This window comes from Deminuibacter soli, assembly GCF_003412455.1.
Taxonomy (GTDB): domain Bacteria; phylum Bacteroidota; class Bacteroidia; order Chitinophagales; family Chitinophagaceae; genus Deminuibacter; species Deminuibacter soli.
The window spans coordinates 173,015-524,117 of the sequence record NZ_QTJU01000003.1 but is presented as its reverse complement, the minus strand read 5'-3'; the positions used below and the strand labels follow the sequence as shown (position 1 = coordinate 524,117).

Here is a 351,103-nt window from a genome sequence, read left to right as displayed (position 1 = left end):
AAGTACCTGGGTAAAGATCGGCTGTCCGGTAAAAAAGGTATGTTTGCGCATCAGGCTAATTTTTGGTGTGGTAACTTAAAATTATCTGATAACTGGGGCTTCGGCCCCTTTTTTTGTGCCTTATTTTAAAACTTTACCGGACAACAGTGATTGCCTATTCACTATTCACTTACCTTCTACAAAATGCTCTTTGGTAATCTTCAGTTTTTTCATCTTCGACATCAGGGTGCTGTGTGGCAGTCCCAGCCTGGTGGCTGCGCCGTGTATGCCTGATATTCTGCCATTGCATTTTTTTACCACTTTCAGAATATAGCTGCGCTGCATTTCATCCAGCGTTTTGATGGTGAAGTTGTCTTTGTCTTCAGCAGCGGCAGGCCGTATGGCAGAAGCGGGCAGGTCAATGTTGCTGAGTACGGTTCCGCTGCTTAGCAGCACACTGCGTTCTATCAGGTGTTCCAGTTCGCGCACATTTCCCGGGAAGGAATAGGTACGCAGGTGCTGCAATGCCTGTGCGGATATCTTCCTGATAGGTTTGCCTGCGTTTTTGGCAAAACGTTCCATAAAGTGCTGCACCAGTTCCGGGATGTCTTCTTTACGATCACGCAAAGGAGGCAATACAATGGGGAACACATTTAAACGATAAAACAAATCCGGTCTGAAACGGCCTGCCTCCACCTCTTTTTGCAGGTTGCGGTTAGTGGCAGCAATGATGCGGACATTTACTTTAATGGTTTGTGTGCCGCCCACGCGTTCAAATTCCTTTTCCTGTAATACGCGCAGTAATTTAGCCTGTAACTCCAGTGGCAGTTCACCTATTTCATCAAGAAACAAGGTACTGTTATTGGCAAGCTCAAACTTGCCGGTGCGCTTTTCCAGAGCGCCGGTAAAGCTGCCTTTCTCATGACCGAATAATTCGCTTTCAATCAGCGAAGGCGGCAGTGCCGCACAGTTCAGTTTAATCATCAGTTTGTGCTGGCGGTCTGACGAGCGGTGAATGGCCCTTGCAATCAGTTCTTTACCGGTACCTGATTCGCCCTGCAGCAAAACCGTGCTGCCCGAACCTGCTACCTGCGATACCATGCGGAATACCTGCTTCATGGCTTCACCGGTGCCGATAACTTCTGAAAAGGCCGTGGCACGGCTGTTTTCCTCCAGCAGGTACGAGTGTTCGTTTTCAATTTGTTGTTTATAGCGGCTGATCTTTTTTAACTGCTGCTCCATCCGTTCATGCGTCAGCACATTCACCATGGCATTGCCCATAACAGCAGTAAGCCATTGCATCAGGCTGCATTTGTCATCAGAAAACAGGCCGGTACGCATGGCATAAAAGCAAAAGAAACCGGTAATGCTGTCACTATTCGAAAACGGGATGGTCATTATTTCCCGTGCGCCTGTTTCCTGTAATGCACTGAGCCAGGCAACTTCCGGGAATTTTTTTCTTAGCGCTGCAATGCTGCAGGTGGCGGGTTCCTTCTTTTTAACAACCATCTGCCATATGGCATCAGCTGCCTGGCGGCCCTGCATCAGCTCAATCATATCGGGGTGGTGCAACAGGTTGGCATCGTTGCCGCACACAAACAACGCAGGTATTGCTGTATCGTGCATCAGGCAGAGCAGGTGGTATTTTTCGTTCAACAGCAGGTGTGTGCTATCCTGCAGCATTGCTGCAAACTGTTCCCTGCTGCGTACTGCAGCAACCCGGCAACTGAGTTGCAGTAAAATGGCTTGTTCCTTTATGGGCAAGGCTTTGGGAAGCTGGTTTGTTTTTTTTGCTGGCATACACACGGGGAATAAGCTCAAAGTACGGCAAAATATGTATACTGCCGCCCCTGTATTAACGGTATTTCGTCAATTTTGTGCACACGCAATCAGCGTTTCAGGTACTTGCCGCCGAGTATTTTCTGCAGTATTTCTTCCCGGTTGGTGCGGCTGATAGGAATGGTGTGCCGGCCCAGGTGCAGTTCGTTGTTTTCAATATGATCAATCCTGCCAAGGTTTACCAGGAAAGATTTGTGCACTTTAAGAAAACGATCTGCCGGCAGGTTTTCTTCCATACTTTTAAAGGTGAGATAGGTGATATGCTTTTGATCGCCGGTATAAATGCACACATAGTTCTGCAGGGCTTCTATAAACAGGATATCTGCGTAGCGTATTTTTACGATCCGGTTATCTGCCTTAATAAACAAATGATCGCCCTGTTCTTCAGCTGCAGGGGTTGTTGCCAGGCGGTTGGTGTAATATTCTTTTGCCTTCATCGCCGCTTTTACAAAACGGCTGAATGAAATGGGTTTTACCAGGTAGTCAAGTACGTTCAGTTCAAAACCTTCCAGTGCATATTGCGGGTAGGCTGTGGTGATAATTACAGGCGGTGGTTGCTGCAGTGTTCTGAGAAAATCTGTGCCGGTTATTTTGGGCATCTGTATATCCAAAAACAGCAGTTGCGGCTGTTCCGCCTCTGGCTGCTGCTGTAATTTTAAGGGGCTGTCGTACTCGGCTGACAGGTGAAGAAAATCAATGTCTGCAATGTATTCACGCAGGCCCTTGCGCGCCAGTGGTTCATCGTCAATAATAACACAATGGATGATCATGGCAGGTTGTGTTTAACTTGTTCCATATGCAGTGAAAGCAATATGGTAAAACGGTTTGCGGCATGTTGTATGTGTAAGGCATGTTTGCCGGGATACAATAATTCCAGCCTTCTGCGCACATTTTTCAGGCCAATGCCGCCTGCAGTTTGTGCATTGCCAGGTGCGGCTTCGGTGGTATTGGCTACTGAAAACTGCAGGTTGCCGTTTGCCTGTTGTACATCAATCACCACCTCGTTCAGCTCATTGTTGTGCGAGAGGTGTTTAAAAGCATTCTCTACAAAGGGAATCAGCAGCAGCGGTGCAATGGTAAAGCCATTTACCGCAGGTGCGCAGGTAAAGCTGATATGGCAATGTGCATCGTGCCGCAGGCGTTGCATGTCAATATAATCTTTCAGGTACGCGATTTCTTTTTCTACAGGAATCTGCTGCCCGTTGCATTCATACAGCTGGTAACGCAGCATGCCGGAGAATTTGTGCAGTGCATCGCGTGCAGCTGCATTTTGCCTGTCTATTAAAAAGTAAACGGCATTCAGCGAGTTGAATACAAAGTGCGGGTTAATCTGGGATTTTAGGAAGTTGAGTTCTGCCGCTGCATGCTCCCTCACCATTTGCCCGATGCGTTGCTGCGCATGCGCGTAATCCAGTACCAGCTTGAAAGCTGCGCCGGTGCTTACAAGTAAAAGATGTGGTATTACATTATCGTACAACCGGCTTTTAACATGCGTGAGCAACCCAAAAGCATCGGCATTGTGCATCAGCCTTGCTTCAAGCCACATTTTAAGGTAGCTGCAACTGCATACCAACAGCAGGAACACCACGCCGAATAACACATACTGTTTTTTGTACAGCAAATACGGAATAAGCAGGTAGTTGGTCATGTACACCATCAATGCCAGGTCTGCCACTTTCAGCAGCGTGATCCTGAATGCCAGCTGTGGTGTTGAATAATCTTCGTAACGGAAAAAATACCATAAGCCCAGCAGGATGATCCATGCCAGCAGGTGATGCAGCCTGTAGCGTTGTATGGCAGCGATGTATTGCATTGTTCTGTTAAAATTAATGAAAATAAGCCGTCAGCTGCCCATGCTACCGGTAAGCGGTATCACCGGCCGGCTGACGGCTTTGTGCGGAAACTGCTCTCTGCGCCGTTATCCTGCCTTTGCAGGCTGCCAGGCGGTTGTTTTTGCAGGCGTTACACCCATCAGCATACGGCCGGAAGGCAATTGGCTTGCAGCATAAAACAACGACAGGTGAGGGGTTTTCTTTTGCAGGGCCAGCAGTTCTTTTACCGGGATGGACATGCCTGCATCTTTACCGGCAGCATCGGCAAAAGTCCATTCCTTTAATACATTGCCCTGCTCATCTTTCAATGAAATTTTCCTGGCTTTTCCTATTTCGCCGCAATGGTTGTAAAACACCACCAGCATGGCATCATTGCCCGCATCGCCCAGCTGCAGGTTGCTGATGCTGAAGGGCTGTCCTGCATATTGCTGCGTGAGCAATTTGCTGTTGAGGTAAATGCGGTAACTGTCTGTTCCGGCAAAAGCCCTGCTGCATAATACGGTGAATGCCAGCAACAGGCCCAGCAAGGAAACGGCCCATGGCCGCAGGGAATAAGAGTATTTCATACATGCTTATTTAGGTTAAACAATAAATGCATTGCTTTAACCAAAGCAAGCAAATCCCGGCGCTGCAGCCATATTTGTTTGACCAATTGCAGTGTGCGCTTGATGTATTGCCTTTAGTGTTGTATGATGGTTTCAGGTTTAATGTTTGAAGTTTAAAGTTGGGTTTTGCGGACAGCGCGTATTTAGGCCCATGCAGGCAAAACTGCTGGCCGTATGTTTGGCTGCCGCACATTGCGGAGGTAAACCGGGCAGGTATGCTTTGTGACAGGCTGTACAGATGGGCATTATTTTACAATGCCCGTTTCGCGCGGTTGTGTAGCTTTGCAGTACTACAAACCAATCATCATGGCACTGCTTTCATCTCCACCACCTGCACTTATCTTAATTGATTTTCAAACCGGCTTTGACCAGGTGGACTACTGGGGCAAAGAACGCAACAACCCCGGGGCCGAAAACAACGCAGGTGCATTGCTGCAATTGTGGCGGCAAAAAGGATGGCCCGTGTTTCATGTGCAGCATTGTTCCACTAACCCGGCATCATTGCTGGCAACAACCAATGCAGGCAATGCTTTTAAAACAGAAGTGCTGCCCTTGCCTGGTGAACCTGTTATTAAAAAGCAGGTGAACAGCGCATTTATTGGAACTGATTTAAAAGAGCAGCTGGACAATGCCGGCATTACGCAATTGGTATTAACCGGTCTTACCACGGATCATTGTGTATCAACCACCGCGCGAATGGCCGGTAATTTCGGGTTCGATACCTATGTTGTGGCAGATGCCACTGCAACATTTGATAAAACTGCGCCCGCAGGTGAACATTTCAGCGCAGCGACCATCCATTCCACTGCACTGGCCAGCCTGCACGGCGAATTTGCTACCGTGTTGAATACGGCTGATGTATTGACTGGGCTACGTGGCTGAGCGGGAAGAAATTAACCACTCCGGCAGCTTCCCGGAATGGTTAAAATTTCTCCCCGGCTATAATGTCCTCGTGTCGTTTTCCAATGCGTGTTGAAACCCGGCATCAGTAATATTAAACGATTGCACAAACCGGTAATCTTCGTAAATCGCCTGCAGTTCGTCCGTAGTAATAGCTGCATATTTTGATGCAGGAATTGCCTTCCCGTTTCCCTCTACCCATGCGCTCTGCCATAAAACAGCCATTGCATTGGCACCCGAAGCAATTACTTTAATGGTTTTCTTACCCAGCACCTTCCATACTGCGGCATACTTGCCTCTGCCCGATACATTACCAAACGCTTCAATAATATCCATGGGGGGCAGCGTGGTAAATGTCTTCCGCATCAGGGAAATAACAAATGCTGCTGCCTCATGCCCGCCGGTAACCAACTGGGTTGCTTTTACCTTGTTATCCAGTGCATTGACTGCAGTAAACAATGTTTCGCGGTTCGATGCAATCATCTTGTCTTCATATTCACCATGCACATTGCTTTCCTGGCCCGGGATACCGGCATGCAGGTAAGACACATGCAGCGGCTGACATGCATCACCCACATAATGCGTCATGGTACCGCCGGCTACCAGGTATTCCGCAACATTGCCGTTTTTCAGCGAGCGTACCATTTGGGTGTACAGCTGCCATACACGAAAGGGCAGGGAGCCCATGCGCGGGGCAAGAACTTCCGCTCCTGTTGTTGAATCAACCTTTGTTTTCGGGCTTGCGATATCCATCTCTTTATAAAACGCAACCCATTTCGCAATGTCAACAAATGACTTGCTCTTGCACAGTGTAAGCAGGTCTTTGCCATCCATTACCTGCGGATCACTTTCATCCATATCGGCGAAATGATTATTCCCCTCCGTTTTAAAACGTTTGTATCGCCAGTACAAATCCGGTACATCGGCCAGCGGAATAAAGCTGGTGGATTGCGCTTTGGCGATATTCGTCTGGTCAATCAGGTCATGGTCTGAATAACCAACATTGTATTTGTGTGCAGCCAGCAGTTTATGCAGCCTGGTATCTGTTACCAGTTCGCAGGAGCGGTTGCCGATTTTGAAATGCCCGTCTTTCGCCCAGGTATAGTCCTGGTCAAGGTTCCAGTCACGAACAATATTGATGTCCAGTTCGCGGCAGGCATTGCTTAATGAAGTGGCCATTACATAGGGTTTTGCAGCCCGCTCTTTACCTTCAATAAATTCATGCATGCCCCATAACAATGCCAGGGGCCTGCAGGATACCGTATTTGTATCCGCGTCTGTTTCCTCGGTTACAAACACCGAGCCGCTGTCGCCGTGGTGAACATTCAGCGGTTGCCCGTTTTCGCCGCCTAACAAAAAATCGGATACATATTCAATGCCCCCGATAGATTGATAGCGGTAAAACAGCCCGACAATTTCGCCCTTTATCCCGCCCGAAACTGCACCGTAGGCTTTTACCTTCCTGTTGATGAGACTAAGCGAAAAATTATTGGTATTCAAATCTTCCAGCTCGCCGAGTGTACCGATGGAATAGATTGCTGTTTTCCAGGAATTGATGTCGTCAATTTCAATTAAACCCACATCGTTGTTAATAAGCATCGATTCGCTGATCCATCCCGGGTACAGGGCCGAAAACCTGCTTTTGCCAAGGGTAATGCCGCTGCTTACACCAATTCTTTTTTCAATGCCGCGAAAAACGGAGTAAACAGGTGTGCCCGGTTTGCCTACCACGTGTTTGTTGCTGAGCGCATAATAGGTGTTGCCATCGCTTACCACACAACCAACGGATGCAATGCGCTTTTCACCCTGCTGGTGTACAATCAGCGGGAACCCGCCGCTGATAAGGTTCCTGGGAAACCGGAGTAAAGAAGCATCGATGGTGTTTTGTGTTACCTGCGATCGTGGCGCTTTGATAATGCAAATGGGCACCACCCTGCCATCGGGCATGTAAATGGTTCGGGGAATGATGTTGTTTTCCCCGTTGTGAATAAGGGCTGTTTCCGGCTCCCATTCTTTTACAAACACCATTACGCAGGGCCAGGAAAAATTCTCGAGTACAACACTGTTGTCCAGTCGCCGTTCTTTCCTGGGAAAAGAAGGATCTGGCTTGTAAACGCCGTTATCGATATCTGATTTCCTGATCCTGTAAAGGCCCACTGCCGTGGCAATTACATTGCGTTTATTCATCAGGTGTACATGGAACAATGCGCGCGCATCGATGAGGTCTTTGATGGACAGGCTGGAGAAATGTTGTCCGTCTTTGTTGGAGTTCGTTTTCATAAAGCATCTTTTAAAAGGATTGGGTAACAAATTACGGTTCCCCCAACAGAAATGGTACCGTGAAAACACTGTGAGTTGTGCGTGAATCATGAATAGTCAATAGTGCATAAAACAGCCGGCATCGTGTGCGATCTGCCGCAACAGGAAAACTTTAAACATGAAACATGAAATTTTAGCCGGTATGCAGTTAAAAACAAAAAGAGCGCGATGCGCTCTTTTGTTTATCCATCCAGCCATAAAACCATCTCCTTACAGATAGCTCAGCCATTTTTTCTCCTTGTGCGCCTGTTTGTACTGGTCAAAGCGGCGGCAGAGCGGGTACAGGGCTGCAATAATCACAATCCAGATCAGGTATACCACCCACAAATCAAAGCCATAGCCTTTAACATTGGGGTCCATGGTTATCCAGGTTTTAAACACCATTTTATTCCAGCCGAAGCCCTGCATTTTTGCAAACAGGGAAGCCAGTATATGAATCAGGTAAATGTGCAGTATGTAATAAAAAAAAGGCACCCTGCCGAATGTGCTGAAAAAATCCACCACCTTGCCGCGCAGCTTTTCGCTGTTGGCGAGAAACAGGAAGGTAACACCCAGTGTCATCAGCAGGTAGTGCAGGGAGGGCGGGTATTTGGAAGGGTTGAGGAAAGAAACAATATCTTTTGAAATACTGCCGAAGTGTTCAAAAGGACGTGCATCGCCGTACACATTTGTCCACCGCAAAATGATAAACAATACCAGTGCTGCGCTGCCGGTATAGTTGAACAGCTTTTTGCGTTTTTCCGGTGCAACGGATGCTTCGTAAAAGCTGCCGGTATAATAACCGAGCGCCATTACCGCAATCCAGGGTATAATGGGGTAGCCCACCAGCAACTGCGTATGTGCAGTGAGCTGGAAAGGCTGCTGTTCGTGCAGGATGGCCCACAGTATGCTTCCTTCAGCATGTACATTGTCGAGCAGGTTATGCCCGAAAATCAGCAGGCAGCTGAACAGGAGTATGGCTGTGCGGGGCAGGTATATCAGGGCGCTTAATACAATCATGCTGATACCGAGCGACCAGATAACCAGCAGCCCCAGGTTGCCGAAGGTAACATCAAAATACCAGCCGAAACCGATAATGGTGAGCTCCATTACAATGAGCCAGAGACCGCGTGTTATTAAAAAAGAGGCGAGTTGGGCTTTTGTTTTTTTCCTGCCTGCAATACAGGCCGAAACACCTGCGAGAAAACTGAAGGCAGGCGCGCAGAAATGGGTGATCCACCGGGTGAAAAACAGGAATAATGTGGTTTGGTTGGGATCTGCCGGGTCAAAACTGTAGGCAGAAGCATGAAAGTAGTCGCGTACATGATCCAGCGCCATAATCACCATCACCAGCCCTTTGAGCAGGTCAATGGAGGCGATCCTGTATTTCGCCGGCGCAGATAAACTGGTTGTTGCTTGCATAGCAATTGATTGTTTCTGGTAAAATTAAAGCTGCAAATTAAGCTTTGCTGCCGCTTTTCCGGAACCCGGAACTTGCTTTTGTGATAAGCGGGATACCGGGCCTATTTATACACCGTTTCTTCGAAAATGTACAACTCTTCGCTTTCATGCGCGCGGGTTGAATGAGTACTTTAGCAGTACCACTATTTCACCACTTTTTAAACGCAAAACTATGGCTGCATTAACAACATTGGGTATTATTCATACAGCTATCAGCCTGGTAGCTGTAGGCTCGGGTATTGTGTCGCTGGCACGTACCGGCAATATTACCTGGAAAAACGGGGTAGGCAAAACATACATTGTTACTACCATTCTTACCTGTTTAACGGGGTTTGGCATTTACCAGCACGGCGGATTCGGCAAACCCCATATACTGGGCATTATTACACTGGTGGTCATAGCTATTGCCTATGCAGGCGACAGGCAAAACCTGGGACGCGCCTCTAAGTATGTGGCTGCTATCGGTTATTCCATGACCTTCTTTTTTCATTTTATTCCAGCCGTTACGGAAACAACTACACGCCTGCCGGTAAGTGCGCCGCTGGCTGCTGGTCCGGACGATCCGCTGGTACAGAAGCTGGTGGGTATCTGCTTTTTGCTGTTCCTTATCGGTACCACGTTGCAGGTAATTAAACTGCGCTCGAAATCAGGGGCAGGCGGCGGGGTGGCTGCGTAACAAACTATTTCCTGTGAACCTGGAAGGCCTGTAGCGATACAGGCCTTTTTTGTTGAATAGGTGCATAGGAATGCCGGGAAGCCGGGCCGGCCGCTATTGCGGGCGTTGATTCAATAAAATATACTGGCGTTGGGTGGCAGGCAACCGGAGACTATCCGTTTGCAGTGTCAGGGGGCGGGTAACCATCAGTTCATCACTTATTACAATGCCGTTTTTAAAGATGGTATAGCCTGTCCAATGACTTTTGCCGCTTGTTATTTGCATGCGAATGGTTTTGCCGTCTTTTACAATATCCGCCTCACGGCGGTCGCCGAAGAAAGCGCCATCCCCATCTCCTTCGCGCTTCAGTGTTACCTGGCGGCCTGCCGCATCGGTTTCCAGTACTTCTACGCGCTGGCGACCCGGTCCGCCCAGTTCCCAGGGTTGTTTAATATCAATTTCCCATACCATGCCTTTAGTCAATTTTGCCTGCGGCATACCCCAGAGTAAGGGGTTATAAGAGAGACCGCTTGCATCGGTATTGGTAAACGGCTTGCCGTTATAAACAAGTGTTTTGCCCGAATCTTTCAGCACAATGCTGCATTTGTCCTCCGGCCGGCCATCAATCAGGAACACCACAGCAAAGTCGGTCTGCTGTGCATTGTTGCCGGTTACGGTATAATCGCCTGTGCCGCTTATCCTGGCTACATTGGTGGTAAAACCATCGCCTGTAATGGTAATGGTGCGGGAGAATACAGTGCCAAAGCGTTCACCAATATTAAAATGATGCACGAGGTAGGCATCCGGTGTTTCCTGTAGCGTTTGGGTTTGGGTGTTTGCAGTGAAATAGGCGGTAAGCAGCAGTACAGCCGGTATCAGTTTCTTCATAAAATATGCTTGTATTTTGCCGCAAAGCTTCGCTATGCTGCCTGTCTGCAAAAGCAAAATCAACGAACAGGTGTAATCTTTCAATGCTTTCCATATATGGGGGCAACCGGTTTCAATGGAATGGTTCAATGGGTTAATGGTTGGATTGTTTGGTGGTTTAACGTTTAAAGTTGGGTCCTTCTTCCATTGAACAATTGAACAATCAAATGTATCTTAGAGCCTTCAATAACGTTTTAGCAACAACGGTATATTAAAGATTGTACATGAAAAAAGGAATCCTGGTTATCGGCAGTTTGTGTTATACCTGGCTGGCAATGGCCCAGCAACCGGCAGATTATGTGAACCCATTTATCGGCGCCAGCACAAGCGAAGGCAAGGCGGGCAGTTATCATGGTTTAGGCAAGACTTTCCCGGGTGCTGCCACTCCTTTCGGACTGGTGCAGGTGAGCCCGAATACCATTACAGGTGGCGACAACGGCTCGGGTTACAGTGATGAGCACACTACCATTGAAGGTTTTGCCTTTACACAAATGAGTGGGGTGGGTTGGTACGGCGATCTCGGCAACCTGCTGGTGATGCCCACCACCGGTACATTAAAAACCATTGCGGGCAAGGCTGCTGTGCCTGGTTCTGGTTACCGCTCACGTTACGATAAACAAACAGAAAAAGCCTCCGCAGGTTATTATACCGCTACTTTAACCGATTACCAGGTAAAAGCAGAAGCAACAGCTGCGCCGCATAGCGGCATGCTGCGTTTTACTTTCCCCGCAAACAATCAGTCGCGCATACAAATCGATCTTGCACGCCGTGTAGGCGGTACTTCCGTCATGCAGTATGTAAAAAGGGTAGATGACCATACCATTGAAGGCTGGATGAAATGTACACCCGATGGCGGTGGCTGGGGCAATGGCGATGGCAAGGCAGATTATACCGTTTACTTCTATGCCAGTTTCAGCAAGCCCTTGCTGCATACCGGTGTGTGGAGTGCCGACATCCCCGACAACTGGCCCCGCAAACGCGACGATGTACTCAGTGATGCTTACCAGCAACGCGTAGCCGCAGCTGTCATTACAAAAGATATACCCGAACAAACAGGCAAACACCTCGGCTTTTTTACAGAGTTTGCCACCACCGCAGGTGAGCAGGTACTGATGAAGGCAGGCATATCGATGGTGAGCATGGATGGCGCCAGGAAAAACCTGGCGGCAGAAATCACCGGCTGGAACTTTGACGCCGTGCATGCACAAGCCCGTGAACTGTGGAATAAGGCGCTCGGTAAAATAAAAGTGGAAGGTGCAACCAATACGGAGAAGACGATTTTTTATACAGCCCTGTATCATTCCATGATCGATCCGAGGCAAATGGCTGACGTAGACAAGGCATACCCAGGTGGCGACCACCAGGTGCATACAGAAGCCGGTTTTGTAAAACGTACGGTATTCAGCGGCTGGGATGTGTTTCGCAGCCAGATGCCTTTGCAAACACTGATCAACCCCGCAGTGGTGAATGACCTGGTGAACTCACTGGTTGAGCTGGGAGATCAAACCGGTAACCACTATCTCGAACGCTGGGAATTTTTTAATGCCTATACCGGCTGTATGATTGGCAACCCTGCTGTACCCGTTATTGCAGATGCTTATGCCAAAGGTATCCGTGGTTTTAATACGCAAAAAGCGTTGGCGTATGCCATCAACAGCTGTGAAAAGTTCGGCAATGGCGATAAAGGTTACACTGCAGGCGGGCTCAGCATTTCACAAACCCTGGAATATGCTTTTGACGAATGGGCGGTTTCAAAACTGGCGGCAGGGCTGGGCAACAACGCTGCTGCTGCAAAATATGCGCAACGCGCACAGAGCTACCGCAATATTTTCGACAGCAGTAAGGGTTGGTTCAGACCACGCAACGAAGATGGCAGCTGGCAGCCCTGGCCCGCAGAAGGTCGCCTGAAAGCCTGGTATGGCACTATTGAAAGTAACCCTTACCAGCAGGGCTGGTTTGTACCGCACGATGTGCCGGGCATGGTACAGCTTATGGGTGGCAGGGAAAAAGTACTGGCCGATCTCGGCAACTTCTTCAACAAGGTGCCGGAGAACATGATGTGGAATGACTATTACAACCATGCGAATGAACCTGTTCATCACGTGCCGTTTTTATTTAACCGCCTTGGCGCTCCCTGGCTTACCCAGCAATGGACAAGAGCCATTTGCGCACGCGCTTACAAAAACAGTGTGGAAGGACTGGTAGGTAATGAAGATGTTGGCCAGATGTCAGCCTGGTATGTGCTGGCAGCCTGTGGTATTCATCCTGTTTGTCCGGGTGATACCCGTTATGAAATAACCAGCCCGGTGTTTTCGAAAGTGGTATTGCAGCTGGATAAGCAGTACGCCTCCGGCAAAACATTTACCATAGTGGCACACAACAATGCAGCAGATCATGTATACATTCAAAGCGCGCGTTTAAACGGCAAGCCTTACAATGCCTGTTCTATAGATCATGCAACCATTGCAGCAGGCGGTGTGCTGGAGCTGGAAATGGGAACGCAGCCAAACAAAAGCTGGGGGCAGTAGTATACGCTATAAGCCGGGATCACTGTCCAAGGGACTTCTTCGGCGGTGAGTAGTGAAGTATGATGGTTTAAGGTTTAACGTTTGAAGTTTAATGTTGGATTGGAGGGAAGGTGGTTCAATAGCACGATCAGCTGTACATGAAACCCAATAAATGGAGAAGTGTGCCCTACAGGAGAATGTGTAATGCAGCTGTTGCGTATTGCTTAATTTTTAGTGATATAATGATTAATTACCACGCCCGATTTTAAAGCCTTTGTTGCTTTAAATTGCAAAGCCTGTCGTGATTCGAGGCTGGTTTTATCAAACAGGCGCACCTTCGCTTTGCCGCCTGCAATGGTTGGCTGCAGGGCAAAATGGTATTCATCTGCAAGCTGCGCTTTGGTAAGTTCAGCCACCAGTCCGGGGCTGCCGATGGTGAGTATGTTTTTATCGCTGTTTTGTTTAAAATCCTGCATGGCCGCAGTGTTCAGCTCTTTTGCAATGGTTGAATTATGCCATTGTGTGTTATGCAGTGAAGTAGAGAATACCACTTTGTCAATATCGTGCAGGGCCTGGGCCATTTGCAGTTGTGATGCACTGCTGGCACTGTTTGCAAGTACACCGGGCCATACCTGCTGAAACAATTCAAATGTGTTACGCCCGAAAGCTACGGTTTGGGTGTTGGCAAGCAAGTCGTGCACATATCCATGAAATTCGCCGTCGGCAATTACCAGGTCGCTGTCACAAAACCCATCTGGCGTTGTGTTGATCAGTACAATGATCTTTCCCATTATTGTTGTTTTATTTATTGAATGATTTAGCTGGGTGTTTAAATGCTAAATTATCCTGTAACAAGCAACAGGTATGGGTGTGAATCGGACAAATTAGGGGGTTATTTGCGCAGTTTTCTTCAGCACCACAAACTCCAGTGGTTGTGTGGGGGTCCCGAACCGGGTGTCGGTAGGGAAGGGTCTGCGCTCACTGGTTAATTGAAAGCCGCGGCGGATATACCAGTCAATCAACTCCCGGCGAAGGGAAACGACCACCATTACAATGGCTTCAAATTTCTGGGCTGCGGCATAAGCTTCCGCAGCTTTTACTATTTCCCTGCCGATGCCTGTTGCCTGTATTTCGGGTGATACCGTGAGCATGCCTAAGTAAAGCTCTTTGCCGCGTGCTTCGAGGTATACGCAACCAACTATTGCATTATCAGCGGTAGTGCATTTTTTTATGATGGCACCGGGAGTGGTCATCATTTGCAGCATGGAAGCTTCGTCAACCCGCTGCGTGCCTTCAATAAGATAGGCTTCGGTTGTCCAGCCTTTTTTGGAGTGTTCGCCGCGATAGGCACTGTTGACCAGGGTTACAAGCTGCGGTATATCTGCTGTAGTAGCGGTGGTTATAGTTAAGTGGTTCATGTATTTGTATAGCTGTGTGACTGCAAAACAACAATAAACGCGACTGAAAAATCTTAAACCAGGTCAAGAAAAATCAGTTGCTGCTTTTTTGCGTAACCTGCTTAAAAATTCCGGTGTAATGCCCAGGTAGGCTGCAACCAGCTTTTGCGGAATACGCAATTCCAGGCCGGGATACTTTTCCCGGAATAGCCGGTATTTTTCTTCAGCACTCAGGGAAAGACTTTGCACAAACCGGTGCTGTAATGCGATGAAACTGTTTTGCCACCTTGTAGTCATAAACTGCTGCAGGGCCGGTATCGTTTGCAGCAGGTGTTCCAGGTTTGTTTTGCTGATCTGCAACAGCGTGGTATCTTCTACTGCCTGGTAATAATAAAAACAGGGACTGGCATACAGGTAACTTTCTATATCAATTACCCACCAGTTTTCAATGGCAAATTTGGTTACACATTCAATACCCTTTTCGTCTGTATAGCAGATCTTCAAACAACCGGTGTTTACAAAATAATCATGCCTGCAAATATCGCCCTGGCGTAGCAGGTACTCCTTTTTATATACTGTTCGTGGCTCCAGCAGGGAAGTAAACAAATGCTGCTCTGCGGTGCTGAGTGGTACCTGTTTGGTAATATTGGCTATCAATAAATCACTGTTCATGCAGGCGGTGAAGATAGGAAAAATTGAAGTCGTTTATCAGTCTGCAGGCGGCACCCGGTAATTCAGCGCAGCTGTGGTAGCGCTGGTAACATCAATGGTTACACCGGTTATTTTGCCTGCAAGTTCAGAGGCAAGAAAGGTGGCCGTATTGGCGATATCAACCATCCGGGGCATTTGTTTCAGCATGGTGTCTGCCTTCATTTTAATAGCACAGTGGCCATTAACTGCGGGTTGCTTTCAATGGCCTCCTTAAATATCCTGGAATCCGGTGACCCGCCGCTGCGTATGTTTACCACACGTATGCCATACACACCCAGTTCTGAAGCCAGGTTGCGTGAGAAGCTTTCAATGGCACAGCAGGCAGGGCAAACCCGCAGGTGTAGGGATAACCAATACCACCTGGTGTCGCGGTAAGCGAGAGTATAACGCCAGATTTTTGCTGCATCATCACTTTGCCTGCTGCAACAGCTGTCAGGAAACGCGTTTGCATCATTGCAGTAATCGGGTTCACAAAATCGTTGAGCGAAAGCGTGGTAAGCGGTACGTTCTGCACCACCGGCGTACCCACTGCATTAAACGATATACCGGCCGTGCCTGCTGTTTGTACCACCTGGTCAATATGCTGTTGAATGGCAGCTGAGGTGCTAAAAACAACAACATACAAATGGAAATTCCCTGGCAGTAACCAGGCATTGCTATCCTAATCCATCTTAAATGTATTGCGGTAATTGAGCGGGCTGCGGCTGAGCCTGCTTTTGAAGGTTTTATGGAAATTGGAAATATCATTAAACCCGCTTTCAAATCCAATCTCTGCAATGGATTTGTCTGTTTCCACCAGTTGCTTCACGGCAAAATCTACCCGGTAGTCATTCACTGCCTCCACAAACGTTTTGCGGGTTATCCGCTTGAAGTATTTGCAAAAAGCATGTGTGCTCATGTTAACCAGGGCCGCTGCATCGGGTAAAGCAACTGCTTCCTGGAAATGGGCTACAATATAGGCCAGCACCCGGTTAATGCGCTCCTTGTCTGTTACGGATAAATCAGCGTACAATGTTTGCTGCTGCAATACTTCGTAGCTGTCATGCGCAGAAAGTAACTGCAGCAAACCAAGTAACAAGAGCAGTTTCTTCGCAGCGTTCTTTTCCGTCAGCAGTGTTTTTAACTGCTGTTCCAGGTACGCGGTGTTTCCTGTAAAATGCAATCCTTCATTGCTGCGTTGCAGTAGCTGCAGCACCTGGTTCATTTCAGGGGCATGAAAGAAAGCTGCTCCAAGAAAGTCTTTACGGAAATGTACTACAATCGAAACAGAATCCGTTTCCGGCGAACCGGTTGTTTTCCAGCAATGCGGTACGTTAGCGCCAAGCATCACCAGGTCGCCTGCAGTATAGTTCTGCATATGCGTACCCACATAACGCTTGCCATTGCCCTGCACAATCCAGGTAAGCTCAAACTCAGGGTGGTAGTGAAAGGGCGCAGAAAACGCTTTCTCTTTGAATTTGCGCACCACAAACGAGGTATTGCCCGAGGTATGTACCGATTCAAATGCAGGTTTCATTTATTGCTGATTTTGGCCATTGGGAACGCGTATTTTGCCTTGCAGGACAATATTATCCATAAATTGACCAAATTCGCCATTTTTTTGCGGCTTTCTTTGCTGTTAGTTTGCTGTATCAAACCAAGCCATATGATAGCAAGCAGTTTACCCGCTTTAAACAACAAACTTAACCTCGACCCCGCCCAGGTTCGTGCTTTCCGCCAGGATGGTCACACGCTTACACGCGGTTTGCTGCAACCCGGGGAAGTGGCCGCTTACCGCGAAGTGATTAACGATGCAGCATACAAGTACAATACAGAGACACGCAAACTGGAAGAACGCGATACCTATGGTAAAGCCTTTCTGCAAATCATGAACCTCTGGGCCTGTGATGAAGCTGTAAAACAGTTTACGCTGGCGAAACGGTTTGCACACGTGGCAGCCGATCTGCTGGGTGTTGACAATGTTCGTATTTACCATGACCAGGCCCTGTACAAAGAGCCCGGCGGCGGGTTTACACCCTGGCACCAGGATCAGTATTACTGGCCGCTTGATACCAATAACACGGTAACACTCTGGATGCCGCTGGTGCCAATTACAGAAGAGATGGGCATGCTTACCTTCGCGTCAGGATCGCACAGGGGAGGTTCTGTAAAAAACATTGCCATCTCCGATGAATCAGAAGCTGAGCTGGACGCCTATATCCGTAATAAAAACTATCCCATTACCCGCGCCACATCTATGCAGGCAGGAGATGCTACCTGGCACTATGGCTGGACTTTGCACTGTGCGCCCGGCAACCTGTCTGCTGTAACCCGCGAGGTTATGACCATCATTTATTTTGCAGATGGCGCAAGTGTTACGCCACCCATCAACAAACACCAGGAAAACGACCGCAGCCAATGGCTTGGCGGGTTGCAGCCGGGTGAAAAGGCCGCGTCAAGCCTCAATCCCCTGGTGTTATAAATAACTGTGCTGCAATTGCTGCAAACACCTCAACAACAATCAGAATCTGTTCATTCCCTTTTACATTTTATGCTGTTATCAATGAAAAAATCGATTGCATTTCTTTTGGTATTCTTCCTGGTATTGCGTTCAGTAAACCTGCATGCGCAGGACAGCACATTACGCTGGAGCAATGATAAAGCCTGGCAGTGGTATAACCAGCACCCCTGGTATTGCGGGTTCAACTACATACCTGCATACGCAATTAACTATACCGCTATGTGGGACAAAACCAGCTTCGATCCCGCTGCGATTGACAAAGAGCTGGCGCTGGCCGAAACATCGGGTATGAATGTACTGCGTGCTGTGCTGCAGTATGCAGTGTATGAAAACGATCCTGCGTACTTCTTAAAAACACTGGATCGTTTTGCCGCCATATGCGACAAGCACCATATCAAATTTGTACCATCACTTTTTGATGATTGCGCTTTTGGCATTAACCATGATCCTAAAATTGGCAAACAACCTGAACCGCTGAAAGGCTGGTACGCATGGGCATGGTCACCCAGCCCCGGGCACAGCATGGTAACTGATTCCACTACTTATCCCAAACTCGAAAAATATGTAAAGGCTGTTATCGGCCGCTTTAAAAACGACCAGCGTATACTATTCTGGGATTTGTACAACGAGCCTACCAACGGTGGTTTGGGGTCTGCAACCTTCCCCTTGCTGAAAAAGGTAATTGCATGGGCACGTACCGTGAATCCTGATCAGCCTTTGTCCATCGATGTGTTTGACAATAACCCGCGCCTCAATGCCATTATTTATGCAGCCTCAGATATCATCACCTTCCACAACTATGGTAATAAAGAGATACTGCAAAAACAGATAAATGAGTTGAAACAGCACAACCGCCCGGTTATTTGTACAGAATGGATGAACCGCCCATGGGCCAGCACGGTAGGCAATAACCTGCCTGTGTTTTACAAAGAGAAGATTGGTTGTATGCTTTGGGGACTGGTAAACGGTAAAACACAAACCGACCTGCCCTGGGGGCATCGCCCCGGCGATCCTGCGCAGGCTGTATGGCAGCATGATTTATACCATGGCGATTTTATACCTTACAATACTAACGAAATAGATTCCCTGAAAAAATACATACAGCAGTCAACGGTTAAGCAGTAGTGTGGCCTGTACGCCTTTTCATGAGAAGGGCACAAAGTCCGGCGGGGCCGCTCGCTTTCTTTGTGCCCTTTTGGGGTATCCCTTTGTGCCCTCCGCGGTAAAAATCCGCTCCGATCATTCACTATTGACTATTCACCGGTGATCATTATATTTACCATACTTATCAATCCAGTCGAATGAAACAGCTACTGCTTGCTATCCTCCTGTTAAATGTCATTGTTACACGTGCACAAGTACCCGTTGATCTTACGCAATTCAATAAAACGAATGGCGCTGATGTGCAGGTGAAAGCCAACCTGCTTTCGGTGCAATGGCCTGCAGGCGGCAACAGCAAGGCAAGGCTGCTGTTGAATATGGGCAATGAGGCTCCCTTGTTTCAAAGCATTGCACTCAACAATGGCAATGGCTGGAAGGAGACAGGCAGCAATATCGACCCTATGTTCGTGTTAACCGTTGGCAAGCGTGACCTGGTTTCACAAAACGGCTGGAACATTTTCTTCGACAAGGTACCGCTGAAGCCACATGCTTCGTACCGCACTGAACTGCACAAAACAACAGCCGCAGCAGTGAGTGAAGGTGCACATACCATTATCCGCATAGGTGCGGTTACTGCACCGGGGTTTAGCGGCACGCTGGAAATTACCCTGTATCATGGCAGTCCATTGTTCAACGTCGCTGCTGTAATCAGCACGGCTACCGATTCAACCGCTATCCTCTACGATGCTGGATTGGTGGGCACTACGCCTGCCTGGCAACATATCGCCTGGAGCAATACCGGCGATTCCCTGCAAAAAGCGGATGTTCATGCAAGCGATACCAGCACCAATCTTGCTGTAAAATACAGAACCATTATCGGTGAAACCACGGAAGGCAGCCTGGCTGTATTTCCTGCGCCACATCAATATTTCTACCCGCTGGATGAAGCATTTAACCTGCGTTTTACCTGGTATGGAACGCAATACCGCAACCTGCTGAATGGTTATGGTATCGGCATACGGCAAGAGTTGGAAGGAGATCATCGTTTTGTGCCATGGTTTAATGCACCGCCGCATACCGCGCAGCGGCTTAACTTTTTCTGCCTTGCCTCAACCGGAACGGCAACACAGTTGCTGAGTGCGGTAAAGGCTTTTACACATGAAGACCGCTACCCATCATTACCCGGTTATAAAACCATGAGCAGTCATTTTCACAACGAGTTTGTTACCCGTGTAGTAATGGCCGGTAAACCCGTGCCTGCTGTGCCCGGTTTTGTGAAAGTATTCAAACGCACCGGTATCGATATTGTGCACCTGGCAGAGTTTCATGGCACTGGCCATCCCACAGGCCCGGATTCGCTACGCCTGCAGGAATTGCATCACCTGTTTGAACAATGCCAGCGCTTGTCATCACCCGGCTTTTTACTGCTGCCGGGAGAGGAACCCAACCAGTTTCTCGGCGGCCACTGGCTGGCATTTTTTCCCAGGCCGGTGTACTGGGTCATGTCACGTAAGCCTGGTGTGCCCTTGGTAAGCAACGATGCGGTATATGGTAAAGTGTATCATACCGGCAATGCAGCAGATATGGAACAGTTGCTGCAAACAGAAAACGGCCTTGCGTGGACAGCCCACCCGCGCACCAAGGGTTCTACCGGGTTCCCGGATGCCTATAAAAATGAACCGTTTTTTACAGGTGATCATTTCCTCGGTGGTGCATGGAAATCACTGCCCGCAGATTTATCACAACCCCGCCTGGGTAAACGTGTATTCGATTTAATGGACGATATGAACAACTGGGGCCTGCATAAAAAGATACTGGCAGAGGCAGACCTGTTCACCATTGAACCCGAAAATGAAATGTATGCCCATCTCAACGTAAACTACCTGCAACTGAAATCACTGCCGCGTTTTACAGGTGGCTGGCAGCCGGTGCTGGATGTTTTGCAGAAAGGCCATTTCTTTTCCACCACAGGCGAGATTGTGTTGCCCGCCTTCTCCATCAACCACACCGGCGCAGGCGATACGCTTGCATTGCCTGCCAATGGCAAAACAACGGTTACTGCACACATCCGCTGGACATTCCCGCTGCAGTTTGCTGAAATCATTTCCGGTGATGGCAAACAGGTATACCGCGAACGCATTACGCTTAACCAGACGCATGCTTTTGGTGATCAAACCTTTCAATGGCCGGTGTCGCTTGCAGGCCGCAAATGGGCAAGGCTGGAAGTGTGGGATGTTGCAGTAAACGGGGCGTTTACGCAAACCGTGTACTTGAGGTAAGGAAAGTACTGCGGGCGTGTTGGGGCATGGTGAATCGTGAGCGAAAAACGAGAATCGACAGTCGACAGTCGTGACTATCTGAGCGGGTATTATTCGTGCGTGATCCGTCCGAAGGGCTTTTTGGGAGAGCGAAGGAGCATTATGGCTTGCCTGGACACTATACATGCGGTTTTTTACTGAACGATCCCCGGACGAAGGTCGGACGATCCCCGGACGATGGTACTTTTGGATGCGTGGAGAGGGATTTCGTAAATTTACGGTATGGAACAACCGGAAAATATTCGGGATTTTTATCATCGCTACCCGGCGGCTTACCCGGAAGATGTGCCGATCAATAACGCACAACCTGGTCATTTTAATGTATTTGCACGGGATAGTCATGCAGTTAAATCTGCCTACCGCCGCAGGGATTTTTATAAGATTTCCTATATTATCGGAACCGGCCGCCTGCATTATGCCGATAAATGGATCGCGATCGACGGCCCGGCAATTGTTTTGTCCAATCCCTTTGTAGCTTATTCGTTTGAAATAGCAGGCGAAGCGCCTAAAGGCTGGTTTTGCCTGTTCTCTGAGGCTTTCCTGCAACCGGCAGACCGCATCGGTGCCTTACAGGATTCACCGTTGTTTAATGCCAATAGCGTGCCCGTGTTCTTCCCTGATGAACGCCAGCATGCAGACATTGTTTTTATTTTTGAGAAGATGATGCGTGAAATGGAATCCGCGTATGAACACAAGTACCAGGTGCTGCGCAATTACCTGCACCTGCTGATGCACGAGACGATGAAAATACAGCCTGCTACAGGCTTTCACAAACAGATCAATGCCGCATCACGCATCACCCACCTGTTTTTTGATTTGCTGGAAAGGCAGTTCCCGATCAGTTCTGCCGATCATGTGTTTAACCTGAAAAGCCCGCAGGATTATGCCGGTTGTCTTTCCGTGCATGTGAATCATTTAAACCGTGCAGTGAAAGAAAGTACCGGGCAAACCACCACGGCGCATATCGCTTCACGCATTGTGCAGGAGGCGAACATTTTATTGCAGCATACCGAATGGAGTATTGCTGAAATCGCCTACAGCCTTGGTTTTGAATATCCCGCCTATTTTACTACGTTTTACCGCAAGCATACCGGGCAGGCACCCATTGCCCGCAGGCAGGGCATTGTTTGATTTGTATAAGTGACGGTTTGAATGCTGTAAACAACGCTGCAGTGTGGTGTACGACCTTTGTGTACTAATCATTATTTGTATGAAATACAGAAGTCTCGGAACAACAAATGAACAGTTATCTGCGATAGGCTTAGGTTGCATGGGTATGAGCTTTGCCTATGGCACTATAGATGATGTGGAAAGCACCGCCACTTTGCACAGGGCGCTTGACCTGGGCATCAATTTCTGGGATACGGCAGATGTATACGGGGCAGGGGCCAACGAAACACTGATCTCCAAAGTGCTGGTGCCCAATCGCAGCAAAATTTTTATTGCCACCAAATTCGGATTGCGTGTACCCGACAGCGGGGCCGACAGATCAAAAATGTATGTAGAAGGGTCGCCTGCCTACCTGAAACAGGCTGTGGAAGCAAGTTTGAAGCGCCTGGGTACAGAGGTGATTGATTTGTATTACCTGCACCGTGTAGACCTCAATGTACCTATTGAGGAAACGGTCGGCGCCATGAGCCTGCTGGTGAAAGCAGGTAAAGTGCGTTACCTTGGTTTAAGCGAAGCGGCTGCTTCTACCATCCGCAGGGCACATGCCGTACATCCCATTGCTGCCTTGCAAAGCGAGTATTCACTGATGACGCGCAACATAGAAGATGATATACTGGCTACTGCAAGAGAACTCCAGATCAGCATTATCCCGTTTTCGCCCTTGTCAAGAGGGTTGATTACTGCTGAGCTTGATCTTGCAAGCCTGCCGGAAAATGATATGCGCCGCAATTTACCACGTTACTCTGGTGAACATGCCATCAACAACCAGCAACTGGCCAGCGCATTTGCCGCCATTGCCGCTGCCAAAGGTTGCACCGCTGCACAACTGGCCCTTGCATGGGTACTGGCGCAGGGAGAAGATATGATTCCTATTCCCGGTACCAAAAGAAGGAAATACCTCGAAGAAAACGCAGGCGCAGTGAATGTAACACTTACCGCAACAGATCTTGCTGACATCAATGAACTGGTAGCGCGTTATCCCAACGTAGGTGAACGTTATGCCGCCGGCTTCATGCGCGACGCAGTGAACCGCTAGGGAGGAAGTTCCATGTTTAACGGTTTAAAGTTTAATGTTGAACTTAACGATGATCGGAGCGCAATGGCAACACATCCGCATTTTTAGCAAGTTCGCCTTCTGCCGGCACACCGATGTTTGTGGCAATAAACGAATGCCTCCGCCGCTGGGGCTATTCAACCGTTCCAGGTATTAAAGCAACAAAGCCGTTCCTTTTGGAACAGCTTTGTTGCTTCTGCGTAATGACGCGTTCGCCGCAGTATGCACTTTGTTTAAGGCCTGTCCCAGAACGGCGGCGGCTCAATACCTAATGAGCGCAGGTATACGTACCCCTGCCCGCGGTGGTGAATTTCATTGTCTACCAGGTACAGCGCCAGCGAAATAACTGTGCCCTCGTACATGCCAAAGGCTTTGTCTGTTTCATGAAAGCGCTCAGGCGTTATTTTAGCCCAGTATTCATTAATGGTGTCTGTAAGCGCATCCCAGCGCTGTAACAGTTCTTCCTTTGTCAGGTGCAGGTTTTTGTTATGCGTCATTTCAGTCATTTGCGGCCATTCCCTGGTAGCAATGCCTTTTACGCCCAATCCCAAATCAAGCAGCTCCTGGGTTAACTGTGCAAAGGTGCGCATACCGCCAATCCGGTGGTTGAGCAAGGCTTCTTCCGGAAAGCGTTCAATTACCCTGCGCGTTAGTGCGCGGTGCCCCTGCCAGTGTTGCAGGAATTCAGCAGGCGTAATGATAACAGCAGGCGTGGTGGTTAATGTTTGTGCAGCCATGAGGTTACTATTTTAGTAGATGAATATGTTGTACTGCAAAGAAAATACCGGTTAGTGACAGCCTTGTGTCAGCAGCATGGCGTTTTATTTGTAATAGGGTTATGGGGTGTTTACCTGGTTTGTGCGGCAATGTGTGCGGCAATTTTCCGCGCGTCAGAGGCTATCTCGCGTATCTGGCCGGTAGGACTAATCCAGTAACCGCAGAAATACAAACCGTCTTCTCCAAAATGCTGCTGTTTATCTACGCTTGCGCGCAAATCATCAAACCTGTATTGGTCAACAGACACTATCGCTGCATAGTCACGGTAATACCCGATGGCCGTTACAATGGCGTCAAATTGTGCTTCCCTGCCATCAGTAAAATAAACGGTGTTTCCTCGTATGTGATCAATGGCAGGGTAAATATGGATGTGCCCGTCACGTATGTGCTGCAGGGTGCCGATATCAAGCACAGGGGCATGGCCATCTTTCTGTATTTGTTCCAATGGTCCGTATGGCATGCTGCGCAGCCCGAGTTTCGTAATATCCCCGGTTAGCCATTTAAGCAGCGGTGCATTGAGTTGGTCTGCCGTGCGTGGTGGCAAGCGTCGCATCAAAAGACTTAATGCCAGTACCGGGATACCCAACACATCCCGCGGAACCACATTTACAGCAGAACGTACAGACATAGACGGATATGCTTTCTGTTCGTACAGATCAATCGCAATTTCACAAGCCGAATTGCCAAATCCGACGACCAATACCTGCTGGCCGCTAAAATCCCGTCCTGTCTGGTAAGCATAACTATGCAGTACGCGGCCGGTGAATGTATTCAGTCCATTGCACTCAAAAGCCAGCGGCTTACCGAATGCCCCTGTAGCCATGATAACGCAGGATGATTGTATGATGCCGTTGCTGGTTTGTGTAACCCAGTGGCCTGCTTCTTTTTTAACAGCAATGGCGGTGGTATTGAACAAGGGTTGTATGTTGAAAGCCTTGCTGTAGCTATCCAGGTAATCTACCACCTGTTGCCGGGAGGGATAACGTGGTATGTTTTTGTGAAATGATTTAAAGGGCAGATTGGATAGCCGTTTACTGGTATGCAGGTGCAGCCGTTCATAATGATTGCGCCAGGGTGTTGCCACCTTATCGTGCTGTTCAATGATCGTGTGCTTAATACCGTGCTGCTGCAGACAGGCAGCGCAAGCCAGCCCGGAAATACTGGCGCCGACAATCAATGTATGTGTTTGCGTTACATCCATAGGCTGTCACAATCGTTCTTTCTACAAAATACAAAGAAAGCCTGTGAAAAGGGAATAAAGCCGGTGAATAGTGAATGATCTAAGCGAAAATTAGTGAGTGGTGAGTAGTCAGTAGTGAGTTAATACAAGGTGAGTGAAAGCCAAACCACTCACGACTGACGACTGACGATTCACGCTCATTATTCTGTGCGCAGGCTTTTTACCGGGTTTGTCATGGCTGCCCTGATGGTTTGCAGGCTTAATGTTAGCAAGGCAACCACCAGCATGGCCACGCCACACAGGGCGAATACCCACCAGCTCATTGTAGTGCGGTAAGCAAAATCCTGCAACCAGTGGTACACTGCCCACCAGGCGGCGGGGGCTGCGATTAAAAAGGCAATCAATACCAGCTTTAAGAAATCGGTTGACAGGATAGAGACGATCTGCACTACAGAGGCACCCAATACTTTGCGTATGCCAATTTCTTTTTTGCGCGTGGTAGTGGTGAATATGACCAGGCCGAACAATCCCAGGCAACTGATCAGTATTGCCAAGCCGGTAGCCCATTTTAACAGGTATACGGTTTGCTGTTCTGCTGCATAAAACCGGGCGATCTCTTCATCAAAAAACCTGTACTCAAAATCGCTGTCGGGATATACCTGTTTGTATACCAGCTCCAGCTCGGCGAGTGCTGTTGTCCAGGTATGCATGTTCTGTAATTGCGGATACAGCAGTATATGGAAAAAATTGCTGTGGCTATTGTTGGCGGCAAACACAATGGGGCCAATGGCGCCGTGCAGGGACTGCTCATGAAAGTCGTGCATTACACCTACAATGGGCAGCTGTTTGCCGTTGAACAACAGCATATGACCAACAGCAGCTGCAGGGTTAGTGAAATGCATGATGCGTGCATAGGTTTCGTTTACCAGGAATTCTTTAATGGTATCACTCTGCAGTACGTTTCTGCCTGCAACCAATTGAATATTGTACAGGCGCAGGAAGCCGGTATCGCCCCACCTGATCTGTACATTGGCATTGATGTCTTGTTTGCCATCGTTGTAAAGAATGTTGGTATAGGCTGGTCCGTCAGTGGCAGGCGGCAAAAAGCCAAGGCTGGCCTGCTGTATTTCAGGTATCGCCTTTATTTTTTGCAACAGCAGGGCCGGTTTGTTGCGGGCAGTATCGTATGGTGCGGAAAAGTTAACGATCGCATCTTTCCGGAAGCCGAGGTCTTTTTGCAATGAGTAGTGAATTTGCTTGCTCACCATCACTGTCGCAATCACAAAAAACTGGGCAATAACAAACTGCGATACAGTCAATGTTTTTCTTACCCAGGCTTTGTTGGTCTGGTCGGTGAAGACCTGGTTTTTCAGCACTTTTACCGGTTTAAAACCAGACAATACCATGGCCGGGTAAAAGCCTGCGAGGAAGCTTACGCCCAATGTAAGCAATAATAAAAACACCAGCAGCGATGGTTGTTGCAACAGCTCTGCATGCAGGCCATCGGGGATGAAATGCCTGAATATGTTCAGCAGTAAGGGCATAATGCCGATAGATAACATGGTGGCCAGCGTGGTAATGAACAGGGTTTCGCACAGGAACTGTGTTACCAGTTGCGGGCGCATGCTGCCCATGGTTTTGCGGATGCCTATTTCGCGCGCACGCTGTGCCGAATGTGCAGTGGTTAAGTTGATAAAGTTGATGCAGCCCAGCAGCAGCAGGAAGGCAGCAATGGCCAGTAACCCGAACAGGGTAGGTTTGTGTGCTGTGCGGTGCTCGGGTGTTTCGTATTGAAAATGCACATCGCTCAATGGCTGCAGGTGCAGGGTTAATGCAGGTGCATCGCCGTTGTAATTGCGGTGCAGCAACTGGTTGAGGCTTTTTTCCATGGCGGCCTGTGTAGTGCCGTGGGATAGCTGTATAAACAATTGCGAATAGCTCATCCAGTCGTTCCAGGTGTGCATCATGAAGTTGTCCTGCAAGTTCGTTTGCGCTACAGTTGGCAGCGAAATAAATTCAGCTGCATTGAAGAAAGTATGCTCATCCAGGTCGTGCACCACGCCTGCTACGGTTGTTCTGATAGAATCGTTGTAGGTAATGGTTTTGCCGATTACCTGCTGCGCGGTTTTGCCGGGAAAATATTGCTCAGCCCTGCTTTGTGTAAGCACTACGGCAAATGGTTTGCTCAATGCCGTAGCTGCAGAGCCTGCCAGCCATTGGTAGGGTAGCAGTGAAAAGTATTGCTGGCTGGTGAAGATAATGCCCGGCTGACTTTTATATACATCCGGCGGTGCACCTGCTGCGGCAGGCAACTGTACCTTGGCTTTTGTATTGCCCTGGAACTGCATTAACGGTACTACGTTCTCAAGACCGGTTAATTCGCGTGAAGCGGCTTCTGCCAATGGCGCCAATGCAGAAGCGGTGTAATTGACCTGGTCGTTACCGCGTACTTCCATTACCACACGGTATATATGGGAGCGGTCTTTTTCAAACCGGTCAAAGCTGAATTCATAATAAGCAATCAGGAAGAGCACCAGCGCTGAGCTGATACCAATGGACAATCCCAGTATATTGATACCTGAGAAGATTTTGTTGCGCCAGAAATTTCTGAAAGCAACCCTGAAATAGTGTGCAAACATACCGAAGCAGTTTGCTGTAACTGCGACTAAAAGAATACCAAGTTGCCAGGTGATTGAAAATCAAACAACTGTAATAGCATACACAGGCAGGTATGACCGCTTTTGATACAGTCATTGTTCAGTAACGCAAATAGATAAACACACCGTTGAGCACGGCAACAGTATAAGAACGGTGGCTGGTACAAAATGTTACACCCGGCCGGTACTATTTTTTTGCCTGGCCGGATGTAATGGTTTATAACCTGATAAAAGGAATGGCAATTTTTTCCCTTCCGCTGGTAAGATAAGCGAAGTACAAACCATTGCGCAGTTTGCTCACATCCACCTGTTTTCTTACCAGGCCCTTGGTTACAACAATTGTTTCGGCCTGTATAATTTTCCCGTTGAGCGAAACAATCTCCAGGCGCAGCAGTCCGTCGCCCTGTGCCTTTACAGCCAGGTTCATGCTATTGGTGCAAACCGGGTTAGGCCATATGTAGGCAATAAAGCGGGGTGCGGGCGGTAACAATTGCACGCTTACCGTATCACTGTAGCGTTGGTAGCCGGCAGTGCCGGTAATGTTCAGTCGATAGTAGTTAGCGCCAGGCAATGGTTGGGCATCGGTAAAATTGTATTGCTGTGGTTGCATGGTGTTTGGCTGTGCAGGCACCTTGCCAATAGCGGTGAAACTGGTGTTGTCGCCGCTGCGCTGAACTTCGTAGGCACTGATACCGGCTTGCTCACTTACTTTCCATTGCAACAGGTTACTGCTTCCCTGCCTGGTAGCCGTAAACGCAGTGAGGTTGGCGCTTGCCGGCTGGGTTAAGGTGAGCAGGGTATTGGCGAGGGCTATGTAAAACAGGCTGTCAACCGTATAAAATTGTTCGCCGGATACCTGTTTCGCCAGCCACCGGGTTTGCGTGCCGGTATGGTCAACCATATAAATATCTCCGCTGCGCTGGTATAGCAGATCGCCCTTGTTATTGAGGGCGAACAGGTATACATCGCCTGCCAGTTTTACCTGTGTAGCGGCAGGCGTAAGCAGCCATGCAGCAGAAGTATCACCGGTTGTTTTCCTGAACACGGTATAGCCGTTGTTAATGAGAAAGGCGGGGCCATTTGCTTTTACTACCGTTGCAATACCTGTGGTAGTTCCATCCGGGTTAAAACGCAGCAGGGTGTCTTTACTGTTGGCGGTTACATACTGTGTGTACCAAACCGGTTTGTCATGTCCTTCGGTTGCTGCATTTGAGCCTGTGCCGATAGATTTTATGCTGCCGAAATAATAAGTAAACAAAGGTTGTTCGGTAGTAATACCGGGAAGTGCACCATATATCAATGTGCCGTCTGGTGCCAGTGTAAGGGGGTAGGCATAGCCGCCGGTGTATTCGTGCACAACCGTGCTGTCGAGATGGTTTACGCGAAAGCCTGTACCGGAGTTGTTGATCCAGGCAACATAGTTGCCATTGCTTACCGTATTGTTCACGGGCGAATCGACCTGGTGATAATGATTGCTGTCGAAATTCCAGCTCAAGATGCGCAGGTAGCTGGATTGTACATCGTAGGGAAAATAAGAATCCTGCGAACCGCCGCGCCTGCTGGCGCCATTGTATACTACGCCTTGCGGTGATAGCTGTCTCATAATAATGGCTGAGGGATCATACCCCTGCAGATCGGATACGATCAGGTTGTCAGTATCATTGATATACTTCGCAGTGCCGGTAGGAATGTCGTATACCTTTTTGCCATACAGCACATGATTGTAATGAAAGTCATTGATGGCTTCATCGAATGTTTTCCAGGTATGCAATGCGGCACTGCTTTGTGTAACCACGTTAATGTAAGGGCCTGCGTAAGGAATGCTGTCACTGTCTTTAATGCGTGCCTGTAATTGCAGTGAACTGCCTTCCCATGCGCTGAAATCAAGCGTGGTATCGATACTGGTGCCACCGGTGAATGACAGTACCGCAAGGTTGCTGTTAATATCATTGAGTGTTACACGATAGGGCGGTTTACCATGACTGAGTACAATCTTCACTGGCAAAGTTGGTCGGGCCAGTCCGCTGGACGGTGTGAATTGCTCTATAAATGGGGTGGTTCGCCGGTAGTAAAATTGCTGTGTGCCGGTATAGGCAAAGGGCGGACTAACAGATGCCAGTGATTGAATGGTGATGTTCAGTGTGAGTGAATCATTCTCTGGCAGCCCGTTGAGCGACAAGGCGCCATACAACTGGCCATACAGCCGGGAATGGTAGAGATATACCGTTCGCCCTGCTACCGCTGCAGAAATTTCGTAGCCGGAGAAATAGGTGGGGTTAACGGAGAGGTTAATCAGCAGGGAAGTGTCCTGCACAGTAAGCGAGTTAATTTGATAGTACGGGGCATCACCGGCTGGCTGGGCGTAACTTTCCAATGTCAGCAATACAAGGCACAAGCATAGCCCGGGCAGCAAGCGTTTTTGCGTTAGCATGGTGTTTAATTTGGAAGTGGATGATTGTTGGCGCAGGTTGAGGATTGACGGACGGGACGGGTACAGACTGCACTGCAAACTACAAAGAAGGGGATGGTTTTGCAATATGCACCGGCATATAATATATACGCATGCATTACCGGCATATATGCTATTAACATAGGCTGTTCCTGTACTGTATAACGCAATACCTGTTGTAACCGTTACAACCTGCTGATAACAGGCTTTTATGGTAAATTAGAAAAGCACTTATTTAATTTATATGATGATACGATTCGCCGCTGCCTGTTGTGCAATCATTCTATTGCAAACAGCAACCGCTTACGCACAACCGGGAAAGTTTTCGATTGATGCGCTGGCGGGTTATACTTTTCGTGACAGAGTAGATTACGCTAATGCTTATGGCTATATTGAGGATGCCGGCCAATACAGTATTGGTGTGGAATATGCCGTGCAGCCTTACCGTGCCATTGAACTGGTATTTGCGCAAATGGATACGCATGCACCTTTATATACCTACCAGGGCATTTCGCTGAATAAGGGGCAGGACCGTGCTGCACTGAATTATATACTGGCAGGCTTTAATAATTATTTCCCTGTGGCAGGGCATGTGTTGTATCCTTACGTAGGTGTAGGATTGGGTATGGCTATTGTTGATGCGAAAGATGCAGGTGATACCTATACAAAGTTTGCCTATGCAGTGAAAGGAGGGTTAAAAGTTGCTATGGGCAACGTGTTAGCCCTTAAACTGCAGGCACAGCTTCAATCGGTTGTACAGGGCGCGGGTGCAGGCATTTACATTGGTACCGGTGGGCCGGGTGCAGGTGTTACCACCTATAGTTCGGTGTTGCAGTTTAACCTGGCCGGAGGTGTGTGCATCACCATTCCATAACTTATACACCCCATACAGTGATGGCGAGATTCCTTGGTCCGCCATGGTTGCGGTGCTCACACAAATAAATACCCTGCCATATACCCAGTGCCAGTTTGCCGTTGCGGATAGGGATGAGTACCGAGCAGCCCAGCATTGATGCTTTCAAATGCGCAGGCATATCATCCGGTCCTTCATCGTCATGCAAATAGTCCGGATCGTTCTCGGGTACCGCTTTGCTGAACCAGGTTTCAAAGTCTTTTCTTACCGTCGGGTCTGCGTTTTCGTTGATGGTCAGTGAAGCGGATGTGTGTTGTATAAACACCTGGCACATGCCCGTTTTATATTGGGTGATTTCCGGCACCGCAGCCAGTATTTCACTGGTAATTAAATGAAAGCCGCGTTTGCGTTCTCTTAACTGCAACAGTTGCTGATTCATGTTCATGGGTGCAAGCTACGAAAGAAAACAGCTGCAAGCTTCAAGCTGCGAGCTGCAAGCTTGTATGCGGGAAATCAATATGTACCGCTACAACGCGTCGGTGAAGACACCTCGCGGGCAGTAGGTTCCCGGAACTGGTACTCGCTGAGATCACTCATGACCGGGAACAGCTGCAAGCTTCAAGCTACGAGCTTGTATGCGAGAAACGAAAGTTATAATACCCGCTTAAATAGTCTCGACGTGTCGATGTCTCGATTCTCGAAACTGTTACTCGCTAAGATCACCCACGACCGAAAACAGCTGCAAGCTTCAAGCTACGAGCTGCAAGCTTGTTCAACGGAAATCGCCTGCGGCGAAAGTTATAACCCGCTTAAATAGTCTCGACGTGTCGATGTCTCGATTCTCGAAACTGTTACCCGCTGAGATCAATCACGACCGGGAACAGCTGCAAGCTACGAGCTTCAGGCTTGTATGCGGTAAATCGCCTCCGGCGAAGAAGAATGGCACTCGAGCAACATCCTACCATGTAATAATAATCAGCCCCGGCCGCGCCGGGGCTGATGCAAGTTCAAACGGCTGTTACATTAGTTGGTTGCAGGAGCCGGCGTTGCAGCTGCGGCGCGTTGCAGCAACCGCACCTCTGCGCTGCCGCCGTATAACAGCAATGGTGTTTTTTGTGCCCAGGCAGCAGCTTCTTGCATGCTGTTGGCCAACAGGGTAATAAAACTCACCACGCGGGTGCCGTCAGAAAATACAGCACCCTGTTCAATGCCGGCTTTTTTTACTACCAGGCCGTCTGCGATCACCTGGTTGCCTTCTACATAAATCTTTTTTTCTTTCCATTCCTTCACCAGGATGGCCCATTTCTCACGTACATCCGTTATTTGTGCGGGTGTTAATGCGTTGGGGTTAATGCGCATTACCAATACGTATTCTTTCATAGTTGTGTTTTTTGTTGCGGATGAATTTGCGTTGGAGTTTGGTTTGTTTTGTGCGGCCAGCTGCAGGCATAAAAGCAGCGCCGCGAATAATAATGCCTGTTTCATAAGCTTGATTTTATCATACAAAGCTACCTGGCCGGCCTTCGCGGAAATTGTAAAAAATCATTGATTTGATGCGGGCGTTACCAGTAAACCGGGTTGCTGAAGAAAGCACGGGGCGCTTTTCCTGTGAAACTGCGGAAGTCTTTGATAAAGTGTGCCTGGTCGTAGTAGCCGGCCGATAAGGCCATACGGGTAAGGCTTTCGTTGTTATCGTGCTGTGTAATCAGGTGCCTGAGGCGTACAATGCCGGCAAATTGTTTGGGTGTGGTGCCGGTGAAATGCCTGAACTTTTTTTCAAACACATCCCTGCTCGTGGGTAAGTCGCTCAACAGTGATTTAATGCTGATATTGCCTTGTGCATGGGTAATGTGCTGTACGGCATGTTGTACCAGGGGAGGTGTGCTTATATCGCGCAATTGTGACAGCATATATGCTTCTGCAATGGCAATGCGTTGCCGGGTGGTGGTGGCCAGTGCCAGTTGTTCTTCCACGTTTTGCAGTTCACTGGCAGGCAACAGCAAATCGAGGGACAGTGATTCGTTAAACAATTCGTGCATGGGCAGTTTAAACAGCGAGGCTGCGCCGCCGGGCGTAAATTGTACCACTAAATTAGCTGTATGTGGTGCATAGTGTATGAGGCGGGCTGTTTTGCGTAACCCGGTAATCACAGCGGGTGCCAGTGTGGTGCCGGTATTTTCATCCACCGTATGGTAGCTTGCGCTGCCGCTGTAGCGGAAGGCCAGCATAACAGATAAGCCGGGCAGTACGGTGTTATTGCGGCTTTCCTCGCTTTCAATTACAAGAAAGGATTGTATATAGGGCCGCAGTGCCGGTGATGGATGAAAAGTTTGCATTTGCATACCGCAGATAAAGTTAAGTGATTGCGCCGGGAGAGCAGCAGCCGTTCCCGGCGCAGTAAACACCGTTTATACTTTTACCACGGCAATGGCTGCTGCCAGCAGGGTAAAACCAAGCACAGTGAAATAGGCTTTGCGTGGCATGGGTTTGTTGCCGTACATGCCGTTTACTATGGCTATACCTACCAGCAATGCTGTTTTGGGTATTACCTTGTAATAGTTGATGGCAGGGTATTTCAGTGCTACCAGTGCCAGGCCGGTAACCAGTACGGCCAGGCCGATAAACGGGCCGCTCTTGTCTTTTACGGGGTTTTTCACCGGGAACTGTAAAGCCAGCCTGAATATATAATAAACAAAGAGGGCGAAATGGATGAGCAATATGCTGTTAAACAGTAACATATTTAGTGTGTTTGTTACAGCGAAACTATGCCAGTAAAAATGCCTGTTGATGCACCTGGGTTAACAAATCACCCGGCGGATAATCTTTTGCGGATGCGGCTTAATGATTGCGGCTTAACCCCCACGTACGAGGAAATATAGTATTGCGGGATACGTTGCTGCAGATCGGGATAGGTTTCGAGGAAACGCAGGTAGCGTTCTTCCGGTTGTTGCGTGTACAGTGAGGTGAGCTGGCGCAGGGATTCTACGAAGATCTGCTCGCACATCAGTCTGCCGAATTTCTCGCCTTCTGCAATGTGCCGGTACAGCAGTTGCAGGTTGGCGTAGGAAAGTATAAGCATCTCCGTGTTTTCTATACACTGTATGTTTTTCTGCGAAGGGGAGTGATCGAGAAAACTTTCATAATTGCATACGAAATTGTATTCCTGCCCAAAGCCATATACGCGGTCTTCGCCTTCACTGTTGATGTAATAGCGCACCAGGCCCTGCCGTATAAAGCCTGCTTCACGGCATACCTGTCCTTCCTGTAAAAAATGATCGCCTTTGTGAAAAGTTTTTTCCGTAAAAAGACTGCACAGGTAAACCTGTTCGCTTTCGCTCAGGCGTATAATGCGGCTGAATGCGTTAATTAAATCCGGGTACATGTTGTGTGTGTTACCACCTTTGCCACCAGTGTTTTTTACCCTCTGCGGCTGTTGCGCCGGCTGTTTGCTGCGCTATAGCGAACTTGTTTTTTTCGGTGCCAAGGAAGCCGGGGTTGCCGAGTAAAATATAATGACCGCCGGGTGCATCGGGCTGGTACTTCTGCGCCAGCAGGTAAATTTCATCGTCGTTTTTGGCATAGGCTTTCAGCAACACGGCTTCGTACTGCAGGCCATTCTGTGTTACCTGGCTGTCGGTGCCGAATACCACAAAATCAGGGTTCTCTGCTGCAATTACCTGGCTAAAGCGTTTGTCTGCAAGTTCAGGGGTACTGTCGGGAAAGGTTTGTATTTTTTGTTCGTCTCCTTTAATAACAAGGGCAAAGGGCATCATAGGGTGGCTGCTTTCTTTTTTGAGCGAAGCACTGTAGTCAAGCGCAAAAAGAATATGGTTCATTAAGTGAGCAGATACTTTGTGCAGGTTTCTCATGAAAATTGGTTATAGGATATCTTTATGGATAATGGACGGCGCGTTGAATGGCAAGTGCGCGCAGTACATGGTATTTTAAATAGGTAAGTCACAATTTCCTGCCTGGTGTTTATAGTCCTTTCTGAATAAATGGTGCTGGTGCAATTTATTAAAATACTTCATATGTAAAATAAATTTTCGACCATTGAAATACCCCGGTTGCCATATGCAGCATGCGTTTGCTTACTGATTATACACGGCATTTTTAACGTGTAATTCTTCCAGCAGGTGCAGTGTATGCGGCAGGGCCTGCACACTGGTGCCACCCTGGTGACCGGGTACCAGGTAACGGATATGTTTAAAATGATGCTGTACGTTTCTGATACTGGCAGGCCATGCCTGTACATTGCTTTCTTCCACATAGCCCAGGTCGTGCGCTTCCAGGCTTTTTACAAAACAGCCGCCGTACAACAGTTTGGCATGATTAAACCATATTACAATGTTGTCGCTGGTATGGCCCTCACCCGGATAAAATGTTTGTATGGTGTAACCGCCAAAATCAAATGTGGTATCGTTTACAAAATACTGCGCAGCCAGCTGGTTGCCGTGCAGTTTGCATTGTTCGTAGGTTTTTTCACTGCTCCAGGTGGCAATGCCGTGTGCCTGTAAAAAATGGAACATGCAGGTGCGGTCTGCATGCGAATGCGTGGCAATGCAGGCAATTACCTGCTGGCGATGCCTGGCAGCAATGGTATCGAGTAATGGCTGAAACTGCGTGGTATCCCAGGCACAGTCAATAAGCACTGCACCTGCAGGCGTTAATACATACAGGCTGTTCGAGGGGAAGGGCGCGTTGTTTAACATGCGCCAGGTGGTGAATTTGTAAATGCTGTCTGTTATGTGGGTGATTTCAAGCGCCGGCGTATGGTTCTGCGCAGTAGCTGTACGCAGCAGGCTGCACAAGAGCAGGCAAATGGCGAAAAGGAGCGCGCGTTTCATGTAAGGCAAATTAATACAGCAATGTAAAACAGAATCGGTACCGTATGCTGCACGGTGCATAACTTCATCCGTTTTTATTTTTATCATCTGTTTCAATGGCATCGGGTCTTTGTTCTTTTGGCCGGAACAGTACTTCGAATACTTCTTTCAGTTTCAGGGTGGCGGTGTCGGTGAACAGCCCTGCCAGGAATGAAAGCGCCATTATACCGTACAGGTTCAGGTTGCTGGCATCGTTGCTGTAATTGAGAAAACCTGCCCTGAACGAAAAATACAACGCAACTGCCAAAGCCGCGGCAGTAAAGGGTTTTACAAAGTACCAGAGTGTCCAGCTGCGTTTGTATGCCTGCGAGCCGATGAAGGTGGTGAATGATGTGGAAATATGAATGAGGTTGCCCAGGAAACCGCCAAGGGCCACCAGTATCAGCAACAGGGTATTGAGCTGTATGAGACCGTCGGATGCAGGGGATATGGCTGGCTTTACGGTTACCGCCGTGCTGTCTTTGGCAAGACTATCGGCCGCTGGGTGCAGGCTGTCGGTTATCACGGTGGCGGGTACGCCGGGTATAAGTACAGGCGCTTCCGCACAGGAATCGAGCAGGCGTACATGAAACAGCTTGCCGGTATACCACATGCAGTTGCTGCGCGGGTTGGGCATACGGTCGGGCCAAAGCCCAACGAGCAGCCATATGGCGAAACCCGTGGCGCCAATCAGCAGCAGGCCGGCCAGTACAAGTCCGCCCCTGGTTATTTCATTTTGTGTAGCAGGAGTAGTTTCAGTCATGGCAATTGTTTAAATGGTGAACCGGGATGATAAAATGTACAACAATTTCCGGTGAGAATGTCATGTACTGCGTTTTTTGTTGTTTGTGTCGTTGCAACACGCAGGTAAGAATGCCGCAAATCAATTAACTTGAAAGAAAATTGCCGATGAAAAAAATGTGCTTGCTGCTCCTGTGCTGCACTGCTTTTAGTAGCCTGTTGCAGGCCCAGGTGCTTACTCCCGAAGTGGTGCCGCAGCAAAACCCCGAAGCCGCGCAGCGGCTTGCCCGCATTGATACGCTGGTGAACGGCTATCTTTCCCGTCACTGGATAAACGGGGTGGTGACGCTGGTAATACAGGATGGAAAGGTGTTGCAGTACAAGGGTTATGGCTATGCCAATGCCGAACAGAAAAAGCCCATGCAAACAAACGACCTGTTTCGCCTGGCTTCACAAACAAAGGCGGTGGTAAGCACCGGTATTATGCTGCTGTACGAACAGGGTAAGCTGTACCTGGACGAACCGGTGGCTGATTTTATTCCGGCGTTTGCACACAGTATGGTGCTTGACCAGTTTAATGCTGCAGACACTACTTTCACCACTGTGCCGGCTAAACGGCCCATTACCATCAGGGATTTGCTTACGCATACCTCAGGGATAGATTATGCCATGATCGGCACCGAAAAAATGCGTGCCATCTATGCAAAATCACAGGTAAGCTCCGGTTTGACTGATTTGCAGAAGAACCTGCGCGAAAGCATCGATGTGCTGGCTAAACTGCCGCTGGCGCACCAGCCCGGTGAAAAATTCACGTACGGACTGAGCACCGATGTGCTGGGCTGTGTAATAGAAACCATCAGCGGGGTAGACCTGGAGACTTTTCTTACCAGGAATATTTTTATACCCCTGGGTATGAAGGATACTTATTTTAATGTGCCGGCTTCCAAAGCAGGCCGTTTAACCAGTGTGTATACCGAAGATTCCCTGCACCATGTGGTGGCTGCCACCAGGGCCAGGGGGCTTGACCCGGATTACCCGTTGCAGCACAAACAATATTTCAGTGGCGGGGCAGGGCTTACTTCCACGGCTTTTGATTACGCGATGTTCTTACAGATGCTGCTCAACGGCGGTAAATACAATGGCCACCAGTTGCTGGCACCGCGCACGGTGCAGCTGATGACATCGGGGCAGTTGAGTTTCCTGTATAACGGCACAGATAATTTTGGACTGGGTTTTAATATTACCAGCGCATTGTCTGCTGCAAGGGAAGCGCGTAATGAAGGCAGTTTTTCGTGGGGCGGTTATTTCGGCACCACTTACTGGGTAGATCCCAAAGCGCGCCTGGTTTGCCTGATTATGACGCAGCAGGCGCCCAATAGTCATGGCGAGCTTGCACGAAAAATAGAACAATTGATTTACCAGGCATTACTGTAATAAAAAACCACCGGCTTAACCGGTGGTTTCTGACGCTTTTGTCAGCAGATTATTTAATGGAGAGGACCCGGTTAAGCGAAATTAACCGAAGGTGTCCATGATGAATCTGTAGATTGCATGAATACCTCCTTTTTTTTGGTGAACACTCAAGTTACCATAAAATCAGGTATCTGCAAAAACAAAAACAACACCGGGCAGCCAGCGGCAGACTGCAAAAAGCAATCTTGCAAAAAGAACAATCCAGGTGGATAATTGTGTTTTTACGTTGGTTATACCGGGCTAAGGCTGAAATGTAACCGATTACAATTTTAACCGGCTTTATCGCGGGAATGCAATACATTCACAAAAAAAGAGTAACGTATACACTCCATTGTTCGTACATACAATTAACGGGTAGTCATATGCAGCCGCTTGCACAACTTATTAATATTACTACACCGGCCTGGCCGGAAATTCACCTGCACATACAGGATGCTGCCAATGATGTAAACGTATTGCCCTGCACGCCCGCCCGCGGAGCCACAGCTTTGTACCATACGCAGATTGACATCAGTACACCGTTGGGGGCAGTTGTATACCATACAGGCGGCATACTGGTTGACCATGGCTGGCTGCGTATTCTTGGTGCAGGGCATGAAGAAAAGCTCGACCGGTCGCTGCCCGATTGGAACAAAGGCAAAACCTTTGCAGCCTATGGCGATAAGCCTGGCTACCTGCTGATTGCGGATGATGTGCTTGGCGGATTTTTTGCGTTGAACTATGGTGCACTTGGCGCCGCAAAAGATAAAGTGTATTACCTGTCGCCGCAAACCCTGCAATGGGAAATGATGGATGTAACTTATACCGAATTCCTGTATTTCTGTTTCAATGGCGACCTGCATGGCTTTTATCCCGGTTATACCTGGGAAGCTCACCAGGCCGAGCTGGCAGATATGCCCGGTAATACTGTGTACAGTTTTTTCCCGCCTTTATTTTTAGATCCGGCCATACCTGTTGGTGAGCGTTCACGCAAAATAATGTCAGTAGAAGAACAATATGATATTATTACGCATATTGCGCTGCAAAAAGGAAAACTAAACTGATGCTGACGCAACCGGTACTGGCTTCACTGCAAACAGATGGTTTTGCAATAGTAAATGATGTATTCTCCGAATCAGAAACAGAACAAATTGCCGCGCTGATACAAGCTGAAGCGCAGGATTCTCCTTTATTCAGGAAGTCAACAGACTTATTTGCCATCAGGCAGTTCTTCCGGGAGATACCGAAGGCTGTGCCACTTATTTTTACGCCTGCCTTCCGTGAATTGTTAACCCAAACGCTGGGTACAGCCGGTTTCGCTGTGAAAGCAATTTATTTTGATAAACCTGCCGCCTCAAACTGGTTTGTAGCATGGCACCAGGATTTAACCATTTCTGTTACTGAGAGGAAGGAAGTGCCCGGCTATGGTCCATACACGGTAAAACAAAACCAGTATGCGGTACAGGCGCCTGCTTCTTTACTGGAGCAAATGCTTACCCTGCGCATTCATCTTGATGATACCGATGAAGCAAACGGCGCACTGAAAGTGTTGCCCGGCTCACATGCGGTGGGCATAGAACGGCCGGAAAAGCTGGTGTCGCAGTTTACACAGGAATCAGTTTGTGCTGTTCGCAAAGGAGGAGTAATGCTGATGAAACCCTTGCTGATGCACCGATCATCACGTACTACAAATGGTGCACGGCGCCGGGTTATTCATATCGAATTCAGCACAGCACAGCTGCCGCAAGGGTTGCAGTGGGCAGAGCGGCATTGAAAATGGGTTGAAAATGGGATGCGATATAGGGCAAACAGCCATTGGCAGCGTAAAATTTGCAGGCAGCCAAGGAAAACTATAGTCTACTGATCTGGTGTACTGTTGTTTCCTGTACCTTTGCCACCTTTCTTTCCAGAACATAACAACTTAAATGCTAAAAAAATCAGTGGAGCTTTTGCAGCGCGAAGCTGCAGAGCAAGGCAAATCAACCCTCAAACGCAGCCTTGGCGCGGTAAACCTGGTAGCCATTGGTATCGGGGTAATTATCGGGGCGGGCCTATTCTCTTTAACAGGTATTGCGGCTGCCAACAATACAGGCCCGGCTGTTACGCTTTCTTTCATCGTGGCGGCAGTAGGTTGTGCATTCAGTGCCCTGTGTTATGCAGAATTCGCTTCGATGGTGCCTGTGGCAGGCAGCGCCTATACGTATGCTTACGCCACGCTGGGTGAACTGTTTGCCTGGATTATCGGCTGGGACCTGGTGCTGGAATACTCCGTGGGTGCTGCTACGGTAGGTATCAGCTGGTCGCATTACCTCGTTAAATTCCTCGAACACTGGAACATTAACCTGCCGCCGCAGCTGCTGCGCTCGCCTTTTGAAACCTTTGAAATGAATGGGATGCTTATGCACGGGTGGATTAACCTGCCGGCCATGCTCATCATTTGCTGTATCACCGCCATTATTGTGCGTGGTACCAAGGGCTCGGCGCTGTTCAATATTATTGTGGTTACGCTGAAAGTTGGCGTGGTGCTGGTGTTTATTGCACTGGGCTGGCGGTATATCAATCCAGCAAACTATCATCCCTATATTCCCGCCAATACAGGCAACTTCGGTGAATTTGGTGTAAGCGGTGTGCTGCGCGGGGCGGGGGTTATTTTCTTTGTGTTTATCGGCTTTGATATCGTAGCTACCATGGCCCAGGAAACCCGTAACCCGCAACGCAATATGCCCATCGGTATTATCGGTTCTTTGCTGATATGTACGGTGTTATTTGTGGCGTTCGGGTATGTGATGACAGGCCTGGCACATTATACTGAATTTAAAGACAGCGCAGCGCCCGTAGCCGTGGCCATTGCGCATACGCCGTATACCTGGATGGCCGTTGCTGTAATACTCGCCATCCTGATCGGTTATACCTCGGTAATACTGGTTGACCTGCTGGGGCAAAGCCGCGTATTCTACTCCATGAGCCGCGACGGACTGCTGCCGCCTGTGTTTGCGCAGCTGCATCCGAAATTCCAGACGCCGTACAAATCCAATCTCGTGCTTTGTGTATTTATCAGTCTTTTTGCAGGGCTGGTACCGATCAGCGTGGTAGGAGAAATGACGAGCATCGGTACGCTGCTGGCCTTTATCATGGTTTGCCTGGGCGTAATTATCTTACGCAAACAACAGCCTGATATACCCCGTGCATTTAAAACACCACTGGTGCCATTGGTACCGATACTCGGTATTATTACCTGCCTGGTAATGATGGTTTCCTTACCGGCCGGTACCTGGTTACGGCTGGTGGTTTGGCTGCTTATTGGTTTTGCCATTTACTTCGGTTATGGCCGCAAGTACAGCAAGCTGCGCAGGCAACAGCAACAATAACGCTGCTGCATACTATAGACAAAGGCTCCGCACTGTTGCGGAGCCTTTTGTATTCCAGGTACCATGTTATATCAAGCCAGCTTTTGATGCACAGAAGAGGCCTCTCCGGTTATAGATTTCCTTACATGGTAATCTGTAATATAAGCCAGGGGTAATCCAATGCAGCACATGAGTATGGCCATGCCAATGGCAATACTCTCTACGGTAAAATGGGCCATTTTATGCTGAAAAACGGGCAATACAATGAGGTTCATGATACACCACACCAGGGAGCCGTATGCCAGTCCGCCAATGGTTTTATTGTGCCGCAGCCAGCTGCTGCGGTTGTACAGCCGTATAAACAACAGGGTAAAGCAGGCGGCGATAAAAAAATGAATGGCCAGGCCCAGCAACGCCGTGCCCCAGCCGCCGGTAAACGCACTTGGCCCGATAAGCACGGACGCTATGGAATGTAATATTTTAAATGCCTGTGCATTTGCCAGGTAACCGTAAACCACAATAGCCGCCGTCACATCAAGCGTACCGGCTATAAGGATACCTGTGATAAAAGTGGAATAAAATACAGTTTTAGTGTTGGTTTGCATACCGTTTATTTGGGTGATTTGAATGAGCTACAGTTAAATTAGTCCAAATCCCAACCGGTAAAACGGTTATTCTACCAACGTTCTCCAAAGGCCTACAAACAGCAGGAAAGAACGAACAATGCGTGAGCCGTGAGTGATCTTAGCGAGCACCAATTTCGAGAATCGGGACATCGACACATTTATTGCCCGCGAGGTGTCTTCACCGACGCGTTTTGGCGATACATATTGTGGTGAGGACACCGGCACAGGCTGACGGGTTTCAACCATACAACCATCTACCCATTCTGCTCCAGCATGGAGACAATCAACTCCTTGTAACTTCTCCCGATCGGTATCTGTTTGCCTGCAATATCAATTTCGGTGGCGGTAAAGGCTTCAATTTTGTCGCGGGCTACAATAAAGGAGCGGTGTACGCGAATGAAATGAAATTTCGCCAGCAGGGCTTCCATCTCGTGCAGGGGACATTTGGTGAGCAGGCTTTTCCCGATGGTAAAAATGCGGCTGTACTCTTTCAGGCTTTCTACGTACAGTATTTCATCTGCCCATACTTTCACCTTCTTTTTGCCTGTCATAAAAAACAGCCAGGGGCGTTCTGCCGCGGGCGGATGTTGGGCAGGCGGCGGTGCCAGCTTGTTAACAGCCATCAGGAAGCGACTGAAAGCAATGGGCTTCAGCAGGTAGTCGGTTACATTCAGTTCATAGCCCTGTAACGCATATTCCTGGTAGGCCGAAGTGATAATGATATGCGGCGGATGCTGCAGGGTTTTGATGAAATCGAAGCCTTTTACTTTGGGTAAATGTATATCGAGAAAAATAAGGTCTACCGGTTGTGTCTGCAGCAGCTCCATGGCATAAATAGCATCACTGCAGGTATGGGTGAGTTGCAGGAAAGGCACCTGTTTAATATAGTCGGTGAGTATCTCGGCGGCCAGCGGCTCGTCTTCCACAATCATGCAGTTATATTTTTGCATAGCTGTTGAGGTTTATGGTGAGATGAACGGAGAAGGTATCTGTTCCGTTGCTTATTTGCAGGTGGTGCTCGCCGTACATGAGCTGCAGCTGCCTGCGCACATTGCTTAAACCTATTTTATCACTGATGGCCGCATTCCCGTTTTCGCAGGTATTTTCTATCTGAAAGGTAAGCAATCCGTTTTGCAACGTTAACTGAATATGTACAAAAGAATGAAAGCGTGATTCGCTGACCCCGTGCTTAAATGCGTTCTCTACAAAGGGTAATAAAAGCAGGGGGGCTATGAGGCGGGTTTCATCGTCTACGTTGAGGGAGAACTGCAGCTGCAGGCGGTTGTTGTAGCGTATTTTTTCCAGCTCGAGGTAATCGTTCAATACGCGTATTTCGGCTGCTACGGTTACCTGTCCGCTGCCGGATTCGTATAGCATAAAACGCAGCAGCTGTGACAGTTTGAGCACCACCGGCGCTGTTTGCGGTGATTGCTTGCGCGCCAGTGCGTAAATGTTGTTGAGGGTGTTGAACAGGAAGTGCGGGTTAATCTGGTTACGCAGGAAACGCAGTTCTGTTTCCAGTTTTTCCTTTACCAGGTTTTTCTCACGCTCTTTGGCGCCGAGTTGTGTGCGCAGCAGTTTAAGGGTAATGGCGATGCCCGATACGCAGCCGATATCCATAAAGGCAAATAAAACCAGTACCGGGCTAAACAGGGGGGATGGTTTGAAAATGTCCGGGTATACATACACATTCATGTAATACTGGGCTACCAGCCGGTAGGCGACAATGGTAACACACAATAACAGCAGGCCCTTGCCAATCTCGCGCCACAAACGCTTACCCTGCAGCAGGGCTGGAATGGTGAAATAAATAACGCAATAGGTAAACAGCAGTTTGGGTAACAGCAAACAGGCGCCTGCATGCATGGCCATCCACCATTGCTGGCTGGTGCTATAGTGCTGTACAGAGGGTGATACCCATAAAAACTCCAGCATACTGTCTTGCAGCAGGTATACCATCCAGAACAACAAATGCAGCAGGGTTCGCTTCATGTCTTAAAAATCGGGAAAAAATGCTGCACTGCACAGAAAAAGGTACGAGCGTCAGTTATGAGCCGCCAAACGCCGGTATTGCTACCCTGGCGCCTGGCAACTCATGCTGTTGATCCCTGTTCATCATCCGGCTGCCGCTCCCGTTGCGGCAGCAGTATTGTGTAATCCTGCAACTGGCTGTTATTGCGGCAGTGTTACCACCGGCTGCGTGCCTGTGCCGCAGGTGAATTGCTGGTTGTCGCTTGCTGTTTTGGGCACAAAGCCACTGGTGAAATAATTATAGCCCGGTCCGCTGGCGGCTGCACCATAGTCAACACGTGAATACACATCGTCGTGCGTAGTGGTGGTGAAATGTGCTGTTTTCAATTGTTTCCAGGTGCCGTTGGGTGTTACAATCCACTGGTTCTGCACCAGCATATTGCGTTGTTTGTAGCTGTTGAGGCCACCGCCAAAATCTTCTATAAAAGAATAGAGACCGGTCATGTTGTACGTGCCTACCGGTTTGTAGTAAGTCGCAATCAGCTGCCACTGGTTGTTTAAAAAGATATAACCGCTGTAGGTAACGCCACCTGCATCGGGCACGGAGTGTACCAGGAATTTGTACGTGCTGTCTGTATGCCAGTTGTAGATGGCGTAGGCATGGCGGCCGGTTCCTTCATTGCCAAAATTTTCTTCTGTAGTAACCAGGCTGCCTTTCTGCACAAGTTGTACTGCGTAGTTGGCAGGTACCTGTCCGGGATCGTTGGTGTTGTAATCGCTCCAGATAGAAAACAGGATGCGGCGTTCGGTAGGACTGTTCACCTGTATACCGAAATAACCATTGTAAAAGCCATTGGCCATAAAGAAGGTGTTGACTACATCGCTGCCTGACGGAATTTTGATCTCGTTGTAAAACCAGCGGGCAGTATCGCCGGTTGCAATGGTGTAGCCCATGTGTACGGCAGGGCAGGTGCGCCAGTCGCTTTTATTGTAATACGCATTATTGGCGGGTGAGCCGCTGATAATGATGTTGCTTACATCTGCATAATAGCCGCCTGGTTTGGTGGCACCTTTAATGGTAAAATAGCTGATGCCTGTGCCGGTGATATTAACCGTGCCGGCGGTGATTTTCTGGTAGCTGGTGCTTTGCGGAACATTCACGGTAAACTTTTTGCCGGCTATGCTTACGGTTACAGATCCCGCGCCATCAGGCGATTTGGCGAGCAATGATACGGTGAGCGAACCGGTGTTGTTAAAGGTTACATACACGCGGGCAGAATCATTGGAGGAAGTCCAGTTGCCAATACCGGTACCGGAAATGCCGATATTGTTTTCATCGGGGATGCCATACGCGTTTTTAAGGGGAATGGTGTCTGTGGTGCTCACTGCCGTGGCAGCAGCTTTGCCATCGGCGGGTGACAGGTCTACAATTCTCTTGTTACATGCGGTTAGCAGCAACAGTGCTGCGAAGCTTTTCACAGCACGTGTTTGGTACATTGAAATCCTCATACAATCAGAACAGTTTTTGGTTATAAAAAGTGTTTAACAGGCATAGGTTTATAAAAAGAAGGGGAATGTATTGATCAGCAGGGGTATGCCTGCCGGCAGCTATACCAAGTTAATGGTTAACGAAGCGTGCAGCAACCAGGGGAGATGGATGTAAAATCACGCAAACGTTTGTAATGAAGCAACAAACGTTTGCGTGATTTTTATGGCATGCGCAGGGTGAACGGTTTGTTTTAGAAACTGTGCGTATGCTGCGGCCGCTGTATGTACGGCTTTGCGGTTTGCCCTATGTCAGTAATGGTGCGGCGGTATGCAGTTTTTGTGTGATCTCTTCCATGCGCTTTAACAGCAGCTGTTCAAGCGAACGCGGTTTTACAATTCCTGCTTTGTCGGCAAACATGATATACCAGCGGATAAAGCCTTCAAAGCAAGGTGTAAGAAAGGTCATCTGTACATCTTCGCCCTGCTGTTTTTCGCTTACAAAGCCATTGTAGTATTTCTGCTCCTGCAAATAAGGTGTAAATTCTTTTTGCACGTTGATGACCACGGTTTTTAAATCCTGTTCCTGTTTTACTTTGGCCAGGTAGGCTTTTAAAGAGGGATGTGATTGGGTGATGAGGGTATCGGTTACCGTGAGCGATGCAATCCGGTCTGTCCGGAAATCGCGGTAATCCTGCCGCAGCTGGCACCATGCAATTACGTGCCAGTAACCGCCGTAATAAAACAAGCCGATGGGTTCTACCTGGCGTGCGGTAGGACTTTGGTTAAACGCCTGGTACCGGATGCGGATCATCTTCTTTTCCGATACGGCTTTTAACAGGGAAGGCAGCAGGTTACCGCCGGTATCAGATGCGCCGGGGCCGGTAAATTTGCGGTGCACGGCCACTGATTCATCCATGTTTTCGAGCAGGTCTTTTTCGGTGCTGCGCAGCACTGCTTTTATTTTAAACATGGCGTTCTGGTAAGTGGCGGCCAGTGCAGGGTCGGTGAATTTCTCTACCAGCTTTTCGGCTGTTAAAAAAGCAGTGGCTTCTTCGCGGCTGAACATCACCGGCGGCAAGCGGTAGCCATCCATGATGGAGTAGCCAATGCCTGCCTCGCCTATAATGGGTATGCCTGCTTCTTCCAGTGTTTTTACATCACGGTACACAGTGCGCAGGCTGATGGAAAACCTGTCTGCTATTTCCTGCGCTTTGACTATTTTCTTTGACTGCAGCTGAATTAATATGGCGGTAACACGGTCAATCCGGTTCATACTGTAAGATAATTTGAAAATCTGACAACGGGAAACGTTACGCCTTAACGTGTACAACTATCGTGGTGTTGTAAGGATATGCAGGTGGTTCAGCATGCTGATGCGAATGGCTGTTTGACATTGTGCGACAAGGTGGTGCTCTTTGGAAAGGAAGACAAATGGGCAATTATTGCGCTGGTTTGGGTATATATTGTCACACCCGGTTCAGTTGCAACCGGGCAGGCCTTTTGGCAGAGGGGCAATATGGTGGTTGGTTGCGCTTAAATGAGGTCGTTTTTATCTCCACCCAGGCGGCTTAATTCTTCTTCGTCGAGGTCGTCATTCGGGCTGTGTATGCTCAGGTCTGCGTCCTGCGCAATGTCTTTTTCAGCCTGTTCGTGTGCTTTTTCTGTTTTGGTTGTCTGGTGAGGATGTTGGTGGGGCAACGGGCCGGTATGTTTGTTTTTGGGTTCCATAAAACGCTTTTACAGGAAAATGCCGAAAAAACTATGCCATGCGTGATGATTGTGTTGTACGCAAGGTTAAAAACAGGTTTAGGGAATAGCCAGTGCGGTTGCGCCGGGTACGGGAAAACCATGTAATTTCGTTACATAAAGTTTTCATGACCAATCCATATCTCTCGATGCTGCGCACTGCCTGGCATTATGCAAGGCAGGAACGGAAAAAGTATTTGCTGGTATACAGCATGTTTGTGATCGCCAATGTTATTGATTCGCTCGGCCCGCTGCTGCTGGGCTGGTTTGTATCGCATATTGAACACAATAAAAGCAATGTGCTGCACTATGCTTTTTTATACGCCGGTTTGTATCTCCTGTTTAAAGTGGCGCAATGGAGCCTGCATGGGCCTGCCAGGGTAATGGAACGCAAGCTCGCATTTAACCTTAGCCGTAACTTTTTGCAGGAGCGTTACCACCAGCTGCTGCACCTGCCGGTAAAATGGCACCAGGATCATCACAGCGGCGCTACCATTAACCGCATCCGCAAAGCATACGAGGCCTTGCGTGAATTTTTCGACCGCGGTTTCATCTATCTCTATGCGGTACTCAAATTTGTTTTCTCCATTGTGGCCATGTTGTATTTCTCGCCTTTGTTTGGCGGTATTGCCATTGCATTGGGTGTGCTCACTGTACTGGTGATTATGAAATTCGACAAGCCTTTTGTGAAAACACAGGAAGTGGTTAATGAACGCGAACACCGCGTAAGTGCTACGTTGTTCGACAGCCTGTCGAACATTATGACGGTGATTACGCTGCGCCTGGAACGCAGCATGGAATCGGGGCTGATGCATACCGTAAACCGCATTTTACATCCTTTCCGCAAAAATGCGGTGATCAATGAATGGAAATGGTTTTGTGCCGATGTGCTTATTGCCGTGATCTACGGCGTGGTTGTAGTGGGTTATATTTACCAGCACTGGCAACCGGGCACTACGTTTTATGTGGCCGCACTGGTGGTTTTGCTCGGGTACATCAACCAGTTTACCAGTGTGTTTCACGATATCGCCTGGCAATACACAGATATTATGCAGTACAACACTTCTGTTCAGACTGCATCGGTTATCAGCGAAGCTTTTGCACAACACCACCGTGCAGATGTGCCGGAGCAATTGCCCGAACAGTGGAAAAGCATACAGGTACAGGCGCTGAATTTTTCACACAGTATCGCAGAAGCCAATGGGTATGCACCACCCAGGCTTCATGACCTTGCCATACGCATTAACCGCGGCGAACGCATTGCCCTGATTGGTGAAAGCGGAAGCGGTAAAAGCACCCTGCTTTCCCTGTTGCGCGGTTTGTACAATCCTGAGCCGGGCATTATGTTACAGGTAGATGGCCAGCCGCTGGAGCTTGATACGCTGAACGAATCGGTAACCTTGTTTCCGCAGGAGCCGGAAATATTCGAGAATACCATTGCCTATAATATTACCCTCGGGTTGCCTTTCACCAACGAAGAAATTATGCAGGTATGTGACAGCGCTTTTTTTACCGGTGTGGTAGATCAGTTGCCTGCAGGACTGGAATCTGATATCCGCGAAAAAGGCGTGAATCTTTCCGGTGGACAAAAACAGCGGCTCGCATTGGCGCGTGGCATCCTGGCCGCACGTGACAGTGCACTGGTACTGCTGGATGAACCTACCAGCAGTGTAGATCCGCGTACAGAAGCGATGATTTATGAGGGGATGTTCAATGCCTTTGCAGACAAGGCCATTATCTCTTCCATGCACCGGCTGCACCTGTTACCACAGTTTCATTACATCTATATACTGCACCACGGAAGGATTGTTGCAGCAGGCAGTTTTGAATACCTCCTGCAGCACAGCACCCATTTCCGCGACATGTGGAAGCACCAGCAGGAAGCAGGGAGGGAGCGGGAGCGTGAGTGATTTTAGCGGGTAACAGTTCGGGAATCGAGACGTCGACAGTCGTGACTATCTAAGCGAGTATTATTCGTGAATCGTCAGTCGTCAGTCGTGAGTGATTTTAGCGGGTAACAGTTCGGGAATCGAGACATCGACAGTCGTGACTATCTAAGCGAGTATTATTCGTGAATCGTCAATCAATGTCGTTTAGTTAACAGCTCCTTTGTGAACTTTGTGGGTTTTTCCTTTGTGTTCTTTGCGGTAAAAAATATCAATCACGCTTAACTAAACGACCTTGAATCGTCAATCGCGAGACGTGAGTGATTTTAGCTATACCTGCTTTTTTATTTTCCGCCAAGCAACTGCTGTAATCTGTCATGCGTATGTTTTAGATAACCACGGCATCGTGTGTTAAATAAAACCACATGACAAATTCGTATACCGAAAGCGTTTTAAAAGTGCTGGCTTATTTTGATATTTTCAACTACCCGGTTAAGCTGGATGAGATCAGGTATTTTTTAGATCAGCCTGTTACCGAAAAGAAATTAACCTTTGCCCTGCAACAGTTACAGGATCAGCAGTTGCTGTGGCACATGGGCGAATTTTATTGCTTGCGGAATGATATAACCCTTGTGGAGCGCAGGTTACACTGCAATGCCATGGCAGTGAAGCAATTGAAAAGAGCCATGCTGTTTGCAAAGCTCATCAGGTGTTTTCCGTATGTGAAAGGCGTCGCGGTATCCGGCTCATTGTCGAAGAATGTGGCTTATGAAGGGTCTGATCTTGACTTCTTCCTGGTGATGCAGAAAGACCGTTTGTGGATAGGCAGAACCCTGCTGCATATTCCCGTGAAAATAGCGGCACTGCTGGGTTTGCCACACTATGCATGCCTCAATTATTACATAGATGAATCGGCATTGGAAATACCGGAACAGAATATGTTTACTGCCATGGAAGTTGCCACAATGCTGCCGGTACAAAACAGCCAGCGCGTGTTTCAGCGCTTTTATCATGCCAATCAATGGGCTTATCATTTTCTGCCAGGGCACAAGCCGCGTATCGATGAATCCAGGGAGTTTGCCCCGGGTTACCTAAGACGTTTTATGGAATGGATTTTCGATGGTGCATGGGGCAGCAGGCTGGATGACCGCATTATGGGCAAATGCCGCAAACGCTGGGAGCTATTGTCCCAGTCGCCTAAACGTAACCCAAAAGGTTTTCCTTTCGGTGCTATTGCAGAGAAACACTACTGCAAACCTTATCCTTATTTCTTCCAGAAAAAAGTGCTCTCCCAGCTGGATGAAAAAATGTACCTGCTATCTGCCAAACGCAAACAGGCGCTGGACAACTAAGCTGTTTTTTTACGCAGCGTTATAATGTAATAATCACCGATATGCCGCCAGGGAAAACTGTTTTTAAACCTGTTTTCCAACCGCATCAGCCGGCGGAAAAGCCAGGGGTGTTTTGCCGGGAATTTCTCCAGGTACGATGGCGGAACAATGGTACACAAGCCTTCTACGGCAAGCACTTCAAAATCATGCTGCGCACAGTTGCGGATAAATGACGGCTGGTAATACCAGCATGTGAATTTTACGCCTTCCACATTGGCTGTAACCCCGTTCTTGTGATTGAATCTTCTGAAGGCGAGCTTAAACCTGCCGCGCAATGCCAGCATTGTTTCCCATAAACAAAAACCAGGCATCACCACCATGGTTACCAGTGCGCCTGGCTTTAGCAGGGATGGAAATGAATGAATCACTTTGTCCAGTTCACCTGTACAGTTCAACCCTGCGAAATTAGAGAAGATCAGGTCGTATGGGCCGCGTTGCTGCAGTTGGTCCAGTTGTGTGAATGAACATAGCTCACTGCTTACCTGCGCAGTAGTTTGTTTCCATTCCATTTTTTTCTGCAGGCGCTCGAGCATGCCTGATGAAATATCGGTTGCATGCACGCGGTGGCCCTGCCTGGCAAAATAACCGGCATCTTCACCGGTGCCGGCATTGAGTTCAAGTATATGGCTATTGGGTTGCAGGTAACGGTTGATGTGGTTTCTTACCCTGTCGCGTTTGTATTGGATGATGGCATTGTGCGCATATAACTGGTCAAAAACAGCAGACTGCCTGGTAAATGCTTCTGCTGCTTTCGCTGTGTCGTGGTTAATGGTCACCTGTTTCATAAAATCTGTTTATGTTGCCGCCGGGTGCTCCAGCTGTTGCAGTTTTTTTTGTGCCAGCACCGATAAAATGCCATAGTAGACGGCTTTTGCTGCCTGCTTTATATGGGCGCCGCTGAGCCTGCCCGGATGCTGCCGTAACTGTGCAATACTGTGCAGACTTTTATGGCGGTTGTACACTTTATGCACATAACTGTACAGTTGTTTGTAATATGCCGGCTGGTACGTGTTTTTGAACATCAGGGCCATTTCATTCGAATCTGTCCAGTTGGTTTTGAATTTCAGATCCTGTTTTACCTTCTCGTAAAAGCCGGTGCCAGGTAAAGGATACGAAACAGAGATACCAATGCTGTCTGGCAGCAAAATTTTAATCATCTCAATGGTCTGGGCAATGTCTTCTTTTGTTTCACCGATGTAACCAAACTGTATAAAAAACGAGGGCCGCATGCCGTACGATTTAATGAGCCTGGTAGCTTCATAAATCTGCTCTACGGTAGTGCCTTTGTCCATGGCGTCCAGTATGTGCTGCGAACCGCTTTCGGCACCCATCCATATATTGTCGCAACCTGCACGGGCAAGCGCTTTTACGTAGTTTTCCTGCAGCAGCAGGTCTGCGCGGGACTGTATCTTGAATTTGAAATGCAGGTTTTCCTGTTCTACCAGGTTGGCGAATTCATTTACCCAGTTGGGTTTTAAGCCGAATATATCATCGCAAAACCAGATATGATCAAAGTGTAAGCGTTCTTTCAGCAGTTTAATTTCCTGCACCACATTCTCCGGGCTGCGTGAATTGTAACGGTTGCCATAAATGGGTTTCGCACACCAGTTGCATTTAAACGGGCATCCGCGTGTGGTGGCCATGTTAATGGAAAAGTAACCGCTGCCGCTGAGCCACATTTTTTTGTAAGGTGTAATGTCCAGTATATCCCAGGCAGGGAAGGGCAATCCATCCAGGAACTTCAGTACGCTTCTGCGGGGTGTGGTAACAATGGCTGCCTCTTTTTGATAGGCAATGCCCTGTATGTGGCTGAAATCTGTTTCACCTTTTTCCAGTGCGGCTACCAGTTCCTGCAGGCTCATTTCTGCCTCGCCCAGCAAAATAAAATCAGCGCCTTCGGTGAGGTATTCGGCATAGCGGTCGGTTGAATCAGAGCTGGAAACAATCACCGTGCAACCCGCAGCTTTGGCCAGGCGGCTCATGGTAAACGCTGCTTCACGCATATTGGTGAGGCACATTTTGGTGAGATAGTTAAAGCCATCGTCATACAACACAAAATAACGCGGCTGGTGCTGGTTTAACTGGTGTGTAACATTGTTGGGGTCTGTTTCAAACATGGTGTCGTACAGGGCAACGGAATAGCCGGTTTCGCGCATCAGTGCTGCAGCATACAGGGTGCCCAGCGGCGCATACGGCTGCCTGGCTTTCCATTGCTTGGGATCGAAGCGCAGGAAGTAAGAATGGGAAAACAGTATCTGGGTCATTTCAGTTGGCTAAGGAAATGGATGAACAGGCATACCGCCTGCCAACATATATACGGGAAAAAGGCAGCAACGGTTGTCCGGGCCAAACGAATATCGACGAATGGCTGATCCGATGGCCTTGTTGTACACCAGTTTACCAGGGTTGCAGGATAATCCAGGGGAAAGGGTGGCTTTTCCCGGGCAATCGGTTAAACCAGCTGCCGGGGTTATGGGCAAGGGTATACCGGTAGTGCTGCAAATCGTGCAGGGTATGGTGAAAATATTGTGCTGCCATACCGGGGAAACCGAGCTGTGTGTAATACTGCAGGCTGCGCAGGCTGGCGGCAAGCTGTTCTTCCCGGGAACGGTAAAAATGTGTGTCGGTGATATGAATGGTGCCGCCGGGCGCCAGCTTAACCAGGGCTTTATCGAGTATATCCTGCAAGGGTGAAAAATACTGCACAGATGCGGCAAACACAATCATGTTAAACTGCTCGCCCGGCAGAAACCGGTCAGAAAAATAATCATGCACAAACAGCAGGTTATTTTTATCAAACACACGGGCTGCCTGTTCCAGTTCGGGCAGGTTGATATCTGTACCCACTACTGTAGCGCCGGTGGCTGCCAGCTGGTTGCTGAGCCAGCCGTTGCCGCAGCCTATTTCAAGAATAAGGCGGGCCTTTGTGCGGCGGCTGTAAGCTGCCAGCCAGCGGGCGGTTCTGGCCCGCACATGCCACTCTGCGTGTAACGGGTGTTGTGTGGCAACTTCAGGCAACCGTGCAAGCGCCGCATCCGTATATATTCGGTGTTCGGCATCACGCACGGCAAGGTATTGCTGTTCAAATGCTGCTGCTACCGTGGCGTTTACGGCATGGTACACTTTATTGACAGAGCGGTATTGTGACAGGTTCATAATAGTAGCTGTGCTTTGTATAAACGGATAAAACAGGCAAAGGGTTGCCCGATAACAAGTGGAACATCAACAGACCGGTACATACACTATTCCCGCGAAATGCTGGCAGCAAACCACACTGCCCAAAAAAGTACTGGCCATACGCCTGCAGGCCATGGGTGATGTTATCATTACCCTGCCCTACCTGCAAACCCTGCGCAATATGCTGCCGCCTGCTACCACACTGGATTTTCTTACCCGCGAAGAAGTGGCTGAAATACCACGTTATGTTTCGTTATTTGACAAGGTATATGCTATTGGCGGAGGCAGAAGTATAAAAAAGCAGTTGCTGTTTACCGCGGCGCTGCTGCCGCAATTGCTGCTGCAGCGGTACGATGTGGTGATTGACCTGCAGCACAACCTCATCAGCAATATTGTACGCAACACATTGCGCCCGGCTGCCTGGAGTGCGTTTGACCGTTTTTCACCCATTGCTGCCGGGGAACGTACCCGTTTAACCATTGAAGCGGCAGGACTGGCAGCGAACTATGCAGCCGAACAGCTGCAACTGCCTGCTTTCAGCACAGCCGATGTATTGCTGCAACGGCACGGGTGGGACAAACAATCCATGCTGGTTATATTAAACCCGGCAGGCGCTTTTAGCACGCGTAACTGGGCTATAGAAAACTATATCAGTTTTGCCAGGCTTTGGCTGCAGGCTTACCCGCAAACACAATTTGTGATAACCGGTATTGCACTTATTGAAAAAAAAGCAGCGCAGCTGCAGGCTGAACTGGGTAGTAAATTAATTAACCTGGTACTGCAAACCACCGCAGCAGAAGCATTCGCCGTGGTGCAGAAAGCACAGCTGGTATTAACGGAAGATTCCGGGTTAATGCACATGGCCTGGGTATCGGGTGTACCTACGCTGGCGTTGTTTGGTTCAACGCGAAGTGACTGGTCGGCCCCGCTCGGCGATCATTCCCTGTTATTGCATTCCGGTGATTTGCCCTGCGGCAACTGCATGCTGCAAACCTGCGCTTATGGCGATAATCACTGCTTAACACGGTATACGCCTGAACTGGTATTTGACAAAGCCATCAGGCTGGTTCAGCATACTGAAATAATCGCATAACGGCTTTCACACTATCGCTCATTGAGTACAGCAAAAAGGGCTGATACACCGTATGGGTATCGTGCAACAATGCGGCCGCTTTTTCCACCATCATGCTTTCGTTCTGCACAATATGCCAGTTGCTGAGTTGCAGGTACATGGGATCGGTAAAGCTGATCACCTGGCAACCGGCATACATGGCTTCCAGGCAAACTGCGCCAAAACCCTCGTAGGCAGAGGGGTGCAGGAATACCTTGCTGCGCTGCATGTACTGCAATACTTCGTGGTGATGTAACATGCCGGTAATGGTGATATTGTTTTGCAGTTGCAGCGCATCAATTTGCGCCTGCAGCCGTTCCTGTTCTGCTCCGCCGCCGCAAAGCACGGCTTTGATGCCGGGAAACTGCTGTTGCAGTTGTTTTACCGCGGAGATAAATACCGCGTATTGTTTTAAAGGAATCAGTGAACCAGCGCCGAGTATATCAATATCACGTATACCGTTGGATGGCGCAAACTGCGTGGCGTCGATACCAATGGGTATGAGGTGTTGCGGGCGTATGGCATGACTGGCATAAAACCGGTCTGTTAAAAAGCGGGAAATCGTTACCAGCTCTGCTTCGCCGGGGCGTATCAGCTTTACCAGCCTGTTCTCCCGTTTGGCATCCTGCCCCGAAACCCAGCAGTAGTGCGGTATATGGTGCAGTTTGCCAAAATAGCTGCCTACCAGCGCACACTCGCCACACCAGAAACTAAACAGGCCAATGATGTTGCTGCGTTTGCGCAAAGCCCGTAGCTTTTGCCAAACGCGCATCCATACACCGGCGCGTTGCAGCTTGCGCGCATGCATGCCGTTAAAACTCGTCACAGTTGCACCTTGCCAGTAATACGTATGCGTATGATAAGGATAGTTAAAGGTGAGCACTTCGATGTGCAGGGAGGGAAACTGTTTTTTCAATACCTGTACAAACAGCTGCTTCGACGGCACCCAGGCACTGTCTGTTTCATCTGCCGGGAAGGCAGGTGCCAGTATTACCAGTGTGTGTTGTTTACTGTTCATTCAGTTGAATAATGGAGTGGCAGAACTGGAGACTTTGTTTGTTATGCGTAATGAGCAGTACCATTTTTCCCTGTGCCGCCAGTAGCTGAAAGTGTTGCAGCAGGCGGGTTTCGGAAGCCTGGTCCAGTTCATTGAACGGCTCGTCCAGCAAAATCAGGTCTGCATTTTTATACAGCGCCCTTGCAATGGCAATTCTTTGCCGCTGACCGCCACTGATATTGCGGCCTGCTTCTGCCAGCATAGTGTGCAGTTTATCGGGGAAGCTGCTGACAACATGGTGCAGACCGGTAACATCGAGTACCTGGTTAAGCCGGGCCTGGTCGCAATCGGCATCGTACAGGGTAATATTGTTTAATATGGTATCGTGCAACAGGAAAGGTTGTTGTTTTACATAGGCAATATTATTCCAGTATTGCTGCAGGTGCGGTGTTGTTTTGTTGTTAAACAGTATTTCACCGCCTGCAGGCTGCAGAAAGCCCAGCAGCAGGTGCAGCAGGGTAGTTTTGCCGATGCCGGAATCGCCGCTGATGCCGGTAAACGTGCCGCTGCTGATTTGAAAACTCAGGTCGTTAAATATTGCCCGGTTGTTATATGAAAAGCTGAGCTTATCGAACGCGAGACTGTTTAAGGCTTCCGGTTCCGGATGGTACATAGATGGGCGGCGGGCAGCAGCAGGTGGCAGCAGTTCAGTCAGGGTATAACTATAGGTTTTTATTTGTGCGCCCAGGTTGATGATGCGCGAAATGCCGGGTATAATTTTGTATGCCGCAGCCACAAATGCACCCAGGGCAATGATATCTGTCGTATGCGAGCCGGTGGTAACACGGATGGCTGCAATGAGTATAAACAAACCCAGTATGGCAAATGCCTCAAAAAAGCGGGAGGGGATGCCCTGTGTTATCTGCAGGCTGGCGAGGTAACTGCCCAGCTTGTTCTGCGCGTGGGTGTAACGTGCAATGAAGAAATCATTCCTGCCATGCAGGTTGCTTTCTACATAACCGGCAACAGCTTCATTGAGGTATTGCAATGATTCCTGGTTTACCTGTTTGATATTTCTACGGATGCCGGTAAGCCGTTTGCGGGTAATGAGCGAAATAAGGGCAATGGCCGGTAACAGGGTAAGCGCTACAATGAGCAGCAGCTTTGCGTTGTAGAGCAGCAGGGCAATAACAGCGATGGTTACCAGTGCGGTTTCCATTATCACGAGTTGCACACCTGCCAGTACGTATTGTGCAAATTCAATGGGCTGGTACAGTATTTTTCTAACAGATGCGGCTGCATCGTTGTTTACATGGCTTTCATAACTGCCTGCCATATGCTGCATGAGCCCTGTTTGCGATAAGCGGCAGGCTACAGTATTCACAAATTCGTACTGCAGTTTGTATACGTAATAACCACCTGCACTTTTGGCCGCATAAAATGCCAGTAACAGCAACGCCGGCATTAAAGAACCCGCTTCAAAGGGTAAGGGGGCCAATAAGGTGCGGGATGTAACGCCGGTTTGGGGTGCATAAAAATGAATAACTACAAACAGGAAGGCTATGGCGGCAATATCCAGTATGCTTACCAGTATATGCAATGCGGTGAGCAGCCTGAAGCGCCTGCGCTCCCGCGTATTGAGAATGAGTTGGATGTATCCCAGGATATGACGGTAACTGAAGCCTTTTCGTTGATCCTCCATGGTTAATACATACGGGGAAAAGGGCCGGGCGGTTGGCTTGGGGCGTTTGGTGAGTGGGGGCACCCGCACAGCGCAGCTGTGCGGTGTTAGTATCCTCCCATGGCGTGCTCATGCTCGTCGAGTGTGAACAGGCTTTTCTTTTTCTTCTTTTTCAGCACTGCTGCGGTGAGGCCGATGGCTATTCCGGCAACGGCAATGGTGAATAAAAGGGTCCGTTTTTGCGATGTCTGTTTCATGAAATGGGAATAAACAAAAGTTATACCACAGCCGTGTGCCAAAACCATCCCGGCACAGCCCGTATTGCGCAATCGTGTGCGTAAAACCTTTGCAGGCGTGCGTTGCCGCAGGTTTTGTAGCTATATTTACCACGTTGTATATTTTGTTAAATATCAGCCGCTTGCCGTGGCTGTACCCTCCATGTATAATTAATTTGTGTAATGAAACGTACGAGTTGTTTCCCCATACTGCTCACGCTTGCAGTACTGTTAACAGTTAACCATTTGTTTGCGCAGCAGCGCCACCACTTTGCCCTTGCCGATGCCAGTTTTACCCTCGATGGCAAGCCCATCCAGCTCATCAGTGGTGAAATGCACCCGGCACGTATTCCCAGGGCTTACTGGAAACACCGTATCCGGATGGCCAAGGCGATGGGATGCAATACCATTGCCGCTTATGTGTTCTGGAACTACTCGGAAACACAACCCGGCGTGTTTGATTTTAAAACCGATAACCGCGATATCGCTGCTTTTATTCAACTGTGCCAGCAGGAAGGAATGTGGGTGCTGCTGCGACCGGGTCCGTATGTATGTGCCGAATGGGATTTTGGCGGGCTGCCTGCCTGGCTGCTGCAAACACCCGGTATTAAGCTGCGCTGCATGGATACCACTTACATGAAGGCAGTAACCCGTTACGTAACCCGGCTGAGCCAGGAAGTAAAACCCCTGCTTTGCACCAATGGCGGACCTATTTTAATGGTTCAGGTAGAAAACGAGTATGGCAGTTACGGGAACGACAAAACCTACCTGGAAACCCTGCACAAACTATGGGTGAGCAACGGCATTGATGTACCGTTTTATACGGCAGACGGTGCTACGGATTATATGCTTGAAGCAGGAAATATTGACGGCGCAGCCATTGGGCTCGACAGTGGCAGCGGTGACGATGATTTTGCCGCAGCGCGTAAACGCAACCCGCATGTACCCTCGTTCAGCAGCGAAACTTACCCCGGCTGGCTTACACACTGGGGCGAGAAATGGGCAAAGGCTGATACCACGGAAACCTTGAAAGAACTGCAATACCTGCTGAGCCATAAAAAATCATTCAACTTGTACGTGGTGCATGGCGGTACCAATTTCGGTTTCTGGGCAGGCGCCAATGCAGGTAATGCCACACAGTTTCAGCCGGATGTAACCAGTTACGATTATGATGCGCCCATTAACGAACAGGGACAGGCTACACCTAAATACTATGCGCTGCGCAGGCTCATTAGTCAGTATGTGCCCTACACCATTCCCGAAGTGCCTGCACCAATACCCACAGTCGGTTTTACGGCAGTGAACATGCAGCCGTTTAACAATATATGGAATGTGTTGCCTGCACCCATGCACACGCCGCAGCCCATTACCATGGAGGCAATGAAACAATCTACCGGACTGGTTTTATACCGCACCAAACTCATCGGTCACAAAAGCGGCAATCTCACGATCACCGAGCCGCATGATTTTGCGCTGGTGCTGGTAGATGGCAAACTGGTAGATACCATATACCGTGATGGCGGCAAATGGACCATAAAACTGCCCAAAACAAATAACCCTGAACCGGTGCTGGATATATTGGTGGAAGCCATGGGTCATATCAACTTTGCACAGTATATGGTTGACAGGAAGGGCATTACCGATCGCGTTACGCTAAACGGCATGACGCTGATGAACTGGGAGCAATACGGCCTGCCCATGCAGGAAGACTGGATACAACAATTGCCTGCAGCAACAGACACAGCCAGCCGCAATGGTACCTTTTTCAAAGGCAGTTTTACACTGGACAAAACCGGCGATACCTACATCGACCTCAGTAAATACCGCAAAGGACTTGTGTGGGTAAACGGCCACAACCTCGGCCGTTTCTGGAACAGGGGGCCGCAGCAACATTTGTATTGTCCTGCCGCCTGGTTGCAGAAGGGTAACAACAATATTGTTATATTCGATCTGCTACAAACAGCACCCCAACCGGTACAGGGCGTAGCGCACCTGTAGCACATCCAAAAACTGAATGCGCATGAAACGTTTTGCCTTGTCTTTTGTTCTCTCACTGGCTGCCGCAGCAGGGTTTGCCCAAACGGCAGCTACCGGCAGCATCTCAAAGAAAACTGCTGCCGTTAAACCCTACGGCCCGCTGCCTACGCCCAGGCAACTTACCTGGCAGGAGCAGGAGTTTTACCTGTTTGTGCATTTTGGTCCCAACACGTTTACCAATCTTGAATGGGGTAAAGGCACAGAACATGAAGAAGTGTTCAACCCCACACATCTCGATTGCAACCAGTGGTGCCGCATAGCCAAAGCCGCAGGTGCAAAGGGTATTATTTTAACAGCCAAACACCATGATGGTTTTTGCCTTTGGCCCAGCAACTTCAGCACGCATACTGTAGCGCAAAGCAAATGGCGCGGCGGCAAGGGAGATGTGCTGAAAGAACTGGCCGAAGCCTGCAAACGCTATGGCCTGAAAATAGGCGTGTACCTGTCTCCGTGGGACAGGAATCATCCTGCCTATGGCACACCGGTGTACAACAAGGTATATGTGAACATGATGAAGGAAGTAGTGGCCAGGTATGGCCCGCTGTTTGAATTCTGGTGGGATGGCGCCAATGGCGAAGGGCCTTCCGGTAAAAAACAGGTATATGATTTTCCTTTGTTTGAAAGAACCATACGCACCATTGCACCCAACACCGCGGTGTTTAGTGATATTGGTCCTGACATGCGCTGGGTAGGTAATGAAAACGGTGTGGCGGGTAATCCCAACTGGTCGTTGCTCGATACAGCAGGTTATACACGCGGCATCGGCGCTCCCAAAAATGAAGTACTCAACAACGGCAATCCTGCTGGTAAAAACTGGATACCTGCGGAGTGTGATGTAAGCATACGCCCGGGATGGTTTTACCACAACCAGGAAGATAGCCTGGTAAAAACGCCCGACCAGCTGCTGTTGCTGTACCTGAAATCGCAGGGCCGCAATGCCGCCATGCTGCTGAATGTGCCGCCCAACCAGGAAGGCCTGTTTGCCAAATATGATTCTGCTTCGCTCGTTGGTTTTAAACTGCTGCGTGACACTTGCTTCGGCCATTCGCTGCTGCAGCAGAAAGGAGTTGCCATTACAACCGGTGCCGGTAATGTTACGCATGTGCTCACCGATAAGAATTATAAAACCTATGCGCCTTTGCAGCAGCAGGATTCGGTATACACCCTTACCATACATTTTGCCACACCAGTGCAGGTGAACTGCCTGCAATTGCAGGAACCCATACAAATGGGGCAGCGCGTAAAAGCATTCACTGTAGAAATACAACGCGCAGCAGGTGCATCATATACCTTTAACAACAGCACCATCGGTTATAAACGCATTGTGACCTTCCCCACAGAAACCACGCAGCAAATCACCATCCGCGTAACAGGCAGCAAGACCCTACCGCTGATCAGTGAACTGGCTGCTTACGAAATACCGGAACGCATCGTAATGAAGAACCTGTAGAAGAGGGCTTCATGGTTTGATTGTTTGATGGTTTTATGGTTGAACAATTGCTCCAATCCGGCTGTTTAATGTAACATTTATAGATTGCCGTAGCATTGCTGCGGCAATTTTGTTATTTTGGTATGTGATGCTGTACTTTTCAATTAAATCTTCTGTGATTAAAAACTGCTGCCTGATAGTATTATTCCGTTATTTACTGGTGTTGACTGCTTGCATGGGCTTGCTGAAGGTTCAGGCGCAGACAAGCGGTGCCGACAGTGTTACAGTGGCCATTGCTCCTGAATACAATGATGTAAGCGGGTTTCACCGTTTCCTGTTTGGAGAGAACTACCGGCCTTTGTGGGCGTTACCGTTGCGCATACGGGTGTTTCATCTTGCCAAAGAAAAAGGCGGGTTAACCATTGTGCAGAAAGGCGGTGGCTTGCAAACCAAATCCCTTCGCCTGCGCGATGCTTCGGGTAAGGAATGGGTGATACGTACCATCCAGAAATACCCTGAACGCGGTTTGCCACCCGATTTGCGGGCAACGATTGCAAAAGATATCCTGCAGGACCAGGTGAGTGCCGCACATCCGTTTGCAGCCCTTACGGTGCCGCCAATGGCAGCTGCATTGGGTGTGACGCATACCAATCCCGAGATTGTGTATATACCGGATGATACTGCATTGGGACAATACCGGGCAGACTTTGCCAACAGCGTTTTTTTGTTTGAAGAACGTGAGCCGCTGGATGCCGTTGACACTGACAATACACCCAAAGCGCAAAAAAAACTGCAGGAAGACAATGATGTGATTGTAGACCAGCAGCTGGTGCTGCGTGCACGTTTACTCGATATGCTGATTGGTGACTGGGACAGGCATGAAGACCAGTGGCGCTGGCAGAAAGAGAAAACAAAAAAGCAAACCCTGTATTCACCTGTGCCGCGCGACCGTGACCAGGTATATTACAATACCGGTGGTGTTTTTCCCTGGATTGTATCGCACCAATGGCTGAAATCAAAGTTCCAGGGCTTTGGTGATCATATACGCGATATCAATGCCTTTAACTTTAATGCCCGGTATTTTGACCGTTATTTCCTGAACCGTTTAAGTGAACAGGACTGGCGCAATGCTATTGCAGATATACAGCAGAAATTAAGTGATACACTTATACGCAGTGCCTTACATCGCATGCCCGATACGGTGTATGCGTTAACCGGTGAGCGTATTTTTCAAAACATGGTATCCCGCAGAAAAGCACTGGCTGCAGAAGCTATGGAATATTACCGTTTCCTGGCCAGGGATGTGGACGTGCCTGCATCAGACAAAAGAGAATTGTTTGCAATTAATTATGGCGACAGCGGGCATGTCAATATTACCATCACCAAAATTGCGAAAAGCGGTGAAACCGCGCAGGTGCTGTACCAGCGCAGCTTTAAACCTGGTGAAACCAATGAGGTGCGTTTATATGGTTTTGACGGAGATGATATTTTCAGCGTAACAGGCAGCACGCCTTCCAGTGTGAAAGTGCGTATGATTGGCGGCGCAGGGGCAGACAGCTTTGCTGTAAACACGCAACTGCCGCACAAACCCGGTTTATATATCTACGACCGGTATGATGAACACAATGTACTGCCCGCGAAATCGAAAGCGCGTTTCAGGCTGGCCAATGATACTATCGTCAATTCATTTGACCCAACTGCCTTCAAGTTTAATCGCCTGATGCCGCTGGTATCGGTGAACTATAATTTTGATGAAGGCATTATTCCACGGTTTGGGTTGATATGGGAGAAACATGGTTTCAGGCAGGAACCATTCTCCATGCGGCAATCGCTTATTGCCAATTATTCTATTTCACGCAGGGCATTCAGCATTGTGTACAACGGCGTTTTCAGGAAGTTTGTGGGCAACAATGATCTTGGTATAGATGCAGCCCTGAAAGGCCCGAATGGTGTGGGTAATTTCTTTGGCATAGGCAATGAAGCCGTCTTTGTAAACAAGGGTGATCAACGGATAGAGTATTACCGCAACCGCTACAATTACCTGCAGGCATCAGCCAGGCTGTTTCATCCACTGGGTAATAATTTTGTCGTAAATGCAGGTATCGGCGGGCAATGGTACAACAGCAACGCATCTAAAAACAGCGATCATTACCTGGCTGTGTTTGATGCCGAACACCCGGAGGAAAGGGTGTTCAGCAATAAACAATTTGCATCCCTGGTGGCTGGGCTTACTTACGACAATCGCAATGATACCGTACGACCCTCAAAAGGATGGCTGTGGCGCACCAATATCACCGGCAACCGGGAAATAAACGGCGGCAACCGTACATACGGGCAAATCACTTCCATCGTAAGCAATTATGTGAAGCCGTTTACCGGCAATAGCCTGGTTATTGCCAACCGCCTGGGTGTAGGCACAACAGTGGGCGATCCGTATTACTTTCAGCAACTGTATGTGGGCGGGCAGTTCCTGTTGCGCGGCTATCATACAGCGCGGTTTACAGGTAAAACCATGCTGTACCACAATATAGAGTTACGCGAACGGCTGTTTCATTTTACCAGCTACCTGTTACCGGGAACTGTTGGCATTACTGCTTTTAATGACCTGGGCAGGGTATGGCAACCGGGCGAAGGTTCCGGCAAATGGCACGATGGCTATGGCGGAGGAATTTATGTAGAACCCGGCGACCTGGTTTTGCTGCAGGTATCTATCGGTCACTCGGTAGAGGGAACGGCGAGCTATTTGTCAATTGGGTACCGCTTTTAGGGTGAGTAATATTTTTACCGCAAAGAAACGCAAAGGAAAACCACACAAAGTTCACAAAGAGGCGTTTGCCTCAACTTGCAGGTACATAATTTGAAAAGCTTGCAGCTTGAAGCTTAATAAAAAACGCAGGCCGAATGCCTGCGTTTTTTATTTATTTAGAGTTCACGCACCCAGATGTTGCGGAAGCTCAGTGGTTCGCTTTTATCGCCGTGCGCCTGTAATTTAATAGGCGAAGGGCCATGTTGTTTGTATTCTGCTTTGCCGATATAACGGGTAGCGCCCTGCAGTTCATAATTGTTTTGTACCAACACGCCGTTGTGGAATGCGGTAACACGTGCAGGTGATTTCAGTGAGCCGTCTTCATTAAAGCGGGGTGCTGTCCAGATAACATCATACACCTGCCATTCGCCTGGTTTGCGGCTGGCGTTTACCAGTGGCGGGTGTTGTTTGTAAATGCTGGCAGCCTGGCCGTTTACGTATGTTTCGTTCTCGTAAGAATCCAGTACCTGCATTTCATAACCATCATCGCCTGCACCTGTTGAAGCCAGGAATACGCCGCTGTTGCCGCGTGCCTGTCCTTTACCGGTGATGTTTTTGGGAACACGCCATTCAATATGCAACTGGTAATCGGTGAAACGGCGTTTGGTTTGAATGTTGCCGCTGGATTTGTTTACGGTTAATTCATCGTGTTTTACTAACCATTTTGCAGCGGTAGTGGTGTCTTTCACATCCACCCACTCATCCAGGTTTTTGCCGTTGAACAAAATGATGGCGTCAGAAGGTGCTTCGCCAATGGTTTTGGCGGGTGTAACCACTTTAGGTACGGGTTTCCATACCTCGGTGTCTTCAGGTTTGGCTTGTGCTTTTATCATGGTTGTTGACAATAAGCTGATGGCAGCGAATGCGAAATGTTTACCGTTCATCATGGTTGGTTTGTTTTATTGCTTAATTGTATGTTCTCATTGTGCATTGTTTGATAGGTGCCCGGGCTCAGGGTTTAACCAAACAGGTTATTGGTAAATTCCAGTTTAATACGGCTCTGGAAGTTTTCAATGGTTTTAAAAATTTGCTTTAGGGTAATGCGTTCTATTTTGGTAAGCGCACGCGGGTCAATATAATTGGTGGGCGCAGTTTTGTCGTACACAATCTGGCTCGCCTGTTTTTTTAAACGCATATTCATTAAAAAGTAATACGACTGCATCAGCTCCTGGTAGGCAGTTTCATCAAATACTTCTTTTTCACGCAGGGCTTTCATACGCTCACCCGTATTCACTTCAAAAATATGGTGTTTCAGTGCGTACACCCTTACCAGGTCTGTAATAGGCGTCATCGCTTTTTTAATATCGAAAACTTCCTGTTCACCTACGGTAAAAGTACGGATGGTTTTTAAAAAGGTGAGGGGCGGCTCGTACTGCAGCGCATTCTTCGCCATATGAAAAAACAGTTTTTCCATCGGCTTGTTCAGCTCTTCATCCAAAAAGGCTTTCAGCTCCTGTATAATGCTGCTGTCGCCGTAAATATAACGGCAATCAAAAAAAGTAGAAAATTTGATAACGGTCTCCGGCACCGATTCCTGCATCCAGCTGATGTAATTGCGTTTCCAGTGCGACAAAGAGTGTGTCCATTTCGGGTTTTTAGCCATAAAACCGCCGGTGCAGAAGCTGAAGCCGATATAGTTGAGGCGTTCGCTTACTTTATCTGCAAACGATAAAAAGTAGGCACGCACTTCTTCGCGGTGCTCATTGGCTTTGTCTTCGTAAATAATGGCATTGTCCTGGTCGGTTTTCAGGGTTTGCTCTTTGCGGCCCTCGCTGCCCAGCACCATAAAAACGAATTTGGCAGGCGGGGCGCCCATTTCATCAATCATACCTTCAATTACTTTCAATGCGATGGTATCGGATACGGTGGTGATCACCTGGTTCACGATCTCGGCATTCAAGCCGCGGTTCAGCAGTTGTATCACCATTTCAGGTACATGCTCCCAGCGGCGCTTCAGCTCATCGGTAGAGAGGGCGAGGCGTACGCTTTGTATAAACGCCATCGGGCTCTGCGCCTGGTCGGCCAGCAGCCTGTTACGGCTGGCAAAGCCGATGTATTGACCATTGTGCTCAATCAGCAGGTAACGCGTTTTGGTGCGGAACATCATCAGGATGGCTTCGTACACGTATGCCTGCGAATTGATAGAGACAATGGGATTGTCCATCACGTTCTGTACAGGCTGCGCAGTATCTGCCTGCCGGGCAATCACATTATCGCGCAGGGTAATATCGGTAACATAACCGGCGATCTGCTGTTGTTCGTTTTTTACAAACAGGCAGCTCACTTTATGATCGGCCATTATTTTGGCTGCTTCATACACGGGAGTAGTACCGCTGCACCATACAATATCGCGGTGTTCAATACTTTCCATTTTGCGTGAATACAGCTGCTCGCTGGCGATATAACTGTCTTCAAAGGAAGGTGTGCGTTTAAAGAAATGCGCAAACTCATCGTTGCGCATGCGGTTGCTGAACTCCAGCGTGAAATAGTGGTAAAACGCCTCGTACGTTTGGCAAAGGGTTCTGAAATCATTACGCGGCAGGGTATACACTACGGTGCCTTTTTTAGCGATCACCGTGCGCAGTGATTTGCGTTTGTTCAGCAGCACCGATACGCCGCCGTAACAATAGCCTTTGTGGTGAACCTCTGCCAGGCGGCGGTTTTGCGCGGTATCATAAAAAAACGATTCGTATTCACCTTCAACAATAATATCTACGCCTTTCATGGATGTTTCTTCCTGCCTGTACAGCATAGTGTCTTTGCTGAAGCGTACTTCATGCAGCAGTGCCGCAGTGCCTTCCAGCACATCGTGCGGTAAAACATTAAATGGTGTTACTTCCTGTAAAAATGCCAGCCTTTCATTCATATTGTGCATGCAATTAAAAGGGTAACCAGGAAAACAAACAGCACAATCATCGCCAGACCGGCTTTTTTAACATCTCTTTTGGCTTTGTTGATGTCGTTCAGCTGTGCGGCAATGCTTTCATCGGTGATGTCGCCGCGGCGCTGCAGTTCAAAAAAACAAGCGGCTGTGGCGCGTGCATCTGCCAGTGAGTTATGCTGGTTTTCGAGTGGTTGCTGAAATAAAATGCTGTACAGATCACCCAGGCGCAGGTATTTGATCTGCGGGTTGCGGTTGAGTGCAGTAGTGCCAAGCATGGTACAATAACAGGGCATTTCGGTAAATGGATTGTCTAAGCCTGACCGGTAAAATGCCGCGCCGGTAATATGCATGTCCAGCTCTACAAAATGGCCTGCAATCAGGGGCTGGTAGGCGAGTATGTCATCGTGCAGCAGCTGCATTACATGCGAGCGGTCTTCCCCGTGTTGCTGCAGGAAATCGTGAGTAATACCGTGTATTTTGATGGATGAAGATGAAATGGTAAAACCGGTGTCTTTAATGTAGTGGTTTTCTTCCTTTACCAGGCGGTGGGTTTTATCATAAATAAGCCATGACACCTGCACGGCATGCGGCCAGTTGTCGTTTTTGGAGTACGGCAGGTCCCATTTTTTGGGCAGGCCCGAAGCCTCTGTGTCAAGCACCAGCAAGAAATCTCTCACGTAAAGGATTATATGGATAAGCAAATGGGCGTAACCGCCGGAAACAAATATAAGGTTTTAGCAGGGAAACGCCGGTCGTGAGCTGTCAGGCGTGAGGCGTCACTAAATGCGTCGAGAATCGAGAATCGACAGTCGAGACTATCTAAGCGGAAGAAATTAAGTGAATAGTCAATAGTGAATGGAGTAGCGCGTTGCTTCCAACGGAAGCTTTGGCGGCATTTACATTAGCACATTTTCAAATTTTCAAATTTCCACATTAGCATTGTGCCGGTGAAAAGCAGGCAGCAAGTTCGCGCCTGCTCCTCACGGGGCTTCATCCATTGGCAGCGCAAACATACGCTCTTACTGCGTTTGCGCGGACATACAATCCATGAATAAATCATTAACGACTGCACAAAAAATTGTTAACTGTAGCAGCCATTCAACCATCCGGCAATCCAACCATCATTTCCTATTGTGCACTCACCCGCCAGATGGTGTTGCTGGCGTCATCGGTAATAAGCAGGCTGTTTTTCCAGTTAACAATGCCTACCGGGCGTCCGTAAGCTGTTTTAGCAGTTACATCTGCAATAAAACCGGTGAGAAAATCCTGCGGGTCGCTTACGGGTTTGCCATTCATAAAGGGAATAAAGATGACTTTGTAACCCACCAGCTTTGAACTGTTCCAGGAGCCGTGCTGCGCAACAAATGCGCCTTCGCGGTAACTGGACGGGAAGGTTGAGCCGGTATAAAAAGCCAGTCCGAGTGAAGCAGTATGTGCCCCCAGCCGCACATCGGGAATAATGGCCTGTGCCACCAGGTCAGGACGTTGCGGTGATACACGGGGATCGATGTGTTTACCGATGTACGAATAAGGCCAGCCATAAAAACCGCCTTCTTTCACGCTGGTAATGTAGTCGGGCACTATTTCATCGCCCAGTTCATCGCGTTCGTTAACGGCTGTCCATAAAGTGGTGCTGCCGGGCACAAAAGCCAGTCCCACCGGGTTGCGCAGGCCGCTGGCATATATCTTTTCACCGGTGCCATCGGGGTTAACCTGTAATATATTGGCCCTGCGTGTTTCATTGGTCATGCCATGTTCAGCTACATTACTACCGGAGCCGACAGTAACATAGATTTTAGAGCCATCGGGTGATGCAATGAGATTGCGTGTCCAGTGATTGTTATAACCACCTTCAGGCAGGTCCAATATTTTAACACCGCCTGTTAACTGTGTCTGGCCCTGTTGATAAGGGTAACGCCACAGGCCATCGGTATTGCCTACATAAAAGTAGTTGTTTAGAATAAGCATGCCGAACGGTTTGTTCTGCCCGCTTAGCAGTGTTTGCTGTATATCGGGCAAACCATCGTTGTTGGTATCGCGCAGCAGCAATATGTTGTTGCCGCCGGTGCCTTGCGACAGGAATACATCACCGTTTGCACCAACATACAGCCAGCGCGGGTTATTAAGTCCTGATGCAAATTTGGTAACGGTAAAACCCGGGGGCGCTACAGGCGTTGTACCTGTTGGCCAGCCGATAACACGCGCAGGTGAACTTACAGAGGGCGTGGCATAAGGTGGTGCAAGTATTACGGTATCTGTACCGGTTCCGGTAGAATCACCGCCGTGTGGCGGTTCAGTTGGCGGGGGATCATTGTGTTTGCAGGCAATAAAACTGCATAACAGCAGGCAGCAGGCTAGCCGCGAAGCAACCGTTTTCATGGCGTGTGATTTTGGTGTTTGTATTTTAAGCGGCAAAGAATATTCCAGACCATTGCTCCCGTCTGTTCAGAAGAATGAATGGCTAAAAAAGAACAGGGCGGGACAAAATTCTACAGTCCACCTGCTTATAAACCGCCCATGCAAGGCAAAATGTTTGATTGAAACGAATGGTTGTTATTGCAGTCATGATGCAATAAAGTCTATTATTTTTGTGGAATTGTCTAAATCGTGTTATTGCATGTATAAATACAATCAGCGGATGAAGTAAAAATAGTAGCAGCTTCGTGCAGAATAGTATCAGTATGTGCGTGTGCAATATTGCGAATTTGTTGCACAAGCAAAGCATTAAATCGCTGGAATGCAGTAGTAGCAAGGGTTATATCCATTAAAAAAAAGAGCCCTCCTTAGGAATAAGGACGGCCTTAACGATTGCTTGCCATATGAAAAAAAGATAATAATCAGTTTGTTATCGAGACACAAAGTAACACAACCATTTTGATAATAGCAACGAATTGTATTTAAAACAATATTAAATCTATGTGAGGGATATGTTAATGTGTGGAGATCAATAGTGAATAGTGAACAGGTAATAGTGAATGATCGGAGCGAATATTTATAACCTTTAACTATTGAGCTTTCGGCTTACGGTTGCTCTTCTATGAGTTGTTCGAGTTTGGGCATATTAACGATACCGATGTCTTTGCCGGAGAGTTTGATGAGATTGTCTTCTACAAACTCGTTGATGATTCTGAACACTGTTTCATAAGTAGTGCCTGCATACGACGCAAGATCCTGGCGGCTGAGTGTGATGCCGATGAAGCCTTCGCTTGTTACGCCGAATTTTTCCTGCAGGCGCAGCAATGCGTTTACAATACGGCCTTTAACAGGCATATGCGCGAGGTTGCGCATGTTGCGTTCTGATTCCTGCAGTTCGGCTGCATAAAAGCTCATCAGTTTGAAAATAAAATCGTAGTTCATTTTCAGTGTGGTGAGGAAGAAAGGAATATCAATATAACAAACCGTAAGCGGCTCCAGTGCAGTGGCGGAAATAGGATAGTAGGTTTCTTTACCAAAACCGCGATGCCCGAATACATCGCCCTGCCTGGCAAATCGAATGATCAGCTCTTTTTCGGTGCCCCATTGCTTGTGCACTTTTACAATGCCATTGTACACAAAGAAGATACCCTTTACCAGGTCGCCTTCCTTAAAAATCACTTCCCCTTTTTTATATGACAGCGTTTTTCTGTACGCGGCTATCGCGGGGTTCCATTCCGGTTGACATAACTGGCACAAAAAACAACTTTTCAAATCACAGCCCGCCTTGTTCTGCTTCATAAACTGGGTTAAAATCTATTAAGTGTACAATATAATCGTAATTAACGAAATAATCAGCCAACGGGCTTATATTAAGGTATTTATAATTTGTTTATTTCCAAATAAATCATGCCAAAATGCGGTATAACTAACCGGGAAATGGATTATTGGTAGTTGATTTTGATAAATTGGAAGATTTTAAGCTACCTGCCACTGTTATTAAAAGATTGTATATATTAGACTGCACACCGGCATTTTGCCCGGTACTTTGTTTGGACAACCCAATTAACCAACTGCTTAATTCTTTCTATTTATGCCTGTACCCCTTGACCGGCTGCGTATTTTCTCCATACGCGGTGTGCAGATGCGCACGTTTCACCTTGCCTGGCTGATGTTTTTTACCTGTTTTTTTGGCTGGTTTGGTCTGGCCCCGTTGATGCCCACCATTCGTGCAGATCTTGGATTAAGCAAGTCGCAGGTGGGCAATACCATTATTGCTTCAGTTACGGCTACCATTGTTGCGCGTTTAGTGGCAGGGCGGCTCTGTGATACCATTGGTCCGCGTAAAACAGCAGTATGGCTGCTGGTATTGGGGGCTATACCGGTAATGGGGGTATCGCTGGCCTGGGATTATACTTCGTTCCTGCTTTTCAGGCTGGCGATTGGCGTTATTGGTGCTTCATTTGTCATTACACAGTTTCACACCGCTGTAATGTTTGCCCCGCAGATAAAAGGAACAGCCAATGCCGTTGCAGGCGGCTGGGGTAACCTGGGTGGGGGTGTTACCAATATCGTGATGCCGCTGGTGTTCTCTGCCATACTGGCCTGCGGTTATACTGCCGGCGAAGCCTGGCGTTATGCCATGCTGCTGCCCGGTGTGCTGTTGCTGGCGGTTGCCTGGCTGTACTGGAAATACACGAAAGATACGCCTGCAGGCAATTACAGCGAAACAGGCCATGCAGCTAACAAACAGCCGCTGCAATGGGCGGTGCTGGCAGACTGGCGTATATGGGCACTTACACTGGCCTATGCCATGTGTTTTGGCATGGAGATCACATTCGACAATGTAGCTGTCCTGCATTTTGTTGACAGTTTTGAATTGTCGCAAAACACCGCCGGGTTATGGGCCGGCGCGTTCGGTTTAATGAATGTATTTGCGCGTGCACTGGGTGGTATCTGGAGCGATAAAGCCGGTTTGCGTGCCGGCTTACGCGGCAAGGGTATTTTTCTTGCAGTGTTATTGCTGCTGGAAGGCGCAGGACTATTACTGTTTGCACATGCCGGCAGTTTAACCGCTGCCGTGATTTGTATGCTCAGCTTCGCGTTGTTCCTGAAAATGGCCAACGGTGCCACTTATGGCATTGTACCGTTTATTAACCCGCATCATACAGGACTGGTAAGTGGTGTAGTGGGTGCAGGCGGTAATGTAGGCGGTATGGTGTTCGGGTTCCTGTTTAAATCAGAAAGCCTGACTTATACGGATGCGTTTGTGTACATTGGCTGCATGGTTATTGTTGCGGCAGTTATTGTAGCCTTCACCCGGTTTCAACAAAAGGAGCGCGAAATTCATAGCTCGCGGAAAGCGCAGAATACGCTGAATTTTTAGCGGAGATCGCAGCGGATTTTAATGCGCAGAACATGCCGGTGATGAAGAAGACGCGTCGGTGAGGAAACCTCGCGGGCTTTAAAGGCAAGCCGTTGCCGGTGTCCCCACCGGCAATATGTACGGTGACAGGGGGAACGCGTCGGTGAGGACACCTCGCGGGCTTTAAAGGCAAAGCCGTTGCCGGTGTCCCCACCGGCAATATGTACGGTGACAGAGGGAACGCGTCGGTGAGGACACCTCGCGGGCTTTAAAGGCAAGCCGTTGCCGGTGTCCCCACCGGCAATATGTACGGTGACAGAGGGAACGCTTCGGTGAGGAAACTTCGCGGGCTTTAAAGGCAAGCCGTTGCCGGTGTCCCCACCGGCAACATGTAACGGTGATGCAAGGAACACGTCGGAGAGGACACCTCGCGGGCGCATGATTCACGTCTTCCGCAGCCACTTGTTCTGTAAAATCCTTTCCAGCAGCTGTTCTTTTTCATACTTGCTGATGGGTACCTGGTACTGCTGGATGTGCAAGAGATTGCCTTCAATGGCGTCTATCTTGTTAATGGCAACCAGGTACGATTTGTGCGGCTGCGCAAATTGCTGTGCGGGCAGTTTTTCGGTGAATGCCTTCAGCGGCAGCTGCGTAATGAGCTTTTTGCCCGGAAGATACACGGCTGTGTAATTCTCCATGGCTTCCATAAACAATACATCATCGATGTTTATTTTCTGCAGCTTACCGTCTGCTTTTACAAACAGGCTGTTGTCTGCCGGGGTTATCACTGTATCCTGCTGTTTGGCTGTAAACCGCTCCCAGGCTTTGTTACAGGCTTTGAGGAAACGGTCGAAGGGAATGGGTTTTAACAGGTAGTCTGTTACATCCAAATTGAAACCGTCCACTGCATAGTCTTTATAGGCCGTGGTGATAATCACCATGGGCGGGTTGCTTACCTGTTTTAAAAAATCAATACCGGAGAGATAGGGCATTTCGATATCGAGAAACAACAGGTCGGGCTGTTGCTGTTGCAGCAGGGCATTCAGCTCCAGCGCGTTTTCGCAGGTGCCGCTGAGGGTTAAGAAATCAATGCGGGCAATATAGCCTTCCAGTCCTTTACGGGCAAATGGTTCATCGTCTGTTACAATACAGGAAAGTTTATGCATGCGTTGCAGGTTTTGGAAAAAGGGGAATAGATAATTGTACTTTAAAACAGTCGGTGGTATGCCGTACCTGGAACTGGTGCTGATTGTTATACAGCAGTGACAGCCTGCGTTTCAGGTTCTCAAGTCCTATACCGCCTTTTTTAATGGCGATACCCACATGCGGCACCCGGTTTTCTACGGTGAACTGCAGCCAGCCTTCCTTATGCGTTGCATTGATGCTGATGGGGTGCTGCCCGTCGGCGTACTTACAGGCATTTTCAATCAACGGCAACAGCAGCAGCGGGTACAGGTGTCCTTGTAGTTCCGGGTCGGTGTTAAAGGAAATGAGTGCCTTGTTCATGCGCAGCTGCTGCAGCTGTATAAAATGTTTCAGGTACTGCAGTTCTTCTGCAATGGGAACGGTTTGCTGCTGGTTGTATAGCTGGTAACGCAATAAAGATGAAAAGCCTTCAATGGTTTGTTTGGCTGCCTGCACATCTTCATCCATCTGGAAGTATACGGTGTTTAATGCGTTGAACAGGAAATGCGGGTGGTACTGCGCTTTCAGGAATTTCAGTTCAGTAGCCAGCTGGTCGTTCTTTATTTTCTCTGTTTGCAGTTGCTGCTGGATATAATTGTTGAGATACCCATTGCCGCGCAGGATAGCATAATACAACAGTATAAACAGGGTGGGGATTACGTTGGAGAGCACCACGTCTATCAGCTGCAGCCCGTTGTCGGTGACCATTTCAAAGGGTATCAGCAGCAGGTTGTTGAGCAGCAGGCTTACCAGGGTTATCACGGCAAACTCTTTCAATACCTGCATGGCAGTGAGTTTGCTGGTGGTACGGCGGTTAAACCGTGCGGCCAGTTTGCGTACAATAAAAATAGTGATGTACGAAGTGAGTATAGACATCCCTACTTCCAGTACCGTGATATGCCAGGGCCGCAGCCAGAAACGGATGCCAAACCCGGTATCGTTTACCAGGCGTATGCAGGTGTACACCAGCAGACCGTAAATGGCAGGAAAAAAATGTCGGAGCCTTACTTGCATGATGGTTAAAATTACTAAGATATAATGGCATGTGTATGTTCTGCATGCAGGTTCGCCAAAACTGCCTGTGGTGCTGTTGCCGGTTGCTGTTGCTGAGCGGGTTTTGCTGCCGCATCGGGTTTCATGCCAAACAGCAGCCTGGTGATGGCAAAGGGGCGGATAAACAGGTGGTAAATGCTGATGCTGGCCATAAAAGTAACCGCAACAATAAACCAGTATTTCATCATAATGCTTTCATGCATTGGCAGCACGTACCAGGCAATGAGTACAATGACAGTCTGGTGCAGTATAAAGAACGGGTATACCGCATTGTTTAAATAGGGCAGCAGTTTGCCGGGTTTGTTGAGGTACTGTTTGCCATAACCCAGCAGGGCGAATACCCAGGTGAATGTGATCACCGGTTTCAGTGCCAGCAGCAGGTAATGGATGGCTTCACCCATAAATGGACTGGTATGGTTCCAGGGTGCCCAATGGTTCCAGCGGAAGCAGCTTACAGCAACAAACGTAATGATACCCATGCTTAGTGAAAAGCGGCGGTTGCGTTGCAGGCTTTCCATCAGTGCAGGCTGAATAATGCAAAGAAAGCCGGCTACCAGGAATAACATCCAGTATACAAAATAACAGCCGTCGTGCACAATGTCTGCGGTTTGCGGAAAATACGGGCTGCGCCAGGCAAACCAGAGGGAAGAGGGAATCATCAGCAGGTAAATGCGTTTGTTATGTGCCAGCGCAGCCAGGCTTTTCACCAGTTTATTTTCAGGGCGCATCAGCCACGCGAATACAGGGGCCAGCAGCAGATCGTACAAAAACAAGTAGGCAATAAACCAAAGGTGATGCCAGCTGAAATTACCGTGCGGGTATGGCTGGAATTTGAATATAGACGGGTAGAAATCCCAGAAGCTGCCGGTATAGCCATTGGCGGCTCTTTCCAAATAAATCTGCGGCGGTACAATCACCAGTATGCCAAACAGCAGGGGCAATAGCAAACGGCGTACCCGCAAACCAATGAAACTGGCTGCACTGCGGTTACGCATCATGTAATAACTAACAGTGCCTGAAATAAAGAACAGCAGCGGCATGCGTATAAGGTGCATGAAAATTACAAATTCCAGCATAAGATCACTGGTTTCTTCGTTGCGCAGGTGCCAGGTTTCGCCGGTGGCAAAGGGCATGCAGGAATGAAAAAATACAACGCCGGCAATGGATGCGATGCGCAGCCAGTCGAGCCAGGTTTGTCTTGAAGCGGTTTTGGTTTGCATATATTCAATTTTACTGTAAAGAAACCCAACCCGGTCCGGCGTTAAAAAAGGAGTTGACGTATGGACGGTTTCTGGTGGTGTATGGACGGGAATGCGAAGGTTGGAAGTTTAACGTTTGAGGTTTAAAGTTGGATTGGCGAGGGTGTGAAATTTGCTGCCAATCCGTTATTTTGCGGGTATGAAACTGAAAATACTGATACCGAACGTTTTTTATACCGATATACGGGTAGGGCTGCGTTTATTTGTTGAATGCCTCGGTTGCGCCATTATTTACCAGGAACTGGAATCTGCCGATCCGTTTTGCGTGGTAGGCAGGGATGGTGTTAAACTGCACCTGATCCAGAGCGAAGAATATGCTATGAAAGACCGCCCGGAACTGCGTATTGAAACAGATGATATTGAAGCGCTGTACACACATATCCGCGACAAACACCCTGATATGTTGCACCCGAATTTGCCCGAGATAACCCTGCGGGATTGGAATGCGAAGGAGTTTGCTTTGCTGGATGAATCGCATGTGTGCGTGGTGGTGCAGCAGTGGGTGTGAATCGTGAGCCGTCAGTCGTCAGTCGTGAGTGAACTTAGCGAGTCTGTAATCGAGAGTCGAGAGTCGACACGTCGAGACTATCCTAGCGAGTCTGTGAGCGAAGCGAAATTTTAATAAAGTTCGTAATCAAGGGGTTGTGTATTATGGGTCTCGAACAACGCGCCCGAGGGATGTTATTGGTAAAAGAAGTATATGTATAAACAAAAAAAGAGCGCGCTGCGCTCTTTTTTAGTAACCATAGATCCATCTAACCATACAACCATCTCCTCAGATATCTTCTGAATCGTACACGATCACCTTGGTCCACAGCTGGGAGCATTCTTTTACAAAATTCAGGTGAATGGGATCTACCTGGTAGCTGTCCTGGTCGGCTTTGTCTTTGAAAAACAGGAGCCAGGATACGCTGTAAGAGCGGTCAATAACATCGCGGTTGGTGCTGGACGGTACGCCCACATGGCACTGCCGGATGGTTTTAACGGTAGATAGTGTTTTAAGTCCTGCGAGCAGTTTGGCTTTGTCTTCCTGGTTATCCGGGTTTTTAAGCCAGAAATATACATGGTGCACAAATACTTTGGGGTTGTTATTGGCTGCCGCTTTGGCGCCGGTTGCACCCAAACCTGCAACTGCAGTAACGGCGGCTGTTTTGGCAGAAGCAGCTATAAATTGCCTGCGTGATTTTTTAAACATAGTTAAGCAAATAGGTTTGATGATCGAGTTGTGGCACTAAGATACGGAAGAAGGATTGTTTGATGGCTTAATGGCTTTATTGTTTTATTGTTATTGTCAATGAACGTTAAACTTCAAACATTAAACTTTCAAACCTACTTCCTGATCAGCAATTCCCAGTCGGATGGTTTTTGCAGCAGGTGCAGCATTACATCGCCTGCATGCAGACTTAACCTAAAACTGCAGGGTTCCCCGTTCAGCATCAGGTGCATCACCGTAACTTCGCCCAGGTAGGCAGGTAGCTGCGGCTGGTTTAAGTATACAGTTTTGCGTATTGCGTTGATCTCGATTTTAAAACAGGATTGCAGCAGCATGAACACCACGGCGACAGACCATGCCTGCGGTGAGCAGGCCACAGGGTAGGCGGTAGGGCCTTCCTGCGCGCGGCGTTCGAAGCCGCAGTAAAGTTCGGGCATGCGTTGCAGGTCTATATACAGCGATGCTTCAAATACCGCCTGCATTATTATGGAAGCTTCACTGTTTAAATCGTACAGAGAAAAACCATAGGCGATCAGCGCATTGTCGTGCGGCCATATCGATCCGTTGTGGTAACTCATGGGGTTGTAGCGTTTCTCGGCTGCACTTAGTGTGCGGATGCCCCAGCCGGCGAAACTGTTTTTGTGCAGCAGTGTTTTGGCCAGTTTGGCGGCTTTGTCGGTATGCGCAATGCGTGTAAACAAACAATGGCCTGCGTTAGAGCTTACCACGCGGCAGGGCCGTTTCTGTGCATCCAGCGCCAGCACATAACACTGCAGTTCTTCATCCCAGAACTGTTCGTTAAAGCGCTGTTTCAGCTGGTCGGCTTCTACAAATAAAATGACCGATAAATCGGGTTCGCCCATCATGTTGGCCAGTTTGGCGGCATAACTTTTGGCGGCATACACATATCCCTGCACCTCGCATAACGCAATAGGCGCTTCGGCCAGCTCCCCATCTGCATACATCACCGAATCGAATGAATCTTTCCAGCCCTGGTTGGCCAGGCCGTTCTCTGCCTTGTTCTTGTATTCTACAAAACCATCACCGTCAATATCACCGTAATCATTGATCCAGATCAGTGCAGCTTTTATGTGCGGCCATAACAAGCGTATGAAATTGCGATCGCCTGTGCGCTCGTAATACATGCCTGCCAGCATAATAAAAAGGGGCGTGGCATCAATGGTGCCATAGTATTCCTTAAACGGAATTTCACCGGTATTGGCCATTTCGCCCAGTCTTGTTTCGTGCAGTATTTTGCCAGGCTCCGCATCTTTCTCCGGTATCAGTGCGCCGGCTTGTTTGTTGGCCAAAAACCACAATACATCCCGGCTTATCTCAGGCGCAGCCCATAAGGTTTCCATGGCGGTGATAATGCCATCCCGGCCAAAAGCAGTATTGTACCAGGGCACACCCGCATAGGGGTACATGCCATAAGTGGTTTGCGATAACAGGGAAAGCAGGTCAGATTTTGAGCGCGTAAGCCAATGGTTGAACTGTTCGTTCGAGGTTGTGATGGCGGTAAACAGCTTGCTGATTTTGCCAAACTCCTGTTGTATCGACAGCTCTGCTTCCTCAAAACTCAGCGGTGGCCTGGCATCGGCGCCTGATTTAAAGAAGATGGCATACTGTATTTCCACACGCTGCTGCGGTACCAGGCTAATGTTGAATGTAGCTCGGTTGCTGCTGATACCAGAGGGCAGCGTACCGGTAAAACTGATCTGCGCTTCGCGGGGTATATCATCCAGTCCATGGTATTGAATGGCGAGTGTGCTGGCAGTATGATGCGTGGATACCGGTGGCTTGTTTACTTTTCTTTTTACACCGCGTATTTCAAAAATATCGTTGAAGTCACCGTCGAACAATAAACTCAGTTCAAAGGAGCAGTTTTGCTCGCCGAAATGAATGCAGGTGATTTTTTCGTAGTAGGCATTGTTGCGCATAAACTGTGAGCGGGAGATGTGCACACTGTTCTCGGGTATATTGCAGCGCTGCAGGAAAGGGTTGGTTAAATCAACCGACAATATATCGTTGTTTTCCTTAATGGTGCTGCTGAGCAATAAAGGTTTTTCGTTGTTGATGAGCAATACCAGCTGGTTAATAAAACGTGTGCCTTCATGGTAAATGCCATGTACCATTTTTCCCTGCTGCTGTATATTACCCCAGCGGTCAAATATGCCGAAGCTGTCAAAATGGTTCAGTACTTTAATGCGTTCGTCTGCATTCACCGAATCGGCCGAGATGTGGTATTTATCGTCTTCTGTTGCGGGCATGGCATTGGTAAGCATAGGTAACAGTTTATTTGTCTGAAGGCAAACTGCTCCCTAAATCGTGCCTCACCCTGATTTACGCGCGCTTAAATTTTATTAATAACAGGTTGTTGACAAAAGAGCCGTTACAATCAACCTACTTTACCAGGGTACAATGTGTTTGCTGTTAACGAAGCAGGCAGCATGCGCGGGTTGCTGCGCTGTGCATTGCTGGTGAGCTGGTGGTATACCTGCACATAGTCGCGTGCCATGCGTTCAGCTGTGAATTTCTGCTCAAACACTGTGCGTATTACGCTGCGGTTTAACATGGGCAACCGTTGCAATGCGGCCACTGCTTCGCTTACATTGTTTACAATAAAACCGGTAACACCATCATCAATAATTTCGGGTACAGAACCACGGTTAAATGCAATCACCGGCGTACCGCAGCTCATGGCCTCAATTAATACCATGCCGAAGGGTTCTGACCAGTCAATCGGGAACAGCAATGCTTTGGCGTTACCAAGGAAGGCAGTCTTTTGTGTTTCATTGATTTCACCGATGTATTCTACCAGCGGGTGATCGAACAAATGGGCAATGTGTTCCCGGAAATAGCTTTCATCTGTTTTATCAATCTTGGCTGCTATTTTAATGGGCGTGTTACAGGCAATGGCAATTTCAATAGCCCTGTCTGCCCGCTTTTCGGGTGAAATACGGCCGATAAAGGCGAAGTAGTTTCCGGGCGTTGCGTGCAGGCGGTGCAGGTGACGCGGTAAACCATGATACACCGTTGAAATCCAGTTGGCCTGCGGCAATGGTTTACGCTGGCTGGCAGAAATAGAGACCACTTTCTGCTTACGGAAATGATTGTACAAAGGTTGCAGGTCGGGTATATCAAGCCTGCCGTGTAACGTGGTAATGCAGGGTTGGGCACATTGTGCCGAAAACGGGAAGTGCAGGAAATCGGTATGAAAATGCAGGATATCAAATTCATGGCTGCGGTTAATTACCTGCTGCATCTGCAATATATGGTGCGCCATGGGATCAATGCAGTGCGGGTTTAAACGCAGTGCTTCGGGTACAGTGGCGACCAGCCGTGCGGCGGTAATTGAATCGCCCGATGCAAACAGGGTCACTTCATGCCCCTGCTTCACGAGTTCTTCCGTTAAGTAATGAATAACGCGTTCAGTGCCGCCATACAAGCGGGGTGGCACTGCTTCATACAGTGGTGCAATCTGTGCTATTTTCATAAGGATACAAGTATGTTCAACACCTGTAAAGCAATGGGTATGCCATGCACTATAATCCGTTGATTGTTAGTAAGCACACAAGAATGCCCAACAAAAAGGCAGGTTGCGCCCACCCGGCGGGGTGATGGTTTTGTTACCCGTTTGAGGAAAAACCGGGAAATAAAGTCATGCCCCCGTCAACAAAAAGGGTGATGCCATTTACGTAATCACTCTCATCGCTGGCCAGCCATACTGCTGCTTTACCAATGTCGCTGGTTTCGCCGATGCGTTGATAGGGAATCAGCCCCAGCAGTTTTTCAGCTGCTTCAGGTGTATCCCAGGCTTCTTTATTGATGTCTGTTTTAATGGCACCGGGTGCAATGCTGTTGATGCGTATTTTCTGCGGTGCAAATTCCTGCGACAATGTTTGCATCAGCATTTTAATGCCGCCCTTGCTGGCTGCATAATTTGCATGGCCTGCCCAGGGAATCAGTTCATGCACGCTGCTCATGCAAATGATTTTACCTGCTGCAGCAGACCGCTGCGGTTGTACACCGCGTTTGAGAAATTCTTTAATGGCTTCCCGTGCGCAAAGGAACTGGCCTGTTAAATTTACGCCGATCACTTTGTTCCATTGTTCAAGCGTCATTTCTGTAAAAGGTGCATCCTGCTGCAGGCCTGCATTGCTCACCAGTATATCAATGGTACCATGTTGGGCAATGCTGCTGGCGAACATGCGCTGCACTTCCTCTTCTTTACTTACATCGCATTGCTCAACAGAACCTTTGCCGCCTGCAGCAATGATCTTTTGCAATACAGCTGTTGCTGTGTCTTTACTTTTGGCAGAAGAGTGATTGATGATAACAGTTGCCCCTGCTGCTGCCAGCGCCAGTGCCACGCCCTCGCCAATACCCCTGTCTGCCCCTGTTACCATTGCTACCTGGTTGTGTAATGTTGCCATATGTTATGGTTGTGAAAGCAATACAAGCGTGGGTGGAAAAGGTTGGCATCACCCTTGCACCATTAGCTGCAAAAGGATAATCTATGTCAGACATCACAACAAAAACAGCATTGCGCAACGATTATACGCCGGGGCCATTTACCGCTTCATTTAAGAAAGATACAGACCTGTTCTACACTTCTTTCTTTCATGAAGCAAGACTGGGAGAGGATGAGCGCATTCAGTTCACCGGCCGCATACTGGCGGTTATGTTGCACCCGCAGCACGGAACAGTGGTATTTTATCTACAGAACAATGATGGGAAATGGGTGCCTGATAATAATACAGACACAGGTATAGAGCCCGATCTGCTGGATTGGTGCAATGAACAGATCAGTAAACACCTGTCTTGATAAAAGCTGTATGAAATGCACAGGCAGTGCAGCTGCCTGTGCATTTGTATGCGAATGCTTAGTGCGAACTGATCGAGAATACAATCCTTTCTTTCTTCTTATCCTGCCTGCATGGTTTTTCACGGGTATAATGAAATCCTGATTCCGGTTCTTCATTATACGACACATCTGTTAAAAACAGGTCCACCGCATTTTGTGCAGAGTGCATGCTGGCATAGCCTTCGGCCACAACAATGGATTTTGATCTTTCCGGAAAATAAATCCGTTGCTTCATAATAGTTGATTTTGGAAGGATGGTGAGTAATAGGTGAAGTGCGTGATAACCATGTACCTTATTCGTCGTCCTTTTCGTTCAGTGCCTGGTAATTGATGTCATTTTCTGCAATGCTGGTTAACAGTTCGTCTGCTTCTTTTTCTTCATCCAGTGTTTGTGCCAGCAGGTTGGCCACTTCAGCATAGCCCAGTGTTTTGGCCAGCTGGTGCATGCCGCCATAGGTAGCTATTTCATAATGTTCGGCTTTCTGCCCTGCGAAAATGAGGCCTACATCGCGTTGTGCGGTGCCTTCATCTGTTTCATCAATAATGTCTTCGCCTTCATCGGTAATGCCTGCCATAGCTGCGCATTTTAATGCCTGTGGTTCTTCGTTAACCAGTTCAAATATGCTTTCGAGCCGCGATACATGGGTTTCGGTCTGTATCTGGTGACTGTGAAAAGCTTCTTTGAGTTTGGCGGTGGTGGCGGCTTCTTCGAGCTTGGGCAGTGTTTTTACGAGCTTTTTCTCGGCCCAGTAAATATCCTGCAACTGTTTCACAAAAAAAGTATGCAGCTTTGAATCTGCATGTATGGTAGAGCTGGTTTGTGTTGCCATAAACGGTGTTTTGGAACAGGTGTCACCAACATTATGCCGGAGCAGGATTACGCACAGGCGGCCTTGCGGCAGGGAAAAAAGGTGTGGAAATTACGGACAGCTGCGGCGTTTTTTCACTATACAGTTGTGTATCGAAAGCGTACAGCGCAGTGCCGGAAACGGACAGGAAACCGGCATGCTGTTCTGTTTATCTGTTTGATTATTAATATATTGTAATCTGGCCTGCTTTTTAAACCCTTTACATTGTGCTTGCGGAATGTGTGAATAACCAGCCTGTTAAATTGCCCCTTTATGTTTAAGAACTACCTGAAAATTGCACTGCGCAACCTGCGGAAGAGTAAAGCTTATGCACTGATTAATATATCCGGTCTTGCGCTGGGTATGGCTGCTGCCTTATTAATCGGGTTGTGGATATGGGATGAGGTAACGTATAACCGCAGTATCGCCAACTACCGGGATATTGTGCAGGTGTTACACAACCAGACGCATGGTGATGAAATCAACACCCGGTCATCGAATGCCTATCCGCTCGCCAGTGCATTGCGAACAAATTATGCGGCTGATTTTAAATATGTGGCCTTAAGCTCGCAGCAACGCTCCCGCTTAATGGGTGTGGGTGATAAGCAGGTGATGACAAAAGGGTATTTTGCCGAGCCGGATTTGCCGCATATTCTTTCCCTTTCTATGCAATACGGTAATGTGAATGCATTAACCGATCCTTCCTCTGTTTTAATAAGCAGTTCACTGGCCACTTCCTTATTTGGCCATGAGCCGGCATTGAATAAAACCATTAAGGTTGATAACAGGCACCTGGCAAAAGTAGCTGGTGTATTTAACGATTTTGCCCGTAACAGCAGCTTCAGTGATGTGCAGTACATGATGGCATATGCCTTTTTGCGCAGCACCGGCGAAGAAGATGATATGTCGCAGGAATGGAACTCCAACTCCTACAATATTTTCGCGCAGCTACAACCCGGCCGTGATGCGCAGCAGGTATCCAGCAAAGTAAAACACCTGCTGGAAGGGCATGGCCGTAGAGACAAACCGGAAGTGCTGCTGCACCCGATGAGCAAATGGCATTTGTACAGTGATTTCAAGAATGGTAAAAACAATGGTGGCGCCATCCAGTTTGTATGGATGTTTGGCGTTGTTGGATTGTTTATATTACTGCTGGCCTGCATTAATTTTATGAACCTGAGCACAGCCCGCTCTGAAAAACGGGCAAAGGAAGTGGGCATACGCAAAGCAGTAGGTTCATTGCGCGGGCAACTGGTAGCGCAGTTTTTAAGCGAATCTGTTTTGCTTGCCGGTATTGCTATGCTGCTGGCCTTATTAATCGCGGCGCTCGCTTTGCCCTGGTTTAACAGCATTGCCCAGAAACAAATGGCACTGCCCTGGCAGAACCCGGTATTCTGGCTGCTGCTGGCTGGTTTTACGCTGCTCACCGGTTTACTTGCCGGCAGTTACCCGGCATTTTTCCTTTCTTCTTTTCAGCCGGTTAAAGTATTAAAGGGCAGTATGCTGCAGGCCAAAAACGGTGCAATACCGCGCAAGGTGCTGGTGGTGCTGCAGTTTACCGTATCTGCCTCGCTGATTATTGCCACGCTGGTGGTGTACCAGCAAATTACCTACGTACGTAACAGGCCGGTAGGTTATTCGCGTGCAGACCTGATTAATGTGCCTATTAATGTTGAAGAATACACAGGCCATTTTGATGCCATCCGCAACGACCTGCTTCATTCGGGCGGTGTGCTGAATATGGCTGTTTCATCGAGCCCTACAACGGGGGTGTGGTCGCACCAGACCGGTTTTAACTGGCCTGGTAAAGATCCTTCACAGAACCTTTCGTTCGGGGTAGTAGGCATATCCCATGAATTTGGTAAAACCATCGGCTGGCAGTTCGTGGATGGCCGCGATTTTTCGCGTGACTTTGCTTCCGATTCTGCTGCGTTTATCCTCAATGAAGCAGCTGCCAAACTGATTGGTATGAAAGATCCGGTAAACAAAACCATTGAATATCTCTACAGCAGCTACCCGGATAAGAACTACCGCATAATTGGTGTAGTGAAAAATATGGTGATGGAATCTCCGTTTGATGATGCCAAACCGGTGATTTTTGCACTGAATTATGAATGGACAAATGTGTTTAATATTAAACTGAACACGGCTGCAGGCACAAAGGCCGCACTGGATAAAGTGGCAGCGGTGTTTAAAAAATACAGTCCTGCAACGCCTTTTGAATACAGCTTTGTAGACAGTGACTATGCTACGAAATTTGCTGCGGAAGAACGTATCAGCAGCCTGGCCACACTATTTACCGGCTTTGCTATTTTTATCAGCTGCCTTGGTTTGTTCGGGCTGGCCTCTTTCACTGCCGAGCAGCGTACCAAGGAAATAGGGGTACGCAAAGTTCTGGGCGCTTCTGTGCTGAATGTATGGTCGTTGTTGTCGAAAGATTTTCTTGCGCTTATTCTTGTATCGTTTTTTATCGCCGTACCGGTATCGTATTATTGTATGCACCGCTGGCTGCAGCAATACGATTACCGCACCACCATTTCGGTGTGGATATTTCTTATTACCATCGGCGCAGTGGTGTTCCTTACCATTGCAACCGTAAGCATGCAGGCCCTGCGTGCAGCGTATGCAAACCCCGTGAAGAGTTTGAGAAGTGAGTAGGAGCGCCGGTGAGGACACCAGCGCAGGCACAATATAAAAGATAAGGGCCGCCGGCAAAGCCGGCGGCCCTTATCTTTATTCACTATTCACCTGTATTTTATCACGCTTTCCACAAACAATCTGCAAACCACTTCTTGCGGTCGAAGAAGCGGGCTACGGGTGTAAAGCCTGATGCGAAGGCAAGATGGTCTGTTTCTTCGAGACTGTATTTTTGGGAAATTTCCATATAGATCAGTTCGTTTTCCCGGAAGCCGATCACTACGTCTTCGGCAATATGCACCTGCTGCGTGGTTTTGCTTACCAGGTAGCTTTTGCAGGCACCGGTAGAGGGGTCGTACATGGGATAATGGTCAAACTGCTGCGTATTGAAATCTGCTCCCAGCTCGCGGTTAATGCGGTGCAGCAGGTTCAGGTTAAACGCGCGGGTAATGCCCTGGCGGTCGTTGTAGGCATTTAAGATAACCTGCGGGTGCTTTTTGAGATCGAAACCGGTGAGCAGCAAATCGCCGGGCTGCAAATGTGCACGCAGGGTACGGCAGAATTGCAATGCCTCATCGGGTGTAAAGTTGCCGATATTGGCGCCCATAAACAGCACAACCTTGTTTTTGGGCGAAAGGTCTTTCGCCAGCAGCAGCATATCCATGTATTCGCCGTTTAAACCCTGTATCGACAGGCCGGGCACTTCAACCGGCAGGGTATGTTCCAGCAGGTCAATCACGTTGGAAGAAATATCGATGGGATAATACGTATAATCCCGGTGCTGTTGCTGCAATTGCTGCAGCAGGTGTATTGATTTGGTGGCATCGCCTGCACCCAGTTCAATCACATCAAATGAGCGGCAATGACGGCCCAGCACATTGCTGATTGCGGCAGACTGGTTGCTCAGTATATCCATTTCGCAGCGGGTAGGATAGTAGTCCTCGCAGCGCATAATTTCCTGGAACAGCCGGTCGCCCGTAGCGTCGTAAAAATATTTTGAATCAAGGTATTTCTGTGGTGCGCTCAGGCCCTTTATCACATCTGCATAAAACGTCGAGTGCTTCGTGCATGGTACGGTAAGCAATTCGGTAGCATTCATAGTGTTTATTTTTCTTTTCGTTTTACTCGATTTACTCATTTACTAAACGCATCGGGTGCGCAGTTGTTTGCATGGAAACAAAGTGTTCAGCTAAATCAGGGGCTACCTTAGTTCATTTTAAACAGTAACGTACAAAGGTCTGCATAAAACCTACATCGTTTTATTTCGCCAGCCTGATGCCGGTGAACTGCCAGCGCAGGTTGGGCTGAAAAAAGTTGCGGTAAGTAATACGGCTATGGTTGGGCGGTGTAACATCCGAGGCGCCGCGCAATACCATCTGGCTTACCATAAACTTACCATTGTATTCACCAATAGCGCCGGGCGCCTTGCTAAAACCGGGATAAGGCAGGTAGGCACTTTCGGTCCATTCCCATCTGCGGCCCCAGTTAAACTGCCGTGCTGCGGCTTCCCATTCAAACTCAGTAGGCAGGCGCATCTTTTTCCAGGCGGCATAGGCATTGGCTTCGTAATAGCTGATGTGCGCCACCGGCTCGTGTAACTGCAATGGCTGCAGGCCCTGCCAGGTATAACAAAACCATTCGCCATTGATGTTGTGCCAATATAACGGGGCGGTTACGTGGTTGCTTTTTACCCAGTCCCAGCCTTCGGCCAGCCAGTGCCTGAAATCGGTATAACCACCATCTTCAATAAACTGCAGGTATTCAGCATTGGTTACCTGTGCCGCGCTGATCGCATAATCCTGCAGGTATACTTTGTGGCGCGACTGCTCATTGTCGAAACAAAAACCATCGCCTGCATGCCCAATTTCGTAAATGCCGGCTTTTACCGGGATAAAGCCGCTGTGTGCGGCGGGGGCTACAGCAGGTTGTTCAAATGGGCCGTAAGCCGGGAACAACGGGTTATGACCGAGAATGTATTTGATATCGGTATACAGCAGCTCCTGGTGTTGTTCTTCGTGGTTAAGTCCGAGTACTACCAATTGCTGTAATTCAAGTGAAAGATCCTGGTTCAGCCAGCCGAGCATGGCTTCATCTACATATTCACGGTAGCGGAAAATATCTTCCACAGCAGGGCGGCTGAGGTTGCCGCGGTGGGTGCGTATAACGCGTGCGCCAACTGATTCGTAATAACTGTTGAATACATAATTATACTCTGCGTCGAACACCTCGTAGCCCGGGCAATGCGGCGACAATAAAAAGGTTTCGAAGAACCAGGTAGTATGGCCAAGGTGCCACTTGGGCGGACTGACATCTACCACGGGTTGCACCACATAATCTTCTGTCTTCAGCGGGCGGCAGATATGGATTGATCTGTCGCGCACTTTTTTGTACTCGTTTACTAATTGCATACCGTGCGTTTAATGAGCTGTTAAATAAGATTTGAGGGCTGAAATACTGTGAATATGCAATGCTGCGGTATCGCTGCGCCGCATCATCAACGCGTAGGTGTTGTTAAAGCCGATGGGTTGCATCCACTGAATATGATATTGTGCGGCAAACTGCTGCTGCACGTAGTGATACACTTTGTCTGGCTGCTGTGCCAGGCTGTCTACCGTGTTTTTTGTTGCCTGTAAAATAACCAGCAAACCGGTGCCCGTGTACTCGGGATACATATCCAGCTGACCGTTGCGCAGCGCCTCAAAACAAATTTTGGTGCCACCCAAACCTGTTTTGGTCACCACATTTAAATCCGTGTTTCCTTCTACCAGCATCTTATACATATATGCCAGTATGTAGCCGTCGCCGAATATTTTAGAACCGATGGTGATGCTGCCCTTGCTGCCCTGCCGTGGTGATTTGTATAAACCTGCTTTTGTGAGAAAATCCTTGGCTACTGCTTCAGGACTTTGTTTCAAATAATCCACCTGGTAGTTGAGGGCCGTCATCACCTGGTCGTTTATTTTACCGCTCAGGCTGTTCAGTACCGGTTCCAGTTCCGGAAATCGTGCCAACGTTTGTTCGTTAACAATAGGCGCGGCATAATAGGGCGGAAAAATATGTTTGTCGTCTTCCAGCGCAGCGAGGTCAAAAGCTTTTACACGGCCATCGGTAGTGCTGCCGCTGATCACATCCAGTTTTTTTTCATATGCTGCCTTGTACATCACCATATCGTTGATCACAAGTGTGCGCAGGTTCAGGTTATATACTTTTCTAAGTCCGAGGTTGCCATCCATACGCCCCATAAATTCGGGCGTGAAACCCGCGAGTATTTTGCCGTTGTACGTGGCCGGCAGCAGGTAAAACGAGGAGAGCGCCACCAGCGCCAGCGGCAAAATCCATACTGCCAGGCGCATTTTACGATAGTTAACACGTTGCAGCAGGGACAAAGCGCCATCAAACAGCAGCGCCAGCAAAGCAGCCGGTATGGCGCCTGCAAGAATCATGTTGGTATTGTTGAGGGCAATACCGCCAAAGATAAATTCACCCAAACCGCCTGCAGCAATGTATGCGGCCAGCGTAGCCACTCCTACATTAATTACCGTGGCAATGCGGATACCTGCCAGCAACACCGGCATGGCCAGCGGCAGCTGCACTTTGCGCAATATTTGCGCATCACTCATGCCCATGCCCCTGGCTGCTTCCAGCACGGCGGGGTTTACGCCGGTAATACCGGTAAAAGTGTTGCGGATAATGGGCAGCAGGGCATACAGCAGCAGGGCCACAATGGCAGGTTTGGGGCCTATGCCCAGTAAGGGTATCATAAAGCCCAGCAGGGCAATGCTCGGGATGGTTTGCAGCACGCCTGCCACACCCAGCACAGGGCCTGCCAGCCAGCGTTTGCGGCTGATGAGTATGCCCAGTGTTACACCAATGGCCAGTGCAATGATGAGTGAAATAAAGGTGAGGCCAATATGCACCAGCGTTTGCTCGAGCAGCTTGCCCGACTGTTGCCGTATAAATTCAAAAAAGCCCTGTTGTTCCTGCATGTATTATTGTTTTTGGGCTTTGTATTGGTTAAGGGCCGTGAACAGGGCCTCACTGGTGACGGATTTTGTTTCTCCCTGGTATTGCACAAAAAAAGCGCCGCCGGTGTTCAGTTGGTCCAGCGCATCCCAGTAGCTGGTACCGGGCTGCAGTGGTTGTGCATTGTTGCCCGGCGCGGCTGAAGGCAGCCATTGCCAGGTATCGTGTATGCGCATAATGCGCAACTCCAGCTGCAGGCGCTGCTCGCTGAAGAAATTGCGCACAAAATCATTGGCCGGGTTAAACAGCAGTGTTGCCGGCGAGCCTATTTGTGCAATGCGGCCTTCGTGCATCAGGCATATCTGCGTGCCCATAATAAAGGCTTCGTTTACATCGTGGGTTACCAGTACGATGGTTTTCTGGTGCAGTTCATCAAGCGCCATAAAGTCTTTACGCACCATACCACGGGTAATGGGGTCCAGTGCGCCGAAGGGTTCATCCATCAGTAAAATAGGCGGGTTGGCCGCCAGGGCGCGGGCGAGCCCTACGCGCTGTTGCTGGCCGCCGCTGAGCTCGCGCGGGTAAGCTTCGCTGTATTCATGGGGCGGCAGCTGCAGTTTGTGCAGCAGCTCCTCGGTACGTGCGGCGGTTTGCTGTTTGGGCCATTGCAACAGGCCCGGCACAATGGCAATGTTCTCTGCAATGGTGTAATGCGGGAACAGGCCGGTCTCCTGCAGCACATACCCCATCTGGCGGCGCAGTGCATCTGCTGGTTGCTGTAATATGTTTTGCCCGTTAATAGTAATAGTGCCGCTGCTGGGTTCTATCAGCCGGTTCAGCATACGCAGGGTAGTGGTTTTGCCGCTGCCGCTGGTGCCCAGCAATACAAGCGTTTCGCCCTTGTTTACTTCAAAGGAAATAGCATCCACCACTTTTTTCAGCGGGGTAAAATATTTAGATAGCTGGTCAACTTTTATCATTGTATTCCCGGCTTTCATAGCAACCGGACGGCATTATACGGTAAACTGTGGAATTGCTTGCACACTCTGTTGGTGAGCGGTGCTATTTATCCTCTAGTTGCAAAAAAAGGTTGTTGATGGATTCTGCATACAGCGGATGCGCAAAAATGGTTTCCCGCAATTGCTGCCAGGTAAGTTTGCCCATCATGGCCAGTTGCAGCATGGTCATTACCTCACCACCTTCAGTGCCGGCAATAGCTGCACCAATTACCTGGTTATCGGCCTTGTTCACGATGGCTTTCATCAGTCCCCTGGTTTCACCGGTTTCTATCGCACGTGCTACATGGGTCATGGGCATCGTGGTTACCCATATGTCAAATCCTTTTTCGCGTGCCTGTTTTTCCGTATATCCAATACGGCCCAGCTGCGGATCGGTAAACATGCAATAGGGCACAGGCCGGTCGTGTATGCTTACGCGCTGGTTGTTGAGCAGGTTGTGTGCAATTACAATATAATCGTTGTACGAAATATGCGTGAACGCGGGCCCGGGTTTTACATCGCCCAGCGCATAAATGCCGGGTACATTGGTTTCGAGGTATTCGTTTACTGTGATAAAACCACGCTCGTCTGTCGCTATACCGGCGGCAGCAGGATGTAATTGTTTTGTTTGCGGCGCACGGCCCGAAGCTACCAGCAGGTGGGTGCCTTCAATCTGCAGCTGGCGGCCGTTCTGCTGTACGGTGAGGTTTACTTCAGCTTCATCGGGTGCGGTCACTTTCAGCACATTGGTATTGGTAAAAATGCGGATGCCATCTTCCTGCAATGCCTGTTGAATTACATCCGCCACATCCTCGTCTTCGTGCTGCAGCAGGCGGCTGCCTCTTTCTATAATCGTGATTTCGCTGCCCAGTCTTTTAAACAGCTGCCCCAGTTCAAGACCAATATAACCTGCGCCCAGTATTACCAGGTGTGGCGGCACATAGGGTGCATCCAGCAGGGTGGTGGAGGTATAGTAAGGCGTTTGTTTTAATCCTTCAATATCGGGTATCACGGGTTGTGCGCCGGTGTTGATGAATATTTTGTCGGCCGTGTATGTTTCCTGTTCGCCCTTGCTATTGGTTACGGTAATGGTTTTGTCGCCCGTAAAGGCAGCTTCGCCAAAAACAAGGGTGAGATTGGGCGTGTGTTCCAGTCCTTTCTGCGAACCGTTCCTGAATTGCTGCACCACCTTGTCTTTACGCTCGCGTATCTGTTCAAAGTCAATGGTGTAGTTGTTTACGTAAATGCCCCATTTGTATCCATTCTGAATAATGAAGGCTTTCCGCGCATCGGCGATCATGGTTTTGGTGGGCGTACAGCCGTCATTGATACAGGTACCGCCGATCCATCTTTTTTCTACCAGCAGCGTTGTTTGCCCTGAGTTCGCCAACTTTTTTGCCAGCGGCGTACCGCCTTGTCCAGACCCGATAACCAATGCCTGAAAATGTTGCATATCCGTTTTTTGAATGAGGTTGATAATTCCCTTTGCGGGCGTGTACTTTGTCCCAAAATCCATACCACCGGAACATTCATGCGTTGCAACCAATTGGCCGGCTGCGTGTTAATTTAAACAAATATAAGCTATGAAAAAAGCAACCACCGCAGAAAGCAACAAGGGATTGATTGCTGAATTGGTTTTTTTGTTGAACAAGGGGAATGCACACGCCGGTTTTGAAGATGCAGTGCATGATATGAAGGAAGATTTGCTGGGCAAAAAGCCGCATGGTGTGCCGTACAGTTTATGGCAGCTGGTTGAACATGTGCGTATAACACAAGCCGACATACTGGAGTTTTGTGTAAACCCTGCTTATAAAGAAATGAACTGGCCCGATGATTACTGGCCGAAAGAAGCAGCACCCGCAAATATGAAGGCTTTTCATGATACAGTTAAGCAGGTTGAAAAAGACAGGAAGGCGTTTATTGAATTGCTCGAAAGTGAAGAGGCTGATCTTTACGAACCACTGGCACATGGTACAGGACAAAACCTGCTGCGCGAAGCCTTGCTGATTGCAGATCATACTGCTTACCATACCGGCGAAATCATATTGCTGCGCCGCATGCTAGGAGACTGGAAGGCGTGAAAACAGCACTGGTGAATAGTAAAACAGGTGAGTGGTGAGTAAAGTGGTGAGTAGATTGGTGCGGAGGCTGGTTGCCGGTGGGGACACCGGCAACGGCATCATGACAGTCGATTCCCGAATGGCTTCATTCACCAGGTTCCCGCCCCTTCGTCGCAGCTTTTTGGGTGCTGGCAGCATTTGCAGTGGCCCGGCCTGGGGGCTGACTAGTTTTGGGACGTAATTCAACTGATTACCGATCAAAACCTGGTTATGCCTGCAATTTTACTCCGCCGTTGTTTATTCCTGCTGCTGTGCCTGTGCACCGCTCATTTGCTGAAAGCGCAACAATTTCCGCCGGGCGGTATGCCTGGTGGTAACCCTGCCGCCCATATATCCGGTAAAATTGTGGATGCACAGGGCAAACCCATATCCGGTGCCTCGGTACTGGTATTGCAGGCCAAACGCGATTCTGCCACACGCACCACTAAAAATGTGCTGCTGAAAGGACAAACGACCCGTCAAAACGGGGTATTTGACTTTGAAGACCTGCCGGTGCGTGGCAAACTTACCCTGAAAGTATCGATGAGCGGCATGCAGGATACCAGTTTGCCCATCAGCTTTATGCTACCCGCCGCCGATACCGCCCACGGGGCTCCCAAACAAGGCATGGTTGCTGCTTCACAGGGCATGCCTGCAGGCGGCAAAATGCCTTCTTTTGAAAAAGACCTGGGTAATATAACATTGCAGTCTTCTGCCAACCAGTTGCAGGCGGTTACAGTGTCGGCTTCGCGCTCCATGCTGAAGCTGGATATGGACAAAAAAGTATTCAATGTAGAAAAGAATATCGTAAGCACCGGTGGTACCGCACTGGATGTAATGCGCAATGTGCCTTCTGTAAACGTAGACATCGATGGCAATGTAACCATGCGCAACAGCACACCACAGATTTACATTGATGGCAGACCAACTACCTTAACACTCGACCAGATACCTGCCGACGCCATTGAGAACGTAGAAATTATGACCAACCCTTCTGCCAAATACGATGCATCCGGTGGTGGCGCAGGCATATTGAACATTGTGCTGAAGAAGAACCGCAAAACAGGCTATAATGGTAACCTGCGTGCAGGTGTTGACAAACGTGGCGGCATTAATGCAGGCGGTGATATCAATGTGCGGGAAGGCAAGTTCAACGTATCGGCCAGTGTTATGACCAACCAGATGCGCGACCGCACACGCGGTAATACCGTAAGGGAAAACCTCACGGGCGATCCGCTTACCAATGTGCTGCAGAACAACTACGATAAAAACAAAGGCGGTTTCCAGTTTGCGAAACTGGGACTGGATTATTTCGCAGGCAGTAAAACAACATTGTCTGTATCGGGCATAAAAGTACATGGAGTGTTTTCCCCTTCCAGTGTGCTGAATACGCAAACAGACAGCCTGTACAGCGGTTCAGCCGTATCGGCCTACAGTGTGCGCAACAGCCAGACGCACCGTGTGTTTAACGGCAATGGGCTTACGCTTGGACTGAAACAGTTATTCAAAAAAGAAGGAGCGCAGTTAACTGCCGATTTCAACTACTTCGGCGGACACGATACCAACAATGCCCTGTACACTACCAATAACATGAGCAAGCCCGGCGGCGATATCCTTGGTACGCAGCAGCAACAAACCATCGGCTCAGGTAAAAACAGGTTTATCACCATACAAACGGATTATGTACATCCATTTAACGATAAAACCAAGCTGGAAGCGGGTTTGCGCGCATCATTGCAGCACCTGGAAAACAACAATGACAATTACCTGCTGAACAGTGCTACCGGTAAATTCAACAAGCTGGATTATGCCTCTACCAATTATGCCAATAACAACAATGTGTATGCTGCATATGTATCGCTTACCAGCTCCATCAAAAATTTTGGTTACCAGCTGGGACTGCGTGCAGAACGGTCTGATTATTCCGGTGACCTGTTAAACACAGGCGAACATTTCAGCAATAATTATCCCATCAGCCTGTTCCCCTCTGTTTTTCTTACGCAGAAACTGAACAACAACCAGCAACTGCAGCTGAGTGTAACCAGGCGCATCAACAGGCCTAATTTCTTTCAGCTGATACCTTATACCGATTACTCAGACAGCCTGAACATTACCCGCGGTAATCCCGCACTGGTGCCGGAGTTTACGCAATCGTACGAGTTTTCTTACATGAAAACATTCAAGGGCAATAACACCTTGCTGGCATCGGCTTATTATAAAAGAAGCAATCATTTAATTACGCGTTACCTGGATACGGCAACTAACCCGGTATCTGAAAAACAGGATATCATCAATACGTATATCAATGCCAATTCAAGTTATACGGCAGGGCTGGAGATTACCTCGCAAAACTATTTAACCAAATGGTGGGATATCAGCACCAACCTGAATTTTTACCAGTCTAAAATAGATGCGGCACAGGCCACCAGTGCTGCACAGGATGCGATATTGAGCTGGTTTGGTAAATTCAACAGCAACTTTAAGCTGCCGGCAAAGATTACCTTACAATTAACCGCAACTTACCAGAGCAAAACCAACCTGCCGGTGAATGATAACAAGGGCGGTATGGGTGGCGGCCCTCCCGGCATGCAAACACAGAGCGCTTCACAGGGATACATCAAACCCTTTTACGGAATTGACTTCGCGGTGCGTAAAACCTTCCTGAAAAACGATGCGGCTTCGGTATCGCTGAGCATCAGTGATATTTTCCGCACCCGTAAAAACGAACAATACGCAGAAAGTGCTTATTTTATACAGGATTACAGCCGCCTGCGCGATCCGCAGATGGTGCGCCTGAACTTCAGCTGGCGTTTTGGTAAGATAGACGCACAGCTGTTCAAACGCAAAAACATGAACCAGAACATGGATGGCATGCAGGGTATGCAATAGCCGCTATGATTCGTAATGCACAACAATAATGGTGTACAAACCCGAGCGTGAAATAAAAAAAGAATGGTACAGGCGAACCTGGGTACAGGTGCTGATACATGCAGCCGTATGGACACTGTTTTTCTCCCTGCCCAGTTTACTGCGTTCGTATGATAAAGGTCCGCAGGATGCACATTTTCATAACAAAGGCTTTAAATGGCTGGGTATTGTTACCAATGGGTTATGGGTAGTGGTGTTTTACCTGAATGCCTATGTATTAACTCCTGCCTTTATTAACCGCAAACGTTACCTGTCTTACGCAGGTTTGCAGGTGCTCACGTTTATTGTACTGGGTTGCATACACTGGTTGTGTTTTCAATGGCTGATCAAAGATGATTTCTTTCATTTCAGCGGCTTTCTCAGCTTCAGCATATTTCCGTTCCTGCTGATGGTTAGTGCAGGAACGGTATACCAGATGCTGCGCGACAGGGCCAGGATAGAACGCCTGAAAGAACTGAAGGAAAAGGAAAACCTGACAACGGAACTGTCTTTCCTGCGTTCGCAGATCAGTCCGCACTTTATGTTCAATGTACTCAACAACATGGTAGCATTGGTGCGGCTGAAATCAGACGAGCTGGAACCCACTATTTTCAGGCTCTCCGGGCTAATGCGCTATATGCTGTACGAGGCCGATGAAGAACGTGTGCCATTGTCAAGGGAAGTGGAGTACCTGCAGAATTATATTGACCTGCAGCGCCAGCGCATTGGCAGCAAGGTGCGGTTAAACGTAGACATGCAGTTACCGCCCGGCCCCTGCGATATTGCGCCCATGCTGCTGATTCCGTTTATTGAAAATGCGTTTAAACATGGTACGGGTTATATTGAGCAGGCGTTCATCGACATACTGCTGGATGTGCAGGGAGATGTGTTGTACTTTACCGTACGCAACCGGTACAATCCTGCTTCCAAAGAAATAAAAGACAAAACATCGGGTATTGGCCTGGTAAATGTACGCCGCCGTTTAAACCTGTTGTATGGTGATGAACATACGCTGGTGATAACAGACGCCGATAACCTGTTTACAGTATCTTTACAGCTAAACCTATCGCATGCTGCAGTGTATAGCCGTTGATGATGAGCCACTGGCGCTCGCTTTGCTGAAAAACTATATCAGCCAGGTGCCTTACCTGCAACTTGCAGCCACTTGCAGCGATGCATTTGAAGCTTCCATGTTATTGCAGCAGCACACGGTTCACCTTATTTTTGCCGATATACAAATGCCCGGTTTAACCGGCCTGCAGTTTATAGAAAGCCTGCCGCAACGGCCGATGGTGATATTCATTACCGCGTATGAAAAGTTTGCCTTGCAGGGGTATAACCTTGATGTGATAGATTACCTGGTGAAGCCTGTGCAGCTTGACCGGTTTGTAAAAGCCTGCAACAAGGCCTGGGAGCTATTCCAGCTAAAAGAATCCCGCAAATCACTTGAACAGGCACCGGGCAATACAGCGGCCGCTGATTACTTTTTCCTGAATGTAGATTACAGCCTGGTGAAGATTAAATTCGCCGATGTGTTATGGGTAGAGGGTTTCCGGGATTATGTAAAAATACATTTGCAGGGCAAGGCGCATCCGCTGGTGGCCCGCATCAGCGTAAAATCTATTGAATCGGAACTGCCGCCTGCTAAGTTTATCCGCATCCACAAATCTTATATCATAGCCGTAGACAGTATCACCGCCATCCGCAAAAACAGTCTTTTTATCAACGACACCGAGCTGCCCATCAGCGAAACCTACCGGGAAGCCATTACGCAGTTAACGGGAAAACGGGGGGAGTGAAGAAATACATCGAGAATCGACAGTCGACAGTCGGGATGATCGTAGCGAATCATTGCCCGGACGCCGTTGCCGGTGTCCCCACCGGCAACATCCACCCATCGCTAACTGCTTCAGATTAGCACACTTTCTCCGAAGGGGCCCTTCGGGCAAATTTTCAAATTATTTGAGTTCCCAAACCTTCCTGCCTGGCACCGACAAATACACTGTTTTTCCTGCTTTATAATTCGTTTTCGTTGTTTTTACGGTTACGGTGCAATGCGGTGCCAGCTGTACTTCCAGCTCGTATGCGCTGCCCAGGAAGCTGGCGCGGGTGACTGTTCCTTTAACTGATTTATTGGCTGATGTAGTAATGGTGAATTGTTCGGGGCGTACAAACAGTGGCTTGCCGTTGAAAGCAAGTGTGGGTATGTTGGCGAACAGCGGCGCCTGTTCGGGAGTTAACAGGTTGTATTTGCCAAACAGTCCGGCTACGTATTCATTGAGTGGCTGGTGGTAAATGTGTTCGGGTGTGCCCTGCTGTACAATTTCACCTTTCTGCATCACAATAATGTGGTTGGCCCAGGCCAGGTTGTCCATGGGGTCGTGCGATACGAGGATGCAGGTTATTTTGAGGCGCTCTGCGATATCGCGTACTACCGATTTCAAAATGTTTTTGTGGATGGTATCGAGATTGGAGAAAGGCTCGTCCATCATCAGCAGTTTGGGTGCGGTAACCAGCAGGCGTGCAAGGGCAATGCGTTGTTTTTCCCCGCCTGAAAGCTGGTCTGTTCTGCGGTGCATCAGGTGGGTAATGCGGCATATTTCATACAAGGCAAAGGCTTCTGCTTCGGGCAGCTCGTTTACATATTCCAGCACTTGCGCTACGGTTAAAAAATTGGGCAGTTCAAAATGCTGGGAAAGGTATACAATACCGGGGTGGCCGGGTATCAGCTGATCGTATGGGCCTATTACTTTTTGTCCGAGAAAGGTAATGGTGCCTGCACTGGGTTGTGCAAAGCCTGCGATCATTTTCAGCAGCGTGCTTTTGCCGCAGCCGGTTTCGCCTGCAATACCCAGCTGCACAAACTGCTGCAGGGTGAAGCTGATGTTGTGAATAACGAAATTTCCATCCTGCTCGTGTATGTTGCTGATACCGGATACCGCTAAAAAGTTCATAAATCCATCCTGTTTGGGGTGAATGCTATCGCTGTTGTTCAAAAATAACCCAATGTGGTTTATGCGCCTAATTTAGCTGCGAAGCCTTGGCATAACTGGCCGAGTTTTATCAATGCCTTTTCTGTTTTGGCACTCCACAGGTTACAATAACTGAGGCGGATATAATGTTTATACTGGCCGGTAGCGGAGAATATTTCACCTGGCGCCAGTGCTACGTTCTTTTCCAGTGCAGCTTCCTGTAAGGCAGCAGCATTAATGTGCTGCGGCAGTTCAAGCCACAATACCAGTCCGCCCTGCGGTTTGGTGGCGCGTGTGCCTTCGGGAAAATGTTTTTCCACGAGTTGTAAGGTTTTCAGCATGTTTTTCTGCAAAGCGGTTCTGAATTGCTGCAGGTGTCTGTTGTAGGTGCCGCCATGTAATAACAATTGCAGGGTGCGTTGCGAAAAATTACAGCTGGCAATATTGTTCATCGATTTAAAACGCTCCACTTCATAGGCAAAACGGCCCGGCGCACACCAGCCCATCCTGAAGCCGGGGAACAGTGATTTGCTGAATGAGCTGCAAAGCATCACCCAGCCGTGTTTATCGTAGGTTTTAATCGTATCCGGCCGCCTGGTGCCAAAGAACAGGTCGCCGTAAATATCATCTTCAATCACCGGCATTTTACGTTTGGCTGCAAAGGCAGCGATATATTGTTTGGCAGCCGTGCTTAAGCTGGCGCCATCGGGGTTATTGAAATTCGATACCAGCAAACAGGCCTTGATGTTAAGCCGGTCGCAGGCGCTTTCCAGCTGGGGTAACGCGATGCCGGTTTCGGGGTGACTGGGTATGGAAACTGCTTTTAAACCCAGGTATTCCAACGCTTCCATAATACCATAATAGCAGGGTGATTGAATAAGCACCGTATCGCCGGGTTGTGTAACGGTGCGCAGGCAAAGCGTGATGGCTTCCATTGTGCCATTGGTAACAATTACATCATCCATATGCAGGGAGCCGCCCCAGGTAAAGGCGCGTTTGGCGATGGCCTGCCGCAACTGCCGGTTGCCTTTGGCAGCTTCCAGTGCGAGGTAAGCACCGCTGGCATCACGCGAGGTTTCCTGTATGGCGCGTTTAATGCCGTTGAAGGGCAGCAGGCGGTGATCGGGCAGGGCATTGGCAAAACTGATGAAATCTTTGCCGGTGCCTTCTTTGCGCACGCGCTGTATCAGCTCGTAAATGTGTATGCTGTGTTGTGAAAGGGTAGCAGGCAAAACAGCGGGCAGGGGCAGGGCATTGCTGCTGGTATCGCTTACAAAATAACCTGATTTTTCGTGCGCAGTAATCAACCCCTTATCCAGCAAATGCCGGAAGGCTTCCAGCGCTGTGCCAATGCTGATACCGTTTTCGCGGTGAATGCTGCGCAGGGAAGGCAGCTTGTCGCCTTGCCTGTACACGCCCTTGTTAATCAGCAGGGTAATCTTGTCTGCAAGTTGTATGTAGGCGGGCGTTTTAATTACTTCTAATCTGTTATAGTGAAATATACAAATTCTGTATCTGTTACAGTATGGTAAAACTAGCCAAATTTGTGTTGTGATACACATCTTATTTCAAACATTTAAAAACGCGCAGGTGAAAAGGATATTCCACTGCATCATTTTTCTTATGACAGCACAAATAGCAAACGCACAACAAACAGCCGGCAGTACAGCGCTGGAAGTGGTAAAAGGCTTTTTACAAAACGTACGTTCCGGCAAAGCGCCTGAGCAGGCCGCACGGTATATGGCCGATACGGTGATTGCCCACCAGGTAAAATCTGAACACCCGGAAATTATCCGGCGTACACCGCAGCACTACACGGAGCATGTGCATGAGTTTCTCACACAGTACGGTGCCTACACGCTGGAGATTACCGAAATAATTGCGCAGCACAACAAGGTATATGTGCGCTGGAAACAAACCGGCAAACACACCGGTATAATCAATGGTTACGCGCCTACCGGTTTGCCGCTTACAGAAATCAGCAGCATGGTATACCAGGTGGAAAATGGGAAAATAACTGAATACTGGGTGCAGACAGACCGGCTTGGGCTGGAAGAGCAATTGAAACATAACCAGCAGGCGGCTGCTGTAAAAACAGGCGGCAAAGCACCGTATACTGCTGCTGTTGCGGCCAATGGATTGTTGTATGTGTCTGGCCAGATTGGTACAGACGCCGGCGGCAACCTGGTAAACACTTCGTTTGAAGTAGAAGCGCAGCAGGTAATGCAGAACCTGGGCAACGTGTTGCAAACGCATGGCCTCGCGTACAACAACCTTGTGAATGTAACCATTTACCTTACTTCCATGCAACAGTATGCAGCTATCAACGAAGTGTACAGCCGCTATTTTACCGGTGCATTTCCCGCGCGTGTATGCATTGCCGTACAGGAGCTGCCCAAACAGGCGCGCGTTGAAATTGCTGCTGTGGCTGCATTGCAGGCTGTTAAATAGTATTCTACATACATTAAATTATTTGAGCGATGCGTACATTCCCTTATTATCATGCAGACGTTTTTACCAGCCGGGTGCTGTCTGGCAATGGCCTGACCGTATTTACCGAAGCGGCCGGTTTAAGCAAAACCACCATGCTGCGTTTAACGCAGGAGATGCGGCAATATGAAAGTATTTTCCTGGAACAACAGGCGCCCGGCAAAGTGCGCGCCTATATTTTCACCTGCCAGGAAGAACTGGATTTTGCCGGTCACCCGGTATTGGGCGCAGCGGCTACCCTGCACCAGCTGCAAGCAGCAGCGCAGCCTGAAGCGCACTGAGAGTTTCAGCTGAATCAAAAAACCGTGGATATCATCACACGAAAAAATGCCACCGGTTACCATGCTTCCATGAACCAGGGAAAGGCAGCGTTTATCAAAACGCTTACACTTGCAGAAGCGGCACCCATACTGGCCTGCCTTGGCGCTTCGGCAGATGATCTTTACCCTGCCTGTTATCCTGCGGTGGTATCAACCGGTTTGCCTTACCTGGTGCTGCCTTTACGCAACCGGGCTTTTGATATACCGGTTGGTGCACCGGGTTTGCAAGCTTTGCTGCATGCGGTGGGCGCACATTTCCTGGGTATACTGGATGTGCCTAACCTGCGCATCCGCAGCGGTGATGTGGATGGCAAAGTGGAGGATGCTGCCACCGGCAGCCTGGCTGGCCCCTGCGGGGCTTACCTGGTACAGCAGGGCTTGCAGTTACCGGATGTTGATTTCTGTTTGCACCAGGGCGAAAATATCGGCAGGCCCAGCAAGTTGCTTGTACAGGTGCGCAGCAGCGGGGAGGTAATGGTAAGCGGGGATGTATGCCGCGTGGCAGCAGGGGTGTTGGAGGAGGGGGTAGCAGACCATTTGAACCTTTAAACCTTACTAGGCAACCAGCGCGTAGCAGAACACGGCGCCTTTGGGGTTGCCGTTTTCGGCCCAGATGCGGCCGCGCATTTTTTCAGTGAAATCTTTACAGATCATCAGTGCTACGCCTGCGCCTTTTTCCTTGCCGTTGTTGTAACGCAGTTCAGCTTTAAAATCGAACAGGCCCTGCAGTTTTTCGGGTGGTATGCCATTGCCTTCATCGGCTACCTGTACAATTACTTCACCGTTATTGTTGCTTGCCTGTATGCGGATGGTAGATTGTTCGGGTGAAAATTTAATGGCATTGTGAATAAAATTGCGGTGTATAAACTGCACCAGCTCCCTGTCTGCCTTTATGTTGAGCGAGGGTGATACTTCATTGATGATGGTAATGCCGAACTGCTCACTGAGTGTTTTAAACGGCTGCATGGCTTCGTGAACCAGTTCGTGCAGGTTCAATATTTCCGGCTGATAGGTGAACCCGGATAATTGCCGCCTGATCCATTGCAGTATGTTTTCGAAAATATCCAGTGTAACATCGGATGTTTCTTCCATTGACCTTACCAGGGTGCGCATTTCCTGGGGCGACAGGTCGTTGTAGTTCAGCAGCAGCTGGGCCAGTCCTTTCACCATGTTCAGCGGTTGCCTGAAATCGTGTGCCAGCAGGGAAATAAGCCGGTTATTGAATGCGTGATTGGCCTGCAATTGTTCATTGCGTACTTTTTCACTTTCATTCAATGCTTCGAGGGTATTGTTGTGTTGCTGTTTCAGTTTGTAGAGGCGCAGTATAAAAAAGATGAGGATGGCCATTACTATTACCAGCGCGCTTAATATCAGTATCAGCCGCATGCGGTAATGGCTGGTGTTCTGGTAGGCTGCCAGCGCGTCTTCCTGCAGGGCATAATCAATATAGTCTACGCCCGATTTGGTTCTGAACATCGCGTCTTCCTGGTATAGCTGCAGCAGGAGTGCAGCATATTGGTGCACATCGGCGCTTTGTACGCTGCTGTAAAAATTATATAAACGCTGTGCGGCAAGCTCTGCATACAGGTGGTAACCCTTGGCTTGCGCAATGTCAAGCGCCTGGTGGTAATAACCGGTAGCCTTCGCCGTGTCGCTCACCGAAAACAGGTCGCCCAGTTGCAGTATCACATCCAGGCTCAGGTAGTACAGGTTCATCGACAGGGCTTTGTTAACACCCGCCTGCAGTAAGGCAATACCTTTTTCCTGCTGACCTGTGCGTAGGTAAAACAAGCCGGCCACCTGGTCAAGAAACACCAGTACCCGCTGGTCTTTGTAGCGGGTGGCAATAGCTTTGGCCTGGTTCAGGTAAGGGAACAGGGAATCGCGTGGAATACTGTCTGTATAAATGGACATATAATTGGCGAGAACGAGCGACATAATGGAATCGCGGCGCAGGTGCCTGCCCATGGACATGGCGCGCCGCAGGAAAGCAACGGCTTTGGCGTGTTCGCCGCCATCGCTGTACACCAGCCCGATGTTCATGGTAACCTGCACCATATTGGCAGAATCGCCTGCCTGGCGGTAAAGCCGGTAGGCGTCGTTGTAATAACGTTGTGCCAGCTGCTGATCGCCCTTCATTTCGTACACAATACCCAGGTTGTTGAGCGCACCGGCTTTGCCGCAATTGTAATTGAGCCGGTCTGCAACGGCGCGGGCTATACGGGCATAGTAGAACGTGCTGTCTACATTGCTTTCGTATAAAATCATCCCGAGTTTATTGAGTGTATTAACGTAGGTAACACTGTCGCCGGCAGTGTGCAGGGCCGCGTGCAGCTGGGGTATAACATTGTTTTGTGCTGTGGCCCCCAGCCACAGGAGCAGGCAGCAGAACATAGGCACGAAATAGCGCATTGCTGTAATAGATGTAGGGTTAAAACCAGGCTATAAACCTTGGTTACCAAGATACGACAAAACTTGATAAATGGGTATAAGCAGCTGTTTTCTACAGCAATTTGGCAGGAAATAGATGCGGAGCAGCATTTATTTTATTCAGCAGACTTTCATTTTGGATATAGTCCTGGTAAATGCAGCCCTGCCGGCAACAGGCAGGGCCGCATTGATGCGTTTAGTCATTTCATACAGCAGTATCAACGTTCATTTAACCCGGAACATAGTAGTATTGCGGGCTGGCACGGCTGGTCAGGCCTGTGCGGTTATGGTCATGCGCTCTTTCTTGAAATCGGAAAAACTGATGCCGGTAATACCTTTGAAATACTTGCTGAAATGGGAAGTATCAGAAAAACCGAGCAGCCATGCAATTTCTTTCATGCACGAACCTGAGCTGGCGGCATGGCGTTTGGCTTCGAGTATTACGCGCTGCCTGATATGGTAGCTGGCGGTGTAGCCGGTTGTTTTTTTCACGATCTGGTTGAGGTGATTGGCTGTTACCAGCAACTCATCTGCATAATCCACCACCAGTTTTTTGTTTTTAAAATGCACATCAACCAGCGAAAGGAATTGCTTGGTCAGTTCACTGTTGCGGGTTTCCATGCCCAGCAGCACATTGCCCTGCAGGTTGCGGGTAACCTGCATCAGGAAGATTTTCAGGTAACGGCGCAGCATGGCAGATTTGAACATATAATTGTTGGTGTGCTCACGCAGCATGTTTTCGGCGGTGATCATCATTTCAGGGCACAAATCGTCAGATATGGTAATACCCGATGTTTCGGCAAACAGGCAGCTGAGGCCTGCGTGATCCATCAGGTCAAACTCCTGTTCGTTGTTGTACAAAAATGATTCGGCAAAAAACAGGCTGTAACCCGAAGCTTCGGAGCTCAGCTGCAATTGCTGCACCTGTTTGCGTCGGATGCACAGCAGCTGGCCTGCCTGCAGGTTAAACGGCGTGCCGCCATCGTTGTAAACGCCTTGCCCGCTGGTTAACCATAACAGGGCTACTGTACAGGTTGCCGGCATGGCATTCATTACTGCGTCAGTATTAATCAGCGGGTTTAAGCGCTGAATAATAAACGTGTGCTGCTCGTTTTGAGCAGCAGTAGAAAAAGGTGGTCGTTGGGATTGTTGCATAAAATGCGTGTTGAATTCCCCTCATAACTCTAATAGTGTGCCCGTTTCTCAGGTTGATGATAATCAATGCTTTGTGAAGATTTTGGGTTTAACCAGGTTACGATATATCGTCGTTTGAACAATTGCGTCACCGAAATATCGTTGTGGCAACGGTGTTTTTTGAACGGGGCGCTGCAAGGTGGTGTGCGGTATTGTATAAAGTTAACGGGGGCTGGTTGTATTTATTATAGAATCAGTGGTATTTTTTTACATGCATGCAGGCATTCATAAGCGATTGTATAATTTTATTACCGGCTGTAAAATACACGTTCCCATGCATGAAAAAATACTGATTGTAGAAGATGAAATGATTGTTGCACGCGAGCTTCGCCTGATGCTGGAACGCGCAGGCTATGAAGTTTGCGGCATTGCGCGGTCAGTAGAACAGGCACTGGAAATGATTGCATCTGCCACGCCTTTTTTTGTGCTGCTGGATATTTATCTCAAAGGCGATTTAACCGGGATTGACCTGGCGCATCAGCTCAACAAACGCAATGTTCCCTTTATATATGTATCTGCCAACAGCAACCAGTCTGTGCTGGAATCGGCCAAGTTAACGCATCCCTATGGTTTCATTGTAAAACCTTTTCGCCGCAAAGATGTGCTGATCACGCTTGATATAGCGCGTTACCGTTACCAGCAGCACCAGCAGATGCAGCAGCGAAACATTAACGCTGCAGGGGCAGCACAGGCACCGTTCCCTGCAGCAACGCAGGCAGGCAGCAGGGCAGCTGCCAGGCCGGTCATTAGTGCTTTCAGTGGTATTGTGGGGCAATCAGCATCCATGCAGCACGTATTTAACCTGATTAAGCAGGTGGCGCCGCTGGATACCTCTGTGCTGATTATGGGTGAAAGCGGCACAGGCAAAGAAGGTATTGCTACGGCAGTACATTGTTTCTCTGCCCGCAGAAACCGCCCGCTGATAAAGGTAGATTGCGGTACACTGCAGGTACACCTGGCCGAATCGGAATTGTTCGGGCATGAGAAAGGCGCTTTTACCGGTGCAGTTGACAAGCGTATCGGCAAATTTGAACAGGCTTCAGGCGGCACACTTTTCCTGGATGAAATAGGGGAGATGCCGCTGGATTTGCAGGTAAAACTGCTGCGTGTATTGCAGGAACGCGAAATTGAACGCATTGGCGGTTCAGGCGCTGTAAAGGTAGATGTGCGCATTATTGCTGCCACCAACCGTAACCTTGAAAAAGAAATTGCAGAAGGCCGTTTCCGGCTTGACCTGTATTACCGTTTGTATGTGTTTCCCATACTGGTGCCGGCTTTGCGCGAACGCAGGGAAGATATACCCTTGCTGGTAGCGCATTTTATTGACCGTTTTGCCGGTGTAAGCGGTAAGGAAGTAACCGGTGTGGATGATGCGGTGATGGATCAGCTGGTGAATTACAGCTGGCCCGGTAATGTGCGTGAGCTGGAGCATTTGATAGAGCGCAGTGTGCTATTGTCAAAAGGCAGTACCATTAACCAGGTTTTTTTGCAAACCACACCGGCAAACGTGCAGTCAACTGGTACTGCCGAACTCGAAAACACCGGTGACATGGATGAGCGCGAACGCATACTGGCATCGCTGAAACAATGCAATGGCAAAATAAGCGGTGCCAATGGTGCGGCTGCATTGTTACAGGTATCTGCTTCTACATTGCACAACCGGATGAAAAAACTGGGCATACGGATACAGCATGGTTTTTAGTGCTGTTTAAACAATAGTATATACTGGCTGCTGTGCTTGGGTGCCAGGCCAACGGATTGTGCCAGGCGGGCTGCAGCAGGGTTACCTTCATAGCTTTCTATTTCAATGCCGGTTACATGCGGATTGCTTTTTTCACGGGTGATATAACTGTTCAGAAACTTACGTGCAATACCTTTGTGCCTGAATTTTTTTTCTACGTACAAACAATCCAGTCCAAGCATTAAACCGCCATATTCATCGCTCCAGAAACGGAAGGCAATGGCATAACCCGCAAGGTTGTGATCGCATTCAATCAACATTACCTCGCCCATATTGCTATTGTCTTTATAAAAATGCACCGTGGCTGCTATCCTGTTCACCGCCCTGTCTTTACGTGTGGGTATCTCGCTGTAAAAATCCATTGACATACGGGTGAGCTCTTCAGCATCGGCAAGCGTAGCGGTTTTGAAGGAGACGTTCATGACGGTGAATTTGAACTGTTACCGGAACGTGTTAGCGGCCGGTAGGATTGTTGGCTAATTATATTACTCAAAATTATCATCCAACCAGCTCCGGTTCAATGTATCTTACGTATTATATCATGTATGTTTTATCTTTTTTACCGGCGCAATAAAGTCATATCCCGCATCTGCTGCCGTTACCATGCGATGCCGTAATCCTCCCCGTGATTGCTGCTGCCGCCCCAGAGACTGTTGTGTTTCCAGTCAAAATAAATGGCATTGATGGGGCCGCTGGTGCGTTCTTCAAAGCTGAGTGTATAGCCCATTTTTTTCAGTTCCTGTTTTACTGCGTCGGGTGTTTTGCTTTGCAGCAACAGGTTGCCGGGTTTGGGGGCACGGTCGGCAATGCTGGTGCCGCCGAGTGAAAGCCAGAGTTGATTGGTATTGATATTGGCTGCTTCTGTGGCTTGCTGTACTGTCATGTTAAATTCAACGAGGTTCAGGAAAAACTGCAGCAGGTTCTGATCCTGCGTGTCACCGCCCTGCACGGCGAACGAAGCGTAGGGGCGGCCGTCTTTCAGCGCCAGTGTGGGCGTAAGTGTTACCCTTGGCCTTTTGCCGGGATGCACCACGTTGAAAGGATTGAGTACAGAATCGATCACGAAACTCTGCATGCGCTGGCTCATGCCAACACCGGTATGGCCTGCAATTACAGCAGGCACCCAGCCGCCGCTGGGTGTAATGGAAACAACCCAGCCATCTTTATCAGCCGCTTCTACCGAAGTGGTGCCGCGCCAGAGCCGGTCTGTATATGCAGCAAGCCGGATGGCAGCAGTAGCAGAATCATGGGCCGGAACAAAATTGCGCTGGTGACTACCGGTATCAGCCAGCAATGCCCTTTGTTGCAGCAGTGTGGTGAACGGGTTGGTTTGTTGCTGGTAAGGATAGGGATCACCGGGTGCTGCAGCAGCGTTGTTGGCGGTGAATTGAATGGTGGCAGCCCTGTCTTTCGCATATTGTTTACTCAGCAGGCCCTGCATGGGCTCCTGTGGCGGAAAGGCCGGATCGCCATAATAAAAATCACGGTCAGCGAACGCGAGATTCATGGCCTGGTACAACGTATGAATGTAGCGGGCGGAATTGTAGCCCATGCTTTTGAGATCAAAGTTCTCAAGAATATTCAACGCCTGCAATAATGCGGGGCCCTGCGTCCATTGCTGCAGTTTGTATACTTCTATGCCGCGGTAATTCGTGTGCATGGGTGTTTCTTCCTGCGGCCTCCAGTTGGCGAGATCCTGCAGGGTGATAAGACCACCCTGTTCCTTACAGCTGCGTACAAATTCTTCAGCAATATCTCCCTTATAAAAGCGGTTACAGGCAGCATAGATGGCCTGTTTGCGGCCAAGACCTCTTTTGAGTGATTGCTGTTCTGTCTCCACCATTTTGGTGAGGGTTTGCAGCAGGTCTTTCTGTACAAAAATTTCGCCTGCTTCGGGCGCTTCTCTTGTTTCGCCTGCATGTGGCAGAAACACTGCTTTGCTGTAAGGCCATTCTTTAATGCGCGCCTTGCTGCGTTCAATGCTGTTGGCAGTCTGGGCCTCTATAGGATAACCGGCAGCCAGCTGCATGGCAGGTGCCAGCACTTCTTTTAAACTTTTGGTGCCGTATTCGGCCAGCATATAACACAGGCCCCCGGGCGTGCCCGGCGTTAGTGCAGCGAGTGCGCCATATTCGGGCGGAAAATTCATACCCCTGTCTTTAAAAAATGCGGGCGTAGCGCCGGTGGGGGCAACGCCAAGTGCGTTAATACCGATGACCTTCCCTGTTTTGGGATTGTAGATGAGCGCCTGTGTTTCGCCGCCCCAGCTAAGCACATCCCACATGGTGCAGGTGGCTGCCAGCATAGCGCATGCTGCGTCTACTGCATTGCCGCCGCGTTCAAACAATTGCGCGCCTGCGGTGGCGGCGAGTGGCTTGCCGGTAATGGCCATCCAGTTTTTACCATGCAGGGGAGGTTTTTGTGTTTGCTGGGCCATGGAAAAAAAAGGCATGCCCAGGAGCAGCAGTATACAGCGTTTGGTCATACAGATCGGGGTTTGTTTAAAGATACTCAACCCCTCCCAAAAGACAGGTATCAATCGGTGACGGGGGCCTTTTTTATGCGTATCTTTAAGGCATGATGACATTGGAACAAGCGATTGATATCGCTGTGCATGCCCATCAGGGGCAAGCGGATAAATACGGTGCGCCTTATATCGGTCACGTATTGCGGGTAATGAACATGGGCATAACGGAAGATGAAAAAATATGCGGTGTACTGCATGATGTGGTGGAAGATACAGACTGGACTTTTGAAGGGCTGGCAGAAGCTGGCCTGGCCCCACATATACTGAAAGCCCTGCGTGGTGTAACAAAGTTATCGGAAGACGAAGACTATGAACATTTTGTTCAGCGTACGCTCAAAAACAAACTCTCCTGTGCAGTAAAGCTGCACGATCTCACGGATAATATGGATGTGCGCCGCATTCCGGAGGTAACGGAACAGGACGTGGCGCGTTTAAACAAATACCTGCGTGCTTACCGTACCATTGCTGCAGCGATGAACCGGCAGTAAGTTTTACTTAACCAATCGCATTATCGCCATTCCGCTTGTTCAGTATCCCTGCGCATAACAAATATTGATGAGTGAAAATGGCAAAGCGCAGCATATGACCGGGTGAAGTATGGTGTGAACATATTTTAAGGTTAAACAGGGTGCGGACCAATTGCTGCGTATAAAGCCGGGTAGCTGAAACCCTTTACTGCAAAGGGGTGTGTGAAAGATGGTTATGCCGTCTTTTTTTGTCCTGTACGGATGATGTTAAGTTTTTAATATTTTTTTTATTTCCGATAGACATAATTTTTTATCTCTTCTCTTTTTAGAATACGGTCCTGTGCCGTATTAAATACCGGTACCTGTGTATTGGTAGCAATTAATATTACCTGTACCATTTCAAAGATTATAAGGATGAATGTTCCATGTAAACGATCGTTTGTACATGGATAAGCAGCAATGATTGCCGGTTATCTGGCCGGAAGCAGTTGTGTGTGGCATCCTTCCCTGCATATCCAATCTATGCAAACCATGCGATGCTGACTGGTTGTACTTACCTGTAAGATAATCTTCCTGTGAGAACACCGGCTATTGTTTCCGTAACCTCCAAACTGCTTATGAATTATGTCTACTGTTAACAGGAAAAGCTGTTCGCTGTTGTGGCGGCAGTTGCCTTACAAAAAGATTTTTTCGGTTTACCTGGCAGCCTTTTTTCTGCTTGCCGGTACATTGCCTGTTTGTGCGAAGGGAAATGCACAAACAGTAACCCTGGCTTATAAGCATATACCGCTTGAACAGGTATTGAAGAACATTGAAACGCAAACAGGCTATACATTTATTTACATCAGCAGTGATATTGCCGGTGTTGATATAGCCGATATCAGTGTATCCAATGCCAGCCTGGAATATGCCCTGCAACAGTGTTTCAGGGGATTGTCGCTGACTTATACCATCGATAAAAAATACATTGTACTGAAGAAACAGGTTAATACACCGCCTGCCGACGGGGATATCAGCGGCCGTGTACTGAACGAAAAAGGTGAACCGATAGCAGGCGCCACGGTAATGATTAAAGGTGCCCAGAAAATGACGGCAACCGATGCAGGCGGCCGTTTCGTGTTTAAGAACACGGCAGGCAGTATACTCACGCTTATAATCAAATATGTAGGATATGCCGAGAAAGAAATAAGCGCATCCGGCCCGGTAGAAGTACGGCTGGAAGCAAGCGCGAACGAGTTGGATGAGATGGTGGTACGGGGGTATTATAATACCACAAAGCGTTTGAGTGTAGGAAATGTAACAACGATTAATGCAGATGTGATTGCAAAACAGCCGGTGAGTAACCCGATTCTTGCACTGCAGGGAAGGGTCCCGGGTATGGTGATAATATCAGGCAGTGGGCTTCCAGGCAGTGCTGTTGGTGCACAAATACGCGGCATTAATAGCATCGGCCAAAGTGGTACGCCATTATACCTGGTAGATGGTGTGCCTTATACATCAAGCTTATTACCAGGAACAACAAGTCCTTTACCTAATGCCAGTCCCTTTCAATACATCAATCCTGCAGATATAGAATCGATCAGCGTATTAAAAGATGCAGACGCGACTGCTATTTATGGTTCACGTGGAGCAAACGGTGTTGTACTTATTACGACAAAGAAGGGTAGAGTTGGCCCTGTTTCGACAACTTTGAATGTATATAATGGATATTCAAAGCTTGGCAGGGATATAAAGTTGTTGAGTACGCCGCAATATCTTGAAATGCGAAGAGAAGCCTTCAAAAACGATAACAGGCAACCCGGCCCGACAGATTACGATTTGAACGGTGCATGGGATACTGCACATTATACCAACTGGGTTAAAGAATTAATTAACCAGCCGGCAAGGGTAACCGATGCGCAACTGTCTGTCTCGGGCGGATCGGGCCAGGTGCAATATGTATTTGGTGGCGGTTATAGAAAAGAAACGCCAATGTTTGGAGGTGGATTTTCTGACCAGAAAATAACGGGCCATTTCTCTATGACTATTGCTTCTCCGAACAGGAGGTTTAAGACAACTATTGCGGCTAATTATCTTGCGGATAATAACCTGATGTCTGTAGGCGACCTGACAAACTCAATAACGCTTGCGCCTGTAGCCCCACCGTTGCGTAAGCCGGATGGGTCTATTAATTTCGACAGCGGCAGGTTTACGGCAAATCCGCTTGTTCCCCTTGCTAATCACTATTCCAGTAAAGGATACAATCTGGTATGTAACGGTATCGCTTCGTACGAAATAGTACCTGGTTTGCAGATAAAAATGAGCCTGGGCTATAATAACCTCCAGGTTAATGAGGTTACCGCTTATAGTATTTATGGTCAAACCGGTAATCCTAATATCCCGTCTCCTGTTGGGAGTTCGACATTTTCATTCAATAATACGAGGTCATGGATTGTTGAACCGCAGTTAGCTTATGAAAAAAGAATCTCGAAAGGAAATTTGAATGCGTTTGTCGGTGCAACTCTTCAGCAAAGTACAAATGAGGGACAGATGATACAGGGTGATGGATACACAAATGATGCATTTCTCACAAGTCTCGCAGCAGCAGTTACCATCAGTAAGGCGGGAACACCTGTTTATAATCAATACCGCTATACAGCCTTGTATGGAAGGTTAAGCTATAATTATAACGAGAAATATATTGTGAACATAACTGCAAGGCGTGATGGTAGCAGCCGGTTTGGCCCAGGCAGGCAGTATGGTAATTTTGGTGCAGTGGGCGCAGGATGGATATTTACCAGCGAGAAATTTATATCGCAAAATCTATCTTTCCTAAACTATGGAAAGCTTAGGGTAAGTTATGGATCAGTGGGAAATCAACCCACATCAGACTATCAATATCTCGAATTGTATAGATTTAATACACCGTCGGTGCCTTACCAGGGTGGCGCATCAATGGTGCCAAGCAAAATCTATGCGCCTGATTTTCGCTGGGAAATAAACAAGAAATTTGAAGCTGGGCTTGAATTAGGGTTTTTAAAAAACAGGCTCATGTTTACCGGCAGCTATTTTAGGAACCGGTCAGGCAATCAGTTAGTAAATTATGCACTTCCAGGTATAACCGGTTTCACCTCAATTACTGCAAATTTTCCTGCGATTGTTCAGAACACTGGGTGGGAATTTACTTTAAACAGTACTAATCTGCGCACTAAGAACTTTACCTGGTCAACCGCGTTTAATATTTCTACCTCTTCTAACAAATTGGTTGCGTTTCCCGGACTTGCAACGTCTCCTTATAGCAGCAATTATTTTATCGGAAAAGCGATTAATCTCACCAGGTTATACCGTTATGCAGGTATTGATTCTCTTAAAGGCATCTACCAGTTCTACACATATAAGGGAGGGATAACTTCCACGCCTACTGATTCGGACAGGACTTCGTTGATACAAACTGCCCCCAAATACTATGGCGGTTTTGATAATATTTTTACCTACAAACGATTTAGCCTAGATGTGTTCTTTTATTTTGTAAAGCAAATGGGTGTAAAGTATGCGTTTACACGTACCGGTGCCCCGGGAGTGGGAAGGGTTAATAATGTAACATCCGTTTTGGACAGATGGCAACATCCCGGCGATAAAGCAGCCTATCAGCGATTTACCAGCACGTCCGGCGAGGCGAGCACGGCTTACAGTAATGCTTTAGGGAGCGATTATGCTTATACAGACGCTTCTTATGTAAGGTTAAAGAACTTGTCGCTTAGTTATGAGGTTCCTCTGGCTAAGTTGAATAGTACACGCACACTGCGTATTTATCTTCAGGGGCAAAATCTGCTTACAATAACAAAATACAAAGACGGTGACCCTGAAAGCCGTACAAGTACAGGTGTGCCGATAATTAAAACCTATACCATAGGAGCTCAGTTAAACTTTTAATCCTGCTACGATGAAAGGGAATATATACATAATTGTTTTTTTAGCTTGTCTGTTGTCTTGCAAAAAGACCGTATCTGTTGACCCTCCTGTAACCAATCCTGTAGGAGGGACAGTATATGAAACTAATTCGACTGCGATATCGGTGCTTTCCGGTGTATATGCAGCTGCCAGTAATATAAACAGTCTGGTGAATGGGAAAAACGGATTGTCTCTTTATGCTGGTCTTTCAGCTGATGAATTGCAAACATATCCTGACCTGAACTCATTTTTGTCACTTCTATACACCAATAATATTACCTCCAGGGAAGACGGTATTGCCTTTTTCTGGCGGGCATTTTACATACAGTTGTATACACTAAACACAGCCATAGAAGGGATTAGCGCATCTAACGGATTATCTGTGCAAGTGAAAAATGAGTTACTGGGTGAGGCGAAGTTTAACCGGGCATTTTTTAACTTCTATCTGGTGAATTTTTTCGGAGATGTGCCGCTGATTACTACCAATGATTACAAAGCCAATAGTGTTGCGGCACGCATGCCTGCCGGAACTGTTTATAAACAAATAATACAGGATCTGCAGGATGCAGAAGCAGCCTTGCCAGCAACCTATGTGGCAGGAGATGTGCAAACAACTACCACTGAACGTGTACGACCCAACAAATGGGTGGCAGCGGCATTGTTGGCGCGTGTTTACTTATATACAAAAGATTATGCCAACGCACTGGCGAAATCAAATGACGTGATAGGGCAAACCAACTTATACAAACTGGTCGGTAACCTGGATAGTGTATTTTTAAAAAACAGTACTGAGGCCATCTGGCAGTTGCAACCGGTTGATTCCAAAGGTGCAAATGCACCGGATGGTGCTATGTTTATTTTAACGGCACCGCCAACCGCAAACACGCCGGCATCTCTTAGCTCGAGTCTTTATAACGCTTTTGAACCTGGCGATCAGCGAAAGTTAAAATGGGTGAAATCTTATAAAGCCCCTGCGCCGACCAATACAGTTTACTACTATCCATACAAATATAAAGTAGGAGTAACAACAGCTGCTACTCCTGTAACAGAATATGAAATGGTGTTCAGGCTTGCGGAACAATACCTGGTGCATGCCGAAGCAAGTGTTCAGCAAGGTGATTTATCAGCAGCTGCAAAAGACCTGAATATACTGCGTCATCGCGCAGGCCTTCCCGATGTTAGTGCAGTAGATAAAGATCAGATGTTGAAGGCAGTGGAGCAAGAGCGGCGCATTGAGTTATTCAGTGAGCTGGGGCATCGTTGGTTCGATTTGAAAAGAACAGGAAGGGTAGATGCGGTAATGAGCGTAGAAACGCCCAAAAAAGGCGGTGTATGGAGCACTAACTGGCAGCTGTTTCCAATCCCTCTGAGTGAGTTACACACTGATTTGAATTTAACCCAAAATACCGGATATTAATTTTTTACGTTGCAGGCCTTCATTATCCTGCTTTACATACCTGATAACTTATGAATAAGATTAAAGCTGCATGTTTTTTTGCCTTCACTTACCTGGGCATTTCTTCTTACGCCCATGCTCAGAAATGGATGATGAAAGAAACACCAATTCAAACACGGTGGGCCAGTAAAGTAAGCCCGGATAACGTATTGCCGGAATATCCAAGACCGCAGATGGTAAGAAAACAATGGACATCCTTAAACGGTATATGGCAATACGCTATAACAAAACAAGAGCAGATGCCATCACCGGATAGTTTTAATGCAAAAATACTTGTCCCATTCCCACTGGAGTCAGCATTGTCTGGGGTAAAAAGGGCGCTTTTGCCGTCGGAAATTTTGTGGTACAAGCGAATAGTTAAAAAGCCTGCACTTAAGGGGGATGAACGGTTGCTATTGCATTTTGGCGCGGTGGATTGGGACGCAAAAGTTTACATTAATGGTGTATTGGCCGGATCGCACCAGGGGGGCTATCAGGAATTTAGCTTTGATGTAACACCTTTGCTAACGGATGGCGATAATATTATTGTGGTGAAAGTGAAAGACCCAAGCGATAGGGGAATTAATCCGCATGGCAAACAGGTGTTAAGTCCTGGTGGTATTATGTATACGGCGAGCAGCGGAATATGGCAAACAGTCTGGATGGAAATAGTGAACCAAAATCACCTTGAGCAATTGTCGATAATTCCGGACATTGATAACAAAATAGTAAGATTGAAGGTGACGCCAACTCTTAGTAGTGATGCGGCTGACTATACTGTAGAAGCTACTGTGCCAGGTACCGGGACGGTAACCGGAAAGGCTAAAGAGGTGCTGAAATTACCTGTATCAAATATGCGGCTTTGGTCACCTGAAGATCCTTATCTGTATAAGTTTCAGGTGAAGCTTTTGTACAAGGGAAAACCCGTTGATGAAGTATCAAGTTATTTTGGTATGCGCAAATGTGAAGTGAAAAAGGACGAAGCCGGCACCGAACGCATCTTTCTGAATAACAAGCCAGTCTATAATCTGGGAGTACTGGACCAAGGTTTTTGGCCTGACGGGCTATACACCGCCCCAACAGATGAAGCCTTGCAATTTGATATTAAGGCTATCAAGTCAATGGGATTTAATACCATTCGCAAGCACATAAAAATTGAACCTGCAAGGTGGTATTATTATGCTGATAAATTAGGCATGCTGGTATGGCAGGATATGATTAATCCGGGTAATGAAACACCGGAAGCCAGAGCGGAATTTGAAAAGGAAAATGCAGAAAATGTGGCGCAGCTCAGAAACTATCCTTCAATTATCACCTGGGTTGTGTTTAATGAAGGTTGGGGTGCATATGATCAGGCACGCATTACACAGGCTTTTAAAGAATTGGATCCTACACGTATTATCAACGGTCATACCGGGGAAAATTATTTTCGTGCTTCTCCACAAAAAAACGAGGAGAAATGGAAGAACAGCGATCTTACAGATATACATGCTTATCCCGATCCCAATATGCCACCTATACTGCCTGGTAAGGCGGCCGTATTGGGAGAATTTGGCGGGATAGGTGTTTCTATAGAAGACCATTTGTGGAATGAACTCAATGGTTGGGGGTACATTAATATAACACCCGGTGAGTTGCTAAAGCGATATGCGGGTATGACAGATTCACTGAAAGTACTTCGGGATAAAGGACTGGCAGCTTCTATTTATACAGAGCCTTTTGATGTGGAGACCGAACAGAATGGATTGATTACCTATGACAGGGAAATTATCAAAATCCCTGTTGACAAGTTGAGGGAAATACATTCAGCGCTGATTCCTATGCATACGGTCAAAGAAAAGTTACTTGTCAGCAACGCGACAGATGCAGGTTCAAAATCTGATTACGACAAGCGTCTTGCGCAGTTCACAGCCGGTAACAGTGATTCTGTTTTTCTAAGAAAGCTGCTTCTGCTTGCGTATGGGAGGAAGGATACTGCTGTAGTAATTAAAGTTGGGGACGCGTATATAGCCGGACGGAAGAATAACTACGTAAAGGAAAATTTCGCGCTGTATAAAAAAGTACTCGTAAAGCCGGAGGGCCAGGTGTTCAGGTTTTTTGTTGATAATCATATAAGTATTGATAGTGTTTGGGGTAAATATACAGCGGCAGATGTGGCAGTGCCGGTAATATATAACACATCTGTAAAGCCCCGGATAAAAGCAGGTGTGGATGATTGGGATAAACTGGAAGCTGAAATGGTTGCTAAATATGGACCCATGGGCGGAGAAAACGTTCGGTATATGCGGATGTCTGTTTACCTGGGGAAAAAACAGTGGGATGCTTTTGGCAAAGCTTATCTGGGATATTTTGAAAAGTACGGCGACTGGTTTCGCGGGCAATTTCTTAATCTTAGACTGAATGATCTTGCGTGGGCTGTTTTTCAGCATGTTGGAGAGGTCGCGGTAATTAATGAGGCATTGAACTGGATGCATAAGGTGCTTAAAACTGATCCTGACAGCCCTGTTTTTTTGGATACTTATGCGAATCTTTTATATAAAAAAGGGGATAAACAGGAAGCGATAAATGTAGAAGAGACAGCTTTGTCGAAAGAAACAGCCAATGCACCGAAGAGTGATCTGGTTGTTGAACTTAAAAATACACTTGATAAAATGAAAAAAAATGAAAATACATGGTGAAATTGACTATGTATGATTACTGCTGTTTTATATCCGATATGACAATAGAAATTTAATTCAGAATGAATGATATTCTTTTCGTAAAAAGGATAAAATTGGAAGAGTAAAAGAATGATGATGCCTATGAAGAAGTTTTCGATTATACTAATGCAATTGTGTTTTATGACCGGCATTTGTTTTTCTCAGAAAATGATAATTGACAGCAGTGTATTTGACAAATGGGATCATATTAAATTCTGGCGTATCAGCAATAATGGCAGGTACGTAACATTCGCTCATGGCGTCGGAAGTGGTGGAGGTTCCTGCAATTGGGAGGTGGCTTCGCTGTTCACAGCCGGTAATCCGGATAAAGCTGCAATTGCCCTGTTTACAGGCGATAGCAGCATAGCAAGGCTGGATTTTTCTTATAATAGTGCTTATGTATTTGCACAACTAGAGAAGAGGATAGGGATTTACAATATCAATACGCATGTTACAGACTTTATACAGAATGCAAAACTGGTTGATCAGTTTGCTTATAACGGACAGGCTGCAATTGCCTTCTATAAAAATGATTCATTTTGTATACGGAGCGTGGATAATCTTAAAGACAGCGTGTGGAAAGGTGTACGAAAGCATTGGATTAACAGACAGCAATCAGCTATTGTACTGGAAACTGCAGCGGATTTACTGTGGTTGGATCTGAAAACAGCTTCAGTAAAAAAGATGGGTATTACGGGAAAAGTAAATCTTGCCTGTTTTGATTCAACCGGCAATAAACTGGCATATATTTCTGAAACAGCCGGCAACAATCACCTGTTTTATTACAACGCACCAACCGGTAAAGCAGATAGCATTAACCTGCTATCATTACTGGGGTCAGATTTCACGCTTACAAATAAGGATGTTGCATTCAATGCAGATGGTACCTGCATTTTTTTTACAGTATTTGTAAAAGATAGTATACATGGTGCAGCAGCGCAGTCTACCGGTCTTGCATTGTGGAGTTACAAGGCGGAAGACATCAGTACCGAACGGGAACGTGTACATCGGGAATTGCGCAGAAACAAAAAATCTTATTTGCATGCTGTAATAAATCTTTCTAACGAAAAAGCGTATTGCCTGGGTTCCACCGATGATGTTACCTGGACAGGTGCAGAAGGGCTTCCCCGTCGTGATTACCTGTTATACAGTGAAACTGCCTTTGATGTGGATTATTGGTGGCATCCTGATTTTTATCAGTCATTATATATCGTGTCTGTAAAAACGGGTGAAAGAAAATGCCTGGTTAACCATTCCAGGAGCAAGCTGAGCGCCGTGTCATTGTCACCCGGTCAAAAATTTGTCACTTGGTTTGACGCTAAAACCCATGAATTTTCCACCTATGAAATTGCCACAGGTATAAGGCGTACGGGTAATTGGTCTATCCCGGTGCCCATTTACGAAAATGCCGGAGAAATAATGGGCCGTGATATACCTTATGGGATATTAAAATGGGCTGAGGCCGACAGTGCCCTGTACGTGTATGACAAGTATGATATATGGCAGGCCGATCCAATGCAGGTAAAAAAGCCGGTTAATGTTACACATGGATATGGCAGGAGGAATAAAATAATCTTTCGGTTTGCCTATAATGAGAAAAGTTGTTTGATAAAACTTACGCCTGAACAACTGCTTGTTGGCTTGCATGAACAAAATCTGGATAATGGTTTTTATAAGCTGAGTAAACGTGCAAATGAAGATCCGCAAATTTGTGCCGGTGGCCCTTTTGTATATTATTTTCCGCAATTGTTTTCCGGTAACGGTGCCATTTTTCCCGGGGGGATGGTGCCGGAAAAAGCAGCTGACACGGCTGTATACCTGCTTAACAGAAGCAATGAACATGAAGCATCTAACTTGTTTATTACAGGGGATTTTAAACAAGTATTGCAGGTTTCGCATATTAATCCTGAAAAAGATTACAACTGGTATACAACAGCGTTGGTTAAATTTCAACTGCCCAATGGAAGCAGGTCGCAGGGGATTTTATATAAACCAGAGAACCTGGATACTTCCAAAAAGTACCCGCTCATATTCGATTACTACGAAAAACGTAGTCCAGAATTACATAAATATATAGGGCCTGAGTGGAGCGGATCGCGTATTAATATACCTGCATATGTTAGTGATGGCTACCTGGTATTTGTGCCGGATATGCAATATACCGTTGGTAATCCCGGCGAAGGTGTGTTGAACACTGTTACTGCAGCAGTGCATGAATTATCCCACTTATCTTATGTTGATATTAGCAGGCTGGGCCTGCAAGGGCATAGCTTTGGCGGGTTTGAAACCAATTACCTGATTACTCATTCCACACTTTTTGCAGCTGCTTGTGAAGCATCCGGGCAAAGCGATTTTGTTAGCGGGTACAATTCCATGTACCAGCGTGGAACGGGGGCAGATATACTTAGCCGGCAAGATCAATATGAGCGAAAACAAAGCAATATTGGTGCAAGTATGTGGGAAAGGCCGGCCTTATACATTAAAAACTCCCCGGTGTTTATGGCTGATAAAATCAGCACGCCATTGCTTATTTTACATAACAGGGAAGATATGTCAGTGCCATTTGCACAAGCGGTTGAGCTGTTTTACAGTATGCGGAGAAACAATAAGAAGGTCTGGATGCTGGAATATGAAGGAGAAGGCCATGGCGTTGGTAAAATAGAAAACAGGCGTGACTATACTATCCGGATGAAACAGTTCTTTGACCATTATCTGAAGAAACTGCCGCCCCCCAGGTGGATGACAGCAGGTGCTGAGCAATTAGACCGCCTGAACGATTTTCGATTAGACAGCTCCGGTATTATTCCGTAAAACTACAATACGTCGCCATCGTGCATGTTTTAGCGCGAGTAAGTACGGCTTGCCCATACTATCAATTTCTTACAGTATGCTTAAATAAATCCGTCTGACCAAGTCAGACGGATTTATGCTTGAGAATTACGCTGCGCCGGAAAGGAGGCGTTTATTCTGCTGATAAGTAAATAACAGAAGTTGTGAAGTTCGCTGGTATTGATGTAATGACGAAATAGGGCTCGTAAGTAGAAACGTCGATTTGTGAGGAGAAATAAGTAGAATATGCATCTTCGGGTGTTAAAGACCATGCGCCGGGGATAACAACGAGTGATGTGGTTAACCTCATCTGCAGATACGCAGGAAAACCGATGAGTTTGTAAGATCGGAATGCGTATACACCGCCCCAAATAGTAATCATTGCAATAGCGAGGAGCATGATTATTGCTTTTTTCATAAAATATTTAGTTAATACGCTTACTCTGTTGACTGGTTTTCAGCTTACCCAGTTTGGATCAAGATTGTTGCGATATGTGCTACCTTGGATTTGCAAAAAAGCCGTCTTAGGATATAAGACGGCTTATGCCTGAAAGGCATGCTAATTCAAAACCTGTGTGCATTATTCTGCAGTCAGGTAAACAACAGTAGTTGTGAAATTGGCCGGCATAGAAGTGATTACGAAGTAAGGCTCGTAAACAGCGGTGTTGATCTGTGCAGAAGAATAAGTAGAGATAGCGTCTTCCGGGGTCAAAGACCAAGTACCAGCCAAAGTAACCAGTGCTGTTGTTGAAGTGGGCTGCAGGTACACAGGAGAGCCGGTGAATTTAGCTGATTTGAATGCAAATACACCGCCCAGTGTTGCGATCATTGCAATAGCAATGAGCATAATTTTTGCTTTTTTCATAAGATGCTTGCTTTTTTAATCAAAAAGCTAAACTTTATTTGGTTAATGCGCCTACTCTGTTAGCTGGTTTTCGGCTTCGCCAGTTTGGATCCAGGATTGTTGCGGCATTTGCTGATCATGCTGTTGCCGCGCTTGTTGCAACTATTTATTGAACGTGTTCTGTTAACGTTGGTGTTGGTTCCGTATTTTTTTCTCTTGAGGCTCCTGTGAGGCCTAATACAATTCCTGTGTCAGCTGTCTCTGTAGCCGGGGTAGATGCAGGCTTAATTGCTAGTTGTATTATTTTTCCAAGCAATAAGGTGCCAAATACAAAAGCCAGTAGTCCGGGGAACATTTGATAACGTAATACCACAGGGGAAGCAATCACGCTAAACAGGATATTGCCAATCCAGACAAGTGTTGCCAATACCATAATTTTTTTATATAAAGCCGGGTGCCTTCTGAAAACACTTAACATGCCGGTGCCAATAATGCTTATTCCAAACAAAAGGTTAATAATGCCAAGCAGTGGGCCATACCAGTCCATGTAAGGTATTTTTCGGTTTGCTGTAAATCCATGTATTTTATTTGTTTTAAAGGCAAACCATTTTTGTATGGTAACCGGGATTGTATCATTTCCCATATTGTACATATGCAGGAATTCTGCATTGGGTACGTAGTATTTAATCAGGTTCGGTAACAGGTAATACTGAGCGAATGCAGCAGGCCGCTCCCGTATTAAAAACTGCCCGTAGCTGCCATATAATGGTCCAAGCTGCGCCCAATTTGCGAAACCTTGTTTTGCAGGATTCTTTGAATCAAGTAGTCGGGCATAGCGCGATTCCGGAGCCTTGGGATCCCATAAATAGTATATGCCTAATGTTGAATCTGGTCGTTTTTGTACATGCCGGAGGGAATCCATGTGCAAGTTGGTTAACCTATGTAATTCTTTGAATTGTGGAGGCACTTGTGTTATGGGTATGGGCTGTGCATGGGCATACCCGTACAGCGCATTACCCGCTAATTGCCAGCCACCAAATGGAGAGAACTGTGCTGTGCCTGCCATTTTTTTATATTGATAACAGGTGTTTACAATAAACAGCAATGGTAACAGCAGTACAAAGGCGCCTGCCATTAATTTATTTCGAAGGGGCCACTTTATCAGTAACAATACGATAATGCTCACAAATGGATACCATAGGGCATTATATCTGAATGTAAAGGCTGTTAATAATACTAATGCATGCCAAAAAAGTAATTTTCGAGTAGGGCGTTGTAGCAGCCATAGCAGTTGGGTGAACCACAGGATACTTAGGGCTGAAAATAAAGCATCGGCGGATATCAGATTACTGATATGCAACTGCAGCGGGTTTAACAGGCAAATGACCAGTAACCCATAAAATAACCGTTGATTGATTTTTAGCAGGTATTGTAGTGAAAGTAACAGATAGGTGATGCTAGCTTGCAAACCTGCGTATTGAAAGAAAATCATGCCTGTATCCCACTTGGTAATACTGCTGAAAAGTCTCAGGAACTTGGAATACCCAATGGGCCAGGTATTAATGCCCTGGTTACGAATAGCCTCATCAATATAAGAAAAGGAGTCTGGCAAAAAATTAGGAAATGGAAACATGATTTTGAATATGCCAAACCATACAACCGTTCCTATAGTACATAACAGCAATATTTTTTTGTTTTCACTGCCTGCCAAGAGCCAGCTGCGAAATGTCATGGGCGATATAGCGGAAGTTGGTATCATATAACTTTTTTATCTGACAAAGAAGCATTCCAGATTTTTTCAATGTTGAGTAATGCGAAACAGACCGCTACCAGCAGTGGGAAAAGTTGAAACCTTAGCGCTACGGGCGAAGCAAACACGCTAAAGCTGAAATTACAAACCCATATTCCTGCTGATAATAATATTGCACCGGAAAAAATGGCATTTTGTTTTAGTCCTTTTAAAAACAAGAGTGCAAAAAAACTGCTTAGGAACAGCACATTCATGATGCCGGTGAATATTGGATAGAATTCAAGCGTGGTAACTTTGTAGTCAGAGAAGCGGCTATGAGCTTTTGTGGTTTTGTAGCCAAACCACATTTGGGCAATTGGAAATACGCTGTCTAAACCCATGTTGTAAGTCTTGAGAAACTCCACTGGCGGAGTATAATATTTCATGGCATTAGGCCATAGATAATACTTAGTAAACGTAGAAGGGTACTTTTTCATCAGCCACGACCCATATGCGCCGTATAATGGACCCATTGACGACCATCTTTTCAAAATAGTGGCAGTTGAATCTTTACTATACTGCTGGTTCATATAAACCTGGAGCGGGGATTTGGGATCCCACATATACCAGGTATTAGCTACCAGCATTTCCTGTGGGTGTAATCGCAAATCCTGCGTGGTATCAAAGTAATGTCGTATCAGTCCGTCCAGTTTTTTAAATTGAGCGGGTGTATGAAGGGTATCTTTATGCTCAACAAACCGGTAAGCATACATGGCATTGTTCGCCATTTGCCAGCCGCTGAATGGAGAAAATTGTGCATGACCAGATATCCTGTTGTACTTGCCGATGTTCACCAGGATAAATGCGGCAATTAACACAAATACTGCAGTAATGCTGGCCAGTTTGAACTGTAGTGGTTTTTGGGTTAGAAATATTGCAACAGTTGATATAAAAGGATACCACAGCGCATTATACCGGATAGTGAATGCTAGAAATAATACAAGTGCATGCCATACAATCAGCTTATTGGTGGGGGCGTGCAAAATCCACAATAACTGTGTAAACCATAAGATGCTGACGGCAAGAAAAAGTGAATCACTTGAAACATAGTTGCTTAAATAGAGAAACACAGGGTTGAATACGATGAAAATAAATATCAGCGAAAAGATGACCTTGCCTGGTTTGTAAAACCAGCATAGCGTATATAAAAAATACAGCGCAGCGGATTGTATAAAAATATATTGAAGTGCGACCAATAATGTGTCAGATTCCCAAAAAGTGCTGTATATACGTAGAAACATGGAGTAACCTATTGGGTAGGTATTTACACTAGAGTTAACTGTGGCAGACTGCAGATAAGCATACGAATCGCCGGAGATAAACCCGGCCATCGGGTAGTAGTATTTAAAAACAGCAAACAGGGTTACGATGCTGATGCCGGCTATCCACAGGAATAGTTTGTTCCATTTGTTGCGCAGCAGGAAGTCTTTGAAGCTGCCTTGCGATGTTGCCTGTGCAAAGGCTGCCAGGCCGGGTTGCAGATCACTGGGAGCGGGTGTTTCTGCCGGCCGGGTAACGGCTTCTTTTTCTTCGTGGTATTCCTGTTCGGTGTTGATAGACCAGATGTTCGATTTGTCTGTGATGCCGGCAATAATATTGTCAACCGATACCATGGCAGTGAGCATGGAATGGTCGGCGTTGTTGTATTTGTGCATGCCGTTGCGGCCTACCAGGAATAAGTTGCTGTACTGACTGATATAATCCCGCAGCTTGTCAAACTCACTGTAGGTGCCGAAATAGGCGGGGTAAGTTTTCTCTACCCGTAACAGCGTACTGTCCAGCACATCATCGGCGCGGGCCAGTCCTATTTTTTCGAGTTCTGCAATGGCCAGGGTTTGTATGTCTTTGTCGGGCATTTGCCAGAATGCATCAGTGGTGTTGCAGAAAAATTCCATGCCTACCCAAACTGTATCGGGGTTTTTCACCATGTACGGGCTCCAGTTGTTGAACAGTTGCAGCCGTCCTACTTGTACGTCCGATTCCTGGATGTAGATCCATGTGTCCTGCAGCAGTAAGGGTTTCCATTCATTGGTTCTGGGATCGATGCAGGAAAGTTTGTTCAACAGTAATCCTACCGTAATAAAATCCCTGTACTGTAAGCCTGCCGCAATATCCCGGATGGTTGCGGGAACGGTTTCATCCATACCTGCCACCAGCTCCTTCACGGGCATTGTGCTGAAAAAATACTCACCCTCAAAATTGCTGAATGTGCCGGTTTGGGTATGCAGCGCTTCTATAGCGGTAACCTGGTGGTCTTGTGTGGTAATGCTGTTTACTTCGTGGTGCATGTGTATTTCACCGCCCATTTCCACAATCTGCCGCGCCACTTCTTCCCACAGCTGGCCAGGACCTAATTTGGGGTACAGAAAACGCTCTATCAGGCTTGTTTCAACACCTTTCTGCCGAATATCATCCGTTTGCTTTTTGGCAGCCGGCTTTAATGATTGAACGGCATGTGCAATTGCCTTGCTGATAGAAACACCTTTAATGCGTTGTGCGCCCCATTCAGCGGAAATTTCATTGCATGCACGGCCCCATACTTTCTCGGTATAATCTTTAAAAAAGAGTTTGTACAGGGTTTTGCCAAAGCGGTTAATAAAGAAGTCTTCCAGGGTGTGCTCCGGTTTTTTCGGGAACAACTGTGCCTGTATGTAAGATAGCAATATGGCAATGGTACGCAGCAGTCCCAGTTTGCGGAGGGTTTCAAGCGACAATTGTATGGGATAACCGAAAAATTTCCGCAGGAAGTAGATACGCGATAATCTTTTGCGTACCAGCATTACGCGATCATCCTGCACACCGTTGGCAGAAGGCGCATGTACTTCACGCGATTTGTTCTGATAGTTGATGGTAAACACACCGGCTTCATCCTGCTGCACGGGCAGTATGTTGAGCCACCAGTTCATAACACGGTCTGATTTGGAGAAGAAGCGGTGCCCGCCTATATCCATGCGGTTGCCTTTATAATTAACTGTTTTGGAAATGCCGCCAATGTCGCCGCTTTTTTCAAGAATAATGGGAATGATATCAGTACGTTTCAGCAGTTCGTAAGCAGCCGTTAATCCTGCGGGACCGGCGCCAATGATGATTGCTTTTTTTTCCATTGAACGTTTGTGTTGATGTGGTTTTTCACGATGGTGGCAATAGGCTACAGGTTCAATGCGCCTGGCAATGAAGAGCTGTGTTTGAAGCCGTAATGTGACAGTACTGGCTTTTAGGGTAATGTTTGTGGGTTGTAACTGTGAACCAGTGGGAAAGAAAAGGTGTGGGAATGTGCTTGTGCTGTTGCGTTGTAAAGGTTACAACTTTTGTTAACACCTGTTGAGTTAAAACCGGTAATTATTTTGAGTGAAAAAGGGCCGTGTTTATTTTGCGTTTTTCGGAACTGATTGCTGCAGCCTGTATTCCCTGGGTGATAGCTGCGTGTGTTTCCTGAATGTTTTGGCCAGGTTGGCGCCGTTTTCATAACCCAGCTCCAATGCAATGCTGTCAATGCTTTTGTTGGAATGGCGTAACAGGTATTTTACGCGTTCCATCATTTGTTCCATTACAAAATCGGTAAGTTCTGTATGAAACAGCAGCCTGAATTCTGTACGGAGTTTTTTCTCCGGGATATTGTACTGCCGGGAAAGCTGTGTGAGCTTATGGTTGCCGCGATTGGGATCGGCAATAATCTTCTTCCTGATCTCTACCAGTTTTTCTTTTTGTGAAACATATATTGCAGGCTGCTGCATATGTATATCGAACCAGGTTTTCTTGTATTGTTTCAGGATGGTCAGCAAACTAATAAGCAGGTCTATGCCAAGGTTATTGTTGTCGTGCTGCAATATATTCTTTACAATATCCTGCACCATGTAATTGGCAGCCAGTACAAACGAGCCAATGGTTAATTCGGTGTTCTTCGATTGGCGGAATATTTCATGAAAATCAGACCCCGGCGAGCTGAGCTCCTGCGAAAAATCGCCGCGCAGCACGTACATCACCATTTCATGTTTGCCTGCAGGTAAAACCAGTTCAATACCGCTTACGGGTACTTTCAGTAATAACAGGCTTTTTTCGGGCAATGCAATACGCGTAGCATTTTGTTCGCGGGAAGAAAAGCACATTTGTCCGAGCGTGGTATACAATAACAGGTAGTAAGAATGAAATGGCGCATAATGCATCACTGTATCTTCATTCATCCGGTAATTGTACCACTGAAAGGTGAATTTGGAATGACTGTATTCCTGCAGCAGCAGCTGGCCCGATGGATAGATGGTAAATTTCTGATTGGCCCAGGGGATGATCCCGGTTTTTAGCTGCGGCGGCAAGCCTGTATCCATTCCCTGGTGACTGTTCTTGAAAATATTCATAGGCAATCTGTTTATCTCCCTTTTGGAGATAGTCAAAAAAAGATGGTGACTGCCAGAACGCTGGAAGAGGGATGATTTCTATAGGAGGGAATAGGTGGTATGGCTGCAATGAGCTATACAGTAAGTTACAATTTAATTGCCAACAACGTGCTGCAGCATGGTGAAAAACTTGCAACAATATGCTAAAAAGAAATTGGCGGATACTTGATACCTTGCACTGATCATTGCAGGCATGTATGCATAACAGGCATACCGGGCATGTGGCCTGTTTGAATAAAAATAAGTACGCTTTGATACGTTATCAGTTAAAGACCGGGAAAAGCCGGATTGACGGCACAGGATGTTTTATGCTGGAAGCTGTGCCTGCGCGCCGCAAAATAGGCAATATGGAAGGTGAAATTATTTCTGTGCGTGTTGCCCGCAAAAGGGCAGCTGCCAGTAAGCGGATAGCCATTGTTGAATTTGGCGATGGCCGAGCACTGGATGCAGGTAATTTTGCTACGCCCCTGAAATTTATCAATCATTCCTGCGACCCCAATACTTACCTGCGGGTGGCTTACGGGCAGGTGGAGTTTTACAGCCTCCGGAAAATTAAAAAGGGAGAGGAGCTAACCTGCAACTATGGCCCAACCCATCACGATGGCCGTTTACCCTGCCAATGCGGGGCTAAAAACTGCAAGGGATACCTATAAGTTGGAAAATACCGGGGAGGTCAATAACGCGCCTGAAATCCATTTTACAGTTGCCGCTAAACCAACGCGCGGCTTTTCCCTGTAATGTGCTGCACCGGCTGCTCATGGTGCGTTCATCAATTACTGCACAGTTGCTTTATGCGGATGCTGGTTGCCAAGTGATTTCCTTACCTGGCGTGTGCGTTTTGGGCATAAAAAAAGGGTCTGGATAGAAATCCAACCCCGTTTATAATCCAATATCCTATGAAAAACCAGTTCAAATATAGATAAGGAATTTGTAATTCCTTATTCATTTTTGTTCACGGTTTTATATTGTATCTCGTATGACATGAATGTCTTTCAGAATTAAATTAATTTATATGCGAAATGTTTTTAAAATGAATGTTTTCTCTCTTGTTTGTGTGATTTGAACCCGGCAAAAATAAGGCTACCGTTTTTTCACGGTAAGTCGTATATATGGCTATTTTATGGGTACGCCAAGACCTATTTCATACTGCTTTCCATAAGACTGACGACTGCCTGAACCATAGAAGAAATTTACTTCTGCAAAAGTGCCGAGCCCCACACTTGCACCTGCAATAAAACTCTTGTTGTTTTGCCACATGGCGCTTACATGAAACACTTTGCCATAAGATAACTGACCTCCACCCGTAAACAGCCAGTCTGTATTGGTAAAGAACCTGGCTGAAGCAAGCGGTTGCAGGGTAAGGTCGTCGCCTACCGGGAACTTGTATGATGTAAACACCTGGAAAGTTTGTAAATCGGTTGGCTGGTGTGCCAGGTGCGGAAACCATTTGCTCAGGTTAAACGCAGTAATGCTGAAGTTAAACCGGTTGTTTTCATAAATGGCGCCGAAGTCTCCATCAAAATGCCAGCTTTGATCATTAAAGGCTTTTACGGCAGGGTCAATAACGCCGCCGTCTGTCAACGCACTGTTGTCCAGCTGTTCGTGATAAGTGGTGCCTGAAAATCCCAGCCTGATATATTCGTTGTTGCCACCGAGCGGTATAGCATACGCATAACTCAGCTTAAGCGAGCTGCGCTGCAGTTGGCCGGTTTTGTCTGATGACAGCTGCACACCTGCTGCCGAGTGTGCGCCAAAACGTGTATCACCGGTAAAGGTGATTAGCGTGGGGGCGCCGTCAAAGCCTATCCAGCTGCGGTTGAGCAGGCCGTATAAAAAAGCTTTGTCGTGTGTGCCTGCAAAAGCAGGATTGCTCAGGTAGGTATCTCTGAAATAAGAGCTGATGGTATTGCTGAAATATTGCTGTGCCATGCCCTGCTGCCATGCGAGCAACAAAAAGAGGCCTGTGAGTAAGCTTAGTTTTTTCATAACCTGCAAGTTTTGTGGTCATTACCTGATAACGGCAATGGTTCCTTTTTTAATTACACGTCCTTCAATGATCAATACATAGAAATAGGTGTCTGAAATAAATGCCCGCCCACGCAGTTTGCCGTCCCAGTCGTTGCGGTAGTTCTGTTTTTCATACACCAGTTTGCCGCTGCGGTCAAACACCTGCAAACTATTATTGGGATATGCGTCAATATTGTCAATTACAAAATAATCGTTGATGCCGTCTCCATTTGGAGTAACAACAATCTTTGGCGTAACCTTGAAGTCCTCGGTAACGCTTATGCTAATGCTTTGCGATGCCTGGCATCCCTGCGCACTGGTGAGGGTGGCTGTATACGTGGTATTGGCCAGCGGCCTTGCCTGCGGCGTTAAACTCAGCGGGAAGTCCAGTGTTGCAGCCGGTTGCCAGGTCACTGTTCCTGTTGCGCCGGTGATGCTTAAGCGGGTTGATTCGCCTCTTGAAAGACTATTGCCTTTGTCGCTGGTGATGGTAAACACCGGCAGCGGGTTTACTGTAACCGCGTTGCCTGGTGTAGTGGCTGCACAACCATTGCTGCCTGTAACCGTAACTGCATAACTGCCCGATGCATTGGCCGTGTAGGTGGCCGCTGTGGCGCCACTGATGGGGGTGCCATCTTTTAACCACTGGTTGCCGGCAGCAGCAGAAGAAGTGAAGGTAACGCTGCCGCCATCACAAAAACTAAGCGGACCGCCTGCAGTAACCTGTACATTACCTACGCCGCCGGTTGTTTCGGTAATGGTTACAGGGAGTGACTGTGCCATACAGCCGCCGCTGTTGGATACCCCAACCCGGTAATCACCTGCTGCCGTTACGCTGTAGGTTTGTGCAGTTGCGCCGCTGATAGGCGTGCCGCTCTTATACCATTGGTTGTTTGCTGTTGCAGATGATGTGAGTGTTACACTGCCGCCTGTACAGAATACGGTGCCTGATGCTGTAACAACAGGTGTGGCGGGGTATGGAATAGTTGTAACATCCGTTGCTGCCGAACCGGCGCTGCAGCTGCTGGCATTGGTTGCCGATACCGTATAACTGCCATTCGTTGTGGCAGTATAGGTATTGTTTGTTTCACCCACAATAGGCGCTCCATCCCTGTACCATTGATTGCCGCTTGCAGCTGATGAAGTCAGCACAACATTGCCACCTGTGCAGAAGCTGGTAGGGCCACCTGCGGTGATAGCCGGTGTTGCCGGTAAAGGATTAACGGTAACCGTTGTTCCCGTTGAAGTAGCGGTACATCCGCTGGCGTTGGTTACGGTTACGGTATAGCTGCCGCTTGCATTGGCTGCATAAGTTGTATTGATTTCTCCCGTGATGGCGGTGCCATCTTTATACCACTGGTTGCCTGTTGCAGCTGATGAGGTTAATGTTACACTGCCGCCAGCACAGAAAGTGGTACTGCTGCCTGTGGTAATGGTTGGTACAGCTGGTAAAGGATTAGCAGCCACAGTAGTTGCTGTTGAGGTAGCTGAACAGCCGTTGCCATCTGTGGTGATTACGGTATAATTGGCGCTTGTATTCGCGGTATAGGTTGTATTTGTTTCACCGGTAATAGCGGTACCATCCCTGTACCATTGATTGCCGCTTGTGGCTGATGAAGTCAGCACAACGCTGCCGCCGGTACAGAAGCTGGTTGGTCCGCCCGGGGTGATAGCCGGTGTTGCCGGTAATGCATTTACAGTGACCGCTGTTGCGGTTGATGTGGCGGTACATCCGCTGGCGTTGGTTGCTACCACAGTGTAGCTGCCGCTGGCATTGGCTGCATAAGTCGTATTGATTTCTCCCGTGATGGCGGTGCCATCTTTATACCACTGGTTGCCGGTTGCAGCTGATGAAGTTAATGTTACACTGCCACCTGCACAGAAAGTGGTGCTGCTGCCTGCGGTAATGGTTGGTACGGCTGGTAAAGGATTAGCAGCCACAGTAGTTGCTGTTGAGGTAGCCGAACATCCGTTGCCATCTGTAGTGGTTACGGTATAGTTGGCGCTTGTATTCGCGGTATAGGTTGTATTTGTTTCACCGGTAATAGCAGTACCATCTTTATACCACTGGTTGCCACTTGCGGCTGATGAAGTCAGCACAACATTGCCGCCGGTACAGAAGCTGGTTGGCCCGCCCGGGGTGATAGCCGGTGTTGCCGGTAGTGCATTTACCGTGACTGCTGTTGCGGTTGATGTGGCAGTACATCCGCTGGCGTTGGTTGCTACCACCGTGTAGCTGCCGCTTGCATTGGCTGCATAAGTCGTATTGATTTCGCCCGTGATGGCGGTGCCATCTTTATACCACTGGTTGCCTGATGCTGCCGATGAGGTTAATGTTACACTGCCACCTGCACAGAAAGTGGTGCTGGTGCCTGCGGTAATGGTTGGTACAGCTGGTAAAGGATTAGCAGCCACAGTAGTTGCTGTTGAGGTAGCCGAACAGCCGTTGCCATCTGTGGTGGTTACAGTATAGTTAGCACTTGTATTCGCAGTGTAGGTTGTATTTGTTTCACCGGTAATGGCTGTTCCATTTGAATACCATTGATTGCCTGTTGCGGCTGATGAAGTCAGCACAACATTGCCGCCGGTACAGAAGCTGGTTGGCCCGCCCGGGGTGATAGCCGGTGTTGCCGGTAGTGCATTTACCGTGATTGCTGTTGCGGTTGATGTGGCAGTACATCCGCTGGCGTTGGTGACCGTCACTGTGTAGTTGCCGGTGGAAGTGGCAGCATAAGTAGTCGCAATTGCACCAGTAATAATGGTGCCATCTTTATACCATTGGTTGTTTGTTGCGGCTGATGAGGTGAGTGTTACACTTCCTCCTGTGCAGAAGGTGGTGGGGCCACCCGGCATTATGGTTGGTGTAGCAGGTAACGCATTTACGGTAACTGCTGTCGCAGTTGATGTGGCGGTACATCCGCTGCCATTGGTAACCGTCACGGTATAACTGCCGCTGGCAGTGGCGTTATAAGTGGTGTTTATTTCTCCTGTTAATATTGCGCCGTCTTTATACCATTGGTTGTTGGTAGCTGCCGATGAGGTTAATGTAACGCTGCCGCCGGTACAGAAGCTGGTGGGGCCACCCGGGGTGATAGCCAGTGTTGCCGGTAGTGCATTTACCGTGACTGCTGTTGCGGTTGATGTGGCAGTACATCCACTGCCATTGGTGACCGTCACTGTGTAGTTGCCGCTGGTTGTTGCGGAATAGGTTGTAGCGGTTGCACCAGTAATAATGGCGCCATCTTTATACCACTGGTTGTTTGTTGCGGCTGATGAGGTGAGTGTTACACTTCCTCCTGCGCAGAAGGTAGTAGTGCTGCCTGCGGTGACAATTGGTGTTGCCGGCAATGTGTTTACAGTAACCGTTGTTCCCGTTGATGTAGCCGTGCATCCATTGCCATTGGTAACCGTCACGGTATAACTGCCGCTGGCAGTGGCGTTATATGTGGTGTTTATTTCTCCTGTTAATATTGCGCCGTCTTTATACCATTGGTTGTTGGTAGCTGCCGATGAGGTTAATGTAACGCTGCCGCCGGTACAGAAGCTGGTGGGGCCACCCGGGGTGATAGCCAGTGTTGCCGGTAGTGCATTTACCGTGACTGCTGTTGCGGTTGATGTGGCAGTACATCCACTGCCATTGGTGACCGTCACTGTGTAGTTGCCGCTGGTTGTTGCGGAATAGGTTGTAGCGGTTGCACCAGTAATAATGGCGCCATCTTTATACCACTGGTTGTTTGTTGCGGCTGATGAGGTGAGTGTTACACTTCCTCCTGCGCAGAAGGTAGTAGTGCTGCCTGCGGTGACAATTGGTGTTGCCGGCAATGTGTTTACAGTAACCGTTGTTCCCGTTGATGTAGCCGTGCATCCATTGACATTGGTAACCGTCACGGTATAACTGCCGCTGGCTGTGGCGTTATATGTGGTGTTTATTTCTCCTGTTAATATTGCGCCCTCTTTATACCATTGGTTGTTGGTAGCTGCCGATGAGGTTAATGTAACACTGCCGCCGGTACAGAAGCTGGTTGGTCCGCCCGGGGTGATAGCCGGTGTTGCCGGTGGTGCATTTACCGTGACTGCTGTTGCAGTTGATGTGGCGGTACATCCACTGGCGTTGGTGACCGTCACTGTGTAGTTGCCGGTGGAAGTGGCAGCATAAGTAGTCGCAATTGCACCGGTAATAATGGCGCCATCTTTATACCACTGGTTGCCTGTTGCAGCCGATGAGGTTAATGTTACACTGCCGCCGGTACAGAAGGTGGTGGTGCCACCTGGTGTAATGGTGGGTATAGCCGGCGCAGCGTTTACGGTAATGTTAATGGTTACCTGCGCATTGCCGGTGCCGTCGCTTACCTGTACTACCATTGCATCTGTTCCGGAATAACCTGCGGTGGGTGTAATGGATAAACCGGCAGGTGTTACGGAGCCGCCGTTGCTGGTAGCTGAATAGGGAAAGCCAACGGCTGTGCTATGTGCGGGTGCTGTGATGACCGTCCAGGTGAGGGTTTGGCCATTATCCAAATCTGTAGCAGCCAGTAAGCTGTTAAGTAATACGGTGCCGGCGTTTCCGCAATAAGTGAGTGTTGGTGTGGTATTGTTAAATACAGGAGGGGTGGGGAATGTAATGCTTGTATTTATAATGCTTGTGTTATTGGTGGCGGACATGGTACCTGTCCAGTTGCTTTGGGTAGTAATGCGTGCCAGCCAGGTGGCTGCGTCTGCTGAAGTGGTAGGGCCTGTATACTGCGTATTGTCCTGCTGGCTGGCACTGCCGGGCATGGCTACTGCGTTTGTGCCATTGGTAAGCGCATTCTGGCTGCCGCCGTTGCCATCAGGTAACTGGGAATCCCGCAGTGTAACGCCAATGCTGGTGTTCCAGCCATTAGCATCTACATTGGTGCCTGATGAATTATTATAGCCGAAAATAAAATATGGGAGATTATCTGCATCCTGGTAAATAAATATTCCATCGCCGGCAATGGTCATCGGGTCACCAATACTATAGGCAGTAGTGCTGATGTTGGCTGTTAAATCTGTTGTGGTAGTTGTATTGGCTAGTGTGGTGGGCTCATCAGAGCCTCCCAGTTTCAGCGTAAAAAGGCTGCCCTTGGGTATAAATGACCCAACCGTCCAGGTAACTGTTCCATCACCTGTAGTAAGTGTAGTAAAGGCATGATTGGTATTGTCCCATCCACGGTCCGTTATCTTCAGTACTGTTCCTGCCGGGATATCTACCAGGTTGGTCAGTTTTATTTCATCAGTAAAAGAGTTCCAGCTATACACCACCACATCACCCGCATTAAGGGTATGGGCGTAGGTTGCAGCTGTAAAAGCACATAGCCAGCAGGCCAGGAGTACAATTTTTTTCATAAGCAGCATATATAGTTTAAACGCAGAGGTAAGGGTTTTGCCAACCCGTTGCCCGTTCGGTATGGATGTCTTTAAAAAGTTGATGGTTGTAGAGTGGGGTAATGCCCTGGTTGATCACCAGTTTGCGCATGATGCCGTCCCCGATACTTATTTTTTCTATGTCAATCACCGGTGAAGCAAGCGCTGCGTTGTGGCAATAGCTGCGCATGCCGCGGGGCGATTCAAAGGTTTCTGTTTGCAGTAACCGGTTCACGGTTGCCCAGTCTTTCCGTTGTATATAAGGATGCAGTTTGGCCATAGCCAGGCCTGTTTCGTAGCCCATTAATGCAAAATGATTTACCGGGGTTCCGGCCTGGCTGGTATAGGTTTGTATAAACTGCCGGTTCAGTTTGCTGTCGTTTGTTTCGTTGTACATAGATGCTGCATAGGCAATGAGGCCGAGGTCTTTTACCTGCCGTAACATTTCAGGAGAAGCCATATGCGCAGAGAGTAAAAGAGGAATTTTCCCGTTAAGGTCAGATGCCGCAAAGGCGGCCAGGAAATCGGTTGATTCCGTTCCGCAGAAAAGCGTGTGCAGGAAACTGGGCTTCGATTCCCGTATTTTCTGGAGGGCCTGCTTTACATTGTCTTTCATTTGTGCATGGCCGGGCATGTTGTGCATGACAGAATATTCCAGCGCGGCAGAACCTGCGGCCATGGTACCCTGCCTGAAAGCGCAGTGCATCTGGTAGCCGGCTTCATACATCGACATAATGCACATCCCCCTGTCGCCATAGGTTTGATGCGCCCAGTAACCCAGCGAAAACTCGGCCTGCCAGTATTGAAAACTGTTGAAGAAAATGCGGGGTGATAAATGATTAAGCGGCAGCAGGTATTCTCCCATATCACAGAAAAAGCCTGTTTTCTGCCGGCTTTCGAGCAACGGTGCCAGTATTTCGAGTGAAGTGTAACTGATGAGGCCGCTGAGTATATCGACACCATCGAAAAATACCAAACGCTGGGCAGCGTCAAGCGTGTCTTTAACGCCGCCCTGTTTGGTAAATGAGGGTATAAATTGAAATGCCTGTTGCTGCAGCAGCGATGGTGGCAGTGCTGCCTGAAATCCCTGTATAAAATTGTTATACAGGTCGGGATAAATAGAAGAATAGGGCAGAAGAAAACCGATACGCACACTCATGCTGCTGATTTTGGAATATTTTGTTAGATAAAATGACTAGTTCCTGGATGGGAAAATACCTGCCAGGGCAATAATGTAATTCATGGCAAGAAACGGCTGCATATTGCTGTGTGGCTGTGAGCCGCCTGCAATACCAATGCCAACGTTGGGGTTAGGTACGGTGATATTGGTTACGGTTACTGCTCCGGTGGCCATAGCTACCGGTGTACCTGAGCCAGGCAGGGCATAGCTTTGTGCTCCGGCTGCATTATCTGCACCCAGGAAGTTGCCGCCCGGGTTAAGCTGGCCGCCCTGGTTGTTGATGCCGAATGCTGTGGCCGTTGCGGTTGGGCTGCCTGCACCTGGTGTTACTACGGCAGCGTGGTTGTGCTGGGGCATCTGGTTGATGTTGAGCGTTACGTTTTCGCTACCCGACACTTCGCCCAGTGTGTAAGTGGAGCCACCCGGTAAAGTGCCTGTGCCTACCGGTACGCGACCGGCAAAATTGGGCAGCGCGAAAGTGCTTACGCCATTGCCACCGTAGGTGGTGCCGAGCAAGGAAAATAAAGCAGTGTTTTGGGCGATGGACATAATTTGTCCCAGACAAAATGCCCAGCCGCGTGGCGAGAAGTTGCCGGCGAAAAATACGATCGCTGCGAGGAATGGTTGATCCATACTTTGTTATATGATTTAGTGTGAAAAAAACGCGGGAGTGTTATGTTGCGATGGCAAAACTGCCATACCGTTGATGGTATTAAAGCGCGGACAAGTTAATCACTCAATAGTGTTCTTTCTTGTTCATTATGTTCAGCGTTTTTTGAAAAATACCATTTTAGAGATCGAAAGCACCATGGCGGCGGTGGTTTTAGAATTACCTTTGTATCAATTGAGCGACAGCATGGCAAGACAACAGTATCCAACGTATGGCGCAGTACAGTTACCGGGCAGCAGGCATGCAGCGCAGTGGCTGGTAGCCAGCAGGTTTGCACCTTACCTGCAGCGCAATCCGCATCTTGAAACGCTGCACAAACACACTTTTTACCACCTGGTGTATTTTACGCAGGGCGAGGGGGAGCAGGTGATAGATTTTGAACATTTTCCTGTAAAAAAGGGAACATTGTATTTTATGCGCCCGGGCCAGGTACACAACTGGCATTTTAACGGGATGGTAGATGGATATGTGATCAATTTTTACGACCGTTTTTTTGAGCGCGCCGGTTTCCCGGTAAGGCTGCTATCACAGTTTGCTTTTTTCGGCAATCACCTGGCATCACAGGTAATACAGGTAAGTAAAAAACGGCAGGAGGAAGTAACTGCCCTGTTTGAACAGCTTGTAGCAGAACAGGAACAGGATTCGCCCATGCAAACGGAAATGACGGCTGCCCTGCTGCTGCAGTTATTCATACTGGTACACCGCCAGCTGCCGGCCGCAACCCCGGCAGATAACGGGCAGTACAATTCGACTATTCTGTTGAATTTTCAGGAGCTGATTGAACAGCATTACCGCCAGCTGCGTTTACCCAAGCAATATGCGGCAATGCTGTATATAACGCCCAATCACCTGAATGCCCTGTGCAAGGATTTAACGGGAATGGCCGCCGGTGAAATTATCCGCAACCGGGTGCTGCTCGAAGCCAAGCGGTTACTGGTTAACCGGGATATCTCTATCGCCAGTATAGCGGCAGCGCTGCATTTTACAGATGATTCTTATTTTGTGAAGTTTTTTAAGAAATATACAGGCACCACGCCCGAGCAATTCAGGAAACAATTATTAAAACCATCTTTCTATGATACCGCAACAGGAAGCAGATAATCACAAGCCCAGCCTGGTACTAAGTGCACTGCAATGCAAATGCCCCAGGTGCAGGAGAGGACATATGTTTAAAGACAGTAATCCCTATCATTTAAAGCACACCATGAGCATGTATGAGCATTGCCAGGTGTGTGGCCAGCAATTTGATATTGAAGTAGGTTTTTATTACGGCACCAGTTATGTCAGCTATGCATTTACCGTGGCATTCAGCGCAGCTACTTTTGTTGCGTGGTGGGTGTTACTGGGTTTTTCGCTGAATGATAACCGTATTTTTTACTGGCTGGCGGTGAACGCAGTTTTGCTTATTGCCATGCAGCCCATTTTTATGCGCATTGCACGCAGTGTATGGCTCGCGTTTTTCGTGTATTACGACCCGCAATGGAACAGCAAACCGCCCGAAGCGCCCGAACGCGTGAATGATACGCTGAAAGATGCGTGGTAATATCCCCGCAAACGCTGCTGAAATGAATTACGCCCGGTTGTGCTGTTGTAGCGCAACCGGGCGTTTTTGTTGGCAGGGCTACACTTTCAAAGTTCAATAGTTCAATTTTTTGGTGGCTGGTGCTGTTTGTATATTTATTGAACGTTGGAACTTCTACACATTTGAACTTTCCCGGTAGGTGGTTTTCGTGGACAACAAATAGAACAAGTACCCCTGAAAAACACCACAAACAATCGATTCTTTACCACGCATTCATGCACGCATTTGCTAGTTATGGTTTCACTTTTTTTACCACAAAGAACCGCAAAGAGAAAGCCCGCAAAGGGCACAAAGCGAAGGATGATTAAGCTATTGTAACGGGTGACTATCCAAATGATTTGTATAATAATGGAGCTTCGATTGAGGTATGTTCAGGGTGAAGGCATTAAAGCCCCGCAAAAATGTGCGGGGCTTTTTTTGTACAGATTACATCGGGGCTATGGTTATATCCTTCCTGGCAATAGGCCATACGCCTGGCTGCGGAAAACTCACCCCCCTGGTGTTTCCGCGTGTTGCACTGTCTTTTCCAAAATAATACAATGGCCACCCTTTGTACGTGAGCTGTACCCTGCCGAATACCAGCAGCGTGTCAAACTGTGTTTTGTCAAGCAATGACGGCACATTTTTAATGCTGCTGAGTGTATCCATGGGCCAAACAGGATCGTTACTGAAATCTGCTTTGGTGAAATTGTTTTTCTTGAACTTGTCGGGGCTGAATGTATACAGCGTGCGTCCATAGGCGTCGGTGAAGTATTGGGTTACTTCCTGCCCGGGTACATGCTCACTGGTATACTGAATGCCGTCGAGCCCTGTGAGTTGCTGGCTGGCCAGCATAATGCTGTAATCGGGTTTGGCTACAAACCAGGTGCCGCCCACACCATCGCCATTAATATCACCTGCTTTCGGGTCGCTTGCATAGTAGTACAGGGGCCATCCTTTGTAGGTGGTTTGCGGTGTTCCGTCGGTACGGGTAATGGTGCTGAAATCGGCTGCATTAAGTCCGGCAGCCAGTGTAGGCTGTGCTTTGTAAAACACGGGCCATGCTGCCACACATCCGCCGGTGCAGCCTGAATTGCCATTGGCATCGATGGCGAAAAAATACAGTGTGCGGCCTGCGCTGTCTGTCAGTATGCTGCCAAATTTCGCAGTGCTGGCGAGTTGTACGGATGTTGTGTTCTGCGATGGCGGCGTATAGGGATTGCTGTTGTTGTCGTCTTTTTTACAGGCATGGTATGTCAGCAGCAAAGCGGGCATAGCAATAGCAGCTATGCTATTTCGCATATTCAGTTTCATTGCAGGGAATTTTTAGATGGTTTAATGTTTTTCGTGAATCGTTTTTCGTCAGTCGTCAGTGATCTTCGAAGACTTTATCGAGCGTCGAGACATCGACACTATCTTAGCGATCGGTGATTGCAGCGACTTTTGACTGCTTGTGTGTACGTAATGTTGTGTCCCCTGGCCATAGGGCGTAACAGGTACGTGCAATGCAAGCCTTTTGGAGAGCCTGGTGCAATGGTAATGACCGGTTTTACTATAAGAATACGGGCGGTTGGTAGGTTGGTTGCCTGGGAGGGAAAAAATCGTGAATTGTCAGTCGTGAGGGGAGGTTGGTGAGTGGTGAGTAGTGAGTGGTGAGTGATTTTAGCGGGTATTAGATCGGGGCGAATATTTGTTGCAGTGAGGACACCGGCAACGGCATCAGTATTAGATCGGAGCGAATATTTGTTGCGGGATCACTGGTGAATAGTGAATAGGCAATAGTGAATGAACGTAGCGAGTGGAAATACATTGAGAATCGACACGTCGAGACTATTTGAGCGGGACGTTGTGTGATTAGAACGGAGCGGAGATTCGTTGCGGTGAGGACACCGGCAACGGCATCAGTATTAGAACGGAGCGAAGGTTCGTTGCGGTGGGGACACCGGCAACGCCATTGGGAAACTATTTTTAGCGGGTATAATAACTGGTATACTTATCGCGGAGGCGATTTATACGATACGAGCTTGCAGCTTGTAGCTTGACGCTTGCAGCTGTTTGTTTGTATGAAAAAGCCTCCCGGTTTTGGCAGGAGGCTTTGGAGGAATAACCGGAAGCGGTTAGTTCAGTTTCACGAAGCGTTTTACGATACGTGTACCTTTCTTCAGATAAATCAGTGTGTATACACCTGCAGGGAGCTGACTTACGGTAAGTGTAGGTGTGCTGATCACCTGCATGCTTACGGGAGTGCCTGCATTGTTGTAAATGGTAACTGTACCGCCGGCAAGATTGCCTTTGGCCTGTAACGTAACTGTGCTTTGTGCAGGGTTAGGATACAGCTGCAGATCAGCAGGTATGTCTGCTGTTTCGGTGGTTGGTGCTGCTATGCTGATTGCATTGGCTTTACCATTCTGCGCTACAATACCGCCAACCCTGCTGCCGGCTGCAACTGTTTCCAGCTGCCACTGAGCACTGGCCCATGCGCTGTAAATGGTGCCGTATTCTGCATAACCGGTTAGGTCCTGGTTGTGAATGTAGCAGCTGGACTGCCATGCATTCCTGAAGCGTACATAGCCATCACCGGTGCTTTCTGTTGCCCAGCGTGAGCTCATCCAGCCTACGGTGCGTGCAGTGCATTCTACATAGCCCAGCAGGTGTTCAATATGCAGGTACTCACCTGTGCTGCGGTTTTTAATTTCATAATAACCACCGCCTACATCTTCCAGTGACCATTGGAACAACTGGTCTGTTGCACCCGGTGTGGCTGCATACGGTACCTGTGTGCCGCCGTCTTTCAGGTACGTGTTCTGCCAGCGGTTTTTGATGCGGTAATAGGTAACGCCTGTGGGGTTGGTTACCGTGATGGTGCTGGCAGCTGTTTTGGCACCGTCTGCCGTAGTCACGGTAATGGTGGCTGTACCTGCTGCAATGGCAGTAACCAATCCTGTGCTGTTAACGGTAGCAACGGCAGTAGCGGATGAACTGTAGCTTACGTTTTTGTTTGTTGCATTGGATGGTGCAACGGTTGCAGTGAGCTGTTGCGTGCCGCCAACGGTGAGGCTTGCAGTGGCTGGTGCTAAGGTAACACCTGTAACAGCCACATTGCCCGAGGTAACGGTAATGGCTGCTGTTGCTGTTTTGGCGCCGTCTGCTGTAGTTACGGTGATGGTAGCTGTACCTGCTGCAACACCGGTTACCAAGCCTGTGCTGTTAACAGTAGCAATGCCGGTGTTTGATGAACTGTAGCTTACATTTTTATTGGTTGCATTAGATGGTGCAACAGTTGGTGTTAACTGCTGTGTACCGCCAATTGCCATACTTGCCGTAGCAGGTGATACTGTAACACCTGTTACCGCAACATTGGATGAGGCAACAGTGATCTGCACCTGGTCGGTGGTGGTGCTGGCATCATCTGTTACTGCCAGTTGAAATACATAGGTGTTGTTATTGCTTAAACCGCTCACGGTTGCTGTTGCGCTGGTGGCGCTGGTAATAGTGGCTGTGGGGCCGCTAACCTGTGTCCACTGGTAGGTAACGGGTTTGCCTTCAGGATCGCTGCCTGTGCCGGTTAAGGTAGCGGTGGTTGTGCCTGCTGTCAGTGCCTGATCAGGGCCTGCATTGGCTGTGGGTGGCTGGTTGGTGCCGGTACAGCTGGTGAGGTAAACGGTGCCGAATACGCGCGGGTCCTGGAAGGCAGTCGTGCCTGTTGCAAAGGAGGCAATCTGTGCATCACGGGTGCCGCCATCGTTGTCGTTGTCTATCTGCACTTCAAAGCCGATGGGTTTGCCAATGCTGGGGGTAACGCCAATGGTACTCCAGGGTATCACGGCTTCCAGGTTATAACCGGTGCCTGTGGCATACATGCTGAAGTTGATGCCGGTGGTGCGTGTTACAGAATTGCCGCCGACATGAACGGTGTTGTCGTTCCAGCGGAAACCGAGCTGGAAATCGTTCGCACCGTCATAGGTAGCTGTTTTGCTGTTATCACCGTCAATGAATATTTCCACTGCATCGTCTTCCCACCAGTTGCCGCCTGAATCATTCATCTTGGTAATGTCGTTTACTTCGGCCAATACATACAGGTTGGTGTTGTCATACAATGCGCGCCATTTGCCACTGAGGTTGGCGCCTGAGCCGATGGTGACATTGCTGATGGTTCTGGATGGTGCAACGTTCCAGGCTGCATCAATGGTTTGGTCAATCACCGGTGCAGTGCCTGAAACCCTGGCTACTACAGGCGATACGCAGGGCGGGTTGTCGTTGTCTGCGATGTTGATGGTTACCACGGTATCGCTGCCCAGCTGGTAGCCACTGCCTGATTTAATGGCAATGCGCAGTGTTTCGGGGCCTTCAAACACATTGTCGTCAACAGGGGTAATGGTAATGGTTTGCGACAGGGCTGTAGGGGTTAATACCACGGTGCCGGTAAGGGCCGGACTGGCAGTATAATCTGCCGCAGTAGCTGTGCCGCTTAATGTATAGGCCACAGTCACATTCTGCGAAATGCCGGTGGTGCTTATTTTGAAGCTGGCCGTATTGCCGCCTTCGCCTGCATCTGAATCGGTACTGGTAATGGTTACAGCCGGTGTTACCGTGATTTTGCGGGTGGAGCTGAGCCCGTTTTGTGTGGTGGCCGTGATATTGGCTGTGCCCAGACCAACCGCCGTGATGCGTCCGCTGGAATCAACGGTTACGGCTGCTGTGTTGGATGATGACCAGGTAATGGACTTGCTGGTGGCATCAACCGGTGTAAGCGTAAACTTCTGCACAAACGATTGTGATTGCCCGATCGTGGTATCAGCGTTGGGCGTAAGTGCAATGCCTGTTACCGGTATATTGGCATTGCGGATGATGAGGTGGAAACTGGTATTGCGGTTCAGTGAAGTGCCTGATTCTGCATTGGTCACCGTAAGGTTGTTAAACACCATGGAATCGCTGTTGGCCTGTGCATAAATACCAAATCCGCCATACACATCCTGCTGCACATTGCGGGTTACGGTGTCTTTACCGGTGCCGTTAATGGTGGTGTTGTTGAGAATGAGGTGGTGGATGTTGTTGCCGTATACCTGCACACCATCGCGCTGTGCATTGGTGATGTCGTTGTTATCGAACTGCAGGTTGAAGATACCGGTGTTGGCATAAAATTCTACAGCGCCCCTTTTCTGGTTCCAGAGATCGTAGCTGGTACCACAGTTGATAAAGGAGTTTTCTGCCACGTTAATTACATCGCCGGGGTACTGGAAAGTAAACCCGCTGAAGTCATTGGTGAAGCGGATGGCAGAGCCTGCCACGCCGTCTTTCACAATGTTGTGGTGTACATTATGACCTGTGCCGCCAAATATCGCGATGCCCCCTGCGCGCCATACGTTTTCAATGGTGTTGTTGCGGAAGGTGTTGTTAATGGCGTTCACGGTGTTGCCTGCGTCTGTGGCAGGCCATACGGCTAAGCCATCATCGCCTGAGTTGCGGATACTGCTTTGCTCAACGGTAGAGTTGTTGGTGCCCTGGCTGAAGTTTACACCGTCTGCATAGTTGTTGCGGATGCGGCAATGAGAAATCAGCAGGTTGTGGGTGGCATCTACCGGGTATGGGGGATCGTAACCGCCAATCCAGAAACCGCACTCAAAGTGTTCTACCCATACATCGTGTATGTACGAGTTGTTGCCGTAGGTGCCCATGAAACCTTTGTACACTTTGTAAATCTGTCCCAGCGGATTGGGTTCGCCACCATACACTTCACGTGCGTTGTTGGCAGTGTTCATGCTGATGTTCGAGATTTCCACGTTGCTGGCGCGTGCCAGGATGCCGCCGGAGAATTGCACGTTGGTAGAGAAATAAATGTAGGTATACCAGATACCTGCACCCATAATCTTTACATTGTTTACGTTCAGCAGCAGTTTGTTGCTGAGGATAAAGCGACCCTGTGGTATCCACACGTTTTTGCCCTGTGATGCAGCTGCTGCAATAGCGCTGTTGAAGGCTGCGAGGTCATCGGTGTTGTCGTTGCCATTAGCACCATAATCTGTAACAGACAGGTAATTCACGGGCTGTGTAAGCGCTGCGGGTACGGGTTCCAGTTCTACGAAATCAACGCCGTAGGTAATGGCATCGCCATTGTCTTTCTGGATGCGCAGCTTGTCGTTGGGGTTTAAGGTGGTGTCAATCCTGAAATGCACTTCATCAAAACGCATAAAGGTTTTGTCTGTGCCTGCCGGGTCCTGTTTGGGATCGGAGTTAGCGGTGTTGAAGTACTGGAAAGCCCAGTAAGAAGAGAGGTTGATGTTCCTGATCTTGGTGCCGTTTACATACAGACCCAGTGAGCCAGATTGACCTGCACCTGCATTGGCATCGGGCATGGTGAAACGCAGGTTGAAACCGCGGGATGCCTGTTGTACAGTCCACTCAACGTACGATCCGTTGGTGGGCAGGCTTACATACTGCTGGTTGGATGCTTCAGAAGCAATGTCGCCCTGTACAAATTGTGGAGATGACTGCAACGTGGCTGCTCCGCCGCGTGTTGCGTTCTCTGATTCGTAACGCTGGTACGGCAGCTGGTTGGCGCCGCGTGGTAAGCCGTCGCTCTGGCTTCGCCCGGTAAGAGGCAGCAGGCCGAGTAACAGCAGGGTTGCGCATAGGTGTTGCATGCGCCTCCATGTAGTAGATAGAGGTCTTTTCATATAGCGTGAATTTGGTGACGAATGTTGAAAAAGAACCATCCAGTCTTACAAAAGGGCAATCGTTGTTTCATCCGCTGCAGCTGAACATGCTGCGCGGTTAAGCAAAGGGGAATCGATGACGTTTAGTTAAAGCTTTTAACCACAGAGACCACAAAGGGAAAACACACAAAGGGCACAAAGTGAAAACCCACAAGAGGTTGTTAACTAAACAACATCGCCAGGGAATCAATGAAGGAAATTGTTGCGTACTATGCCGGCACGGGCTACGGCAACAGCCTTTCGGTCTGTTGCCGGTAACCTGAACCAGGGATCATCAATCAATCTATCAAATACGTTATCACAGGGGCAGAATAGAAACGGCTGCTCCACCTCCGGCCGCAAGAGGAAGGGTGAGGGTTGTGGTATTCGTTACGGTAACCTGTTTTATTTCGTAGGCTTCCGGGTTGTTTTTCCAGTCTGCATTTGCTGCATCGGTATACAGCGTTGCCTTGTATTGTTTGCCAGGCTCCAGGAAGCTTAATGATACGGTTGCTGTGCGGCTGTTTTCATCGGTAATGGCGCCGATAAACCAGCTGCTTTTGCCTTTTTCCCTACGTGCAATGGTGAGGTAATCGCCCGGCTCTGCTTCAATAATTTTTGTATCGCTCCAGTCAACCGGTACATCCCTGATAAACCGGAATGCATCTTTGTGCGCTTCATAGTTCTCCGGTAAGTCGGCCACCATTTGTACGGGGCTGTACAGCGTAACATACAAGGCCAGTTGTTTGGCCAGGGTACTGTGCACCTGCCTGTCCGGCACATCGGCTGAATAGCCTTTCAGTTTAAAAATACCGGGTGTATAATCCATAGGGCCGCCCATTAAGCGGGTAAAGGGCAATATGGTTTCATGCTCGGGCGGGTTGCCGTTGCTGAAAGCATTGTATTCATTGCCCCTGCCGGCTTCGCAGGCCATCCAGTTGGGGTAGGTGCGGTGCAGTCCTGTGGGGCGCTGCGGCTCATGCGCATCTACCATTACGTGGTATTGCAGTGCTTTTTTCGCTACGCGTTCATAGTGGTTTACCATCCATTGACCATCATGGTGTTCACCGCGTGGAATAATGCGGCCCACGTAGCCCGTTTTTACGGAGTGATAGCCATGCGCTGCCATAAAGCGGAAAGCGGTATCCATCTGGCGTTCGTAGTTGGTAGCGGAGCCGGATGTTTCGTTGTGCATGATGATTTGCACACCCTTGCTTTGTGCGTAGCGCTGCAGTGCATTTACGTCGAAATCAGGATAGGGTGTTACAAAATCAAACACGTTCTCTTTCCAGTTGCCAAACCAGTCTTCCCAGCCGGTATTCCAGCCTTCTACCAGTACACCTTTAATGTTGTTGGCTGCAGCAAAGTCAATGTACTTCTTTACATTGGCAGTGTTGGCTCCATGGCGGCCATTGGGGATCAGTTTGCCATTGGCGTCTGTGCTGTCGGCAAAATCAGAATAACTCCAGGTGCTTTTGCCGGTTTGCATTTCCCACCATACGCCTACGAATTTCATGGGCTGTATCCAGGAGGTGTTGCTGGTAACAGCCGGCTCGTTGAGGTTTAAGATGGTGTTGGATGCCAGTATATCTGCCGCTTTGTCGCTCACCAGTATGGTGCGCCAGGGGGTATGGGCCGGCGCATGCAGGTAGGCTTTGTTACCTGCAGCGTCGGGCACCAGTGTTGCGGTGAGTTCGTTGTTTTTTGTATTCACATGCAGCTGCATGGCCGGGTAGTTTACCAGGGCTGCTTCGTGTATGTTAATGTATAATCCATTCGCGGTTTTCAGCATCAGCGGTGTTTGCACGGCATAAGGGTCGGGTGCTGTGCGCACGGCAATATCGGTTGCTTTTTTTACCACTTCTGTGTTGTTGATATCGCTGATGGGGGTGGTGCTGTACAGGTATTCGTTGCTGTCGTAATCGCCGGGAATCCAGAAGGCTTTGTGGTTGCCTGCCAGTGCAAAACCGGTGAGTTCATCGCTTACAATAAAATACCGCAGCGATGCCTGTTTCGGAAATTCATAGCGGAAGCCTACACCATCGTCAAATACCCTGAATACCAGGTTAAGCAGGTGACCGGTAGTTTTTTGTTGCAGGTGTACGGTTAACTGGTGATAGTGGTTGCGTATGCTGGCTGTTTCGCCCCATACCGGTTGCCATTGCTCATCTGCACTGGTTTGTTCAGATGCGGTGATGGCAAAGTTTTTATAAAGCAGGCTGTCTTCCGCCAGTTTAAAGCCCAGGTACGAGGGTTGTATAACAGGCTGCTGTTTGTATTGCACGGTATACAGCGGCCTTCCCTGTTCGTCAAGGGTAAAGGTCAGTTGTACGTTGTTTTGCTGTACGGTGATGTGGTTGTTTTGCTGTGCCTGTGCCTGTATCATCAGGTTGGCGGCAAGCAGGGTGAATAGTTGCTTCAGGTTCACTTTTGTTGATTGAAAGGAAGGTAATAAGCAGTATAACCGGCGTGCCTTGCGGCGCGCCGGTTATACCTATCGTTAATATCCGCTGCTTTGCGTCATATTGCTGTTCGTGTTTATTTCATTGATCGGTACAGGCCATACATACGATTTGCTGTCATTCCAGTTAATGGCCCCGCCAACCAGTGAGGTAGCGTAGTACTTGGCTTCACTGCTGCCGAGTTTCCAGCGGCATACATCAAACCACCACTGGCCTTCGTTAAACAGCTCGGCCCAGCGCTCGTACCGCAGCGGGTTGTTGGCAAGCGTAGCATCCTGTGCCATGGTTTTATCACTCAGGCTGGTATAGTCAACCGGTGATGCCCCGTTTACCGGGTAATTGTAAGCCCTGCGTTTTACTTTGTTGATGTACTCCAGTCCCTGTGCTGCATCGCCTGTATTGATCAGGGTTTCAGCATACAGCAGGTAAATATCTGCAAGGCGCAGCAGGTAATAGTTGGCTGCATCTGCCGCTGCCTGGCGGTTGAAGATGGTGTTGTCGTAAGTCACGAATTTCTTAAAGCTCCAGCCGTGAAAATTGGCACGCTGACCGGAACCAATACCAATGAATTTACAAATAGGGCGCCAGGTACTGCCATCGTTGCTGCCTGAATCAATCCAGGGCTGCATGGCGTTTACATACAGGCGCGGGTCAACGGTTTGGTTGCTGCGGAATGCGAGTGATTGCGCGCGGTAAGCAGGGTCCAGTATTTTGGGCAGGTTTTTGGGCGAGCCTTTTTTGCCGGCGTCGAAATCAGGGTTTGCCACGGTGGTATAGATAGGCAGGTTAAAGCCAAAGCGCTGCAGGTTTTTGTCGTTGAAGAACTCGTTGCAATAACCCAGCCCTGCACCATTGTCTTCTGTACCGTCGTCGCCAATAATACAGGGTGACCATATCAGGCCCTGGCTGGTGGTAAGGTTGTTGGGAAAGCTGAAAATGCCATAACCGCCCAGTGCATTGCGGTCTACGTTTATTTCAAACAAAGATTCTTCGTTGTACTCGTTGGCGCTGTTGCCGTTGAAAGCGTCTTTGTATTTGCTGAAGGGCATCAGCTGTTTGCCGCTGTTGTTGATAATGTCCTGCAGTATGGGTTTGGCTGAGGCATAATCGCCGGTGAACACGTAAGCCTTGCCCAGTAATGCTTTGGCGGCCCATTCGGTAGCACGGCCTTTGTCGTTGCCGCCCCATTGCACGCCTTTCAGCTGTTGTGCGGAAAGCTGCAGTTCGGCAATGATAAAGTCCCACACTTCTTTTACGCTGTTGCGTTTTACCTGTGTGGTGCCCAGGTCTGGCGCAACTTTGGTGATAATGGGCACACCTTTTTTGTCGCCACCCTGTCCGCCGGAGATATAGCTTTCACCATAAAATGTTTCGAGGTAAAAGTAGTAGAGCGCACGCAGAAAATGGGCTTCACCACGCATCTGGCTGATGGCATCTTTTTCTGTGGCAGATGCATAGTTCTTTTCGTAAAAATCGGCACGGTCAAAAAACACTTCTGTGCTTTTTACGCCGCGGTACAGGCCAACCCAGAGATCGTTGGCATAACTGTTATTGGTGCTCAGGTTGTTTACGGTGAGTTCCGTCCAGGAAGGGTCGCCGCCGTAGGCCAGTTCTGTTGCGTGTTCCAGCGCTGCAAAATCTTTACACAATAATTCAAAGCCCTGCAATTCTGCAGAGCGCCAGTTGCCATAGGCAGGTACCAGTGTGGCAAACAGGTTGGGCAGCGAAGTAGGATAGTTGTTGCTGGCGTACGCATCGTTGCGCGTAACGGCAGCAGGGTCTTTGGTGCAGCCGGCGGCTACGCCAACAGCTGCTATCAGTAAATACACTATTTTTCTGTACATAAACAAACAGTTTCTGGTGATAGTTCTTTTTTAGAAAGTAATGTCCAGCCCGGCTGAATAAATACGCGCATGCGGGTATTGCCAGGTGGCATCAATGCCGCGCGAAGTAACAGGGCCGGCCAGTTCAGGGTCAATGCCTGAGTATTTGGTAATGGTAAACAGGTTGTTGCCCATTACGTATAACCTGGCGGCTTTTACGCTCAGTTTCTTCATCCAGTTGCCGGTAAAGGTGTAACCGATCTGCAGGTTTTTCATTTTGAGATAACTGCCGCTCTCTACAAAATAGCTGCTGGATTTGGCATAGTTGCCGTTGGGATCGTTGTTGTCGATACGGGGCTGACTGGTTACCTGGTTGCTGCCCAGGAAAGATGCGTTGAATACCTGTGAAGTGGTATTGCCGTCTGCAAAGGGAAACTGTGCATAGGCTTTTACACCGTTGAACAAATCAACACCTGCCACACCGCTGAAGAGCATGGCTACATCAAATCCTTTGTAGGAAAGGTTGATGGTGCTGCCGTATACGAGTTTGGGGTTGGGGTTGCCGATCACGGTTCTGTCCTGGTCGTTGATTTTACCATCGTCATTAACGTCTGCGAAAATCAGGTCACCCGGGCGCGCAGTATAACCGCTTTGCTGCGGGTGTTTGGCAATTTCATCTGCATTCTGGTAAATGCCCAGTACTTTGTAGCCATAAAACTGTCCGAAGCCATAACCTGCCTTGGTAATGGTAATGGGTTGGTTCACCATCATACCAAAGGTGCTGTTGCCATAGTTGTTGTCGCCTGCAAGAATCGGGTTGTTGTTTACGTTATCCAGGTTCAGCACTTTGTTTTTATTGAAGGCACCGTTTACGCTGATGCTGTAATTGAAATCACCTGCATGGTCGCGGTAACCCAGCACAATTTCCAAACCGCGGTTGCGTACTGAACCGATATTGGTATAAAAGGGAGTACCGATACCTGAGCTGGAGGGTATGGGTAAACCGTACAGCATGTTCTTCGTGGTTTTGTTGTACCATTCAATGGTGAAGAACAGTTTGCTTTTCAGCAGTTCGGCATCAATGGCTACGTTGCCTTCATACACGCTTTCCCATTTGATGTTGTTGTTGGAGATGAAGTTTTGGGTGATGCCTACATAAGGTGAAGCACCGTCTGGTGTAAAGTTCTGCGCGCCTGCATTGTCGTAGGTTGACAGGAACAGGTAACCGGGTATATTGCTGTTACCCAGCACACCATAACTGCCGCGCAGTTTTAACTGGCTTACTGCAGGCAATAAAGAACGGAAGAAAGGTTCTTCACTGATACGCCAGCCTGCAGAACCGGAAGGGAATACACCATGCTGGTTGCCGGGGCCGAATACGGTGAAGTTACCATCGCGCCGGATAGCGCCGGATAAGTAATACTTGCCTCCGTAGTTGTAGTTAAGGCGGGCAAAGGTGGATTTGATCAATCCGTTCGGATCATAGGAACCACTTACGGTAGCCTGTGATGCAGAGGTCTGGATAAAGCTGTACGACTGTCCGCCAACGCCTGTTTCTGTTGCATACTGTGCGTTGTAGCGCGTGCGGAATTGTTCGTAACCAACTACTGCATTGATGCTGTGATCGCCGAATGTGTGGTCGAACGACAGGGAGTAGTTGAACATGACAGTGGGTGTGGTGATATTGTATTTCTGTAACTGGTTTACCGTGGTAGCTACCTGGCCAAAGTTGTATGCATCCTGGAAGTAGCTCTGGTTCTCGGTGTAGTAAGTGTAACCGAAGTTTACACGGCCGGTTAAATACAACGGCAGTTTTACCTCTGCAAAGGCATTGCCCTGCAGGTTAAACTTGGTATTGGTGATATGCGCCGTTTTAATCTGGCCCACCAGGTTGGGTCCGCCGAAACCTACGGGAGATTTGCCCCATGGGCTTTTGGGATCGGTGGTATCATACACGGGCATGATGGGGATAGAACGAAAGGGCGGGTTGATGGGGGTAACAATGCTGGGAAATGTAGTGCGTGTCCAGGCATATAACTGTTCGCCTATTTTAATATGGTTGCCGAGTTTGAAATCGGTGTTCACCCTTGCGCCTGACAGGTACGAGGCGTTGTTCAGGTACACGCCTTTCTGGCCGTTGTAAAACGCAGAGGCGTAATAGTTGGTGGCCGGTGTAGAGCCTGAAATTGACAGGTTGTAGTTTTCTTCCGTGGCATTGCGGAACAGTTCCTTGCCCCAGTCTGTATCAGACAATGAATCAATACGCACATTGGCAAGATAGGTAGGGTCGAGCATGCGTTTGAGTTTCACAAAATCGTCCCTGTTCAGCAACTGCAGTGTTTGCGGTTTGGTTAGGCCGTAACGTGCGTTGAAGTTAACGGTAGGGGCGCCTCCCAGTCCTTTTTTAGTGGTAATGATAATTACACCGCCTGCAGCTGCAGAACCGTAAATAGAGGCTGCGCTGGCGTCTTTCAGTACATCGATGGTGGCAATATCCTGGATATTGATGTTGTCACCTGACTGGCGAACACCATCTACGATATACAAAGGTGGCGCATTGTTCAGGGAAGATACGCCCCTGATTAAAATGCTGGCCGGTGCATCGGGTGCGCCGGAGCTTTTGGTTACTTCCACACCGGCCATGCGGCCCTGCAGGGCATCCTGCACACTGGTGACCGGGAGGTTTTTTATTTCATCGCCTTTTACCGAGGCTACTGCTCCGGTTACATCTTTTCGTTTCTGTGTGCCGTAACCGATTACCACAACGGCATCAAGGTTTGTTTTGGAGGCAGTTAACTGCGCGGTAACATTGGTGGCGGTATGGATATTTGTTTCCATGGTTTCGTATCCTACATACGATAATACCAGCCAGTTGGCCGATGCAGGAACCGAAATGGAGAAATTGCCCGTTGCGTTGGTATTCGTACCTGTTTTAGTGCCCTTTACCATTACCGACACATTGGGTAAGGGGGCGCCTGTTTCATCTGTGATTTTACCGGTGATGGTTTTGGTTTGTGCTGTTGCGCCGGTACGCAATAAGATGAGCAGTAATGCCGAAAGCATTAGCTTAAGCAGCAATCGTTTTTTTGTCATAAAGCATGTTTTGTATGTGGTGCGGGATACTGATCTATGGCCGATCAGTGCGATTCCTTTTTATCCCGGTGTCAAAGAAAACATGCTTCAAAAACGATCGCAAAATATATGGGTCAAGTATAAGAAATATAAAGAAATTGATGGTTTTATTGTTGGGTAATTGTTTGATTATTATTTTGTTATAGTTATATTATTTAATTTTATATATAATGGGATTACAGGGCTTTTTTACGCAGATTGTTCCATTACCTGGCGCTCAAATTCGTCGTTTGGCACCAGTGATTTGTTTTTAATACGTGTTTTATACGTGTTGATGGTGTTCACCGAATACTGGAGAATGTGCGCGATTTTTTCTGTGTCATGTATGCCCATCCGGATGAGTGCATAAATGCGCAAGTCAGTGTTCAGCAGTTCGTCTTCTTTTAATTTTACCTGGTCTTCTTCCTTAAATAAACTGTTGAAGGCGTGCAGGAAGTTGGGGAACAGTTTCAGGAATGCCTGGTCAAAGTTTCTCACCAGCTCTTCTTTCTCTTTCTTTAAATTGATATTCGCTACCAGGAAACGTATCTCGTCCAGTTTGCGGTCGGTAAGTTTTTGCTCAACCGATTTTTTGAATCGCTCAATCTTGTCGTAAAACTCTGCATTTACGTTAAAGAAGTAACCGATGTATTCCTCTTTAATACGGTTGGCTTCCTGCAGTTTTTCATTTACTTCGGCCAGGTGATGGTTGGTTTCCTGTTGTTGTTGGCTGGCCTGCAGGATGATTTTCTGGGCGGCCTTCAGTTTCTTTACCTGCTGCAGAATTACAAAGGCAGATATGATCACCAGCACCAGCAAAAAGGTAACCGTACCTGCATACCAGGCCAGCTGTTTGCGCGAGGTTTCCACGATGTTGAGCTTTTCCGCTTCTATCAGGGGTAATATGGTGCTTACCTGCACCTTGCGCTGGCGGGCGCCATAAAATAAGGCGTCGGCAATGGCCTGGTCAACATAAATGGCGGCGTTTTTTACATCGTTCTTTTTATTGAGCAGGCTGGCGAGTATAAACGCGGCGGATGTTTCTTTGGTAGATGCCTGCACATCGGCCATTACGGCGCGGCTAAGCAGGGCAATGGCCTGGTTGTAATCGCCTGCCTGCAGGTACAGATCGGCCAGGGTAGAGGCGGTAATGGCTACTTCGTGCAGGCTCAGTGTTTCGCTGAGCAATAACTGGTGCAGCAACGTACGGGCTGTTTCCTTATTGCCTGAGCGCAGTTCTTTCAATCCTTTAAAATACCGGTGCGACCACGAGGCTTCGGGCCACAGCGCCAGTGCAGAATCCACGTACGCGCCGCCCATGCTGTTGTAGGCAGGTGTGTAATAACGGTCGTTGTCAAAATCACCGAGGTCGTAATAATACCGGGCCATCAGCGCATAAAATGCCGGCTTGCTGCTATCGGGCAACAGGTGTACCTGCACATGAAGCAGGGAATCATGCGCTTCCTTATACATGCCGGAAGAGAGCAGCGAAAAACAAAGCGTGAGCCTGGCAGACTGCATGCGCTGCGGATCGTTCAGTTGCTGGGCGGTTTCCTGCATGCGCCTGGCATAACTGTAGGCAGAATCGTATTTGAAAATTTTGTAGGCTTCGAACAGCTGCATGCTGGCATCAAAATGCTGTGCAAGACTGGTTGCGCCGGAGAGCTGTTGTTTCAGCTGATCGATAGAGGCTTGTTTTTGCTGATCGTACTCAGGCACATTTTTAATTACCTGGTTCAGCTTTTCCAGTTCCTGTGCAAGGGTGTCGTTCAACTGGGCGTGTGCACTGAACTGCAGAAAAACAAATAAGGCAATACAGGCTGGTTTTACCAACTGGGTAATGGATGGCATATGGCTGCAATGTTAAGGATACAGGCGTAAAGATATAGGATTAATCAACATGCCTGTATGTCCTTTAAGATAGCACTGCACTGCATTACAGGTAACTGAGCCACCATTTTTCCCGGTGGTTTTGCTTGTAACGGTCAAACCAGCGGCAGGGCAGGTACAGCACTGCAACCAGGAACAGCCAGATGAGGTAAACAACAAACAAATTATAACCGCCGGCAGGTGGTAAAAAAGTAAATGGTTGTGAATGAATATCTGCGCTGCCAAATCCCTGCAGGTAAAAACTGATGATGCAGAACAGCCTGATGAGATAGAAATGGCATACATAATAAAAGAACGGAACGCGCCCGTATACCGATAGTATATTCACCAGTTTGCCGGTAGCTTTCTCTGTCAGTGCAAGAAAAATAATGGAAGGCCCCAGTGTAATGCAGGCATACAGCAAAGAAGGCGGATACTTGCTTACATTGATAAATGAAAGAAAGGTAAACAGCCCGTTTTTCTGCACTGACCAGTGTGAGGGATCACCATATTGGTTGATGCTGCGCAGCACCACGAACAGCATCAATGCAGCGATGCCAATACCGAGCAATATTTTTTTACGCTGTGCGGCATTGAACGATGGTTTGTACAGCGAGCCGATGGTATAACCGATGAGCATAATGCCTGTCCACGGCAGTATGGCATAAGCCACCAGTATAAAATGATTGTGCCAGTTAATGCCAAAGCCGCTGGCGGTGAGCGTGATTTTCAGCAGTGCATCCTGCACACTGCCCTGCTGTAGCTGCACACCATCAAGCGTATCGTGGCAAAGTACCAGTAACAAACCGATGATGCCGATTACCGGTAATGGTAACCAGATTAATACGGCGAGTACAATCATGCTCCAGCCGATGGCCCAGATCACCTGCAGCAATACAAAGCTCCAGTCAGGGTTAAAGGCAATGGCAAATGTGATCAGGAATATTTCCACAAACAGCAACCATATGCCGCGCTTCAGCAAAAAGCCGGACTGCTCTTTCTTTGTTTTACGCTGGCCTGATAAAAAAGCAGACACACCTGACAGGAACAAAAAAGTGGGCGCACAATAATGCGTGATAAAACGGGTAAAGAACAGGATGGGTGTGGTAGTGGCTAAATTGGTGGGATCGCTGGCCATGCCGCCTACATGGTGAAAAAAATCACGCACATGATCCAGTGCCATGATCACCATAATAAGACCGCGCAGCAAATCAATCGAGTAAATTCTCTCACGGGCAGCAGGTTGCATAGGCAGGTTTAAAGGGCCAAGATAGCGCTTTTATGATTATATTTGCCTGCGTTAAAGGAGCTATTCAACCGTTTGTGTATTCTTTTGCTGCCAGGATCTGAAACCAATTGGTATGTGGAAAAAATGGATATGTAGCCTTATTGTTGTGAGCCTGCTCAATGTGCTCACCTGCTTCCCTGGAATGCATTTCCCGGGCAACCCTGCGTGTGCGGCAGTTGCCGGCCAGCAGCAGGTAAAAGGCCATACGTTTTCCCTCATTGGTTTTATCCTCAACAACCTGAACGATGAATCGGACGATACAGGCGGCACGCATTTTCATTACAGCATATTTACCGTACAAAAACGTGCGGCAGGTGAACAGCAGGCGCAGCATCTGCTGCCTGTTACTGCATTGCCAGTATTGCTGCCGCGCAATATAAAGGCTGCATTGCCACCTGCACACAGCAGTGGTGCAGTGCTGTCTCTTCACTACAATTATCTTTTCCGTCTTACTCCATTCTGATGTTTACTGTTTTGGCTGATGCACCCCTGTGCACTGTTTGCAATACCAACCTGTAAGCAGCCTGTGCACCTGTGTTCAGCCAGCAGTGCTATTGATTCTTCCCCGTTTATGTAGTCGCAAAACCGTTTGTGCGGCGCCCCGTTATGAGTAAAAACCGTAAGATGAAATTATACGTTGTTATGGCCCTCGCCATGCCCGTGCTGGCAGGCGCATGTAAAGGAAAAGGCAGTACCGGTGATAAAACCGCACCTCCGCCGCAGCTGCCTGTTGTGCAGCTGGAGCAAAAAGATACCAGTTTACAGGAATCGTATGTGGCTTCTATTGAAGCAATAAAAAATGTGGAGATCCGCGCCCGTGTGGCAGGTTTCCTGGAAAAGATATTTGTTGATGAAGGCCAGCCCGTTAAAAAAGGACAACCCCTGTTCCAGATCAGCAGCCAGGAGTATGCAGCGGAACTGGCGCGCTGCAAAGCAGCCCTCAACAGCGCGGAAGCAGAAGCGCGTGCAGCAAAACTGGAAATGGACAGGGTGAAAATACTGGTAGATAAAAAGATCATCACCGCTTCTGAATACGATTTATCGCAGGCACGCGTAAAGGCTGCGCAGGCGAAAATTGAAGAAGCCGCCTCGCTGAAATCAAATGCGGAAACCAAACTCTCTTACACTTATATCCGCGCGCCGTTCGATGGCATGATTGACCGTATTCCGCTGAAAACAGGCAGCCTGGTTACAGAAGGTGCGCTGCTGACCGCACTCAGCGATCTGCAGTCGGTATATGCTTATTTCAGCGTATCGGAAAACGAGTACCTGCAATACATTCAGCTGCCTGCCAACAAGCAGCAGGAATCACGCACTGTACAACTTACCCTGGCAGACGGCTCACACTATCCACACGAAGGCCGCATAGAAACCATTGAAGGTGAAATTGAAGAAGGCACCGGCTCCATCGCCTTCCGTGCAAAGTTTGCCAACCCGAACAGGGTGCTGCGCCATGGCGGTACCGGTAAGGTATTGCTCAACACCGCTATGGAAAATGCACTACTGGTGCCGCAGAAGGCCGTGTTTGAAATACAGGACAAAAGCTTTGTGTACGTAGTGGGTAAAGATAACCGCGTAAAACAAAGAAGCTTTGTGCCCAAAACACGTATCGCCGACTGCTACATTGTACAGAGCGGGCTGCTGCCCGGCGATAAAGTAGTGTTCGAAGGCATCCAGAGCCTGCAGGAAGGCGTGGCCATTGATCCGCAGCTGGTAAGCGCAGACAGTCTTTCGCTCGACAAAGGCTGATTCACTGTTGCATAAGTATCCGATTGACCGATAAACAAATTATAGTATGGTTGAAATGTTTATCAGGAGACCTGTATTGTCTCTTGTAATATCATTGATTATAGTGCTGGTAGGCGTGCTGGCGCTGTTGTCGCTGCCTGTAACCCAGTTTCCTGACATTGTTCCGCCTTCTGTTACCGTTACTGCCCGCTACACCGGCGCCAATGCCGAGGTATGTGCCAAAGCAGTAGCCACACCTATTGAAAGGGCCATTAACGGCGTGCCGGGTATGACGTATATGAGTACCGTTACCAGCAATGATGGTGTTACCGCCATCACGGTTTATTTTAACGTGGAAACCGATCCTGATGTGGCCGCTGTAAACGTACAGAACCGTGTAACTACCGTGCTCGACGAATTACCGGAAGAAGTAATTAAAGCAGGTGTAACCACCGAGAAAGAAGTAAACAGCATGCTGCTGTACCTGAATGTGATGAGTGAAGACAGCAGCATGAACGAGGCTTTTATTTACAATTTTGCTGATATCAATATCCTGCAGGAGCTGAAACGCATTGATGGCGTTGGCCGTGCAGAGATTATGGGGGCACGTGAATACTCCATGCGCGTATGGCTGCGGCCCGATCGTATGCTGGCCTACAATGTATCTACCGATGAAGTAATTCAGGCATTGCGTAACCAGAATGTGGAAGCCGCGCCGGGTAAAACAGGGGAAAACTCCGGCAGGCAAAGCAATGTGTTGCAGTATGTATTGCGGTATACCGGCAAGTATTTTGAACCCGCATCGTATGAAAATGTAGTACTGCGTGCGCGGGAAGATGGGTCGTTGCTGCGTTTGAAAGATATTGCCAGCATCGAGTTCGGGGCCATGAGTTATGGCATGGTGTCTAAAACAGATGGCAAGCCTTCGGCATCCATTATGTTGAAGCAGCGGCCAGGCTCCAATGCAAGGGAGGTGATTGCCGGTGTTAAAGCCAAGATGGCGGAGCTGAAGCAAACCAGTTTCCCGCCCGGTATGAACTACAATTTTGCGTACGATGTGTCGCGCTTTCTCGATGCTTCTGTGCATGAAGTGGTGCGTACGTTGTTTGAAGCATTTATACTCGTGTTTATCGTAGTGTTCGTGTTCCTGCAGGATTTCCGTTCCACACTCATCCCCGCACTCGCCGTGCCGGTGGCATTGATTGGTACGTTTGGTTTTATGCAGCTGCTAGGGTTCTCCATTAACCTGTTAACCCTTTTTGCGCTGGTACTGGCTATTGGCATTGTGGTGGATAATGCGATTGTGGTGGTAGAGGCCGTTCACGTAAAAATGACGGAGCAGCATTTAAAGCCCATGAACGCCACCATTGCAGCCATGCGGGAAATCAGCGGCGCCATTATTGCCATTACCCTCGTTATGTCCGCCGTGTTTGTACCTGTGGCGTTTTTAAGTGGGCCGGTCGGTGTGTTTTACCGCCAGTTTTCGTTAACGCTGGCCATTGCCATTGTGATATCGGGTATTAATGCGTTAACGCTTACGCCTGCACTGTGTGCCCTGATGCTGAAACACAATACAGCGAAAAAGAAAGGGCTGCTGCAACGTTTCTTCGGCGGCTTTAACAAAGCGTACAATGGTACCGAAAACAAATACCGCAAACTGGTAGGGTTGATTGCCGGCCGCCGCGTAGTAACACTGGTGATACTTGGCGTGTTTTTATTGGGTACCTGGGGCATCAGCGCGGTACTGCCCGGTGGTTTTATTCCTACGGAAGACCAGGGGATGATTTATGTAAACGTAACCACACCGGCAGGCGCAACAGTAGAACGTACAGAACTGGTGCTGGATAAAGTACAACAGGCTGCAGCAGGTATAAAAGCGGTAGATAACGTTTCCATACTGGCAGGTTACAGCCTGGTGAATGAAGTGGCAGGGGCCTCTTACGGCATGGCCATGATTAACCTGAAGCCCTGGGAACAGCGAAAAGAATCTTTACAGCAAACCATTGATGAACTCAATAAACGCACCCGCAATATTACCGATGCCACCATCGAGTTTTTTGCACCGCCTACCGTGCCGGGCTTTGGTAATTCAGCCGGTTTTGAATTGCGTGTGCTGGATAAAACAGGTTCCGGTGACCTGCACCGAACAGCGCGTGTAACACAACAGCTCATCACAGCCATTAAGGCATCACCGCAGGCTTCCAGCGCGTTTACCACCTTCGATCCCAGCTTCCCGCAATACCTGATTCATGTGGATGCGGATGTGGCTGCCAAAAAGGGCATCACCATCGACAATGCAATGAATACACTGCAAACATTGATCGGCAGTTACTATGCCACCAACTTTATCCGTTTCGGGCAAATGTACAAGGTAATGGTGCAGGCATTGCCACAGTACAGGGCCAACCCCAAAGACGTATTGAGCCTGTATGTAAAAAACGATCGTGGTGAAATGGTGCCGTTCTCTACGTTTATACGCATGGAAAGGGTATATGGGCCTGACCAGCTTACGCGCTACAACATGTACACGGCAGCCATGGTAAATGGTGACGCAGCACCTGGTTACAGCAGCGGCGAGGTGATTGAAACGGTAGAGAAACTGGCGAAACAAAAACTGCCCAAAGGCTTTTCATACGAATGGTCGGGCATGACGCGTGAACAGATCCTGTCAGGCAACCAGGCAGTATACACATTTATCATTTGCCTGGCATTTGTTTATTTGTTACTGGCTGCGCAGTATGAAAGTTTCCTGCTGCCGCTGCCGGTGATCCTGTCATTGCCTACGGGTATATTCGGTGCCCTGCTGTTCCTGAAACTGCTGGGGCTGGAGAACAATATCTATGCACAGGTGGCGCTGATTATGCTCATTGGCCTGCTCGGTAAAAATGCCATCCTCATTGTAGAGTTTGCCATTCTGCGGCGCAAGGAGGGAAGCACGGTGCTGGAGGCGGCACTGGCAGGTGCCGCATCGCGTTTGCGTCCTATCCTTATGACCTCCTTTGCGTTTATTGCGGGCTTAATACCCCTGTGTATTGCCAGCGGCGCAGGTGCACTGGGCAACCGTTCCATTGGTACGGCTGCTGCAGGCGGTATGTTAACAGGTACTATTTTCGGCGTGCTGCTGATACCCGGACTATTTGTTCTCTTTTCAAAAAAACAAGCAGTAAAAAAAGTATGATGATGCGAAACCGATTAATGCAATATATACCCTGTGTAGCTTTTGCAGCAGCAGCTGCCGGTTGTTCAACTTATGCACCGGTTGCGCAAAATACACCCAAACTGCGCGTACCTGAACAGTTTGCAACCGCGGCAGATACCGGCAGTATGGCTGCCCTGCCCTGGCAGCGCTTTTTTACAGACAGCAGTTTGCGCGCGCTGATAGATACTGCCCTGCACAACAATCCCGATCTCTTAAGTGCAGTGCAACACATGCAGGAAGCCCAGGCAAACGTATTGCAGTCACGCGCTGCCTTGTTGCCCGTGGTGAATGCAACAGTAAGTGCCGGTCTTGATCACTATGGCAAGTACACCATGAATGGTGTGGGTAATGATGATACCAACCTCTCGCAGAATGTAAAGGGTAAAAGAAAAATACCCGATCCCACGCCAGACCTGTTTGTGGGTTTACGCAGCAGCTGGGAAGCCGATTTGTGGGGTAAGCTGCAACAGCGGAAAAAAGCAGCTGTGGCGCGTTACCTTGCTACCGGTATGGGCCGGCATTTGCTGGTAACCGAACTGGTGGCTGCTGTGGCATCGTTGTATTACCAGCTGGTGGCGCTGGACAGGGAGCAGGCCATTGTGCAGGAGAACATCACGCTGCAGGCCAACGCGCTGGAACTGGTGAAGGTGCAGAAACTTGGTGGCCGCGCTACAGAGCTGGCTGTGCAGCAGTTTAATGCGCAGTTGCTGAATACACAAGCCATTGCCTATGAAAAAAAGCAACAGGCCATTGCGCTGGAAAATGAGCTGAACAACCTGCTGGGCCGTTTTGCCCTGCCTGTATTACGCAGTAAAGACTTTGCTGGCATGGGCGACAGTGCTGCGGCCGGCATACCTGCTGCTTTGCTGCAACGCAGGCCCGATATACAACAGGCAGCCTTTGAACTGGAAGCCAGCAAGGCAGATGTGCAGGCCGCACGGGCTGCATTCTTTCCTTCGCTGGTACTTTCACCGTATACCGGTTTTAATGCATTCCGCGCATCCGTGTTGTTTAACGGCGCATCACTGGCGTATGGTGTACTGGGCAGCGTAACAGCACCCATACTTAACCGAAGGGAACTGAAAGCAAATTTCTCCGTTGCAGATGCACGGCAGCAGGTGGCTTTTCAGCAGTACCGCAAAACAGCCGTACAGGCATACAATGAAGTGCTTACGCAGTTGGAGCAGATACGCAATGCAGGTGAAATTGCGCGCCTGAAGCAACAGGAGCTGGAGCAATTGACCAATGGCGTTGCTACTGCAAAGGATTTGTACATGGCCGGTTATGCCAACTATCTTGAAGTAATCACCACGCAGAAAAACCTGCTTGATGCTTCATTGGAATCAATAGAAGTGCAGCGCAGGAAAACGGTGGCCACCATCAACCTGTACAAAGCATTGGGAGGGGGATGGGATTGGCCATAAATGTTAAATGGATCAATGGCTTGATGGTGGTTGTTCAGCCATCAAGCCATTCAACCATGAAGCCATCCAAAAAAAATGCCCCGCCGTATAGCGAGGCACTGCACAGCCTGGACAGGCGGCGTTTGTTCATAGGCACATTTACACTTTACAAGAGAATGAAAACGCGTTTATTGATAGAGTTCAGTCAACTTTTTTTCGAGCGCTTCGCCACGCAGGTCAACCGCAACGATTTTGCCGGTGGGGTCAACCAGGAAATTGGCAGGTACAGCCTGTATGCCATACAAGCTGGCTACGTCGTTTTTCCAGCCTTTTAAATCACATACCTGTGTCCATAGTAAACCGTCTTTGGCAATGGCTGCTGTCCAGTTGTCTTTTACGTGGTCAAGCGAAACAGACAGTATTTCAAAACCCTTTGAATTGAAATGTTTGTATTGTTTCAACAGGTTAGGACTTTCACCGCGGCAGGGGTGGCACCAGCTGGCCCAGAATTCGATGAGCACGTACTTGCCTTTGTAAGATGCCAGCGAAACCGGGTTGCCGTTTACATCGTTCTGTACAAACAGGGGAGCGGTTTTACCCGGTACAATGCGGCTGAGTATGGCGATGCGTTCTGCAACTTCCTTGCCCTGTACGGTTTCGTATAGTTTGGGATCCATGGCCGCATACAGTTCTTTGGCTTTCTGCAGGTTTTTATCCGTTGCAAAAAACTGCAGTTCGTGCAGCGCTACATAACTCTTCGGGTTTTGTTCGATGTACTGCCGCCTGAGTGTAAACTCGCTTTGGTACATGCTGTCGCTCTGGTGCTGCAGCTTTTTACCATTGATGGTATCGCCTGCCTGTGTAAGGTCCCAGGCTTTTTGCCCTACGGCCATGGTGGCCTTCCTGTTTTTCATGATGGTGCTGTTAAAGGCGGCAAATTCATTGGTAACAGCTAGTCCGCTGGCCTGTGCATCCATCATGGAATCGAGGCTGGCGGTTATTTTAATGGGGGCATTGTCAATATAAAAATCAATCTTCACCCGGTAGTCTTTCGTGAAAATCATGGCTGCCATAGGTTCTTCGGTATGACCTTTAAATACAAAGCTGCCATTATGCGTAATGAGGGTGTCAATGCTGGAGTGATTGAGTGTGCCATAGGTCAGGTAAATTTCCTGGTCGCTCAGGCCTTTTACATAACCGCTTACGGTATAGTTTTTCGCAGGCCTGGCAGGTGTAAAGCTGCACAGCAGGCAAAGGCTGCTTACAGCCAGTGCTGATTTGAATGCGTTGTATTGCATGATTGTTTTGTTTTGTATGTTTTGATGCATATTGTACTTAACGGTTTACGATGTCTATTACGTTACCCGGCAATCCTTCCACTTTGCGCAGTACGGTGCCGGTATTGCCGCCGCTTATATTGAGATAGTATAACGTGTTTTCCGTACCTGCTGCCAGTGTACCATCTTCCATGAGTTTGATCATGGTAACCGCTTTGCCGCCCATATCGGCGGTTAGGGTGCGCAGGTCCTGGTTCAGCGGGTTGTAGCGGTATATTTTATCGTTGGAGGTGAAGTAAATAATCTCACCTGGTGCGCCTATCCATTTCGTGTTGCCGGTTATCAGCTCAGGGTGTGCGAATGTATGCTGGTAAATAGGGTTGAAATTAAAGGGGCCGTTGAACTCTACAGAGAACTTGAGTTCCTGCACAGCGCCACTGGCATCTTTGCAAAAAGCAAAACAGTTGCCGCCGTCTATCTGCATCATGGTTATAAGATCCATACCAAGATTGATGGGGTTAAAGGCGCCGCCGGTTACCGCATAGGCGGGGCCAAAGTACACAAGGCCGCCATACATATTCATGCGTACAAACTGGCTGTGTTTGGTATCAAAGCCAATAAAGTATTGCTGGCTGCCCTGTTTGTCGGTATTGTAAATAAAAGATGGATGCATGGTATAGTCGCCCGCAGCATCCAGGCCAAACATACCGAAGTTGGGAGCCTGGTCCCACGTAGAGGTGGTGCCTGCATACATTCTGCCATTGCTTACACCTGCCAGCACACCCTGAATGGTTGAGCAGAAGTTTTGCGGTGCAACGGTATCGGGTACATCAAAGAAATTGTCTTCAAAATGTCCTTTCCGTGCAAAGGTGTTTACATCAATCTGCACGCCTTTGTATTTGCCGGATTTGCCCAGCACCCAGTAACAACGGGTTATATCGGGTTCCATGATCACTTCCACTGCCTTAATAATCTGGATAGGATCATCGGGCAATGTATCGTTGGGGTTAATCACCTGGTAAATGCGTGACAGCACTTCTCCGTTCGCTTTGATAAAGCTTACCTGTGCCTTGCCATTTTCAGCCGTTAATACGGCAACTCCTTCTGAAAATACAGTTTCGCCGCTTACCACAAACGGATAAAAGTAATGCATGCCGTTGTTGTGGTTAATGGCAGTAAGCAGTCCGGCATACCGCGCTGCGCCCAGGCCATACAGCATATGCAGTTCAGGGCCTTTAAATTCGCGGGTGGTATTGTCGGGTAAGGATATTTTCCATTCGTAACTAAAGGTATCTGTGCCGGTATATTGCACGCGCGGTTTTATAACCAGGCTGTCACCGATCAGCACATTGTAAACCGAATCCAGCGCGATCAGTGGTTCATCGGGTTTGTGGTATGTATAGTTGCCTTTGTCTTTATAACAGGCTGCCAGCACCAGCATGCTGCAAAGTGCAAGGGTAATAGGCAGGTATGTTTTGCGTAGTGGCATGTTCAGTAGTTTGGGTATACAGATCAGGATATATCGTTGCCGTTTTCATCCACAAAAAAGTAGCGGCCGCTTTCGGGTTTTAACCGGTACAATACGGTGTTTTTGGGGGTGTGGATGTTGTAAAAGCGGTAGTTGCCATCAGGCTGCAGCTCCAGCACATAATCAGGATGTTTTTTGAGCCAGGGGCGCGGGTCGCGCAGGAAGTCTGTTTCAAGACTGGCGAGGTACTGGTTCTTCGGTGCTTCCTGCGGGTTGGTGGAGAGTTCTGCGAGGCCCGTTACAACAATGAACAACTCATGTTTTACCTGCGAATAATAATCACCCATCCACATTGGCCACCATTCCGGTTCTTCCAGTTTGTTGGAGAACACGACTTTGTTGGAGATGAGTTTATACGGCAGGTTAGTGCCAAGGTCTGCAGTAGGGTAGAGCCTGAACCTGATGCTTACCGAGCGTTGCTGCAACAGGGAATCATTATTGTATATCACGAAGTTTACAAACACTGTACCGGTGTTGGCAGGCAGTACATAACTGCTGTCAAACGGTTTGTAATGCAGGTTTTCAATTGCTGTGGTGGAATCTTTGTCTACCCTGATGATAAAACGCCTGTCATGATCGGCCCTGATGCCCGATAATTGTACAGGCAGGCTGATGGTGTCTGCAGACAGGTTGGGTGTATAGGCAAAGGTAAACAGCACGCTGTCTGCCTGCTTCTGGTCAAAATTGAAATGAATATTATCCGGTGAGTTATAGGTTAACTCCACGGCCTTTTTACAGGAAGCGGTGATACCTACCGCCAGCAGTGCGAAGTATAGCTTTTTTCTCATGTTATTCAATTTGTAAAAACAGGATGTTAGCGGTTTCCAAATTCAATTTCATCGTTGGGAAGCGGCAGTACAAACACATTGTTGCCTGCAGGCACCACTTGTCCCGATTCTGCGATGATGGATTGGTTGAGGCGCTTGTACATATAAAATATCTGCCCCTCTCCATACCATTCTTTACGGGCTTCTTTCAGTAACTCCGCAAGCAGCTCTGTTTTTGAACTGGTGCTGAGCTGTGCAATAATGCCGCGGTGACTTCTTACGGTATTAAAATACTGCAGCGCCTTGGCGGGGTCTGTATCAAAGCTGCACTCGGCTGCTATGTAATACATTTCACTGAGGCGTATGGCAGGCGCCACCAAGGGGTGCCTGTTGGCCGTAAGATCCGTAGGGGCTGCAAGTGTGTTGCGTTTGTACTTCTGCAATTCATACCGCGTTACATTGTCTTCCGATACCGGCTGAAACCATTGTTTAAAACGGTTGTCTTCACCGCCCACTGAACCTGTTTCATACAGGTAGGTTGCGCCTGTTTCTACCAGGTCAAGACTGGAATTGCCTGTTGTGAAGCGTTTTACCAGGTTGTCACCTTCTTTGGGTATGTTCCAGGCAAACAGCAGCTCTTTATAATAAATATGGTCTTTCAGCTTCGGGTCTGCATTGTTGAAATCTGCGTCTGCAGTCCAGGGGAATTTATTGGCGTTGATCACTTCTTCTGCATTCTTCAGCGCATCGGCTGTATTGTTCAGGTACAGGTAAACCCTGGCCAGCTCACCGCATACAGCAAAGTAATTGAGGTGATGCCTGCGGTTTTGCACAAAAAGTGTTTTGGCATTCTGCTCGGTAGCCGTATCTGCATTGGGGTATCCCACAATATAACCGGTGCTTCTGATGGAATCAGCGGCGTACAGCAGTGTTTTGGCATTGTTCAGGTCGGCAACGGCTTTCTGCAACACTTCGGTGACTGTGCTTAATGGCGTGATTTTATTGGAGTAGGTGGTTACATAAGGAATGGCTTTGGACTGTGCGCCGGTTTTAAAGGAAGGTGCAAACAGGCGCAGCAGGTCAAAATGCAGGTAGCCACGCAAAGCCAGCGCTTCGCCTTTTATAATGGCATAGTGGTTACCGGTAAACAGGTTCCTGTGTTGGTCAATGTTCTGCAATACCATATTGCAGTTGAGTATGCCGCTGTACAGGCCCTGCCATACAGAATCTTTACGTAGCACAAAATCCTGGTCGGTATACAGGTACCGCGAAGTTTGCAGGTATCTCAGCTGGTCATATATGCGGATGGAGTAGTTTTGTGCAAGCACATCGGGAAAGCCCATGGTAAGCTCGCCGCCATACAAGGCCGTTCGCGAGCAGTTCAGGTATACACCATTGAGCGCTTCTTCAAAACCTTCTTCGGTTTTAAACAGCTCTTCATCGGTAACGCTGGTTTGCGGTTTTACGTCGAGCCATTTTTTGCAGGAGCAGCAGGCTAACGACAATAACAGGATGATGTATGTTTTTCTCATGTAATCAGACTTAATGCGTAAAACGTTGTTTTGTTAAAACCCTGCCTGCAGCGTAAAAGTTAGGCTGCGCGCATACGGATAATCAATACCGCGTTCAATTTTTATGGTCGACCAGCGCCATAGGTCATTGGCTGTTACAGCCAGGCGCAGGTATTGCATACCCATTCTTTCATACAGTTTCTTTTGCAGGTTATAGGCTACATAAACCGATTGCAGTTCAACCCGGCTGTCTTTCTGTATAAAACGTGATGAGGTAAATGTTTGTCCCAGGTCTGCGATGTTCTTGTAAAAAGTATGATCGCCGGGTTGTTTCCATTTCTGCTCAAGGGCCCTGCTGTCTACATTCAGGTGCGGGTCTGCATTTTCTACACGGTCTACCAGCGTCTGGTTGTATTGCTTGCCGCCAAAGCTGCTGTACAGGGTGGCCTGTACCATCAGCTGTTTCCAGGCAACGGTGGGCATTAAAAAACCGAAAACTTTGGGTGTGCTCCTGGTAATGGCAACATTGTCTTTTACATCCCAGTCATAGGTGAGTGAACCATTCTTTTTTACAAACAGTTCCCTGCCGTTCTCGGGGTCAATACCAAGGGAACGCACTGCATAAATCGCATCTACAGACTGTCCTTCGGCATAACGCAGCAGCGGTGCACCTTTGTTGTCGTCTTTGCCCTGCGCTTCATCTACGCGGTCGTTATAGGCTTTCAGGGCATTTGAAATACGCACAATGGTGTTTTCATTACGGGCAAGGTTCAGGTTAAAACCTGCCTGCCAGTTGCGCGTATGAATCATGTTATAATGTACAGACAGTTCCTGGCCGGTATTGCGCATATCACCCAGGTTGTCTTTGTAATAAGAGAAACCTGTTGAAGGCGGCAGCGAAATATCTGCCAGCAATCCGCGGGTAAGTTTGGTATATAAGCGTGGTGATAGCACGAGGGCATCGTTAAACAGGCCCAGGTCAATACCAAAATCGTACGTGCGTGTTTTTTGCCACTGCAGGTTGCTGTTGCCATAGTTGCTCAGCACAACACCCGGGCCGGATGAATACCATTGATCGACATAGGTATAAGTAGTGGTGGCCATATAGGCAGGGAAGCTCACAGAGCCGATCAAACCCGTGCTGGCGCGTAGTTTCAGCTGACTGATATTGGTACCCTGCAGCAATTTTTCTTTGTGCAGGTTCCAGCCGATACCCAGGGTATTAAACGGGGCAATGCGTTTGTCGCTGCCAAATTTGGAAGAGCCGTCTTCACGGAAAGTGAAATCGAGCAGGTATTTGTTTTTAAAAGAATAGTTGAAAGTAAGAAAGGAACCGATCAGCCTGTCTTTGTACACATCACTTTGCGGTTTGCCGTTTTCGCCATAACCGGCTGCAAAACCAATATCAGGGAAACGGTCGTTGGCAAAGCCTATTGCCGTGAATTGTTTCTGATTCAGGTTGCTGGTTTGTACATTGGTACCGAGTGCCAGGTTCAGGTTGTGCTCGCCCAGCTGGCGGTTATAGTTGAGTGTGGCAAATGCATCTACCTGGCTGGTGGTGCTTGTTTGGTAAGTATACTGGCCGCGCTGGTTGATTTTATCGGCTGAATAGAAATAATAAATATTGTCGAACGGTGAAATAAACTCATCCGTTGTGGCTTTGTTTTGGGTATAGCTGATCTGTGCACGCAGGCGCAAGCCATTGGCTATCGTCCATTCCCCGCCGAATGCATCAATCAGTTCCAGGTAATCCGATTTGTTGAAACCGCCCAGGGTAGCGTTGTACATGGGGTTGAGTACATGCACTGATACAATTTTCCCGGAGCCGGCATCCCGCGCATTCCAGGCATCCACATCCTGCAGTACATGCCCTGCAGAATCCCTTACAGGGTAGTAAGGGTTCATTCTTACATAATTTGCAAAGTCGCCGTAGGGCGATTCCCTGGCCTTCATCTGCGTAACGGTGAGCGTGTTTTTAAACAGCAGCCTTTTGCCTGCATTGTAAGCCAGGTTCATGCCTACGCTGTAGCGGTCGCGCGAGGAGCCTTTCATAACACCCGGGTTGGTCTGGTAACGCAGCTCCAGTCCGTAACGGATACTCTCTGTACCGCCTTCCAGGTAAACGGAATGTTTTTGACCTACGGCTGTTTTCAAAGGCTGCGACAGCCAGTAACTGTTTACACCGGATACCACGTTTTGCTTTTTATGGTAATAAGCAATATCAAGATCGTATTGCGAAACTGCGCTGTTTTTGGTTCCATCATACAGGCCTGCGAGTTGTTCGTAGTCGAGTTTCTGTGCTGCATCCAGCACATGGTAATCGCTGAGGTCGGGTGTTACCAGGTTCATGTCGTAGCTGTAGCTCAGGCGCAGTTTGCCGGGCTTGGGTGCCCTGGTGGTAATCACCACCACGCCGTTGGCTGCGCGTGAGCCGTATACTGCAGTGGCAGCAGCATCTTTGAGCAGGGTAATAGACTGGATGCGGTTAATGTCGAGGTCGTACACTTTTTCCAATGTTACCTCGTAGCCATCCATGATAAAGGTAGGCAGGTTGGTATTGCCGGTAAGATTGTTGCGGCCGATTACATCGTTCACGCCATTGGGCAGGGCAGTAGAGCCGCGCACCGTGATTACAGGCAGCCTGTTGGGGTTAGAGCCAACCAGGTTGTTATCGGTAATTTTAAACGAGGGGTCAAAAGCCTGCAGGCTTTGCAGTACATTCTGCGGGTTTACTTTTTTGAGGTCATCTCCTGAAACGGATACTGCGGTACCTGTGTAATTATCTTTATTAATGGTTTGATAACCGGTAATCACTACCTGTGTAAGAGAATCCTTGCGCTGTTTCTGTGCCAGCTGTATACTGATGCCGGTGTTGCTTTTTACGGTGACCTCCTGGTTGTCGTAATCAACCAGGCTCAGCTGCAGCACATCTCCTTTTTCAGCCGGTATGTCGAAGCTGCCGTCTGCGCCTGAGAATGTGTGCTGCCTGGAAGTTTTATTGATGATGGTGGCATCGGCCACCGGTTTGCCAGATGCGGCATCTTTTACCACACCATGTATTACAACGGGTGTGACATCGGTTGGCGGAGCAGTAACGGCAGGTGTTCTGGCAGGGTCTTTTGCTTTAACCACAATGGTGCGGTTCACAATTTTGTAGTCCAGCTGCTGGTTTTTAAAACACTGTTCCAGCGCCTGTGCCAGCGGTGCATTGGTAATACTTACGGTTACTTTTGGAGCCTGTTGCACCAGCGCATCATCGTACAGGAAATAGTAGCCGGTTTGTGATTCGATGGCTTTGAATACCTGGATAAGCGGCGCCTGTTTTACCTGTAAGGTCACCTGCTGCGCAAAGCTGCGGGCATTCACCTGTACGGCGGCTACCAGTATAACAATAGCGAGCCTTACCAGCTGCCGGGTGCCGGTAGAGAAATTAGTTGGTTGCATACTCAGTGAAGGAAGCGTTAGTGTTGGGTAATTCAGTACAGTAGTTGCCAACGGGCTTATTGGTTATAAAAAGACATAACAAATATGCACCCGGTTGCTGAAACCGGTATCCGTTGCGGGATCTTTATTCATGGTTGATTGATTGTCGGGGGTTACGAATGTGTGTGGTGACCGCTTTATGCGTGTCTTTTTACAGTAGGTTTTGGTAAATAATGCTGTTTCGTGCCTTGCGGCTTATTCATACAGTAGGTTGTGTTATTGAACAATAATGGTTGACTGCTGCAGCCTGCAATGCACGCCTGCAAAAGCCAGTATCTGCAGCACCTCATCCAGTGATGCGGTACGGGATATTTTACCGGTGATCTTTTTTGCCGGTACCCCGTTTTCGTATTGCACCGATACCTGGTACCAGCGGCTTAACTGCCGCATAATAGCCGCGATATCGTAGTGATCAAACTGGAACAGGCCATTTTTCCAGGCAATTGCTGCACTGCCATCCACTTCTCCGGTTTCCAGTTTTTCTTCGCCGTGGTGCTGCACGCTTTGGTTACCGGGATGCAGTACCACTTGTGCCTGACCGGTGCTTACCTGTACCGCGCCTTCGAGCAGGGTGGTGCGGGTGGCGTTTTCATCGGTGTAATCGTTTATGTTGAAATGTGTGCCCAGCACGGTTACGCGGCTGCCGGACAGCTGTACAACAAAAGGTTGTTTTGTTTGCTGTGCTACTTCAAAATACGCTTCGCCTGTTAAGGTCACTGTGCGTTCGCTGCCGGTAAAAGCAGTGGGGTAGTGCAGTGATGAGGCTGCATTGAGCCATACCTGTGTGCCATCCGGCAACTGTACATGGTACTGGCCGCCTGCAGGTGTTTGCAGGGTATTGTATACCGGTGCGGCTGTGTTGCCTGCTGTGGTATAGGCCAGCTCCCCGCTGTTCTTTTTCACAATACTGGCATTGCCCTGTTGCCCTATTACGCCCTGTTGCGCGTTGTTTAATTCAATGAGCGATCCGTCTGCCAGTGTTAACGTAGCCTTGTTGCTACCCGGGGTAATAACCACGGGTGCTTTTACGGTTGTTGTATTTACCGGTTGCTGTTTTGTGGCAAATAACCAGCCTGCTGCTGCCAGCACCAGCACTGCTGCTGCAGCATACCAGTAACGGTGGTTTTTTCTGCGAATAGGCACTACTGTACTGCTGTGTGTGGTATTACCCAATATGGTGCACAACAGTGCGTCTGCTTTTTCTTTGGTAAAGGGCGTATCTGCACCGGTATGCTGCAGTTGCTCCCAATATTGTTTCAGCTGGCAGGCAATCGTTTCATCGTTCTCGTTTATATCAAGCAGCGCAAACAACTCCTGCTGCTCTTCGCCGGTTGCCGTTTGGGCGTAATAACGTTCAAACAGCCATACCAGCCGGTTATTCGTGGTCATGTTACTCGTATTAAGCCGGTAAACAATCGGCATGCTATAGAAAGGACATTCGCCACTGTAAAAAAGTAGCTATGCCCTGTGAAATATTTTTTAATTTTTTAACAGCAGCAGCACAATAGTCATCAGGTGACTGTTCTTCCGCACATAACTGGTAATGGAATCTACTGCCCGCTGCATATATTTTTTTACCGTACTCAGGGTAATGCCCATGTTTTCGGCAATTTCGGCCTGCTTCATTTTTTCGCGGCGGCTCAGCAGGTATACTTTCTGCTGTTGCGGGGGCAGCTGGGCTATGGCTTCATCAATAAGGGTATGGTAAAAAGCAGTTTCGTCATCTGCCGCATCGTGTGCTGCCGTATGGTAGTATTGTTGTTTGATGTTTTGTTCGCGCGCCATCTTCTTTAATGCATTCAGCGAAAGGTTCCTGGCCATCACCCATACAAAGGCTTTAAAACTCTGGATGCCGGTAAGTGATTCCCGGCCCATCCATATTTTCAGGAATACATCCTGTACAATTTCTTCGGTAACCGGGAGTGAACGCGTTATTTTAAACACATGGGTACACAACAGGGGATAGTAGGCATGAAACAGGCTGGCAAAAGCTGCTTCATCGCCGTTGGCCGCCGCTTGCATCAGGGTTTGTTCATTATGTACCGGAAAAATTGCTGACAATGTGTTCGGGGTATCAGTAAGTGAACTGGCAATATAGGCAATTCTTTAAAAAAATGTTAACCCCGGGTTGACTACTTTATCTTTCAGTATCTCCTGAAACTCTTGTTTGGCGGGCTTTTGAAAGAAGAACATTCAAACAGTCGTTTTAATGCCCCGGGTTTGCAGGCTTTATATGTATCTTTACGTAAGGTCTTTTCTTATGCTAAAAGTTTATGCTTACCAGATTGCTGACAGTATCGACATCAAACAGTTTAAAGCTGTTTTTACTGCCCCGATTTACCATGCCGATTCAGACGAACTGTTTTACCGCATAGAGGCGGAAAAGCTTATTTATGTGTTTAAATATGGCGTTGTTTGCCTGCTTAACCACAGCGAAGTGGAGATGACGGCCTTTATTAATTTGATCGGTCCTTACTGCAAAAACCTGTTCTCGCAACGACTGAGCGAAGAATTCGCTATTGAAACAGGAGCCACCCGCAACAATTTTGGCTACAACCTGCTGGAGCTGGCAGCTGCAGATGTTGACCGGCTGCGCCTGGTAATGCTAAATGTGTCACAATCTGTAGCACTGGATTATTATTCGCAGCAAACCAACCTGCTGCTCGAAGAAACCAATTACCATACGCAGATGCTGGAACGCAACGGCAAGCTGGACTTATCGGGCATCCATCTCAAAAAGTTTATTGGCCGAACGCTCAATTTAAAAAACAGGGTAGCCGGCAACCTGTACATATTCGATTCACCTGATGAAACCTGGGAAGACGAGGAACTGAATAAGCTGGATATTGGTTTGAAGAAAACATTCGACCTGCAGGCACGCTTCAGAACCATACAGGAGGGCTTGGAAATTGTAAAGGAAAACCTTGACCTGTTTAAAGACCTGCTGCAGTACCGCACCAGTGTAGTGCTGGAATGGATTGTAATTGCACTGATTTTTCTCGAAGTGATTAACCTGGTACTGGACAAACTGCGTCATATATTATAATGGTAGCATCACTTTACTGTAAACACATTGACTGGTGAATAGTGAATAGGCAATAGCGAATGATTTAGTGAGTGAGTGGGCAGTCAATGATGGTTTAAGGTTTAACGTTTGAAGTTTAAAGTTGGATTGGAGCGAAGGTTGGTTGCGGTGGGATTAAATGGTGCGACATTGGTTTGTTACAGTACCTTAAGGACGCTGTAACCCGCTGCTGGTACCGTTTTTTCACGGCAGGCAGGCTGTATTGCAGTGTAAACGGGCACTTTTCCACATTGTGATTAAAAAAATTGTTGGCAATAACATTCTTTCCCTTATTTTTATTGAACAAGCGGTGCGCGGAATAACAAGACGGTTATAAAAACGCCCGGAACATAGAAAAACATTGAATTTCCGGAAAATAGCTGTACCTGTTTGGTGTTGTTTTGAATAGAATATTTATTTTTGTTCCGCACCCTTAAAAAATGCTTACTAACCATTCAATATACCATCATGAACAAAGGAGAATTAATTGCAAAAATCGCTGAAGACGCTGGCATCTCTAAAAAACAAGCTGGTGAAGCACTGGATTCTTTCACAGAAGCAGTTGCTAAAACACTGAAAAAAGGTGACAAAGTAACCCTCGTTGGTTTCGGTACCTTCTCAGTATCTAAACGCGCAGCACGCACAGGCCGCAACCCGCAGACTGGCGCAGCGATCAAAATCAAAGCAAAAAAAGTAGCCCGCTTCAAAGCTGGTAAAGAACTGGCCGGAAAAATATAACCGGAACAATGTGATTAAGAGAAGGGTTGTCTTGCGACAACCTTTTTTTATGCCTGCTAGTGTTGGCTGTGGGGACACAGCCAACGGCCATGGCAAAAATAAAGAGCGCATCCGCGCTCTTTATTTCATGTAAGGCCCGCGCCGGTGTCCCACCGCGCGTTATCTTCAAACAAGTAGCGTGTGAGTGTTGGCTGTGGGGACACAGCCAACGGCCATGGGCAAAAAATAAAGAGCGCATCCGCGCTCTTTATTTTTAATATAGTGCCCGCGCCGGTGTCCCCACCGCGCGTTCTCTTTAAACAAGTAGCGTGTGAGTGTTGGCTGTGAGGACACAGCCAACGGCCATGGCAAAAATAAAGAGCGCATCCACGCTCTTTATTTCATGTAAGGCCCGCGCCGGTGTCCCCACCGCGCGTTCTCTTTAAACAAGTAGCGTGTGAATGTTGGCTGTGAGGACACAGCCAACGGCCATGGGCAAAAAATAAAGAGCGCATCCGCGCTCTTTATTTTTAATATAGTGCCCGCGCCGGTGTCCCACCGCGCGTTCTCTTCAAACAAGTAGCGTGTGAATGTTGGCTGTGAGGACACAGCCAACGGCCATGGGCAAAAAATAAAGAGCGCATCCGCGCTCTTTATTTTTAATATAGTGCCCGCGCCGGTGTCCCCACCGCGCGTTCTCTTCAAACAAGTAGCGTGTGAGTGTTGGCTGTGGGGACACAGCCAACGGCCATGGCAAAAAATAAAGAGCGCATCCACGCTCTTTATTTCATGTAAGGCCCGCGCCGGTGTCCCCACCGCGCGTTCTCTTTAAACAAGTAGCGTATGAGTGTTGGCTGTGAGGACACAGCCAACGGCAGGCAAAATAAAGAGCGCATCCGCGCTCTTTATTTTATTCACTATTGACTATTCACTACTCACCAGTCATCACTCACTACACAAAAAACTTCGTCACACCCGGCACTGCCACAGGATACAACCCATTGGCATCAGGCAGCACCGGCGGCTGCGCAGCAAAGTCGAACATTCTCGGGGCCAGGCTGATATTCGAGTTAATGGCTTTGTCCCACTCAACCTGCAAGCCTGAATAGGTAGCCATACGGCCGAGGATGGAAGTCATGGTACTTTTAGCACCGCGCTCTGCATCCTGGTAGCGGAACTCGCCTTTTGAAACAGCTTCAAACAACGCATCGTGTTCTGCCTGGTAAGGGCGGTTTTCTTTGGTGCGGTCAAACTGGTACAGCGGCTTGCCTTTAAGGTCGGTGATCAGGCCATCGCCGAAATATACACGGCCCTTGGTACCGGATATTAGTTCATCTACCTTACTCATGGTGCCTTTAATGTGGCGGCACTGACTATTTAAAATAGGGCCGTCAGCATATTGAAACTCCACATAGTGGTGATCGAATATTTCGCCGTAATCCTTGCCACGGCGTACTTCGCGGCCACCCATGCCCTGCGCTTTAACAGGGTAGCTGCCCACCGCCCAGTTAATCACATCCAGGTTGTGGATATGCTGTTCGGTGATATGATCGCCGCACAACCATACAAAGTAGTACCAGTTGCGCATCTGGTATTCCATCTCTGTTTGCCCGGCTTGCCTGGGACGTACCCATACGCCGTCATTGTTCCACCAGGCCTGTGCAGATACGATATCACCGATAGCGCCATCGTGTACACGCTTGATCAGTTCCAGGTATGAGTTCTGGTAACGGCGCTGCAAACCAACCACCACGTTCAGTTTTTTCTGCTTGGCAATCTGCGCGGCGGCCAGTACCTTCTGTACACCGGCAGGGTCGGTGGCTACCGGCTTTTCCATAAATATCTGTTTGCCCTGATTAACAGCTTCTTCAAAATGAATGGGCCTGAAACCCGGAGGCGTAGCAAGTATCACCACATCGGCGAGCGCCATGGCTTTTTTATACGCATCAAAACCGGTGAACTTGTTTTCCTCTTTTACCTGCACACGGTCTTTTTTATCCTCCAGCGCTTCGAGGATGCTGGTATAACTGGTGTCGAGCCGGTCTCTGAAAGCATCGGCCATGGCTACCAGCTGTACATTGTATTTGGTACTGAGTGCCTGTACGCAGGCGCCGGTACCGCGTCCGCCGCAGCCGATAAGGGCTACTTTAATTACATCGCTGGAGCCGGAAAAATAGTTGGCCCTGGATAACAGGGGAGCGGCGAGTAAAGCGCCTGCTGCAAGGGATGAGCTTTTTACAAAGTCTCTTCTGCTTTGGTCATGTTTGTTCGTCATATGGATGGCAAGTTTTACAATTTTTATTTTAATGAAAGAAATTGTGCGAAGAAGGCGTTCACTGCTTCAGGTGTAGGCTGTTGCAGCGGGCGCATAATACGGAAGCCGATGAATGGCGCATCGGCATTCCACCATTTGCTGCGCGGTATCTGCGGGTCGCGCTCGTTCCATTGCAGGTTCGATTTTAAACGGGCTGCGCTGCGCAGGGCAGTTGCATCGTCCCTGAAATTACCGCCGCGTAAGGTAATGGGATGCCTGGTAACCGGTGTTAATGCAGGGCTGGTGGTATGGTGCTGTATGCTGTCGAAATAATGCGCGCTGTACTGGTCAAGCGTCCATTCCGATACATTGCCTTCCATATCGTACAAACCCCAGGCATTGGGCTGTAATTGCTTTACAACATGGTATTTATTTTCACTGTTGCCATTGTACCAGCCATATTTTGATAACGACTTTTCATCGCTGCCATAATAATAGGCGGTTGAGCTGCCCGCCCTGCAGGCGTATTCCCATTCTGCTTCTGTAGGCAGGCGGTAAAAGATGCCTGTTTTTTTATACAGCCATTTGCAATACATCAATGCTGCATAGTTGCTCATGCTGTTGGCAGGGAAACCGCCGTCTTTACCCATACCCAAAGTAAAATCTATATAGGGCGGACTTGGTCTTGATATGCCGTCAGGCACCGGCTGCTGGTCTCTTGCTTCATCCTGGAACAGGATGTATTCATCATAGGTGGTTTCATGCTCTTCTATCCAGAACGCTGGCAGGGTAACAGTTGTAGCAGGCCCTTCTTCAGGTTGATGACCTGTTTCCTTTGCATTGCTGCCCATGGTAAAACTGCCTGCAGGTATGGCGATCATTTTAAAAGACACCCGTGTATTGGGTATACTTTGCACATAGGAGTGAAGGGTGTCTGCACCCTGCTGTGCAATAGCAGGTGTGGAACAGACAAGTAAAAAACAGCACGCATAAGCAATTAATACAACAGGGTGTTTCTTCATTTCGCTTCGTAGTTTTTAAAGTTGGGAGAACTGAATCTGATCATATGGCCGTCTTTTAATTCGGTAATAAGTAATGCGCTTCCCGGCATACCTGCAATAAGCTGCTGTGCCTGCGGTATGGGCAGTATACTGCAGGCGGTGGCCAGCCAGTCGGCCGTTGCACCGTCGTTGGCAATTACGGTTACATTGCGCTGAAACGTAACACCCATGCCGGTTGCAGGGTTTATAATGTGTGAATACTTTATGCCATTGTGCAATACATACTGGTATACATCTCCTGAAGTGGCAATGGCTTTGTTATGCAGTTGTACAAGGCCTGGTAACAATTCTTCCGTTTGTTCGGGCTCGTTAATACCGATATGCCAGCCCTGTTTGCCGGGAGGTGCGTCACCTGTTGCAAGGTCTCCGCCTGCATCGGCCATGGTGTAGGGAAAGCCCTGCGCCTTTAGATAATTTACCACATGCTGCGCAGCATAACCTTTGGCAATACCACCAAGATCGAGCTGCATGCCGGGCTGCTGCAGTTGCACGCCATGCAGCTTACGGTTTATGTGTATATAACGGTAACCGCAGTGTTGCAATGCTTCGCGCAGTTGCATGCTATCGGGAAATGTATGGGTCTTGCGTGCTTTGCGCCATAGCTTTACTGCAGGGCCAATGGTAATGTCGAAACTGCCCTTGCTGGTACGCGCAGCGTTGAGTGATTGTTGCAGTATATTATATAAGTGTGGCGATACCGGCATGTACTTCTTGCTTCCGCTGCTGCGGTTCAATGCACTAAGCTCACTGCTGTCGGTATAGTCACTGAATATCATATTCAGGGTGTCTACCTGCTTAAATGCAGCGGTGGCGGCCATTTCAGCCTTTAAAGAATCGTCACTGTAAATAGTAATAATAAAAGGAGAGCCCATTTTGGGCATGGTAAAACGGTAAGGTTTTACCACGGCAGCAACAAACGGCAGCAACAGGCAGGTGGCAAGATATTGAATCGTCATTCGTTGTTTTTGCTCCGTAATGAACACGGAAAATACGCGCTGAAAAAAATAAGTGTATGGTCTACAATATTTAAAAATATATTTTTTTAGTTTATCATCATCGCTATTGTTTTTAATTTTTTTTAACTACCTTAGTTCGTAAGTAACGATTGCCAAATACTTTTTAAATGTTGCTGCATATGAGAAAATACCTTCACACTACCACATCCACTAATCAACGATTTTCTTTCCGTCCCCTGGTGCCATAGATTCTGACGCGATAGTATTATGTTTTTTACTGCCCCAAAGGTGGTACGGATAACTGCATCTTAAAAATGCAAACGTTTGCGCACGAGTTTTAGTTATTTAAATTTCAAACGATATGCAATTGCCAAAACGATTGAAGAGCGTACTGCTGCTTCATGCCCTGCTGCTTGCCTGTCACTTTCTGCATGCCCAATCTACGGGCATTCCCGTGAGGGGGAGGGTCACAGACAGCAAAGATTCCGCTTTATCTAATGTTAGTATTATCGTGAAGGGTACCTCGAAAGGAACCACTTCCGATGCATCAGGCAACTTTAAACTCAACGTGCCAAACAGTAGTAGTGTGCTGCTTGTGACGTTTGTAGGTTATAAAGACCAGGAGCTGCCCGTTGGCTCCAACACCAGTTTCCATATACAGCTTACACCTTCTGCCGGGCAGCTGGAACAGATTGTGGTAGTAGGTTATGGTACACAGAAAAAAGTGACCGTAACAGGTGCGGTTGTTTCTGTAAAAGGTGCAGAGCTGGAGAAATCCCCCACCGTTAACTTATCCAACTCACTCGCAGGCCGTTTGCCCGGTATCACTGCCGTACAGGCCAGTGGTGAGCCCGGTTACGATGGTTCTACTATCCGTATCCGCGGTACCAATACCCTTGGTAACACGTCTGCACTGGTTGTAATAGATGGTGTGCCCGACAGGCCGGGTGGCATGGAGCGTTTAAACCCTGCAGACATCGAAAGCATGTCTGTACTGAAAGACGCATCTGCCGCCATCTACGGTGCAAGGGCCGCGAATGGCGTTATATTGATTACCACCAAACACGGTAAAAACGGCAAACCCAGTTTGTCGTACGACTACAACCAGGGCTGGGCGCAACCTACGCGCATCCCTAAAGTAGCCAATGCAACACAGTATGCAGAAATGAACAATGAGCTGGTGATGTACGATAACGTCAACGCCGGCGAATGGGAAACTGCATGGCCGCAGCTGGTAAAAAGCGGTTCGTATACCAAGAGCGATGGCGTGGTGGTGAATGCGCCGTATTCACCCGACGACATGAAAAAATACGCTGACGGATCTGATCCATGGGGGCATCCGAATACAGACTGGTTTAAAACCACACTCAAAAACTGGTCGCCGCAGTCACGCCATAACCTGCAGGTAAATGGTGGTTCAGATAACGTGCGTTACCTGGCATCACTCGGTTATACCAACCAGGACGGTTATTATAAAAACTCTGCAACAGGTTACAAACAATACGATTTCCGTTTGAACCTCGATGTAAAAGTAAACAAGTACATCAACGTAAGCCTGGGTGCAAGCGGCAGGGAAGAATACCGTTTCTATCCTACAGAAACAGCCGGCTCTATCTTCCGTATGATGATGCGTGGCAAACCCACCGAGCAGGAAGTATGGCCCAACGGCTTGCCCGGCCCGGATATTGAAAACGGGCAAAACCCGATTGTTATTACCACTAACCAAACCGGTTATGATAAAGACAAAAGGGATTACCTGTTAAGCAATGGTAAAGTAGAAATACAGATACCGGGTGTGCCGGGTTTAAAATTAACCGGTACTGCTTCTATCGATAAAGAAATTCAGCGTGTAAAAGACTGGCAAACGCCCTGGTACCTGTACTTCTGGGATAAAATCAGTTATGAAGCAGATGGCAAAACACCACTGCTCACCAAGTCTGTACGCAGTACCTACAGCGATCCGCGTTTAACACAATCTGATGATAACTTCCTCAACATCCTGTTGTCTGGTTTCTTAAACTACGATAAAACAATCGGCAGCCATACCATTAACCTGATGGCAGCTGTAACCAAGGAAAAAGACAACGAAGACAACTTCAATGGTTACCGCCGTTATTTCATTTCTACTGCGGTTGACCAGCTGTTTGCAGGTGGCGATCCTGAGAAAAACGCAAGCGGTGGTGCTTATGAAAGAGCACGTTTGAGTTATTTTGGCCGTGCTGCCTATAATTACAAGGAAAAATACCTGGCTGAATTCCTGTGGCGTTATGATGGTTCTTACCTGTTCCCTGAAAAAAGCCGCTTCGGTTTCTTCCCGGGTGTGCTGGCTGGCTGGCGTATTTCTGAAGAAAACTTCTTCAAAAACAATGTACGCTGGATGAACAACTTAAAGCTGCGTGCATCATGGGGACAAATGGGTAATGACCAGGTTTACTTTAATGGTGTACTGCAGGAATACCAATACCTCGGTACCTATCCTTTCGGCAGCTATGTGGTGGACAACAACGTAGCGCGCACCCTGGCTTATACACGTGTACCCAACCCTGATTTTACCTGGGAAGTTGCGAACAACAGCGACATAGGTATCGAGGGTTCATTGCTCGACAGCAGGCTGAGTTTTGAATTTGATTACTTCATCAACAAACGTAATAAAATACTGATCCAGAAACAGGGATCAACACCGGCCAGCAGTGGTATTGCCAACCTGCTGCCACCTGTTAACATGGGCAGACTGCAGAACAAAGGTTATGAGTTTAAAGTAAGTTATGCCGGTGACATTGGCCGTGATTTCCGTTACAACGTAAGTGTGAACGGCGGTTATGCCAAAAACAAGATCCTTTACTGGGATGAAGCGCCCGGTGCACCTGAATGGCAGAAATCAACCAACCATCCTTTCGGCAGCAACGGCAGAACTTACCTGGCCTACCAATATGATGGTGTATTTACAGACGTGAAAGACATTGCAGCCAGCAAACTGGACTACAGTGCATTGTCAAGCGATCTGAAACCCGGCGACATGAAGTTTAAGGATATCAACGGCGATGGTAAAATTGATGCCAACGACCAGGTAGCGCTTGACAAGACACGTGACCCGACGTTTACCGGTGGTGTAAATATCAACCTGAGCTACAAAGGCTTTGACGCAACCATCCTGTTCCAGGGTGCAACCGGCGGCCTGCTGTATTTTGGTACAGAATCAGGTGATATCGGCAACTACCTCAAATACTCTTACGATCACCAGTGGACAGTAGACAACCATAGCAGTGTTGATCCGCGCATTGCCAACAGGGGTAACACCTATTACACCGGTGGCGCTGCTGCCTTGAACACGTACTTTTTGCGCAACAGCGATTACCTGCGTTTGAAAAACCTTGAACTGGGTTATACAGTACCTGCCGGTTTGCTGAAAAAAGCAGGCATCAACAACCTGCGTGTTTATGTAAGCGGTTTAAACCTCATTACATGGGATAAGATGAAAATCTACGATCCGGAATCAACCAGCAGCAATGGCCAGTACTATCCCCAGTCCAGGATATGGAGCGTTGGAGGACGCATCACTTTTTAAAACGCATTATTATGAAGCTTACATACAAACATCCAATACACATATTGCTGCTTGCAGGCATCACCTTCAATGCGTGTAAGAAAGACTTTCTGAATACCAAACCGCTGGGTGAAGTGCAGGCAACAGACGTATGGAAAGATCCCGCGCTCACTGAAGCATTTGTTACAGATATTTACAATGGCCTCGGCAACGGCGGTCTTGATGAACAGGAATTGTCTTCCCTGTCAGATGAGGCCGTGTTTACACACTCCGGCCGTGGCATCAACGTGGTAAATGAAGGCACGCTCGGGCCCTCGAACCTGGGCTGGGTAAGTGAAACTTATATGTGGGGTATTGCCGGCGATAACAAAGACATGTACACCAAAATCGGCGGTGCCAACCTCGCGCTGGAACAGTTGCCAACCGTAACTTTCCCCGATACTGCACTGGTACACCGCCTGCAGGGTGAGCTGCATTTTTTACGCGCCTATTATTACCACCAGCTGGTGCGTTATTATGGAGGCGTGCCTATTGTTAAAAAATCGTACAACCTTAACCAGGATTATTCTATCGTGCGCAGTTCATTTGAAGATTGCGTGAACTTTATCACAACGGAATGTGATTCCGCCGTAATGCTGCTGAGCGGCCGCAACATGGCGCTGGGCAGGGCCAATGCCAATGCAGCACTGGCTTTAAAAGCACGCATACTGCTGTATGCAGCAAGCGATCTGCACGACATGCCGACTGCCAAGTCAAAATCACCCGTTATTGCGGCTTATGCCAATCCCGAACTGCTCGGTTATGTGAGCGGTGACCGTGTAGCACGCTGGCAAAAAGCATATGATGCTGCACTGGCAGTGATCAATGCTGCGCCTGCTGCAGGTTATAAACTCAACCTCACTGCGCCGGTAAGCGCTGAGGAAGGCCGTAAAAACTATGTGTCCCTCTCAATGGGCGGCGGTAGTAAATACAAGGAAGTTGATGGTTCTGCCGCAAGCGAACTGTTGTTCCTGAGAAGTTTTACTGCCAATATCGACGACGGTGGCAAACAGGTAGGTTTACACAACGGGCCTAACGGTTACCACAACTGGGCAGGCAATACACCTATCCAGCAACTGGTAGATGATTATGAATACATGGACAGTACAGATGCCGGCAACCCCAAAGCAGTGAAGTTTGACTGGAACAACACTACGCAAGCCGCTGCACCTTACAAAAACAGGGATCCGCGCTTTTATGCAAGCATTATGTATGATGGCGCACCATGGAAACCACGTAACCTTATTTCAGGTAACGTAGACCCTGCCAGCCAGATACAAACCGGTAGCTATGAAACTGCCAAAGGCATGCTGCCCGGCCTGGATACCCGCCAGAGCTCAATCGAAAACTGGAACGGCAGCTGGACAGGTTATTACATGCGCAAGTTCATTGACCCGGATCCTACACTGGTAGACAATACTACGCGCCAGCTGATTCCATGGCCTTTCTTCCGCTATACGGAAGCCGTGCTGAACCTGGCTGAAGCAGCGATAGAACTGGGTCGTGATGAGGAAGCCAGGAGCTGGCTGAACAAGATCCGCTTCCGTGCGGGTATGCCTGCATTAACTGAAAGTGGCGATGCATTGCGCCAGCGTTACCGCAACGAAAGAAGGGTAGAGCTGGTATATGAAGAACACCGCTATCATGATGCACGCAGGTGGATGATTGCGCCGGAAACACTGGGCAGGAAAATCAAGTTTATCAATATAACCGGTAAGCTGAAACCCGGTGCCACAGCGCCATCGCCTTACAAACATGATGAAAGCGTGTACACTTACACGTATAAACCACAGGAAGATGTATCGCTCGAAAACAGGCAATGGCTGGATAAAATGTACTTCAGGCCTATTTCACGTGATGAAATGAATAAAAACACTAAACTGGTGCAAAACCCCGGTTATTGATGCGTTGAAAATTTGAGTTTGACAAGGGTCCCGCAAGGGATCCTTGTCTTTGTTTATATACCCCGCTGTATTTCGGATACAATGCAATATCTTACCGGTAAAAATTGCCTTTTGAAACGATTGACTTTCCTCTGTGTTACAGCATGGCTGCTGTCGCTGTATGCCTGCAGCAATAACAGTCACCAGGCTGCCGATGCCGATACTGTACACTTATTTACCCTGCTCACGCCCGAACAAACCCATGTTGATTTTGCCAATACACTCACCGAGGGCATCAACACCAACGTACTGCTGTACGAATATTTTTACAATGGCGGTGGTGTTGCTGCCGGTGATGTAAACAATGATGGCCTGCAGGATCTGTATTTCTCGGGCAACATGACCGACAATAAGCTTTATCTCAACAAGGGCAATATGCAGTTCGCCGATATTACTGCCGCAGCAGGTGTTGCAGGCAGGCCTGGTCCCTGGAAAACAGGCGTAACCATGGCCGATGTAAACGGCGATGGTAAAACCGATATTTTTGTTTGTTACTCCGGCAAGGTAAGAGGGGAGAAACGCGTGCACCAGCTGTTTATCAACAATGGCAACGACGCAGCAGGCACACCACATTTTACCGAACAGGCTGCGCAATATGGCCTGGCCGATTCTGCCTACAGCACACAGGCTTTTTTCTTTGATTATGACAGGGATGGCGATCTTGATGCCTTTATGCTTAACCATAATCCCTCGTCGCTGCGTGTATTGGATGAAGCTGCCACAGCCGCCCTGCTGAAAGAAGATGATCTTAATTCAGGATTGCGTTTATACCGCAACGACCACAACCATTTTACTGATGTAACCAGGCAATCGGGTATTCAAAGCTCTGCATTATCGTATGGGCTGGGTGCAGGCATTGCAGACATCAATGGCGATGGCTGGCCAGATATCTATGTGTCCAACGACTATACCGTGCCTGACTATCTTTATATCAACAATCACAACGGCACTTTTACCGATAAGCTGCAGCAAACCGTAGGGCATACCAGCCAGTTCAGCATGGGCAACGATGTGGCAGACATCAACAACGATGGCCTGCCCGATATTTATACACTTGATATGCTGCCTGAAGACAACCACCGGCAAAAACTGCTCACTGCCCCGGATAATTATGAGAAATTTGAACTGAACCTGCGCACCGGCTTTTATTACCAGTATATGCGCAACATGCTGCAGGTAAACAATGGTGACGGCAGTTTCAGCGAAACCGGGCAGTTCTCCGGCATATCCAATACAGACTGGAGCTGGGCGCCGCTGTTTGCCGATTTTGACAACGATGGCTTAAAAGACCTCTTCGTAAGCAATGGCTTTACCCGCGATTATACCAACCTGGATTTTGTAAAATACATGAACGATTATGTGCAGGGCAGGGGACACATGAGCCGTGCCGATGTGCTGGAATTGCTGAAGCACATACCTTCCAGCAACGTGGTGAACTACCTGTATAAGAACAACGGCAACCTAAAGTTCAGCAATGCCAGCCGGCAATGGGGCATGCAGCTGCCCTCGAACAGCAATGGTGCGGCTTATGCCGATCTCGATAACGATGGAGATCTTGACCTCGTGATCAACAACATTAACCAGCCTGCTTTTATTTACCGCAATGATGCAGACAAACAGCTGCATCACCACTACCTGGATGTGCAATTGAAAGGTGCGGGCGCCAATACACAGGGACTAGGCAGCAAACTGCGCCTGTGGGCAGGCGGGCAGCAGCAACTGCTGGAGCAGATGCCTGCGCGTGGTTACCAGAGTACGGTTTCGCCTGTGCTGCATTTCGGTCTTGGCAAGGTTGCCACCATCGATTCATTGCAGGTACAATGGCCCAATGGTAAAACGCAATTGCTGCGTGCACCAAAGCCTGACCAGCTGCTTGCGCTGAAGGAAACAGATGCCCTTACCACAGCCACCACACAGCAGGTGGTACGCGCTGTATATAAACAGGTGGCTGCACCGGTGGCATATGCGCCGCCAACAGATGCCATCAACGATTTTAAACGGCAACCGCTGCTCATTAACCCGCTTTCGTTTAACGGCCCCTGCATGGCCAAAGCAGATGTGAACGGTGATAAACTGGAAGACATTTACATTGGCGGCGGCAGCGGTAATGCCGGCATACTGTACCTGCAACAGGCCAACGGCAGCTTTAAACGCCAGCCACAGCCTGCATTTGAAGCCGCACATGCACAGGAAGATGCAGCTGCAGTGTTCTTTGACGCCAATGGCGATGGCTATGCCGACTTATATGTAGCCAGCGGCGGTTACCACAATTATATACCCGGCGATACACTGCTGCAGGACAGGTTGTACCTGAACAATGGCAAAGGACAGTTTACGCAAAATAATACTGCATTACCCGCCATGTACAGCGCCAAAAGCTGTGTGGCAGCTGCTGATGTAAATGGTGATGGTTTTACCGATTTGTTTGTAGGCGCAAGGGTAATACCCGGTCGCTATCCCGAAACGCCGGAAAGCTACCTGCTGCTGAACAATGGCAAGGGGCAGTTTACCAATGCTATCGCAACAATAGCACCTGCACTGCAGAAAGCAGGCATGATCACAGATGCAGCTTTTACAGACCTCAACAACGACAAACTGCCCGACCTGGTGGTGGCAGGTGAATGGATGCCGGTGAGCATTTTTATCAACCGGAACAAACAACTGCAAAACAGCACCAGCCAGTATTTCACCGAACCGCTCAGCGGCTGGTGGAACAAACTGCTGGTAACTGATATCAACAACGATGGCCATCCCGACCTCGTGATCGGCAACCAGGGATTGAACACCCAATGCCGCGCCAGCACCAAAGAACCGGCTGAACTGTACTATAAAGATTTCGATGATAACGGTGCCATAGATCCCATACTGTGTTTTTACATACAAGGCAAAACTTATCCCTATGTAACCCGTGATGAACTGCTGGATCAGATGAGCATGATGCGTACCCGCTTCACCGGTTATGCTGCTTTTGCAGATGCCACACTTACCGATGTGTTTACAGCAGATGAGCTGAAAGGCGCAGGTCACCTGCAGGCCAATACACTGGCCACCACCTGTTTGCTGAACAACGGCAAAGGTGGCTTTACACAAGTGACCTTACCGGTGCAGGCACAGCTTTCGCCTGTATTCACTATTACTGCGCTGGATTACGACAACGATGGCAAACAAGACCTGTTGTTATGTGGCAACTGTAACCATGCCAGGCTTCGTTTTGGTAAGTATGATGCCAACTATGGCGTTTTACTGCACGGCGATGGCAAGGGTGGCTTTACCTATATCAACCAGCCACAGTCAGGTTTTCATTTAAAGGGAGATGTACGCAGCGTGTTAAACCTGGGCAATCTTTTATTATTCGGCATCAACCATCAGCCGCTTACCGCATACAGTATACAACATGATTAAACGATACTGGTTCTATATTTTTTGTGCCGCTATCGGCATGCAGTCTTGCAAGCCCAAGCCATTGGCTAAAGAAGCACTCGGCCCGGCAAACATCAGCCATGTAATCACTGCCATGACCGATATCATGGTGCACGATATTACCAACCCGCCGCTGGCAGCGCGTTTTTTTGCCTACAGTTGTCTTTCAGGTTATGAAGTAATTGTGCAGAACAGCGATGGTTACCACAGCATGTACAACCGCTTGCATGGTTATCCGCAAATCGGCAAACCCGATTCCATACAAGGTTATGCCGTGCAGTTAAGCGCCTTGCTGGCCATGCTGGAAACAGCGCAGAAAATGCAGCCTTCCGGTAAACAGCTGGCCGCGTATGAGCAGCAATTACTGGATTCATGCAGCCGCATAGGCTATACAGCAACACAACTGCAGCAATCGCAGCGGTATGCCAGGTACATCAGCAAGGCTGTGCTGGCCTATGCCAGGGCAGACGGCTATAACAAAATCAGCAATTACGCACGTTATACGCCGGTAAATAAACCTGGCACCTGGTATCCTACACCGCCGGCTTTTTTGCCTGCTGTAGAGCCTTATTTTAAAACCGTACGCACCTTTGTGCTCGATTCATCGGCGCAGTGCAAACCCGTTCCGCCAATAGCCTATTCAGCAGCGCCGTCTTCTGCTTTTTACAAACTGATGCAGCTGAACTATACAGAAGGCAAGACACTGCCGGCTGAACACCGCGTAATTGCTGCGTTCTGGGATTGCAATCCCTTTGCAGTAGAAGATGACGGGCATTTGCAGATGGCCCTGAAAAAGATTTCGCCCGGCGCGCACTGGCTGGGCATTGCCGGTATTGCATGCATACAGGCAAAGAAAGATTTCGCACAAAGCATGCAGGTGATGACGATGGTGGCAATTGGCTTAACGGATGGTTTTATTTCATGCTGGGACGAGAAGTACCGCAGCAACCGCATACGCCCCGAAACAGCCATACGCCGGCACATTGATGTTAACTGGCGGCCCTTGCTGCAAACACCGCCTTTTCCTGAGTACCCGAGCGGCCACTCGGTAATATCGGCAGCTGCAGCCTGTATTCTCACACATTATTTTGGTGAACAGTTCGCGTATAAAGACAGTGTGGAGCAGTCTTACGGCTTGCCGCCGCGTTCCTTTACTTCGTTTCAGCAGGCAGCCGAAGAAGCGGCCATCTCACGCGTGTATGGTGGTATTCATTTTAAAGATGCAGCAGACAATGGACTGATACAGGGAAAAAAAGCCGGTGAACTGGTATGGGCCAGGCTGGGTACAACGCAATAAAAAACCGGCAGTGTGTTACTGCCGGTTTATCTTATCTGAATTCATGGTATTTCCGGATGCCTTCCCAGATAGCTGCTTTCAGCTCTATATCTTCCTTGTTGCAGGAGATACCCTTCTCCGGGGAATACTGGATGTAATGCTCCTCGTAATACTTCTTCAATAAATGTTCATCTGAAATAAATGCAAAGAAATGAAAAGGTAATTCGCTGCTCACATGATTAACTGATGCGGTGTACTCTTTTCCGCCAAATGCAAAACGCACTTCATACGGAACGTTGTCGTATTGTCTCAGCATAAATCCTGGGGTTTAAGGTTATCTTAAAGTTAAGTATTTGTGTTGAAACTTTAATGTATTTATGCTGACTTTTTTATGCATACGCCCGTTAGTATCATGTGATTATGTTATGATCTACGCACTCAACGCCGCCGGCACATTTTCCCTGGGCTGTAAAACAGCCGTTTCCGGTTGTTTATCCTCTGCCACCACAGGTCCTTGCGCAGACAGCTCACTGCCCGGCTTTTTCGATTTAAACAGTGGCCATGCAAACTGCACATACCATTCTTCCTGTTTGTAATGTTTGGTGCCAAAGCTGGTAGGGTAGCGGCGGGTGATAATGCCGGTGCCGAAAATAATGTCCCACAGAAAGAACATGTTGCCAAAATTGCCTTTGTAATAACCAACACCATCATCCGTAGTGTCTGCATGATGTGCCTGGTGTGTGGCAGGCGTAGAAATCAGGCGTTCCAGTACCCAGGCCAGCGGTCGCAGTGGTTTGTATGTATAAAACGGTTTATCCCATGCAATGGAAGAATGCGCAGCAGTAGTGATCAGTGCTTTTATACCGGTTACAAACAGGGCTGCATAACCCAGTCCCAGGTAAGTGAGTGCTGCTGTTAAATAAATCTGTGAAAAGAAGATGGTATAAATAATATTCTGCCTGCTGGCCATGGCCATGCCCATGTATGGTGCCGAATGGTGCGTGCGGTGAAAGCGCCATAAAAAAGGTACCTGGTGGTGCAGGCGGTGATACCAGTACTGCGTGAGATCATCAAAAATAGCAATGATGAAAAAGGCCCACCAGAAAGGAATCCAGGCAAAAGCGTTTTTTAAACCGGGCAGCAGCAATGGCAATAATTTCAGGGTGAAATACACCACGGCCGGGCGAACGGCAATCCTGGAGCCGGCGAAGCATACAATGTCCAGTATGCGTTCGTTCTTTGTCCATTTTTTATCGTATAGTCCCAGTGCAAATTCAGCCACGCCCACCAGCAGCATAATGGCAGGCAGGCCCCAGCTGGTAAGATTGCTGAAGATGGCTTCTATCCAGTGTATATGTAAGCCGGTAATGGCTTTGGGAACCGTGGGTTGCACAATGCCGGTATGGCCATTGTGTACATACACCAGCAACAGCACAACAGGCAGTGCGTAAATAAACAGGCTGATAAATGCATCGCGCGAAATCTTCGCAGCAAGTTCTCTGGAGAGTTTCATGTGATTCGGTTTGTATGTTACAGGATGTTTTGTTTTAAATGATCGTGGAACTGTAATCTTAACCGCAAAGTGCACAGAGAAAAAGCCGGCAGAGAACACTGCGTATCCTGGCGCAGTAATGTGTTTTTCTGCTTTGTGCGCTCTGTGTTTTATTTTCTCTGTGTTCTTTGTGGTTAAAAGGTGTCGTAATCTATGGTTTTGCCAATTGCAGCAAACCCAGCAGTATCAGCAATGGGACAAGAAACACCAGTATGCCGATCGCGATTTTTTTAGCGAGTAAAAGAATGTCTTTCAGTATCATGGTTATTTGTTTAGCGTGGTGCTTTGCGCATTGGTGTTGTGTATGCGCCTGTGGAATACATCATCCCAGTCAATGAATGGGTAGATGTTGTAGCGGCGCGCATCCGCATCAAACTGGCTTTTCAGTTCGGCGAGCTTTTCCGGGTATTTTTGTGCAAGATCCGTACGTTCGTTGAAGTCTTCGTTTACATTATACAGCTCCCATACATCCTTGTCGTAATCGCGGGTATAAGGTTTGCGGGTTGCATCTTTGAAATCATTTTCATCAATGATATCCGGCCTGTGAAAAGCCTCTGCCTTCCAGCCGTCTTTATAAATGGCGCGTGCGCCGAAAATATAATAGTACTGCTCCGTATGGCGGGCGGGCGCCTGGGCATCAGCAAACGAATACACCAGCGATGTGCCCTGTATCGAATCCTGTGCAATGTTCCTGATCGTGGCAGGCTGTGCAATGCCGGTAAATTCAAGTGTGGTAGGCAGCAGGTCAATTACATGGCTGTATTGTGTGCGTATGCCGCCTTTGCCGGTAATGCCCTTGGGGTAAAATACAATCAGCGGGTTGCGTGTAGCGCCTTCTGCATTGGCATCCTGTTTCCAGTATTTGAATGGTGTGTTGGTGGCCTGTGCCCAGCCCAGCGGGTAATTGGTGAACGATTCGGGTGTGCCTATTTTCTCAATACCGTTTTCATTCAGTTCCAGGTATTGCTTCGTGGTAATATTCTTGTTATTGGGTAAGGAATTTTTGCCGTTTACAGTGCCATACAGCGTGCCTTCCTTGCTGGCGCCATTGTCGCCCACCACCACAAAAATAAGTGTGTTATCGAGCTGGTTAATGCTTTTCAGGTAGTGTACCACCCTGCCTACCTGGTAATCGGTATAGGTTAAATAACCGGCGTACACTTCCATAAAGCGTGCATACAGTTTTTGCTCACCGGGTGTCAGCGATTTCCATGCGGGGATGTATTCGTTGCGCGGCGGCAGCTGTGCATCTTTGGGTATAATGCCCTGCTGTTTCTGCTGTGCAAATACTTTTTCCCTGAACACATCCCAGCCCTCATCAAATTGTCCCTTGTAGGCATCGCTCCATTCCTTGCTTACCTGGTGTGGTGCATGGGTGGCGCCTGGTGCATAGTACAGGAAAAAGGGTTTGCCGGGTGCGGCTTTTTTCTGTTTGGCAATATAAGAAATGGCCTTGTCAGTAATCTGTTCGCTTAAATGGCGGCCATCTGGTGTAACATGCGTATTGTCTTCTGCAAGATCGGGTTTGTACTGGTCTGTTTCAGAGCCGAGAAAACCAAAAAAGTGTTCAAAGCCTTTACCTGTTGGCCAGCGGTCAAACGGGCCTGCATCTGTTGCGTCTTCATCCGGTGTTAGTCCCCATTTGCCTACTGCAAAAGTGTTGTAGCCATTGTCGCGCAGTATCTCTGCAATGGTGCCCTTGCTGGTGGGTATGCGCCCGTCATAACCCGGGAAACCGGCAGAGCTGAAGGCATGTGCAAACCCGCCCATGTGCACGGAATGATGGTTGCGGCCGGTAAGCAGCGCGCTGCGTGTAGGTGCACAGATGCCTGCTGTATGAAAATTGGTATAACGCAGACCATTGTTGGCCAGGCTATCAAATATGGGTGTATGTATTACACCGCCGAAAGTGCTGGCTGCGCCGAATCCCACATCATCAAGCAATATCCATATAACATTGGGCGCACCTGCAGGCGCATGCTGCGGCTGCGGCCACCATTCTTTTGATTCGGCCAGTGTTTTGCCTACCGTGCCCTGGTAAGCGGGTGTACTGTTCTGCGCGGTTAGCTGCCGGGCAAACAGCATGGCTGTGATGAACAATACCGGTGTTGTTTTTTTCATTTGTATTATTTGAAGTGTGGATGTTATTGTTCCCAGCCTTTGTTTTGTGTAAGTGCGGGGTTTAAATCAATTTCTGCCTGTGGTATGGGAAACAGCGTGTCTTTGGCGCTGGCAGCGCTTTTGGCAGGTAAGGCATGCAGCGCATCTACCAGCACGGTACCGCCGCGGCGCACAAGATCAAACCAGCGCATGCCCTCTTGTATAAACTCTTTGCGCCGCTCCAAAAATACGGCTTCGCGAAATGCCTGTTGTCCCAGTCCTGCTGTCAAATCGGGTACATGCGCCCTGTTGCGTACACGGTTAATGGCTTTGTAGGCATCTGGTGTAGGGCCGCCGCTGAGTTCGTTCTGCACTTCGGCATACAGCAACAATAGGTCTGCATAACGTATCACCGGGAAGTTGATGCCGCTTTGCGCCTGGTTGGTGAGCGGTGATAAGCTGTAATCAATAAACTTTGCGAAACGCGGGGCGCCGAAGTTCACGGTTTGCCCGGTTGCTGCATTGTACAGCGTGGTGAAAAAGGTTACTGCCCGGCGGGTGTCTGTGCTGTCGAACAGTTCATACAAATGATCTGCAGGAATATCGCCGGGATATACTGCCGGGTTAAAGGAGCTGAAGTTGGTTGAGCTGAGTGATTGCGTGCTGTTCTTTGCGCCCAGGTTGCTTTCGAACTGTACGGAGAATACATGCTCCTTACCGTTCTTGGTGGGCTTCTGAAAGGCATCGAGGTAGTTGTCGTACAAGGCATACCCGTATGTGCCGGTGGCGCCTGAATAGGTGCCTGCGGTTAACACCAGCAGCAGCTCGTTTTGCGCCTGCTGCCACCATTGCCTGGTTACATATACTTTGGCCAGCAGGGCATGCGCTGCGCCGCTGGTGGCACGGCCAAGGTCTGCACCGCCATAACTGGCCGGCAGGTGTGTGGCGTCTGTTAAATCGCTGACGATTTGTGCATATACACTGTCTTTGGGTGAACGCGCAATTTTTGCCTTGTCTGCATCTACCGATGTAGGGTCGTGTAGTACCAGCGGCGCATCTCCCCAGAAACGAACGATATTAAAATACAGCAATGCGCGAATGAATTTTGCCTCGCGCACCAGCCTGTTGCGCAGTGTGGTGTCTATGGTCATTTTGCTGATCTGGTCAATGGCTACATTGGCCCTGCTGATACCATAATAATGCTGCTGCCAGTTTTTCTTTACACGGTCGTTGCTGGCTACATAAGTGGCGGTACCAAGTGCGCGCACATCGGGGTTGGTGTTGCTCGGACTGAATACCTGGTCATCACTGCCATTGCCGGTTAGCAGGTTCAGGTTGCGGCCGTATATAACGAAATCGCCTGCCGGGTCGCTGTTGAGTGTGCTGTACACTGCGTTTACAGCAGCAACGGCATCAGCAGGTGTTTTGTAAAACTGGGAGCTCACTATAACAGAAGAAGGATTTTCCGTGAGCTTGTTGCAGGCGCCTGCGATCAGTGCTGCAGCGGTGATAAACAATAATGGTTTCATGTGATAATTTCGTTGGTGCTAAAAACTGATGTTCAAACCTGCCAGGAAGGTGCGGGTAGATGGGTAAATGCCATAATCAATCCCTTGCTTCGTGTTGTCTCCTTCATAAAAATTTACCTCAGGATCATAGCCGGAATACTTTGTCCAGGTGATCAGGTTCTGCGCTGAAACATACAGCCGCAGCTGTTTTGCATGAATGGCCTGTATAATGCCCTTGCTGAAAGTATAACCGAGTGACAGGTTTTTCAGCTTCAGATACGAGCCGCTTTCTATATACCGGTCTGTTACCTGCGGCACCGGTGAATTGGTTGCCTTAGGCAGTTTGCCGTTGGGATTGGTGGCGCTGTACCTGTCTAACAGGGTAGAAGAGGCATTGAGCGAAAGCGTGGGTATCTCCAGCTTTTGCTGCAGCAGGTTGAAAATTTTATTGCCATACGATCCCTGGAAAAAGAAAGACAGGTCGAAGTTTTTATAGCTGATGCTGTTGGTTAAGCCATAGGTAAACTTGGGTTGCGCACTGCCAAGGTTGTGTTTGTCTGCAGTGTTGATCACGCCGTTCTTATCATAGTCCACATACTTGCGGTCGCCCACCTGCTGTGATACACCGTTAAGCATAGGTGCACCTTTGCTGATGTCTTCTGCTGTAAGCAATCCGTTGGTGCTGTAGCCCCAGAAGGTACCTACCGGTAAACCCACCTGTACAATTACAGGTGATACCTGCCCTGTGGGTGCAACAGGATAGTAATAGCGCGTATCCGGCCCTATGTTCAGTATTTTGTTCTGGTTGGCTGCAAACAGTGCGGTGGTACGCCAGGTAAGTTGCTTGTTTTTGATATTGTCTGAGCTGATGCTGAACTCAACACCTTTATTGGATACGCTGCCCACATTCTCCAGCACGCTGCTGTAACCGGTATACAACGGGAATGGTACATTCAGCAGCAGGTCGCTGGTCTTTTTATAGTACACATCGGCGGAAATGTTCACGCGGTTACGGAACAAGCCAATGTCTGCACCGGCATTGTATTGTGTGGTGGTTTCCCATTTCAAATCGGGGTTGGCCAGTTGCAGCGGTGCAATGCCGGTAACCAGTGCGCCGCCAAAATAATAGTTGGTGGGCGTAAGTGCTGCAAGCGAGCTGTAGGGAGGTACTTCCGAATTACCGGTACGGCCTGCGGATAAGCGCAGTTTCAAATTGCTGATGATGCGGCTGGCCGGTACAAAGAAATCTTCCTGGCTGATGTTCCATGACAAGCCTACAGAAGGGAAGAAGCCCCAGCGGTTGTTGGCGCCAAGCCTCGATGAGCCATCTGCCCTTTCAGATAAAGTGATGTTGTATTTGTGGTTGAATGAATAGTTGATGCGGCCTAAAAAAGAATTGATGGTAGAACGGTGCCCGTCTGAAGAAGACAGTACTGCGGTAGAAGCGTAATTCAAATTGTTGAAGCTGGTAAGGTCGTTGGGAAACTTCTGTGCAGAAGCCACAGCGCTTTCATCTTTCTGGAACTGCGTGGTATAACCTGCCAGCACTGTTACAAAATGCTTATGGTTAAACTGGTGGTCGTAGGTAAGCGTGTTTTCATTGATCCAGGTTACTGCATTGGAGGTGCCTACCGATGCATAACCTGATGCGGCATAACCGCTGCTGCTGCCTGCCGGCGAACCGGTGGTGGATGGTGCGTAGTAGTTCTGTTTTACGTTCAGCAAATCCGCGCCGCCGGTGATTTTCAGCACCAGGTCGTTGGTGATTTTGTATTCACCGGATATGCTGCCGAGCACGCGCGTAAGGTTGCTTTCGTTCGTGGTGGCAATGATGTCCAGCAATGGGTTGGTGGGGGTAGATGAAAATGGACTGGTGGTATTGTAACTGCCGTCTGCATTGTAAATTTTGGCAACCGGTGAAGTCTGCAGCAGGTTGGAATAAGCACCGTTGAAATTGATGCTGTTGTATGGACTGCCGTACAACTTGTCTTCATTACTCTGGCTGCCGAATATATTGGTCGACACTTTCAGGCGTTCGCTGATGTTGCGTTCGTAATTAATGCGCGCTGCATAACGTTTAAAGCCGGTGTTCACTACGTTACCGCCCTGGTTAAAATAGTTGCCTGAAATAAGGTAACGCGATTTGTCATCACCACCTGAGAAAGACAGTTCATGGTTTTGAATGGTGGCATTTTTCAGCGGTGCGTTCTGCCAGTCGCTTCCAACGCCCAGGGCAGCAATGGCCGAATCGCTGTAGCTGGCAGGCTTTCCGTCACTTTTATTGATATCGTTTACCAGTGTAGCCCATTGCGATGCGTTTAACAGGCCCAGTTTTTTACGAACAGACTGGCGGCCTACATAGGTGCTGTAGTTGACTTCATTGCTGCCTTTTTTGCCGCGGCGCGTGGTAATGATCACAACTCCGTTGGCGCCTCTTGAACCGTAAATAGCCGTTGCAGAAGCATCTTTGAGAATTTCAATGGATTCAATATCGCTGGGGTTAATGGTCGACAGTGCGTTTACACCTGCACCGTTGGATGCACCGGTATTGGCATAAGCGTTATTGTTGTACACGATAAAGCCGTCAATCACATACAGGGGATCGTTACCAAAACTGATGGAGTTGCCGCCGCGTACACGGATAGTGGCTGTACCACCGGGCTGGCCGGAGCTTTGTGTTACTGCAACGCCAGGCACGGTGCCCTGCAGCAGGTTATCGAATGAAGCCGTGGGTTGCGATAAAAGGTTTTTGGAAACAGATGCCACAGCGCCGGTAATATCTGATTTGCGTTGCGAACCGTAACCCACAATCACCACCTCGTTCAGCTGACTTTGCGATTCCTGCAGTTTTAGCTGAACAGGTGATTCGTTTACAGTTATTTCCAGCGGCTGGTAGCCGATATAATTTACCTCCAGTGTAAACGGCAGCTTTTGCCCTGTTCTGAAGCTGAAATGGCCTTTCCCGTCGGTAATTACCTCATGCGTAGTGCCTTTTATATGTACGGTAGCGCCTTCCAGCTGGTTGCCTGTTTTGCTGTCAACCACGCTGCCGGTAAGCGTTGCATTGATAATGGGAGGGGGAGATGACTGGGCAGATAGTACAAAGGGGGCAAGCATAGAAATGCACCATCCCGCGAGGAAACGTTTTTTCATTAATTTTGGTTTGTAATTAAATAATGGCAACAGCCTGCGAAGCAATTCGCGGGAACTGTTAATAACGAGCCTTGTTTATTGCAGGCCGGAGCTGGTGCGAACAGTTTCCGGCCAACTTTTTTCAGATCAGTTATGGTCCTGCCCGCGCATGGGCAAAGCCTGTGAAAAATGTATTCAGGTAAAACATATGCGGAATTTGTGCTGGCAGAATAATGCAGGTTCGGGGAAAAATATCAGCAACAGCAACAACAACATGCTGCCAACCCCGCGCAGGAGATGTTTACAGTAAAGCGGTATGCATTAGGTTGCGTAAGCATGGGCAGATAGTTGGTACATGGTAATTTGTATATACCATGGCAAAAATAGGCGGCAATTATTAGTCTACCAAATTTATAGGAAATTATTCTGAAAACGGTGTCCGGGGTATCATTTCGGTGAATCCTTCTTTCAGCATCCAGTGGTGGGAGGGCAGTATTTTGTTCATCGCGGTATAAAAGCAATCAAAGAACAGCGCATTGTATTCAATACTGCTCGCTGCTGTGGGCGGTACCAGGCTTGTAAGCATCAGTATAATGCTTTGCCATATCACCGGCACCTGCTCATTGGTACGCGCCATGCACGACGCGTGAATCATGTTTTTCAATCCCTCGTTGCACCGTGTAAAAATGTTTTCTGCCATTTCAATTGAAATAACCACACCGTAAGTATCGAAGACATGCTGAATATGGCTTGCTGTATTCATAGTAAGACGCTGTTGTCCAAAAAAGAGGCCATAATTAAACATTTTTTATAATGTGACAGTGCTGACGGGCATTGTACCAATTTTATAAGTAAATTTTAATCTTGTGCTGCGTGCATATTCAGCCGGAAAATACGGCTACCGACTGCTATTGCCAATACACCGAAAAAAGCCTCTTTTTTTAAGCATACATGCTTACGCCGGTTTTTATCTTTGCTTACTGCAAAAACTGTTATGCTTTCCAGAACACCTTTGCGGCAATGGTGCCCTACAGTTTTGCTAACCGGCTGTTCAATGGTATTTTATTGTTTTGTTATGCACGCAAAAACAGTTCACCGGGAAGTAATACCGGGTGCAGAACTATTGCACCTTTGATAAAGCAATAATGCGCTGAAAGCTGTATTTTGGCATGCATTTAATTACAATTGATACCTATGCTTACACTGGCTTCCCGCACTATTTTCCGCGTTGTATGTATTGTTTTGTTATTGTTTGCCTGTTGTGTGCATCCAGTACGTGTGCAGGCCCAAAGTAATAAAGTTGTTACCACCGAAACGGTGATTAAACTGATGCACCGCAACCATGCGCTTGTAACACCGGATTCTGCCCATATTTTTCTCAATGGCTACCTGCACCTGCGTGGTATGGTTGGTAATGCACCTTTTACCATTGAACTGAATGCCTGGCCTAACACGCTTACCGCTTATACGTTTTCTGATTCATTGCAAAGTCTGGATGCGTTTACGGTAACACTGGATAAAGATATCTTGCAGTTTCAATACGATGAGGCACAGTTTTACGCACCGCGCCTGCATATAGGCCGCCTATTGCTTGGTATTACGGCAGATGGCCTGTTTAAGGGATATGCCATAGATGATTCACTGCAAAAGCTGGTACCCTGCAGTTTCAGGGAAGATTACAGTGACGGCAGTATTGGCATGCGCAACCTTAATTTCAGGTATCACGGCAATAGCAACAAGTATCCTGTTGCTGTTAGCGGCGACCTGTTATTTGCCGATACTGCACACGCTGCCGGCAGGGCTTTGAATAAACTGCTGATGAGCGGCTATAACCTCATTGGCAGTGAAGGTGATCCCAATGCTGTGCTGAAAGGTTATCCTAAACCCGCTTCGGTAAAAACATACAAACAATATACGATAGACCGGTTTAAGGCCTACTGCAGCAAGGTGATTGACGCAGCGTTCCTGGTAGATGCAGCAGAAAGTCCGCGCAAGAGTGCGCTGTACAACGATATACAGGTTGGCGTAATACTAAACGATGGCAAACACCTGTTGCTGCAGCTGTTGTTTGGGCAGGCAGACGGTATTGCCTATGCTGACAACACGACCATTGAGTTTACGTATGATGTACAGCACAATACCCTGTATTCGCCTGACCAATTTACCGGTAAGCTGGCTGCGCCGGGCGGGCGCAACATAGCGCCGGTGGTAAAATTATTGAAAGCAGCCCGCATGCAGGCGGCTGACAGGGAAGAAGAAACAGCTTTACTGGTTAATGGAATGCCGGCCTATATTTTTTCAAAAGGGGTAGTGTTGTACAAGCCGGGCGGTAATCATGGCAACCAGCATTTTTACCGTTATTATCCCAATACAATCATTGCACCCCTGCTGAAGAAATAAGGAGCAAAAAAGGCAGAACGGCCTGTTTTAAAAACCTGCCGTTCTGCCTGTATAATGTATGGTAATTGCTGTTGTAACTGTATTTAGTGAGCAGGTACCGGTTCCTGTTTTGCCTTTTTCGCACCTGCTTTTTTGGCACCTGCGTCCTTGGCTTTTTTAGCAGTAACCTTCTTTGCTTTTGCCTTTTTCAATACAGGGATCTTTGTTTTAGCCGGTTTGGAGGCCGCTTTTATATGTATTTCGCTCAGCAACTTGCTGGCTTTCTTCAGTCTTTTATCGTATTTGCTGCTGTCCAGCTCAGCTTTCAGTTCTGCCAACGCTGCATCAATCTTTTCTGCTATTGTGGTACGAAAACCGTGTTTTTCAGGTGTTTTTTGTTCTTTAGTATTGGTCATACGTTTTCTGTTAATTATTTAGTAACATAAAATTAATATTAAAACGTATAGATACAATGTTAAGTTTTGTATTGCAATCCATCCGGCGCCCCGCCCCGGGAGCTGCTGCAATCGAATTATGCCTGTCTAACGGATTGATTCATAATAACCAGCAAAAACCTGCTGCACTGCCATTTACACACAGATGGCAGGTACAGCAGGCGGGGTGTTTTACAGGTTGGCCGGGTTTGGGGTTGTATGCCAATTGCTACGGTTGATTGGCAGTAAACCGGTTTACAGCGTTATGCACAGGTGGTAAGCTATGCAGGTAGGTGTAAATGGCTGTTAAATCATCATGGGTCATATCTGCGTACATCAGCCAGGGCATAGGTGTGTTCATGCTATGCTGTTGTACCGGTTGAATGGCATTGGCGCCGGCATAGGCTTTAAAACGCTGTACAAAAGCAGCAGCCGTCCATGTGCCTATACCGGTGGCGGTGTCTGGTGTAAGGTTGGGGGAGCGTAATATGCCTCCCGGCATTTTAAATATCCTTCCGCCGTTAAAGGCTTTCTCTTTAATAATCTGCCCGCGTTTATCCGGCGTGTGGCATTCAATACAGCCGGCCATGTTTACCAGGTAAGCACCATAGGCCAGTGTATTGGTTATGGCAGGCCGTTGTGCAGGCGTTTGTTTTACCGGCATCGTGTTCAGCAGAAAACTTACCGGGAAAGCAGGGGATGAAGCAGGTACGCGGTTGTCAATGGCAGGGATGCTGCGCAGGTAAGCGATAATATCGTATACATCTTCCTTGTCCATTTTTCCGTAAGCCGGGTAAGGCATTAACGGGAACATGGCCTTCCCGTTTTTGTTTACCCCGCAGGTAATGGCACGAAACAGCTCGCCGTCAGTCCAGTCTTTCAATGCTGCTGGTGTTATATTCGGTGCATAAAAATCGCCGGGGAAACCCATGTCTTTCGAAAAATGTTCACCGCCTTTGCCTAGTGTGCCTGGCACCGGCGGACCGGCAAAGGCCTGCCAGTTGCGGGTAGAATGGCAGTCCATACACACCGCTACATGATTGGCGAGGTATTCGCCGCGTTTTATTTTTTCGGGTGTAACATCAACAGTCAGATTGGGTGCTTTACCCACATCGGGCAGCGCAAAAGCCACATAGGCAATGCCTGCAGTAAGGAGCACAATAATGCCCAGGAATACCAGTGCCACTTTCTTCATAAGTATCGAATTATTAAATACGGCTGCGAAATTAGGTGTATGCACCGCCGCACAACGGTGATTCAACACCGGGTATCCTGTGAAAAATCACAAGGGCAATTGGGGAGTTTGAAAATTTGAAAGTGTGCAAATAAGGGACGCTTCGTTCTCACAATTTCCGCTTCACGGTTGACGATTGCCGATTCATGCTTCTGTTTTATCTTCGCTGATAATCAATATCTGCAGCATGGCGGTAAAGCATTTTCAGAAGCTTATTATTTTGGTGCTGTTGTGCATGGCAGCTGCCGGGGCGTATGCACAGCAACGCGCGGTAGTGTCTATTAACAGCGGCTGGCAATTTCACAAAGGCGATTTGCAGGGCTTCCCGGCAATCAGGGATGCCTCCACGCAATGGGAACAGGTTAACCTGCCGCATACCTGGAACACAGACGATGTTGCAGACGATTCGGCAGGCTACTACCGTGGTCCGGGCTGGTATACCAAACGCGTGTACGTCAATTCCTCCTGGCACAATAAAGCAGTATACATCAGCTTTGAAGGCGCAGGCCAGGTAGCTGAAGTATATGTAAATGGTCGTAAGGCAGGCACCCATATCGGTGGTTATACCGGTTTTGCTTTTCCTATCCAGCAATACCTTTCTTTCGGCGACAGTGCAGTTACTGCCAACGATATTTCTGTTTGGGTAGATAACAGTCACAATGAAGATATTGCGCCATTGGGGGCAGACTTCACTTTTTACGGCGGTATTTACCGCGATGTATACCTGGTGGCGACTGATTCCATACACGTGAACATGGACGACCGCGGTGGTCCGGGCGTTGTGGTAAGCACGCCGTTTGTATCAGCCTCCAAGGCGAGTGTAGTGGTAAAAGGTGCAGTAACCAACCCCGGTTATGTGCCTAAAAATATCTCCGTATTAACAACGATTGTAGATGCAGCAGGCACACTGATCGACAGGCGGCTTACAGCCATACAGGCCCTGCCTGGCAATACCAGCTTTACACATACCTTTGAAACCATCAGCTCACCGCATTTGTGGACGCTTGACAACCCTTACCTGTACCGCGTGCTGACAACGGTAATAGAAGACGGCACCCGCGTAATTGACCAGGTAAACCAGCCGCTGGGTTTTCGCTGGTTCAGGTTCGATGCAAACGATGGTTTTTACCTGAATGGTGAGCATACCAAACTCATAGGTGTAAACAGGCACCAGGATTACAAGGGGCTCGGCAATGCAGTGCCCGATGTGCTGCATGTGAAAGACATGGAACTGCTGAAGGCAATGGGCTGCAATTTTGTGCGTATTGCGCATTACCCGCAGGATCCTGCTGTGCTGGAAGCCTGTGACAGGCTGGGCATACTGGCTTCGGTTGAAACGCCCATCGTAAACCGTATTACCGAATCAGCCGCGTTTGCACAGAATTGTAAAAACATGCAAACGGAAATGATCCGCCAGAACATCAATCACCCTTCCGTTATTATATGGGCCTACATGAACGAAGTGCTGCTGCAGCCGCGTTATGAAGCAGCCAGCGCCGAAAGGGCAGCCTATTACGATCATGTATACCAGCTGGCAAAAGACCTTGATTCACTTACCCGCCTGGAAGATTCAAGCAGGTATACCATGATACCCTGTCATGGTGATTTTAATACTTACCACAACGTTGCGCACCTTACATCCGTTCCGCAGCTCGTAGGCTGGAACCTGTACCAGGGCTGGTATGGCGGCGAGTTTGCTGATTTTGGCAAGTTCCTCGACATGCATCACCGCATTTTGCCGAACAAGCCGGTACTCGTTACTGAGTTTGGTGCAGATGCAGACAGCCGTCTGCATAATTTTTCACCGGAGCGGTTTGATAAAACGGCCGAATATGCCAACCGTTACCACCAGAATTACCTGCCTGCCATACAGGAGCGCGATTTTGTGGCAGGTGCATTTATCTGGAACCTGGCAGAGTTTAATTCCGAAGGCAGGGCAGAAGCCACGCCGCATATCAATACCAAGGGCCTGATGACGGCAGACAGGATACCGAAAGACAATTACTATTACTACCAGTCGCAACTGGTGAAATATCCATACGTAGCCATCGGTTCACAATACTGGAAAAACAGGGCAGGTGTGGCAGTGGGCGATTCCGCTTTGTATTGTGTGCAGCCGCTGGAAATATATACCAACCAGCCTGAGATCATTGTAAAGCACAATGGTGTTACGCTCGATACCGTAGCTGCTGAAAATGGTGTGGCCAAAGTAGATGTACCCTTTGTGAATGGTATCAATGAAGTGGAAGCCATTGCGCCCGGTCATCATGATACAACAGTGCACAGCGTGGCAAACATCAACTTTACACTGGTGCCTGCAGATTTGAAAAGCACGGCCCTGCCTTTTACCGAACTGCATGTAAGCCTAGGCGACAAACGTTATTTTACCGATGAGCTTACCGGCACAACCTGGCTGCCCGAACGTGCGTACAAAGCGGGGGCATGGGGTTATACCGGCGGCAAAGTATTTTCATTGGGCAAGGGCAGTGCCATACCTTACGGCACCAACCGCAATATCAACGGCACTACGCTCGACCCGCTGTACCAGACACAACGTACAGGGCTGGATTATTTCCGCGCCGATGTACCCGATGGCGTATACACGGTTACCCTGCATTTCTGCGAACTGCTGTCTAACAAAGAACAGGAAACACTGGCCTATAACCTGGGCAACGACAAAGGTGCAAAAGGCAAAGAAGTGGTGCCCGGCCGCCAGTTTAACGTATGGGTAAACGATGTGCAGGCATTGCAGGGCTTAAGCAATGCCAACATGCTGCAATCGCTGCAACCCTTCACCACCACCGTGCGCCTGGAAGTATATGATGGAAAAGGCATCGTGATCAACTTTTTACCGGTGAAGGGAGAATCTATTTTAAACGCGGTAGATATCGTAAAACTGTAACAGCAAAAGGCAGCGGGTAAACACCGGCCGCCACTGCTTAGAACAATAAGAAAACAAGTACGGTTAAAACCGGAATACGCTCAGTATAAAAATGAGCATAAACAACACGGGCTGGATCACATGTATCCGGCTCATGTTGTTTTTAAGCGACAGGTATTTATTCATGCGGCGGTGCAGGGCAAAGTCTGCTGTAACTGTACCGGCCATGAGTATAAAACCAACAATATGCAATAGCAGAAAACTTTGAAGCAGTGTTTGGGCAGTCATAATAACATGTTTGGGGTGAGCTTGTATACAGTACTGTTGCAAAGCATTACACCCGGTGTGCGTTTACGATACAGTTATGGAAAATGACTTGCCTTAAGCCATTGATAATTAGCTGTTTGCTGTAATGGCATGGCTTATGAATCATTCAGCCGGTACCATAACTTCCCGCAACCATGATTAAAAACTACATTAAAACCGCTTTCCGCAATTTGTGGAACAGCAAGGGTTACAGTCTGCTGAACATATCCGGTTTGGCTATTGGCGTTGCCTGTGCGGCGCTTATTTTTTTATGGGTTGAAAGTGAATACAGTTTCGACAGCCAGCATGCAAAGAAAGACAACCTGTACCGCATACTGGAATGGCAAACCTACAGCGGTAAAACGGGCATGTATTCTTCATCTCCCGGCCCTTTGACAGAAGCACTTATCAAGGAAAGGCCCGAAGTGGTGAATGCCTGCCATTTCAGCAATCACCAGTTGAAGAAATTTGGTAAAGGGCCTGCAGCCGTACTCGCAAAAGGAGTGTATGCCGACAAGCCGGTGTTCAGCATGTTTACCCTGCCGTTTGTGCAGGGCAATGCAGCTACTGCCTTGCAACAGGTAAATGCGCTGGTGCTGACGGAATCTGCTGCCAAAAAAATGTTTGGCAATACCACCAATGTAGTGGGTAAAACCCTGCCCTGCGATGATGGGCAGGATTATGTGGTAACCGGCGTAATAAAAGATCTCTCCCCCAATGGTACCCTTCAGTTTGAATGGATAGGCAATTACGACAGGTATTTTACCGATAACAAGTGGCTTGCAAGCTGGGGTGCCAATGGCCTCGATACCTATGTGGAACTGCGGCCAGGTACAGATGTCGCAGCAGTGAATAAAAGCATCTACAATTTTATACAACAGAAAGAGGAAAAGGCTGCCGCGCATATATTTTTATTCAGCCTCGGCGATCTGCATATGCGTTTTCATTTTGAAGACGGCAAACAAAGCGGCGGCTTGATACAGTACGTGCGCATGTTCACCACCATTGCCTGGATTATTTTGCTGATAGCCTGTATCAACTTTATGAACCTGGCTACAGCGCGCAGCCAGAAAAGGGCGAAAGAAGTAGGCGTGCGCAAGGTATTGGGTGCAGCCCGCAAAACATTGATCGGCCAGTTTATTGCAGAAGCGCTGCTGATGTCGTACCTGGCGCTGATACTCGCTGTAATTGTGGTGGCATTGGTACTGCCCGCCTTTGAAACGCTGGTGCAGAAAGATTTGCACCTGCAGCTGGGCAACCCGCTGCACAGCGGTGCTCTGCTGGCTATTGGCCTGGTGTGTGGTTTGGTGGCAGGCAGTTACCCGGCCCTGTATCTCTCATCGTTTAACCCTATTTATGTATTCAAGGGCTTAAAAATGAAAGGCAGTGCAGCCACGGTGGTACGCAGGGTATTGGTGGTAATGCAATTCTCTGTATCTATCATGCTTATTATTTGCACCATCATTATCTTCCAGCAGGTGCAGCATATCAAAAACAGGGATATGGGCATGGATAAAAACAACATGCTCATGGTGTCGATTGACAAGGATATGTACAAGAGCTTTACCCGCATTAAACAGGATTTGCTGGCCACAGGTGTGGTACGTGACGCTGCTTTGTGCGATTATGAAATTGTATACGGTGGCAACAATGGCTCCGGTTATACCTGGGATGGTAAAGACCCTACGCAGTCTGTATTGGTATCAACCCGGAATGTATCCCCCGGTTTTTTCAACACCATGTCTATGAAGCTGCAGGCCGGCCGTGATTTCCAGGCCAATACCGTTGCAGATACAGCCAATGTGATTGTGAATGAAGCCATGATTGCTGCCATCGGCACTAAAAGGCCTATCGGGCAAATTATACGTACAGACAACAGTGTGTATACGGTAGTAGGTGTAGTGAAAAACTTTGTGTACGGTGATGTATACGGGCAGCCTGGTCCGCTCATGTTTTTCTGCTATCCCGAAGCATGCAACAAATTGTACGTTCATCCCAAAGCCAATACATCAATAGCTGATGTAATTGCTAAAGTAAAAGACGTGTTGCAGAAAGATAACCCGGCTTACCCGTTTGATTACCGCTTCCTGGATGACTATTACAATGAGTTTTTTGTAGGCGAAAACCTGATAGGCCACCTGTCGCGCATATTTGCTGCGCTGGCCATTTTTATCTCCTGCCTCGGATTGCTGGGCCTGGCTGCGTTTACAGCAGAACGCCGTATCAGGGAAATTGGTGTACGCAAGGTGCTGGGCGCCTCAGTTACCGGTATTACCGCATTATTGTCTGCCGAATTTTTACAGTTGGTGGCTTTGTCCGCGCTCATTGCATTCCCCATCGCCTGGTGGGCCATGCATAACTGGCTGCAGCAATATGCTTACCGTATCGGCATCAGCTGGTGGGTGTTTGCATTGGCTGGTGTGGTGTCGTGCTTTGTAGCCCTTGCTACGGTTAGCTTCCAGGCTGTAAAGGCTGCGCTGACCAATCCCATTAAAAACTTACGAACCGAATAGGGATCGATGTTTCTATAACGCAAAAAGTTCACGGCACAGGCCGTGAACTTTTTTTATGTATAGGCATGAAGTACTGCTGCTTAAGCCATGGCAGGATCGCTGGTGGTGGCTTCACCTGTTTCTGCACGGCCTGCAAAACGCTGCTCGTACGTAGTGTTATCACTTGCTGTTATGCTGAAATCGTACCAGTTGGCGCTGTTGCTTACATCCAACGGCAATAGTATGGTACTGGTTCGCTGGCCTGCTGCTGCCAGGGTAATGTTTTGACCGGCCAAACCATAGGCATGGTGTTTCAGGTGCAGGGTAACAGGTTGCTGCTGGTGGTTGGTGAGCTGCAGGGTAAGACTGCTTTTGTTTTTAGCAGTGGTGTAAATACATGCAATAGCAACTGCCGGATCTTTTTCACTGCCTTTAAATTCACGGTAAAAACCATTTGGGCCGTACACGCGCAGGTGGTAATGGCCGTTTTCAAAATCAGCCATATTCCATGTCCCGGTAACGCTGCTGCCCGGGGTTGCGGCGAAATGCCAGTTACGTGCTGTTTCCCATTCATTGCTGCTGCCGGCCTTCCGGTGCTTGCCCGGTGCATACACGGCAAAGGCTGCGCCTGCCGAGCGGTTGCCGAACAGCTGTGTGCCTGCTTCCATCTTTACATGAAAGCTTGCATGGGCCGTGCCGCCATTGGCATATAGCTCATACGGCAGCGCGCAGGAGGGGCGTGTACCCGGCTCTTGTTTGGGCATAGCTGCCTTGCCGCCGGCAATATCACCGGCAGACAATAACTGGTAACCTGTGGGCACCTGTTTAAACTGCGCCTTGTGAATATTCTCCAGTACCGTATCTTTTTCAAGAAAAGATGGCAGGGTAATGTTCTCGCCGTTGTAGGGCCTGAATGCCGAAGTAAGATCACCGCACACGGCACGGCGCCAGCTGCTGATATTGGTTTCCTTTACCTGTTTGCCCTTGCGTGCCGTAAAATCTTCCAGGAATTGCAAACACGAAGTATGATCAAACACCTGCGAGTTTACCCAGCCGCCGCGGCTCCAGGGCGATGCAATGATCATGGGAACCCGGTAACCAAGCCCGATAGGGCTTTCCCTGCAATGCTGCCGGGGATGGTGTTTCAGCTCCTGCTGCATGGTTACAAATTCGCTGGCAGTGTCAATGCCATCTGCAACAGTACCTGTTTCCTTATCCTGCGGGTGTGGTGCCGTGAACGGCGGTATATGATCAAAACAGCCATCGTTTTCATCATACGTTAAAATGAAGATGGTCTTTTTCCATACCTCGGGGTTTTGTGTAAGTATATCCAGTACTTCCGATACATACCATGCACCATACCAGGGCGCGCCGGGATGGTCAGAGAAGTTTTCAGGCGCCACCAGCCACGATACGGCAGGCAGCTGACCATTCTGCACATCCTGCCTGAACTGGTGTAATACATCACCTTTCGGGGCCTGCATATTGCGTGCGGTATCGCCGTCCTGGTACTGCAGGGTAGTCAGTTCGCGGTAATGCGGGTCTGCGCTGTTGTTGGTAAATGCCTTGCTGTGCAGGTTTTGCTCCAGTTGCGAAAGCTGGTCATAGGCCGTGGCATGCCATCGCTGCATCTGTGCCTGTACTTCTTTCAGTTTTGCTTTTTTATCCTGCAGGGTTTTGTTGTTTTGTGCAGCGGCATCTTTTTCCAGCGTGCTGATCTCATCTGTCAATGCTGCTTCACTGGCTGCAAGGTGTTTGCGGTACTGTGCTGCAAAGCCGATATGGTATTGCGAAAACCACTCCAGCGGGTTATCGGTAAAGCTGCTGAGCCAGGCATCTTCTTCACCCTGGAAGCCGGTATCAATGCTTATTTCATTCTGGTATACTTTCCAGGATATGCCGTTTTCTTCCAGGCGTTCGGGGTAGGTTTTCCAGTGTACGGGCACACCGTAATCTACTTCTTCATTGCGCACATGTGCACGGAAACCGTCTTCCTGCGCAGAGCGGATGGTGCCTGTCCAGAAATACAAACGGTTGGGTGTGGTGCCGGTGAGCGATGAGCAGAAATGCTGGTCACACACGGTAAAAGCATCGGCCAGTGCATAGTAAAACGGGATGTCTTCCCGGGTGTAATAACCCAGGGTAAGCGGCATGTGTGCGTATGCTTTGTTGCCCGATTTCTTTACATCGAGCCAGCGGTTGTGTTTGCCGTTGTTGTAAGCGTCTACCTGGTTTTCCCACGAGTGCGGGAGTGAGTTCATCCAGGTAGCTTTGGAATCTTTGATGTTGAGCCGGAAGGGCGCATAGGTTTCGCCTTCTTTATTGCTTTGCAGCCATACAGGTAACTGGTTGGGCTGCACAATAGCACGCGGGTCATTAAAACCGCGCACACCGCGCAGTGTGCCGAAACAATGATCAAACGAACGGTTCTCCTGCATCAGCAATACCACGTGTTCTGCATCATGGTAAGTGCTGCCCTGCGCCGGGTTAATGGCCAGCGCTTTCTGAATACTTTGCGGCAGCATGCCCGCCATGCCTGCACCACCAGATAACAGGGCGGCTTTCTTGATAAAATCTCTCCGGCTTTCCATGTAAGCAATAACTTTTTATTGTGAACCGAAAATAAAACAAAAGCACAAGGTCAGACCGGTTCAATATTGTATTTTGATTAATTCAGTCAGCGCAAACGGTTGTTTGAATAAGATTATTTGAGGTTTAACGTTTGCTGTTTACGGTTATTTGGCGCTGGGCTGTGAGATATGGTAAAACAATTACCTGTATTCAGGTAATGTAATATTCGCAATACTACCTACCTTTCTATCAAATTTTAACCCTAAACAAGATTCCATGAGGTACCGATTTCTGTTGCCTGCTGCAATAGTTACAATGGCATATGTTATTGCCTGTAGTAAAAAAGATTCCCCTGCACCTGTTATACCACCACCTACAGGAGGAGATACCAGCAAACCTGTTTTGGACAGTCCTTATGTTGTTACAGATTTTACACCGCACATCGCTGATAATAATCCCACACTGAAATTCATCGGTAAAAAAAAGGTATCGGCAGTTAACAACACCGATCAATGGAGAGTGCGCCTGGTAAAAGAAAATTCAACTGACACGCTTAGTTATAGCTGTCGCTTTAACGGGGATACACTTACCAGCATCATCACTATTGCTAACAGGCAGCCCGTCAGGTATAAAGTTATACTTACTGTCGCCAGCACCGTATCATATACCAAAGTATTCGATTCGCTGCTAACCATTAAACCGCCCGTTGTCTCGCTTAATCCGCTGCCGGATACATTGCAGATCGGCAAGTTTTTTCGTGTTACCGGAAAAGGCATCGGCAGCAATGGAGACAGCGTTAGCGCTGTTGCCATTAACCAAACGACGATGGTGGAAGAACGCATTGCTTCAATAAGCAGGGGGCCTGATTCAGATTCGCTGGCGTTGTTCGGCAGTACCCCGGCAGGTAAATATAAAATCAGGTATACTTCCTGGGGGCAAACCGTTGAATCAAACACCGTTTATTTCAAACCTGTACCACCCTCTATCACGGCTTCCGGATGCGGGAGTTTTGCCGGTACGGATTTGTATATTTCCTGTTATAACGGCAGTGCAGGTAAAGACAGTGTGAGCGTGTTTATGGACCCCGGGGATGGCTCGTTACAGCCCATTGCGATCGGCAGCATTGCAAAATACGAAAGCGGCATGGTGGCAATCATCGTGCGGGTACCAGAGAATATGCAGCCCGGCGATCATAAGCTGGTAGTGAAAACCACCGGTATGCCCGATGCTGCCACACAGTTTCATGTACTCACAGGGCCGGCGCCTGTTATTACCGCGTTGAATAAAACCTCCTTCAATATGGCACAGGATGAAGTATTGGAGATAACAGGTGTTAATCTTGATGCCAGCAAAATCGATGCAAAGTGTGATATTACCGAAAGCGTGTATGTTACAGGCCAAACAGGGCTGCTCTTCAAAACAAAGAATTTTACCTTTAACGAAAAGGGACACCTTGTACTTACCATACCTGCCAATTCAATTAAAGCGGCAGACAAATATTGCACTATCGTCGTTTCATTTAATTACAATAACGATACGTATAACTTTACCAATATTCCTTCATCGCTGGTAAGTTTTCAGTAAGCACAACAGGTGCAGATAAAGCAGGAGCCGGCACAAACGGCTCCTGCTTTTTTTATGGGCGTTGCCTGCCGTGGTTTTAAAATTACCGGTTTCCGGGTATTATTTGAATGGTAGTGCAACGTTATCTTGCCGCCACTAAACCCTTAAACAGATTGCTTATGAAGTATCGTTATGTGCTGCCGGTGGCAGTATTGATCGCTTACGTTGTTGCGTGCAGTAAGAAAGATTCGCCTGTGCCTGTAACACCTCCGCCTGTAACTACGCCAACTGATTCACCCTATGTTGCCAGTGATTTTGCACCACATACGGCAAGCCTGTCCGATGCACATACCATCACGCTGGTTGATAACAAAAAAGCCGGTCAATCCATTGCTCTGGATAAATGGAAGCTCGTACTGGTAAGTGATAAAAAAGACACCATCAAGGGCAACCTGGCTGTGGTAAATGATAAGGTAACGGCCACCTTCCCCGATTCGCTGGTGAAAGTGGGTAAGTATGGCGTTGTGTTGTTCAACATGGGCACAACAGTAACCAGCAAAATATTTGATTCTGCTTATTCCGTTACAGCACCCACAGTAACCCTGGATAAAATAAAAGACACCCTTGTAACCGGGCAAACCTATCTGCTTACAGGTAAATACATTGGTAAGCGGGCAGACAGCACTGTTATTTCCCTCGTTAACCAGGATAATGCAGCTGCTACATCATTAACCATTACAAAGTATGGTGCAGATTCTGTATGGATAACCATTCCTGAAACACAGGCTTCCGGCAAGTATAAAATACGCTGCAAGGCATGGGGACAAACTGCTGAGACAACTGTGTTTACAGTAGCGGAACCCAATCCAACAGTGACCTCTTTGTCTGCATGCAACCCTTTTGCAGGCGGGGAGATAGGACTGGATTGCTACCATTGCAGTACGATCCAGGATAATATAACCATCAACATAGACATGGGGGGTGGAATGGAATCTAAGCTGTCCATTTCCAGCTTTGGTTACAATCCCAGCGAGCCATCACATGTTCGCATCACGGCCCGCGTGCCCGATGGCTTTGGCGGTGGAACTTACCCTGTTATTGTAAGTACTGCAGGCAAGAAAGATGCAACCATCAATACCACTTTCCAGAACGCGCGTTATCCAGCCATTCAGTCGCTTGACAAGGCCAGCTACAGTGCAAGCCAGGACCAGGTGATAGAATTGCGTGGCAGCGATCTTGGCGTAAGCCAATATGGTGGGTCTTGTACTAAAACAGGGCATGTAGAGATATTCCCGAGTTCGCTCAACGACCCTGATGTAAGGCCGCTGTACCTGAATGCAACCTTCAATGCGCAGGGTAATCCACAGGTAACTGTTCCTGCAAACAGCTTTCCTGCAGGCACCTACAGCATGCTATTCTGGATGAATTCAGACGACCTGCTTGCAGCGCGCACCCAAACAACCATACAGGTGAGTTTTGTAAAATAACTGTAGCGCCTTTTATTGTTAAAACAGAAATGCCACGGCATTTCTGTTTTTTAGCACAAATCACCGCCTATTCTGTCGTGATTACACCCGTAATATCGTAGGCCGTCTTCAGATATTTGTGATACAAACTCACACGCTTAAAACGGTTGCTATGCGAAAACTAAAAATTACAGGTGCAAATAACCCTCGACGGTTTCGTTGTCGCAATAGGGAACGGACTTTCAATTTTTAAAGAGAAAAAGCTGCTCAAATTAGAAAGCTCATTTACCTACAAAAATGGAAAGCTGCTTAACAAGTACCTGCCGGTAGAATAATCAGCTTGTGTCAGCAGGTATAACATGGGATAGTTAATTTGTTTATATGCCCGCCAGTTATGATATTGCGGTATAAACCTTAAATCCAATTTTCATGAAATTCCGTCTGATGGTACCGGCGGCAATTGCGGCAATGTTATATGCGCTTACCTGCAACAGGAAAACGCCGCCTGCCGCAAAACCCTTACCCGGCAATACCGTGGTGAAAGATTCTTCCGCAGCAAAACTTGCTTTTAAATAACGGTTAAACGAAAAGAGGAACATCACCGGACGTTCCTCTTTTTTTATGACTGCGTTTTAACGGCTACACATACAAATCCACATACTCGTGCACCGGCATATTCACCAGCTTGTTTAAATCAAGCGATGCTTGTAATATGTTGTGCTGCTGTTTGGCGGCAAATACGCGTGCCAGGTTTATCTTGAACTTATCAATCAACAACGGGATACCTTCTGTACGGCGCAAACGGTGACCGATGGGGTATTCCACCACCAGCTCAGATAATACGGTACCATCGTTTAACTCAATGGTAAGCGCATTGGCAATAGAGCGCTTTTCAGGATCAAGGTAATCGATCGTGTATTGTTTGTTCTCTTCAATGTTCATCCTGTCACGCAGCGCATCAATACGAATGTCCTGTGCTACATTGTCTTCATAATCTGCCGCAGTTAACCTGCCGAAGATCAGCGGTACGGCAATCATGTATTGAATACAGTGGTCGCGGTCTGCCGGGTTGTACAACGGGCCTTTTTTATCAATGATACGTATAGCGGCTTCATGTGTGCGGATGGTGATCTGTTTGATGTCTTCACTGCTTTTGCCCATGGCTGCCAGCTCGCTGTGCAGTGTCATGGCTGCTTCAACAGCTGTTTGCGAATGAAACTCGGCCGGGAAGGATATTTTAAACAGCACATTCTCCATTACATACGAACCATAAGGCCGCTGAAAGCTGAAGCTTTTGCCTTTGAACAGCACATCGTAGAAGCCCCATGTTTTGGCAGTGAGCACAGAAGGGTAACCCATTTCACCGGTTTGCGCCATCAATGCCAAACGTACTCCGCGCGAAGTGGCATCACCTGCTGCCCACGATTTGCGGCTGCCGGTATTGGGTGCATGGCGGTAGGTACGCAATGCCTGGCCATCTACAAAAGCCAGTGATAATGCGTTGATCAGTTCATCCCGTGTAAGGCCGATGAGCCTGCCTACTACTGCTGTGGTGGCTAGTTTTACCAGTATTACATGATCCAGCCCCACGCGGTTAAAGGAGTTTTCCAGTGCCATTACGCCCTGTATTTCATGCGCGCGTATCATGGCATCCAGCACGGCTTTCATGGTTAGTGGTGCTTTGCCATTGGCCACTGCTGTACGCGATAACCAGTCTGCCACAGCCAGTATGCCGCCGAGGTTATCGCTGGGGTGGCCCCATTCTGCTGCCAGCCAGGTATCATTGAAATCGAGCCAGCGTACAATGGCGCCAATATTAAAGGCTGCCTGTATGGGATCAAGCTGGTAAGGTGTACCGGGTACTTTTGCACCGTTGGGCACAATGGTACCGGGTACCACAGGGCCCAGCAGTTTGGTGCAGGCAGGGTAGGTGAGTGCTTCCAGCCCGCAGCCCAGCGTATCGAGCAGGCAGTAGTGCGCGGTGGTCCATGCAGTTGCACTGCTTATTTCATAGTTTAATACATAATCGGCTATATCGGCTAAAACCATGTCTGGTTGCGGTCTGTTATTAGTTGAAATGTGAGCGGACATCTGTTCTGTTGTTTGATGGATGGATAGTTTGAATGGTTATGATTGCGGTTAGCGTTCTTCAATTGGAACAAAGGGGCGGTTGTCAGGCCCGGTGTAATTGGCGCTTGGGCGAATGATTTTGCCATCCTGCCGTTGTTCTATGATATGCGCACACCAGCCGGTTACGCGCGATATTACAAACAGCGGGGTAAAGAACAACGTAGGCACACCCATTACATGATAGGAGACAGCCGAGAACCAGTCCAGGTTCGGGAACATTTTCTTTTCTGCCCATAGCAGTGTTTCCAGGCGTTCGGCAATATGAAACAGCTGGCTGTCGCCTGCTTCCACGCTCAGTTGCCTGGCCACCTGTTTAATCACTTTATTGCGCGGGTCACTGATGGTGTATACCGGGTGACCAAAACCAATGATCACTTCTTTTTTCTCCAGCCTGGTGCGTACGTCTGCTTCCGCTTCATCGGGCGAGCTGTAGCGGCTTTGTATATCATAAGCCACTTCATTGGCCCCGCCATGTTTGGGCCCGCGCAACGCACCGATAGCGCCTGTTACAGCTGAATAGATATCAGAGCCCGTGCCTGCTATAACCCTTGCGGTAAATGTAGAGGCATTGAATTCATGTTCTGCATACAGGTTCAGCGAAACCTGCATGGCTTTTTCCCAGGAAGGCGGGCATTTTTTTCCATGCAGCAGGTGCAGAAAATGTCCACCGATGCTGGCGTCATCCGTCTCCACATCAATACGGCGGCCATTGTGTGCATAGTGGTACCAGTACAGTAAGGCAGAGCCCAGGCAGGCCACCAGTTTATCGGCTATATCTCTTGCCCCCGCAGTGTTGTGATCATCCTTTTCAGGTGCAACCGTGCCCAGCACCGATGTGGCAGTGCGCAGCACATCCATGGGATGCGTGGTGGCAGGCAGCTGTTCCAGTATCTGTTTCACGGCATTGGGCAGGCCGCGTAATGATTTCAGTTTGGCGCTGTAGGCAGCGAACTGTGCTTTATCAGGCAGGCTGCCATGTATCAGTAAATAAGCCACTTCTTCAAAACAGGCTGCACCGGCCAGGTCAAGTATATCGTAACCGCGGTAATGCAGGTCGTTCCCGCTTTTACCTACCGAGCACAGGGCGGTATTGCCTGCAACAACGCCGGAGAGGGCTACGGATTTCTTTGGTTTAAATTCGGTTGGTGTAGGTTCGCTGCTCATGATTTATTTTTTTGAAAGAGCTGATCTAATTTTTGTTCAAAGCTGTAGTAGCCGATGCTTTCATACAACTCGGCCCTGGTTTGCATGGTGTCGATTACATTTTTCTGCGTGCCTTCCTGGCGTATGGCATTGTATACATTTAACGCTGCTTTATTGGCTGCGCGGAATGCACTGAGCGGGTACAGCACCAGCGATACGCCGGCCTTTTTCAGTTCATCTACCGTAAACAGGGGAGTAAAACCAAACTCGGTGATGTTGGCGAGAATGGGCAGTCCGGTTGCTTCTGCAAAACGCGTGTATTGTGATAATTCGCTGATGGCTTCCGCAAAAATAAAATCAGCCCCTGCCTGTGCATAGGCCCCTGCACGTTCCAGTGCTTTATCAATGCCTTCATTGGCCAGTGCATCGGTACGTGCGCCAATCACAAACTGTTCGTCTGTACGGGCGTCTACGGCTGCTTTTATACGGTCAACCATTTCATCGCTGCTTACAATTTCCTTACCCGGGCGGTGGCCGCAGCGTTTGGCGCCTACCTGGTCTTCAATATGCAGGGCGCCTGCGCCTGCTTTGATCAACGATTGAACGGTGCGTGCGATGTTAAATGCAGAAGGACCGAAGCCGGTGTCTACATCAACAAGTAAAGGCGTATTTGTAACATTGGTAATGCGGTAAATATCGGTGAGCACATCATCGAGGGTGGTAATACCGAGATCAGGAATTCCGAGTGAGCCGGCAGCAACCCCGCCGCCTGATAAATAAATGGCATTGAAACCTGCCTGCGTGGCCAGTAATGCATGATTGGCGTTAATGGCCCCCGCAATTTGCAATGGTTGCGCATTGCGCATGGCCTCCCTGAAACGCCCGCCTGCAGTTAACGTGCTTTGCTGCTGGTTTACATGGTTTGTTAGCATGCGTTTTTGTTTATATGGACAAGAAATTGTTACGTAATATACTGGTTTCTGCCGAAAGCTTGCGGCTGTTAGTGTTAATTGTGCGTGGTGCATAAGGGAAGCAATACGTCCGGTGAATAGTCAATCAATGCCGTTTAGTTAAGCGTGATTGATATTTTTTACCGCAAAGAACGCAAAGGGAAAACCCACAAAGTTCACAAAGAGGTTATTAACTAAACGACATTGAATAGTCAATAGTGAATACACCTGCCTTAACTACCCCAGACGCTGCGATAATGTTGCATATACCAGCATGGTATCCGCTTTTTTTATTCACTATTGCCTATTCACTATTCACTGTTCAGGCTTTCACCCGCTGTAACGCAGCACTCACTGGAAAACACGCGGCATTCACTAAAATACACACGTCCTTAACGTTGTGTGTGCTATGTTGCAGTACATGCGTGAAGCCGCATATTTACTATATTTTCATCGTGTTTAAGTGCTATTTAATAGCTGTGAACCCAGCTTCTTGATAGCTTTAATCAAGCAACAGAGGTGTATGAAAAATCTATTGATTTCCTTTACTTACAACGACCTGGCCTACACTGCCAAAGTGCTGGTGCAGAAAAAAAATGATGCCATCCTGTATTCAATAGTGCTGGTAGAGAATGATGCCAACTACGCAGTAAAGTACGATACATTTATTTTCGTGGAAGCAGGCGATGGCTTTGTGTTATTGCTGCTGCATGCAGACAATTCTTTTGATCAGCTTGATTGGAATATACGCTACGAGTATTCAGAAGAGCAGGTATATAAAAGTCCCGAAGGTTTTAGTTTATCGTAGTAGGTTGCTATGAGTATATAATCCAGGCAATATTTGCAGGTGATTTTATTGCCCGTAACAGGGTATCAGGATAAAACAGACAATATTTTCTCCAGGTTGGCCAGTGTAACGGGCTTTACAAAATAGTCGGCCACTTCTTCATAACTCTTCGCACGCTTCATATCATCCTTGTCAACCGAAGAGCTTACCATGTAAATCGTAATGTCTTTCTGAATCAGCGGGCGTGCTTCTTTAAAAGCATCCAGGAATTCCCAGCCGTTCATCACCGGCATATTAATATCAAGCAGTATTATATCGGGCATACAGGCTGTGGCAAAACCTGTTTCTGTGAAGTATTGCATGGCCTCTTCACCATTGTGAAAAACGAGCACATTGTTTATACTATGCAGCGCAAGCAGTTTTTGCATGTTGTATAAGTAAATGAGGTCATCGTCTATAATACAGGCCAGTTCTTGCTTTTTCATAATCATTTCTCATTAAACAGTCAATGGTTGCTTAGTTTAGCTGTTGTACAAGCCATCATGGCCGCTTTGGAAAGCTGCCGTTCTAAAAAAATGTTTTTCGGATACAACTGTAACTCGCTGTTAGCTGGCAAGGTGTTTAACGCGGATTGTGGACAGATCTACACAATACTACAGGTCAGGAGTTTATTCCATCGATACCAGGGATTAAATAGCTGTTCAAAGGGAACTGACCAGTCATACAAATGTATCTGTTCAGGGTCATTGTTGCACCGTTTAATTTTAATTTAATCAAAAAAGATCTCTTTATGTTGATAAAATGTGGGTATGGCATAATATTCATATTACTTTGCTTTCGTTTCCGTATATAAAATTTCACCTATGAGTTATTTGTTTAGTCCTTTAACTATCCGAGAGGTGGTATTGCGCAATCGTATTGTTGTTTCACCCATGTGCGAATACTCCGCCACCGATGGCCTGCCCAATAACTGGCACCTGGTACATCTTGGCAGCAGGGCAGTAGGCGGGGCCGGACTAATCATTACCGAAGCTACTGCTGTGGTACCGGAAGGGCGCATTAGTTTGGGTGATCTCGGTATCTGGAATAATGAACAGGTAACTGCATTCAGCAACATCACGCAATTTATTCATGCGCAGGGAGCGGTGGCAGGCATACAGCTGGCGCACGCCGGCCGCAAGGCAAGCACCACACTCCCGTGGAACGGGAATAAGAGGATACCCGAAAACGAAGGCGGCTGGAAAGTAAAAGCGCCCAGTGCCCTCCCTTTTTCGCCCGAATACCCGTTTCCCGAAGCCATGACCGTGGAAGAAATAAAGGATACTGTTGCGGCTTTCCGCGTTGCTGCAGAACGTGCTTTACAGGCAGGTTTTAAAGTAGTAGAATTACATGCCGCACATGGCTACCTGCTGCACCAGTTTTTATCACCGCTCAGTAACATCCGCACCGATGAATATGGTGGCAGCTTCGACAACAGAACGCGCCTGCTGCGCGAAGTAACGGCAGCAGTACGCAAGGTATGGCCTGCAGGACTTCCGCTGTTTGTACGCATTTCGGCGACAGACTGGGCTGAAGGTGGCTGGACTGAAGATGATTCCATTCGCCTGGCAGCGATACTGAAAGAGCTGGGCGCAGATGTAATAGATTGCTCCAGCGGCGGTAACGTACTGAAAGTAAAAATACCAGTAGGGCCTTTGTACCAGCTGCCTTTTGCAACCGCCATACGTAATGCGGCAGGCATACGCACCGGTGCAGTAGGCATGATTACCACTGCACAACAGGCAGAAGACATCATCGCGAAGAAACAGGCCGACCTGGTGTTTATGGCAAGGCAGTTGCTGCGCGACCCTTATTTTCCGCTGCATGCAGCCCGTGAGTTAGGTGATAATTTAACCTGGCCTGTTCAGTACCAAAGGGCAAAACCCGCAGAATAAACGGGTTTCATGTGCGCTTGCATTATTGAAATAATTACCTTAGCCCACTTTCATCAGTACTTGTGTAACCATTCTTTTAAATAGACTTTTGTATGAGAACAACACTTAGAACAACACCTTTTTTGCTGCGCCTCTCAGGCGGCTCTCTTGCCGTAATGCTGTTGCTTGCAGGATGTAAAGGAAAATCAGAGAACAAGGCGGCCTCAGCCGATTCAACCAAAAACGTTGCCGCGAAACCCACACCCGGCGGCCCTTTTAAATACGATAGCTCCAAACGCTATATCTTTCTTACCTGGGACGATTCCCCGCAGCCTCCCGGATCAACCATTTGTAAAGGCATCTTTACCAAAGAAGGCGTAAAAGCCACATTCTTTGCAGTAGGCATGCACATGATTGACCAGCGCCGCAAACGCTTTGTTGATTCTATCCGCAATGGTTACCCCGAGTTCCTGCTGGCCAACCACAGTTACTCACATGGTTTTCAAAACAACTATAAAAAATACTACACACAGCCCGACAGTGCTGTGCAGGATTTGCTGAGAGCTGAAAGCGAACTGCAGGTGCCGGTTAAAATCATCCGTCTCCCGGGCAGCAACTCATGGGTAGGTAAAGATGAAAACAAAGGCCCCAAATCGGCCAAGGCTGTGCGCGATAAACTCGCTGCCATGCATTACAACGTAATTGGCTGGGATGTAGAGTGGGAATTTAAACCGGGCGGTTCTATCCCCAAACAGGGTGCAGAAGAACTGGCCAGGGAAATAAACAAGAAATTCGACGACGGTATCACCAACGAAGAAAACGCCATCGTTATTCTTTCGCACGACAGGCTGTTTGCCAAAGCGCAATACGCCGATTCGCTCACCCGTTTCATCCAGATCCTGAAACAAGATCCGCGCAACGTGTTTGAAACAATTGACCACTATCCACTGGTACAGCGTAAATAAAAATACGCGCAACATTTCATAAGTGCCTGTTACTGAATAATATAACCAGCCTAGTGCATTCCCGGCTGGCGTATTAACGGTAACAGGCTTTTTTATATACGTTTACGAGGTTTTTAGCGTCGTTTATTGGAAAGTTGGTTCACCGGGCAGCAAAATGCAATTATTTTGTTAACAGCATGCTACATAGAAAACCTGAAACCAATGCTGTTTAACTCGTTCCAGTTTTTGTTATTCTTCCCGGTTGTTACCATCCTGTACTTTTTGCTGCCCCATCGCTGGCGCTGGCTGCACCTGCTCATCGCCAGTTGCGTGTTTTATGCAGCATTTATCCCGGCCTACCTGCTTATTCTGTTCTTTACCATTATCGTGGATTACTACGCAGGCATTTTAATTGAAGGTGCCACAGGTACCCGGCGAAAAATGTGGCTGGTGATGAGCATCATTACCAATGTAGGCACACTCGCTGTATTTAAATACTACAACTTCTTCGCAGGCAGTATTAACGACCTGCTGGTGTCCCTGCACATAACCGGTGCTGCCTTGCCACTGCTGAAGCTGATACTGCCCATCGGCTTATCCTTCCACACTTTCCAGGCCATGAGTTACACCATTGAGGTATACCGCGGTCACCATAAGGCTGAAAGGCATTTCGGTATCTATGCGCTGTACGTGATGTTTTACCCGCAGCTGGTGGCAGGCCCTATTGAAAGGCCGCAAAACATCCTGTACCAGTTTCATGAAAAGAAATACTTCGATTACAACAATGTTACCAGCGGCCTGCGCCTCATGTTATGGGGCCTGCTGAAGAAAGTAGTGGTGGCAGACAGGCTGGCGCAAATCACCGATCCTGTATTCAACAGTCCGCACCTGTTTTCGCCGCTGGTGCTGCTAATGGCCACGGTATTTTTCTCTTTCCAGATTTACTGCGATTTCTCCGGCTACTCTGATATTGCACTCGGTTCAGCACGTGTAATGGGTTTCAAACTCATGAAGAACTTCGACACACCTTATTACGCCAAAAACATTTCCGAGTTCTGGAAACGCTGGCATATATCACTGTCCACCTGGTTCAGGGATTACCTGTACATATCACTCGGTGGCAACCGCGTATCTGTGCCGCGCTGGTATTTCAACTTATTCTTTGTATTCCTGGTAAGCGGCCTGTGGCATGGCGCCAACTGGACGTTCATTGTATGGGGCGCCCTGCACGGCTTTTACCTGGTGTTTGCCATTGTAACACAAAAGCCGAGAGACTTTATCAATGAGAAAACAGGGTTGAAGCGTATACCCTGGTTATACAATACCGTGCAGATGTTTACTACCTATTGCCTGGTAACCTTTGCCTGGATATTCTTTCGCGCCAATACCATCAGCGATGCCGGTTTTATTGCACGCCGTATTCCGCATGCAGTCACCGATGTACTGGCCATGGTAAAACGCGGCGTAAATGCACAAAGCATACGCGACGCATTTGGTTATATTCCTGTGTACATGCCCGATGTGGTGATGGGCCTGCTGGTAATAGCAGGGCTTGAACTGGCGCAGTGGCTGCAACGCAGGTATCATGTAACCAGCCTGCTGCAGCAAAAACCGCGTTATGTGCGCTGGGCAGTATATTATACCTGTATTGTGCTCATCGTGTTCTGCGGCGTATACCAGAACAGGCAGTTTATTTATTTCCAGTTTTAACCTTAAAAAACAGTCATGAAAGTGCGCTTATTTCTAAAACGTTTGTTCCTGTTCAGCTTGCCACTCGTGCCGTTTGTGGTGCTGTACCTGGTGCTCGATCCGTTTAAGGTCATCGGGCATTATGCCGCGTATTACCGTTCAGACAAACCCAATTATATCAGCCTCAATAAGGACTTTGTTTCTACAGAAAACTGGATCAACCACTATCCCGAATACCACTACACATCTTATATCTTCGGCAACTCCCGTTCCATGTACTATGAAGTAGGCAGGTGGAACAATTACATTCACGAAAACCCCGACAACTGCTATCATTTTGATGCCTCGGGCGAATCGCTGTATGGCATTGAAAAGAAAATCGATTTCCTCAACAACAGGAAAGCGCCCATTAAAAATGCATTGGTGATACTGGATTATGCAACATTGAACCAAACGCATAATTCAGAAGGACACCTGTTTTCAAAAGATCCGCACCTGTCAGGGCAAATGCCCATTGCCTTCCAGCTGGCCTGTTTCCAGGCTTTCTTTGATGTGAAGTTTTTCCGCGCCTATCTTGATTTCAAACTCACCGGCAAGGTAAAAGATTACATGAAAAAAGAATTCCTGCTCGATGACCGCCCGCTCGATTACAACTACATTACCAACGAAGTGCGGCAGTCGGTATACGAAAAAATGATCGCACACAACCCCGCTGATTTTTACCAGCCCCGTCAGGCTATTTTTTATACACGCGACAGCATCGAAAAAACATCGCCTGTTATCATCGGCGCGCCACAGCTGCAATTGCTGAACCATATGCACGCGATTTTTGCAGGCATGCAAACCAGCTATAAAATCATCATCAACCCGCTGTACGATCAGCTGAAATTAAACCCTGCCGATGTACAAACGCTGAAAGGCATTTTTGGCGAAAACAATGTATACGATTTCTCCGGCAAAAACAACATCACCGACAACCTGCAGAACTATTACGAAACCTCGCACTACCGCCCGCATGTAGCCGAGCAAATCATGGAAAAGGTGTATGGTAACCACGGCAACGAATTGGCTGAAAAGTAGCCAATAGATGGCTGCCATGGATGGATGGCTTAATTGTTAAGAAAAACATAGCAATCAAACAATCAGGCTATCCAACAATTTTCCCGGGTTTTAGTTAATTTACAGTAAAAAGGAGCAGCTATGGATCCGGAAAAAGCAAAAAAGAAAGAGCAGGAGCAGGATAAAAACACCCTCAGCGACGAGCCATGGGCCAACGGCACAGCCGATGCATTTGCACGCACGGAAGAGCCTTTTAACGAAAGCGCCCGTGAAATAAGCGATGCACAACTCGATGATATGCTGGGCGATTTGCAATCGTAAAATCAGCAATAGCCCGATCAGGCTTTTTCTCCTGATTCCGCAACACAGCGTTAACCCAACCCTAAGCAGGAGAAAAAACTGCACCAATCCGACTTGTTTCTCTTGATTGTCTTTTTTACTACCTTTGTGCTTTCCCGGGGTGCTTCCGCTGGAGGCTGAGATATACCCGTTGAACCTGAACAGGATAATGCCTGCGAAGGGAAGGTTAGGATCTTTCTACACACGCTTTCCCTTTGTACATATTCCTGTTCATGCCGGCGGTAGCCCCTTTACTTTCAAAGTACTGGTGATTTATGGAAAAGCTGGTTGAACTCATCTCCGTCATCTGCGGATTACTGTACCTGGTGTTTATTATCAAGGAAAACAACTGGTGCTGGCCCTTTGGCATTATCGGGTCGCTCATTACCGTATACCTCTATTTTCATCACAAGCTGTACCTCGAAGCAGGTTTAAACGGTTACTATGTGCTGGCAGGTGTGTATGGCTGGGTGTTCTGGACAAGTCACCGCAACCGGGAAAACAAAACCCCGGTACGCAACTGGCAAACCAGCTGGCACGTGCTCAGCATTACAGGCGGCCTGCTGTTAAGCCTCTACCTCGGTCACATCATGCATCGTTACACCGATTCGCCCAGGCCCTATGTAGACGCTGCTATGACTGTATTCAGCTTCATAGCCACCTATATGGAAGCCCGCAAGGTATTAACCGGCTGGTACTACTGGTTTATCCTCAACGGCACATCCGTATGGCTCCAGCTTGACCGCGGCCTCTATATGTACGCTGCCCTCTCTGTCTTCACCACCCTCATGTGCATCAAAGGCTATATGGAATGGAAGAAAAGCTACCAGCACCAGCTGGCGTGAGTGATCTAAGCGAGTACCAATTTCGAGAATCGAGACGTCGACAGTCGAGACTATCTGAGCGGGTACTTTTCGTCAGTCGTGAGTTGTCAGTCGTGAGTGATCTAAGCGAGTACTAATTTCGAGAATCGAGACATCGACAGTCGAGACTATCTGAGCGGGTACTTTTCGTCAGTCAATGTCATTTAGTAAACAACCTCTTTGTGAACTTTGTGGGTTTTCTCTTTGTGTTCTTTGCGGTAAAAAATATCAATCACGCTTAATTAAACGGCATTGAGCCGTGAGTGATCTAAGCGCGTACCAATTTCGAGAATCGAGACATCGACAGTCGAGACTATCTAAGCGAGTATTACACTTGTCGCCGGAGGCGGGTTAAAACCAGGCAGCTATCAGCTTGCAGCTATTGTGATCTTAGCAAGTATCAAACCCAGGAATCGTCGCTGTCTGCTACTTTAAACGTTAAACCCTTAAACCTTCAAACCTGCCCTGGCACCACCGCCGCAGGCGGGTACCATCCCTAACAAGCTCACCGCCCGCAGCTAAAAGAAAAATCCGCAGGCCGAATACTCAACCTGCGGATCATATCAACAAATAACCGGAATGTTATTTCAATTCCCACACCAGCGCGCTTGCGCCGAGAATGGCAGCGTCTGATTCTTTCAGCTCGCTGAAAACCAGCTTCACCTTATTCTGGAAAATAGGCAGCAGGTTTTCTTCCATGTGCTTGCGTGTAGGGTCCATAATCAGCTTGCCGGCTTTACACAAACCACCAAACAGGATAATGGCTTCAGGCGAAGAGAACATTACGAAATTGGCCAGTGCCTTACCCAGTATTTCACCGGTAAACTGGTATACTTCGTTGGCAATGGCATCGCCCTGTACGGCACAATCATACACCACGCGGCTGTCAATTTCAGCTACGGGGAAATTGCGCAGTACGCTGTCCTGGTGCTCGTATTTATTGAGCAGTTCCAGTGCCGTTAAACGAACACCGGTTGCAGAGGCATAAGTTTCTACAGAGCCTTCAGCGCCGGTACTCCAGTGCTTGCGGCCGCCGGGAACAATAATGGTATGACCCAGTTCACCCGCAAAACCGTCGTGACCGTATACCACCTGCCCGTTAATGACAATACCGCTGCCTACACCTGTACCCAGGGTAATCACGATAAAGTGTTTCATACCCTTGGCAGCACCATACATCATTTCGCCTACTGCAGCTGCATTGGCGTCGTTGGTAAGTGCTGCGGGAAAACCGAACTTATCCTGGATTAAAGAAGCCAGCGGAATAATACCGCGCCAGGGAAGATTGGGTGCATAATCAATAGAGCCGGTGTAGTAGTTGCCGTTAGGCGCGCCCACACCAATACCCTTGATGTATTCTTTGCCACCTACCTCGGCAATAGCAGGAGCTATGGCCTGGTACAACTCCTCGATATAATCCTCCACCTTTGCGTGTGTTTTTGTAGAGATAGCGCCGCGATAATGAATATCTCCACGATTGTCGACAATGCCAAATACGCTGTTGGTACCGCCAATATCAATTCCGATAGCCAACTGTTGTGAAACGGGAACAGACATAGTAAAAAAAATTCTGGTTTATTGCTTGATTGCTTGCTTAAACAAAATTAGTGACCGCCTTCAGACGATATGTTGTTAATGTCAATGCCCTGTTTTTTCAATATCTGGCTTACTTTCCACGCAAAGAATATCATGTAGGCAAAACAGAATACAGGCACTATATAGGATGTGTGAATGTCGAGCATGTCTGCAAGACTACCCTGTAATGGCGGAATAATAGCGCCGCCCAGGATCATCATAATCAGGAATGCAGAACCCTGGCTGGTGTATTTGCCCAGGCCGGTAACAGCCAGTGCAAAAATGCTGGGCCACATAATAGAACATACCAGGCCACCGCTCAGGAAGGCATATAAGCCAACCCTGCCCGTGAAGCTTAAACCAACCAGCATGGCAATAACACCGAGCACGCCCAGTACCAGCAACAGTTTGGCAGGTTTTTCTTCTGCAATAAAGTTGGCAACAATCAGTACAGCTACGCAAATGGCATACATGTACAGGTCACTTACATTGTTACCGCTGATATGGTTTACCAGCAATACCACGCCGAATGCCACGAAAGGCACTACCACGGTCATGATCTTTTTAACGCCTGGCTTAAAGTTAAACACCGTAATGGCGCTCGTCCACCGGCCAATCATTAAGCTGCCCCAGTACAGGGAAACAAAGTGTGATATTTTAGATTCGTCATAACCACCGAATGAATCGAGTTTCAGCAAGGCACCCAGGTTACTCTGGATGGTTACTTCCACGCCCACATACATAAAAATGCCAATCATACCCAGTACCAGCTGCGGGTATTTCATAGCACCCCAGCCATCATGGTTGCGTTCAGCCGATTTGTTGGCGCTTACCAGTATGCCGATAACGCCGATCACAATCGCCAGCAGCAAAATGAATTTGTACAGCTTGGCATTGGCAGAAGCGCTTTCATCAGGTAAAAAATAACCCACTACAATGGCTGCTGCTACCACACCGGTAATACCCAGCATGGCGCGCGTAGCTTTGCTGGTGGTTTCAAACGGCTCGTCGCTGTTTACACGCGGCATTTTGGCAATCGCGAAAATACCTGTTACCAGCAGGAACACCGCCGCTAATATGATGTATAATGTATTGATGCTGCCGAGTGAGGCATTGGCTTTCTGCTCGTCTGTTGCCGCAACAGTGCCAAAAATTACCAGCGTTACAATGATGGGGCCAATGGTTGTACCCAGTGAGTTAACACCACCTGCCAGGCTCAACCGGTGTGCACCTGTGGCAGGACTGCCCAGCGCAATGGCAAACGGGTTAGCCGCTGTTTGCTGCAGGGAAAAGCCGAGGGCGATGATAAAAAAGGCACCGAGTATCAATGCATACTGACCGGATTGAACGGCCGGTATCATGCAGCAGGCGCCGATGATGGAAATAAGCAAACCGTAAATGATACCTTTTTTATAACCAATCTTATTCAGGATATCATACCCGATACGCGTAGAAGCCAGGTACAGTACCAGCGAGCCGATAAAATACGCTCCGTAAAATGAAGAATCAATCAGCTGTGATTGTAATTGATTAAGTCCGAAATGGGATTTACAGAAGGGGATAAAAATACCGTTAGATGCTGCTAAAAAGCCCCAGAAAAAGAATACCAGTACCAATGTAGCCAGTGCACCGCCGTTGGTTTTTTGATTCGTTGGTTGGTTCATGACAAACAAAACTGTCTTTAATAATGAGTGTAGTTGGTGAAAATAATGCGTAAAGTAAACACATTTTGCCCTATGAAAAACTTTTCTGGTGCTTTAAGTGTATAATAATTTGGTACTTAACTTGTATAACACACACTCTTGATATAGCTTTAACACATGGAAATATTGCATGTAAGCGCGGAATGTTACCCTGTAGCCAAGGCCGGTGGTCTTGGGGATGTAGTAGGAGCCCTGCCCAAATACCAGAACAAAATGGGTCACCAGAGCAAAGTGGTGATGCCCATGTACCGTACCAAATTTCTTTACCAGAACCAGTTTGATGTAGACTTTAAAGGCCGTACCCATATCGGCGACTATTGGTTCGATTTTACAATTATCCGGGAGAAAACCCGGAAACTCGGTTTTGATCTTTACCTTGTAGATATTAACGGATTGCTTGACCGTGAGCGCATTTATGGCTACCACGACGATACCGAACGTTTTATGGCCTTCCAGGTAGCTGTCATTAACTGGATTAACCACTGGGAACACAAACCCGACGTAATCCACTGCCACGATCATCACACCGCCATGATCCCGTTTATGATACAGCATTGTTATGAGTACAACCGCCTGGCCAATGTGCCCACGGTACTCACCATACACAATGCACAGTACCAGGGCTGGATGGGTTGGGACAAAAGCAATTACATACCCGCATGGGATCCCTGGAAAGGTGGCCTGCTGGAATGGAAAAACACCATTAACCCGCTGGCATGCGGCATACGCTGCGCCTGGAAAGTAACCACCGTAAGCTGGAGTTACCTGGACGAGCTGAAATACATGAGCAACGGCCTGGAGGCATTGTTTGAATATGAAAAAGGAAAATGTGTGGGTATCCTCAACGGCATCGATGCCGAAGTATGGGATCCCGCAACCGACCCAATGATTAGCACCGGTTATAACCCCGATACTGTTGAAGAAGGCAAGGCGGCCAGTAAAAAAAGCCTCTGCGCCGAATTTGAACTCGACGAACAAAACCCACTGATTGTCTTTATCGGTCGTTTGGTTGGAGAAAAAGCGGCCGATATTTTGCCTGATGCTATACTGTCGGCATTGTACAGTATGCAGGGAAAAGTGAACTTCCTGATTCTCGGCAGCGGCGAGCCACACATAGAGTGGCAGCTGAACCAGCTGAAGGGACATTTCCCCGGCAATTACAATGTATTTATCGGTTACGATGAAGCCCTGAGCCACCGCATTTATGCAGGCGCCGATTTCCTGCTGATGCCCAGCAGGGTAGAGCCCTGCGGATTGAACCAGATGTATGCCATGAAGTATGGTACGGTACCTATGGTGCGCAATACCGGCGGTTTACGCGATACCGTTACCGATATGGGCGACTGGCAGGGCTGGGGCATACGGTTCAACCATGCCAGTGTAGGAGACGTTACCTACTCGGTTAACCGCGCCGTAGAAGCCTTCGCCGATAAAGAACACCTGCATTGGATGCGGCAGCATATGATGTCAATAGACCACAGTTGGGAAAATTCCGTACAACAATATATCAACGTGTATCAAAGTATTAAACCCTAATAAAATAAGGTTATGGCTAAAATCAATATTAACAAATGTGTGCTTGCTGTAATTCTCGGTGGAGGCGCCGGAACCCGCCTTTACCCGCTAACCGCCAGCAGATCAAAACCCGCGGTGCCCATTGCAGGCAAATACCGCCTCGTAGACATTCCCATCAGTAACTGTATCAATTCTGAAATCAGCCGCATGTTTGTGCTGACGCAGTTTAACTCTGCCTCACTCAACAAACACATTAAAAACACCTATCACTTCGGTGCCTTCAGCCAGGGATTTGTAGACATCCTCGCTGCAGAACAAACACCCGATAACCCGGGATGGTTTCAGGGTACAGCAGATGCTGTAAGGCAGTCGCTGCGCCATATCTACAATTTCGATTTCGAGTATGTGCTCATCCTCAGCGGTGACCAGCTGTACCAGATCGATTTTATGGAGATGGTGATGAACCACCAGGAAAAAGGCGCGGATATTTCCATCGCTACCATACCCGTTGCAGAAAGGGAGGCATCCGACTTCGGTATCCTGAAGGCAAATGATGAACACTACATCACTTCCTTTATTGAAAAGCCCAAGAAAGACCTGCTGCCCGATTGGGTAAGCGATACCGGTGAAGAAATGCATGCCAAAGGCAGGGTATACCTGGCTTCTATGGGCATCTACATTTTCAACAGGCATGTACTCACAGAAATACTCAACGAAGTATATCCCGATTATACCGATTTTGGTAAAGAGATCATCCCGCATTGTATTGAGAAATACAAAGTGATCAGCTCGCAGTACGATGGTTACTGGGAAGATATCGGCCATATCTATTCTTTCTACGAAGCCAACCTGGCCCTTGCACAGGATATACCGCCCTTTAACCTGTTCGATGATGCCAAAACCATTTACAGTCGCGCCCGCATGCTGCCGCCTGCTAAAATCAGCGGTTCAGTGCTCGAAAAAACAGTGATCTCCGATGGTTCCATCATTATGGCCAACCGTGTAGAGAACAGTGTTATCGGCATCCGTGCCCGCATAGGTGCAGGTTCATCCATACTCAATACCTATGTAATGGGGAACGATTTTTACGAAACACTCGAACAAATTGCAGAGAACGATAAAAAAGGCATACCGCGCATTGGCGTAGGGGAACGCTGTTATATCAACAGGGCCATACTCGATAAAAACTGCCGCATAGGCAACGATGTACGCATCAACGGCGGCGATCACCTCGAAGACAGTGACCACCCGCTCTACACCATCAAAGATGGCATCGTAGTAGTAAAAAAAGGCGCCGTACTCCACGACGGTTTTATGATATAACACATCGCCGAAGGCGGCTTATCGCCAACAAGCTATCGGCTAGAAGCTTGCAGCTAAAAAACATCCGTACCCGGATGTTTTTTTGTATTTTAATGTCATTAAACGATTGCCATGTCACATCCTGCCCCTGCACCCGCGTCTGCGCTGGCACCTGCAGCAGCCAAACCCAGGCTGCGATTGTTACAGATATTCACCATGAGTTTCGGATTTTTAGGAATACAGTTCGGTTTTGCCTTGCAGAATGGCAATACCAGCCGCATATTGCGTTCGTTTGGTGCCAATGTTGATGAGCTGCCCATGTTCTGGATTGTAGCGCCCCTGGTAGGCATGATTATACAACCCATTATTGGCCATTACAGCGACCATACCTGGAACCGCCTTGGCCGACGCAAACCCTACTTTTTAACCGGTGCATTGCTCAGTGCCACGGCCCTTGCTTTTTTACCCAACTCAGGCGCAATGGCAGGCATTATCCCGGCTTTATGGATAGGTGCAGGTATGGTAATGGTAATGGACGCCTCTTTCAACATTGCTATGGAACCCTTTCGAGCATTGGTGGCCGATAACCTGCCCGATGCACAGCGCACCAGGGGATTTGCCATACAAACCTTTTTGATAGGTGTAGGTGCCGTTGCAGGCTCTGCGCTGCCTTCGTTTATGGCAGACCTCAGTAAACGCTATGCAGCCCATGCAGGTGAAAGCGGCTGGCAGGCATGGCTGGCCAAAGCAGGCTCACAGGTGGCAGACAGCTCAGGCGTTGCCAACAACATACGCTACTCGTTTTACATCGGCGCTATCATTTTTGTGGCTGCCATACTCGTTACTGTTTTCTTTAGCAAAGAATACCCGCCTGCTGAATATGAACGCTATCATGGCAAACCCGATGCAGCTGCAAAGGAAGCAGGACTTAAAAGCATTTTTAAAGACTTCCGCAATATGCCCAGAACCATGCGGCAGCTGGGTTTGGTGCAATTTTTTTCCTGGTTCGCGCTCTTCAGCATGTGGGTATTTACCACCGATGCCGTAGCCACGCATGTATACGGTTTGCCAGCCAGCGATACCAAATCTGTCACCTATAATGATGCCGGTAATATGGTTGGCTCAGCCTTTGGCATTTACAACTTTGTAGCGGCAGGTTATGCCCTGCTGCTGCCTGTACTGGCGCGTTATATTGGCCGCAGGGCCACACATGCCATTTCATTGCTGGCAGGTGGTGCGGGACTGATTTCCATTTACTTTATCAAAGATCCCGCAATGCTGAAAGTGTCCATGATAGGCGTGGGACTGGCCTGGGCAAGCATACTCGCCATGCCCTACGTAATATTATCGGGTTCCATACCTGCAGGTAAACTGGGCATTTACATGGGCATCTTTAATTTCTTTATCACCCTGCCGCAAATAGTCAACGGCATCTTTGGCGGGCCTATTGTAAAACATTTATACGGCAACCAACCCATCTATGCCATTGTGCTGGCAGGCTTCTGCATGATCTGCGCAGCCATCTGTGTACTATTTGTATACGATGCAGGCGCCATCCGCATCAAACAGGAAAAGCTGGTAAAGCCGGTGGTAAGCTAACCATCAACCATTGAACCATGAAACCATTCAACCATTTAAACTATAGACACCTCACGGTGCTGATGATAGGCTGTTTACTACAGCTGCATGTGGCTGCACAATCCGCCTATGCTACTGTTTACCCGGGCAACTGGTGGGCAGGCATGCAATACAACAAACTGCAGTTGCTGATTAAGGGCGGGTACGATGGCTTCAGCAGTGAAACCGTGCGCATCAACTATCCCGGCATCACACTCACCGGTGTACACAAAGTACAGAATGGCAAATATCTGCTGGCCGATATTAGCATTACCGCAGCAGCCAAACCAGGCATCCCTGCAATTGAATTCATCAGCAATGGTAAAGCCCATGCCGTGCAATGGCCTTTAAAGCCACGCAGGAAAGGCAATGGCACCAGCTATGCGAAAGGGGTTACTTCAGCTGATTTTATTTACCTGCTGATGCCCGACCGCTTCAGCAATGGCGATACAGCCAATGACCGTGTGCCGGGTATGCGTGACCAGTCTTTAAACAGGGATTCTATTTTCCTGCGGCATGGCGGCGATCTGCAGGGTGTCATCAACCACCTCGACTACCTGCAGCAGCTGGGTGTTACCACTGTATGGATGACACCTGTTATTGAAAACGATATGCCCAACCGTACCGAACACGGGTATGCCTTCACCAATCACTACAGCATAGAACCCAGGCTGGGCGGGGCAGATGCTTACCTGCGCCTGAGTGATTCACTGCACGCACGCGGCATGAAACTGATACAGGATGCCGTGTACAATCATGTGGGGCTGTATCATTTCCTGGTACAGGATCCGCCTGCACCGGACTGGCTGCACCAATGGCCGAAGTATACGCAAACCAGTTTTAAAGACCAGCCTGTGTTTGACCCGCATGGCGCTGCTGCTGACAAAAAGATCACGACAGACGGCTGGTTTACACCCGAAATGCCCGACCTCAACCAACAGAACCCGTATGTAGCCAACTTCCTTATACAACATGCCATCTGGAGTGTAGAACAATTCGGGGTAGACGGCTGGCGTATCGATACTTATATTTACAACGACCTGCCTTTTATGAATCGCTGCAACCAGGCGTTGATAAAAGAATACCCGCGCATGACCATGTTTGGTGAAGCCTGGGTAGGCAGCACTGCCAACCAGGCATATTTTGCAGCCAATACTATTCAAACACCGTTTAAAAGTAACCTGCAGGGCGTGGTAGATTTCCAGTGCAATTTCAACGGCATTAATGCAGCGCTGGCGGGAGATGCGACAGACGGGGTATTTAAATTATACAACACCCTCAGCAACGATTTCCTGTATGTGAATCCCATGCGCAACGTGGTGTTTCTTGATAACCATGACATGAGCCGTTTTTATTCGCAGGTAAAAGAGAATGTAGCCAGGCAGAAAGCAGGTATCGGCTGGCTGCTTACAGCCCGTGGTATTCCGCAAATGTATTATGGTACCGAAATATTGATGAAAGGCATCTCCAATCCCGATGGCTGGGTACGCCTCGATTTTCCCGGCGGCTTTCCCGGAGATGCCCGTAGTGCCTTTACCGGCGCGGGTTTAAGTGATGATGAAAAAGCCGTGCAGCAATACACCCGCACACTGGCCAACTACCGCAAAAACTCACCCGCACTCACCAACGGCCAGTTAATGCAGTACCTGCCTGACAATGGGCTGTATGTATACTTCAGGTATACGTCCACCCAAACTATCATGTGCATACTCAACGCGACAGACCAAACCCGCAGTTTCGCCTTTGCTGATTATGCCGAACGTACAAAAGGCTTCACCAAAGTAAAAGACGTACTCAACAACAATTTATTCAACATGCAGCCCACCAACGATATACCCGCCCAAACCATTCTCATCTACGAACTGCAACGCTGAAATCGTGAGTAGTGAGTGGTGAGTAGTGAGTGCCTGAAATCGATCGTCAGGGAAGCTTAGTCATTGTAAAATAAATCTTCGCTTTAGTCAACTCACCACTCAATGTCGTTTAATTAACAGCTTCTTTGCGCCCTTTGTGGGTTTTCCCTTTGTGTTCTTTGCGGTAAAAATATTAATCACACTTAACTAAACGATATTCACTCACCACTGCCCACTCACCAAAAATTCACTTTTCACTATTGACTATTCACACATATGTAAACTTCCCGAAGGGTAATCTCTAAACAAACGCACTAAACCCCGTAATCGCCCGTCCCACAATCAGCGAATTGATTTCCTTGGTTCCTTCATAACTGTAAATGGCTTCTGCATCTGCAACAAAGCGCGCCACATTGTATTGCAGCAAAATACCATTGCCGCCCATTACTTCACGCGCACGGCTTACCACATCCCTCGTGCGCAGGGTACAGAATACCTTAGCCAGCGACGCATGTTCATCAGTCAGTTTGTTTTCATCCTGCAATTGTGATAAACGGAACACCATGGTTTGCATGGCCGTGAGGTTCGAAAGCATTTCTACCAGGTGGTTCTGCATCAGCTGGAATGATGCGATAGGCTTACCAAACTGTTTGCGTTCGCGGGTATAATGCAGGGCATTTTCGTAGGCGCCACGCGCGCAGCCTACGGCTTCCCAGGCAACGCCGGCACGGGTCATACGCAATACGCGGGCAGTATCTTTAAAACTATTGGCCTGTTGCAGGCGGTCGCTTTCAGTTACGGTACAGTTGGTTAAAGTGATCAACCCATTCTGCACAATACGCAGCGCCATCTTGTCTTCCATTTTATCTACCTGCAGTCCTGGTGTGTTTTTGCGCACCAGGAAGCCCTTTACATTATTGTCGTCAACATCGCGTGCCCATATAATAATCACATCGGCAAAAGTGGCATTGCCAATCCATTTCTTTTGCCCATTCAATACCCAGCTATCCCCGTTACGTTTGGCAGTAGTAGTTAAACCGCCCGCAGCGCCGGAACCTACTTCGGGTTCAGTTAAACCGAATGCGCCAATGAGTTTCAGCTGCTGCATATCCGGCAGCCATTCCTGTTTCTGTTCATCAGATCCGAGCATGTATATACTGCCCATTGCCAGGCCGCTCTGCACGCCGAAAAAAGTGGCAAACGATGCATCAACCCTTGCCATTTCCATGGCCAGTATACCTTCCATTAAATTGGACTTGCCGGGGCAGCCATAGCCTTTGTAGGTAACCCCGCAAATATCCAGTTCAGCCAGTTTGGGAACCAGTTCAAATGGAAATTCAGCGCGCAGCCAGTATTTATTTACCAGCGGCTGCACTTCGGTTTCCATAAAGCTGCGCACTTTCCGTTGCAGTGCACGTTCTTCTTCGGTTAACAGCTCATCGAGGTGGTAAAAATCACCATTAATAGGAGGGAGTTCTTTTTTGCGGGGTTTGCCATTGGCAGCCAACATTTTCATTAAACCCTGCAACTGTTTGTCATCAAGGTTGCTCACATGCTGCATCACCGCACCAAGGTCAACCTTAGCGGCAAGACGGTTCAGGGCATCTATGTCAATATGCTGATACAAATGCCAGGCTTGTTTTATCTTTCTGAAAAAACTCATACGGCAAAATTTGGTGAGAAGTTACGAAAGGTATGCCAGAAGGCAGGCGTTTAACAGTTTAAGGTTTGATGTTTAAAGTTTCACAAACAATAAAACCATTAACCTTCGCTGGTGCTACCTCGGGGAAGGCTGGTTCAAAAGTTTCAGAAGTTCAATAAAACGATTGCCTGCACAGGCTTGGTTACGCTGACAAGTGCATACGGCCATAAAAAAAGGACTTTTTTCAAAGTCCTTCATTATTTAAATATGCTTGCTTACATATGCCTCTTCGCTTCGTAGCTCAGTACCTCGCTTACTACTTCATGCAGCGAACCTTTTTTATCGGTCATCAGGTATTCCAGCAGCAGTTTATTGAGGTCGAGGCCGGTGGCGTTAGGGGGCAGTGTATTGGCCAGCTGGTTAACCACCAGCATGTTTTGTTCTTTCAGATTTTTTACCGCGTTCCATGCATCACTGCTTACATAAATATGCTGGGTAATATTGTATTCAAATTCTTCTTTAATGCTGTGGGTAAGCATCAGCTGCATATCCCTGGCAGAAATGCCGGGCGTGTTTACACGTGCAATCAGGTTGGGCAGGGCAATCCTGTCTACCAGCAGGGTAAGGCGTTCGTAAGCCTGTAACTGTAATTGGCCTGCACCCTCGGTTTTGCTTCTGGCAGCTGCGTCTTCCTGTGCCTTTTTCAATTTACCGTTAAGGAAATACCAAACGCCCGCTGCACCAGCTGCTGCGCCTGCCACAAAAGGAATAATGTTCGATGAATCTAACATGCTCATTTTTATTAAGGGTTGATACTGTTTAATTATTGTTGCCGGGTTAAACCTCCGGCACATTGTAACCGGATTGATTGTTTAAACACGAAATACCCGAATAAGAACGAATAATGCAAATTATTTATTACGTAATTCGTAAAAACGTGCTTTGGGTGTTGTACTACTTTCGTAATATGGAAACAACAGCGATCGCACCGGTTAGTATTACACCACTGGCGGTAGAGCAATTGAAGAAATGGATGGATGCCCCCGGTTTCGATACCACCCAGCGCGTGCGTGTTGGCGTAAAGGGCGCCGGCTGCAGCGGTATGGGTTTTGTGCTGGGCTTCGATCACCCGCAAACAGGCGATATGCTGTTCGAATGCGAAGGACTGCCCTGCGTTATCAATGCCGCACAACAACTGTATGTATTCGGTATGCAAATAGACTGGCAGGACAATGAACACAGCCGCGGTTTCACGTTTTCAAGTACAAAATAGAGCCAGTTATTAGCTGATAGCTGATAGCGGTTAGCTAAGAGAAACCTTGTTAAATAAAAAAGATGCCCGCGAAGCCAGGCATCCTTTTTTAAAATATATCGTTCCCGAAAAGTAAATAAGTCTTCGCTTCGTTCCATTCACTATTGACTATTCAGTATTCACTCGTACCCCTCGCTTCATTCTATTCACTACCCACACTCACTCTCCACTCACTGGCTTACCTGTTCGATTCACGCCTCGTTGGCTGTGCAGGCGGCGGTGTAGCTGGTTTTGGTGCCGGGCGCGGGGCAGCTGCAGGTCTTGTCTGCTGCGGACGTGCCGGTAATACCCTTGGCTGCGGCTGCGTTGCGGGTGCAGGTTGTGTTTGCGGCGGACGCGATTGCACCGGCCTGCTCTGCTGCTGTTGTTGCAGTTGCTGCTGGCGCTGCTGTTCCATAATGCGCCTGTTGCGTTCTGCCGCTTCATTCAGCTGTTGCTGGTTGGTGGCAGGCAGTGTTTGCCTCGGCTGTTGCGGCGTAACCGTTGGTCTTGTTACAGGCTGCTGCGGTTGCGTAACAGGCGGCTGTACCTGTGGCTGCTGTACAGGTGCAGGTGTTGAAGGGCGCGGCTGGTTAAAATCAGTGCCCGGGCGAATGCTCGGTCTTGTTGCCGGCGGCTGAATCTGTGGTTGCTGCTGAACAGGGGCCGGGTTATTGTTAACAGGCCTTGTTGTTGGGCCTGCAGGCAATGTATTGCCGGGTGTTACGGTAGGCCTGTTCTGCAGGTTATTCGCAGGCGGCTGTAAGGTATTGCCGTTTGCAGGTGCCTGCCCGTTTACGTTACGGCCACCGTTAGACAGGGTATTGCCTGCCGGCTGGCTTGTGTTACGCGGCACCGGCCTGTATACCTGCAGGTTATTACGGTTTACCGTTGTGGCGCCAGGACGTGTGGTACTGGTTACCTGTAACGGTGTAATACGTGAGTTGGTATACCTTTCTGCTTCACGGCGGTCAGGACCTACCGCATAATTGATGTTTCGGTAAGTATTGGTATTGTTGATAATAGTGGTGTTATTGATAATGGTAACATTCTGCGTTCTGTTTACATAGTAGTTGTTCACATTACGGTTGTTGATGTACCTGCGCTGTACAAACGACCAGCGGTCTGGCGGAATATTTACCACGCCGCCGGGTGCTACACCAGGACCAAGCGGTGCCCAGCCGTAATAATCACCGCCTGTACGCCAGCTAACCCATGCCGGTGCCCATTGGTAACCTGGCACCCACAGCCAGCCGCCGTAGTTGGGCTCAAATGCCCAGCGGCCGTAGTGAAAGGGCGCCCAGCCCCAGCTGTAATTAGATACCCAGGTCCAGCCATAAGTAGAATAGGCCCAGTAACCATTGCTGCTGTAGGGACTAAAACCGGGTGCATTGCATACCCAGGCCTGTCCGTAAGCGGGCGTGTTTACCCAGTTTCCGTAAGGACTTAATTCGTTGTAAAAGTCGTTGTAAGTGACGTTGGGCTCCGCTGCATACTGGTTGTCAGTATAACCATCGCTGTACTGTGGGGGCGGTGCAGAAGCATTGGGATCTGTGTAGGGATCGTTACTTTGACCGGTCGTTTGGTACGTAGTACTACAAGAAAAAGCAGTAACTATGGTTGTTGCAGCAAGAAGCCATATCAGGGTTTGTTTCATGGCTTTGATAATTTAAAACTAATGATTGTTAACTTATGCAATTGTAAAGGTGCAAGCTTAATACCAAAGCCAGGGTTAAACGGCACTTTATCAATCCTTTTACATTCAATGGTACAATACATTCTGTATTCAGACAAAATAAATAATTAAATTATTGATATTTAATTAGATATGACAATTGTTAAAGAATTAACATAAGGAGCGGAATTGTGCCGGATACCTGTTTTGAATAGACGAACCGTTTTCCGGCAACCTGTAAACGTAACAAAACCTGGAATATTTCACGTTACAGTATAAGTATATATGCAAGTTGATAGGTGATGTAACGTTGAACGCAGTTCAAAAGGTTCAATTGTTTCAAAGTTCCATTCGCTTGCCCCTGCAAAAATTGAACATTTGAACTGCTGAAACCATTGAACTCCTGCGTCAAACTTTAAACCTTCAACAAAAAAGTGAAACCCAGCCGGCTTATCAGGGCCAACCGGGTTTCGAGATAACACTTCCTTACATACTAATACGAGGTATGAAAACAATACGTTGGGTAGTATTGAAAAAAAAAGGCCATCCCGGGGAACCGGGACGGCGTTTGTGTTTGGACATGGCTGTGGTGCACTACTCCAGCACCCAGCATTTTTAGCATTGCTTAGGAATTAATGATCCCTGCACGCTTTAATAATTTCCTGTTTTCCCTTTTATGAATCAACTGGTAAACCATAGTATATAAAATCGGTAGAATCAACAGGGTGAGAATGGTAGAGGTGATCAGGCCACCAATTACCACAATTGCCAGCGGTTTCTGTGTTTCACTGCCTATGCCATGACTAACGGCTGCAGGCAGCAAACCAATGGCAGCCATCAGGGCCGTCATTACCACAGGGCGTACCCTTGATATTACACCGTGTAAAATAGCCTGGTGTAAAGTCATCTTTGCTTCCAGGTTTTTACGGAATACACTGATCAATATCACACCGTTTTGAATACACACACCAAACAGCGCAATAAAACCGATACCTGCAGAAATACTGAAGTTCATACCGGTCACATGCAGTGCCAGTATACCGCCGATAAGGGCGAACGGCACGTTCAATATGGTGAGAAGAGAATCTTTTACATTACCGAAAGTGATAAACAAAATCAGGAATATACCCAGCAAACAAATCGGCACCACGGTGGCCAGTGTTTTGGTGGCACGCTGCTGGTTTTCAAACACACCGTTCCAGGTCATTTTATAACCCTGCGGCAGTTTTACTGCTGCGTTTACTTTATCCTGCGCTTCCTGGATAGTGCTGCCCAGGTCACGGCCGCGGATAGAGAATTTAACCGGGATATAGCGTGAGTTATTGTCACGGTATACAAACGCAGGTCCGGTCAATGTCCTGATATTTGAAATCTCACTCAGCGGGATCTTCGTGCTGTCTTGCGTAGGAATACGCAGCTGGCGTATTTTTTCTTCTGTATCCCTGAAATCGCGCTGGTAGCGGATACGGATATCGAATTTACGTTCGCCTTCATACAGCTGTGTTGCTGCCTTACCACCCAGCGCCATTTCAATTACGCTCTGTGCATCGGCTGTGCTTACACCATACAGTGCCATCTTCTGCTGGTCAAGTTCAATCCTGAATTCAGGCTGCCCCAGGTTACGCAGTATACCCAGATCTTCCACACCTTCAATTTTACCCAGTACGCCCTGCACCTTGTTGGCCAGTGAATCGAGGGTATTGAAATCAGGCCCGAATATTTTAACAGCCAGTGATGCCGGGATACCTGCTACGGCTTCATCCACGTTATCGCGGATAGGCTGTGAATAGTTCAGCAACAGGCCCGGTATTTTGCTCAGCTGTTTGTCCATGCTGTCTACCAGGTTATCGGTTGTAGCACCTTTGGGCCATTCAGATTTCGGATACAGGTCTACCGCGATTTCCACGTTAAAGAAACCTTTGGGATCGGTACCGTCATTGGTACGGCCAATCTGTGCCAGTGTATGCCTTACTTCAGGATACTTGCGGATGATTTCACACATCTTGTCGCTTATTTCCTTACTCTGGTTCAGCGAAGCACTCATGGGCAGCTGTGTTTTTACCCACAATGCACCTTCATCAAGATCGGGTAAAAATTCCGAACCCAGGAATTTGAAGGAAAAAAAGCTTAACATCATAAATACAACCGCAATGGTAAGACTGGTCTTCGGGTATTTATAAGTTCTTTCAAACATAAATTTAACCCCGTTCTCAAAGAAGCTTACTACCGGGTTGTGTTTCTCCCGTACATTTTTACGCAGCAGTATGCTCGATAAAGCAGGCACCAGCGTTAACGTAAATATCAGGGCCCCCAGCAACGCAAAGCTCAGTGTGTAGGCAAGGGGAGAGAACATTTTACCTTCCACTTTCTGGAATGCGAAAATGGGTATCAGACAGGTAATGATAATGAGTTTGGAGAAGAAAATGGCCTTACCCATTTCGGTACCTACCTGTTTAAACAAGCCCAGCTTAGCCAGCTTGTTGAATTTCTCCATACCTACTTCCCTGGCACGATGGTCGAGCGCCACAAACAGCCCTTCTACCATTACCACGGCACCGTCAATGATAATACCAAAGTCAACCGCACCCATTGAAAGCAGGTTGGCTGCCATGCCTTTGATGCGCATACACATAAATGCGAACAACAGGGCCAGCGGGATAATGATACTCACCGTTACCGTAGTACGCCAATCGGCCATAAACAGCAACACGATACAGGTTACCAGCACAATGCCTTCCAGCAGGTTATGGATAACCGTGTGGGTGGCAAATTCCATGAGCGTGGTGCGGTCGTAAAACGGAACAATTTTTACATCATTGGGTAAGATGCCGTTGTTCAGTTCTTCTACCTTTTCGTGAATGCGGTCGAGCACCTCGGCGGCGTTCTCACCTTTGCGCATTACCACGATGCCTTCAATCACATCACTCGTGCTGTCGAGGCTTACCAGGCCCAAACGCGGCTTGCCGGCTTCTTTTACCTGCGCCACATTTTTCACCAGTATGGGTACACCATTTATTTTGGTGATGATGATGTTTTCTATCTCGGCAATATTGTTCAGCAAACCAATGCCACGCACTACATAGGCCTGGCCGTTGCGTTCAATTACATCGCCGCCTACATTAATATTGCTTTTTGAAACGGCATTGTACACATCCAGTGAGGTCATGCCGTATTTGGTCAGCAGGTTGGGGTTTACGCTTATTTCAAAGCTGCGTTCTTCACCGCCGAAACAGTTTACGTCTGCCACGCCTGATACGCTTTTGAACTGCCTGTCGAGCACCCATGACTGAATGGTGAACAGGTCGCGCACATTGCGGGTAGGACTTTTCAGCGTGTAGCGGTAAATTTCACCTGTTGGGCCGTAAGGCGGTTCTACTTCGGGTTTTACATCATCCGGCAGGTCAACATTCAGGATGCGGCTCATTACCTGCTGGCGTGCAAAGGCGTCATCTACGTCATCATCAAAAATGAGACGCACATAAGACAAACCGAATGATGAAGTGGTACGCAGGTTGATTTTCTTCTGCACCGAGTTCAGTACTGTTTCGAGGGGAATGGTAACAAATTTTTCCACTTCCTCGGCACTGCGGCCCGGCCATTGGGTAATGATGATGATCTGCGTATTGGTTACGTCAGGAAAGGTTTCGATAGGGGTGTTGCGGTAACTGATAAACCCTATCACCCCCAGTACCGCTGTAAGAAAGAACACCAGGTACCGGTGACGTAATGAAAAATGTATAATTCTCTTGATGAATTTGTTCATTATTAGCTTTTTAACAGTTGCTCGAACACCAGTAACTGGTTTTGCGTAATTACCTGCTGGCCCTGGTTCAGCGCGCCTGTGTTTACATATGTTTTGTCGCCCACGGTTTTAATAATATCCACTTCAGCAATTTTCATATCGCTTTTGCTGCCATAGATTACCACATAATCTTTACCGTTCTGCGAAATCAGCGCCCTTGTTGGAATACACAATGCTTTGGTGGCTTCCAGGTTAGACACGATTACCTTGGCAAACATTTCCGGCTTCAGCAGCAGGCCATCATTTTTGAGGCTGATGCGTACACGCAGGGCTTTGTTGCTGGGGTCGAGCACTTCGCTCATTTTGTCAATCTTGCCCTGGAATATTTTGTCAGGATAAGCCAGTGTGGTTACCTGTACATTCACGCCTTCTTTTACTTTGGGAATATCGGTTTCAAATACATTGGCCCAAACCCATACGTCCTGCAGACTGGATATGGTAAACATGTTATCGCTTGCATCGCTGCGGATAAAGCTGCCGGCATTCACTTTCTTCTCAACAATATAACCGCTGATGGGCGCTGTAATTACATAAGTACCGCCCGGTTTGGTACTGCCGCCGCTGTTGATGTTCAGTACGGCTTCTATTTTGCGTTTTGCAGCCAGGGCTTTCTGGTAATTCTGCTGTGCATCTGTATAATCTTTTTCGCTGGCTATACCGCTCTGGTACAGCGACTGTGTGTTATCCAGCTGGCGTTTGGCGATGGCGATATCTGCATCTGCACCGCTAAGGTCGGCGTAACCACCGGCCACATCGGCACTTTTAATCACTGCCAGTACCTGGCCTGCCTGCACTTTATCGCCCAGTGTTACTTTCGATTCCAGTACCTGGCCGCTGGTGCGGGCAAATACTTTTACCACGGCGTTATCATTAAAGCTCACTTCACCGCTTAAGGTAATGGCATCGTCGATATTGCAGAAACCAACGGTATCTGTTTTTACCATACGGGCCATGGTATCGCTGAGCTCAAATTTCTTTGCTTCTTCTTTGGGCGGGGTCGGAGCCTTGCATGCTGCCATTGAAAGGGCAGAGGCCAAAGCTCCCAACAGTAAGTAGTGGCGCATAACTGGTGGCTTTTCGTTGTATGTAATACTATTATTGAATTGCATCTGTTCCAATGTTGTAGTTTAATTCTTGTTTAGACAGCTGCAGGTTTAACTGCTGCTGGTTAAGCCGCTGCTGCAGGTCGTTGTAATCGTTGAAGAAATCAATAAATTCCAGCAGGCTGATCTGTTTTTGCTGATAGCTTTTCAGCATATTCTGGAACATGCCCTGGTATTTGGTATAGAAATCTTTTTGCGTGGTGCTGTTCTGTGCAATGGTGAGCATCAGTTTCTGGTAAGCATTGCTTACGCTGTTGGCCAGGTCTGTTTCGGCGTTTTGTGTAACAGCCTGCTGCTGTTTGATGCCAAACTCAGCTGCTTTGATATTGCCCTGGTTTTTGTTAAACACTGGCAGGGGCAGCGATATACCCAGCCCTACGTAATTGGGTGCAAAGTTCGAATTGCGGTCGAAGTTGGGGCCAACTGTGATATCCGGCACGCGCAGCGCCTTCTGGTAGGTAAGGTTCTGCTGCTGGTAAAGTGTTTGGGCCACCTGCAACTGGTAGTTGGGATTGTTTTGCTTCGCCATGTCCTGCAGCGATTGCAGGTTATACGTGAGCTGTGCGTTGGCACTGCTGTCTGTGGCTGATTCGGGTTTTACAAAGCTTTCGTCTTTCAGCTGCAGCAGGGTTTTCAGGTCTGTTTCACTGTCGGCGATGGTTTTATTGATATCGGTCAAATCCTGGTTTAAACCAATAAGCAATGCCTGTATGCGCAGCAATTCTTTCTGGGCAATATTGCCCAGGCTAAACTGTGCCTGCATGGCGTTGAGCAGCGGGCTTAGCTGCTGCTGCTGTGCCAGCAACAGGTTGCGGTTGGCCAGCTGCTGCTGCAGGGTAAAATAATCGATATGCAGCTGGTAGCGCAGGTTGCGCAATAAATCCTGCAGCTGCAGTTCGCTTATTTTGCTGTTGGTGCTTGCCAGGTCAATCAGCTTGCCGCGTTTGCGCGCGGTTTTTATCAGCTGTTGTACCTGTATAAAATACTGGCCGCTGTACGAGCCGTCGGCATTGTGGCCATAAGGGAAAAATTTCCCGTTGGCATGAATCACCTGGTCGGTATTCAATACGGGGTTATCCCATAGTTTGGCCTGCTCTATCAGGGCCTTCTGGGCGTCTACATTGTAATGTGCCGCCAGCAACTGGAAATTACTGTCTATAAATCTTTTCTCTACGGCCTGTATCGATAGTACAAGGGTGTCCCTGGCAGGTAAAGCCTGTGCGTGGGATTTCCCAAGCACCAGCGTACATACAGCCATGGTCAGCAGCCTTGCAATGGGCCTGCACGTGCATGTGTTCATGTCCGGTAAATTATTAAATTCTGATAGTGGATTGTTGAGGGAACGGTTACAGGCAAAGCGCTGTTAACAGTACTCAGTCAGGTACACGGGATAATGAATGTACCTGTTGCCCCGTTTGCTTTCAAAACGAAGACAGGATGGCCCTAACAAAGGTTCTTGGGGGGAGGGGGATTGATTTCCTTAAAGTACTGGTATGCGTAATCCTGTTTAAACTGGCTGGTGAAGTTGTGCTGCTGTATTTCAGGCACCCGGAACGGGATATACTGCTTCAGATCAATGATCTTGATGGCAAGGTGCTTGTGCAGCTGAAGATCTTTGTGATTGTTGTTGGTACGCTGGTATTCAGGAAGTGCATTTTTGTTATCCAGCACTACTTCCGCTACGTACTCTACAATGGAATTGATTTCGTTGAAATCGCCCACAGTGTGGTTGTGTTGGGCCAATGGCCGGAAGTCTTGCGTATAAATACTCAGGTTGAGTATCTGTATCGCAACCACAAATGCAAAAAATCTTGCAGTATGTAGTTTTAAGTTTGACATGTCCGGAATCAGGCACAATGTTACTGTGAAAAAATCGAAATTTTTGTTAAACAGATAATATTCATTTAATCTTAATCTGTTTACGAAGGGCAAAATAGTTAAAAATGTAACGCGCTTGCTAAACTGGCAGACAAAATTTTTGCAACTGCAGTACAAGCGCTGTTAGCATTGTGAGTGCAGACCAGGAAATTGCTGTGTGTTCATCCAGTCATGAGCGGCTGTGAGGACACAGCCGCGGGCGGAACAGGAAACAAAAAACGGCTGCCGTGCAAAGCACAGCAGCCGTTTGATATCGTTACTTAGTTGAGATTAACCTTTCACTGTGGCAGCAGCCTGGGGCTTCTTCGCCTCTTCTTCAGGTTTGCCCAATGGTTTGTCTTTTGCAAAGTCAACCAGGATAGGAGCCGCTACAAAAATAGAAGAGTAAGTACCGGTAACCACACCAATCAGCATCGCGAAAGCGAAACCTTTGGTTACTTCACCACCTACCAGGAACAGGATCAGGATGGTGAGGAACACGGTGAGTGATGTCATTACTGTACGGCTCAGTGTCTGGTTAATAGCGCGGTTGATGATGGTACCCTTGCTTTCACCTTTCATAATGCGTGAATCTTCACGGATACGGTCGTACACGATCACGGTATCATTCATCGAGAAACCAATCACCGTCAATATTGCAGCGATAAAGTGCTGGTCAATTTCAAGCGGGAACGGCACTACCTTACGCAGGAAGCTGAATACTGCCAATGTTACAAACACGTCGTGCAGCAACGATACGATGGTACCCAGTGAATACCTCCAGTCGCGGAAGCGGATGAAGATGTATAAACAGATAACCAGGATAGAGATAACCGTTGCTTTGGTTGCACCGCTTTTCAACTCGTCAGAGATGGTAGGCAGTACGGTTTGTGAACGTTGTTTGTATTTAGCCTGGAAATCTTTAAAGCTGAGGCCCTGTGGCAGGAATTTGGTCAGGCCTTTGTACAGGGTTGCTTCTACAGCCGAATCAACGTTGTTACCGGTTTCGTGAATGCGGTAAGCAGTGGTGATGTTGAGCTGTGTAGGCTTATCTACTGTTTTAACGGTAGGATATTCGCCGAATACTTCTTTCAGGTCGTTCAGCACGGCGTCGTGGCTTGGTGCTTTATCAAACTGAACGGTATAGCTGCGGCCGCCTTCAAATTCAACACCTTCGTCAAAGCCATTGAAGAAAGAAGCAATACCCAGCAGCAGTACGATACCGGAGATTATATAGGTTACTTTCCTGTACTCAATGAATTTATAGGAAGCGTGTTTGAACACTCTTTTAGAAATACCTGTAAAGTAGTTGAAGTGACGGTTTTTGTTGGTATAGATGTCAGAGATCAACCTTGAAACAAGGATACCACAGAACAGTGACAGCAAAATACCGATGATCTGTGTGGTTGCAAAACCCAGTACCGGGCCCAGGCCAAAGTAAGCCAGGATGATGGCAGTTAACAAGGTAGTAACGTGCGCATCGAGTACAGGTGCATAAGAGCGTTTGTAACCGTTGGCAACCGCTGTTTTGTAGTCGCTGCCCTTGGTGAGCTCTTCCTTGATACGTTCAAAGATGATTACGTTGGTATCTACGGCCATACCAATGGTGAGTACCAGACCGGCAATACCGGGCGCAGTAAGCGTAAAGCCCAGTGCACTCAATACACCAATGGTAAACAGCAGGTTTAAGATCAGCGCAATATTCGCAACCCAGCCAGCTGTGTTGTAGTACACCAGCATCAGGGCGAAGATTACCACGAAAGAAATTGCGAAAGCCAGTCCGCCGCCTTTTACAGCTGCAATACCCAGCGTTGCACCCACAATCTGCTCCTGTACAATTTTAGCAGGGGCAGGGAGTTTACCTGATTGCAGAATGTCTGCCAGGTCCTGCGCTTCTACCAGCGAATAGGAACCGGAGATTTCTGAAGAACCATTCGGGATAGGACCGTTTACAAACGGTGCGCTGTAAACAATGTTATCGAGTACGATGGCAATAGGTTTGCCTACGTTTTTCTCTGTGAGTTTAGCCCAGATACGGGTACCGATAGGGTCCATGCTCATTTTAATGGCAACACGGCCTCTTTCGTCGTAGTCCTGGCGTGATTCGCTTACATGCTCACCTTCCAGCGGCGCAGAGCCGTTGTCGAGTGTTTTGATAGCGTAGAGCGACAGTACGTTTTTAGCTTTGGGATCTTCGCTGTCGGCTTTGCCGTACATGAACGCCAGGTTGCTGGGGAACTTGTTGCGAACAATATCCATACGCAGGTAAGCGCCGATCTGTGCAGTATCTTTTACCAGTACACGGCCAATGTTGGAAGGGAACTGAACACCACCAGCCTGTGTGCGCTGGCCCTGTTCAAAATACACCATGCTCCTCAGCGGTGCTTCTTCCTGCCTTATCTGGTTAGAATCTTTAACGGCTGCAGCAGTGCCTGTTTTGGCATTGCCCAGCTGGCTTAAGCTGGATACTTTGGTAGTATCAGCTGCTTTGGCAGCAGTATCGGTGTTGGCTGCATAACCGGAAGCAGCGGCAGTTGTATCCGTTGCTGCAACGGCTTTATTGCCTTTCAGGTATTCTGACAGTGCTTTATCAGCAGCCAGTACCGATTCACCTACTTCACCAATGTTATATACCTCGAAGAACTGCAGGTTGGCAGTGCTTTGCAGGTAACGGCGTACGCGCTCAGCATCATTAACACCAGCCAGTTCAATGGTAATGATACCTTTGGCAGGATCGGGGTTAATGGTAGGAGAGGCTACACCAAAACGGTCGATCCTGGTGCGCAGGATGCGGTAGGTATTGTTAAACGCTGTGGTGGCCTGTGTTTTCAGGTAGTCCAGCACTTTTGCGTCTGAAGCATCGTACTTGATAACGTTGTTACTGCGTGAAGCAAAGAAAGGCGCCAGTTTGGTGCCCGGACTTACTTTCTGCAACTCTTCGTTAAACAGTGTAATGAGGTCAGCACCACCGTTTGCCTTGCGGGCTACAGCCTGTGCCAGTGCCTTGTTGAAATTGGGGTCTTTGGTATTATCGGCCAAAGAACGGATCAAACCGTCCAGTCCAACTTCCATGGTAACACTCATACCACCCTGCAGGTCCAAGCCGAGCTTCAGCTCGTTGTCCTGCGCGCTCTGATAAGTCGTTAAACCAAAAGGACCAATTTTCGTGTCCTTTGTGCTGTCCAGTAAACGATGAAATTTTTCATCGCGGATTTGTTTCAGCGAATCGGCATAGGCAGCCTGCATATCCTTGTCGGAATATTTCTGCTCAGGCTTCTGGTAATTAGCCGACATGTATTTGTCAGCCTTTTCTCCCATGCTGCTTTCATGGCTGCGTACAATCCATGTAAAAGACAGTTGGTACAGACAAATCAAGATGAGCGCAATCGTAAAAAAACGCACCAAACCTTTCAGTTGCATACTTGTAAGGGTTTTCAATTTTTAGTGAGGGGCAAAGATAGGGGAATGGAAATGAAAAAATGACAGCAAAAAAAATCTGTTCAACAGCCGCCTGATTCACAGGTGGAAAACGCGTTTAAGCCTTGCCTGCATTGGGTTACACAATTTTTGACAGATGGCCCGGAATGCCAAAAAAAGAAGGGACTGCCATTTTCCCGGTTACCCCGAAGTCCTTTTTCTGGCAGTTTAAACAACTGTTCTAACGCACATTGTTGATGGTAATATCGAAGAAAAGCGGGGCATTTTCCGGTATCAGTTTGCTGTTGGGAAAACAGGCATAGGCCAGTGAAGAGGGGATAACCAGTTTGATATGCCCGTTTTTGCGCACCCACGGTATGCCGGTTTGCCAGCCGGGAATAAAATCGCTCAGCATATAGGTATTGCTCTCCTGCACAAACACGGTATTGTTCAGCAGCATGCCTTCGTAGGTAACGGAAATATAAGAGCTGGGTAAAATGGAATCTCCCGCGCCGGGGTCTATTATCTGGTAATAAATACCGCTCGCGGCATCTACCTTATAGCTGATGTTGTTACGCTGGCAGAATGCGGCCAGTTGTGGTGCCTCTGCTGCGGGACTAACAGGCTGGCAGGTTTTGTCGTTCGATTTTAAACAGGAAGCAAATAGCCATGCCACCGCAGTGGCTGTCAGCAATAATCTCATCGGTTTGTAAAAGAGGGGTTTATACAGAAGACTGTTCAGAGCCGGGTTCTGCTGCTTTTTGTTGCTGTTTATCGCCCGAACGCTTCTTGGCCTGCAGTTCCTGGTATTGCTGTTCGTTCATTTCCCAGCGGTATCGTTTGTAAAATACACCGGTAAAAATGGCCACAATTACTACGCCCAGCAGCAATACATTGGGGTTTAGCTGTGAATTGGCCACCATATCTGCCCGCTCGTACCATCTGCCGGTACTTACCGAAAGCAGCACGGCGCCGCCCAGCGCAAGACCCACAGGAGCGCCTATATACAGCTGGCGGAGCAACTTTTTGTCCCGGTCGCGGTTCTTTTCCCAGTACTGGATAAACTTTTCTTCGTGTGGCGATAACATGCTGCAAATGTAGCAAAGAACAGCGGGTGTTTTGTTTCCATGTGTAAAATGCCTATTTTGCCCAAAATTGCAGTGTGAATAAGTTTGATACATTACTTTACGATTATCTTGTCAGCCAGAGAGAAGTTGCCATAGCCAAAATTGGTGTACTGCATGCGACTGCCGAATCTATCACCGTTGCACAGGGAAATGAACAGGTAAGCATTCCGAAGGTGCACTTTACCTACAACCGCCGTACCGAAACATCTGCAGGTTTAATTGCGTTTATCGCAGAAAAAATAGGAAAGAACAAAATGCTGATTGAGGCTGACCTTGATTCGTATTTTGAACAGGTTCGCCAGTTTATTAACCTCGGCAAACCCTACCTGATACCACAGATAGGCGCTATAACGCTGAATAAACTGGGCGAATACGAATTTTCGCAGCAAAATAACGAGGTGTATGCCAATGAAGAAAAGGCACAGCGCCAGTACTACCAGTCAGAAAGCGGCCACCACAACGAGGCGTACCGCGCCCGCAGCAAAAACAGGATTGCCGGTATTGCCATTGTTATTATTGCCCTTATTATTGGTGGATTAGGCTGGGGGGCCTACACCTTGTTTTTCAACAAAAGCAAGGCGCCTGCAGTGGTAAACGAACCGGTTGGCACACCGCCGGCCGCTGCACAACAGCCTGCTGCCACGATCGACAGCTCTGGCCGCATGCCCGATAGCCTGGCCCAGAAACAGGCTGCTGCGTCAACCCAAACTACCGCAGCACCGGCACCTGCAGGTAATGGCCAGTGGAAATTTGTGTTCGAAACTACAACCAGCTCAGAAAGGGCACATACCCGTACTGCGCAGCTGCTCTCCTTCGGCGACCCAGCCGAGTTCGACAGCATCCGCGAAAACAACGCATTTGTATACCGCCTGTACTTTAAAGCCAAAGCTACCCCGGCAGATACAACCCGTGTAAGAGATTCCCTGGCTACCTATTTCCAGCGCCGGGTGGTGGTGATACCGTAAACGCCGGTGAATAGTGAATGGTGGATAAGCAATAATGAATACAAAGAGAAGCCCCGCAAAACATGCTGTTTGGCGGGGCTTTTTGTTGTCTCGAAAAAATAAACAGAAATAAATAAAACAATGAACAGGGAATAGCTGCAAGTCGCCGCAGGCGACAGATAGTACCTGCTGCAATCATCTCGACTGTCGATGTCTCGATTCCCGAACTGTTACCCGCTACGATCACTGACGACTGACGTCTCACGAAAATCGCTACGTTCATCCACTATTGCCTATTCACTATTCACCGGCCTGGGGTTTCACTCATCACTGACCACACTTACCATCACCCAACAAAAAAACAGCCGCTGCATTGCTGCAACGGCTGTTTTATGAGAAAGAACGTTGGGGTACAACATTCTGTGCATACGACTAGTAATCCATACCGCCCATGCCAGGGTTAGGACCATGGCTGTGCGCTGCTTCAGGTTTTGGTTTGTCGGCAACTACACATTCTGTAGTTAACAGCATACCTGCAATTGAAGCTGCGTTTTCCAGTGCAATACGGGAAACTTTGGTAGGATCGATAACACCTGCCTTAAACAGGGGTTCGAATACTTCGGTACGTGCGTTGAAACCAAAGTCGGCTTTGCCTTCTTTAATTTTCTGCACCACGATAGAACCTTCAATACCGCTGTTGGCAACAATCTGGCGAAGGGGTTCTTCGATAGCGCGTTTGATGATAGCGATACCGGTAGTTTCGTCTTCGTTGGCACCTTTCAGTTTTTCCAGTGATTCTGTTGCACGGATGTAAGCAACACCACCACCGGGAACGATACCTTCTTCAACAGCAGCCCTTGTAGCGTGCAGTGCATCGTCTACGCGGTCTTTCTTTTCTTTCATTTCCACTTCTGTAGCAGCACCAACGTACAGTACAGCAACACCACCGGCCAGTTTAGCCAGGCGCTCCTGCAGTTTTTCGCGGTCATAATCAGAAGTAGTTGATTCGATCTGTGCTTTGATCTGGTTTACGCGAGACAGGATATCGTCTTTTTTACCTTTACCGCCAACGATTACAGTATTGTCTTTATCGATGGTGATAGAAGCAGCCTGACCCAGTGCAGTGATATCGGCACCTTCCAGTTTGTAACCCTGTTCTTCGCTGATCACCATACCTTTTGTAAGGATAGCGATGTCCTGCAGCATTTCTTTTCTTCTGTCGCCAAAGCCGGGCGCTTTAACAGCAGCTACTTTCAAAGTACCGCGCAGTTTGTTCACCACCAGGGTAGCCAGTGCTTCACCTTCGAGGTCTTCAGCAATGATCACCAGGGGACGGCCGCTCTGTGCAACTTTTTCCAGGATGCTCAGGATATCTTTCATCGCACTGATCTTTTTATCATAGATCAGGATGTAAGGGTTCTGCAGTTCAGCTTCCATTTTTTCGCTGTTGGTAACGAAATAAGGAGAGATGTAACCGCGGTCGAACTGCATACCTTCCACAACGTCAACAGTTGTTTCGGTACCTTTTGCTTCTTCAACAGTGATAACACCTTCTTTACCTACTTTACCGAAAGCCTGGGCAATCAGTTTGCCAATTTCGCTGTCGTTGTTGGCAGAGATGGTTGCTACCTGTTCAATTTTTTTGCTGTCGTTACCAACAGTCTGGGATTGTTTCTGCAGGTTGGCTACGATAGCGTCAACTGCTTTATCGATACCGCGTTTCAGATCCATAGGATTTGCACCGGCGGCTACGTTTTTCAAACCTTCGCCAATGATAGCCTGGGCCAGCACAGTAGCGGTAGTAGTACCGTCACCGGCAATGTCAGCAGTTTTTGAAGCTACTTCTTTCACCATCTGGGCGCCCATGTTTTCAATAGCGTCTTCCAGTTCAATTTCTTTGGCAACGGTAACACCGTCTTTGGTTACAGCAGGTGCACCGAATTTTTTCTCAATAACCACGTTACGGCCTTTTGGTCCGAGGGTTACTTTTACTGCGTTAGCAAGGGTATCAACACCCTTTTTCATTTTATTTCTGGCTTCGATATCGAAGTAAATCTGTTTTGCCATTATGTTTGATTTGAGAATTTGTGAATTGAATAATTGAGAACTTGATCCGCCTGTTATTAAACAATAGCGAGGATGTCACTTTCACGCATAATCAGGTAATCGTTGCCTTCGATCTGGATTTCAGTACCAGCGTATTTTCCATATAAAACTGTATCACCCGCCTTAACAGTAACAGGCTCATCTTTTTTCCCGGGACCAGCAGCGATCACTGTGCCACGCTGGGGTTTTTCTTTTGCTGTGTCAGGGATAATGATACCGCCAGCTGTTTTTTCCTCAGCAGGGGCTGGTTTTACGATCACCCTGTCGTGCAAAGGGGTAACATTGAGTTTTTTAGCCATAATGTATCAATTTTTATTTTTGTAAACAGTTGATTTTACAGGCCATTAGCCAAGCAATTTTTCGGCCAGTCAGTTCAAAAGGGTCAAATTTTCATTTTAAACCCGCCTGTATTACCGTTGTCATTCCCGGTTTCTGCCAAAACCCGGGAATAAGCGGAGTGCAAAGTAATGCATGATGACAAAATTTCAGGAAATGAGTTTAGAGAATTTCTGTTAAAGGCAAATTATTCACGATTGACTATTCACTATTCACCCGCCTTCGCTGCTTCCCTGAGGGAATAACCCCATCCCGCTGCGAGTTTGGGTTGGCTGCTGTCAGCTTTCTTCCTATCTTCGCTGCTTCTAAAGTTCTTTTTTTATGATCAGCAGACGAAATATCAGGGTTAAAGTGATGCAACTGATTTATGCACTGGAAACGATGGATGACCAGAAAACTGGCAAAACAGACCCGGTGAAAACCCTTTCCACACAGTTAGACCAGTCACGTGAGTTATTTGTTTACCTGCTGCATTTTTTAATGGAAGTTACCCGTTATGCAGAAACGGATGCCAAACAGCGCGCATCCAGGCACCTTCTTACCGCGGAAGATCTCAATGTAAATACCAAGCTGGCAGGCAACGAACTGCTCTGGAAAATACTCGAGAACGAATCGTATAAAAAAGCGGTAGCTGCTGATAATCCGAAAAACATTGAAGGTACTATCGAGTGGATCCGGAAAGTGTACCTGCAACTGCTCGAAACCGAGAAATACCAGGCGTATATTGCAGTACAGGGCCGTGAAAAATCAACGGAGAAAGACATTATCCAGTTTATTTTCACCGATCTGATGCTTGCCAATGAAGATTTCCATTCTTTTATTGAAGAGAATTTTTCCAACTGGGACGATGATGCGGAAATGATGCTGCAGCTGATTATGAACTACCTGCAAAAGCCTGCTTCCTTTAACCTGCAGGAAATGCTGGGTACAGAGAAATGGCAGTTTGCACGCAGCCTGCTCAACACCACCATGGAAAAGAAAGAGCACCTGCTTGATATCATTAAACCCAAGTTAAAAAACTGGGATGCCGAGCGTATTGCACAGCTGGACATGATTCTGATGCAGATGGGTGTGGCAGAGTTCCTGTACTTTGAAACCATTCCGCCAAAGGTTACCATTAACGAATACATTGACATAGCAAAAGACTACAGTACACCGCAAAGCGGCCAGTTTGTAAACGGCATACTCGACGGCATTCATAAAGATTTGCTGGCGCAGGATAAGATTCGCAAAACAGATTTCAGGCAGAAAGCTTAATCTCCCTACATTTGCAGCGCAATTTCCGATTCATGAAAGTACGTTCGTTTTTAATGCTCCCTGTTCTGGCACTGGCCATTGTTGCGTGTAAAAGCAACGGCTCGTCAAGGGCAGCTGCAGAACTGGAGAAAGTTCAGGCCGATACTGCCAATTACACCACTATCCAGTGGCTCGATTCAACCGTAAACTTTGGAACGGTGAATTTTGGCGAACAGGTGAAGGTAACGTTCCGTTTTAAAAACACGGGCACCAAACCGCTCATCTTAAGCAATGTAGTGGCGGGCTGTGGTTGTACAGTGCCTGATTTTACCAAATCGCCCGTGGCTCCCGGTGAACAGGGTGTGGTAACCGGCGCATTCGACAGCAACAAATCGCACCCCGGCAGCGTGCGTAAAAATATCCGGGTAACCGCCAACACCAAACCGCAGCAGCAGTTTGAGCTGGTGTTTACAGGTGAACTGAAAGAAAAGTAATACCAAATTCTTAATTCAATACAAACAACAATGATGCATGTTTATTTATTGGCAGCCCCCCAGGGTGGCGCCGGCGGCGGTGGTGGAATGCCTCAACTGATTATGATGGGCGCTATCATCCTCGTGTTCTGGTTGTTTATGATCCGCCCCCAGGCTAAAAAAGCCAAAGAGCAGAAGAAGTTCATCGAGAACCTGCAGAAAGGTGATAAAATCGTTACCATTGCCGGTATCCATGGTACTGTCAACAAAATCAACGAAGACAATACCCTGCAGCTCGAAACCAGCCCGGGCAGCTATATCAAAATCGAAAAATCTGCGATCAGTTCAGAATGGACAGCTGCTTTAAACAAAGCGCTGGCCGGTTCCACTGCAACAGAAACCAAATAATGCCCTGCGCTGTGCGGCTTTTACCGGCCACACTAACCAGCGTAGTACAAGGGAACCAGCACACCGTGCCTGGTTCCTTTTTTTTAAACTCTAACGGCGCATGACACTGAAGATTGGTTTAACCGGCGGTATCGGCAGCGGCAAAAGCACTGTGGCCGCTATTTTTCATGGCATGGGTGTGCCCGTATTTGATGCCGATGCAGCTGCCAAAAAAGTGATGACCGAAAATACCGCACTGCAGCAGGCCATCCGCACTGCCTTCGGCGACGCAGTATATGCCGGTGGCCAGCTGAATCGCCGGTTGCTGGCTTCCATCGTTTTTTCCGATCCCTTTAAGCTGGAGCAGCTCAATGCCCTGGTACACCCGCTTACCATTACCGCAGCAGATGAATGGATGCAGCAGCAAAGCTTTCCCTATGCCATTAAAGAAGCAGCCCTGCTGTTTGAAGGTGGTGGCGCCGGGCATGTTGATTACATCATTGGCGTGTATGCGCCTAAGGCCCTGCGTATACAACGTGCCATGTCGCGCGATAATGTTACCAGGCAGGAAGTATTGAAACGCATGGGCAACCAGGTAGATGACAATATTAAAATGCGTCTTTGCGATTTCGTAATCGTGAACGATGAACAGCAGCTGCTTATCCCGCAGGTAGCAGAACTGCACGAACAATTTTTAACCATCGCAAAACAGTAGCATGGCTCAGCAGGGATTTGTTGCACGTAAAAAGCCTTTCTTTATCGCGATAGCAGCAGCACTGCTCATTACCGGTGTGCTCACCTTATTTATCGCTATTCCCAAAACTGCATCTTTGTCATTACCTTACCGCTGGTCGCACATACCGCTGGGGTACAAGCGCAGCCTGCTTCACCAGTATTTCGGCCATACCACCAGCAACGATACCACATTTACTCCTTCGCAACCCGACGAATGGATTGCTTACCGCCGCAATGGGTTGTACCGTTTGGTGATGCACTACAACCAGGATTCTTTAAGCACGCATTACCAGGTTTGGTATACCTACAAGCTGGGATTTTTTCACAAATCGTATATCCTGAAAGAAGAAGATGCGAAGCAGTAGCGAGTAGCAGTTCGAGAATCGAGACCTCGACACTTCGACACTATCTTAGCGAAGACTTTAGCTGTGCGAAGAACTAAGCGGAATTTTAACCGCAGAGATCACAAAGATTTACGCAAAGGGCACAAAGGTGTTTTCAGCCATTGAGCCATCAATCCATTCAACCATTGTTCTCTCATTAGCACACTTTCAAATTGTTCTACGCCTTCTCCATCTTGTAGCACCAGCGCTTTAGTTTGCCTTCGAAGTCGAATGGTGTGGTGGCCTTGGTGATATCGCGGATGTTGACGGCTTTGATTTGTTCGGTGTCTAAAACGAACCGGGTGAAATTGGTGCTGAAGTATACAGTACCGCCTGAAGTGGTGGCGGCGAGTACATCGTTGAGCAGTTCTACGTGGTCGCGCTGTATGTCGAGGAAATCTTTCATGCGTTTGCTGTTGCTGAAAGTAGGCGGGTCCATAACCACCAGGTCAAACTGGTTGGGGGCAAGGGTTTTGAGGTATTGCTTTACATCTGCATGAATAAAGTGGTAGCGTTTGTCGTCTGTAAGGTTATTGGCTTTGAAATTGTCTTCTGCCCAGGAGAGATAGGTTTTGGACAAGTCAACCGACGTAACGCTGGCTGCGCCAGCAGCTGCAGCGTATACCGAGAAGGAGCCGGTATAACAAAACAGGTTCAGCACACGTTTGTCTTTGGCCTGGTCCATCACCATTTTACGCGTGGTACGGTGGTCGAGAAATAAACCAGTATCAAGGTAATCGGTAAGGTTAACCAGGAAGTTAAGGCCATTTTCCTGCACGGTGAAGTTATCCTGCTGCACATCCAGCTTCTGGTACTGGTCTTGCTGGCGGTGGCTCATGCGTTTACGCTGGCGTACAAAAATATGGTCGGTATCAATCTGCAGCAGGCGGCTTATTTCTGCGATGCATTCATCCAGCCACACTTCATGTTCTTCATCGCTCATGCCATGGCGGCGCAGGTATTCGGCGAGGTACAGTTTATCTTCATAGCGTTCAATACAAAACGGGAACTCGGGCAAATCATGGTCGTATATGCGGTAGCAACCAATATCCTGCCGTTTGGCGAGTTTGCTTTTGTGTTTGTACACCTTCAGTAACCGGTTTTCGAACATCTGCATTTTAGCATCCATCGCAGCGTAAATTCTAATATGGTGAAAATAAAACCGGCAACAGGCAGTGCTGTTACCGGTTTAGTATGGTGGTAGTTTCGTAAAAACTATTTCAGTTTAGCCAGTGCATCTTTAATGCGTGCCCAGCCTTTTTCGATATTGGCAGTGCTGTTGGCAAAAGAGAAACGTACACATTTGGGTTCACCGAATGCATCGCCCATTACAGATGATACGTGTGCGGTGTTCAGCAGGTACATACAGAAATCGGCTGCATTGGCAATGGTGGTGGTACCATCTGATTTGCCGTAGTAAGAAGATACATCAGGGAAAATGTAGAAAGCACCTTCGGGTTCACCACATTTGATGCCAGGAATGTCTTTTACAATTTCCATTACTTTGGCTCTTCTGCGGGTAAACTCTTCTGTCATTTCTTCAGAAGGTTTCAGGTTGCCGGTTAAGGCTGCCACAGCGGCTTTCTGTGTAATAGAGCAGGTTGCACTGGTAAACTGGCCCTGCAGTTTTTCAGTGGCTTTGGCTACTTCGGGGCTTGCGGCAATATAGCCCAAACGCCAGCCGGTCATGGCAAAACCCTTGCTCAGCCCGTTGATGAGAATGATACGGTCTTTCAGGTCAGGGAACTGCGCAATGCTTTCGTGTGTGCCAACGAAGTTGATGTATTCGTAAATTTCGTCAGAAATGATATAGATCTCCGGGTATTTCCTGAACACTTCTGCCAGGCCAGCCAGTTCTTCCTTGCTGTACACGGCGCCTGAAGGGTTACAGGGTGAAGAGAACATGAACACCTTTGTTTTGGGCGTAATGGCTGCTTCGAGCTGTGCAGGAGTGATTTTGAAACCGCTTTCCAGTGCACTGCGGATTTCTACCACTTTGCCACGGGCAATTTTTACCAGCTCTGAGTAAGTTACCCAGTAAGGTGTGGGGATAATTACTTCGTCGCCATCGTCAACCAGTGCGAGGATGGTGTTGGCCAGGCTTTGTTTGGCGCCTGTACTGGCCACAATATTTTCGGGTTTATAGTCCAGGTTGTTGTCTCTCTTCAGCTTTGCACAAACAGCTTCCTTCAGGTCGGCAAAACCAGCAACAGGAGTGTAGTGGCTCCAGTTATCGTTGATGGCCTTTATTGCAGCTTCCTTAATGTGCGCGGGCGTGTCAAAGTCAGGCTCACCCAGGCTCAGGTCAATTACGTCGATGCCTTGTGCTCTTAATTCGCGGCCGAGTTTGGCCATTTTTAAAGTCTCCGGTTCATTGAAGCGCTGGAGAAGAGAAGATAGTTGCATGGTTATAACAAAGTTTACAATGCAGCAAAAATAGGAATCCGCGAGCAGAACGGGGGAAATAATACAAAAATGGTTAGATGGATTGATGGTTTTATGGCTAAAAACAAAAAATAGATCAATGGTTTAGGAGCTGGCTTAGATAAAATTCAAAGACCACTTGCCCATGGCTGTGTCCCCACAGCCATGTTCTTCAACCCGAAATTGAGCGGCTGTGAGGACACAGCCGCGGGCGGATGGTAATGGTACTCGCTACGATCACTCACGACTGAAAACAGCTGCAAGCGTCAGGCCGGGACTGTGAGGTGAGTAAACCACTTGCCCATGGCTGTGTCCCCACAGCCATGTTCTTCAACCCGAAATTGAGCGGCTGTGAGGACACAGCCGCAGGCGGATGGTAATGGTACTCGCTACGATCACTCACGACTGGAAACAGCTGCAAGCGTCAGGCCGGGACTGTGAGGTGAGTAAACCACTTGCCCATGGCTGTGTCCCCACAGCCATGTTCTTCAACCCGAAATTGAGCGGCTGTGAGGACACAGCCGCAGGCGGATGGTAATGGTACTCGCTACGATCACTCACGACTGTCGATGTCTCGATTCTCGAACTGGTACTCGCTAAGATTAGATCACTCACAATTCACGCGCCTAGCGCATGGCTCTTTGCAATGTATGGATCACCCCGTTGGTGCAAAGGATATTGGGCTTTACAATGAGCGATGAAGGCTGATCGTCACTGCGGTAGCGGCGCATAAAATAATCAGGTGATGTAACAAACGAATACAGGGTATCCGGCGCAATACGCAGCAGGGTGTTGTTAACAGGGAATATCTTTTTGTCTATGAAGTCAGAAGTAAGCACCATTTTGGTAAACATATGCGCACCGCCAAACAGGCTGTCATAAAAAGCATGGAAAGTATCGATATCCAGTCCTGCCACACGAAACGCATTGTTATCGGGCGCAAACAGGGTAATGCTGCCGCTGCTGCTGTCGAGCAGGTGGGTTACCTGCACGGTATCATAAACACGCAGCAGGTAAGAGAAACTGGTGTCTGCTTTCAGGTACTGACCGATGGTTTGTGAAGGTTGTTTAATAACAATGCTGATAACTTCCAGCAAACCGTTAGAGGCCAGCACGCTTTGTTTAATAGGAGAAGCATTCACAAAAAAGCCGTTGGGGTTATTGGTGATATGCATATTGTCTCCGTTCACCGCGTAAATGGTCAGCGTGTCGGGTATGTGCGATTGCAGCAGGGCAGTAGCCACAAGGTGACCGCTTACCAGGCTTTTTACCGAATCGGCACTGAGGTTATCCAGGGAAGCTGCCGTAATGCCTGCAGCAATCATGGCTTCATTGTTGGGCGCAAAAAAAGTAAAGGTGGCCGCACTGCGCAGCAAGGTATCCAGACCGGCTTTGTCTACCGCCTTCTTCATAATCGATAAGCTGCTGTCATTGGCCAGTACCTGCCCGATAGACAACCCCGGCGGCTCGGCTGATTTGTTTTTACAGCCATATAAAACCGCCGAAACCACTGCCACTGCAAGTAAAAAAGCAATTATTTTCTTCATAATCAATCTGGTATACAGGTTGTCATCTATTAAACAGGAATAACGCCGTACTTCGTGCACAAATATAGGAGAACCATCGAGAATCGAGACATCGACAGTCGAGACTATCTTAGCAGGTGTTTTTCGTGAGACGTCAGTCGTCAGTCGTGAGTGGAAGGCCACCGGGAATCGAGAATCGACACACTACTGCCGCAGGCCAACCCTAACAGGCTATCAGCTAAAAGCTTACCGCTTACAGCTATTCTCCGCTATTAAACAATTTATCCATTTAACCATTGTTCCCCATTTTCAAATTGGTTTTCACATTAGCTTTACGCCCTCAATCTAAACTATGCCCCACGAAGCGATATCGGTATTTGACATGTTTAAAATAGGTGTTGGTCCTTCCAGTTCACATACATTAGGCCCATGGCGGGCTGCACAGCGTATGGTAGCGGCTGTGGAGGCGCGGTTTCCCGGGGTGCCGGTACAGGCAGTACAGGTGCTGCTGTATGGCTCACTGGCCAAAACAGGCAAGGGGCATGGCACCGATATAGCCGTATTGCTGGGTTTACATGGCGAAGACCCGGTAACCATTGATGTAAACAGCATTAATGACAAGATTGCTGACATGAACCGCGACCGTAAACTGCATTGGGGCGGTGTGCAGTGGATTGATTTTGATCCGGCAACAGACGTGCAGTTCCTTTTCAACGAAACATTGCCTTTTCACCCCAACGGGCTCAGTTTTCTGGTAACACTGGTCAATGGTGAAACCATCAGCGAAACCTATTATTCCATTGGCGGCGGTTTCGTGGTAAAAGAGGGTGATCAGCATGGCGGGCCCGGTTCGGTGGATTTGCCTTTCCCGGTAAACACGGCAGACGACCTGCTGCATTGGTGCATGAAAACCGGCATGTCAATCAACGAAGTAGTAATGGAAAACGAAAACGCCTGGCGCAGTGAAAAAGCAACCCGGGATGGTGTTTGGAAGATATGGGAAACCATGCGCGATTGCATGTACCGCGGCTGTCATAACCAGGGCGAATTACCCGGCGGTTTGCATGTGCGCAGGCGCGCATTTGATTTAAACCGGAAATTATCGCAGGGTACAAATTATCATGACTACGATTCCTGGATAGCAGCCATCCGTTCAAAACAATGCAGCTTCCAGTACATACTCGATTGGGTGAGCTGCTTTGCACTGGCAGTGAATGAAGAAAATGCATCATTTGGCCGCGTGGTAACAGCGCCAACCAACGGTGCGGCAGGCGTAATACCTGCAGTGCTGCAATACTTTATTGTTTTCTGTGACGGGTACGATGATGAGAAGATCTTCCGCTTTCTGCTCACGGCTTCTGAAATAGGCAGCATCTTTAAAAAGGGCGCTACCATTTCGGCAGCAATGGGTGGCTGCCAGGCAGAAATAGGCGTGTCGTCTGCAATGGCTGCAGGTGCACTTACCGAAAGCATGGGCGGCACGCAGCGACAGGCGTTGATGGCTGCAGAAATAGCCATGGAACACCACCTGGGACTAACCTGCGACCCCATTGGCGGACTGGTGCAGATACCCTGTATAGAACGCAATACCATGGGCGCTATTAAAGCCATTACTGCATCGCAACTGGCATTGCAAAGTGCACCGGATTATGCCAAGGTATCGCTCGACAAAGTGATTAAAACCATGTGGAGCACCGCGCTTGACATGAACTCCAAATACAAGGAAACTGCAGATGGCGGCCTCGCTGTAAACGTGCCCATCAGTTTGCCTGAGTGTTAATGCTTCAGCAGTATGACTACCATAAATGCCACCAGCGCCGGTAAGGTTTGTTCGCATCGAAAAACCTTATCTGCGCGCGTGTAAAATAAGTTTCTGTGTATTCTTCGCCCTGTGTGCCCTGTACTTTGGCATTGAGCTTACGGGCAATGTTCAGCATCTGGTAAATAATTTCGTCGTCTGGATTTTTAACAGTGATATTGCCCGACCAGTAATTAAACCAGGCATGATTGCCGCAGGTACGGCTGCCTGAATATCCGCTCCAGCGGGTGAGTTCCAGGCTTTCGAAAGAGAAAGATTCGCCGTTCTGCATTTTAGCTTCAAACGTGCTGTCGAGATGCATGTCTTCATTCTCCTTTATAAATGTTTTCCATTCATCCAGGGTAATGCTTTTTTCACTGTCATCATCATACCAGTTGTTGCGCCTGGTAATGTGCAATTCGTAGCGTTGCATAATGTGTTGTTTTAAGGTAAAGTTGAAAATGGGTTGTATACATGTAAATGGTTCAGGTTAGAAATAAATACAGGCAACAGGTATTGCCCGCGGGTTTACAGCACAGTTGTTAACAACTGCTGTAACGCGTATCTGGCATATGATTGAATGAAAAGTGCGGTGACAGGTTTACGGTAGTTACCAGGTTCGGTAAACTACATTGTACGGCCAATAGCCATACTGCTGGCTGGGTTGAATAGCACCGGCTACACATAGGATCTTGAGGGAGTTTTAAAATATATTTTCTAAAGTAATATCTTTTTTAATTCCGGCAAAATCTTTAAGGAAGATGGTGGTGCGTTGCATGGTCAGATGGCTGACAAACGCGCGTGTTTGTACGTGAACGCAAACCATTTGCGCCTGTTGGCCATTTTCTCCATGTCAACGATCAGGGCTTTGCGGGGTAAAGTGTGCAAATCGGGCAGCTGAAGCGCATTGCCCTGCAGTGTTTTCAGCTGATCGAGGGCAATTAATCCGAAAGAATAAATACCTGCCATGGCCAGACTGAATGTTTGCTTGCGCTGCTGCGGGTAGGGCAGGGCTTTAATGGCAGCCTTCATGGCGTTGACCTGCTCCAGGAAAAACAGCTCGAAGGCGTAGGCATTCGTCATACTGCCTGGGAGCGTGGTAATATGCTCCTGCAGGTCTTTGTAAATATCATACAAATCGTTGGTAAGCTGAATAATAGTCCCCATGCGGTACCAGCATTCATCTTCTGCGGCAGTGGCCTGTACATCGAGATAATGCCTGCACAGCAACACGGCATAACCGCCCTTGGTAAAAGTAATTTCACGGATGGTTTCTTCAGGCAGGCTGCTGTGGCTTTGTTTGCGGGAAAACAGCTGTGCCTTGTATAATTGCCGCGCAATGTTTTCGTAGGCGGCCTTGTCATGCACGTATTCCTTTAACAGCAGGTGCGATTGCCGGAACACTTTTTCATCAAAACTGTCTCCATGGTATTGCTCTGGCTGAAAAGAGAGTTGCAGCAACTGTTCTTCTGAAATAGTAGGATAATCGGTAAAATCATCGAACAGGGAGCTGCAGATGAAATAATGCACCAGGCGCATTTTTTCGCTGTCGCTGGTAAGCCGGCCATGCAAACGGGTAAAAGCATCGCAGATCATGGGGTTGTAGATGCCATGACTGACTGCTATTTTCTTGCGTGTGGCCTTGTTAAAATTTCCCTGGTACTGCTGTTCAATGGTAGCCAGTAAAGCATAGGCACGCGCTGTTTCACGCCTGCGTGAGCGTACGATGTAAAAGGCCAGTTGTACAGTGGTAGTCCAGAACCAGAAGAAATATCGCATATAGAAAACCGCATTATTGAACAATAATCATACAAAAGACTTTATTTTCTTAGGTTTGCGCAAAATTTTTTCCGCATGAATCTGGGATATTTTCATTACCCGATGCCTGCCAACGAGCCGGTGCTCAGTTACGCACCGGGTTCGCCGGAAAGGGCAACATTGAAAAAAGTGTTAGCAGAACTGAAGAAAAAACAGGTAGATGTACCCATGTACATTGGCGGCAGGGCTGTACGCACGGGAAACAAGGTGGAATTAAACCCGCCGCATGAGAAAGCGCATGTGCTGGGTTATTTTCACATGGGCGAGCAAAAACATGTAACGCAGGCCATTGAGGCTGCACTGAAAGCCAAGGAAGCCTGGGCCAACATGCCATGGGAAGACAGGGCGCATATCTTTTTGAAAGCAGCCGATCTTATTGCCACCAAATACCGCCCGTACATGAACGGTACCACCATGCTGGGGCAAAGCAAAAATGCTTACCAGGCCGAGATTGACAGCGCCTGTGAGCTGATCGACTTTTTACGCTACAATGTTCATTACCTGAGCGAAATATACAAACAGCAGCCGGCTTCGGCGCCAGGCGTGCACAACCGCACCGAATGGCGTCCGCTTGAGGGTTTTGTGCTGGCTGTAACACCTTTCAACTTCACCGCTATTGCCGGCAACCTGCCAACCAGTGCTGCCATGTGTGGCAACGTAGTGGTATGGAAACCCGCAGATACACAGGTATACGCAGCACAGATGTTTATGCGTATTATGAAAGAAGCGGGCTTACCAGACGGTGTTATCAACCTCATTTATGTAGACGGCCAGGTGCTGGGCGATACCTGCCTTTCGCACCCTGATTTTGCAGGCATCCATTTCACCGGTTCTACCAAGGTGTTCAATAATATCTGGCAAACCATTGGTGCCAACCTGCCTGTATATAAAAGCTACCCGCGCATTGTTGGTGAAACAGGTGGTAAGGATTTTGTGCTGGTACACAAAAGTGCAGATGTAGATGCTACGGTTGTTGCATTGGCACGAGGCGCATTTGAATACCAGGGCCAGAAATGTTCTGCTGCCTCACGCGCTTATATACCCGGTAATATTGCAGAAGAAGTAAAACGCAAGCTCGTTGCCATGGTGCAGACCATGAAGATGGGTTCTGTAGAAGACTTCAGCAATTTTATCAATGCGGTTATTGATGAAAGAAGCTTTGACAAAATCAAAGGCTATATCGAGAAAGTGAAGAAAGACAAGAAAGCAACCATTCTTACCGGCGGCAACTGCAGCAAAAAAGAAGGTTACTTTGTTGAACCTACTATCATTGAAACCAAAGACCCCAAATCGCTCACGATGTGTGAAGAGATCTTCGGGCCGGTACTGACCATTTATGTATACAACGCCGATAATTTTGAAGGCGCCATGAACCTGGTAGATACCACTTCACCGTATGCATTAACAGGCTCTATCATTGCGCAGGACCGCGAAGCCATTACCCTGGCTACTTCACGCTTACGCAATGCAGCCGGTAACTTCTATGTGAATGACAAGCCAACAGGCGCTGTTGTAGGCCAGCAGCCATTCGGCGGTGCACGCGCAAGCGGAACGAACGATAAGGCCGGCAGCATGCTTAATATTTACCGCTGGTTAAGTGCACGCACTATCAAAGAAACATTTAACCCGCCAACAGATTATAAGTATCCTTTCCATATGGAAAGCTGATAAAAAAATCCCCCCGGTTGCCGGGGGGATTTTTTTATCATTTGAAAATTTGAAGATGTGCTAATTAAGGCAATGGTTAAATGGATCTATTGCTTAATGGCTGAATAAATCTGCATAGTTTTCGCGCCAACAGAGCCTTCGCTAAGATAGTCTCGATGTGTCGACTGTCGATTCCCGAAAAACCGTTGCTAAGATCACTCACTGCTGTTATTCTTTCCCCGTTTTGCTCTCTATGCTCAGCAGTTCTACATCAAACACCAGCACTGATCCGCCTTTGATTTTATCGCCCATGTCCCTGTCGCCGTAAGCGAGGTCAGAGGGGATGAAGAGTTTCCATTTGCTGCCTACAGGCATCAGTTGCAGGGCTTCTGTCCAGCCTGGGATAACGCCGTTCACAGGGAAGGTAATGGGTTCGCCGCGGTCAACGGAGCTGTCGAATACGGTGCCATCGATCAGGGTGCCTGTATAGTGTACTTTAACGGTATCTGTTGGGCCGGGTTTGGTACCGGTGCCTTCTTTTACAACCTGGTATTGCAAACCGCTGGGTAAGGTTACCACGCCGGTTTTCTTTTTGTTTTCGGCAAGGTAGGTTTCACCTGCTTTACGTGCCACGGCTGTTTTATCACGGTCGAGCTTTTGCATATAGGTCATAATCACCTTGTTCATCTGCTCAACCGTCATCGAAGGCTGGTTCTTTTTGAATACATCTTCGCACGCTTTGGCAATCATGGCAGAATTGATTTGCGTAGCACCTTTTTCCTTAAAAAAAGTAGCAGTACTCAACCCTACGGCATAACTGAACGAATCGATGGGTGTTTTAATGGCAGGGGCGGCAGCAGTGGTTTTGGCCGCAGTGCCCTGTGATGCCGGTTTGGCTTTTACCTGGCAGAATGCTGTGCCTGCCATAGCGAGCAATGCAAAGCTGAATACTGTTTTTTTCATGTTGTATATCGCATTAAAGTGCGTAAGATAGGGGAAATTCCGGTTCACCAAAAATACAGGCGCTTTGTAACGGTGTGCAGTAAGACCGATTGTTTGTAACTTTAAAACTATGGCAACACCCAATATGGCGCTTATCGGCGCACTGCGCGAAACTGCAGGCAAACTGGCTGCAGGCGCTGCTTATGCCTGGGGGCATCACGGCAGCTGTAACTGCGGCAACCTGCTGCAAACCGTAACCAGTTTGTCGAAAGAAGAGATACTGCGTTATGCACATACTGCTGCCGGTGAATGGACTGAACTGGCAGAAGAATATTGCGGTGTTACCAATGCACCGGTTAGTTTATTGCTTGCCAAATTGCAGCAGCTGGGATTAACGCCTACCGATATTCACCACCTTGAATACCTCGATAGCAAAGATGTGCTGCAACAGCTGCCGGGCGGCTTCCGCTGGCTTAAACGCAATGTGCGCGAACATGTGGTATTGTATTTTAACACTTTCGCCGCTATGCTGGAACAACAATTACAACAACAGCAGCAGGTTCCCTTTCGCTATGAACGCGCTGCTGCAGCTGCTGCCGGGCCGGTATACGCGTAGAAAAAAGCAGGGCTGTGGTAAAACAATTCAGTCGTTCAGTCCATAACCATTTTGCTGCCAGTTCGTGATTCAGTTTGCTTTCACTATTTTAGTGGCAAAATGCGACGAATTTGAAATCGATTTTGACTGAGCAGCAAGTAGCTTTAACGGTAAAAAGACTTGCCCACCAGATACTCGAGAACCACCTGCAGCTGGAAGATACCGTGTTGATTGGCATTCAGCCCAGGGGCGTATTCCTGAGCGACAGGGTAGCGGCCGAACTGCAGCAGCTGGTGGCGCCGGAGAAAGTAAAATATGGCAAGCTCGATATTACGTTTTACAGGGATGATGTACGCAAGGAACTGCATGTAGCCAATAAAACCGATATCCCTTTTACTATTGAAAATAAAAAAGTAGTGATCATTGATGATGTGTTGTGGACAGGCCGCACCATCCGTGCTTCACTTGATGCATTGCTTGATTTTGGCAGGCCCGCCAAGGTGGAGCTGTGTGTGCTGATAGACCGCCGTTTTAGCCGCGAACTGCCCATACAGGCCGATTATACCGGCCGTTCCATCGATACTTTTGTTTCGCAGAAAGTAAAGGTGTACTGGAAAGAAAAAGACAACAGGGAAGAAGTGGTGTTGCTGTAATTTCTGCAGCAACGCCCTTGATATGATCATTTAAAGTTGCCTCCGATCATTTTTTTGCGCTAATTTTGCATTTTAATGAAACTATCTACGCAACATCTGCTAGGCATTAAAAATCTTACCCGGGAGGATATCAGCCTCATTCTTTCGACTGCACAGGATTTTAAAGACGTATTGCAGCGGCCGGTTAAAAAGGTTCCGTCACTCAGAGATATTACCATCGTTAATCTTTTCTTCGAAAATTCAACGCGTACACGTATGTCGTTTGAGCTGGCAGAACGCCGCTTATCGGCTGATGTGCTGAATTTTACTGCCAGTGCTTCATCGGTGGCCAAGGGAGAAACCCTGCTTGATACCGTAAATAATATCCTGAGCATGAAAGTGGATATGGTGGTTATGCGTCACAGCGCCAGCGGCGCCCCGCACTTCCTGGCCAAACACATTCCAGCGGCGATTGTAAATGCAGGTGATGGTATCAACGAACATCCTACCCAGGCTTTGCTCGACGCGTTTTCAATGAAAGAAAAAACAGGCAGACTGGAAGGTTTGAAAGTGGCCATCATCGGCGATATCATGCATAGCCGTGTAGCGCTCAGCAATATTTACCTGCTCACCAAAATGGGCGTGGAAGTAACGGTTGCCGGTCCGCCAACATTGATTCCCAAATACCTTACGGATGCACTTGATGTGCGTGTTGAATACAATGTGAAAAAAGCACTGCAATGGTGCGATGTAGCGAATGTACTGCGTATTCAGCTGGAAAGGCAGAGCCAGCCGCTGTTTTCCTCACTGCGCGAATACAGCCTGGCTTATGGCATTAACCGCCGCATGCTCGAAAGCCTGAACAAGGAAATCGTGATCATGCACCCTGGCCCTATTAACCGCGGTGTTGAGCTGGATTCTGATGTGGCAGACGGGCCTTCATCCATTATCCTGAACCAGGTAGAAAACGGTGTGGCTGTTCGTATGGCTGCATTGTACCTGCTGGCCAACCGGGAAAACTAAGCACGTTTCTTCGTAAACCTTCAGATATGACAACACAACGCATTGCCCTGTTTCCCGGTACCTTCGATCCCGTAACACTCGGGCATGTGGATATCGTTAAACGCTCGCTGAGCCTGTTCGACAAATTGTACATCGGCATTGGCACCAACGTAAACAAACAGCCCATGTACAGCGAAGAACAGCGTGTGGCATGGATAAAGGAAATTTTTCACGAAGAACCCAAAGTAGAAGTACTCATATACGAAGGTTTAACGGTGGATTGCTGCCGCAAAATCGGCGCTACCCATATACTGCGCGGTATCCGTTACGTAAGCGATTTTGAATACGAAAAAGTAATCGCCGACATGAACCGTACACTCGACCCCCAGATTGAGACCATCTTTTTAACTTGTTTACCGCAATATACATCTGTTGCCTCCACACTGGTACGTGATGTTATCCGCAATGGTGGTGATGCCAGGCAGTTTTTACCAGAACCGGTACAACGTTCACTGGAAAAAAACAGCAGGTACTAATGGCACTGTGGTACAAACCCGGTTTAACCGCGGCAGACCTGCAGCCCCTTGGCAAAAACACCATGGGCGATCACCTGGGTATGCAGTTTGTTGAAGTAGGGCCTGATTATATTAAAGCAACCATGCCTGTTGATCACCGCACACACCAACCCATGGGGCTGCTGCATGGCGGCGCTTCTGTAGCTCTTGCCGAAACAGTGGGCAGTGTAGCTTCTGCCTGCGTGGTAAACCAGGATAAATTCAACTGTGTTGGCCTGGAGATTAATGCCAATCACATCCGCGGTGTGCGCAGCGGCGAAGTCACTGCCACCTGCAAACCCCTGCACATCGGCGGCAGCACGCATGTGTGGGACATTCAAATACACGACGAACACAACAGGCTTGTCTGCATCAGCCGCCTCACAGTGGCGGTTCTGAAAAAGCCGGATAGCAAATAAAAAAGGTGCCTTGCAAAGGCGCCTTTTTTATTTGCGTGAGTGGTGAGTGGTCAGTCGTGAGTGATTTAGCGGGTACCAACTTCGAGAATCGAGACATCGACAGTCAAGACTATCTTAGCGAGCCGTTCCTTCATATCGCCCGCGGCTGTATCCTCACAGCCACGGGCATGGGAGCAGGTGCACTTTCAAATCTTCAAATTTTCAAATTGTTTTTACCTCCCTCTTCGTGCAAACGAGCTCTTCGGTATCCAGTTCATGACACGGTCGAGTACCTTGGTGATAAACATTTTTGAGCTCAGCAGCTTCAGGAAATTGCGCACTTCCTTGTAGTCGCGCAGGTAATATTTGGCAGAAGAAAGATTGCTGTTGACTTTAATGGTAATCGCTTCATCTTTCAAAGCCTTGAACATGTCTTCATCGGTAATATCATCACCAATGGCCATAATAAAGTCGAACTTGTACCGGTGCAGGTAAACCTGTGCTGCCTTGCCCTTGTTTACTTCCATGTTCTTTATTTCCACCACCTTGTTGCCGGGCAGCAGCTGCAGGCCCCAGTCGCCCATCATATACCGCAGGTTATTCATCATTTCACTGGCGCGCAAATCGCCCAGGCCACGTTCGGCCTTGCGGTAATGCCATACCAGCGAATAGGTTTTTTCTTCGATAAACGAGCCGGGCGTGCGGTCGGTATAGGCATTCAAAATAGGATGCACATGTTGTTTCCATTCGGTGGTAAGGCCCTTCAGGTCTTCCCATTTGCCGCCTGCCACTTTATGCCATACGCCATGTTCACCCACCAGGTCAATTTTTAAATGACCAAACCATTCTTCCAGCGTAACATGTTTGCGGCCGCTGATGATCACCACCTTGTTCTTTTCATCACTGGCCAGTTCTTCGAGCAGGTGATACAGTTCCTTATCAGGTTTTGCCTGGTCTATATTGTTGTTAAAACCCACCAGTGTTCCGTCATAGTCCAGCAAAAACAGCCGCTTGTCTGCACGGTTGTATTTGTTTTTCATGTACTGCTGGGTGCGCTGGCTAATGTATTTGGTAAGCAGTGATTGCTGCATGCGTTTTACTTCGCCCAGGCGTTCTATAAACACCCTTACCCAGTGCATTACATTGTATTTACTTACCAGTTCGCGCATCTGTTTCATGCGGCGCGTTTGCTCTTCGAGCGGCATATTGAGCGCGGCTACAATTGCCTGGCTCATCTGTAATACGTTGTTCGGGTTTACAATAAGTGCGTCGGTCAACTCTTTGGAAGCGCCGGCCATTTCACTTAAAATCAGCACGCCGTCATTGTTTTTGCGGCTGGCCACATACTCCTTGCATACCAGGTTCATGCCATCGCGCATAGGGGTAACCAGGCATACATCGGCAAACTGGAACAGGGCAGACAGGTTTTCGATGGGGAAGGAGCGGTAAAAATAATTCACCGGCGACCAGTTGTTGGTACGGTACCTGGCGTTGATATTACCGGCCAGCTTATCAATTTCATCGCGCAGTTCACGGTACTGTGTTACGGTATCGCGCGAGGGCACCACAATCATGTACAGCGATACTTTTTCCTTGTACTCCGGGTGATCCTGCATAAACAGGTCAAATGCCTGCAAACGCTGCAGGATGCCCTTGCTGTAATCCAGCCGGTCAATGGAAAGAATAATGTGCACGTTGCCGAATGTTTCGCGCAGGTTGAGGATGTTCTGCTTCACCTGCGTGTTATCGATCAGTGCTTCAAATTTTGCATTGTCAATACCCATGGGGAACGATTCCACCACAATTGACCTGCCGTTGTATTGTATATTGTTGGAAGCGGTTTGCACCTGCAGTATGCGTGCGGCAGATGACAAAAAATGCCGTGCATCATCATAGGTATGAAAACCTACCAGGTCGGCGCCCAGCATACCGTTCAGCAGTTCTGCGCGCCAGGGCAGCAGGCGGAACAGTTCGTACGACGGGAAGGGGATGTGCTGAAAGAAACCAATAGTGACTTCAGGCAATACAGCCCTTATTAAGCCCGGTAATAACAACAACTGGTAATCATGTATCCAGATGGTATCGCCGGGTTGCGCCACGGCAATAAGTGCATTTTTAAATTTTTCATTTACCTGCTGGTAATAGTCCCAGTAAATATTCTCGTAACGTGCATAGGTACTCATGTAATGAAACACCGGCCACAGTACTTCATTCGAAAACCCTTCATAATACTGGGTTATTTCTTCTTTTGACAGGTAAACAGGAATAAGGCTCTGTTCGTTAAGCTGTGCAGTTACATTTTTTTCCTGCTCATCGGGTACTTCCATACCCGGCCATCCAATCCATAAACTTTCGGCATCTGCCTGAAACACCGATCCCAGGCCTGTTGCAAGGCCTCCCTCACTTGTTTTGAAACTCAGTTGTCCGTCCTGCTCCGTAATTTTTACAGGTAACCTGTTCGATACAATAATGGTTTTGCTCATGTTGTTTAGCTCCGTAGTTTAAAAAAGAAATCTGCATCTAACAGGGATGATTGCAGAAGAGGTTCTACTAGGGAACAAATATGATTCCATTATTGTTTTTAGGGCATGCCATTTTATAAAATTCCCCTAATTACGAAGTGATAATCAATTAACTATACTTGCTAATTGAAATTGAAGCCTTTAGCGTAAAAAACCGCTTTTGTGCACTATTTCCACAATATTACTATAACTGTTTTTTAACAGTTCAGGCAAAGCTGTGGCGTTTATCCACTGAATTTTTTCTATGTCTTCTTCGGTTTGCGGCACCAGTTTTTGTGCACCGGGCGCCTGCATCCTGTACCAGTGCGATGCTTTTAAAATATTGTCTCCATCCTGTACATACGCGTGGTGTGTAACACCTATTTTTTCGCCCAGCACCAGTTGTGTTAAACCGGTTTCTTCTTCCACTTCGCGAACAGCACATGCTTCAATGGTTTCGCCCTCATCCAGTTTTCCCTTGGGCAGGTCCCATTTACCACGACGGTAAATGACCAGTAATTCATTGGCATCATTAAATACCAATCCGCCTGCTGCTGTTATTTCCTTTTGCATTGCTTTATTTTATAAGGCTGCAATGTACAATGAAGCGCCTGGAATCTGAAACATCAACCCGCCGGGAGCCCTTGTTATCAAACTTTAAACATTCAACATGAAACTTTAAACTCTGTAAACTAACTTCGCCGCATGACAAATGAAAAAGCAGTTGCAGAAAAATTGTTGCAGGTGAATGCAGTAAAGCTCAGTCCTGCCGAACCATTTACCTGGGCCAGCGGATGGAAGAGCCCTATTTATTGCGATAACCGCAAAGTATTGTCTTTCCCGTTTGTTCGTGACTTTATCAAAAGTGAAATGTGCAATGTGCTGTTCGAGCATTTTGCAGAAGCCGAACTGCTGGCAGGTGTGGCTACTGCAGGCATTCCCTGGGGTGCCATGGCAGCCGACCAGCTGAAACTGCCCTATATCTATGTTCGCCCGAAACCCAAAGAACACGGTCTCGGCAACCAGATTGAAGGCGTGTACGAAAAAGGCCAGAAAACCGTTGTTATAGAAGACCTCATTTCAACCGGCAAAAGCAGTTTGCAGGTAGTAGATGTATTGCGCAATGCAGGCGTGGAAGTAGTGGGTATGGTGTCTATTTTTAATTATGGTTTTGGTATTGCTGAGGAAGCATTTACCAAAGCAGGGGTTCCTTACCGCTCGCTCACCAATTACGAAACGCTGATTCAGCTGGCACTGGAAAAACAAATGATTGCCCCGGATAAGGAAAGCCTGCTGCTGGAATGGCGCAAAGATCCGGCTGCATGGACGGGCAAATAGGAAGAACTATAAACCAAGGTAGAAATATGAAAAAACTCCTGTTCCTCGTTGTTTTAATGCTGGCATGCCGCCTGGCAGATGCCCAGGAAAAAAAGGCAGAATGGGCAACCATTAAAATTCCGCAGCTGAAATGCTGGGAATGTAAAAACCGGTTAGAGAGTTATTTATCCCGCGAAAAAGGGCCGAATGATGATGCGGGTATTATGCGGTGGGTTATCAGCATGCCTGCAGCTACTTTGCGCATACAATATATTCCTACACGCATTACGCTTGATTATATTAAAACCGCTATCAATAACGCAGGTTTTGATGCTGATACTGCCAGGGCCACCGAAGATGCCTATAAAGCTTTACCTCCTGTTTGCAAACGCCCCGAAGAAGGTGGCGGGCCGCAAAAGGGCAAGCCCTGCAATATGCCACCGATGTAAATAAAGATCCGGTTATCAGGAATAAAAAAGCCGCTTGCTGCGGCTTTTTTATTTAGAAGAAGGCTACTTTCTGTTTACCCGAATAGTCAAAAGGAACATTGATAAAAATGCCGGCTTTACCCAGGCGTGTACTGCCCTTCACTTCTACCAGCACTTCGGGGTTCAGCAATACGTTGAGGGCATTTTTGAATACATTTTTCATATCCACTTCCATTTTAGAAGGCAATACAAATTCTGACTGCCTGTCAATATGCATTACGGTATCAAGCGCGTATTTGCCGAGGTATACATGGTTTACGTAAATGTCACAATCAATGTGTTTCAGGTTAACACCAAAACTGTTGGGGTTAAAATAAACAAGATCCATCATTAGGCTCGAACGGTCAAATCCCAGTTTGTCTATCCTGAAGTTTTTGGTATCGCGGTATTCAAATCCCTGTGGCTTTTTGCACGACCAGCAGAGGGCTGCAACAAGGGTAAGGGCGATCATCATTTTTTTCATTCCTGCCATTTACGGCGCAAAATAAATGAGAATGATGAATCGCGGTGAAGGAGTTTGAAGGTTTAACGTTTAAAGTTTGACGTTTAGCGCATATGTAGTTTGGGAATGGTTCGCGTTGAAGTGGGGAGGGGTAGAACGGTAGTCAGGGGATTTCAGTAGTATTGCATTTTTTTTTGAAAAAGCTGTTGCTGTTGACGCGGAAATGCTGCTAAGTATTTTAGAAATCGAATACCTGGGCAAGCATTTCTATTAGCCCAACTTATTTAGCATGTTGAAAAATGTATTATCTAATTGATAAATAAATAATTGTGAACATTGATGCATATTTAGCAAGAAGATAAAACGCAGCAAAAGCCGCTCTTTTATGCATTGTTTACAACCATACAACCATGGAAACAAAAAGCCATCTTAACCACACCTTATTGACTGATTACCAGTTTTTTCCCTGCATTGCCTGGTGCAGTGCTTTGTTTCGTTTTTCACATATCGAAATAGAGCAATATGAAAACTACCCGAAAAGCAGTTTTCGCAACCGGTGTGTAATTGCCGGGAGCAATGGCGTGGTTAACCTGAGTGTTCCGGTGGTGAATGGGCGCGATCAGAAAACACTTTTCAGGGAGGTACGCATCAGCGATACGGGTAACTGGCAGTTACAGCATTGGCGCACCGTTACCTCGTGTTATGGCAAGGCGCCCTTTTTTGAATACTATGCAGGCTACCTGGAAGCACTGCTGTTTACACGCCGGCATACACACCTGATTGACCTTAACCGCGACATTCTACAATGGCTGCAAAAAGTTCTGAAGGTAACGGCCGGCATAAGCGAAACAACACAGTTTGAATTGCAGACTACACGCGAAGGAGTGGCAGATTACCGCAATCACTGGCTGCCAAAGAACCAGGGCGATTATACTACGCCCCACTATTACCAGCTGTTTGAAGACCGGATTGGCTTTCAGCACAACCTGAGTATCCTGGATCTGCTGTTTTGCGAAGGCCCCAATGCAGGGCAGGTATTAATGGGTTAATGGTGTTTATTCTGTTCATAACACGTTTACATGCCAAAGCGGTATGTAAAATGATGTGTATATATGGCGTTTGTGGGAGTTAATTATTAAGATTTCTTAGAAAATTTCCGAAAAATTCGGTGTTACAACTATCTTTATATTTAAATTGTAGGAGCTAAGTTACTTAAGTAGCGCGGCTGCCGTCATAAAACCCCAAACCCAATATTTTTATGAAACTCCGGCTAAGTGTCATTTGCCTGGTTGCAGCGAGCTTTCATGCAACTGCCCAGCAACAACCGCAGTATACACAGTATATCCTCAACAATTTTATTATTAATCCCGCCGTTGCCGGTATCGAGAATTACTGGGATGTAAAAGCCAGTCACCGCCAGCAATGGGTTGGTTTGGATGGCGCACCTACCACCACTTATTTTACCATGCATGGCCCCCTCAGTAAAAGCGATTACAACAGGGAAACAGCCACCACAATACATCCTGACGGAGAAAATCCCAGGGGAGAAGCCTATTGGACAGATTATACCACACCACCGCCGCATGGCGGGGTTGGGGTAACAGTGATCAATGACCAGACTGGTCCGCTGAACATGTTTTCTGCCTCGGGTACTTTTTCCTATCACATCGGCCTGTCGTCACGTACCAACCTCAGTGGTGGTATTTCACTGGGCATGCAGCAGATGCGGTTAAATTCGAGCAAACTCAATTTCGGCGCACAGGCACCGATTGACCCTGCAGTTGCCGGCACAGGATATCTTAATAAAATACGCCCGCAGGTAGCCGGTGGGTTGTGGTTGTATTCTGCAGATTATTTCATGGGGCTTTCTGCACAGAATATCATCCCGCAGGGTATCGGGTTCGATAATGGGCATGTTACGGGCAACTCTATTGTAAAATACACGGGTAAATTAATTCCACACATATTCTTTGAAGCAGGCTACCGCATGTTCCTCAGCGATGATATCAGCCTGCTGCCTTCTGTGCTGCTGCGTTATGTATCGCCCACGCCGGCGAGTTTTGATTTGAACGTAAAATGGCAGTACCAGGATCGTTTCTGGCTGGGTGGTTCCTACCGCCACAAAGATGGCCTGGCTGCCATGGCAGGCATCAATATCAGCAGTGTGATCAATGTTGGTTATGCGTATGATTTAACCACTTCCCGTTTGAATGCCGTGAGCTACGGCACGCATGAGATTGTGGTGGGCTTCCTGCTGGGCAACAATTTTGGTGATTTGTGTCCGAGGAACATCTGGTAGGTGATGGTGAATCGTGAGTGGTGAGTGGTGAGTGATTTTGGCGGGTACCAAACCCGAGAATCGAGACATCGACAGTCGAGACTAGCTAAGCGAGTAATCTTCGTGAGACGTAAGACACCGGCAACGGCATCATGGTAGCCATAGATTTTCAAATTACTCCGGTGTTACCACTACCACATTTACCAGTTTGCCATTCAGCTGGATGTCTTTTGAGCGGATGTTGAGCGGCATGCCTGTACCTGTGGAGATAAGGGCATTGCCGGCTTGCGCTTTAATGAGCGGGTTATCGCTGTGCACCATCACTTTTACCTGGCGGTATTTGTCGGCTACTATCACGATCTGGCGGGCAGGAGCCGCTTCAGTACATGGCGGCGGCGCGGGCGCAGGTGTTGTAAATGCATCGAAAGATGGAATATTTATGTCAGGCGCAGCTACATTGAATTGATACTGGAAATCGTTGTCTGCATTAAATTTGAAAACAGGTTGCTCGTATGACCAGCCTTTGGGCTGTTTGTCTTTTTTACGCTGCTCTTTCTCTGGATGCTGCTGTTCTTTCATTTCATCAGCAGCCTTTTTCAGTTCCAGCTGTATATCGTTCTGAATTTTCTGCTTAATGGAATTGAGCGAATCGACGCTGAATAAATTGCCGTTTACATTTAGCTCGTTGATTTTTTGTACAGCAATATCCAGTGCCAGTTTAACGGAGTTGGATACATTGCCACCAAGGTCAACATGTTCCAGTTGCTGCAATGCCTGCATGGCCTGCGGCGTAAGTGCCCCGGCTGCCTGCGTTGCAGCAGTACGCTGTTGCAGCTGAAACGAGCGTACCATCTCGTTTTTAGCATGTTCAAACTCTACCTGTGCATGCTGCCATTCGTTATTAAACTGTGCACGCTGCAGTTGCAGCATGGCGTTTTTAATATCGTGGTTGATAGAGGCGGTATCAATCTGCCTTATCTGCAGCATGGCATCGCGTTTAATGCGTGTCAGCTCTTCCGGAGAAAGCACATTGGCCGGGATGCTGCCCAATGCTGCGTTGGCACTGGCTATGGCCTGGTTAGATACCTGTGCCGGTAATTCATCCAGCACGGGTTGTACATGAGCCAGGGCTGCCTGTACGGATTGTACAACGTGCGCAGAATTGATTAACTCGTTGCCTGCGCTTTCTGCTGCTTTGGTTACTTCTTCCTGCAAAGGCTTGGTAAGAAAGAATACCGGGCTGAACAACGGGTTGTCTACCCGCGCGGTAATAGGCTCTACCACGGTGGGCTGACCTGGTTTCACTGCCGCCACTGCATCATTGGCTGTATTGCGTTTAAGCGGCTGAAACCATGCAATAGAGCTCATAATGCCGGTCATAAGCAATAATGCCAGCAAATGCTGTTTGTATTGAAAACGTGCTTCTTTCTGGTTTAACATGCGTTTTACGCGTGAAAGCAGATCACCCTTTACTTCACCGCCGGCGTGCATGGCAACCGATGGGGCTGGCGGCAGGTAAGCGATACGCAGCAGGGCTTCTGCATACATACCGGGGTTGTACTGGAACTGCAGCACCCAGTCATCACAGCTGTTTTCCCTTTCCTTGCGCGCCATACGGGCCAGCAGCTGGGAAAAGGGGTTAAAGAACAGCGTTATTTCCATGATGCACTGCAACAGGTTAACCAGGTAGTCGGCCCTGCGTATGTGTGCCAGTTCATGCAGTATCACGGCTTCCATCTGTTCGGTGGTAAGCAGGTTAATACTTGCCAGTGGCACCAGGATTACGGGTTTCAGGAAACCAATGGTGAGCGGACTATTTACAAAGTTGGAAACATAAATCTGCACCTTGTTTTTGATGCCCAGTGTATCGGCCAGCTTTTGCGTAAACAGGCGCCATTCCACGTCTATTTTTTCCAGCCCGTCCCTGCGCAATTGTTGTGTGTAACGAAACTGCTGCATCCAGCGCACGAATAAAAACACCAGTAAACCCAGGTAGGCTATTGATAAATAAGGCAATGCCTGTTCAATATAAACAATGGCAGTAAGCAGTTTTGCATGAAAGCCTTCCTGCGTGGAAGTAATGAGCAGGTTGTTGCTGCTGGCTACATCAACCGATGCAGAAGAGGCGATAGCCATGGCTTCGGCACAGGCGCGGTAGTAGAACTGCAGGGTAAATATAAACCAGGTAAAACCCGCTGTTTGCGCCAGCAGCGCAATGCGGTAACGTGTGGCGGCTGCAAAACGGAAAACGCCGTTCAGCAGTGCGGCTACTATCCACAGCAATGCCATTTGCCATAAACTATTTGCGATTGCATAACCCAGTGCCTGTAAAAAAGGAGAGTGGGATAGAGCCTGCATAACGTTATTGTTTTTTCAGGTTGTCTAATAATTGCTGGATTTCGTCCAGTTCTGCTTTTGAAGGAGGTGTGTTACCGAGGGCCTGCATAACCAGCTGTGAAGTAGAGCCGCCAAACAGGGCGTCTACCATTTTGCCCACCAGCTGTTTCTGCGTACTGTCTTTGCTGATGTTGGGACGATAAATATGGGTTTTGCTTGAATCGTCGCGTGTTACAATCCCTTTTTCAAACATTATCTGCATCAGTTTGAGTGTGGTGGTGTAACCGCTTTCTTTATTCAGACTTAATTGTTCATGCACTTCACGAACAGTGGCCTGTTGCTTATCCCACAAAATCTGCAAAATCTCCAGTTCACTTTCGGTAGGCTTGACGTTCTTGGAAATTGACATATTACGAATTATTTCGTATCAAATGTAAGGATATTTTGAAATCAGGGTGTAAAAGCGGCGTTATTTTCTTGCCGTTCATCCAGTTTGAATGGTTTAATGGCTGGATTGCTGAATGGTTGGATGGATTATTGGCTGGTAATCAGTCTTGTCGGACTGTGTTTTTTCTTTTTTCCGGAGTTGCCTGGTGGTGAGGGTGGTGCCGTCGTTGCTCCAGCCCGGGGCGTTGAACAGGTAATTGAGGGCTTGTTTCAGGGAACGGGCCTTACGCATATCGCGCACAATGTTAAACCATTCGTGGAAAGCCACTTTTACGGGATTGAAGGTATTCACATTTTTAGTGAGGCCGTACGTGGGGCGGAAGACTTCCGGCTGGAAACTGCCAAACAACCTGTCCCAGATAATCAGGGTACCGCCGTGGTTTTTATCGAGGTAGGGCAAATCAACCCCATGGTGTACGCGGTGATGTGAGGGCGTGTTGAAAATATATTCGAACCAGCGCGGCATTTTGTGAACGGTTTCGGTATGTATCCAGAACTGGTACAGCAGGCTTATTGATTGCATCAGCATAATCATGCCCGGGTGAAACCCTGCCAGTGGCATCCAGGTCCAGAATACAAAAGCACCGGTTAAATTGCCGGTCCACGTTTGGCGTAAAGCAGCGGCCAGGTTGTACCGTTCAGACGAATGGTGCACTACATGAGAGGCCCAGAACCAGCGTATGGCATGACTGCTGCGGTGCATGCAGTAATAACTGAAATCATCTGCGAAAAAGCACAGCACCCAGGCCCACCATACAGTATAGGGAATGGTAAACAAACGGTAGGTATACAAAAAGCTAAACAGTACCAGTATCACACTCTTGGTAAGAATGCCGATAAACAAATTGCCCAGTCCTAGTGAAATGCTGGTGGCCGTATCTTTCACCTCGTAAATTTCCTTCTGTGTTTTTAATGCAAACAGCACTTCTGCCAGTATCAGCAGAATAAAGCCAGGTATGGCATGAACCAGTATATTGGGGAATTGTGGCATCGGCAATCGTCGTTAATAGCAATTTACTAAAATGGTTGGATTGTTTGATAGTTTAATGGTTGAAAAACAAAAGCAGCACACCTTGGTATGCTGCTTTTTTCTTTGTACCTGGTTTATGCTACAACACTTGCCGGATGCGTTTTGCAGGTTGTGTGCTTACATGCGCAGTAGTGTTGGATTGCTGTTTTTGCGAAGCAACGTCCTGCACCCTGGTATGGTGTACCTGTGCCAGCGTTGGTGCTACCACCAGTGACACGATGGACATCAGTTTAATCAGGATATTCATTGACGGACCGGATGTATCTTTAAAAGGATCACCCACGGTATCACCGGTTACAGAAGCCTTGTGCGGGTCTGATTTTTTGTAGTACATCTCACCATTTATTTCTACACCTTTCTCGAAGCTTTTTTTCGCGTTATCCCATGCACCGCCTGCATTGTTCTGGAACATACCCATCAACACACCGCTAACGGTAGCGCCTGCCAGAAAACCACCCAATGCTTCGGGACCGAGAATAAAACCGATGATCAGCGGCGAGAGTATGGCAATGGCGCCGGGCAGCATCATTTTTTTGATACTGGCCTGCGTAGAGATGGCCACACACTTATCGTATTCCGGTTTGCCGGTGCCTTCCATAATACCGGGTATCTGTTTAAACTGGCGGCGTACTTCCTGTACCATGGCCATGGCTGCTTCACCCACAGCGCGTATGGCCAGCGAGGAGAATATAAAAGGAATCATACCACCAACAAACAGGCTGGCCAGCACTTTGGCTTTGTAAATGTCAATGCCCTTAATACCTGCCACACCCACAAAAGCAGCAAACAGGGCAAGTGCAGTAAGCGCTGCAGAGGCAATGGCAAAACCTTTACCGGTGGCGGCAGTGGTGTTGCCCACTGCATCGAGCACGTCTGTTTTTTCACGCACTTCTTTGGGCAGTTCACTCATTTCAGCAATACCGCCTGCGTTATCGGCAATAGGGCCAAATGCATCAATAGCAAGCTGCATAGCGGTAGTAGCCATCATGCCTGCTGCGGCAATGGCAACACCATATAAACCGGCACATTCGTACGAGCCCCAGATACCGCCTGCCAGCACCAGTATTGGCAGAAAGGTAGATTCCATACCTACTGCCAGGCCGCCGATTACATTGGTGGCATGGCCTGTAGATGATTGCCTGATGATAGACAATACAGGTCTTTTTCCCATGGCTGTATAATATTCAGTGATCATGCTCATGAGTGTACCCACGGCCAGGCCAACAAGAATAGCACCCACCGTACCTGCCTGTGTAATGGCTTTGGCTCCTTCGCGCAATTCGGTGGTGCCGGGAATATAATCCCTGCGCAGGTAAACCGGTACTGAAGGCATAATATAATAAACCAATGCAGCGCTGGCAATGCCTGAAAGGATAATAGAACCCCAGTTACCCATGTTCAGGGCTTTTTGTACGTTGGCCGTATTAACACCGGCTGCATCACTCATTTTTACAAACAGTGTTCCCACAATAGAAAACAGGATGCCTGCGCCTGCAATAAGCATGGGCAGTAATATAGGAGCGAATCCACCATAATTATCTGTTGAAATGGCTTCCTGGCCAAGCACCATGGTAGCGAGTACGGTAGCTACATAAGAGCCGAACAAATCGGCGCCCATGCCTGCAACATCACCCACGTTATCGCCTACATTGTCTGCGATGGTGGCCGGGTTGCGGGGATCATCTTCCGGGATGCCTGCTTCCACTTTACCTACCAGGTCGGCACCTACGTCGGCAGCCTTGGTATAAATACCACCACCTACACGCGCAAACAGTGCGATAGATTCAGCACCCAGCGAAAAGCCGGTGAGTACTTCGATGGTGCGCACCATTTCCAGTGAATCGGCAGGCGCACCGGCAGCAAATGCCTGTTTTAATACAATAAATAAAACGCCCAGTCCAAGCACCGCCAATCCTGCAACGCCCAATCCCATTACCGATCCGCCGGTAAAAGAAACGCTGAGTGCTTTTGCGAGGCTGGTTCTGGCTGCCTGTGCCGTACGCACATTGGCCCTGGTGGCTATTTTCATTCCAATGTAACCTGCGGTGGCGCTGCTGATGGCGCCGAGAATAAATGCGAGCGCAATGCTCCAGTGCGAATTGGCATTGGCCTGGGCCATAAAACCAAGCAGCAATGCAACAATGACAACGAAATAAGAGAGTATTTTCCATTCGGCCTTCAAAAACGCCATAGCACCTTCCGCTATGTACCTGCTGATCTCCTGCATGCGGTCGTTACCAGCGTCCTGTTTCGAAACCCATTGAAATTTTGCGAAAGTGTACAGCAACCCCAGTACACCCGTTGCCGGAACGGCGTAAAAAAGAATTTGATTCATAAGCAAGAATGTCAGAGTTTTATTAAATGTTGTTGAATATAAGTTATGTGGCTTACAATAACAAAAAGAGGCTTATTAAAAACGGACAGCAGGGTATCAATTGCGTACACTACCTAACCAATTAAATGGCGTAATTGATTAGTAATCAACAACTATCATTACGGCATACCGGTTGACACTTATAAAATAAACGAACTTAACTATGAAGCGCGTTTCCCTGACTGCTGCCATATTCCTGCTTGCCATCTGCAGCCATGCCCAGCAACAACTCTTTAATCTTCCCGCATTACTGGCCAGTAACCGAATAGAAGTGGTGAACAGGAATGCGCAGGTGCAAACCATCAATCAAAAAGAAGGTGTTCATTTAACGGAAATGCCGGGCAGCGGTATTGCCTGGCTAAGAAATGTCAGTTTCTCGGAAGGAACTATTTCGGTAGATATCAAGGGCAAGAACATATCGCAGCAAAGCTTTGTAGGCATTGCGTTTCACGGCCTGAGCGATTCAACTTACGACGCCGTTTATTTTCGCCCCTTTAATTTCCGCGCGCCCGATGCTGTGCGCAGAAGTCATTCGGTGCAGTATATTTCCCTGCCTGCGTATGATTGGGAAAAGCTGCGCAATGAACACCCGAACATGTATGAGCAGGCCATAGACAGTGCCCCTGATCCGAACGACTGGTTTCATGTCACCATCAGGGTAAAAAGCGATAGTATCAGTGTGTACATTAACAATGCAGAGAAACCATCGCTGGAAGTAAAACCGCTCACGAGGCGCCGCAGCGGCATGCTGGGCCTGTGGGTAGGCAATAATTCTGCAGGAGACTGGTGCAACCTGGAAATCAGCAGGTAGCTTGAAAACAGCTGCAAGCTGCAAGCTTGATTATACAAGGGACACAGCCGGGATCATTGGGTGCTGTATTTCGAGAATCGAGAGGCGACACGTCGAGACTATCTTAGCGAGTTAGTGTTTAGCCAGCAGTAAGCTAATGTATAGCAGTAATTCATTTTTGAGGAGGCTGTAGGGGCACAACCGCGGGCATTTGGTCCATGTCAAATCTTTTGTAATTTCTTAAACGCCTGCCCCAGGTGTTCTATGATATCGCCGGGCAACAGGCTTTCCATGGATTGATTTTTGAGTGCAAGATCGGCCGCCAGGCCATGTATATAAACACCCAGCAGTGCAGCCTGTAAAGGTTCGTATTGCTGGGCCAGCAATGCTGTTAAAATGCCGGTAAGCACATCGCCACTGCCGCCTGTGGCCATACCGGGATTGCCGGTAGCATTAAAGTAGCCCCTGCCTGCAAAGGCAGTAAGGGTATAATGTCCCTTTAAGATAATCACAATCGAATGTTCACGCGAGGCATCGATGGCACGTTGCATGCGCGCAAAATCATCGGGCTGTTTGCCAAAGAGCCGCTCAAATTCTTTGGGGTGCGGACTGATAATTGATCCCGCCGGTATGTATTGCAGCAGCTGCTGGTTTTCGCTGATCAGGTTCAGTGCATCTGCATCCAATACCAGGGGCTTTTGAGCGTGCTGCAACAACTGTTCAAGCAAGGCGAGTGTGTCTTTTTCTGTACCAATGCCCGGGCCTGCACCAATGGTATATTTGCTGAGGTCTTCTTTTGCCGTGCTGTCGCGCGGTATGGTCATCGCCTCGGGTACCGCTGTTTGTAAAACAGGATAACCCCATTCAGGGGTGCTCACCGTAAGCAAACCCACACCCGAGCGCAAACAGGCGCGGGCTGCCATCAGCGAAGCGCCCATCTTACCTTTATTACCTGTTACCAGTAAGGCATGCCCATACGTACCCTTGTGTGCAAAACGTTGCCTGGGTTTATAGAACGATTGCATCAATGGCAGGGTAACCTGTTCCCAGTCACTGGGCTCTTCAGCTGCATAAGCGGGCAGCAGGCCAATGGGCAATACATGCACATCACCTGCATAAGCACCATTTTCTGCGGCAAGAAAACAGCGTTTGATGGTTTGGAAAGTCAGCGTATACCTGGCCTGTATAATGGTATTGCCTGCGGCTGAAGCATCTACATACATGCCGCTGGGCACATCAATGGCAATTACTTTGGCCTTTGCGTTATTGATATGTGTTACCAGTGTTTGTGACAGGTTTTGCAACGGGCGGTTTAAACCGCTGCCAAACAGCGCATCAATTACCCAGTCGTTACCGCTGATAACGGGCAAATGTGTTTCATCCTGTATAAAATGTATGGTATGGGTAACCGTATGCAGTTGCTGCAGGTTGGCCTGGAAATCGGCCGTGCCTTTTGCGCCAAACTCCAGTATGTATACAATGGGCTGTAAGCCGGCTGCAGTAAGCATTCTGGCAATAGCCAAACCGTCTCCGCCATTGTTGCCTTTACCGCAGAATATATGAATGCGTGCTGTATCAAGCTGTTTGCAATTGGCCATTATCCAGTCTGCGCAGGCGCCAGATGCACGCTCCATCAATTCAAGCGAAGTAATGGGCTCATGTGCAATGGTGTAAGCATCCCACCGTTGTATCTGCGAAGCGCTGAATAATTTTATGCCATACATTATTCTTCGAGTTTGTTATTGTCTGTTTTACCCGTAAACACATCGGCAATGCCCTTGGCCTTATAGATGTTGCGGTTAAACCGGTTGCCCAGCACAATAATGGTGGCCGTATCCTGCACCAGCCGGGTAAACACGGTGTTGGTGCCATGCCATTTGCCGTTGTGGTAAACAATGGTATCACCGTTATTGATAAACAGGCGCCAGCCCAAACCGTAATTGTGCATGGAGCGATGCTCCAGGCTGTTGGGTTTATAGGCAGTATCAAGTGTTGCGGCTTTTACAAAGGTATGCATGTACAGGGCTTTATCCCATAACAGCAAATCCTGCACGGTACTGTACACATTTTTATCGCCATAGGTGCAATCCAGGTGATCCATGGGATAGGGGCGGTTACCCATGTAGGTAGGCACATACTGGCTGGTATCTTTCATAGAGAAAATAAAACTGTGCGTCATGCCCAATGGGGTAAACACACTGTCTTTCATGTATTGCGGGAAGGGCATGCCGGTGATTTTTTCCACAATCATGGCCAGCATCACAAAGTTGGTGTTGCAGTAGTGAAATGCTTTATTGGGCAGGTTGTCAACACGCGGTTTGTGCTGTACCATAAACTGCAGTACATCTTCATTGCTGGCTTTTACTTTTTTGTTCCAGCAGCTATCCATAAAATACAGGTAGTTGGGTAACCCGCTGCGGTGGCTCAGCAGCATGCGGATGGTGATGCCATGGTAGGGCAGTTGCGGAATAAAACGCTGCACACTGTCATCGAGCGACAGACGCCCCTGTTCCCACAAACGCAGAACCGTAGTACCGGTGAATGTTTTTGAAACAGATGCAAGGTGAAAAGGTGTAGTGGGCGTTACCGGCGCCTTGGTGGCGAAATTGGCGTAGCCTTTATAATCTTCATACACTACCACACCATTTTTGGCTACCAGTATGGCGCCATTGAAAGCCGGGCCTAATATTTTATGGTATGCAGTTTCTACCGCGTTTTTATAGTAAGCCGCTGCAGCTTCGCTCAGCGGGGCAAAAGTAAAATCAGTAGTGATAACGCCACCGGTTGCGGCGGCTGCGTTCGTTTTATTTTTACTGGTGCCTTGGGAACAGGCACCACAACAGCAAAGAACAAGACCAAGAATATATACAAACAGTTTTTTAAAGCTCAGCTGATTCACCATATTCAGATTTGTTTCAACGGGTATTTGGCCGTAATCCTGTTCTGCAAACAAAGAGCTTGCCACAACATATCCGGATTTCAACAGAAAAGGCCTTTATTGGTTCAATTGCGGCAAAAATAGGAGAATTGTCTGCACATAATTTTCTAAATCTTTGTTACCGCCTTTATCTTTACGGGCTTCAAGCAATAAATTATGGCCCTCGTTCTGTTCGACAATGAAGAAAGAAGCAGCCTTTTCCCGCTTTCGCATACACGCAGTGTAAGTGACCTGCGTATAGGCATACTCCGCATCCGCGAAAAATGGGAGCTGCTTACCGGCCAACCGGTATTTGTTTTCACCGAGAGCTATCTGCAACACCTGTACCCGGCCATACCGGCAGGGGAACACACCTGGGTGGATGCCGCTGTTTTACCTGACGCACACATTGTGGAAGCCGTGCTGCAACTCACGCCGGGCGAGGCTTTGCAGGATGACAGGCTGATTGCAGGCCGTATTGATTTTAGCGCTGGCCCATTACATACCACTCCCACCATTGCGTTGTTTTCGTTGCATAAGACGGTTGAAACCGTAAAACGCCTGCATTACCCCTGGCAGATTTTTTTATGGAATGATGTGTACCTGCGCAACGATTTTACGTTACTTACCCGCAACCGTGTATCACAGCCCATACCGCCCGATTGCCGCGTGGCCAATACCGCACAGGTATTTATTGAAGAAGGCGCTGTAATAGAATACGCCACCCTGAATGCAACTGAAGGCCCCATATACATTGGTAAAAATGCATTGGTAATGGACGGTGCCTGTATCCGCGGGCCGTTTGCCATGTGCGAAAAGGCAGTCATAAAAATGGGCGCTAAAATTTATGGCGCCACCACCATTGGCCCTTACTGCTCGGCAGGCGGGGAAATAAAAAATGTGGTGCTTACTGCATTCAGCAACAAGGCGCACGATGGTTACCTTGGCGATTCGGTGATAGGAGAGTGGTGCAATATGGGCGCAGGCACCAGTAACAGCAATGTAAAAAACACGGGCGGAGAAGTAAAAGTATGGCACTCTTACAGCGATAAAATGATCACGGTGGGCATCAAGTGCGGACTGGTAATGGGCGATTACAGCCGTACTGCCATCAATACCGCCATCAATACCGGTTCGGTCATTGGCACCTGCTGCAATGTTTTCAGTGAAGGACTAACCCCCCGGCTGATTCCCGATTTTGTGTGGGGCACGCGCGGACTTACGCGTTACGAATTTGATAAAGCGCTGCGTGACATTAATAACTGGAAAAAAATGAAACATCAGTCGCTCACGAATGAAGAAACAGCCGTTTTGAAACATATCTTTGAGCACTTTTCACAACAAACGGTAAAGCACGTTTCATGAAGAAATACGAGTACCAATATTACGAGATTCCAACGGCCGGCAGCATCAGTACCACAGTTGATATTCACAAAATGATCGGTGAACTGAACGATCTGGGACAGAAAGGCTGGGAAGTAGCCACCTCCTTAGATATCAACCAACTGAATGCAGGCCATAAAGTAGCCACGATTATCTTAAAAAGAGAAATACAATAAACATGAGAGCACAGATAGCTGCCGCCAACTGGAAAATGAACCTTACCCTGCAACAGGGTGAAGCTTTGCTCGACGATCTGTCAAAAGCAACCGACAATCTCGACAACCACCGGGTGGTGATTTTCGCCGTTCCTTCGCCGTACCTCGCTATGGCTCAGGAAAAAATTAAAGGCAAAACCAATGTATTCATTGCCGCGCAAAACGTATACAATAAAAAATCAGGCGCTTTTACCGGCGAAATTTCTGTAGAGATGCTCGCCTCTCTCGGTATTCAGTGGGTAGTGCTTGGCCACTCTGAAAGAAGGGAATATTTCAATGAAACCAATGCCCTGCTGGCAGAAAAAGTAAACCTGGTGCTTGAGTTTAACCAGCAGCCTATTTTCTGCTGCGGCGAACCCCTCGAAATCAGGGAAAAAGGCACACAGAACGATTATGTAGCTACCCAACTGCAGGAATCACTTTGCCACCTGAGCGCTGAACAACTGCAGAAAGTGGTAATTGCCTACGAACCCATCTGGGCTATTGGCACAGGCAAAACGGCTACCAGCGAACAGGCCCAGGAAATGCACGCATTCATCCGCGCAGAACTGGCTAAAAAATACGGCAACGAAGTAGCTGACAATATCACTATTTTATATGGTGGCAGTGTAAAGGCAGCAAATGCCAAAGAAATCTTCGGCATGCCCGATGTAGACGGCGGCTTGGTAGGCGGTGCCTCACTGGTGGGAAGCGAATTCGCGACTATCATCAGCAGCCTGAAATAAAAAGAAGCGTTTAGCTTTTAGCCATTAGCTGATAGCGAATAGCACGGAATAACAACCGGCGGAAGAAATTTACTTCCGCCGGTTTCATTTTTAGGGCCTGGAAGAAGAGTTGTAAGTATCTGAAATGAATGTTTCAAACAGCATTAAGTGTTTGATTATTAGATTGTTTGGAAGTAATGATTCGATCCCTCAGCTTTTCCATTATCTTTGCCGCAGTGCCCTTGTGGTATCAGCATAGAAACCATTGAAGGCGAACATATTATATGAAGCATATCAGGAATTTTTGCATTATCGCACACATTGACCACGGTAAAAGTACCCTGGCAGACCGTTTACTGGAACATACCAAAACCATCGGCGAACGTGACATGATGAACCAGGTGCTCGACGACATGGATCTCGAGCGCGAAAAAGGCATTACGATTAAAAGTCATGCCATTCAGATGAGCTACACTTACAAAGGCGAAAAATACATTTTCAATCTCATTGATACTCCCGGCCATGTTGACTTCAGCTATGAAGTAAGCCGTGCGCTGGCTGCGTGCGAAGGCGCGCTGCTGCTGGTAGATGCTTCACAGGGTATCCAGGCCCAAACCATCAGCAACCTGTACCTGGCTATTGGCAACGATCTCGAAATTATCCCCGTTATCAATAAAATTGATATGGAAGGCGCGATGATTCCCGAGGTGAAAGACCAGATTATTGACCTTATTGGTTGTAAAGACGAGGATATCCTGCTGGCCAGTGGCAAAAGCGGTATTGGTATTGAGGAAATACTGGCGGCTGTGGTAGAACGCATTCCTGCCCCCAAAGGCGATGTAGAAGCACCGCTGCAGGCACTGATTTTCGACAGCGTGTTCAACAGCTTCCGCGGTATCATTGCATATTACCGCATCTTCAACGGCACAATCCGCAAGGGCGATAAAATTAAATTCATTGCCACCGGCGCTACTTACGAAGCTGATGAAATCGGCGTACTGAAACTCGGCCTCGACGAGCGTAAGGAAGTAAGAGCTGGTGACGTAGGATATATTATTACCGGCATTAAAAACGCCAAGGAAGTAAAAGTAGGCGATACTATTACGCTTACCAGTGCACCCGGCGAAGCCATCAACGGTTTTGAAGAGGTAAAACCGATGGTATTTGCAGGCATCTTCCCTGTGGTAACAGAAGACTTTGAAGAGCTGCGCGAGTGCATGGATAAACTGCAGCTGAACGATGCTTCACTCACTTATGAAATTGAAACATCGCAGGCGCTTGGCTTTGGTTTCCGATGCGGATTCCTCGGCCTGCTGCACATGGAAATTATCCAGGAACGCCTGGAGCGCGAGTTTAACCAAACCGTGATTACCACGGTGCCCAACGTAAGCTTTATCGCTTATACTACCCGCGATGAGAAGATCATTGTAAACAACCCGGCTGAAATGCCTGATGTGGTGAAGGTAGGCCGTATTGAAGAGCCTTTCATCCGCGCGCAGATCATCACCCTGCCTGATTATATCGGCAACATTATGACGCTTTGCCTGGGCAAACGTGGCATACTGCTTAACCAGAGCTATTTAACCACCAGCCGTGTAGAGCTTATTTTTGAAATGCCTTTAACGGAGATTGTATTTGACTTTTATGATAAACTGAAAAGCTCTACCAGGGGATATGCTTCATTTGATTATACCCCGATTGGTTACCGGGATGCAGATATCGTAAAAATGGACATATTGCTGAACGGTGATAAGGTGGATGCACTGAGTGCGCTTATTCACCGCAGCCGTGCACAGGACTTCGGCCGTAAACTGTGCGAGAAACTGAAAGAACTGTTGCCACGACAGCAATTCATGATCGCCATCCAGGCGGCTATCGGAGCGAAAGTGGTAGCCAGGGAAACCATCAGCGCCATGCGTAAAGACGTTACTGCCAAATGTTATGGTGGTGACATCAGCCGTAAACGCAAGCTACTGGAAAAACAGAAAGAAGGTAAAAAACGTATGCGCCAGATAGGTAACGTGGAAGTGCCGCAAGAAGCCTTCCTCGCTGTACTGAAGCTGGACTAATCAATGCACATAGGATAAACAACCAACAGGCGTACAGCAATGTGCGCCTGTTTTTTTATGCAGCAGAAATCGCTCTCAAAGGAGTGCTTCGGACAGATCAAGTGGTTCTCTTATCTTACTAATACTATTTTCTGCTGCACCAATCTCTTTCCATCTTCGCCCACCACTGCAATATATGTTCCGGCAGGTAAGCCCTGTAATGCAACAGTTTCCAGCGTATTCTGCAATGCATGCTGCAATACCGGTTTGCCCTGCATATTGTAGAGGTACAGCGTTTTGTTAAAGGGCGTTTTACACAACACCTGCAATGCGCCGCCCGCTGTTACAGGGTTGGGGAATAACAGGATGTCTGCCTTTGCCCAATAATATACAGAAGACAACTGGCTGTACAATGCGATACCCTTGCTATTTACCAGCACCGCGCGATAGGTGTTGATGCCGCTTAATAAAGAACTATCTGTAAACCGGTATTGCAATGCATTCACCGGTTCAATGTTTTTCAGCAGCTGCCAGCCATTGGGTGTTTGTTTTTCAAAACGGATGCGTTGCAACTGGTACACGCTGCCCAGCTGTAAGGTAAGCAGGGCCTGGTTTTGCAGTTGCAGATCGGTGGTGAAGTTGTTGAAGAAACAGCTGGTGCCTTGCAGGCTGTAGTCAATAGAATAGCTAAGGCCGCCTTGTATGCCGTTTGCAAACAACGGGGCTACTGCATAGTAATTACCGGCGTTTGGCTGCTGATGCAGTACAACCAGTGTGTCTGCCATATCCGCAACCGGCTCAAGGTATTGTTGCTGCAGGTTGTATAAACGGTAACCGGCAACACCCGGCGTTGCAGGCCAGTGCAGCAGCAATGAATCGGCACAGGCAAAGCCAACTGCAGGGTAGGGCTGCCTTGAAATAGTAAAGGTATCGGAAGTGTAACTGCCTTGTGCGGTAACCACGCGTGCAATGGCGACACAGGTAGTGTCAGGCGCCAGCCAGCGGTAATAAGGCGCGGCAGTATTCAGCGTGTCGGTGATTTTAACGAAGCTGCTGCCTGCGTTGTAACTTAGGTACAGGCTGGCATTGCGTTCCGGCACCAGTGTGCTGTTCCATTTAAAAATGTTGTTGGTGCCTGCTATAAAATGTGTGTTGGCAACAGGGGAAGTGAAGGTAAAGTGATTGGCTGTATCCCATTGCCAGGTGATGTAAAATGACTGGTTGCCCTGTACCCGCCGCCCGTTGATGTGTAATAGATAGTCGCCGGGTTCGGGTGTGTCAATGGTGACTTGTTCTGCCACATTCAATGTGTCTTGTCCGCGGGTTGCTGTTTGTTGTAATGCAGGCTCTGCGGGTGTTGTATGCAATATCCAGGGCAACCAGGTGCTGTCACCCTGCTGCACCGTAAGGTCCAGGTCGTTTACCAGGGCAGCAGTAGCGTTGGCTGCGGCAGGCTGGTCAGTCCATGCAAGTGTTATTTTCAGTCGTACCGCATTGGCCGGCACAGTCAGCTGCAACGAATTGCTTTGCCCTTGTTGCACTACGCCGCGGGCAAACTGGTTATTGCTGATATTGGCCACAGCACGGTACGCATTAAGCATACCATAGCCTGATGTATAATCCGGGCCCGGGTTGGCCATATCGTCTGCACTGTTCAGTAGCACTGCTTTTACCAGGGCTGCTGCCGGCAATTGATTGCTGTGTTGTGTACGATAAGCATCCTGCAACAACAAACAGGTGCCCGATACCAGCGCTGCGGCGCCCGATGTGCCATCCTGGCCATAGGCTGAAAGATCAGGTTTTATGCGGCCATCATAGGCAGGTCCTTTTGAACTGAGCAGCGGCACATTGTAAAACGAATCCACACCACCTGCCACCAGTATATTCTTTGCCATTTTATAGCTGCCCGTAATATTGGCCCAACCGGTAATACCCTGGTACAGGCCATCAGCTGCTGCGGCATCGCCGCTATTGCCTGATGAAAACACGTGCACCAGGCTGGTATCGGTGTTTACGCTCGCATCGTAGGCAGCTGCATCTCCACCATAATAATTTTCAATAGCACCGCCGTAGGAGTGGTTCTGAACGGTAATGTGGTACTGCCGGTAAGCGGCCGTATCGGGCAGCAGTTCATTAAAATCCAGTGCGCAAAGCGTTGCGCCTTTTGCAACACCTGCACCGGTGAAATAAGTGTTGCCTGCACCGGCAATGCTGGTAGCCATTTGCGTGGCATGTACCGAAATAGTACTGGCACTGTTGCCGGTAACCAGCGTACGCTGGCGCAGATCAATATCGCTTGTGTCGAAACAGTTTTCCTTTACTGATGCAATAAGTCCGCTGCCCGTTAGCGCCGGATAACGCGCGTGTACGGTGTTGATGCTGTTAAAGGTTTCATTGAAATCAGCGAGTGCCGTTTCTTCATGCACAGGTTTATGGCCGCGGTCTATCAGCAGTACATAGGGCAGGGCGGCAATACTGTCGAATACAAAGCGGGTATCGGCTTGAATGGTGAACAATCCTGCTGCCCTGTTATAACCAGATTGCTGCACGTTAGTATTATGCAGTTGCAGGTAGCGGATGAATGCCGCGGCGTTTTGCACACTCACCTGGAAAACGGATTTACCTGTTGTTTTTGCGACTGCATGGTAGGGCAGCAGGGCAGGCGCCAGCTTCCAGTAATGGTTAGCGGGTTGCAGGTGAAAGCGGCTGTTTGCACCGGACAATGCCGGATCGTTCAAAAACTGTACAATATATGTGGTGGCATTTATTACATGCACCAATCTTGCCCCTTCCGGTAAAGAATCAGGATGATTACTCTTCAAGATAAAAAGCCGGCAACTGTCCTTATTCGATTGATTATTAATAAAATAATTGAATCCCGGTTTATCCTTATGGCTAACCTGCGCGTTTCCCCATGCGGTAATTATCAGTAACGGTATGAAGACCAACCATCTCATATACAATCAATAATAACCCAATATAAAATAATTTTAACTAATTTTTAATTTTATAATGTTTAAGCGTTAAATTAGTAGAAACCTATTTTTATGAGAAAACACTTCCTATTTTTTGCACTTGCAGCCTGTGTTGGCACTTTGTCCTGTAAAAAACAGGACGTTTCTACCACCGCTCCGGCTTCGGAGATTTCTTCTGTTACATTAGGTAAAATCAAAAGTCTCGGTTTCAGCACTTCCGGCGTAGTGAAGACCGATGCTGGTTACCTGGTGGAAGGTGACATTACCCTTACCGACGAATTACTGAACAGCAACAACAACCAGCAGCTGCTGCGTATTGCCGAAACAGAGCAGTACCGCACCACCAACCTGGTTTCGGCCCCGCGCACCATTAAAATCAAGGTGAGCAACCTGGGCACTGCCTATGTATCAGGAACCGATCTGGCCATCAGCCGTTACAACGCGCTGGGCCTTACGCTTACTTTTACACGCATAACCTCGGGTACTGCTGATATTACCATCAAGGGCTTTAACCAGGGCCCCAGCGGTGGTTATATTACCCTTGGTTCGTCCGGCTTCCCCAGTGGGGGCAAACCGTACGGCACTATCCAGATGAACACCAATTCGCAGGCCTATGGCAGCAACCCCGACGTGAATTATGTGGGTTCTGTTATCCAGCACGAACTGGGACACTGTATCGGCTTCCGTCATACAGATTATATGAACAGGAGCTACAGCTGCGGCGGCGCGGCCACCAATGAAGGGGCTTCCAATATTGGCGCCATCCTTATCCCCGGCACGCCCAGTGGTCCGGATGCCAATTCCTGGATGCTGGCCTGTTCAAATGGCGGTAACCGTACCTTCAATGCCAATGATAAAGTGGCGTTGCAGTATTTGTACTAAAACCGCCCAGTTAACTTTACCAATCCCTGCAGCACGCCGGCTGCGGGGATTTTTTTATGGAATAGGGCTATATTTGCGGCCAGTACGGGTTTTCTTCCATTATTTTAGGTTTAACTATTGGTATTTTGTGTTATTTCCCTACCTTTGCAAACCCAAAAAGGGAACATTACCCAAAAGGCCGTACAAGCGCTCCGTCTGTTCGGGGCCGCCAGCAGGGTGTAATCGCAAAGGATTATTACAATGCCAAAGGTTAAAACCAACTCCAGCGCAAAAAAACGCTTCAAGGTGACCGCATCAGGTGAAATCACCTACCAGAAATCTTTCAAACGCCACATTCTTACCAAGAAATCTACCAAACGTAAACGCGAACTGAACAAGAAAGGTCTTGTTGGCCCTGCTAACAAAGATTTCGTTATGCGCTTACTGCGTTTGAAATAATTACCGGTCCGTTATCTACATTAAAAAATCAGTTAACGGCGCAGGCCGGTAACAAAAACTTATAACTTATGCCACGTTCTGTAAATGCAGTTGCATCAAGGGCAAGAAGGAAGAGAATTCTTAAGCAAGCCAAAGGCTTCTATGGCAAACGTAAAAACGTTTATACAGTAGCCAAAAACATTGTTGAAAAAGGTATGACCTACAGCTATGTAGGCCGTAAACTGAAAAAACGTGAATACCGCCAGCTGTGGATTGCGCGTATCAACGCCGCTGTTCGCGCTGAAGGCATCACTTACAGCCAGTTCATCAACAAGCTGAACACAAAAGGTATCGAACTGAACCGTAAAGTTCTGGCCGACCTCGCTATGAACGAACCTGCCAGCTTTAAAGCACTGGTTGATTCTGTAAAATAAGCATCCTATCCATTGATTTATCAATGGTTCCAAATAAAAACCGGGGATTTATATCATCCCCGGTTTTTTTATTTATTGATGATATCCACAAACAACTATTTTTGCACAGAATTTTTATATTGCAAAAACAAAATAACAACTAACCCAGAGGAATGAATAATACGTACACCGACCTGGTGAAACAAACCTTCCACTTCCCGCAGGAAGGATTTGATGTGAGCGATGAAGGCTACCTGGAGTTCAACGGGCTTGATTTAAAAGCCCTGATTGAAAAACACGGAACGCCTATGAAGCTAACCTATCTCCCCAAAATCGGTATGCAGATTAACCGTGCGAAGAAGATGTTTGACAACGCGTTTAAAAAGCATAAATACGAAGGCAAATATTTCTATTGTTATTGCACCAAGAGTTCCCATTTTTCCTTTGTGGTAGAAGAGGCGCTGAAACACGAAATTCATCTCGAAACCTCTTATGCCTACGATATTGAAATTATCAACAAGCTGTACGAGAAAAGGAAGATCAACAAAGACATCTTTATCATCTGTAACGGATACAAACAGAAAACCTATACTTCACGCATTGCCAAGCTCATTAATTCAGGCTTTAAAAATGTAGTGCCCATTCTCGATAACAAGGAAGAACTGGATGCCTACAAAAGAAGCGTGAAACAGCCCTTTAAACTGGGCATCCGCGTGGCTGCCGAGGAAGAGCCGAGCTTTCCGTTCTATACCTCGCGCCTGGGTATCCGTGCCAGGGATATCCTGGAATTTTATGTAGACAATATTGAAGGCTACGAACATAAGTTCCAGCTTAAAATGCTGCATATTTTCCTGAACAAGGGTATTAAAGATGATATTTATTACTGGAGCGAGCTGAACAAGATCATTAACCTGTACTGCCAGTTAAAGAAAATATGCCCTGAGCTTGATTCCATCAATATCGGCGGCGGTTTCCCCATTAAACACTCGCTGGGTTTTGAATATGACTACCAGTTCATGATCAATGAAATTGTAGGCAATATCAAAAAGGCCTGTAAAAAGGCAAAAGTGCCCATGCCCAATATTTACACCGAGTTCGGTTCATTTACCGTAGGTGAAAGCATGGCGCATATTTACAGCGTAATTGGCCAGAAAATGCAGAACGACCGGGAAACCTGGTACATGATCGATTCTTCTTTCATCACTACCTTACCCGATACCTGGGGCATAGGGGAGAAATTCCTGATGCTGCCGGTAAATAAATGGGATAATGACTACCAACGCGTGGTGCTGGGAGGCATCACCTGCGATAGTCATGACTATTATGATTCTGAGGAACACATCAACGAGGTGTTTCTGCCCAAACTGGAGCACGCCAAAAACACGGGCGATTCACCCAACCAGGAACCCCTGTATGTAGGTTTCTTCCATACAGGCGCTTACCAGGATCAGATCAGCGGTTACGGTGGTATCAAACACTGCCTTATCCCTTCGCCCAAACACATCATTGTAGGGCACGATAAATCGGGCAAGCTGGTAGACTGGGTGTATGCCAAGGAACAATCCGCACAGAGCATGCTTAAAATACTCGGATATCTTTAAAAAAATCGCCTCACTTCGTGGGGCGTTTTTTTTAGTTTTGAACAGTCAGACCCTACCGTTGTTGTATGGTTTGACTGTTTTTGTTTTCCGTCACCCTATTAATAAATGCCATGCGTATTGTTTTCTGCAGCCTGTTGCTGCTGTTTTTTTATGGCAGCAGGGCCCAGAGTGCCGCTGCTACCGATTCGGTAAAAGCCACCATTGACCAGCTATTTGTCGCCATCCGCAATGCAGACAGCACCCTGCTGAACCAGTGTTTTGCACCGGGCGCACAATTGCAAACCGTTACAAAGAACCAGGATGCACAGGTGATTGTGCGCGAGGAGCCCATCAGTGAATTTTCTGCCAGCGTAGCCAAACTCGCTAAAGATGCGGGCGACGAGCGTATTGTATATGATATGATTAAAATAGACCAGGATCTTGCCGTGGTATGGACGCCCTACCAGTTTTACTACAAGGGAGCATTCAACCATTGCGGCGTAAACTCCTTCCAGCTGGTACGCATCAACAACGAATGGAAGATTCAATACATTATTGACACACGGCGCAAAGAGGACTGCATAGAAGCACCAAAGCAGTAACGAGCATGTGTACAGCCGGAGGATTATCGTGAGTGATTTATCGGGAACCCGGGTACTGTTTGTTGCCGGTGAGGACACCGGCAACGGCATTTTTTATTCACTATTGACTATTCGCGTGTACCGGCACTTCCCGAAGGGTAAGTTTTACCTTATGAAGCTGTTGCCAGCTCACGGATGCATTCGCGCAATTGTTTCAGGTAATTGAAATACAGTTTGCGGAAATACCAGGTGCGGATAAAATAGATTATCAGCGCGCCGCCGATACAGTAACCCAGCAACTGCAATAACAGCGGCCATTGTTCGGCCAGTGAAATGGGTTCAATGCCGTTGGTTACCATATCCTGGTAAATTAACCCGTACAGCAATGCCACGCAAAGCGGCAGCAGCAGGCTGGTAAACTGGTTGTACCGCCTGGAGAAATGATGGATGATATAATAAATGGTTTCGAGGTTTTTCTTTACCGGCAGTGGTGTGCTGCTTAAGCTTATTACCCGGTACAACAGAAAGCCCAGCAGCAGGCAAAACAGGAGTGAGGTAATACCGAACACGCCAAAGTAAATACGCGTAGGCCTGCTTTCTGCAGTGCACATTACCACGATAGCCACAATAAGAAATATTACAGAACACAGCAGTTCAAACCACAGGCTCAGCTTCAGTTTGTCAACAACCGAGCGGGCACGTGGTTTCAGCAAAGCTGCAATGTCATCGGCGCTGCGCTGTTCACCCGGTGCAGGTGCTTGTTGTTGCAAATGATATTTCAGGTCATCCAGCTCCATTTCGTTGATTATGCAGGTTGATAATATTTTTTACTGTCATCACGCAGCCTGGCCTTAATACGGTTCATTTTTACTGCTACATTATTGGCCGATATGCCCAGTACTTCTGCTATCTGCTGGTAACTGTAATCTTCAAGATACAGCGCTACCAGTGCCTTGTCAATTTTGCTGAGGCCGGCAATGGCCTTGTACATGGCTTTCAGCTGTTCTTCAATGGCGGGTTCGTGGTAGGCAACAGGCTCGGGCAGGGTTTCGGTGCTTATGGTGGCAGGTTGCCGTTTTTCTTTCTTCAGGAAGGTAATGGCTGTGTTCAGTGCTACGCGGTACAGCCAGGTAGAAAACTGCGCATCCCCTCTGAACCGCCTGTAAGCCTGCCAGGCCTGCAGGGTAATTTCCTGGAACAGGTCTTCCCGGTCTTCAGCATTGTCCATATAAATATTGCACACCTTGTAAACGATGTTCTGGTGCTGCCTGATCATTGATATGAATGCTTGCTCGCTGGCCATGCCTTTATTTAATATGAAACAGGTGTTACAGTAAATCCTTTTTTTCTCAGCAGTGCAATTAATCCCTTGTCACCGGCCAGGTGGGCCGCTCCAACCGCCACAAAGCAAGGCTGCTGTTTCATGGCCGCCGCCAGTACGGGTGCCCAGTTGGTATTTCGCCTGTACAACATCATCTCTTCAAAATTATTGAACAGGGTATCATTCAGTACACTGTTGTACAATGCAGGTAAATCACGCTGTTTGTAATACTGTACCATCTGCATCATGTCCTCTTTCACGCTGTCGTAACTGTACAGTGTTTTTACCAGGTCGTTCGCCTGCTGCTGGTAAGGAATGGAATCAATCATCGCAGCCTGGAAAGCCATGGTCTCCAGTCCCTTTACCGGTATATGTTTTTGTTTGGCCATGCCGGTGAGTTTCAGTTCAAGCGAACTGGTTTCACAGTTCATCATAGACGGGAACAGGAGGGAGGAGAGCAGTAATGGTTTAATATTATTAACCAGTAAAAACGGCGTACCGGTATAACGTGTAAACAGGGTGGCAAGAGAATCGTATTCTTTTTTGGTGAGCAGTGAGCTGATGGTAGTGCCGTTGGGCATCATCATCATTTTAAGCAATGCAGCCTGTTCGCCCAGGTTACTCATGTCCATTTCGAGATACAGCGTGCTGCTGGCGTCGAATTTTTGTTCAAAGGTTTTGCCCAGTGCTGCATCTTCGTTACACAGCAGGTGAAAAGTGCCAAACAGGTACGAAGGTGCAGTTGTGCCATTGCCTGCCACCTGCCACAGCAAAGCCTTTTCATGTGGCGCCTGCGCCTGTGTACCCTGGTGCAGCAGTAGCAGCAATACCGTTATCCATGCCCCAAACTTCATCATCCGTTGTTTGTCTTTCGTAATTAGTAATGTAATGATACAAAACATTACACCAATAACATAAAATGGTTGATGCGGCACTGCAACAAAAAAGCCCCATGTTAAAACACGGGGCTTATAACCAAAACCAACTGCTTATGAAAAATCTATTACGTTAAAATCTCTTATTGAATAGTGATGGCTTTAGGGCTTACTTTCACTTCTTCTTTTTTAGGCAGGGTCAGGTACAGTACGCCATTTTCATACCTGGCTTCAATACCTTCCACATTCACCTGGTCGTCTACATTAAAGCTTCTTTTAAAGCTGTTAAAGCCAAATTCCCTGCGGTGTGTTTTTTCGCCTTCTTTCACCTGCTCGCTTTTTTTGTCGTAGCTGATGGTAAGTAAACCTTTTTCAACATTCACTTTAAAGTCTTCCTTGTTTAAACCCGGGGCCAGTAACTGCAACTGGTAAGCTTCGGTTGTTTCGCTGATGTTCACCGGGGGGATAGCATAGTATTGCTGATCTTTGTTCCAGTTGGCAGGAAAAGCGCCGTTGAAGATTTCGTCGAACAGGTTGCCGAAGTTTCTGTAGTTGTGTTTTACGAGTGTCATAGTATTTGAGTTTTTTTGTTTTAGAATCTGCAGGTAGTAGATCAAATGGCATTCCATGCCGGTTTTGAAAGAAATATTGGCTGATTCAACGATTTGCGTGCGTCATATTGGCGCTTTGTTGTATCTTTTTGTGCCATAATGTCTTAAAAATGCTTTTTACCAGTTCCCATAATTCTCTTATTTTTGTCTTCCACAAGTAAAGAAGGAGGAAAGGATGTATCCCGCAGAGATCGTAATGCCCATGAAGGCAGAATTAACCGATAATGGATTTGACGAGTTATTGACACCTGACACAGTAGACGGCGCTTTAAAAGAGCAAGGTACCACGCTGGTAATGATCAATTCAGTTTGTGGTTGTGCTGCCGGCAGCGCAAGACCTGGTGTTGTAATGGCCGTTAACAATGCTGAAAAGAAACCCGACCATTTAACAACCGTATTTGCCGGTTTCGATATTGACGCATTGAAAAGAGTACGCGAACATTTGTTACCCTACCCGCCGTCTTCACCCGCCATCGCCCTGTTTAAAGATGGCCAGCTGGTGCACTTTATAGAGCGCCACATGATTGAAGGACGCCCGGCACAGGTAATTGCACATAACCTTATTGCTGCTTTCAACGAATATTGCTAGCAGCCGAACATATTCCATGTACACGGCTTTGTTCATGGATGGGTTAGTAAATAGTCTCCCCCTGTTTCTTCAGGGGGATTTTTTTTGCCCGTTTTTTTATTATCATTGCAACTCATTGAAATAGCTACAGGATGTATCCAAATTTATATTACGCGTTTAAAGATCTTTTTGGCATCAGCTTTACTCCATTGAAAATATTCAACAGTTTTGGTTGCCTGGTAGCTTTATCTTTTCTGGCAGCGGCCTTTTTTATTGTTAAGGAGCTGCGTCGCAAACAGGCCCAGGGCTTATTCACCTATACCAAAACAACCATAACTGTTGGCAGTCCCGCCAGCACCGGTGAACTGGTGATTAACTTCATACTCGGTTTTATATTCGGCTTTAAAATACTGGGTGTATTCTTCATTAAAGGTGCCCTCAACGATCCGCAGACCTTTATTTTCTCCGGGAACGGCAGCTGGATGACCGGTATTATGCTCGGCTTGCTGTTTATGGGATTGAAATGGCAGGAGAAGAATAAAAACAAGCTGGATAAGCCAGAACAACGCATCGTGCGCATTTGGCCAAGCGACCGCGTGGGTGATATTACCATTATTGCTGCTGTTGCAGGTTTTATCGGCGCCAAAATATTCGACAATCTCGAAAACTGGGATCGTTTTATACAAGACCCCATTGGCAACCTGTTTTCTGCAAGCGGTTTTACCTTTTACGGCGGCTTAATACTCGCTACCATCGCCATTATTGTGTATATCCGCAAATACGATATCAGTGTGGTACATATGGCCGATGCCATGGCACCTGCATTGATGCTTTCTTATGGACTGGGCCGTATTGGCTGCCAGGTGGCCGGAGACGGCGACTGGGGTATTGTGAACACCAGGCCAAACCCATTTGGCTTTTTGCCGGATTGGGCCTGGGCGTACGATTACCCGCACAATGTAAACAGGGAAGGCGTGCCTTTACTCAACTGCGACTGGGGCGATTACTGTACGCACCTTGCGCAGCCGGTTTACCCCACACCTTTATATGAAATAGTGATGTCACTTGCCTTGTTTGGACTGCTCTGGTTTTTACGCAAACGCATTACCATGGCCGGCCGCTTAACTGCCATCTACTTGTTCGTAAACGGACTTGAACGTTTCCTGATTGAAAAAATCCGCGTAAATACCAAACAGAACTTTTTGGGCCTGCACCCGACACAGGCGGAAATTATATCCACCTGCTTAATGATTGCCGGTGTGGTTTTATATATTTATGCCCCAAAAATCAAAACCAAGCTGTATCCCGTAGCGGAATAAACCACCATAAACATCTTGCGCAAGCACGCCTTACTATGGGCGTGCTTGTTTGTTCTCGCCAAAACAACCCTAAAATCATGTGCATACCATCACCAGGCATTCATCCCGGCCACTTCCGGGGCGCTCATCCGCATTTTCTGCCGCTTATCATTTGCAGTACCGGCTGCCTGTAACATTTGGTAGCAAACCCCGTATAGGTTCGGTAAACGGGCCAGCCATTCATCCTTTTTTATTGCCGTTCACTTACAAAACAATGTACTGTGCTATGCATAGTACCTAGATTTGTACTGTAATTAACAAAAACAAGTACTAAACATAGGGGTCATGAGAAAACTACTGAGCGTCATAGTGTTGTTGGGAGCAGCTGTTACCAGCCAGGCGCAAAATATCCAGGATGGAACCATTTCCGGCAAACTCGCCGCCGGAGCCAAACCGGTTGAATCCGCAACCATTAACCTGTTACTCGCCAAAGATTCCTCCCTTGTAAAGGCAGGACTTACAGATAAATCGGGCAATTTTCTGCTGGAGCATATCAAAAACGGCCGTTACCTGGTGCAGGTAGATGCCATGGGGTACCAGAAATACTATTCCGCCGCCTTTGCATTAACTGAACAGCAGCACGATCATAAACTGGCTGCCATTGAATTAACTGCAGCCAGCCAGGAGCTGAACGGGGTAGTGGTTACCGCTAAAAAGCAGTTCGTAGAACAACATCTCGATAAAACAGTGGTGAATGTAGATGCCAGTCCGTCCAATGCCGGCTTAAGCGCCCTGGATGTACTGGAAAAATCACCCGGCATTACAGTAGATAAAGACGGCAACGTAAGCCTGAAAGGCAAGGGTGGTGTGCTGATACTGGTAGACGGCAAACCTACCTACCTGAGCGCAACCGATTTGGCCAACCTGCTTAAAAACATGCCCAGCACCAACCTTGACCAGATTGAGATAATGACCAACCCGCCTGCCAAATATGATGCTGCAGGCAATTCAGGCGTTATCAACATACGCACAAAAAAGCTGAAAATGAAAGGGCTTAACGGTAGTGTTACCCTGGGGGCAGGCATTGGTCACAATCCCAAATCGAACAACAGCTTTAACATCAACTACCGCACCGGTAAAGTAAATTTATTTGGCAACTACAGCTACAATTACAATAAAGGTTACCAGACACTCGATCTTACCCGCAACTTTAGGGATCAGAATACTTATGAACTGCTCAACGTGTTTCAGCAATTCACGAAAATGGAGCCCAACTACCAGTCGCACACATTTAAAACCGGTATGGATATTACGGCCAGCAAAAAAACAACCATCGGTTTTGTAGTGAACGGTTACCTGGAACACGGCAGCTTCTCGAGCAATAACACCACCAATATTCTTGATGCGCATGGTACGCTCGATAGCGTAACATTAGCACACAACATACAGCGCGATCACTTCAACAATGTGGGCACCAACTTTAACCTGCGCCATACATTTGATACAGCAGGCAGGGAGTTAACAGCCGACCTGGATTATATTCACTACAGCTCTGGCAACCACCAGGAATTCCAGAATATCTTTTACAATAACAGCAACAGCAAAACACAGCCCGACGAATTTATCAGGGGTGAATTGCCCAGCAATATCAATATTTACAGCGCCAAGGTTGATTACACGCACCCACTGAAACACAACGCCAAGTTTGAAGCAGGCGCCAAATCAAGCTATGTAAAAACCGACAACAATGCACTTTACTCCACCCTGCAGAACGATAAATGGATAGAAGACGCAGGCCGTAGCAACCACTTTATTTACAAAGAAAACATCAACGCCGTTTACGTAAACCTCAATAAACAGTTCTCTAAAAAATGGAGCGGACAGTTAGGGCTGCGTATGGAAAACACCAATGCCAGCGGTGACCAGCTTACCACCGACCAGAATTTTAAACGCAACTATACACAGCTGTTCCCGACTTCGTATATCGGTTATACGCTGAACGATAAAAACCAATTCAGCTTAAGTTATGGCAGAAGAATAGAACGCCCCGATTACCAGGACATGAACCCGTTCTATTATTTCCTTGACAAGTATACCTACCAGGTAGGTAACCCATACCTGAAACCACAGTTCAGCCATAACATTGAACTGAACCATACCTATGGTGGTGTATTAACCAGCAGCATCGGCTTCAGCAGAACAAACGACATTATCATGGATGTGCTGAAACAGGTAGACAGCACACGTACCTCGTTTCAGACAAAGGCCAACATTGCCGCAACAACAACCTTTACAGCGAGCATGAGCTTTAACAAACAGCTCACCAAATGGTGGAGAATAAGCCTGTACGGACAAGGCAACTACAACCACTTTAAGGGCTTTGTGAACACAGGCATACTGGATGTAAGCGGCTTTAATTTTATGACCAATTTCAGCAACCAGTTTGAGCTGAAACACAACTGGGGATTGGAGCTGAGCGGCTTTTACCGTAGCAGCAGCGTAGAAGGTACCATCGTATCAAAACCAATGGGCTTAATGAATTTTGCGGTAAGCAAACAGATCATGAAGAAGAAAGGCACCATCAAACTCAACATACGCGACTTTGCCAACCTGCAGTATTTCAGGGGTTACAGCCGCTACCAGAATGTTGACATGGTGATCAAGAACCATTGGGATAACAGGGTAGTCAATATTTCTTTCACCTACCGGTTCAGCAAAGGGGTATCTGCATCACCAAGCCGTAAAGGCAGCAGTGCCAGTGATGAAGAACAAAACAGGGTGAAAAAAGGTGGCGGCAACTAGCTGCAAACTTTTCTTAACAATTAAAAAGCAAGTAAATATCTGCAAATATCTACCTTGCGCCAGTCAAATACGGAATCACCCGTTTGTCCTTATTTGGCAATGATATATTGAAGTTCATTAGCAACTTTAATTATAATAAATCTGACATAAGTTTCTCATGTGCATTATATAGGAATCCGGCCCCTGATTTTCATCGGGGGCATTTTTTTTAGATGGATTTCACGGAGGCATGGTTTTATGCTTCGATTATTATCTTTGCGCAAAGTTTACCATATGCCATCATTCGACATCACCAGTAAGGTTGATTTGCAAACCCTTGATAATGCCATTAATACCGTTAAAAAGGAAATTTCCAACCGTTTCGATTTTAAGGATTCGCCGGTAAGCATCGAGTTAAACAAAAAGGATTATATTTTAAACCTTGAGGCCGAGAGTGATATGAAAATGAAACAAATCATTGACGTAGTGATCAGCCGGGCCATTAAACAGGGAATAGAAGGCACTGCCTTCAACTTTGAAAAAGACGCCTATCCCAGCGGTAAAGTGGTGAAAAAAGAAGTGCCGGTAACCAACGGTTTGAAACAGGAAGATGCCAAGAAGATCGTAAAACTCATAAAAGACGGCGGTTTAAAGGTGCAGGTGCAGATTATGGACGAAATTGTACGTGTTACCGGTAAAAAAATCGACGACCTGCAGGAAGCCATTGCCTTGTGTAAAAGCGCCAGCCTGGGCATTCCGCTGCAGTTTGTGAATATGAAAAGCTAGGAGCGGGGTTGTTGTGGATATTTTGAAGACTGCTTTGCAGTTATCCTCATTTTCAGATTTATTTGCTTAACCGTTCATTTTGGCTTAATTTCGCGTTTCCTAAAAATAACAGTACGGCAAAAACCGTGCGGCCTAAATTAAAAATTATGAAACAAGGTATCCATCCTGCAAACTATAAGTTTGTTGTGTTTAAGGACATGAGTAACGGTCATTCATTTCTGGGCCGTTCAACTGCCAGCTCAAAAGAAACTGTAAAATGGGAAGACGGCAACGAGTACCCGGTAATTAAACTGGAGATCTCGAATACTTCGCATCCTTTTTATACTGGTAAAAACGTGCTTGTTGATACCGCCGGTCGTATCGACAAATTCAAAAAACGTTACGAAAAGAAAAAATAATGTTTGCTGCAGCAATGCAGTAAATCACATACGCAAATCCCTCCGGCACAACTTGTCCGGGGGGATTTTGTTTTTTAGTCAATAAAGCAACCGAACAACTATGATTCCAGCAACCAGTTATCCGAAAGAGAAAATCAATATCCTCTTCCTGGAAAACATCAGCGACAAAGCAGTCCAGTTATTCAAACAGAACGGTTACACCAATGTAAAAAAGTTGTCAGGCGCCCTCAGCGAAGACGAGCTGATCAAAGAAATTAAAGACGTACACCTGCTTGGCATTCGTTCCAAAACACAGATCACCGAAAAAGTACTGAACGCCGCCAAAAAGCTACAGGCCATTGGCTGTTTCTGTATCGGCGTAAACCAGGTTAACCTGAAAGCTGCCACCAAACAGGGTGTGGTGGTATTTAATGCGCCTTACAGCAATACCCGCAGCGTGGCTGAACTGGTGATTGGTTTATCTATTATGCTCATCCGCCGCATTGCCGATAAAAACAAAGCCGCACACGAAGGCATATGGCTGAAAGATGCCAAAGGCAGTTTTGAAGTACGTGGCAAAACACTGGGATTGGTAGGTTATGGCAACATCGGCTCACAGGTAAGCGTACTGGCCGAAGCGCTGGGCATGAAAGTGCTGTTTTACGATGTGGAAACCAAACTGCCGCTGGGTAATGCTTCATCCTGCAAAAGCCTGAAAGAGCTGGTATCACAGGCTGATATTGTGTCACTGCACGTGCCGGAAACTGCGCAGACTAAAAACCTGATCAACAAAACCAATCTCAAATATTTCAAGAAAGGCAGCATACTCATTAACTACGCAAGGGGAGAAGTGATAGAACTGCCAGCCCTGGCCAAAGCATTGAAAGATGGTGACCTGAGCGGCGCAGCCATTGATGTGTTTCCATGGGAGCCTGAAAAAAGCGGCGATAAATTTGAAACACCATTACAGGGGTTGCCCAACGTAATTCTTACCCCGCACATTGGCGGCTCTACCGAAGAAGCGCAACAAAATATTGGGGAAGATGTGAGCGCAAAACTGTTCAACTATCTCGAGAAAGGCATTACCAACGGTTCACATACCGTACCTGCCATCGGTTTGCCGCCGGTAGATGGTGCACACCGTATTCTGCACATCCACAACAACGTACCCGGTGTATTAAGTGCGATTAACACCCAGCTGTCCAACCACCATATCAACATTGTTGGCCAGTACCTGAAAACAAACGATTCAATTGGCTACGTGGTGCTTGATGTAGATCGCAAATTATCCAAACAGGCCATTGAACTCATGAAAGAATTGAAAGATACCATCAAGCTGCGTTTGCTGTATTAAGCCGCATGCAAACTGTCTTCAGTTGATTCCATACGAATACCTTACCGCGGGGCCACCACAATGGCTCCGCTTTTTCTTTGGCATGGGTTAAAGGTGTAATGTTTGAAGTTTAACGTTTCATGTTGATGGGAAACTTAACAAAGTTTAAAAGGTTCAAAAGTTCAATAAGTTCAATTGAACCACGCTTGGCCAATGTTCCAAAGGTTCAAAAGTTTAAAAGTTCAATTGAACCATGGAACTATGAAACAATTGAACCATCTTTCCGGCAATTGAACCACGCTTAGCCAATGTTCCAAGGTTCAAAAGTTTAAAGGTTCAATTGAACCATTGAACTATGAAACAATTAAACTATCTCCCCCAGGCAATTGAACCACGCTTAGCCAATGTTCCAAAGGTTCAAAAGTTTAAAAGTTCAATTGAACCATTGAACTATGAAACAATTGAACCATCTCCCCGGCAATTGAACCACGCTTGTCCATGCTGCAGTGCCGCCGCCGGCCGTTATCTCTCACTTAATTTTTGTATTTTGAGGGCGCATTCGTACAACCGGAATCGAGGATTCTTTAGCAGATCATTTTATTAGGCATTTATGAATGAAATTATTGAACAGTTAAAAGAGGCGGTGCATATATCACCCAACAATATCCCGTTGCGACTGCACCTGGCCGGCCTGTTGCTGAAAGAAAATCAGCTGGCTGAGGCATCTGAACAATTTGCGCAGGTATTGCAACTGCAGCATGACAATACAAAGGCGCTTACCGGTTTGGCAACTGTTTATTACCGCCAGCAGAAATACTCTCCGGCCATCATTCTGTTTGAACAATTGCAGGAGCAGCATGCACTGGACAACGACAGCCGTTTGCTGTTTATCCGCTGCCTGCTGAAAGAAAACTCACTCACGCCTGCGCGTGAATTGTACGAACAGCTACTGCACGATCAGCCTGATTTTAAAGATGCAGAGATAGACCAGGCCCTGCGTTTACCAGGCATGGAAATGGGCATGGAATCAGAAGCGTTGCTGCAGGAACTGGCCAATGAGCACAGGTATTTCATGGAAAAGCCTTCACTCAACTTTAGCCAGGTAGGCGGCATGAAGCAATTGAAAAACGAGATTTCGCTCAAAATAATACACCCGCTCCGCAACCCGGAGATGTATAAAGCTTTTGGCAAAAAAACAGGCGGCGGCATACTGATGTATGGCCCTCCGGGCTGTGGTAAAACCTTTATTGCCAAAGCAACGGCAGGCGAAATTTCTGCTAAGTTTATCAGTCTTGGTCTGCACGACATACTGGATATGTGGATTGGCAACAGCGAAAAGAACCTGCACGAAATATTCCAGGTGGCACGCCGCAATAAACCCTGTGTACTGTTTATTGACGAAGTAGATGCATTGGGCGCCAGCAGAACAGACATGCGCCAGAGCGCCATGCGGCAAATCATCAACCAGTTTCTGGCAGAGCTGGATGGGGTAAAAGACAGCAACGATGGCGTGCTGGTACTGGCAGCCACCAATGCCCCCTGGAGCGTGGACAGTGCGTTTCGTCGCCCGGGCCGTTTTGACCGGGTACTGTTTGTAGCGCCGCCCGATGAAGAAAGCCGCCGCGAAATACTGGCATCGATATTAAAAGAAAAACCGGCAGAATCAATTGATACTGCGCAAATTGCAAAGCTTACCGCGAATTATTCAGGTGCCGATCTGCAGGCTGTGGTAGACATAGCGATAGAGCAGAAACTGGAAGAATCACTGGCCAAAGGCGTATTGCAGCCTGTAACGCAGAAAGACCTGCTGAAAGCCGTTAAACAACACAAACCTACCACCGGTGAATGGTTTACCACTGCCCGCAATTACGCATTGTATGCCAATGAAACGGGTTTGTACGACGATATCCTGCGGTACCTTAACCTCAAAAAATGATCGAACAGAATAAGTATCATTATATAGAAAGAGCGCGTTTGCTGCTGAAACAGAAACGGTATAAAGAAGCAGAAGCAGAGGCATCGGCAGTACTGCAGGGCAACCCCAACGATGTAGATGCATTGCAGATAATCGGGCATTGCAGGCTCGATAACAAACAGGTAGATGAGGCCATCGCACTGTTTCAGCAATGCGTGGGGCTTGATGCAGGTGACGACTACCTGTATTACCTGCTGGCGTTTGCCTGGTACCAGAAAAACAAGATGGACAAGTCCATGCATTACCTGCAGCAGGCCATTAGCTTGTATCCGCACCATGCCGGTTATTTTTCACTGCAGGCCAATATTTACATTACACAGAAAAAATATGGCCAGGCTGTAGAAGCGGCCGAACAGGGTTTACGGCAGAATGCCAAAGATGTATCGTGCCTGAATGCACGCTCCAAAGCATTGCTACGGCTGAACCTGGAAGATGATGCCATGGAATCGATACAGAGTGCCCTGCAGATAGATCCCGAAGATGCGCAAACGCATGTGAATTACGGATGGGTATACCTGGAAAAAAACGAGCCGCAAAAGGCCATGGAACATTTCAGGGAAGCGCTGCGCATCAACCCAAACAGCCAGTACGCCAAGAACGGTTACAAAACCGCGCTCAAGTGCAAGCTTACTTTGTACCGCTGGCTGCTGCAATATCATTTGTGGATGAGCCGCCAGTCAAAAGCATTGCGCATTGGTTTTATTGTCGGTATCTGGTTGCTGGTGAGCTTTTTTTCGAGAGATAGCAATACCGGCACCAGGAGCGATATGATAGGGCAGGTGATCATCGGTGTTTATATAGTACTGGTATTATTCACCTGGCTGGGCAATACACTGGCCAATGCTTATTTGTTAGTATCACCTTATGGGCGATATGCATTAGACAACAGCGAAAAATGGAGTGCCTTTTCAGTAACCTGTGTATTCGCCGTTGCGCTGGCAATGTGTGGCGTAGGTATATTTTATGGGGAGGAATGGTTTTGGAATGCAGCTATCCTGGCATCGTTTTCCATCTTATTCAACGTAATGCATTTCCCGGTAAAAATATTCAGGGGCGGTAAAAAGCAGGTAATGCTGCAGGCCTTGCTGGTATTGGGTTTGATTACAATTGCTTCAAGTTTTATTTCAGCAGATGCGGCTACGGTTTGCCGCAGTGTTTATTTAATTGCCTTAGCCGCCTGTATGTGGGCAGGCAGCTTGCTCAATGCCTGAAAAAGCTTGTGCGCCCTTTGCCGGAATGCTGCTGTTTCGTGCGGCAGGCGGCTTTCGGCAAGCAATTTCAATTCAGGAATAATATCCGGGTAAATGGCCGCCAGCTTTCCCAATGTCGTTAGTGCAAATGCTTTTATGGCCACCGGTGTTTCATGTGTTTCTATCAGTGTAAAACAACTTTGCATCAGTTCACCATGCAACGGTTCTGGTATGTTCATGGTTTGCAATACGCGCACGCTGTTGCGGATAACGGCAGGATGCACACCGGTTTTGCTTAATTGCGATACCAGTTCTTTCACATGCGGCTGCACCATTTCCGGTTTCTTGCGCGCTGCCCACGACACACTCCATGCGGCGCGCTGTGCCAGCCGGTAATCCTGGTCAAGAAAGCACCGCATCAATTGTTTAAACCGCGCTGCAGAAGAAACAGCATAATCTGCCACTGCCTGGGCCTTGGCGTGGTTTTGTACTTTGTCTTCCAGCAATGCGGTGCGGATATTCATACAATGATTTTTACTTCAATGCGGCCAGTATCGCATGTACCTCGGCTTCGTCTGCAATGGTCATGCTCAAATCTTCCTGCATGCCCGCCACCTCAAACTGCATGGCAGACGGTGTTTGTTTACGGGCCGAAGAATGTAATTCAACAGCGCCGGTAAATTCGGCCAAAGCCTTGCAGTTGCTGCTGCGCACGCCGCTGCCGGGCATAATAATAATGCGGTCAGCTGCTTTGTGCACCAGCTGTTTTAGCAGCTCCCGGCCATCCCAGGCATTGGGCACCTGTCCGCTGGTAAGTATACGCTGGCAACCGCATGCAATAATGGTTTCAAGCGCTTCAAGCGGCTGCGCGCAACGGTCAAATGCACGGTGAAAAGTAACTTCCATCGGGTAGGCTGCTTCCACTAAACGGGCAGTGCGTGCCTCGTCAATTGTACCATCCGGCAGCAGCAACCCCAGCACCACGCCGTCATAACCCAGGCTGCGGCAGAGCTTGATTTCTTCCAGCATCACCGCATACTCCTCATCGGAATACAAAAAATCACCACCACGCGGGCGTATAATCGGGAACACCGGGATACTGATGCGTTCCCTTACTTTCTTCAATGTACCATACGAAGGCGTAGTGCCGCCATCATACGGGTTTTCACACAATTCAATCCTGTCGGCGCCCGCCCGCTGTGCAATAATGGCCGATGTAATATTAAATACTGCTATCTCGAGTAACATGGAATGATGGTTAGGTGGATCGCCCTTCGGGCAAAGATGGTTCACGGTTTAATTGTTTCATAGTTCAATTGTTTCATGGTTCAATTGTTTCATGGTTCAATTGTTTCATGTTTTAAACGACACAACTTGAACTTTGAAACTCTTGAACATATTGAACTTCTTCATCCTGCAACGTTAAACTTCAAACATTAAACCCTTAAACATCCCGACTTGAACTTTGAAACTCTTGAACATATTGAACTTCTTCTTTTACTGAAAATGTTTTGATTCAATGAGCACATTGTGATCATCTGCATAACATACTGCAAAATTAAAACCGCCCTGGATGCAGTAGCCGCCGTATTCGCCCTGCTTGTTGATGGCGATAAAGCCTACCTGAAGATCGTCGCGTTTCTGGTATTTGTTTTTACGGAGAATACGTTCTACTGCCTGTTTGCAGGCTTCTTCCGGTTTCAGTCCCTGGCGCATCAGTTCTACCACCAGGTGGGTGCCGCATATTTTAATCACTTCTTCGCCGAGGCCGGTGGCAGTGGCGGCGCCCACTTCATTGTCTACAAACAAACCGGCGCCAATAATAGGGGAATCTCCCAACCTGCCACGCATTTTAAACGCCATGCCGCTGGTAGTGCAGCTGCCGCTGAGGTTGCCCTGTGCGTCGAGTGCGACCATGCCAATGGTATCGTGATTCCAGTCGCCGTTGTCGAGCTTGCGTGGTGCAAACGCGTGCGGGTTGCCGGAATTTTCAATATTGGGAATGGGTTTGTATTCTGATTTCTGCAGCCAATTTTTGTAATTGCGTTGTGCATCATCTGAAAGACCCGGTTTTTCCAATGGAAAACCTTCGGCAATGGCAAACTGCTGTGCACCGCTGCCTACAAGCATTACGTGCGGTGTTTTTTCCATTACCCGGCGTGCAACAGAAATGGGATGTTTGATTCTTTCCAGGAAGGCCACGCTGCCGCAATTGCCATTCTCGTCCATAATGCTGGCATCGAGCGTTACATAACCATCACGGTCAGGGTTTGCGCCAAGACCCACGCAACAATTCTGCGACGATTCGGTAACCATTACACCGGCCTCCACGGCGTCGAGTGCACGGCCGCCTTTGCGCAGAACTTCCCAGGCCGCCTTATTGGCTGCAATGCCTTCGCCCCAGGTAGAAATAACAATGGGTTTGCGCACTGCTGCCGTGCCTGCGAACAATTTGCCTGTGAACAGGCTGCCCAGTGAAAGGGAGCCGATCTGTAAAAAATTTCTGCGATGAACCATGCCGGTGATTTTTCGCTAAAGTAACGAAACCCGGGTTGAAAAAACAAAGCAGCCTTTGGCGTGTTTGTTGAGTTAAATACTTGATTGTTAGTATTACCATTTTGGAAATATTGGACGAAAGCGCTTTCAAACTTTCAAAAAATATTGAAAATTAGCGTAACTTTGTGTCACTTAAAATAGCTCGTTATGAAAGTCGTTATCATTGGAGGTGGGTTTGCGGGTTTACAACTGGCCCGTAAGCTGAATAACAAGAAAGGCATTGAAGTACTGCTTATAGACAAAAATAATTACCACCAGTTTCAGCCGCTTTTTTACCAGGTGGCTACCGCTGGTCTCGACGCCAGCAACATTTCGTTCCCGTTGCGCAAGGTGTTTCATAAAAGTCACAATGTGCGTTTTCGCATGGCAACGGTAAAAGAGGTAAAACAGGCCGAAAACAAGCTGGTAACCGATATTGGTGAATTTGAGTACGATGTGCTGGTAATGGCCATGGGCGCCAATACCAATTTCTTCGGAAACACCAACCTGCAGGAACTGGCTTTCCCCATGAAATCAACTACCGAAGCCCTGCAGTTACGCCATCACCTGATCCAGAAGTTTGAAGATGCACTGATGATTAAAGATCAGGCAGAGATGGAAAAGATGCTGAATATCATTGTGGTGGGCGGCGGACCAACCGGTGTTGAAATCAGTGGGGCGGTAGCCGAAATGCGCAACAATATTCTGCCGCGCGATTATCCTGAACTGGATTTCTCCAAAATGAAAATCTTCCTGCTGGAAGGCTCACCCAAAACATTGGGCGTAATGAGCGCCAAAAGCAGCACAGACAGCCGGGGCTACCTGGAAAATAAACTGGGCGTAATTGTGCGTACGGGCACCATTGTTAAAGATTACGACGGCGAGGAAGTAACGCTGAGCACCGGCGAAAAAATCCCCGCCAAAACGGTGATCTGGGCCGCAGGTGTTAAGGGTAATGTGCCAGCTGGTGTTGACCCGGCGCTGATTGTACGTGGCAACCGCATTAAAGTCAATCGCCAGAGCCGCATGGAAGGCAGTTCAAACATTTACGTCATCGGCGATCTCAGCTACATGGAAACCCCAAAATACGATCACGGGCACCCGCAGCTGGCCAATGTAGCCATTAACCAGGGCAAAACACTGGCGAAAAACCTGATCAGGATAAATAGTGGTCAAACTTCGGAACTAATTGATTTTGAATACAAAGACAAAGGAAGTATGGCTACCGTAGGCCGTAACCTGGCTGTGGTTGACATACCGGTACCCAAATTGCATGTAAAGGGCTTCCTGGCATGGCTCATCTGGATGTTCCTGCACCTGGTATTAATCCTGGGCGTTAAAAACCGCATGCAGATCTTCATCAACTGGATGTACAAATATTTCACATACGACCAGAGCCTGCGTTTGCTGTTCAAGGAGTTTTACAAGCCACGGGTGGTAGAACATTCCAGCGTGCGCGAAACGCCGGCAGCGACGCATTAGTAGTTCAAATGTTTAAGGGTTTAAAGTTTCATGTTTAAAGTTTTATAGGGTTTTAGAAAGCAGGCAGGCCGCTCAATTTGGGCGGCTTGTTTTTTTTGTTTCAAAGGCTGGAATTGCTGTAAGCCTTGATAGCAGTGGATTTCAACAGAACTGACCCCTATTTTATGTGTTATCATTTATCCTATAATTAATATTATGTTAAGTTAATCAATAGGGAATCTATCCCATTTATCACTTTTCAGAATGCGACTGTTTTCAACAATACTGCAAACCGGATTTACCCCTGCTACTTTTACTCCACTCCCTGTAATCCACTTTTGAATTAATTTTATCGGCTCCGGAACAAAACGTACACCAGCGGGTTGTAACGTTGTTCAAACTAATTTATCATCTATCAAACACTTTAACCGAACATGATGAAAAAACAAGTGCTGCCCATACTGCTTGCACTGCTGATGACCGGAACTGCTGGCATAGCCCAGCAAACGCCGGCTAACGTAAAACTGGTGAACCCGGCCGGATTGCATACTCCAAATGGTTATTCACACATGGCAGAAATTGATCTTGGAAACAGTACGATGCTGATTATTTCGGGCCAGGTGGCGCTGGATAAAAACGGTGCACTGGTGGGCAAAGACGACCTGGAGAAACAGGCTGAGCAGGCCCTGGAAAACATTAAAACCATCGTTCAAAGCGCCGGTGGCAATATGAGCAACGTTGTGAAAATGAGCTATTTTATGACGGACATTTCAAAAATTGCACAGGTGCGTGCGGCGAGGGATAAATTTGTAAATACGGCCAACCCTCCTGCAAGTACTTCGGTTCAGGTAAGCCGCTTGTTCAGGGAAGATATTCTTATTGAAATTGAAGCAACGGCTATTATTCCGAAGCCCAAACAATAAATCCATCGAACCATAAAGCCATTAAAAAAGGCCACCAAGCGGTGGCCTTTTTCATTTTAGTATTTTCCGTGTTCGGCGTCGAACTGTTTGTATTTCGCATCGTTTTTGTCGTACTCAGCCGGGTTTTTACCACGGGCCTTGTCGCGCTTCCACATGTAAAGGTTGGCAAGGAAGTCAACGCTTTTTGACAGGCAAGATGTTTCTACTTTTTCCCTTGGGCTTTTTGCTTTAAGGATATTGTAGGCTTTTTCCATCAGGTCAATGGATTTGTCGGCCATAGCGATCTGTTGTTTTTCTACATCCGCGCGCTGTGCTTTCAGGGCTGCACTTTCGCCACGCAGTGAGTAGAATTTATCTTCCAGTACGTTGAACTGGCTGTACAGTAAAACACCTGCGTTGAAAGCAAATACACCATTGTTGTTATCGGCATTGAAAGCTTTTTCAAAGGCTTCAGACCCCAGGTTTTTAATTTCAATCTGTTTGGTGCTGTCGAGTTTGCTCAGTTCTTCTTTGGGAACGTTGGCAAAGTATTCACCGTAAGTAGCATACTGCTGAGCGGTTAAGCCGGTAGCGCCTTTGTACTGTTTGATCATGTCGTCCAGGCTGGAGTTTTTGGTATTGAACTCCATTTCGTAAGCGCTCCACAGTTTTTCTGTCTGATCAGGATACAACTGTTTGGCAATAGCCAGGTATTTTTTGAACTCAGCCTCGTTTTTGGTATCGAGGTAATTGTTCAGCAGATAACGGTAGATATCAACGAAGTCTTTACCACCGATTTTTTCGTCAGCGAACTTTTTGTAATAATATACGGCGCTGTCAGTTTTTTTAGCGTTCTGCGCAGCATAACCGGCATAGATTACAGTGAAAGTATCGATGTTCTGTTTGGTGGTACCGAAGTTGTGTTTAGAGATCAGGTCACCCAGGTCTTCTGCAACGCGGAATTCATGAAATGCGTCGTCCCATTTGCTTTCGTTGAAGTATTTTCTGCCGTTGTTGAAGTTGTTGGCATAAATAATACTCACAGCCCTGAGACCATTTTCTTTCAGGTTTTTATAGGAAGTGTCCTTATCGAGTGCGCGGTATTTTAACAGCGCTGCATAAGCGTCGTCCAGTGCTGTCGGGTATTTGGCTTTCAGCGAGCTGTCAGCACCCAGTTCAGCGTCAACCCTTGCAGCGAGCAGCTGTGCTTCGGGGTTGGTGGCGGCTTTGGGATCGGCCATTACTTTGTCCAGTTCTTTCTTGGCGTCTTCCCATTTGTTCAATAAGGCATACTTGTTAACATTGTCCAGTTTTTGCGCCATTGCGGTTGAACCAATCGCAACAAAAGCAGTGGCAATCAAAAGCTTTTTCATACGCTGAGGTTTAATTATTGTTTTCAGTTGAATCAGTAACGTCGTTTCCTTTATCTGTATCGTCTTTATCTTCATCAATTATGTCGCGCTGCTCCAGTTCGTTTTCCAGTGCAGCCCCGGCATTTTCCTGTATTTCACTTTCCAGTGCTTCGAGGTCGCCTTCCACTTTTTCTTCTTCTTCAATTTTCGACATCGCTGCAATGGCATCCGATTCATCAAGACGGATGATTTTTACACCCTGTGTTGCCCTTCCCGCTTCTTTGATGCTTGATACGGCAGTACGCAGCGTGATGCCGGATTTACAGGTAATAATAAGATCTTCTTTTTCACTTACATCCACAATACCGACCAGTTGACCGGTTTTTTCGGTAACGTTAATGGTTTTAACGCCCTTGCCACCCCTGTTGGTGATACGGTATTCGTCAACCGGTGTTCTTTTTCCAAATCCTTTTTCACTCACCACCAGTACCGTTTTGGAAGTATCGTCTTTATGGACACATATCATGCCAATCACTTCATCTGTTTCATCATCTACTTCAATACCTGTTACACCAATGGCACCGCGGCCGGTAACACGTACCTTGTCTTCAGGGAAACGGATGGCGCGACCGCTTTTAATGGCCAGCATCACTTCATTATTACCATCAGTCATACGTGCTTCGAGCAGTTCATCACCTTCCACGATGTTGATGGCATTAACACCATTGGCACGCGGGCGGCTGAAATCTTCGAGCAATGTTTTCTTGATCACTCCTTTTTTGGTACACAGAATGATGTAGTGGTTGCTTACATATTCTTTATCATCGAGGCGTTTTACATCAATGATGGCGCGTACCTTATCATCCTGGGGCAGCTGTATCAGGTTTTGTATAGCGCGGCCCTTGCTTTGTTTTTCACCTTCGGGTATCTCGTATACTTTTAACCAGTAACAACGGCCTTTTTCGGTGAAGAACATCATGGTGTCGTGGGTAGATGCAACAAACAGGTGTTCTACATAATCTTCTTCCCTTGTTTTGCTGCCGATGGCTCCCCTGCCGCCCCTGCGCTGCTGGCGGTATTCAGAAGCAGAAGTGCGTTTGATGTATCCCATGTGCGAGATGGTGATTACCACATCTTCTTCTTCAATCAGGTCTTCGATACGCATTTCATCTGCCAGGTACTGGATTTCAGATTTGCGTTCGTCGCCAAAGCGTTCTTTTACTTCGAGCAGTTCTGTTTTAATCAGTTCGTAGCGGAGCGATTCGCTGCCGAGTAATTCTTCCAGTCCTGCAATTTTAATCATGAGCTGATCAAATTCTTCTTTGATCTTATCGCGTTCCATGCCTGTTAAACGCTGCAGACGCAGTTCGAGGATGGCTTTGGCCTGGATATCGTCGATACCCCAGCCTGCGTTGATCAAATTGTCTTTTGCTTCATCAGGTGTAGCAGATTCGCGTATCAGGCGGATCACTTCATCGAGATGATCAAGTGCAATCAGGTAACCTTGTAAAATGTGTGCACGTTCGCGTGCTTTACGGAGTTCGTATTTGGCACGGCGTATCACTACTTCCATCCTGAAATCAACGAACTCGAGAATGAGGTCTCGGATGTTGAGGATAACCGGCCTGCCGCGTACCAGTGCTACGTTGTTGATGCCATAGCTGGTTTGCAGTTCGGTGTATTTATACAGCTGGTTAATGACCACCTGGGCAACAGCATCGCGTTTAAGGTCGATTACGATACGGGTGCCTTCTTTGTTGTTAGATTCGTTGTTAACGTGCGCAATGCCATCAACCACTTTTTCATTTACCAGCTGACCAATTCTTTCAGTGAGCGCATCACGGCTTACCTGGTAAGGTGTTTCGGTGATGATGATCTGCTCCCTGCCGCTGGTTTTGGTATCGATATGGCATTTGCCACGCAGCACCACGCGACCACGGCCGGTTAACAAACCCTGGCGCACACCTTCGATACCGTAAATAATACCGCCTGTGGGGAAGTCAGGTGCTTTTACATATTTAATAAGGTCTTCTGCAGTAATGTTGCGGTCTTCGATGTATGCAATACAACCGTCGATTACTTCGCTGAGGTTGTGCGGCATCATGTTGGTAGCCATACCTACGGCGATACCGCTTGAGCCGTTTACGAGCAGCTGCGGAATGCGGGTTGGCAATACAGTTGGCTCCTGCAGGGAATCGTCGAAGTTGAGCTGGAAATCGATGGTTTCTTTGTCAATGTCTTCAAGCATTGCTTCAGCAAGCTTTTGCAGGCGCACCTCGGTATAACGCATCGCGGCCTGCATTTCACCATCCTGGCTGCCAAAGTTACCCTGGCCTTCTACCAGCAGGTAACGCATGTTCCATTCCTGCGCCAGGCGAACCATGGCATCGTATACGGAACCATCACCATGCGGGTGATACTTACCCAGTACTTCCCCTACCACACGCGCACTTTTCTTATAAGGCTTGCCGCTGGTCATACCCAGTTCGTTCATCGCGTACAGGATACGGCGGTGCACCGGCTTTAAACCATCGCGCACATCCGGCAGGGCACGGCCCACGATTACCGACATGGAGTAGTCGATATAAGCCGTTTTCATCTGCTCTTCAATGTTCACTCTGATAACACGATCGTTATCGCTGGTTTGTTCGGGCAATAGATTTTCTTCCATCTCTTCTTGTAATTTCTGCTGAATGCTGCCATGTAACCGGGTACGGCGTGCATGGCAAGGTTTGTACAATAAAAAAGCCCTGAAACAGGGGTGGCGAAGATAAGTTTTTTACATCGATAAAGGGGTTAAACAGCCTGTTTTTTAGGGGCTTTTATCCACAAATGTGCATCCACCGTTGAAGAATTTCTTACATAAATGGTAAAATGGCGCGAAAGTTGAGCACGGGCACAGTTTCTGCCATTAATTATCACTAAATTGTAAATAAATCCGGCCTTCACTTCGTTATATTCCCGCAGGAATGCCGGTGTACTGATCAACCGTTGATCAACCGATTAAAAAACAGTGCAGATGAAACAGTACCGATTGTTACGGGATAACAAGGAAACCGGACCCTACAGTGCCGAAGAACTGGTGCGGAAGGGCCTTAAAGCATACGACCTGATTTGGGTTGACGGTAAGAGTGCGTCCTGGAGATATCCCTCTGAAATAACTGAATTGCGTGCGTTTGCACCTGCTGCGGAAATGCCTTCTGCAGACAGGCAACCACAGGCGCAACCTGCCGCCGCCACCACACCTGCCCCGGCCCAGCCGCAACCGCAGCCAACTGCTCCTGCACGCCAGGTACCACAACAGGCCGAACCTGCAGGCAGCAAACCCCGCTTCAGAATTAAAGCCGATTTACATAAGGTTGAAATTATACCTGCCAACCAGCAGGCCCAGGAATATACTGCCGCAGCTGCAGCAGCCAAAGCCCCTACACCTGCTGCTGTACCGCAAACTGCCGCCGCTTCAGATGCAACCATGGGTGTTGGCTGGGAAGAAGCCTACAGCGAATGGCGCACAGACAACAAGGGTAATGTGATTCACCAGGCACAAACAGAAGAACCGGCAGAAGCAACCGTTAAATACAGCGCTTCGCTTGACGATATTAAACAGCGTTATGAAGAAACCGTGCTTAACCCGCGCCGCCGTTTGGAAGGCAGTCAGTGGGTGCGTTATGGCATCGGTTTCCTGATGATACCCCTGCTGGGCGTAGCCATATGGCTGGGCAAAAAATGGGATAATAAACAAACTGCGGAGGCCTTACACCGCCCGCTTACAGAAGAAGGTGCAGACAAGCCTTCTGTGTTATCGGGTGCTGATTTAAAAGCCAGTGATGAACCTGCCAGCAGCCAGCTGAAAAACGCCGGTGCTGCTGCCACCAAAACAAAAACTGCCAAAACCGGTCAGCCAACAGCAACCCATACCACTGATGCCAATACTGCAGCAAAGAATACGTCAACTGTGCCGCCCAATCATACCACGGCCGCTGTTAAAACAACGCCTGCACAAAAGCCTGCAGGCCTGCCTAAAACAACCGTGGTAAAACCACCTGTTACCACAGCTGCTAACAAGCCGGTAACAGCACCTGTTACAAAACCCGGCACATCATCTTCTTCTGTAACAGCAGCATCGGGCAATACGGATAAAGTACCTGTGGTGCCTGCTGTGGTAAAAGAATCCAAACCACAAACATTACCCGCAAATAATACAACACCAGCAGCAAATACTACTGCTGCGAATGTGCCTAAAACACAGGCCCCGGCCGCAACAGCGCCTGCCACAACACCGGTTAACACTGCACCTGTTGCCGCTAAAAAACGCATTGCAGATTATGTGGCGGTAAATGATGAATATGCAGTACCCGGCAACAATGCTTCCATGCGCCTGCATGTAAAAAACTTATCGGCCATGCCGGTTGACCTGGTAGTGCTGGATGTACAATACTATGATGCCAAAGGCCGCTTTCAGAAAGGTGAAACAATGTATGTAAATCATCTTGGCGCCAAGGACGAAGTAGCGCTGGAACCACCTGCCGCCAAAACCGCGCAGAAAGTGACTTACAAGGTTTCTCTCCTGAGCATTGAAAAGAAAGGGATTTACCTGATTGCGGAGTAGTTTGAGGTTTCGTGTTTGAGGTTTAAAGTTTCACGTTTCAAAAGGGAAACCATTCAACCATCAAATTCGCTACCTTAGTTCTTACACCATTCAACGATTGATGAAACATTTGTTACTCTTCGGGGCAGGCAAATCTGCCACGGTATTGATCGGCTACCTGAAACAACTGGCTACGGATAAACACTGGCAGGTAATCATTGCCGATGCCAGCGAGCAGGCATTACTTGCCAAAATTGGGGATCATCCGCTGGTAAAACCTGCTGTGCTGCGTATTGAAAATGAAGCGCAGCGCCAGTCACTGGTTGCAGCGGCTGATATTGTAATATCCCTGTTGCCTCCTGCCCTGCATGTACTGGTGGCGCGCGATTGCCTCGCTGCCGGTAAAAACCTGCTCACAGCCTCTTATGTGTCGGATGATATACGCGCCATGCAAAAAGATATCAATGCGAAAAAGCTGCTCTTTCTTTGTGAAATGGGCCTCGATCCCGGTATTGATCATATGAGCGCCATGCAGCTGATTCACCGTATTACAGACCAGGGTGGTGAAATCACTTCTTTTCAATCACATTGCGGCGGACTGGTAGCACCTGAAAGCGATAACAACCCATGGCACTATAAAATAAGCTGGAACCCACGAAACGTAGTACTGGCGGGCAAAGCAGGCGCTGTGTATAAAAAAGACGGTGTTGTTGTACAGCAGCATTATGAAGAGCTGTTCGGTCATTGTGCCACAATTGAAGTACCCGGTTTGGCTGCACTAGCCTACTATCCCAACCGTGATTCTTTACAATATGCCGGCCTTTACCAGCTGGATAATGCCGCAACATTTATGCGCACGACTTTGCGCTATCCTGCCTTTTGCACCGGCTGGCAGCAGGTAATTGAGCTGGGATTAACGGATGAGGCAACTTTATACAATACCAATGGCATCAGTTATCACCAGTTTTTTATGCAACTGCTTGCAGCACGCGGTTTGGAAAAAAGCAGGTATGCCCTGCAACAATGCGATGATGCAGTTGTGCAACAGCTGCAGTTTTTGGGATTGTACAACCGCGCTACACTGGTTAATAAAGGCACATGCAGTGCTGCCGATGTGCTGCAAACCCTGCTTGAAACAAAGCTGTCTTTACAGCCAAACGATAAAGACATGATTGTAATGGTGCACGAGCTGGAATACCTGCTGCAATCCCAACGCCGCAAAACAACAGCAACCCTGGTAGTAAAAGGACGCAACAGCAGCGATACAGCCATGGCCACCACCGTTGGTTTACCCCTGGGCATTGCCGCCAAACTGATACTGGAAGAACACATTACCGTAACCGGCCTGCATGTTCCCGTACTCCCCGAAATCTATGAACCTGTACTTGCAGCATTGCAGGAACTGGGGGTGGCGTTTACAGAAGAGACAATTTGACAATTTGAAAGTGTGCAAATTTGAAAATGAAAGATCAATATGTCTGACCGATCTCAAAGTCTGTTTATTTTCAAATTTTCAAATTGCCACATTTTCAAATTAAAAAATGCCCGTAGGAATGTCCCAGGGCATTGTTTACAGTTAAACCGGTAAGAAATATTGTATGCAGCAAGTTCAAAGAAGGTAACCGGTCAGCAAACGTTGTTCATAGTGTTAACAAGGGCAAGGGTTTGGAAAAAACGGACTTTATGGTAGCTTCATTAGTGAAAAAACGGAATTGTAAAAATTCCTTCTGGATATTGGATTTTTCAGTAATTTGACCTTAGATCAAGTGGTTTTCCGCTTGTAAAATAAAAGTATCCTCCCTATGTATTGCACAATGGCAACTTGTTTTTAACGCCATACCTGTTGTATAACACAAAAGCTCATTAAAAAACATTCTTCCAATTCTTTATGACGATCAGCGCCATGCCAACAAAACATGAGGGAAAAAACATCAAACGCATCCGCGAAATTTTAGGCATTAAACAAGACACACTCGCATCAGAACTGGGCCTCACCCAGCAGGCCATATCCCAGCTTGAACAAAAAGATGTGATAGATTCCGAATCGATGCAGCAGGTAGCCAGGGCACTAAAAGTACCGGCCGAAGCCATTAAAAACTTCAGTGAAGATTTAGCCATCAACGTGATTTCCTCCAACACCTTTAATGATCATTCTGCCAATAACCTCAATTACCAGTGCAGCTTTAACCCGATTGACAAGGTGGTGGAATTGTATGAACGTATGCTGCGGGAAAAAGACGACCTGATAGAAAAACTGATTACAGAGCGGGGCAGAACATACTGATACATTCATGCTGCGGCGTACAAACCGAACCGGGAAAGGACGCACGAGTTTGCAGAAAAATAATACAGCGATTTGCTTTGCCATTCATTTAATTATTTAATTTGGCAAAGGCTATCGCTTGTATACCAGGTAGCTACGATCTACAGCAACCCAACCCAACATGGATTTTATAAAACAAGTTTTCGGCTTAAAAAAGCCCCAGCCTGCCGTTGAACCCATTTTTCCGGGTGAACACTTTACCAGTTATGAATTGCAGTTGCCGCAGGGATTGTCACTTGCCACCGTTAACCATGCATACGATCACTATGCCAACAAGGCTGTATACAGCTGGCATGTGCTGGTAGAGCTGGAAATACTGGACCGGCAGGAAGGTCATGTGCTCACGGAAACAGAACAATTGCAACTGAACGATCTGAGAACAGCTGCGGCTACTTTCCTGGGCGAAACCCAAACCGTGCATTACGTAGGAAATGTATTGCGCGAAGGCTTTATGGATTTGTTGTACTATATTGACACGCCATTAATGAGCCAACCCGCAGTAGATGCATTCTGCAACGGGGTAATGAAAGAACGGGGAATAAATTTTACCATTGAAAATGACCCCGAATGGAACTGTGTTGGATTGATAAAGTAATATTTTTGCAGCGCAACCACTATACAGAGCAAGTATGATTAAAGAAGTTATCGACAGTTTTATCCGGCACAATGATGCAATCGTCAATTTTTTGGAGAGTGATGGCAGAAGTGAGGAGAACAAAGAAGAGCTGATTCCCATGTACGCGGCTATACTGCGTGAAACCCGCTTTAATCCTGCATTGGGACTGGATTTCGCCAGCGTATTGCTGTTCACGGAAGATAAAAGCATTTTTGATGAGTTTGAACTGGCTGATATCCGGGCTTTTTTCAGCAGCCTGATGCGCCTGCAGGAATATAACCTGGAAAACTATACAGAAGCCGCTCATTTTGAGTGGGCCATGATGAACAATGCCGAAACTGCGAAAAAAATTATCGGGGAAGGTATTGATAAGGCCCGCCAGAAAATGGAGGAACTCTCTGAGTTGCTGGAAAAGATCAAAGGAGAATAATTAATGGATGGTTGAATGGTTTTATTGTTTTATGGCTTTTAACCATCAGGCAATGAAACCATTCAACCATTTTCTTTAGGCTTCCTCTTCTTTGGAAGACATGAGGTAAGCCTTGATAAAACCATCCAGTTCACCGTCCATTACGGGCTGTACGTTACCCACTTCATAATCGGTGCGGTGGTCTTTGATCATTTTATAGGGGTGGAACACATAACTGCGTATCTGGCTGCCCCATTCGATTTTCTTTTTATTGGCGTTGGTGGCGTTTTTCGCTTCTTCCCTCCTGCGCAATTCTTCTTCATACAAACGGCTGCGTAACATTTTCAGCGCCAATTCACGGTTTTCACCCTGTGTACGGGCCTGCTGACATTCTACGATGATACCGCTGGGTATATGTTTCAACCGAACGGCAGTTTCCACCTTGTTTACATTCTGCCCGCCCTTGCCACCGCTGCGGTAAAATTCCCATTCGAGATCGGCGGGATTTACTTCAATTTCGATACTGTCGTCGATTAACGGGTATACAAAAACCGAAGCAAACGAGGTATGCCGGCGGGCATTGCTGTCGAACGGAGAAATGCGCACCAGGCGGTGTACCCCGCTTTCTGCTTTCAGGAAGCCGTAGGCGAAATCACCATCGAATTGTAAGGTAGCAGCTTTAATGCCTGCCCCATCCCCTTCCTGGTAATCCAGCTCGGTCACTTTCCAGCCCTGCTTTTCACCATACATGCGATACATGCGCAGCAGCATTTCGGCCCAGTCCTGGCTTTCGGTGCCACCTGCGCCGGGGTTAATCTGCAGAACGGCAGGCAATTCGTCTTCCGGCTGGTTAAGCGTGCTTTTGAACTCTGCGTCTTCAATTTCCTTCAATGCATTTTCGTAGGCTACACGGGTTTCCTCTTCCGTGGCATCGCCTGCTTTCCAGAAATCGAACAATACGGCAAAGTCTTCCACTGCCGCTTCAATTTGTTTGTACAGTTTAAGCCAGTATTCGTTTACCTTAATTTCTTTCATGATAGCCGTGGCGCGCTGGTTGTCGTCCCAAAAGCCCGGCGAGAGTGAGAGTTGTCGGTCGTTGTCTACTTTGGCGATACGGTTATCGACGTCAAAGAAACCTCCTCAGGACGCTAACACGGTCCCTCATAACTTTAATTTGCTCTTGTGTCATAGGGCGCGAAGATAATGAATAGCTTTTAGCTGCAAGCTGTTAGCGGTTAGCTTTTTAGCCGGAACAGCTTTCGCACATGCCTGGCGCGGTGAATAGTGAATAAAATACAGAGGCATTAGTTGTTGCAAATGCCGAATATGAAATAAACTTTGGAATGTACGGATAATCAATAAGAAATGCTATTTTCTAAAAGCTACGAGCTAAAAGCTAACCGCTAATCTCTATCTTTGCGGTGCTACAAACCCGAACCATCGCTTTTTTGCGGGTGACTGCAAAAAGGAGGAAAGTCTGGACAGCATAGGGCAATCTACCGGTGAACAGCCGGGGCTTCCGTGCAAGCGGGAGCACAGCAAGTGCCACAGAAAATAACCGCCCGGCAACGGGTAAGGGTGAAAATGTGAGGTAAGGGCTCACGTTCCGGCAGGGTAACCTGTTGGAAGGGTAAACCTTGGATGCTGTAATGCCATGTATAGGATTGACTGAGGGCGGCCCGTTCGAGTTTCCTGGTAACAGGAATGCAATCCAGGGTAGGCAGCAAGACCTTTTTAGTAATAAAAGGGCTAGATAAATGATGGTTTAGAAACAAAATCCGGCTTACGAGGCTGTAGCAAAAAGGTGTCTGTTCGCAGACACCTTTTTTTATGGTTTTATGGTTTGATTGCTTGATGGTTTTAAACAATCAAACCATAAAACCATATTTATCAATATTTGAAAAAGATCTCGGTGGCGCCGTAGCCGAAGCGGGCGTCGTATTGGTTGATGAAGTTTTTTACTTCCTTGCGCACTTTGAGCAGGTCGTGAATTTCGTCGCGGAGGCGGCCTGTGCCTACACCGTGAATAATGACCAGGGAATGCTGGTGATGCGCTACGGCGAGGTCGTACCAGCGTTCAAATTCTTTGAGTTGGAGCGATAATATTTCGTAGTTGCTCATTTTTTCCCAGTCGTTACTGAGTTTTTCAATGTGCAGGTCAACCACGCTGCGCGGTGTATCGAGGTGCTGGCGTGCTTTGGAGGCTTCGTATACTTTAAAGCCGCTGGCACGCAGGGCGCTTAATTCAAGTCCTTCCGGTTCCCAGGGTTTATCGGGGTATTCGGTAAACAGCTGGTAGGGCAATGTAGGTTCATTTTTGTCTTTCATTGCCTCAATGCGTTGGAACACCTGTTTGGGGCGGAGCTTTAAATGCGCTTCATAAAATTCTGCTTTGTGCTTCTCGGGTTTCATCAGGGAGAATTCAAAGCGGAAACCGGCGCCATCGCTCAGTCCGTCGAAGGGAATATCGTGCAGGTAAAATTCCTGGAAGGGCATTACCTCGTTTTTCAGTTCAAAAGAAGGTGTGCCGCTGTATTCCTGAATGTAGGTGAAAAAATAGCCGCGGTCTGTACGATTGATGAGGTATACTTTCAGTTTGTCTACCATTTCATCATCAAACTCATCGATGGTGAATTTGGGTATAAAAGAGAGCCATACGCCGTCGTTGACTTTGGCCTCGAGTTGTTTCTTGTTTTCTTTGGGAACCTGGTCAACAAACACTTTGGCCTTGGGTGCAGGCGGTGGTGTTGTTTTTTTGGTAAAGCGGTTGAAATACGGGAAATCAATCTGGTCCATATAAGCCGGGAACTTTACACCACGCACCTCTATCATCACCATTTTATCGTTGATGATTTCAATTACCCTGCCCTCTTCGTTGCTGTGTAAAACAATGATCTCGTCTCCTACTTCGTATTTCATAATAATGCAAAAATAGGAATTTGATGGTTCTGTAGTTCTATGGTTTTGTGGCTTTATTGTTTTATGGTCAATGGTGGTGTCACCGAAAATGGCTCAATGGGTGGTTCTCAATAACCATCTAACCATTGAGCCATTTAACCATCGATTAATAAGTTTTAAACAAGATTTTTGATTGTGAGAAGTTGTAGGCTGCGTTTACGAGTTCTTTTACCTGGGGCCATTGCCTGGGGCTGTAGGCGTTACGGGTAAATACGCGGCGTACGTGCACAAACAGATCATTGTTTTCGATATGGGCATCTACTTCAAATGAGCCTGCCTGGTTGTGGATGGATTTTTCCATTTCTTCGAGACCTGCAGGCAGGTGGCCGATAGGTATAAAACAAACGATGGTGTAGTCGAGGGTTTGCGGGTATTTTACATCGGCCTGGATGGTACGCTTGTCTTCTTCTTTTTTCAGCTCTGCGTCGCGACCGGTGAGCAATGGCAGCGGCACCAGGAAATCGTTACCGGTGTTGGTAAGCATGCTGTCGAGCACCAGCGTTTCCTCGTATTTCAGGCTGTTTTTCCGGTAGCTGCGGCCGTCCTGTGTAAGCCGGAATGCAGTATAGTCAGACACCGGTACGGAATAAAAATGATCAGCCAGTTCTTTCATCATGCGGGTTTTTTCATCCTTCCAGTCTTTCTTTTCCAGGTTATAATCCTGCATGGCCTTGATACGTGCAGCAGGATCCAGGTCGTCCCACATGCCAACACCGTCGTAGTTACGGAAATCAGATTCCATAAAGGGTGTGAGGGCGAGCATATCATCCATCACCGCATCTTTTACCGGGCCTTTCAATTCTACCGCTTTGTCTACTGTTGCTTTGGCTCCGCCATTTTCCTGCGGCTGCAATTTAACACGCACGGTAGCATACAAACTGCTGTTGAGTGTATCACTCATGGGCAGGTTATCGGTTACGGCTACGGTTTTGGCATCGTTGTAAGCAAACCGAAATGCAAGGTTACCGTTTACTTCTGCAGGCAAGTCTTCGGGGTTGCCATGTTTATTGGGGTTTGCGTAATACTTATCGTTGCAGCGTACCAGCCATTTCAGTTCCTGCGAGAAAGCGATGGTTTCTGCTTCGCTTAACTGGTTAGACGGAGTGGCCACAATTTCATGTGGTATTTTACGCAGGTCGAGCAGTGCAGACAGTACGCGTGCAAATGCATAATCGCTCCAGTTATTGTACAGGGTTTTGGCACGAATACAGTAATAGGCCTTGCGTATATATTCATCGGCCTGCATTTCGGTGATACCTTTTTGCTTCAGGTATTTGTAGATGTCTTTCGCTGTATTCTGCACGCCATCTTTCAAGCCTGCGGCATAATCGCCAGACTGTATACTTTGAAACCAATAGTTTTTTACTTTCTCAGCCAGTTCGTCGGTAGTAAGGTTTTTCTGCGGATCGGCTGCATCTTTCAACCATACAAAACCCGCATTGCTGCTGCGGGCATAGGCTACCTGGAATTTTACAGAAGGCTCTTCAATAAAACGGTTAACGAAGTGCAGACCTGATTGTGCAGCGCGGTTATTGTCTTCCCAGCGGTATACATTTTTATCGCCGGTTTGTGCAAACACAGGTGCTCCTTTAAAACTTTTGCTACAGAGGCTATACTTATCGTCTGCAGTAACTACCTGCAGCACCTGCTTTACTACCGGCAGTTCGCGGTTACAGAGATAGTACACCGGTTCAAACTCTTTGTAGCCAGCGTTGGCATTATATAATTGCGTGTTGTAGTTTACCAGTTCGTATTCCAGTATATCGCCTTCTGCCAGGTCTAACACGGCTATTTTATAATAATCCGGCTGGTACGTGGCAGAGATTCTTTCATCTGTCACCGATTTAAACAGCGCGGGTACCAGTGAAACATTGTCAACCCGCTCGGCATCAGACAAGGTAATACGTTGTGTTGCGCCATCAGGTTTTACAATGCGTGCAGCAAAGGCGTCGCCTTCGGCAGCGAGCCTGAAATACAGCGTGGAGAAGCGATCCACGGCCTGCTTGTCTTTCAGCAGTATTTTATGGCGTTGTCTTTCTTCTACCACAACCTTTGTTTCGGCATCATTGCCACCGCTGCCCGAAACGCCCGGTGTTAAGGGCGTGTTCCAGCTGTTACGGCCAATGCGTTTGCCGCGGGCCGGATCTTTTTTATCAAAACCAAAAGTGGATTTTTGCGCGAGAATAATGGCGGTTTCATTGTCCCATTCTGCAGGTGCTTTGCCTGTTTTAAAATCGGCATCTTCATCCACCAGCAGTTTTGCAGCGGTGCTGTACCTGCTGAGCTGGTCTGATTCTTTTTTACCGATATGCTGTTGCGCTGTTGCGTTGAAGCACAGCAGCCATAACAGCGCTGCACCTGTGTACATACGTTTCATTCAAAAAGGGGTTTGGGTTAGGTTATTATATGTGAGCTGACACGTTGCTTTTGTTGAATGCCCTTGCCTGGGCGGGAAAATTTTTCCACGTAATAATGCGGGCTGCAACGCGCTGCGTTTTGGATAACAATGCAACTGACAGCGGTATGTTTACACCCGATGTATTGTGTAATGCAATATTGTTGCGGGAATATGTGCCGTACTTTGCCTTTGGATCAAATGTTTTGAGGAAAGCGGCCAATGCATGGCGACAGGATGGCGCCAGCAAATGCAGATATGCCCTTGTACAGGCAGCGACTTTACGCATAAAATATTGGATTTAGGGTTTTAGTTCTACAAACATAAGGGTTTTTGCCTATATCAATGTTTAGACAACGTTGAATATAATATTGCAGTACCCCCGGTGTTCGCTTTGAGTTGCAATAGATTAACAAAAATCCGGCCGAAATTTTTGTGAGCGGTCAGTGGTGAGCGGTGGGTTGAAAAGGAAAACGCGCAAGGGGCTTGCGCGTTTTTAGTATGTTGTTTTGCTTGTTTTTATGCTCTTGCAGCCGCAGTGGCGGCCTGGGCCAGTTTGCTGCTGCGGCGGCCATACATCAGGTAAATGAGGAGGCCTAAGCCCATCCATCCGAAAAATACCATCCAGCTTTTGGCCGGGATTTCTATCATAAGGTACAGGCAGAATAATACACCGAGAATAGGTATCAGGGAATAGTTACGGATAAAAGTGAGTATGGAGATAATAATGGCTGCGGCCACAAATACAATGAACAGTATTTCCTGGTAACCCTCGCTCTGCATGTTGGAGAATGCATTCTGCAAGCGGTCGCGGAACAGGATTACAAACAAGACCGTGAGTACAGGAATGATGAATTTGCCGTTAATGTAAGGCAAGCGGAAACCTCCGCCCCCTTTTGGTTTGTGCGGCAGGTACAGTACTCCCCCACACACCAGCACAAATGCAAACAGGGTGCCGATGCTGGTTAAATCAGTCATCAGTTTATCGTCGATAAACAATACGGGAATACCTACCAAAAAGCCGGTGATAATGGTGGCGAAACCAGGTGTTTTAAAGCGTTTGCTTACGCGGCTGAAGGGTTTGGGCAACAGTCCGTCGCGGCTCATGCTCATCCAGATGCGTGGCTGGCCAATCTGGAATACCAGCATTACACTGGTAGAGGCAATTACAGCACTTACAGATATTACAAAGCCGATCTTGTGCATGTTGATGCGATCGAATACATAAGCCAGCGGATCGGCCTTGCCTTCAAATTCTGAGTAATGTACCATACCGGTGATCACCAGGGTGATGATGACGTAAATAATGGTACAGAGAATTAATGAGTAGATCATCCCGCGCGGCAAATCGCGCTGCGGGTTAGCACACTCTTCGGCTGTGGTAGAAATAGCATCAAAGCCAATGTAGGCGAAGAATACAGAGGATACGCCTTTTAACACACCCGTCATGCCATTGGGTAAAAACGGCGACCAGTTGCTGGTGGTTCCGTTGGAAAAAATAAACCAGAACCCGATCACGGCAATGAAAGCCAGCACCACTATTTTAAGTCCCACCATAAAGTTGGCGCTCTTTTTACTTTCGTTGATGCCGATGTAAGCGAGTATCGTAATCAGACCTACAATAATGAATGCAGGCAGGTTTACAATAAAGCGGAAACCTGCAAAGGTTGGCGCAGTGTTGTACACCAGGTCGCTTACGGGTTTGCCTGCTTCAATGGCTGCATCGTAGTTCATTTTTGCGGTTTGGTAACCGGTAGTAAGCCAATCAGGCAGGTTAATATTGATGGCTTTTAAAATATTGTTGAAATAGGCGCTCCAGGAGATGGCGACCACGATGTTGCCGATGGCATATTCCAGGATCAGGGCCCAGCCAATAATCCAGGCCACTACTTCGCCAAAGGTTACATAAGAATACGTATAGGCACTGCCGGCCACCGGCACACGTGAAGCAAATTCGGCATAACACAGGGCGGTGAAGCCACAGGTTACTGCGGTGATGAGGAAAAGAAAAATAACCCCCGGACCGCCGTTAAAAGCTGCAGTACCGATGGTTGAAAAGATACCGGCACCTATAACAGCTGCCACCCCCATAAAGGTAAGATCTTTTACCCGCAGTACTTTGGGAAGGGCTGTAGTACCATGTGCATCGTTTAAACCCAGGGCAGCATCGTGTTGTAACTGTTCCAGTGATTTCTTACGAAAAAGTGATCGGGCCATGCAAGCTGTTTGTTATTAATTCAAAGGGGTAAGATAATAAAAGATTGTACAATACGGCTGCTGAAAACTGTTTTTGCTGTATAACGGCACTACTATCCGGCAAAAAGACTTTACGAGGACACATAATTTGTTCAAAAACAAGTTACTGCATCGCATATGTGCAATTAATGTTCGCGCTGGATCAGGAATTCTGCCAGCTCAACCAATGGCTTTTTGCGTGCCGAGAGTACGGCAATCTGCTCCAGGTTGCCCAGCGCCTTGTCCAGGTACTGTTGCTGCAGGCTGCGTGCCCAGGCGTCGATATTGCATGATTTGAAGATGGCCAGCACCTTCTCTACTTTATCGGCCGGGTTTTCCTGCATCAGGCGTTTCAGCTCGGCTTTGTCGGCCTCTCCTGCTGTTTCCTGTGCATGAATCAGTAAAAAGGTTTTCTTGTTCTGGCGGATATCGCCTCCTACATCTTTGCCAAATTTCTCCGGATCGCCAAAGGCATCGAGGTAATCGTCCTGTATCTGGAAGGCGATGCCCAGGTTGCGGCCAAACTCGTACAGGTGACGGCAATTGCCTTCACTTGCACCGCCGAGTATGCCGCCCATCATTAAGCTGGCAGCCAGCAGTACCGAGGTTTTCAGCTCAATCATACGCAGGTATTCGGGCATGGCTACCTGTTCAAGCTGCTCAAAATCCATGTCGTATTGCTGGCCTTCACATACTTCGCGGGCAGTGCGGTTAAACAGCCCGAGTATGCGCTGCTGGTGACGCGGTTCAATTTTATTGAGGTAATCGTAGGCTACAATCAGCATTACATCGCCGCTGAGCAGGGCGGTGCTTTCGCCGTATTTGGTATGCACGGTAGGCACTCCCCTGCGCAGGGTAGCTTTGTCCATAATATCGTCGTGCACCAGGCTGAAGTTATGGAACAACTCAATAGCTGTAGCAACATGGTATACATCAGGATGCACTTCGCCGAACAATTCACTGCCCATTAAACACATTACCGGGCGTATTCTTTTACCACCCATGGCCAAAAAATAATTGCCAGGCTCGTACAGGCTGGCGGGTTGTGCAGGGAAATGCGCTGTAGAAAAATGCGCTGCGAAAATATTAACCCAGTCCTTAAATGAATGCATGCTACAATTTTAATATATAACTTTTAGGCAGCCGCTAAAATACCATGATAATTTGAAAATGTGGCAATTTGAAAATTTGAAAATGCCGGGGGAAATGGATTAATGGTTTGATGGTTTTATGGTTCATTGTGATCTGGCGGGCTTTGTTTGGGGTGGCTTTTGGGTTTGGGCTTTTTAGGCTTTTCACTGCTGCTGCCTTTGCGGGCGGCTTTGGGTTTAGCCGATTTTGGGTTTACGGATTTGCTGCGGACTTTTTTTATCGGCGCAGCAGTAGTGTCTGCATTCTCGGGATTGTTGCCGGTGCGGGGTACCCATTCGTAGTCCAGCTGGCGTTTTTCGAGGTTGGCGGCTACTACACGTATCCATACCTTGTCGCCCATCCTGAAATGCCTGCCGCTGCGGCGGCCGTATAAGCTGTAGTCTGTTTCGCTGTGGCGGAAATCATCGTAATCGCTGAGGCTGGCAATGCTTACCAGGCCTTCGCACTTGTGCGCAACGGTTTCAACCCAGAAGCCGAATGCTGCCACACCGCTGATGATGCCTTCAAATTCTTCGCCCAGGTAGCTTTGCATGTACTCTACCTGTTTGTATTTGTTGCCGGCCCGTTCGCAATCCATCGCTGCGCGTTCGCGTTCACTGCTGTGTTTGCATTTCTCCTCCATTTTCTTATCGATCATGGGTTTCTCTTGCAGGCATGATTGCAGCACACGGTGCACCAGCACGTCGGGGTAACGGCGTATGGGTGAAGTGAAATGACAATAGTTTTCAAAGCCCAGTCCGTAGTGACCAATGTTCTCCGTGGTATAAATGGCTTTGGCCATAGTGCGTATACCCAGCTGTTCCAGCACATGCTGTTCGGGTTTGCCTTTCACCGCTTCAAGCATGCGGTTAAAGCTTTCTGCCACGCGTTCGGGCGAAGAGATATCGAATTTATGCCCGAACTTTTTAGCGAAGTCGATAAACGGCATCAGCTTTTGTTCGTCTGGCTGGTCGTGTATGCGGTAGGCAAAAGGAACGGGTTTCTTGTTTACTTTTATTTTGGCTACATGCGCTGCCACGGTGCGGTTGGCGAGCAGCATAAACTCTTCGATCAGCTGGTGCGCTTCCTTGCTTTCCTTGATCACAATGCCAATGGGCTTGCCTTTTTCATCGAGCTTGAAGCGCACTTCCTGTGAAGAGAAATTGATGGCGCCTTTGTCAAAACGTTTCTTGCGCAGTTTGCGTGCGAGCGTGTTTAACAGCAGCACTTCTTCAAAGTATTTGCCTTCACCGGTTTCAATTACTTCCTGTGCATCTTCGTAAGTAAAACGGTGATCGGAATGAATCACTGTTTTGCCCAGCCAGTATTCTTTTACTTCGGCTTTATCGTTTACCTGGAACACGGCTGAGAACGTAAGCTTGTCTTCGTTGGGGCGCAGTGAACACAGCTCGTTGGAAATGCGTTCCGGCAGCATGGGGTTCACCCTGTCTGGCAGGTATACGGATGTGGCACGTTTGTATGCTTCTTCGTCGAGTTTGGTTTCGGGTTCTACATAATGACTAACATCGGCAATGTGCACGCCAATTTCGTACAGGCCGTTTTTGAGCATGCGAACAGAAATGGCGTCATCAAAATCCTTGGCATCAATGGGGTCGATGGTAAAGGTGAGCACTTCCCTGAAATCCTTGCGCAGCTTTACTTCCGATTGACTGATGGCATCGGGCAGGCGTTCAGATTCTTCGAGTACTTCATCATCGAATGAAAGCGGGAAACCGTTTTCGGCCAGTATTTCTTTCATGGCCATATCGTTCACATCTTCTGCCTGCATAATGCTTACCACCTCGCCTACGGGCTTCTTGTCTTCTTTATCCCACTTTACGAGGCGGGCAACCACTTTGTCTTTGTGTTTGGCGCCGTGAATGTTTTCGAGTGGTATAAACAAATCGGGCATGGGTTTGTCACCGTCTGCCACGAAAAAGGCAAAATTGGTGGCCATCTGTATGGTACCGATAAATTCCGTCTGCCTGCGGGTTACCACTTCGGTAATGCGACCTTCCTTACGGCCTGTGCGGAGGTTTTCTTTCACCACTTTCACCCGAACGGTATCGCCGTGCAGGGCGTTGTTAAAATCGCCGGGGCGAACCAGTACGTCGCCGCTTCCATCGGCTATTACGACATAGCCAATGCCCGAGCGGGTAATATCGAGTGTGCCTTTAGGGAAATGTTGCTGGGAATATTTATTGGAAGGTTTATTTTTTTGTTTCGTTTTCTTTTTGGTCATGATACAGCTTTGGTTTGGAACTGTTGGATAAAATCAACAACCCGCCGGTTAAATTGTTCCGTTCCGTTAAACAGGAATCGGTGGCGGATGGGCAGCACAAACAAGGGTAATGCTGCCAAATCCTGGCTGAATTTAGTCAAACGAACGGCATCTTTCTCCGTAGTGAGTATAAATTTCTGGCTGCCGCTCAGCTGCTCATACTTTTTACGGATGTCTCTCAGGTCATCTATACTGAAAATATGGTGGTCACGGTACGACTGCTGGTAGTAAATGGCGGTATGCTCGGCGAGGTACTGTTTAAGCGGTTTGGGATTGGCGATACCGCAAACCAGCAGCACCTCATCGTCTGTAGTGAGCACCCGTTTTTCGTTTGAAACAATGTGGTAGGGTTGTCCGTATTCAATGGTGGTAAAAAACACCTGCTGGTGCGGCAGTGGTTTGATACCTGCGATAATTTTGTTTTTTTCTGTTTCAGTAAGGGTTTCGGGGCATTTGGTAACTACAATGATATCTGCCCTGCGGTACGATTTACGTTCATCGCGCAGGTCGCCGGTGGGCAAAAACCAGTCGTGCATAAACAGGTTGCCGCAATCGGTAAGCAGGATATTCAACCCGGCCTTGATGGCGCGGTGCTGGAAAGCATCGTCCAGCACAACCACCTGTGTGCCCGGTTTATCGTGCAGTAACTGCGGAATAGCTACAATGCGCTCTTCTCCTACCGCAATGGTAAGGTTGGGATATTTGCGGTGAAACTGCATGGGTTCATCGCCGATTTCGAGGGCAGTGGTGCGTTCGCTGGCCAGTGCATAACCCTTGGTTTTGCGTTTGTAGCCCCGGCTGAGAATGGCTGTTTCAAACCTGGGGCCCAGCAGTTCAACCAGGTATTCGACCATGGGCGATTTGCCGGTGCCGCCTACGGAGAGGTTGCCAACGCAAATCAGGGGCAGACCAAATTTGGCCGAACGCAGGTATTTTTTATCGTACAGGTAATTGCGGATCGTAATAATGAAACCGTACAGCAAAGCAAAGGGCAACAATAAAACGCGGAACGATTTTAAAAAGAAGGCATTAAAATTCATAAATCTCGTAAGGTGTAATGCAGTAATCTAAAGGTACATCAAATGCCTGAGTATCATCGATGTTTTTAACCGGTTCGAAATAGCTGAACCCTATTTTGAGCACATCTTCGCGGCAACCGGCCAGAAAACGGTCGTAAAACCCTTTTCCATAGCCCACGCGAAAGCCCTGTTCGTCGCAGATAAGCATGGGTACAAACACCAGGTCTATCTGCTCGTTTGCAATCGGTTCTCCCTCTTTGGGCTCGGTAATGCCATAGCGGTTGGTATGGTACACGGTATCGGGCGTTATCAGCGTGGCATGCATGCTAAATGCGCTGAAATCGCTTACCGGGTAGGCCATCTGCAGGTTGGGAATCATGTGTCGCAGGTAGCCGGAAAACAGGTGGGTATTGGGTTCGGCCTGGTTGGCCATGGGCCAGTAGGTAAGCAATACATCCACATTTTCGAAGGACAGTTGCTGAAACTGTATCAGCAGCAGGTCGTCGAGTTTCAGTTTATCGTGCGCAAGCGCATTGCGTTTGTCGCGGTACAATGCCCGCAGGGCTTGTTTAGTCATTCAGCTGGCGCAATAGGTTCAGTAATCTGGGCTTAATCCGTTCTGCTTCGGCATGTATGCCTGCTTTGGTAATAGCCGGCAACCTTGGTATGGAAGCAATGTGCGTATACCCGCTCCAGGCGGCTATTTCTTCTTCGTAGGCCAGGTACTGGTCGTTGAAAATCCAGCCAGCCACGGTGAGTTGCTTTTGCTTGCAGAGTTCGGCGGTTAACAGCGAATGGTTGATGCTGCCCAGGTAATTGCGGCTCACGAGTATTACGCAGGCGTTGAGCCTTGTAATCATATCTGCCATAAACTCCTGTCCGTTCAGGGGCACCATAATACCGCCTGCACCTTCTATTACCAGGTAGCCGGTGGCGTTACACTTGGCGCGTATTTTCCGGTAATCGTTTTCAATGGCATTAAGCGATATGGTGATGCCTTCTTCCCTTGCGGCCACATGCGGTGAGGCAGGCAGGCGAAGCGAATAGGTTTCAGGATGTATTAAGCTTTGCGTATTGGAAAGCAGGTGTTTTACTTTGTCTTTATCAGCGCCCTGCGCATAACCTGTCTGCACGGGCTTCCAGTAATGTGCGCCCAGGGCTTCGGTAACAATGGCGGCTGTTACCGTTTTGCCTATTTCAGTGCCGATGCCGGTGATGAATATGGGTCGGTTCATGGGGCAAAATTAGTGAATAGTGAGTAGTGAGTGGTGAGTGATTTTAGCGAAGGGCTTTTGGGGTGAATAGTGATTGTCAATAGTGAATGAACGTAGCGGAGGCTTATTTACGCGGAGATTGATCGATGCACGCTTTTTAACCACAGATGGCACAAAGACAGCAACACATAGTGCACGGAGGTTCTTAGTGTTGCATCACTATGCGCAGTTTTTAGTGATGCGGATTCAGCGAGAAATATATCTCGCTATGCTCCCGGTTCTTCTGCAGATTCGAAAAAGGAGAACAACGTGGTGCCGTAATTGCGTACAAAGCTGAAGCCGGGGTATTGCTCGTAACCGTTGCGGGGCGTGTGTTCCAGCACAAAGAAGCCGCCTGGGGCAATGAGTTTTTGTGCAACTATTATTTTGGGAATTTCATCGATGGTGCCCAATGCGTAGGGCGGGCCGGCAAAAATAAAATCGAACTGGCCGGTGCAGGATGCCAGGAAGCTGAATACTTCCAGTTTCAGCACTTTGCAGTTTTCGATACCCATCATTGCTACATTCTTTTTGATGAATGCATGCATGGCCGGATCTTTTTCTATAATGGTTAAATCAGCTGCACCGCGGGATGCCAGCTCGTAGCTGATGCTGCCGGTACCGCCGAACAGGTCTAAGGTTGTGATGTCTTCAAAATCTATCCTGTTCTGCAGAATATTAAACAGTCCCTCTTTGGCAATATCTGTCGTAGGCCGTGTATGCGGCATGTTTGCAGGCGGATTGATGCGCCTGCCGCCGAATTTGCCGGAAATGATCCTCATTAGCCTACGGTTTTTAAAAATGGTAAAAAATAATGATACGGGTATTCGCCAAAAGCAGCGTCTTCCATGCCTTCATCGTTGTATTCTTCTACTTTCAGGTTCTGCAGGTATTTGTATAATTCGCTGTACAGGGCCGAACGCAGGTCAATTAAGCCGGAAATGCAAACATCGGTTTCTGCAGGTGACAGATCATACTGTTCAAAGGTATTGAGGATATAGTACACCACATCTTCCGGCGTCTGGTACGCAAAACGCCTGATGAGCTGTAACTGGCTGTCGCGGTACAGGATCAGGAAAAAATGGCCGCGGTAAAAGAACACACGCACGCCATCTGTGATATCGGTGGCATGGTTGCCGGCATAAATACCCTGGAATTTATGGGTGTATTTGGCAAAGGGGAAATGTTTGTCCAGCTCCTCTTTCCAGCTGCGTGGTGCACGGAAAATGGCGTTGGCAGTAAGCGCAGGCTGCTGGGCAGTAATGGCGCCCGGGGCATGACCGTATACCATATCGAGGTAATCACCTGCAGACACGCGGTAGGCATATTTTTCGGGCACCAGCAGGCATTCTTCATTCTCCCAGATAATAGTGGTGCCGGCATAGCTTGATTCGAGGATTTTGGAATGCAGTTTAATGAGCCTGAATATCTCGCCGAAATTAATCAGCGCCTTATCCTGGTCAAATTCAAACAATTCAAAAGCCTGAACCTGCCCGGTTTGAAGGTCTTTGATCCAGCAGGCGAGCTGGCTCATGCCTGCTTCAATGTATAACCTTGCCGTTCCTTCCAACTGGGTGTATATCGCAAACGTCTTTTGTACCATAAAGTCCTGTTCAAAATGCAATGTTACAAAAATACTTTTGTGTTGTTTATTTGATTGTCAATGCCATTTAATGAATAAAGGGCATCTTTTATTGTGCAGTGGCAAAAAAAGAAAATGCCGGAAGCCCTGCCATTACACTTAACTTAATGACATTGATTTGATAGTTGCCGGGGGTAATTGTAATTTTGCGCCTCCTTTATGGTGCAAACCAGGCCCGATATCAATCTTCAGCTGACAGTGAGCAACCGGCAGATTTTAAAAATCGCCATGCCCATAGCAGCGTCTATCGTAGTGCCGCAGATCAACTTTATTACCAATAATATTTTTCTTGGCTCACTGGGTGTAAAATCCCTGGCCGTGGCAGGCATTACCGGGGTGTATTACCTCATTTTTGCCGTAATCGGCGCGGGGTTGAACAGCGGATTGCAGGCGCTGATTTCGCGCAGGGCCGGTGAAAACCGTATTGAGGAAATCGGCAACCTGTTTCACCAGGGTATCCGCATTGCACTGGTTTTTGCGCTGGCAGGCATTGCCATTACCTTTTTTATTGCGCCTGCGGTACTGGCGCGATCGTTACACGACCCGGAGAACCTGCAGATGGCGCTGCACTTTTTGTATATCCGCATATGGGGCCTCCCCTTTTTATACATTTACCAGATGCGCAATGCGCTGCTGGTGGGCACCAACCAAAGCAAATTCCTGGTAATTGGCACACTGGCTGAAACCGTGGTAAACATTGTGCTGGACTATGGCCTGATAAAAGGCCATTGGGGTATGCCGGCCATGGGTTTTAACGGAGCAGCCGTGGCCTCTATTACCGCCGAAGCAGCAGGGCTGGTGATTATTTTCGCTGTAATGCGCTGGAAGGGCATCAGCAAACAACTGCAGCTGTTTAAAAATTTTCAATACGATGCCACGCAAACCCGGCTTATTGTAGAGCAATCGGCCCCGCTTATTTTGCAGAACGCCATCAGCATTGTAACGTGGGAGTTCTTTTATATCCTGATTGAACATCATGGCGAGCTGGCACTGGCAGTATCCAATACCATGCGCAATATATTCGGCCTGTTCGGTTGTGTAACCTGGGCCTTTGCTGCTACCAGCAATACCATGGTGAGCAATATCATCGGCCAGCAGCAGCAGCACCGGGTTATTGACCTGGTATGGCGCATTGTGCGGTTAAGCCTGGGTTTTGCCATTGTAGTATGTACCTTGCTGAACATTGCACCCGGGTTCTTTCTTCGCATTTATGGCCAGGGCGATGCGTTTATAACAGCAGCCATTCCCGTAGTACGCGTGGTGTCACTTGCGCTGGTACTGCAATCTATCTCTACTATCTGGCTCAACGCAGTTACAGGTACCGGCAACACGGTGATTAACCTGCTCAGCGAAAGCATTGCCATTATCTTCTACGGTTTGTATGTATACCTGGTACTGGAAGTATTCAACCTCTCGATTATTTACGGCTGGATGAGTGAAATGCTGTACTGGATTGTGTTGTTCGTACCCTCATTCTGGTACATGATGAGCGGGCGGTGGAAGAGGAAAATCATTTAGATGGTTGACATTGCTGAATGGTTGTATGGTTATCCAAACAATAAAAAATCCGCTTTGCTAAAAGCGGATTTTTTATTGTACGCTACCCGTTCTTCCCCACAAGCATGGGAACAAAAGAGAACAGTTCAAACGATTCTTCTTTTATTTCGCCGCCTGGGAGTTTGGTAATGCGGAGCATGCGTTGCCTGTCGTCGCCTTCGTTTACGGGGATCACCATCATGCCGCCTTCTTTTAGCTGTTCAATGAGTTTGGGCGGAATAAAGGGTGCGGCTGCGGTAATAATTATTTTATCGAACTGGGCGTAGGCAGGTAAGCCTTCAAAGCCATCGCCATAAAAAAAACGGATATTGGGGTATTTGTTGCGGAAGATAAACTGTTTGTTTTGCTCGTACAGTTTTTTCTGGCGTTCAATGGTGAATACCCTTGTCTGCATTTCGGCCAGCACACTTGCCTGGTAGGCACTGCCGGTGCCTATTTCCAATACTTTTTCGGTGCGCTGTATCTGTAACAGCTGCGATTGGTAGGCTACGGTATAGGGTTGTGAAATGGTTTGGCCTTCACCAATGGGGAAAGCCCTGTCTTCGTAGGCAATTTTGTCAAAAGCGGAATCTAAAAAAAAATGTCTGGGGATGTTGTTAATTGCTTCCAGTACGTTTTCATCGGTAATACCTTTTTCCCTGAGCAGGTTTACAAGCTGACGTCTTAATCCTTTGTGCCGGTATGTGTCCTCAAATTTTTTCATAATCACGATGCAAGTTAATGCGCAGGAATGTGTAAAAAACACATTTTCTTTCGTACTTTTCAACAGTTTTTCTATGTAAACCAATATGATTATGCTACGATTGCCGGTAAGCCAGGTGCGCAAATCCAGGCCAGACAAAGGGCTGGTTACTACTTTCTCCTTATCATTGCTTCTAATTTACAACAATATTTGTTATTCTATACCAACTACTCAACCAACATTTTAACAGCATCAAAAACAATCACTAATGAAATTACAAACAGGAATCCGGCTGTCTTTTATGATGTTTCTCGAATTTTTTATCTGGGGTGCATGGTTTGTTACCATGGGTACTTACCTGAGCAGCAAGGCCATTAATGCCTCCGGTAATGAAATTGCCACAGCTTACCTTAGCCAGAGTATCGGTGCCGTGATTGCGCCGTTTATCGTAGGTCTTATTGCCGACCGTTTCTTCTCTGCCCAGCGTATCCTGGGTGTGCTGCACATAGCCGGAGCCATTGTTCTTTGGACCATTTCATCAGCTGCCGATTACAATAGTTTTCTGCCGCTGATTATGATTTATATGGTGCTGTTTATGCCAACCCTTGCCCTGGTGAACTCTGTTTGCTTAAGGCAAATGACCGATCCCAACAAACAATTCCCTCCTATCCGCGTACTGGGCAGCATTGGCTGGATCATTGCCGGTTTAATCATCGGCTGGCTGGGTTGGGAACATAAAGATGAAGTTACACAGCTCACCAACCTGCAGCTGACTTTTAAAATGGCTGCCGGTGCTGCTGCATTGCTGGGCCTGTACAGCTTTAGCCTGCCTGCCACACCGCCCATGAAAAAAGGACAGAAAACAACTGTGGGTGATATACTTGGTCTTGATGCCATTGGTTTGCTGAAAAACAAATCATACCTCATTTTCTTCCTGGCTTCTATTGCTATCTGTATCCCGCTTTCTTTCTACTATAACTTTACCAACCAGTTCCTGAACGATACGGGTATGACCGGTGCTGCGGGCAAACAATCGCTTGGCCAGGTATCTGAGGTATTGTTTATGGTATTGATGCCTTTGTTCTTTACCAGGCTGGGTGTTAAAAAAATGCTTGCCTTTGGTATGCTGGCATGGGTACTGCGTTACGCCTGTTTTGCGTACGGTTATACCGGTGGTGCAGACTGGATGCTGCTGTTTGGTATTTTGCTGCATGGCATCTGTTACGATTTCTTCTTTGTTACCGGCCAGATTTATACCGACAACCACGCCGGAACCCGCTTCCAGAGCGCAGCTCAGGGCTTTATTACACTGGCTACCTATGGTGTGGGCATGTTAATCGGCACCATCCTGTCAGGTAAAATTGTAGATGCGTACAAACTCAACGAAACACAGCACGACTGGAAAACCATCTGGTTAATTCCTGCAGGTATTGCACTTGCCGTACTGGTACTGTTTATCCTGTTCTTTAAAAACGACAAGAAGAACATTTCAGCTAACCATCACACGCCGGTAAGCGATGAGCATACCGTGCCTGTTTAGCTATTTGTTTTTAATATCATAAGGCTATTCCATATTAACCGGTATGGAATAGCTTTTTTATCTGTTTATTTTCTCCTACCTATAACACACTACTCCTATGCAAAAAATAGCGATGCTGGGCTCAGGATTCATAGCCCGTTTTTATGCAGAATCCATCCAGGGATACCGCAGCCGTGACAAGATTGTGAGCATTTACTCCCGCCGCGACGAAAGTGCCAGGAAGTTTGCAACTGATTACCAGGTAGAACATATTTCTACCGACATGGAACAGGCTATTGCACATCCTGAAGTAACCATGGTATGTATTGCACTGCCCAATAACCTGCACGAAGCGGCTGTACTGCTTTGCTGCAAACACAAAAAAGCAGTGATCACTACCAAGCCCCTTGGCCGCAACGCCGAAGAAGCCAAACGCATGCTGCTGGCTGTGGAAGAAGCAGGCATTTTTAACGGGTACCTAGAAGACCTGGTATACACGCCTAAATTCATTAAAGCCTACGAAAGCGTAAAACAAGGTGCACTGGGCCGCATTCTTTGGGCCAAATCGCGTGAAACGCATCCTGGTCCGCACAGCGAATGGTTCTGGAACCTGGAAGAAGCAGGCGGCGGCTGTATACTTGACCTGGGCTGCCATTGCGTTGAAATTACACGCACCTATATCGGAAAGAACATACGCCCGGTTGAAGTGATGTGCTGGGCAGATACACAGGTAAAACCGATTGAAGCAGAAGACCATGCCATCGGGCTGGTAAAATATGAAAACGGCGCAATTGCACAGTTTGAAGTAAGCTGGACTTTCCGTGGCGGACTTGACCTGCGTGATGAAGTAATGGGTACAGAAGGTACTATCTGGATCAATAATTTCATGCGTACCGGCTTTGAAATGTTTACCACGGGCAAGGGCGCAGATTATGTGGCTGAAAAAGCAGAAAGCAACAGCGGCTGGTTGTTCCCTGTGGGTGATGAGCTGAATGAGCTGGGCTATAACCACATGTTTATGGACATGTTTAATGCCATTGAAAAAGGCACTGCACCCAAGGAATCGTTTTACGATGGTTATGTGGTAAACGCCATTCTTGATGCGGCCTACAAATCTGCCAAAACCAAGCTGTGGGAGCCTGTGCAACTGGATATATGGCGTGGTGAAACCGGCGTAACCAAAGCCAGCAACCTGGTTGAGTACGATGCGGATCACTACCTGATCAAAGAAGAAATGACGCATTTCGGCACCAAAAAACTGATTCTCAAAAACAAGCACTCCGGTAAGATAGAAGAACGGGTAATTTAATTTGAGCATTTGAAGATTTGAAAATGTGGTAATTTGAATGCGCATGCATTTGAGTTACCACATTTTTAATGGCAGGCAGTTTATACATGATACACTACCAGGGAATGGCAGGCGTTGCATGCGATATTTTCTTATATTTAGCAGAAGAAAACCCCTTACTAAACAATGAGCCATTGTACGAAATGCCAGTTGAATGGCCCGGCTGATGCGCGGTATTGCCATCATTGCGGGCATCCTTTGCATGAGCAGGCACCGTTGCAGGTGAGCTGCATGGTATGCAAAGCAGTTTATGCTCCGGATGCGGTTTTTTGTATTGCCGATGGCAGCAGACTGGTATATGCCGGTGCTGTGGCTGAATTAAGTGAGCAGCCCTGATCAATGCTTTCCAACCTTCTTTGAACCCTATTCTCCAGTCAATTCTACACTATGATCTGTACTTCCTGCGGTACCGTTAATGCACCGGAAGCCAGGTTTTGCAAGGCTTGCGGACATCACTTGTATGAGCAGCAAAACACCGGTGACGGCGGTATTTTAAGAAAGGATATGCTGGCGATCGCTATCTACTTCGCGTGGGATTGCCTGGTGATGATTGTGTACCTTGTAATGAACAAGCTTATCCGCAATGCTTACATCAGTAATTACCGCTTTATCTATACAACCATCAGCATCTTATCTGCCCTTGCGCTAATGGTATTGTTTTTTGCACTACAACATAAAATACTGCGTGCGCTTACGGCGCTATTGCTCACATTGCATGTATTCAGCTTTTTTATTGATTACCTCTGACGAAGATTGCTTTATGGTTATATGGTTAAAAAAAGGCCACCGTGCGGTGGCCTTTTTTTATTTCAGTTTCATGTCTGCGATAATGCTTTTTATGCGCCCCTCCAGTGAAGCGAGGGGCGCATCGAAGGCGGCTGCATCGGGCAGTTTGGTGTTTACACTGAAGTAAAACTTGATTTTAGGTTCAGTACCTGAAGGACGGGCAGAGATCTTTGTACCGTCTTCCAGTATAAACTGCAGTACATTGCTTTTAGGCAATTGGATGCTCCAGCTTTCGCCTGTTTTCAGGTTTTTACCGGTCTGCAGTTCGTAATCGAGCAGTTCCACAACAGCCGAACCGTTGATGGTAGCCGGTGGGTTGCTGCGGTAACCCTGCATCATTTCTGCAATCTCTTCCTGCCCGCGCATACCTTTTTTGGTAATGCTGATCAGTTGTTCCAGGTAAAAACCATATTGTACATACAGGTCAATCAGTTTTGCGTAGAGGCTTCTGCCCTGCTCTTTTTCGTAGGCTGCCATTTCGCACAGCAGTGCTGCGGCAGATACAGCGTCTTTATCACGTACCTGGTCGCCCACCATCAGGCCAAAGCTTTCTTCACCGCCAATTACATAGTTCTCTTTGCCTTCTTTTTCTTTCAGCAGCTCGGCAATCCATTTAAAGCCGGTAAGCACATTGTAACAGGCAATGTTGTTTTGTTTGGCAACCGCATCGATCATCTCAGAGGTAACGATGGTTTTAATCACCATATCGTTCGGCTGTGCAAGCCCTTTCTTTTTGCGTGCTTCAATCATATAAGCGAAAGCAAGCACGGCGGTCTGGTTGCCGTTCATGAGCACCCATTCGCCTTTCAGGTTTTTAACACCAATACCAACGCGGTCGGCATCAGGGTCGGTACCCACGAGGATGTCGGCGTCAAGCGCCTTGGCTTTGTTCAAACCAATGCTCATGGCTTCTGCCTCTTCGGGATTGGGATATACAACGGTAGGGAAATTACCGTCGGGTTTGCTTTGTTCTTCCACCACATGCACATTGGTAAAGCCATAAGCCTGCAATACCTGCGGAACCAGGGTGATGCCTGTACCGTGAATGGGTGTATAGACTATTTTAAGATCGTGCTGTTTGGCAATTACTTCAGGATAAACGCTGAGGCCTTTTACCATATTGATATAGGCATTGTCAATGTCTTTCCCGATAATGGTAATGCGGCTTTCACCACCGGTGAATTTCACTTCATCCACGCTTTTAATGGCTTCCACCTCTTTAATCACGTTTTTATCGTGCGGGGGAACCAGCTGACCGCCATCGTTCCAGTATGCTTTATAACCATTGTATTCTTTGGGATTGTGCGAAGCAGTACAGATAACACCGCCTTTGCAACCCAGCTGGCGAATGGCGAAAGACAGTTCGGGCGTGGGGCGCAATGCTTCGAACAGGTAAACCAGTATGCCATTGGCGGCAAATACATTGGCAACTGTTTCAGCAAAAAAGCGGCTGTTGTTGCGGCTGTCGTGACCAATGGCCATTTTAATTTCCGCATCGCCATAGGTTTTGCGCAGGTAGTTGGCAAAACCCTGTGTGGCCAGTCCCACGGTATATTTATTCATACGGTTGGTGCCAATGCCCATGAGGCCGCGCAAACCGCCCGTACCAAATTCAAGATTCCTGTAAAAGGCATCAGCCAGCTCATCGGGGTTATCCTTCTGTAAACGGGCTATTTCATCTTTGGCTGCCTGATCGTAGTTACCATTGAGCCATTCATTAACGTTCGCTTGAATAGTTGCATTCATAAAATCGACATATTTTAATGCGGGACAATTTTAAGGATAATTCCCCGGTTTTATGCGGATAATCCGGGGAACATCTTACAAAGCAATATCTGTGCCCGAGACAGTTCATATTACAGAAAAACAAGCGGTTACAAGCTTGTGCCGGGAGAAGGCTAGTTTACATACGCCCCGGTAACTTCACCGTTTTCCACTACCACGGAAATATGATCCTGCAAAGTAGTGGCAATGGAAGAGCCAACATAATCGGGTTTAATGGGATATAGTTTGTGCATACGCTCAACCAGTACCAGGGTTTGAATGCGCCTGGGCAGGTATTGCAGCAAGGGTTTGAGTGCGTACAGCAGGGTGCGGCCACTGTTGATTACATCATCTACCACGATGATGTTTTTGTCGTTCAGGTCAACAGCTTCGCTCAGCACAGCGTTACCGGGATGTGCTTTATCAAGTGTAACAGACAACAGCTGCACTTCAACCGACACATAACGGCGCAGCAGGTGCGCAATTTTCTCTGCGATCACCAGCCCGTTCTGTTTTACGCCAATCAGCATTACCGGCACATTGTCTTCACTTATCTGCTCGGCTATTTCCAGGGCCATGCGATGTAACTTTTCAAGCGCTGCCTCTTTGCTGAGAATGTAATTCCGGTTGCTCATTCGAAAAAGAATTTACCTGTTACGGAAAGAGCAATATTAATAAAAGCGTGTGACAATACAACCGGTTACCAATCAAAACATTTATCTTAGCACGGTTATAACTGTAACCGCTTATGGCTATTTTTCAGCAGATTGCATTTATTCTCGTTTCGATTGCCGCCATTTTTCTTTTCGCCAAAAAAGCAGGGCAAATCCGCCGCAACATATTGCTGGGCCGTGATACGGTACCTGCCGGTGAAAGCGGTGAACGCTGGCGCAATGTATTGTTGCTGGCTTTCGGGCAGAAAAAGATGTTCCGCAACCCGCTGGTGGCTGTAATGCACTTTATTATCTACGCAGGCTTTATCATCATTAACATAGAAGTACTGGAAATTGGGCTGGATGGCGTATTCGGTACGCACAGGCTGTTCGCCGGCCCGCTGGGCTTTTTGTACAGCTGGCTCATCAACAGTTTTGAATTCCTGGCCGTTGGTGTGCTCACGGTTTGTATTATCTTCCTTATCCGCAGAAATGTGCTGAAAATACGCCGCTTCCTGAGTAAAGACCTGAATGGCTGGCCGCGCAGCGATGCCAATTACATATTGCTCACTGAGATTATACTCATGAGCCTGTTCCTGTTGCTGAATGCATCAGACACATTGCTGCAACAGCGCGGCGTTGGGCATTTCGGCACACACCTTACCGGCAACTTTGCTTTCAGCAGTATATTGCACCCCCTGCTTAATGGTGCCGGCAATGAAACGCTGGAAGCCATAGAACGCACCTGCTGGTGGCTGCATATACTGGGCATTTTTGCTTTCCTGAATTACCTGCCTTATTCCAAACACCTGCATATTATACTGGCCTTTCCCAATGCTTATTACGCACCGGTTGAACCTGAAGGAAAGATGCACAACATGCCCGATATTCAAAAGGAAGTGTTGTATGCCATGCAGCCCGAGCTGGCCCCTACCGGCGACGCAGCTGCTGCACCGCATGGTAAATTCGGCGCCAAAGATGTGGCTGACCTGAACTGGAAAAACCTGCTGGATGCATACAGCTGTACAGAATGCGGTCGTTGCAGCGCAGCCTGCCCTGCCAATATCACCGGTAAGCTGTTAAGTCCGCGCAAGATTATGATGAGCACGCGCGACCGCCTGGAAGAAGTGGGCCGTAACATCAACGCCAACAAACAATTCAACGACGACGGCAAATCACTGCTGCACGATTATATCACCGAAGAAGAACTGCGCGCCTGCACCACCTGCAACGCCTGTGTGGAAGAGTGCCCGGTAAGCATCTCCCCGCTCGATATCATTCTTCAGCTACGCCGTTACCTGGTAATGGAAGAAAGCAATGCCCCGCAGGAATGGAATACCATGTTCAGCAGCATTGAAAACAATTTTGCCCCCTGGAAATTCTCGCCTGATGACAGGGATCAATGGACGATGGATTGATGGTATGATTGTTCGATGGTTATAACAGTTCAGCCGTTAAACCATCCGGACCGATTGCTCTTTCTTCGTATTATTGCAGCCTTATCTATTTTAACATGCACCTGATTTTCATTGCTTCCATGGGTTGGCTGTTAAGTTTTCTGGGGCAGTTACCGTTGGGCACTATGAGCATTACTGCTACCCAGATCACTGTTCAGGAGAGTTTTCGCAATGCGTGGAAATATGCCATTGGCGTAACCATTGTAGAAGTGATTTACCTGAGGTTGGTATTATATGGCGTAGATGGCATCAGGCGACATGAAACTTTATTCAGCGTGTTGGGTTGGCTAACCGTAGTGTTCTTCCTGGCACTTGCCATATGGAGCATCATCTCTATAAAGAAGGATGCCGGTGAGGGCAAAGAGAAGAAAGCCATGCTGCTTAATAATAAACTCAACCGCTTTCTGCTCGGCCTTAGCATGAGTGCCCTGAATCCTGCACAAATTCCTTTCTGGTTTATATGGACCAGTTATTTTCTGGACACCAAAGTATTGCAGTCAGACGCCACGCAGTTTAATTTTTTCTCCATCGGCGCAGGCATTGGTACCATCAGCGGCTTAACCCTGTATATGTATGGCGGCAACTGGTTAATCACCAAGCTCAAAACCAGCAACCGCACGCTCAATAAAATAATGGCCGCCATCTTTGTAATAGCAGCCGCAGCACAAATCTGGCGCATGTTAACACGCTAGCTTAACCATCTATCTATCAAACCATCATTCCATCATTTTCATTATTTTTGAACAAATACCAGGCTTATGAAAGTTTCCAGTATGGCAGAGATGATGATGAACGGTGAATCGCCAGATATCTTGTTCTGGGTGGGTTGTGCAGGCAGTTTTGACCAGCGTGCACAGAAGATCACCAAAGCCTTTGCCAGCATACTGCAAAAAACAGGCATCCGCTTCGCCATATTGGGTAAGGAAGAAGCCTGCACCGGCGACCCTGCACGCAGATCGGGTAATGAGTTTTTGTTCCAGATGATGGCTTATAACAACATCCAGGTGTTGAATGGTTATGGCATCAAAAAAATCGTGACAACCTGCCCGCATTGCTTTAATACATTGAAGAATGAATACCCCGAGCTCGGCGGTAATTATGAAGTAATACATCACACCACCTTATTGCAGCAACTGATTGACGAAGGCAAAATAAAAATGAAGGAAGGCGGCAGCTTTAAAGGCAAACGCATTACTTATCATGATAGCTGCTACCTTGGTAGGGCCAATGATATTTATGAGGCGCCGCGCAAGGTTCTGGAAACGCTGGATGCCGAACTGGTTGAAATGAAACGTTGCCGCAGCAAGGGTTTGTGCTGCGGTGCCGGTGGTGCGCAAATGTTTAAGGAAGAAGAAAAAGGCGATACACGCATTAACTGGGATCGTACCAGCGAGGCACTGGAAACAGGTTCTGCTTTTATTGCATCGGCCTGCCCGTTCTGCAATACCATGCTTACCGATGGTGTTAAGAAAAATGAAAAAGAAGCCGGT

At 47.9% G+C, this 351,103-nt stretch carries 272 protein-coding genes, 1 other RNA gene and 1 riboswitch (1 of these 274 only partly in view); of the genes, 118 read left to right on the top strand and 155 right to left on the bottom strand.

Annotated features, from left to right (window positions below; translation table 11 throughout):
* Window positions 1-165: 165 nt before the first annotated feature.
* From DXN05_RS12440 to DXN05_RS12425, 4 genes are all read right to left on the bottom strand, one after another.
* Complete coding sequence (locus tag DXN05_RS12440) at window positions 166-1,779, bottom strand: sigma-54 interaction domain-containing protein (RefSeq protein WP_211330033.1); 1,614 nt, start codon at window positions 1,777-1,779, stop codon at window positions 166-168.
* Window positions 1,780-1,868: 89 nt separating this feature from the next.
* A complete protein-coding gene (locus tag DXN05_RS12435; protein WP_116847560.1) occupies window positions 1,869-2,588 on the bottom strand; it encodes a LytR/AlgR family response regulator transcription factor in 720 nt (239 codons plus the stop codon).
* Window positions 2,585-3,631 carry a sensor histidine kinase gene (locus tag DXN05_RS12430; protein WP_116847559.1) on the bottom strand — a complete coding sequence of 349 codons (1,047 nt, stop codon included), beginning with the start codon at window positions 3,629-3,631 and terminating at the stop codon, window positions 2,585-2,587. The genes DXN05_RS12435 and DXN05_RS12430 overlap by 4 nt, the downstream gene beginning before the upstream one ends.
* Before the next feature lie 105 nt (window positions 3,632-3,736).
* Window positions 3,737-4,216, bottom strand: a complete 480-nt coding sequence (locus DXN05_RS12425) for a hypothetical protein (protein ID WP_116847558.1) — start codon at window positions 4,214-4,216, stop codon at window positions 3,737-3,739.
* Between the two features lie 345 nt (window positions 4,217-4,561).
* On the opposite strand from DXN05_RS12425, the gene DXN05_RS12420 reads away from it, so the two are divergent.
* Window positions 4,562-5,137 (top strand): cysteine hydrolase family protein, encoded by a 576-nt coding sequence (locus tag DXN05_RS12420; protein WP_116847557.1) that lies wholly within the window; start codon window positions 4,562-4,564, stop codon window positions 5,135-5,137.
* A 57-nt stretch (window positions 5,138-5,194) separates the two neighbouring features.
* On the opposite strand, the gene DXN05_RS12415 is transcribed toward DXN05_RS12420, so the two are convergent.
* Complete coding sequence (locus tag DXN05_RS12415) at window positions 5,195-7,435, bottom strand: Nal1-like putative serine protease (RefSeq protein WP_116847556.1); 2,241 nt, start codon at window positions 7,433-7,435, stop codon at window positions 5,195-5,197.
* A gap of 249 nt (window positions 7,436-7,684) precedes the next feature.
* A complete protein-coding gene (locus tag DXN05_RS12410; protein ID WP_116847555.1) occupies window positions 7,685-8,875 on the bottom strand; it encodes a DUF1624 domain-containing protein in 1,191 nt (396 codons plus the stop codon).
* Window positions 8,876-9,086: 211 nt separating this feature from the next.
* Between DXN05_RS12410 and DXN05_RS12405 the strand changes: the two genes are divergently transcribed.
* Window positions 9,087-9,590, top strand: coding sequence for a DUF2306 domain-containing protein (locus DXN05_RS12405; protein ID WP_116847554.1), 504 nt, complete (start codon window positions 9,087-9,089; stop codon window positions 9,588-9,590).
* Window positions 9,591-9,683: 93 nt separating this feature from the next.
* Here the strand turns inward: DXN05_RS12405 and DXN05_RS12400 are convergent, their stop codons facing one another.
* Window positions 9,684-10,457 carry a hypothetical protein gene (locus DXN05_RS12400; protein WP_147313907.1) on the bottom strand — a complete coding sequence of 258 codons (774 nt, stop codon included), beginning with the start codon at window positions 10,455-10,457 and terminating at the stop codon, window positions 9,684-9,686.
* A 263-nt stretch (window positions 10,458-10,720) separates the two neighbouring features.
* On the opposite strand from DXN05_RS12400, the gene DXN05_RS12395 reads away from it, so the two are divergent.
* Entirely contained in the window at window positions 10,721-13,024 is a 2,304-nt protein-coding gene (locus DXN05_RS12395) for a GH92 family glycosyl hydrolase (RefSeq protein ID WP_116847552.1), read from the top strand.
* 203 nt (window positions 13,025-13,227) lie between these two features.
* Here the strand turns inward: DXN05_RS12395 and DXN05_RS12390 are convergent, their stop codons facing one another.
* The 6 genes from DXN05_RS12390 to DXN05_RS12370 all read right to left on the bottom strand — a co-directional run bounded on the left by DXN05_RS12390 (window position 13,228) and on the right by DXN05_RS12370 (window position 16,627).
* Entirely contained in the window at window positions 13,228-13,794 is a 567-nt protein-coding gene (locus DXN05_RS12390; protein ID WP_116847551.1) for a dihydrofolate reductase family protein, read from the bottom strand.
* Window positions 13,795-13,887: 93 nt separating this feature from the next.
* Window positions 13,888-14,421 carry a GNAT family N-acetyltransferase gene (locus DXN05_RS12385; protein WP_116847550.1) on the bottom strand — a complete coding sequence of 178 codons (534 nt, stop codon included), beginning with the start codon at window positions 14,419-14,421 and terminating at the stop codon, window positions 13,888-13,890.
* A 63-nt stretch (window positions 14,422-14,484) separates the two neighbouring features.
* On the bottom strand, window positions 14,485-15,072 hold the full coding sequence (locus DXN05_RS12380) for a Crp/Fnr family transcriptional regulator (RefSeq protein ID WP_116847549.1): 588 nt from the start codon (window positions 15,070-15,072) through the stop codon (window positions 14,485-14,487).
* 36 nt (window positions 15,073-15,108) lie between these two features.
* Window positions 15,109-15,273, bottom strand: coding sequence for a hypothetical protein (locus tag DXN05_RS24680; RefSeq protein WP_158559231.1), 165 nt, complete (start codon window positions 15,271-15,273; stop codon window positions 15,109-15,111).
* An 88-nt stretch (window positions 15,274-15,361) separates the two neighbouring features.
* Window positions 15,362-15,736 carry a hypothetical protein gene (locus DXN05_RS12375; RefSeq protein WP_116847548.1) on the bottom strand — a complete coding sequence of 125 codons (375 nt, stop codon included), beginning with the start codon at window positions 15,734-15,736 and terminating at the stop codon, window positions 15,362-15,364.
* A gap of 36 nt (window positions 15,737-15,772) precedes the next feature.
* Window positions 15,773-16,627 carry an AraC family transcriptional regulator gene (locus DXN05_RS12370; protein WP_116847547.1) on the bottom strand — a complete coding sequence of 285 codons (855 nt, stop codon included), beginning with the start codon at window positions 16,625-16,627 and terminating at the stop codon, window positions 15,773-15,775.
* Window positions 16,628-16,756: 129 nt separating this feature from the next.
* On the opposite strand from DXN05_RS12370, the gene DXN05_RS12365 reads away from it, so the two are divergent.
* From DXN05_RS12365 to DXN05_RS12345, 5 genes are all read left to right on the top strand, one after another.
* Entirely contained in the window at window positions 16,757-17,572 is an 816-nt protein-coding gene (locus DXN05_RS12365; RefSeq protein WP_116847602.1) for a phytanoyl-CoA dioxygenase family protein, read from the top strand.
* Between the two features lie 81 nt (window positions 17,573-17,653).
* Window positions 17,654-18,736: a cellulase family glycosylhydrolase gene (locus tag DXN05_RS12360; RefSeq protein WP_158559230.1), complete on the top strand. Its 1,083-nt coding sequence runs from the start codon at window positions 17,654-17,656 to the stop codon at window positions 18,734-18,736.
* Between the two features lie 176 nt (window positions 18,737-18,912).
* Window positions 18,913-20,991 (top strand): CehA/McbA family metallohydrolase domain-containing protein, encoded by a 2,079-nt coding sequence (locus DXN05_RS12355; protein WP_116847545.1) that lies wholly within the window; start codon window positions 18,913-18,915, stop codon window positions 20,989-20,991.
* Window positions 20,992-21,252: 261 nt separating this feature from the next.
* Window positions 21,253-22,161 carry a helix-turn-helix domain-containing protein gene (locus tag DXN05_RS12350; RefSeq protein WP_116847544.1) on the top strand — a complete coding sequence of 303 codons (909 nt, stop codon included), beginning with the start codon at window positions 21,253-21,255 and terminating at the stop codon, window positions 22,159-22,161.
* 79 nt (window positions 22,162-22,240) lie between these two features.
* Window positions 22,241-23,236 (top strand): aldo/keto reductase, encoded by a 996-nt coding sequence (locus tag DXN05_RS12345; RefSeq protein WP_116847543.1) that lies wholly within the window; start codon window positions 22,241-22,243, stop codon window positions 23,234-23,236.
* A 251-nt stretch (window positions 23,237-23,487) separates the two neighbouring features.
* Here the strand turns inward: DXN05_RS12345 and DXN05_RS12340 are convergent, their stop codons facing one another.
* From DXN05_RS12340 to DXN05_RS12325, 4 genes are all read right to left on the bottom strand, one after another.
* The gene (locus DXN05_RS12340; RefSeq protein WP_116847542.1) at window positions 23,488-23,991 is read right to left on the bottom strand and encodes a DinB family protein; all 504 of its coding nucleotides are present in this window, start codon (window positions 23,989-23,991) and stop codon (window positions 23,488-23,490) included.
* 110 nt (window positions 23,992-24,101) lie between these two features.
* On the bottom strand, window positions 24,102-25,232 hold the full coding sequence (locus DXN05_RS12335; RefSeq protein WP_116847541.1) for a flavin-containing monooxygenase: 1,131 nt from the start codon (window positions 25,230-25,232) through the stop codon (window positions 24,102-24,104).
* A 179-nt stretch (window positions 25,233-25,411) separates the two neighbouring features.
* The gene (locus DXN05_RS12330; RefSeq protein ID WP_116847540.1) at window positions 25,412-27,850 is read right to left on the bottom strand and encodes an ABC transporter permease; all 2,439 of its coding nucleotides are present in this window, start codon (window positions 27,848-27,850) and stop codon (window positions 25,412-25,414) included.
* A gap of 235 nt (window positions 27,851-28,085) precedes the next feature.
* On the bottom strand, window positions 28,086-30,299 hold the full coding sequence (locus tag DXN05_RS12325; RefSeq protein WP_116847539.1) for a T9SS type A sorting domain-containing protein: 2,214 nt from the start codon (window positions 30,297-30,299) through the stop codon (window positions 28,086-28,088).
* 262 nt (window positions 30,300-30,561) lie between these two features.
* On the opposite strand from DXN05_RS12325, the gene DXN05_RS12320 reads away from it, so the two are divergent.
* Window positions 30,562-31,191: an outer membrane beta-barrel protein gene (locus DXN05_RS12320; protein WP_147313906.1), complete on the top strand. Its 630-nt coding sequence runs from the start codon at window positions 30,562-30,564 to the stop codon at window positions 31,189-31,191.
* A gap of 1 nt (window position 31,192) precedes the next feature.
* On the opposite strand, the gene DXN05_RS12315 is transcribed toward DXN05_RS12320, so the two are convergent.
* From DXN05_RS12315 to DXN05_RS12280, 8 genes are all read right to left on the bottom strand, one after another.
* Window positions 31,193-31,609 (bottom strand): secondary thiamine-phosphate synthase enzyme YjbQ, encoded by a 417-nt coding sequence (locus DXN05_RS12315; RefSeq protein ID WP_245975199.1) that lies wholly within the window; start codon window positions 31,607-31,609, stop codon window positions 31,193-31,195.
* A gap of 584 nt (window positions 31,610-32,193) precedes the next feature.
* Window positions 32,194-32,550 (bottom strand): YciI family protein, encoded by a 357-nt coding sequence (locus tag DXN05_RS12310; RefSeq protein WP_147313905.1) that lies wholly within the window; start codon window positions 32,548-32,550, stop codon window positions 32,194-32,196.
* A 182-nt stretch (window positions 32,551-32,732) separates the two neighbouring features.
* A complete protein-coding gene (locus tag DXN05_RS12305) occupies window positions 32,733-33,512 on the bottom strand; it encodes an AraC family transcriptional regulator (protein ID WP_245975198.1) in 780 nt (259 codons plus the stop codon).
* 66 nt (window positions 33,513-33,578) lie between these two features.
* Window positions 33,579-33,908: a hypothetical protein gene (locus tag DXN05_RS12300; RefSeq protein ID WP_116847535.1), complete on the bottom strand. Its 330-nt coding sequence runs from the start codon at window positions 33,906-33,908 to the stop codon at window positions 33,579-33,581.
* 68 nt (window positions 33,909-33,976) lie between these two features.
* Window positions 33,977-34,552 (bottom strand): Crp/Fnr family transcriptional regulator, encoded by a 576-nt coding sequence (locus DXN05_RS12295; RefSeq protein WP_116847534.1) that lies wholly within the window; start codon window positions 34,550-34,552, stop codon window positions 33,977-33,979.
* 10 nt (window positions 34,553-34,562) lie between these two features.
* Window positions 34,563-35,039 carry a hypothetical protein gene (locus DXN05_RS12290; protein ID WP_147313904.1) on the bottom strand — a complete coding sequence of 159 codons (477 nt, stop codon included), beginning with the start codon at window positions 35,037-35,039 and terminating at the stop codon, window positions 34,563-34,565.
* Between the two features lie 222 nt (window positions 35,040-35,261).
* Window positions 35,262-36,017 (bottom strand): subclass B1 metallo-beta-lactamase, encoded by a 756-nt coding sequence (gene bla, locus DXN05_RS12285; protein ID WP_158559229.1) that lies wholly within the window; start codon window positions 36,015-36,017, stop codon window positions 35,262-35,264.
* A gap of 64 nt (window positions 36,018-36,081) precedes the next feature.
* The gene (locus DXN05_RS12280; protein ID WP_116847531.1) at window positions 36,082-36,798 is read right to left on the bottom strand and encodes a hypothetical protein; all 717 of its coding nucleotides are present in this window, start codon (window positions 36,796-36,798) and stop codon (window positions 36,082-36,084) included.
* Between the two features lie 146 nt (window positions 36,799-36,944).
* On the opposite strand from DXN05_RS12280, the gene DXN05_RS12275 reads away from it, so the two are divergent.
* The 4 genes from DXN05_RS12275 to DXN05_RS12255 all read left to right on the top strand — a co-directional run bounded on the left by DXN05_RS12275 (window position 36,945) and on the right by DXN05_RS12255 (window position 41,596).
* Window positions 36,945-38,210, top strand: a complete 1,266-nt coding sequence (locus tag DXN05_RS12275; RefSeq protein WP_116847530.1) for a serine hydrolase domain-containing protein — start codon at window positions 36,945-36,947, stop codon at window positions 38,208-38,210.
* A gap of 401 nt (window positions 38,211-38,611) precedes the next feature.
* Entirely contained in the window at window positions 38,612-39,292 is a 681-nt protein-coding gene (locus DXN05_RS12265; RefSeq protein ID WP_158559228.1) for a DUF2625 family protein, read from the top strand.
* Window positions 39,292-40,002, top strand: a complete 711-nt coding sequence (locus DXN05_RS12260; protein ID WP_116847527.1) for a phytanoyl-CoA dioxygenase family protein — start codon at window positions 39,292-39,294, stop codon at window positions 40,000-40,002. Before DXN05_RS12265 ends, DXN05_RS12260 begins: the two co-directional genes overlap by 1 nt.
* 151 nt (window positions 40,003-40,153) lie before the next feature.
* Window positions 40,154-41,596 carry an amino acid permease gene (locus tag DXN05_RS12255; RefSeq protein WP_116847526.1) on the top strand — a complete coding sequence of 481 codons (1,443 nt, stop codon included), beginning with the start codon at window positions 40,154-40,156 and terminating at the stop codon, window positions 41,594-41,596.
* Between the two features lie 71 nt (window positions 41,597-41,667).
* Here the strand turns inward: DXN05_RS12255 and DXN05_RS12250 are convergent, their stop codons facing one another.
* The 6 genes from DXN05_RS12250 to DXN05_RS12220 all read right to left on the bottom strand — a co-directional run bounded on the left by DXN05_RS12250 (window position 41,668) and on the right by DXN05_RS12220 (window position 47,388).
* Window positions 41,668-42,180 carry a DUF1440 domain-containing protein gene (locus DXN05_RS12250; protein ID WP_116847525.1) on the bottom strand — a complete coding sequence of 171 codons (513 nt, stop codon included), beginning with the start codon at window positions 42,178-42,180 and terminating at the stop codon, window positions 41,668-41,670.
* A gap of 275 nt (window positions 42,181-42,455) precedes the next feature.
* Window positions 42,456-43,151: a LytR/AlgR family response regulator transcription factor gene (locus DXN05_RS12245; protein ID WP_116847524.1), complete on the bottom strand. Its 696-nt coding sequence runs from the start codon at window positions 43,149-43,151 to the stop codon at window positions 42,456-42,458.
* Window positions 43,138-44,193 (bottom strand): sensor histidine kinase, encoded by a 1,056-nt coding sequence (locus tag DXN05_RS12240; protein ID WP_116847523.1) that lies wholly within the window; start codon window positions 44,191-44,193, stop codon window positions 43,138-43,140. Before DXN05_RS12240 ends, DXN05_RS12245 begins: the two co-directional genes overlap by 14 nt.
* A 180-nt stretch (window positions 44,194-44,373) precedes the next feature.
* Window positions 44,374-45,681, bottom strand: a complete 1,308-nt coding sequence (locus DXN05_RS12235; protein WP_116847522.1) for a DUF3472 domain-containing protein — start codon at window positions 45,679-45,681, stop codon at window positions 44,374-44,376.
* A gap of 283 nt (window positions 45,682-45,964) precedes the next feature.
* Entirely contained in the window at window positions 45,965-46,933 is a 969-nt protein-coding gene (locus tag DXN05_RS12230) for a helix-turn-helix transcriptional regulator (protein ID WP_116847521.1), read from the bottom strand.
* 260 nt (window positions 46,934-47,193) lie between these two features.
* Window positions 47,194-47,388, bottom strand: a complete 195-nt coding sequence (locus tag DXN05_RS12220; protein ID WP_116847519.1) for a hypothetical protein — start codon at window positions 47,386-47,388, stop codon at window positions 47,194-47,196.
* Between the two features lie 146 nt (window positions 47,389-47,534).
* Here DXN05_RS12220 and DXN05_RS12215 point away from each other — a divergent pair, with 146 nt between their 5' ends.
* Both DXN05_RS12215 and DXN05_RS12210 read left to right on the top strand, forming a co-directional pair.
* On the top strand, window positions 47,535-49,316 hold the full coding sequence (locus DXN05_RS12215; protein ID WP_116847518.1) for an ABC transporter ATP-binding protein: 1,782 nt from the start codon (window positions 47,535-47,537) through the stop codon (window positions 49,314-49,316).
* A gap of 401 nt (window positions 49,317-49,717) precedes the next feature.
* Window positions 49,718-50,644 (top strand): hypothetical protein, encoded by a 927-nt coding sequence (locus DXN05_RS12210; protein ID WP_116847517.1) that lies wholly within the window; start codon window positions 49,718-49,720, stop codon window positions 50,642-50,644.
* On the opposite strand, the gene DXN05_RS12205 is transcribed toward DXN05_RS12210, so the two are convergent.
* The 3 genes from DXN05_RS12205 to DXN05_RS12195 all read right to left on the bottom strand — a co-directional run bounded on the left by DXN05_RS12205 (window position 50,641) and on the right by DXN05_RS12195 (window position 53,839).
* Window positions 50,641-51,468, bottom strand: coding sequence for a class I SAM-dependent methyltransferase (locus DXN05_RS12205; protein WP_116847516.1), 828 nt, complete (start codon window positions 51,466-51,468; stop codon window positions 50,641-50,643). The genes DXN05_RS12210 and DXN05_RS12205 overlap by 4 nt on opposite strands.
* A 9-nt stretch (window positions 51,469-51,477) precedes the next feature.
* The gene (locus DXN05_RS12200) at window positions 51,478-52,947 is read right to left on the bottom strand and encodes a B12-binding domain-containing radical SAM protein (protein ID WP_116847515.1); all 1,470 of its coding nucleotides are present in this window, start codon (window positions 52,945-52,947) and stop codon (window positions 51,478-51,480) included.
* A gap of 133 nt (window positions 52,948-53,080) precedes the next feature.
* Window positions 53,081-53,839: a class I SAM-dependent methyltransferase gene (locus tag DXN05_RS12195; RefSeq protein WP_116847514.1), complete on the bottom strand. Its 759-nt coding sequence runs from the start codon at window positions 53,837-53,839 to the stop codon at window positions 53,081-53,083.
* A 58-nt stretch (window positions 53,840-53,897) separates the two neighbouring features.
* Between DXN05_RS12195 and DXN05_RS12190 the strand changes: the two genes are divergently transcribed.
* On the top strand, window positions 53,898-54,953 hold the full coding sequence (locus DXN05_RS12190) for a glycosyltransferase family 9 protein (RefSeq protein WP_116847513.1): 1,056 nt from the start codon (window positions 53,898-53,900) through the stop codon (window positions 54,951-54,953).
* Here the strand turns inward: DXN05_RS12190 and DXN05_RS12185 are convergent.
* The 3 genes from DXN05_RS12185 to DXN05_RS24675 form a co-directional block, all read right to left on the bottom strand.
* Window positions 54,919-55,989, bottom strand: coding sequence for a glycosyltransferase (locus DXN05_RS12185; RefSeq protein ID WP_116847512.1), 1,071 nt, complete (start codon window positions 55,987-55,989; stop codon window positions 54,919-54,921). The genes DXN05_RS12190 and DXN05_RS12185 overlap by 35 nt on opposite strands.
* Complete coding sequence (locus DXN05_RS12180) at window positions 55,979-57,670, bottom strand: ATP-binding cassette domain-containing protein (RefSeq protein ID WP_116847511.1); 1,692 nt, start codon at window positions 57,668-57,670, stop codon at window positions 55,979-55,981. Before DXN05_RS12180 ends, DXN05_RS12185 begins: the two co-directional genes overlap by 11 nt.
* 86 nt (window positions 57,671-57,756) lie before the next feature.
* Window positions 57,757-57,906 (bottom strand): hypothetical protein, encoded by a 150-nt coding sequence (locus tag DXN05_RS24675; protein WP_158559227.1) that lies wholly within the window; start codon window positions 57,904-57,906, stop codon window positions 57,757-57,759.
* A 201-nt stretch (window positions 57,907-58,107) separates the two neighbouring features.
* Here DXN05_RS24675 and DXN05_RS12170 point away from each other — a divergent pair, with 201 nt between their 5' ends.
* From DXN05_RS12170 to DXN05_RS12160, 3 genes are all read left to right on the top strand, one after another.
* Window positions 58,108-59,922 (top strand): glycoside hydrolase family 35 protein, encoded by a 1,815-nt coding sequence (locus DXN05_RS12170; RefSeq protein ID WP_116847509.1) that lies wholly within the window; start codon window positions 58,108-58,110, stop codon window positions 59,920-59,922.
* 22 nt (window positions 59,923-59,944) lie between these two features.
* Window positions 59,945-61,411 (top strand): alpha-L-fucosidase, encoded by a 1,467-nt coding sequence (locus DXN05_RS12165; RefSeq protein ID WP_116847508.1) that lies wholly within the window; start codon window positions 59,945-59,947, stop codon window positions 61,409-61,411.
* Window positions 61,412-61,625: 214 nt separating this feature from the next.
* Entirely contained in the window at window positions 61,626-64,157 is a 2,532-nt protein-coding gene (locus DXN05_RS12160; RefSeq protein WP_116847600.1) for a BamA/TamA family outer membrane protein, read from the top strand.
* A 155-nt stretch (window positions 64,158-64,312) separates the two neighbouring features.
* On the opposite strand, the gene DXN05_RS12155 is transcribed toward DXN05_RS12160, so the two are convergent.
* The 5 genes from DXN05_RS12155 to DXN05_RS12135 all read right to left on the bottom strand — a co-directional run bounded on the left by DXN05_RS12155 (window position 64,313) and on the right by DXN05_RS12135 (window position 70,794).
* The gene (locus tag DXN05_RS12155; RefSeq protein ID WP_245975197.1) at window positions 64,313-65,083 is read right to left on the bottom strand and encodes a 3-keto-disaccharide hydrolase; all 771 of its coding nucleotides are present in this window, start codon (window positions 65,081-65,083) and stop codon (window positions 64,313-64,315) included.
* Window positions 65,084-65,154: 71 nt separating this feature from the next.
* Window positions 65,155-67,062, bottom strand: coding sequence for a DUF294 nucleotidyltransferase-like domain-containing protein (locus tag DXN05_RS12150; RefSeq protein ID WP_116847507.1), 1,908 nt, complete (start codon window positions 67,060-67,062; stop codon window positions 65,155-65,157).
* Entirely contained in the window at window positions 67,059-67,757 is a 699-nt protein-coding gene (locus DXN05_RS12145; protein WP_116847598.1) for a 3'-5' exonuclease, read from the bottom strand. Before DXN05_RS12145 ends, DXN05_RS12150 begins: the two co-directional genes overlap by 4 nt.
* Window positions 67,758-68,208: 451 nt before the next feature.
* Window positions 68,209-69,459, bottom strand: coding sequence for a PQQ-dependent sugar dehydrogenase (locus DXN05_RS12140; protein WP_116847506.1), 1,251 nt, complete (start codon window positions 69,457-69,459; stop codon window positions 68,209-68,211).
* A 642-nt stretch (window positions 69,460-70,101) separates the two neighbouring features.
* Window positions 70,102-70,794, bottom strand: coding sequence for a Crp/Fnr family transcriptional regulator (locus DXN05_RS12135; RefSeq protein WP_116847505.1), 693 nt, complete (start codon window positions 70,792-70,794; stop codon window positions 70,102-70,104).
* A 292-nt stretch (window positions 70,795-71,086) separates the two neighbouring features.
* Between DXN05_RS12135 and DXN05_RS12130 the strand changes: the two genes are divergently transcribed.
* Entirely contained in the window at window positions 71,087-72,379 is a 1,293-nt protein-coding gene (locus DXN05_RS12130) for an MFS transporter (RefSeq protein ID WP_116847504.1), read from the top strand.
* Between the two features lie 422 nt (window positions 72,380-72,801).
* Here DXN05_RS12130 and DXN05_RS12125 read toward each other — a convergent pair whose 3' ends face one another.
* The 3 genes from DXN05_RS12125 to DXN05_RS12115 are packed head-to-tail and all read right to left on the bottom strand — an operon-like array spanning window position 72,802 to window position 75,816.
* On the bottom strand, window positions 72,802-73,524 hold the full coding sequence (locus DXN05_RS12125) for a LytR/AlgR family response regulator transcription factor (RefSeq protein WP_116847503.1): 723 nt from the start codon (window positions 73,522-73,524) through the stop codon (window positions 72,802-72,804).
* On the bottom strand, window positions 73,517-74,557 hold the full coding sequence (locus DXN05_RS12120) for a sensor histidine kinase (protein ID WP_116847502.1): 1,041 nt from the start codon (window positions 74,555-74,557) through the stop codon (window positions 73,517-73,519). Before DXN05_RS12120 ends, DXN05_RS12125 begins: the two co-directional genes overlap by 8 nt.
* 14 nt (window positions 74,558-74,571) lie before the next feature.
* Complete coding sequence (locus DXN05_RS12115) at window positions 74,572-75,816, bottom strand: acyltransferase family protein (RefSeq protein ID WP_116847501.1); 1,245 nt, start codon at window positions 75,814-75,816, stop codon at window positions 74,572-74,574.
* 178 nt (window positions 75,817-75,994) lie between these two features.
* Between DXN05_RS12115 and DXN05_RS12110 the strand changes: the two genes are divergently transcribed.
* Window positions 75,995-76,363 (top strand): VOC family protein, encoded by a 369-nt coding sequence (locus DXN05_RS12110; RefSeq protein ID WP_116847500.1) that lies wholly within the window; start codon window positions 75,995-75,997, stop codon window positions 76,361-76,363.
* A 267-nt stretch (window positions 76,364-76,630) separates the two neighbouring features.
* On the opposite strand, the gene DXN05_RS12105 is transcribed toward DXN05_RS12110, so the two are convergent.
* From DXN05_RS12105 to DXN05_RS12090, 4 genes are all read right to left on the bottom strand, one after another.
* Entirely contained in the window at window positions 76,631-77,050 is a 420-nt protein-coding gene (locus tag DXN05_RS12105) for a Dabb family protein (RefSeq protein WP_116847499.1), read from the bottom strand.
* A gap of 134 nt (window positions 77,051-77,184) precedes the next feature.
* Window positions 77,185-79,353 (bottom strand): amylo-alpha-1,6-glucosidase, encoded by a 2,169-nt coding sequence (locus DXN05_RS12100; protein WP_116847498.1) that lies wholly within the window; start codon window positions 79,351-79,353, stop codon window positions 77,185-77,187.
* Between the two features lie 113 nt (window positions 79,354-79,466).
* Window positions 79,467-80,564: a glycosyltransferase family 4 protein gene (locus DXN05_RS12095; protein WP_116847497.1), complete on the bottom strand. Its 1,098-nt coding sequence runs from the start codon at window positions 80,562-80,564 to the stop codon at window positions 79,467-79,469.
* A 133-nt stretch (window positions 80,565-80,697) separates the two neighbouring features.
* Window positions 80,698-81,504: a glucose 1-dehydrogenase gene (locus tag DXN05_RS12090; RefSeq protein WP_116847496.1), complete on the bottom strand. Its 807-nt coding sequence runs from the start codon at window positions 81,502-81,504 to the stop codon at window positions 80,698-80,700.
* Window positions 81,505-81,587: 83 nt separating this feature from the next.
* Here DXN05_RS12090 and DXN05_RS12085 point away from each other — a divergent pair, with 83 nt between their 5' ends.
* Window positions 81,588-81,896: a hypothetical protein gene (locus DXN05_RS12085; RefSeq protein ID WP_116847495.1), complete on the top strand. Its 309-nt coding sequence runs from the start codon at window positions 81,588-81,590 to the stop codon at window positions 81,894-81,896.
* 58 nt (window positions 81,897-81,954) lie between these two features.
* Here the strand turns inward: DXN05_RS12085 and DXN05_RS12080 are convergent, their stop codons facing one another.
* Complete coding sequence (locus DXN05_RS12080) at window positions 81,955-82,170, bottom strand: hypothetical protein (RefSeq protein WP_116847494.1); 216 nt, start codon at window positions 82,168-82,170, stop codon at window positions 81,955-81,957.
* Between the two features lie 58 nt (window positions 82,171-82,228).
* Window positions 82,229-82,765, bottom strand: coding sequence for a YciE/YciF ferroxidase family protein (locus DXN05_RS12075; RefSeq protein WP_116847493.1), 537 nt, complete (start codon window positions 82,763-82,765; stop codon window positions 82,229-82,231).
* 291 nt (window positions 82,766-83,056) lie between these two features.
* Between DXN05_RS12075 and DXN05_RS12070 the strand changes: the two genes are divergently transcribed.
* A complete protein-coding gene (locus DXN05_RS12070) occupies window positions 83,057-85,441 on the top strand; it encodes an ABC transporter permease (RefSeq protein WP_116847492.1) in 2,385 nt (794 codons plus the stop codon).
* Between the two features lie 100 nt (window positions 85,442-85,541).
* Here the strand turns inward: DXN05_RS12070 and DXN05_RS12065 are convergent, their stop codons facing one another.
* The 5 genes from DXN05_RS12065 to DXN05_RS12045 form a co-directional block, all read right to left on the bottom strand.
* Window positions 85,542-86,519, bottom strand: a complete 978-nt coding sequence (locus tag DXN05_RS12065) for an L-histidine N(alpha)-methyltransferase (RefSeq protein ID WP_116847491.1) — start codon at window positions 86,517-86,519, stop codon at window positions 85,542-85,544.
* A 160-nt stretch (window positions 86,520-86,679) separates the two neighbouring features.
* Entirely contained in the window at window positions 86,680-87,828 is a 1,149-nt protein-coding gene (egtB, locus tag DXN05_RS12060; protein WP_116847490.1) for an ergothioneine biosynthesis protein EgtB, read from the bottom strand.
* A gap of 9 nt (window positions 87,829-87,837) precedes the next feature.
* Entirely contained in the window at window positions 87,838-89,406 is a 1,569-nt protein-coding gene (locus tag DXN05_RS12055; RefSeq protein ID WP_116847489.1) for an ABC transporter permease/substrate-binding protein, read from the bottom strand.
* A gap of 3 nt (window positions 89,407-89,409) precedes the next feature.
* Window positions 89,410-90,363 (bottom strand): ABC transporter ATP-binding protein, encoded by a 954-nt coding sequence (locus DXN05_RS12050; protein ID WP_116847597.1) that lies wholly within the window; start codon window positions 90,361-90,363, stop codon window positions 89,410-89,412.
* Between the two features lie 82 nt (window positions 90,364-90,445).
* A complete protein-coding gene (locus tag DXN05_RS12045; protein ID WP_116847596.1) occupies window positions 90,446-91,834 on the bottom strand; it encodes a mercuric reductase in 1,389 nt (462 codons plus the stop codon).
* A 130-nt stretch (window positions 91,835-91,964) separates the two neighbouring features.
* Between DXN05_RS12045 and DXN05_RS12040 the strand changes: the two genes are divergently transcribed.
* The 4 genes from DXN05_RS12040 (at window position 91,965) to DXN05_RS12025 (ending at window position 97,186) form a co-directional block, all read left to right on the top strand.
* Window positions 91,965-92,462: a DinB family protein gene (locus DXN05_RS12040; protein ID WP_116847488.1), complete on the top strand. Its 498-nt coding sequence runs from the start codon at window positions 91,965-91,967 to the stop codon at window positions 92,460-92,462.
* A gap of 249 nt (window positions 92,463-92,711) precedes the next feature.
* Window positions 92,712-95,369, top strand: coding sequence for a TonB-dependent receptor (locus DXN05_RS12035; protein WP_116847487.1), 2,658 nt, complete (start codon window positions 92,712-92,714; stop codon window positions 95,367-95,369).
* A 28-nt stretch (window positions 95,370-95,397) separates the two neighbouring features.
* Complete coding sequence (locus DXN05_RS12030; RefSeq protein ID WP_116847486.1) at window positions 95,398-96,480, top strand: sensor histidine kinase; 1,083 nt, start codon at window positions 95,398-95,400, stop codon at window positions 96,478-96,480.
* Window positions 96,458-97,186, top strand: coding sequence for a LytR/AlgR family response regulator transcription factor (locus tag DXN05_RS12025; protein WP_116847485.1), 729 nt, complete (start codon window positions 96,458-96,460; stop codon window positions 97,184-97,186). Before DXN05_RS12030 ends, DXN05_RS12025 begins: the two co-directional genes overlap by 23 nt.
* A gap of 159 nt (window positions 97,187-97,345) precedes the next feature.
* On the opposite strand, the gene DXN05_RS12020 is transcribed toward DXN05_RS12025, so the two are convergent.
* Window positions 97,346-98,341 (bottom strand): ABC transporter ATP-binding protein, encoded by a 996-nt coding sequence (locus tag DXN05_RS12020; RefSeq protein WP_116847595.1) that lies wholly within the window; start codon window positions 98,339-98,341, stop codon window positions 97,346-97,348.
* Between the two features lie 59 nt (window positions 98,342-98,400).
* Window positions 98,401-99,921, bottom strand: coding sequence for an aminotransferase-like domain-containing protein (locus DXN05_RS12015; RefSeq protein ID WP_116847484.1), 1,521 nt, complete (start codon window positions 99,919-99,921; stop codon window positions 98,401-98,403).
* Window positions 99,922-99,982: 61 nt separating this feature from the next.
* Here DXN05_RS12015 and DXN05_RS24930 point away from each other — a divergent pair, with 61 nt between their 5' ends.
* The 3 genes from DXN05_RS24930 to DXN05_RS12000 are packed head-to-tail and all read left to right on the top strand — an operon-like array spanning window position 99,983 to window position 101,718.
* Window positions 99,983-100,810, top strand: coding sequence for a Rid family detoxifying hydrolase (locus DXN05_RS24930; RefSeq protein WP_211330032.1), 828 nt, complete (start codon window positions 99,983-99,985; stop codon window positions 100,808-100,810).
* 29 nt (window positions 100,811-100,839) lie between these two features.
* Window positions 100,840-101,130, top strand: coding sequence for a PhzF family phenazine biosynthesis protein (locus DXN05_RS12005; RefSeq protein WP_116847483.1), 291 nt, complete (start codon window positions 100,840-100,842; stop codon window positions 101,128-101,130).
* A gap of 24 nt (window positions 101,131-101,154) precedes the next feature.
* On the top strand, window positions 101,155-101,718 hold the full coding sequence (locus DXN05_RS12000) for a PhzF family phenazine biosynthesis protein (RefSeq protein WP_116847482.1): 564 nt from the start codon (window positions 101,155-101,157) through the stop codon (window positions 101,716-101,718).
* Window positions 101,719-101,724: 6 nt separating this feature from the next.
* Here DXN05_RS12000 and DXN05_RS11995 read toward each other — a convergent pair whose 3' ends face one another.
* Both DXN05_RS11995 and DXN05_RS11990 read right to left on the bottom strand, forming a co-directional pair.
* A complete protein-coding gene (locus DXN05_RS11995) occupies window positions 101,725-103,581 on the bottom strand; it encodes an ATP-binding protein (protein ID WP_116847481.1) in 1,857 nt (618 codons plus the stop codon).
* Window positions 103,582-103,869: 288 nt separating this feature from the next.
* The gene (locus DXN05_RS11990; protein ID WP_116847480.1) at window positions 103,870-104,754 is read right to left on the bottom strand and encodes a helix-turn-helix domain-containing protein; all 885 of its coding nucleotides are present in this window, start codon (window positions 104,752-104,754) and stop codon (window positions 103,870-103,872) included.
* 313 nt (window positions 104,755-105,067) lie between these two features.
* Here DXN05_RS11990 and DXN05_RS11985 point away from each other — a divergent pair, with 313 nt between their 5' ends.
* Complete coding sequence (locus DXN05_RS11985) at window positions 105,068-106,495, top strand: sigma-54-dependent transcriptional regulator (RefSeq protein ID WP_116847479.1); 1,428 nt, start codon at window positions 105,068-105,070, stop codon at window positions 106,493-106,495.
* Here the strand turns inward: DXN05_RS11985 and DXN05_RS11980 are convergent.
* Entirely contained in the window at window positions 106,492-106,956 is a 465-nt protein-coding gene (locus tag DXN05_RS11980) for a GNAT family N-acetyltransferase (RefSeq protein ID WP_116847478.1), read from the bottom strand. The two genes, DXN05_RS11985 and DXN05_RS11980, sit on opposite strands and share 4 nt — an antisense overlap.
* A 176-nt stretch (window positions 106,957-107,132) precedes the next feature.
* Complete coding sequence (locus DXN05_RS11975) at window positions 107,133-109,019, bottom strand: gamma-glutamyltransferase family protein (protein WP_116847477.1); 1,887 nt, start codon at window positions 109,017-109,019, stop codon at window positions 107,133-107,135.
* 92 nt (window positions 109,020-109,111) lie between these two features.
* On the opposite strand from DXN05_RS11975, the gene DXN05_RS11970 reads away from it, so the two are divergent.
* The 5 genes from DXN05_RS11970 to DXN05_RS11950 all read left to right on the top strand — a co-directional run bounded on the left by DXN05_RS11970 (window position 109,112) and on the right by DXN05_RS11950 (window position 120,403).
* Window positions 109,112-109,549, top strand: coding sequence for a phosphohydrolase (locus tag DXN05_RS11970; RefSeq protein ID WP_245975194.1), 438 nt, complete (start codon window positions 109,112-109,114; stop codon window positions 109,547-109,549).
* A gap of 636 nt (window positions 109,550-110,185) precedes the next feature.
* A complete protein-coding gene (locus DXN05_RS11965; protein ID WP_158559226.1) occupies window positions 110,186-113,440 on the top strand; it encodes a SusC/RagA family TonB-linked outer membrane protein in 3,255 nt (1,084 codons plus the stop codon).
* Window positions 113,441-113,450: 10 nt separating this feature from the next.
* Entirely contained in the window at window positions 113,451-114,875 is a 1,425-nt protein-coding gene (locus DXN05_RS11960; protein WP_116847474.1) for a RagB/SusD family nutrient uptake outer membrane protein, read from the top strand.
* A 50-nt stretch (window positions 114,876-114,925) separates the two neighbouring features.
* Window positions 114,926-117,571 carry a glycoside hydrolase family 2 protein gene (locus DXN05_RS11955; protein ID WP_116847473.1) on the top strand — a complete coding sequence of 882 codons (2,646 nt, stop codon included), beginning with the start codon at window positions 114,926-114,928 and terminating at the stop codon, window positions 117,569-117,571.
* Between the two features lie 123 nt (window positions 117,572-117,694).
* Window positions 117,695-120,403, top strand: coding sequence for an alpha/beta hydrolase family protein (locus DXN05_RS11950; protein ID WP_158559225.1), 2,709 nt, complete (start codon window positions 117,695-117,697; stop codon window positions 120,401-120,403).
* Between the two features lie 151 nt (window positions 120,404-120,554).
* Here DXN05_RS11950 and DXN05_RS24480 read toward each other — a convergent pair whose 3' ends face one another.
* From DXN05_RS24480 to DXN05_RS11930, 5 genes are all read right to left on the bottom strand, one after another.
* Window positions 120,555-120,839 (bottom strand): hypothetical protein, encoded by a 285-nt coding sequence (locus DXN05_RS24480; protein WP_147313903.1) that lies wholly within the window; start codon window positions 120,837-120,839, stop codon window positions 120,555-120,557.
* Window positions 120,840-121,001: 162 nt separating this feature from the next.
* Window positions 121,002-121,286: a hypothetical protein gene (locus DXN05_RS11945; RefSeq protein ID WP_116847471.1), complete on the bottom strand. Its 285-nt coding sequence runs from the start codon at window positions 121,284-121,286 to the stop codon at window positions 121,002-121,004.
* Window positions 121,287-121,431: 145 nt separating this feature from the next.
* Window positions 121,432-123,024 (bottom strand): hypothetical protein, encoded by a 1,593-nt coding sequence (locus tag DXN05_RS11940; protein ID WP_147313902.1) that lies wholly within the window; start codon window positions 123,022-123,024, stop codon window positions 121,432-121,434.
* Window positions 123,021-126,158: an NAD(P)/FAD-dependent oxidoreductase gene (locus DXN05_RS11935; RefSeq protein ID WP_116847469.1), complete on the bottom strand. Its 3,138-nt coding sequence runs from the start codon at window positions 126,156-126,158 to the stop codon at window positions 123,021-123,023. The genes DXN05_RS11940 and DXN05_RS11935 overlap by 4 nt, the downstream gene beginning before the upstream one ends.
* Window positions 126,159-126,419: 261 nt before the next feature.
* Window positions 126,420-127,406, bottom strand: coding sequence for a helix-turn-helix transcriptional regulator (locus DXN05_RS11930; RefSeq protein ID WP_116847468.1), 987 nt, complete (start codon window positions 127,404-127,406; stop codon window positions 126,420-126,422).
* 290 nt (window positions 127,407-127,696) lie between these two features.
* Here DXN05_RS11930 and DXN05_RS11925 point away from each other — a divergent pair, with 290 nt between their 5' ends.
* A complete protein-coding gene (locus tag DXN05_RS11925) occupies window positions 127,697-128,098 on the top strand; it encodes an SET domain-containing protein (protein ID WP_211330031.1) in 402 nt (133 codons plus the stop codon).
* Between the two features lie 460 nt (window positions 128,099-128,558).
* Here the strand turns inward: DXN05_RS11925 and DXN05_RS11920 are convergent, their stop codons facing one another.
* The 4 genes from DXN05_RS11920 to DXN05_RS11905 are packed head-to-tail and all read right to left on the bottom strand — an operon-like array spanning window position 128,559 to window position 136,650.
* Window positions 128,559-129,431, bottom strand: a complete 873-nt coding sequence (locus tag DXN05_RS11920; RefSeq protein ID WP_116847466.1) for a PorP/SprF family type IX secretion system membrane protein — start codon at window positions 129,429-129,431, stop codon at window positions 128,559-128,561.
* A 21-nt stretch (window positions 129,432-129,452) separates the two neighbouring features.
* The gene (locus DXN05_RS11915) at window positions 129,453-134,819 is read right to left on the bottom strand and encodes an Ig-like domain-containing protein (protein ID WP_158559224.1); all 5,367 of its coding nucleotides are present in this window, start codon (window positions 134,817-134,819) and stop codon (window positions 129,453-129,455) included.
* 16 nt (window positions 134,820-134,835) lie between these two features.
* Complete coding sequence (locus tag DXN05_RS11910) at window positions 134,836-135,996, bottom strand: ABC transporter substrate-binding protein (protein WP_116847464.1); 1,161 nt, start codon at window positions 135,994-135,996, stop codon at window positions 134,836-134,838.
* A gap of 36 nt (window positions 135,997-136,032) precedes the next feature.
* Window positions 136,033-136,650, bottom strand: coding sequence for a phage tail protein (locus tag DXN05_RS11905; RefSeq protein WP_116847463.1), 618 nt, complete (start codon window positions 136,648-136,650; stop codon window positions 136,033-136,035).
* 223 nt (window positions 136,651-136,873) lie between these two features.
* On the opposite strand from DXN05_RS11905, the gene DXN05_RS11900 reads away from it, so the two are divergent.
* Both DXN05_RS11900 and DXN05_RS11895 read left to right on the top strand, forming a co-directional pair.
* Complete coding sequence (locus DXN05_RS11900; protein ID WP_116847593.1) at window positions 136,874-137,788, top strand: AraC family transcriptional regulator; 915 nt, start codon at window positions 136,874-136,876, stop codon at window positions 137,786-137,788.
* Window positions 137,763-138,230 (top strand): DUF983 domain-containing protein, encoded by a 468-nt coding sequence (locus DXN05_RS11895; protein ID WP_116847462.1) that lies wholly within the window; start codon window positions 137,763-137,765, stop codon window positions 138,228-138,230. The genes DXN05_RS11900 and DXN05_RS11895 overlap by 26 nt, the downstream gene beginning before the upstream one ends.
* Window positions 138,231-138,695: 465 nt before the next feature.
* On the opposite strand, the gene DXN05_RS11890 is transcribed toward DXN05_RS11895, so the two are convergent.
* The 7 genes from DXN05_RS11890 to DXN05_RS11860 all read right to left on the bottom strand — a co-directional run bounded on the left by DXN05_RS11890 (window position 138,696) and on the right by DXN05_RS11860 (window position 155,454).
* Window positions 138,696-139,562: a hypothetical protein gene (locus DXN05_RS11890; RefSeq protein ID WP_211330030.1), complete on the bottom strand. Its 867-nt coding sequence runs from the start codon at window positions 139,560-139,562 to the stop codon at window positions 138,696-138,698.
* Window positions 139,563-140,365: 803 nt separating this feature from the next.
* The gene (locus DXN05_RS11885; RefSeq protein ID WP_158559223.1) at window positions 140,366-144,922 is read right to left on the bottom strand and encodes a sugar-binding protein; all 4,557 of its coding nucleotides are present in this window, start codon (window positions 144,920-144,922) and stop codon (window positions 140,366-140,368) included.
* Between the two features lie 337 nt (window positions 144,923-145,259).
* Window positions 145,260-147,368, bottom strand: a complete 2,109-nt coding sequence (locus tag DXN05_RS11880) for a glycoside hydrolase family 97 protein (RefSeq protein WP_245975193.1) — start codon at window positions 147,366-147,368, stop codon at window positions 145,260-145,262.
* Window positions 147,369-147,440: 72 nt separating this feature from the next.
* Window positions 147,441-149,246 (bottom strand): RagB/SusD family nutrient uptake outer membrane protein, encoded by a 1,806-nt coding sequence (locus tag DXN05_RS11875; RefSeq protein WP_116847460.1) that lies wholly within the window; start codon window positions 149,244-149,246, stop codon window positions 147,441-147,443.
* Window positions 149,247-149,276: 30 nt separating this feature from the next.
* Window positions 149,277-152,318, bottom strand: coding sequence for a SusC/RagA family TonB-linked outer membrane protein (locus tag DXN05_RS11870; RefSeq protein ID WP_116847459.1), 3,042 nt, complete (start codon window positions 152,316-152,318; stop codon window positions 149,277-149,279).
* A 228-nt stretch (window positions 152,319-152,546) separates the two neighbouring features.
* Window positions 152,547-154,187, bottom strand: a complete 1,641-nt coding sequence (locus tag DXN05_RS11865) for a DUF6377 domain-containing protein (RefSeq protein ID WP_116847458.1) — start codon at window positions 154,185-154,187, stop codon at window positions 152,547-152,549.
* 85 nt (window positions 154,188-154,272) lie between these two features.
* Complete coding sequence (locus tag DXN05_RS11860) at window positions 154,273-155,454, bottom strand: DUF1624 domain-containing protein (RefSeq protein WP_116847457.1); 1,182 nt, start codon at window positions 155,452-155,454, stop codon at window positions 154,273-154,275.
* A gap of 112 nt (window positions 155,455-155,566) precedes the next feature.
* On the opposite strand from DXN05_RS11860, the gene DXN05_RS11855 reads away from it, so the two are divergent.
* From DXN05_RS11855 to DXN05_RS11840, 4 genes are all read left to right on the top strand, one after another.
* Complete coding sequence (locus DXN05_RS11855; protein ID WP_116847456.1) at window positions 155,567-155,956, top strand: hypothetical protein; 390 nt, start codon at window positions 155,567-155,569, stop codon at window positions 155,954-155,956.
* A 161-nt stretch (window positions 155,957-156,117) separates the two neighbouring features.
* Window positions 156,118-157,242 carry an efflux RND transporter periplasmic adaptor subunit gene (locus DXN05_RS11850; RefSeq protein ID WP_211330029.1) on the top strand — a complete coding sequence of 375 codons (1,125 nt, stop codon included), beginning with the start codon at window positions 156,118-156,120 and terminating at the stop codon, window positions 157,240-157,242.
* A 46-nt stretch (window positions 157,243-157,288) separates the two neighbouring features.
* Complete coding sequence (locus DXN05_RS11845) at window positions 157,289-160,399, top strand: efflux RND transporter permease subunit (RefSeq protein ID WP_116847454.1); 3,111 nt, start codon at window positions 157,289-157,291, stop codon at window positions 160,397-160,399.
* Window positions 160,400-160,401: 2 nt separating this feature from the next.
* Window positions 160,402-161,844: a TolC family protein gene (locus DXN05_RS11840; protein WP_245975192.1), complete on the top strand. Its 1,443-nt coding sequence runs from the start codon at window positions 160,402-160,404 to the stop codon at window positions 161,842-161,844.
* A gap of 167 nt (window positions 161,845-162,011) precedes the next feature.
* On the opposite strand, the gene DXN05_RS11835 is transcribed toward DXN05_RS11840, so the two are convergent.
* The 7 genes from DXN05_RS11835 to DXN05_RS11805 all read right to left on the bottom strand — a co-directional run bounded on the left by DXN05_RS11835 (window position 162,012) and on the right by DXN05_RS11805 (window position 172,411).
* Window positions 162,012-163,121, bottom strand: coding sequence for a TlpA disulfide reductase family protein (locus DXN05_RS11835; RefSeq protein ID WP_158559222.1), 1,110 nt, complete (start codon window positions 163,119-163,121; stop codon window positions 162,012-162,014).
* 37 nt (window positions 163,122-163,158) lie between these two features.
* Window positions 163,159-164,589, bottom strand: coding sequence for a PKD-like family lipoprotein (locus tag DXN05_RS11830; protein ID WP_116847451.1), 1,431 nt, complete (start codon window positions 164,587-164,589; stop codon window positions 163,159-163,161).
* Between the two features lie 23 nt (window positions 164,590-164,612).
* Window positions 164,613-165,416, bottom strand: coding sequence for a DUF4843 domain-containing protein (locus DXN05_RS11825; protein WP_116847450.1), 804 nt, complete (start codon window positions 165,414-165,416; stop codon window positions 164,613-164,615).
* Between the two features lie 26 nt (window positions 165,417-165,442).
* Window positions 165,443-166,927, bottom strand: a complete 1,485-nt coding sequence (locus DXN05_RS11820; RefSeq protein WP_116847449.1) for a RagB/SusD family nutrient uptake outer membrane protein — start codon at window positions 166,925-166,927, stop codon at window positions 165,443-165,445.
* Window positions 166,928-166,960: 33 nt separating this feature from the next.
* A complete protein-coding gene (locus DXN05_RS11815; protein ID WP_116847448.1) occupies window positions 166,961-170,350 on the bottom strand; it encodes a SusC/RagA family TonB-linked outer membrane protein in 3,390 nt (1,129 codons plus the stop codon).
* Window positions 170,351-170,605: 255 nt separating this feature from the next.
* The gene (locus DXN05_RS11810) at window positions 170,606-171,778 is read right to left on the bottom strand and encodes a FecR family protein (protein WP_158559221.1); all 1,173 of its coding nucleotides are present in this window, start codon (window positions 171,776-171,778) and stop codon (window positions 170,606-170,608) included.
* 90 nt (window positions 171,779-171,868) lie between these two features.
* A complete protein-coding gene (locus DXN05_RS11805; protein ID WP_147313901.1) occupies window positions 171,869-172,411 on the bottom strand; it encodes an RNA polymerase sigma factor in 543 nt (180 codons plus the stop codon).
* A gap of 238 nt (window positions 172,412-172,649) precedes the next feature.
* On the opposite strand from DXN05_RS11805, the gene DXN05_RS11800 reads away from it, so the two are divergent.
* On the top strand, window positions 172,650-173,435 hold the full coding sequence (locus DXN05_RS11800; protein ID WP_116847445.1) for an RMD1 family protein: 786 nt from the start codon (window positions 172,650-172,652) through the stop codon (window positions 173,433-173,435).
* 486 nt (window positions 173,436-173,921) lie between these two features.
* Window positions 173,922-174,191 (top strand): HU family DNA-binding protein, encoded by a 270-nt coding sequence (locus DXN05_RS11795; protein WP_116847444.1) that lies wholly within the window; start codon window positions 173,922-173,924, stop codon window positions 174,189-174,191.
* Window positions 174,192-175,122: 931 nt separating this feature from the next.
* On the opposite strand, the gene DXN05_RS11790 is transcribed toward DXN05_RS11795, so the two are convergent.
* From DXN05_RS11790 to DXN05_RS11780, 3 genes are read right to left on the bottom strand one after another with little or no spacing between them, the layout of a single operon-like run.
* The gene (locus DXN05_RS11790) at window positions 175,123-176,445 is read right to left on the bottom strand and encodes a Gfo/Idh/MocA family protein (protein ID WP_116847443.1); all 1,323 of its coding nucleotides are present in this window, start codon (window positions 176,443-176,445) and stop codon (window positions 175,123-175,125) included.
* Between the two features lie 23 nt (window positions 176,446-176,468).
* Window positions 176,469-177,446, bottom strand: a complete 978-nt coding sequence (locus tag DXN05_RS11785; RefSeq protein WP_116847442.1) for a formylglycine-generating enzyme family protein — start codon at window positions 177,444-177,446, stop codon at window positions 176,469-176,471.
* Window positions 177,443-178,441, bottom strand: a complete 999-nt coding sequence (locus DXN05_RS11780) for an FAD:protein FMN transferase (protein ID WP_116847441.1) — start codon at window positions 178,439-178,441, stop codon at window positions 177,443-177,445. The genes DXN05_RS11785 and DXN05_RS11780 overlap by 4 nt, the downstream gene beginning before the upstream one ends.
* Before the next feature lie 361 nt (window positions 178,442-178,802).
* Between DXN05_RS11780 and DXN05_RS11775 the strand changes: the two genes are divergently transcribed.
* The 4 genes from DXN05_RS11775 (at window position 178,803) to DXN05_RS11760 (ending at window position 188,684) form a co-directional block, all read left to right on the top strand.
* Window positions 178,803-182,006: a SusC/RagA family TonB-linked outer membrane protein gene (locus tag DXN05_RS11775; RefSeq protein ID WP_116847440.1), complete on the top strand. Its 3,204-nt coding sequence runs from the start codon at window positions 178,803-178,805 to the stop codon at window positions 182,004-182,006.
* 11 nt (window positions 182,007-182,017) lie between these two features.
* Entirely contained in the window at window positions 182,018-183,928 is a 1,911-nt protein-coding gene (locus DXN05_RS11770) for a RagB/SusD family nutrient uptake outer membrane protein (protein WP_116847439.1), read from the top strand.
* 111 nt (window positions 183,929-184,039) lie between these two features.
* Window positions 184,040-187,369, top strand: a complete 3,330-nt coding sequence (locus tag DXN05_RS11765) for a VCBS repeat-containing protein (RefSeq protein ID WP_245975191.1) — start codon at window positions 184,040-184,042, stop codon at window positions 187,367-187,369.
* The gene (locus DXN05_RS11760) at window positions 187,362-188,684 is read left to right on the top strand and encodes a vanadium-dependent haloperoxidase (protein WP_245975190.1); all 1,323 of its coding nucleotides are present in this window, start codon (window positions 187,362-187,364) and stop codon (window positions 188,682-188,684) included. The genes DXN05_RS11765 and DXN05_RS11760 overlap by 8 nt, the downstream gene beginning before the upstream one ends.
* Before the next feature lie 31 nt (window positions 188,685-188,715).
* On the opposite strand, the gene DXN05_RS11755 is transcribed toward DXN05_RS11760, so the two are convergent.
* The 6 genes from DXN05_RS11755 to DXN05_RS11730 form a co-directional block, all read right to left on the bottom strand.
* Window positions 188,716-188,979, bottom strand: a complete 264-nt coding sequence (locus DXN05_RS11755; RefSeq protein WP_116847437.1) for a hypothetical protein — start codon at window positions 188,977-188,979, stop codon at window positions 188,716-188,718.
* 114 nt (window positions 188,980-189,093) lie between these two features.
* The gene (locus DXN05_RS11750) at window positions 189,094-190,176 is read right to left on the bottom strand and encodes a sterol desaturase family protein (RefSeq protein ID WP_116847436.1); all 1,083 of its coding nucleotides are present in this window, start codon (window positions 190,174-190,176) and stop codon (window positions 189,094-189,096) included.
* Window positions 190,177-190,479: 303 nt separating this feature from the next.
* The gene (locus DXN05_RS11745) at window positions 190,480-192,336 is read right to left on the bottom strand and encodes an arylsulfatase (RefSeq protein WP_116847435.1); all 1,857 of its coding nucleotides are present in this window, start codon (window positions 192,334-192,336) and stop codon (window positions 190,480-190,482) included.
* Window positions 192,337-192,359: 23 nt separating this feature from the next.
* Complete coding sequence (locus tag DXN05_RS11740; protein ID WP_116847434.1) at window positions 192,360-193,844, bottom strand: RagB/SusD family nutrient uptake outer membrane protein; 1,485 nt, start codon at window positions 193,842-193,844, stop codon at window positions 192,360-192,362.
* A gap of 18 nt (window positions 193,845-193,862) precedes the next feature.
* Window positions 193,863-196,976 carry a SusC/RagA family TonB-linked outer membrane protein gene (locus DXN05_RS11735; RefSeq protein WP_116847433.1) on the bottom strand — a complete coding sequence of 1,038 codons (3,114 nt, stop codon included), beginning with the start codon at window positions 196,974-196,976 and terminating at the stop codon, window positions 193,863-193,865.
* Between the two features lie 400 nt (window positions 196,977-197,376).
* A complete protein-coding gene (locus DXN05_RS11730) occupies window positions 197,377-197,718 on the bottom strand; it encodes a hypothetical protein (protein WP_147313900.1) in 342 nt (113 codons plus the stop codon).
* Between the two features lie 431 nt (window positions 197,719-198,149).
* Here DXN05_RS11730 and DXN05_RS11720 point away from each other — a divergent pair, with 431 nt between their 5' ends.
* Complete coding sequence (locus DXN05_RS11720) at window positions 198,150-199,355, top strand: hypothetical protein (protein ID WP_116847430.1); 1,206 nt, start codon at window positions 198,150-198,152, stop codon at window positions 199,353-199,355.
* Window positions 199,356-199,438: 83 nt separating this feature from the next.
* Here the strand turns inward: DXN05_RS11720 and DXN05_RS11715 are convergent, their stop codons facing one another.
* Both DXN05_RS11715 and DXN05_RS11705 read right to left on the bottom strand, forming a co-directional pair.
* Window positions 199,439-199,750 carry a hypothetical protein gene (locus tag DXN05_RS11715; protein ID WP_116847429.1) on the bottom strand — a complete coding sequence of 104 codons (312 nt, stop codon included), beginning with the start codon at window positions 199,748-199,750 and terminating at the stop codon, window positions 199,439-199,441.
* A 247-nt stretch (window positions 199,751-199,997) separates the two neighbouring features.
* Complete coding sequence (locus tag DXN05_RS11705) at window positions 199,998-200,963, bottom strand: c-type cytochrome (protein ID WP_116847427.1); 966 nt, start codon at window positions 200,961-200,963, stop codon at window positions 199,998-200,000.
* A gap of 226 nt (window positions 200,964-201,189) precedes the next feature.
* Between DXN05_RS11705 and DXN05_RS11700 the strand changes: the two genes are divergently transcribed.
* Entirely contained in the window at window positions 201,190-203,904 is a 2,715-nt protein-coding gene (locus DXN05_RS11700; protein ID WP_211330028.1) for a glycoside hydrolase family 2 TIM barrel-domain containing protein, read from the top strand.
* A gap of 63 nt (window positions 203,905-203,967) precedes the next feature.
* Here DXN05_RS11700 and DXN05_RS11695 read toward each other — a convergent pair whose 3' ends face one another.
* Window positions 203,968-204,171 carry a hypothetical protein gene (locus DXN05_RS11695; RefSeq protein ID WP_116847426.1) on the bottom strand — a complete coding sequence of 68 codons (204 nt, stop codon included), beginning with the start codon at window positions 204,169-204,171 and terminating at the stop codon, window positions 203,968-203,970.
* Window positions 204,172-204,452: 281 nt separating this feature from the next.
* On the opposite strand from DXN05_RS11695, the gene DXN05_RS11690 reads away from it, so the two are divergent.
* Window positions 204,453-206,702: an ABC transporter permease gene (locus DXN05_RS11690; protein ID WP_394337520.1), complete on the top strand. Its 2,250-nt coding sequence runs from the start codon at window positions 204,453-204,455 to the stop codon at window positions 206,700-206,702.
* Window positions 206,703-206,782: 80 nt separating this feature from the next.
* Here DXN05_RS11690 and DXN05_RS11685 read toward each other — a convergent pair whose 3' ends face one another.
* A complete protein-coding gene (locus DXN05_RS11685) occupies window positions 206,783-209,272 on the bottom strand; it encodes a phosphocholine-specific phospholipase C (protein ID WP_116847424.1) in 2,490 nt (829 codons plus the stop codon).
* Between the two features lie 256 nt (window positions 209,273-209,528).
* Between DXN05_RS11685 and DXN05_RS11680 the strand changes: the two genes are divergently transcribed.
* From DXN05_RS11680 to DXN05_RS24670, 3 genes are all read left to right on the top strand, one after another.
* Window positions 209,529-210,836, top strand: coding sequence for a hypothetical protein (locus DXN05_RS11680; RefSeq protein WP_147313899.1), 1,308 nt, complete (start codon window positions 209,529-209,531; stop codon window positions 210,834-210,836).
* Window positions 210,837-210,994: 158 nt separating this feature from the next.
* Complete coding sequence (locus DXN05_RS11675) at window positions 210,995-212,302, top strand: hypothetical protein (protein ID WP_116847422.1); 1,308 nt, start codon at window positions 210,995-210,997, stop codon at window positions 212,300-212,302.
* Window positions 212,303-212,710: 408 nt separating this feature from the next.
* Complete coding sequence (locus DXN05_RS24670) at window positions 212,711-212,857, top strand: hypothetical protein (protein WP_158559220.1); 147 nt, start codon at window positions 212,711-212,713, stop codon at window positions 212,855-212,857.
* A 63-nt stretch (window positions 212,858-212,920) separates the two neighbouring features.
* Here DXN05_RS24670 and DXN05_RS11665 read toward each other — a convergent pair whose 3' ends face one another.
* From DXN05_RS11665 to prpB, 3 genes are read right to left on the bottom strand one after another with little or no spacing between them, the layout of a single operon-like run.
* Window positions 212,921-214,372: a bifunctional 2-methylcitrate dehydratase/aconitate hydratase gene (locus DXN05_RS11665; RefSeq protein WP_116847420.1), complete on the bottom strand. Its 1,452-nt coding sequence runs from the start codon at window positions 214,370-214,372 to the stop codon at window positions 212,921-212,923.
* A 48-nt stretch (window positions 214,373-214,420) separates the two neighbouring features.
* Window positions 214,421-215,575: a bifunctional 2-methylcitrate synthase/citrate synthase gene (prpC, locus tag DXN05_RS11660; protein WP_116847419.1), complete on the bottom strand. Its 1,155-nt coding sequence runs from the start codon at window positions 215,573-215,575 to the stop codon at window positions 214,421-214,423.
* Window positions 215,572-216,486 carry a methylisocitrate lyase gene (prpB, locus tag DXN05_RS11655; protein WP_116847418.1) on the bottom strand — a complete coding sequence of 305 codons (915 nt, stop codon included), beginning with the start codon at window positions 216,484-216,486 and terminating at the stop codon, window positions 215,572-215,574. The genes prpC and prpB overlap by 4 nt, the downstream gene beginning before the upstream one ends.
* Window positions 216,487-217,027: 541 nt before the next feature.
* Between prpB and DXN05_RS11650 the strand changes: the two genes are divergently transcribed.
* Entirely contained in the window at window positions 217,028-217,312 is a 285-nt protein-coding gene (locus DXN05_RS11650) for a hypothetical protein (RefSeq protein WP_116847417.1), read from the top strand.
* Between the two features lie 65 nt (window positions 217,313-217,377).
* Here the strand turns inward: DXN05_RS11650 and DXN05_RS11645 are convergent, their stop codons facing one another.
* Window positions 217,378-217,776 (bottom strand): response regulator, encoded by a 399-nt coding sequence (locus DXN05_RS11645; RefSeq protein WP_158559219.1) that lies wholly within the window; start codon window positions 217,774-217,776, stop codon window positions 217,378-217,380.
* A gap of 378 nt (window positions 217,777-218,154) precedes the next feature.
* On the opposite strand from DXN05_RS11645, the gene namA reads away from it, so the two are divergent.
* From namA to pnuC, 6 genes are all read left to right on the top strand, one after another.
* Entirely contained in the window at window positions 218,155-219,225 is a 1,071-nt protein-coding gene (gene namA, locus DXN05_RS11640; RefSeq protein ID WP_116847415.1) for an NADPH dehydrogenase NamA, read from the top strand.
* 92 nt (window positions 219,226-219,317) lie between these two features.
* Window positions 219,318-220,169: a polysaccharide deacetylase family protein gene (locus tag DXN05_RS11635; protein WP_116847414.1), complete on the top strand. Its 852-nt coding sequence runs from the start codon at window positions 219,318-219,320 to the stop codon at window positions 220,167-220,169.
* A gap of 201 nt (window positions 220,170-220,370) precedes the next feature.
* Window positions 220,371-221,858 (top strand): MBOAT family O-acyltransferase, encoded by a 1,488-nt coding sequence (locus DXN05_RS11630; protein WP_116847588.1) that lies wholly within the window; start codon window positions 220,371-220,373, stop codon window positions 221,856-221,858.
* Between the two features lie 15 nt (window positions 221,859-221,873).
* On the top strand, window positions 221,874-222,917 hold the full coding sequence (locus tag DXN05_RS11625) for a hypothetical protein (RefSeq protein WP_116847413.1): 1,044 nt from the start codon (window positions 221,874-221,876) through the stop codon (window positions 222,915-222,917).
* Window positions 222,918-223,037: 120 nt separating this feature from the next.
* Window positions 223,038-223,217 (top strand): hypothetical protein, encoded by a 180-nt coding sequence (locus DXN05_RS11620; RefSeq protein WP_116847412.1) that lies wholly within the window; start codon window positions 223,038-223,040, stop codon window positions 223,215-223,217.
* 125 nt (window positions 223,218-223,342) lie between these two features.
* A riboswitch (TPP riboswitch) is annotated at window positions 223,343-223,437 on the top strand.
* 73 nt (window positions 223,438-223,510) lie between these two features.
* Entirely contained in the window at window positions 223,511-224,080 is a 570-nt protein-coding gene (pnuC, locus tag DXN05_RS11615) for a nicotinamide riboside transporter PnuC (protein WP_116847411.1), read from the top strand.
* A gap of 600 nt (window positions 224,081-224,680) precedes the next feature.
* Here the strand turns inward: pnuC and DXN05_RS11610 are convergent.
* The gene (locus DXN05_RS11610; protein WP_116847410.1) at window positions 224,681-225,655 is read right to left on the bottom strand and encodes an ROK family protein; all 975 of its coding nucleotides are present in this window, start codon (window positions 225,653-225,655) and stop codon (window positions 224,681-224,683) included.
* Window positions 225,656-225,702: 47 nt separating this feature from the next.
* A complete protein-coding gene (locus tag DXN05_RS11605) occupies window positions 225,703-227,337 on the bottom strand; it encodes an MFS transporter (RefSeq protein ID WP_116847409.1) in 1,635 nt (544 codons plus the stop codon).
* A gap of 156 nt (window positions 227,338-227,493) precedes the next feature.
* On the opposite strand from DXN05_RS11605, the gene DXN05_RS11600 reads away from it, so the two are divergent.
* The 4 genes from DXN05_RS11600 (at window position 227,494) to DXN05_RS11585 (ending at window position 233,684) form a co-directional block, all read left to right on the top strand.
* Window positions 227,494-228,912, top strand: a complete 1,419-nt coding sequence (locus DXN05_RS11600) for a glycogen synthase (RefSeq protein ID WP_116847408.1) — start codon at window positions 227,494-227,496, stop codon at window positions 228,910-228,912.
* A gap of 12 nt (window positions 228,913-228,924) precedes the next feature.
* On the top strand, window positions 228,925-230,214 hold the full coding sequence (locus tag DXN05_RS11595) for a glucose-1-phosphate adenylyltransferase (RefSeq protein ID WP_116847407.1): 1,290 nt from the start codon (window positions 228,925-228,927) through the stop codon (window positions 230,212-230,214).
* A 111-nt stretch (window positions 230,215-230,325) separates the two neighbouring features.
* Window positions 230,326-231,792, top strand: a complete 1,467-nt coding sequence (locus DXN05_RS11590; RefSeq protein ID WP_211330027.1) for an MFS transporter — start codon at window positions 230,326-230,328, stop codon at window positions 231,790-231,792.
* A gap of 17 nt (window positions 231,793-231,809) precedes the next feature.
* Window positions 231,810-233,684, top strand: a complete 1,875-nt coding sequence (locus tag DXN05_RS11585; protein ID WP_170148872.1) for a glycoside hydrolase family 13 protein — start codon at window positions 231,810-231,812, stop codon at window positions 233,682-233,684.
* A gap of 280 nt (window positions 233,685-233,964) precedes the next feature.
* Here DXN05_RS11585 and DXN05_RS11580 read toward each other — a convergent pair whose 3' ends face one another.
* The gene (locus DXN05_RS11580; protein ID WP_116847405.1) at window positions 233,965-235,326 is read right to left on the bottom strand and encodes an acyl-CoA dehydrogenase family protein; all 1,362 of its coding nucleotides are present in this window, start codon (window positions 235,324-235,326) and stop codon (window positions 233,965-233,967) included.
* Window positions 235,327-235,580: 254 nt separating this feature from the next.
* The gene (locus DXN05_RS11575; RefSeq protein WP_245975189.1) at window positions 235,581-236,102 is read right to left on the bottom strand and encodes a DUF7935 family protein; all 522 of its coding nucleotides are present in this window, start codon (window positions 236,100-236,102) and stop codon (window positions 235,581-235,583) included.
* 170 nt (window positions 236,103-236,272) lie between these two features.
* On the opposite strand from DXN05_RS11575, the gene DXN05_RS11570 reads away from it, so the two are divergent.
* The gene (locus DXN05_RS11570) at window positions 236,273-236,578 is read left to right on the top strand and encodes a HesB/IscA family protein (RefSeq protein ID WP_116847585.1); all 306 of its coding nucleotides are present in this window, start codon (window positions 236,273-236,275) and stop codon (window positions 236,576-236,578) included.
* A gap of 217 nt (window positions 236,579-236,795) precedes the next feature.
* Here the strand turns inward: DXN05_RS11570 and DXN05_RS11565 are convergent, their stop codons facing one another.
* The 8 genes from DXN05_RS11565 to DXN05_RS11530 all read right to left on the bottom strand — a co-directional run bounded on the left by DXN05_RS11565 (window position 236,796) and on the right by DXN05_RS11530 (window position 249,538).
* Entirely contained in the window at window positions 236,796-238,253 is a 1,458-nt protein-coding gene (locus DXN05_RS11565; protein WP_116847404.1) for a DUF6600 domain-containing protein, read from the bottom strand.
* Between the two features lie 643 nt (window positions 238,254-238,896).
* Entirely contained in the window at window positions 238,897-242,034 is a 3,138-nt protein-coding gene (locus DXN05_RS11560) for an efflux RND transporter permease subunit (protein ID WP_116847403.1), read from the bottom strand.
* A 2-nt stretch (window positions 242,035-242,036) separates the two neighbouring features.
* Window positions 242,037-243,137, bottom strand: coding sequence for an efflux RND transporter periplasmic adaptor subunit (locus tag DXN05_RS11555; RefSeq protein ID WP_116847584.1), 1,101 nt, complete (start codon window positions 243,135-243,137; stop codon window positions 242,037-242,039).
* 31 nt (window positions 243,138-243,168) lie between these two features.
* A complete protein-coding gene (locus DXN05_RS11550; protein WP_116847402.1) occupies window positions 243,169-244,476 on the bottom strand; it encodes a TolC family protein in 1,308 nt (435 codons plus the stop codon).
* Between the two features lie 143 nt (window positions 244,477-244,619).
* Window positions 244,620-245,015, bottom strand: a complete 396-nt coding sequence (locus DXN05_RS11545) for a hypothetical protein (protein ID WP_147313898.1) — start codon at window positions 245,013-245,015, stop codon at window positions 244,620-244,622.
* A 309-nt stretch (window positions 245,016-245,324) separates the two neighbouring features.
* Entirely contained in the window at window positions 245,325-248,453 is a 3,129-nt protein-coding gene (gene secDF / locus DXN05_RS11540; RefSeq protein ID WP_116847400.1) for a protein translocase subunit SecDF, read from the bottom strand.
* A 238-nt stretch (window positions 248,454-248,691) separates the two neighbouring features.
* On the bottom strand, window positions 248,692-249,153 hold the full coding sequence (locus DXN05_RS11535; RefSeq protein ID WP_116847399.1) for an FKBP-type peptidyl-prolyl cis-trans isomerase: 462 nt from the start codon (window positions 249,151-249,153) through the stop codon (window positions 248,692-248,694).
* A gap of 19 nt (window positions 249,154-249,172) precedes the next feature.
* Window positions 249,173-249,538: a hypothetical protein gene (locus DXN05_RS11530; protein WP_211330026.1), complete on the bottom strand. Its 366-nt coding sequence runs from the start codon at window positions 249,536-249,538 to the stop codon at window positions 249,173-249,175.
* Window positions 249,539-249,612: 74 nt separating this feature from the next.
* On the opposite strand from DXN05_RS11530, the gene DXN05_RS11525 reads away from it, so the two are divergent.
* A complete protein-coding gene (locus DXN05_RS11525) occupies window positions 249,613-250,542 on the top strand; it encodes a hypothetical protein (protein WP_116847398.1) in 930 nt (309 codons plus the stop codon).
* 411 nt (window positions 250,543-250,953) lie between these two features.
* Here the strand turns inward: DXN05_RS11525 and groL are convergent, their stop codons facing one another.
* Entirely contained in the window at window positions 250,954-252,588 is a 1,635-nt protein-coding gene (gene groL / locus DXN05_RS11520; protein WP_116847397.1) for a chaperonin GroEL, read from the bottom strand.
* A 56-nt stretch (window positions 252,589-252,644) separates the two neighbouring features.
* The gene (locus DXN05_RS11515) at window positions 252,645-252,926 is read right to left on the bottom strand and encodes a co-chaperone GroES (protein ID WP_116847396.1); all 282 of its coding nucleotides are present in this window, start codon (window positions 252,924-252,926) and stop codon (window positions 252,645-252,647) included.
* Between the two features lie 358 nt (window positions 252,927-253,284).
* On the opposite strand from DXN05_RS11515, the gene nusB reads away from it, so the two are divergent.
* The 5 genes from nusB (at window position 253,285) to DXN05_RS11490 (ending at window position 256,159) form a co-directional block, all read left to right on the top strand.
* Window positions 253,285-254,220: a transcription antitermination factor NusB gene (gene nusB, locus DXN05_RS11510; RefSeq protein WP_116847395.1), complete on the top strand. Its 936-nt coding sequence runs from the start codon at window positions 253,285-253,287 to the stop codon at window positions 254,218-254,220.
* Between the two features lie 32 nt (window positions 254,221-254,252).
* Window positions 254,253-254,693 (top strand): DUF1573 domain-containing protein, encoded by a 441-nt coding sequence (locus DXN05_RS11505; RefSeq protein WP_116847394.1) that lies wholly within the window; start codon window positions 254,253-254,255, stop codon window positions 254,691-254,693.
* 33 nt (window positions 254,694-254,726) lie between these two features.
* On the top strand, window positions 254,727-255,080 hold the full coding sequence (gene yajC / locus DXN05_RS11500) for a preprotein translocase subunit YajC (protein ID WP_211330025.1): 354 nt from the start codon (window positions 254,727-254,729) through the stop codon (window positions 255,078-255,080).
* A 100-nt stretch (window positions 255,081-255,180) separates the two neighbouring features.
* The gene (gene coaE, locus DXN05_RS11495; protein WP_116847392.1) at window positions 255,181-255,774 is read left to right on the top strand and encodes a dephospho-CoA kinase; all 594 of its coding nucleotides are present in this window, start codon (window positions 255,181-255,183) and stop codon (window positions 255,772-255,774) included.
* A gap of 1 nt (window position 255,775) precedes the next feature.
* A complete protein-coding gene (locus DXN05_RS11490; protein WP_116847391.1) occupies window positions 255,776-256,159 on the top strand; it encodes a hypothetical protein in 384 nt (127 codons plus the stop codon).
* 196 nt (window positions 256,160-256,355) lie between these two features.
* On the opposite strand, the gene DXN05_RS11485 is transcribed toward DXN05_RS11490, so the two are convergent.
* The 3 genes from DXN05_RS11485 to DXN05_RS11475 form a co-directional block, all read right to left on the bottom strand.
* Entirely contained in the window at window positions 256,356-257,306 is a 951-nt protein-coding gene (locus DXN05_RS11485) for a class I SAM-dependent methyltransferase (RefSeq protein WP_245975188.1), read from the bottom strand.
* 86 nt (window positions 257,307-257,392) lie between these two features.
* Complete coding sequence (locus DXN05_RS11480; RefSeq protein WP_116847390.1) at window positions 257,393-258,583, bottom strand: pyridoxal phosphate-dependent aminotransferase; 1,191 nt, start codon at window positions 258,581-258,583, stop codon at window positions 257,393-257,395.
* Between the two features lie 644 nt (window positions 258,584-259,227).
* A complete protein-coding gene (locus tag DXN05_RS11475; protein WP_116847389.1) occupies window positions 259,228-260,148 on the bottom strand; it encodes a fasciclin domain-containing protein in 921 nt (306 codons plus the stop codon).
* A 331-nt stretch (window positions 260,149-260,479) separates the two neighbouring features.
* Between DXN05_RS11475 and DXN05_RS11470 the strand changes: the two genes are divergently transcribed.
* Window positions 260,480-261,907 carry an L-serine ammonia-lyase gene (locus DXN05_RS11470; RefSeq protein WP_116847388.1) on the top strand — a complete coding sequence of 476 codons (1,428 nt, stop codon included), beginning with the start codon at window positions 260,480-260,482 and terminating at the stop codon, window positions 261,905-261,907.
* Between the two features lie 16 nt (window positions 261,908-261,923).
* Here DXN05_RS11470 and DXN05_RS11465 read toward each other — a convergent pair whose 3' ends face one another.
* Together DXN05_RS11465 and DXN05_RS11460 are read right to left on the bottom strand one after the other, a co-directional pair.
* Window positions 261,924-262,358 carry a hypothetical protein gene (locus tag DXN05_RS11465; protein ID WP_116847387.1) on the bottom strand — a complete coding sequence of 145 codons (435 nt, stop codon included), beginning with the start codon at window positions 262,356-262,358 and terminating at the stop codon, window positions 261,924-261,926.
* Window positions 262,359-262,705: 347 nt separating this feature from the next.
* A complete protein-coding gene (locus tag DXN05_RS11460; RefSeq protein ID WP_147313897.1) occupies window positions 262,706-263,704 on the bottom strand; it encodes a hypothetical protein in 999 nt (332 codons plus the stop codon).
* Between the two features lie 75 nt (window positions 263,705-263,779).
* Between DXN05_RS11460 and pruA the strand changes: the two genes are divergently transcribed.
* A complete protein-coding gene (pruA, locus tag DXN05_RS11455; RefSeq protein ID WP_116847385.1) occupies window positions 263,780-265,411 on the top strand; it encodes an L-glutamate gamma-semialdehyde dehydrogenase in 1,632 nt (543 codons plus the stop codon).
* A gap of 207 nt (window positions 265,412-265,618) precedes the next feature.
* On the opposite strand, the gene DXN05_RS11450 is transcribed toward pruA, so the two are convergent.
* Window positions 265,619-266,353, bottom strand: a complete 735-nt coding sequence (locus DXN05_RS11450) for an FKBP-type peptidyl-prolyl cis-trans isomerase (RefSeq protein ID WP_116847384.1) — start codon at window positions 266,351-266,353, stop codon at window positions 265,619-265,621.
* 109 nt (window positions 266,354-266,462) lie between these two features.
* On the opposite strand from DXN05_RS11450, the gene DXN05_RS11445 reads away from it, so the two are divergent.
* From DXN05_RS11445 to DXN05_RS11425, 5 genes are all read left to right on the top strand, one after another.
* Window positions 266,463-266,948 (top strand): hypothetical protein, encoded by a 486-nt coding sequence (locus DXN05_RS11445; protein ID WP_116847383.1) that lies wholly within the window; start codon window positions 266,463-266,465, stop codon window positions 266,946-266,948.
* Window positions 266,949-267,058: 110 nt separating this feature from the next.
* On the top strand, window positions 267,059-267,580 hold the full coding sequence (pyrR, locus tag DXN05_RS11440; protein WP_116847382.1) for a bifunctional pyr operon transcriptional regulator/uracil phosphoribosyltransferase PyrR: 522 nt from the start codon (window positions 267,059-267,061) through the stop codon (window positions 267,578-267,580).
* Between the two features lie 75 nt (window positions 267,581-267,655).
* Window positions 267,656-268,582, top strand: a complete 927-nt coding sequence (locus DXN05_RS11435; RefSeq protein WP_116847381.1) for an aspartate carbamoyltransferase catalytic subunit — start codon at window positions 267,656-267,658, stop codon at window positions 268,580-268,582.
* 26 nt (window positions 268,583-268,608) lie between these two features.
* Entirely contained in the window at window positions 268,609-269,097 is a 489-nt protein-coding gene (gene coaD, locus DXN05_RS11430) for a pantetheine-phosphate adenylyltransferase (protein ID WP_116847380.1), read from the top strand.
* Complete coding sequence (locus DXN05_RS11425) at window positions 269,097-269,534, top strand: hotdog fold thioesterase (RefSeq protein WP_116847379.1); 438 nt, start codon at window positions 269,097-269,099, stop codon at window positions 269,532-269,534. The genes coaD and DXN05_RS11425 overlap by 1 nt, the downstream gene beginning before the upstream one ends.
* Before the next feature lie 212 nt (window positions 269,535-269,746).
* Here the strand turns inward: DXN05_RS11425 and DXN05_RS11420 are convergent, their stop codons facing one another.
* A complete protein-coding gene (locus DXN05_RS11420; RefSeq protein ID WP_116847378.1) occupies window positions 269,747-271,996 on the bottom strand; it encodes a bifunctional alpha,alpha-trehalose-phosphate synthase (UDP-forming)/trehalose-phosphatase in 2,250 nt (749 codons plus the stop codon).
* Window positions 271,997-272,176: 180 nt separating this feature from the next.
* Window positions 272,177-272,587, bottom strand: coding sequence for an NUDIX hydrolase (locus tag DXN05_RS11415; RefSeq protein ID WP_116847377.1), 411 nt, complete (start codon window positions 272,585-272,587; stop codon window positions 272,177-272,179).
* A 132-nt stretch (window positions 272,588-272,719) separates the two neighbouring features.
* Here DXN05_RS11415 and pyrE point away from each other — a divergent pair, with 132 nt between their 5' ends.
* Window positions 272,720-273,352 carry an orotate phosphoribosyltransferase gene (gene pyrE, locus DXN05_RS11410; protein ID WP_116847376.1) on the top strand — a complete coding sequence of 211 codons (633 nt, stop codon included), beginning with the start codon at window positions 272,720-272,722 and terminating at the stop codon, window positions 273,350-273,352.
* A gap of 26 nt (window positions 273,353-273,378) precedes the next feature.
* Complete coding sequence (locus DXN05_RS11405; protein WP_116847375.1) at window positions 273,379-273,780, top strand: heavy-metal-associated domain-containing protein; 402 nt, start codon at window positions 273,379-273,381, stop codon at window positions 273,778-273,780.
* Window positions 273,781-273,832: 52 nt separating this feature from the next.
* Here the strand turns inward: DXN05_RS11405 and DXN05_RS11400 are convergent, their stop codons facing one another.
* The gene (locus DXN05_RS11400) at window positions 273,833-274,282 is read right to left on the bottom strand and encodes an LEA type 2 family protein (RefSeq protein ID WP_158559218.1); all 450 of its coding nucleotides are present in this window, start codon (window positions 274,280-274,282) and stop codon (window positions 273,833-273,835) included.
* Between the two features lie 389 nt (window positions 274,283-274,671).
* Here DXN05_RS11400 and DXN05_RS11395 point away from each other — a divergent pair, with 389 nt between their 5' ends.
* Both DXN05_RS11395 and DXN05_RS11390 read left to right on the top strand, forming a co-directional pair.
* Window positions 274,672-275,310, top strand: a complete 639-nt coding sequence (locus tag DXN05_RS11395) for a WbqC family protein (protein WP_116847373.1) — start codon at window positions 274,672-274,674, stop codon at window positions 275,308-275,310.
* 209 nt (window positions 275,311-275,519) lie between these two features.
* Complete coding sequence (locus DXN05_RS11390; protein ID WP_116847372.1) at window positions 275,520-276,560, top strand: PorP/SprF family type IX secretion system membrane protein; 1,041 nt, start codon at window positions 275,520-275,522, stop codon at window positions 276,558-276,560.
* A 153-nt stretch (window positions 276,561-276,713) separates the two neighbouring features.
* On the opposite strand, the gene DXN05_RS11385 is transcribed toward DXN05_RS11390, so the two are convergent.
* The 4 genes from DXN05_RS11385 to DXN05_RS11370 all read right to left on the bottom strand — a co-directional run bounded on the left by DXN05_RS11385 (window position 276,714) and on the right by DXN05_RS11370 (window position 282,688).
* On the bottom strand, window positions 276,714-278,897 hold the full coding sequence (locus tag DXN05_RS11385) for a M56 family metallopeptidase (RefSeq protein ID WP_116847371.1): 2,184 nt from the start codon (window positions 278,895-278,897) through the stop codon (window positions 276,714-276,716).
* Between the two features lie 4 nt (window positions 278,898-278,901).
* The gene (locus DXN05_RS11380) at window positions 278,902-279,285 is read right to left on the bottom strand and encodes a BlaI/MecI/CopY family transcriptional regulator (protein ID WP_116847370.1); all 384 of its coding nucleotides are present in this window, start codon (window positions 279,283-279,285) and stop codon (window positions 278,902-278,904) included.
* Window positions 279,286-279,378: 93 nt separating this feature from the next.
* The gene (locus tag DXN05_RS11375; RefSeq protein ID WP_116847369.1) at window positions 279,379-280,314 is read right to left on the bottom strand and encodes a sterol desaturase family protein; all 936 of its coding nucleotides are present in this window, start codon (window positions 280,312-280,314) and stop codon (window positions 279,379-279,381) included.
* Window positions 280,315-280,432: 118 nt separating this feature from the next.
* Window positions 280,433-282,688, bottom strand: a complete 2,256-nt coding sequence (locus DXN05_RS11370) for a sodium-translocating pyrophosphatase (RefSeq protein WP_116847368.1) — start codon at window positions 282,686-282,688, stop codon at window positions 280,433-280,435.
* A gap of 202 nt (window positions 282,689-282,890) precedes the next feature.
* Between DXN05_RS11370 and DXN05_RS11365 the strand changes: the two genes are divergently transcribed.
* Window positions 282,891-283,538 carry a hypothetical protein gene (locus tag DXN05_RS11365; protein ID WP_116847367.1) on the top strand — a complete coding sequence of 216 codons (648 nt, stop codon included), beginning with the start codon at window positions 282,891-282,893 and terminating at the stop codon, window positions 283,536-283,538.
* A gap of 200 nt (window positions 283,539-283,738) precedes the next feature.
* Here DXN05_RS11365 and DXN05_RS11360 read toward each other — a convergent pair whose 3' ends face one another.
* Window positions 283,739-285,241: an NAD(P)H-hydrate dehydratase gene (locus DXN05_RS11360; protein WP_245975187.1), complete on the bottom strand. Its 1,503-nt coding sequence runs from the start codon at window positions 285,239-285,241 to the stop codon at window positions 283,739-283,741.
* Window positions 285,241-286,419, bottom strand: a complete 1,179-nt coding sequence (locus DXN05_RS11355; protein WP_116847581.1) for a serine hydrolase domain-containing protein — start codon at window positions 286,417-286,419, stop codon at window positions 285,241-285,243. The genes DXN05_RS11360 and DXN05_RS11355 overlap by 1 nt, the downstream gene beginning before the upstream one ends.
* Window positions 286,420-286,611: 192 nt before the next feature.
* Here DXN05_RS11355 and DXN05_RS11350 point away from each other — a divergent pair, with 192 nt between their 5' ends.
* The 4 genes from DXN05_RS11350 to lepA all read left to right on the top strand — a co-directional run bounded on the left by DXN05_RS11350 (window position 286,612) and on the right by lepA (window position 290,805).
* The gene (locus tag DXN05_RS11350) at window positions 286,612-287,799 is read left to right on the top strand and encodes a putative sugar nucleotidyl transferase (protein ID WP_116847366.1); all 1,188 of its coding nucleotides are present in this window, start codon (window positions 286,612-286,614) and stop codon (window positions 287,797-287,799) included.
* A complete protein-coding gene (locus tag DXN05_RS11345; RefSeq protein ID WP_116847365.1) occupies window positions 287,796-287,993 on the top strand; it encodes a DUF4177 domain-containing protein in 198 nt (65 codons plus the stop codon). The genes DXN05_RS11350 and DXN05_RS11345 overlap by 4 nt, the downstream gene beginning before the upstream one ends.
* A 2-nt stretch (window positions 287,994-287,995) precedes the next feature.
* On the top strand, window positions 287,996-288,757 hold the full coding sequence (gene tpiA / locus DXN05_RS11340; RefSeq protein ID WP_116847364.1) for a triose-phosphate isomerase: 762 nt from the start codon (window positions 287,996-287,998) through the stop codon (window positions 288,755-288,757).
* Window positions 288,758-289,020: 263 nt separating this feature from the next.
* The gene (gene lepA, locus DXN05_RS11335) at window positions 289,021-290,805 is read left to right on the top strand and encodes a translation elongation factor 4 (protein ID WP_116847363.1); all 1,785 of its coding nucleotides are present in this window, start codon (window positions 289,021-289,023) and stop codon (window positions 290,803-290,805) included.
* Window positions 290,806-290,915: 110 nt separating this feature from the next.
* Here lepA and DXN05_RS11330 read toward each other — a convergent pair whose 3' ends face one another.
* On the bottom strand, window positions 290,916-293,606 hold the full coding sequence (locus tag DXN05_RS11330) for a S8 family peptidase (protein WP_158559217.1): 2,691 nt from the start codon (window positions 293,604-293,606) through the stop codon (window positions 290,916-290,918).
* 225 nt (window positions 293,607-293,831) lie between these two features.
* On the opposite strand from DXN05_RS11330, the gene DXN05_RS11325 reads away from it, so the two are divergent.
* From DXN05_RS11325 to DXN05_RS11305, 5 genes are all read left to right on the top strand, one after another.
* Entirely contained in the window at window positions 293,832-294,641 is an 810-nt protein-coding gene (locus tag DXN05_RS11325) for a M57 family metalloprotease (protein WP_116847361.1), read from the top strand.
* A 240-nt stretch (window positions 294,642-294,881) separates the two neighbouring features.
* Entirely contained in the window at window positions 294,882-295,079 is a 198-nt protein-coding gene (gene rpmI / locus DXN05_RS11320; protein WP_116847360.1) for a 50S ribosomal protein L35, read from the top strand.
* A 68-nt stretch (window positions 295,080-295,147) separates the two neighbouring features.
* Window positions 295,148-295,492: a 50S ribosomal protein L20 gene (rplT, locus tag DXN05_RS11315; RefSeq protein ID WP_116847359.1), complete on the top strand. Its 345-nt coding sequence runs from the start codon at window positions 295,148-295,150 to the stop codon at window positions 295,490-295,492.
* 152 nt (window positions 295,493-295,644) lie between these two features.
* On the top strand, window positions 295,645-297,072 hold the full coding sequence (locus tag DXN05_RS11310; RefSeq protein ID WP_116847358.1) for a type III PLP-dependent enzyme domain-containing protein: 1,428 nt from the start codon (window positions 295,645-295,647) through the stop codon (window positions 297,070-297,072).
* A gap of 110 nt (window positions 297,073-297,182) precedes the next feature.
* Window positions 297,183-297,653 carry a nuclear transport factor 2 family protein gene (locus tag DXN05_RS11305; RefSeq protein ID WP_116847357.1) on the top strand — a complete coding sequence of 157 codons (471 nt, stop codon included), beginning with the start codon at window positions 297,183-297,185 and terminating at the stop codon, window positions 297,651-297,653.
* Between the two features lie 149 nt (window positions 297,654-297,802).
* Here DXN05_RS11305 and DXN05_RS11300 read toward each other — a convergent pair whose 3' ends face one another.
* From DXN05_RS11300 to DXN05_RS11285, 4 genes are all read right to left on the bottom strand, one after another.
* Entirely contained in the window at window positions 297,803-298,429 is a 627-nt protein-coding gene (locus tag DXN05_RS11300) for a hypothetical protein (protein ID WP_116847356.1), read from the bottom strand.
* A gap of 8 nt (window positions 298,430-298,437) precedes the next feature.
* Window positions 298,438-298,935, bottom strand: a complete 498-nt coding sequence (locus DXN05_RS11295) for an RNA polymerase sigma factor (protein WP_116847355.1) — start codon at window positions 298,933-298,935, stop codon at window positions 298,438-298,440.
* A gap of 8 nt (window positions 298,936-298,943) precedes the next feature.
* The gene (locus DXN05_RS11290; RefSeq protein WP_158559216.1) at window positions 298,944-299,807 is read right to left on the bottom strand and encodes a TraB/GumN family protein; all 864 of its coding nucleotides are present in this window, start codon (window positions 299,805-299,807) and stop codon (window positions 298,944-298,946) included.
* A gap of 164 nt (window positions 299,808-299,971) precedes the next feature.
* A complete protein-coding gene (locus tag DXN05_RS11285) occupies window positions 299,972-300,400 on the bottom strand; it encodes an Hsp20/alpha crystallin family protein (RefSeq protein WP_116847353.1) in 429 nt (142 codons plus the stop codon).
* A 214-nt stretch (window positions 300,401-300,614) separates the two neighbouring features.
* On the opposite strand from DXN05_RS11285, the gene DXN05_RS11280 reads away from it, so the two are divergent.
* The 8 genes from DXN05_RS11280 (at window position 300,615) to DXN05_RS11245 (ending at window position 310,768) form a co-directional block, all read left to right on the top strand.
* On the top strand, window positions 300,615-301,028 hold the full coding sequence (locus DXN05_RS11280; protein WP_116847352.1) for a BrxA/BrxB family bacilliredoxin: 414 nt from the start codon (window positions 300,615-300,617) through the stop codon (window positions 301,026-301,028).
* Window positions 301,029-301,159: 131 nt separating this feature from the next.
* Window positions 301,160-302,326: a prolipoprotein diacylglyceryl transferase gene (locus DXN05_RS11275; protein ID WP_116847351.1), complete on the top strand. Its 1,167-nt coding sequence runs from the start codon at window positions 301,160-301,162 to the stop codon at window positions 302,324-302,326.
* 324 nt (window positions 302,327-302,650) lie between these two features.
* Complete coding sequence (locus DXN05_RS11270; RefSeq protein ID WP_116847350.1) at window positions 302,651-305,107, top strand: TonB-dependent receptor domain-containing protein; 2,457 nt, start codon at window positions 302,651-302,653, stop codon at window positions 305,105-305,107.
* Window positions 305,108-305,380: 273 nt separating this feature from the next.
* The gene (locus tag DXN05_RS11265; RefSeq protein ID WP_116847349.1) at window positions 305,381-305,872 is read left to right on the top strand and encodes a YajQ family cyclic di-GMP-binding protein; all 492 of its coding nucleotides are present in this window, start codon (window positions 305,381-305,383) and stop codon (window positions 305,870-305,872) included.
* 146 nt (window positions 305,873-306,018) lie between these two features.
* Window positions 306,019-306,270 carry a type B 50S ribosomal protein L31 gene (locus DXN05_RS11260; protein WP_116847580.1) on the top strand — a complete coding sequence of 84 codons (252 nt, stop codon included), beginning with the start codon at window positions 306,019-306,021 and terminating at the stop codon, window positions 306,268-306,270.
* Window positions 306,271-306,370: 100 nt separating this feature from the next.
* The gene (gene serA, locus DXN05_RS11255) at window positions 306,371-307,603 is read left to right on the top strand and encodes a phosphoglycerate dehydrogenase (protein ID WP_211330024.1); all 1,233 of its coding nucleotides are present in this window, start codon (window positions 306,371-306,373) and stop codon (window positions 307,601-307,603) included.
* A gap of 589 nt (window positions 307,604-308,192) precedes the next feature.
* Window positions 308,193-309,518 (top strand): ATP-binding protein, encoded by a 1,326-nt coding sequence (locus tag DXN05_RS11250; protein WP_116847348.1) that lies wholly within the window; start codon window positions 308,193-308,195, stop codon window positions 309,516-309,518.
* Window positions 309,515-310,768, top strand: coding sequence for a tetratricopeptide repeat protein (locus DXN05_RS11245; RefSeq protein WP_116847347.1), 1,254 nt, complete (start codon window positions 309,515-309,517; stop codon window positions 310,766-310,768). The genes DXN05_RS11250 and DXN05_RS11245 overlap by 4 nt, the downstream gene beginning before the upstream one ends.
* Here DXN05_RS11245 and DXN05_RS11240 read toward each other — a convergent pair.
* The 3 genes from DXN05_RS11240 to DXN05_RS11230 all read right to left on the bottom strand — a co-directional run bounded on the left by DXN05_RS11240 (window position 310,714) and on the right by DXN05_RS11230 (window position 313,264).
* The gene (locus DXN05_RS11240) at window positions 310,714-311,271 is read right to left on the bottom strand and encodes a hypothetical protein (RefSeq protein WP_116847346.1); all 558 of its coding nucleotides are present in this window, start codon (window positions 311,269-311,271) and stop codon (window positions 310,714-310,716) included. The two genes, DXN05_RS11245 and DXN05_RS11240, sit on opposite strands and share 55 nt — an antisense overlap.
* A gap of 10 nt (window positions 311,272-311,281) precedes the next feature.
* Window positions 311,282-311,995: a copper homeostasis protein CutC gene (locus DXN05_RS11235; protein ID WP_116847345.1), complete on the bottom strand. Its 714-nt coding sequence runs from the start codon at window positions 311,993-311,995 to the stop codon at window positions 311,282-311,284.
* Between the two features lie 249 nt (window positions 311,996-312,244).
* A complete protein-coding gene (locus tag DXN05_RS11230; RefSeq protein ID WP_116847344.1) occupies window positions 312,245-313,264 on the bottom strand; it encodes an isoaspartyl peptidase/L-asparaginase family protein in 1,020 nt (339 codons plus the stop codon).
* 186 nt (window positions 313,265-313,450) lie between these two features.
* Between DXN05_RS11230 and DXN05_RS11225 the strand changes: the two genes are divergently transcribed.
* Both DXN05_RS11225 and DXN05_RS11220 read left to right on the top strand, forming a co-directional pair.
* Window positions 313,451-314,764 carry an NAD(P)/FAD-dependent oxidoreductase gene (locus DXN05_RS11225; RefSeq protein WP_116847343.1) on the top strand — a complete coding sequence of 438 codons (1,314 nt, stop codon included), beginning with the start codon at window positions 313,451-313,453 and terminating at the stop codon, window positions 314,762-314,764.
* A gap of 413 nt (window positions 314,765-315,177) precedes the next feature.
* Entirely contained in the window at window positions 315,178-315,666 is a 489-nt protein-coding gene (locus DXN05_RS11220) for a RidA family protein (RefSeq protein ID WP_245975186.1), read from the top strand.
* 56 nt (window positions 315,667-315,722) lie between these two features.
* On the opposite strand, the gene DXN05_RS11215 is transcribed toward DXN05_RS11220, so the two are convergent.
* On the bottom strand, window positions 315,723-317,018 hold the full coding sequence (locus tag DXN05_RS11215) for a hypothetical protein (protein ID WP_116847342.1): 1,296 nt from the start codon (window positions 317,016-317,018) through the stop codon (window positions 315,723-315,725).
* A 10-nt stretch (window positions 317,019-317,028) separates the two neighbouring features.
* Window positions 317,029-319,668 (bottom strand): DNA gyrase subunit A, encoded by a 2,640-nt coding sequence (gene gyrA, locus DXN05_RS11210; RefSeq protein ID WP_116847577.1) that lies wholly within the window; start codon window positions 319,666-319,668, stop codon window positions 317,029-317,031.
* Window positions 319,669-320,016: 348 nt separating this feature from the next.
* On the opposite strand from gyrA, the gene DXN05_RS11200 reads away from it, so the two are divergent.
* The 5 genes from DXN05_RS11200 (at window position 320,017) to DXN05_RS11175 (ending at window position 324,954) form a co-directional block, all read left to right on the top strand.
* A complete protein-coding gene (locus DXN05_RS11200; protein WP_116847340.1) occupies window positions 320,017-321,606 on the top strand; it encodes a hypothetical protein in 1,590 nt (529 codons plus the stop codon).
* Window positions 321,607-321,706: 100 nt separating this feature from the next.
* A complete protein-coding gene (locus tag DXN05_RS11195) occupies window positions 321,707-323,020 on the top strand; it encodes a saccharopine dehydrogenase C-terminal domain-containing protein (RefSeq protein ID WP_116847339.1) in 1,314 nt (437 codons plus the stop codon).
* 468 nt (window positions 323,021-323,488) lie between these two features.
* On the top strand, window positions 323,489-323,869 hold the full coding sequence (locus DXN05_RS11185) for a helix-turn-helix domain-containing protein (protein WP_211330023.1): 381 nt from the start codon (window positions 323,489-323,491) through the stop codon (window positions 323,867-323,869).
* Between the two features lie 160 nt (window positions 323,870-324,029).
* Complete coding sequence (locus DXN05_RS11180; RefSeq protein WP_116847336.1) at window positions 324,030-324,503, top strand: DUF695 domain-containing protein; 474 nt, start codon at window positions 324,030-324,032, stop codon at window positions 324,501-324,503.
* Between the two features lie 34 nt (window positions 324,504-324,537).
* Window positions 324,538-324,954: a hypothetical protein gene (locus tag DXN05_RS11175; protein ID WP_116847335.1), complete on the top strand. Its 417-nt coding sequence runs from the start codon at window positions 324,538-324,540 to the stop codon at window positions 324,952-324,954.
* A gap of 75 nt (window positions 324,955-325,029) precedes the next feature.
* On the opposite strand, the gene prfB is transcribed toward DXN05_RS11175, so the two are convergent.
* A protein-coding gene (prfB, locus tag DXN05_RS11170; RefSeq protein WP_211330022.1) for a peptide chain release factor 2 occupies window positions 325,030-326,122 on the bottom strand; the annotation gives its coding sequence in 2 pieces (ribosomal slippage) (window positions 325,030-326,073 and window positions 326,075-326,122; 1,092 coding nt in all).
* A gap of 235 nt (window positions 326,123-326,357) precedes the next feature.
* On the opposite strand from prfB, the gene rnpB reads away from it, so the two are divergent.
* Window positions 326,358-326,734, top strand: an RNA gene (gene rnpB / locus DXN05_RS11165) — RNase P RNA component class A.
* An 89-nt stretch (window positions 326,735-326,823) separates the two neighbouring features.
* On the opposite strand, the gene DXN05_RS11160 is transcribed toward rnpB, so the two are convergent.
* The 10 genes from DXN05_RS11160 to DXN05_RS11110 form a co-directional block, all read right to left on the bottom strand.
* Window positions 326,824-327,852, bottom strand: a complete 1,029-nt coding sequence (locus DXN05_RS11160) for a Smr/MutS family protein (protein ID WP_116847333.1) — start codon at window positions 327,850-327,852, stop codon at window positions 326,824-326,826.
* A gap of 145 nt (window positions 327,853-327,997) precedes the next feature.
* On the bottom strand, window positions 327,998-330,268 hold the full coding sequence (locus DXN05_RS11155; protein ID WP_147313896.1) for a hypothetical protein: 2,271 nt from the start codon (window positions 330,266-330,268) through the stop codon (window positions 327,998-328,000).
* Window positions 330,269-330,805: 537 nt separating this feature from the next.
* Window positions 330,806-332,503 (bottom strand): amino acid permease, encoded by a 1,698-nt coding sequence (locus DXN05_RS11145; RefSeq protein ID WP_116847330.1) that lies wholly within the window; start codon window positions 332,501-332,503, stop codon window positions 330,806-330,808.
* Window positions 332,504-332,667: 164 nt separating this feature from the next.
* On the bottom strand, window positions 332,668-333,633 hold the full coding sequence (locus tag DXN05_RS11140) for a polyprenyl synthetase family protein (RefSeq protein ID WP_116847329.1): 966 nt from the start codon (window positions 333,631-333,633) through the stop codon (window positions 332,668-332,670).
* Between the two features lie 116 nt (window positions 333,634-333,749).
* Window positions 333,750-335,894, bottom strand: a complete 2,145-nt coding sequence (rnr, locus tag DXN05_RS11135; RefSeq protein ID WP_116847328.1) for a ribonuclease R — start codon at window positions 335,892-335,894, stop codon at window positions 333,750-333,752.
* A complete protein-coding gene (lpxK, locus tag DXN05_RS11130; protein WP_116847327.1) occupies window positions 335,891-336,973 on the bottom strand; it encodes a tetraacyldisaccharide 4'-kinase in 1,083 nt (360 codons plus the stop codon). Before lpxK ends, rnr begins: the two co-directional genes overlap by 4 nt.
* Window positions 336,963-337,529 carry a 5-formyltetrahydrofolate cyclo-ligase gene (locus tag DXN05_RS11125; protein ID WP_116847326.1) on the bottom strand — a complete coding sequence of 189 codons (567 nt, stop codon included), beginning with the start codon at window positions 337,527-337,529 and terminating at the stop codon, window positions 336,963-336,965. The genes lpxK and DXN05_RS11125 overlap by 11 nt, the downstream gene beginning before the upstream one ends.
* Window positions 337,522-338,187 carry a dethiobiotin synthase gene (gene bioD, locus DXN05_RS11120; protein ID WP_116847325.1) on the bottom strand — a complete coding sequence of 222 codons (666 nt, stop codon included), beginning with the start codon at window positions 338,185-338,187 and terminating at the stop codon, window positions 337,522-337,524. Before bioD ends, DXN05_RS11125 begins: the two co-directional genes overlap by 8 nt.
* Before the next feature lie 245 nt (window positions 338,188-338,432).
* Entirely contained in the window at window positions 338,433-338,987 is a 555-nt protein-coding gene (locus tag DXN05_RS11115; protein ID WP_116847324.1) for an RsmD family RNA methyltransferase, read from the bottom strand.
* Complete coding sequence (locus DXN05_RS11110; RefSeq protein ID WP_147313895.1) at window positions 338,987-339,808, bottom strand: DUF3822 family protein; 822 nt, start codon at window positions 339,806-339,808, stop codon at window positions 338,987-338,989. The genes DXN05_RS11115 and DXN05_RS11110 overlap by 1 nt, the downstream gene beginning before the upstream one ends.
* 198 nt (window positions 339,809-340,006) lie before the next feature.
* Between DXN05_RS11110 and DXN05_RS11105 the strand changes: the two genes are divergently transcribed.
* Entirely contained in the window at window positions 340,007-341,365 is a 1,359-nt protein-coding gene (locus DXN05_RS11105; RefSeq protein WP_116847322.1) for an MATE family efflux transporter, read from the top strand.
* Between the two features lie 82 nt (window positions 341,366-341,447).
* Here the strand turns inward: DXN05_RS11105 and DXN05_RS11100 are convergent, their stop codons facing one another.
* Window positions 341,448-342,107 (bottom strand): protein-L-isoaspartate(D-aspartate) O-methyltransferase, encoded by a 660-nt coding sequence (locus DXN05_RS11100; protein WP_116847576.1) that lies wholly within the window; start codon window positions 342,105-342,107, stop codon window positions 341,448-341,450.
* A gap of 247 nt (window positions 342,108-342,354) precedes the next feature.
* On the opposite strand from DXN05_RS11100, the gene DXN05_RS11095 reads away from it, so the two are divergent.
* From DXN05_RS11095 to DXN05_RS11080, 4 genes are all read left to right on the top strand, one after another.
* Complete coding sequence (locus tag DXN05_RS11095) at window positions 342,355-343,626, top strand: nucleoside permease (protein WP_116847321.1); 1,272 nt, start codon at window positions 342,355-342,357, stop codon at window positions 343,624-343,626.
* A gap of 97 nt (window positions 343,627-343,723) precedes the next feature.
* Window positions 343,724-344,914 (top strand): Gfo/Idh/MocA family protein, encoded by a 1,191-nt coding sequence (locus tag DXN05_RS11090; protein WP_116847320.1) that lies wholly within the window; start codon window positions 343,724-343,726, stop codon window positions 344,912-344,914.
* A gap of 165 nt (window positions 344,915-345,079) precedes the next feature.
* Window positions 345,080-345,289 carry a double zinc ribbon domain-containing protein gene (locus DXN05_RS25245; RefSeq protein WP_116847319.1) on the top strand — a complete coding sequence of 70 codons (210 nt, stop codon included), beginning with the start codon at window positions 345,080-345,082 and terminating at the stop codon, window positions 345,287-345,289.
* A 51-nt stretch (window positions 345,290-345,340) separates the two neighbouring features.
* The gene (locus DXN05_RS11080; RefSeq protein WP_116847318.1) at window positions 345,341-345,700 is read left to right on the top strand and encodes a zinc-ribbon domain-containing protein; all 360 of its coding nucleotides are present in this window, start codon (window positions 345,341-345,343) and stop codon (window positions 345,698-345,700) included.
* A 57-nt stretch (window positions 345,701-345,757) separates the two neighbouring features.
* Here the strand turns inward: DXN05_RS11080 and DXN05_RS11075 are convergent, their stop codons facing one another.
* Both DXN05_RS11075 and DXN05_RS11070 read right to left on the bottom strand, forming a co-directional pair.
* Window positions 345,758-347,485 (bottom strand): phospho-sugar mutase, encoded by a 1,728-nt coding sequence (locus DXN05_RS11075; RefSeq protein WP_116847317.1) that lies wholly within the window; start codon window positions 347,483-347,485, stop codon window positions 345,758-345,760.
* A gap of 152 nt (window positions 347,486-347,637) precedes the next feature.
* Window positions 347,638-348,138: a phosphoribosyltransferase family protein gene (locus tag DXN05_RS11070; protein WP_116847316.1), complete on the bottom strand. Its 501-nt coding sequence runs from the start codon at window positions 348,136-348,138 to the stop codon at window positions 347,638-347,640.
* 113 nt (window positions 348,139-348,251) lie between these two features.
* On the opposite strand from DXN05_RS11070, the gene DXN05_RS11065 reads away from it, so the two are divergent.
* The 3 genes from DXN05_RS11065 to DXN05_RS11055 all read left to right on the top strand — a co-directional run.
* Window positions 348,252-349,574 carry a (Fe-S)-binding protein gene (locus tag DXN05_RS11065; protein WP_116847315.1) on the top strand — a complete coding sequence of 441 codons (1,323 nt, stop codon included), beginning with the start codon at window positions 348,252-348,254 and terminating at the stop codon, window positions 349,572-349,574.
* 95 nt (window positions 349,575-349,669) lie between these two features.
* Window positions 349,670-350,305: a LysE family translocator gene (locus DXN05_RS11060; protein WP_116847314.1), complete on the top strand. Its 636-nt coding sequence runs from the start codon at window positions 349,670-349,672 to the stop codon at window positions 350,303-350,305.
* 66 nt (window positions 350,306-350,371) lie between these two features.
* A protein-coding gene (locus DXN05_RS11055; protein WP_116847313.1) for a (Fe-S)-binding protein crosses the window boundary here: on the top strand, window positions 350,372-351,103 show its 5' portion. Its footprint extends 48 nt past the window's final position; the window shows 732 of its 780 coding nt (coding positions 1-732); it begins with the start codon at window positions 350,372-350,374; its stop codon lies beyond the right edge, outside the window.

What these genes read in the sequence shown, in the direction of transcription:
- DXN05_RS12440 (WP_211330033.1), bottom strand. Translation starts at nt 1,779, where the DNA reads ATGCCAGCAAAAAAAACAAACCAGCTTCCCAAAGCCTTGCCCATAAAG.
- DXN05_RS12435 (WP_116847560.1), bottom strand. Translation starts at nt 2,588, where the DNA reads ATGATCATCCATTGTGTTATTATTGACGATGAACCACTGGCGCGCAAG.
- DXN05_RS12430 (WP_116847559.1), bottom strand. Translation starts at nt 3,631, where the DNA reads ATGCAATACATCGCTGCCATACAACGCTACAGGCTGCATCACCTGCTG.
- DXN05_RS12425 (WP_116847558.1), bottom strand. Translation starts at nt 4,216, where the DNA reads ATGAAATACTCTTATTCCCTGCGGCCATGGGCCGTTTCCTTGCTGGGC.
- DXN05_RS12420 (WP_116847557.1), top strand. Translation starts at nt 4,562, where the DNA reads ATGGCACTGCTTTCATCTCCACCACCTGCACTTATCTTAATTGATTTT.
- DXN05_RS12415 (WP_116847556.1), bottom strand. Translation starts at nt 7,435, where the DNA reads ATGAAAACGAACTCCAACAAAGACGGACAACATTTCTCCAGCCTGTCC.
- DXN05_RS12410 (WP_116847555.1), bottom strand. Translation starts at nt 8,875, where the DNA reads ATGCAAGCAACAACCAGTTTATCTGCGCCGGCGAAATACAGGATCGCC.
- DXN05_RS12405 (WP_116847554.1), top strand. Translation starts at nt 9,087, where the DNA reads ATGGCTGCATTAACAACATTGGGTATTATTCATACAGCTATCAGCCTG.
- DXN05_RS12400 (WP_147313907.1), bottom strand. Translation starts at nt 10,457, where the DNA reads ATGAAGAAACTGATACCGGCTGTACTGCTGCTTACCGCCTATTTCACT.
- DXN05_RS12395 (WP_116847552.1), top strand. Translation starts at nt 10,721, where the DNA reads ATGAAAAAAGGAATCCTGGTTATCGGCAGTTTGTGTTATACCTGGCTG.
- DXN05_RS12390 (WP_116847551.1), bottom strand. Translation starts at nt 13,794, where the DNA reads ATGGGAAAGATCATTGTACTGATCAACACAACGCCAGATGGGTTTTGT.
- DXN05_RS12385 (WP_116847550.1), bottom strand. Translation starts at nt 14,421, where the DNA reads ATGAACCACTTAACTATAACCACCGCTACTACAGCAGATATACCGCAG.
- DXN05_RS12380 (WP_116847549.1), bottom strand. Translation starts at nt 15,072, where the DNA reads ATGAACAGTGATTTATTGATAGCCAATATTACCAAACAGGTACCACTC.
- DXN05_RS24680 (WP_158559231.1), bottom strand. Translation starts at nt 15,273, where the DNA reads ATGAAGGCAGACACCATGCTGAAACAAATGCCCCGGATGGTTGATATC.
- DXN05_RS12370 (WP_116847547.1), bottom strand. Translation starts at nt 16,627, where the DNA reads ATGAAACCTGCATTTGAATCGGTACATACCTCGGGCAATACCTCGTTT.
- DXN05_RS12365 (WP_116847602.1), top strand. Translation starts at nt 16,757, where the DNA reads ATGATAGCAAGCAGTTTACCCGCTTTAAACAACAAACTTAACCTCGAC.
- DXN05_RS12360 (WP_158559230.1), top strand. Translation starts at nt 17,654, where the DNA reads ATGAAAAAATCGATTGCATTTCTTTTGGTATTCTTCCTGGTATTGCGT.
- DXN05_RS12355 (WP_116847545.1), top strand. Translation starts at nt 18,913, where the DNA reads ATGAAACAGCTACTGCTTGCTATCCTCCTGTTAAATGTCATTGTTACA.
- DXN05_RS12350 (WP_116847544.1), top strand. Translation starts at nt 21,253, where the DNA reads ATGGAACAACCGGAAAATATTCGGGATTTTTATCATCGCTACCCGGCG.
- DXN05_RS12345 (WP_116847543.1), top strand. Translation starts at nt 22,241, where the DNA reads ATGAAATACAGAAGTCTCGGAACAACAAATGAACAGTTATCTGCGATA.
- DXN05_RS12340 (WP_116847542.1), bottom strand. Translation starts at nt 23,991, where the DNA reads ATGGCTGCACAAACATTAACCACCACGCCTGCTGTTATCATTACGCCT.
- DXN05_RS12335 (WP_116847541.1), bottom strand. Translation starts at nt 25,232, where the DNA reads ATGGATGTAACGCAAACACATACATTGATTGTCGGCGCCAGTATTTCC.
- DXN05_RS12330 (WP_116847540.1), bottom strand. Translation starts at nt 27,850, where the DNA reads ATGTTTGCACACTATTTCAGGGTTGCTTTCAGAAATTTCTGGCGCAAC.
- DXN05_RS12325 (WP_116847539.1), bottom strand. Translation starts at nt 30,299, where the DNA reads ATGCTAACGCAAAAACGCTTGCTGCCCGGGCTATGCTTGTGCCTTGTA.
- DXN05_RS12320 (WP_147313906.1), top strand. Translation starts at nt 30,562, where the DNA reads ATGATGATACGATTCGCCGCTGCCTGTTGTGCAATCATTCTATTGCAA.
- DXN05_RS12315 (WP_245975199.1), bottom strand. Translation starts at nt 31,609, where the DNA reads ATGAATCAGCAACTGTTGCAGTTAAGAGAACGCAAACGCGGCTTTCAT.
- DXN05_RS12310 (WP_147313905.1), bottom strand. Translation starts at nt 32,550, where the DNA reads ATGAAAGAATACGTATTGGTAATGCGCATTAACCCCAACGCATTAACA.
- DXN05_RS12305 (WP_245975198.1), bottom strand. Translation starts at nt 33,512, where the DNA reads ATGCAAATGCAAACTTTTCATCCATCACCGGCACTGCGGCCCTATATA.
- DXN05_RS12300 (WP_116847535.1), bottom strand. Translation starts at nt 33,908, where the DNA reads ATGTTACTGTTTAACAGCATATTGCTCATCCATTTCGCCCTCTTTGTT.
- DXN05_RS12295 (WP_116847534.1), bottom strand. Translation starts at nt 34,552, where the DNA reads ATGTACCCGGATTTAATTAACGCATTCAGCCGCATTATACGCCTGAGC.
- DXN05_RS12290 (WP_147313904.1), bottom strand. Translation starts at nt 35,039, where the DNA reads ATGAGAAACCTGCACAAAGTATCTGCTCACTTAATGAACCATATTCTT.
- bla (WP_158559229.1), bottom strand. Translation starts at nt 36,017, where the DNA reads ATGAAACGCGCGCTCCTTTTCGCCATTTGCCTGCTCTTGTGCAGCCTG.
- DXN05_RS12280 (WP_116847531.1), bottom strand. Translation starts at nt 36,798, where the DNA reads ATGACTGAAACTACTCCTGCTACACAAAATGAAATAACCAGGGGCGGA.
- DXN05_RS12275 (WP_116847530.1), top strand. Translation starts at nt 36,945, where the DNA reads ATGAAAAAAATGTGCTTGCTGCTCCTGTGCTGCACTGCTTTTAGTAGC.
- DXN05_RS12265 (WP_158559228.1), top strand. Translation starts at nt 38,612, where the DNA reads ATGCAGCCGCTTGCACAACTTATTAATATTACTACACCGGCCTGGCCG.
- DXN05_RS12260 (WP_116847527.1), top strand. Translation starts at nt 39,292, where the DNA reads ATGCTGACGCAACCGGTACTGGCTTCACTGCAAACAGATGGTTTTGCA.
- DXN05_RS12255 (WP_116847526.1), top strand. Translation starts at nt 40,154, where the DNA reads ATGCTAAAAAAATCAGTGGAGCTTTTGCAGCGCGAAGCTGCAGAGCAA.
- DXN05_RS12250 (WP_116847525.1), bottom strand. Translation starts at nt 42,180, where the DNA reads ATGCAAACCAACACTAAAACTGTATTTTATTCCACTTTTATCACAGGT.
- DXN05_RS12245 (WP_116847524.1), bottom strand. Translation starts at nt 43,151, where the DNA reads ATGCAAAAATATAACTGCATGATTGTGGAAGACGAGCCGCTGGCCGCC.
- DXN05_RS12240 (WP_116847523.1), bottom strand. Translation starts at nt 44,193, where the DNA reads ATGAAGCGAACCCTGCTGCATTTGTTGTTCTGGATGGTATACCTGCTG.
- DXN05_RS12235 (WP_116847522.1), bottom strand. Translation starts at nt 45,681, where the DNA reads ATGAGGATTTCAATGTACCAAACACGTGCTGTGAAAAGCTTCGCAGCA.
- DXN05_RS12230 (WP_116847521.1), bottom strand. Translation starts at nt 46,933, where the DNA reads ATGAACCGGATTGACCGTGTTACCGCCATATTAATTCAGCTGCAGTCA.
- DXN05_RS12220 (WP_116847519.1), bottom strand. Translation starts at nt 47,388, where the DNA reads ATGGAACCCAAAAACAAACATACCGGCCCGTTGCCCCACCAACATCCT.
- DXN05_RS12215 (WP_116847518.1), top strand. Translation starts at nt 47,535, where the DNA reads ATGACCAATCCATATCTCTCGATGCTGCGCACTGCCTGGCATTATGCA.
- DXN05_RS12210 (WP_116847517.1), top strand. Translation starts at nt 49,718, where the DNA reads ATGACAAATTCGTATACCGAAAGCGTTTTAAAAGTGCTGGCTTATTTT.
- DXN05_RS12205 (WP_116847516.1), bottom strand. Translation starts at nt 51,468, where the DNA reads ATGAAACAGGTGACCATTAACCACGACACAGCGAAAGCAGCAGAAGCA.
- DXN05_RS12200 (WP_116847515.1), bottom strand. Translation starts at nt 52,947, where the DNA reads ATGACCCAGATACTGTTTTCCCATTCTTACTTCCTGCGCTTCGATCCC.
- DXN05_RS12195 (WP_116847514.1), bottom strand. Translation starts at nt 53,839, where the DNA reads ATGAACCTGTCACAATACCGCTCTGTCAATAAAGTGTACCATGCCGTA.
- DXN05_RS12185 (WP_116847512.1), bottom strand. Translation starts at nt 55,989, where the DNA reads ATGAACAGTAAACAACACACACTGGTAATACTGGCACCTGCCTTCCCG.
- DXN05_RS12180 (WP_116847511.1), bottom strand. Translation starts at nt 57,670, where the DNA reads ATGGAGGATCAACGAAAAGGCTTCAGTTACCGTCATATCCTGGGATAC.
- DXN05_RS24675 (WP_158559227.1), bottom strand. Translation starts at nt 57,906, where the DNA reads ATGAAACAGACATCGCAAAAACGGACCCTTTTATTCACCATTGCCGTT.
- DXN05_RS12170 (WP_116847509.1), top strand. Translation starts at nt 58,108, where the DNA reads ATGAAACGTACGAGTTGTTTCCCCATACTGCTCACGCTTGCAGTACTG.
- DXN05_RS12165 (WP_116847508.1), top strand. Translation starts at nt 59,945, where the DNA reads ATGAAACGTTTTGCCTTGTCTTTTGTTCTCTCACTGGCTGCCGCAGCA.
- DXN05_RS12160 (WP_116847600.1), top strand. Translation starts at nt 61,626, where the DNA reads ATGGGCTTGCTGAAGGTTCAGGCGCAGACAAGCGGTGCCGACAGTGTT.
- DXN05_RS12155 (WP_245975197.1), bottom strand. Translation starts at nt 65,083, where the DNA reads ATGATGAACGGTAAACATTTCGCATTCGCTGCCATCAGCTTATTGTCA.
- DXN05_RS12150 (WP_116847507.1), bottom strand. Translation starts at nt 67,062, where the DNA reads ATGAATGAAAGGCTGGCATTTTTACAGGAAGTAACACCATTTAATGTT.
- DXN05_RS12140 (WP_116847506.1), bottom strand. Translation starts at nt 69,459, where the DNA reads ATGAAAACGGTTGCTTCGCGGCTAGCCTGCTGCCTGCTGTTATGCAGT.
- DXN05_RS12135 (WP_116847505.1), bottom strand. Translation starts at nt 70,794, where the DNA reads ATGAAGCAGAACAAGGCGGGCTGTGATTTGAAAAGTTGTTTTTTGTGC.
- DXN05_RS12130 (WP_116847504.1), top strand. Translation starts at nt 71,087, where the DNA reads ATGCCTGTACCCCTTGACCGGCTGCGTATTTTCTCCATACGCGGTGTG.
- DXN05_RS12125 (WP_116847503.1), bottom strand. Translation starts at nt 73,524, where the DNA reads ATGCATAAACTTTCCTGTATTGTAACAGACGATGAACCATTTGCCCGT.
- DXN05_RS12120 (WP_116847502.1), bottom strand. Translation starts at nt 74,557, where the DNA reads ATGCAAGTAAGGCTCCGACATTTTTTTCCTGCCATTTACGGTCTGCTG.
- DXN05_RS12115 (WP_116847501.1), bottom strand. Translation starts at nt 75,816, where the DNA reads ATGCAAACCAAAACCGCTTCAAGACAAACCTGGCTCGACTGGCTGCGC.
- DXN05_RS12110 (WP_116847500.1), top strand. Translation starts at nt 75,995, where the DNA reads ATGAAACTGAAAATACTGATACCGAACGTTTTTTATACCGATATACGG.
- DXN05_RS12105 (WP_116847499.1), bottom strand. Translation starts at nt 77,050, where the DNA reads ATGTTTAAAAAATCACGCAGGCAATTTATAGCTGCTTCTGCCAAAACA.
- DXN05_RS12100 (WP_116847498.1), bottom strand. Translation starts at nt 79,353, where the DNA reads ATGCTTACCAATGCCATGCCCGCAACAGAAGACGATAAATACCACATC.
- DXN05_RS12095 (WP_116847497.1), bottom strand. Translation starts at nt 80,564, where the DNA reads ATGAAAATAGCACAGATTGCACCACTGTATGAAGCAGTGCCACCCCGC.
- DXN05_RS12090 (WP_116847496.1), bottom strand. Translation starts at nt 81,504, where the DNA reads ATGGCAACATTACACAACCAGGTAGCAATGGTAACAGGGGCAGACAGG.
- DXN05_RS12085 (WP_116847495.1), top strand. Translation starts at nt 81,588, where the DNA reads ATGTCAGACATCACAACAAAAACAGCATTGCGCAACGATTATACGCCG.
- DXN05_RS12080 (WP_116847494.1), bottom strand. Translation starts at nt 82,170, where the DNA reads ATGAAGCAACGGATTTATTTTCCGGAAAGATCAAAATCCATTGTTGTG.
- DXN05_RS12075 (WP_116847493.1), bottom strand. Translation starts at nt 82,765, where the DNA reads ATGGCAACACAAACCAGCTCTACCATACATGCAGATTCAAAGCTGCAT.
- DXN05_RS12070 (WP_116847492.1), top strand. Translation starts at nt 83,057, where the DNA reads ATGTTTAAGAACTACCTGAAAATTGCACTGCGCAACCTGCGGAAGAGT.
- DXN05_RS12065 (WP_116847491.1), bottom strand. Translation starts at nt 86,519, where the DNA reads ATGAATGCTACCGAATTGCTTACCGTACCATGCACGAAGCACTCGACG.
- egtB (WP_116847490.1), bottom strand. Translation starts at nt 87,828, where the DNA reads ATGCAATTAGTAAACGAGTACAAAAAAGTGCGCGACAGATCAATCCAT.
- DXN05_RS12055 (WP_116847489.1), bottom strand. Translation starts at nt 89,406, where the DNA reads ATGCAGGAACAACAGGGCTTTTTTGAATTTATACGGCAACAGTCGGGC.
- DXN05_RS12050 (WP_116847597.1), bottom strand. Translation starts at nt 90,363, where the DNA reads ATGATAAAAGTTGACCAGCTATCTAAATATTTTACCCCGCTGAAAAAA.
- DXN05_RS12045 (WP_116847596.1), bottom strand. Translation starts at nt 91,834, where the DNA reads ATGCAACATTTTCAGGCATTGGTTATCGGGTCTGGACAAGGCGGTACG.
- DXN05_RS12040 (WP_116847488.1), top strand. Translation starts at nt 91,965, where the DNA reads ATGAAAAAAGCAACCACCGCAGAAAGCAACAAGGGATTGATTGCTGAA.
- DXN05_RS12035 (WP_116847487.1), top strand. Translation starts at nt 92,712, where the DNA reads ATGCCTGCAATTTTACTCCGCCGTTGTTTATTCCTGCTGCTGTGCCTG.
- DXN05_RS12030 (WP_116847486.1), top strand. Translation starts at nt 95,398, where the DNA reads ATGGTGTACAAACCCGAGCGTGAAATAAAAAAAGAATGGTACAGGCGA.
- DXN05_RS12025 (WP_116847485.1), top strand. Translation starts at nt 96,458, where the DNA reads ATGCTGCAGTGTATAGCCGTTGATGATGAGCCACTGGCGCTCGCTTTG.
- DXN05_RS12020 (WP_116847595.1), bottom strand. Translation starts at nt 98,341, where the DNA reads ATGAACTTTTTAGCGGTATCCGGTATCAGCAACATACACGAGCAGGAT.
- DXN05_RS12015 (WP_116847484.1), bottom strand. Translation starts at nt 99,921, where the DNA reads ATGTGTATCACAACACAAATTTGGCTAGTTTTACCATACTGTAACAGA.
- DXN05_RS24930 (WP_211330032.1), top strand. Translation starts at nt 99,983, where the DNA reads ATGACAGCACAAATAGCAAACGCACAACAAACAGCCGGCAGTACAGCG.
- DXN05_RS12005 (WP_116847483.1), top strand. Translation starts at nt 100,840, where the DNA reads ATGCGTACATTCCCTTATTATCATGCAGACGTTTTTACCAGCCGGGTG.
- DXN05_RS11995 (WP_116847481.1), bottom strand. Translation starts at nt 103,581, where the DNA reads ATGCGCTATTTCGTGCCTATGTTCTGCTGCCTGCTCCTGTGGCTGGGG.
- DXN05_RS11990 (WP_116847480.1), bottom strand. Translation starts at nt 104,754, where the DNA reads ATGCAACAATCCCAACGACCACCTTTTTCTACTGCTGCTCAAAACGAG.
- DXN05_RS11985 (WP_116847479.1), top strand. Translation starts at nt 105,068, where the DNA reads ATGCATGAAAAAATACTGATTGTAGAAGATGAAATGATTGTTGCACGC.
- DXN05_RS11980 (WP_116847478.1), bottom strand. Translation starts at nt 106,956, where the DNA reads ATGAACGTCTCCTTCAAAACCGCTACGCTTGCCGATGCTGAAGAGCTC.
- DXN05_RS11975 (WP_116847477.1), bottom strand. Translation starts at nt 109,019, where the DNA reads ATGACCAAACGCTGTATACTGCTGCTCCTGGGCATGCCTTTTTTTTCC.
- DXN05_RS11970 (WP_245975194.1), top strand. Translation starts at nt 109,112, where the DNA reads ATGATGACATTGGAACAAGCGATTGATATCGCTGTGCATGCCCATCAG.
- DXN05_RS11960 (WP_116847474.1), top strand. Translation starts at nt 113,451, where the DNA reads ATGAAAGGGAATATATACATAATTGTTTTTTTAGCTTGTCTGTTGTCT.
- DXN05_RS11955 (WP_116847473.1), top strand. Translation starts at nt 114,926, where the DNA reads ATGAATAAGATTAAAGCTGCATGTTTTTTTGCCTTCACTTACCTGGGC.
- DXN05_RS11950 (WP_158559225.1), top strand. Translation starts at nt 117,695, where the DNA reads ATGAAGAAGTTTTCGATTATACTAATGCAATTGTGTTTTATGACCGGC.
- DXN05_RS24480 (WP_147313903.1), bottom strand. Translation starts at nt 120,839, where the DNA reads ATGAAAAAAGCAATAATCATGCTCCTCGCTATTGCAATGATTACTATT.
- DXN05_RS11945 (WP_116847471.1), bottom strand. Translation starts at nt 121,286, where the DNA reads ATGAAAAAAGCAAAAATTATGCTCATTGCTATTGCAATGATCGCAACA.
- DXN05_RS11940 (WP_147313902.1), bottom strand. Translation starts at nt 123,024, where the DNA reads ATGATACCAACTTCCGCTATATCGCCCATGACATTTCGCAGCTGGCTC.
- DXN05_RS11935 (WP_116847469.1), bottom strand. Translation starts at nt 126,158, where the DNA reads ATGGAAAAAAAAGCAATCATCATTGGCGCCGGTCCCGCAGGATTAACG.
- DXN05_RS11930 (WP_116847468.1), bottom strand. Translation starts at nt 127,406, where the DNA reads ATGAATATTTTCAAGAACAGTCACCAGGGAATGGATACAGGCTTGCCG.
- DXN05_RS11920 (WP_116847466.1), bottom strand. Translation starts at nt 129,431, where the DNA reads ATGAAAAAACTAAGCTTACTCACAGGCCTCTTTTTGTTGCTCGCATGG.
- DXN05_RS11915 (WP_158559224.1), bottom strand. Translation starts at nt 134,819, where the DNA reads ATGAAAAAAATTGTACTCCTGGCCTGCTGGCTATGTGCTTTTACAGCT.
- DXN05_RS11910 (WP_116847464.1), bottom strand. Translation starts at nt 135,996, where the DNA reads ATGAGTGTGCGTATCGGTTTTCTTCTGCCCTATTCTTCTATTTATCCC.
- DXN05_RS11905 (WP_116847463.1), bottom strand. Translation starts at nt 136,650, where the DNA reads ATGGATCAACCATTCCTCGCAGCGATCGTATTTTTCGCCGGCAACTTC.
- DXN05_RS11900 (WP_116847593.1), top strand. Translation starts at nt 136,874, where the DNA reads ATGGCAAGACAACAGTATCCAACGTATGGCGCAGTACAGTTACCGGGC.
- DXN05_RS11895 (WP_116847462.1), top strand. Translation starts at nt 137,763, where the DNA reads ATGATACCGCAACAGGAAGCAGATAATCACAAGCCCAGCCTGGTACTA.
- DXN05_RS11890 (WP_211330030.1), bottom strand. Translation starts at nt 139,562, where the DNA reads ATGAAACTGAATATGCGAAATAGCATAGCTGCTATTGCTATGCCCGCT.
- DXN05_RS11885 (WP_158559223.1), bottom strand. Translation starts at nt 144,922, where the DNA reads ATGAAAAGACCTCTATCTACTACATGGAGGCGCATGCAACACCTATGC.
- DXN05_RS11875 (WP_116847460.1), bottom strand. Translation starts at nt 149,246, where the DNA reads ATGTACAGAAAAATAGTGTATTTACTGATAGCAGCTGTTGGCGTAGCC.
- DXN05_RS11870 (WP_116847459.1), bottom strand. Translation starts at nt 152,318, where the DNA reads ATGACAAAAAAACGATTGCTGCTTAAGCTAATGCTTTCGGCATTACTG.
- DXN05_RS11865 (WP_116847458.1), bottom strand. Translation starts at nt 154,187, where the DNA reads ATGCCATCCATTACCCAGTTGGTAAAACCAGCCTGTATTGCCTTATTT.
- DXN05_RS11860 (WP_116847457.1), bottom strand. Translation starts at nt 155,454, where the DNA reads ATGCAACCTGCTGCCCGTGAGAGAATTTACTCGATTGATTTGCTGCGC.
- DXN05_RS11855 (WP_116847456.1), top strand. Translation starts at nt 155,567, where the DNA reads ATGTGGAAAAAATGGATATGTAGCCTTATTGTTGTGAGCCTGCTCAAT.
- DXN05_RS11850 (WP_211330029.1), top strand. Translation starts at nt 156,118, where the DNA reads ATGAAATTATACGTTGTTATGGCCCTCGCCATGCCCGTGCTGGCAGGC.
- DXN05_RS11845 (WP_116847454.1), top strand. Translation starts at nt 157,289, where the DNA reads ATGGTTGAAATGTTTATCAGGAGACCTGTATTGTCTCTTGTAATATCA.
- DXN05_RS11840 (WP_245975192.1), top strand. Translation starts at nt 160,402, where the DNA reads ATGCGAAACCGATTAATGCAATATATACCCTGTGTAGCTTTTGCAGCA.
- DXN05_RS11835 (WP_158559222.1), bottom strand. Translation starts at nt 163,121, where the DNA reads ATGCAATACAACGCATTCAAATCAGCACTGGCTGTAAGCAGCCTTTGC.
- DXN05_RS11830 (WP_116847451.1), bottom strand. Translation starts at nt 164,589, where the DNA reads ATGCCACTACGCAAAACATACCTGCCTATTACCCTTGCACTTTGCAGC.
- DXN05_RS11825 (WP_116847450.1), bottom strand. Translation starts at nt 165,416, where the DNA reads ATGAGAAAAAAGCTATACTTCGCACTGCTGGCGGTAGGTATCACCGCT.
- DXN05_RS11820 (WP_116847449.1), bottom strand. Translation starts at nt 166,927, where the DNA reads ATGAGAAAAACATACATCATCCTGTTATTGTCGTTAGCCTGCTGCTCC.
- DXN05_RS11815 (WP_116847448.1), bottom strand. Translation starts at nt 170,350, where the DNA reads ATGCAACCAACTAATTTCTCTACCGGCACCCGGCAGCTGGTAAGGCTC.
- DXN05_RS11810 (WP_158559221.1), bottom strand. Translation starts at nt 171,778, where the DNA reads ATGACCACGAATAACCGGCTGGTATGGCTGTTTGAACGTTATTACGCC.
- DXN05_RS11805 (WP_147313901.1), bottom strand. Translation starts at nt 172,411, where the DNA reads ATGCAAGCGGCGGCCAACGGCGATGAAGCAGCTTTTGCCAGCCTGTTT.
- DXN05_RS11800 (WP_116847445.1), top strand. Translation starts at nt 172,650, where the DNA reads ATGCTAAAAGTTTATGCTTACCAGATTGCTGACAGTATCGACATCAAA.
- DXN05_RS11795 (WP_116847444.1), top strand. Translation starts at nt 173,922, where the DNA reads ATGAACAAAGGAGAATTAATTGCAAAAATCGCTGAAGACGCTGGCATC.
- DXN05_RS11790 (WP_116847443.1), bottom strand. Translation starts at nt 176,445, where the DNA reads ATGACGAACAAACATGACCAAAGCAGAAGAGACTTTGTAAAAAGCTCA.
- DXN05_RS11785 (WP_116847442.1), bottom strand. Translation starts at nt 177,446, where the DNA reads ATGAAGAAACACCCTGTTGTATTAATTGCTTATGCGTGCTGTTTTTTA.
- DXN05_RS11780 (WP_116847441.1), bottom strand. Translation starts at nt 178,441, where the DNA reads ATGACGATTCAATATCTTGCCACCTGCCTGTTGCTGCCGTTTGTTGCT.
- DXN05_RS11775 (WP_116847440.1), top strand. Translation starts at nt 178,803, where the DNA reads ATGCAATTGCCAAAACGATTGAAGAGCGTACTGCTGCTTCATGCCCTG.
- DXN05_RS11770 (WP_116847439.1), top strand. Translation starts at nt 182,018, where the DNA reads ATGAAGCTTACATACAAACATCCAATACACATATTGCTGCTTGCAGGC.
- DXN05_RS11760 (WP_245975190.1), top strand. Translation starts at nt 187,362, where the DNA reads ATGATTAAACGATACTGGTTCTATATTTTTTGTGCCGCTATCGGCATG.
- DXN05_RS11755 (WP_116847437.1), bottom strand. Translation starts at nt 188,979, where the DNA reads ATGCTGAGACAATACGACAACGTTCCGTATGAAGTGCGTTTTGCATTT.
- DXN05_RS11750 (WP_116847436.1), bottom strand. Translation starts at nt 190,176, where the DNA reads ATGAAACTCTCCAGAGAACTTGCTGCGAAGATTTCGCGCGATGCATTT.
- DXN05_RS11745 (WP_116847435.1), bottom strand. Translation starts at nt 192,336, where the DNA reads ATGAAAAAAACAACACCGGTATTGTTCATCACAGCCATGCTGTTTGCC.
- DXN05_RS11740 (WP_116847434.1), bottom strand. Translation starts at nt 193,844, where the DNA reads ATGAAACCATTATTGTTTATCACCGCTGCAGCACTGATCGCAGGCGCC.
- DXN05_RS11735 (WP_116847433.1), bottom strand. Translation starts at nt 196,976, where the DNA reads ATGAAAAAACGTTTCCTCGCGGGATGGTGCATTTCTATGCTTGCCCCC.
- DXN05_RS11730 (WP_147313900.1), bottom strand. Translation starts at nt 197,718, where the DNA reads ATGAATACAGCAAGCCATATTCAGCATGTCTTCGATACTTACGGTGTG.
- DXN05_RS11720 (WP_116847430.1), top strand. Translation starts at nt 198,150, where the DNA reads ATGCTTACACTGGCTTCCCGCACTATTTTCCGCGTTGTATGTATTGTT.
- DXN05_RS11715 (WP_116847429.1), bottom strand. Translation starts at nt 199,750, where the DNA reads ATGACCAATACTAAAGAACAAAAAACACCTGAAAAACACGGTTTTCGT.
- DXN05_RS11705 (WP_116847427.1), bottom strand. Translation starts at nt 200,963, where the DNA reads ATGAAGAAAGTGGCACTGGTATTCCTGGGCATTATTGTGCTCCTTACT.
- DXN05_RS11700 (WP_211330028.1), top strand. Translation starts at nt 201,190, where the DNA reads ATGGCGGTAAAGCATTTTCAGAAGCTTATTATTTTGGTGCTGTTGTGC.
- DXN05_RS11695 (WP_116847426.1), bottom strand. Translation starts at nt 204,171, where the DNA reads ATGACTGCCCAAACACTGCTTCAAAGTTTTCTGCTATTGCATATTGTT.
- DXN05_RS11685 (WP_116847424.1), bottom strand. Translation starts at nt 209,272, where the DNA reads ATGGAAAGCCGGAGAGATTTTATCAAGAAAGCCGCCCTGTTATCTGGT.
- DXN05_RS11680 (WP_147313899.1), top strand. Translation starts at nt 209,529, where the DNA reads ATGAGGTACCGATTTCTGTTGCCTGCTGCAATAGTTACAATGGCATAT.
- DXN05_RS11675 (WP_116847422.1), top strand. Translation starts at nt 210,995, where the DNA reads ATGAAGTATCGTTATGTGCTGCCGGTGGCAGTATTGATCGCTTACGTT.
- DXN05_RS24670 (WP_158559220.1), top strand. Translation starts at nt 212,711, where the DNA reads ATGAAATTCCGTCTGATGGTACCGGCGGCAATTGCGGCAATGTTATAT.
- DXN05_RS11665 (WP_116847420.1), bottom strand. Translation starts at nt 214,372, where the DNA reads ATGTCCGCTCACATTTCAACTAATAACAGACCGCAACCAGACATGGTT.
- prpC (WP_116847419.1), bottom strand. Translation starts at nt 215,575, where the DNA reads ATGAGCAGCGAACCTACACCAACCGAATTTAAACCAAAGAAATCCGTA.
- prpB (WP_116847418.1), bottom strand. Translation starts at nt 216,486, where the DNA reads ATGCTAACAAACCATGTAAACCAGCAGCAAAGCACGTTAACTGCAGGC.
- DXN05_RS11650 (WP_116847417.1), top strand. Translation starts at nt 217,028, where the DNA reads ATGAAAAATCTATTGATTTCCTTTACTTACAACGACCTGGCCTACACT.
- DXN05_RS11645 (WP_158559219.1), bottom strand. Translation starts at nt 217,776, where the DNA reads ATGAAAAAGCAAGAACTGGCCTGTATTATAGACGATGACCTCATTTAC.
- namA (WP_116847415.1), top strand. Translation starts at nt 218,155, where the DNA reads ATGAGTTATTTGTTTAGTCCTTTAACTATCCGAGAGGTGGTATTGCGC.
- DXN05_RS11635 (WP_116847414.1), top strand. Translation starts at nt 219,318, where the DNA reads ATGAGAACAACACTTAGAACAACACCTTTTTTGCTGCGCCTCTCAGGC.
- DXN05_RS11630 (WP_116847588.1), top strand. Translation starts at nt 220,371, where the DNA reads ATGCTGTTTAACTCGTTCCAGTTTTTGTTATTCTTCCCGGTTGTTACC.
- DXN05_RS11625 (WP_116847413.1), top strand. Translation starts at nt 221,874, where the DNA reads ATGAAAGTGCGCTTATTTCTAAAACGTTTGTTCCTGTTCAGCTTGCCA.
- DXN05_RS11620 (WP_116847412.1), top strand. Translation starts at nt 223,038, where the DNA reads ATGGATCCGGAAAAAGCAAAAAAGAAAGAGCAGGAGCAGGATAAAAAC.
- pnuC (WP_116847411.1), top strand. Translation starts at nt 223,511, where the DNA reads ATGGAAAAGCTGGTTGAACTCATCTCCGTCATCTGCGGATTACTGTAC.
- DXN05_RS11610 (WP_116847410.1), bottom strand. Translation starts at nt 225,655, where the DNA reads ATGTCTGTTCCCGTTTCACAACAGTTGGCTATCGGAATTGATATTGGC.
- DXN05_RS11605 (WP_116847409.1), bottom strand. Translation starts at nt 227,337, where the DNA reads ATGAACCAACCAACGAATCAAAAAACCAACGGCGGTGCACTGGCTACA.
- DXN05_RS11600 (WP_116847408.1), top strand. Translation starts at nt 227,494, where the DNA reads ATGGAAATATTGCATGTAAGCGCGGAATGTTACCCTGTAGCCAAGGCC.
- DXN05_RS11595 (WP_116847407.1), top strand. Translation starts at nt 228,925, where the DNA reads ATGGCTAAAATCAATATTAACAAATGTGTGCTTGCTGTAATTCTCGGT.
- DXN05_RS11590 (WP_211330027.1), top strand. Translation starts at nt 230,326, where the DNA reads ATGTCACATCCTGCCCCTGCACCCGCGTCTGCGCTGGCACCTGCAGCA.
- DXN05_RS11585 (WP_170148872.1), top strand. Translation starts at nt 231,810, where the DNA reads ATGAAACCATTCAACCATTTAAACTATAGACACCTCACGGTGCTGATG.
- DXN05_RS11580 (WP_116847405.1), bottom strand. Translation starts at nt 235,326, where the DNA reads ATGAGTTTTTTCAGAAAGATAAAACAAGCCTGGCATTTGTATCAGCAT.
- DXN05_RS11575 (WP_245975189.1), bottom strand. Translation starts at nt 236,102, where the DNA reads ATGAGCATGTTAGATTCATCGAACATTATTCCTTTTGTGGCAGGCGCA.
- DXN05_RS11570 (WP_116847585.1), top strand. Translation starts at nt 236,273, where the DNA reads ATGGAAACAACAGCGATCGCACCGGTTAGTATTACACCACTGGCGGTA.
- DXN05_RS11565 (WP_116847404.1), bottom strand. Translation starts at nt 238,253, where the DNA reads ATGAAACAAACCCTGATATGGCTTCTTGCTGCAACAACCATAGTTACT.
- DXN05_RS11560 (WP_116847403.1), bottom strand. Translation starts at nt 242,034, where the DNA reads ATGAACAAATTCATCAAGAGAATTATACATTTTTCATTACGTCACCGG.
- DXN05_RS11555 (WP_116847584.1), bottom strand. Translation starts at nt 243,137, where the DNA reads ATGCGCCACTACTTACTGTTGGGAGCTTTGGCCTCTGCCCTTTCAATG.
- DXN05_RS11550 (WP_116847402.1), bottom strand. Translation starts at nt 244,476, where the DNA reads ATGAACACATGCACGTGCAGGCCCATTGCAAGGCTGCTGACCATGGCT.
- DXN05_RS11545 (WP_147313898.1), bottom strand. Translation starts at nt 245,015, where the DNA reads ATGTCAAACTTAAAACTACATACTGCAAGATTTTTTGCATTTGTGGTT.
- secDF (WP_116847400.1), bottom strand. Translation starts at nt 248,453, where the DNA reads ATGCAACTGAAAGGTTTGGTGCGTTTTTTTACGATTGCGCTCATCTTG.
- DXN05_RS11535 (WP_116847399.1), bottom strand. Translation starts at nt 249,153, where the DNA reads ATGAGATTATTGCTGACAGCCACTGCGGTGGCATGGCTATTTGCTTCC.
- DXN05_RS11530 (WP_211330026.1), bottom strand. Translation starts at nt 249,538, where the DNA reads ATGTTATCGCCACACGAAGAAAAGTTTATCCAGTACTGGGAAAAGAAC.
- groL (WP_116847397.1), bottom strand. Translation starts at nt 252,588, where the DNA reads ATGGCAAAACAGATTTACTTCGATATCGAAGCCAGAAATAAAATGAAA.
- DXN05_RS11515 (WP_116847396.1), bottom strand. Translation starts at nt 252,926, where the DNA reads ATGGCTAAAAAACTCAATGTTACCCCTTTGCACGACAGGGTGATCGTA.
- nusB (WP_116847395.1), top strand. Translation starts at nt 253,285, where the DNA reads ATGATCAGCAGACGAAATATCAGGGTTAAAGTGATGCAACTGATTTAT.
- DXN05_RS11505 (WP_116847394.1), top strand. Translation starts at nt 254,253, where the DNA reads ATGAAAGTACGTTCGTTTTTAATGCTCCCTGTTCTGGCACTGGCCATT.
- yajC (WP_211330025.1), top strand. Translation starts at nt 254,727, where the DNA reads ATGCATGTTTATTTATTGGCAGCCCCCCAGGGTGGCGCCGGCGGCGGT.
- coaE (WP_116847392.1), top strand. Translation starts at nt 255,181, where the DNA reads ATGACACTGAAGATTGGTTTAACCGGCGGTATCGGCAGCGGCAAAAGC.
- DXN05_RS11490 (WP_116847391.1), top strand. Translation starts at nt 255,776, where the DNA reads ATGGCTCAGCAGGGATTTGTTGCACGTAAAAAGCCTTTCTTTATCGCG.
- DXN05_RS11485 (WP_245975188.1), bottom strand. Translation starts at nt 257,306, where the DNA reads ATGGATGCTAAAATGCAGATGTTCGAAAACCGGTTACTGAAGGTGTAC.
- DXN05_RS11480 (WP_116847390.1), bottom strand. Translation starts at nt 258,583, where the DNA reads ATGCAACTATCTTCTCTTCTCCAGCGCTTCAATGAACCGGAGACTTTA.
- DXN05_RS11475 (WP_116847389.1), bottom strand. Translation starts at nt 260,148, where the DNA reads ATGAAGAAAATAATTGCTTTTTTACTTGCAGTGGCAGTGGTTTCGGCG.
- DXN05_RS11470 (WP_116847388.1), top strand. Translation starts at nt 260,480, where the DNA reads ATGCCCCACGAAGCGATATCGGTATTTGACATGTTTAAAATAGGTGTT.
- DXN05_RS11465 (WP_116847387.1), bottom strand. Translation starts at nt 262,358, where the DNA reads ATGCAACGCTACGAATTGCACATTACCAGGCGCAACAACTGGTATGAT.
- DXN05_RS11460 (WP_147313897.1), bottom strand. Translation starts at nt 263,704, where the DNA reads ATGCGATATTTCTTCTGGTTCTGGACTACCACTGTACAACTGGCCTTT.
- pruA (WP_116847385.1), top strand. Translation starts at nt 263,780, where the DNA reads ATGAATCTGGGATATTTTCATTACCCGATGCCTGCCAACGAGCCGGTG.
- DXN05_RS11450 (WP_116847384.1), bottom strand. Translation starts at nt 266,353, where the DNA reads ATGAAAAAAACAGTATTCAGCTTTGCATTGCTCGCTATGGCAGGCACA.
- DXN05_RS11445 (WP_116847383.1), top strand. Translation starts at nt 266,463, where the DNA reads ATGGCAACACCCAATATGGCGCTTATCGGCGCACTGCGCGAAACTGCA.
- DXN05_RS11435 (WP_116847381.1), top strand. Translation starts at nt 267,656, where the DNA reads ATGAAACTATCTACGCAACATCTGCTAGGCATTAAAAATCTTACCCGG.
- coaD (WP_116847380.1), top strand. Translation starts at nt 268,609, where the DNA reads ATGACAACACAACGCATTGCCCTGTTTCCCGGTACCTTCGATCCCGTA.
- DXN05_RS11425 (WP_116847379.1), top strand. Translation starts at nt 269,097, where the DNA reads ATGGCACTGTGGTACAAACCCGGTTTAACCGCGGCAGACCTGCAGCCC.
- DXN05_RS11420 (WP_116847378.1), bottom strand. Translation starts at nt 271,996, where the DNA reads ATGAGCAAAACCATTATTGTATCGAACAGGTTACCTGTAAAAATTACG.
- DXN05_RS11415 (WP_116847377.1), bottom strand. Translation starts at nt 272,587, where the DNA reads ATGCAAAAGGAAATAACAGCAGCAGGCGGATTGGTATTTAATGATGCC.
- pyrE (WP_116847376.1), top strand. Translation starts at nt 272,720, where the DNA reads ATGACAAATGAAAAAGCAGTTGCAGAAAAATTGTTGCAGGTGAATGCA.
- DXN05_RS11405 (WP_116847375.1), top strand. Translation starts at nt 273,379, where the DNA reads ATGAAAAAACTCCTGTTCCTCGTTGTTTTAATGCTGGCATGCCGCCTG.
- DXN05_RS11400 (WP_158559218.1), bottom strand. Translation starts at nt 274,282, where the DNA reads ATGAAAAAAATGATGATCGCCCTTACCCTTGTTGCAGCCCTCTGCTGG.
- DXN05_RS11395 (WP_116847373.1), top strand. Translation starts at nt 274,672, where the DNA reads ATGGAAACAAAAAGCCATCTTAACCACACCTTATTGACTGATTACCAG.
- DXN05_RS11390 (WP_116847372.1), top strand. Translation starts at nt 275,520, where the DNA reads ATGAAACTCCGGCTAAGTGTCATTTGCCTGGTTGCAGCGAGCTTTCAT.
- DXN05_RS11385 (WP_116847371.1), bottom strand. Translation starts at nt 278,897, where the DNA reads ATGCAGGCTCTATCCCACTCTCCTTTTTTACAGGCACTGGGTTATGCA.
- DXN05_RS11380 (WP_116847370.1), bottom strand. Translation starts at nt 279,285, where the DNA reads ATGTCAATTTCCAAGAACGTCAAGCCTACCGAAAGTGAACTGGAGATT.
- DXN05_RS11375 (WP_116847369.1), bottom strand. Translation starts at nt 280,314, where the DNA reads ATGCCACAATTCCCCAATATACTGGTTCATGCCATACCTGGCTTTATT.
- DXN05_RS11370 (WP_116847368.1), bottom strand. Translation starts at nt 282,688, where the DNA reads ATGAATCAAATTCTTTTTTACGCCGTTCCGGCAACGGGTGTACTGGGG.
- DXN05_RS11365 (WP_116847367.1), top strand. Translation starts at nt 282,891, where the DNA reads ATGAAGCGCGTTTCCCTGACTGCTGCCATATTCCTGCTTGCCATCTGC.
- DXN05_RS11360 (WP_245975187.1), bottom strand. Translation starts at nt 285,241, where the DNA reads ATGTATGGCATAAAATTATTCAGCGCTTCGCAGATACAACGGTGGGAT.
- DXN05_RS11355 (WP_116847581.1), bottom strand. Translation starts at nt 286,419, where the DNA reads ATGGTGAATCAGCTGAGCTTTAAAAAACTGTTTGTATATATTCTTGGT.
- DXN05_RS11350 (WP_116847366.1), top strand. Translation starts at nt 286,612, where the DNA reads ATGGCCCTCGTTCTGTTCGACAATGAAGAAAGAAGCAGCCTTTTCCCG.
- DXN05_RS11345 (WP_116847365.1), top strand. Translation starts at nt 287,796, where the DNA reads ATGAAGAAATACGAGTACCAATATTACGAGATTCCAACGGCCGGCAGC.
- tpiA (WP_116847364.1), top strand. Translation starts at nt 287,996, where the DNA reads ATGAGAGCACAGATAGCTGCCGCCAACTGGAAAATGAACCTTACCCTG.
- lepA (WP_116847363.1), top strand. Translation starts at nt 289,021, where the DNA reads ATGAAGCATATCAGGAATTTTTGCATTATCGCACACATTGACCACGGT.
- DXN05_RS11325 (WP_116847361.1), top strand. Translation starts at nt 293,832, where the DNA reads ATGAGAAAACACTTCCTATTTTTTGCACTTGCAGCCTGTGTTGGCACT.
- rpmI (WP_116847360.1), top strand. Translation starts at nt 294,882, where the DNA reads ATGCCAAAGGTTAAAACCAACTCCAGCGCAAAAAAACGCTTCAAGGTG.
- rplT (WP_116847359.1), top strand. Translation starts at nt 295,148, where the DNA reads ATGCCACGTTCTGTAAATGCAGTTGCATCAAGGGCAAGAAGGAAGAGA.
- DXN05_RS11310 (WP_116847358.1), top strand. Translation starts at nt 295,645, where the DNA reads ATGAATAATACGTACACCGACCTGGTGAAACAAACCTTCCACTTCCCG.
- DXN05_RS11305 (WP_116847357.1), top strand. Translation starts at nt 297,183, where the DNA reads ATGCGTATTGTTTTCTGCAGCCTGTTGCTGCTGTTTTTTTATGGCAGC.
- DXN05_RS11300 (WP_116847356.1), bottom strand. Translation starts at nt 298,429, where the DNA reads ATGGAGCTGGATGACCTGAAATATCATTTGCAACAACAAGCACCTGCA.
- DXN05_RS11295 (WP_116847355.1), bottom strand. Translation starts at nt 298,935, where the DNA reads ATGGCCAGCGAGCAAGCATTCATATCAATGATCAGGCAGCACCAGAAC.
- DXN05_RS11290 (WP_158559216.1), bottom strand. Translation starts at nt 299,807, where the DNA reads ATGAAGTTTGGGGCATGGATAACGGTATTGCTGCTACTGCTGCACCAG.
- DXN05_RS11285 (WP_116847353.1), bottom strand. Translation starts at nt 300,400, where the DNA reads ATGACACTCGTAAAACACAACTACAGAAACTTCGGCAACCTGTTCGAC.
- DXN05_RS11280 (WP_116847352.1), top strand. Translation starts at nt 300,615, where the DNA reads ATGTATCCCGCAGAGATCGTAATGCCCATGAAGGCAGAATTAACCGAT.
- DXN05_RS11275 (WP_116847351.1), top strand. Translation starts at nt 301,160, where the DNA reads ATGTATCCAAATTTATATTACGCGTTTAAAGATCTTTTTGGCATCAGC.
- DXN05_RS11270 (WP_116847350.1), top strand. Translation starts at nt 302,651, where the DNA reads ATGAGAAAACTACTGAGCGTCATAGTGTTGTTGGGAGCAGCTGTTACC.
- DXN05_RS11265 (WP_116847349.1), top strand. Translation starts at nt 305,381, where the DNA reads ATGCCATCATTCGACATCACCAGTAAGGTTGATTTGCAAACCCTTGAT.
- DXN05_RS11260 (WP_116847580.1), top strand. Translation starts at nt 306,019, where the DNA reads ATGAAACAAGGTATCCATCCTGCAAACTATAAGTTTGTTGTGTTTAAG.
- serA (WP_211330024.1), top strand. Translation starts at nt 306,371, where the DNA reads ATGATTCCAGCAACCAGTTATCCGAAAGAGAAAATCAATATCCTCTTC.
- DXN05_RS11250 (WP_116847348.1), top strand. Translation starts at nt 308,193, where the DNA reads ATGAATGAAATTATTGAACAGTTAAAAGAGGCGGTGCATATATCACCC.
- DXN05_RS11245 (WP_116847347.1), top strand. Translation starts at nt 309,515, where the DNA reads ATGATCGAACAGAATAAGTATCATTATATAGAAAGAGCGCGTTTGCTG.
- DXN05_RS11240 (WP_116847346.1), bottom strand. Translation starts at nt 311,271, where the DNA reads ATGAATATCCGCACCGCATTGCTGGAAGACAAAGTACAAAACCACGCC.
- DXN05_RS11235 (WP_116847345.1), bottom strand. Translation starts at nt 311,995, where the DNA reads ATGTTACTCGAGATAGCAGTATTTAATATTACATCGGCCATTATTGCA.
- DXN05_RS11230 (WP_116847344.1), bottom strand. Translation starts at nt 313,264, where the DNA reads ATGGTTCATCGCAGAAATTTTTTACAGATCGGCTCCCTTTCACTGGGC.
- DXN05_RS11225 (WP_116847343.1), top strand. Translation starts at nt 313,451, where the DNA reads ATGAAAGTCGTTATCATTGGAGGTGGGTTTGCGGGTTTACAACTGGCC.
- DXN05_RS11220 (WP_245975186.1), top strand. Translation starts at nt 315,178, where the DNA reads ATGATGAAAAAACAAGTGCTGCCCATACTGCTTGCACTGCTGATGACC.
- DXN05_RS11215 (WP_116847342.1), bottom strand. Translation starts at nt 317,018, where the DNA reads ATGAAAAAGCTTTTGATTGCCACTGCTTTTGTTGCGATTGGTTCAACC.
- gyrA (WP_116847577.1), bottom strand. Translation starts at nt 319,668, where the DNA reads ATGGAAGAAAATCTATTGCCCGAACAAACCAGCGATAACGATCGTGTT.
- DXN05_RS11200 (WP_116847340.1), top strand. Translation starts at nt 320,017, where the DNA reads ATGAAACAGTACCGATTGTTACGGGATAACAAGGAAACCGGACCCTAC.
- DXN05_RS11195 (WP_116847339.1), top strand. Translation starts at nt 321,707, where the DNA reads ATGAAACATTTGTTACTCTTCGGGGCAGGCAAATCTGCCACGGTATTG.
- DXN05_RS11185 (WP_211330023.1), top strand. Translation starts at nt 323,489, where the DNA reads ATGCCAACAAAACATGAGGGAAAAAACATCAAACGCATCCGCGAAATT.
- DXN05_RS11180 (WP_116847336.1), top strand. Translation starts at nt 324,030, where the DNA reads ATGGATTTTATAAAACAAGTTTTCGGCTTAAAAAAGCCCCAGCCTGCC.
- DXN05_RS11175 (WP_116847335.1), top strand. Translation starts at nt 324,538, where the DNA reads ATGATTAAAGAAGTTATCGACAGTTTTATCCGGCACAATGATGCAATC.
- DXN05_RS11160 (WP_116847333.1), bottom strand. Translation starts at nt 327,852, where the DNA reads ATGAAATACGAAGTAGGAGACGAGATCATTGTTTTACACAGCAACGAA.
- DXN05_RS11155 (WP_147313896.1), bottom strand. Translation starts at nt 330,268, where the DNA reads ATGAAACGTATGTACACAGGTGCAGCGCTGTTATGGCTGCTGTGCTTC.
- DXN05_RS11145 (WP_116847330.1), bottom strand. Translation starts at nt 332,503, where the DNA reads ATGGCCCGATCACTTTTTCGTAAGAAATCACTGGAACAGTTACAACAC.
- DXN05_RS11140 (WP_116847329.1), bottom strand. Translation starts at nt 333,633, where the DNA reads ATGCATTCATTTAAGGACTGGGTTAATATTTTCGCAGCGCATTTTTCT.
- rnr (WP_116847328.1), bottom strand. Translation starts at nt 335,894, where the DNA reads ATGACCAAAAAGAAAACGAAACAAAAAAATAAACCTTCCAATAAATAT.
- lpxK (WP_116847327.1), bottom strand. Translation starts at nt 336,973, where the DNA reads ATGAATTTTAATGCCTTCTTTTTAAAATCGTTCCGCGTTTTATTGTTG.
- DXN05_RS11125 (WP_116847326.1), bottom strand. Translation starts at nt 337,529, where the DNA reads ATGACTAAACAAGCCCTGCGGGCATTGTACCGCGACAAACGCAATGCG.
- bioD (WP_116847325.1), bottom strand. Translation starts at nt 338,187, where the DNA reads ATGAACCGACCCATATTCATCACCGGCATCGGCACTGAAATAGGCAAA.
- DXN05_RS11115 (WP_116847324.1), bottom strand. Translation starts at nt 338,987, where the DNA reads ATGAGGATCATTTCCGGCAAATTCGGCGGCAGGCGCATCAATCCGCCT.
- DXN05_RS11110 (WP_147313895.1), bottom strand. Translation starts at nt 339,808, where the DNA reads ATGGTACAAAAGACGTTTGCGATATACACCCAGTTGGAAGGAACGGCA.
- DXN05_RS11105 (WP_116847322.1), top strand. Translation starts at nt 340,007, where the DNA reads ATGGTGCAAACCAGGCCCGATATCAATCTTCAGCTGACAGTGAGCAAC.
- DXN05_RS11100 (WP_116847576.1), bottom strand. Translation starts at nt 342,107, where the DNA reads ATGAAAAAATTTGAGGACACATACCGGCACAAAGGATTAAGACGTCAG.
- DXN05_RS11095 (WP_116847321.1), top strand. Translation starts at nt 342,355, where the DNA reads ATGAAATTACAAACAGGAATCCGGCTGTCTTTTATGATGTTTCTCGAA.
- DXN05_RS11090 (WP_116847320.1), top strand. Translation starts at nt 343,724, where the DNA reads ATGCAAAAAATAGCGATGCTGGGCTCAGGATTCATAGCCCGTTTTTAT.
- DXN05_RS25245 (WP_116847319.1), top strand. Translation starts at nt 345,080, where the DNA reads ATGAGCCATTGTACGAAATGCCAGTTGAATGGCCCGGCTGATGCGCGG.
- DXN05_RS11080 (WP_116847318.1), top strand. Translation starts at nt 345,341, where the DNA reads ATGATCTGTACTTCCTGCGGTACCGTTAATGCACCGGAAGCCAGGTTT.
- DXN05_RS11075 (WP_116847317.1), bottom strand. Translation starts at nt 347,485, where the DNA reads ATGAATGCAACTATTCAAGCGAACGTTAATGAATGGCTCAATGGTAAC.
- DXN05_RS11070 (WP_116847316.1), bottom strand. Translation starts at nt 348,138, where the DNA reads ATGAGCAACCGGAATTACATTCTCAGCAAAGAGGCAGCGCTTGAAAAG.
- DXN05_RS11065 (WP_116847315.1), top strand. Translation starts at nt 348,252, where the DNA reads ATGGCTATTTTTCAGCAGATTGCATTTATTCTCGTTTCGATTGCCGCC.
- DXN05_RS11060 (WP_116847314.1), top strand. Translation starts at nt 349,670, where the DNA reads ATGCACCTGATTTTCATTGCTTCCATGGGTTGGCTGTTAAGTTTTCTG.